The 461,373-nt window shown below is 46.6% G+C and carries 463 protein-coding genes, 1 tRNA gene, 1 other RNA gene, 14 pseudogenes and 4 riboswitches (1 of these 483 only partly in view); of the genes and pseudogenes, 99 read left to right on the forward strand and 380 right to left on the reverse strand.

Annotation, left to right across the window (positions count from 1 at the left end; translation table 11 throughout):
* Positions 1-179: the 5' end (the start) of a glycoside hydrolase family 30 protein gene (locus G4O42_RS09795; RefSeq protein ID WP_032873382.1), read on the reverse strand. It extends 1,291 nt beyond the left edge of the window; 179 of the gene's 1,470 nt are visible here — the first part of the coding sequence; its start codon is at positions 177-179; its stop codon lies beyond the left edge, outside the window.
* 147 nt (positions 180-326) lie between these two features.
* Positions 327-1,769 (reverse strand): 6-phospho-beta-glucosidase BglA, encoded by a 1,443-nt coding sequence (bglA, locus tag G4O42_RS09800; RefSeq protein ID WP_032873380.1) that lies wholly within the window; start codon positions 1,767-1,769, stop codon positions 327-329.
* Positions 1,770-2,018: 249 nt separating this feature from the next.
* Between bglA and G4O42_RS09805 the strand changes: the two genes are divergently transcribed.
* A complete protein-coding gene (locus tag G4O42_RS09805; protein ID WP_032873378.1) occupies positions 2,019-2,744 on the forward strand; it encodes a GntR family transcriptional regulator in 726 nt (241 codons plus the stop codon).
* Positions 2,745-2,804: 60 nt separating this feature from the next.
* On the opposite strand, the gene ctpA is transcribed toward G4O42_RS09805, so the two are convergent.
* Positions 2,805-4,208 carry a carboxy-terminal processing protease CtpA gene (gene ctpA, locus G4O42_RS09810; protein WP_007612009.1) on the reverse strand — a complete coding sequence of 468 codons (1,404 nt, stop codon included), beginning with the start codon at positions 4,206-4,208 and terminating at the stop codon, positions 2,805-2,807.
* Between the two features lie 146 nt (positions 4,209-4,354).
* On the opposite strand from ctpA, the gene G4O42_RS09815 reads away from it, so the two are divergent.
* Together G4O42_RS09815 and G4O42_RS09820 are read left to right on the forward strand one after the other, a co-directional pair.
* Entirely contained in the window at positions 4,355-5,056 is a 702-nt protein-coding gene (locus tag G4O42_RS09815) for a class I SAM-dependent methyltransferase (RefSeq protein WP_032873377.1), read from the forward strand.
* Positions 5,057-5,148: 92 nt separating this feature from the next.
* Complete coding sequence (locus G4O42_RS09820) at positions 5,149-5,400, forward strand: hypothetical protein (protein WP_007612011.1); 252 nt, start codon at positions 5,149-5,151, stop codon at positions 5,398-5,400.
* Between the two features lie 43 nt (positions 5,401-5,443).
* Here the strand turns inward: G4O42_RS09820 and G4O42_RS09825 are convergent, their stop codons facing one another.
* The gene (locus G4O42_RS09825) at positions 5,444-6,262 is read right to left on the reverse strand and encodes a M15 family metallopeptidase (RefSeq protein WP_007407945.1); all 819 of its coding nucleotides are present in this window, start codon (positions 6,260-6,262) and stop codon (positions 5,444-5,446) included.
* 83 nt (positions 6,263-6,345) lie between these two features.
* Positions 6,346-7,044: a purine-nucleoside phosphorylase gene (gene deoD, locus G4O42_RS09830; protein WP_003153702.1), complete on the reverse strand. Its 699-nt coding sequence runs from the start codon at positions 7,042-7,044 to the stop codon at positions 6,346-6,348.
* Between the two features lie 136 nt (positions 7,045-7,180).
* Between deoD and G4O42_RS09835 the strand changes: the two genes are divergently transcribed.
* Complete coding sequence (locus G4O42_RS09835; RefSeq protein ID WP_003153701.1) at positions 7,181-7,306, forward strand: hypothetical protein; 126 nt, start codon at positions 7,181-7,183, stop codon at positions 7,304-7,306.
* 54 nt (positions 7,307-7,360) lie between these two features.
* Here G4O42_RS09835 and G4O42_RS09840 read toward each other — a convergent pair whose 3' ends face one another.
* The 3 genes from G4O42_RS09840 to G4O42_RS09850 form a co-directional block, all read right to left on the reverse strand.
* The gene (locus G4O42_RS09840) at positions 7,361-7,681 is read right to left on the reverse strand and encodes a YodL domain-containing protein (protein ID WP_003153700.1); all 321 of its coding nucleotides are present in this window, start codon (positions 7,679-7,681) and stop codon (positions 7,361-7,363) included.
* Positions 7,682-7,740: 59 nt separating this feature from the next.
* Positions 7,741-8,352: a phosphatase PAP2 family protein gene (locus tag G4O42_RS09845; RefSeq protein ID WP_032873374.1), complete on the reverse strand. Its 612-nt coding sequence runs from the start codon at positions 8,350-8,352 to the stop codon at positions 7,741-7,743.
* 73 nt (positions 8,353-8,425) lie between these two features.
* Positions 8,426-8,599, reverse strand: a complete 174-nt coding sequence (locus tag G4O42_RS09850) for a YozD family protein (RefSeq protein ID WP_003153696.1) — start codon at positions 8,597-8,599, stop codon at positions 8,426-8,428.
* A gap of 117 nt (positions 8,600-8,716) precedes the next feature.
* Here G4O42_RS09850 and G4O42_RS09855 point away from each other — a divergent pair, with 117 nt between their 5' ends.
* The gene (locus tag G4O42_RS09855) at positions 8,717-8,860 is read left to right on the forward strand and encodes a hypothetical protein (protein WP_012117771.1); all 144 of its coding nucleotides are present in this window, start codon (positions 8,717-8,719) and stop codon (positions 8,858-8,860) included.
* Here G4O42_RS09855 and G4O42_RS09860 read toward each other — a convergent pair.
* From G4O42_RS09860 to cgeC, 14 genes are all read right to left on the reverse strand, one after another.
* Complete coding sequence (locus tag G4O42_RS09860) at positions 8,857-9,537, reverse strand: hypothetical protein (protein WP_003153690.1); 681 nt, start codon at positions 9,535-9,537, stop codon at positions 8,857-8,859. The genes G4O42_RS09855 and G4O42_RS09860 overlap by 4 nt on opposite strands.
* Before the next feature lie 680 nt (positions 9,538-10,217).
* Complete coding sequence (locus G4O42_RS09865) at positions 10,218-10,442, reverse strand: YozE family protein (protein WP_007407941.1); 225 nt, start codon at positions 10,440-10,442, stop codon at positions 10,218-10,220.
* 74 nt (positions 10,443-10,516) lie between these two features.
* Entirely contained in the window at positions 10,517-10,795 is a 279-nt protein-coding gene (locus G4O42_RS09870; protein WP_029326147.1) for a YokU family protein, read from the reverse strand.
* A complete protein-coding gene (gene kamA, locus G4O42_RS09875) occupies positions 10,792-12,213 on the reverse strand; it encodes a lysine 2,3-aminomutase (protein ID WP_007612018.1) in 1,422 nt (473 codons plus the stop codon). Before kamA ends, G4O42_RS09870 begins: the two co-directional genes overlap by 4 nt.
* Entirely contained in the window at positions 12,210-13,082 is an 873-nt protein-coding gene (ablB, locus tag G4O42_RS09880; protein ID WP_032873373.1) for a putative beta-lysine N-acetyltransferase, read from the reverse strand. Before ablB ends, kamA begins: the two co-directional genes overlap by 4 nt.
* Positions 13,045-14,352 (reverse strand): peptidase, encoded by a 1,308-nt coding sequence (locus tag G4O42_RS09885; protein ID WP_087920798.1) that lies wholly within the window; start codon positions 14,350-14,352, stop codon positions 13,045-13,047. Before G4O42_RS09885 ends, ablB begins: the two co-directional genes overlap by 38 nt.
* Entirely contained in the window at positions 14,318-15,013 is a 696-nt protein-coding gene (locus tag G4O42_RS09890; RefSeq protein ID WP_007612023.1) for a 3-oxoacid CoA-transferase subunit B, read from the reverse strand. The genes G4O42_RS09885 and G4O42_RS09890 overlap by 35 nt, the downstream gene beginning before the upstream one ends.
* Positions 14,998-15,687: a CoA transferase subunit A gene (locus G4O42_RS09895; protein WP_012117777.1), complete on the reverse strand. Its 690-nt coding sequence runs from the start codon at positions 15,685-15,687 to the stop codon at positions 14,998-15,000. The genes G4O42_RS09890 and G4O42_RS09895 overlap by 16 nt, the downstream gene beginning before the upstream one ends.
* 6 nt (positions 15,688-15,693) lie before the next feature.
* Positions 15,694-17,025: an aspartate aminotransferase family protein gene (locus tag G4O42_RS09900; protein ID WP_032873369.1), complete on the reverse strand. Its 1,332-nt coding sequence runs from the start codon at positions 17,023-17,025 to the stop codon at positions 15,694-15,696.
* Positions 17,026-17,272: 247 nt separating this feature from the next.
* A complete protein-coding gene (locus tag G4O42_RS09905) occupies positions 17,273-17,719 on the reverse strand; it encodes an AraC family transcriptional regulator (protein WP_032873515.1) in 447 nt (148 codons plus the stop codon).
* A gap of 137 nt (positions 17,720-17,856) precedes the next feature.
* Entirely contained in the window at positions 17,857-17,997 is a 141-nt protein-coding gene (locus tag G4O42_RS09910; RefSeq protein WP_007612029.1) for a YjcZ family sporulation protein, read from the reverse strand.
* A 78-nt stretch (positions 17,998-18,075) separates the two neighbouring features.
* A complete protein-coding gene (locus G4O42_RS09915) occupies positions 18,076-18,855 on the reverse strand; it encodes a GNAT family N-acetyltransferase (RefSeq protein WP_032873367.1) in 780 nt (259 codons plus the stop codon).
* Between the two features lie 38 nt (positions 18,856-18,893).
* A complete protein-coding gene (locus G4O42_RS09920; protein ID WP_032873365.1) occupies positions 18,894-20,165 on the reverse strand; it encodes a glycosyltransferase family 2 protein in 1,272 nt (423 codons plus the stop codon).
* Between the two features lie 64 nt (positions 20,166-20,229).
* Positions 20,230-20,529: a spore maturation protein CgeC gene (gene cgeC / locus G4O42_RS09925; protein ID WP_032873363.1), complete on the reverse strand. Its 300-nt coding sequence runs from the start codon at positions 20,527-20,529 to the stop codon at positions 20,230-20,232.
* 210 nt (positions 20,530-20,739) lie between these two features.
* On the opposite strand from cgeC, the gene G4O42_RS09930 reads away from it, so the two are divergent.
* Positions 20,740-21,171 carry a hypothetical protein gene (locus G4O42_RS09930; protein ID WP_029326144.1) on the forward strand — a complete coding sequence of 144 codons (432 nt, stop codon included), beginning with the start codon at positions 20,740-20,742 and terminating at the stop codon, positions 21,169-21,171.
* 6 nt (positions 21,172-21,177) lie between these two features.
* Positions 21,178-22,134, forward strand: coding sequence for a CgeB family protein (locus G4O42_RS09935; RefSeq protein WP_032873360.1), 957 nt, complete (start codon positions 21,178-21,180; stop codon positions 22,132-22,134).
* Positions 22,135-22,183: 49 nt separating this feature from the next.
* On the opposite strand, the gene phyC is transcribed toward G4O42_RS09935, so the two are convergent.
* Positions 22,184-23,335, reverse strand: coding sequence for a 3-phytase (gene phyC, locus G4O42_RS09940; RefSeq protein WP_032873358.1), 1,152 nt, complete (start codon positions 23,333-23,335; stop codon positions 22,184-22,186).
* A gap of 315 nt (positions 23,336-23,650) precedes the next feature.
* Between phyC and G4O42_RS09945 the strand changes: the two genes are divergently transcribed.
* On the forward strand, positions 23,651-24,076 hold the full coding sequence (locus tag G4O42_RS09945; protein WP_032873355.1) for an SDR family NAD(P)-dependent oxidoreductase: 426 nt from the start codon (positions 23,651-23,653) through the stop codon (positions 24,074-24,076).
* Between the two features lie 33 nt (positions 24,077-24,109).
* Here G4O42_RS09945 and sprB read toward each other — a convergent pair whose 3' ends face one another.
* From sprB to G4O42_RS09960, 3 genes and pseudogenes are all read right to left on the reverse strand, one after another.
* A complete protein-coding gene (gene sprB / locus G4O42_RS09950; protein WP_007612049.1) occupies positions 24,110-24,286 on the reverse strand; it encodes a recombination directionality factor SprB in 177 nt (58 codons plus the stop codon).
* Positions 24,287-24,288: 2 nt separating this feature from the next.
* A pseudogene (locus G4O42_RS09955) lies at positions 24,289-24,461 on the reverse strand (hypothetical protein); the annotation flags it as partial.
* 187 nt (positions 24,462-24,648) lie between these two features.
* The gene (locus G4O42_RS09960; RefSeq protein WP_032873513.1) at positions 24,649-25,005 is read right to left on the reverse strand and encodes a DUF3221 domain-containing protein; all 357 of its coding nucleotides are present in this window, start codon (positions 25,003-25,005) and stop codon (positions 24,649-24,651) included.
* Between the two features lie 448 nt (positions 25,006-25,453).
* Between G4O42_RS09960 and G4O42_RS09965 the strand changes: the two genes are divergently transcribed.
* Positions 25,454-25,690, forward strand: a complete 237-nt coding sequence (locus tag G4O42_RS09965; RefSeq protein ID WP_007407922.1) for a hypothetical protein — start codon at positions 25,454-25,456, stop codon at positions 25,688-25,690.
* 125 nt (positions 25,691-25,815) lie between these two features.
* Complete coding sequence (locus tag G4O42_RS09970; protein WP_007407921.1) at positions 25,816-26,190, forward strand: YoqO family protein; 375 nt, start codon at positions 25,816-25,818, stop codon at positions 26,188-26,190.
* A gap of 231 nt (positions 26,191-26,421) precedes the next feature.
* Here the strand turns inward: G4O42_RS09970 and G4O42_RS09975 are convergent.
* Positions 26,422-26,873, reverse strand: a pseudogene (locus G4O42_RS09975) (YoqH family protein).
* Positions 26,874-27,241: 368 nt separating this feature from the next.
* On the opposite strand from G4O42_RS09975, the gene G4O42_RS09980 reads away from it, so the two are divergent.
* The 3 genes from G4O42_RS09980 (at position 27,242) to G4O42_RS09990 (ending at position 29,878) form a co-directional block, all read left to right on the forward strand.
* Complete coding sequence (locus G4O42_RS09980; RefSeq protein ID WP_032873352.1) at positions 27,242-28,378, forward strand: Rap family tetratricopeptide repeat protein; 1,137 nt, start codon at positions 27,242-27,244, stop codon at positions 28,376-28,378.
* Positions 28,368-28,550, forward strand: a complete 183-nt coding sequence (locus G4O42_RS09985) for a hypothetical protein (RefSeq protein ID WP_003153655.1) — start codon at positions 28,368-28,370, stop codon at positions 28,548-28,550. Before G4O42_RS09980 ends, G4O42_RS09985 begins: the two co-directional genes overlap by 11 nt.
* A gap of 308 nt (positions 28,551-28,858) precedes the next feature.
* The gene (locus G4O42_RS09990) at positions 28,859-29,878 is read left to right on the forward strand and encodes a YncE family protein (RefSeq protein ID WP_032873350.1); all 1,020 of its coding nucleotides are present in this window, start codon (positions 28,859-28,861) and stop codon (positions 29,876-29,878) included.
* A gap of 60 nt (positions 29,879-29,938) precedes the next feature.
* Here G4O42_RS09990 and G4O42_RS09995 read toward each other — a convergent pair whose 3' ends face one another.
* Entirely contained in the window at positions 29,939-30,298 is a 360-nt protein-coding gene (locus G4O42_RS09995) for a hypothetical protein (RefSeq protein WP_032873347.1), read from the reverse strand.
* Between the two features lie 405 nt (positions 30,299-30,703).
* Between G4O42_RS09995 and G4O42_RS10000 the strand changes: the two genes are divergently transcribed.
* Positions 30,704-30,793, forward strand: coding sequence for a putative holin-like toxin (locus G4O42_RS10000; protein WP_108017291.1), 90 nt, complete (start codon positions 30,704-30,706; stop codon positions 30,791-30,793).
* Between the two features lie 254 nt (positions 30,794-31,047).
* On the opposite strand, the gene G4O42_RS10005 is transcribed toward G4O42_RS10000, so the two are convergent.
* The 3 genes from G4O42_RS10005 to G4O42_RS10015 are packed head-to-tail and all read right to left on the reverse strand — an operon-like array spanning position 31,048 to position 33,795.
* Complete coding sequence (locus G4O42_RS10005; RefSeq protein WP_032873346.1) at positions 31,048-31,506, reverse strand: SMI1/KNR4 family protein; 459 nt, start codon at positions 31,504-31,506, stop codon at positions 31,048-31,050.
* A gap of 15 nt (positions 31,507-31,521) precedes the next feature.
* On the reverse strand, positions 31,522-33,324 hold the full coding sequence (locus tag G4O42_RS10010) for a T7SS effector LXG polymorphic toxin (protein WP_032873344.1): 1,803 nt from the start codon (positions 33,322-33,324) through the stop codon (positions 31,522-31,524).
* Positions 33,325-33,360: 36 nt separating this feature from the next.
* On the reverse strand, positions 33,361-33,795 hold the full coding sequence (locus G4O42_RS10015; RefSeq protein ID WP_087920799.1) for an SMI1/KNR4 family protein: 435 nt from the start codon (positions 33,793-33,795) through the stop codon (positions 33,361-33,363).
* Positions 33,796-34,059: 264 nt separating this feature from the next.
* Between G4O42_RS10015 and G4O42_RS10020 the strand changes: the two genes are divergently transcribed.
* From G4O42_RS10020 to G4O42_RS10030, 3 genes and pseudogenes are all read left to right on the forward strand, one after another.
* Entirely contained in the window at positions 34,060-35,010 is a 951-nt protein-coding gene (locus tag G4O42_RS10020) for a thermonuclease family protein (protein ID WP_032873340.1), read from the forward strand.
* 388 nt (positions 35,011-35,398) lie between these two features.
* Positions 35,399-37,083 (forward strand): annotated as a pseudogene (locus G4O42_RS10025) (recombinase family protein).
* Positions 37,059-37,679, forward strand: a pseudogene (locus G4O42_RS10030) (polysaccharide biosynthesis protein); the annotation flags it as partial. The pseudogenes G4O42_RS10025 and G4O42_RS10030, both read left to right, overlap by 25 nt.
* A gap of 40 nt (positions 37,680-37,719) precedes the next feature.
* Here G4O42_RS10030 and msrB read toward each other — a convergent pair.
* Entirely contained in the window at positions 37,720-38,154 is a 435-nt protein-coding gene (gene msrB, locus G4O42_RS10035; RefSeq protein WP_007409536.1) for a peptide-methionine (R)-S-oxide reductase MsrB, read from the reverse strand.
* A gap of 1 nt (position 38,155) precedes the next feature.
* A complete protein-coding gene (msrA, locus tag G4O42_RS10040) occupies positions 38,156-38,689 on the reverse strand; it encodes a peptide-methionine (S)-S-oxide reductase MsrA (RefSeq protein ID WP_032873334.1) in 534 nt (177 codons plus the stop codon).
* Between the two features lie 128 nt (positions 38,690-38,817).
* On the opposite strand from msrA, the gene G4O42_RS10045 reads away from it, so the two are divergent.
* On the forward strand, positions 38,818-39,243 hold the full coding sequence (locus G4O42_RS10045) for a MarR family transcriptional regulator (protein ID WP_003153639.1): 426 nt from the start codon (positions 38,818-38,820) through the stop codon (positions 39,241-39,243).
* A gap of 49 nt (positions 39,244-39,292) precedes the next feature.
* On the opposite strand, the gene G4O42_RS10050 is transcribed toward G4O42_RS10045, so the two are convergent.
* The 5 genes from G4O42_RS10050 to ilvA form a co-directional block, all read right to left on the reverse strand.
* Positions 39,293-39,856, reverse strand: coding sequence for a YpmS family protein (locus G4O42_RS10050; RefSeq protein WP_029326139.1), 564 nt, complete (start codon positions 39,854-39,856; stop codon positions 39,293-39,295).
* Positions 39,857-39,865: 9 nt separating this feature from the next.
* Positions 39,866-40,621 carry an SGNH/GDSL hydrolase family protein gene (locus G4O42_RS10055; protein WP_032873332.1) on the reverse strand — a complete coding sequence of 252 codons (756 nt, stop codon included), beginning with the start codon at positions 40,619-40,621 and terminating at the stop codon, positions 39,866-39,868.
* A 77-nt stretch (positions 40,622-40,698) separates the two neighbouring features.
* Entirely contained in the window at positions 40,699-41,280 is a 582-nt protein-coding gene (locus tag G4O42_RS10060; RefSeq protein WP_032873330.1) for an SCO family protein, read from the reverse strand.
* Between the two features lie 99 nt (positions 41,281-41,379).
* On the reverse strand, positions 41,380-41,631 hold the full coding sequence (locus tag G4O42_RS10065; RefSeq protein ID WP_007409532.1) for a DUF2535 family protein: 252 nt from the start codon (positions 41,629-41,631) through the stop codon (positions 41,380-41,382).
* 92 nt (positions 41,632-41,723) lie between these two features.
* A complete protein-coding gene (ilvA, locus tag G4O42_RS10070; protein WP_032873327.1) occupies positions 41,724-42,992 on the reverse strand; it encodes a threonine ammonia-lyase IlvA in 1,269 nt (422 codons plus the stop codon).
* Between the two features lie 184 nt (positions 42,993-43,176).
* On the opposite strand from ilvA, the gene G4O42_RS10075 reads away from it, so the two are divergent.
* Entirely contained in the window at positions 43,177-44,169 is a 993-nt protein-coding gene (locus G4O42_RS10075) for a sigma-54-dependent transcriptional regulator (protein WP_032873325.1), read from the forward strand.
* Between the two features lie 16 nt (positions 44,170-44,185).
* Positions 44,186-44,824 (forward strand): PAQR family membrane homeostasis protein TrhA, encoded by a 639-nt coding sequence (gene trhA, locus G4O42_RS10080; RefSeq protein WP_007612091.1) that lies wholly within the window; start codon positions 44,186-44,188, stop codon positions 44,822-44,824.
* A gap of 40 nt (positions 44,825-44,864) precedes the next feature.
* Here trhA and G4O42_RS10085 read toward each other — a convergent pair whose 3' ends face one another.
* The 10 genes from G4O42_RS10085 to G4O42_RS10130 form a co-directional block, all read right to left on the reverse strand.
* Positions 44,865-45,488 (reverse strand): lysophospholipid acyltransferase family protein, encoded by a 624-nt coding sequence (locus G4O42_RS10085; RefSeq protein ID WP_032873322.1) that lies wholly within the window; start codon positions 45,486-45,488, stop codon positions 44,865-44,867.
* Between the two features lie 20 nt (positions 45,489-45,508).
* The gene (locus G4O42_RS10090; protein WP_032873320.1) at positions 45,509-45,994 is read right to left on the reverse strand and encodes a dihydrofolate reductase; all 486 of its coding nucleotides are present in this window, start codon (positions 45,992-45,994) and stop codon (positions 45,509-45,511) included.
* A complete protein-coding gene (locus G4O42_RS10095) occupies positions 45,991-46,785 on the reverse strand; it encodes a thymidylate synthase (RefSeq protein ID WP_003153622.1) in 795 nt (264 codons plus the stop codon). The genes G4O42_RS10090 and G4O42_RS10095 overlap by 4 nt, the downstream gene beginning before the upstream one ends.
* A 99-nt stretch (positions 46,786-46,884) precedes the next feature.
* Positions 46,885-47,493 carry a YpjP family protein gene (locus G4O42_RS10100; RefSeq protein ID WP_007409526.1) on the reverse strand — a complete coding sequence of 203 codons (609 nt, stop codon included), beginning with the start codon at positions 47,491-47,493 and terminating at the stop codon, positions 46,885-46,887.
* Positions 47,494-47,755: 262 nt separating this feature from the next.
* Positions 47,756-48,526, reverse strand: coding sequence for a class I SAM-dependent methyltransferase (locus tag G4O42_RS10105; protein WP_032873318.1), 771 nt, complete (start codon positions 48,524-48,526; stop codon positions 47,756-47,758).
* 39 nt (positions 48,527-48,565) lie between these two features.
* Positions 48,566-49,000, reverse strand: coding sequence for a BrxA/BrxB family bacilliredoxin (locus G4O42_RS10110; protein WP_003153619.1), 435 nt, complete (start codon positions 48,998-49,000; stop codon positions 48,566-48,568).
* Positions 49,001-49,081: 81 nt separating this feature from the next.
* Complete coding sequence (gene ilvD, locus G4O42_RS10115) at positions 49,082-50,758, reverse strand: dihydroxy-acid dehydratase (RefSeq protein WP_032873315.1); 1,677 nt, start codon at positions 50,756-50,758, stop codon at positions 49,082-49,084.
* A 252-nt stretch (positions 50,759-51,010) separates the two neighbouring features.
* Complete coding sequence (locus G4O42_RS10120) at positions 51,011-52,144, reverse strand: conserved virulence factor C family protein (protein ID WP_032873313.1); 1,134 nt, start codon at positions 52,142-52,144, stop codon at positions 51,011-51,013.
* Between the two features lie 68 nt (positions 52,145-52,212).
* On the reverse strand, positions 52,213-52,821 hold the full coding sequence (locus G4O42_RS10125) for an HD domain-containing protein (RefSeq protein ID WP_032873311.1): 609 nt from the start codon (positions 52,819-52,821) through the stop codon (positions 52,213-52,215).
* A gap of 11 nt (positions 52,822-52,832) precedes the next feature.
* Entirely contained in the window at positions 52,833-53,315 is a 483-nt protein-coding gene (locus G4O42_RS10130; protein WP_032873309.1) for a glutathione peroxidase, read from the reverse strand.
* A 283-nt stretch (positions 53,316-53,598) separates the two neighbouring features.
* Between G4O42_RS10130 and metA the strand changes: the two genes are divergently transcribed.
* The 4 genes and pseudogenes from metA to cspD all read left to right on the forward strand — a co-directional run bounded on the left by metA (position 53,599) and on the right by cspD (position 56,293).
* Positions 53,599-54,504, forward strand: coding sequence for a homoserine O-acetyltransferase MetA (metA, locus tag G4O42_RS10135; RefSeq protein WP_003153608.1), 906 nt, complete (start codon positions 53,599-53,601; stop codon positions 54,502-54,504).
* A 224-nt stretch (positions 54,505-54,728) separates the two neighbouring features.
* Complete coding sequence (locus tag G4O42_RS10140) at positions 54,729-55,871, forward strand: diglucosyl diacylglycerol synthase (protein WP_032873307.1); 1,143 nt, start codon at positions 54,729-54,731, stop codon at positions 55,869-55,871.
* A 94-nt stretch (positions 55,872-55,965) separates the two neighbouring features.
* Positions 55,966-56,077: pseudogene (locus G4O42_RS10145) on the forward strand (hypothetical protein); the annotation flags it as partial.
* A gap of 15 nt (positions 56,078-56,092) precedes the next feature.
* Positions 56,093-56,293, forward strand: a complete 201-nt coding sequence (gene cspD, locus G4O42_RS10150; protein WP_003230776.1) for a cold-shock protein CspD — start codon at positions 56,093-56,095, stop codon at positions 56,291-56,293.
* A gap of 53 nt (positions 56,294-56,346) precedes the next feature.
* On the opposite strand, the gene G4O42_RS10155 is transcribed toward cspD, so the two are convergent.
* Positions 56,347-56,529 (reverse strand): hypothetical protein, encoded by a 183-nt coding sequence (locus G4O42_RS10155; RefSeq protein ID WP_032873305.1) that lies wholly within the window; start codon positions 56,527-56,529, stop codon positions 56,347-56,349.
* Positions 56,530-56,690: 161 nt separating this feature from the next.
* On the opposite strand from G4O42_RS10155, the gene G4O42_RS10160 reads away from it, so the two are divergent.
* The gene (locus G4O42_RS10160) at positions 56,691-56,948 is read left to right on the forward strand and encodes a DUF2564 family protein (RefSeq protein WP_032873303.1); all 258 of its coding nucleotides are present in this window, start codon (positions 56,691-56,693) and stop codon (positions 56,946-56,948) included.
* A gap of 29 nt (positions 56,949-56,977) precedes the next feature.
* On the opposite strand, the gene G4O42_RS10165 is transcribed toward G4O42_RS10160, so the two are convergent.
* Together G4O42_RS10165 and G4O42_RS10170 are read right to left on the reverse strand one after the other, a co-directional pair.
* Positions 56,978-57,160: a zinc-finger domain-containing protein gene (locus G4O42_RS10165; RefSeq protein WP_003153581.1), complete on the reverse strand. Its 183-nt coding sequence runs from the start codon at positions 57,158-57,160 to the stop codon at positions 56,978-56,980.
* Positions 57,161-57,162: 2 nt separating this feature from the next.
* Entirely contained in the window at positions 57,163-57,834 is a 672-nt protein-coding gene (locus G4O42_RS10170) for a ribonuclease H family protein (RefSeq protein ID WP_014418166.1), read from the reverse strand.
* 81 nt (positions 57,835-57,915) lie between these two features.
* On the opposite strand from G4O42_RS10170, the gene G4O42_RS10175 reads away from it, so the two are divergent.
* Genes G4O42_RS10175 through sspL form a run of 3 tightly spaced genes read left to right on the forward strand, consistent with a single transcriptional unit; the run spans position 57,916 to position 59,175 of the window.
* Positions 57,916-58,596, forward strand: a complete 681-nt coding sequence (locus G4O42_RS10175) for a queuosine precursor transporter (RefSeq protein ID WP_012117815.1) — start codon at positions 57,916-57,918, stop codon at positions 58,594-58,596.
* Positions 58,597-58,602: 6 nt separating this feature from the next.
* The gene (locus G4O42_RS10180; RefSeq protein ID WP_032873511.1) at positions 58,603-58,995 is read left to right on the forward strand and encodes a reverse transcriptase-like protein; all 393 of its coding nucleotides are present in this window, start codon (positions 58,603-58,605) and stop codon (positions 58,993-58,995) included.
* A 51-nt stretch (positions 58,996-59,046) separates the two neighbouring features.
* A complete protein-coding gene (gene sspL / locus G4O42_RS10185) occupies positions 59,047-59,175 on the forward strand; it encodes a small, acid-soluble spore protein L (protein WP_003153575.1) in 129 nt (42 codons plus the stop codon).
* Positions 59,176-59,180: 5 nt separating this feature from the next.
* Here sspL and G4O42_RS10190 read toward each other — a convergent pair whose 3' ends face one another.
* The 7 genes from G4O42_RS10190 to G4O42_RS10220 form a co-directional block, all read right to left on the reverse strand.
* Positions 59,181-60,068 carry a 5'-3' exonuclease gene (locus G4O42_RS10190; protein WP_014418167.1) on the reverse strand — a complete coding sequence of 296 codons (888 nt, stop codon included), beginning with the start codon at positions 60,066-60,068 and terminating at the stop codon, positions 59,181-59,183.
* A gap of 94 nt (positions 60,069-60,162) precedes the next feature.
* Complete coding sequence (locus G4O42_RS10195; RefSeq protein ID WP_003153570.1) at positions 60,163-60,306, reverse strand: hypothetical protein; 144 nt, start codon at positions 60,304-60,306, stop codon at positions 60,163-60,165.
* A 76-nt stretch (positions 60,307-60,382) separates the two neighbouring features.
* Entirely contained in the window at positions 60,383-60,640 is a 258-nt protein-coding gene (locus tag G4O42_RS10200; RefSeq protein WP_032873301.1) for a YpbS family protein, read from the reverse strand.
* 69 nt (positions 60,641-60,709) lie between these two features.
* The gene (gene dynA, locus G4O42_RS10205) at positions 60,710-64,288 is read right to left on the reverse strand and encodes a dynamin GTPase (protein ID WP_032873299.1); all 3,579 of its coding nucleotides are present in this window, start codon (positions 64,286-64,288) and stop codon (positions 60,710-60,712) included.
* A 182-nt stretch (positions 64,289-64,470) separates the two neighbouring features.
* Positions 64,471-64,566 (reverse strand): Fur-regulated basic protein FbpC, encoded by a 96-nt coding sequence (gene fbpC, locus G4O42_RS10210; RefSeq protein ID WP_025284905.1) that lies wholly within the window; start codon positions 64,564-64,566, stop codon positions 64,471-64,473.
* A gap of 72 nt (positions 64,567-64,638) precedes the next feature.
* A complete protein-coding gene (locus G4O42_RS10215) occupies positions 64,639-65,145 on the reverse strand; it encodes an isoprenylcysteine carboxyl methyltransferase family protein (protein ID WP_032873297.1) in 507 nt (168 codons plus the stop codon).
* A complete protein-coding gene (locus tag G4O42_RS10220; RefSeq protein ID WP_032873295.1) occupies positions 65,145-66,245 on the reverse strand; it encodes a type III polyketide synthase in 1,101 nt (366 codons plus the stop codon). Before G4O42_RS10220 ends, G4O42_RS10215 begins: the two co-directional genes overlap by 1 nt.
* A 165-nt stretch (positions 66,246-66,410) precedes the next feature.
* Here G4O42_RS10220 and G4O42_RS10225 point away from each other — a divergent pair, with 165 nt between their 5' ends.
* Positions 66,411-67,019, forward strand: a complete 609-nt coding sequence (locus G4O42_RS10225; RefSeq protein ID WP_032873292.1) for a GNAT family N-acetyltransferase — start codon at positions 66,411-66,413, stop codon at positions 67,017-67,019.
* A gap of 28 nt (positions 67,020-67,047) precedes the next feature.
* Here the strand turns inward: G4O42_RS10225 and G4O42_RS10230 are convergent, their stop codons facing one another.
* The gene (locus G4O42_RS10230) at positions 67,048-67,356 is read right to left on the reverse strand and encodes an MGMT family protein (RefSeq protein WP_007612133.1); all 309 of its coding nucleotides are present in this window, start codon (positions 67,354-67,356) and stop codon (positions 67,048-67,050) included.
* A 221-nt stretch (positions 67,357-67,577) separates the two neighbouring features.
* Between G4O42_RS10230 and G4O42_RS10235 the strand changes: the two genes are divergently transcribed.
* Both G4O42_RS10235 and G4O42_RS19985 read left to right on the forward strand, forming a co-directional pair.
* Complete coding sequence (locus tag G4O42_RS10235) at positions 67,578-67,841, forward strand: hypothetical protein (RefSeq protein WP_032866282.1); 264 nt, start codon at positions 67,578-67,580, stop codon at positions 67,839-67,841.
* 390 nt (positions 67,842-68,231) lie between these two features.
* Positions 68,232-68,375 (forward strand): annotated as a pseudogene (locus G4O42_RS19985) (DUF421 domain-containing protein); the annotation flags it as partial.
* 249 nt (positions 68,376-68,624) lie between these two features.
* Here G4O42_RS19985 and G4O42_RS10240 read toward each other — a convergent pair.
* Positions 68,625-69,191 (reverse strand): cysteine hydrolase family protein, encoded by a 567-nt coding sequence (locus G4O42_RS10240; protein ID WP_007612138.1) that lies wholly within the window; start codon positions 69,189-69,191, stop codon positions 68,625-68,627.
* A gap of 317 nt (positions 69,192-69,508) precedes the next feature.
* Here G4O42_RS10240 and G4O42_RS10245 point away from each other — a divergent pair, with 317 nt between their 5' ends.
* Complete coding sequence (locus G4O42_RS10245) at positions 69,509-69,784, forward strand: hypothetical protein (RefSeq protein ID WP_032873289.1); 276 nt, start codon at positions 69,509-69,511, stop codon at positions 69,782-69,784.
* A 245-nt stretch (positions 69,785-70,029) separates the two neighbouring features.
* Here G4O42_RS10245 and pbuX read toward each other — a convergent pair whose 3' ends face one another.
* The 5 genes from pbuX to G4O42_RS10270 all read right to left on the reverse strand — a co-directional run bounded on the left by pbuX (position 70,030) and on the right by G4O42_RS10270 (position 76,077).
* Positions 70,030-71,334: a xanthine permease PbuX gene (gene pbuX, locus G4O42_RS10250; protein ID WP_032873286.1), complete on the reverse strand. Its 1,305-nt coding sequence runs from the start codon at positions 71,332-71,334 to the stop codon at positions 70,030-70,032.
* On the reverse strand, positions 71,331-71,915 hold the full coding sequence (xpt, locus tag G4O42_RS10255) for a xanthine phosphoribosyltransferase (protein ID WP_032873285.1): 585 nt from the start codon (positions 71,913-71,915) through the stop codon (positions 71,331-71,333). The genes pbuX and xpt overlap by 4 nt, the downstream gene beginning before the upstream one ends.
* 101 nt (positions 71,916-72,016) lie before the next feature.
* A riboswitch (purine riboswitch) is annotated at positions 72,017-72,116 on the reverse strand.
* Between the two features lie 132 nt (positions 72,117-72,248).
* The gene (locus G4O42_RS10260) at positions 72,249-73,751 is read right to left on the reverse strand and encodes a carboxypeptidase M32 (RefSeq protein ID WP_032873282.1); all 1,503 of its coding nucleotides are present in this window, start codon (positions 73,749-73,751) and stop codon (positions 72,249-72,251) included.
* A gap of 111 nt (positions 73,752-73,862) precedes the next feature.
* Complete coding sequence (locus tag G4O42_RS10265; protein WP_032873281.1) at positions 73,863-75,782, reverse strand: ATP-dependent DNA helicase; 1,920 nt, start codon at positions 75,780-75,782, stop codon at positions 73,863-73,865.
* A 103-nt stretch (positions 75,783-75,885) separates the two neighbouring features.
* Positions 75,886-76,077 carry a hypothetical protein gene (locus tag G4O42_RS10270; protein WP_003153550.1) on the reverse strand — a complete coding sequence of 64 codons (192 nt, stop codon included), beginning with the start codon at positions 76,075-76,077 and terminating at the stop codon, positions 75,886-75,888.
* Between the two features lie 166 nt (positions 76,078-76,243).
* Here G4O42_RS10270 and G4O42_RS10275 point away from each other — a divergent pair, with 166 nt between their 5' ends.
* Complete coding sequence (locus tag G4O42_RS10275; RefSeq protein WP_003153548.1) at positions 76,244-76,396, forward strand: YpzG family protein; 153 nt, start codon at positions 76,244-76,246, stop codon at positions 76,394-76,396.
* Positions 76,397-76,435: 39 nt separating this feature from the next.
* Here G4O42_RS10275 and G4O42_RS10280 read toward each other — a convergent pair whose 3' ends face one another.
* The 9 genes and pseudogenes from G4O42_RS10280 to G4O42_RS10320 form a co-directional block, all read right to left on the reverse strand.
* On the reverse strand, positions 76,436-77,602 hold the full coding sequence (locus G4O42_RS10280) for a THUMP domain-containing class I SAM-dependent RNA methyltransferase (protein WP_022553050.1): 1,167 nt from the start codon (positions 77,600-77,602) through the stop codon (positions 76,436-76,438).
* Positions 77,603-77,698: 96 nt separating this feature from the next.
* Positions 77,699-78,080, reverse strand: an RNA gene (rnpB, locus tag G4O42_RS10285) — RNase P RNA component class B.
* 55 nt (positions 78,081-78,135) lie between these two features.
* On the reverse strand, positions 78,136-78,435 hold the full coding sequence (gpsB, locus tag G4O42_RS10290) for a cell division regulator GpsB (RefSeq protein ID WP_003153541.1): 300 nt from the start codon (positions 78,433-78,435) through the stop codon (positions 78,136-78,138).
* Positions 78,436-78,514: 79 nt separating this feature from the next.
* Positions 78,515-79,063: an SLOG family protein gene (locus tag G4O42_RS10295; protein WP_007409499.1), complete on the reverse strand. Its 549-nt coding sequence runs from the start codon at positions 79,061-79,063 to the stop codon at positions 78,515-78,517.
* Between the two features lie 88 nt (positions 79,064-79,151).
* Positions 79,152-79,388 carry a spore coat protein CotD gene (gene cotD / locus G4O42_RS10300; protein ID WP_003153539.1) on the reverse strand — a complete coding sequence of 79 codons (237 nt, stop codon included), beginning with the start codon at positions 79,386-79,388 and terminating at the stop codon, positions 79,152-79,154.
* A gap of 83 nt (positions 79,389-79,471) precedes the next feature.
* A pseudogene (locus G4O42_RS10305) lies at positions 79,472-79,579 on the reverse strand (hypothetical protein); the annotation flags it as partial.
* 121 nt (positions 79,580-79,700) lie between these two features.
* A complete protein-coding gene (locus G4O42_RS10310; RefSeq protein WP_012117831.1) occupies positions 79,701-80,939 on the reverse strand; it encodes a ribonuclease H-like domain-containing protein in 1,239 nt (412 codons plus the stop codon).
* Positions 80,940-80,958: 19 nt separating this feature from the next.
* Entirely contained in the window at positions 80,959-83,205 is a 2,247-nt protein-coding gene (locus tag G4O42_RS10315; protein ID WP_032873279.1) for a DEAD/DEAH box helicase, read from the reverse strand.
* 97 nt (positions 83,206-83,302) lie between these two features.
* On the reverse strand, positions 83,303-83,809 hold the full coding sequence (locus tag G4O42_RS10320; RefSeq protein WP_012117833.1) for a PTS sugar transporter subunit IIA: 507 nt from the start codon (positions 83,807-83,809) through the stop codon (positions 83,303-83,305).
* 138 nt (positions 83,810-83,947) lie between these two features.
* On the opposite strand from G4O42_RS10320, the gene G4O42_RS10325 reads away from it, so the two are divergent.
* Entirely contained in the window at positions 83,948-84,361 is a 414-nt protein-coding gene (locus G4O42_RS10325) for an Hsp20/alpha crystallin family protein (RefSeq protein ID WP_017418017.1), read from the forward strand.
* A 29-nt stretch (positions 84,362-84,390) separates the two neighbouring features.
* Here the strand turns inward: G4O42_RS10325 and G4O42_RS10330 are convergent, their stop codons facing one another.
* The gene (locus G4O42_RS10330) at positions 84,391-84,858 is read right to left on the reverse strand and encodes a YppG family protein (RefSeq protein WP_029973659.1); all 468 of its coding nucleotides are present in this window, start codon (positions 84,856-84,858) and stop codon (positions 84,391-84,393) included.
* Positions 84,859-85,044: 186 nt separating this feature from the next.
* Here G4O42_RS10330 and G4O42_RS10335 point away from each other — a divergent pair, with 186 nt between their 5' ends.
* On the forward strand, positions 85,045-85,227 hold the full coding sequence (locus tag G4O42_RS10335; protein WP_003153532.1) for a YppF family protein: 183 nt from the start codon (positions 85,045-85,047) through the stop codon (positions 85,225-85,227).
* Between the two features lie 38 nt (positions 85,228-85,265).
* Here the strand turns inward: G4O42_RS10335 and G4O42_RS10340 are convergent, their stop codons facing one another.
* Positions 85,266-85,634, reverse strand: a complete 369-nt coding sequence (locus G4O42_RS10340) for a YppE family protein (protein WP_007409492.1) — start codon at positions 85,632-85,634, stop codon at positions 85,266-85,268.
* 45 nt (positions 85,635-85,679) lie between these two features.
* Positions 85,680-85,925, reverse strand: coding sequence for a DUF5446 family protein (locus G4O42_RS10345; protein ID WP_032873277.1), 246 nt, complete (start codon positions 85,923-85,925; stop codon positions 85,680-85,682).
* A 205-nt stretch (positions 85,926-86,130) separates the two neighbouring features.
* Here G4O42_RS10345 and sspM point away from each other — a divergent pair, with 205 nt between their 5' ends.
* The gene (gene sspM / locus G4O42_RS10350) at positions 86,131-86,235 is read left to right on the forward strand and encodes an acid-soluble spore protein SspM (protein ID WP_003153525.1); all 105 of its coding nucleotides are present in this window, start codon (positions 86,131-86,133) and stop codon (positions 86,233-86,235) included.
* A gap of 43 nt (positions 86,236-86,278) precedes the next feature.
* On the opposite strand, the gene G4O42_RS10355 is transcribed toward sspM, so the two are convergent.
* Positions 86,279-87,241, reverse strand: coding sequence for a DUF2515 domain-containing protein (locus G4O42_RS10355; protein WP_032873275.1), 963 nt, complete (start codon positions 87,239-87,241; stop codon positions 86,279-86,281).
* A 41-nt stretch (positions 87,242-87,282) separates the two neighbouring features.
* Here G4O42_RS10355 and recU point away from each other — a divergent pair, with 41 nt between their 5' ends.
* Positions 87,283-87,891, forward strand: a complete 609-nt coding sequence (gene recU, locus G4O42_RS10360; RefSeq protein ID WP_012117837.1) for a Holliday junction resolvase RecU — start codon at positions 87,283-87,285, stop codon at positions 87,889-87,891.
* Positions 87,892-87,929: 38 nt separating this feature from the next.
* Positions 87,930-90,713: a PBP1A family penicillin-binding protein gene (locus G4O42_RS10365; protein WP_032873273.1), complete on the forward strand. Its 2,784-nt coding sequence runs from the start codon at positions 87,930-87,932 to the stop codon at positions 90,711-90,713.
* A 77-nt stretch (positions 90,714-90,790) separates the two neighbouring features.
* Here the strand turns inward: G4O42_RS10365 and G4O42_RS10370 are convergent, their stop codons facing one another.
* From G4O42_RS10370 to G4O42_RS10455, 18 genes are all read right to left on the reverse strand, one after another.
* Entirely contained in the window at positions 90,791-91,282 is a 492-nt protein-coding gene (locus G4O42_RS10370) for a YpoC family protein (RefSeq protein WP_007612186.1), read from the reverse strand.
* Positions 91,279-91,938, reverse strand: coding sequence for an endonuclease III (gene nth / locus G4O42_RS10375; RefSeq protein ID WP_007612187.1), 660 nt, complete (start codon positions 91,936-91,938; stop codon positions 91,279-91,281). The genes G4O42_RS10370 and nth overlap by 4 nt, the downstream gene beginning before the upstream one ends.
* A gap of 18 nt (positions 91,939-91,956) precedes the next feature.
* Positions 91,957-92,655 (reverse strand): DNA replication protein DnaD, encoded by a 699-nt coding sequence (gene dnaD / locus G4O42_RS10380; RefSeq protein ID WP_003153516.1) that lies wholly within the window; start codon positions 92,653-92,655, stop codon positions 91,957-91,959.
* 94 nt (positions 92,656-92,749) lie between these two features.
* Positions 92,750-94,042: an asparagine--tRNA ligase gene (gene asnS / locus G4O42_RS10385; RefSeq protein ID WP_003153515.1), complete on the reverse strand. Its 1,293-nt coding sequence runs from the start codon at positions 94,040-94,042 to the stop codon at positions 92,750-92,752.
* A 134-nt stretch (positions 94,043-94,176) separates the two neighbouring features.
* The gene (locus tag G4O42_RS10390; protein ID WP_007612190.1) at positions 94,177-95,358 is read right to left on the reverse strand and encodes a pyridoxal phosphate-dependent aminotransferase; all 1,182 of its coding nucleotides are present in this window, start codon (positions 95,356-95,358) and stop codon (positions 94,177-94,179) included.
* 22 nt (positions 95,359-95,380) lie between these two features.
* Positions 95,381-95,866 carry a cell wall elongation/penicillin-binding protein regulator TseB gene (tseB, locus tag G4O42_RS10395; protein WP_032873272.1) on the reverse strand — a complete coding sequence of 162 codons (486 nt, stop codon included), beginning with the start codon at positions 95,864-95,866 and terminating at the stop codon, positions 95,381-95,383.
* A gap of 9 nt (positions 95,867-95,875) precedes the next feature.
* On the reverse strand, positions 95,876-96,046 hold the full coding sequence (locus G4O42_RS10400; protein WP_003153512.1) for a YpmA family protein: 171 nt from the start codon (positions 96,044-96,046) through the stop codon (positions 95,876-95,878).
* Positions 96,047-96,193: 147 nt separating this feature from the next.
* Complete coding sequence (gene dinG, locus G4O42_RS10405) at positions 96,194-98,980, reverse strand: ATP-dependent DNA helicase DinG (RefSeq protein ID WP_032873271.1); 2,787 nt, start codon at positions 98,978-98,980, stop codon at positions 96,194-96,196.
* Between the two features lie 121 nt (positions 98,981-99,101).
* Entirely contained in the window at positions 99,102-99,485 is a 384-nt protein-coding gene (gene panD, locus G4O42_RS10410) for an aspartate 1-decarboxylase (protein ID WP_003153510.1), read from the reverse strand.
* 1 nt (position 99,486) lies between these two features.
* The gene (gene panC, locus G4O42_RS10415; RefSeq protein WP_032873270.1) at positions 99,487-100,347 is read right to left on the reverse strand and encodes a pantoate--beta-alanine ligase; all 861 of its coding nucleotides are present in this window, start codon (positions 100,345-100,347) and stop codon (positions 99,487-99,489) included.
* A 3-nt stretch (positions 100,348-100,350) separates the two neighbouring features.
* Positions 100,351-101,184: a 3-methyl-2-oxobutanoate hydroxymethyltransferase gene (gene panB, locus G4O42_RS10420; protein WP_007409480.1), complete on the reverse strand. Its 834-nt coding sequence runs from the start codon at positions 101,182-101,184 to the stop codon at positions 100,351-100,353.
* Positions 101,185-101,428: 244 nt separating this feature from the next.
* Complete coding sequence (locus tag G4O42_RS10425) at positions 101,429-102,406, reverse strand: bifunctional biotin--[acetyl-CoA-carboxylase] synthetase/biotin operon repressor (RefSeq protein ID WP_032873269.1); 978 nt, start codon at positions 102,404-102,406, stop codon at positions 101,429-101,431.
* The gene (locus G4O42_RS10430) at positions 102,391-103,581 is read right to left on the reverse strand and encodes a CCA tRNA nucleotidyltransferase (protein ID WP_032873268.1); all 1,191 of its coding nucleotides are present in this window, start codon (positions 103,579-103,581) and stop codon (positions 102,391-102,393) included. Before G4O42_RS10430 ends, G4O42_RS10425 begins: the two co-directional genes overlap by 16 nt.
* 4 nt (positions 103,582-103,585) lie before the next feature.
* A complete protein-coding gene (bshA, locus tag G4O42_RS10435) occupies positions 103,586-104,719 on the reverse strand; it encodes an N-acetyl-alpha-D-glucosaminyl L-malate synthase BshA (protein ID WP_032873266.1) in 1,134 nt (377 codons plus the stop codon).
* Entirely contained in the window at positions 104,716-105,429 is a 714-nt protein-coding gene (bshB1, locus tag G4O42_RS10440) for a bacillithiol biosynthesis deacetylase BshB1 (RefSeq protein WP_032873264.1), read from the reverse strand. Before bshB1 ends, bshA begins: the two co-directional genes overlap by 4 nt.
* On the reverse strand, positions 105,422-105,835 hold the full coding sequence (mgsA, locus tag G4O42_RS10445) for a methylglyoxal synthase (RefSeq protein ID WP_003153499.1): 414 nt from the start codon (positions 105,833-105,835) through the stop codon (positions 105,422-105,424). The genes bshB1 and mgsA overlap by 8 nt, the downstream gene beginning before the upstream one ends.
* A 23-nt stretch (positions 105,836-105,858) precedes the next feature.
* On the reverse strand, positions 105,859-106,662 hold the full coding sequence (gene dapB / locus G4O42_RS10450) for a 4-hydroxy-tetrahydrodipicolinate reductase (RefSeq protein WP_032873262.1): 804 nt from the start codon (positions 106,660-106,662) through the stop codon (positions 105,859-105,861).
* Between the two features lie 8 nt (positions 106,663-106,670).
* Positions 106,671-107,006 (reverse strand): nucleotide pyrophosphohydrolase, encoded by a 336-nt coding sequence (locus tag G4O42_RS10455; protein ID WP_003153495.1) that lies wholly within the window; start codon positions 107,004-107,006, stop codon positions 106,671-106,673.
* Positions 107,007-107,148: 142 nt separating this feature from the next.
* Here G4O42_RS10455 and G4O42_RS10460 point away from each other — a divergent pair, with 142 nt between their 5' ends.
* Positions 107,149-108,021: a YitT family protein gene (locus G4O42_RS10460; protein WP_003153493.1), complete on the forward strand. Its 873-nt coding sequence runs from the start codon at positions 107,149-107,151 to the stop codon at positions 108,019-108,021.
* 23 nt (positions 108,022-108,044) lie between these two features.
* Here the strand turns inward: G4O42_RS10460 and G4O42_RS10465 are convergent.
* The 35 genes and pseudogenes from G4O42_RS10465 to G4O42_RS10635 all read right to left on the reverse strand — a co-directional run bounded on the left by G4O42_RS10465 (position 108,045) and on the right by G4O42_RS10635 (position 139,914).
* Positions 108,045-109,212 (reverse strand): annotated as a pseudogene (locus G4O42_RS10465) (oxalate decarboxylase family bicupin).
* Positions 109,213-109,241: 29 nt separating this feature from the next.
* Complete coding sequence (ypjB, locus tag G4O42_RS10470) at positions 109,242-110,024, reverse strand: sporulation protein YpjB (protein ID WP_007612217.1); 783 nt, start codon at positions 110,022-110,024, stop codon at positions 109,242-109,244.
* Positions 110,025-110,091: 67 nt separating this feature from the next.
* The gene (gene lhaT, locus G4O42_RS10475; RefSeq protein ID WP_007612218.1) at positions 110,092-110,685 is read right to left on the reverse strand and encodes a lipoprotein heptaprenylglyceryl N-acetyltransferase LhaT; all 594 of its coding nucleotides are present in this window, start codon (positions 110,683-110,685) and stop codon (positions 110,092-110,094) included.
* A gap of 107 nt (positions 110,686-110,792) precedes the next feature.
* Complete coding sequence (locus G4O42_RS10480) at positions 110,793-111,560, reverse strand: menaquinol-cytochrome c reductase cytochrome b/c subunit (protein ID WP_007409471.1); 768 nt, start codon at positions 111,558-111,560, stop codon at positions 110,793-110,795.
* A gap of 30 nt (positions 111,561-111,590) precedes the next feature.
* A complete protein-coding gene (gene qcrB / locus G4O42_RS10485; protein WP_003153485.1) occupies positions 111,591-112,265 on the reverse strand; it encodes a menaquinol-cytochrome c reductase cytochrome b subunit in 675 nt (224 codons plus the stop codon).
* Between the two features lies 1 nt (position 112,266).
* Positions 112,267-112,770 carry a Rieske (2Fe-2S) protein gene (locus tag G4O42_RS10490; RefSeq protein WP_003153484.1) on the reverse strand — a complete coding sequence of 168 codons (504 nt, stop codon included), beginning with the start codon at positions 112,768-112,770 and terminating at the stop codon, positions 112,267-112,269.
* Positions 112,771-112,907: 137 nt separating this feature from the next.
* Positions 112,908-113,354: a YpiF family protein gene (locus G4O42_RS10495; RefSeq protein WP_003153483.1), complete on the reverse strand. Its 447-nt coding sequence runs from the start codon at positions 113,352-113,354 to the stop codon at positions 112,908-112,910.
* 54 nt (positions 113,355-113,408) lie between these two features.
* The gene (locus G4O42_RS10500) at positions 113,409-113,948 is read right to left on the reverse strand and encodes a ReoY family proteolytic degradation factor (RefSeq protein WP_003153482.1); all 540 of its coding nucleotides are present in this window, start codon (positions 113,946-113,948) and stop codon (positions 113,409-113,411) included.
* Positions 113,949-114,021: 73 nt separating this feature from the next.
* Positions 114,022-115,293, reverse strand: coding sequence for a tetratricopeptide repeat protein (locus G4O42_RS10505; protein ID WP_032873261.1), 1,272 nt, complete (start codon positions 115,291-115,293; stop codon positions 114,022-114,024).
* Positions 115,294-115,609: 316 nt separating this feature from the next.
* A complete protein-coding gene (aroA, locus tag G4O42_RS10510) occupies positions 115,610-116,896 on the reverse strand; it encodes a 3-phosphoshikimate 1-carboxyvinyltransferase (protein WP_032873259.1) in 1,287 nt (428 codons plus the stop codon).
* A gap of 11 nt (positions 116,897-116,907) precedes the next feature.
* Positions 116,908-118,023 (reverse strand): prephenate dehydrogenase, encoded by a 1,116-nt coding sequence (locus tag G4O42_RS10515; RefSeq protein ID WP_032873509.1) that lies wholly within the window; start codon positions 118,021-118,023, stop codon positions 116,908-116,910.
* Positions 118,024-118,074: 51 nt separating this feature from the next.
* On the reverse strand, positions 118,075-119,157 hold the full coding sequence (hisC, locus tag G4O42_RS10520; protein ID WP_032873258.1) for a histidinol-phosphate transaminase: 1,083 nt from the start codon (positions 119,155-119,157) through the stop codon (positions 118,075-118,077).
* Between the two features lie 11 nt (positions 119,158-119,168).
* Positions 119,169-119,966 carry a tryptophan synthase subunit alpha gene (gene trpA / locus G4O42_RS10525; protein WP_032873257.1) on the reverse strand — a complete coding sequence of 266 codons (798 nt, stop codon included), beginning with the start codon at positions 119,964-119,966 and terminating at the stop codon, positions 119,169-119,171.
* On the reverse strand, positions 119,959-121,161 hold the full coding sequence (trpB, locus tag G4O42_RS10530; RefSeq protein ID WP_032873256.1) for a tryptophan synthase subunit beta: 1,203 nt from the start codon (positions 121,159-121,161) through the stop codon (positions 119,959-119,961). Before trpB ends, trpA begins: the two co-directional genes overlap by 8 nt.
* Entirely contained in the window at positions 121,142-121,795 is a 654-nt protein-coding gene (locus G4O42_RS10535; RefSeq protein WP_032873255.1) for a phosphoribosylanthranilate isomerase, read from the reverse strand. The genes trpB and G4O42_RS10535 overlap by 20 nt, the downstream gene beginning before the upstream one ends.
* Positions 121,796-121,799: 4 nt before the next feature.
* A complete protein-coding gene (gene trpC / locus G4O42_RS10540) occupies positions 121,800-122,552 on the reverse strand; it encodes an indole-3-glycerol phosphate synthase TrpC (protein ID WP_014418257.1) in 753 nt (250 codons plus the stop codon).
* Complete coding sequence (trpD, locus tag G4O42_RS10545; protein ID WP_032873254.1) at positions 122,545-123,561, reverse strand: anthranilate phosphoribosyltransferase; 1,017 nt, start codon at positions 123,559-123,561, stop codon at positions 122,545-122,547. Before trpD ends, trpC begins: the two co-directional genes overlap by 8 nt.
* Complete coding sequence (trpE, locus tag G4O42_RS10550; RefSeq protein ID WP_032873253.1) at positions 123,533-125,080, reverse strand: anthranilate synthase component I; 1,548 nt, start codon at positions 125,078-125,080, stop codon at positions 123,533-123,535. Before trpE ends, trpD begins: the two co-directional genes overlap by 29 nt.
* A gap of 223 nt (positions 125,081-125,303) precedes the next feature.
* Positions 125,304-125,687 (reverse strand): chorismate mutase, encoded by a 384-nt coding sequence (gene aroH, locus G4O42_RS10555; protein WP_003153463.1) that lies wholly within the window; start codon positions 125,685-125,687, stop codon positions 125,304-125,306.
* The gene (gene aroB, locus G4O42_RS10560; RefSeq protein ID WP_032873252.1) at positions 125,684-126,772 is read right to left on the reverse strand and encodes a 3-dehydroquinate synthase; all 1,089 of its coding nucleotides are present in this window, start codon (positions 126,770-126,772) and stop codon (positions 125,684-125,686) included. Before aroB ends, aroH begins: the two co-directional genes overlap by 4 nt.
* On the reverse strand, positions 126,772-127,944 hold the full coding sequence (gene aroC, locus G4O42_RS10565) for a chorismate synthase (RefSeq protein WP_003153459.1): 1,173 nt from the start codon (positions 127,942-127,944) through the stop codon (positions 126,772-126,774). The genes aroB and aroC overlap by 1 nt, the downstream gene beginning before the upstream one ends.
* 71 nt (positions 127,945-128,015) lie before the next feature.
* Complete coding sequence (locus G4O42_RS10570; RefSeq protein WP_032873251.1) at positions 128,016-128,786, reverse strand: protein-glutamate O-methyltransferase; 771 nt, start codon at positions 128,784-128,786, stop codon at positions 128,016-128,018.
* 189 nt (positions 128,787-128,975) lie between these two features.
* The gene (gene ndk, locus G4O42_RS10575; protein WP_007409456.1) at positions 128,976-129,422 is read right to left on the reverse strand and encodes a nucleoside-diphosphate kinase; all 447 of its coding nucleotides are present in this window, start codon (positions 129,420-129,422) and stop codon (positions 128,976-128,978) included.
* A 120-nt stretch (positions 129,423-129,542) separates the two neighbouring features.
* Entirely contained in the window at positions 129,543-130,505 is a 963-nt protein-coding gene (gene hepT, locus G4O42_RS10580; RefSeq protein ID WP_003153454.1) for a heptaprenyl diphosphate synthase component II, read from the reverse strand.
* Positions 130,506-130,533: 28 nt separating this feature from the next.
* Positions 130,534-131,235: a demethylmenaquinone methyltransferase gene (gene menG / locus G4O42_RS10585; RefSeq protein WP_003153453.1), complete on the reverse strand. Its 702-nt coding sequence runs from the start codon at positions 131,233-131,235 to the stop codon at positions 130,534-130,536.
* A 5-nt stretch (positions 131,236-131,240) separates the two neighbouring features.
* On the reverse strand, positions 131,241-131,996 hold the full coding sequence (gene hepS / locus G4O42_RS10590; protein WP_007409455.1) for a heptaprenyl diphosphate synthase component 1: 756 nt from the start codon (positions 131,994-131,996) through the stop codon (positions 131,241-131,243).
* Between the two features lie 156 nt (positions 131,997-132,152).
* The gene (gene mtrB, locus G4O42_RS10595; RefSeq protein ID WP_003153449.1) at positions 132,153-132,380 is read right to left on the reverse strand and encodes a trp RNA-binding attenuation protein MtrB; all 228 of its coding nucleotides are present in this window, start codon (positions 132,378-132,380) and stop codon (positions 132,153-132,155) included.
* Positions 132,381-132,400: 20 nt separating this feature from the next.
* Positions 132,401-132,973 carry a GTP cyclohydrolase I FolE gene (gene folE / locus G4O42_RS10600; protein WP_003153448.1) on the reverse strand — a complete coding sequence of 191 codons (573 nt, stop codon included), beginning with the start codon at positions 132,971-132,973 and terminating at the stop codon, positions 132,401-132,403.
* Positions 132,974-133,159: 186 nt separating this feature from the next.
* On the reverse strand, positions 133,160-133,438 hold the full coding sequence (hbs, locus tag G4O42_RS10605; RefSeq protein ID WP_003153447.1) for a non-specific DNA-binding protein Hbs: 279 nt from the start codon (positions 133,436-133,438) through the stop codon (positions 133,160-133,162).
* 374 nt (positions 133,439-133,812) lie between these two features.
* Positions 133,813-135,291 (reverse strand): stage IV sporulation protein A, encoded by a 1,479-nt coding sequence (spoIVA, locus tag G4O42_RS10610; RefSeq protein ID WP_007409454.1) that lies wholly within the window; start codon positions 135,289-135,291, stop codon positions 133,813-133,815.
* 185 nt (positions 135,292-135,476) lie between these two features.
* The gene (locus G4O42_RS10615) at positions 135,477-136,211 is read right to left on the reverse strand and encodes a hypothetical protein (protein ID WP_007612249.1); all 735 of its coding nucleotides are present in this window, start codon (positions 136,209-136,211) and stop codon (positions 135,477-135,479) included.
* A 19-nt stretch (positions 136,212-136,230) separates the two neighbouring features.
* Positions 136,231-136,434 carry a DUF2768 domain-containing protein gene (locus G4O42_RS10620; RefSeq protein ID WP_003153435.1) on the reverse strand — a complete coding sequence of 68 codons (204 nt, stop codon included), beginning with the start codon at positions 136,432-136,434 and terminating at the stop codon, positions 136,231-136,233.
* A 319-nt stretch (positions 136,435-136,753) separates the two neighbouring features.
* On the reverse strand, positions 136,754-137,791 hold the full coding sequence (locus tag G4O42_RS10625; protein WP_003153434.1) for an NAD(P)H-dependent glycerol-3-phosphate dehydrogenase: 1,038 nt from the start codon (positions 137,789-137,791) through the stop codon (positions 136,754-136,756).
* A gap of 17 nt (positions 137,792-137,808) precedes the next feature.
* Positions 137,809-139,119, reverse strand: a complete 1,311-nt coding sequence (der, locus tag G4O42_RS10630) for a ribosome biogenesis GTPase Der (RefSeq protein WP_032873250.1) — start codon at positions 139,117-139,119, stop codon at positions 137,809-137,811.
* 192 nt (positions 139,120-139,311) lie between these two features.
* Positions 139,312-139,914, reverse strand: coding sequence for a YphA family membrane protein (locus tag G4O42_RS10635; protein WP_012117870.1), 603 nt, complete (start codon positions 139,912-139,914; stop codon positions 139,312-139,314).
* Positions 139,915-139,990: 76 nt separating this feature from the next.
* Between G4O42_RS10635 and G4O42_RS10640 the strand changes: the two genes are divergently transcribed.
* Positions 139,991-140,122 carry a YpzI family protein gene (locus tag G4O42_RS10640; RefSeq protein ID WP_003153429.1) on the forward strand — a complete coding sequence of 44 codons (132 nt, stop codon included), beginning with the start codon at positions 139,991-139,993 and terminating at the stop codon, positions 140,120-140,122.
* Positions 140,123-140,156: 34 nt separating this feature from the next.
* On the opposite strand, the gene fni is transcribed toward G4O42_RS10640, so the two are convergent.
* From fni to G4O42_RS10725, 17 genes are all read right to left on the reverse strand, one after another.
* Complete coding sequence (gene fni, locus G4O42_RS10645) at positions 140,157-141,206, reverse strand: type 2 isopentenyl-diphosphate Delta-isomerase (protein ID WP_032873249.1); 1,050 nt, start codon at positions 141,204-141,206, stop codon at positions 140,157-140,159.
* A 14-nt stretch (positions 141,207-141,220) separates the two neighbouring features.
* Complete coding sequence (gene rpsA, locus G4O42_RS10650) at positions 141,221-142,369, reverse strand: 30S ribosomal protein S1 (protein WP_007612259.1); 1,149 nt, start codon at positions 142,367-142,369, stop codon at positions 141,221-141,223.
* 227 nt (positions 142,370-142,596) lie between these two features.
* The gene (cmk, locus tag G4O42_RS10655; RefSeq protein WP_015240110.1) at positions 142,597-143,271 is read right to left on the reverse strand and encodes a (d)CMP kinase; all 675 of its coding nucleotides are present in this window, start codon (positions 143,269-143,271) and stop codon (positions 142,597-142,599) included.
* 78 nt (positions 143,272-143,349) lie between these two features.
* Complete coding sequence (locus tag G4O42_RS10660; protein WP_003153420.1) at positions 143,350-143,526, reverse strand: YpfB family protein; 177 nt, start codon at positions 143,524-143,526, stop codon at positions 143,350-143,352.
* Between the two features lie 46 nt (positions 143,527-143,572).
* Positions 143,573-144,229 carry a flagellar brake protein gene (locus G4O42_RS10665; protein ID WP_032873248.1) on the reverse strand — a complete coding sequence of 219 codons (657 nt, stop codon included), beginning with the start codon at positions 144,227-144,229 and terminating at the stop codon, positions 143,573-143,575.
* An 87-nt stretch (positions 144,230-144,316) separates the two neighbouring features.
* Positions 144,317-145,666, reverse strand: a complete 1,350-nt coding sequence (gene ypeB / locus G4O42_RS10670) for a germination protein YpeB (protein ID WP_007409448.1) — start codon at positions 145,664-145,666, stop codon at positions 144,317-144,319.
* Between the two features lie 24 nt (positions 145,667-145,690).
* On the reverse strand, positions 145,691-146,563 hold the full coding sequence (sleB, locus tag G4O42_RS10675) for a spore cortex-lytic enzyme (protein WP_007612266.1): 873 nt from the start codon (positions 146,561-146,563) through the stop codon (positions 145,691-145,693).
* 131 nt (positions 146,564-146,694) lie between these two features.
* A complete protein-coding gene (gene prsW / locus G4O42_RS10680) occupies positions 146,695-147,351 on the reverse strand; it encodes a glutamic-type intramembrane protease PrsW (protein WP_032873247.1) in 657 nt (218 codons plus the stop codon).
* Positions 147,352-147,447: 96 nt separating this feature from the next.
* Positions 147,448-148,431 carry a YpdA family putative bacillithiol disulfide reductase gene (locus tag G4O42_RS10685; protein WP_012117874.1) on the reverse strand — a complete coding sequence of 328 codons (984 nt, stop codon included), beginning with the start codon at positions 148,429-148,431 and terminating at the stop codon, positions 147,448-147,450.
* 105 nt (positions 148,432-148,536) lie between these two features.
* Positions 148,537-149,811, reverse strand: coding sequence for an NAD-specific glutamate dehydrogenase (gene gudB, locus G4O42_RS10690; protein WP_003153413.1), 1,275 nt, complete (start codon positions 149,809-149,811; stop codon positions 148,537-148,539).
* Positions 149,812-149,971: 160 nt separating this feature from the next.
* Positions 149,972-150,556, reverse strand: coding sequence for a genetic competence negative regulator (locus tag G4O42_RS10695; protein WP_003153412.1), 585 nt, complete (start codon positions 150,554-150,556; stop codon positions 149,972-149,974).
* Positions 150,557-150,707: 151 nt separating this feature from the next.
* Positions 150,708-151,496: a metallophosphoesterase gene (locus G4O42_RS10700; protein ID WP_032873245.1), complete on the reverse strand. Its 789-nt coding sequence runs from the start codon at positions 151,494-151,496 to the stop codon at positions 150,708-150,710.
* A gap of 86 nt (positions 151,497-151,582) precedes the next feature.
* Positions 151,583-152,041, reverse strand: a complete 459-nt coding sequence (locus tag G4O42_RS10705) for a YpbF family protein (protein WP_007409443.1) — start codon at positions 152,039-152,041, stop codon at positions 151,583-151,585.
* Between the two features lie 68 nt (positions 152,042-152,109).
* Positions 152,110-152,868, reverse strand: a complete 759-nt coding sequence (locus tag G4O42_RS10710; protein WP_032873244.1) for a LysM peptidoglycan-binding domain-containing protein — start codon at positions 152,866-152,868, stop codon at positions 152,110-152,112.
* The gene (locus G4O42_RS10715; RefSeq protein WP_007409441.1) at positions 152,846-153,433 is read right to left on the reverse strand and encodes a CPBP family intramembrane glutamic endopeptidase; all 588 of its coding nucleotides are present in this window, start codon (positions 153,431-153,433) and stop codon (positions 152,846-152,848) included. Before G4O42_RS10715 ends, G4O42_RS10710 begins: the two co-directional genes overlap by 23 nt.
* Positions 153,434-153,447: 14 nt before the next feature.
* On the reverse strand, positions 153,448-154,938 hold the full coding sequence (locus G4O42_RS10720) for a RecQ family ATP-dependent DNA helicase (protein WP_032873242.1): 1,491 nt from the start codon (positions 154,936-154,938) through the stop codon (positions 153,448-153,450).
* Positions 154,931-155,989, reverse strand: a complete 1,059-nt coding sequence (locus tag G4O42_RS10725; RefSeq protein ID WP_032873240.1) for a YpbB family protein — start codon at positions 155,987-155,989, stop codon at positions 154,931-154,933. The genes G4O42_RS10720 and G4O42_RS10725 overlap by 8 nt, the downstream gene beginning before the upstream one ends.
* 268 nt (positions 155,990-156,257) lie before the next feature.
* Between G4O42_RS10725 and G4O42_RS10730 the strand changes: the two genes are divergently transcribed.
* Positions 156,258-156,506, forward strand: coding sequence for a ferredoxin (locus G4O42_RS10730; protein ID WP_003153403.1), 249 nt, complete (start codon positions 156,258-156,260; stop codon positions 156,504-156,506).
* A 136-nt stretch (positions 156,507-156,642) separates the two neighbouring features.
* Here G4O42_RS10730 and G4O42_RS10735 read toward each other — a convergent pair whose 3' ends face one another.
* Positions 156,643-157,215, reverse strand: coding sequence for a riboflavin transporter FmnP (locus G4O42_RS10735; RefSeq protein WP_003153402.1), 573 nt, complete (start codon positions 157,213-157,215; stop codon positions 156,643-156,645).
* Between the two features lie 147 nt (positions 157,216-157,362).
* Positions 157,363-157,497, reverse strand: a riboswitch (FMN riboswitch).
* Positions 157,498-157,703: 206 nt separating this feature from the next.
* Here G4O42_RS10735 and serA point away from each other — a divergent pair.
* Positions 157,704-159,281 carry a phosphoglycerate dehydrogenase gene (serA, locus tag G4O42_RS10740; protein WP_032873237.1) on the forward strand — a complete coding sequence of 526 codons (1,578 nt, stop codon included), beginning with the start codon at positions 157,704-157,706 and terminating at the stop codon, positions 159,279-159,281.
* Positions 159,282-159,326: 45 nt separating this feature from the next.
* Here serA and G4O42_RS10745 read toward each other — a convergent pair whose 3' ends face one another.
* The 14 genes from G4O42_RS10745 to G4O42_RS10810 form a co-directional block, all read right to left on the reverse strand.
* The gene (locus G4O42_RS10745) at positions 159,327-160,430 is read right to left on the reverse strand and encodes a sugar dehydratase (RefSeq protein ID WP_456305001.1); all 1,104 of its coding nucleotides are present in this window, start codon (positions 160,428-160,430) and stop codon (positions 159,327-159,329) included.
* Positions 160,366-160,950, reverse strand: coding sequence for an RNA polymerase sigma factor SigX (gene sigX / locus G4O42_RS10750; RefSeq protein ID WP_003153399.1), 585 nt, complete (start codon positions 160,948-160,950; stop codon positions 160,366-160,368). Before sigX ends, G4O42_RS10745 begins: the two co-directional genes overlap by 65 nt.
* A gap of 190 nt (positions 160,951-161,140) precedes the next feature.
* A complete protein-coding gene (locus tag G4O42_RS10755; protein ID WP_007409435.1) occupies positions 161,141-162,922 on the reverse strand; it encodes an ATP-binding protein in 1,782 nt (593 codons plus the stop codon).
* The gene (resD, locus tag G4O42_RS10760) at positions 162,919-163,641 is read right to left on the reverse strand and encodes a DNA-binding response regulator ResD (RefSeq protein WP_003153397.1); all 723 of its coding nucleotides are present in this window, start codon (positions 163,639-163,641) and stop codon (positions 162,919-162,921) included. Before resD ends, G4O42_RS10755 begins: the two co-directional genes overlap by 4 nt.
* Positions 163,642-163,722: 81 nt before the next feature.
* On the reverse strand, positions 163,723-164,898 hold the full coding sequence (ccsB, locus tag G4O42_RS10765; RefSeq protein WP_032873233.1) for a c-type cytochrome biogenesis protein CcsB: 1,176 nt from the start codon (positions 164,896-164,898) through the stop codon (positions 163,723-163,725).
* A gap of 18 nt (positions 164,899-164,916) precedes the next feature.
* The gene (gene resB / locus G4O42_RS10770) at positions 164,917-166,545 is read right to left on the reverse strand and encodes a cytochrome c biogenesis protein ResB (protein ID WP_032873231.1); all 1,629 of its coding nucleotides are present in this window, start codon (positions 166,543-166,545) and stop codon (positions 164,917-164,919) included.
* Positions 166,542-167,081 (reverse strand): thiol-disulfide oxidoreductase ResA, encoded by a 540-nt coding sequence (gene resA / locus G4O42_RS10775; RefSeq protein WP_003153391.1) that lies wholly within the window; start codon positions 167,079-167,081, stop codon positions 166,542-166,544. Before resA ends, resB begins: the two co-directional genes overlap by 4 nt.
* 84 nt (positions 167,082-167,165) lie before the next feature.
* Positions 167,166-167,900, reverse strand: coding sequence for a 23S rRNA pseudouridine(2605) synthase RluB (rluB, locus tag G4O42_RS10780; protein WP_007612296.1), 735 nt, complete (start codon positions 167,898-167,900; stop codon positions 167,166-167,168).
* Between the two features lie 93 nt (positions 167,901-167,993).
* Positions 167,994-168,530, reverse strand: coding sequence for a spore maturation protein SpmB (gene spmB, locus G4O42_RS10785; RefSeq protein ID WP_003153387.1), 537 nt, complete (start codon positions 168,528-168,530; stop codon positions 167,994-167,996).
* 4 nt (positions 168,531-168,534) lie between these two features.
* Positions 168,535-169,125, reverse strand: a complete 591-nt coding sequence (locus tag G4O42_RS10790; RefSeq protein ID WP_003153385.1) for a nucleoside recognition domain-containing protein — start codon at positions 169,123-169,125, stop codon at positions 168,535-168,537.
* The gene (locus G4O42_RS10795) at positions 169,113-170,264 is read right to left on the reverse strand and encodes a D-alanyl-D-alanine carboxypeptidase family protein (protein WP_020956018.1); all 1,152 of its coding nucleotides are present in this window, start codon (positions 170,262-170,264) and stop codon (positions 169,113-169,115) included. Before G4O42_RS10795 ends, G4O42_RS10790 begins: the two co-directional genes overlap by 13 nt.
* A 112-nt stretch (positions 170,265-170,376) precedes the next feature.
* Entirely contained in the window at positions 170,377-170,862 is a 486-nt protein-coding gene (locus G4O42_RS10800) for a DUF3907 family protein (RefSeq protein ID WP_003153380.1), read from the reverse strand.
* 89 nt (positions 170,863-170,951) lie between these two features.
* A complete protein-coding gene (scpB, locus tag G4O42_RS10805; protein WP_007409428.1) occupies positions 170,952-171,545 on the reverse strand; it encodes an SMC-Scp complex subunit ScpB in 594 nt (197 codons plus the stop codon).
* The gene (locus G4O42_RS10810; RefSeq protein ID WP_007409427.1) at positions 171,535-172,290 is read right to left on the reverse strand and encodes a segregation/condensation protein A; all 756 of its coding nucleotides are present in this window, start codon (positions 172,288-172,290) and stop codon (positions 171,535-171,537) included. Before G4O42_RS10810 ends, scpB begins: the two co-directional genes overlap by 11 nt.
* A gap of 207 nt (positions 172,291-172,497) precedes the next feature.
* On the opposite strand from G4O42_RS10810, the gene G4O42_RS10815 reads away from it, so the two are divergent.
* A complete protein-coding gene (locus tag G4O42_RS10815) occupies positions 172,498-172,587 on the forward strand; it encodes a YjcZ family sporulation protein (protein ID WP_003153376.1) in 90 nt (29 codons plus the stop codon).
* A gap of 87 nt (positions 172,588-172,674) precedes the next feature.
* The gene (locus tag G4O42_RS10820) at positions 172,675-173,196 is read left to right on the forward strand and encodes a DUF309 domain-containing protein (RefSeq protein WP_032873229.1); all 522 of its coding nucleotides are present in this window, start codon (positions 172,675-172,677) and stop codon (positions 173,194-173,196) included.
* 65 nt (positions 173,197-173,261) lie between these two features.
* On the opposite strand, the gene ribT is transcribed toward G4O42_RS10820, so the two are convergent.
* The 9 genes from ribT to G4O42_RS10865 form a co-directional block, all read right to left on the reverse strand.
* Positions 173,262-173,636, reverse strand: coding sequence for a GNAT family N-acetyltransferase RibT (ribT, locus tag G4O42_RS10825; protein ID WP_003153373.1), 375 nt, complete (start codon positions 173,634-173,636; stop codon positions 173,262-173,264).
* A gap of 116 nt (positions 173,637-173,752) precedes the next feature.
* On the reverse strand, positions 173,753-174,217 hold the full coding sequence (gene ribH / locus G4O42_RS10830) for a 6,7-dimethyl-8-ribityllumazine synthase (protein WP_003153372.1): 465 nt from the start codon (positions 174,215-174,217) through the stop codon (positions 173,753-173,755).
* A gap of 32 nt (positions 174,218-174,249) precedes the next feature.
* The gene (locus tag G4O42_RS10835; protein ID WP_003153371.1) at positions 174,250-175,446 is read right to left on the reverse strand and encodes a bifunctional 3,4-dihydroxy-2-butanone-4-phosphate synthase/GTP cyclohydrolase II; all 1,197 of its coding nucleotides are present in this window, start codon (positions 175,444-175,446) and stop codon (positions 174,250-174,252) included.
* 14 nt (positions 175,447-175,460) lie between these two features.
* Positions 175,461-176,108, reverse strand: a complete 648-nt coding sequence (gene ribE / locus G4O42_RS10840; RefSeq protein WP_032873228.1) for a riboflavin synthase — start codon at positions 176,106-176,108, stop codon at positions 175,461-175,463.
* Positions 176,089-177,204, reverse strand: coding sequence for a bifunctional diaminohydroxyphosphoribosylaminopyrimidine deaminase/5-amino-6-(5-phosphoribosylamino)uracil reductase RibD (gene ribD, locus G4O42_RS10845; protein WP_032873227.1), 1,116 nt, complete (start codon positions 177,202-177,204; stop codon positions 176,089-176,091). The genes ribE and ribD overlap by 20 nt, the downstream gene beginning before the upstream one ends.
* 131 nt (positions 177,205-177,335) lie before the next feature.
* Positions 177,336-177,482: riboswitch (FMN riboswitch) on the reverse strand.
* A gap of 120 nt (positions 177,483-177,602) precedes the next feature.
* Positions 177,603-177,947 carry a hypothetical protein gene (locus G4O42_RS10850; protein WP_007409423.1) on the reverse strand — a complete coding sequence of 115 codons (345 nt, stop codon included), beginning with the start codon at positions 177,945-177,947 and terminating at the stop codon, positions 177,603-177,605.
* A 245-nt stretch (positions 177,948-178,192) separates the two neighbouring features.
* Positions 178,193-178,768: a signal peptidase I gene (gene lepB / locus G4O42_RS10855; RefSeq protein WP_032861567.1), complete on the reverse strand. Its 576-nt coding sequence runs from the start codon at positions 178,766-178,768 to the stop codon at positions 178,193-178,195.
* A gap of 80 nt (positions 178,769-178,848) precedes the next feature.
* Positions 178,849-179,340, reverse strand: coding sequence for a CcdC protein domain-containing protein (locus G4O42_RS10860; RefSeq protein WP_032873224.1), 492 nt, complete (start codon positions 179,338-179,340; stop codon positions 178,849-178,851).
* Between the two features lie 146 nt (positions 179,341-179,486).
* The gene (locus G4O42_RS10865; protein WP_003153363.1) at positions 179,487-179,918 is read right to left on the reverse strand and encodes a peptidylprolyl isomerase; all 432 of its coding nucleotides are present in this window, start codon (positions 179,916-179,918) and stop codon (positions 179,487-179,489) included.
* A 284-nt stretch (positions 179,919-180,202) separates the two neighbouring features.
* Between G4O42_RS10865 and G4O42_RS10870 the strand changes: the two genes are divergently transcribed.
* Complete coding sequence (locus tag G4O42_RS10870; RefSeq protein WP_032873222.1) at positions 180,203-181,102, forward strand: DUF1002 domain-containing protein; 900 nt, start codon at positions 180,203-180,205, stop codon at positions 181,100-181,102.
* A gap of 44 nt (positions 181,103-181,146) precedes the next feature.
* Here G4O42_RS10870 and lysA read toward each other — a convergent pair whose 3' ends face one another.
* The 24 genes and pseudogenes from lysA to G4O42_RS10990 all read right to left on the reverse strand — a co-directional run bounded on the left by lysA (position 181,147) and on the right by G4O42_RS10990 (position 201,327).
* A complete protein-coding gene (gene lysA, locus G4O42_RS10875; protein ID WP_025649809.1) occupies positions 181,147-182,466 on the reverse strand; it encodes a diaminopimelate decarboxylase in 1,320 nt (439 codons plus the stop codon).
* Between the two features lie 124 nt (positions 182,467-182,590).
* Entirely contained in the window at positions 182,591-184,072 is a 1,482-nt protein-coding gene (locus G4O42_RS10880; protein WP_007612331.1) for a spore germination protein, read from the reverse strand.
* Positions 184,026-184,634, reverse strand: coding sequence for a stage V sporulation protein SpoVABEA (gene spoVAEA / locus G4O42_RS10885; RefSeq protein ID WP_087920769.1), 609 nt, complete (start codon positions 184,632-184,634; stop codon positions 184,026-184,028). The genes G4O42_RS10880 and spoVAEA overlap by 47 nt, the downstream gene beginning before the upstream one ends.
* A gap of 3 nt (positions 184,635-184,637) precedes the next feature.
* Positions 184,638-184,988, reverse strand: coding sequence for a stage V sporulation protein AE (spoVAE, locus tag G4O42_RS10890; RefSeq protein ID WP_007409415.1), 351 nt, complete (start codon positions 184,986-184,988; stop codon positions 184,638-184,640).
* Positions 184,989-186,005 (reverse strand): stage V sporulation protein AD, encoded by a 1,017-nt coding sequence (spoVAD, locus tag G4O42_RS10895; protein WP_015240132.1) that lies wholly within the window; start codon positions 186,003-186,005, stop codon positions 184,989-184,991.
* A gap of 11 nt (positions 186,006-186,016) precedes the next feature.
* Positions 186,017-186,469, reverse strand: a complete 453-nt coding sequence (spoVAC, locus tag G4O42_RS10900) for a stage V sporulation protein AC (protein WP_007612334.1) — start codon at positions 186,467-186,469, stop codon at positions 186,017-186,019.
* 12 nt (positions 186,470-186,481) lie between these two features.
* A pseudogene (locus G4O42_RS10905) lies at positions 186,482-186,906 on the reverse strand (stage V sporulation protein AB).
* Positions 186,896-187,516, reverse strand: a complete 621-nt coding sequence (locus G4O42_RS10910) for a stage V sporulation protein AA (protein ID WP_032873220.1) — start codon at positions 187,514-187,516, stop codon at positions 186,896-186,898. Before G4O42_RS10910 ends, G4O42_RS10905 begins: the two are co-directional and overlap by 11 nt.
* Positions 187,517-187,642: 126 nt before the next feature.
* A complete protein-coding gene (sigF, locus tag G4O42_RS10915; protein ID WP_032873218.1) occupies positions 187,643-188,410 on the reverse strand; it encodes an RNA polymerase sporulation sigma factor SigF in 768 nt (255 codons plus the stop codon).
* Between the two features lie 11 nt (positions 188,411-188,421).
* A complete protein-coding gene (gene spoIIAB, locus G4O42_RS10920; protein ID WP_003153347.1) occupies positions 188,422-188,862 on the reverse strand; it encodes an anti-sigma F factor in 441 nt (146 codons plus the stop codon).
* A complete protein-coding gene (gene spoIIAA, locus G4O42_RS10925; RefSeq protein ID WP_007409411.1) occupies positions 188,859-189,212 on the reverse strand; it encodes an anti-sigma F factor antagonist in 354 nt (117 codons plus the stop codon). The genes spoIIAB and spoIIAA overlap by 4 nt, the downstream gene beginning before the upstream one ends.
* A gap of 95 nt (positions 189,213-189,307) precedes the next feature.
* Positions 189,308-190,477 (reverse strand): D-alanyl-D-alanine carboxypeptidase family protein, encoded by a 1,170-nt coding sequence (locus G4O42_RS10930; RefSeq protein ID WP_029973633.1) that lies wholly within the window; start codon positions 190,475-190,477, stop codon positions 189,308-189,310.
* Between the two features lie 136 nt (positions 190,478-190,613).
* Positions 190,614-191,432: a purine-nucleoside phosphorylase gene (locus G4O42_RS10935; protein WP_007409407.1), complete on the reverse strand. Its 819-nt coding sequence runs from the start codon at positions 191,430-191,432 to the stop codon at positions 190,614-190,616.
* A gap of 11 nt (positions 191,433-191,443) precedes the next feature.
* Complete coding sequence (gene deoB, locus G4O42_RS10940; protein ID WP_015417748.1) at positions 191,444-192,628, reverse strand: phosphopentomutase; 1,185 nt, start codon at positions 192,626-192,628, stop codon at positions 191,444-191,446.
* Positions 192,629-192,788: 160 nt separating this feature from the next.
* A complete protein-coding gene (gene xerD, locus G4O42_RS10945; RefSeq protein WP_007612347.1) occupies positions 192,789-193,679 on the reverse strand; it encodes a site-specific tyrosine recombinase XerD in 891 nt (296 codons plus the stop codon).
* 7 nt (positions 193,680-193,686) lie between these two features.
* A complete protein-coding gene (locus G4O42_RS10950; RefSeq protein WP_003153331.1) occupies positions 193,687-193,914 on the reverse strand; it encodes a YqzK family protein in 228 nt (75 codons plus the stop codon).
* Positions 193,915-194,028: 114 nt separating this feature from the next.
* Positions 194,029-194,478: a ferric iron uptake transcriptional regulator gene (gene fur, locus G4O42_RS10955; RefSeq protein ID WP_003153330.1), complete on the reverse strand. Its 450-nt coding sequence runs from the start codon at positions 194,476-194,478 to the stop codon at positions 194,029-194,031.
* Positions 194,479-194,590: 112 nt separating this feature from the next.
* A complete protein-coding gene (gene spoIIM / locus G4O42_RS10960; RefSeq protein WP_007409404.1) occupies positions 194,591-195,235 on the reverse strand; it encodes a stage II sporulation protein M in 645 nt (214 codons plus the stop codon).
* Positions 195,236-195,339: 104 nt separating this feature from the next.
* Positions 195,340-195,540, reverse strand: a pseudogene (locus G4O42_RS10965) (hypothetical protein); the annotation flags it as partial.
* Positions 195,541-195,596: 56 nt separating this feature from the next.
* Positions 195,597-195,887, reverse strand: coding sequence for a hypothetical protein (locus G4O42_RS10970; protein WP_032873216.1), 291 nt, complete (start codon positions 195,885-195,887; stop codon positions 195,597-195,599).
* Positions 195,888-195,998: 111 nt separating this feature from the next.
* On the reverse strand, positions 195,999-197,312 hold the full coding sequence (locus tag G4O42_RS10975; protein WP_007409402.1) for an NAD-dependent malic enzyme: 1,314 nt from the start codon (positions 197,310-197,312) through the stop codon (positions 195,999-196,001).
* 12 nt (positions 197,313-197,324) lie between these two features.
* The gene (gene nhaC / locus G4O42_RS10980) at positions 197,325-198,731 is read right to left on the reverse strand and encodes a Na+/H+ antiporter NhaC (RefSeq protein ID WP_032873214.1); all 1,407 of its coding nucleotides are present in this window, start codon (positions 198,729-198,731) and stop codon (positions 197,325-197,327) included.
* Positions 198,732-198,872: 141 nt separating this feature from the next.
* On the reverse strand, positions 198,873-200,300 hold the full coding sequence (gene aspA, locus G4O42_RS10985) for an aspartate ammonia-lyase (RefSeq protein ID WP_003153322.1): 1,428 nt from the start codon (positions 200,298-200,300) through the stop codon (positions 198,873-198,875).
* Positions 200,301-200,337: 37 nt separating this feature from the next.
* Positions 200,338-201,327: a type I asparaginase gene (locus G4O42_RS10990; RefSeq protein WP_003153321.1), complete on the reverse strand. Its 990-nt coding sequence runs from the start codon at positions 201,325-201,327 to the stop codon at positions 200,338-200,340.
* Positions 201,328-201,503: 176 nt separating this feature from the next.
* Here G4O42_RS10990 and G4O42_RS10995 point away from each other — a divergent pair, with 176 nt between their 5' ends.
* A complete protein-coding gene (locus G4O42_RS10995) occupies positions 201,504-201,857 on the forward strand; it encodes a helix-turn-helix domain-containing protein (protein ID WP_032873211.1) in 354 nt (117 codons plus the stop codon).
* A 10-nt stretch (positions 201,858-201,867) separates the two neighbouring features.
* Here G4O42_RS10995 and G4O42_RS11000 read toward each other — a convergent pair whose 3' ends face one another.
* Both G4O42_RS11000 and G4O42_RS11005 read right to left on the reverse strand, forming a co-directional pair.
* Positions 201,868-203,031, reverse strand: a complete 1,164-nt coding sequence (locus G4O42_RS11000; RefSeq protein WP_032873209.1) for a TIGR00375 family protein — start codon at positions 203,029-203,031, stop codon at positions 201,868-201,870.
* On the reverse strand, positions 203,031-203,585 hold the full coding sequence (locus G4O42_RS11005; protein WP_003153317.1) for an NUDIX hydrolase: 555 nt from the start codon (positions 203,583-203,585) through the stop codon (positions 203,031-203,033). The genes G4O42_RS11000 and G4O42_RS11005 overlap by 1 nt, the downstream gene beginning before the upstream one ends.
* A 78-nt stretch (positions 203,586-203,663) precedes the next feature.
* Between G4O42_RS11005 and mciZ the strand changes: the two genes are divergently transcribed.
* Positions 203,664-203,786, forward strand: coding sequence for a Z-ring formation inhibitor MciZ (gene mciZ / locus G4O42_RS11010; RefSeq protein WP_032873207.1), 123 nt, complete (start codon positions 203,664-203,666; stop codon positions 203,784-203,786).
* A 62-nt stretch (positions 203,787-203,848) separates the two neighbouring features.
* The gene (locus G4O42_RS11015) at positions 203,849-204,769 is read left to right on the forward strand and encodes an aldo/keto reductase (RefSeq protein WP_032873204.1); all 921 of its coding nucleotides are present in this window, start codon (positions 203,849-203,851) and stop codon (positions 204,767-204,769) included.
* Between the two features lie 32 nt (positions 204,770-204,801).
* Here the strand turns inward: G4O42_RS11015 and G4O42_RS11020 are convergent, their stop codons facing one another.
* Entirely contained in the window at positions 204,802-205,026 is a 225-nt protein-coding gene (locus G4O42_RS11020) for a YqkE family protein (protein ID WP_007409396.1), read from the reverse strand.
* 122 nt (positions 205,027-205,148) lie between these two features.
* Between G4O42_RS11020 and G4O42_RS11025 the strand changes: the two genes are divergently transcribed.
* Positions 205,149-206,063: an alpha/beta hydrolase gene (locus G4O42_RS11025; RefSeq protein WP_032873505.1), complete on the forward strand. Its 915-nt coding sequence runs from the start codon at positions 205,149-205,151 to the stop codon at positions 206,061-206,063.
* Between the two features lie 39 nt (positions 206,064-206,102).
* Here G4O42_RS11025 and G4O42_RS11030 read toward each other — a convergent pair whose 3' ends face one another.
* From G4O42_RS11030 to G4O42_RS11050, 5 genes are all read right to left on the reverse strand, one after another.
* Positions 206,103-206,342, reverse strand: coding sequence for a DUF2552 family protein (locus tag G4O42_RS11030; protein ID WP_003153307.1), 240 nt, complete (start codon positions 206,340-206,342; stop codon positions 206,103-206,105).
* Entirely contained in the window at positions 206,317-206,679 is a 363-nt protein-coding gene (locus G4O42_RS11035; protein WP_025649817.1) for an iron-sulfur cluster biosynthesis family protein, read from the reverse strand. The genes G4O42_RS11030 and G4O42_RS11035 overlap by 26 nt, the downstream gene beginning before the upstream one ends.
* Positions 206,680-206,750: 71 nt before the next feature.
* On the reverse strand, positions 206,751-207,719 hold the full coding sequence (locus G4O42_RS11040; protein WP_032873202.1) for a GNAT family N-acetyltransferase: 969 nt from the start codon (positions 207,717-207,719) through the stop codon (positions 206,751-206,753).
* Positions 207,716-208,060 (reverse strand): antibiotic biosynthesis monooxygenase family protein, encoded by a 345-nt coding sequence (locus G4O42_RS11045; RefSeq protein ID WP_015240143.1) that lies wholly within the window; start codon positions 208,058-208,060, stop codon positions 207,716-207,718. The genes G4O42_RS11040 and G4O42_RS11045 overlap by 4 nt, the downstream gene beginning before the upstream one ends.
* Before the next feature lie 11 nt (positions 208,061-208,071).
* Positions 208,072-208,542 carry a GNAT family N-acetyltransferase gene (locus G4O42_RS11050; RefSeq protein WP_007612374.1) on the reverse strand — a complete coding sequence of 157 codons (471 nt, stop codon included), beginning with the start codon at positions 208,540-208,542 and terminating at the stop codon, positions 208,072-208,074.
* 215 nt (positions 208,543-208,757) lie between these two features.
* On the opposite strand from G4O42_RS11050, the gene G4O42_RS11055 reads away from it, so the two are divergent.
* From G4O42_RS11055 to G4O42_RS11075, 5 genes are all read left to right on the forward strand, one after another.
* Complete coding sequence (locus G4O42_RS11055; protein WP_032873199.1) at positions 208,758-209,984, forward strand: DNA polymerase IV; 1,227 nt, start codon at positions 208,758-208,760, stop codon at positions 209,982-209,984.
* A gap of 15 nt (positions 209,985-209,999) precedes the next feature.
* Positions 210,000-210,344 carry a YolD-like family protein gene (locus G4O42_RS11060; protein ID WP_007409390.1) on the forward strand — a complete coding sequence of 115 codons (345 nt, stop codon included), beginning with the start codon at positions 210,000-210,002 and terminating at the stop codon, positions 210,342-210,344.
* 100 nt (positions 210,345-210,444) lie between these two features.
* Entirely contained in the window at positions 210,445-210,651 is a 207-nt protein-coding gene (locus G4O42_RS11065) for a YqzH family protein (protein ID WP_003153294.1), read from the forward strand.
* A 73-nt stretch (positions 210,652-210,724) separates the two neighbouring features.
* Positions 210,725-211,795 carry an AI-2E family transporter gene (locus G4O42_RS11070; protein ID WP_032873503.1) on the forward strand — a complete coding sequence of 357 codons (1,071 nt, stop codon included), beginning with the start codon at positions 210,725-210,727 and terminating at the stop codon, positions 211,793-211,795.
* 91 nt (positions 211,796-211,886) lie between these two features.
* The gene (locus tag G4O42_RS11075; protein ID WP_007612383.1) at positions 211,887-212,054 is read left to right on the forward strand and encodes a DUF4083 family protein; all 168 of its coding nucleotides are present in this window, start codon (positions 211,887-211,889) and stop codon (positions 212,052-212,054) included.
* 1 nt (position 212,055) lies between these two features.
* Here the strand turns inward: G4O42_RS11075 and G4O42_RS11080 are convergent, their stop codons facing one another.
* The 5 genes from G4O42_RS11080 to G4O42_RS11100 all read right to left on the reverse strand — a co-directional run bounded on the left by G4O42_RS11080 (position 212,056) and on the right by G4O42_RS11100 (position 216,611).
* Positions 212,056-212,445, reverse strand: coding sequence for a VOC family protein (locus tag G4O42_RS11080; RefSeq protein WP_029973629.1), 390 nt, complete (start codon positions 212,443-212,445; stop codon positions 212,056-212,058).
* A gap of 24 nt (positions 212,446-212,469) precedes the next feature.
* Complete coding sequence (gene coaA / locus G4O42_RS11085) at positions 212,470-213,429, reverse strand: type I pantothenate kinase (RefSeq protein ID WP_032873194.1); 960 nt, start codon at positions 213,427-213,429, stop codon at positions 212,470-212,472.
* Positions 213,430-213,503: 74 nt separating this feature from the next.
* Positions 213,504-214,853, reverse strand: a complete 1,350-nt coding sequence (gene dsdA / locus G4O42_RS11090) for a D-serine ammonia-lyase (RefSeq protein ID WP_032873192.1) — start codon at positions 214,851-214,853, stop codon at positions 213,504-213,506.
* A gap of 16 nt (positions 214,854-214,869) precedes the next feature.
* Positions 214,870-215,646, reverse strand: coding sequence for an SDR family NAD(P)-dependent oxidoreductase (locus G4O42_RS11095; protein ID WP_032873190.1), 777 nt, complete (start codon positions 215,644-215,646; stop codon positions 214,870-214,872).
* A gap of 5 nt (positions 215,647-215,651) precedes the next feature.
* Positions 215,652-216,611 carry an MBL fold metallo-hydrolase gene (locus G4O42_RS11100; RefSeq protein ID WP_032873188.1) on the reverse strand — a complete coding sequence of 320 codons (960 nt, stop codon included), beginning with the start codon at positions 216,609-216,611 and terminating at the stop codon, positions 215,652-215,654.
* Between the two features lie 396 nt (positions 216,612-217,007).
* On the opposite strand from G4O42_RS11100, the gene proC reads away from it, so the two are divergent.
* Positions 217,008-217,847 carry a pyrroline-5-carboxylate reductase gene (gene proC, locus G4O42_RS11105; RefSeq protein ID WP_032873185.1) on the forward strand — a complete coding sequence of 280 codons (840 nt, stop codon included), beginning with the start codon at positions 217,008-217,010 and terminating at the stop codon, positions 217,845-217,847.
* Between the two features lie 36 nt (positions 217,848-217,883).
* On the opposite strand, the gene G4O42_RS11110 is transcribed toward proC, so the two are convergent.
* The 15 genes from G4O42_RS11110 to fabD form a co-directional block, all read right to left on the reverse strand.
* A complete protein-coding gene (locus tag G4O42_RS11110) occupies positions 217,884-218,630 on the reverse strand; it encodes a polyketide synthase (RefSeq protein ID WP_014305356.1) in 747 nt (248 codons plus the stop codon).
* 59 nt (positions 218,631-218,689) lie between these two features.
* Positions 218,690-219,937: a hydroxymethylglutaryl-CoA synthase family protein gene (locus G4O42_RS11115; RefSeq protein ID WP_032873183.1), complete on the reverse strand. Its 1,248-nt coding sequence runs from the start codon at positions 219,935-219,937 to the stop codon at positions 218,690-218,692.
* A gap of 57 nt (positions 219,938-219,994) precedes the next feature.
* On the reverse strand, positions 219,995-221,149 hold the full coding sequence (locus G4O42_RS11120; protein ID WP_032873181.1) for a cytochrome P450: 1,155 nt from the start codon (positions 221,147-221,149) through the stop codon (positions 219,995-219,997).
* An 81-nt stretch (positions 221,150-221,230) separates the two neighbouring features.
* Positions 221,231-227,446, reverse strand: a complete 6,216-nt coding sequence (locus G4O42_RS11125; RefSeq protein WP_032873179.1) for a beta-ketoacyl synthase N-terminal-like domain-containing protein — start codon at positions 227,444-227,446, stop codon at positions 221,231-221,233.
* Positions 227,443-233,598 (reverse strand): type I polyketide synthase, encoded by a 6,156-nt coding sequence (locus tag G4O42_RS11130; RefSeq protein WP_032873177.1) that lies wholly within the window; start codon positions 233,596-233,598, stop codon positions 227,443-227,445. The genes G4O42_RS11125 and G4O42_RS11130 overlap by 4 nt, the downstream gene beginning before the upstream one ends.
* Positions 233,599-233,620: 22 nt before the next feature.
* Complete coding sequence (locus G4O42_RS11135) at positions 233,621-241,339, reverse strand: type I polyketide synthase (protein WP_032873175.1); 7,719 nt, start codon at positions 241,337-241,339, stop codon at positions 233,621-233,623.
* Positions 241,340-241,343: 4 nt separating this feature from the next.
* The gene (locus tag G4O42_RS11140; RefSeq protein WP_057766246.1) at positions 241,344-256,958 is read right to left on the reverse strand and encodes an SDR family NAD(P)-dependent oxidoreductase; all 15,615 of its coding nucleotides are present in this window, start codon (positions 256,956-256,958) and stop codon (positions 241,344-241,346) included.
* Positions 256,959-257,009: 51 nt separating this feature from the next.
* Complete coding sequence (locus G4O42_RS11145) at positions 257,010-262,736, reverse strand: type I polyketide synthase (RefSeq protein WP_032872222.1); 5,727 nt, start codon at positions 262,734-262,736, stop codon at positions 257,010-257,012.
* 39 nt (positions 262,737-262,775) lie between these two features.
* Positions 262,776-269,072: a type I polyketide synthase gene (locus G4O42_RS11150; RefSeq protein WP_032872224.1), complete on the reverse strand. Its 6,297-nt coding sequence runs from the start codon at positions 269,070-269,072 to the stop codon at positions 262,776-262,778.
* Positions 269,073-269,090: 18 nt separating this feature from the next.
* Positions 269,091-281,684 carry a type I polyketide synthase gene (locus G4O42_RS11155; RefSeq protein ID WP_057766243.1) on the reverse strand — a complete coding sequence of 4,198 codons (12,594 nt, stop codon included), beginning with the start codon at positions 281,682-281,684 and terminating at the stop codon, positions 269,091-269,093.
* A gap of 39 nt (positions 281,685-281,723) precedes the next feature.
* On the reverse strand, positions 281,724-282,461 hold the full coding sequence (locus G4O42_RS11160) for an SDR family oxidoreductase (protein WP_032874129.1): 738 nt from the start codon (positions 282,459-282,461) through the stop codon (positions 281,724-281,726).
* 14 nt (positions 282,462-282,475) lie between these two features.
* Positions 282,476-283,840 carry a long-chain fatty acid--CoA ligase gene (locus G4O42_RS11165; protein ID WP_032874127.1) on the reverse strand — a complete coding sequence of 455 codons (1,365 nt, stop codon included), beginning with the start codon at positions 283,838-283,840 and terminating at the stop codon, positions 282,476-282,478.
* A complete protein-coding gene (locus G4O42_RS11170; protein WP_003153264.1) occupies positions 283,837-284,109 on the reverse strand; it encodes an acyl carrier protein in 273 nt (90 codons plus the stop codon). Before G4O42_RS11170 ends, G4O42_RS11165 begins: the two co-directional genes overlap by 4 nt.
* 24 nt (positions 284,110-284,133) lie before the next feature.
* Positions 284,134-285,114 (reverse strand): LnmK family bifunctional acyltransferase/decarboxylase, encoded by a 981-nt coding sequence (locus G4O42_RS11175; RefSeq protein ID WP_032874125.1) that lies wholly within the window; start codon positions 285,112-285,114, stop codon positions 284,134-284,136.
* Positions 285,115-285,154: 40 nt separating this feature from the next.
* Positions 285,155-287,413, reverse strand: coding sequence for an ACP S-malonyltransferase (fabD, locus tag G4O42_RS11180; RefSeq protein ID WP_032874123.1), 2,259 nt, complete (start codon positions 287,411-287,413; stop codon positions 285,155-285,157).
* 734 nt (positions 287,414-288,147) lie between these two features.
* Here fabD and loaP point away from each other — a divergent pair.
* Positions 288,148-288,678, forward strand: coding sequence for an antiterminator LoaP (gene loaP, locus G4O42_RS11185; RefSeq protein WP_003153257.1), 531 nt, complete (start codon positions 288,148-288,150; stop codon positions 288,676-288,678).
* A 328-nt stretch (positions 288,679-289,006) separates the two neighbouring features.
* Here loaP and G4O42_RS11190 read toward each other — a convergent pair whose 3' ends face one another.
* Positions 289,007-289,861 (reverse strand): LysR family transcriptional regulator, encoded by an 855-nt coding sequence (locus G4O42_RS11190; RefSeq protein WP_032874120.1) that lies wholly within the window; start codon positions 289,859-289,861, stop codon positions 289,007-289,009.
* A 138-nt stretch (positions 289,862-289,999) separates the two neighbouring features.
* Here G4O42_RS11190 and G4O42_RS11195 point away from each other — a divergent pair, with 138 nt between their 5' ends.
* From G4O42_RS11195 to G4O42_RS11205, 3 genes are all read left to right on the forward strand, one after another.
* Positions 290,000-290,323, forward strand: coding sequence for a GlpM family protein (locus G4O42_RS11195; RefSeq protein WP_032874118.1), 324 nt, complete (start codon positions 290,000-290,002; stop codon positions 290,321-290,323).
* A 139-nt stretch (positions 290,324-290,462) separates the two neighbouring features.
* On the forward strand, positions 290,463-291,479 hold the full coding sequence (gene namA / locus G4O42_RS11200; protein WP_032874116.1) for an NADPH dehydrogenase NamA: 1,017 nt from the start codon (positions 290,463-290,465) through the stop codon (positions 291,477-291,479).
* Between the two features lie 113 nt (positions 291,480-291,592).
* A complete protein-coding gene (locus G4O42_RS11205; protein ID WP_032874113.1) occupies positions 291,593-292,366 on the forward strand; it encodes an alpha/beta fold hydrolase in 774 nt (257 codons plus the stop codon).
* A 49-nt stretch (positions 292,367-292,415) separates the two neighbouring features.
* Here G4O42_RS11205 and rpmG (G4O42_RS11210) read toward each other — a convergent pair whose 3' ends face one another.
* Together rpmG (G4O42_RS11210) and rnz are read right to left on the reverse strand one after the other, a co-directional pair.
* Positions 292,416-292,565 carry a 50S ribosomal protein L33 gene (gene rpmG / locus G4O42_RS11210; RefSeq protein ID WP_003153246.1) on the reverse strand — a complete coding sequence of 50 codons (150 nt, stop codon included), beginning with the start codon at positions 292,563-292,565 and terminating at the stop codon, positions 292,416-292,418.
* A gap of 78 nt (positions 292,566-292,643) precedes the next feature.
* Positions 292,644-293,570, reverse strand: coding sequence for a ribonuclease Z (rnz, locus tag G4O42_RS11215; RefSeq protein ID WP_032874110.1), 927 nt, complete (start codon positions 293,568-293,570; stop codon positions 292,644-292,646).
* A 208-nt stretch (positions 293,571-293,778) separates the two neighbouring features.
* Between rnz and zwf the strand changes: the two genes are divergently transcribed.
* Positions 293,779-295,248: a glucose-6-phosphate dehydrogenase gene (zwf, locus tag G4O42_RS11220; protein ID WP_012117935.1), complete on the forward strand. Its 1,470-nt coding sequence runs from the start codon at positions 293,779-293,781 to the stop codon at positions 295,246-295,248.
* A gap of 90 nt (positions 295,249-295,338) precedes the next feature.
* Here the strand turns inward: zwf and gndA are convergent, their stop codons facing one another.
* The gene (gndA, locus tag G4O42_RS11225) at positions 295,339-296,748 is read right to left on the reverse strand and encodes an NADP-dependent phosphogluconate dehydrogenase (RefSeq protein ID WP_007408395.1); all 1,410 of its coding nucleotides are present in this window, start codon (positions 296,746-296,748) and stop codon (positions 295,339-295,341) included.
* Between the two features lie 108 nt (positions 296,749-296,856).
* On the reverse strand, positions 296,857-298,101 hold the full coding sequence (locus tag G4O42_RS11230) for a DNA polymerase IV (RefSeq protein ID WP_032874108.1): 1,245 nt from the start codon (positions 298,099-298,101) through the stop codon (positions 296,857-296,859).
* Positions 298,102-298,176: 75 nt separating this feature from the next.
* On the opposite strand from G4O42_RS11230, the gene G4O42_RS11235 reads away from it, so the two are divergent.
* Both G4O42_RS11235 and G4O42_RS11240 read left to right on the forward strand, forming a co-directional pair.
* A complete protein-coding gene (locus G4O42_RS11235; protein WP_003153239.1) occupies positions 298,177-298,458 on the forward strand; it encodes a hypothetical protein in 282 nt (93 codons plus the stop codon).
* Positions 298,459-298,490: 32 nt separating this feature from the next.
* Positions 298,491-299,327, forward strand: a complete 837-nt coding sequence (locus tag G4O42_RS11240) for a membrane protein insertase YidC (protein WP_032874105.1) — start codon at positions 298,491-298,493, stop codon at positions 299,325-299,327.
* A 112-nt stretch (positions 299,328-299,439) separates the two neighbouring features.
* Here G4O42_RS11240 and G4O42_RS11245 read toward each other — a convergent pair whose 3' ends face one another.
* The 3 genes from G4O42_RS11245 to mce are packed head-to-tail and all read right to left on the reverse strand — an operon-like array spanning position 299,440 to position 302,510.
* Positions 299,440-300,555 carry a tripeptidase T gene (locus tag G4O42_RS11245; protein WP_003153237.1) on the reverse strand — a complete coding sequence of 372 codons (1,116 nt, stop codon included), beginning with the start codon at positions 300,553-300,555 and terminating at the stop codon, positions 299,440-299,442.
* Positions 300,556-300,571: 16 nt separating this feature from the next.
* Entirely contained in the window at positions 300,572-302,095 is a 1,524-nt protein-coding gene (locus tag G4O42_RS11250) for an acyl-CoA carboxylase subunit beta (protein WP_032874103.1), read from the reverse strand.
* Positions 302,082-302,510 carry a methylmalonyl-CoA epimerase gene (gene mce / locus G4O42_RS11255; protein WP_032874101.1) on the reverse strand — a complete coding sequence of 143 codons (429 nt, stop codon included), beginning with the start codon at positions 302,508-302,510 and terminating at the stop codon, positions 302,082-302,084. The genes G4O42_RS11250 and mce overlap by 14 nt, the downstream gene beginning before the upstream one ends.
* Before the next feature lie 93 nt (positions 302,511-302,603).
* On the opposite strand from mce, the gene prli42 reads away from it, so the two are divergent.
* Positions 302,604-302,699, forward strand: a complete 96-nt coding sequence (gene prli42 / locus G4O42_RS11260; protein ID WP_007408390.1) for a stressosome-associated protein Prli42 — start codon at positions 302,604-302,606, stop codon at positions 302,697-302,699.
* A gap of 13 nt (positions 302,700-302,712) precedes the next feature.
* On the opposite strand, the pseudogene G4O42_RS11265 reads toward prli42, so the two are convergent.
* The 6 genes and pseudogenes from G4O42_RS11265 to brxB all read right to left on the reverse strand — a co-directional run bounded on the left by G4O42_RS11265 (position 302,713) and on the right by brxB (position 307,229).
* A pseudogene (locus G4O42_RS11265) lies at positions 302,713-303,243 on the reverse strand (L,D-transpeptidase).
* Positions 303,244-303,312: 69 nt separating this feature from the next.
* Complete coding sequence (locus tag G4O42_RS11270; protein ID WP_032874154.1) at positions 303,313-304,266, reverse strand: aromatic acid exporter family protein; 954 nt, start codon at positions 304,264-304,266, stop codon at positions 303,313-303,315.
* Positions 304,267-304,342: 76 nt separating this feature from the next.
* Positions 304,343-305,065, reverse strand: coding sequence for an arginine ABC transporter ATP-binding protein ArtM (gene artM / locus G4O42_RS11275; protein ID WP_032874098.1), 723 nt, complete (start codon positions 305,063-305,065; stop codon positions 304,343-304,345).
* Entirely contained in the window at positions 305,058-305,717 is a 660-nt protein-coding gene (artQ, locus tag G4O42_RS11280) for an arginine ABC transporter permease ArtQ (RefSeq protein ID WP_032874096.1), read from the reverse strand. Before artQ ends, artM begins: the two co-directional genes overlap by 8 nt.
* Before the next feature lie 61 nt (positions 305,718-305,778).
* Positions 305,779-306,546, reverse strand: coding sequence for an arginine ABC transporter substrate-binding protein ArtP (artP, locus tag G4O42_RS11285; protein WP_032874094.1), 768 nt, complete (start codon positions 306,544-306,546; stop codon positions 305,779-305,781).
* Positions 306,547-306,791: 245 nt separating this feature from the next.
* Complete coding sequence (gene brxB, locus G4O42_RS11290; RefSeq protein WP_003153223.1) at positions 306,792-307,229, reverse strand: bacilliredoxin BrxB; 438 nt, start codon at positions 307,227-307,229, stop codon at positions 306,792-306,794.
* Positions 307,230-307,407: 178 nt separating this feature from the next.
* Here brxB and G4O42_RS11295 point away from each other — a divergent pair, with 178 nt between their 5' ends.
* Complete coding sequence (locus G4O42_RS11295) at positions 307,408-308,304, forward strand: YegS/Rv2252/BmrU family lipid kinase (RefSeq protein WP_032874092.1); 897 nt, start codon at positions 307,408-307,410, stop codon at positions 308,302-308,304.
* Positions 308,305-308,347: 43 nt separating this feature from the next.
* Here the strand turns inward: G4O42_RS11295 and G4O42_RS11300 are convergent, their stop codons facing one another.
* The 8 genes from G4O42_RS11300 to G4O42_RS11335 form a co-directional block, all read right to left on the reverse strand.
* Positions 308,348-309,610 (reverse strand): dihydrolipoamide acetyltransferase family protein, encoded by a 1,263-nt coding sequence (locus G4O42_RS11300; protein WP_032874090.1) that lies wholly within the window; start codon positions 309,608-309,610, stop codon positions 308,348-308,350.
* A gap of 21 nt (positions 309,611-309,631) precedes the next feature.
* The gene (gene bfmBAB / locus G4O42_RS11305; RefSeq protein WP_032874088.1) at positions 309,632-310,615 is read right to left on the reverse strand and encodes a 3-methyl-2-oxobutanoate dehydrogenase subunit beta; all 984 of its coding nucleotides are present in this window, start codon (positions 310,613-310,615) and stop codon (positions 309,632-309,634) included.
* A gap of 12 nt (positions 310,616-310,627) precedes the next feature.
* On the reverse strand, positions 310,628-311,620 hold the full coding sequence (locus tag G4O42_RS11310; RefSeq protein ID WP_032874085.1) for a thiamine pyrophosphate-dependent dehydrogenase E1 component subunit alpha: 993 nt from the start codon (positions 311,618-311,620) through the stop codon (positions 310,628-310,630).
* 22 nt (positions 311,621-311,642) lie between these two features.
* On the reverse strand, positions 311,643-313,064 hold the full coding sequence (gene lpdA, locus G4O42_RS11315; protein WP_032874082.1) for a dihydrolipoyl dehydrogenase: 1,422 nt from the start codon (positions 313,062-313,064) through the stop codon (positions 311,643-311,645).
* A complete protein-coding gene (buk, locus tag G4O42_RS11320) occupies positions 313,054-314,169 on the reverse strand; it encodes a butyrate kinase (RefSeq protein ID WP_087920770.1) in 1,116 nt (371 codons plus the stop codon). The genes lpdA and buk overlap by 11 nt, the downstream gene beginning before the upstream one ends.
* A 17-nt stretch (positions 314,170-314,186) precedes the next feature.
* Positions 314,187-315,281, reverse strand: coding sequence for a branched-chain amino acid dehydrogenase (bcd, locus tag G4O42_RS11325; RefSeq protein WP_007612452.1), 1,095 nt, complete (start codon positions 315,279-315,281; stop codon positions 314,187-314,189).
* Between the two features lie 13 nt (positions 315,282-315,294).
* Complete coding sequence (yqiS, locus tag G4O42_RS11330) at positions 315,295-316,188, reverse strand: phosphate butyryltransferase (protein WP_015417787.1); 894 nt, start codon at positions 316,186-316,188, stop codon at positions 315,295-315,297.
* A gap of 122 nt (positions 316,189-316,310) precedes the next feature.
* Positions 316,311-318,380: a sigma-54 interaction domain-containing protein gene (locus tag G4O42_RS11335; RefSeq protein ID WP_032874078.1), complete on the reverse strand. Its 2,070-nt coding sequence runs from the start codon at positions 318,378-318,380 to the stop codon at positions 316,311-316,313.
* A 153-nt stretch (positions 318,381-318,533) separates the two neighbouring features.
* On the opposite strand from G4O42_RS11335, the gene G4O42_RS11340 reads away from it, so the two are divergent.
* A complete protein-coding gene (locus G4O42_RS11340) occupies positions 318,534-318,776 on the forward strand; it encodes a DUF2627 domain-containing protein (RefSeq protein ID WP_007408378.1) in 243 nt (80 codons plus the stop codon).
* A 27-nt stretch (positions 318,777-318,803) separates the two neighbouring features.
* On the opposite strand, the gene prpB is transcribed toward G4O42_RS11340, so the two are convergent.
* The 10 genes from prpB to ytaF form a co-directional block, all read right to left on the reverse strand.
* Positions 318,804-319,709 (reverse strand): methylisocitrate lyase, encoded by a 906-nt coding sequence (gene prpB, locus G4O42_RS11345; RefSeq protein ID WP_032874076.1) that lies wholly within the window; start codon positions 319,707-319,709, stop codon positions 318,804-318,806.
* Between the two features lie 18 nt (positions 319,710-319,727).
* Positions 319,728-321,155 carry a bifunctional 2-methylcitrate dehydratase/aconitate hydratase gene (locus tag G4O42_RS11350; RefSeq protein WP_032874074.1) on the reverse strand — a complete coding sequence of 476 codons (1,428 nt, stop codon included), beginning with the start codon at positions 321,153-321,155 and terminating at the stop codon, positions 319,728-319,730.
* Positions 321,156-321,180: 25 nt separating this feature from the next.
* Complete coding sequence (gene mmgD, locus G4O42_RS11355; RefSeq protein ID WP_032874072.1) at positions 321,181-322,278, reverse strand: citrate synthase; 1,098 nt, start codon at positions 322,276-322,278, stop codon at positions 321,181-321,183.
* Between the two features lie 23 nt (positions 322,279-322,301).
* On the reverse strand, positions 322,302-323,435 hold the full coding sequence (locus tag G4O42_RS11360; RefSeq protein WP_032874070.1) for an acyl-CoA dehydrogenase: 1,134 nt from the start codon (positions 323,433-323,435) through the stop codon (positions 322,302-322,304).
* A gap of 29 nt (positions 323,436-323,464) precedes the next feature.
* Entirely contained in the window at positions 323,465-324,316 is an 852-nt protein-coding gene (locus G4O42_RS11365) for a 3-hydroxybutyryl-CoA dehydrogenase (RefSeq protein WP_032874068.1), read from the reverse strand.
* A 19-nt stretch (positions 324,317-324,335) separates the two neighbouring features.
* Positions 324,336-325,517, reverse strand: a complete 1,182-nt coding sequence (locus tag G4O42_RS11370; RefSeq protein ID WP_032874066.1) for an acetyl-CoA C-acetyltransferase — start codon at positions 325,515-325,517, stop codon at positions 324,336-324,338.
* A 140-nt stretch (positions 325,518-325,657) separates the two neighbouring features.
* Positions 325,658-326,395, reverse strand: a complete 738-nt coding sequence (locus G4O42_RS11375; protein WP_032874064.1) for a glycerophosphodiester phosphodiesterase — start codon at positions 326,393-326,395, stop codon at positions 325,658-325,660.
* 87 nt (positions 326,396-326,482) lie between these two features.
* The gene (locus tag G4O42_RS11380) at positions 326,483-327,109 is read right to left on the reverse strand and encodes an N-acetylmuramoyl-L-alanine amidase family protein (protein ID WP_007612483.1); all 627 of its coding nucleotides are present in this window, start codon (positions 327,107-327,109) and stop codon (positions 326,483-326,485) included.
* Positions 327,110-327,127: 18 nt separating this feature from the next.
* Entirely contained in the window at positions 327,128-327,445 is a 318-nt protein-coding gene (locus tag G4O42_RS11385; protein ID WP_014721488.1) for a hypothetical protein, read from the reverse strand.
* A gap of 309 nt (positions 327,446-327,754) precedes the next feature.
* Positions 327,755-328,378: a sporulation membrane protein YtaF gene (gene ytaF / locus G4O42_RS11390; protein ID WP_007408366.1), complete on the reverse strand. Its 624-nt coding sequence runs from the start codon at positions 328,376-328,378 to the stop codon at positions 327,755-327,757.
* Positions 328,379-328,524: 146 nt separating this feature from the next.
* Here ytaF and G4O42_RS11395 point away from each other — a divergent pair, with 146 nt between their 5' ends.
* The 6 genes from G4O42_RS11395 to alr all read left to right on the forward strand — a co-directional run bounded on the left by G4O42_RS11395 (position 328,525) and on the right by alr (position 332,838).
* Positions 328,525-329,157, forward strand: coding sequence for a helix-turn-helix domain-containing protein (locus tag G4O42_RS11395; RefSeq protein ID WP_014418348.1), 633 nt, complete (start codon positions 328,525-328,527; stop codon positions 329,155-329,157).
* 296 nt (positions 329,158-329,453) lie between these two features.
* A complete protein-coding gene (locus tag G4O42_RS11400; RefSeq protein WP_014470646.1) occupies positions 329,454-329,591 on the forward strand; it encodes a hypothetical protein in 138 nt (45 codons plus the stop codon).
* 93 nt (positions 329,592-329,684) lie between these two features.
* Positions 329,685-330,803 (forward strand): NADH-dependent flavin oxidoreductase, encoded by a 1,119-nt coding sequence (locus G4O42_RS11405; protein ID WP_032874152.1) that lies wholly within the window; start codon positions 329,685-329,687, stop codon positions 330,801-330,803.
* Between the two features lie 126 nt (positions 330,804-330,929).
* Complete coding sequence (locus G4O42_RS11410) at positions 330,930-331,142, forward strand: spore germination protein (protein ID WP_007408362.1); 213 nt, start codon at positions 330,930-330,932, stop codon at positions 331,140-331,142.
* 125 nt (positions 331,143-331,267) lie between these two features.
* Complete coding sequence (locus G4O42_RS11415; RefSeq protein ID WP_014418351.1) at positions 331,268-331,480, forward strand: spore germination protein; 213 nt, start codon at positions 331,268-331,270, stop codon at positions 331,478-331,480.
* 176 nt (positions 331,481-331,656) lie between these two features.
* The gene (gene alr, locus G4O42_RS11420; RefSeq protein ID WP_025649856.1) at positions 331,657-332,838 is read left to right on the forward strand and encodes an alanine racemase; all 1,182 of its coding nucleotides are present in this window, start codon (positions 331,657-331,659) and stop codon (positions 332,836-332,838) included.
* Between the two features lie 148 nt (positions 332,839-332,986).
* Here the strand turns inward: alr and spo0A are convergent, their stop codons facing one another.
* The 26 genes from spo0A to G4O42_RS11550 all read right to left on the reverse strand — a co-directional run bounded on the left by spo0A (position 332,987) and on the right by G4O42_RS11550 (position 355,349).
* The gene (spo0A, locus tag G4O42_RS11425; RefSeq protein ID WP_003153177.1) at positions 332,987-333,787 is read right to left on the reverse strand and encodes a sporulation transcription factor Spo0A; all 801 of its coding nucleotides are present in this window, start codon (positions 333,785-333,787) and stop codon (positions 332,987-332,989) included.
* Positions 333,788-334,067: 280 nt separating this feature from the next.
* Positions 334,068-335,348, reverse strand: coding sequence for a SpoIVB peptidase (spoIVB, locus tag G4O42_RS11430; RefSeq protein WP_007408360.1), 1,281 nt, complete (start codon positions 335,346-335,348; stop codon positions 334,068-334,070).
* A 163-nt stretch (positions 335,349-335,511) separates the two neighbouring features.
* Positions 335,512-337,242, reverse strand: coding sequence for a DNA repair protein RecN (gene recN, locus G4O42_RS11435; protein WP_032874060.1), 1,731 nt, complete (start codon positions 337,240-337,242; stop codon positions 335,512-335,514).
* Positions 337,243-337,273: 31 nt separating this feature from the next.
* Positions 337,274-337,723: a transcriptional regulator AhrC/ArgR gene (gene ahrC / locus G4O42_RS11440; RefSeq protein WP_003153173.1), complete on the reverse strand. Its 450-nt coding sequence runs from the start codon at positions 337,721-337,723 to the stop codon at positions 337,274-337,276.
* Between the two features lie 96 nt (positions 337,724-337,819).
* Complete coding sequence (locus tag G4O42_RS11445; RefSeq protein ID WP_007612503.1) at positions 337,820-338,665, reverse strand: TlyA family RNA methyltransferase; 846 nt, start codon at positions 338,663-338,665, stop codon at positions 337,820-337,822.
* Positions 338,662-340,563 carry a 1-deoxy-D-xylulose-5-phosphate synthase gene (gene dxs, locus G4O42_RS11450; protein WP_007612504.1) on the reverse strand — a complete coding sequence of 634 codons (1,902 nt, stop codon included), beginning with the start codon at positions 340,561-340,563 and terminating at the stop codon, positions 338,662-338,664. The genes G4O42_RS11445 and dxs overlap by 4 nt, the downstream gene beginning before the upstream one ends.
* Positions 340,564-340,706: 143 nt before the next feature.
* Positions 340,707-341,597: a polyprenyl synthetase family protein gene (locus G4O42_RS11455; RefSeq protein ID WP_032874058.1), complete on the reverse strand. Its 891-nt coding sequence runs from the start codon at positions 341,595-341,597 to the stop codon at positions 340,707-340,709.
* The gene (locus G4O42_RS11460; RefSeq protein ID WP_007408352.1) at positions 341,587-341,841 is read right to left on the reverse strand and encodes an exodeoxyribonuclease VII small subunit; all 255 of its coding nucleotides are present in this window, start codon (positions 341,839-341,841) and stop codon (positions 341,587-341,589) included. Before G4O42_RS11460 ends, G4O42_RS11455 begins: the two co-directional genes overlap by 11 nt.
* On the reverse strand, positions 341,838-343,184 hold the full coding sequence (gene xseA, locus G4O42_RS11465; protein WP_032874055.1) for an exodeoxyribonuclease VII large subunit: 1,347 nt from the start codon (positions 343,182-343,184) through the stop codon (positions 341,838-341,840). The genes G4O42_RS11460 and xseA overlap by 4 nt, the downstream gene beginning before the upstream one ends.
* Positions 343,185-343,307: 123 nt before the next feature.
* Complete coding sequence (gene folD / locus G4O42_RS11470) at positions 343,308-344,159, reverse strand: bifunctional methylenetetrahydrofolate dehydrogenase/methenyltetrahydrofolate cyclohydrolase FolD (protein WP_032874053.1); 852 nt, start codon at positions 344,157-344,159, stop codon at positions 343,308-343,310.
* A gap of 11 nt (positions 344,160-344,170) precedes the next feature.
* Entirely contained in the window at positions 344,171-344,563 is a 393-nt protein-coding gene (gene nusB / locus G4O42_RS11475) for a transcription antitermination factor NusB (protein ID WP_007408349.1), read from the reverse strand.
* 264 nt (positions 344,564-344,827) lie between these two features.
* Positions 344,828-345,235, reverse strand: a complete 408-nt coding sequence (locus G4O42_RS11480) for an Asp23/Gls24 family envelope stress response protein (protein WP_003153156.1) — start codon at positions 345,233-345,235, stop codon at positions 344,828-344,830.
* 21 nt (positions 345,236-345,256) lie between these two features.
* Complete coding sequence (accC, locus tag G4O42_RS11485) at positions 345,257-346,609, reverse strand: acetyl-CoA carboxylase biotin carboxylase subunit (protein WP_007612508.1); 1,353 nt, start codon at positions 346,607-346,609, stop codon at positions 345,257-345,259.
* A 14-nt stretch (positions 346,610-346,623) separates the two neighbouring features.
* The gene (gene accB / locus G4O42_RS11490; protein ID WP_007612510.1) at positions 346,624-347,103 is read right to left on the reverse strand and encodes an acetyl-CoA carboxylase biotin carboxyl carrier protein; all 480 of its coding nucleotides are present in this window, start codon (positions 347,101-347,103) and stop codon (positions 346,624-346,626) included.
* Positions 347,104-347,256: 153 nt separating this feature from the next.
* Positions 347,257-347,907, reverse strand: coding sequence for a SpoIIIAH-like family protein (locus tag G4O42_RS11495; RefSeq protein WP_007408346.1), 651 nt, complete (start codon positions 347,905-347,907; stop codon positions 347,257-347,259).
* Between the two features lie 3 nt (positions 347,908-347,910).
* The gene (spoIIIAG, locus tag G4O42_RS11500; RefSeq protein ID WP_032874050.1) at positions 347,911-348,603 is read right to left on the reverse strand and encodes a stage III sporulation protein AG; all 693 of its coding nucleotides are present in this window, start codon (positions 348,601-348,603) and stop codon (positions 347,911-347,913) included.
* Complete coding sequence (gene spoIIIAF / locus G4O42_RS11505) at positions 348,596-349,216, reverse strand: stage III sporulation protein AF (RefSeq protein ID WP_032874048.1); 621 nt, start codon at positions 349,214-349,216, stop codon at positions 348,596-348,598. The genes spoIIIAG and spoIIIAF overlap by 8 nt, the downstream gene beginning before the upstream one ends.
* 16 nt (positions 349,217-349,232) lie before the next feature.
* Positions 349,233-350,441: a stage III sporulation protein AE gene (spoIIIAE, locus tag G4O42_RS11510; protein WP_003153145.1), complete on the reverse strand. Its 1,209-nt coding sequence runs from the start codon at positions 350,439-350,441 to the stop codon at positions 349,233-349,235.
* Between the two features lie 32 nt (positions 350,442-350,473).
* Entirely contained in the window at positions 350,474-350,863 is a 390-nt protein-coding gene (gene spoIIIAD / locus G4O42_RS11515) for a stage III sporulation protein AD (RefSeq protein ID WP_071392571.1), read from the reverse strand.
* Positions 350,864-350,875: 12 nt separating this feature from the next.
* On the reverse strand, positions 350,876-351,082 hold the full coding sequence (spoIIIAC, locus tag G4O42_RS11520) for a stage III sporulation protein AC (RefSeq protein ID WP_003153142.1): 207 nt from the start codon (positions 351,080-351,082) through the stop codon (positions 350,876-350,878).
* A gap of 22 nt (positions 351,083-351,104) precedes the next feature.
* Complete coding sequence (gene spoIIIAB / locus G4O42_RS11525) at positions 351,105-351,620, reverse strand: stage III sporulation protein SpoIIIAB (protein ID WP_032874046.1); 516 nt, start codon at positions 351,618-351,620, stop codon at positions 351,105-351,107.
* A complete protein-coding gene (gene spoIIIAA, locus G4O42_RS11530; RefSeq protein WP_032874043.1) occupies positions 351,614-352,537 on the reverse strand; it encodes a stage III sporulation protein AA in 924 nt (307 codons plus the stop codon). The genes spoIIIAB and spoIIIAA overlap by 7 nt, the downstream gene beginning before the upstream one ends.
* A 77-nt stretch (positions 352,538-352,614) precedes the next feature.
* A complete protein-coding gene (locus tag G4O42_RS11535) occupies positions 352,615-352,896 on the reverse strand; it encodes a YqhV family protein (protein WP_003153124.1) in 282 nt (93 codons plus the stop codon).
* Between the two features lie 147 nt (positions 352,897-353,043).
* Positions 353,044-353,601, reverse strand: coding sequence for an elongation factor P (gene efp / locus G4O42_RS11540; RefSeq protein ID WP_003153123.1), 558 nt, complete (start codon positions 353,599-353,601; stop codon positions 353,044-353,046).
* 24 nt (positions 353,602-353,625) lie between these two features.
* Positions 353,626-354,687 (reverse strand): M24 family metallopeptidase, encoded by a 1,062-nt coding sequence (locus G4O42_RS11545; RefSeq protein ID WP_032874041.1) that lies wholly within the window; start codon positions 354,685-354,687, stop codon positions 353,626-353,628.
* A 131-nt stretch (positions 354,688-354,818) separates the two neighbouring features.
* Positions 354,819-355,349, reverse strand: a complete 531-nt coding sequence (locus G4O42_RS11550; protein WP_032874039.1) for a YqhR family membrane protein — start codon at positions 355,347-355,349, stop codon at positions 354,819-354,821.
* Between the two features lie 221 nt (positions 355,350-355,570).
* On the opposite strand from G4O42_RS11550, the gene G4O42_RS11555 reads away from it, so the two are divergent.
* Both G4O42_RS11555 and G4O42_RS11560 read left to right on the forward strand, forming a co-directional pair.
* Positions 355,571-356,527: a DUF1385 domain-containing protein gene (locus tag G4O42_RS11555; protein WP_003153120.1), complete on the forward strand. Its 957-nt coding sequence runs from the start codon at positions 355,571-355,573 to the stop codon at positions 356,525-356,527.
* Between the two features lie 34 nt (positions 356,528-356,561).
* On the forward strand, positions 356,562-356,957 hold the full coding sequence (locus G4O42_RS11560) for an SA1362 family protein (RefSeq protein ID WP_007408340.1): 396 nt from the start codon (positions 356,562-356,564) through the stop codon (positions 356,955-356,957).
* Here the strand turns inward: G4O42_RS11560 and G4O42_RS11565 are convergent.
* From G4O42_RS11565 to G4O42_RS11575, 3 genes are all read right to left on the reverse strand, one after another.
* Positions 356,954-357,829, reverse strand: coding sequence for a patatin-like phospholipase family protein (locus G4O42_RS11565; RefSeq protein ID WP_012117971.1), 876 nt, complete (start codon positions 357,827-357,829; stop codon positions 356,954-356,956). The two genes, G4O42_RS11560 and G4O42_RS11565, sit on opposite strands and share 4 nt — an antisense overlap.
* Positions 357,830-357,943: 114 nt before the next feature.
* Positions 357,944-358,372: a transcriptional regulator MntR gene (gene mntR / locus G4O42_RS11570; protein WP_007408338.1), complete on the reverse strand. Its 429-nt coding sequence runs from the start codon at positions 358,370-358,372 to the stop codon at positions 357,944-357,946.
* Positions 358,373-358,471: 99 nt separating this feature from the next.
* Positions 358,472-359,308, reverse strand: a complete 837-nt coding sequence (locus tag G4O42_RS11575) for a lipoate--protein ligase family protein (RefSeq protein ID WP_003153114.1) — start codon at positions 359,306-359,308, stop codon at positions 358,472-358,474.
* 192 nt (positions 359,309-359,500) lie between these two features.
* Here G4O42_RS11575 and G4O42_RS11580 point away from each other — a divergent pair, with 192 nt between their 5' ends.
* Positions 359,501-359,881, forward strand: a complete 381-nt coding sequence (locus G4O42_RS11580; RefSeq protein ID WP_007408335.1) for a rhodanese-like domain-containing protein — start codon at positions 359,501-359,503, stop codon at positions 359,879-359,881.
* A gap of 51 nt (positions 359,882-359,932) precedes the next feature.
* Here the strand turns inward: G4O42_RS11580 and gcvPB are convergent, their stop codons facing one another.
* Genes gcvPB through gcvT form a run of 3 tightly spaced genes read right to left on the reverse strand, consistent with a single transcriptional unit; the run spans position 359,933 to position 363,862 of the window.
* Positions 359,933-361,408: an aminomethyl-transferring glycine dehydrogenase subunit GcvPB gene (gene gcvPB / locus G4O42_RS11585; RefSeq protein ID WP_032874037.1), complete on the reverse strand. Its 1,476-nt coding sequence runs from the start codon at positions 361,406-361,408 to the stop codon at positions 359,933-359,935.
* Positions 361,401-362,747, reverse strand: coding sequence for an aminomethyl-transferring glycine dehydrogenase subunit GcvPA (gene gcvPA, locus G4O42_RS11590; protein ID WP_032874035.1), 1,347 nt, complete (start codon positions 362,745-362,747; stop codon positions 361,401-361,403). Before gcvPA ends, gcvPB begins: the two co-directional genes overlap by 8 nt.
* Before the next feature lie 14 nt (positions 362,748-362,761).
* Positions 362,762-363,862 carry a glycine cleavage system aminomethyltransferase GcvT gene (gene gcvT, locus G4O42_RS11595; RefSeq protein ID WP_032874033.1) on the reverse strand — a complete coding sequence of 367 codons (1,101 nt, stop codon included), beginning with the start codon at positions 363,860-363,862 and terminating at the stop codon, positions 362,762-362,764.
* A 178-nt stretch (positions 363,863-364,040) separates the two neighbouring features.
* Positions 364,041-364,140: riboswitch (glycine riboswitch) on the reverse strand.
* Between the two features lie 144 nt (positions 364,141-364,284).
* Here gcvT and G4O42_RS11600 point away from each other — a divergent pair.
* The 4 genes from G4O42_RS11600 (at position 364,285) to sinR (ending at position 367,490) form a co-directional block, all read left to right on the forward strand.
* On the forward strand, positions 364,285-365,955 hold the full coding sequence (locus G4O42_RS11600; RefSeq protein WP_032874031.1) for a DEAD/DEAH box helicase: 1,671 nt from the start codon (positions 364,285-364,287) through the stop codon (positions 365,953-365,955).
* A 21-nt stretch (positions 365,956-365,976) separates the two neighbouring features.
* Positions 365,977-366,771: a YqhG family protein gene (locus tag G4O42_RS11605; RefSeq protein WP_007612541.1), complete on the forward strand. Its 795-nt coding sequence runs from the start codon at positions 365,977-365,979 to the stop codon at positions 366,769-366,771.
* A gap of 176 nt (positions 366,772-366,947) precedes the next feature.
* Positions 366,948-367,121 carry an anti-repressor SinI gene (gene sinI, locus G4O42_RS11610; protein ID WP_032874029.1) on the forward strand — a complete coding sequence of 58 codons (174 nt, stop codon included), beginning with the start codon at positions 366,948-366,950 and terminating at the stop codon, positions 367,119-367,121.
* 33 nt (positions 367,122-367,154) lie between these two features.
* Positions 367,155-367,490, forward strand: coding sequence for a transcriptional regulator SinR (gene sinR / locus G4O42_RS11615; RefSeq protein ID WP_003153104.1), 336 nt, complete (start codon positions 367,155-367,157; stop codon positions 367,488-367,490).
* A 47-nt stretch (positions 367,491-367,537) separates the two neighbouring features.
* Here sinR and tasA read toward each other — a convergent pair whose 3' ends face one another.
* From tasA to tapA, 3 genes are all read right to left on the reverse strand, one after another.
* Positions 367,538-368,323 (reverse strand): biofilm matrix protein TasA, encoded by a 786-nt coding sequence (gene tasA / locus G4O42_RS11620; protein ID WP_032874027.1) that lies wholly within the window; start codon positions 368,321-368,323, stop codon positions 367,538-367,540.
* Between the two features lie 64 nt (positions 368,324-368,387).
* Entirely contained in the window at positions 368,388-368,972 is a 585-nt protein-coding gene (gene sipW, locus G4O42_RS11625; protein WP_032874025.1) for a signal peptidase I SipW, read from the reverse strand.
* The gene (tapA, locus tag G4O42_RS11630) at positions 368,944-369,615 is read right to left on the reverse strand and encodes an amyloid fiber anchoring/assembly protein TapA (protein WP_032874023.1); all 672 of its coding nucleotides are present in this window, start codon (positions 369,613-369,615) and stop codon (positions 368,944-368,946) included. The genes sipW and tapA overlap by 29 nt, the downstream gene beginning before the upstream one ends.
* Before the next feature lie 258 nt (positions 369,616-369,873).
* Here tapA and G4O42_RS11635 point away from each other — a divergent pair, with 258 nt between their 5' ends.
* On the forward strand, positions 369,874-370,203 hold the full coding sequence (locus tag G4O42_RS11635; protein WP_032874021.1) for a DUF3889 domain-containing protein: 330 nt from the start codon (positions 369,874-369,876) through the stop codon (positions 370,201-370,203).
* Positions 370,204-370,243: 40 nt separating this feature from the next.
* Here the strand turns inward: G4O42_RS11635 and G4O42_RS11640 are convergent, their stop codons facing one another.
* From G4O42_RS11640 to G4O42_RS11680, 9 genes are all read right to left on the reverse strand, one after another.
* Positions 370,244-370,423 (reverse strand): YqzE family protein, encoded by a 180-nt coding sequence (locus G4O42_RS11640; RefSeq protein WP_022552966.1) that lies wholly within the window; start codon positions 370,421-370,423, stop codon positions 370,244-370,246.
* A gap of 56 nt (positions 370,424-370,479) precedes the next feature.
* Entirely contained in the window at positions 370,480-370,857 is a 378-nt protein-coding gene (gene comGG, locus G4O42_RS11645) for a competence type IV pilus minor pilin ComGG (RefSeq protein WP_032874019.1), read from the reverse strand.
* Positions 370,858-371,322, reverse strand: coding sequence for a competence type IV pilus minor pilin ComGF (gene comGF, locus G4O42_RS11650; protein ID WP_223813077.1), 465 nt, complete (start codon positions 371,320-371,322; stop codon positions 370,858-370,860).
* The gene (comGE, locus tag G4O42_RS11655; protein WP_032874016.1) at positions 371,267-371,581 is read right to left on the reverse strand and encodes a competence type IV pilus minor pilin ComGE; all 315 of its coding nucleotides are present in this window, start codon (positions 371,579-371,581) and stop codon (positions 371,267-371,269) included. Before comGE ends, comGF begins: the two co-directional genes overlap by 56 nt.
* Positions 371,565-372,002 (reverse strand): competence type IV pilus minor pilin ComGD, encoded by a 438-nt coding sequence (gene comGD / locus G4O42_RS11660; protein WP_007612572.1) that lies wholly within the window; start codon positions 372,000-372,002, stop codon positions 371,565-371,567. The genes comGE and comGD overlap by 17 nt, the downstream gene beginning before the upstream one ends.
* Positions 371,992-372,300: a competence type IV pilus major pilin ComGC gene (gene comGC / locus G4O42_RS11665; RefSeq protein ID WP_003153087.1), complete on the reverse strand. Its 309-nt coding sequence runs from the start codon at positions 372,298-372,300 to the stop codon at positions 371,992-371,994. The genes comGD and comGC overlap by 11 nt, the downstream gene beginning before the upstream one ends.
* Before the next feature lie 4 nt (positions 372,301-372,304).
* A complete protein-coding gene (gene comGB, locus G4O42_RS11670) occupies positions 372,305-373,342 on the reverse strand; it encodes a competence type IV pilus assembly protein ComGB (RefSeq protein ID WP_032874014.1) in 1,038 nt (345 codons plus the stop codon).
* Positions 373,329-374,399 carry a competence type IV pilus ATPase ComGA gene (gene comGA, locus G4O42_RS11675; protein WP_003153083.1) on the reverse strand — a complete coding sequence of 357 codons (1,071 nt, stop codon included), beginning with the start codon at positions 374,397-374,399 and terminating at the stop codon, positions 373,329-373,331. The genes comGB and comGA overlap by 14 nt, the downstream gene beginning before the upstream one ends.
* Before the next feature lie 196 nt (positions 374,400-374,595).
* A complete protein-coding gene (locus G4O42_RS11680) occupies positions 374,596-375,546 on the reverse strand; it encodes a magnesium transporter CorA family protein (RefSeq protein WP_032874012.1) in 951 nt (316 codons plus the stop codon).
* A gap of 145 nt (positions 375,547-375,691) precedes the next feature.
* Between G4O42_RS11680 and G4O42_RS11685 the strand changes: the two genes are divergently transcribed.
* A complete protein-coding gene (locus G4O42_RS11685; RefSeq protein ID WP_032874010.1) occupies positions 375,692-376,993 on the forward strand; it encodes a hemolysin family protein in 1,302 nt (433 codons plus the stop codon).
* Positions 376,994-377,030: 37 nt separating this feature from the next.
* Here the strand turns inward: G4O42_RS11685 and G4O42_RS11690 are convergent, their stop codons facing one another.
* A complete protein-coding gene (locus G4O42_RS11690; RefSeq protein ID WP_032874008.1) occupies positions 377,031-377,861 on the reverse strand; it encodes an STAS domain-containing protein in 831 nt (276 codons plus the stop codon).
* A gap of 71 nt (positions 377,862-377,932) precedes the next feature.
* Between G4O42_RS11690 and G4O42_RS11695 the strand changes: the two genes are divergently transcribed.
* A tRNA-Gln gene (locus G4O42_RS11695) sits at positions 377,933-378,003 on the forward strand.
* 63 nt (positions 378,004-378,066) lie between these two features.
* Here G4O42_RS11695 and G4O42_RS11700 read toward each other — a convergent pair.
* Complete coding sequence (locus tag G4O42_RS11700) at positions 378,067-378,447, reverse strand: Spx/MgsR family RNA polymerase-binding regulatory protein (RefSeq protein ID WP_032874006.1); 381 nt, start codon at positions 378,445-378,447, stop codon at positions 378,067-378,069.
* 236 nt (positions 378,448-378,683) lie between these two features.
* On the opposite strand from G4O42_RS11700, the gene G4O42_RS11705 reads away from it, so the two are divergent.
* Positions 378,684-378,929 carry a DUF2626 domain-containing protein gene (locus G4O42_RS11705; protein WP_003153078.1) on the forward strand — a complete coding sequence of 82 codons (246 nt, stop codon included), beginning with the start codon at positions 378,684-378,686 and terminating at the stop codon, positions 378,927-378,929.
* A gap of 38 nt (positions 378,930-378,967) precedes the next feature.
* Here the strand turns inward: G4O42_RS11705 and G4O42_RS11710 are convergent, their stop codons facing one another.
* A complete protein-coding gene (locus G4O42_RS11710; protein ID WP_003153077.1) occupies positions 378,968-379,606 on the reverse strand; it encodes an MBL fold metallo-hydrolase in 639 nt (212 codons plus the stop codon).
* A gap of 154 nt (positions 379,607-379,760) precedes the next feature.
* Here G4O42_RS11710 and G4O42_RS11715 point away from each other — a divergent pair, with 154 nt between their 5' ends.
* Positions 379,761-379,934, forward strand: coding sequence for a DUF2759 domain-containing protein (locus G4O42_RS11715; protein WP_003153076.1), 174 nt, complete (start codon positions 379,761-379,763; stop codon positions 379,932-379,934).
* A gap of 32 nt (positions 379,935-379,966) precedes the next feature.
* Here the strand turns inward: G4O42_RS11715 and G4O42_RS11720 are convergent, their stop codons facing one another.
* The 5 genes from G4O42_RS11720 to G4O42_RS11740 all read right to left on the reverse strand — a co-directional run bounded on the left by G4O42_RS11720 (position 379,967) and on the right by G4O42_RS11740 (position 383,814).
* Complete coding sequence (locus tag G4O42_RS11720) at positions 379,967-380,281, reverse strand: MTH1187 family thiamine-binding protein (protein WP_003153073.1); 315 nt, start codon at positions 380,279-380,281, stop codon at positions 379,967-379,969.
* Positions 380,282-380,286: 5 nt separating this feature from the next.
* A complete protein-coding gene (locus G4O42_RS11725) occupies positions 380,287-381,324 on the reverse strand; it encodes a YqgU-like beta propeller domain-containing protein (RefSeq protein ID WP_032874005.1) in 1,038 nt (345 codons plus the stop codon).
* 72 nt (positions 381,325-381,396) lie between these two features.
* Positions 381,397-382,524, reverse strand: a complete 1,128-nt coding sequence (locus G4O42_RS11730) for a M14 family metallopeptidase (protein WP_032874003.1) — start codon at positions 382,522-382,524, stop codon at positions 381,397-381,399.
* Positions 382,525-382,606: 82 nt separating this feature from the next.
* Positions 382,607-383,569 carry a glucose kinase GlcK gene (gene glcK / locus G4O42_RS11735; RefSeq protein WP_015417825.1) on the reverse strand — a complete coding sequence of 321 codons (963 nt, stop codon included), beginning with the start codon at positions 383,567-383,569 and terminating at the stop codon, positions 382,607-382,609.
* A 35-nt stretch (positions 383,570-383,604) separates the two neighbouring features.
* Positions 383,605-383,814, reverse strand: coding sequence for a YqgQ family protein (locus tag G4O42_RS11740; RefSeq protein ID WP_007612586.1), 210 nt, complete (start codon positions 383,812-383,814; stop codon positions 383,605-383,607).
* A 197-nt stretch (positions 383,815-384,011) separates the two neighbouring features.
* Here G4O42_RS11740 and nhaC (G4O42_RS11745) point away from each other — a divergent pair, with 197 nt between their 5' ends.
* Positions 384,012-385,376: a Na+/H+ antiporter NhaC gene (gene nhaC / locus G4O42_RS11745; protein ID WP_032874001.1), complete on the forward strand. Its 1,365-nt coding sequence runs from the start codon at positions 384,012-384,014 to the stop codon at positions 385,374-385,376.
* Between the two features lie 75 nt (positions 385,377-385,451).
* Here nhaC (G4O42_RS11745) and G4O42_RS11750 read toward each other — a convergent pair whose 3' ends face one another.
* The 3 genes from G4O42_RS11750 to rpmG (G4O42_RS11760) all read right to left on the reverse strand — a co-directional run bounded on the left by G4O42_RS11750 (position 385,452) and on the right by rpmG (G4O42_RS11760) (position 386,478).
* On the reverse strand, positions 385,452-385,625 hold the full coding sequence (locus G4O42_RS11750; protein WP_007408311.1) for a hypothetical protein: 174 nt from the start codon (positions 385,623-385,625) through the stop codon (positions 385,452-385,454).
* 70 nt (positions 385,626-385,695) lie between these two features.
* Positions 385,696-386,250 carry a 5-formyltetrahydrofolate cyclo-ligase gene (locus G4O42_RS11755; RefSeq protein WP_032873999.1) on the reverse strand — a complete coding sequence of 185 codons (555 nt, stop codon included), beginning with the start codon at positions 386,248-386,250 and terminating at the stop codon, positions 385,696-385,698.
* 78 nt (positions 386,251-386,328) lie between these two features.
* Complete coding sequence (rpmG, locus tag G4O42_RS11760; protein ID WP_003153056.1) at positions 386,329-386,478, reverse strand: 50S ribosomal protein L33; 150 nt, start codon at positions 386,476-386,478, stop codon at positions 386,329-386,331.
* Between the two features lie 346 nt (positions 386,479-386,824).
* On the opposite strand from rpmG (G4O42_RS11760), the gene G4O42_RS11765 reads away from it, so the two are divergent.
* Complete coding sequence (locus G4O42_RS11765) at positions 386,825-387,178, forward strand: hypothetical protein (RefSeq protein WP_003153047.1); 354 nt, start codon at positions 386,825-386,827, stop codon at positions 387,176-387,178.
* Complete coding sequence (locus G4O42_RS11770; RefSeq protein ID WP_007408308.1) at positions 387,175-387,639, forward strand: endolytic transglycosylase MltG; 465 nt, start codon at positions 387,175-387,177, stop codon at positions 387,637-387,639. The genes G4O42_RS11765 and G4O42_RS11770 overlap by 4 nt, the downstream gene beginning before the upstream one ends.
* A gap of 99 nt (positions 387,640-387,738) precedes the next feature.
* On the opposite strand, the gene pstB (G4O42_RS11775) is transcribed toward G4O42_RS11770, so the two are convergent.
* The 9 genes from pstB (G4O42_RS11775) to G4O42_RS11815 form a co-directional block, all read right to left on the reverse strand.
* Positions 387,739-388,521 carry a phosphate ABC transporter ATP-binding protein PstB gene (gene pstB / locus G4O42_RS11775; RefSeq protein ID WP_032873997.1) on the reverse strand — a complete coding sequence of 261 codons (783 nt, stop codon included), beginning with the start codon at positions 388,519-388,521 and terminating at the stop codon, positions 387,739-387,741.
* A gap of 11 nt (positions 388,522-388,532) precedes the next feature.
* Positions 388,533-389,339: a phosphate ABC transporter ATP-binding protein PstB gene (pstB, locus tag G4O42_RS11780; RefSeq protein WP_032873995.1), complete on the reverse strand. Its 807-nt coding sequence runs from the start codon at positions 389,337-389,339 to the stop codon at positions 388,533-388,535.
* 18 nt (positions 389,340-389,357) lie between these two features.
* Complete coding sequence (gene pstA, locus G4O42_RS11785) at positions 389,358-390,242, reverse strand: phosphate ABC transporter permease PstA (protein WP_007408306.1); 885 nt, start codon at positions 390,240-390,242, stop codon at positions 389,358-389,360.
* Positions 390,242-391,171, reverse strand: a complete 930-nt coding sequence (gene pstC / locus G4O42_RS11790; protein WP_007612605.1) for a phosphate ABC transporter permease subunit PstC — start codon at positions 391,169-391,171, stop codon at positions 390,242-390,244. The genes pstA and pstC overlap by 1 nt, the downstream gene beginning before the upstream one ends.
* 48 nt (positions 391,172-391,219) lie before the next feature.
* Entirely contained in the window at positions 391,220-392,122 is a 903-nt protein-coding gene (locus tag G4O42_RS11795; RefSeq protein ID WP_007408304.1) for a phosphate ABC transporter substrate-binding protein, read from the reverse strand.
* 155 nt (positions 392,123-392,277) lie between these two features.
* The gene (pbpA, locus tag G4O42_RS11800; RefSeq protein ID WP_032873993.1) at positions 392,278-394,425 is read right to left on the reverse strand and encodes a penicillin-binding protein 2A; all 2,148 of its coding nucleotides are present in this window, start codon (positions 394,423-394,425) and stop codon (positions 392,278-392,280) included.
* A 101-nt stretch (positions 394,426-394,526) separates the two neighbouring features.
* On the reverse strand, positions 394,527-395,816 hold the full coding sequence (locus tag G4O42_RS11805) for an MFS transporter (protein ID WP_032873991.1): 1,290 nt from the start codon (positions 395,814-395,816) through the stop codon (positions 394,527-394,529).
* A gap of 117 nt (positions 395,817-395,933) precedes the next feature.
* Positions 395,934-396,539, reverse strand: coding sequence for a superoxide dismutase SodA (gene sodA, locus G4O42_RS11810; RefSeq protein ID WP_003153025.1), 606 nt, complete (start codon positions 396,537-396,539; stop codon positions 395,934-395,936).
* A gap of 165 nt (positions 396,540-396,704) precedes the next feature.
* Positions 396,705-397,187, reverse strand: coding sequence for a DUF456 domain-containing protein (locus G4O42_RS11815; protein WP_032873988.1), 483 nt, complete (start codon positions 397,185-397,187; stop codon positions 396,705-396,707).
* Between the two features lie 158 nt (positions 397,188-397,345).
* Between G4O42_RS11815 and G4O42_RS11820 the strand changes: the two genes are divergently transcribed.
* From G4O42_RS11820 to ispG, 3 genes are all read left to right on the forward strand, one after another.
* Positions 397,346-398,110: a DUF1189 domain-containing protein gene (locus tag G4O42_RS11820; RefSeq protein WP_014418394.1), complete on the forward strand. Its 765-nt coding sequence runs from the start codon at positions 397,346-397,348 to the stop codon at positions 398,108-398,110.
* A 91-nt stretch (positions 398,111-398,201) separates the two neighbouring features.
* Positions 398,202-398,504: a LysM peptidoglycan-binding domain-containing protein gene (locus G4O42_RS11825; protein ID WP_025285006.1), complete on the forward strand. Its 303-nt coding sequence runs from the start codon at positions 398,202-398,204 to the stop codon at positions 398,502-398,504.
* Positions 398,505-398,636: 132 nt separating this feature from the next.
* Positions 398,637-399,755, forward strand: coding sequence for a flavodoxin-dependent (E)-4-hydroxy-3-methylbut-2-enyl-diphosphate synthase (gene ispG / locus G4O42_RS11830; protein ID WP_169510269.1), 1,119 nt, complete (start codon positions 398,637-398,639; stop codon positions 399,753-399,755).
* A 33-nt stretch (positions 399,756-399,788) separates the two neighbouring features.
* Here the strand turns inward: ispG and G4O42_RS11835 are convergent, their stop codons facing one another.
* Positions 399,789-400,166, reverse strand: coding sequence for a DUF308 domain-containing protein (locus tag G4O42_RS11835; RefSeq protein WP_087920773.1), 378 nt, complete (start codon positions 400,164-400,166; stop codon positions 399,789-399,791).
* Between the two features lie 133 nt (positions 400,167-400,299).
* On the opposite strand from G4O42_RS11835, the gene G4O42_RS11840 reads away from it, so the two are divergent.
* On the forward strand, positions 400,300-400,881 hold the full coding sequence (locus G4O42_RS11840) for a nucleotidase (RefSeq protein WP_007408297.1): 582 nt from the start codon (positions 400,300-400,302) through the stop codon (positions 400,879-400,881).
* Positions 400,882-400,911: 30 nt separating this feature from the next.
* Here G4O42_RS11840 and zur read toward each other — a convergent pair whose 3' ends face one another.
* Positions 400,912-401,322: a zinc uptake transcriptional repressor Zur gene (gene zur, locus G4O42_RS11845; protein WP_032873986.1), complete on the reverse strand. Its 411-nt coding sequence runs from the start codon at positions 401,320-401,322 to the stop codon at positions 400,912-400,914.
* A gap of 123 nt (positions 401,323-401,445) precedes the next feature.
* Positions 401,446-402,327: a YitT family protein gene (locus G4O42_RS11850; protein ID WP_007408296.1), complete on the reverse strand. Its 882-nt coding sequence runs from the start codon at positions 402,325-402,327 to the stop codon at positions 401,446-401,448.
* Positions 402,328-402,445: 118 nt separating this feature from the next.
* Here G4O42_RS11850 and G4O42_RS11855 point away from each other — a divergent pair, with 118 nt between their 5' ends.
* Positions 402,446-402,700: a DUF2624 domain-containing protein gene (locus tag G4O42_RS11855; RefSeq protein ID WP_003153013.1), complete on the forward strand. Its 255-nt coding sequence runs from the start codon at positions 402,446-402,448 to the stop codon at positions 402,698-402,700.
* A gap of 32 nt (positions 402,701-402,732) precedes the next feature.
* Here the strand turns inward: G4O42_RS11855 and G4O42_RS11860 are convergent, their stop codons facing one another.
* Both G4O42_RS11860 and G4O42_RS11865 read right to left on the reverse strand, forming a co-directional pair.
* Positions 402,733-403,626, reverse strand: coding sequence for a deoxyribonuclease IV (locus G4O42_RS11860; protein WP_032873983.1), 894 nt, complete (start codon positions 403,624-403,626; stop codon positions 402,733-402,735).
* Positions 403,627-403,637: 11 nt separating this feature from the next.
* Positions 403,638-404,954, reverse strand: a complete 1,317-nt coding sequence (locus tag G4O42_RS11865) for a DEAD/DEAH box helicase (protein ID WP_032873981.1) — start codon at positions 404,952-404,954, stop codon at positions 403,638-403,640.
* Positions 404,955-405,119: 165 nt separating this feature from the next.
* Here G4O42_RS11865 and vrrA point away from each other — a divergent pair, with 165 nt between their 5' ends.
* Together vrrA and G4O42_RS11875 are read left to right on the forward strand one after the other, a co-directional pair.
* The gene (gene vrrA, locus G4O42_RS11870; protein WP_032873979.1) at positions 405,120-405,815 is read left to right on the forward strand and encodes a VrrA/YqfQ family protein; all 696 of its coding nucleotides are present in this window, start codon (positions 405,120-405,122) and stop codon (positions 405,813-405,815) included.
* A gap of 122 nt (positions 405,816-405,937) precedes the next feature.
* Positions 405,938-406,882: a 4-hydroxy-3-methylbut-2-enyl diphosphate reductase gene (locus G4O42_RS11875; protein ID WP_021494325.1), complete on the forward strand. Its 945-nt coding sequence runs from the start codon at positions 405,938-405,940 to the stop codon at positions 406,880-406,882.
* A gap of 21 nt (positions 406,883-406,903) precedes the next feature.
* Here the strand turns inward: G4O42_RS11875 and G4O42_RS11880 are convergent, their stop codons facing one another.
* From G4O42_RS11880 to rpsU, 25 genes and pseudogenes are all read right to left on the reverse strand, one after another.
* Complete coding sequence (locus G4O42_RS11880; protein WP_032873977.1) at positions 406,904-408,025, reverse strand: Nif3-like dinuclear metal center hexameric protein; 1,122 nt, start codon at positions 408,023-408,025, stop codon at positions 406,904-406,906.
* Complete coding sequence (locus G4O42_RS11885; protein ID WP_032874147.1) at positions 408,018-408,722, reverse strand: tRNA (adenine(22)-N(1))-methyltransferase; 705 nt, start codon at positions 408,720-408,722, stop codon at positions 408,018-408,020. Before G4O42_RS11885 ends, G4O42_RS11880 begins: the two co-directional genes overlap by 8 nt.
* A 125-nt stretch (positions 408,723-408,847) precedes the next feature.
* A complete protein-coding gene (cccA, locus tag G4O42_RS11890) occupies positions 408,848-409,210 on the reverse strand; it encodes a cytochrome c550 (protein ID WP_003152999.1) in 363 nt (120 codons plus the stop codon).
* Between the two features lie 349 nt (positions 409,211-409,559).
* Positions 409,560-410,681 carry an RNA polymerase sigma factor RpoD gene (gene rpoD, locus G4O42_RS11895; protein WP_003152998.1) on the reverse strand — a complete coding sequence of 374 codons (1,122 nt, stop codon included), beginning with the start codon at positions 410,679-410,681 and terminating at the stop codon, positions 409,560-409,562.
* A gap of 192 nt (positions 410,682-410,873) precedes the next feature.
* Complete coding sequence (dnaG, locus tag G4O42_RS11900) at positions 410,874-412,685, reverse strand: DNA primase (RefSeq protein WP_032873975.1); 1,812 nt, start codon at positions 412,683-412,685, stop codon at positions 410,874-410,876.
* Positions 412,686-412,706: 21 nt separating this feature from the next.
* Positions 412,707-413,213 (reverse strand): YaiI/YqxD family protein, encoded by a 507-nt coding sequence (locus tag G4O42_RS11905; protein WP_007612647.1) that lies wholly within the window; start codon positions 413,211-413,213, stop codon positions 412,707-412,709.
* Positions 413,214-413,468: 255 nt separating this feature from the next.
* Entirely contained in the window at positions 413,469-414,281 is an 813-nt protein-coding gene (locus G4O42_RS11910) for a pyruvate, water dikinase regulatory protein (protein ID WP_003152991.1), read from the reverse strand.
* A gap of 25 nt (positions 414,282-414,306) precedes the next feature.
* A complete protein-coding gene (gene ccpN / locus G4O42_RS11915; protein WP_003152989.1) occupies positions 414,307-414,945 on the reverse strand; it encodes a transcriptional regulator CcpN in 639 nt (212 codons plus the stop codon).
* 100 nt (positions 414,946-415,045) lie between these two features.
* On the reverse strand, positions 415,046-417,085 hold the full coding sequence (gene glyS / locus G4O42_RS11920; RefSeq protein ID WP_032873973.1) for a glycine--tRNA ligase subunit beta: 2,040 nt from the start codon (positions 417,083-417,085) through the stop codon (positions 415,046-415,048).
* Positions 417,078-417,965 carry a glycine--tRNA ligase subunit alpha gene (gene glyQ / locus G4O42_RS11925; RefSeq protein ID WP_003152984.1) on the reverse strand — a complete coding sequence of 296 codons (888 nt, stop codon included), beginning with the start codon at positions 417,963-417,965 and terminating at the stop codon, positions 417,078-417,080. Before glyQ ends, glyS begins: the two co-directional genes overlap by 8 nt.
* Before the next feature lie 301 nt (positions 417,966-418,266).
* Positions 418,267-419,034 carry a DNA repair protein RecO gene (gene recO / locus G4O42_RS11930; RefSeq protein ID WP_007408287.1) on the reverse strand — a complete coding sequence of 256 codons (768 nt, stop codon included), beginning with the start codon at positions 419,032-419,034 and terminating at the stop codon, positions 418,267-418,269.
* 36 nt (positions 419,035-419,070) lie between these two features.
* Entirely contained in the window at positions 419,071-419,214 is a 144-nt protein-coding gene (locus G4O42_RS11935) for a YqzL family protein (protein WP_007408286.1), read from the reverse strand.
* A gap of 155 nt (positions 419,215-419,369) precedes the next feature.
* Positions 419,370-420,275 carry a GTPase Era gene (gene era, locus G4O42_RS11940; RefSeq protein WP_007408285.1) on the reverse strand — a complete coding sequence of 302 codons (906 nt, stop codon included), beginning with the start codon at positions 420,273-420,275 and terminating at the stop codon, positions 419,370-419,372.
* On the reverse strand, positions 420,256-420,666 hold the full coding sequence (locus G4O42_RS11945; RefSeq protein WP_003152976.1) for a cytidine deaminase: 411 nt from the start codon (positions 420,664-420,666) through the stop codon (positions 420,256-420,258). Before G4O42_RS11945 ends, era begins: the two co-directional genes overlap by 20 nt.
* Positions 420,667-420,789: 123 nt before the next feature.
* Positions 420,790-421,164 carry a diacylglycerol kinase family protein gene (locus G4O42_RS11950; RefSeq protein WP_015240233.1) on the reverse strand — a complete coding sequence of 125 codons (375 nt, stop codon included), beginning with the start codon at positions 421,162-421,164 and terminating at the stop codon, positions 420,790-420,792.
* Positions 421,145-421,618 (reverse strand): rRNA maturation RNase YbeY, encoded by a 474-nt coding sequence (ybeY, locus tag G4O42_RS11955; RefSeq protein WP_032873971.1) that lies wholly within the window; start codon positions 421,616-421,618, stop codon positions 421,145-421,147. The genes G4O42_RS11950 and ybeY overlap by 20 nt, the downstream gene beginning before the upstream one ends.
* Entirely contained in the window at positions 421,619-423,751 is a 2,133-nt protein-coding gene (locus G4O42_RS11960; RefSeq protein WP_007408284.1) for an HD family phosphohydrolase, read from the reverse strand.
* A gap of 80 nt (positions 423,752-423,831) precedes the next feature.
* Positions 423,832-424,791, reverse strand: a complete 960-nt coding sequence (locus G4O42_RS11965) for a PhoH family protein (protein ID WP_007408283.1) — start codon at positions 424,789-424,791, stop codon at positions 423,832-423,834.
* Positions 424,755-425,979, reverse strand: a pseudogene (gene yqfD, locus G4O42_RS11970) (sporulation protein YqfD). Before yqfD ends, G4O42_RS11965 begins: the two are co-directional and overlap by 37 nt.
* 17 nt (positions 425,980-425,996) lie before the next feature.
* Positions 425,997-426,278 (reverse strand): sporulation protein YqfC, encoded by a 282-nt coding sequence (gene yqfC / locus G4O42_RS11975; protein WP_003152966.1) that lies wholly within the window; start codon positions 426,276-426,278, stop codon positions 425,997-425,999.
* Between the two features lie 56 nt (positions 426,279-426,334).
* Positions 426,335-426,769: a hypothetical protein gene (locus G4O42_RS11980; RefSeq protein ID WP_032873969.1), complete on the reverse strand. Its 435-nt coding sequence runs from the start codon at positions 426,767-426,769 to the stop codon at positions 426,335-426,337.
* 27 nt (positions 426,770-426,796) lie between these two features.
* A complete protein-coding gene (gene floA / locus G4O42_RS11985; protein WP_014418409.1) occupies positions 426,797-427,789 on the reverse strand; it encodes a flotillin-like protein FloA in 993 nt (330 codons plus the stop codon).
* 24 nt (positions 427,790-427,813) lie between these two features.
* A complete protein-coding gene (locus tag G4O42_RS11990) occupies positions 427,814-429,130 on the reverse strand; it encodes an NfeD family protein (RefSeq protein ID WP_032873967.1) in 1,317 nt (438 codons plus the stop codon).
* Between the two features lie 122 nt (positions 429,131-429,252).
* Entirely contained in the window at positions 429,253-429,699 is a 447-nt protein-coding gene (locus G4O42_RS11995) for a GatB/YqeY domain-containing protein (RefSeq protein ID WP_007408278.1), read from the reverse strand.
* Positions 429,700-429,713: 14 nt separating this feature from the next.
* Positions 429,714-429,887, reverse strand: a complete 174-nt coding sequence (rpsU, locus tag G4O42_RS12000; RefSeq protein ID WP_003152957.1) for a 30S ribosomal protein S21 — start codon at positions 429,885-429,887, stop codon at positions 429,714-429,716.
* 171 nt (positions 429,888-430,058) lie between these two features.
* Between rpsU and G4O42_RS12005 the strand changes: the two genes are divergently transcribed.
* On the forward strand, positions 430,059-430,985 hold the full coding sequence (locus tag G4O42_RS12005; protein ID WP_007408277.1) for a Na/Pi symporter: 927 nt from the start codon (positions 430,059-430,061) through the stop codon (positions 430,983-430,985).
* Positions 430,986-431,024: 39 nt separating this feature from the next.
* On the opposite strand, the gene mtaB is transcribed toward G4O42_RS12005, so the two are convergent.
* The 12 genes from mtaB to gpr form a co-directional block, all read right to left on the reverse strand.
* Positions 431,025-432,380 carry a tRNA (N(6)-L-threonylcarbamoyladenosine(37)-C(2))-methylthiotransferase MtaB gene (mtaB, locus tag G4O42_RS12010; RefSeq protein WP_015417847.1) on the reverse strand — a complete coding sequence of 452 codons (1,356 nt, stop codon included), beginning with the start codon at positions 432,378-432,380 and terminating at the stop codon, positions 431,025-431,027.
* The gene (locus G4O42_RS12015; protein WP_032873965.1) at positions 432,380-433,150 is read right to left on the reverse strand and encodes a 16S rRNA (uracil(1498)-N(3))-methyltransferase; all 771 of its coding nucleotides are present in this window, start codon (positions 433,148-433,150) and stop codon (positions 432,380-432,382) included. The genes mtaB and G4O42_RS12015 overlap by 1 nt, the downstream gene beginning before the upstream one ends.
* 22 nt (positions 433,151-433,172) lie before the next feature.
* Positions 433,173-434,108 (reverse strand): 50S ribosomal protein L11 methyltransferase, encoded by a 936-nt coding sequence (gene prmA / locus G4O42_RS12020; protein WP_014418413.1) that lies wholly within the window; start codon positions 434,106-434,108, stop codon positions 433,173-433,175.
* 23 nt (positions 434,109-434,131) lie between these two features.
* On the reverse strand, positions 434,132-435,259 hold the full coding sequence (dnaJ, locus tag G4O42_RS12025; RefSeq protein WP_003152895.1) for a molecular chaperone DnaJ: 1,128 nt from the start codon (positions 435,257-435,259) through the stop codon (positions 434,132-434,134).
* A gap of 186 nt (positions 435,260-435,445) precedes the next feature.
* Positions 435,446-437,284, reverse strand: coding sequence for a molecular chaperone DnaK (gene dnaK / locus G4O42_RS12030; protein WP_007408273.1), 1,839 nt, complete (start codon positions 437,282-437,284; stop codon positions 435,446-435,448).
* A 24-nt stretch (positions 437,285-437,308) separates the two neighbouring features.
* Positions 437,309-437,884, reverse strand: coding sequence for a nucleotide exchange factor GrpE (gene grpE / locus G4O42_RS12035; RefSeq protein ID WP_003152892.1), 576 nt, complete (start codon positions 437,882-437,884; stop codon positions 437,309-437,311).
* Positions 437,885-437,943: 59 nt separating this feature from the next.
* Positions 437,944-438,975: a heat-inducible transcriptional repressor HrcA gene (gene hrcA, locus G4O42_RS12040; protein WP_003152889.1), complete on the reverse strand. Its 1,032-nt coding sequence runs from the start codon at positions 438,973-438,975 to the stop codon at positions 437,944-437,946.
* Positions 438,976-439,055: 80 nt separating this feature from the next.
* Positions 439,056-440,195, reverse strand: a complete 1,140-nt coding sequence (gene hemW, locus G4O42_RS12045; RefSeq protein WP_032873963.1) for a radical SAM family heme chaperone HemW — start codon at positions 440,193-440,195, stop codon at positions 439,056-439,058.
* Positions 440,196-440,254: 59 nt separating this feature from the next.
* Positions 440,255-442,090, reverse strand: coding sequence for a translation elongation factor 4 (gene lepA, locus G4O42_RS12050; RefSeq protein ID WP_014418416.1), 1,836 nt, complete (start codon positions 442,088-442,090; stop codon positions 440,255-440,257).
* A gap of 132 nt (positions 442,091-442,222) precedes the next feature.
* The gene (locus G4O42_RS12055) at positions 442,223-442,561 is read right to left on the reverse strand and encodes a YqxA family protein (RefSeq protein WP_007408270.1); all 339 of its coding nucleotides are present in this window, start codon (positions 442,559-442,561) and stop codon (positions 442,223-442,225) included.
* Between the two features lie 16 nt (positions 442,562-442,577).
* The gene (spoIIP, locus tag G4O42_RS12060) at positions 442,578-443,771 is read right to left on the reverse strand and encodes a stage II sporulation protein P (protein ID WP_032873961.1); all 1,194 of its coding nucleotides are present in this window, start codon (positions 443,769-443,771) and stop codon (positions 442,578-442,580) included.
* 67 nt (positions 443,772-443,838) lie between these two features.
* Entirely contained in the window at positions 443,839-444,945 is a 1,107-nt protein-coding gene (gene gpr, locus G4O42_RS12065; RefSeq protein ID WP_007408268.1) for a GPR endopeptidase, read from the reverse strand.
* A gap of 202 nt (positions 444,946-445,147) precedes the next feature.
* On the opposite strand from gpr, the gene rpsT reads away from it, so the two are divergent.
* Positions 445,148-445,414: a 30S ribosomal protein S20 gene (gene rpsT / locus G4O42_RS12070; RefSeq protein WP_003152876.1), complete on the forward strand. Its 267-nt coding sequence runs from the start codon at positions 445,148-445,150 to the stop codon at positions 445,412-445,414.
* Between the two features lie 16 nt (positions 445,415-445,430).
* On the opposite strand, the pseudogene holA reads toward rpsT, so the two are convergent.
* Positions 445,431-446,472: pseudogene (holA, locus tag G4O42_RS12075) on the reverse strand (DNA polymerase III subunit delta).
* A 39-nt stretch (positions 446,473-446,511) separates the two neighbouring features.
* Positions 446,512-446,663: pseudogene (locus G4O42_RS12080) on the reverse strand (hypothetical protein).
* 40 nt (positions 446,664-446,703) lie between these two features.
* Here G4O42_RS12080 and G4O42_RS12085 point away from each other — a divergent pair.
* Positions 446,704-446,838 carry a YqzM family protein gene (locus tag G4O42_RS12085; protein WP_003152870.1) on the forward strand — a complete coding sequence of 45 codons (135 nt, stop codon included), beginning with the start codon at positions 446,704-446,706 and terminating at the stop codon, positions 446,836-446,838.
* A gap of 18 nt (positions 446,839-446,856) precedes the next feature.
* On the opposite strand, the gene G4O42_RS12090 is transcribed toward G4O42_RS12085, so the two are convergent.
* The 3 genes from G4O42_RS12090 to G4O42_RS12100 all read right to left on the reverse strand — a co-directional run bounded on the left by G4O42_RS12090 (position 446,857) and on the right by G4O42_RS12100 (position 450,459).
* A complete protein-coding gene (locus tag G4O42_RS12090) occupies positions 446,857-449,208 on the reverse strand; it encodes a DNA internalization-related competence protein ComEC/Rec2 (RefSeq protein WP_032873958.1) in 2,352 nt (783 codons plus the stop codon).
* Positions 449,209-449,778: a ComE operon protein 2 gene (locus tag G4O42_RS12095; RefSeq protein ID WP_003152868.1), complete on the reverse strand. Its 570-nt coding sequence runs from the start codon at positions 449,776-449,778 to the stop codon at positions 449,209-449,211.
* 66 nt (positions 449,779-449,844) lie between these two features.
* On the reverse strand, positions 449,845-450,459 hold the full coding sequence (locus tag G4O42_RS12100; protein ID WP_032873955.1) for a helix-hairpin-helix domain-containing protein: 615 nt from the start codon (positions 450,457-450,459) through the stop codon (positions 449,845-449,847).
* Between the two features lie 58 nt (positions 450,460-450,517).
* On the opposite strand from G4O42_RS12100, the gene comER reads away from it, so the two are divergent.
* Positions 450,518-451,339, forward strand: coding sequence for a late competence protein ComER (gene comER / locus G4O42_RS12105; RefSeq protein ID WP_012118027.1), 822 nt, complete (start codon positions 450,518-450,520; stop codon positions 451,337-451,339).
* A gap of 68 nt (positions 451,340-451,407) precedes the next feature.
* Here the strand turns inward: comER and G4O42_RS12110 are convergent, their stop codons facing one another.
* Genes G4O42_RS12110 through G4O42_RS12145 form a run of 8 tightly spaced genes read right to left on the reverse strand, consistent with a single transcriptional unit; the run spans position 451,408 to position 456,414 of the window.
* Positions 451,408-452,145: a class I SAM-dependent DNA methyltransferase gene (locus tag G4O42_RS12110; RefSeq protein WP_032873951.1), complete on the reverse strand. Its 738-nt coding sequence runs from the start codon at positions 452,143-452,145 to the stop codon at positions 451,408-451,410.
* A complete protein-coding gene (rsfS, locus tag G4O42_RS12115; protein ID WP_007408260.1) occupies positions 452,142-452,498 on the reverse strand; it encodes a ribosome silencing factor in 357 nt (118 codons plus the stop codon). The genes G4O42_RS12110 and rsfS overlap by 4 nt, the downstream gene beginning before the upstream one ends.
* A gap of 3 nt (positions 452,499-452,501) precedes the next feature.
* Entirely contained in the window at positions 452,502-453,077 is a 576-nt protein-coding gene (gene yqeK, locus G4O42_RS12120; RefSeq protein ID WP_032873949.1) for a bis(5'-nucleosyl)-tetraphosphatase (symmetrical) YqeK, read from the reverse strand.
* Positions 453,067-453,636, reverse strand: a complete 570-nt coding sequence (locus G4O42_RS12125; RefSeq protein WP_007408258.1) for a nicotinate-nucleotide adenylyltransferase — start codon at positions 453,634-453,636, stop codon at positions 453,067-453,069. The genes yqeK and G4O42_RS12125 overlap by 11 nt, the downstream gene beginning before the upstream one ends.
* 10 nt (positions 453,637-453,646) lie before the next feature.
* The gene (gene yhbY, locus G4O42_RS12130; RefSeq protein ID WP_003152858.1) at positions 453,647-453,937 is read right to left on the reverse strand and encodes a ribosome assembly RNA-binding protein YhbY; all 291 of its coding nucleotides are present in this window, start codon (positions 453,935-453,937) and stop codon (positions 453,647-453,649) included.
* Positions 453,931-454,773 (reverse strand): shikimate dehydrogenase, encoded by an 843-nt coding sequence (aroE, locus tag G4O42_RS12135; RefSeq protein ID WP_032873946.1) that lies wholly within the window; start codon positions 454,771-454,773, stop codon positions 453,931-453,933. The genes yhbY and aroE overlap by 7 nt, the downstream gene beginning before the upstream one ends.
* Before the next feature lie 19 nt (positions 454,774-454,792).
* On the reverse strand, positions 454,793-455,893 hold the full coding sequence (gene yqeH, locus G4O42_RS12140) for a ribosome biogenesis GTPase YqeH (RefSeq protein WP_032873945.1): 1,101 nt from the start codon (positions 455,891-455,893) through the stop codon (positions 454,793-454,795).
* Positions 455,894-455,895: 2 nt separating this feature from the next.
* A complete protein-coding gene (locus G4O42_RS12145; RefSeq protein WP_007408254.1) occupies positions 455,896-456,414 on the reverse strand; it encodes a YqeG family HAD IIIA-type phosphatase in 519 nt (172 codons plus the stop codon).
* Between the two features lie 357 nt (positions 456,415-456,771).
* On the opposite strand from G4O42_RS12145, the gene sda reads away from it, so the two are divergent.
* On the forward strand, positions 456,772-456,912 hold the full coding sequence (sda, locus tag G4O42_RS12150) for a sporulation histidine kinase inhibitor Sda (RefSeq protein ID WP_003152850.1): 141 nt from the start codon (positions 456,772-456,774) through the stop codon (positions 456,910-456,912).
* A gap of 132 nt (positions 456,913-457,044) precedes the next feature.
* On the opposite strand, the gene G4O42_RS20095 is transcribed toward sda, so the two are convergent.
* The 3 genes from G4O42_RS20095 to G4O42_RS12160 all read right to left on the reverse strand — a co-directional run bounded on the left by G4O42_RS20095 (position 457,045) and on the right by G4O42_RS12160 (position 458,791).
* The gene (locus tag G4O42_RS20095) at positions 457,045-457,179 is read right to left on the reverse strand and encodes a hypothetical protein (protein WP_254894354.1); all 135 of its coding nucleotides are present in this window, start codon (positions 457,177-457,179) and stop codon (positions 457,045-457,047) included.
* Positions 457,180-457,254: 75 nt separating this feature from the next.
* Positions 457,255-457,986, reverse strand: coding sequence for an SGNH/GDSL hydrolase family protein (locus G4O42_RS12155; RefSeq protein WP_032873943.1), 732 nt, complete (start codon positions 457,984-457,986; stop codon positions 457,255-457,257).
* A 70-nt stretch (positions 457,987-458,056) separates the two neighbouring features.
* Positions 458,057-458,791 (reverse strand): polysaccharide deacetylase family protein, encoded by a 735-nt coding sequence (locus tag G4O42_RS12160; RefSeq protein WP_007612700.1) that lies wholly within the window; start codon positions 458,789-458,791, stop codon positions 458,057-458,059.
* Positions 458,792-459,028: 237 nt separating this feature from the next.
* On the opposite strand from G4O42_RS12160, the gene G4O42_RS12165 reads away from it, so the two are divergent.
* Entirely contained in the window at positions 459,029-459,655 is a 627-nt protein-coding gene (locus G4O42_RS12165) for a TVP38/TMEM64 family protein (RefSeq protein WP_012118035.1), read from the forward strand.
* Positions 459,656-459,693: 38 nt separating this feature from the next.
* Here G4O42_RS12165 and G4O42_RS12170 read toward each other — a convergent pair whose 3' ends face one another.
* Positions 459,694-460,071, reverse strand: a complete 378-nt coding sequence (locus tag G4O42_RS12170; RefSeq protein ID WP_032873941.1) for a GNAT family N-acetyltransferase — start codon at positions 460,069-460,071, stop codon at positions 459,694-459,696.
* The gene (locus G4O42_RS12175; protein ID WP_032873939.1) at positions 460,037-461,293 is read right to left on the reverse strand and encodes an MFS transporter; all 1,257 of its coding nucleotides are present in this window, start codon (positions 461,291-461,293) and stop codon (positions 460,037-460,039) included. The genes G4O42_RS12170 and G4O42_RS12175 overlap by 35 nt, the downstream gene beginning before the upstream one ends.
* Between the last annotated feature and the right edge of the window lie 80 nt (positions 461,294-461,373).

Raw genomic sequence — 461,373 nt, forward strand, 5'->3', positions numbered from 1 at the left:
GGCCCGTCATACCACGTACGGGAAGCCGGATCTTTTTCAGAACTGAACCACACCCTTACTTTGTTTTTGTCTGAAGCCCTCTGATCAGCCGCATACACTTCGGTTTCCATGCTGCTTGATATGAAAAAGAAAAACATAAGAAAAACCAGCGTCATGTGCAGACCTTTTTTAAAAAACATGAACCACCATCCCTTTCCTTATTTTTATAAGCGATTCTAAATGAAAAGCCGGACAGTCACCTCCTTCCCGCTTAAATGAATGCGCTTTCAAAATTACTGATAAAAAGCAGGCTTCACACGACGGTGAAGCCTTCCCTTTTTACACCTTTAGGATACATATGAACCGTTTGTTTCAATCACTTTTTTATACCATTCAAATGAGTCTTTCTTAAGCCGCCTCATTGAACCGTTGCCTTCATTATCCCGATCAACATAAATCATACCGTAGCGTTTTTTCATTTCTCCGGTTGTAAATGACACGATATCAATAATTCCCCATGGTGTATAGCCCATTACATCCACACCATCATATGTGATTGCTTTTTTCAAAGCTTTTATATGTGACGATAAATATTCAATTCTTGCTGTGTCATGAATTGAACCATCCTCTTCTAATGTGTCGATGGCGCCGAATCCGTTTTCCACGATAAATAATGGAATCTGATAGCGGTCGTATAAGCGGTTTAATGTGTACCGTAAACCGGTCGGGTCAATCGCCCAGCCCCAATCACTCGCTGTAATATAAGGATTGTCCACGCCGTTTGGCAATCCTCCGTTTACGACATCCCCGGTATTATCGTTTGATACATCACTTTTTACGGTTGTAGACATGTAATAGCTGAATCCGAGGTAGTCCACTCGGCCGTTTTTCAAAATCTCTTCATCACCGTCTTCAAAGTGTATCTGATAGCCTTCTCTTTCAAATTCTTTTAACGCATAGCTTGGATAATATCCGCGAACCTGCACGTCCGGGAAGAAAAAACGCTGTCTCATCGTTTCTTCAGCCAGCATCACATCATCGGGATGAGATGAGTACGGGTAAATCGGAACATGTGATACCATGGCGCCGATCCTGAACTCGGGATTGATTTTCCTTCCCTTCGAAACAGCCAATGCGCTTGCCAGCAGTTCGTGATGGCCGGCCTGATACATGACTTCTTTTGCGTTTTCGTTTTCTTTGACGGCGACGCCTGAGTTCGTCCATAAAAAGATCGGATTATTCACATCCATCTTATTATTGATTTCGTTAAACGTCATCCAATACTTCACCTTATGTTTATAGCGTTCAAAACACACTTCAGCGAATTTCACAAAAAATCCGACTGTTTTTCTGTTTCTGAAACCGCCGTATTCCCTCGCCAAATGCAGCGGCATCTCAAAATGTGACAGCGTGATTACCGGTTCAATCCCATGTTTCAGCAATTCATCAAACACCCGGTCGTAAAAAGCCAATCCTTCCTCATTGGGCTCGGCTTCATCACCTTTAGGAAAAATTCTGCTCCAGCCGATGGACGTTCTTAAACATTTCAGGCCCAGCTCGCTGAATAACGCGATGTCTTCTTTATAACGATGATAAAAATCGATCGCTTCATGATTCGGATAAAATTCCCGCTCTTCAATTGTATCTGTTATTTTCCGGGGCACACCATGCGCCCCTGCCGTCATGACGTCCACTACACTCGGCCCCTTGCCGCCTTTATTCCATCCCCCTTCAAATTGGTGGGCGGCGAGAGCGCCTCCCCATAAAAAATCTTTTGGCAATGTCCCCATCGTTTATATCCTCCTTTATTTGACTGCCGCTTGCATGCCGAATAAATGCACTGCAGCCACTTCAAGCATCCGCTTCGCAAGTGTAGAAGAAATCCTGCCTTCACTTTCATATTATACGTTTATATTATAATTGTACCGGTATAATTTATCAATACATAAACAATTATAGTTAATTTACGAAATGGCTTTTAAAAACGATTATGCTATAATTCTGAAAGAAGCGGGACAATAAATGAATGAGGAATGTATATGTTAAAATACCAGCAAATCGCGATAGATATTGAAAAATACATAGAAGAACATCAGCTGCAGCAAGGGGATAAACTGCCTGTGCTGCAAACCTTAATGACCCGGTTTAACGTGAGCAAAAGCACGATCACCAAGTCCTTAGATTTATTAGAAAAAAAGGGGATTGTGTTTCAAGTGAGGGGAAGCGGCATTTTTGTCAGACGGAATAAAAGAAAAGGGTATATCAGTCTGCTTTCTAATCAGGGATTTAAAGAATCACTTGAAGATTTTAATGTCACTTCTAAATTATTAGCGCTGGAAGTGAGAAAACCCACGTCTGAGGCTGCCCAAAATCTGAATATGCCGCCTGACGGCGACGTGTATTATGTCAAGCGAATCCGATATATTGACGGGCTGACATTGTGTATCGAAGAGTCATTTTACAACAAATCGATTATTACGTATTTGAATAAAGAGATCGTGGCAGAATCAATATTTGATTATATTCGAGAAGGTCTCGGGTTAAAGCGCGGTTTTTCAGATTTATATCTGTACGCGGGGATGTTAAATGAAGAAGAAGCGGAGTACTTAGGTCTGTTTACAGGAGCGCCTAAGCTTTGCGTTGAAACGATTTTTCATTTAACCAACGGCCAGCCGTTTGACTACTCAAAAGTCACCTATCACTATGAGCAATCACAGTTTTTCATTCAGGCGAACAGCCACCTTTTTGAACAGGAAACGACATAAGACGGGCTTTTCGCAAACAGAAAACACCCAATGCGCGAGCGACGCATCGGGTGTTTTTTACTATTTCATATTCTTATTTAATGTTTCAACGGCTTTTTTCATTTGTGTATCGTTGTCCGCAAGCTGTTTTTGCAGATCCGTCATCAATTTTGCCGTTGTGTCTCCCGTTACAATGCCTGTTTGTTTCAGTTTCTCTTTTGCTTGGAATTGTTTAACGGCTTGTTCAAATGCTTTATCATACGTGCCGTTTACTTTCACGCTGTACCCCAGCGCTTTCAGCATTTTTTGCGCATTGGTGACGGTGGTTCCGGAATCCCCGTATTTGTATGTTTTTTTCGCATCTAAATACGGCAGGTTCGCATATTCAGGAAGCTTAACCTGATATTGCGGTTTGATGCCTTTTTTATGAATCCACTCTCCGTCCGCTGTCAGCCATTTAGCGATTGTCAGTTTAACGGTAGAACCGTCGCTGTAATCTTTTGCCGTCTGCACGGTTCCTTTTCCGAACGTTTTTTCGCCGATCAGCGGAATGCCCGATGATTCATGCAGCGCAGCCGACATGATTTCCGCGGCGCTCGCGGTGCCGTCATTGACGAGGACGACTGTCGGTTTTGTCACTTTGCGCTCTTTCGTCGCTTTCATGACCTCTTTCGTGCCGTCTTTGTATTCGACCTGCATGATATTTTTCCCTTTATCAATAAACATGTTGCTCATTTTGATGGCTTCATCCATCAGTCCGCCCGGGTTGCCCCTTAAATCGAGAATGTATCCTTTCGCTCCTTGTTTTTCGAGGCTGTCAATGGCTGAATTCAGCTCTTTTGCCGTCGATTCGGAGAAGGATGTGATTTGGATTTCGCCGATGTCTCCTTTTTTCATTTCAGAGTACACCGTTTCAACCGGGATGGTGTCACGTTTGATCGATAGGTTCAGATCGCCGACACCCGCTCTGTGCAGCACAAGCTTGACGTTTGTTCCCTTTTTGCCGCGGATTAATGCGACGGCTTCGTTTACATTAAGGCCTTTAACGCTTTTGCCGTTGACCTTCAAGATCTGGTCATTCGGTTTAACCCCCGCTTTTTCTGCGGGTGACCCTTTAATCGGCGATACGATCAGGATGCTTCCGTCCTTTTCTTCCACTTGTGCGCCGATGCCTTCAAACGAAGCGGAAATTGTTTCTTCAAAAGACTTTCCTTCCTGCGGGTCCATATAAGAAGAATATGGATCATCCAGGGAACTGATCATGCCTTTTATCGCTCCGTCTACTAATTTGCTGTCATCTGTTTTTTGATAGTAATCACTTTTAATCTGCTCGTAGGCTTTATTGAATTTCTCAAATTTGCTGTTCGTCAAAGCAGCCGAGCCTTGTCCGAAAATGGTCGTATTGCCCGTGATAAACAGCGTAAGCGCCGAGGCTGCGACCGCAGTGATCAATATAATAAAAAACAGTTTAAATTGCCGCTTCAAGAAAACACCACCTTTTTATTCTTACATTATTATCATAGACGAACGCTCATTCGTCAACTTCAAACGTGAGGCGCCCTTCTTTCCCGTTTACCCAAACCTATGCTTTTCTCTCAACATATGCTGAGGAAAAAAGGAGGATTCGGCCTTTGAGCAAATATTTAGAAATGCTGTCCTTATTCGGAGTCGGAGGGGCTCACCCCGGCGGGCTCGCTTTTTCCAAAGCCGTTCTCACAAAAGCGGCTCCTCCTCCTGGCGAACCGATTCTTGACGCCGGCTGCGGAACGGGACAGACGGCCGCTTATCTCGGCCACCTGCTGTACCCCGTCACCTGTGTTGATAAGGATCCCCTTATGCTTGAAAAAGCAGCAAAACGATTTGCCGCTGAAGGCTTAACCATTCCGGGCTATTTGGCGGAACTTGAGCGGCTTCCGTTTGCTGAAAATCAATTTTCCGCCGTTCTTTCCGAATCAGTTCTCACCTTTTCAAATCTTGATTCATCGCTGTCTGAAATCCTGCGGGTCCTTAAACCCGGGGGTATGCTGATCGGCATTGAAGCTGCTTTACAAAAGCCCATGCCGGAAAACGCCATCACGCAGATAAAAGACTTCTACGGTTTTACCGTATTGCAGGATGAAACGGCATGGAAACAGAGATTGCTTCAGCAAGGCTTTCAGAAAGCGGATTTCATTCCCGCTCTCTATGAAAACAATGCGCAGGAGCCGACTACAGAAATGGATTTATCGCCCGTTATTCAGCCGGTTCACTACGATACGCTGACGGCTCATTACGAGCTTATGCAGACGTACCGTGAATATATGGGACACTGCGCTTTTGTCGCTTACAAGTAAAACGGCGATTGTCCTCCTGTTTTCGTCCAACCTTTTTACCGCACTCTATCATAAGCTGACATAGAAAGATAGGTTGGATAGGAGGAGAAAAGATGCAAAACTATTATCATCTTTGCCGGCAGCACCAGGGAAAAGTAGCAAGAATTACAGAACGAAACGGCAGAGTCCACGTCGGAAGAATCGTACGGGTGACTAACAGCAAAGTGTATATCGCCCCTGTCGGCGGCCGTCACAGAGGATACGGGTTCGGCTATTGGGGAGGCTGGGGAGGCTGGGGAGCAGCCTACGGTATCGGCCTTGGTTTGATTACCGGATTTGCGCTTGGAGGTTTACTCTTCTGGTAATAAAGAAAGCCCGCTTTCTATTTTTCAAGCGGGCTTCTTCTTATTACACTTTCTTTACTTCATTAAAATATTCTTCAAGCGTTAATTGATGGTCATGGATGGCTTTTGCCGCTTTTTTGCCTACATAGCGTAAATGCCATGGTTCATACTCATACTTTGTGACATTTTCTTTGCCTTTAGGATAGCGGATGATAAAGCCGTATTCATACGCATGGTCTTTCACCCATTTGCCGTCTGCCGTGTTTCCGAACGCTTCATTCAGCTCATATCCGTTGCTTTTGCTGGAAATGTCCATGGCCAGCCCCGTCTGGTGTTCGCTTTGCCCTGGATATGCGACGGCTTCTTTCGCCTTTTTTTCACCTTTCAGACTGACTTCATTATCGAAAATAACTTTCTGTCTGTCATAAGAGCGGTATCCTGAAACGGCAACCAGGTCATAACCTTCTTTTTTCCCGGCGCTGAATAGTTCCGCCAAAGCATCGGCGGCAGGTTTGCGGATATATCGTTTCTCGATTTTCTCAGTAAAAGAAAATTCGACTTTCGGGATCACGAGATCATTCGGTTTATAATCTCCCGGCAGCGTGTATGTCTTATTCACGAGCGCAAGTGTATTTGTCGGGTTTTGAATGGTCTCAAGCCCGTTCACTTCTTTAATATCATTAAAATATTTGCTCTCCAATACAAAATCGCTGTTTTCTGCCTTCGTTGTTTTTTTGCTTGATGTGTCATCTGATTGTTTTGTTTCAGCTGCTGTTTTTGTGTCCTTGTGGCTGTCGCCGCCTGAAATGCTGCAGCCGGTTCCCACGATTGCGGTTACGCTGAGAGCGGCAGCGAGCGAAAACCATTTAGTGGATTTCTTCATTTTACACTTACCTTTCTTTTTTTGAATCAGGGCGATGCATAAAGAAGAGGGCTGCTTTAATCAGCATAACCCTCATCTCAAGTTTACGATACAGTATGCAACGCCAGTTTAATCATATCATGAAAAGTCGTTTGACGCTCTTCTGCCGTTGTTTCTTCTCCCGTTAACACGTGATCGCTTACAGTCAGGATAGACAGCGCTTTTTTGCCGTATTTAGCGGCAAGCGTATATAAAGCAGTCGTTTCCATCTCTACGCCGAGAACGCCGTATCTGGCAAGCTTTTCGATTTGGGAGTCTTCATTGTAAAACTGATCGGCGGTGAATACGCTTCCGACCGCTACAGGAAGATTGTTTTTTTGCGCTTCCTGGTACGCTTTATGAAGCAGTTCGAAGTCTGCGCAAGGAGCATAATCTACACTGCCGAAGGCGACACGGTTCATCTGTGAATCCGTTGAAGACGTCATAGCCAAAATCACGTCACGCACCTTCACGTCATTACGGATGGCTCCGCATGAGCCGACTCTGATTAAGTTTTGAACATCATAGCTTTGAATCAGTTCATTCACATAAATAGAGATAGACGGAACACCCATGCCTGTGCCTTGGACTGATACTTTTTTGCCGTTATATGTACCCGTAAATCCGTACATTCCTCTGACTTCATTATAGCATTCCACATTTTCAAGATAAGTTTCCGCAATAAATTTCGCTCGGAGCGGGTCTCCCGGCAAAAGCACTGTATCCGCAATTTGGCCTTTTTCTGCGTTTATATGTACACTCATTTCCTTTTCCTCCTGCCTATTCAAACTCCCACCCATTGTACACTGAATAACGGTAAGAGACAATCATCAGCATGATCAGGGCGATCTTGGGCAGAATATGCGGGATGACAAGCCTAAAGAAAAAGGAGTGAACATAATGGGCAAAAAACAGCGCAACCGGGTGACCGGCCAGAAAAAGAACAATCACGTGCCCGTTTCAGACGTCATTGCAGCTGATGAAGCGCATGGAAAAGAGCATTCCGCCGCTAAACGGAAGCCTTAACACTGTCTTTCCCAGACAATACGGAAGCCGGCTGAAGATTCAGCCGGCCCCGTCTTACCTCGGCTGGACGAGCAGCCGGTTAATTTTGCTCCATCCCGCAGGGTTAAGCCTGTAATAGGTCTTCCCTTTTCTTCCTTCGTCTATGAGTATGACATCTCCGGTCGCTATGAATCTGGCTTGATAGTCGTTTGGGACCGTATCAGGCACATTAAAAACAGAAAATGCCCTTTCCAGTGCGTCTTGATGATTGTCAGCGGCCAGCTCTGTCCGATAGACGACCCTGTATCCCTTTTTCTCGCCGTAGCGGGGTGTTTGAAAAATCGTCACATCATAGGCACAAGTCTTTTTTTTAAACACGGGCAGCGATAACAGCATCAAGATCCCTCCCTCTTATTTCTTAATAGTATTAGCGTTTTTTCTCATTTCTCCTGTCTCTATTTTTGTCGAAACAGATGATACTTTTCGTCAAAGAGCGCAAAAAGCGAAACGAGGCAAAGTCCGGGACTGAATCCGGCAAGGACATCCGTCGGAAAATGCGCGCCCAAATAAATTCTGCTGAATCCGATCAGAATGACGAGAACTCCGGTAAAGACGGTGACGGTCCGCTTTCTTTTCGTGAAAAACGGAACATGCTTGATCAAAAAGTAAGCGATGACGGGATACACCACTGCCGAATTCATGGAGTGGCCGCTCGGAAAACTGTATGAGGTTTCATGGACGAGCGGTTCAAAAGCGGGTCTGGCTCTTTCAATCAATTCTTTTATTTTTATGTTTGCAATCCGTTCAATGAGAAAGAGAAGCGGCAAAAAAACAACATCCGGCGTTTTTTTGTACATATACAGAGCCGCGCCTGTCAAAAGAAGAAGCGGCAAAAGCACCGCGGTCGTGCCGAGCTCCGTTATCCATAACATCAATTCATTCAGCCAGGCAGCCCTGATCCTGACAGCCGCTTCTATCACACGCTCATCAAAAACCCGGACGGCTTCTATCCGGATCGCTGCTGCGAGCAGAATAAACAATGCGAAAAGACTTGCTGGCTTGTACAACGTTTTCCCCCCATGTTTCATTCTCCCGAGCTGATTGAAAAAACCGAAGCTTTTTCACTTCGGTTCCGCAGTTTCAGTCTTCATCAAGCTCTTCGTCTATCATACATTTTTCTAATAAATAATCAAAGGTGATGTCGGCTATTTCGAAGATTTCCTCTTCACTCGGTATGTACCCGCGCATAGCAAGCTGACTGTAAAAATAATCAGCTATTTCTTCTGTGTCAATCACAAGATCTATTTCTTTCATGCAAACACCGCCTCCTTTTTTATGTTTTATGAAAAAACCGTTCAAATTATACCCGAAAGTTCTAAACGTTTTGTCCGCTCATATACTTTTAAAAAACAAGCCCCGGAGGGAGAAAAGATGATGACGAAAATGATGGCTTTATTGGACGGAGATGGATTTGATATCGTATTGGAAAAAGTGCTGAAAGGAATGTCGTTTGTAATCTTTGCCGGCTGTCTGCCCTGGTTTTTATATGTCACCGTCCGTTTTTTTGCCGGCTAGCTGAAATGCTCCCGCAGGCTTTCCAGCACAAAATTCATCATATCTTTATATTCTTCGTCACCGAACAAATGATAAAGAATCTTATAATCGTTATAAATATCAAGCAGCTCATCTACAATCGATACCGCCAGCACATGCAGGGCATCGGGATCATCAGCATCGCCTTCAAACTGAAGAAGAGCAGACGCGACGGTATCCTCGCCGATCTCATGAGATGCTTCCCCAACATAGTGGACAAACAGCAGCTGATGCACAAACTGATCCATTTCATATTTTCTCAGAACCAGCGTGAGATCCTCTTCCTCCGTTTCAAGCCACTCTCCGTCTTTCAGCCGAGTCAGCTCATAAATAATATCCTCCCAGCCATCCTCTAAATATCTCCATATTTCAGTTCTGTGACCGATGACACGGAATAATTCCTTTCCGTAGTCCTTTACATATACGACGTCGCCGATCAGAAATTCATATTCAATATCCAATTTCTCCATATCGACGATCACGCCCTCATAATCTTTATAAAGCTGGATGGACGATTCAAAATAAAGCACTTCATTATGATTGACTTCGTAAAGATAATGTTTATCAATTTGATGAACCTTCGTAATGGTGCCGACGGTTCCGTACATCACGACGACCACGATGTCTCCCACTTGAAATTTCGGTTTATCTGGCTTCATGCTGTCTCCCCCTTGCCGCGGACTGTCATACGCTATCGTATGCCGGCCGCCATAATTTCGCATGGGCATGAAAACCACAGGAAATATCTATTTCTGCACCTGTTCAAAATGTCAAAAACCGCAATATGCTTGTGCGTTTTTTCACTTACCGTAACAGAAGCGTCCGATGACATTCCGCTCTCGATCGACTGAGCAGTAACAATGCTGAAACAAAAAGCTTCTATTTTTTATGAGTTTTTGTTTTTTCTCTATGACGCAAAGGAAAATACCCGGCCCGAAGGCATGTTGACAATATCACCGCCGTAATGTTCAAGATTTGCTTCGGCTTTCAATGAAGCCACAACTTCAATCCGCTTCAACCTTGTCACATAAAATCCCCTTTCCCGTCCAAACGTCAGTGCCTCATCAGTCTTACCTAATGGATCATTTGATTCCCCTCACTTCATTTAAAAGTTTGATTATTTCTCCGTGAAAAAGAGGATCCTTACACGGGGCCCCGCCGGCAGCAGGCCTGATCCGGTGAACTCTGCAGCTATACATTCTACTGCCTTATGATACGTGCCGTCAGGAAGATTTGTTTACGTGCTGATCAAAACGGACGCGTTGCGGAATTTGCTCATACGGCACCTCATAAGCGAGTGATTTCAACAGAAAAAAACCGCACAATGTGCGGTTTTTCGTCAGGCGTGATGCACCTCGGTCTCATATTTTTCCCAAGCTTCATCAAATGTCGCCATCGTTTCTAAATAGTCGGCGCTCAGTTCTAAATAAGAACTGAGCTCGTGATAATCGCTTGACGTTTTCGGAAAGCCGTGATCTTCGTATGCCTGATTCGCAAACTGGCTGATTGCGTCCTGCGGCTTGGGATGCCTGTATTTCATCAAATAGTGATAAAAGGATTTCATGGGTTTCCCCTCCTGATGACTGTCTTTTGTTGTACTATTATACAATTCAAGTGTGAAATTACAACAAAAGAAGACTAGGAGAAGTCAAAATAATTTCGTTTCAAGATCCGTTCTGTCTCCATCAGCTCTTGATATGTGAGTGTTTCCGGTAATTTTTTTGCATCGACTAAAAAAAGCTGATTTTCGATTTCCGCTATGACCGCTTCCTCCTGATAAGTCATGCCGCAGGAGGAACAGGCGAATGCGGGTGTTTCTGTAATTTCTATGGCCCTCGTACCGTCAGGAAGCTCCCAGTACACAGCCGCCTGACTAGCTGACGCCTTCTGATTGCCGCACCACTCGCATGGCTTCACGGCGACTCACCTCCGACTTCCGATCCTGCTTTTTGCTCTTTCTTTTGCTGTGCAATAAATTTCTTTTCTTTCAATTCATCTCTCTTTTCCCTGCGGTCTTTCAGCGTTTCATGATCAGGGTTTGATGTAAACGTTTTCCTCCTGTCGATCCTCGATACATTTTCCGGTGTGAACGAAACCTCTTTGTCCGCGAAAATGGCGCTCAGTCCGACCGGCTCGTGTTTGGCCATCGTTCCCGGAAAAACAGATTCAAAATAGTCGTCGGCTTGATTCGGGATATAGTTTTCCGGCTCGGGATAAGATGTAATCACCCCTTCGAAGTTTCTGATCACAACTTTCTCCGGACTTTGGGAGAGCAAGTAGTTCGGCTGCAGGGCGATTTTACCGCCTCCGCCCGGGGCGTCGACGACAAAGGTCGGCACGGCAAAGCCCGTTGTGTGGCCCCTCAGTCCTTCAATGATTTCCAGCCCTTTTGACACAGGCGCTCTGAAATGGCCGATTCCCTCTGACAAATCACATTGATAAATATAATACGGACGCACGCGGATTTTCACTAAATCATGCATGAGTTTTTTCATAATCGGCACCGAATCGTTAATGCCTGCTAAAATAACGGCTTGGTTACCGACCGGAACACCTGCGTTAACGAGCTTTTCACACGCCGCTACCGATTCTTCCGTCAGTTCGATGCTCGTATTAAAATGAGTGTTCAGCCAGACCGGATGATATTTTTTCAAAATCTCACAAAGATTATCCGTTATCCGCTGCGGAAATACGACGGGCGCTCTCGTTCCGATCCGGATAATTTCAAGGTGGGGAATGTCACGCAGGTTTTTCAAAATATATTCCAGAATCTGATCGTTAATTAAAAGCCCGTCTCCGCCGGAAATCAGGCAGTCACGGATTTCCGGCGTTTCCCGGATGTAAGCGATGGCCGCATCAAGCTGTTTTTTCGGCACCCCCATTCCGATCTGTCCGGAAAAACGCCTTCTGGTGCAATATCGGCAATACATCGAGCATTGATTTGTCACCAGAAAAAGAACGCGGTCGGGATAGCGGTGCGTAAGACCGGGAACCGGTGAATCTTCATCTTCAAACAGCGGATCTTCAAGGTCATATTTCGTTTTGTGCATTTCTTCTGACAGCGGCACGGACTGCATGCGGATCGGACATCTCGGGTTATCGGGATCCATTAAAGAAGCATAATAAGGCGTAATGTTCAGGGGAATGGTTTTTACAGACATCCTGACGCCTTCTTCTTCCTCTTCGGTCAAATGAATGACTTTTTTCAGGTCATCGACGGTTCTTACAGTATGGGTGAGCTGCCACAGCCAATCATTCCACTTGTCTTCCGGCACATCTTTCCACAATTCAATCTCCTTCCAATGACGCTTCGGCTGAAACCATTTGTTTGTCAAACGAATTCCTCCTTATGAATGGCCAAACGTAAAGTCTTACACCATATATTCATATTTTCGAGCCCTTCTGAAATGCGGCAGTTGTTCACAAGCCTGCCTCTGTAGCCGTATCCCGCATGGTACAAAACGGCATTCATCCCGTAAGACGCTGCACGGGCTAAGGAAAAAAGATGGATGATTCCCCGGCCAGCGAGTTCCTGCTCCAACGCTTTAAACAAGTGTGCCGTTACGGAGTTCCCCCTGTAATCTGACAGAACCGCGCAATCGGTCATTTCAGCGTGCCCCAATACCGGATTGATATCTGCGCTTGCCGCCCCAATGAGACGATCCTGATCGAATGCGGCATAATAGACGGTGTTTTCTCTCATTGTTTTTTTAATATAAAGGGGATTAAAGACAGGAGTCGGATAGGTAAGAAAAACATGTTTATATAAGTGCGTTAAACGGTCTGCATCATCTTCGTCCGCTTTTCTGAACATCAGCGTGCTTTCTGTCTGAGTCAGTCCCCGCCGCGGTGTCTCATATAAACGGTCAACAGTCGAATCTTCTGATACATATGAATCTGACCGTCTCCGTTCCTCTGCTAAATATCGCACCATCACAACAGCCTCATCCCCGTTGTAATACCCGTCTATGACACCCTCAACAATAAAAAGATGCTTGACAAATTCCGGCTCATCGCCGCGCTTGGCAAAGAAAATTACCTTTTGAGCTCCTTTTTGCTTTGCTTCTGCCAAAACGGCCGGAATAAGCGCCGTGATCTGTCCGTCATAACGAATGACTCTGAGCCGCTCATTGAAACGGTCTGCATCAATCTCGGCCGCTCCCTTTTCAGCCCTCAGTTCCTTTATCAGCTCCGTCACCCCCATCTGCCACCCCGCACCATTCCATGATAAAAAGAGAAATGATTTTGACGGCATCGATTAACGCCCGGATTTCAATGTATTCATTCGCCTGATGCGCCGCCTTGACTTCTCCAGGACCGAAGACGATGACCGGCGTCTGTCCCGCGTGCTGCAAAAGCCCTCCGTCCGTTCCCCACGGGGACGCTTCACGAACCGGTTTTGCCCCTTTCATTTTCTCAAAAGAAGATTCCAGAGCGGAAATCAGCGGATGCTCATCCGGGAGATCATTCGGAAGCCACTGAGCCCCAAACCATTCTATTTCCGCGGGGTGGTGTTTAAACCATTCATCCCGATACTCCAAATCTTTCAGCCAGCTTGCGAGCTCTTCTTTTACTGCTTCGGGCGTTTCATCCGGCGCTATTCCGCACCTGCCTTCTATCACCACACGGTCAGCTACCGATGATGGCCACGTTCCCCCTTGGACGATGCCAATATTAATGGGAACCGGAATCGGAACGTCCCGATAAAGCGGGTCTGTGATACGGGCGTTGCGGACGTGTTCAAGCTCTTTAAGGGCTGTGATGACATGCAGGCTTTTTTCAATGGCGCTCACCCCTTCATAGCGGGTGCCGCCGTGTGCGGACAATCCCCTTACCGTAATGCGGAACCACATAGACCCTTGCTGCTTAACAAACAGCTTTAAATTAGTCGGTTCGGGAATAAGCGCCCCGTCAGCCTTGTAGCCCCTCATAACAGCCGCCAGTGTTCCCGCGCCGCCGCACTCTTCATCTACGACACTTTGAAACAGAACATCTCCTTTTAACGTAATCCCGCAGGCTTCAAGCGCTTCTAACGCAAACAAGAGGGCTGTATTGCCGCCTTTCATATCCGTTGAACCGCGGCCGTAAACTTTGCCGTCCTTTTCAACAGCGTTAAACGGTTCATACGTCCATGCGGCGGGATTTCCTTCCGGGACAACATCAATATGTCCGTTCAGTATCAGTGATCTTCCGCCCCCGGCCCCTTTCTTTACGGCTGTGATATTCGGGCTTTCATGGAAGTCTTCGCGTTCCGATACAAAATAAGCATGCTCTTTCAAATGTTTGACACTCGGCTCCCACACATCAATATCCATGTCGAACTGTCTCAGTTTTTCTAAAACGACTGCCTGTGCGTTAAATTCATGGCCGAACGTGCTTTTTTCCCCGATCAGCCGTTTCAGCAGGCTTACCGCTTTTGCTGTGTTTTCTTCCGCCCACTCAGTGACTTTCTTTTCTAATTGATCCATGGACAGACCCCCTTTTAAGAAAACATTCTCCCAATCTGATTTCGGCATCCGTTGTTTGAATGACATCGTCTATGGTCGTGCCATTCAGCAGTTCCTCAAGAACAAAAGCCCCATCATCTATGCTGATGACGGCTTTCTCTGTAATGATGAGATCTGCACAGCCCGCTGCTGTAAGCGGCAATGAACAGCTTTCGACCAGCTTCGGCCGGCCTTTCTGATCGGTGTGGCTCATGACGACAACCACTTTTTTCGCGCCTTGGGCAAGCTCCATCGCCCCGCCCATTCCGGGCACTTTTTTCCCCGGCACGAGCCAATTGGCGAGATCACCTGTCCTGCTGACTTGGAGCGCGCCTAAAATGGTAATATCTATCAGCCCTTTTCTGATCATGGCAAAAGACAGAGCTGAATCAAAATAGGAAGCACCCTTAACTGTACTGACAGGAAACCCGGCCGCATTGCATAAAAGCTCATCCTCCTCTCCGCGCTCCGGACTGCCGCCGATCCCAAGGACGCCGTTTTCCGCCTGCAGCATTACCTCCATGCCGGCCGGCAGAAAGTTCGGCACTAAAGAAGGAATGCCGATCCCCAGGTTGACAATCATACCTGAGGTAATTTCACTGGCGGCCCGCCTCGCGATACTCTCTCTTTCCGCTATTCCCAAGCCCATCTCCACTTCACTCCTTCACTTTGCACGACACCCTCCACGAAAACGCCCGGCGTTACAATATGCTCGCTGTCAAGTTCGCCGGCAGGCACAATCTCTGCCGCCTCAGCAAATGTTCTTTCGGCCGCCGCAGCCATCAGAGGGTTCATGTTGCGCGCCGTTTTGTCAAACGTCAGATTCCCGAATTCATCAGCAGTATGTGCGGACACAAAAGCGAAATCAGCCGTCAGCGCTTTTTCAACTAAATAGGACTTTCCGTCAATCGTTACGGTTTCTTTGTTTTCACAAACGGTTGCGTTATCAATGCCGATATCAGTTAAAATACCGCCTAGCCCCGCTCCGCCTGCGCGAATCCGTTCAGCAAGCGTCCCTTGCGGCGAAAATTCCACCTCAAGCGCTCCGTCAGTCATTTGTCTGCCCGCGACAGGATTTGAGCCGATATGGGAAGCGATCAGCCTTTTTACCCGCTTATGAACGATAAGCGGCCCGATGCCGATTTCCGGAAATCCGGCATCATTGCAGATGACGGTCAGCTCTTTAACGCCGCTCTCCAAAATCGCTTCGATTAATGACGGAGGTGAACCCACTCCCCCAAAACCGCCGAACATAATGACAGATTCGTCCTTGACATCGGCAATTGCTTCATGAATATCGATTTTTTTATGAAAAATAGACATATCAGCTCAATCCTTCTTCATCATTTTTTCAACTTCTTCTGCGGCCTGGGAAAATAGATCTGACAGCTCATCCAGCTCGGCATATGAAATCGTGAACGGCGGGGCGATGATGACGGCGTCTCCTTCTCCGCTGTCAATGCCGGGCTTTGCAGGGTAGATAAGCAGGCCCCGTTTTTTTGCCGCTTTAATGATTTTTTCGGTGAAGGCCTGTTTTTTCGAAAAAACGTCCTTCGTCGTTTTATCCTTAACGAATTCAACTCCGATCAGGAGACCTTTACCGCGGACATCCCCGATCACCCCGCTGCGCTCTTTGATTTCTTCTAATTTCCGCTTCAGCATTACGCCTTTTTCCTCTGACTGCCGGAGCAGCTCGTGTTTCTTAACATAGCGAAGCACTTCAAGCGCCGCTCTTGCACAGTATGGGTTGGCACTGTACGTATGTCCGCTCATAATGACCCCGGAGCCCCGCTTGATCGTTTCAATGATGTCATCAGACGCAACGGCTGCCGCTATCGGAGCGTAACCGGCGCCTAACCCTTTTCCGAGCACCGCGATATCAGGTGCGATCCCCCAATGCTCAGAAGCAAGCATCCGCCCTGTTCTCCCGAGCCCCGTCATGACTTCATCCGCGATAAACAAAATACCGTGCCGGCGGCAGACCTCCTCAAGCGCTTCATAATAACCTGCCGGCGGAGTGATGGCTGCCCCGGCTGCTCCGACAATCGGTTCTGCGACAAATCCCGCGATAAATGAGGAACCGATCCGTTGAACAGCCGTTTCCAGTTCAGCCGCCGCAGCTTTCACAAATTCCTCTCCCTGCAGCTCAGAACGATACATATTAGGTGCTGAAACGGCCGGAAACCGTTCGAGCAGCTGGGTGAAGCGATATCTCCGTTCGTAGAACCCCGATAATGAAAGCGCTCCCAAAGTAATGCCGTGGTAACTGCCCCATCTTGATAGGAAGACGGATTTTTGGTATTGCCCTTTTTCCTGCCAATATTGAACGGCCATTTTCATCGCTGTTTCGACTGCCTCTGAGCCGCTGTTTACAAAAAATGACCAATTCAGCCCGCCCGGCAGATGATCGGCCAGAAATAAAGCCAGTTCTTCTGCCGGAGTACTGGTGAATTGCGAGCGGTACACAAACGAAACGGAGTCAAGCTGCTCTTTTAAAGCTTGTATAATATCCTCCGTGCCGTGGCCGATATTGCAAGTGACCGCCCCCGATGCTCCGTCAAGATACTTGTTCCCCTCCTGATCATACACATATGATCCCTTTCCATGACTGACTGACGGATAATTTGCGTCAAGCTCCGGTTTGATTAAATAGCTCCCCATATCTTTCCACCTCGAAAACCCATTTGCTTCATTGTATGAACAGATGAATAACCGCATTCTTATCCTTCAGAAAGTTTTTTGCAGAAAATACCTTTCTGTAAAACAGGCTGCCGGTGATGTTCCGACAGCCTGAAGAGCGTTCTGGAAATTCTATTCCTATTGTTGATTTTATTCTTTGCTCAGCTCATCATCACATCATTTTTGATCTGAATCAGTATAAGCAGAAGGCGGAAAATTCCCGTCTTCTTTACTGTATGGGAATCATTATTTCACACAAATGATGATTCACCTTTTGTAAAGTATACCTTTCGATAATGGGCTGTTCTCTGATTGATAAATTATTTTTTTCGATCTCAGAAAAAACAGTATTCCAAAATCCACTGACTGCCTCTTTTGTGTGGTCAAGCAAGAAGACAGCGTACTTCCCTCCGGAAAATGTACCGATCCGGGCTGGTTCAGGCACATGGTCTTGATTGATAACAAGACAAACATCATAGCGGCATTTCTCTTTAGGAGTACGATTCGGATGGTCTTGCGGAATTCCTAAAATGACAGAATGATCAAGCAGACCATTCAATTGCGCCCAGTTTTTAAATGACTCCATCAGTTCTTTGTTTTGCTTTCCGCCATACTCTCCGATGTTTCGGAAATAAGCAATTCTTGATTCAGGTAATTCTTCAATCGTTATGTTCACATTTTCGCCCCCTTCTCCAGAAAGGTAATATGTATTAAAATGTTTTTCAAGCTGATTTTTCAGCATGGAAATAACAAAAAGCCTGCAGAAAGTGATGTTCTCTGCAGGCTGATTTTCATTATAGGATTTTTTTCAGTCTAACAAATAAAAGCCGCACCGACGATGATTAATAAAATAAACAATACCACGATCAGCACAAAAGTGCTGGTTCCGCCTCCGCAGCCGCCGTGCCCGTAACCATAGCCAAAACTGCCGCAACCGTAGCCATATCCGTACATACGCAAATCATCCTTTCTTCTTACGATATACGGCATTGTATGCGGGCCAACTCCCAATTGGTTTATGCGAATGCCCAACTATGTAAGAAAATAATGAAAAATTGTATGCACGCGCCGAAATCTTTTGAAGCCGAGTTTTTCATAAAAGCGGTTTACACCGTCCATCCCGGACGTCACAAGGTATACGGTTTCCATGCCGTTCAGCTTTGCCGCCGCCATCAGCTCATTCATCAATATCGATCCGTAGCCTTTTCGTTGGAATTGATCCAGAATTGCGACTTCTTCTATTTTTGCGGTTTTATCTGCTTTGTTGATGAAAAGCTCTCCGCAGCCGATCGGAATCGTTTGTGAGGCATCGCTGTAGCACACGACAAGCATAACCGTTCCGTCCTTATACAAAGGATATTTCCGCTCAAGCTTTTGTTCGGCCGCCGCCTCGCCAATGTAAAGGGCATCATAGATGTTCATAATAGACGACCCGTCGGCGAGGCTTTTTTCCGTCCCCCAAGCAGTGAGCGGGTGCCCGGCCTGCAGGTCCCCATTTTCCAGTTTCCTTGCAAAAAACAGCTCATCTTCCACTACGCAGCCCTGTTTTACCAGAGTTTGTTTCAGAAGAAGCGGAAACGTGTGCTCCGGAGCCGCTTTCACATGAATATAATTGGCTTGAAGCATGCCCGGAACGGACGAAAAAAACGGCAGCAGTTTGTCTAACTGAAATGTACGGTGCAGCTGAACAAAGTTATGTGAAAAAATCTGCGGCAAAAAAGGGTCCGTATATACACTGAAATGCTCGAACCTCTGAATGCCGGAAGTAAGCTCTATATACTGCTTCTCGGTTTTATCAAATTGATCGGTCATAAAAGCTCTCCTTTTCCTTACACATCCAACTGCATCTCTCAACCTTTTGTTATATTGAGATTTCTCATAATTTCATCGTACACCGGATAGAACGGCATTCCAATTGGTAATTGTTTAATTTGCTGAAAGGAAATGGGTATCGCCTTCTGATTCGCAAAAAAGCGTTTCGCTACGTCATGACTGATCGGATGGAGAACCCCTCTCAAATAAACATAAAATTCCCGTTCAATGCGAAACAGCATTCTCCCGGGCAGATGTTGAATACAGCCCGATGTCCCCCTGCTGATCGGCGGACCGTCCGGAAGCGCTTGTATTTCGCCCCGTTCTAAAGCCGGGATGTCATGCCGTTTAAATCGGTAAAAGCGAAATGCGCTATGATCAACCAGCCTTTTCTCCCCGTCTTCTATAAAATAAACATGAAACTGATCCCTGACGAGCTGAAAATTCGGAATACTGACGGAGTTCTCTTCCTCATATTGAAATAAAAACGGATCCGGAATGACGACAGTTCGCCCTTCATATAACGTATGCCAGCGCTCGTTTACAGGCTTCCTTTTATTTCGGTCAAGCTGATATACTTTCTGGTCCGTCCCTTTTACAAAAGACCCATCGATCAGGACAGACGGAAGCGATTGATACGTGTTCTGAAATGAGTGAGGTGTTTTATAGGTCGTATCCAACACTTCTTTTATCGGCAGAAATGATGTAAATGTGTTGAGCCTGCTCCAAAAAACAGAGTCTCCGTGATTCCAATGTATAACATCTTCATCCCAAAAGCTGCCGAACTTCTCTTTCACACGCTCAAGCAATGATCTCCGGTGCATCACTGAACAGTGATCAACGAGAAAAGCGGCCTGATCAAGCACCTCTTCAGCAAAACGATAGAAGTGAAATTGTTCTGTTCCGCGCCCGTTTACATGTATCACCTTCTGGCTGGAATAGACGGCATCAAACCCGCTGCATTGATTAAGCGCTTCCGCCATGCGGCTGAGCCTATCCGGATGAAATACGGTGTCGTCTGTCAAATAAGTGATGTATTCGCCTTTAGCCCGTGAAAGCGCATCATTAATCAAAACGGCATACCGGGTCGACTTCAGCCGTTCGGCAGGATTGATAAAACTGTTGTCATAATATATGCGAGGATCTTTTATATACGTACTGATGGCAGCCGAGGTTTCTTCATTTGAATGATCATCCATCACAAACAGCTCCCAATTGCTGTAGGTCTGATGCAAAACACTTTCAATCGCCTGTTTCACAAGATCCGGTTTGTTGTAACTCGTTAAGATAATTGAGATCTTCTTTTCCATCCCGTCACCCCTTCTGTAAAACGTAAAAAACGGCTCCGAAAGAGACAGAGCCTGATATCCGTTATTAAAAAGCACCCCAGCTGACGATGCTTGAAATCGCGACGTTTGATCTCGTATTATTGAGCGGATTTTGAAAAACGGCCAAATCTGACAGCACTTCTTTGACAATTACGTTTTGCAGTGTGCTGCCGTTAATCAGATTGACGCGTGATACAGGAATTCCAAGCTCTTTTGCCATTACAAGCTGACGCCGCAAATCTGAATGATCTCCGGACGGCTGACGGGATAACAAAAGAAGAAGAAGCAGTACGAGCTGAAATTCCTCCTCAAAACCCCCGTGTTTTACAGTTTCTTCTGAATCCAAAGTATTCCTCTCCTTCATTTTTTAATCTATACAACGTATGTCATACTCTTACAATCCGCATAGGCAAACAAAGCCTGATTCGAAAATTCAGCTGTTTGATTAAATATTGAAAAAAACACAAGCAAAACGGCATTCGACTTATACCAATCTCTTCAATCAGGAATATGAATAAACGTGAGGTTGAAATTGTTAAAGGAGGTGTATGTCCGCATGAGCGAGGATCGTTTGGAGCTTAAAAAGAACTTATTGAAAACTCTTTTAGCCCCTGTATTTGACAACAGCGCTTTATCTGGCGGCACAGATGGAGGAGATAACGTGAAAAACAGCGTAAAAGAATTATTGGAATCGGCAATTGATGCAAAAGTAGATGAAGCAGCGGCGAAAGACAGTCTCAGCGCACAATCTGTATTGGGAAGCGGTATTTCATTAGCGGCGAGATGGATTTTTGCAAGAATCCAGCCCGGCACTGTCATCAGCATTGTGATGGATTCAGGAGACATGATCGGCCCGGTTCAATTTGTTGCCTTTGACGAAATTCACGGAATCGTTTTTGTTACGCAGGAAAATTCCGTTACACCGGCAGGCTCTGCTACAACATTGCTTGACGTCGACAAAGTTGAAAGTGTCACGTTCACTTCGTAACAGCATATGAACGTTTTATATATCCGTTCAGGATATAAAGGCATATACACGTATTTTGACCGCTGGATCGAGGAAGGCTTTTTACAGTCTTCCGTCCGCTTTTTTTCTGTTTCTGAGTTTGAGGAAGATACCATCCGCAGTATACGGGCATTCAAACCAGACATCAGTCTGATGATGACGGGAGACCGTATTCCGTCTGAATGGCTTCAATGGCTGAAGACAGAACAGATTCCCGTTTATCTATGGATGACGGAGGATCCTTTTTATTTCGATGTGAGCATGACAATCGCCCCTTTCGCCGATGCCGTTTTGACGATAGAACAAAACGCGCTTGATGCTTATCGGCAAATGGGCTTACAGCACGTATATTATGTACCGATCCCCGTTAATCAGCGGCTTTTTAAGAAACAACCTGCTGAAGCCTCTCTTCACACAAATCTGCTTCTGATCGGATACCCGTATCCGAACCGCGTTGAACTGGTGAAAGCAGCGGCAAAGCTTCCGTATACGCTTCGTATTATCGGGAAGGGATGGCGCAGACATCTGCCTAAAAAAATCGCCAGGCAGCAAAATGTGCTCGTAATGGATGAATGGATTGCACCCGAACGTGCCGCATTATATTACAACAGCGCAGACGTGGTCTTAAACCCTCACCGTTCTTATCGGTTTGCGCTCAATCAGAACGGACGCGGCATCGAAAATATCAGTTTAAATACAAGAAGCTTAGACATTGCGGCTTGTCAGGCCTTTCAGCTGACAGACCTTTCTCCCGCGCCCCCGTTTTCATCATTTGTTTCTTACAGCGGGTTTGCAGATTTTGCGGATAAGATCCAATTTTATATGACAAACCCGGGTGAACGTAAACAAATCGCGGCGCTTAATTACCAAGAGACAGTACCGGCGTACACGTATGACCGGCTGCCGGCTGTGCTTTCGGCTATCCGTTCCAAGACTTTCTCATGAAACGCTCTTCACATCAAAAAGCAGCTTGGATAAGCTGCTTTTTTTATGTTTATTTTCCGCTTCTGTCAGTCAGTTTTCTCGGGTCAACCTGTTTATTGACCTGCGGGCGAAAGCTGATTTTATCAGCGATTCTTTCCCATGGCACCATTTTAAAATTTTGATTGGCCTTTTGGCCGTGATCTATATTTTCTCCGTCCTGTGCGACAAAAAGGCCGAACGGATATTCAGGCCCCAGCCCGAAACCCAGAACGTCAATTCCGTCTGTATCGCTTGTGCCGTCTGTTTCAGGCCCGTCTGTTATCTGAAAGTCCGCAACATATTTGTTCTGTCCCTGTCTTTCATAAATCGCGTAGCTGCTGTTACCCTGGCTTGATGCAAGCAGATAACCTTTCCCGTCAGCAGCGTAGTAAATCGTCAGTCCTTCAATATCAGGGGTTAAATGCCTGCCGTCGGCACGATCGATCACCGTTCCGTTACTGCCGCCGTCCGGCTCAGCGCTGAACTTCCAGATGGCCTCATCTTCTTCTGCGATATAAAGACTGCCGTATTCATCGTCTGCTGCCATCCCTTCTGTCTGAGAATTCATTTTAAACGCCCTTACCTTTTTGCCGGATATGTATCCATTTTTATCCGCATTTAATTCGTATTGTTCAAATTCGCCTTCTTTTCCTGTCACCATCGCGTAATATTTTCCTGTTTTTTGACTGTGGTACAAGCTGAAACCGTATACTTCATCAATTGCTGACGCAATCGGGCGGTCTGGGTCCGTAATGCTTTGTAATGTGCCGTTTTTCCCGTCAATGGCGTAAATCTCAATGGTATTCTTTCCTTCAGACCGATTGGATGCCGCCGCAATATCGACTTTTTTTCCGTTCAACGGAAAATCATAGCGGATATCAACATTGTTCAGTTTCCCGGTATGATAGGAATGAAGCATCTTTCCCTCTAGGCTGTACACGACTAAGCCTGATTTTTTATTGGTTGTGATCAATTTGCTGTTCTGAGGATTCTTGGAGTCCAGCCAAATCGCAGGATCATCAGCTGCATCACCGGCTGTATCAACCGGCTCTGTTTCCGCCGTCGCATTCACTGTAAAATGATAAGGATCAGACAGCTTATGCTTGGCCTGGGAAGAAACCGCACCGCATGTGAGCATCAATCCGGCTGCCGCGGTTAACAAAAGTGTTTTTGAATGATTCATTTTCCATCCTCCTTTTATGAACGTGCACTCTAATTGTAAAATACATACAGGAAGTTCAGTGTTAAGTTTTTGTGAAGATTGTCAAAATGTGAGAATTTATGAAGAGAAAAAATTGACGTGAGCAAATATTCTTTATGAATATTTAGTACATTGTTTTATTTGTAAGTTCTATTCTATTAATCGGGTAAAGCGATATGAAAGCGCATCAGATTAATGTTTTTCTCTAATTTTTGATTTATTGGTTTCTTTCATTAACTCGCTGAAATTGTTCAACATATGATGCATGGTAGAGAAACGAGAGTTGGAGGATAAGCCATGCCTAAACAGCAAGCAGTAGAGCTACAACCGTTTTTTCACGATAAAACTGTTCTCGTCACAGGCGGAACAGGATCAATCGGAAGCCAAATAGTAAAACGCCTTTTGCTCTTAACCCCTAAAAAAGTCATTGTGTTCAGCAAAGATGACAGCAAACAATATGTGATGAAACAAAAATACGCGGATGAACAAAGACTGTCGTTTGTGCTCGGCGATGTTCGTGACTACAGAAGAGTCAACCAAGTGATGAAAGGTGTTGATATTGTCTTTCACACAGCTGCGCTGAAGCAGGTTCCGACATGTGAGGATAATCCCTTTGAAGCCATTCAAACCAACCTTATCGGCGGACAAAATGTCGCAGAAGCCGCTTTGCTGCAAGAAGTAACGCATGTGATTAACATCAGTACCGATAAAGCCGTTTATTAAGATACTTACCACAAATAAATCAAAAAAAGAAGCTTACTCTGCACTCCTTTCCAAAGCAGCCTCCAATAAATGCTGAGCAAATTGTTTATAAAATTCATCTAAGTCATTACTCGCTTCATCCTGATCTATATAGCGGATACTGTAATTATCTTTATGGACAACCTTTATTGTTTTCTTCTTCAATTCCTCATAACGTTGGTAAGGTTCCAAAACTACACCCCCGCTTTCACAGGAGTATTATATGTATGTAATGGTTCGTCTCTTGACTGTTCTTTCTTTATCAAAGCCTCGCAAGCTTGTTCAAATGTATGGTTACTTTTTTCTTTATCCAGCGTTCAGTACCGATCTCTTCGCATATAAATATGGGAATGCTGGCTTTATTCAAGGTGCCCAGTAATTCAAAATGTGTTCTTGACATATGCCTTCTCTGCACCTGAGTCAACAATCGTCAAATAAATCTCGGGGCAGGAATAAGCCACCGCGAATGAAGAATGAGATGAGGTTTGAAGACATTATTTCTGTTTAAAATGCCGCTTCAGTTTTGCAGCGGTATTCCTAGGAAACAATACCACTTACTGAATAATTTTAAATTTTGATATATTTGTTTTTGGAGGTGAAGATTCATTTAATTTTTTATACCAAATACGAATTTTTTGTCCTTTGCTCAAGTCATCTTTATTGTTAAGTTGACTAAGTCCCAGTAAAACTATATCCGATCTATACTTTTCAATAATCTCTTTTTCACTAAGATTTTCATAGTCTTTAACATCAGCTTTTTCATTAGGTATGAGAATTGCTTGATTCTCTCTTTTTAAAATGACATAGCCGACCATAGTTTGCTCAGCCTCCATAAAATGTTTGCTATGTTGGTTTTGACACCCTAATGTTATACATAACAAAATTAATAGCATTATAAACACTCTATACACGTTCAAACCGCCCTTCTTGCATATTTGTAACAAGAATAAAACACTATTTTAGGAAATGACAGACTAAAACGCCTCATGTTTATGAATTTAAACAAATTCCCCCTAGACAAATGGAACACGGCGAGGTCTTCACCACTATAGAACCGCATAATTGCATCATGAAATATTCAATGGCTGATCAACCACATCGCCTTCTTTAAGCGATCTAATGTTTATATAAGGTTCTATAAGTCTATACAGCCTTTCCGCTTAATCATTTTGCTTATCTATAAGCAGTTTACATTAACTAAGGATATGTACAGTTTTTCAGACATGTTCAGCTTGTCCTTGAAATGCCGGATTGCTTTATCTTGTTCTTGACTTAAAATGTTTATCATTTAATCATGCTGACTTAATATAATGTTTAAGTGTTTTTATATGGCGGAATATGTGTAAGGAGGCGGTTTATTTGAAAAACGATCAGAAAATAACACTTGACTCTTCTTTTGCGTTATCCACTCTTATTGTCTTACTTATTGCATTGTACCCATCCTATTCTTCTTGGTTTGTCACAATATTCTTTTTAGGATTTGCACTAATATACACATTTGAAAAAAAGAGCAAATCTTCAAAACTAATTGCTGTTATCTCTTATCCATTATTTATTGTTGCGTTTGTTTACAGCATAATAAACAGCATGTCATGATCCACTCTAAATTTGTTCTTAAAATTACGATTTTAAGTTAAGTTTTAACTGCATTATGTTGAGAATATCACCTTTAATTGGTAAGCTGACATCTAAGGTCATACTTATACAAAGCAGGTGATATATTGAACAAAATAATCGGAATGACCGGATTAATTATCTCCTTACTTGTGCAAGGTTTCTCAGCAAGTGATTCATTGACTCATAAGATCGCTATGGCTTGTCTATTTTTGTTCTTATTGGTTTATAATTTCAACCATACTAAGGAGTTCTCTAAAAAGTCTCTGGCGATTATAGGCGCTTCCTTTATTGTGCTAATGCTTGGAATTTATCAATTGCTCTTTTTTACCGATGATTACTTTGAAAGTCGCGGTTTAAATTTTGGATTTATCCTCTTACTTGAAATTGTTTTAGTTATTGGATTAGTGACTGCTGCGCTGAATTTAATTAAGCATATTGCAGACCGCTTAAGGAAAACACCTGATGGTAAAGAGCGTTGACTCTTTGCCTTTTTAGCTAACCATTTCTTTTTATGCCGTCTTTCTATGTACAAAATCAAACGCAATATCGACTTTTACCGGCTCTCTTCTGTCAAATGATGAATTGACTCCAGACATTCCATCTTAATGGACTCTTCTTCATTTTTCACCAGAATTTCTCGATCAATTACCTTTTTGACAATTTACAAAAGATCCAGTCGCATTGCTCTCTTTGATAAGAGCTCTACATTTCTAATAGCAAGATTGAATATTGTTTGTTAATACACTCGGTCCCAACTTTTGTGTCTTAGAATTTGAAAGGCGCACTTGCACTTTAACATTTGTCATTTCAGCTGATATGGAATCAATCCTTCCAGCCCAATTAGGACTCTCTCCCTCGGGAGTCGGATATAGTTTAAATCGCCAACTGATTTCCCCTGTTTTGGCGGCAAACCTTCATAACCGTCGTAGCTTCCATAAGAAGATGGCTGAGGAAGGTGGACAGCAAGAATACTCATATTCGTTCTTGCAGCACTTGGCGGGTATAACTGCACTTTATAGATTAGTGCCGCACCCTTCGCATTTTTCAGTTTTTGATTTACCGGTTCGAGTACTGCACTACAAGGCATTGGACTTGCTTTCATTTGAGTTGGAGAGGCAATAACAGCAGCCAATAAAGGTATAACCAAGATAAATCGTTTCATCTACATTCCCTCACATTTTTTTGTTAATTTCCCTTACTTCCGCCTTGAATATTCATCACTTTTGAATGGTTAGCTTCATTAAAAGGTGAAAAAGGCAGTACTGGAGCTAAAGGAGCTACTGGTGCTGCCGGTAAAGATGGAAAATCAGCATATGAATTAGCCGTTCAACAAGGTTTCTCAGGAACATTAGATGAATGGCTTGCCTTACTAAAAGCAACAGCAAACTGAACACGTATCCTTCTCTAACGAGGAGGGGTTCTATCGCATGTCACACCGAATTGAGAAATTAAGAAAAAACACCCTTCCCAGCATATTACATTATGATAAAATATTACATAATCAGACGAAATACTAGGAGGGTGATTTTTTTGGAGCAATTGATCTCTTCTTCAAAAGTTGGCTTAAAAATCAATGAATGGTACAAATACATAAGGTTATTCAGTGTTGCAGATGCAGAAATCTTGAAGGAAGAAGTGAAGCAAGAAATAGAGCTTATGGAAGAAGATCAAGATTTATTGTTGTACTATTCGCTCATGTGTTTTCGACATCAATTAATGCTTGATTATCTTGAACCAAAAACCATGAATGAAGAACGACCTGAAATTTCAGACTTATCAGAAGAGATCGAAAGTAAACAAAGCGATCTAAAAGGAATTCTTGAATATTATTTTAACTTTTTTCATGGGATGTATGAATTTGAACAGTACGAATATCTTAAAGCAATAAGTTTTTACAACCGAGCTGAAAAGAAGATATCTATTGTCCCCGATGAAATAGAGCGAGCTGAATTTCACTATAAAGTTGCTGAAGTGTACTATCACATGAAGCAAACCCACATGTCTATGCATCATATCGTTCAAGCAATAGAAACCTACAAAGCACACGAAACGTACTCAATAAGAGTAATCCAATGTTCATTCGTCATCGGTCTGAATTATTTAGACATGGAGTATCCAGAAAAAGCAATACCGCATTTCATGAATGCATTAAAACAAGCACAAGAAATTGATATGCCACGGTTAATAGGTTCTTCTTTGTACAATCTCGGTTTATGCTCATTTACAACAGGACATATGGAGAAGGCATTGGAGTATTTTAAAGAAGGCGTCTCAATTTATCAAACTAATTCTCTTCACAATTCTAGCCGACTGCTTGACATACTTTTAATGCTGGCAAAAACGCACTTTAAGTTGTCCAACACAGTTGATGGAAAACAAGTTTGTGAACAAGGTCTTATGCTGTCAAAGGATTTGAACGATGACGTATTAGAGAAAATGTTTGATTTTCTTATGGGTTTATTCGTTGAGAATGACAAAGAACGACTTTTTAAAATCTTAGATTACTTAGAATCAAAAGCTATGCTTTCAGATGTGGAAGACCTAGCGACTGATGCAGCAATGTATTATAATGTAAATGAAGACCATAAAGTAGCTACAGCCTTTTATGAGAAAGTGCTTTATGCCCGAAAACAAATTCAGAGAGGGGATTGTCTTTATGAAATTTAAATTTGCATCGGCTTTTATCTTTTTAGTTATCTTACTTGGGCTTGTTGGACATTATCTTCTTGACGGCCACAAAGTTTTTAAAGAAGCCCGAAGAGGCCATACAGCCAGTATCCACATCGCGCTTGATCACCATAATGACTTCTCAGCGGAACGCCGAGGGCAAACCGCATAAATGTTTTGGCACTCCCGCATAGGGGGTGTTTTTTTATGATCTGTGTTCACCTGTAAAACTTTATGAAATGCTGTCCTTGGTAGTAAAGCTGCAACCAAAAAAGCACAAATAAATAGTATTGCTCTAAACTTGTGTGGCAATCATACAAAAATACAAAAGGAACAGACCTAAACAAGTAATGGAGAAGCACTTGTCACATCTGGATATTGACCGCTCATCAAAAACTGTCTGCTCCTAATCATTTAATTTACTTGCAGATTTATTCTGCAAGTGTCTTTTTATTTTATATAAAAGATAAGGAGCGTTATATGAAAAAGTCTTATGTTTTATATGGGATTTCAGGAGTTCTAATTGGTGCAATAGTTATATTGTTGATCAATGCATTCTTTATAAATAAAGGTGAACACTCTGTAAGTACTTCTAAAATTAATCCAACCGAGGATAAAATCTTTTTTATCTATTCAAATCCACTCATCAAGAAAAGCGTACTCATATCCACATCCCAAGGAGAAAAATTCAATAAACGATACTTTAAGGTACCGGATATACCATATATCCAGAAAAAAACCCCCTCTTCAGACGATATCGTCTTGTTAGCTGAACATGAACCATATTATTACACATTAAAAAACAACACCATTAAGGAACATCAATTGTCCAATCCATTTGCTTTTTGGTATCAAGGAGAGGATATTTCCGTAAAAGCCTATAATGTCGACACAAATGGAAATGAACTGAAAGTAAATGATAAAAAGTTCAATAAAAAATATAGCCTGACTTTGCCCTCCCTAGTAACCATGGGAGAAAGCGATGATAAGTATATTTACGTCATTCAAGAAATGTCTTTGTACGTCATTGATAGAAAAACAGAAGAGATTATTAAAACGATTGGATTAGCTTCCTATGGAGATGTATTTGATCACTCTGAAAAATATGTTGTGGCTAGCTCAGAACATGAACTAACTGTAATCGAAAAAGGATCATGGAAATCAAAATTCATAAAATATCCTGATGATCTCGAACAAGCGGACGCTGTGTATTACGACAAAAAAAGCGGTAAATTTTACGTTACATATATTAATAAATCCGGATACGCCTGCTTACTTGAGTACGATAAAGATTTTTCTTTTGAAAAATTCGATTTAAAATTTCCGTATATGAATGCAAAGTTTAAAAATCAAAAACTTTATGTGATTTCACAAGAGGAAAATAAAAAAGGCATTGGTGGCTATATGGGGATTTTTGATATTCGTACTAAAAAGAAACTTAATGAATTTGATTTGCCTGAAGAAGAAACAAAAGTGCAGGACTTTATGGTTTTAGATTAAACATAAAGAATAAGTTGCAAAGCAAAAGCCCCTTTTTCAGGAAGGGGCTTTAATTTTAAATTAAATAGATGTTTTATACGCGTTAATGGCTTGATTTCTCAAAAGCATATTATCTTTCGTCACCATTCCAAGATTGTATGCTTGTTTGATGATATCCAGCACTTGATTATCTGTTTCAGTTACAGCTCGTCCACCCGTTATTCTAGATTTCCAGTAATCGAACTGGTGATTTAATTCTGAAGTGCTTTTAAGGTTTTGATTATCAACCACTTTTCCGTTCTCGAGCGCATCTTTAAATTCATCAAAATTAATTGAACATTGGTGATTCGAATTACTTCCTGCGCCTTCTGTCGCTAAACTGCAAAATGCTAAAAACTTAGGGTCTTTCGTAATGTTGTAAGAGTTATTAAGGCCTTCCATAACATTCACCCTCTCTCAAATTTTACAACGTTGCTGTAAATGATTTTCATGTTTTTCCCAAGTCCTTCAACTTGAATCTCATTTGAAGGAAGTTCGTTCATTGGAATTTCAATATATTTGTCCCATCCTATCACTATCCTGTTTTGCCCAAGTATAGCATCATAATTTGTATATGTTTGCTTCACCTTTGTATAACAAATTTCTTCCGTTTAGTATTATTTCACATGTTATTTATTGGTAATTCCAGCGAGGTATTTAACTTAAATACAAAAAAAGAACCTGATTCTAACATGGTTCTTTTCATTTTAGTAACTGAATGGGTTTTTAACCACATATAAATGATTCCTGTACATTAAGTATGCTCACTTAAGGGAGTCTTGCTCACTCCCTATAGAAAGGGGGGTGATGCTTATGTCACCATTTCAGGCATTAATGTTAATGCTTGCATTCGGGTCGTTTATAACCGCCCTGTTGACATATATAAATAAAAAATAGACCTCCCTTAAGCCTCAAAACCTGAAGGGATAGGTCTACTAAGAAACCGCATCGAGTAAGCCTTTTGACGGGGTGTGATCAACACCATACTCTTTTTATTTTATGCATTTCTTATTAAAGAAATACACTATAACCAGTTTATATTTTACAGTTTGATTATAACAGATTAAACGAAACCATTGGAGTTATTTACAAAAAAATTATTTATTGGATAAAACCATTTTTTATAGATCACACAAGTGTAATACTTTTGCTTAAGCGTCCCAGTCTTCATCCTCAATCCAGTCGTCTTTCGCTTCTTCTAGTTCCTCTATTAAAAACTCTAGGAATGTGCTACTAACTTGTTTACCATATCCCTCTTGGTTATCCCAAAGAATGACGGGGCATTCACCATTTTTCATCTTGTTAGTATCAAGACAATAAGAAAATTCATCTACATATTCGATAACTACGAGACCATCAGAAAGGTTATAATACTTTTTATATTCATTGGTCTGTTCGACAACTTCAGCACCGTGAGAGTCATAACCGAGTATCATAGTCCCGTATGCTCCCCCTGAACCATACTCAGTCAAAAACCATTTATAGCTGCCTGGAAGGGTTACATTGAGATCCTCTTCTATTTCTTTAATCTGATCTTCAGTAACACCTCCTGTGAGAATTGAATTTTCTTTATTTTCATCAAAGAAAGTTTTTACTTTTGAATAATCCATTAAACCTTCACCTCATTATTCTTGGTTCTCAAATTGCTGAGCTCTCCATCTCCAATACCTTCTTCTGAAACTTTTATATTGTTTATCAAGTACTGGGTCATTTCTAAAACTCTGTCCATTCCCTTTCAAACCATGTAAAACATCACTGTACTTATTATGCCAGCTTTCAGGTATCTCGAGCATATTTCCAGGTTCTTCTTGAATCAAGTGATGCAAATTAATTTGGGTCCCATCTTTTGCAAACGGAGCGTTACCATTTTTCATCAGTTGAAGATTCGTAAGGCCTTTACGATTTTTTTGATTAAGATCAATATCTTTCATTGTATATACCCTACGGCTTACATCTCTAATTTTCCCTTTTGTTTTTACTTTGCCATCTATTTCATAGGCCTCATACTTCTCTTTATTTAACCAAGGGACATTTACTTTCTGACCAGTAAATGGCTTTCTCGTTCCATCCGGGATTTTCTTTGCATTGGTCAAAAGTTCATTTTTAAGGTTTTGGCTGTCAACCACATTGTATGGTACGTCACCCGCCAGAGCAAGATCATATTTAGAGTTATAAGGAAGTAGTTCTGGAAGTTTAACGTCTTTAATTTTCTTCCCTGCCTGCCCTGCCTTGTTTATGACCTTCCCCGCCGCATCAGCTTTGTTAACGGCTCCTGCACCTTTCGTTCCGACGACAGCCACAGCTGCTGAACCAATTGCATATGTCACCCATCTTGATCGGGAATACGCATCTCCATTTACCATATCTTTTTGATACGATTCCTTGATTGCTGCTGAAACAGCATCATATGTTTTAACAGGATGAAGTACTGCATTCCCCAGTGCTGACAGCGTTTCCCCCGGATCGGTTATGAAGTCCCATAAACCGGTTACCGTGTCTTTCCCGACATCATAAAGGCCAACGCCGGCTCCTTTTAAAATATCCCAAGTCACTTCTCCGGCTTCTTCCATCTGTTTTGCTTGTTCAAGCTTAATCACATATTGCTGCTGGGAAGGTTCAAGGTTCTCGTAACCGATCTTCTTCGCAATCTCCAAGTATTCATCAGGATCAGTTACTCCATCAGCGAGCTTTTTCTTCAGATCCTTAATTTCCCGCTCTTTCGCTTCTTCCTTCTTAATCGTCAAATAGGCGTCTGAGTGTCTTGTAATCTCGCCTTTTTTCTTATGGATGTCACTTTCTCTGTACGCCTCGGCATTATAGTGAAGCGGAGTGGCGTTTTCCCCCTTACCCGTGGCATTTTGAAGCTGCTGAAAATCTGCCTGAATGAAATGTTCATTTGCCTCGGTTTCTGCGTATTCTTTCGTTAGATCGTGATCAAGCTTTCCGAGTTTATGTATGGTATCGTTCCTTTTTTTATCTGCTGACTCAAGCTTTTGATCGACATCTTCTGTAGAGAAAACATCAAGATGAATAATATCGCTGATTTCATCAAGGATACCTTTCATTTCATTGCGCTGCTCCTGCATGATAGCTTGTGATTTATTCTTCGCATGGATCAGCTCGTGTTCTAAAAAGGACTCTTCCACAAACGAATCGGCCAATCTGGCATCAGCTACTTTTCCTGAAATACTGTTAAGAAACGCAATCTTCATATCGATCAGATTAAGCCAGCTGTCTGTAACACCAGCGTGATCTTGGAAGAATGCTTTAATGTTGTCTGCGCCTTTGCCTGAAAACTCACTGTCGTCTAAGTCAGCCATTCCCTGAAACGCTTTTCTGAGATTGATAAATTGTTCTCTAATTTGATCGTATTGTTTTACCCGCTTTTCCGCGGCTGAAATAAACGAGGCTGCTTCAAATACTTTCATTTACGTCTCCTTTCCACTTGATCTTATCTAAACTTTTTATTCTGAAACATATTTATAATACTCTTGAATTTCCGGCTTCACTTCCCAGTATTTAGTTCCGTTTGATGACACCAACATGTCAAACCATATCTCAAAGTTAGAGTCTAAATATACCGCATCTTCAATATTATCAATTGAATCCAAATGCAACATATACCCCAACCCTTTATTTGATTTATTTACATCAATAACATACCTGCCATCATAATGGTACCCAATTAGGACATATCCCTTAGGGAAGTCTTGAACTTCATTAAATTCAATTATCCCTTCTGTACTAAGAAGCTCAATACCATTAAACATTTCCATTCCATTGTGATTAAAAAGGAACTCTTTATAATCATTGGGCAAAGTTACCCCTAACATCTTTTCTAAACTACTAATTTCTTGAGGACTGGCTGGGTCTCTGAATTGAAAAGCAGCATCTTCCATGACATGCCCTCCATGTTGGAGCATAGGAAAAGTTCCGTATTTAGAAACAGCTTCCTTTATCCCATCAAGAGTCATGCGAATTAACTTTCCTTCTTCCATTTAAATTTCCCTCCTCTAAGGTGTTTAGGCCACTAAATTTTACCACACAACTGTATTTTAGTGTCCTAAAATGCCAAAACAGAATTTACAATCTTTGGTTTTATATTTATAATAAGGAAGGTTTGTCCGATATAGAGACAGAACAAACAAATTGGGGGAATTACATTGAAGAAATGGCTGTTAGGTATTGGCGCACTATCTCTAAGCTTTTCTTTGGCTGCGTGTGGATCTGATTCTGCTTCTACAGATAAAACAGATTCAGATAAAGCTAAAACAACGCAGCAAGAAGAAAAGGATGCAAAAGAGACAAAGGCAGACACCCAATCAAATGACAACAATGAAAAAGCCGAAAATGCTTCAAAGAAGGATTCGTCGGATAAAAAGGCGTCTGACAAAAAGAAAAAGCTGGTCGATGTAACACTTAACAGAACAGTTGATGGGAATACGATTAAAGTTAACTATAAAGGCGGCGTCAAAACTGTTCGTTATTTACTTGTTGACACGCCTAAAACTAAGAGCCCAAACTCTTGCGTACAACCATATGGTGAGGATGCTTCAGCAAGAAACAAACAGCTGGTTAACAAGGGAAAACTTCAACTGGAGTTTGATAAAGGAGATCGTACAGACAAGTATGGGAGAATGCTGGCTTACGTTTATGCAGATGGCAAATCAGTACAAGAAACACTGCTTAAAGAAGGATTAGCACGAGTAGCTTATGTATATGAGCCAAACACGAAGTATTTAGACACGTATAAGAAAGATGAGCAAGCTGCGAAAGATAAAGACTTGAAGATTTGGAGTAAGAATGGATATGCGACTGATAAAGGATTTAATGGCTGCGAAACGAAACCGAAGAAATCAGTAAGTGTATCTAAGCCGGCTCAAAAGTCAGTTACAACACGCCAATCCGAGACACATAAATCGAACTCAAGCAGTTCAGCATCAAGCAGCTCTTCTAACTCTGCACAAGCCTCCCCTTCTGCTGGAGGAACAGAACACTTTGCAAACTGCACAGAGCTGAGAAAGAAATATCCGCATGGTGTACCAAGCACTCACCCTGCTTATACATCTAAAATGGATCGGGATAATGACAACTTTGCATGTGAGAAGAATTAATTATTTTGAAGTCCTCTGGGGCTTCTTTTTTTATTTGTATATTTTCTTAGGCTAAACAAAAAAACATAAAGCGTATGAGCGAGCTCTGCGGCCCCCGTTTCACTATTTAATATCAGGACATTCAGATGAAACTGATTTGAAGAATTGTCGCACATTCTTATCTGCCACTAATGAATTGCGTTGACATTTCAAGAAATGAACAAAATAAAAACCCTGTTAATTACAGTCGGCGTTTAATTAAAAAATGAATCCGATTAGAATAGATCAATATTCAAACAATACAATCCTTACAATATATTAGGTTGTTTTCGTATTCAATGTCAGACAGAATATTGTACGAATACTTCTGTTTTTACAGTAAATACAATAAAGAGGAGGTGCTGATTTTTTGGAGTTAAAAAACATCGTTCATTCTTACAACATTACAAATATTTTAGGTTATCTCAGACGCTCTCGTCAGGATATGGAGCGAGAAAAAAGAACAGGCGAAGATACGCTAACAGAACAAAATGAACTCATGAATAAAATACTGAAGTCGATTGAAATCGCCTATGAATTAAAAATGGAAATCGGGTCAGGAGAAAGCATTGAGGGCCGCCCTGTTTTTAAAGAATGTCTTAAAGACCTCGAGGAAGGCAAGTACCAGGCAATTGCTGTTAAAGAAATAACAAGACTCAGCCGCGGGAGCTACAGTGATGCGGGACAAATTGTTAACCTTCTTCAAAGCAAGCGATTGATTATCATTACACCATATAAAGTTTATGACCCTCGAAATCCTGCAGACATGCGTCAGATTCGTTTTGAATTGTTTATGGCCAGAGAAGAATTTGAAATGACCAGAGAGCGTATGACAGGCGCTAAATACACATATGCGGCACAAGGGAAATGGATTTCCGGACTAGCGCCTTATGGATACCGGTTAAACAAAAAAACATCCAAACTAGTCCCAGTCGAAGAAAAAGCAAAAGTCGTTCAATTCATCTTTAACCTCTTTTTAAATGGGTTGAATGGAAAAGATTATAGTTATACAGCGATTGCTTCTCACTTAACAAAATTACAAATACCGACTCCATCAGGAAAAAAGCGCTGGAATCAATACACAATTAAAGCAATTCTGCAAAACGAAGCGTATATCGGAACTGTTAAATATAAGGTTAGAGAAAAAACAAAAGACGGTAAACGAATAATTAGACCTGAAAAGGAACAAATTGTAGTATCGGATGCACATGCCCCTATAATAGATCAAGAACAATTTCAACAATCACAAGAGAAAATTGCAAACAAAGTCCCCCTGCTGCCTAATAAAAACGCATTGGAATTAAGTGAATTGGCAGGCGTATGCACTTGTTCTAAGTGCGGTGAACCATTATCTAAATACGAAACTAGGCGAACGCGAGAAAACAAAAACGGCACGGAAAGTGTATATCACGTTAAATCACTCACTTGCAAAAAGAATAAATGCACTTATGTGAGATATAACGATGTTGAAAATGCCATTCTGGATTACCTCTCTTCTTTAAGCAACTTAGATAATAAGATTTTAACAAAACATATCATTTCAATGATTTCTAAATACGAAGACGTAAATAGTAATGTGAAAACAAAAAAGCAAATGTCTGAACATCTCTCACAAAAAGAACAAGAGTTAAAAAACAAAGAGAATTTTATCTTCGAGAAATATGAGAGCGGCATTTACACTGATGAACTTTTTTTGAAGAGAAAAGCTGTTTTAGATGAAGAATTTAAAGAACTCCAGATTGCCAAGCATGAGCTCAATGGAACCCAAGAAGCGCAATCAGAAATAGACAGTAATACAGTCAGAAACAACATAAATAAGATAATTGATCAATATCACATTGAATCAAGCACAGAAAAAAAGAACTCGCTACTAAGAATGGTCTTCAAAGAAGTTATCGTTACTATGACACAAAAAAGAAAAGGGCCAATTCCGGCTCAGTTTGAAATCACCCCTATCCTGAGGTTTAATTTTTCGTTTTCGACCTCACCGTCACTGATAGTCCCTCAAAATGCAGTAAATATCTTAAAAAACCGATAAAGCCGTTTCCCCGGTAAACACAATGGGAGCTACGAAGCTGTTGTCCGAGAAGCTGTTTCATCAGGCGAATCATCATGTTCAAAACCGCGGTACGGTATTTTGTTCGGTCCGCTTCGGCAATGTGCTAGGTTCACGCGGTTCCGTTATTCCTATTTTATTTGAGCAGTTGATGGCAGGCGGTCCGCTCACCATTACAGATAAAAACATGACGAGGTTTTTTATGTCGATTGATGATGCCGCAACGCTCACCCTGCAATCTGCGGCGATTACAAAGGGCGGAGAAACGTTTATTTTTAAAATGGAGTCCCTGAGGCTCGAAGAACTGCTTCACGGGTTTGAGGAATATGCGTCCCGGCACGGGCTGCCGCGCCCCGCCGCTGTTGAAGTGGGAAAACGTCCCGGTGAGAAGCTTCATGAAGAACTGACCTCTCCTCATGAGACGGAATCTTTATATGAATGGGGCAATCTTTACGCGATATTGCCCGACCCCGCCAAACATCCGGAATTTCGGAAGGTCAATCTCCCCAGATATCAATCCGATCAAGCGCCGCTCATCACAAAAGACACAATCGTAAAGATTATTGAACGATTACATGAAGAAAAAAAAACATAGAAAAAAGGCCTGTCTGATAGGCAGGCCTCATTGCTGAGCTCTATTTTTCAAATAAATGCAGGCAGGCTTCATAGCCCTCTTCCTTCAGCTTGTCTTTCGGAATAAACCGGAGTGCCGCAGAGTTAATGCAATAACGGAGACCGCTTGGCCCCGGGCCGTCATTAAATACGTGGCCTAAGTGGGAATCCGCTGTTTTGCTTCTCACTTCCGTCCGGATCATCCCGTGGCTTGTGTCCAGTTTTTCGTCAACCTCTTCTTCCTCAATCGGTTTTGTAAAACTGGGCCAGCCGCAATGAGAATCGAATTTATCCAGAGAAGTAAACAAGGGCTTTCCCGATACGATATCAACATACAGCCCCTCTTCTTTGTGATCCCAGAATTCATTTTGAAACGGCGGCTCCGTTCCGTTATTTTGTGTGACTTCATATTGCATACGGTTTAATGATTTGATTTTTTCTTCTTTATTAAAAGCCATCTTATCTGTCCCTCCAATGCTCATCCAGAAAGCCTTGACGTCCGGAACCTACACGGTAGCGCCCGTAGTGATCAGGATTTTTCTTATAAAAGTGCTGATGATAGCCTTCCGCTTCATAAAAAGGCTCAGCCTTTAAAATGTCTGTCACGATCGGCTTTTTAAATATGCCGCTTTCTTCAAGCTGTTTTTTTGAGGCTTCAGCGATTTGTTTTTGTTCATCATTATGGTAATATATCGCCGCCCGATATGAACTTCCGCGGTCTGCAAACTGGCCGCCTGCATCAGTCGGGTCGATCTGCTGCCAAAACAGCTCGACAAGCTTTTCATACGGATAAATGTCAGGTTGAAATGTGATTTGAACGGCTTCTCTGTGTCCGGTCGTTTCACTGCACACTTCTTCGTAAGTCGGATTCTCAGTATGACCTCCTGTATAGCCGGACACCACCTTTTCAATTCCGGCCTGTTCGTCAAACGGCTTCACCATGCACCAAAAACAGCCGCCTGCAAATGTGGCGATTTCTTTTTTTTCTGACATACGGGTGCCCTCCTTTGTTCATACGTGGTATTATTATATTATAGCATGTATAAACAGAATAAAAATAATTCTGCTTTCAGGGGAAGCTAAACGAATGCCACGCTGACTACATATTGGAGGTTCATGATTTGAAAGTAAGGACACAAATGATGTATGATATGGAAGCTTTGCTTCGAAAAGTGTTTAAACAAATCAGAAATGAAGTTAATGAAATTCTAGATAAAGAGCTGTCCAGGAACGAATTCACCATTTTGCGGATTCTCAGTGAACAAGGGCCTAAAAAAGTAACGGAATTCGCCCCTATTCTTGAGGTCTCCGCAAGCCACATTACCGCAGTGACCGACGCTTTAGTAGAAAAGGAATGGATCACCCGCATCCGTTCTAAAGAGGACAGGCGAATTATCAGAATCCATATTACGGAAGCCGGGGAGAAAATTGTCGATCATTTCAACCAGAAAAAAACAGAATACTTTTTTAAACGGTTTGACTGCTACTCTGATGAAGAGCTTGCAACGTTAATCAAACTGTTCAGCAAGCTAGACAAAAAACGCTGACGCGAAAAAACACAAATCCCTGAAAGGATCTGTGTTTTTTTATGAAGACTTATTGTTTCGGATGATAATAGGAAAATTCAATTTCATCCGTGTCGAGATTGATTTTATCCGCTTTTACATACATGCCGTTGTCTAAAGGCATTTCTGACAGACGGATCTCGATGCTTTTATCCCCGGAATGAACGTGCACAAATGACGGGAGTTCATAAAAGCTGTCCATATAATTCAGCACAAAGCTGATCGGCAGGCTTAATTCGCCTAATGAAAACTTCGTCACTTTCAAAACCACATCTCCGTTCTCCTGTACGGACGGTTCAAATGTGACGACCGCATTAATGGAGGTTGAGAATGCTTTGATTTTACCTGCCACGTGCACATCGTTATTGATGTCCACTTTGTAGTCAAGCTGATTCGATGCCTTCTCTTTTAAGTACGCATTCACAAACCTGGCAAGAGATTCTTTGGAGCTTGTGATATGAAAGCCGTACTCACTTTTTGTCTGATCTTGTATTTTCGCCTGCTCTCCCGGCATAACCAATAATGTCACAATTACCGCGGCGGCAATCACATTGAGTGCGAGAAGAACAAAAAACAGCGATTTCCACTTTTTCATCATTTCACCCTATTCTGCTGGTAACCCTTGTTTTTCAATGATGCCGTATAATCGATCGGCGATGAGTGCATATCCTTTTGCGTTCGGATGAAAATCATCATCCTTTGAAATCCGTCTGCTGCCGCTTTTTTGACTGAACAAGTCTTCAACATTCACCGCGGCGGCGTGAGGATCTTTTTCCAGCTCTTTTGCGGCGATCTTGTTCCAATCCGTTACAACCCCATTAATTTCTTTTAATTCAGGCAGCGTAAACGTGAATGGATTATACATGCTGACATACACCAGCTCTGCGTTTTCATTATATTTGCGGATTTTTGAAACGATCGCTTTGAACCGTTTTTCAAAAGGTTTCTCTTCCTTTTGGAACGGCTGAACCGTCAGCTGCATCATATTCTGGCGGAGCACCTTCATTAAGTCATTGCCGCCGATGGTAAAAAAGATATAGTCGGCGCTCTTTAATGATTTCTGAACTTTTTTATTATCAAGCTTTTCCAGCAGGTCCGACGTTTTGTCGCCCTGCACCGCATAATTTTTAATATCTACCGTTTTCACATGTCCCTTTTTCTTAAGAGATTCCGCTGCCCTGCCGACGTATCCTGAACCGTCAGGATCTCCTACTCCTTCAGTCAATGAATCACCGACCGCAGCTATGACAATATGATCTTTCGTTTTCGGTTCTGCAGCGTCAGAACCGGTGCGCTGGACAGAACATGCTGATAAAAGCAAAGCCAGTCCGGCGATCAATGAAAACATTCGCAGCTTCAATCTGGTTGCTCCTTCCCCGTCTACTAGTGGAAAGTGTAACATGTTTTTTCAGTTTTGAAAATGTCTAATCTGCCAGTTTACTTGAGCTCCTCAGCCGCTTTGACATCTGAGAGGATATCATCATACGGAACCTTCTGCACACCGTCATAATCTTTAAGCACCTTGCCGTCAGGTCCGACTAAATAAAAAGAAGTTTTATGTATCACCTGGTCCTCTCCCTCCGGCTTTTTGACGATTGCTTTAAAGCTGTTCAGCGCAAAATCTTCAATGTCCTTTTGGCTGTAACCGGTCAGAAAATCCCAGTTGCGAAGCGAAAGCGGATATTTGGAAGCAAATGCTTTCAGCTGTTTCGGCTTATCATTTTCAGGATCTACACTGAACGACACAATCCGCACGTCCAGGTTCTCAGCCTTCAGTTTTTTTTGCAGTTCGGTCATATGGGCTGTCATCGGCGGGCAGACTGTATTACAATTTGTAAACATAAAGTCGGCAATCCAGACATGCCCCTTCAGGCTTTTCAGTGACACTGTTTTTCCGTCTTGGTTCTGATATGAAAACGGTTCAATCTGATAGTTCAGCGGGTCTTTTATCGTTTTCCCCCCGCAGGCGCACAAGAGCAGCAAACAAAAGACGGCAGCGAAGATTTTCATTTTTTTCATTTCCATTCCCCCCCATGGATAAAACGCTTACAGCATTCATCATAAAAAAATTCCCGCACCCTCCCCTATCAAAAGGAAGGCGCTAAGGAATATGCACCGTTATGCGTTATGTTTTAAAATCTCTTGGTTGAAAACGGCCTCGTAATCTTTCCACTTCATACGGCGCTTGACATATTGTCGGAATGAATACACTGTTCTCACACTTTGTGAAGCAAAAACCTCTCTCAAATAAAGCTCAAGGTGCTGATGAATTTGAAAAAAATAATGTTCACCTTCCGTGACAACCGGTATTTCTGTCACTTTTACCTGAATCCCGTCCTGTCGTTTGAACTCTAGGCTTTTGAGTAACAAGATATCAATCCTTCTTTTTCGATTGTTTTCTTTTTATTATATACAATCTGAGAAAGCGTGTCTGTCATTTTGCGCGGCCGTTCTAAAAAAAGTCAAATTAACAGGTGAAACAGATCCTGATCTTTATTCACCTCTACGTAATGAAATCCTTTTTGATTCATCCGGGCAATGAGCGCGCCGTAATCTTCCCGATGCTTGAGCTCAATGCCGACCAATGCGGGGCCGCTGCTTTTGTTATTTTTTTTCGTGTATTCAAACCGGGTGATGTCATCATCAGGCCCGAGCACTTCATCAAGGTATTCGCGAAGCGCTCCCGCCCTTTGCGGGAAATTAACGATAAAATAATGCTGCAGCCCCTCGTAAATCATGGAGCGTTCCTTCATCTCCTGCATTCTGCCGATGTCGTTATTCCCTCCGCTGACCACGCAGATGACGTTTTTCCCTTTAATCTCTTCCTTGTACAGATCAAGTGCTGACACGGACAATGCACCCGCCGGCTCCGCTACGATGGCGCATTGATTATATAATTCGAGAATCGTGCTGCACACTTTTCCTTCCGGGACAAGCACAACGTCATCGACGACGGTTTCGAGCGTTTGAAAGGTTTCCACGCCGATTTTTTTTACGGCCGCCCCATCGACAAATTTATCGATTTTCTCAAGTTCAACCACTTGTCCGGCTTTTTTCGATTCAAAATAGGAGGCTGCGCCCTTCGGCTCTACCGCTATGATTTTTGTATCCGGCGAGATGTTTTTCATGTACGTGCCGAGCCCGGACAGGAGTCCTCCTCCCCCTACGCTTGCAAAAAGAAAATGCGGTTCAACGTCAATGTCATTTAAAATTTCGATGGCAGCCGTTCCCTGTCCGGCCATGACATCGGGATCGTCAAACGGATGAATAAACGTGCGGTTTTCTTTTTCACAGCATTCCGCAGAACTCTTATACGCATCATCGAAAGTGTCACCCGTCAATATGATTTCAACAAATTCTTTTCCGAACAGTTCCACTTGGGATACTTTCTGTCTCGGTGTGGTTGACGGCATAAAAATCTTGCCGTGAATGCCGAGGTGTTTGCATGAAAACGCAACCCCCTGCGCATGGTTTCCCGCACTTGCGCATACAATTCCGTTTTCAGTCTGCTCTTTTGAGAGCTGCCTCATTTTATTATAAGCCCCTCTGAGCTTAAATGATCTGACCACCTGCAGGTCTTCCCTTTTCAAATAGATATTGCAGCCATACCTCTCAGAAAGTCTGTCATTCCTCTGCAAAGGCGTATGTATCACAACGTCCTTTACATTTTGGTGCGCTTTTAAAATGTCTTTTACCTGGATGAGAGAGTCTTCTTTAAGCAACGGTTTCATTTACAGAGTCCTTTCTTATTTAAATCCCTATTTAATATGCCATTATAACATGAATATTCAAACAATAAGATAATTATTTTAATTTTGTAAATAAAAATAAATGAACCGATACAAGAGAAAAAGATATTTTCGATTGCACAAACGTGTTATACTTAAACCAATTAGAACCAAAAGGAGCCAATTCATGAGTGTAATTGAACAAACTGATCCTTTTTATCAGCTGGCCGGCGAACATCAAACCTTTTTAGAAGCGAAACGATTGGCCTCGCAATTTGCCTTATCTGATTTGCCGGTCTTCATAACAGGTGAAGTCGGAACCGGAAAAAAACAAATGGCCAGAGCGATCCATCATAAATCCCGCAGAAACAGCGAACTATTTATTACCGTTCACTGCAGCCAAAACGAAGAGCGGCTCGAATATGAACTGTTCAGCGCTGAAGGTGCATTAAACAGGGCCCGCCGCGGAACATTATTCTTATATGAAATCGGAGACATGCCGCTCTCGGTACAGACCCGCCTTCTTTCCGAGCTGGACGCCGGAATTTCCGCCCGCATCATTGCAAGCAGCACGGCGGATCTTGGCGATACCGGCGCAGAAAATACGTTCAGCCAAGATTTATTTTACAGGCTTCACGTGTTATGCCTTCCGCTCCCTGCTTTATCTGAACGAAAAAGCGATATACCGCTTCTTTTGCAGCATATGCTGACAGCCACCGGGCAGCATGTTCATATCGATCCGTCCGTTTATCCGCTGTTTGAGCGGCACACCTTTAACGGCAACATCAGAGAACTTCAAAATGCGGCGTACTATATGGCCGCGGCAGCATCCGGCAGCACGATTTATCCCGATGATGTCCCGCTGTATATCAAAAACAGCCAGAAAGCGAAAACAGCTAAGAAAAAAGAAAAACGGCTGACATTGATGGAGAAAGAAGAGTTTTTGTTTATTTTGGAATCAATTAAAGACTTAAATACAAAAGGCGAACCCGCCAGCAGACGGAGCATATCCGAATTAAGCGAAAACAGCACAATGACATTATCGCCCCAGCAGGTCAGAAACAGGCTTGATTACTTAGAAAAGATGCACTATGTGACAAAAGGCCGAGGACGCGCAGGAACAAAAATTACATTAGAAGGGTTGAGCTTTTTGCAGTCACTGCAAAAACAAATCCTTTAAAAAGGAGGACATTTGATTGTTCACAATAAAAGAAGAAATCGCAAATGCCGTCACACACGGAATCGGTGTATTGCTGTCGATTCCGGCGCTTATTTTTCTCATTATCTTCGCGGTGAAATACGGATCGCCGACAGACATCGTCAGCTTTTCAATCTTTGGCGCTTCAATGCTGCTGCTGTATCTCAGCTCGACTCTTTTGCACAGCATTCAGCATAAAAAAACGAAAGACATTCTTGAAATTGTGGATCATTCCGCGATATACGTATTAATAGCCGGAACATATACGCCATTTTTATTAGGACCCCTTAAAGGGGCGCTCGGTCTGACCCTTTTAATTATTGTTTGGTCGCTTGCCATCGGAGGCATCGTGTTTAAAATCTTTTTCGTGAAGCGGTTTATCATTTTTTCAACGCTTGTCTATTTATTGATGGGCTGGCTGATCATCGTCGCCATTAAACCGCTGTACGCTTCGCTGTCAGGCCCCGGTTTCGGCCTTCTTCTTTTCGGCGGCTTATTGTATTCCGCCGGCACAATATTTTATATTTGGAGAAAGGTTCCGTATCATCACGCCATTTGGCACAGTTTTGTTTTAGGCGGCAGCGCCTCGATGTTTTTCTGTATTTTGTTTTATTGCGTCAAAGTTCCCTTTATCTGAAATAAAAAAGCACAGCCTCTCTATAGAGACTGTGCTTTTTTTATGCACGGAGCCGTTTCTGACCGGCCGGATAATAAGCGGGCTTTATATGTAATTCAATGTCAGCCGGTTTCAGCCGTTTCAGTAATCTGCCCCGCAGCAGCCGGTCTGTTCCCGAAGTGCTGACGGGCACAATCGGGAGATCGAAACGAAGTGCCATTTCCTCCGGATTGATTTTGCCGTCTTCAGACAGAATCAGACTTTGCCCTTTTTGCAGACGGACTTCCGCCTCCTGAAACACGGCGTCCCGGCTGTCTCCGTCACAAATGATACCCATCAGCCGCAGCCATTTCCCGAGAAACGGCATCCGGAAAGCTTTCTCGCCAGCGATAAAACCAGCCGGCTCTTCAAGATGTCCCGCAAGCAGCAGAAGATCAGCCGGGTGCAATCTGGGATGCACATACAAAACGGGGCCGTCCGGTATCGGCTGATCATGATGAATGCCGATTGCCGATCCCGACACGTCAATGCAGCCTCTCATAAAGGCTTTCGGCCTCTCATACACCAGCCTCATCTGTTTTTGAAAAGAAAGCCGCGGGTCAAGCTCTTTTTGATTGATATATTCCTGAATATTTTTCATGAACATAAATACAACGTACATCACAAGGCAGCCGTAACGAATCAATTCTTGTCCCCCTGCTTAAATCAATTCTTTTTCTCGTATACAAGGTACTCATAATCATAAGGGTTTTTGTCATCTTTTACTCCCTGTTTGCGGGATGTCAATTCCCATTCAGCTTCATTAAATTCCGGAAAAAAACGGTCTCCTTCAAAGACATGGTGAATTTTTGTCATGTAGAGTCTGTCCGCATAAGGAAAGAGCGCACTGTACAGCTGGGCGCCGCCGATCACAAAGCATTCTTCATCCGCCGGGATCAGCTTGAGCACTTCCTCAGCCGAGTCGGCAGTAATACAGCCCGGGAATAAAGATTCGTCCCGTGAGGTTACAACGATGTTACGCCGGTTCGGAAGCGGGCGTCCGATTGATTCAAACGTTTTCCGCCCCATTACAATGGTGTGACCCGTCGTCACTTTTTTGAAATATGCGAGATCATCGGGAAGGTGCCAAGGCAGATCGTTATCTTTTCCGATCAGCCGGTTTTCATCCATCGCAAAAATAAACGAAATCATACGCTGACAGCTCCTTTTATGTGCGGATGCGGGTCATAATCCTCAATGATAAAGTCTTCAAACGTAAAATCAAAAATAGAATCAACATTTCGCGCAAACCGCAGTTTCGGCAGCGGACGGACATCCCTTGTAAGCTGCAAATTCACCTGCTCCACATGGTTTTGGTAAATGTGGACGTCTCCGAATGTATGAACAAACTCACCCGGTTCAAGCCCCGTCACATGCGCGATCATCATTGTTAAAAGCGCATAAGACGCAATATTAAACGGCACGCCGAGAAAGACATCCGCTGAGCGCTGATAAAGCTGACACGACAGTTTTCCGTCCGCGACATAAAACTGAAACAGGCAGTGGCAAGGCGGAAGCGCCATATGATCAATTTCGCCGACATTCCAGGCGCTGACGATTAAACGTCTAGAATTCGGGTTTGTCTTGATGTCGTGAATCAGCCGGGAGATTTGATCAATGGTCTCGCCGTCCGCTCCGCGCCATGAACGCCATTGAGAACCGTAAACCGGTCCGAGTTCTCCGTTTTCATCCGCCCATTCGTTCCAGATGCGGACTCCGTTTTCCTGAAGGTAGCGGACATTCGTATCTCCTTTTAAAAACCAAAGCAGCTCATGCGCGATGGACTTAAAATGGAGCTTTTTCGTCGTAAGCATCGGGAAACCTTCCTGAAGGTTAAACCGCATTTGGTAGCCGAACGTGCTGATCGTACCCGTTCCCGTACGGTCTCCTTTTTTTTCTCCGTTTTCTAACACATGACGGCACAAATCTTTATATTGTTTCATTTTTTTCATCCTTTTAAAGTAGTCTTTTAGTAGTGTAACACAATAAAAAATCATTTCTGCAAAATTTCTCAGAAATGATTTTTTTATTTCTTCTCGCTATTACACGCTCATCCAGTCAGGCGGCGTATTGCGGTCCCAGTAAATGCTGCCAAGCTCATGATGTGATTGAAATCCGTCTTCAGCAGTATGGTAATGAAAATTAAACCAGTAGCCGTCTTGCGGAGGATGATCCCGGCGGACGTGGAACCTTAAAAGATCTTCACCCGTCAGCCTGTTATACACATGAAAAATTTTTTCAGTTTTTCCGGCCGACGGTTTGCTGGAAATAACCACATCCTGATACGCTTCATCATCTTGAAACTTGGCCAAATGTCCTGTGATCACATCTTCGATTTTCGGCAGAATTTCACTTCTGTAATCATCTTCAATGACCGGAGAGATTTTGCTGCCGAATTTTAAAAATGATTGATTTTCAGCATCACCGAGAAGCTGCTGCTGATACGATTGAAACAGTAATTCAGGCTCCCGCCCTGCCTTCTCTTCTCCCGGCAGGGCGTGTTCATCATAAAAAGCGGTGTAATCATTCTGCTCAAGACTGCTCGACTGTCCTGAAGGCTTGTCTGTCATCAAAGCAGCCGGAGGAGACACGAGTCCGAACGTTACAATGGTAAACAGAACCACAAGGGTCTTTTTCATCCACAATTTCATGACAGATTGTTCCCCTCTGTTTTATTGTCCTCTTTTCCTTTATTTTAGCATAGATGAAAGCGCGGCGTCATGTCCGGCAGCGTATTATCATGCAATATGGGAAATTGGTAACTGTGACCGAGCGGATAAACCGCTTACAATAAGAAGGAGAAAAAGGAGGGGATGAGATGATTAACGCTTTATTTGCGACTGTATCACTTCTCACGCTGCTTTATTTTGTCGTTATGGAAATCACTGATTAACGAAAAAGAAGCCCATGATATCATGAGCTCACATGGATGACACCAAAGTGGAAAAGCGCCGTCTTTCTTTTCAGCACCTTGAAGCCGTATCGTTCAAACCGCGGGCTTTTCCAATGGTCTTTAAGCACTACGCATTTTTTCGCCGCCCGGACGGCTTGCGTGATGCACTCTTCGTTAAAACCCTCTTCTGCCAGCGCGCGGAGCGGTGCAATGCCGTCTGACGTTTCTACAGGTTCGTGAAACATCGGGTCAAAATAAATGACATCTACCGATGAATCAGGAAGCTCCCGCAAATAATCGGCGCAGTCGGCATGTTTGACCTGAATGCGTTTCATGGCGGTTTGGAGCTGCTGCATTCCGGTTTCCCACGTTTGAAGTCCTGTTTCTACAAGCAATGAGACAAGCTTGTTTTTCTCCAGGCCGATGACTTGTCCGCTTTTTCCGACTGCCAGGCTTGCCAAAATCGCATCGGATGCCAGGCCGAGCGTACAATCTAAAAAGGAATCCCCTTCGCGTAATCCGGCTGCTTTTAACAACGGCTCAGCTTCCCCTCTCAAAAACCGCTTTGCGCGGAACATCGCTGTATTCGGGTGAAAAAAGAACTTCTCCCCTTGCTTCGTGTAAAGTTCGAACCGTTCCTTTCCGATGACTAAAAGATCGCCAGCCGCTCGTTCCAGCATTTTTTCAATGGGCTGTTTATTGCGGCTGCAGTAAGTGTCACCCAGCTTGACACTGAGTGACTGCGCTGTGTGTATCGTATATTCGCTTGGTCTGTAACTCGTTGTGATCATTTTTTTCTCCAAAAAGAAAATGCCCGGAATTCGGGCATTTCAGCAGTGCGCATCGAAGGCATCCGTCAGATTTTTCATAATTTCCTCCATGTCATGCCCTTCGATTTCGTGGCGGGGAATAAAATGAACGACCTCTTTCCCTTTTAACAGCGCCATTGATGGCGAGGAAGGTTCCTGCCCCGTAAAATATTCACGCATTTTTGCAGTTGCGTCTTTATCTTGACCGGCAAATACGGTAACCGTATGGTCAGGCGCTTTTTCATGCTGTAAAACAGCCTGAGTCGCAGCCGGACGGGCAAGACCGGCTGCACAGCCGCACACGGAGTTGACAACGACCAATGTCGTGCCCTCTGCCTGTTCCATAAAACTTTCTACTTCTTCAGCAGTCGTTAATTCCTGAAAACCCGCACCCGTCAGCTCACGGCGCATCGGCACGACCAGCTGGCGCATATATTCTTCATAAGCCATTGACATAAAAAAGCCCCCTCTAAAATCCTTATATGAAGTCAAGGATACTATAGAGGGGGCCGGAATTCAATTGTTCAGGCCTCTGTTTTATATTTTCATGATTCCGCCTGTATTGGCGCTTGTTACGAGTTTGGAATACCGGGCCAGATATCCTGTTTTTACTTTCGGCTCGAAGCCTTTCCATTCGGCCTTGCGTTTTTCCCATTCTTCTTCAGGCACTTGTACGTCCAAAATCCGTTTTTCTATGTCAACGATGACATGGTCGCCGTTTTCTACGAATGCGAGCGGGCCGCCTTCAGCCGCTTCAGGCGATACGTGCCCGATTGAAAGGCCCCGGGACGCTCCTGAAAAACGGCCGTCTGTAATAAGCGCCACTTTCGGGCCAAGCCCCATTCCGACAATCTGAGACGTCGGAGCAAGCATCTCCGGCATGCCCGGGCCGCCCTTTGGCCCTTCATAACGGATAATGACAACATCTCCTTCTTTTACTTTGCGGTTTATAATGCCTTCAAGCGCGGCATCCTGGGAATCAAAGACGACAGCGGGACCTTCATGTCTTGTAATCCCGTCCTGTACACCGCCTGTTTTGATAATGGCGCCGTCCGGAGCCAGATTCCCAAACAGGACGGCCAAACCGCCTTTTTCGGTAAACGGATTGTCAAGCGGATGAATCACGTCATAATCCTTTACTTCATGACCCGTAATTGTTTCTCCGAGTGTGCGGCCTGTTACAGTCAGCGCGTCAAGATGAAGCGCCCCTTCTTTTTTCGCCAATTCATTAAGGGCCGCCGAGACTCCGCCCGCTTCGTGCAGATCTTCAATGAAGACGTCCGAGGCCGGCGCCAATTTCGATAAGTGAGGCACTCGTTCAGCCACTTCGTTAATGCGTTCTAAAGAGTACTCAACCCCAGCTTCATTGGCAAGCGCAAGCGTATGAAGCACCGTGTTGGTTGAGCCGCCGAGAGCCATGTCTAACGCAAACGCGTTGTCAATCGCTTTTTCGGTGACGATATCGCGCGGCTTAATGTCTTTTTTGATGGTCTCCATCAATTGGGCCGCTGATTTTCTCACAAACTCTCTTCTCTCCGGTGAAGTTGCTAGAATTGTTCCGTTGCCCGGAAGCGCCAGACCGAGCGCTTCAGACAGACAGTTCATGGAGTTTGCCGTAAACATGCCCGAACAAGATCCGCACGTCGGGCAGCCGAACTGTTCCAGCTCCTGCAGGTCGCTTTCACCGATTTTCCCGGCTTGATATGCGCCGACGCCTTCAAATACTGAAGAAAGCGAAATTTTGCGGCCGTCGCTTGTACGGCCGGCTGCCATCGGCCCCCCGCTGACAAAAATGGTCGGAATATTAATCCGCATAGCCGCCATCAGCATTCCCGGCGTAATTTTGTCGCAGTTCGGAATGCAGACCATTCCGTCAAACCAGTGCGCCGAGACGACCGTTTCAACTGAATCGGCAATGATTTCGCGGCTCGGCAGCGAATATCTCATGCCGATATGCCCCATCGCGATTCCGTCATCTACTCCGATCGTGTTAAATTCAAAAGGCACACCGCCCGCTTCCCTGATTGCTTCTTTTACGATTTTTCCAAATTCCTGCAGGTGAACATGCCCGGGAACGATATCGATGTATGAATTACAGACCGCGATAAACGGCTTGCCGAAGTCTTCTTCTTTTACGCCGGCAGCGCGAAGAAGGCTTCGGTGCGGCGCTCTGTCAATTCCCTGTGTGATCATGTTGCTGCGTAATTCTGCCATGGTGATCCCCCTACTGTTTTTAGACTGTGCATTATTTTTAAAATTTTCAGTTTATTCTAGGGCGCGTTCTGCAAATTTTACAGTATCTTTGCCCTGTCTCGCTTTTCTATTCTTTCTGTATTTCGATAAAAACCCTCCAACAATTAATATTGTACTTACTATATAGAGTTTTGAATCATTTTTCAACAATATTCTAAATAATTTTTATAAAAAGTGAATTCAAATAAAAAAGGTGCATGGCGCACCTTTTTGTTATAACTGTTCTTTTTTTCTGCTTTCAGTCATCTGTTTCCAGACTGAACCTTTCGCCTCTTCTCCGTGCTCAATCCGTTCAATCGCCATTTTGACTTGCAGGCTGACTTCGAATTCCGGATCGTCTTCCGCCGCTTTTAATGCTTCCAGCGCGCTTTCATCGCCGACTTCATATAAAAACATGGCCGCGCGCCAGCGCACAAGCTTGCTTGAGTCACTGAGCGATTTCATCATGGCCGGGATGGCGCTCGCATCGCCGAGATCCGACAGACAGTCACCCGCCGTCCTTCTGACCGTCACCGTTTTGTCTTCAAGCGCTTTGTATAACAGCGGAAGCACAGACGGCTTTTCGATCATTCCCAAATAAACGACGGCTTGTCTTCTGATCGAAGTCTTCGGATCATGCAGCGCCTTTTCCAATACTGGTAAATCGTCTTCATCCGGATCCATTTGCTCAAGATGGGCATAGCGCTGTTTCCAGTCTTCATCATCGAGCATCTCCAATGTCACTTTATAAGCTTTCCGCTGCACTGCCGGTTTGGCCTCACCCTTTTGCTGTGCGGCTGCTTCTGTCAGACGTTTGAGCCGTTCATCACTGTAGGCGGCCTGAAGCTCTTCTGTGACATCATGTCCGATTTCGGTAAAATCTCCGAAGCGCACGCCTTGTTCTTTCCAAGCCCGCTCAAATACGACATTTGAAGCTTCGGAACGCAGCTTTAAAATGGCTTCTTGGAAACGTTCCGGAAGGCCGAAGCGTTCTTCACGTTCGCCGTCCGTCAATTTGACCTGCATCGGGATTCCGCTGAACATTTGTACGAAAACCTTCACTTCACCGAACGATTCCTGTTCAGAACGGCTCTCAGACTGCTCCGTATGTTCCATTCCGAAAGCGGAACGGACCTGAGGCAGAATTTCCTTCCAGTCAAAACGGGCGTTTCTCTCCACAGCCAGGAAATCGGCAACGTGATAAACGCCCTTTACTCCTTCAATGTTTAAAATATCACGTACGACAGCCGGAGCATCATCTGCCTGATCGGGTTTGTAATTGTTGCTTTTCCCTGCCGGAAGCTCTTCAGTCAAAATCACTTTCATCGTGTTCGGACTCGGCGTCGGTTCTATTGATTTAATCTTCATATTGGTCCTCCTATGCGCAATCTGACACTTATTCTAACATAGTCGGCACAAGCGTTCTATTGCGCCGCTTAGCTTTTGCAAATGCCGGCCTCTTTTTGGATACGGGCGGCGAACTGCAAAAGAAATTGATGCCGCTCCTCTGCTAAACCGGCCCCCGCTTTTGTATTCATTAAGCCTTTAAGCTTGATTAATTTATCCTCTATATGGGCCAGCACACTTGTTTGAGTTCCGTACATCGGTTGACCCTTCGCGCCGGCAAACATAAAAGCCCTGCCGATGCCCGCTGCGCCGATCGCATCAAGCATGTCTGCATCCTGAACAACTTTCCCCTCCAATGAAAGCGGCCGCTTTTTCAGCAGTTCCCTGTGTCTGAATGACATTCTCGTGATAATATCCGCGATCTCCTGAATGGAGCCAGCCGCGATGTTGAAAGCAGCCAGCCGTTCTGTCACTTCGCCTGCCGTCAGCCTTTCGCTTTTTTCGAGCTTGGCGTCAATCAGATCATGAACCAGCGCGGCCGTCTCAGTGATAAATAAGTCGGCGCCTTCTTCTTTTGCCATATAAACAGAAAGTGTTGCGACCCGGGAAATATGAAGCCAGTCATGGCCCGTCCGTTCATTAATAAGCTTTTCTCTGACCCAATTCCTGACGCTTTCCAGCTGCTCTTTTTCGTTCACCGTATCACCTCTTATTGGGCCAAAAGCCTCTGCACCGTATCTTCAAGCTCTTTTGGGTTGACGTTCGGTGAAAAACGCCCGGTGACTTCACCGTTTCGGTCCACGATAAACTTAGTGAAATTCCATTTGACCGCTTTTGTGCCGAGCATCCCCTTTGCCTGTTCCGTCAGATATGTGAAGAGAGGATGAGCGTCTGCTCCATTGACATCGACTTTTGCAAACATCGGGAATGTGACTCCGTAGTTTTTCACACAGAACTCTTGAATTTCCGCTTCGTTTCCAGGTTCTTGGTTCATGAATTGGTTGCAGGGAAATCCCAATATTTCAAGACCTTCCTCCCGATATGTATCATAGAGCTCCTGAAGCTGCTTGAGCTGGGATGTGAACCCGCATTTGCTTGCTGTATTCACAATGATCATCACCTTGCCTCTGTAAGTCGATAGCATCATGTCTTCGCCTGTTATGGTCCGTACGTTTATATCGTAAATTGTCATCTGCGGCCCTCCTATTTACATTCTTCATTTATTTTACCTGTTTTACACTGCAAAACAAACGGAAACCGCTTTTTCCTTCCACTTAACGGAAAACGTTTTTTTCGAGGAACCAAACGGCTCTTTACCCGTCATAATAAAGAGCCGCTCCGAATTTATGCCCATTTGCCGCTTTTATCCCTGTCATTATGCGTTAAATGCGGTTTATTACGCCGGGATGGATTGAAAAATGGCTTAAAAATTTCTATAATGAAGAAAATTAACGGGGAATAACGGAGGTGGCATGTTGCCTATTAATATACCAAATCACCTGCCCGCTAAGCAGGTGCTTGAAAGTGAACACATCTTTGTAATGGATGAAAGCCGGGCTTTTCATCAGGATATCCGGCCGCAGAAGATCGTGATTTTAAATCTGATGCCGAAAAAAATCCAAACGGAAACCCAGCTCCTCAGGATGCTTGGGAATTCACCTTTACAAGTTCACTTTACGTTCTTAATTCCGAGCACACATACTCCAAAAAATACGGCAAGGCAGCATCTGGATGAATTTTATACGGATTTTTCCAGCATCCGCCACAAACGGTTTGACGGAATGATTATTACCGGAGCTCCGATTGAGCACCTGCCGTTTGAAGATGTTTCTTACTGGGAAGAATTGAAGGAAATCATGGAATGGAGCAAAACGAATGTCACTTCAACCCTCCATATCTGCTGGGGCGCTCAAGCCGGTTTATACTATCATTACGGCATTGAGAAAGTGGAGCTGCCGAAAAAAATCTTCGGTGTGTTTGAGCATACCGTTCTTAAAAAACATGAGAGATTGGTAAGAGGATTTGACGAGCTATACTATGTGCCCCACTCACGGCATACAGATATTAATACGGAGCAGCTGCAATCGGCTTCGGATCTGGATGTGCTCAGCGTTTCAGAGGAAGCGGGGGTCTGTTTAATCGTTTCAAAAGACGAAAAACAGATTTTCTTAACGGGTCATCCGGAATATGATACCGATACGCTACTTCAGGAGTATGAGAGAGACATAGAGAGAAATCTTTCAAACGTAGAAGCTCCTAAGCACTATTTTGCACCCGGCGGGAAAGAACCTGTTAACCGCTGGAAAGCTCATGCAACGTTATTGTTTATGAATTGGCTGAATTATTACGTATATCAGGAAACCCCGTATGAATGGGATTAATTTTTGTTTTGAGTGATACGGTGACAAAAATATGATAAAATACTCTTGATTCAGTATGCGTATAACAAAACTTTAAAATAATGGAACATATCAATTAAATTTAGTTTAAATATGTTGCCGCGCTTATTATAAAATGATGCACTTGTGTTATGTTTATCTATAGACAATAACTCCTTACGATGCATGAAGCTTGCTTGTTGTTGATTACATTGAGGTGAATTTACTTGAATACCAATAAAAAAGTATTAATTTTGACTGCAAATTACGGAAACGGGCATGTTCAAGTGGCCAAAACGCTCTACGAACAGTGTCTGCGTCTCGGCTTAGATGTGACGGTTTCCAATTTGTATCAAGAGTCAAATCCGATTGTTTCAGAGGTTACTCAATACCTTTATTTAAAAAGCTTCTCAATCGGGAAACAGTTTTATCGTTTGTTTTATTACGGAGTTGACAAAATCTATAATAAACGCAAATTCAATATTTATTTTAAAATGGGAAATAAACGTTTAGGCCAGCTCGTCGAAGAGCATAAGCCGGACATTATTATCAATACATTTCCGATGATTGTCGTACCGGAATACAGACGGAGAACCGGAAAAGTGATCCCGACGTTCAACGTTATGACCGATTTCTGCCTTCACAAAATCTGGGTTCATGAAAATGTTGATAAATATTATGTCGCCACAGATTACGTGAAGGAAAAACTGATTGAAATCGGCACTCACCCGAACAACGTAAAGATCACGGGCATTCCCATCAGGCCTCAATTCGAGGAATCGATGCCGAAAGAGCCGATTTATAAAAAATACAATCTCTCTCCCGACAAAAAAGTTCTTCTTATTATGGCGGGAGCGCATGGTGTGCTGAAAAACGTAAAAGAACTGTGCGAAAATCTCGTTCATGACGATCAGGTGCAGGTTGTGGTGGTATGCGGCAAAAACAGCTCGCTGAAAGAATCCCTCAGCAGCTTGGAAGGTGACAATGCCGACCGGCTGAAAGTGCTGGGCTATGTAGAAAGAATTGACGAGCTGTTCCGTATTACGGACTGCATGATCACGAAACCGGGCGGCATCACACTGACGGAAGCGACGGCGATCGGAGTACCCGTTATTTTGTACAAACCGGTTCCCGGACAGGAAAAGGAAAACGCCATTTTCTTTGAAGATCGCGGTGCGGCTGTCGTGGTCAACCGCCACGAAGAAATTTTAGAGTCTGTCACCTCCCTTCTCGCGGATGAGGAGAAGCTGAACCGGATGAAGGACAATATTAAAAGCCTTCACCTCCCTAACTCCTCTGAAGTCATTTTGCAGGACATTATAAAAGAATCTGAACTGATGGCCGAAAAGGCGGATATGGCATTATCGTAAGAGAAAAGCACACGGACGATTCGTGTGCTTTTTGTTTTTTTCCGGATAAGCTTTGTCACTGGAAAAATAAAGATGAAAAATAGAGAGCGGCCGCTTGACGCCCGCTCCCATATGGTGTATAGTTGAACCATCATTTAACAACGTAAACATACGTACGGTTGAATGATGACAAAATTTTTTTTAGCACGAAGGTGCTACAGTACTAGGAGGAATTAAGCAATATGCAAAACGGTAAAGTAAAATGGTTCAATAACGAAAAAGGATTCGGCTTCATCGAAGTTGAAGGCGGAGACGACGTATTTGTTCACTTCACTGCTATCGAAGGAGACGGATACAAATCATTAGAAGAAGGACAAGAAGTTTCTTTTGAAATTGTCGAAGGTAATCGTGGACCTCAAGCTTCTAATGTTGTAAAACTCTAAACTCAATACATGTTGATCAGATGACACAAATAGAGGAGAGGCGTATGCCTCTCCTATTTGATTGCCGTCTGAATCTCAATTGCGACAAGATTCTGCTTGCAGCGCTGCTCGATTTCTTCAATTTGTTTCTCCATTGACGGCATTCCTTTTTTCGCCATTTCCGCTAAATTTCCCAAATCACCGTATATTTCTTTAAATGTCTGCTGAAGGATTGTTTTTAAATCATTATCATTCACGGCTGGTTTTTCCCTTCTCTCCCAAGATACCCTGAATAATAGTAATTAAGCCCTAATTAATCAGGTTCAATAGTTATATCGGCTCATTTTATATATTTTTTCTATTTTCCGTACATATTTCTAAAAAAAAATCTCCAAACTATTTGCGGAGGTGTTTTTTAATGGACTCTGAATTTTTTCCAAACGGACTGACGGATAAACGCCAGCTTGAATTAGCGGTAGAAACGGCCCAGAAAACAACGGGAGCGGCTACCCGGGGCCAAAATTCAACTTTGGCGGAATCTGCTTACCAGGCGATTCAGGATGCCAGAACGATGTCACAATCCAGTGAACTGCAAGCTCTCGACCAGGATTTTCTGCAAAAGCAGCGAATGCTTCTCGACGATTGCCAGCATCAGCTCGATGAATTCGAAAAATAAAACCGCAGAAACTACTGCGGTTTTATTTTTTATTGATTTGTCAGCACCTTGCCGTAGGCTTTCAGCTTCTCCCCCACCGTACATTGGTTGATGCAGAAAGAATGAGCGTGCGTTTTTCCAAACTCTTTGCGAAAATGCTTTTTTACGAAACAGTCTTTGCAATATTCATCCTGAAGCTCAGTCAATTCTTTATAAATGCTTTTTTTATCCAATATCAGTCATCTCCGTTACCTTCTAATGTTATGCGGCTTTCAATCTGCCGGTCCGAGAGAATTTTTCTGGCAAGGTCATCCGCTTCTTGATTTTCCTTTCGGTTTACGGCTTCATATGTCGGTGTCAGCTTTAAGGATTCGAGCAGCGCTTCAATTTTATCCAGCCATTCGTTTTGCGTTTCATCATAGCACGGCCAGCTGCCGTCAAGCTGATGCAAAACGACGAGGGAATCCCCTCTTATCGTGATTGAATTTCTGCTTGCGCCAAGTTCCTGCACTTCCTTAAGGGCTTCGTACAAAGCGGCATATTCCGCCTCATTGTTCGTCTGAAGCGTTAAGCTTTTGTTTTTCCGTATGCGGTGCCGCTTGCCGCCGAGAGAATAATACACGACAATTCCCAGTCCGGCGCGTCCGCTTGTTTTGTCAAAGCCGCCGTCGAAATACACTGTAATGTCGTCAGGTTCGTGCGCAAGCTCTTCAGTAAGCTTTTCTAATTCTTTAAGCGTCCAGCTCGCGCCTTTTTCATCCTCAAAATAAATGTCTTTTATATAAGGAAAGCGGCTGACTTCTCTTGCAAGCATGCGCGCTTTCGGAACGGTCAGCCAATCTTCGGAAAAAAACGCGACAGGGCCTGTTCCTTTTGCTTCTATTTCGATATACGGCTTAAGATTCATTGAAATCACCTTACCATTCATTAGTTGACGGGCGTGTGCTATAATCAAACCATTCTCAAATTGAAAGGAAGTCAGCAGGTTTTGTTTAACGATGTGTTATGGATCTTATTTGCGGTCATTCATTTTATCATTGTTCTTCTGTTTTATAAAGGATTTGGCAAAACGGGCCTATTCGTATGGATCGGTTTCGCCACGGTGTGCGCCAACTTGCAGGTTGTCAAAACAGTCGAGCTGTTCGGGCTTACGGCGACACTGGGAAATATCATGTACGGCACCGTTTTCTTCGCAACGGATGTGCTGAATGAAAAATACGGTCCCAGAGAAGCGCGCAAAGCCGTCTGGCTCGGGTTTTCCACTCTGCTCGCTTTGACATGCGCCATGCAGGGGGCTCTTTTATATAAACCGGCTGCTTCAGATATCGCACAGCCGGCCCTTGAGACGATTTTCGGTTTTCTGCCGCGTGTTGCGCTCGGAAGCCTCTTGGCTTTTATTTTCAGCCAAACGATAGATGTTTATGTATATTCAGCCATTCGGAGAATCTTTCCTTCAGACAGGCTTCTCTGGCTCAGAAACAGCGGAAGCACGGCGCTCAGCCAGCTGCTGGATACATTTATCTTCACTGCCGTGGCCTTTATCGGCGTTTATTCCGCGGGCGTATGGTTCAGCATCTTCATTTCAACTTACCTGATTAAATTTGCGGTATCACTCATTTCTGTCCCTTATGCGTATGCGGCAAAACGAATGACACCGAATGGAGAGTGACGGATGATGCCCGCTGAAATTTATGTAGACGGTGCAAGCGCCGGAAACCCGGGCCCGTCCGGTATCGGTATTTTTATTAAACATGACGGGAAAACAGAATCTTTCTCAATTCCGATCGGCGACCATTCAAATCAGGAAGCTGAATTTCTCGCTTTAATTGAAGGAATGAAGCTGTGTGCCGCCCGCGGATTTGAGTCCGTGTCATTCCGGACGGATTCGGATATCGTGGAGCGGGCCGCAGATCTTGAAGCGGTTAAAAACAAGGCTTTCCAGCCGTTTGTGGACGAAATCATCCAGTTAAAGGCCGGATTTCCATTGTTTTTCATTAAGTGGATTCCCGGCAGACAAAACCAAACAGCCGATCAGCTCGCAAAAAAAGCGATTCGGCTGAATAAATAACCGGAATGAAATTGCGTCTCACTGTTCATCCTACAAATGAGGTGAACAGCTATGAGAAAAGAAAATAAAGGCCGGCTGACCGGGGGCGTGAATCCTCAGGGAAATATGGAAGGAAATGCGCACAAAGACCCGAAATCAGCCCTTGAAAACAACGCAAAAAAAAGCAATACAAAACGCTAGAGGGATCAGCTGATCTCTCTGGCGTTCAGCTTTTCGAGCATCCTTTCAATTCCTTTTATCTGATGGCGTCTGAGCATTAATGCCGCCTCTTCCATCTTCAATGAAAAAAGCGCTTCTTCAAGCGTACAGACTAACGGTACCTCGCAATGTATTTCAGCAAGCTGCCTTGACAGCTCCAATTCTTTCAAGCTTTGCTGAATTTTCGTTTGCTGGCCCTTCGGCAAGAGAGCGAGGCTTTCTAATAAGCGGTCTATGTTTTGATATTCACGTATCAGCTTGTACGCCGTTTTTTCCCCGATTCCTTTAACGCCGGGATAGTTATCGCTCGTGTCTCCCATCAGCGCCTTAATGTCAATCAGCGCTTTTGGCGGAACTCCCGTTTCTTCTCTGAATATCTCATCTGTATATACCTTATAATTGCCGATACCCTTTTGCAGCAGCGCTACTTGAACTTGATGATTCAGCAATTGAAGCAGATCTTTATCACCCGTTACAATCGTAATTTCCGCTTCCCCGGAAAATAGGGCAGAAAGCGTACCGATACAGTCATCCGCCTCATAGCCTTTTATGCCGATGTTTAAAAAACCGAGCTCTCGCGCTGCTTCTTTCGCCAGATCAAATTGCGGAATCAGCTCTAGCGGCGGTTCACTTCTGTTGGCTTTATAATCTTGAAACAAATCATTGCGGTACGTTTTGCTTCCCATATCCCAGCAGCAGACGACATGTGTGGGCTGAAACGTATCAACCGCTGTAATAAGATGCTTTAAAAAACCGTTGACTCCGTTTGTGGGAATTCCGTTTTCATTTATCATAAAATTGCGATGAACGGCCGTCGCGAAAAATGAGCGGAACAAAAGCGCCATACCGTCAACGAGCAGTAATTTATTATTCATATATCGATACTCCTTTTTATTCAATGTTCCTATTTTACCAAAGAAGGCGGTAAAAAAACAGCATCCCCCCATTTGGAAGATGCTGCCGTCACGTTTACTCACCGTGTCTTTTATTGCTTGCCATCAGCTTTTCAGCTTCACGGCCGGCATAAGAATCAAATTTCTGTCCGAAGCCGTTTTTCTTTTTGGCATTGTTATTCTGCTGAGCATTTCTGTTTCCCAGTTTTGTTCTGCCCATGGTCATATCCCCCTTTAGAGAAGATACGGATAGTATGTACAGCAAGCGCTGATGACACACGCGGCAGGTTCATCCATTACTGTCTGCTGACGAATTCTTTCACCATCTCTTCACTTACGAATCGTCTTTGCGGCACGATGCCCTTTTTCGCCAGCTGGTTCATTTTTGCCGTGATGCCATTGATGGCATCTGTCGTGAACGGTTGATTCTGTCTGCATTTTACAATGGCTTCGTCAATGGCCTGTTCACGCTCATAATCAAGCTGTACAAATGTTTTGACATGCTGATGCTGTTTTGCGGAATGTGCTGAAATTGCTTTATGGACTTCTGACATAAAAGGTTTCATCTCGCTTTTTTTTCATTTTAGTCTACCACGACTGTTATCTGCCCGCCAACCGGATTTTTAAATTTTCAGCATTTCATCTTTCTTTTTCCATGCTTTTTCGGCTTCGTAAAGGTGTTCAATTTCCCTTGCACTCGTATTTTCCGCAAGACCTTGTAAATAAGTGTCCCGCTGCTCGCGGATCTGGGACAGGCTTTTATCCGCCATGTCTTCTTGCAGACGGCGCACCTGCTCAGCATATCGCTCTGAAAGGCTTTCTTTCTCCTGTTCAAGCCACTTTTCTGTCACTTTTTGCAGGCTAAGCCTGAGCCCTTCCACAAACGCTGCTTTTCCGTTCTCTTCAAAAAACTGCTTCGGTGATTTAACTTCCTTTACGTGATGTGAGAATGCCGAGACGTCAATGACCGGAGCGACCTCTTTCAGCTGAACGGCAAATTCGTTTTCACCGCTGACATAAATGGAGAAATCTCCGTCTTCCATAAGCTTCTTCTGACAGTTTTCCATCCATTCCTCAGCCATATGGCGCTCAATAAAACCGGTCATCCGGATATCGAGCGTTTTCAGCTCTTGAATATATTCAAAACGGAATTCCTTGAGCGCTTCATTCAGCGCCGCTGATATATTTTGTTTCCAATCGCCGTTTTGAAGGCCCGGATGGAAGGCGGTTTTCAGCATATCATTCGCATAAAACGTCAGGCGATGTTTAATGTGATAGAGCTGTTCTTCCGTATCTTTCATCACTTTTCGAATGATGACCTCAGACGTACGGCGCTTTGAAATGTCAGCGAGAGCTTTTTCATAGGAAGACTCCAGACGCTGTTTCTTTTTCTCTTTTTCTTCTGCCGACTGGTGAAGAGATTCGTGAAGCTGTTCCACCATATCGCACAGCTTGTCCGCCTCTGTTTTCAGCTGGGCGCAGCTGGCCTTCATTACATCTTCCTCAATAAAGTGCTCAAGCCCGGTTCTTACATCAGAGAACCTGTTATAAAAAGCTTCTTTTTTACCCGCAAGCTCTTCTTTACTTGAGACATGATATAATTTCGGCCGGTTAATTCCCTCTTTTGAGAGTTCCGAGCGGACATAGTCTTTGACGGTTTCCAGCTCGCTTTCGGTTTTGGCCAGATCGGCGGCGTTAATGACAAAAAACATTTTATCCATGCCGAATGATTCTTTGACGAGGCCGAGTTTCTTCAGAAAAGACCTGTCTCCTTTTGAAAAAGAATGCTGATAGTACGTCATATAAAAGAACGCGTCAGCATCTTTTATATATTGAAAGGCAAGTTCCGTATGGCGCTTGTTTATACTGCTTGCTCCCGGCGTATCAACAATGGTGATGCCTTTTTGCGTGAGAGGCGAATCATAATACACGGTGACTTCTTTTACGCAGCAGGCCGTTTTTTCTTCGGCTGCGTACGGTTTTAAATCTTCAACCGGCACCGTCAGTGTCAGCCTTTGACGGATCTGTTCTTCGTACGTATCAAACGCCTGCAGCATCGTCTGAATCACCGGGATAAGTTCATCCGGAACTTTTCCCTTTTTAATGGCATAATTCCATCTCTCTTTCAGTGAACGCCCTTTTACATCAGCATCTTTCAGCTCAGTCAGCTGAAGCATTTCAGCGTCCAGCTCCTCCTCCGTTTTAAAAACGATCTCCGCAGATTTATGCGGTTTGCCGTCTTGCGGTTTCGTTATTTTGTTGATCGTAGCCGTTGTGGGCGTCGGTGATGACGGAAGCACGTATTCACCGACAAGCGCATTTGCAAATGATGATTTACCGGAACTGAATCCGCCGAATAACGCCAAGGTAAACTGGCGGTTTTCAAGCCGCTCAATCCTACTCCGAAAGGCTTCTGCCTGTTTTCCTAATATGCTCGAGGATTCAAGAATCCCGGCAAGCTCATAGAACCGATCAGTCTGCTCTTTTATAGGAAGTTCCTTCATCGCATTTTTTTCGGGCTTGCTTACTTCATGCTGTACAGCCTCTTTTGGTTTCTTTTGGACGGGCGCTTTTGCAAGGCGTTTTTTTCGCGTATACCAGTCGCCGCTTCCCGTATCACAGGTCAATTCTTCTTCCCACAAAGCGCGGACTCGGGCTGCTTTTTCCAAGGCATTGCGTTCTTCTTTTACCGATTGCGCGAGCTCATCCCTTATTTTCTTTTCTTTTTCGAGCCGGTTTTTCAAGTTCTCAATGAGCGGTCCGTTTTTTGTCTGAACATAAGCGGTCAGCTCCTCAATGAGTTCCGCTGTCTGTCTTTTGGCTTCCCTTCTGATCATTTCAGCGAGGTCTTTCGTATAAGTTAATACGTATTCAGATGAAAAGGCCGCTCCCTGCTTAAGGGCCTGAGCGGTGATATCATCAGAAAGCGGTGTGCGGTACGCCTGGATTTTCCTGATCAGTTCGTCCGAATCCGCTTCATACCGCTTGGCCGCTTTCGTAAATGTGTCGATAATATGCCAATCCGCTTCCCCTTCCGTTCTTTTTTTAATATCGGCAAAAAATTCAGCATGCCTTCTTTCTTTCTCCTGAGCCGTTTTCGCTTTTGAAAAGAATAATCCGGTTTTAAATGAGGGCTGCTGTGATTCAATATAAGCAGATGCAAGCTCCCTCATCTCAAAGGGTGTCAGATTAGCGTTTTGCAATATGTTCTGCACGTCTTTTCTGATGTCTTTCTCTGCTGTTTCAGCCTGTTGAACGGCTTTTTTAAGCTCACCTTCAACAGAACGGACAAGTGCTTCTTGTTTGTCAAACTGCTCTCCGCTGCCGTTTTTATCATCTTTTACGAGCATCTCTGTATGCTCTTTGACTAAGTGTGCAACTTTTCTCTCCGTTAAAGACCATAAATTTGTTTTTGCCTGCTGTTTCAGCTTCTGCAGATGTTTTTTCAGCTGTTCCATGCCGTTTAAAGGATGGTCAGGCTCAGTGACAGACGTAAAGAAAAGCGATTCTTTCGGTATTCCCGCGCCTTCAAGCATATCTTCCACCTGCCTGCGGTACTCTTCAAACTTCGTTTCAGTTTCATCATGTCTGTCAATTTGGTTGACGATCAGAAATAAATTTGGAATACGGTCTTTGATGGAGCTGAGAAACAGCATATTTTCTTCTGAATGAACGTGATTATAATGAACGACGTAAAATAAAGCGTCAGCCTGATGGAGAACCGAAGCCGCCGATAAAAAATGCGCTTCGTCCGTCGAATCAATTCCCGGTGTGTCGATGTAGGCCGCATGAGGCTCTGACTCCTTAAAGCCGGCATAGACTTCCACCGTTTCAATTTGCTCACCGTCTTTACAGAATTGCTGCACTTGTTCTTTATCGTAACTTCCTTTAATTTCTGCATAAGCCCCGTCCGTCGTATGAAGCACGACTTTATCTTCACCGTGCCGGATGACAACGAGGTTGGCGCTTGTAGGAATCGGGCTTGTCGGCAGTATGTCTTCACCGAGCAATGTGTTTAATAAAGAGGACTTTCCGGCCGAATAATGCCCGGTAAACGCGATATAAACCTCTTCATCAGCCGCTTTTTTCATAATGGCCGCGAGCTGATCGGCCCGTTTTTTATCCTGATGATCCAAAAATTGTGCGTATAAGGCACCCGTTCTGCTGAAAATCTCCCTGTTATGGCGTTCTTCTTCTGTCATGTGTCTTTACCCCTTTGTGTCTGTCGCATCAAATGACGTTTTCATTTTTAGAAAGCTCTGAAAAAAACCTCTCCCCCATTTTACACAAGAATGGCTCACTTTTCTTCAGGAAACGCAAAAAAGCCGCCGATATCGGCAGCTGATAAAGAAAAAACACCCGCGGCAGGAAAAACCGCAGATGTTTAAGAAGACATTGATTTATTCGAAACTTTTTTCAATACGAAACCAATTAAAACACTGTATGTACAAACGGCTGCAAATAAAAATAACATTGTCATTTTCGGCACCACCTTGAATGAGAATCATTTTCATATTTACATCTTATCATGAGTGAGAATGATTTTCAATCTCTATTTTGCGGTGTTTTCTTCTAACGCTTTCTCTTCGGCGCGAATCCTCACAGTGAGCATGCAGGCATTGAGAATCGAAAAGAGAAACAGTGTCCAATACGCTCCGTATAACAGCGGCAGAAAAATAAATTCTAAGATGACGACCGCGTAGTTCGGGTGCTTCATCCACCTGTACGGCCCCTTTCTGACAAGCTCCGCATCCGGCACGACAAGGATTTTCGTATTCCAATACCGCCCTAATGATAATAGCGCCCAATACCTGATCCCCTGTACAAATAAAATAATACATATAATGGCGGCCCACCTTGGAGAAGGCGTTTTTTGAAACGCCACCACCTCAGCTGTAAGAGAGACAAAAAAGAGCACGTGCATCAGGACGAGAAAGGGATAATGTCCTTCTCCGTATTCGACTGCGCCTTGCTTTTTCACCTTTTGCTCATTGCGCCGGGCCACAATCATCTCCGCAATCCGCTGGGCCGCAAGCAGCATGATAAACAGCCAAAACATTAAGAAGCCCCCTTTTCCCAGCTGAACAGCAAAAGCTCAGACGAAAATCCCGGCCCGAGAGCGCCGATCAGCCCTTTTTCGTTTTCTTTCTGCCGCCCGTGAAGCAACTGTTCTCTTATCACATGAAAAATAGTTGCGGAAGACATGTTCCCGTGTTTTTGCAGCACCTTCCGAGATGCCGCAAGCTGACCGGTGTCCATTGAAAGACTCGTTAAATAGGCGTCAATGACCTTTTTCCCGCCGGGATGGGCAAGAAAGGTTTTAATGTCGTGAGGACTGACGCCATATTCAAATAAAAATTCATCAACATTGTCCTTCAGCCACTGTGAAACCAGGGTGGGAATATCTCTTGAAAAAATGACTTGAAAACCGCTGTCGGTGAATTCCCAGCCCATCACATCTTCCGCATCCGGCATCATCACCGATTGAGTGGCGAATATCCGCGGAAGAAGCGGCTGTTTGACTTCGTTTCGGTTCGCCTTTTCTCCTCCGATTAGTACTGCGGCAATTCCGTCCGCAAACAGGGAAGTTCCGATTAAGTTGCTTTTTGACTTGTCGTTCGGCTGAAACGTTAAACTGCAGAGTTCAGCCGCGATAACAAGCACGTATGCTTCAGGATACGCGCGGCAGTATTCGTACGCCCTGGACAGGCCGGCCGCTCCGCCCGCGCATCCTAAACCCCAGATCGGTATCCGTTTTGTTTTCGCAGAAAACGGAAGCTGATTCATCACTTTCGCTTCAATGCTGGGTGTCGAAAGCCCGGTGCTGGAAATAAAAAAGATCGCATCCACTTTTTCATATGGAAAGGGATTTGTTAAACAATCCGGGTTTGTTAAACAATCAAGTGCCGCATCCGCACTATGCTTGACGGTTTCTTCCGTATACAGCCGGTTTTTCTCTGAAAAACCCCGTGCCGTTTTATACCATTCAATCGGCCGGACAAACTGCCTTGATTCAATTTCGCCGTTTTGAAAGGCTTTTAACAGCCGGTCAATATCCTTAAATGAATCGGCAAACATCCCTCTCGCAAAATCTGCCGCCGTTTCTTGCGAGACATGATATTCCGGAATGCTGGTTCCGACCGATAACACATATGCCATGCCCATCACCTCTTCACATAAAGGTTTCCGCTTTTTTCCTGAATGTATGCATAAGTTTGAATCGAGGATTTCACTGACATGCCATTTTAATTTAAAATTGGCCCTTTTGAGTGATAAACCGTTCGACTATACTTGACCCATTCATAAAAAAAGGTTGTGATAAGCATGCTGAAACCCGTCATTCTTAAAGGGTCACTCGTTCAGTTAGAGCCGATGACGATTGATCACACTCAGGCACTTTGTGAAGCTGCTTCAGGAAATAGGACGACTTACGCTTACACCCATGTTCCTGACGGAATCGAAGAAACAAAGCGTTATATTGAGCGCGCGCTTTCCGATTATGAAAAAAGACTTGCATTGCCTTTTGCAGTACGGAGTCTTGAAACAGACCGAATCGTCGGAAGCACGAGGTTTATGGATGTGGAAGTGTTTACGCGGCCGACAGATGCAGCTCCGGAAGTGTGTGAGATCGGCAGCACATGGTATGCCTCTGCCGTGCAGCGGACCGGTGTCAATACGGAATGTAAACTTCTGATGCTGACCCATGCGTTTGACGTGTGGCAAGCTGTCAGGGTGACACTGAAAACCGATGTTCGCAATCAGCGCTCACGGACTGCGATTTTGCGGATCGGTGCCCAATTTGAAGGAATCCGCCGCGCGCATATTCCGGCTGTCGACGGCGGCCTCAGAGATACTGCCTACTACTCCATCCTTCGGGAGGAATGGCCTTATATCCGGCAAAACCTTTCTGGCCGGCTCGCAGCATATAACTGAAAAACCTGCCGATATACGGCAGGTTTTTTTACATATTCGGATCATGGACGTATAAATTGAGATCGATCCGTCCGTCTGACGTGACCGCTACCCCCTCAGCTTCAAGAGACAGCTTCTGTACAGAAAACATCTCTTCGTCTCTCAATCCGATTTCGCCCTTTGCATTGATGACCCTGTGCCAAGGAAGACGATGCTTTTTACTCATGGAGTGAAGAATCCTCACAACCTGCCTCGCTCCCCGCGGACTTCCCGCAAGATCGGCAATTTGACCATACGTCATCACTTTTCCTTCAGGAATCTGTTTGATAATAGCTACCGCCCGTTCTGTAAATGTCATGCAACTCCTCATTTCGCAAGAGTAGATGATTTTTGAGAAAATCAGCCACTTCCTGATTTTATTTTTATAGATGATAATTGCTTCATCATCATACTTATTTCATCTCTGCGTTTAAATAGATTATCTGTTTGTTCACAAAAAATTAACAAAGATAAGCATGTACTTATTTAACATAATATGTAATAATACAATTGTATTAAAAAAGAAAAGGAGTGTTTACAATGAAAATGAAAAAAGCTTTAGCCGGATCAGCCCTATCACTCGCTTTACTCTGTTCTGCCGCCCCTGCTTTTGCCGCAGGTCCTGCTGATACACCTTCTGCAGAAAGTAAAACGAAGGAAGTATCTGCTTTGGCGACGTTCATACTTAATGGTTCCGGCCCTGATTATCCTACTTCAATTTACCGGAATGGAATCACCTATTATTTAGACAACATCACCTTCCATGGTGCTGATGGCACTTGGACAGCCGTCTACAAAAGCTGATTTTTCATGACGCGGAATGTTTGTTCTAAGTAACAACTAAAAATAATCCGTATGTTACCGTGCCGATAAGAGAATAAATGATTGCTAACATGTTACTTTTTTCAACCAGACATTATTTTTCTCAATTCTATATTAAAGAAGTGTCAAAATTAAAAACTATTGACATGTTCTGTATTAAAGAAACTAAGGGTTAAGAACTTGTGCAGCAGATCATTTTGTTCCATGTTTGTTTTCCAGAAAAGAAGTTCCAAATATCTATTTTGACGGTGTCAATAATTGTTTTATCATGGAACGGAATCTGGTATGGGAATTTTGAGCGCTGGTACGAATATGAAGGGGGCTCTGTCCCCTTTTTTTAGTTTCACTGACCTTAATAATTGATCCGATATATATGCCACTTTAGAAGCTAATGGACAATTAGGTTACGAATTAAAAGATGACTGTAAGCCTTTAACCATCAAAGATCTTAAAAATGTGATCGATCCAAAATGTCTTAACAAAGAGCCTCAGCACAAGCCAAAAAATCTTGAATAATTCGCTGATTAGTAAAGCCTTTTGTTATTCAAAACCGATGCCGAATCAGACCGTTAACCGCCGATCATTTTTTACCGAAACCGGTTTACAAGAAACAAAAAAAGCATCTGAAGCAGATGCCTTTTTCAATCGATATTGCGACGATGAAAAGAGTCGGTAATCCCCGTATTTTCCGACGAGGTCCTTGTATGCGCCTGAATATGCTTTTCAGCCGCCTATATCCACCGCCGCCCTTAGCCATAATGTTAGTCAGTTTGTTTTTATAAAATCATTGATTAATTGATCAGTCGTTAATATTGTGGCAAATTCATCATGCAATGTTGCCAGAGATATATTGTGAATAGTCTCTGCATCATAATATGTATCATTTTGGTCTCTCATTCCGAAGGCTGCTGTTGCATCTGAAATCAGGTATGTATCAAATCCTAAATTACCGCTCATCCTTGTGGTTGTTGAAACACAGTGCGGCGTAGTCAAGCCAGTGATTACGACAGTTGTTATATCATTTGCTTTTAAAAGCTCTTCTAGATTAGTCCCAATAAAGCTGCTGTTTACTTTTTTGGTTATAATGACTTCTTTATCCATAGGTTTAACGATTTCCTTTATAGCAACCCCCTCATTTTTCGGATAAAATAAAGAACCAGGTTTATCAGAAGTATGTTGTATGTATATGACTGTCCATCCTTTTTCTCTCCATAATTTCAGTATTTTGCTGATATTTTCTTCCGCCTTTACGTTATTTCGTTCTCCCCACTTTTTATCATCAAAGGCTTTTTGTACATCCACAATGATTAAAGCTTTTTTCTTTTCTGCCATCAGATAACCTCCTATATTGAAAATTCGTATTTATAACATTTTAAATAAAGTTTTTACTTTTGTACAATTGATTAAGTTACTATCACATCTTCCCCGTTGGAAAAGCATTGAAATATCTAAAGTTCACCAGAGGCCAGCAATATTCAACTCTTTTTCTCTATATACTTATCAATATCCTGACATAAGCCGCAACAGTGAATGAAAGGATCGCTCCTAACTAAATTCACGCTCACAAAACATTAACAAAAAAACCCTTGGTTATTTTTGTATTGCATGTAATAATACAATTGTACCAAAAAAACAAAGGAGTGTTAAAAATGAAATTAAAAAAAGTTTTAACTGGTTTTGCCTTGTCTCTCGCTTTACTCGTTTCCGCTGCCCCTGCTTTTGCATCTAGCCCTAGTAATACAAATATCGACTCAACTCAAACAAAAATTTCGACACAAGCGACCAAAGATTCTTTTACAATGGATTACCTTCATAGATGGGATATTCCAAATACAACTGTTAAGAATGGTGTTACATATTACCTTAAGAAAGTAGAGATAATCGAAGGGTTCTATCGCGCAACTTTTGAAGGATGGATTAATTAAAAGAAGGGGCTTTCCCTTCTTTTACTCTCTTTTGTAAGAATTCGTGCACAAGATACTCGTTCACGTACATATAGTCCGGGACGGTTTTTCCGCGAAATAAGGCGGATGCCGCATCACTCAATTTAGTTTCTTTTCAAACAATGAAACTAATAAAAAAAGAGGATGCCTCACAAAAAGTTCAGCAAACTTTCGGAAGCATCCTCGATCTGGATAAAATAAGATGTTATTTTAAAGAAAACAGATAACTAACCCTCTTGAACCCTTGTCACATCAAGGGTTTTTTTCGTTTTAGGAATCATATTATAAATAATATTCAAAAGGACGGCGGTAAAGCTTCCGGCGACGATTCCGTTTGTGGTCAGCAGATTTAAGTAAGACGGCAGGTGCTTAAACATATCGGGAACGACGGTTACACCGAGTCCCAATCCGACCGAACATGCGACGATCAGAAGGTTTTCCTGCTTTTTAAAGTCAATTTGACTGAGCATTTTAATGCCGTAGGAAATGACCATGCCGAACATGGCCACCATCGCGCCTCCCAGTACCGAAGACGGGATGATGGTCGTGAAGGCTGCGATTTTCGGAAAAAGGCCGAAGAGCATTAAAAGTGCGCCCGTGACACCGATGACCGCGTTTTTCTTAATTCCTGTCAGCTGCACGAGGCCGACGTTTTGGGAATAGGCCGTATACGGAAAAGCATTGAAAATGCCGCTGATGAATACCGCCAGGCCCTCCGCACGGTAGCCTTTTGCTAAATCACGTTCAGACAGGCGCCGGTTTGTCAGGTCACCGAGAGCGAAATAGACGCCGGTTGACTCAACAAGGCTGACAATGGCAACGATGGACATCGTAATAATCGGTGCCGCATGAAATGTCGGCGTCCCGAAGTAAAACGGTTTAATCATTTGAATGGCATCAGCATTCGCCACATTGTCAAATTGCACTTTTCCCATAAAATACGCGATGGCCGTCCCGATGACAATGCCGATTAAAATCGAAATGGATTTCAAAAATCCTTTTGTAAACCGATAAAGCAGCACGATGATGACGAGCACCGTAAATCCGAGGGCAAGGTTAGCCGGATCACCGAAATCCTCGCTGCCTTCCCCGCCGGCAATATGATTCATCGCGACCGGCATCAAGGTCATCCCGATAATCGTCACGACAGATCCGGTTACGACAGGCGGGAAAAAGGATACGAGCTTACCAAAGAAAAACGACAGCAGAATGACAAGCAGACCCGATGCCAAAATGCTTCCGTAAATGGCTGAAATCCCGTATTCCTTACCGATCGAAATAATCGGCGCTACCGCGGTGAACGTACAGCCGAGCACAACGGGCAAGCCGATGCCGAAATATTTATTCCTCCATACTTGAAGCAGCGTAGCCGCCCCGCACATAAAAATGTCAATTGATACGAGATATGTCAGCTGTTCTGCGTTCAGTCCCAATGCCGCTCCTACAATTAAAGGAACGACGACGGCGCCGGCATACATGGCAAGCACGTGCTGGATACCGAGGGAAAGTGTTTTGGCATAGCCGTTTTTCATGAACGGACCTCCTGTACAAATGTCACTTTTCCGTCTTCAAGCGATTGAATTCTCGCCAGCGATTCAACCCGGCATCCTTTTTTCACCAGCTCATCTCTTCCCGGCTGAAATGACTTTTCAATGACGATTCCGATCCCGCAAACCGCTGCGCCTGCTTGTTTTACGATGGATAAAAGTCCTTCTGCCGCCTGTCCGTTCGCTAAAAAGTCGTCAATGATTAACACGCGGTCATCTTTCGACAGATGATTTCCGGAGACGGCAATCTGACTTTCTGTTTTTTTCGTAAATGAATAGACGGACGCCGTCAGCAGATCATCCGTTAATGTGAGAGACTTCCTTTTTCTCGCAAAGATGACGGGAACGCCGAGTTCAAGGCCGGCCATCACCGCAGGGGCAATGCCCGAAGATTCAATTGTGACGATTTTGGTTATCTCGTCTTTTTCAAAACGGCACGCAAATTCCCGGCCGATCTGCTGCATAAGAACCGGATCAATTTGATGGTTTAAAAAAGAATCCACTTTCAGCACTTGATCAGAAAGAACGATTCCGTCTTCTGCTATTTTTCGTTTTAATGCTTCCACAATGATTACCCCCGCTTATAAAAAAATAAAAAAAGCATTGCTCGCTCTCAATAAAAAGAGCAAGCAATGCCGAATGATCTACACGTAACGGCCGAATAAAAGCCGTCCCATTGCTCACTCATAGTCGGACATTTACGGTGACCGGTAGAAACTTGCGTGCCATATCCACGCGATTATATGAGTGTTCGTATGATATTAATCAAATTATAACAAGATACACTTCTTTTGCATAGTGAAATTTGAATATTTCCGAACTTTTACAAAGAATCGGTTTCGATTATTCGTGTTTTTAGAATTTTTAGAAAAACACCCGGTGTATGCCGGGCGTTTCGTTTATAAATATAAATTTGAATATTTGCCGACGAGATACTCAATGAGATATTGAACGTTCAGCTCTTCTCCCGTTGCATCTTTTATGATGTCAAGCGGCATTTTGCGTCTTCCGTGCTGATGAACCTTTTCTGTCAGCCATTGTTTAATCGGCTCAAAATCGCCCCGTTCTATTAATTGATCAAATTCAGGCAGATCGTCAAGCATGGTATGCTTCAGCTGTGCCGCATACATATATCCGAGCGCATAGGAAGGGAAATAGCCGAAATCGCCGCCCGCCCAATGTACGTCCTGCAAAATGCCTTTTGCGTCAGATGGCGGCGTAATGCCTAAATAATCATGATATTTTTGATTCCACAATGCAGGCAGTTCTTCCACTGTCACTTCATTGCTGAAAATCGCTTTTTCAATTTCATAACGGATAATAATGTGAAGCGGATACGTCAGCTCATCGGCTTCAATTCGGATAAAGGTCGGTTTCGCCTCGTTGACAGCGCGTACAAAATCTTCTCTTTTCACATCTTGAAATTGATCAGGCGAAGCCTCAACCATTTTTTCATAATAGGCGGTCCAGAAATGTTGATTTCTGGCGATAAAGTTTTCATAAAATAACGATTGGGATTCATGAATTCCCATGGATGCACCGTCAGATAAGTTCGTTCCGCTCAGCGCTTCGTCAATATTCTGCTCGTAGATCGCATGCCCGCATTCATGAATCGTTCCGAAAATCGCCGTGCGGAAATCGTTTTCGTCATATCTGGTCGTCACCCGTACATCGCCCCGGTTGATTGTCGTCGCAAACGGATGCACCGTCTCGTCCAGGCGGCCGCCGTCAAAATCATACCCGAACTCTTTTAAGAAATACAAGGAGAGGTCTCTTTGTTGTTCTTTCGGAAACGTTTTTGTGATAAAGGCTGTGTCCGGTTTATTGCCGGATGCCGTCACTTTTTTGATAAGCGGAATGATCGCTTCCTTCAATTCAGAAAACAGCTGATCCAGCACCTTTACCGTAACACCCGGTTCGAAAATATCGAGCAATGCATTGTATGGATGATCTTCATAGCCCCAATACGAAATAAACCGCTTATTAAAATCAATCAGCTTCTCAAGGTACGGAGCAAACATAGAAAAATCAGAGTCAGCCTTTGCATCCTCCCAAGCCGTTTCAGCTTTCGATGTTAAAATGACATATTCTTTATACTCATCTTCAGGAATTTTTTTATTATGATCATAATCTTTTTTCGCAAGTTCCGCCGCTTTCACTGTATCTTCAGAGAGCTCTTCTGCATGCGCGAGAAGGATGTCGATCAGCTCTTTCATCCGGTCGGATGTCTGGATTTGAAAAACGTCAGCCGACAGCTGTCCGATGCTTTCCGCCCGGTCATCAGAGCCTTTTTTCGGGGCTCCCGTTCTTAAGTCCCAGTGCATAAGTGCAATGGCTTCGACATAGTGGGATACTCTTTTTAACAGATTAAAAAACTCTTTTTCATATGTATGTAAATCCATATCCATTCCCCTCCCTTTTCACTATCAATTACAGGCTAATGGAATGCCGTGATAAAGTCAACTTCCCGGATTTAAAAAAGCCGCAGGATAAGAATCCTGCAGCTTTTGTTTTTATACGATTTTCGGTGTAACAGGCAAGATCGTTTTGACTTCGTCCAATACCCGTTCACTTTCTCCGCCCGCATAAATGGATATAGTTCCGCTGTCCTGATTAGAACGGATGAGGCGGCCGATTCCCTGCCGGACTCTCAAGAGCATGTACGGCAGATCAACTTCCTCAAACGGATCTTTTTTCGATCCGTTCCGCTTTGCGGTAAACACGGGATCATGAGGCGGATACGGCAATGCCCAAATGGTCACATTCCGGAGCGAGTCACCGGGAATGTCAAGACCTTCCCATAAGTGGACGGAACAAAGCACGGATTCTTCATCCCGCTGGAATTTTTCGACCAGACTGCTGATCTCTTCGTCACCTTCGTAGTATATCGGATACGGCAGCTCCCACGCGGCAGCCTGTTCTTTAAATTCCTTCATGTCTTCAAAGGAAGGGAAAAGAACGAGGGTGCGTCCTTCATTCTTCTTAATGGTTTCAATCGTTTCGGCTGTTTTCTGCTCAGACGTCATATCACCGTGAAGCGCAACAGACATTTGCTCCTCGTAATCGTACGGAGATTCAACGGTAAATGATAAAGGATCACGGATTCCAAGGCTGTCAGCGATATAATCAAATGAACCGCCCTCAGAAAGAGTGGCCGATGAGAAAATATAAGGAATCTTTTTAGAAAAGACCTTTTCTCCCAAAACTTCGGCTACAGTTCTCGGCATAACGACAAACGTTGAGTCTGTATCCCGCGTTTCAAGCCAGCTGATGGCATCCTTTTGATACAGCGACAGCGAATATGCCATTTGTTCGACGTATTCTTCTACGACTGACAGCTCGTACTTATCAATCGTATACATTTCCGATTCAAATACGAGCGCCTCACCGATTTTATCGAGCAGACGGCACAGTTCGTCAGCCGCACGCTTAACACGCTGGTCGTTTTGGATGTCCAATCGGTAAGAGCCGGCGATTTCCTTCGATTCCTCTGACAGCACATAGAAAAACTCATCGTTTGCGGCAAGGGCATCTTCAATCAGTTCGGCGAATTCCTCTCTGATGTCATTTTGAAGCAGACGCTCTAAAAACAGCTCAAGCGTCGACTGCTTCACGCGATAGGTTAACGCTTTTTGCGCGGCGAATTCCAGCAGATGTCCTTCATCAAACACGACGGCGCTGTGATCCGGCAGAAGCGGCAGCTGTCCTTCCCTTTTACGTGATTCTTCCGTCCATACATGCTCCATGTAGAAATCATGGGAGCAAACAATCAGATCCGTTGATTTTCTGTAATGATCTCTTGAAAGTGTTAAACCGCATCTATGTCTCATATCACAAGTTAAACAATCTTGGAAGGAATCATAGCTGACGCCTGCCCACTCTTCATTCGTCAAATCAGCGTACTGTTTGCGGTCGCCGTACGGATAAAAGCGCTGCATCGCTTGTGATTCGTGTACGAATGAAGGCAGCGACTCATAAAGATCCAGCCACTTTTCATCATCAGAACGCTGCATTGTTTTCTCAAGCTTTTTCAGACACAGATACTGCTCATGGGATTTGGACAGCCGTGTATCAATCTGCAGATCCAAATGTTCTGTCAGCTTGGAAATGTCGCCTTCTTTTTTGACAAGCTGTTCAATTAACGTTTCATCGGCGCATGCGATAATGGCCGGTTTACCCGTATATCTGGCATAGCTGATGGCAAACAGCAGATACACCAGCGTTTTCCCCGTACCGACTCCTGCCTCAGCGAACATGACCTTTTTCTCTTTAAATGCCCGTTCAAGCTGAAACGCCATAAATACCTGCTCATCCCGAAGGTCAAAGCCTTTCTCGGGAAGGATATCGTAAAACACGTCACCAATCCAATTGTTCAATTCTTCGTAAAAATTCTTTTCTTTTGTTAAAGCAAAAGGCAAACGTGATGTTGTCACCCAACTCCAACCCCTAACTATTCGGCATTCAGACCATCTATAATATCATTTAACCCTTTTCAATACAACAAAAAAACTTGGCCTCGCCAAGTTTTTGTCATGATCATTTCCGGTTAATGATATGTGTACATAGGAACGGATGGTCTGTTGAATGTGTATGTTTTACCGCATTTTCAAGTTCTTCCTGTGCGTGTGTCATGGCGGAAGGACCGAACTCCGCTCCGGCTTCCTCCAGCCGGAAAGCAGTTGCGTCTAACGCCTTTTGTATTTTACTGAAGTGCTCGCTGTTCAGCATAAAATAAGATCACCTCTCAAATAGAAATAATCATCATTCTATGCCGATGTTTCACTTTCTATACATGCCATTCTGAATGATCCTCACCTGACCTGCACAAACTACAACAGATATTCGATCGAATATCCATCTTCACAAATTTATTCTACCCGGGAGTGATGGTTACATGAGTTATAAAGATCGATTAGATCAGCATTCTGAATTGTTTCATCACAATTGGACGCGGCCGAAACGCTCTAAATCACAAGTGAACGGCCACACCGAAATGTCCCAGACCAACATTATTTTACGGAGCAACGCAAAAGCGCACCGCTGGTAATGGCAGAATAAACGTAAAGATGCCGGAGAAGACGCTGTTTCAGGCGTCTTCTCTTTGTTGCGGCTTTTTCCGCTGCGGCCGCACTTTAGCCCAGTACTGATAATAATCCGTTTTGATAAAACCGTTAAAAAGCTTCCGTTTTTTGGTTGCTTTTCTTCCGTAGGCCTCTTCAAATTGTTCATTTGACGTTAACATGTAGACAGACCATGTATCAAGAGATTCAAACGCCCGGCCCATTTCTTTATACATCTGCTCGACTTCCCTTTTTTCGCCGAGCCGTTCGCCGTACGGAGGGTTTCCGACGATTACGCCGAATTCGAGTTTTGTCGTAAAATCCTGCACCCGCATTTGTTTGCATTCAATCAGGTCCCCAAGTCCCGCTTCTTCTGCGTTTTCTTTGGCGATGTTTACCATCCGGTGATCCACATCACTGGCAAAAATCTGCAGCGGCTGATCATAGTTCGCCTTTTCTTCCACTTCAAGACGCGCCTTGTCCCACAGTTCTTTTCCGATCCATTCCCAGTCTTCTGAAACAAAATCACGGTTAAAACCGGGAGCAATGTTTTGTCCGATTAAAGCGGCTTCAATGGCGATCGTGCCGGAACCGCAGAACGGATCGACGAACGGACGGTCAGGCGTCCAGTTGGTTAACTGAATTAACGCGGCAGCGAGCGTCTCTTTAATCGGAGCTCCTCCCTGATCAACCCTGTATCCCCGTTTGTGAAGGCCTGTTCCTGATGAATCCAGTGTAAGTACGGCTTTATCTTTTAAAAGGGAAATCTCCACCTTATACTCGGGTCCCGTTTCTTCAATCCATTCATTTTGTTTTCCTGATTGCAGTTTCAGCTTTTCCGCTATCGCCTTTTTGACGATCCGCTGGCAGTCAGGCACACTGGCAAGCACTGATTTCACGGATTTTCCGATAACGGGGAACTTTGCGTTTTCCGGAATGTACGCGCGCCAGTCAATCGCTTTTGTTTTTTCAAACAGCTCATCAAACGTTTTCGCCTGAAACTCGGCGACCTGTACCTTGATGCGGTCAGCCGTCCGCAGCCATAAGTTAGCGCGGCAGATCGCAAGCGCATCTCCTTCAAAGATGACTTTTCCGTTGTCTACTTTGCATTCATAACCTAAATCACGCACTTCTTTGGCGACGATCGCTTCGATTCCCATCGGCGCCGTCGCTATTAGTGTGTACTTCTTCATCGTATCACCCTGTCTCTTTTAAGCTTTCATTTCATTCAAGATAAAAGCTCCCCTTTTAAGGAGAGCTCTAATTTGTCATATCAATAATGTTTAACGTTCTGTAAGCCATGTTTTGTTCCGTCGTACTGCAATCGGCTCATCACCTCGTACTCAGGCGGCAATCATCTATCTACAGAAAGTATTCTGTCCTTCTATCTGTTCAGTTCCTTCAAGAAGGTTCCCCTACCAAAATTTGGGTTTCTCGCTCGAGGGGTTTACCGCGTTCCACTCTCACCATTTCTGATGAGACTTCGTCACTGTGGCACTTTCAAGGATACTCAGCCATATCCGGAGACGTAGGCTTTTTTCCTGCCGTCAGCCTATCAAGGCTGCCCTAGCTTATTTCTTCGCTAGGCACGAACACTACGGGCATCTCAGCACCGTGCGAGCATGGACTTTCCTCTACAGATTCAATGATCTGCAGCGATTACCCGAACGTTAAGAACACTTGTTCATTATAAAGCAACTTGTCTCATTTGACAAGTGCATCTGCCTTATTCGTCATAAAGTTTGCTGCCGAATACATGTTTCTCAAGGTTGGACAGCCTTTTGAGAATGTCAAAGTTGGTCGTATTGGACTGCACCGGCTGTTTTTTACTTGCTTCTTCAAGCTGTTTTTTCAGCTGCAGATTTTCTTGCTGCAGTTCTTCAATTTCTTGATGAAAGGTTTCATAATCCTTAATAATCATATCTAAAAATTTGTCAACGTCTTCTTGTCTGTAACCTCTAACGCCTGTTTTAAATTCTTTTTCCAAAATGTCTTTCGCAGAAAGCTTTACTTTATCAGCAAGCATCTTTTTCACCTCATATCGTGAATCATCATGTTATATTTTATTCAGAAACACGTCCCGTTGTCAAATATTCTCTGACGTGTTATGTAAAGAAATCTTCTTCTTCAACGGCGGCACGGAGATCATCCATCGTAATCGAATAAATCGGATATCCGTCTGTTTCACGGCGTTTTTCTGCCTGCTGCAGCATATATTTCGGCGATCCTTCCATTTCAGGATCATATAAAAGCAAAAGCGCATCTGACTTTTCAATAAAGAACGCGTTTTTCTGCCGGAATTGGAGCGGACTTTCGTACGGCCGATGCGTCAGGCTCTCCTCATAATCTGCCTGAGCAAGCACCGCTTCATACATTTCTTTATTCGGCTCCTTCCACTTTTCCTCCTGGCCGTAGAAAGGCGTGATAACGGCAACCTTTAATTCCGGATACTCTTCTCTGAGATCGTACGCCGTTTCTGCCGCCCAAAGCTCAGTCCCCAGCTGTCCGGATATGAGAATCCATTCCAAGCCTTCGTCAATAAAGCTTCTGAGTCTGGTTTCTATCGCCTTTTTTATATAAACAAGCGCCCGGTCATCCTGTTTAAAAATCCCGAGTTCAAACGGCTTGTATCCTGTTACGGCTAATACTTTCAATTGATCACCTGCTTAAAAAATGGGGCTCCCCATCGGGCCCCATTTTGATTTGCTGATATCCTAACCGATCTTGCTTAAGCGTTCAATACTAATGATCGCAGCAAGGGCTTCCGCACTGAAAATGCTGGTGAGTTGTCGGGTCAACATTTGAAAAAGTGTGCGGATAGTAATGAACGTGCTCAAAGTTGTGGTGATTTACGTTAGTTGTATGTTGCGGATGAATATGCGGCACAACTGTGTTAGAAAAACAATGGTGTTCACAGCAATGAGTCGGATGGACAATCGGCGGCATCACGTTTGGTCTGCAACAATGATGATGAAACATGCTAAATCCCCTCTCCATTAACTTTTATTACACTGTTAGGTTATGAAGAAAAGAGGGTGCATGTTCTAATTCAATCACCCAATTTAAAAGTGCGTCAGCAAGCTGTCTTTAAAATTCGAAAACACAAACGCAATCAAAAAAACCACGACAAAGAACAAGTAAAAAACACCTTTATACATACCAACTCTCCCCTATAAATAACTAACGCTATTTTACAAGATGCGGCACCATTCTACAACAAAATCGATGCGGATTCAGAAAAAAATATTTTTGGCGAAACAGCTCGGCTTTTGCGCTTTCCCGGGCAATATTTCAAGAGGAATATTTCCTCTTGAGCCGGGCAATTCTCACATGGAGCTTCTCGGCTTCTTTTTCCGATATTTCCCCGTCTTCTGCCGCCTGCTGCGCGGCCTGCAGCGCTTTTTTGTAATCTTTTGCGTGATGCTCAAAATAGATCGCCAGCTCTACCGCTGATTGGTGTCTGCATATGTGAAGATCAGAGCCCGTCAGTTTCTCCCAAAGGGGCACGGCGTCTTGCCTGCGGTTTTGTTTTTTATAAAGCATTGCTAAGTCAAAAAGGGCCCGATCTGAATCTTCAAAGGCTTTGCCTTGCAGCGCTTCCAGCTGTGAAACAGCCCGATCGGTTTCTTTATGAGCGATAAACCATTTCGCCATGGCGTATGCTTCCTGACGTTCTGACGTCTGATCAGAAGATGCAAAAATCTTTTTTGACATATGGATGTAAAGAGCGATGAGGGAAAGCACATCTTGTTCATTATGCGAGAGCACTCCCTTTAAAAGAGCCGGGTCCTCCGCCTTTAAAAATTGAAAATACAGCATCGGCGCCAAATAACCAGGGGTGTCTTCGTCCCTTTTAAAAGCAAGCTCTTCATTTTCAACCGCCGAAAGCGATACACGCTCTAATTTATGTTTCCAAAGCCGTCTCGCTCCGTGCAGAAGATCAAAGTGTCCGAAGTCAGGAAGTTTCGGAAGCCTGTCCCGCAGCAATGTATGCCTAGTTTTTACCTGCGGCCAGTCAAAGGCTTTTCCGTTATACGTAACAAGAGACGTAATGTCAACCTCACTTAAAAAGCTTTTGTAAAGAGCCGTCTCGTTTCCCGGTTTAGGAAGCAGATGCTGTTTAACCGCGACACGGTCTTCATACACTCTTGCATGACCGAGTAAAAAGATCATATTGCCGGCCCCGCCGCCGAGGCCGGTCGTTTCAGTATCAAAGAAGAACAGCTGGCTTTTTTCGTATCCTTCTGCTGATAAAGTATGTGTCAAACCGCCTTTATTCCATAATGCCATGACGTCATCAAGTTCACTGAAGCTGTACCGTCCGTGACGGTGCGAAAGCGGATAGACGGTTTCGCGGATAAGACAGTATTCATCCTCAAAAAAGAAAGGCTTCACTCCGAATGCCTCCCATTCTTCTCTAAATGGGACTTGAATATCCGGGACCGAAAGTTGTGAAGCTGCCGGCTTTTTTTCAGCTTCCGGCACATTCAGGTGATTTTTCATCCGCTTTAATTTATTTTTCAAGGACATCTTTCGTCCCCCTTTTCTTTTACACGTAATTCAAGAGCCGGAGTATCGCTTTCTTTGCATCTATTCCTTCTATTTCGGAACCGATGCAGGAAGGACACCCGTCTTGACATGGACATTGTCTGATCAGGCGCTCAGCCCCTTCAGTGATTTCATCAAATCGCTTATATACTTCATCAGCAAGTCCGATTCCGCCCGGATAATGATCATACAGAAAGATTGTCGGAAGTCCGGTATGTGCGGCTTTGATTTGCGGCACGACATGCACGTCATTTCGGTCGCACATGACGTATACAGGCACGATATGCTGCAGGACGTGGGCAATGCCTAAAAGCAGCTGTTCAAGCGTTTTTTCGCCGATCTCCGAATCCGTCTCTTTCAATTCAAGCCAGGCAGCACTGGTATGCAGTTCTTCTTCTGGAAGGTGAATCGGCCCTGATCCTATATTTTCAAATGTCGTCATTTTAATTTTTTTAAATATTGTCGGAAGTGCGTTCACGGTTACATCGCCGAAATGTAAGGCCGTTTTCTTTCTGCTGTCCGTTCTGTCAATGTCCAGCACTTTCAGCTGCACCGCTAAGTTGGCATCTGTATAATATTCGACATCGACCTTTCGCACGTATGCTTTTTTATGATCCCAATCAAGCTTTTCAACCTGGTACTGTACCCCTTCATGAAGATAAATCGCTTCATCATGAAGAAGCGTCATCGCGCTGAAGCGGTCCATTTCTCCGATGATTTTTACATCAGCCGTCTCTGACCGGTCAACGATGACCACGTTTTCCTGTGACGCCGAACGGAGACTGATGTTGGAGGCGGGAAAAGATTCGCTCGCCCAGTGATAGCGTTCGCGGTTTTCGTGAAGCACCCCTTCTTCCTCTAAATACTCAAGAATGTCTCTTGCATCATTTTCTCCGAATGTTTCATCTGCTCTGAAAGGCAGCTCATACGCGGCGCATTTCAGGTGATCGACCAGTATAATGAGATTATCGGGATTAATCCTTGCAGATTCAGGCGAGCGTTTAAAGAAATAATCAGGATGGCGCACAATATATTGGTCAATCGGATCAGAGTTCGCCACCATCACGATAAGCGCCTCTCCCTGCCGCCGTCCGGCCCGGCCCGCCTGCTGCCATGCGCTCGCGACACTGCCCGGGTACCCCGTCATCACGCAGACCTGAAGCTGGCCGATATCAACGCCGAGCTCCAGCGCGTTTGTGCTGACAACGCCGAGAATGCTGCCGTCTCTTAACCCCCGCTCTATTTCTCTTCTTTCTTTCGGAAGATATCCGCCGCGATAACCTCTGACAGACTTTGAGCCGATTTCTTTTTTTACGATCTCCTGAATGTGGCTTAAAATAATTTCAACCCGGACACGGCTTCTGGCAAAAACAATCGTCTGGATCTTATTTTTCAAAAAAGTTTTGGCAAGCTCGTTCACTTCCACGGTGGCACTTTTTCGAATATGCAGCGGTTTATTTACAATCGGAGGGTTGTAAAAAGCAAAGTGCTTTCTTCCGGCCGGGGCGCCGTTGTCGTCAATCAGGCGCACAGATTTTCCCGTCAGCTGCTCCGCCAACTCCCTCGGATTGGCGATTGTGGCGGATGTGCAGATAAATGACGGCTTGCTTCCGTAAAAAGCGCAGATTCTCATTAAACGGCGGATGACGTTCGCCACATGGCTGCCGAATACGCCCCGGTACGTATGTAATTCATCAATGACGATATATTTCAGGTTTTCAAACAGACTCACCCATTTTGTATGGTGGGGAAGAATGGCTGAATGAAGCATATCGGGATTTGTAATCACAATATGCCCGGCCTTTCTGACTTTCTGCCTGATGGCCGGAGACGTATCTCCGTCATAGGTGAAGCTTTTAATGTCCATGCCCGTCTCGTCTATGATTTCATTCAGCTCGCTTTTTTGATCCTGCGCGAGCGCCTTTGTCGGAAATAAATAAAGCGCGCGGCTTGAGGCATCTTCAGCGATAGACTGAAGAACCGGAAGATTATAGCACAGTGTTTTTCCGGAGGCCGTCGGTGTGACAGCCACAATGCTTTCTCCGTTTTGAACCGTCTGAAAAGCGGAGTATTGATGTGTAAAGAGCCGCTTAATCCCCCTCTTTTCGAGAGCCGCCCGAATGTTCGGATCTACTTGCTCCGGCATCGGCATGGTTTTCGCCTCCCGCGGTTCCTCTTCATGCCAATGCACAATATTTTCATGACTTTTTAATTCCTGTATCAGTTCGCTCAGTGATTTTTTCTTCATCGTTCACACCTCTTTATGAGGTACAGTTTACCGAATATTTGTTTGCCTGGCTAGATGAAAATCCTCACAAGAAAAAAAGCAGGGAATCAGCCCCTGCCTACTTCATTTTTATCGTAAAAAGCTCTGTTTGTCCTTTTTTCGCTTCATTTGCGCCTGCAAATTGCAAAGGTTCTGCGGCATCGCCATTCATAATCACCATAGGGATGACGGTGCTGCTTGCTTTTTCTTTTATTAAATCCAGCCGGCACGTTAAAAGCAGATCGCCTGTTTTCACTTTGTCTCCTTCTTTTACATGCGCTTCAAAGCCTTCACCGTTCATATTGACGGTATCCAAACCGACATGTATCAAAAGTTCCGCTCCGGAAAGGGTGCGGATGCCGACAGCATGTTTTGTATGGAACAGCTGAATCACTTCTCCCTCAACCGGTGAAACAATGTCTCCGTTTGCAGGCTCGACGGCAATCCCGTCCCCCATCATTTTTTGTGAAAATACGGGATCCGGCACTGAAGCCAAATCCATCACCGCTCCGTCAGCCGGAGAAAAAATCACTTCCTCGGCCGGCTTTTTCCGGCTGTCTCCCAATCCGAATAATTTTTTCAGCAATGTGTTGTGCTCCCCTTCCTAAATGTGAATCCGTTACCAGTTTATTCTCCACTATTTAACCATACTTTCTTTTTTCCTTCAATTCTTAACCATACGGCATAACATCGCATAGTCTGTTTGTAAAAAGGCGGTGGTCATATGGATCAATCACAAAACGATAAACTTGATCCGCAAAGAAATGAGGACATCATCAGCCATGCGATGGACCAATTTTTTCACTCAGGTCCCTTTGCAGAATTGATGCAGGGTTTTCAGCACCTTGTCAATTCGGCTTTTACTGAAGCGCAAGTGACGATTGACGTCAGAGAAGAGCCGACGGGCCTCGCGGTTGATATCAGCGTTCCCGAGACGTTCCGTGACGGGGATATGCTGGTGGAAACGAAAGGGTGCTACCTTCACGTTACAATCCGCTACGATCATAAACAGGCTCATTCATCCCATGTGTCTTCAAGCATGACAAGAACCGTTGTCCTCCCGTATAAGGTGAGTGAAGAAGATATGGAAACATCCTGGAATGAACAGACGCTTACCCTCTTTTTCCCTAAAAAATAAGCATGAATGATGGATATCATTCATGCTTTTTATTTGAAGATACTGGTGAGGCCTTTCACCAGCGATCCGACCTGATTTACGGCGCTTACCATCTGCCCCGTTGTATCCATCATTTTATTAAAGTCAAACTGTCCGTTCGTTTTTTTAAACTGGGAGAGTATGCCTGAGAATTGGGAAGACTGCTGCTGATTCGGTCTGGGAACAGGGTAAGGATTCACAAACCCCGGCTGCCCCCCGGGCATGGCTGTCTGAGGAGGAGGGGGAGCAAACGGCTGCTGCATATGACCGTATTCCTGATTCGGATAAAATTGCTGCGGGTACTGCCCTTGCTGTTGATATGGCGGCGGCTGCAATGGCTGTATCTGCTGCGGATACGGCGGCTGTAATGGCTGTATCTGCTGCGGACTCGGCTGCTGCAATGGCTGTATCTGCTGCGGGTAGAAATATCCCGCCGGCTGCTGGTACATATTTTGATATGGCTGCGCTCTCCATTGCATATGACATTCCCCCTTGTCTCTCACTAAGTTTCTGCTATATATGTATGAATTCCGCCTTGGTTATGTGCTTTCGGAGATTCTGATCTTTGTCAAATGCTGTCGAAAGTCTTAATTTTTTAAAAACAGAAAAAAGTCGAATCGTTATGTTACCATAATCTCAACATACATGAGAGGGGATGCACCATTATGAACGTATCATACTTAAGAAAGCGTTTTGCTGAAGTGAAAAAATATGAAACAGATTGTGCAGATAAACTGATGGACTTTGCAAAATTCCTCTATATTCAAGGCCATCTCACCGCAACCGAATTTCGAAACAGTATGAAGGTTCTCGAAGCAAGTGGAGCAGAAAACCCGGCGTATGAATAACATACCCGACCCCTTTATATAAAAGAAGGCAGCCGTTTTCAGCTGCCTTCTTTTTCAATTTCATCCCTTAATATACGAAGCGTATATAAAACAGATTCAGTTAAATCCCTGTATCTTTTTTTATGAATATGATGAACATATGATTGGAGCATCAGCTCTCCGAAATTTTCTGTAACGGCCTGAATTTGTGCGTGATGAACGTATTTCGGACGGTTTTCCTGAATAAACGCAAGCGCTGCTTCTGTCCAAAGCGCGCAAAGCCGGTCTCTTTTTTCAACATCGGGTTTAATAATCTCAAAAAAATCATATGAACGGCCTGACTCTTTTCCATCCTGATACCTTTTTTCGGCTTCCAGAACCGCCTCTATCATTTGTTCTGTCAGCTCCAATAACGACTGTGTCTGCAAACGGACTCACCTCAGTACATATGGTACCAAAGTTTTTGCATAAAATCAGCTGATCCGGCAGGCTCTCGGCAAATCCTTTTTACGCCGGTCAGCCAAAAACAGGTCATCAATACAAACATGAAGCTCCCGCGTCTCTTCCTCAAGGCGGGAAAGTTTCTCCTGCCTGATTTCTTCAGCTTCCGCCTGACAGGATCTGACTGCTTGGGTAAGCGTCTTTTCAGCAGCAGAAATCCGGATTTCGATATCAGAAAGCAGACGGAGAATATCAGCCTTGCTCGTGTAAACAGACATTCATGTTCCTCCCTTTTATCACTTGCGTCTCTTTAGAATATAATTCTCGTTTTCATACCGCTCTCCTCTGCACATGACAAAACTAGAAGCAGTTCGGCAAACAAACAGAGATTATCCTAAAAGGCGTGCCTTTCGACAAAAAAGTGCCGCAAACTTTGTATGAACCGTCACGTTAATGCAAACGATACAGTTGAGGAGGTGCCGTATGAAAACGAGACCGAAAAATGCAGGTAAACAGCAAAAAACCGAAGCAAAAACGACTGATACGCTTGATAAAAAATTAGGCGGCCCAAACCGCCCTTCCACGTAACACATCAGCAGCCCGAAACCCCAGCGAACGGTTTCGGGCTTTTTCATTTCTTCAGCCACTCTTTAACTGCGAAGAGCGCATGGAGCTCCCGTCTTTTCTGGAAGTACCAGTCCGTCAGTTCAAGCTGTTTCGGCATTTTCTCCTGTAAGAAAGCCCCTTTTCTTAACCTTTTTTGAAACCAATCCGCCCTTTCGCCGTCTAATGAGTGGGCAACAATGGGATAGGTTGTCCTCAGCATCGGTGATGTTCTTTTTTTGATGCCGATCATTTTCTCCATATCAAAGCGTGAACCGGTATGAGGAACGGTATCAAGAAAACGGTAAAAAGAAGCGTGAAGATCAGGGCTGAACAGAAGGCGGGCCAGCTGTTTTCCGAGCGTAATTCTCTCTTCGGTTTTTGAAAACCGTTTGACGGAAATTCCGTATAAATGTCCGTCAAATGAAGGGAATATCACCGTATTAAAGTGAAACCAATCACTTAAATAAAAAGGAATCGTGCCAAAAACATTCTTTTTAAACGAAGGATTTTGTATAATAGGTGCTTGGATAGTGTTTTGTTCATTTATAATAAGAGCATACATGAGCCGTTCCGTATCTCCGTCACGCCAAAAGCGGAACCATTCTTCCTGCATAAAAGCCGAGACGCGGAAATAAGGAAGATGACGGAAAAGAGGTTCACCGATTTGTTTTGACCACTGGTAGACCAGAAGCTGAGGATAGGCATCAGAAAAAATCAGCCAATTCGCCCTTTCATACGAAAGGAAAAACCAGTTTTTCTGACTGCTGTCAAGGCCCTCCTGATAAAGGACGCCTCTTAAATCAGTCATCGACCAGCCCGCATTGCGGGACACAAAGGATGCCAAAAGCGGCCACTTGATCTCAGGATGGCGGTCATAATATGCTTTATAGGCATTCGTCCGGGAAATATTATCGGCATTTTTTATTTTCGTCTCTTTTTCGATCAGGCGAAGAATGGCGGTTACGGTCTGTCGTTTATGCACGTTCATTCACTTCCGTCACTATTAGTTTGATAAGGAGGATGGAAAAAGTGATTCGGTACCCGAATGGAAAAACTTTTCAGCCGAACAAAACGGTTTCATCCCAAAACAGCCAGAAACGGTCTCATTCATACAGTAATCGCGGCATGACCCTCGAAGACGATCTGAATGAAACGAATAAGTATTATCTGGCTAACCAAATTGCTGTCATTCACAAAAAGCCGACACCCGTCCAGATTGTAAACGTCCACTATCCGAAAAGAAGCGCCGCAGTCATTAAGGAAGCTTATTTTAAACAGTCTTCCACAACCGACTACAACGGCATTTATAAAGGACGCTACATTGATTTTGAGGCAAAAGAAACAAAAAACAAAACGGCATTTCCCCTGCAGAATTTTCATGATCATCAGATTGAACATATGAAGCAGGTGGTCAGGCAAGACGGCATTTGTTTTGTTATTATATCCGCTTTCGGAAAGGTTTATTTCCTCGAAGCCGACAAGCTGTTTGTCTTTTGGGAGAGAAAGGAGAACAATGGCAGAAAATCAATTCGCAAAGACGAATTAGAAGATGCTTCCTTTCCGATTTCCCTTGGATACTCACCGAGAATTGATTATATTAGTATTATTGAACAGCTTTATTTTTCGCAGGAACAGTAGACTGAGCGAAAGGTTGATAAACGAAAGGTTGAGATGTTATGTCAGATCAATTTACGAGCCGTGAAGAACGCCGTAAGGCAAGGCAGACGAAAAGCACTAAGCCCTCTTCACCGAAAAAAGGCAAGAAACAGCGTAAAGGCGGTTTATTCAAAAAGATTGTGCTGTCCTTGGTTATTCTGTTTGTCCTTGGCATAGTCGGCGGAGCGGCGGCATTTGCCGTTTTGGTTTCCGGCGCGCCCTCTTTGGACGAAGCAAAGCTGAAAACGCCTTACTCTTCAACGATTTACGATAAAAACGGCAAAGAAATCGCGGAAGTGGGTGGTGAAAAACGAACCTACGTCCCGATTAAGGATATACCCGATGTTGTGAAAGAAGCATTTATCGCAACTGAAGACGCCCGTTTTTATAAGCACCACGGTATAGACCCGATCCGGATCGGAGGCGCCTTGGTCGCCAACTTTACGGATGGATTCGGTTCAGAGGGAGGAAGCACAATCACCCAGCAGGTTGTGAAAAACTCGCTTTTGACCCATCAGAAAACGATTAAACGGAAAGCACAGGAAGTGTGGCTTTCACTGCAGCTGGAGCGCCATTATTCTAAAGATGAAATCTTAGAAATGTATTTAAACAGAATTTATTTCTCACCGCGCGCCTATGGCGTCGGTAAAGCGGCTGAAGAATTCTTCGGCGTAAAAGATTTGAGCAAGCTTACGGTTGAACAGGCGGCGACGCTTGCCGGAATGCCGCAAAGCCCGACCGGATATAACCCGGTTAAAAATCCGAAGGCTTCCGAAAAACGCCGAAACATCGTTCTCAGCTTAATGGAAAAACAAGGATTCATTTCAAATTCTGAATACCAAAAAGCGAAGAAAGTGTCCATGAAAGATGAAGGCGTCGTCAGCCAAAAGGAATACGATAAAAAGGACACAAATAAATACAGCGCTTTTGTCGAAGAAGTTATGAAAGAAATTGAGACAAAAGAAAAGAAAGACGTCGATATTTCAACTGACGGATTGAAAATTTACACGACTCTTGATACGAAAGCACAAGATTATCTTGATCAATTGATGAACGGCGACACAGCCGGATTTACCGAAGGCATGCAGGGCGGCGTCACGCTCCTTGATACGACAAACGGAGAAATCCGCGCCATCGGAGCAGGACGGAACAGAACTACCGGGGGATTCAATTATGCAACACAAGGTAAAACCCAGCCCGGTTCAACGATAAAACCGATTCTTGATTACGGCCCGGTCATTGAAAATAAAAAATGGTCGACGTATGAGCAGATTGACGACTCAGCTTATACGTACTCTGACGGCACTCCGATTCACGACTATGACAATAAATACAGAAATATGATATCAATGCGAGAGGCCCTCTCAGACTCGCGTAATATTCCGGCTCTGAAAGCATATCAAGCAGCCGGTAAAGATAATGCCGTCGACTTCGCAAATGACTTAGGACTAGGATTAAACAAAGAGAGTGTAACCGAATCTTATTCGATCGGAGGATTTGGTCAGGATAACCGCGGTGTATCTACTATGACAATGGCGGGCGCCTACAGCGCTTTCGGAAATAACGGAACGTACAATGAACCGCATGCGGTCACATCGATTGAATTTAATGACGGCACTAAGCTTGATTTAACACCGAAACCGAAAAGTGCTATGAGCGATTACACGGCATTCATGATTACCGATATGCTCAAAACAGTCGTGCAGTCAGGAACAGGCAGACTAGCTCAAGTACCGAACGTGGAAGTCGCCGGTAAAACGGGTACGACAAACTTTACTAAAGGTGATATTCAAAAATATAACATTGCTCCGGGCGGAGTCCCAGACTCATGGTTTGTCGGATACACCCCTCAATATACAGCAGCGGTTTGGACCGGAGTTGAGTCTGGCAACAAAGCAGGTAAGAAATCACTGTCTGCTGCTGACCAGCAAGTCGCAAAACGGATTTTCCAAAAGCTGATCTCATACGTTGATGACGGTAAAGGAAGCTTCAAGCAGCCTGACAGCGTCGTAAAAGAAACAGTTGAGAAAGGCTCGAATCCTGCCGCTTTAGCCGGACCAAATACACCGGATGATAAAAAAGTGACGGAGTACTTCGTGAAAGGAACGCAGCCAACTGCCGTTTCTAAAACGTACACGAAAGAAAAAGCCGATAAACCGACAGGATTGCAAGTGAAATACGACAAAGATAAAAAATCATTAACCTTAAGCTGGAATTATGACGGTGATGCAACATTCAATGTCAAACAATCCGTTGACGGCGGAAGCTACAGTGACATTCAAAACAGTTCGGCAAAAGAAGCCGTCGTCCCAGATGTCACGCCAGGCTCCACATACAGCTTCCAGGTGACAGCGGAAAACGATGACGGAAAAAGCGATACGGCATCAGCATCTTTCAAAGTCCCGAAAGATGAAGAAGACGATGCGGATAAAGATAAAGCGACTGACGATGAACAGAAGTCTGATGAAGATAAAGACAAAGACAAGACGCAAACTGATGATTCAAACACAGATGACAATCAGACAGATACGTCTGACGGATCGGATCAAACACCAACTGATGACCCGGATAAAAATCAGGATCAACCCGATAAGGATCAAACAGATAACAACAATCAGAATCAGCCCGGCAACGGGACTGATAACAACGGACAGCAAGATAACGGCTCTGATAATGATTCCGATTCCGGTTCAGACGGCTCAAATAAACCTGACAGCGGTCAAACGGACAAAAACAAAGACTCATCTTCAAATATCAACGGGCAGTCCAATTCGTCAACCATCCAGTCAAACCCCGCTCATTAGCGGACGAAATCCTTCACCTCAAACAGGTGAAGGATTTTTTTCATACAAAAAAACCTCCTTATGAGAAAAGGAGGTTTTTAACATTTGTTCATGGCTTCATATTTATGATATTGTTTCTTCATCTCCGTCATCAATTCATCAAGCTGAATAAACGAGTGATATTGAGTCGGTTTTGTTAAAATAAACGCCATTCGCTCCGCCCAATTGATCGGTTCGGCGGGAAAATGCTTTGTTTCAAGCACAGACCAATCAAGTGATGTGACCCGCTCCCCTGCCGTCCAGTGAAAAGCGGCAATCAGACAGGCAATTCCCTTCAGCATGTCATTTTGATCACATCTCGATTTTCTTGTTTGAAAAACGGGAAGCAGCGTTTCTTTCGTTTCGTTCCAAATCTGAAATAGAAACGGGACATATTCGCCCCTTTCCCTCCATGGCTGCACGGTTGGCTGACCGCTGAAATCCATATACAGCGGATGGCGGCGCAGCGCCGTTTTGATCTCAAGGCTTTCCAAGTCCGTAAGGCTGCGCAGGTATGTTTCATAGCCTGCCAGAATGTCAATCGCCGTCACCGTTTCACCAGCCCTTTTTTGTCACGCTTCTGCCCTTCTCTGCATAGCGGAAGCAAAGGACATTCCGCACAGCGGGGAGATTGCGCTTTACAATGATACCTCCCGAAAAATATTAATCTGTGGTGCGTAACAGACCAATCCTCTTTCGGCACTTTTTTCATTAATGTTTTCTCTACCTCCAAAACAGAGTCCTTCCAGCGGCAGATACCAAGCCGTTTAGAGACCCGCTCCACATGAGTGTCTACTGCGATCGCAGGTACGCCGAAAGCAACAGACACGACTACATTTGCCGTTTTCCGTCCGACACCCGGCAGATTCACAAGCTCATCCCGGTCTTTCGGCACTTCTCCGCCGTACTCTTCGATGATCATTTTGCTCAGCTTTTGAATATTTTTGGCTTTATTACGGTATAGGCCGATTGATTTAATATCCTGCTGGAGTTCTTCCAGCGATACGGCAAGATAATCTTCGGGCCGTTTATATTTTTGAAATAGCGTTTTTGTCACTCTGTTGACGAGAGCGTCCGTACATTGCGCGGATAATGCGACTGCCACAACCAATTCGAAAGGATTTGAATGGACAAGTTCACATTCTGCGTGCGGAAACATATCGCCGATTTTTTCAAGACAATATTCAATCTGCTTTAAATTTAACACGTTTCTCCCCTTCTCATGTTATTGTTCCAGCCAATTGTAAAAAGGCACCTGCCTCGTATACTCTTTTTGCGGATCATTTTGTTTCGTTTGAACACGACGGAATTTTTGGCTGTGCGCCTTCGCCTGCTCAACCGTTTTGAAGCCGTTCTTTTTCCATTCAAATAAAATCCGGTCAATATAGCGAAAACTGAGTTTCCCCGATAAAACAGCTTCTTTTAAGGCGTGTTTAATCAGAATCGCATCATGCTGATCCTGATCCTGCCATATGGCCAGCGTCTCGCATTCAAGGGGCGACAGCGGTCTTCCGAACTCTTCTTCAAAGATGGTATACAGGCTTTTTTGTTCTCTTTCTGACGTTCTTTCCTGCGTTTCATTTTGAGAATGCTGCATGTAATCATACAGCTTCGCCCATAACGGCTGCAGAGAATATTTTTCAAACTTTATGCCGTTATGGTCTTCACATTCTTCAATAAACAGAAAACCTTTTTGAATAAACATTCTCAGGCAGCTTGTACATTCTTCAGCAGAGATGGACATGCCTGATTGAAGTTCAAACGGCGTCGGAAAATAAGAGCCCTTTTCCAAATGCATTTTAATCTTCAAAAGCAGGATCAATTCGGTTTCATTCAGCCCGAGCTGCCGGTAATGTGTCAGCAGCAGGTTGGGAATGCTTGAAATGCCGAGTTCCTGCATATCTATAAATTGCTGTTTTTTCATCCTTACACCTCTTACTGTAAAAGGTTATCTCCGGGAGCTTTCCCCTTTACTTAGAAAAAGTCTCCCTTGCAGGAGACTTCGTTTTTTAAAACTATTACGGATACAGACGGTTCAGAAGTCTCGGGAACGGAATCGTTTCACGCACGTGAGGCGCTCCGCTGATCCAAGCCACTGTCCGCTCAAGTCCGAGGCCGAAGCCGGAGTGCGGAACAGAACCGTATTGTCTGAGTTCAGCATACCATTTGTAAGCATCTGAATCCAGACCGTGTTCTTTTAATCTTTCTTCCAATAAATCCATATCATGAACGCGTTCTGAACCGCCGATGATTTCCCCGTAGCCTTCCGGAGCGATTAAGTCGGCACATAACACGACATCATCACGATCTTTGGCAGGCTGCATATAAAACGGTTTTAATGATGTCGGATAATGAGTGATAAACACCGGTTTGTCATAGCTTTCTGCAATCGCTGTTTCATGCGGCGCACCGAAGTCATCTCCCCACTCAATATCGTCAAAGCCTTTTTCTTTCAGGAATTCAATCGCTTTATCGTACGTAATGCGCGGGAATGGCGCTTTGATTTGTTCAAGCTTCGATGTGTCTCTTCCTAATGTGTTCAGCTCGATCTTACAATGTTCCAGCACACTTTGTACGATGTATGCAACATAATTCTCCTGAACTTCAAGGTTTTCTTCAAATTCAACAAATGCCATTTCAGGCTCAATCATCCAGAATTCGATGAGATGGCGTTTCGTTTTCGATTTTTCCGCTCTGAACGTCGGTCCGAAAGAGAATACTTTTCCGAGCGCCATTGCAGCTGCTTCCATATACAGCTGACCGCTTTGAGACAGGAAGGCGTCTTCATCAAAATATTTCGTCGCGAACAGCTCAGTCGTGCCTTCCGGAGCGCTTCCCGTCAAAATCGGCGGATCAACTTTCACGAAGCCTTCTTTATTGAAAAATTCATAAGTCGCACGGATGATTTCGTTGCGGATTTTCATAATTGCGTGCTGGCGTTTCGAACGGAGCCATAAATGTCTGTGATCCATTAAGAATTCCGTACCGTGCTCTTTAGGCGTAATCGGATAATCAGTCGCTTCGTGAATGACTTCAATGGATGTAACAGCAAGCTCATAGCCAAGCGGTGAACGCTCGTCCTCTTTCACAATTCCTTTTACATAAAGCGACGTTTCCTGTGTCACTGATTTCGCGATTTGGAAGATGTCTTCTTCTACTTCAGCTTTGACGACAACTCCCTGAATGAAGCCGGTACCGTCTCTCAGCTGTAAAAATGCGATTTTACCGCTTGAGCGTTTATTAGCGACCCAAGCTCCAATCGTTACTTCCTCGCCTGTGTGTTTATACACTTGGTTGATTGTTGTTTTCAAACTCTTTCCCTCCAGAACAAGAAAGACATTCAGGAATCTGCCTGAATCTCTTTTTTCATCACTTTATTATACCCGTTCTACTCTAACGGGGTCAATGCAAGTGAAAAGCGGCTTTAAAAGCCGCTTTTTCAGAATCAGCTGTGTTTTTCCGTGAAGCGGCGGATTCTTTCGACCGCTTCTTCTAAAAGATCGAGTGACGTTGCGTAAGATAAGCGGACGTTGTCCGGTGAACCGAAACCCGAGCCCGGCACGATGGCGACTTTTTCTTCTTCCAGAAGCGCCTTGACGTATTCATCGACATCTTTGAATCCGCAGTTTTCTGCGGCCGCTTTGGCGTTAGGGAACAAGTAAAACGCCCCTTCAGGCTTGACACAGGTGAATCCGGGAATTTCACTGAGCTGAGCGTAAATGGTGTTCAGTCTGTGCTCAAATGCCTGTCTCATCTCTTCCAGCGGCTCAGCCGGACCGTTATAGGCCGCAATAGCGCCGTATTGAGCGATAGACGTCGGATTTGATGTGCTGTGGCTCGCAAGGCTCGTCATCGCTTTAATAATCGTCTCCGAACCCGCCGCATAGCCGATCCTCCAGCCCGTCATGCTGTGAGATTTCGACACGCCGTTAATGATGATCGTCTGCTCTTTCAATTCATCTGAAAGCTGTGCGATTGAGACGTGTTTTTTTCCTCCGTATGTAAGCTTCTCATAAATCTCGTCAGAAACGATCAGAATGCCATGCTCCAGACACACTTTTCCGAGTTCCGCAAGCTCTTCTTTCGTATACATAACACCTGTCGGGTTGCTCGGTGAATTGATAATGAGCGCTTTTGTTTTCTCAGTGATAGCCTGCTTCAGCTGCTCCGGTGAAATTTTAAACTGATTGGATTCCAGCCCTTCTGCATAGACGGGACGCCCCCCTGCCAGTTTCACCTGCTCAGGGTAGCTGACCCAGTAAGGAGTCGGTATAATCACTTCGTCCCCTTCATCGAGAATAACCTGAAATAATGTATACAGAGCGTGTTTCGCGCCGGTGCAGACAATGATTTCTGACGGCTTATATTCAATCCCCTGGTCGTTTTTGAATTTTTTTGCGATACTGTCTTTCAGCGCCGGCAGACCGCCTGAAGGCGTATATTTCGTATGGCCTTCATTCATGGAACGCACCGCGGCATCTATAATGTGCTGAGGCGTATTAAAATCCGGTTCTCCTGCTCCGAGGCCGATGACATCATGGCCTTCTGCTTTCAGCTCTTTCGCTTTTGCAGTAATTGCAAGTGTTGCAGACGGTGTTAATGCGGATACTCTTTTTGCCAATTTCAACTTGAACTCCCCCTAATACGTCTCACGGTGTGATGTTTTTGAGAATCTTGCCGCTTGTAAAGTCCACATAGCTAAAGCTATACTGCCCGTTTTTGTTGATATAGGTCACTTCCCATAACGGAACATTGTTTTCTCTCGCCGGGTGAACGCCATTCAGCTTGGAAACAAGCCCTTCGTCCCGAACGATCTTGGCAGCCTTGCCGCTTGAAATGCCGTCACTGGCTTTTTTTGAGAGGATTTTTGCTTTTTTGTCGGCCGGAACCCATACATACATATCTTTTCCATGTTTATCCGTTCCGGTAACAACATAATATTTCTGTTTGCCGACAAAGGTCTCCACTTTCTCAGCATCTGTCAGCTCCGTTTTTTCTTTAGCGGCTGCGGCAGCTGTTTCGTGGCCTTCTTCTTTTTGAGCCATTGCAGATTTAAAAATGCTGGCCGAAAATAAAAGAACTGCTAAAAAAATAATACCAAATACGGCTGTAAATATTAATGCTTTTTTTCTCATCTTTTTCACCTATGTGCGATAAATGGTGAAGACCGCTTCATTTTGATTTTCTTCGTCGAGCGCAAGGCCGAACATCAGATTGTCCCGTTTCAAAGTCCGGTTTAATGTATCGACGATTTTATATAAATCATCTGAATGCTCCACATTAATCGTTGACAGAATTTCAATTTTGCTTTCCATTTTTATACCCTCCATCGGTCGAACAAATTTTGTTAGTCATAACGGGATGCGCCCGCGGCATAATAAAATCACAAGGCGGCATGAACCCGCTTTTACTATAAAAACAATTCCTCATCCCACACCACGAAAGCCGCGTTTATGCGGCTTTTATTCCGTTTGGCTGACATAAGCCGCCATTTCGGCATCCGTCAGTTCCAAAAGAGATGAAGTCGGGAGCGCTTCAAGAAACAGCCGTCCGTATCCCGCCGTTTTTACACGCTGATCTAAAAGAACGATTGTTCCCTTGTCTCCCGCCGTACGGAGCAGGCGCCCGATCCCCTGTCTGAACGTTAACACGGCCTCAGGCAGGGAAATCGTCTGAAACGGATTTTTCCCCTGTTTCTTGGCAAATTCGCATTTTGCGGCATGAAGCGGATTGTCAGGCGCCCTGAAAGGAAGTCTTGCGATCATGACGGTTGACAATTCATCCCCCGGAAAATCAACGCCTTCCCAGAAATGATTCGTCCCGAGCAAAATCGCCCGGCTTGCCGTTTTAAAGGTTTTCATTAATTTACCGGGACTCCCGCCCGAAATACCTTGGGCGAGAAGCTGAATGCCTGAGATCTCCATACTGAGTTTCAGTTCCTGATACACTTTTTTCAGCATATCATGAGACGTAAACAGGACAAGGATCTTCGGCTGTTTTCCCTTTGACATGATTTCTGCATACTTGGCAATATGCTCAATGACTTCCCGCTCTCCGTCATATTTAACGGATTTCATCTCTTTCGGAATGATGACGTTCATCTGATCATCGTAAGAAAAAGGAGACGGGATGCTTTTGGTGCGCGGATAAAAATCCGCAAGTCCGAGCCTTTCAATCATAAATTGAAAAGACTGCTCCACCATTAAGGTCGCTGATGTGAGCACAACGCTTTTTTTGCGGGCGAAAAACTGGTCTGCCAGCATTTCACCGGGCTCCAAAGGCTGCGCATAGATGCTGACGGCATTTTTTGCGCCCTTCGCATCAATTTCAACCCAAACGGCTTCTTTCTCATCATTTTCAAACAGCAGCCTGCTGAACGTATCGCGATATTCTTTCAGCCCCCTGATACACTTTACATATTCGGCCGCTAAAAAAGCCGCTCCGCTTTTCATCTGTTCAAGCTTTTGATGTAACAGTTTCTCCTGTACTGAAAACATGTCAAGCAGCTGATCCAGCATCGCGCAAAGCCGCTCCGCTCCGTCCGTTATCATGTGAAACCCTTTATCCTGGCTTTTATGATTGAGACTATAGACGAGACGGTTCAGATCGTCTTTAGGTTTTCTTCGTTTGACAAAAGAATGCACTGAACTGAAAAATGCGTCGCTTTCCGATTGAATATGCTTCATCCACTCATCGGCGTCAAAAAAACTTTCCGCCGGCAGTTCATACGTATAAAACAGTTTTCTCATCCGCTTTAACAGTCCGTGTTCCTTTAAGGTTCCGATTCGGCTGAGCTTTGTGTGCAGTCCGATGTATGAAGCTCTCTTCCCGAGGTGCTCGCTGGCAGCGCGTTCGAAATGATGCGCTTCATCAATGATGATTGTTCCGCTTGCAGGCAGTTTTTTCGTTTCACTGCTTTGATCTGAAAACAGCAAAGCATGGTTTGTGATAATCAGATCTGCGGCCTGCGCTTTTTCTTTAGCCCGTTCATAAAACCCGGCAGCCGAGTCCTTCCCTTTTTTAAAAAAAGAATTCTCATCGTAAGCCATGCGCTCCCACAGCAATCTGCCGCCTGATGGAAGATTCAGCTCAGCGGCGTCGCCCGTTTCAGTCTCCGTCAGCCAGACGAGAAGCTGCGCTTTCGTCAAAACCGCATCATAGTTGTCATCTTCCTCATGCAGAATATGTTCAAACTTAGGCAGGCACAGATAATGTGATTTCCCTTTTAAAATAGCAGCTTTGACCGGCCAAGGAAACATACGCTCCAAAAGCGGGAGATCTTTAGACATGATCTGCTGCTGCAAAAGAGTAGAGTACGTGCTGATAATCACGGGAGTCTGCTCCGCTTTGGCAAATAAAACAGCCGGAACGAGATAACCGATCGTTTTTCCGATGCCGGGTGCCGCTTCAATCAGCGCATGCTCCCGATTGCGGAAGGCGCCAAGCACTTCATCCATCATCGAAAGCTGCCCTTTCCGCTTTTCATAGCGGGGGATGATGCCGGATAAAATCTGTTCTTTTTCTTCGTTCCACTTTTCAAGGTCAATGGCCGCATTCACCGGACGGGAAACCGGAATGTGATCGGGCTCTTTAATTGAAAAAGAGGCGTATGGAATGCAGCTCTTTTCTTCCGCCGGCCTGCTTTCATGTATAAAAGAATCCAAAAGCAGCGTCAAATCGCTGATAAAATGCTGTGAAAGCCTTCTAAGCTGCTTTAATGTCGGTAAAGGCAAATGTTTCAGTTTATGTAAAATGTCTAAAAAGACCAGTCCCGTAACCTCCGCATCGCTGTCTGCGCGGTGAGGGCGGTCATGAACAATATTCAGCTCCGCGCACAACTCACCGAGCTTATATCCTTCAAACCCCGGGAAAACAATACGCGAAAGCTCAACCGTATCAAGCACTTCACAATCCGGCAGCTCATAGCCCGCTTCGCTCAGTTCATGCCGGACAAATCCGAGGTCGAAATGAATATTGTGGGCAACAAAATACGCGCCGTCAAGCAGATGAAAAATCTCTTCTGCGACCGCTTCAAACGGCAGTTCATTTTCAACCATTCCGGACGAAATTCCGGTCAGCTGTTCAATAAACGGCGGAATGACTTGATTCGGATTAATATATTTTGAAAACCGCTCAGTTATTTGTCCATTTTCAATGACAACCGCTGCGATTTGAATGATTTTATCGCCCTTTTTAGGCGAATTTCCTGTTGTTTCGACATCTATGACAACGAACCGTTGTTTGTTCATTAAAATGGACACCTCAATTCTTGCATACGAGAAAAGTGTAACACGTTTTGTTGAGAAATGGAGCGGAAAAACAGCTTTTGCCCCTAAATCTTAAAAGAAAACCCCCATGAAGGGGGCTCTATTACAAAATCGTGTGTGCCGGCTCCTGGCCCAGCATCTGCTCGATTTTATTCTGATCATCCAGAACAGCCACCTTCGGCTGATGGCTTTTTGCTTCCTGATCAGACATCATTTGATAAGAAATAATAATGACTTTATCTCCTTCTTGGACGAGACGGGCGGCTGCTCCGTTTAAACAGATGACGCCGCTCCCCCGCTTACCGGGAATAATATACGTTTCAAGTCTCGCTCCGTTATTATTATTCACAATCTGAACTTTTTCATTAGCGAGCATTCCGACGGCATCTAAAAGATCTTCATCAATCGTAATGCTGCCGACATAGTTTAAATTGGCTTCCGTCACGGTAGCGCGGTGCAGTTTTCCGGCCATCATAGTGCGGTACATATTATGATCTCTCCCATTCATCAATATCAATAATGATATTATCAATCAGTCTGGCTTTAGAAAATTGGACGGCGCAGGCCAGAATGACCTTGCCGTTTAATGTTTTAAGCGGAGTCAGCTCCGGATAAGCGTACAGTTCGGCATAATCAATGACGCCGCTTGTGTTTTCGATGATATCGGTGACGGTTTTTATAACGGTTTCCGGATTTCTTTCACCGTCTCTGATCAGTTCGGCACCTTGCTGCAATGCTTTATAGATCATCGGCGCTTCTTTGCGTTCCTGCTCAGTCAGATAGACGTTGCGAGAGCTTTTGGCAAGTCCGTCTTCTTCTCTGACCGTGTCCACTGCAACCAATTCGATATCCATAAAGAAATCCTCAATCAATCCGTCCACAACCGCTGCCTGCTGGGCATCTTTCAGGCCGAAGTAAGCGCGGGTCGGTTTAACGAGATTGAAAAACTTCGTCAGCACAGTGGCCACTCCGTCAAAATGGCCGACGCGGGAGGCGCCGCACAACACGTCAGTTCTCCTTTTCACTTGCACGGCAACATTTTGCTCGCCTTTATACATATCACTTGGAGACGGCGCAAACAAAACATCTGCCCCCGCCTGTTCTGCAAGCCGGGCATCGCGCTTTAAATCTCGCGGATATGCCTCGTAATCCTCGCCCGGTCCGAATTGAGTCGGATTGACAAAGATGCTCATCACGACAATATCGTTTTCTTTGCTTGCTTTTTCAACCAGCGTCAGATGTCCTTCATGAAGAAAACCCATTGTCGGGACGAATCCGATCGTCCGGCCTTCTGAGCGGTATTGTGCAATCAATTCTTTCAGCTGTTGAGTTTCTGTCAGTTGTTTCATCGCTTACTTTCCTCCGTACAAGCCTTGCAGCACAGTTTGGTTTATCTGAAAGGAATGCTTTTCTTCCGGGAAAACCCGTTCTTTCACATCACGGACGTAATCGCTGAGGGCCGACTCAATCGTGCCGTCGATTTTGGCGTATTGCTTCACGAACTTCGGTGTTCTGTCCACGCCGTGGCCGACGACGTCATGATAGACAAGGACTTGGCCGTCCGCTTTTGAACCGGCTCCGATTCCGATGACGGGAATGGATACTTCTTCTTTTATTTTAGCAGTCAGTTCAGCAGGCACGCATTCAAGCACGAGCATCATTGCTCCCGCCTGTTCGCATTTGATGCTGTCTTCAATGAGCTTTTTCGCGCTTTGCTCATCTTTCCCCTGCACTTTATATCCGCCTAATACGCCGACAGACTGCGGTGTGAGGCCTAAATGGCTGACGACGGGAATTCCGCCGAGAGTCAGCGCGCGGATGGATTCGAAAACGCCGTCTCCGCCTTCAAGCTTTAACGCGTCCGCGCCGCTTTCCTGAATTATGGCCGCGGCGTTTTTCAATGTATCCTCTTTTGAAAGGTGGTAAGACATAAACGGCATGTCAGTTACGATAAACGTATTTTTCGCACCGCGTTTTACCGCTTTTGTATGGTGAATCATGTCACTGACCGTTACGCCGACTGTTGAATCGAGTCCGAGCACGACCATTCCGAGCGAATCCCCGACTAAAATCATGTCGACTCCCGCCTGTTCCGCAAGCTTTGCCTGCGGATAATCGTAAGCGGTCAGCATCACGATCGGCTCTCCGTTTTCCTTCATTTTCATGAAATCCAGTTTTGTTTTCATTCTGTTTCTCCTCCTCTAAACGGTGAGGAGATGAGCCGCCAATTTTTCGCAAGCAAAAAAGCCTTCTGTAAAATAAGAAGGATCCCCACTTGTTTAACGTTCGGCGAATGTCATCCCTCTGTCCCAGTCCTTTTTTGGATCAAGGCAGACTTTTCGTAATCTCTGTTCTGCTGATCAGGTGCAGTTCATTATGATACTGCCCATAGGAAGTATACCAAATTCACGAGGCTTGTACCAACTAAGATTAATTGAGCTCAATATCGGCAGAATATATCTTCTTTATACCGTCTTTCGTTTCCAAGAGAAGAACTCCCTCATCATCAATGCCGAGCGATTTCCCGTAAAACGTCCCTTGCAGCGTTCTCGCTCTGAGCTCGTTCCCCAGTCCGACCGCATAGCTTTCCCATAGCAGCTTGATCGGTGTAAAGCCGTGGTTCAAATAATCCTGATAGCGTTTTTCAAAAGTCAGCAAAATCTCTTGTATCAGACCCGCTCTGTCAATTTTTTCGCCGGCTTCCATCCTGAGGCTCGTCGCAATGTCCTGAAGCTCGCCGGGAAAATCGGTTTCCTGCTGGTTCACGTTGATGCCGATCCCGAGAATAACCGAACGGACACGGTCTTCTTCCGCCTGCAGCTCAGTTAAAATCCCGACGGCTTTTTTGCCGTGAATCATTAAATCATTCGGCCATTTAATGGCGGGCTGTACGCCTGTAAAAGCCTCGATGGCCTGTACGACCGCAACGGCAGATAACAGGGTGAGCTGCGGCGTTTTTTGCAAAGGAACGTCGGGTCTCAGAATGAGGCTCATCCAAATCCCGTTTCCCTCCTGTGAATGCCATACTCTGGCCATTCTTCCTCTGCCTGCCGTTTGTTTATCGGCGACTACGAGCGTTCCTTCCGGCGCGCCGTCATTGGCAAGTTCATGAGCGGTTTTTTGGGTGGATGGCAGGACGTCCCGGTAATGAAGCTGTTTGCCCAAAACCTCTGTTTTCAGCCCGAAACGGATTTCGGATTCACTGAGTTTCCCCGGTTTTTTAATGAGCCTGTACCCTTTTCGTCTGACCGCCTCAACCTCATAGCCCTCTTTGCGGAGCTCCTCTATATGTTTCCAAACGGCGGTTCTCGAGCAGCCGAGCGCGTCACTTATTTTCTGCCCGGAGATAAAGCCGTCACCCGCCTCAGAAAATAAATCAATTAATCGGGTTCTTAATGTTGATCCCATGATGCGAGCCACTCCTTTATGTCATGTTTTCGGTTAGGGAGCTTCCCTGCCAATACCGCTTCTTCGATCCGGCGAAGTTCTTCGGCCACCCATTTACCCGCGCGGCGGTTTCTGAGCTCCATCAGATCAGCGCCTGAAATGTCGAGGTCTCGAAGACTTTTGATCGGCAGCTGCTCATACAGGCTCTGAACCTCTTTCAGCTTTTGTTCATCAATCGTCTTATGCTTTTTCAGCATCCCGATTTTAACGGCTGAAAACAGCGCCTCTCCCGCCCGGTACATCGCTTCCGCTTCCAGCTGCACCGGATAAACGCTTATGATTTGCACCGCTTTTTTTATGACTTTTCCCGGCAGTTTCCATTGTTTTAAAAACGCCTCGGCGCTTTTCGGACAAAGACCGAGAAGCAATAACAGCGCTGCCCAGCGTTCTTCGCGTTCATCTAAAGAAGAAAACGGAAATCCGCTTGCTTCAAGCATTTGCTGCTCATAACCGGAAAGACCGGGCAGCTCTTGTATCAGACCTGTTTGCACCATCGTTTGAATCGCTTCTTGTGAGGAAACGCCCTGCAGCAGCTTTTCAAACTCGACGGTCTTTCGTTCTACTGATACATGTGCCAAAAGCTCCCTGTCTTTCATGATGGCCTCTCTTGTTTCTTTTTCTAACAGAAAGCCGAGCTGACTCATAAAGCGGACGGCTCTCATCATCCGCAGAGCGTCTTCCCGAAAACGGTCTTCAGGGTTACCCACCGTTCGGATCAGCTTTTGTCCGATATCATGTGCGCCTCCGAAATAATCAAGCAGCTCTCCTTCGGCAGACATCGCCATCGCATTAATCGTTAAGTCTCTCCGCTTTAAGTCTTCTGATAAAGAAGTAATGAACCGCACAGCTTCAGGTCGCCGGTAGTCCTTATATTCTGATTCGGCACGAAAAGTGGTGACTTCATAGGTTTCATCTTCCCACAAGACGATGACGGTGCCGTGCTCTTTTCCTACATCGACAGTCCGCTTAAAGAGACGCTCCACCTCATTCGGCGAAGCGCTGGTTGCGATGTCCACATCACCTATTTTTCGTTTCATATAGCTGTCTCTGACGGCTCCCCCGACAAAGTACGCCTGATGGCCCGCCTTCATCAGATGATGAAGGATGGGGAGGGCTTTGACAAATTCCTGTTCCATAAGATCACTCCGGTCCTGCCAATTCGTCATAAATCCGTTCATACTGACTGACGATTCTTTGCGAAGAAAAGGCGGTCTCCACCATTTTCAGCGCATGATCAGTCAATCGTTTGCTGAGCTGTTTATCTTCTAAAACGGCAAGCGCTTTTTCTGATGCCGCCTGAATATCGCCGACTTCTACCAGAAAACCACTTACTTGATCTTTAATCACTTCCGGGATTCCGCCGATATTTGTTCCGATGCACGGTACGCCGCAGGCCATCGCCTCAAGGAGGACGAGTCCGAAACTTTCCTTTTCAGACAGAAGAAGCTTAAGGTCGCTGATGGAATACAGCTCTTCCACCCTGTCCTGATTTCCGAGGAGCAGCACTTGATCCTGCAGTCCGTATTTTTCGACAAGCTGCCAAGCGACGCACTTTTCCGGCCCGTCGCCGACAAGCAGGAGCTTCGCCTTTGTTTTGGCTGCGATATTACGGAAAACACGGATGACATCTTTAACACGTTTTACTTTTCTGAAGTTCGAAACATGGATGACGACCTTTTCATCCGGCAAAATGCCATGTTTCTCTTTTATACTCTCTGTATTTTTCTTAAGATAAACACGTTCATCAATAAAGTTGTAGATGGTCTCAATTTTTTTATCCGGCTTGATTAAGTCATATGTTTCTCCGGCAAGCGCGGTTGATACCGCCGTCACTCTGTCGGACGCTTCGATGGCAAAACGGATTAAATCTTTTAATGACGGATCATATCCTAAAACGGTGATGTCCGTACCGTGAAGCGTCGTCACGATGCCGATGTCGCGCTTGAGCATCTGTTTGGCGAGATAAGCGCATACCGCATGCGGCAGCGCATAATGCGCGTGGATGATATCAAGATGTTCCCTCGCGGCAACCTCGGCGATTTTGCTCGCCAGCGTAAGGTCATAAGGCGGATATTTAAATACCGCGTATTGGTTGACTTCCACCTCATGAAAATGAATATTCGGATGATATGTATTTAATCTGAACGGGATGCTTGATGTGATGAAATGAACCTGGTGCCCTTTTTCCGCAAGCAGCTTGCCGAGTTCCGTCGCAATAATACCCGAGCCTCCGACACTCGGGTAGCATGTAATCCCTATTTTTAATGGTCTCATTGTCCGCCCCCAAAAACATCATCATTCAAAACGGGAAGCTGTTTTGAAAAGAAGCCTTCGGCATACCCCGTCCCGGCTTCTTTGCCATACAGTCTTTCCCGTGCTTCCACCATTTCGATATAACCGTTGGTCAGCGGTGTATTCACTGACTGCGCCGTAGGAATAAACTGGCTTTCATAGGCGTGCAGGCTTTCTTTTTTCAAATCGATGGTTTCCGTTATGTCGATTACAAAGTCCGGACGGTGAAACCCGTTGATCATATAATAGTATACGCGCTGAGCCTTATGAGCCGGCAGTTCCTGGTGATCTCTGTATTTATGAATTCCCGCCGAGAACACCGCTTCTTCGACCAAAGCCGCCGCATTTCCGTGGTCAGGATGGCGGTCTTTCGGATAAGGCATGAAAACGGTTTTCGGCCGGCAGGCTCTGATGACACTGACAATCCGGCGGATGCCGTCCTCACTTTTCAAAAGCCCGCGGTCGGGAAGCGTAAGCTGGATTCTCTCTTTTACGCCGAGAATTCGGGCCGCCTTTGCCGCTTCTTCTTTTCTTATCCCTACCGTTCCGTTAGATGATAGTTCGGCCTCGGTCAAATCGCATATCACCGCGGTTTTTCCTTGAGCCGTAAATTTTGCGATCGTGCCGCCCATACCGATCTCGACATCATCACTATGGGCGCCGAACGCCAGAATATCAACGTGTTCAGACATTCGGCTCTCCTCCGCGCACAAGATTGCGGAAATCAAATGCCCCGCCGTCCAGCGTCCGGACGAGGATTTCCGCTGTTCCCATATTTGTGGCGAGCGGGATCGCGTATACGTCACACAGCCGGATCAGCGCCGAGACATCCGGTTCGTGAGGCTGCGCAGTTAATGGATCGCGCAGAAAAATGACGAGATCCAGGGCATTTGCCGCAATCAATGCGCCGATTTGCTGATCTCCGCCGAGCGGGCCGGATTGAAAACGTTCAACAGACAATCCGGTCGCTTCCTGGATTTTCAGGCCTGTCGTACCTGTCGCGTATAACTCATGATGGCTCAGTATATCTTTATATGCGGTCGTAAACTGAACCATATCCTGCTTTTTTTTATCGTGAGCAATCAAAGCGATTTTCATTTGATGTTCTCCCCCTTGCCGATTCAGTCGATAATATTTTCGAGTCCGTATACAAGCTGGTCGATTTTCATCACTTGCTCCACTGACAGCTTCACTCCTGACATAAAGGAAGCCCGGTTATAGGAGTCATGGCGCAGTTTCAGCGTCTGGCCGTCCATGCCGAACATGACTTCCTGGTGAGCGATAAGGCCCGGAAGACGCACGCTGTGAAGGCGGATGCCGTTTAATTCAGCACCGCGGGCGCCCGGCAGAATTTCTTTTTCATCAGGATGGCCCTGCTGCTTTTCTGTACGGACGCTTGAGATCATTTCCGCTGTTTTCAGCGCCGTTCCGCTCGGGGCATCCAGCTTTTGATCATGATGAAGCTCAATGATTTCTACATCTTCAAAATAGTTGGCGGCCATTTGTGAGAACTTCATCATCAGCACCGCGCCCAATGCAAAGTTCGGAGCGATGATGGCGCCGATTCCTTTTTCTTCAGTCAAGGCTTGAAGTTCCTCTAAATCGGCTTCAGAAAATCCGGTCGTTCCCACAACGGGGCGGACGCCGTGTTCAAGAGCGGCTTTCGTATGTTTTTTGCCGATTTCAGGCGTTGTCAAATCGATCAGCACATCCGGTTTTGTTTGTTGGAAACATGCGCGGATATCCGTATAAATAAGAGCGTCTGAATCAGCTGACATCACTTCCCGCAATGTTTGCTGATCGTATGTATGGTCAATGGCGCCGACAAGCTCAAAATGAGGCGTGCGGATGGCAAGTTTTACGGCCTCCTGGCCCATTCTGCCTCTCGGTCCGGCAATGACGACTTTAATGGTTTCATTTGACATGGTTTCTCCTACTTTCCTTCTTCTTTTCTAGTCCAGCGGTCTTTATCACGTGTATTAAATTTATGCATGACGCGGTTATGAGCTTCCTCCAATGAAATATCAAGGGAGTTGGCGAGGCAGATCAGGACGAACAGCACATCGCCCATTTCCTCTTCCATGCTTTTCTCATTTTCCGTCGTTTTCTTCGGCTTTTCCCCATAATAATGGTTGACTTCTCTTGCAAGTTCGCCCAGTTCTTCCGTGAGACGGGCCATCATGGCAAGCGGGCTGAAATAGCCTTCTTTGAATTGGCCGATATATTCATCGACCTCAGCTTGTAAGTCTTTCATCGTTTTGTCACTCACTGTGCGAATACCTCCTGTCATCTCTTCCATGTTAGCTAATTCAAGTACATTTGACAAATGTTAAAAACGGCAGTTTGCTGTTTTCTTTTGTATCCACTATAATATTTACGCAATCTTATGGAAGGAAAAGGGGTTTGATGCAATGCTTGGAGAAATCAGAATCAAAAACATTTGCTTTATTTTAATCGGCGCCGCTGTTTTTTCATTCGGACTGGTTCACTTTAATATGCAGAACAATTTGGCGGAAGGCGGATTTACCGGCATTACGCTGCTTTTATATGCGTTATTCCACATCAGCCCTTCTATTTCCAACCTGGTATTGAACATTCCTATCTTTTTCATCGGCTGGCGCATGCTCGGCCGGACGATGTTTGTCTATACCCTGATCGGCACCGTCTCTCTTTCCGTTTTTCTGAGTGTTTTTCAGCGCTACGAAATTCATATGCCGCTGTCGCATGATTTAGCGCTGGCCGCCTTGTTCGCCGGTGTATTTATCGGCGCGGGTCTCGGCATAATTTTTAAATACGGCGGCACGACGGGCGGGGTCGATATCATCGCCAGGCTGATCAACAAATTTTTCGGAATCCCGATGGGCCGGACGATGTTTGCCTTTGACGCCTGTGTCATTCTGCTTTCTTTGTTTACGTATCTTTCTTATAAGGAAGCGATGTACACGCTTGTAGCCGTTTTTGTCGCTGCGAGATTGATTGATTTTATACAGGAAGGCGGTTATGCCGCAAAAGGGGCAACGATTATTTCTTCGAAAAACGATTTGATTCAGCAAAAAATCATTGAAGAGATGGAGCGCGGCGTCACCGTTTTAAAAGGACAGGGATCATATACAAAAGAAGACAGGGACGTTCTTTACTGCGTCGTTCCGAAAAACGAAATTGTGCTTTTGAAAAGCGTCATCACTTCCGTTGACCCGCACGCCTTTGTTGCAGTAAGCGACGTCCATGATGTGCTCGGCGAAGGATTTACGCTTGATGAAAATAAAAATCCGATCAGACGATAATAAAAAGGCGGCTTTTGCCGCCTTTACTGTTCGTGTTTCCATTTGACAACCGGTGATTTTTTCTTTTTCAATCGGCGGGCGAATGCCGGACTGACATTGAGCGTCTGCTCGACGAAGCGCTGCGGCGTCAGTGCCAGCCATTGGTTTAAAGAGACGTCTTCGAAACGGTCGCTTTTGAAGATTTCCAGAAATCGAAGCACGGTGTCACCGGTATTCTGAACATAATGTCCCATTGCAAAAGGAACATATCCTACGTCACCCGCTTGATAGTTAAATGTCCGCGCTCTTCCCTCCGCCGCAAACACCGTCATTTTCGCTTCTCCTGAAAGATAATACTGCCACTCGTCCGTATTCGGATGCCAATGCAATTCTCTCATGCCTCCGGGTTCGACTTCCACAAGAGCTGCGGCAATCGTTTTTGACACCTTAAACGTTTTTGAATCGACAATCTTTACTCTTCCCCCGCTGGTAACAAGAGGCTCCTGCCGGGAAAGCTTGTAGCTGAACGGCTCCAAAACGGTGCCTTCCGGGGAAGAAACTGCTGACTGTTCAATCGGGGGAGGCGGTTCCAGCTGAAACATGTAACGCTCTTTCTTGTGAATGTAGGCCAAGTCATATCCGGGAACACCGAAGTTCGCCTCCAGCACGCTGCGCGGGGTATGGGCAAACCAGTCCGTTACTGAAAAGGTGCTGTTTTCTGAAAAAGAGCCGTCATCAAAGACAAGCAAAAACTCACTGCCCCGTTCCATCCCTTGAATGGAATGAGGAATGCCGGAAGGAAAATACCACAGATCCCCTTCACTTACGTTATCAATAAAATTCCGCCCATTTTGATCAACCGCAGTTAAACGGACTTCTCCGTTAATCACATATCCCCATTCGGCTTCTTTATGCCAATGAAGCTCCCGCACAGCTCCCGGTTTCGTTCACCGCCGCGATGTTTTTGGATACCGGCAGTTCCCTGACCGTCACCTCTCTGGACCATCCGCCGTCTTCAAGCCTCATATGCGTATCAGAAAATGAGAATTTCAAGTTTTGAACCGTTCCTGCATCCGTTGAGGGCGGAACGAGCATGTCAGGATTCTGGAAGTCACGCGCGAGGTTTCGCGGTCCTTCGTCAGTCGCCCCTTTTCTGCCTCTGATCGGCTGCGGGAGGTGTTTTGAAGCCAATTGCTGGATGAGTTTTTTCACTGACTTAGCTCCTTTACAGCAATTTCTGTTTATTTAGACTTAGGATACTCACGCTTTTTCTCTTTCTTTTTTTCCGCTCTGTATTTTCGGTAGCCGACATATGTCAGCGCAGTAATAATGATACCGCCTGTTGTCAGAATGACCCAGAGCAGCGAAGGGTCAGCGTCATCCCGCTCCACCTTGTCAAAAACCCGCTTTAAATCCTGCTGCAGGAGCGTCAGACGCTCAAGCTTTGTTCCTTTTGTCATCTGCTGAAACCCGTCCTGCTCAATCACCTCGATATGTTTCGCCACCGTATCAAGCTGGCCGGCCGACACATCCATTGTCAGGCTGGGATAAATTAAATCATATAATGATATAAATTCATTCCACTTTTCATTGAAATTTTCACTTCCGTTTCCGCTGACATCTTCTTTTAAGGCGCTGAATGTCGCCATAATCGGTCTTTCAAGCGAACCCCACAGCGGATCGGAGTGGTCTTCCATCGCATCCATTACCAACCTGAACTGGGCGGCAGCCCGGATTTTTTCGGTATCTGAGGCGTCTGCCTGTTTCAGAACGCGCACTAAATCATTGAAACCCAGAGTCACCTGCCTGACTTCGGCGCCGCTCAGTGAGTTTACGTGTGTCATTTTTTTCTTAAAGTAGCCAAGCACTTGCAGAGCCTCATCATACTGCGAATGCCGCGTCATCTGGAAAACGGTATCCGAAAGGTCGTTCAGTTCCTTGAGACCGCCCTCATCTTCAGCTTTGGCAGTTGTGATGAAACACATAAGAGCAAGTAAAAGACAGATCGTCAGCTTTCGTTTCATAGAGGTCCCTCCCACTCCTTCTCTTTACAGAATATGAGGAGCGGGACAAGGTTAGACCAAGATTCTATCAGTGTAAGTCAAGCTTTATCCGTCTTTTGGAAATCACCAAATAGTATGCAAGGCCGAGTGAAAATATGCTCAGCCAGAATGTAGCATAGCCGATTACTTGCATATAGTCATTGAGCATTGAGTAGCGGGGCATCATGCCGAAAAGATAATCAATGACATCATTATGAAGCGTCCAAACAGCGGCGACGGCAAGATGCCATAACCGGAACCGAAAATACGGGCTGTATAAAACGCCTTGAACGGCCATGGCAAAATGTGAAGCAATCAGCATGTACCCTTCCCAAGGCATCTGCCCCATTTTGACCAGCACAAAGACATTCATTCCGACCGCCCACAGTCCGTATTTTACAAGGGTTACAAGAGCCAGCGCTTCAAACAGCGGCGCGTTTCTTCCCATGAGAAATGCCAGAAGCACGAACAGGAAGAAAAACGTCGCCGTCGGGCTGTCAGGCACAAATATCAGAAATCGGAACGGCGTGTCCGCAAGCTGCGGCACATACCAATAATAGCCGTACACCGTACCGATAAAATTAACGGCAAGAACAAGCAGAAGCATGCCGCGCAACCCTAAAAGATAAGAAATCCACCTCATACCATCAACTCTCAGTCCGTAAAAAGTATGTATCATGCAAAAAAAGCTGACATCCGGTCAGCTCTTTTCATAAAAGTATATCCTGCTATTGTCTACTTCACAATACGTTATTTCGCTGTCGTTTCAGAAATGAACTTCGCCAGCTGATCAAGCTGTTTGTCATTTCCTTTAAAAATACCGGCTGGCATCTGCCCTTTCCCTTTGACGGCGATTTTTTTAATTTCTTCCGGGCTCAGCCCGTTATCGACCAGGGACGGTCCGGCGCTTCCGCCTTGAAGATTATCCCCGTGACAGGAAATACAGCCTTGTTCTTTAAATACCTTATAACCGTCTGATTCAGTATCAATGGCGGCTTCTTTTTTGATTTTCCCTTGCTCCTCCGCCTTCGCCCAGTCATGCGTCGCGACTGACTGCCACGTTAAAAAGACCGTAGCGCAAAGCGCCAAAAGCATCATGCCGACCGCAACCGGACGCTTCCACGGCCTTCTTTCAGACCCCCTGTCGAGAAACGGAGCCAAAAGCAGCGATCCGAAGGCAAGACCCGGTATAATCATCGCGCCGATAACGGTGTAGCTCCCTGCGGCATATTCATATTTTAATAGCTGGTATAAAAATAGAAAATACCAATCCGGCAGCGGAATATACCCTGTATCCGTCGGGTCCGCCACCCGTTCCAAAGGCGGCTCGTGCACAATCGTTAAAACGAGAAATCCGACGAGGAAAACGGCCCCGACCATCCATTCTTTCAGCAGGAAGTTCGGCCAAAACGCCTCTGTCTTTCCAGGATACTCTGAATAGTCTTTCGGTATATTCGGTTTTTTTTCAGCCGGTATCCTTGAATCTCCTACAAACTTCATTCCTTTCCCCCGGTGCATGTCATCCCCTCCCTTTTATATCAGATTTGATTAAAGCGGTCCTGAAATTCCCTGCTTGCGGATCATGACAAAGTGGGCGCCCATGAGCGCAAACAAAGCGGCAGGGAGAAAAAATACGTGAATCGCAAAAAATCTCGTCAGCGTTTGGGCGCCGACAATATCGTGGTGGCCGGCAAGAAGAGTTTTCACCTGCGCTCCGATCAATGGCGTCGCCTCCGCAATCTGAAGACCTACCTTTGTCGCAAACAGCGCCTTCATATCCCATGGAAGCAGATACCCTGTAAAACCGAGACCGAGCATCACAAAAAAGATCAGAACACCGACGATCCAGTTCAATTCCCGAGGCTTTTTATAAGCTCCCTGAAAGAAAACCCGCAGCGTATGTAAAAACATCATCACAATGACTAAACTTGCGCCCCAATGGTGCATACCTCTTACAATCTGCCCGAAAGCGACTTCATTCTGCAAATAATACACAGATTCCCACGCGTTTTTTATATCCGGCACATAATACATCGTTAAAAACATCCCGGACAGCACTTGGATAACGGTTACAAAAAACGTCAAACCGCCGAAACAATAGACAAAAGCCGAGAAATGGTGAGCGGGATTTACATGTTCCGGCACTTCATGGTCGGCGATATCCCGCCACATCGGCGTAATATCGAGACGTTCATCCACCCAGTCATAAATTTTATTCAGCATGTCACCCTTCCCCCCTAGGCTTTGCTTTTCCAAGATACAAAAAGCCGTCCTTTACTTTTTGCTCATAACGGTCAAGAGGCGCGAGCGGCGGCGTGCCCGGAACGTTCGTGCCGTCTTTTTCATACAGCCCGTAATGGCAGGGACAAAAGAACTTGTTCGGATTTTTAGGATCATTGTTCCAGTTTACGGTGCAGCCCAAATGTTTACAGATCGGAGAAAGCGCTATAATTTCATCCCCATGCTTGTAAACCCAGGCTGACCTGGATTCTTCCGATTCGTACCAGGCGTCGACTTGATGAATTTTAAAGTCAAACCGCTTCGGCTCCTTCGTCAGCTCATCCACACTGACAACCTGCACCATTTTTTGATCTCCCGTCGGTTTTAATACCGGGTCCAGCGCAAAACGGACCATGGGCATAAGCGCACTGGCGGCCATAAATCCCCCCACGCCGGTGAGCGCATAGTTTAAAAATTGTCTTCTCGATATATCTTGTTTTCCGCCCATCTCTTCCCCCCCTAAAGATTGACCAAAAATTAACTAAAATAGAAAATAATTCAGAGATTTGACACCCTCATAATATATGAATCTTTCAGCAAGGTCAACAGAGGCAAAACGGGTGTTTTGCGGGATGTATGGAGTTTTTAAGAATTGTTCCACTTCTGTAACAAAACGTTCAAAATTTCTCCGCACTTGTCATCCGCTATTTTTCTCTTTAAAGAGTCTTTCATATGTTCAAACGGAACGGCAGGTATGTATATGACATCAGACCCTATTTCAGAATCCTTCCATTTTTCGTCTGCCGTCAGGAACAAGGCGTGCCGGAAGTTGGTCATCACCTCTTCTTTGAGTTTTTGAAGCAGGGCGATTTGTGATTGGTCTATATCAACATATGTATAAGAGGGGAATAAATATACCCGTCCCTTCAATTGGCGCTCAAGCTCTTCAGAAAGCAATTGAGTGCTTTCCCCCTGTTCAACGGCCTCTTTTAAGCCTCCCGAAGACGTTATGGAAATTAACGGAATGACAGCGGTATCAATGTAATCCGCAGATTGTAAATAGGCATCGGCATCAGCGGCCCTCCATCTCATGTCTCGTTCCTCCTCTTTACGCAACAAGCCTTGCATATTCTGCAAGGCTGTCATTTATGTGAGCTGATTCAATTGGCGGGAAAGCTTTTCAAATGTTTCTTTGTCGTGGCGGTCCAGCGCCTCGTCGATATCTTTAAGCAGCTTTTCCCGCTGGAAAGTGGAAATGGCATGTTCTAATATTTTTTCAGCCATCCCCTGATCCTGTTTATTTTCAAACAGGTCTTTCGGCAGATGCGGATTTGATTCAAGAACAGCGGCATATTCCGGTGAGCTGTAGGCCGAACGGAAATTCAGCTGGATAAATAAATCCTGCTGTTTATTTAACCGGATGTCGTGAAAAGATTTTTCCGCGTCCGTGGTCATGACATTTTCTTTGTAAAACCTAAACGGCACCTCATCAACGCAATGAGTAGACATGATAATGCCTCGCGGGCAAAATTCAGCTTGTTCTACAAAATGGACTTTTTCCATTAATGAATCATGACTCATTAAATAATTTAAAATCCAGACGCACTCCCGGCGTTTAAGCTGATAATGATTTAAAAACCAACGGATAAAATCCTTTTTTTCATTGACAGAAACAGGGGTCTGCATGTAATTCCCTCCTCTATCGATCGTATAATCTGACATCACTTATACATTCAGCAAGCATGGTCCAAAATCCTGCTTATCTTAAAAATTCATCCTCTATCCGTAAGATTGTTTCTTCAAGCTCTTCGTTTGTTCCATCCATTGAAAGCACCTGTTTTAAAAGCGGCAGCGCTTCTTTCTGGAGACCCTCTTCCAATAAGAAGTGAGCGTATTCATATAAGAAATCCCGATCATCCTGATAATGGAGATACGCAGCTTCGAAGCTTTTTTTCGCTTCAGCGTATTGCTCAAGGCCTGTATAAGCACCCGCCAAATACCAATTGTATTTCGGATCTTCTTCTCCGTAGCCGCGGACTTCCTGAATCAGATCAATAATCTCTTCAAAGCTTTCTTCTTTATGATAGACGGCTAAAAGCGTATGGAGCGCTTCCACGTAACCCGGATCGAGCGCCAGCGCTTCCTGAAGAAGCTTTTTGCCTTCCTCTTCGTTGCCGAGCTTTAACGCCATTTTCGCCGCATAGAGAAAAAGCTCTTTATTGTATTCATCGTAAGTAATACCTTCTTTAGCGGTTTTTAATGCATCTTCATACATGCCTTCTGCCTCGTAGCTTTTTGCAAGCGGCATATAAAGCGATGAATAGGAAGGATCAAGCCCTTTTAAATCAGACAGCTGCTTGATGGCTGTTTTGACCATTCCCGCCTGATAGGCTGTGAACCCGTACCCGAAAATCGTATTCGGTTCTGTATGTTCTGCCACCGCTTTTTCATACCATGAAATCGCTTCCTCAAATTCACCCGCCGCGCTCAATGACTCAGCCAGCCTCTGATGAACATTTACGCCGCCGATTTCGTGCCGTTCTTTTGCCGTCTCTTCATAGTAAGGAACGGCTTTTGCGTATGATCCCTGAGTGAAGTATAATTCCCCCAGAGCGAAATCAATAACAGGTTCATCTTGTAACATCGCTTTCGCCTGTAACAGCTTTTGCTCACTTACTTCAAATAAGCCCTGCATCTGATACAGATCAGCCATTAAAAGAAGGCTTTCCGCGTAAGACGGGTCTTCCGGAGAAATCGTCTCCAGCACCTCAAGAGCTTTTTCTTCTTCATCAATATCTATTAACAATTCGGCGTAAAAATTCGTCAGCTCAGACTCATCCGGATAAAGGTCATGCAGATCACTGATCAGCGCTAACGCTTTTTCGGCGTTTCCCCATTCATAGTAGAGCTGGGCTGCAATGGCTTTGTCTTCGTCATGAAGCTCTGTTTCAGCTTTTGAAAGCGCTTTGAGTCCCTTTTCGGTTTCACCTGCTTCAACTAATTTTATGGCTTCTTGAATCAATGTATTCAAATCAGACCGGTCCTTTCTTTTCCTATACCTCATCAACCAATGAAAAGGGTTTTTATTCGGGTTATTCTTATCATAATTCAGACAGGGCCTGCCCGCAAATAAGATGCTTCACCCGGCATTATAGTTTATCAGAAAATAGTTAAGAGGAAAACGGCAAAAAAGGGGACGGCATCTTTATACGCAGACAGCGCAATTTGTTCCGGCTGTTTCTGTAACGAAAACGCATTCCCCCTTTCTGTTATTTTCTGTTTAAGACAAGCTATGTCAAAGCCCAAGATTTTATGACACATGAAGAAAAAAGCCCGAAGAATCGTCTTCAGGCTTTTTTGGCTAATTGATCTAAATGCTCAAAAAATGTCGGATATGAGACGTGGATCGCCTCAGTATCACGGATGTCAATCGGCTCTTCTGTCAGGCATGAAGCGATACCGAGCATCATGCCGATGCGGTGGTCGCCGTGGCTTGACACATCGGCTCCGCCCGCAAGCGTTTTTTTGCCGTGTATTTTCATGCCGTCTTCAGTCGGTTCAATGTCTGCGCCGATTTTCCGGAGCTCTGATACGACGGTGTCGATCCGGTTCGTTTCCTTCACCTTCAGCTCCGCAGCGTCTTTAATGACAGTTGTGCCTTCAGCCTGCGTTGCCAAAAGGGCGATAATCGGGATCTCGTCAATTAAACGGGGAATGATTTCTCCGCCGATTTCTGCCGCTTTCAGATCTGAAGTTTCAATAACCAGGTCTCCGTAAGGCTCCGCGCTGTCCGCTTCTGAAGGAATCACTTCAAGTGAAGCCCCCATTTGCTTTAAGACATCAATCATTCCCGTGCGTGTCGGGTTCAGGCCGACGTTTTTCAGCACAATCCGGCTTCCGGGAACGACAGCGCCTGCCGCGAGGAAAAAGGCCGCTGAAGAAATATCGCCGGGCACGAAAATATCAACTCCCCGGAGCTTCTGACCGCCCGTTACGGAAGCGCTCGTCTCCGTTTCCGCAAGCTCGGCGCCAAAAGCGTTCAGCATCCGTTCCGTATGGTCTCTTGATTTATGAGGCTCAGTGACGGTCGTCGTCCCTTCAGCCTGCAATCCGGCAAGCAGCACGGCGGATTTGATCTGCGCGCTTGCAACAGGGGAGACGTAATCAATGCCTTTCAATTGTCCGCCTCTTACGGATAAAGGCGTAAATCCTCCGTCCGCTCTTCCGTCAATCGCGGCTCCCATCTGTTTTAAAGGCTCCGTCACCCTCTTCATCGGGCGCTTTGCAATACTTTCGTCGCCCGCTACCGTACTGTGAAATGGGCGTCCGGCTAAAATGCCGAGCATCAGGCGGATGGTCGTGCCGGAATTTCCGACATCAAGAAGGCTGTCAGGCTCACAAAGTGCGTCAATGCCCTTCCCGTATATCGTTACATCACTTCCGTTTTGTTCAATGGAGACACCCATTTTTTTGAAGCAGGCAATGGTGCTCAGACAATCGGCTCCAGGCAAAAAGTTTTTTACCGTTGTCGTTCCTTCCGCAAGCGCTCCGAACATAACAGAACGGTGGGAGATGGATTTATCCCCCGGAATATGAATTTCACCGTTTAAAGACGTCACTTTTTCTCTTTTCAATGTTTTCCACCTCAGTCAGCGTAAAATGTGTCATATTTGGCGCGGGATTGAATGCAGGTTTCCGCGCGTTTCCGGTCATCATCAGTCTGGAAACTGATTCTGAGAATTCCGTTAATATCTTCTCTTGTTTCGATAATGCGGATGTTGGTAATACTGATTTTTTCTTCTGCCAATATCGCCGTAATTTCCGAAATGACCCCCGGATGATCGGGAACATCGACATAAAGGTCATAAAAGGACGGGATCGCTCCTTTTTGACGGAGCGGCAGACCGTCGCGATAATCTTTCGCTTTTTTAAAATATCCGAACAGGCTGCCCGCATCTTCATTTTCTACATAAGATTCGATCGTGTCAATCTCCCGTTTCCATTCTTTGAAGCGGTCAAGCAGTTTATCTTTGTTATGAAGAAGTATGTCCCTCCACATCGCCGGACTGCTTGAGGCGATCCTGGTGATGTCCCGAAAACCGCCGGCTGCGAAACGTTTCAAATACGGATAATCTTCTTCAGCATGATGAGCCTGATGTACGAGGCTTGCAGCAACGATATGAGGGAAATGGCTGATGACGCTCGTTACGCCGTCATGCTCCTCGGGGGTCATCTCCACAAAGTGGGCGTTTGCCGCTTTCAAGAGTTCCTTCAGATGCATTACTGACTCTTTAGAAGTTGATTTTCCGGGTGTTAAAATGTAAAACGCATTTTCGAATAAAAATTCTTTCGCGGCAGCGGCCCCGGATTTATGAGATCCCGCCATCGGATGGCCGCCGACAAATTGATAGTGAGCCGGAAGCACTTTGTCGGCGTAGCTGACGACTTTCTGTTTCGTGCTGCCCACATCCGTAATCAGGAGTTCATGGGTGATGTCTGATGCGGCCAGCACATCGAGCATTTTCAGCGTTTGGGCGACAGGCGTGGCGATAATGACAACAGACGCTTGCTGCGCCCCTTCCGTAAATGAACCGGCCCGCTCGTCAATAATTCCGAGCTTCAGCGCGGCAGTGAGCTGTTCTTCCGAAATATCTACACCGATAATCCGTTTATGCGGATGCTCCTTTTTGATGGCCAATGCGATCGATCCGCCGATCAGCCCGATCCCCGCAAGCAATATAGTATCCTTCATTTCACTCATTTCCTTTTTCAACTATTTTAATAGAGCAAAGAGGTGATGCTTGATCACCTCTTATAATATTTCAGCTAAAATTGTGAGAATTTCCTCATTCTGCTCTTTCGTACCGACCGTAATCCTTAACGCTGTCGGAAATCCGAGCGCCTGTCCTGAGCGGACGATATATCCTTTTTCCAACAGGGCTTGGAACAGTTCATCCGCCGGGCGGTTAAAATCAATGAGCACAAAGTTGGTTTGTGAAGGATAACAAGTTAATCCGTGAGTTTCTGCAAAATCATAATACTGCTTAAGGCCTGCTTGATTTTTCTCGACGCATTCCTGAATAAATGTCTGGTCATCAAGCGCTGCCAGTGCCGAAGCCTGACCGATTCTGCTCGTATTGAACGGCTCTCTCGCCGGTTCAATCTGGCGGATCAGCGCTTCGTCCGCAATGCCGTATCCGACGCGCAGCGCGGCAAGTCCGTACGCTTTAGAGAAGGTGCGGAGGATCATAACATTCGCATATTGCTTTAAAAGCGGAATGCTTTCTGGGTAATCTTCCGCCGTGACATACTCGTAGTACGCTTCATCAAGTACAACGAGTATATGCTCGGGAACTCTGTTTAAAAAGGCAATTAGCTCTTGCTCAGAAGTATATGTCCCCGTCGGATTATTGGGGTTGCATACCCATATGACTTTCGTCTTGCCGTCAATTGCTTCCAGCATCCGGTCCAAATCATGAGCGCCGTCACTGCGGAGCGGCACCTCGCGCACCTCAGCGCCTTCAATCACCGCATTGTGTCTGTATTGCGGGAAAGTCGGGGCGGCGGTAATCGTGTTTGCCTGATCATTTAATAAAGAACGGCAGATAATCTGCACAAGCTCATCAGAGCCGTTGCCGAAAATGATAGAAGATTCACTGACCTGCAGATGCTCACTGAGCCGCGTTCTCAAAGCGGCACTGTAACCGTCGGGATACAGCGCAAGCTGCTCAATCTCCTGATGCAGCGCATCTTTAGCGGCCTGTGAACAGCCGAACGGATTTTCGTTAGAAGCGAGTTTCACTACTTTCTCAAGTCCGTATTCCATTTTCACTTCTTCTATTGGTTTGCCCGGCTGATACGGTTTCAGCTGCCGCAGCTGTTCTTTAATCTGCAAATCCAGTCACCTCATTTTACACTGTACAGTCGTCCGAACGTCTTTGCGTATTCTTCAAATTCAAGAAGCGCATCAGCTCTTGTTCCGGGATTCACAAGCTTTGTTTTAAGCTCTTCAACTTTTTTGACAAGCGCGCTGCCGACAACGACACCGTCAGATATTTCATTCATCCCGTCAACCTGTTTGCGGTTTGAAATGCCAAAACCGACCGCCACCGGAACAGAGCTGAATTCTTTCACCTTACGTATGAAAGAGTATACAGACGGATCGAATTCGCTGCGTACGCCCGTCACTCCTAAAGAGGATACACAATACACAAAGCCGCTGGCCTGTTCAGTAATTATTTTCAAACGGTCTTCACTTGTCGGCGCAACCAGTGAGATATAAGCGATGTTCTCCTTTTTGCATGTCATTTGCAAAAGGGCGCTTTCCTCTAATGGAAGGTCGGGTACAAGCAGACCGTCTATGTCGTTTTCCCGCAGTAAAGCGAAAAAGTATTCTTTTTCTAATTGTAACACAGGATTATAATACGTAAAGAGGATAATTGGAATATGAACGCCGTTTTTTTTCATTTTGCCGCCAAGTTCAATGGTTTTTACGATATTCATTCCGTTTTCCAGAGCCCGTTTTGAAGCCCGTTGTATGACGGGTCCGTCCGCAAGCGGATCTGTGTAAGGAACGCCGATTTCAAGGGCAGAAGCGCCTGCATTCTGCAATGATATTGCCAGCTCAACAGAAATGTCAGGAAGCGGATCGCCAGCTGTAATAAAAGGGATAAATAATTTTTCAGAATCTCGCAGATTAAACATGTGTCTCCACCCCGTTTTCCAAAACATTCATCAGCGTATGAACATCTTTATCTCCTCTTCCCGACAAACTGACGAGAATGATTTTGTCTTTATCCATGTCTTTTGCCATTTCAAACGCTTTTGCCAGAGCGTGGGCAGATTCAATAGCCGGAAGAATACCTTCTGTTTCAGAAAGCAGACGTAACGCGGCAATCGCTTCATCGTCTGTCACGCTTTCGTACGTTACACGGCCGCTTTTATGCAGATAGGCGTGCTCAGGGCCGATCCCCGGGTAATCAAGGCCTGCTGAAATGGAATACGGTTCGATAATCTGCCCGTATTCATCTTGTATTAAATAGGTCATTGAACCGTGAATCACCCCGAGCGTCCCTTTTGCGATCGTTGCCGCATGCAGCGGTGTATCAATTCCTTTTCCGGCAGCCTCGGCGCCGATCAGCTCAGTATCTTCGTCTAAAAAGGCCTGAAAAATGCCCATCGCATTGCTTCCGCCGCCGACACATGCAACAACCATATCCGGGAGCGTTCCTTCAACCCGGCGAAGCTGTTCTTTCGCTTCCTCGCCGATGATTTTCTGAAATTCGCGAACGATATACGGATATGGGTGCGGACCCACTACAGAACCGATAAGATAGAAATGATCTTCACAATGCTGGACCCAATACCTGATTGCCTCATTCGTCGCATCTTTCAGCGTGCCGTTTCCGCTTGTGACCGGCACCACTTCCGCGCCGAGCAGTTTCATCCGGAATACGTTCAGCGACTGGCGCGCAACGTCTTCTTCACCCATAAAAACTGTACACTTAAAACCGAATTTTGCGGCGGCTGTCGCGGCAGCCACACCGTGCTGTCCCGCACCGGTTTCGGCGATGATTTTCGTTTTGCCCATCTTTTTGGCAAGCAGAATCTGGCCTAACGCGTTGTTAATTTTATGGGAGCCGGTATGGTTTAAATCTTCTCTTTTCAGATAGATTTTCGCCCCTCCCAAATACTCTGACACCCTGTCTGCGAACGTTAATGCGGTCGGTCTTCCGGAGTAATCAAACAATAGTTTTTTATATTCGGCATGGAAAACAGGATCATTCTTTAATTCTGTGAAAGCCGTTTCGATTTCCTCAAGGGGCCGCATCAATGTTTCAGGGACAAATTTGCCGCCGAATTCGCCGTATCTTCCGATTTCATTTGGATATGGATACATAGTGATTCATCCTTTCTTCTAAAAGCCGGATCAGTGTTTGATCCTTTTGTCCGTTTTTTTCAATTCCGCTGGCAAGATCTATACCGCACGGACGCGATCTCAGTAAGCCTGTAATCGTTCCAGGATTAACGCCGCCCGCGATAAAACAGCGCTTGTTTGCATTTTGAGCCTGCTTTCGGTACAAGGGGACACGGGCCCATGAAAACGCGATTCCCGTGCCGCCTCTCATTCCTTTTACTGAAGAGTCAATGACATAGCCGTCGACAGCAGGTGCAAATTGAGCCATCTGACGAAGCGTCCCTTCCCCGTGATGGAGCGCTTTCCATATCTCCGAGCGCACAAGCGGACGGAGGCGGCGGGCATGCTCAGGCGATTCATCACCGTGAAGCTGGATGGCGTCAAGTGCCAGATCAGAGGCGATTTGCACGATGTTTTCTATCGTTTCATTTACAAATACTCCGACATGTTTCTTGTCTGTCCGGACCTGCTCTTTCCATTTCCGGACCTCATCCGGCGTTACTCTCCGTTTGCTTGCGGCAAAAATAAATCCCAGATAATCCGCTTCTGAAGCTGCCGCAAGTTCATAATCATGCTTCGATCGTATTCCGCAGTACTTTAACTCAGGCTTTTTCATGTCGTCACTCCCCGAACAGTCCGCGGATCGCCTTTTGCTGCGAATCCTCTCTCATTAAGGATTCTCCGACCAATACAGCCTGCGCCCCGTGCTTGTTGACGAATTGCAGGTCAGCCAAAGAACCGATGCCGCTTTCACTGACCAGCAGGCAGCCGTCCGGTACAAGCTGCGCTATTTTTTCCGTTTGCGAAACAGAAGTACGGAACGTTTTTAAGTCCCGGTTGTTTATGCCGAGAATGTCCGGCTGAAACACTTGTAAAATCCGTTCAAGCACAGTTTCATCATGGATTTCAACGAGAACGTCCATGCCCTTCTCGCGGGCTTCCAGATAAAGCTCATGAAGCTCTGAAGGTTCCAGCGCTTCCCCGATCAGCAGAATGGCATCGGCGCCGATCCTGAACGATTCCTCCACCTGAAGGGAATCAATAATAAAATCTTTTCTCAGCACGGGAAGAGACACGGTTTGTTTAACATCTGTCAGAAATTGATTTCTCCCCTGAAAAAAACGGGTATCCGTGAGAACCGAAAGGGCGTCGGCTTTAGCCGCTTCATAATCCGCCGCAATCGTTTCCGGAACAAAATGCTCTTTAATCAATCCTTTAGACGGCGAAGCTTTTTTCACTTCGGCAATCAGCCCGATAAAACGGTTCGGGTTCAGGAGCGCTTTTTTAAAGGATCTCCGTTCAATTTGACAGGTTTCCGGCAGCACGATGGATTTGATTTCTTCTTTTTTCTGCTGAATGATTTGATCAAGCATACATTTCTTCCTCTTTCTGTTTCAGACGTTCGAGCTGCCTTTGGGCATCTCCGTTTTGAATCGCTTCTATGGCGGTTTTCGTTCCTTCTTTCAGATCGTTTGCAAGACCTGCCGTATAAATGGCCGCGCCCGCATTTAAGGCGGTAATATGCAGAGCGGATGACGGAGCTTTATTTGCAAAAATATTCTGAATGAGGAGCGCGCTTTCTTCCGATGAACTCACTTGAATATCCTTTAGTGAACCTTCTGTAAAACCGAATTGTTCAGGTGAAACGGAATATTCCAGACGTTCACCGTTTTTCAGTTCAATGATATCGGTCGGTGCTGAGATGGACAATTCATCTAATCCGTCACGGGCCGACACAAGCATGACGTGTCTGACATCAAATTGTTCCAGAGCGCTTGCCATCAGGCGCGCTTTATCAAATGAATAGACGCCGATCACCTGCCGCTTCACCTGCAGCGGGTTGCTGAGCGGGCCCAGCAGATTAAATACGGTTCGGAAGCCAAGCTCTTTTCTTGCGGCGGCGACGTGCTTCATTGACGAATGAAACAGCGGCGCAAACAAAAACCCCATTTGTTTCATTTCAATGCTGCGTTTGACGCTGTCTGGAGTGGCTTGAATGGAAACCCCCAGCTTTTCCAGCACATCCGCGCTGCCGCTTTTAGACGAAACGGAGCGATTTCCGTGCTTGGCAACTTTAGCTCCGGCGGCAGAAGCTGTAATTGCCGCTGCCGTGGATATGTTAAACGTAGAAACCCCGTCTCCGCCTGTTCCGCACGTATCAACGACATCCGCCAAGCCACCTGATGTCTGTGCCCGCGCCCGCATCACTTTTACAAATCCGGCAAGCTCCTCCGCCGTTTCACCTCGGTGGGCTAATACCGATAAAATCCCGCCGATCTCAGACTGCGACATGTCCCCGTTCATCATCATTTCCATCAGCTTTTCGGCTTCTCCGGTTTTCAGCGTACGGCCATTAACGCACGATTGCAGAAATTTGTTCATCCGTCTTCTCCTCCCCGCCAGAAAAGATGTCTTCTGCGATTTGAATCGTTTTTAAAAGCGCCCCCGCTTTGTTACAGCTCTCTTCATATTCGGCTTCCGGGACGGAATCGGCGACTATTCCCGCGCCCGCCTGCACCGACGCCGTACCGTTTTTGACACTCATAGTGCGGATGGTAATACACGAATCAATTGACCCGTCAAATCCGATATAAGCGATACATCCGCCGTAGGTTTCTCTGGAAGTCGGTTCTAATTCATTTAAAAGCTGCATCGCGCGGATTTTCGGAGCGCCCGTGAGTGTTCCTGCCGGGAATGCCGACATCAGCGCGTCAACGGGATGGATGCCCTGCTTTAAACGGCCGGTTACAACAGAGATGATGTGCATCACATGTGAAAAAGAAACGACCTTTGTGAATTCCGGAACGGCTACGGAACCGTACTCCGCAACTCTGCCGATGTCATTGCGCGCAAGATCGACGAGCATGTAATGTTCAGCTTTTTCTTTTTCGTCATTCATCAGCTCTTTTTTCAGGCGTTCGTCCTCTTCGTTTCCGGCGCCCCTTCTTCTCGTTCCGGCAATCGGATGAATTTCCAGATGCCTTTCATGCACGCGGATCAGACGTTCAGGCGAACTCCCGACAATGTCTCTGTCAGGCAGTTTGATATAGTACATATAGGGTGAAGGATTGATGATGCGAAGCACCCTGTACAGCTCAAATGAATGCCTGGATACCGGAATGTCAAACTTTTGCGAAAGCACCCCTTGAAAAATGTCTCCCGCTTTTATATATTCTTTCAGTTTATTAACACCGGCCATAAACTCTTCTTTTGTATAATTGGATGTCACATCGGCAAAACTTGGCGTGTCAAACGTTTCTTTAGAAAAAAACGGCTCTTTCATATCTTTCGATTCTGTCAAAATACCGATAAGCTTACGAAGCTCCGCGCAATTTTCTTTAAAAACGGCCCGCTTTTCTTCCTCCGTCTCCCGGCCGTTAAGCTCCGCATACTGAATGAAATGCACTTGTTTCGTTTCGTGGTCGTACGCGATGATTTTCCGGCAGACAAACAGCATGCATTTTTCGAAATCTGTTACTTTCGCGTGGCTTGGCACGGAAGGCTCAATCAAAGGAATCATGTCATAGCTCAGATAACCGACCGCCCCTCCCGCAAATGGGATATCAAGCTCTGGTGTTTTAATGCGGAAGCTCTCATTCATCCAGTCAAGCACGGCTTTTAATTCTCCGGCTTCAAACAGCGTATGCCCGTTTGGATCAGCGGCAGTGAATGTGTTATGACTCTCTTTAATCGTGATAAAAGGATCGAGGCCGATAAAAGAGTATCTCGACCAGCTTGACGACTCATCCTTGCTTTCTAAAAGATACGTAATGTTTCTGTCCAGTTTTTCAACCATCTGAATGGGTGTGATCGTGTCGACCGTAAAAGTCTCTGCGATTGGAATGGTGCGGTGTGTCAGACTGTCCTTTAAAAATAAAGAAACATCCGATTGTAAATTCATGATTCTCCTCCTTACGGTAAGGAGAATGAGATGAAGAGTGAGAGGAGTCTTGCGTATAAGAAATAAACCCAAAAGAAAGGCTTCTTTTGGGCAGAATAAAAACGTGTTTATCTCAGCTCAGCTAAACTCATTCTCTGCTACCCTATTCTAAACTCAACTGTTCAATATCTTACTTACCAGCTCTATACACACTCTTGTGTATTTCTAAGCTTTGTTTATCGTATTACATGTCAGTATTTTTTGTCAATGATAAATCCGGCCTTAACACAACGGCTTTTTCTAAATAGACATGCTTGATTTCATCCTGAGGCGTATCCGTCTGAACCGTCATCAGGACACGGATACACTTTTGCAGAGCGCCGGTGACATCCATTTCCTGCATGCACGTCACCGGGACGTACTGCCACCCGGAAAGGCGGCGGACCGCTTTTGCCGGAAATACGGAATGGATATCAGGCGTGGCGGATAACAGGATCTGTACAACGTCTTCCGGCTTGCATCCATTTTGTTCAATGATTTTTTCAAGCAGCTGCTGTGTTTTTTCTAAAATTTCTTGTTCGGTGTCTTGTTCCACCGTTGTTGCTCCGCGAATGCCGCGTATCATCATGCTGTTTCCTCCATTCGCCATTTGTTCAGCAATTTTTCGAGCTCATCTTTTGAAAGCATGCAGTCCCGCGCTTCGCCTAATTCTTTTAACACGATGAACTGTGTCATGCCTCCGCGCGTTTTTTTATCATTCATCATCCGGGCGGAGAGAACCGGCGTTTCAATATCTTGTCTGATGCTTCCCGGGTAGCCGAGCCCAATCAGCCATTGTGTGAGTTCTTTCCTGTTCATCTTGCAACCCGCAACCTGTTCACTCACGTAAAGGGCAAACTGCATGCCGAGGGCGACCGCATCTCCATGTGTAATCCGGCCGTAGCCGTATTCCGCCTCAACGGCATGGCCGAGCGTATGGCCGAAATTCAGAAAAGCTCTTATCCCCTCTTCCTTTTCGTCCTCACGCACGACGGCCGATTTGATTGAAATTCCTTTATAAATCATTTCATTCAGCTCAGCGCTTGTCAGTCCTTGCAACGTGTCAAATGTGAGAAGTTTTTCTAAAAAAGCATGATCGGCGATAAACGCGTGTTTGATCACTTCAGCCATGCCCGATCTCAGCTCTTGTTCCGGCAGGGTTTTCAGTAGCTCCGTATCGTAAATCACCGCTTTCGGCTGATAAAACGCGCCGATTAAGTTCTTTCCGAGTTTATGGTTGACGGCCACCTTGCCGCCGACCGCGCTGTCATGGGCAAGCAGTGTCGTCGGCATTTGAATGAAATCAATTCCGCGCATAAAAGTTGCTGCGCAAAAGCCGGCCAAATCACCCGTCACGCCGCCTCCGAAGGCGATCATACATGAGGAGCGGTCCATATGGAAAGCGATCGCTTCCGTTTGAATCCGTTCATACTCTTTTAGAGACTTCGCTTCTTCTCCTCTTGGAACGATCACTTTTTTCACGGGCCATGTTTCGTTTAAAAGCCGGAACATCTCATCACCGTAAAGCCGGTCAACTTCAGCATCGATGATGAGAAGGATCTTTGTCAGCGGCCTGTTCAGTGAAGACAAAAGGGCAGCAGCCTGTTTCCTTATGCCTTCACCGATATACACGGGATATGCGGAGGAAGCTGTCCGAACCTCAAGCTCTTTCATCAGAATTCCCTCGATAGTTTTTTCATGTTTTCAACATTTTCTTTAATGCGGTCGATCTGGTCAAGCCCGAATTGTTCGACGACTGCATTTGCGATTTCCCAGGCCACTGCTGCTTCAGCCACTACGCTTGCTGCCGGAACCGCGCAGCTGTCTGAACGTTCAATGCTCGCTGTAAACGGTTCTTTCGTTTCAATGTCGACGCTTTTCAGCGGCTTGTACAAAGTAGGGATCGGTTTCATAACGCCGCGGACGACAATCGGCATTCCCGTCGTCATACCGCCTTCTAATCCTCCGAGCCTGTTTGTGGCGCGTGTATAGCCTTTCTCTTCATCCCATACGATTTCATCATGAACTTCACTGCCGTTTTTGCCGGCCGCTTCAAAACCGATGCCGAACTCTACGCCTTTAAACGCGTTAATCGACAGAACGGCAGCAGCGAGCTTGCTGTCCAGCTTACGGTCATAGTGGACATAGCTTCCGACACCGACCGGCATGCCTTCGACGATCACTTCAACGATTCCGCCGATCGAGTCGCCGTTTGCCTTCGCTTCATCAATGGCTGCCATCATTTGACGGCCTGCTTCTTCATCGTAGCATCTGACCGGTGATTCTTCCGTTACCCGTTTGAGATCCTCAATGGATGTGTAATCGGTTTTCTCTGCTTTTACGCTGCCGATTTGCAGGACATGTCCGGCGACTTTAATGCCAAGCTCCGCTAAAATCTTTTTAGCGACGGCTCCGGCAGCCACGCGAACCGTTGTCTCACGCGCGGAAGATCGTTCTAACACATTTCTCATATCACGGTGATTATACTTAATAGCACCGTTCAAATCCGCGTGTCCCGGTCTCGGTCTTGAAATCTGGCGTTTCATTTCACTTTCTTCTTCTTCTGTAATCGGTGCGGCGCCCATGATTTTTGTCCAGTGAGTCCAATCTTTATTTTCTACAACGAGCGCGATGGGTGAACCGAGTGTCCGGGCATGCCGCACGCCGCTTGTGATCTTCGCTCTGTCCGTTTCAATCTGCATGCGGCGTCCGCGGCCGTGCCCTTTTTGACGTCTGGCAAGCTCAAAATTAATGTCTTCTTCAGTTATATAAAGCCCCGCAGGCACACCTTCTATAATTGTCGTCAGCTGCGGACCGTGTGATTCTCCGGCTGTTAAGTATCTCATTTCTTTCTTCTCCCTTCATCGCATTAACGCTTTTAAGTAAAACTATACCACAAGTTTTCATTAAATGTCTTCTATCTTTTTTGATAAAAAAATGTATCAGTGCTCTCAAGGCCGAATTTTTCCGGGCTGAAAATTTGTTCTGTACTGCCGACAAACAGAATTCCGTTCTTTTTCAGACTGCCCGCCATTTTCACATACAGCTCTTCTTTTGCTTTTTCAGTAAAATAAATAAAGACGTTGCGGCAGACGATCAGATCAAAATCCTGTTCATAGCTGTCGGCAAGCAGGTTGTGCCGCTTAAACCGGATGTTGTTCTGAATCTCTTGTTTTACTTGATAACTGCTGTCAGCCTGCTTGGTGAAATAACGGCTTTTCACGGAAGCCGGCACCTCTTGCAGCGAGCGTTCCTGATAGATGCCCCGCTTGGCTTTGCTTAGCGCCTTTTCATCAATATCTGTCGCCAATATATCAAATCCGGCCAGTCCCGTCTGCTGATTGAGAATCATAGCCAAAGTATAGGGCTCCTCTCCCGTTGAACAGGCCGCACTCCATATTTTTAACGGTTTGTTATGCTTTATTAACGGAAGAATTGAGGTTTCAAGAACTTCCCACCGTTTATAATTTCGGTAAAATTCAGAAACATTGATCGTCATTCTGTCTAATGTTTCGTTTAATAAAAGCTTGTCCTTTTCCAAAGCGGCGGCAAATTCCTGAAAATCTCTGAACCCCTTCTTTTCATAAAGGGACGTCAGCCGCCTTTTCATCTGTGCTTCTTTGTATAAAGATAAATCAACGCCGGTTATTTGTTTCCACTTGGTGATAAAAGTTTCGTAAGGCTCCATTGCTTCTCTCCCAATCTCGCTGTCTTTTGTCCTAGTATAGCCTGTTTTCTGTCGAAATTGTACGATTTCAATAAAAAAATCAGCCCGCGGGCTGATTTGTGAGAAACGAAAAGACAGGGCAACGCAGCCTCTGTCTTTTTTAAATGATGTAAACCTTTTCATAATACGAGAAAAAGAAAGGCTGACGGTTTAGTACACCCAGTCGGCCATTAATTTTTGATACGGTACAAGCTCTTCCTGTTTAAAGAAAATGTGAATTTCCCTCTCAGCGCTTTCTAAGGAGTCTGAACCGTGAATGATATTTTTGCCGACAAACATGCCGTAGTCACCGCGGATTGTGCCCGGCAGTGCATCTTTCGGGTTCGTTTTTCCGATCAGCTGTCTTGTGATCTCTACTACATTTTCCCCTTCCCATACCATTGCAAATACGGGCCCTGATGTAATGAATTCCACAAGCTCGCCGAAAAACGGCTTCCCTTTATGTTCAGCATAATGGTTTTCAGCCATCTGTTCTGAAACTTGCATTAGCTTGGCTCCTGCCAATTGTAAGCCCTTACGCTCAAATCTGGATAAAATCTCTCCGATCAGCTGGCGCTGTACGCCGTCCGGTTTTACCATGATAAAAGTTTTTTCCATAAGATTCTCCACCCCATCATTATGTATAGGCTTTCAAGTTGCACACCGAAATCGTAACATCTTTCTGACAATTAATCAATCCAGGGCGGAGAATGTTCACATCTTGTTCGTAAAAGGAATTTAAAATTTCCGTTTGCCGATATATTTGGCGATGGCGGCCAATGATGAGCGCGCACGTCCTCTCGGCAGTGTATTCAGTTTTTCAAACGCTTTTTTTAAGTACCTGTCACTGACGGCCATTGATTTTTCAATCGCGTCTGTGCGTTTAATATTTTCAATAATGGGGGCGAGCTGCTCCTGTGTTGTTTCACTGTTAATTAATTTCAGCTGATTTTTCAATTCAGGCTGACGGAGTGCATACAAAACGGGCAGAGTGACATTTCCTTGCAGCAGATCCCCTCCGACCGGTTTTCCCAGTTCCTCTTCCGTTGAAGTGAAATCAAGAATGTCGTCAATAATCTGATAGGACATGCCCACGTAATAACCGAACCAATATAATGCCTTGTGAATCTTCTCATCAGCTCCCGAAGCGATGGCGCCGAGCTGACAGCTGACGGCAATGAGAAGAGCCGTTTTCCGTTTGATGCGGCGCAAATAGGTTCTGAGGTTTTGCTCCATATTGTATTTATCTCTGATCTGTTCAATTTCTCCGAGGCATACTTCTACGATGGTTTTGGACAGGATCCGGTGGGCTTTCGGCTCATCCAATCTCGTCATCATCTCAAGTGAGCCCGCAAGCATATAATCACCGGTATACATGGCGATGCGGTTGTCCCACTTGGCTTTGATGGTCGGTTTTCCCCTCCGCAGCTCGGCGTCATCAATGACGTCGTCATGCACGAGGGACGCCATATGAATCATTTCCAGCGTCACCGCAACATATTTTATTTTATTAATGTCATAGTCGCCGAACATGCCGGAAAGCAATACGAAAACAGGGCGGATCCGCTTGCCGCCCGCCTGGAGCAGGTGGAGCCCGGCTTCACTCAGCAAGGGATAGTCTGACCGCACCGTTTGCTCAAGCTCCCTTTCGATCACATCAATATCGTCATTTAAAAAAGAATAGGCCATTTTAAATTTCATATCATTCACCCAAACATCTGTATATTCATCATTTCCAACCGATATGCGTAGCGGCCACTCCGCCGGTAAACGAATGGTATTTGACATTCGTCAGGCCCGCTTCTTCAAACAGACGCGCAAGTTCTTTCATACCGGGAAATTCTCTTGCCGATTCTTGAAGCCAAGAATATTCTTTATAGCTCTTCGCAAACATTTTTCCGAAGAAAGGCATGATGTATTTAAAATAAAGAAAATATGCCTGTCTGAATCCGAACATTTCCGGCTGGGATGTTTCCAGACATACGACCTGCCCGCCCGGTTTGACGACCCGCCGCATTTCTTTCAGCACGGTCAGATAGTCGGGAACGTTTCGCAGCCCGAAGCCGATGGTGACAAAATCAAAAGAATCATCAGCGAAAGGAAGCTCCATCGCATTTCCGTGCAAAAGCTCAATTTGGCTGTAACCGCCCTCTTTCACTTTTTTCTCACCGATGCTCAGCATATTTTTGCTGAAATCCAGTCCTTTGATTTCGCCGCTTTTTCCGGCCGCTTCTGCGAGGGCAATCGTCCAGTCAGCCGTTCCGCAGCAGACATCAAGCGCTTTTGCGCCTTCTTTTACATTCATGATCTGCATCGTTTTGTCGCGCCACTTTTTATGCTGCTGAAAACTGATAACAGAGTTCATTTGGTCATAATTTTTATAGATTTTTTCAAACACGCCGTGTACGCGCTGTTCTTTTGACTCCTGCATGTTGATTACCCTTCTTCCACTTTCTGATGATATGTTTTGTCCTGGCTGATCGCTTTAAGCCGGTTCAGCATGAGGTTTTGGATTGGTGAATTGAGCGGCAGCAGCGTTTCAATGCTTTGCTTTGCCTTTCGGAAGCTATCTTCCATTATGTCAGCCTTTGATTTCCCTGACTTTACAATATTGCCGATGACATCGAGAAATATAGCATTGCCGTTCATCAGCCGCTTATATACAAAAAAATCACTCGCCAGCTCTTTCCAGCGCGGAAGATTAAAGTGGTCTGACACTCTGTGAAACAGGGCCGCTTCCACAATCGCCATGCTTTCGATCAATTGATTCAAGTCATTGACAGACCGATCGTACAGACGGATTTTATGCTCATTGATTTCTTTAATTGCCGTAGCGAGCGTCCGAATCATATAGATATCCTTCATTTCAGATAAAAGCGAATAATACAGTCCGCTGAAATAGTCGCCGGCAAGCACGGTGAGCTGCCGGTTTTTATTTTCGTCTCGCTTTAACGCTCTGGCTGTTGTCACTTCATCGTGGGTATCAAGGGCGCTTTGGACAAGCATCGCAGTTACTATGTAATTTTCTCTGTCGTTGTTCTTAATGTCCGCCTCTTCAAACAAAGCGTGAAAAAGAAGAAGCTTATCCTCATCGATTTTAGGCGCGGAAATATGTTTCGCTAAATAAGGATGAGACAGCTTTTGTTTTAATTTCGTATTTAGATTCGCTAAAGTTCCGTAGATGTCTTGCAAAAATATCACCCTTGTCCCCAAATTCACATTTATTCTAATATGTATGAGATTTACTCGTCATTATTATACGCAGGTATCATTATAGCATAAAAAAAAGAAATTGGCTGTATTCTCCCGCCGTTTGCGGGCATTTGGCAAAAGCGGGAAACAGCCGGCTTATTTTTTTTCGCTGTTCATTTCTCCGTAAGCGGTCTGGATGAGGGCGTTGCCTCTCACTTTGATGGCAGAGGTATGCTCAGTAAACTGAGCGATAATCACTTCGCCTTTGTCCAGTTTTTCGGAATGGTGAAATTTCGTATCCGTTCCTCTCGTTAAACCGATGACGTTCACGCCGTCCTCGACCGCTTTAATGACGACAAAATCACTTGAATGCTTTGAATTCATATCTGCACCCTCTATCATTATTAATCCGCACGTTTAATATGTTCTAACACTTCGGAACGCGCCGCTGCGTCATCTTTAAAAATACCTCTTACAGCGGAAGTCACTGTTTTTGCGCCCGGTTTTCTTACGCCCCTCATCGTCATGCACATATGCTCAGCTTCGACGACAACCATGACGCCGTGGGGATCTAAGGTCTCTACGATGCTTTCTGCAATCGTTGAAGTGATGCGCTCCTGCAGCTGCGGGCGTTTTGAGACGGCTTCCACCGCCCGCGCCAATTTACTCAGGCCCGTCACTTTGCCGCCGCGCGGAATGTAGGCAATATGCGCTTTTCCGTAAAAAGGAACAAGGTGATGTTCACACATGGAATGAAACGCGATATCTTTTACAAGAACAAGCTCCTCATGGTCTTCTCCGAAAACGGTTTTAAAGTGTTCTTTCGGGTCTTCATTTAATCCCGAGAATACTTCCGCGTACATTTTTGCCACGCGTTTCGGCGTATCTAAAAGCCCTTCCCGGTCCGGGTCTTCTCCAATCGCCTCTAAAATCTGGCGAACCGCCTGTTCAATCTGTTCTTTATTAACTTCTTTCATTGTCTGTGTCCTCCACCATTGAATACATTTAATTTCGATTCTAGCACATTTGCCGCGCCAAAAGCAAAACGAAAGTCCTGCCCGGTGACCGAGGCTGCTTAAATATGAAAAGCCCCTTTATCAAGGGGCTTTTCTGTGAAGAAACAAAGTGTATGTATCAGATGCATACACGATCTATATTCACAATTATTTTCCTGCAACAGCGTCTTTAAGAGCTTTACCTGGTTTGAAAGCAGGTACCTTGCTTGCAGGGATTTCGATTTCTTCACCTGTTTGCGGGTTACGTCCTTTACGTGCAGAGCGCTCGCGCACCTCAAAGTTACCGAAACCGATCAGTTGGATTTTATCACCGTTTTTAAGTGCATCTAAAATCGTATCAAAAACAGAATCAACTGCTTTTGTAGCGTCTTTTTTAGACAATTCGCTTGCTTCAGCAACCGCATTGATTAGTTCTGTCTTGTTCATGCCTTTCACCTCCTCCCAAAAGGGTATCAAATCAGCAGTTTATTATCATTTCTTCACAGTTCAGCCTGATTCTAAACCTGTCTGATAAAAAATCAAAGCAGGGAAGAACAGACAAGTAAACGGCTTTTCAAAAGAAAACAGACACTTTGAGGAATGTTTGTCCAACAAAGTGAAGATTTTCTGTATGTAGAGTAACACATATAAAAAGCCATATCAAGCATTTTAAAGCCTCAATCCCTTGCTCGTCAAGGTTTTCACGTGTTTTACCGAACAAATATTCCTTTTTTTGCTTTTTTCCTCCTAATCCTTGATTGATTTCCAGTATCTAAAAAGAAGAAAAAAAGACCCCCCGTTTCAGGAAGAGGTCCTTCAGCTTACAAAATAATGGCGATCAGGCCGCCTGAGCCTTCGTTAATAATTCTCTCCAGCGTTTCTTTCAGTTTATATCTCGCATTTTCCGGCATGAGTGACAGTTTTGCGGAGATTCCTTCTCTTACGATAGAGCTCAATGATCTGCCGAAAATATCGGAGTTCCAGATAGAAAGCGGATCATCTTCAAAGTCCTGCATTAAGTAGCGGACAAGTTCTTCACTTTGTTTTTCCGTCCCGATGATCGGCGCGAATTCACTTTCCACATCCACTTTGATCATATGAATGGACGGAGCGACCGCTTTGAGCCTTACTCCGAACCTTGATCCCTGTCTGATGATTTCCGGTTCATCAAGGCTCATATCGGCTAAGGCCGGGGCGGCAATGCCGTAGCCGGTCTGTTTCACCATTTTCAGCGCATCTGATACCTGATCATATTCTTTTTTCGCGTGGGCGAAGTCCTGCATTAATTCAAGCAGGTGGTCTTTCCCGCGGATTTCAACACCGACAACTTCTTTTAAAATCTGGTCATATAAATGATCCGGCGCATACAAATCAATTTCTGCGACACCCTGGCCAAGTTCGATTCCGGCCAGACCGGCGCTTTCAATAAACTCAAATTCACTGAAGTGGCCGACAACCCGGTCGACATCGCGCAGGCGTTTAATATCTTTTACGGTTTCTTTCACTGATTCCTGGTAGCTCTCTCTGAGCCAGTGATTTTCTTTCAGCACCATGACCCAGCTCGGAAGGTTGACATTGACTTCCAGCACAGGGAACTCGTAAAGCGCTTCTCTGAGGACGCTTAACACATCTGTTTCCCGCATGCTTTCAACACTCATGGCCAGGACGGGAATATCATATTTCGCGCTTAATTCAGCTCTGAGCGCTTCTGTTTCCGGGTGGTACGGTTTTACCGAGTTGATGACCATAATAAACGGTTTGCCGACTTCCTTCAGCTCGTCGATGACTCTTTCTTCCGCTTCCACGTAATCGCCCCGCGCGATATCGCCGATTGAGCCGTCTGTCGTAATGACGACCCCGATTGTGGAGTGTTCCTGGATGACTTTTCTCGTACCGATTTCCGCTGCCTCATGAAAGGGAATCGGTTCTTCGTACCAAGGTGTATTGATCATTCTCGGTCCGTTTTCATCCTCATATCCCTTCGCCCCGGGAACCGTATATCCCACACAATCCACAAGACGGATGTTGACATCAAGTCCTTCTGCGACATGAACGGACATGGCTTGATTCGGGACAAATTTTGGTTCTGTGGTCATTATCGTTTTTCCTGCTGCGCTTTGCGGAAGCTCATCCTGCGCCCGCGCTCGATCGGCCTCATTGCTGATATTCGGGAGCACCACGAGCTCCATAAATTTTTTAATGAATGTAGATTTCCCTGTACGGACAGCGCCAACGACTCCTAAGTATATATCGCCCCCTGTTCGTTCAGCGATATCCTTGAAAATATCGACCTTTTCCAAGTGATCCCCTCCCGGACTTCCTATCCTTATCATTTTTCATTCACCATTCTCCAATCAAATACAGGACACTATATGTGTATGACGTTGTCCTATTTCAATATGACATCTTTAGAAAATTTTCAGGCAGTCTTTTCTATCAAAATCAAAAAAACCTTTCTCCCTATTTGTATGCGCGGGAAAAAGGTTCATTCCTGTTTCGTTTGACTTTCTAAAAAAACGGGTTCCTGTTTTTCATTTACGGTGTAAGTGACTGAAAAGGCCGGGACGAAAGGAGTCTCTTTCCATAAAATATCCTGAATTTCCGCGCCCGGTTTGATTTTCTTTTTGTTTTCCTTCAGGCAGCGGGCGAGATCGACGCGATAGTCGGCATAGATTTCTCCGTCAGCGCCGATTAAAAGCGGCAGAGACGTGCCTGAAACCGGACTTTTGACTGAAGGAGAGTCTTTCATGCCGAGCTTTTTTTTATTTAAAGTGAACAGCCCTTTTGAAACGGCGTCCTCATAGGGAGGATATGTATGCTTTTCCTGATACATTTTGACACGCAGCTTCATGTCACGGATTGCTTCCGCCATTTGGAGATCGACCAGCTTGACGGTCGGCTTATGTTCCACATCGACAAGCACGTATTGGTACATTCCCCCGCTTTCATAAGCTGAGGCCGGCGGCTCCTCTATGTATCTAGGCGCGAGCCGCTTAAAATCTATCGGATATTTTTGATAGAGCGGTGTTTTCATATCTTTTGTCTGAATCGGCAGAAGTCCGCCGTTCGCCTTTTTAAATTCATCCACTGCCGCTTGCACCTGCTGAAGCTGATGTTTGTAAGATACTTTATTTTCAGTTTTTTTCGCTTCAGGGTACAGACAGCCGGACAGCAGAAGCACCGCCATTGCCGTTATGACGGCCATTTTTAACTTATGCATTCCGCGCCCCCTTTCGGCTTTATTCATTGACAGGCCCGCTGAAAACGACCATTAGCACGATCAATCCCGAGATGACCATGCAGGCATAAGCGAGTGAAGAAACCGCTGCTTTTATCAGTTTGTTTTTCACTTTGTACCTGCTGACATAAATAGAGGCCACCGCAACAAACATTAATCCCATAGCACCAAGCGCAAACCACATTTTCATCAATGCCACACTCACGTTCGTGCCCCCCCGTCCCATCATTGTAAGCGTTATATTTCATTTTAATATACAAATGTTGAAAAGATCAACAGGTTTTCCATCTATTGAAAAAACAAAAAAACTGAAGCAAAGAGGGGGACTTTGCTTCAGTCAAGTTGACTATATTCACCTGTACGTCTGAGATACACTCTCTTGGACTTCGATGCTATAGTATGCGTAGATGCGTACGTCTGCATCCTCTTCTGCCTAAATCAGCAAATGTTTTAAGCGATTTCAGCCGGAGAGTTCTGCGTTTTGGACTTTCGTCACTTCAGAATATGCTGACGGCATGGTATTGTCACTTCACCCGGTTTTCGAATGTGTTGACCAAGTCTTCCATCTCATGGGTTTTCACTCTGGCCATTAAGGATTCTACGGCTGTTTCTACCTTCTGCCCGTTAAATAATACTTGGTGAAGCGCCTCTGTGATCGGCATTTTCACTTGGTATTTTTGAGACAGCTGATACGCAGCTTTCGTCGTCCGCACGCCTTCAACAACCATCCCCATCTTATCCAGGACAGCTTCCAGCTTGTATCCTTTGCCGAGCAGGTTGCCGGCGCGCCAGTTTCGGGAATGAACGCTTGTACACGTCACGATTAAATCGCCTACGCCGGTCAGGCCGGAAAAGGTGAGCGGATTTCCGCCCATCTTTGTGCCGAGTCTGGCAATTTCAGCAAGACCTCGGGTGATTAAGGCCGCTTTTGCATTATCTCCGTATCCCAATCCGTCTGTAATCCCCGCTGCAAGAGCGATGATATTCTTTAACGCTCCCCCTATTTCAACACCGATCATATCCGGATTGGTATAGACGCGAAAATGCTGGTTCATGAATAAATCCTGAACCGCTTCTGCAGCCTTGATATTTTTTGAAGATGATGTAACAGTCGTCGGGTGTCTTAATCCGACTTCCTCAGCGTGGCTCGGCCCTGAAAGCACGACGATGTCTTTTCTGTACTCCTCAGGCAGCTCCTCTTCCATTAATTCTGAAATGCGGAGAAGCGAATCCGGCTCAATTCCCTTGCTGACATGAACAAAAATCGATTGTTTCGGGATGTACGGCAGAGCCTTTTTCAGCACTTCCCGAATGGCTTTTGTCGGGACTGCCACAATGATGAAGTCAGCTCCTTTTAAAGCCTCGCTTAAATCAGCTGTACCGATGATAGAACTTGATAGCTCCACCCCCGGCAGATAATCTTTGTTTTCATGCAGTTCGTTGATTTGATCGATCAATTCGGCACGATGTCCCCACATCATGACTTGATGTCCGTTATCAGCCAGCACTAAAGAAAGTGCAGTGCCCCAGCTTCCCGCTCCAAGCATTGCCACTTTTTTCATCTCTGTATCACACCTTTTTATTTTCTTGCTCTTGCAAATATTTTAATTGGCGTACCTTCAAATCCGAAAGCGTCCCGGATTCGGTTTTCTAAAAAGCGTTCATAAGAAAAATGCATCAGCTCCGGATCGTTGACAAAAACAACGAAGCTCGGCGGCTTAACAGCGACTTGAGTCGCATAGTAAATTTTCAGACGGGAGCCGTTGTGCGTCGGAGTCGGATTCATGGCGACCGCATCCATGATGACATCATTTAGGACATTTGTCTGCACGCGGAGAGAGTGGTTTTCACTCGCTTTAATAATCGCAGGCATGAGTGTATGAATCCGCTTTGTCGTCAGTGCCGACATAAACAGCACCGGCGCATAATCGAGAAATTGGAAATGTTCCTGAATATTCTGTTCAAATTCTTTCATCGTGCGCTCGTCTTTATCAACAGCATCCCATTTGTTTACGATAATGACGACGGCTTTCCCGGCTTCATGGGCGTATCCGGCGATCCGCTTGTCCTGCTCAAGGATGCCTTCTTCTGCATTCAGCACAACGCCGACGACGTCTGAGCGGTCAATGGCTTTTAACGCCCGCAGCACACTGTATTTTTCTGTTGTTTCATATACTTTACCCTTTTTTCTCATTCCCGCCGTGTCAACGATTACAAATTCCTGCTGATTGTAGGTGAACGCCGTATCCACTGCGTCTCTGGTCGTTCCGGCTACGTTGCTCACGATAACCCGCTCTTCGCCGAGCATCGCATTGACAAGGGATGATTTTCCGACATTCGGGCGGCCGATCAGGCAGAATTGAACGACATCATCACTGTACTTCGTCTCCGGAATGTTTTTAAAATGCTCAGCACAAGCATCGAGCAAATCTCCCAATCCTAAGCCGTGTGTGCCCGAAATCGGATACGGTTCTCCAAAGCCGAGCGCATAAAAGTCATAGATGTTCGCTCTCATTTCGGTATTATCTAATTTATTAACGGCTAATACGACCGGTTTTTTCGTCCGGTACAGTATTTTTGCCACCTCTTCATCCGCAGACGTCACACCTTCGCGGCCGTTCACCATAAAGATGATCACATCAGCCTCGTCCATGGCGATTTCAGCCTGCTGGCGGATCTGTGTCAGAAACGGTTCATCTCCGATATCAATTCCGCCCGTATCAATCAGGTTAAAATCATAATTCAGCCATTCCGCCGAACTGTATATCCGGTCCCGCGTCACTCCGGGGGTATCTTCTACTATTGAAATTCTTTCACCCGCAATCCGGTTAAAGATTGTGGATTTTCCCACATTCGGTCTTCCGACAATGGCTACGACAGGTTTACCCATAGTACCCTTCCTTTCAATCCAGCCGCTTACATTTTCACAAAAAATTGTTCAACCGGTTATTAAAAATCATCTTCGCTATGAAAAGAACCCTTCAAACAGAAGGGCTTAACTCATTTATTATATCAGTTTTCACTGAGATCACAATGTATTCTTCAAAATGTTTCGCATTCATGTAACAGTCTCCGTCTGTTTTCAAGACATTTTCGTCGCTCCTTTGCCCTGCTTTTTGCTTTTTTGGCTGATGCGCGCCGCAAGCTGTTCATATGTAGTCAGCCCGACGAGAAGAATCACTCCCGCCGAACAGCCTGAAAGCCATTTATAATCCCCGACGGCTGCCGCACCCGCAATATTGCGGATGACCGCAGCATACAATAGCTCCCCCTGGCACATGCCGAGAACAAAAAGACAAAGCCTCTCAGGGAACCGCCCCTCAACAGAAAGCGTAATAACGGTAAGCAGTATAACCGCCGCCCATTCAGGTTTTATGATAAACCAAACAGGATCATATAATGCAAAAAGAAAAATAAAGCCGTACGCCGCAGCCGCCGTCAGATGAATCACAATATTACGGAGCCGTTTATGCATACCGAGGCTTCCCGCATAAACAAATGCCGCAGCAAAAAACATGACATATGCCGCGTTCAGCGTAAAATAAGCCGTAATCTGATGTATGCTTGCCATCATATTAGTCAAAATAAAGACTGATACGTAAAAACGGCTTTTTGTTTTGGCAAAAATAAAAGTCGCAAGTATCCATAAAAACCACATTGACCAGTAATAATAAAACGGTTCCATAATCGCTCCTCCTCTGATCAGTATGGAGCGGGAACGCATTTTTTAAACCAATTATACCTGAAAGGAGCGGATAAGGATGGGAAAAGACAGACAGGAGAAAAAACTGAAAGCCTCCCGCCGGGTGGAATCTGATCGCGATGATTCGATTCACCATAAAGGAGCGACAAGCCTTGAGCAAAACGGGGAATTCCGAAAAAGAAAATCGTAAAAAACAGAAAAAGGCATGCGGGTCCGCATGCCTTTTAACGTCTGCTGAAACGGGACGTGTCAATTCCCCGTTCAGAAAGCCAGTGATGTGTGTCACCTTTTATGACCAAAGGCGCCTTTTGCAATTGGGAAACCGATTGGCATCCGAGGGCGGTCATAATCATTTTCAGCTCTTGCAAAAGCGCCGTCATCTCGTCAAACAGGCCCTCTTCTCCTTTAGAGGTGAGAGCTTTCAGGAAAATGCCCGCCATTCCCGCGCTGGAAGCACCGAGGGCAATCGATTTGGCGACATCCAGGGCACTTTGCAGCCCGCCGGATGCGATAATTGATTGATCAGCGGAGAGCGAATGGATTTCCGCTAAGCTTGCAGCAGTGGAAATTCCCCACGTATTAAAAAATTGAAGCGCCTTCTCTCTGCGCATATTTTCGATCTTAGAGAAATTTGTACCGCCGTATCCGCCGGCATCAACTGCTGCTGCGCCAGCATCAAATAACTGCCGTGCCGATTCCCTGCTCATTCCGAAGCCGACTTCTTTGACAAAAACGGGCACTCCCGCTTCCGCCGCAATCCGCTCAATACGGCCGAGAGCGCCAGTAAAGCTTCTGTCACCCTCTGGCATGACGATCTCCTGAATCACATTTAAATGTATCTGGAGGGCATCTGCTTGAATCATATCAACTGCCCTTTTCGCCTGCTCAGCATCCGCCTCGCTGCCTAAATTGGCAAATATCAGCCCGTCCGGATTCTCTTTTCTGACGATCTCGTAAGAACACCGTTCGGAGGGATCTTTTAAAGCTGACATTTGCGAACCGACAGCCAGCGGCATGCCGGCTTTGTGCGCGGCTCTTGCCAGCGATCTGTTAATTTCGTATGTAAGCTGTCCGCCGCCGCCTGTCATCGCATTGATAAAAATCGGCGAACTGCTTGTGAGTCCGCCGATTTTCGTTGATATATCCACTTTTTCCAATGCTAGGTTCGGTAGGCTGACATGAACAAACGTAATATCATCAAGCCCCGTTTCCCGGTTTTGGCCGGTAGACAGCGCATGATTTATATGTTCTCTTTTTCGTTCTGCTCGTGTCACGTTTTATCACCAATTTATTTTAATTTATTAAGCTTGTCTCCGATTAAATCGCCAAGCTGGAAGCCGGTGCTCGGCTCTTCTTTCGCCTGGTATTGGCGGAAGTCCTCTTGATCGGCTTTCGGCGCTTCTTCAAGCTCACGCATGCTTAAGGAAATGCGCTCTTCGCTTTCGTTCACGTCAAGCACTTTCACTTTAACAGTCTGTCCTTCTTCAAGCACTTCATGCGGCGTTCCGATATGTTTATTGGAAATTTGCGAAATGTGCACAAGTCCTTCCACGCCCGGAAGAATTTCAACGAAGGCGCCGAAGCTTACAAGGCGCTGCACTTTTCCTTCAAGCACATCTCCCTGCTTTACCTTTTCGCCGACCTGGCTCCAAGGTCCCGGCAGCGTTTCTTTAATAGATAAAGAAATACGCTCGTTATCGCGGTCTACGGACAGTACTTTCACTTTTACGTCCTGACCTTCTTCCACCACGTCAGACGGTTTTTCGACGTGTGAATGAGACAGCTGCGAAATATGAACAAGCCCGTCAATTCCGCCGATGTCGACAAATGCGCCGAAATCAGTCAGACGCTGCACTTTTCCTTCAAGCACGCTTCCAACCTCAAGCGTTTGGAGAAAATCATGCTTTTTGGCTGTCTGTTCTTTTTCCACTACAGCCCGGTGTGACAGAATCACCCGGTTTTTATCACGGTCGAGTTCAACGACGATAAGAGAGAGGGTTTTCCCTTTATAGTCAGTGAAATCCTCGACGAAATGAGCTTCGACAAGTGATGCGGGAATGAAGCCGCGAACACCGATATCAACGACGAGGCCGCCTTTCACCACATCTTTCACTTCAGCTTCAAACACTTCTTTTGTGTCGAATTTTTTTTCAAGGTCTTCCCAAGCGCGGTCAGCATCAACGGCACGTTTAGATAAAATCAAAGCATCGTCTTCCACTTTTGTTACTTTCAGGTCAAGCTCGTCGTCAACTTTTACGACATCCGATGCTTTCTCTACATGAAGACTTGATAATTCACTGATTGGAATGATTCCGGACTGTTTGACATTGACAATTTCGACATCTACATGCTTGTCCTCTACCTTTGTCACAATCCCTTTTACTACATCTCCAACCTCTGGCACTTGAACATCAATTTGATTCATTTCCTCTGTCATTTGAATAACCTCCTTGGTCCAAACCTACACAGCTTAATTAATACGGTTTGAAAGCTGAACATGTGAATGTCCGCTTTTCAGCCGAATATGTATTAAAGAATCATCCAAAAAAGATTTTGAATGATCAATAAAAAGTTTTATTAGTATTAACTTCTAATAAATGGACTGGTTTGTCAAGCAATAACATCTTGTCTTTCGAAAAAAATTATAAAGCGCTCCGCCCGAAGTTAACGTGATTTCTGTTCGACGATCTCCAGAATTTTTCCCGCGACTTCGGCAATGCTGAGTGACGTCGTATCGATTTCAATCGCGTCTTCCGCTTTGCGCAGCGGGGAAACTTCCCTCTCTGAATCGAGCTTGTCGCGTCTGGAAATTTCTTCAATGAGCGTCTCGTAATTCACGTCATAGCCTTTTTTCTTATTCTCTTCATATCGGCGCTTCGCTCTTTCCTCTACGGACGCGAGCAGAAAAATTTTCACTTCGGCATCAGGCAGCACGTGAGTACCGATATCACGGCCGTCCATGACGACACCGCCTTTTTGTCCGAGCTGCTGCTGTCTTTTGACCATTTCTTCTCTGACGCCTTTATGCTTGGCGGCGATTGATACTTGGTTGCTGACTTCGTCTTTTCGGATTTCTTCTGTCACATCTTCTCCGTTTACCAGAACGATTTGTCCTTCCGGAGCGGATACAAGCTCAATTTCCGTACGCTTCAGCAGCTCTGTAAGCGCGGCTTCATCAGTTAAATCGGCATTCTGCTTGAGCGCCGTATATGTAATGGCACGATACATCGCTCCTGTATCAATGTACACATATGATTTTTTCTCAGCCACTATTTTAGCAACGGTGCTTTTTCCGGCAGCGGCCGGCCCGTCGATCGCAATTGATAATTTCTTGTCCATAATCTCTCTCCTTGCTCTTTACTCCTCTATGGATTGTATCATGAACTGCCGGAAAAGGGGCGAAAAAATTGAGCTGATTTACCGCTTTACCGTTTCAATCCATTCTTTTTTCTCCATTTTATCAACTCCCTCATATTTCACAGCTTTCGAAATATAAGGTTCAATAGGCTGATAATGAAGCAAAAACTGCACCGCGCCCAAAATGATAAGCTGAATGCAGACCAATTTGACCAGCAGACGTTCAAACGTTTTCATACACGCGCACCTCCATTAGGATTAGTATGGAAAAGTGCGCTGCTGTTTATTCCGACAGACTGTTTCTTCTCTGCTGCAGCTGCGCGCGCATGCAATATTGGAGTAAAAGCTGCTGCGCTGCGAGGCCGATTTCTGTAAATTCAAGCGTCATTTTTTGTTTATCCGCCTTTTCATCATAAAAAATCCGCTGGGTAACAGCCTCAGCCGTTATATCCGCCGTATTTTCCTTGCCGGGAAGAGAAAATGAGACATACAGCTTTTCACCTGGTTCCGCGGAAATATGCTCAGGCATCACAACAGCGATTCCGCCGGCGCTGATATTAGAGGAAACCGTTTGGAAAGCGGTTTTTTTCGCTTCCATTTTGACGGATACATCCAATACTGCTTCTGCACGGACGTATCGGCGTCTTTGAATCCGCTTCATTTTCTTCTGAGGAGGGATGTCCAATCCGATCATCGGAATGGGGTCTTTTTTCTTTCCTTTGATTATGCTTTTAAATTGATACGGCACTTGGCCATCCCCCATAAATTCCGCTGTTATTTCCAATCCTTTATGCAAAAAGACCGTCCGTCCCGAATCCAGATCGACGGGATATGAGATGTGCAGTTCGCCGTTTTCAACGCTTACTGCTTTGCTCCTCGCTTTTTTGGGCTCATTGTTCTCTATGTATTCAATCCAAATATAATCTCCGACAGCTATCATGGGCCTTCACTCTTTCATTATTTATGCTTTTATTAAAGCATGTAACGAAAAAAAGGAAAAGACTTTTAGTCCTTTCCTCCTTTATTTTTATAGGTCTTTATATATAGGTTCTGCACTTTTTAACTTTTCTATTTTTTCCTCTTTTCCGTCGTCCGCATTGATGAACATTTGATACGTGTCTTTCCCGATCGTTCCGAGCATTTCGTAGCAAAGCACTTCCTGACCAAGCTCATTTGTGATCAGCGCCTGCCGCGTCTCCCGCACTTCAACATTTTTATTCAGCTTCGCTTTCGCTTCATCAGCTGACAAAGCGGGAGCCGGAATCGTTCTCGTGCGGTGCGCCGCCAGGTAATCACGCGCGGAAAAACCGACGACTTCACCATCATCCAGCGCCACTTTCATTCGGATGGCTTCCGGATAAATGCGGACATTTTTCTCCACGGGAATAAAAGAAAAGACGCCGATGTTATTATATTGCGCGCTTTCATCAATTTCGAGACCTTTTGTTTCATATCCATTTTTCTTTAAAAACGCGACGGCCCGGTTAGATGCTTCATTGAGGCTGATCTTTTGTTTCTTCACGGCCCGTTTTTGAATCAAATAGACCGGATGTCCGCCTTTTTGGGTAATATCCATATAGATAAAAGACTTGTTGTCGGCGTCTTTCATGCGGATGCTGTATACGTCCCGATTCGTCTTCCTGCCGCTTTTGACCACTTTAATTGAATAATTATGATCAGGCGCAAACCGTTGTGCGATTTTGACCGCTTCTTTTTCCGTAATTTGTTTTCCTTTCAGATGCGTAAAACCTTTTCGTTCTGTATTTGCTCCCGTAAATGTGGGGCTGATGCTGTCTTCAGAAAAAGCGCCTACATTTTTTTCGACTGTTTTAAAGCTGTCAACGATCGTATTATCGCTTTGTTTTTTGTCAGAGGCGAGCGCCATCTCAACATCCATCCATCGTAAATTTTTGCTCATAACGAGATGCTGAACGCTGCGGAGCTGGTTTTGAATGTTCTCCGCCTGTTTGTACAGGCTGTTCAGTGTTGTATATTCTTTCTTATCAAGCGGTTTTTGGTCTAAATCCCGGACGGATGTTTTATAGCTGAAATCTCCTATGTTGGATAAAAACTCCTCCGTCTTATTAAAAGGCATAAGAGTCAAGGGCAGCTGGCTCACATTGTTATGAGCTTCAGATGTTATTCTCCATACATCAATGAGCGCCGGAGACAGAGATTTTTTACTGTTCATCGCAAGCGTCGTCCCGATTTTGTCGTGAAGCTGATCTACATGGTACGTCAATTCATGAAAAGCCCTTTGATAATTATTTTCCGCATGCAGAAGGACCGCATCTTTTTCCTGATGCTCTTTATATCCCCAGTATCCGGTTGCGGCGATCGCGACACCGAGAACAGCGATAATAATTCCTCTAATCATGTTAACACCTCATTTTGCGTACTTTTACTCACAGAAAATGTGTTTTCCGATTCTTTTTATCTGCGGACGTCCCCAAATCCATTTGCTTGTCGCCGTATCAGGGTTGAAATAATAAATCGCGTTTTCAGAAGGATCCCAGCCGTTGATCGCATCAAGAACCGCTTCTTTTGCTCTTTCATTCGGCTGCATGTATATTTGGCCGTCGGCAACAGCGGTAAACGCGAGCGGTTCGAAAATGACGCCGGCCACCGTATTCGGAAATAACGGGCTTTTAATACGGTTTAAAATAACCGCGGCGATGGCAACCTGTCCTTCAAACGGCTCACCGCGTGCTTCCCCGTACACAGCCTGCGCCAAAAGATTGATGTCGTTGTTTGAGAAACCGCCAGGCATATTGGCCGCTGTCGTATTTTGCTTTTGATTTGACTGACCGCCTGTATTGTTTTGCGGCTTTTGAGCAGGCTTATTCGTTCCCGCAGCCGGCTTCTGCGTTCCGGCTCTCGGTTTTGTTTGGTTTTCCAATGGGACGTTGCCATAATGAGTGAACGTATTCCCTTTTTGGATCTGCTCCATTACATATTCACGGTAATATTTTGATTTAGAGATCAGCACCTGTTTGGTTTTCGCGCCGACGAGGCCGTCAACCGGCTTCATGCCGAATTTCTCCTGAAAATTCCTCACGGCCCAGTATGTGGTCCAGCCGTAAACACCATCGATTTTCCCGTTATAAAATCCGTTATATTGAAGACGGGCCTGCAATTCTATAACATCATCACCCGTCGCGCCTCTTTGAATCACTTGATTTGAAAACGCATGAACCGTTTCATGATGATCGAAGAAAGCGGCGGCGAAAGAAAATAGAATGAGACATGCCATAAAGGCTCCTTTGCACTTCATCTCTTCAAGCCTCCTACTGCAAAATTTAAAGTGTACCCGTATTGTCTGTCACGAGGTTATTTTTATGCACGTTTCCTTCTTATCCCTCGTCAAGGCATAAAAAAAGAAACCGCACGCGACGCGCGGTTTCTTCACACTTGGATCATATTAACGGAGCGTGCTTTTTTTGCCTTTCGCAGCCCGAACCACCATAAAAACAGCATAAGCGGCAGCATATAATATACCCAATGATTGAGGGCGGTAAGAATAAAATCGTAAGAACCGTGCAGACATGAAGGCACAGCCAGCGAAATCACAAGCCATTTGACACGGGCTTTTTTCTGCGAAAAGCGGGCTTTTCCGAGATAAAATCCCATAATCACTCCGATCAGCGCATGGCAGGAGACCGGCAGAAGCGCCCTTATGAAAGCATGCTCAACGCCGTGGCCGAATAAATACAGAATATTTTCAAGCGTGGCAAATCCTAAAGACACACTGGCCCCGTAAACGATTCCGTCATAATGCTCATCAAAATGAGCATGCGGATACACACTGATCATCAGAACGAACCATTTCACCGATTCTTCCAGAAATCCCGAAGACAAAAACGAAACGAAAAAGCTTCCTCCCCCCACATGCTCTTTTTCAAGAACATATTGGATAAACATGGTCGGAAACACAAGGACAACCCCGAGAAAAAAAGACCTCAGCACCATATGTACGGGTTCATTGTCATACTGATCTTTTAAATAAAAATAGCTTAACAGCGCAATGCCGGGAGCAATTCCTGCAGAGATGATTGCAAACATCAGGCAACCTCTTTCCTTTATATTCCTATATCTATCGTACCATGTTGTTCATATTTTTACATCTTTCAATTTTTTAAAAAAAGAGCATATGAATGATCATATGCTCTCTGCACCCAGCCGTTTTGATATTTCATTTGCGATCAAGCCGCCGTGAAAACGGCCGTTCTCGATAAAAATTTCGTTGGCGTTATTTCCAGCCGCAATGACTCCGGCGATAAAAACACCGTCAACATTTGTTTCCATCGTTTCTTCCCGGAAAAACGGCCGGCCTGATTCAGCATCAATCCGCACACCGATTTTTTCGAGGAAACCGTGATCGGGATGGTATCCCGTCATGGCAAATACGAAATCGTTTTTCAGCCGGACCGTCTCATTTCGGCCCGAGCGGAAAATGATTTCATCTTCCGTCACTTCTTCAAGACAAGCGCCGAATTCCATCCGGATTGTGCCGTTTCTGACGAGGGCCTCAAACTCAGGCAGAATCCAGGGCTTGATGCTCGGGGAGTACTCATGTCCTCTGTAGAGCACCGTAACGCGCGCACCGGACTTCACGAGTTCCAAAGCCGCGTCCACACTTGAGTTTTTCCCGCCGATCACAGCAACATCTTTATCAAAATAAGGATGGCCTTCTTTAAAGTAATGAAATACCTTAGGAAGCCCTTCACCCGGTATGTTCATATAATTCGGATGATCATAATATCCTGTCGCAATGATACAAAACGGAGTGAGGTAGCGGTCTTTTGATGTTTCTACAAGAAAACGGCCGTCTTCCTGTTTCGTTACGCGCTCCACTGTTTCAAAGGCGTTTACGCGCAGCTCTTTTCTTCTGACAACCTCTCTGTAGTAAGAGAGAGCCTGTATTCGGACCGGTTTTCTGTTTTCCGTAATAAAGGCGACATCGCCGATTTCCAATTTTTCACTTGAACTGAAAAAAGTTTGGTGGGTCGGATAGTTATAAATGCTGTTTACGACATTCCCTTTTTCGATCACAAGCGCGTTCACGCCAATTTGCTTCAGATGTATAGCCGCCGATAATCCGCAAGGACCTCCGCCTATTATAATTGCTTTTTCTTCTGTCATGTCCTTCAACTCCTGCGATTGGCATTTCCATCATAAGTTTCCACTCATATAAAAAATCTCCTATATTATCATAGGAGATTTTTTTTGTTTATGCAAACGATTCGTTTATATCCAGCCTCTGAAACGCGAAGCCTCCGCCATTTTCCGCACGCCGACCATGTAAGCCGCAAGCCTCATGTCAATCCGGCGGTTTTGGGACATTTCATAAATATTATTAAACGATTTTATCATCATATTTTCCAGTTTTTCCTCGACTTCTTCTTCACTCCAGTAGAAGCCCTGGTTATTTTGAACCCATTCGAAATAAGAAACCGTTACACCGCCGGCGCTCGCCAGAACATCGGGAACCAGCAGCGTTCCTTTGTCTGTCAGGATTTTCGTCCCTTCCAGTGTCGTCGGTCCGTTTGCCGCTTCTACAACGATTTTCGCTTTGATGCGGTCAGCGTTTTCTTCTGTAATTTGGTTTTCAATCGCCGCCGGGACAAGTATATCACAGTCCAGCTCAAGCAGCTCCTGATTCGTAATGGTGTCATTGAAAAGTTTCGTCACCGTTCCGAAGCTGTCTCTGCGGTCAAGCAGATAATCAATATCAAGACCGTCCGGATCGTAAAGGCCTCCGTACGCGTCAGAAATTCCGACAACTTTCGCGCCGGCGTCATGCATAAACTTGGCCAGATAGCTGCCCGCATTCCCGAAACCTTGTACGACGACGCGCGCGTTCTGAATATCGAGACCTTTTTTCTTGGCCGCTTCTTTTATGCAGATGGTGACGCCTTTTGCCGTCGCTGATTCCCTGCCGTGGGACCCGCCGAGTACAAGCGGTTTTCCCGTAATAAAGCCGGGTGAGTTAAATTCATCAATTCTTGAATATTCATCCATCATCCAAGCCATAATCTGTGAGTTTGTAAATACGTCAGGTGCCGGGACGTCTTTAGTCGGTCCGACAATCTGACTGATTGCTCTGACATATCCCCTGCTTAGTCTTTCAAGCTCTCTGAATGACATATTTCTCGGATCACAAACAATTCCGCCTTTACCACCGCCATAAGGAAGATCAATAATTCCGCATTTTAAACTCATCCAGATGGAAAGTGCTTTCACCTCTTTTTCAGTTACATTCGGGTGAAAACGAATGCCGCCTTTTGTCGGACCTACGGAATCATTGTGCTGCGCACGATAGCCTGTGAATATTTTCACAGACCCGTCATCCATCCGAACAGGAATTTTAACCGTTAATAATCTGAGCGGCTCTTTCAGCAGTTCATACACTTCTTCTGGATACCCCAATTTTTCCAGAGCTTTATGTATTACGGTTTGGGTTGATTTTAATACATCATGTTTGTCTTCTTCATTATGACCGGTGAATCGATCGGCTGCCATTTGAGTTAACCTCCTAAAATCTTCTGTTTCTCTCATGCTCCCTTTCAGTGACTAGTATACACCTTCAATATCTCCGTGCATAGAAGAAAGACAATGATTTTTCCATTATTTCGCTTAAAAAAAGACGGCCGCTGAAAACAGCTGCCGTTTCAAATCTTTTTTATGAAAAATGTTTCTGGATGGTCTCCACAGCATTGCCGTCCATGATGAGTTTTCCGTACTCATGGAGCCTGTAAATCGTAATTGTCGCCGGGTGTCCGTATTCAGCCAGCACCGCGATGACGCCTTCGGCGGAACGGGAGCCGAGGTCTTCAAGGCTTACATAGTATTGGTTCTCATAGTGGTAGACGGTGCCGCCGGTAATCCCGATTCGGTGAAGGCTTCCGGCAAGCTGAATGATATCTTCAAACGAATGGAACTGATAAATAATATCCGGGCTTTCGTCAAGTTTGACCTGCATCTCGATATAATCATCGTCATATTCGTCATCTTCTGCGTCCGCGTCATGATTTTTCGTTACAATCACAACCATGCCTTGTGCCTGAAGAGAATATACTTCCACCGCGATCGGACCATTCGCTTCAAAGCCGAGCTCTGTATTTGCTTCATTCATCATATCTTTAAATAACTGGTGGACTTTAAACGAGTCCTTCCAGAGGTCTTCTTTTGTCAGTCCCCGATCAGTCAGATCGTCGAGGGTTAAAAAGATTTTAATCTTATTATAGTTCAGACGCTCAAGCCGCATAATGTTCCCTCCTGCCTCTTCTTGCACACAAATCATATAACACAGTATATGAATAAATGAGTCATAGGTTCTTAATTTGTTATCAGTTTACACTGTGTACAGCGGGAAGACAAGCAGAATGCCGTTTTTTATCACAGCGGCCGGGTTTGTTTCAGGAAGACGGCTCATCCGGTCCGCACAGCGTAATCATATGCGTCTCCGGTTTCGCCCCGAGCCTCAGCGGAACTTTTGTCGTCCCGTAGCCGTTGCTGATCAGGTAATGCGCTTTTTTTACCGTTCCCGTCCCGCCCAATTCGTACGGCCCGAACCGGCCGAAACGGATTTGACCGCCATGCGTATGGCCGCTGAACACAGCGTCAATCCCGTCTGACTCCCTCATTTGCTCATGGATGTCCGGGTTATGGCAAAGCAGGAGGTTTACTTTGTCAGCATCCGTATATCTGATTGCAGAATCGTAATCATCCATCATCATCCTGATATCATCCACGCCGCAGATCGTAACGGTTTCCCCTTTATAAGCAAACTGAACCGATTCATTTCTCAGCGGGATCACTTTATATGCCCGTAAAAGTGAGAGCAGTTTTTGCTGGCTGACCTCGTAATCATTATTTCCCCACACATACATGACAGGCGCGAGAGCCGTCAGACGTTTGATGTTTTCTTCAATTCTGGCGTAAGGAACTCCGCCCTCCGCCAAATCACCGCCGAGCAAAACGGCATCCGGCTTATAACCTGCCGCTTCGCGAAGAAGCTTTTCATCAATTAAACGGCGGTGCACGTCAGATATAAAGAAGATGGTGAGCGGCTTCATCCCCTTCATTTTATCAAGCGTAAATGTATGTGTTTTCAGATGGCTGCCGTTTGCCGTTTTGTACATAACGGCCGCCATAACCGCAGCCGCTCCCGCCAATGAGCCGAGAATTCCCGCTGTAAGCTTCATAAACGCACTCTCCATTCTGTCATTGTCTTACATTAGACGGACAAACAAAAAAAGACGTTTCTATCCTTTCCGGAAAACGCCTCATTTTATTTGCTTTCAAAATAAAGATTGATATCATACCGATGTTTCATCAAGTGAAAAACAGATTCTCTCGCCCTCCATTTTTCAGGCTGGGGCCATAAATCCGTGCTTTTTTGGATAATTTCACATCTCAGTTTATGAAATTCACCCTCAGCTTTTTCTTCCTTTTTTTTAAAATAATAAGAAGTGCAATACGCAAAAGCGGAAGCCATAATCCAGCACAAGTAAACCGTATGGCCTAATATTTCCTGCAGAATCAGCTGCGGAGAGGCTTGGGGGGCATTAAAGCTTTTAAACATCAGCAGTATGCACATCAGGGAAAAACAAACGAGGGACGCCCACTGCCATCTTCGGCATTGTGCGGCATAATTTTCGTATTTTAATTTCCGTTTCACCAGCGCCTGAAGCATTTGTTTCGTCGGTCCGTCAGCAAATCTGTCTAATTGCTTCCATAAAGAATCCATGCGCTTCACACCTTGTCCGTTTTCATTGGTACACTATATGAAAAACGCGGTGAAAACATGCATTTATTTTAATCAGACAGCGGAATGTTCAGAACCTGGCCGGTGTACACGTCGTTTCCGTTTAATCCGTTGTAGCTGCGGATTTTTTCTTCGCCCGCCCGGCTTTTATAATATTTCATTGAAATGCGGTAAAGCGTTTCTTTCGGCTGTACAGTATGCTGTACGGTCCGCACATTTTTCGGGACAGTCCCGGCTTGATCACTCGCGGCAGCCGGAGCCGCTTTTTCACGGACAGCCGGCGGAGACTGCTGTTTTGTCTCCGCGTATTCGGTGTCTGTCGGCTTTACTTGTTTTTCTGAGGGCGTTTCCGTTTTTTCACTTGGTTTTTCTTTCGTTTTTTCAGATGCAGCCGCTTCTTTTTTATCTTTGTCATCAGACTTTTTTTTCGGTTGTTCTAAAAGAGCGGTTTCTGACGTTTCTTTCTGAGCGCCTTTCGGAATAACGGCAGGCGCGCTTTCACTGTGGTCTATGAAGACATCTTCATAGTCCTTCGGGTCAAATCTGCTGCTGTTCGTCATATAAAGAAGACCGAAAAAGACACCGATTGTTACGATAATGAACAGGACGGTCAGAAAAGTGAACAGCGGCGTTTTTGTTTTGGTTTTTTCCTTTACCTGCTCTTCCTTTTTTTTACGCTCCTCTTTTACAGATTGTCTTGTCGGGAGGCTGTCTTCAAGATATTCAATTTGTTCATCCGCGGCCGCGGCAATCTGCTGCTCGGCACGCAGCTGAGCTTTTCTTCTTTCAACTCTTGACATTTCCGTCATGCAAACCCCTCCTAACATATTGAAAACGGATCTGACAGGCAAATACCGCATCAATAATAAAATGCGCTGTAACCGGAACGAATAAATTGCCGGTCCATTCATAGATAAGCCCCAGCAAAAGACTGATGCCCGCAACCATCATAAACAGAAGCCACTTCGCCAAGTATCTGAAATGAAGCACGGTAAAAATGAAGCTGGCGGCCCATAAGCCGATATGTGTCTGCAGAACGCCTCTGAACAAAATCTCTTCGCTGAACGAAATGAGAAGCGTCAAAAACAAAATGTGCAAAACCGGCCTGTTCTTAAAAAGCAATACATTAATGCCGCCGTCATCATATAAATGCGAAGGACACCATTTCATCACCGCCAGATCGGCAAAAATGACAAGGACAGCAAGAGTTACACCGTACCATATGATATTATCGTCACGTATATGCCACAGCTTTAAAAAATCGTGAATGTCGGTAAAAAAGAAAAAGCCGATAACAGCTGAAACCGCCAATATGAGCAATTGGGTGGCATACAGCTGCATCACAATCTCCCGGTCTGAGAGCTGCCGGATCAATTCGCTTTGCCGTCTCAGCTGAACTCACCCGCAGACTCTGAACCGAAAATCCGGCCTAATTCCAGCTTCCAATCTTCAAACCGTTCCATATTTTTACGTTCTCCTTTTTGCTCGTACGGAGCCAGATCAAGTCCGCAGCTGCTGCAGCATTGTCCGGTTTGACCTTCAGGCTCATACGATTCATCAAAATAAGACAGCAGCGCTTCTCTTATACATTCTTTCCGCTCTAATAACGCCGAAAAACGATTCATTTTACGCAGCTTCTTTTCCACGCGGTATGTCAGTTCTTCCTGCAGCTGCTCTTTTGTTGTTTTTCCTTGCAGATACAGATGGACGGCCGTTCGCGCCTGTGTTTCCTGGACGCCCTTGTTGATCAGAACGTCCCGAAGCTTTCGTTCATCACTCGTACCGGCATCCCGTATGACGGCCAGAATGCCTTCCAGATCATAATCAGACAGGCTTTCTGTCTGAATAATCTGCTGCTGAAGCTCGGTATCGCCGGGCGCCCTCAGCAAAATACTGACACTCGGGCTGCCGTCGCGTCCCGCTCTGCCGATTTCCTGCATAAAGGCCTCAGCCGTTTGGGGAGGATAAAAGTGAATGACAAAGCGGATATCTGACTTATCCACACCCATGCCGAACGCATTGGTACAGCAGATGCAATCAAGCTGGTTATGGATAAATTGCTGCTGGATTAAGATTCTGTCCCCTGTATCCATTCCGCCGTGATAATAATCCGTCCGCTTTCCCGTTTTTTCATTCAGCTCAGCCGCAAGCTCTTCCGCCCATTTTCTGGTCGGACAATATATGATACCCGGGCCTTCAAGCTTTTCGGCAAGCTCCGTGAGCCTGCTTATTTTCTCGGCATTATCCGCCAAATGTTCTGCCGCCAGGAGAATATTCGGCCGGTTGACTGAATAAAGATGACGCACCGCATGCTCAAGTCCGAGCACATCCGTCACGTCTCTGAGTGTTTCTTTTGTCGCTGTTGCGGTTAGCGCCAATACAGGCGGCTTTCCGAGTGCCTGCCTGAAAGGCCCGAGCTTCGAGTAATCAGGCCTGAAATCATGTCCCCATTCTGATATGCAATGAGCCTCATCAATAACAAATAAACTGACCGGAACGTTTTTCAAACGGTTCAGTACATAAGGTGAAGAAAGGGCTTCAGGGGACATATAGAGAAATTTATACCTGCTGATGTTGCTGAGAATAAAATGCCGCTCTGCGGAATTCAGCATGCTGTTTAATGCAGCAACCCGCTTTTCTCCTTTCGCTTTCAGCTGCTGCACCTGATCTTCCATTAATGAAAGGAGCGGCGAAATAATCAGCACCAGCCCGTCCATCATGTAACCCGGGAGCTGATAGCATAATGATTTTCCCCCGCCGGTCGGAAGCATGGCGATCGTATCCTTTTTTTGGAGCACGCTAGTCATAATCTCTTCCTGCCCTTTTTTAAAGGAATGCAAACCAAAATACTTGGATAAAGCTTTATGCAGCTCAGTCATGCTGGTTCACCGTCTTTGCCAGCGCCAGCCTGATCTGAAAATAGCTGAAGCGCATCTGCATTCCTTCGCGAATCCGTTTAATTTTATTCGTTTGATGCTGTTTTGCAAATGCCGTTATCATACGCTGTTCCTCTTCAGAAAGATACTGTTCTATAAAAAATGCAGGCTGATGCAATGATATTTCTACGATATGATCTTCGATTGTGGCAGTTTTTAAATTTCTGACCGCGGCGATCCGTTCAATCGGAAACCCTTTTTCCAACAGCTCAAAGGTTTTTCTGGCAGACTGTGTCAGCGCGCTTTCCGCCTGCAGATCGGACAACAGCTCGCGCAGAGCGGGATATGCACATTGCGGAAGCGATTGAATAACATAATGTACCGCTCCCCAAAACTGGACGGACACATACCATTCATCTTCGTTCAGCTGGAGAGCGAGCTGCTTATTCGTTTTGCCGATTCTGTTGAATGAAGTTAAAGAATAGACAAAAATAAGCGCCTGCCGTTCACTTACGCCTTGCAGAAGATGAAACAGCGCGTCATGCATTTGGACGGAAAGCTCTTTAGCATCTCTGTTTTTCCGCATGAACCGTTTGACCCATCTCAGCGTCTGCACATCGTTGGTAACCGGGATATATTGACTGCATTGATGCTCTTTGTTTGACAGGACTTGAATGAGCAGGGAAAGCCGCCTCCACAGGGTGACAGCAGGCGTTTGATAATTCGCGCCGTGGCAGTGCTTCGGCCAAGGCCGCTCGGCAAACGCCCGTTCAAGCCTTTGAACGCCGCGCGCAGTCACTTTCCACGTTCCCTCTTCTTTTCCGGCTGTGATGTATGAGTTCTCGGTGAGTTTATGCAAAGAAGCCGCAATATCGCCGCGTTCACACTGTGAAGCCATGCCGAAATATTTAGCGATCTGAAATAAGCCGGCATCCTGAATGGTTTGAGACGACTTTTTTCCTTTTAATAAATGAAACACAGCACTCGGAGTCCGTTCGCCGTCTATTTTGTCCAGACAGTCGAGAACCACGGTATCAAAGTAGTTTATCGCCAATCTAAACACACCTACATTTCTTCTGTGACAAGTTTCGTTTTTTGGTTCTTTTTATTTTAACAGATTTTCATATAAATTTGACGTTTAAAGTCATCTTTTAGGGGGAAGTGCTAAAGAGAATCCCTTATGTGATAAGCATTCTCAATCATTTTTCTGTTGAAATTTGACACTAACATCATTACAATAAGTAAGAGGAATAGGTGTTATATTTAAAAATATATAAGGTAAACCATTTGTTCCAACACGAACAATCTGGGAGGTTTTATTCATGGCAAAGTACACAATTGTAGATAAAGATACGTGTATTGCATGCGGCGCCTGCGGAGCTGCGGCACCAGACATTTATGATTATGATGATGAAGGCATTGCGTTCGTTACGCTTGACGAAAATAAAGGCGTCGTCGAAGTTCCGGAAGTTCTGGAAGAAGATATGATTGACGCATTTGAAGGATGCCCTACTGATTCAATCAAAGTTGCGGATGAACCGTTCGAAGGCGACCCGCTGAAATACGAATAAAAAAGCCCTCCCCGTGAGAGGAGCTTTTTCGTCCTGAATAAGACTCCGGCTGTTATCGGCCGGAGTCTTATTTTTTGCCGATCAGCACAAACAAAAAAGCGTCCGGCTGTTTTCACAGAGCGGACGCTTTCAATCTTTATTGTGTTTGGATGCTGCGTTTTTGTTCAATCCAAGGTTTCAGCTTCGTAAAGATGAACGTAAAGACGATGGTGATGATAATGCCTTTTACAATGTTAAACGGCAGAATTCCTGCGACAACCGCCGTTTTTAACTGGCTGTTTGACAGTGCCGGTGAATGTAAAAACCAAGTATACGCGGGCAGGATAAGAATATAGTTCAAAATACTCATCAGCACGGTCATCGCCGCGGTTCCGGCCAGCAGGCTCACCGCAAGACCTTTTGCAGAATTAAGCTTTTTAAACATAAACGCCGTCGGCAGAATAAACAGCGTTCCCGCGATAAAATTGGCTGCCTGCCCGACAGGCACGCCGGCCATGCTTCCTTGAATGATATACTGCAGAATATTTTTAATCGCTTCAACCGCAATCCCCGCCGCAGGCCCGTAAACCAAAATGGCGATAATTGCAGGAACGTCACTGAAATCAATTTTCAAATAATCCGGCAGACCCGGAAACGGGAAATTTAACAGCATAAGCACAAAAGCAATACTGCTAAGCATACTGATGACAACTAATTTTTTTACTTTCACAATGCTCTCTCCTTTTCGATCAAATCTCTCGAAAAGAGGAAAGGTTCTTTTGCGCCCCAATAAAAAAACCGCTTTTGTTAAAAAGCGGGAGCTTACTAAGGCTTGGCAAAGAAACGTTTGATATAAGCATCAAAACGTCTGCTGAACCTCCATCTTCTCCCATCCAGACTATACTGTCGGCTCCGGAATCTCACCGGATCCTGCCGCCGAAGCAGCTCGCGGGCTTAGAGCATGATGCTCATCACCGCCGGTAGGGAATTTCACCCTGCCCCGAAGATTGATCTTATGAATTTATTCACATTATATATGATCAAATTGCAATTGTATAGAGAACTGCTCAAATTTAAATAAAATATTGGGGAAGCCCAATTTAAGCTGATTCAGCGGTTTCCTTTTCTCCTTTACTGCGTCAATACACATTGACACTCTATTGAGAATATGATAAATTATCAGATATTTAGTCAGCTAAACTAGGAGGAAATCTAACAATGTTTCGAGTTTTGGTCTCAGATAAGATGAGCAATGACGGCTTAAAGCCGCTGATGGAATCAGACTTTATAGAAATTGTTCAAAAAAACGTCGCGGATGCAGAAGAAGAATTACATACCTTTGATGCCCTGTTAGTCCGCAGTGCCACGAAAGTAACCGAAGAATTGTTTAAAAAAATGACCTCTTTAAAAATCGTCGGCAGAGCCGGTGTCGGCGTAGACAACATCGACATTGATGAGGCCACAAAACATGGGGTTATCGTGATAAACGCGCCGAATGGAAACACCATTTCAACGGCAGAGCATACATTCGCGATGATTTCTTCATTAATGAGACACATTCCGCAAGCCAATATCTCAGTAAAATCTAGAGAATGGAACCGGACGGCTTTTGTCGGGGCGGAGCTCTACGGAAAGACTTTAGGCATTGTCGGTCTGGGCCGGATCGGAAGCGAGATTGCCCAGCGCGCCAGAGCGTTCGGTATGACGGTTCATGTATTCGATCCTTTCTTAACCGAAGAGAGAGCCGGCAAAATCGGCGTAAACAGCCGGACATTCGAAGAAGTGCTTGAAAGCGCGGATATCATTACCGTCCACACGCCTTTAACAAAGGAAACAAAAGGACTGCTTAACAGAGAAACCATTGCCAAAACGAAAAAAGGCGTCCGTCTTATCAACTGCGCAAGAGGCGGTATTATTGATGAAGCGGCGCTTTTGGAAGCGCTGGAAAGCGGCCATGTCGCAGGCGCTGCCCTTGACGTGTTTGAAGTGGAACCGCCAGTTGAATCAAAGCTTCCCGACCATCCGCTGGTGATCGCCACACCTCACTTAGGCGCTTCAACGAAAGAAGCACAGCTGAATGTCGCGGCACAGGTTTCTGAAGAAGTGCTGCAGTTTGCAAAAGGTCTGCCTGTCATGTCAGCGATCAACCTGCCTGCGATGACGAAAGATGAATTCAAAAAAATCCAGCCTTATCACCAAATTGCTGATAAAATCGGAAGTCTCGTATCACAATGTATGAAGGAACCCGTCAAAGATGTTGCGATTCAATATGAAGGCACCATCGCCAAACTTGAAACATCATTTATTACAAAAAGCCTGCTGTCCGGTTTCTTAAAACCGCGTGTAGACTCAACGGTCAATGAAGTGAACGCCGGCGGTGTAGCAAAAGAACGCGGAATCAGCTTCAGCGAGAAGATTTCCTCCAATGAATCAGGATATGATAACTGCATCAGCGTAAAAGTAACCGGAGACCGGAGCACATTTACGTTAACGGCTACGTATATCCCTCACTTCGGTGAACGAATCGTTGAACTGAACGGCTTTAATATTGACTTAAATCCTGCCGGCCACCTCGTTTATATCCAGCACCAGGATACGACTGGTGTAATCGGACGCGTCGGACGCATCCTCGGCGATAACGATATCAATATCGCTACCATGCAGGTAGGCCGTAAAGAAAAAGGCGGAGAAGCCATTATGATGCTTTCTTTTGATAAACATTTAGATGATAAAGTCGTCAATGAGCTGACTTCAATTCAGGATATTGTTTCCGTTAAACTGATTGACCTTCCGTAACCAACAAAAAACCCAAAACATTCATATGTTTTGGGTTTTTTACGTTTAATGGCTTGGAAGCGGATTAGGCGCGGCAGGCACAGCGATAGGTTTTGTCACATCATAATTACCGATTTTCTTTGTATGCGCATGTGTGAACAGCACCTCAGAATAACCGAATTCCTTCGCAGTTAACAGAAGCCCTTCGATCATTAAAATCCCTTCCAGCGAATCTTCAACCGTATGTTTTTCGGACAATTGAATCCGCAGCTGCTCACCGTCTTCCCTTTCCGATACCGATGCAATCGCATCTGCTTCTATAATGCTCGCGGTCTGTGAGCCTCCGTCTGTTGTCTTCATCCCGTCAATAGCCTGATATACTGAATAATAGGTTTGTTCAGACGGGATGAGATACTCTTGTCCCAGACTGTCGCTGTAAGAAAAATACGCCCGGTTTGTCTGTTTATGTACGGACATCTCAGCGGAAATGCCGTAAGATTTATAAAAATCCTGTCCGGCTCCGTTTTGAACCTTTTTCAATTTAATCCGCTCGTAAGGACTCCATGTCAAAGTCTCTTTCAGCATCTTTTTCAATAAGTCAGCATCGGCAACTGATTCGATAGAGAACCGTCCGTTTACCTGCACAAGCAAGTCCTTCTTATCCGCCGTTACCTGCACACCGTCCAAAAGGTTCGGCACAGACAGGAAGGATTCGGGCACTTCTAGGTTTTCCGCTTCGGATAAAGCCTCTGAAACCGATTCATCCGGCTTCTTTTTTTCAAAACTGACCGGAATGACGGCGGATGTTTCTGAATCGGCAAATGCCAAGGTAATGTAATTGTTTTTGTTTTGGTTTGAGACGACGAACGTCTTCTGATCCGGCGGCTTGACAGAAGCTGACTGACTGGCTTTTTCAGTCTGGCGGCTGTCAGCGGTTAGATCACCGGAAGATTTGTTTGTCATCAGGTGAGGAGATATAATCAGAGCGATGCACAATGCGCAGACGCCGGCTGCGGCGGGGCCGATCCAGCTTCGGGCCGGTTTTTTCCTGTACGGTTTACCTGTTTCAATATTCCGGTAAATGGCCTCGGGTGAACGATGATCTCTAACCGCCGGAAGTTGTCTTAACAACTCCTCTACTCTTTCTTCGTTCCAATATGACTTCATCATCCATTAGCTCCTCCCTCAAAAGCTCCATCTGTTTCCGAAGTATTTTGAGCCCTCTGTGTTGGGTCGTTTTGACTTTGCTTTCCGAGAAGCGGAGAGCGGCGGCTGTTTCCTGAATGGAATATCCCTGAATAAATCTCAAGATAATAACAGCTCTTTGATCAATGGTGCAATGATCAAGCGCGGTATAAATTTCCCGGACGTTTTCATGCTGTACGGCGAGTTCGTCCGGAAGCAAATGCTGATCTCTGACATCTTGTGTATCCCAATCAAACGTACCCATAATACGCTGTCTGATCGTCTGCTGCTTGCGGAACCAGTCAATCGCCACATGGCGTGCGATGGATAACAGCCATGTTTTTTCACTGCTTCTTCCTTCAAATGTATGATAGGAATTCAAGACGCGGATATACACTTCCTGCGTCAAATCTTCAGCCTGCGACTTATCTTTTACCATATAAAATAAAAATTGATATAAATCTTGATGGTATGCATCATATAATATCTGAAAGGTTTCTTCCATGGGAAACCCCTCCGTTCACTTTTTTGTCGTAAAAATGCGTTGAAAAGTTACATTACAACTATATTACGAGAAACTGGAATTTGGAAGGGAATTTATATTAACATATTCTTAAATTTTTAAAGGAGAAACAAATAAAAAACACCCGCAGAACATGCGGGTGTTTCGTATGGAACAAGATTGTTCGTCAATTTCAGACGTCATCCTGCACTTTTGTCGGAATATAAAATGTAAACGTCGTCCCTTTGTCGATGCTGCTGTGAACCGCAATTGAGCCGCCGTGGGCTTCCACGATATTTTTTACGATGGCGAGTCCGAGTCCGGTCCCCGCCCTGCCTCTTGTTCTTGCTTTGTCCGCTTTATAAAAACGTTCAAAAATAAAAGGCAGGTCTTCTTCCGGTATTCCAGAGCCGGAATCTTTGATATCGATTTTCAGTCCGTCTTTTACGGTCTGAGCCGCGATATGAACGCTTCCGCCTGACTCCGTGTGGCGCAGCGCATTATCTATAAGGTTGGTAAACACCTGTTCCATTTTATCTTCGTCAAAGACACACTCCGGCTGAGACACCGAGATGTCTTCTGTGAGCGAAACGCCTTTTTCCTTCGCTACCCCGGAAAATTTGCGGGAGATCTTCTCCAGAAATTCATGCAGGTTTACCGTTTCATAGTGCAGGCCCGTATGTCCGGATTCCATTCTGGCCAAATCCAGCAAATCATTGACGAGCCGGCCCATGCGAAGAGATTCATCATAAATGATCTGCGCGATTTCTTTTTTCTCCTCTTCGGTGCTTGCAATGTCGTCCACTATTGCTTCACTGTATCCCTGCAGCATAGAAATCGGGGTTCTGAGCTCATGACTGACATTGGCAATGAAGTCTTCACGCAATTTATCGAGCCTGCGCTCTTCGGTCATATCACGGAGCACGGCCACGGCGCCGCGGACGTGTGATTCCGCATAAAGAGGCGACATCAATAAAACCCATGACCTTCCTTGAAGCGTCATTTCAATCATTTGCTCTTTTTCTGTGTTCACTGCATTTTGAAATAGCTCTTTTGCTTCAGGGGGAAGGTTATCTCCTTCTTTAATGTTCATGTTCTGCTCATAATACCATGCCTGCAGAAAACGTTCGGCCGGCGGGTTGGTCACCAAAATGGTGCCGTCGATATTAATGGTGATGACCCCGTCTGCCATACTGCTTAAAATATTGGACAGCTGTTCTTTTTCCTGATTCAGCGCGTTAATATGGAAATTGAGCTGCCGTCCCATCTGATTAAAGGCAATGGCCAGTTCCCCGATTTCATCTTGGGTCAGAATCGGAATTTTTGTATCAAACTTTCCTTTCGCCAAGTCTTGGGCGCCTTCCCGCATTTTCCGAAGGGGATATGTCACCCTGCTGGATAAAAAGAACGCGAAAAACGTTGTCAGGACGATGGCAATGCCCGCCGCAAGAAAAATATAGCGTGTTGTATGTTTCGTCGTATCTTTGACGGCAAGCAGCGATTGGGATAAAAAGACCATGCCTTTTTTGCCGTCTTTTTCATACGGCACTCCGACGATCAGCCGTTCGTTATCCGAACCGGCATTGTTGGGGACCGCGCGTTTGCTTACTTTTTTGCGGTCTGTCAGCGCCTTGTGCAGATCCCGGTCATGTTTGATCTGCTCTAATGTAATAGAGGATAAATGATTATCGTCATTGGGCGAATACCAGACATGCTTATCATCCTGAATGATCGCGATGCTCGTTAAATTGTCCGCCAGTTCCCACGTGATGGATCTGGCAAGCGGCTGGTCTTCATGATTTTCTATTATGACCGCAATTTTATCGGCAAGCTGCGTTAAATCTTTTTCCGCTTCTTCAACGTGGTAATTTTCTATAAATTCCAGAAGCAGCACCGTTAAAATAAATAAAACAATTAACACGAGTGAAAGAATGGTAAACCAAAGCTTTCCTACTACGCTTTTCCAAAACTTCATTCAGCGCCTACCTCAAATTTGTATCCGACTCCCCATACGGTGACGATTTTTTTCGCCGCTCCCGGGGACACTTTATTTAATTTTTCACGGAGCCGTTTGACATGGGTGTCCACCGTTCTGAGGTCTCCGAAAAATTCATACTGCCACACTTCTTTTAAAAGCTTTTCCCTGTCGTACACTTTGTCCGGTGTTTTCGCCAGGAAGTACAGCAGTTCATATTCCTTCGGCGTCAGGCTCACCTCCGTGCCGTCCGCAGTCACCCTGTGAGCATCGTGATCAATGGATAGATGCGAAAAGACGAGAACATTTTTTGTCGGGGTATTGGCTGTCAGATAAGATGTTTGGGAAGCCCTTCTTAAAAGCGCCTTTACCCGAAGCACCACTTCTCTCGGGCTGAAAGGCTTGACGATATAATCGTCCGTACCCGCTTCAAACCCCTGGACGCGGTTGGCTTCTTCCCCTTTTGCCGTCAGCATGATAATCGGCGTCGCTTTTTTTTCTCTGAGCTGCCGGCATACTTCGATTCCGTCCGTTCCCGGCATCATTAAATCCAAGAGCACCAGATCATAATCTGATGCCAGCCCCATTTTAATGGCCTCGTCGCCGTTTTCCGCTTCTTCAATCACATAGTTTTCCCGTTCAAGGTACATTCTTAAAAGGCGTCGAATTCTGGCTTCATCATCTACTACTAATATTTTAGTTTCATTTGTTTGATCCATCGTTTTCCCCCTGCTTTCCTTCTGTTACTTTCATTTTAACAAACTGTGCGGCAGCTTGAGAACTGTATCGGCTTTTTGCATCTATGCGTACGAATGAAGTCCGGCAAGCACGAGATTCACAAAAATTAAGTTAAACATAATAATGGCGAAGCCGATGACGGCAAGCCACGCGGACTTTTCGCCATGCCAGCCTCTTGACAGCCGCAAGTGCAAATACGCTGCGTAAAATAAAAAGGTGATCAGCGCCCATACTTCCTTCGGGTCCCAGCCCCAAAAACGCGTCCATGCAAGCTGCGCCCAAATCATCGCAAACACAAGCGCGCCGAGTGTGAATACCGGAAAACCGATGGAAACAGCGCGGTAGCCGACTTCATCGACCAAGTCCAGATTCACATTTTTGACGAGCGGGCTGATAAGAGCGCTGATTCTCTTTCTGAATATCAGCCTGAGCCCACCGTATAAAACGAGACCTGCGCCAAACGACCAGATCACCGTATTGACCTTTCTGCCTGAAAAAATGGCCGGAAGCTCAATAAGCGGCTTCATTGCGCCTTCCGTAAGCAGTTCTCCCTCATGCGGGCCGACAAGCGCAGGCATATCATATATCATGACGCTTTTGGCTTCTTTTTTATCCACCCAATTAAATTCAGCTTTGTAGTCCGCCAGCCGGAATGCCGACGTGACGGCGATAAATGCCACGGTCGTCACGAGTATAAACATGATGACTTCAAGCCAGAACGTTTTTTTGCCCGGTCTGGATTGGTCGACATGCTTTAACAGGAAAATGACGCCGGCTACAAAACTGATCGCAAGAATCGCCTGCCCGAGCGCCGCCGTCGTGACGTGAATGTACAGCCAATTGCTCTGCAGTGACGGAATAAGCGGTGTAATGTCTGTCGGAAACATGCTTGCATATGCGATAAGCAAAAGCGCGATAGACAATGTGAACATGCCTAATGAAGGCAGTCTGTAAATAAAGTAAATAATAATAAAAGCGAGAACAAGCATCATGCCGAATGACGTCGTAAATTCAAACATATTGCTGACAGGCGCATGTCCGCTTGCCGACCATCTCGCAATGAAGTAGCCGAGATGACAAAGAAATCCGAAAATGGTTAACGTGATTCCGATAGCCGACCAGCGGCCCTTACCGTCCTTAGCACCTTTTGTTCCCCGGATGGCGCCGCCGAAAACAGGGACGGCAATTAAATAAATCAAAAAGGCAGCATAAAGAAAATTTGCGCTCAGCTCCGCCATGACACCACTCCTTTTTCACTAGGCCTGATTTTTGGCCAATTCTTTTTGATCGGCCGGCTCTTGAATCCCGGTCCCGCTAAGAACAAATTCGATATCCTTTTTCAGACCGAACCAGTTTTTGTTCGTATGTCCCGCCACAAGCACTTCATGATCACCTGTTTTGATCCAGATCCTTCTGTGCTGCCAGTACATTCCTTGAATGACGCCGATCATAAAGATCGCGCCGCCGACGGCAAGCACCCATAAGGTTAAGTCTTTTCTGACGGTGAGTCCTGTAATGTTTTTCGTTTCCACATGGTCGAATTTTAATTTGTACTTGTTACTTTCGGAACCTTCAACAGTCTGCTGAATCGCAACAAAACTTTTCTCCCCTTTCGGCTTGTCAGGAGCCGTGATTTTAAAGACAAAAGCCGGATTGTTAGGAACCTTCGTTTTCGTGCTCGGTTCTCCGTCCTTGTTAAAATAAAAATCAGGAAGATAACTGGCGATCTGCACTTTGTAACCGTTACCAAGATCATAGTCCGTGTCGGGATCAAGAAGATTGATCTTCAGTTTGCCAAATGACTGTTTTGTTTTTTGGTCGATCAGCTGAAATACCATCTGATCGAGCTGGTTTTCTTTATAGTCCACCTGATACACAGAATAGGAGTCAAAGCGAAGCGGTTCATTGACGCGGATATTGTTTTCTTTGACTCTTTTAAGCTTCGGCTTTTCGCCGAATACAATGTCGCCTTCCCTCTTGTACAAAACCGCGTCCGTTGTGAAGGATTTGGCGACTTTGCCGTTTCCGGCTCTGTCAATGGCGTCGGCGAATACTTTTTTCTCGGTGTCTTTGTTATATGTCTGCATCGTGAACCGGTTGTTTTTTAAGTAATACTTGCCATCAGTGCCGGGGATCTGAGCGGTTTCGCCTTCACGGACCCAGAGCGTTTCATCGACATACATACCGGGTACAAATCTCAGCATGGCTCCGATCAGAAAAATGATCAGACCGATATGATTGACGTAGGGCCCCCACCTTGAAAAACGGCCTTTTTCCGCCAGAATGCTTCCCTCTTGTTCTCGCACTCTATAATGCTTTTTTTTCAATCGTGTTCTGAGGCTATCAGCCGCATCCCCGCTCAGCTCGGTTTCTGTCCGGCTGTATAGACGCTGCCTCTTCAAAAAGATCGGATTCCGCCGAACTCCTTGATTTTTCAGCGCTCTGTACAAAGGAATCACCCGATCCAGACTGCAGATGACCAGTGATATGCCAATGGATGCGATCAGGAGCATATACCACCATGAGCCGTACAGGTGATGAAATCCCAGCAGATAATACATTTGGCCGATTATGCCGTACTGCTGTTCATAATATGTATCCGGCTGGGCGCCCGGCGGCAGATAAGCTTCCTGCGGAAAAACCGTGCCGAAAGCAGACGCCGCCAGAGTAATGACGATCAGCCATATTCCGACTTTTACGGAAGAAAAGAAGTTCCATACCTTATCTACGATTGTTTTGTTATATGTTTGCGAACGCCTTGCGCTGCCGTCGTACCGCATATCCGCAAGCAGCGATTTTTGATCATCAAGCGGCTTCCCGCACGACTCGCATAAAACCGTCCCGGCTGGATTCACGTGCCCGCATTCACATTTGACCTTTTTCATGAAGACGCCTCCGGCTTAATTAAATTCATATAGTCATGAACCATGCGTTCTGTCATCGTGCCGGTCACCACTTTCACGACTTTTCCGTCGGGATTGATCAAAAATGTCGTCGGAATAGGTGATACGCCGTACGCGTCCAGCACTTGCCGGTCAGTATCGAGCGCAACCGGGAAATTGACGCCGTATGTTTTCATAAAGTTATGTACTGCAATTTTTGATTCGCCGACATTTACCGCAACCACCTCGACACCGAGGTCTTTAAAATGCTTGTATTGATTCTCCATGTAGGGAAATTCCTGCTTGCACGGCTCGCACCACGTTCCCCAGAAATTCAGAAAAACGCCTTTTCCTTTTAACTGACTCAGTTCTATGAGTCTGCCCTCTGTATCTTTCAGCGCGAAATTCGGGGCTTTGGACCCCTCAGATATACGCTCGCCGTTTGTGTAAACAGCATTATAGATGGTATATCCGAGCGCGCAGAGTAAGATGAGAAGGATGCCGGTCCGAATGAATAAACGCCGCCGTTTTTTGTTCATTGTACACTGCTCCCCTCCCCTGCCTGCAAATCCATTCAATTATATCATCAACACGTTTTGTAATTTTTGAAGGTTATGTGAAAATTAGAAAGCGTTTTTACCGTGTTCAGCTAAAGCCCGCAGCCTTTTCACCTCATGCGGCGACAATTCTCTTGCGTCTCCTGTGCGCAGGCCTCTTAAATCTAAAAATGCGTATTCTTCACGTTTTAGTTTCAGCACGTCATGACCGATCGCCTCGAACATGCGGCGGACCTGTCTGTTCCGTCCTTCATGAATCGTCAGCTGAATGATGCTCGTCTGCTTTCTTTTGTCCAGGGAAAGCATTTTCGCTCTGGCCGGCGCCGTCTTGCCTTCTTCAAGCTGAATGCCGCGCTCAAGCTTTCTCAAAAGTTCCTTGGAAGGAATCCCCTTCACTTTGGCGACGTACGTCTTATCAATTTCGTATTTCGGATGCATGAGTTTGTTGGCAAACTCGCCGTCATTTGTCAGCAATAAAAGTCCGCTCGTATCATAATCAAGCCTGCCGATCGGATAAATGCGCTGCGGCACTTCTTTGAAAAAGTCGGTCACCACTTTCCGCCCTTTGTCGTCATCAGCTGCTGAGATCACTCCTCTCGGTTTATAAAGCAGAAAGTACACGGGTTCTTCCCGCTCCACCTTTAATCCGTTTACTTCAATCTGATCAGAACCGGTCACTTTTACGCCGAGTTCTGTTATTACTTTTCCATTCACCTTTACTTTTCCTTCTTTTATCAGCTCTTCCGCCTTTCTGCGTGATGCCACGCCGGCATGAGCAATAACTTTTTGCAGTCTTTCCATGTCGTTCACCTCAAGTATAATCTTACTTTTTTCCCCCTGAACAAACAAGCTTTTTCAAGGAGAGTTATTTTGATATATAAAAAGCGCCTGATTTCAGGCGCTTCCAAATAATAACGTAACTATGATGATTGATGCAACCACCCCGATCAAATCAGCGAGAAGACCAACCTTTAAAGCATCCCCCATTTTTTTGATGCCGACCGCCCCGAAATACACCGTCAGGACATACAGCGTCGTGTCAGTCGATCCCTGCATGACCGAAGCCAGCCTGCCGATAAATGAATCAGGCCCGTACACGGCGATCAGATCTGTCGTCATGCCGAGCGCCGCCGTCCCCGAAATCGGGCGGATCAGAGCAAGCGGCACGACTTCTGCGGGAATGCCGAGCGCTGTAAAGAAAGGCTTGCACAGCCCCATGACAAAATCCAGCGCGCCCGAGGCCCGGAATACGGTAATCGCCACCAGCATCCCGACCAAATAGGGAATGATGGAAAACGCTATCTCAATTCCTTCTTTTCCGCCTTCAACGAATGATTCATACGTCGGCACTTTTTTGATCGTGCCGTATATCAATATACCGGCGATAATAATCGGAATCATGGCTAAAGACAGCCAATTCACCATTTCCATTCGCTTACCTCCCTTTTCTTTTGCGGCGGTACCAGAAGTAGCGGTCAATGAAAATCGCGCCGATTCCCGAAATTAAAGTCGCTAAGATGGTCGGCCCGACGATATCGGTCGGTGATTTCGCCGAGTAAGCCATGCGCACGGCAATGACGGTTGTCGGTATCAATGTAATACTCGAAGTATTTACCGCCAAAAAGGTAATCATGGAACGGCTGGCCTCAGACTTACCTCCATTCAGCTTTTTCATCTGCTCCATGGCTTTAATGCCGAGCGGTGTCGCCGCATTTCCCAGTCCGAAAAAGTTTGCCATGAGATTTGATAAGATGTATCCCATCGCCGGATGATCAGGGGGAATATCGGGAAACAGCTTAGAAATAAACGGGCGGCACATTCTGCTGAATATATCCAAAAGGCCGGACTGCTCGGCTATTTTCATCAGGCCGAGCCAGAACACGAGAACGCTCATTAATCCGAACGAGATCGTAACCGCTTCTTTCGCTCCTTTAAAAACGGCTTCATTCACATCCTGCAAGGTACCGTTAAACATCGCAAAGACAAGTCCGATTACCGTCAGACATACCCAGATTAAATTGACCATGACGAACCGCCCGCCGCGCTCATAAACAGGCTCGTAAACGTCTCAATGAAATGCTTTTTCGGTTTTTTATGGCGCTCGTTTTCATAATAGACGGGGATCTTGGCGATCACTTTCCCATCATGCATAACAGTCATCCGGCCGACGACATCAGGAATGAGAGAGGCGTCCTTTTTCCAGGCTTTTTTCGGTTTTATTAAGGTTGTGCGGATTTTCACATCGTCGATTTCATCCTCTTTTAACAAATATTTGACATCCCGGGCAATAAAAGCGCGCTTTCCGTAAAACGTCTTTTTCAGCTTCGGAATGCCGCCTTTTTTGGCGACGACATAGGTTTTATAGTGATCAAAGACATAATTAAACATATTCATATGATCATCCCAATCATCCGGATCATTTATGGTGACCGCGATGAGATCCGTACCGTCTTTTGAGGCCGTCGAGACGAGCGTCCGTTTCGCGATTTTTGTGTAACCCGTTTTTCCGCCTGTGCTGTAACGGTAGAGCCCAGTCAGAAGCTTGTTTTTATTTTTCCATACCCGGTCCATCGTTTCCGCCTTATACACTTTTGTGCCTGAAACGGTCCGGTATTCCTTGATTTTCATCGCATATTTAGTCAAAAGCGCCATGTCATACGCCGTTGAATATAAATTTTCATGGTCGTCCAGTCCGTGCGGATTTTGAAATTTTGTATTTTCCATCCCGATTTGCTCGGCTTTTTTGTTCATCATAAATACAAAACCGTCAAGGCTTCCGCCGACATATTCAGCTATTGCTGCAGCGGCGTCATTTCCTGATCTCAGCATAAGCCCGTATACGAGATCTTTCAGCTTCACTTTTTGTCCCGGCTGAAGATAAATGGCTGAGCCTTCCGTTTTTACGGCATTCGGGGAAACCGTCACGGTCTCTTCCATCTTCCCTGATTCAATCGCCAGCACCGCCGTCATGATTTTCGTAATGCTTGCAATCCGCCGCTTATGATGTTCATCCTTGGCGAATAACACCCTGCCAGATGCTCCGTCGATTATAATCGCGCTTTTTGCGCTGACATGTATTTGGGCATGTGCCGTATTGCCGTCTGTAATGGAAAAAAGAATAACAAAAGTCAAAAGAAATACGGCAGCTTTTTTGAGAAAGCGCATGAATGCTCACGTCCTTGTTGTGGGTTTGTACAAGTTTATGCGCATGTCCATGACTTATGAATACCAATTGCGTCACTTTCACATAAAAAAACTCTCCCAAAAGGAAGAGTTTTTATCTGACTGATGCCATATTTGAGCCTGATGCTTCATATTGCGCTAATTCTTCCCGCATGCGCAGAAATTCACTGCTGAGCGAAAGCAGAAGGCTCCGCAGCGAGTCCGGCACTTGCTGGTAGAATTCAATCGCGCTTTGGCCTGTATAAGCGGCGCGGCTGTTTTCGTACCATGTATCCTTTTTCGGCATGAAAAACTCTTCCACGCACTGATGATACACTTTATACAGCGTTTTTTCCGCTCTCACCTCATGAAACGGCTCCTGCATTAAAAGCCGCCTGCAGGCTTCCTGGGCGCCTTCGCAAAAGACGGTCATCCTCCTCAGCACACTGAGCACGTCGCGGCAGTATGCCTCATCCGCCTCTCCTTGAGCCCGCATCTCCGGCAATGTTGTATGATTTAAATAGCTGCTGACCATCGTGACAACCTCGGCTAAAAATTCACCAGTTTCTTCAGTATGGGCCCTCACAATCGAATTTCCCATTTCCGTCCGTTTCCTTCCTCTCTTGTACGTCGTCATTTGCGTCATTCATCAATGGCCTTTCCTTACTATCGTATGATGAAAAACGATTATTATTTAATATCCTCAAAAGTTTGGTTGAAGTTTTCAAAGAATAAATCGGCTTCCTCCTGGAGAACGTCTTCCTCCGCATTTTCAGGAAGCGGCGGGAGCTCCTCCAATGTTTTTAAGCCGAATTGTTCAAGAAATACCGGTGTCGTGCCGTATAAAATCGCCCGGCCGGGACCGTCGGCGCGGCCCACCTCACACAGCAGCGCTTTTGACACGAGGCTGTGCAGAATCCGTTCAGACTTCACGCCCCGGATATCTTCAATTTCCGCCCGTGTGATCGGCTGCTTGTACGAAACGATCGCCAGCACTTCCAAAGAAGCCTGTGACAGCCCTTTTGACGGCACTTCGATTAGTTTTTTCAAATAAGGCACGAATTCTTTTTTCGTTCCAAGCATATACGTATCCGCATATTCGGTAAGCTCGATGCCTCTGTCGTCTTCCTTGTACTGAGCGGCCACTTCTTCCATGATTCCGGCCAGTTCCGCTTCTTCTATTTCAAGCACCGTCACCAATTGCTTTTTGGTCAGCCCTTCATCACCCGCCGCATACAGCAGGGCTTCCACAATCGCTTTCCAATTCACGATATCAAGCGCCATGAATGGATTCACTCCCCGTAATGTATATATCTGAAAAGTTTTCTTCCTGTTCAATGATAATCTGCTGATTTTTCATCAGTTCCAGGACTGCTAAAAACGTCACGACGAGATGGTCCTTTTGCCGAGAAGGAAAAAGCTCCGTGAAGTTTATTCTTCTACCCGCCGTTTTTAAGCTTTTTACGATTTCGTTCATTCTGTCTTCAATCGGTATTTCCTGCCTTGTAATGGTCGTTTCTTTCGGCCGCGTGATTTTTTTACGCTGAAGCACCTTTTGAAACGCGCCGATCATGTCATAAACGGTCACCGACAGTTTCTGCTCGGTCTGTTTGATTTCTTTTGCATACTCACTTAAATCACTCGGCGGCTTTGTAAATGACTTTTGTCTTTCTTCTTCCCGCTCTTTTAAATCCTTCGCAGCGGTTTTATACTTTCTATACTCAATCAGTTTTTCAATCAGCTCGTCCCGAGGGTCTTCTTCTTCAAGCATTTCGTCTTCAAACAGTTCTTCCTCTTGTTTCGGAAGCAGCATTCTGCTTTTAATACTGAGAAGCGTCGCCGCCATGACCAGATATTCACTGGCGACATCAAGTTCAAGCTCTTGCATTGTATGTACATATAATAAATATTGTTCAGTAATGGTTGCCACGGGTATGTCGTATATGTCGATTTCAAGACGGTTAATCAGATGAAGCAGCAGGTCCAATGGGCCTTCAAACGTATCAATTTTCACTTGATATTCTACCATTATCTCACCATTTTCAATATCACTCTCATTGCCGGAAAAACTGGCTACCCTTTAGTATAATCCACCGAAATGCTCTCGTCCAATACTTTTATACACGTCCTCCGTTATTTAGAAAATACTGAAAAAGAAGATATACGCCTATACCTTTAAAGGCGGATGCACATATGATAGCCGTGTAAACTTGAAACAAAGGGAGGCTGATTTCACATGAGCGGAGCTTGTTTCGGCGGAGGTTTTGCATTAATTGTCGTTCTGTTTATTTTGCTCGTTGTCGTAGGAGCATCTTACATCTGCTAGTTCCTCAGGCTTCAGGCACCAAGCCGCTCTTTTTTCCTTTTCATAGCGCTGTGGTACACTGGTTTTAGCATAAAAGGAGGAAGCGGCTTGTATCCTAAAGCTTATATCGGCTTTTTGGCCGAATTTCACGCATCAAGAGATTATTTTGAGTGTCATGAACTGTTAGAGGAATATTGGAAAGAAAGCACGGCTGAAAAGCGGAGCATTCATTGGGTCGGCCTGATTCAGCTTGCCGTCGCTCTGTATCACCAGCGCAGGGGAAATGAAGCCGGGGCGAAACGGCTGATTGCCAACAGCTTACGTATTCTCCGGTCTGAAAAGCAGGCGGTCTGTTCTCTCGGTCTCAGCCATCCGAAGCTGATTGAGCTGATAGAAACGCTGGCAGACGATATAGAAGCGGGCCAGCCTTATAAAAGTGTTATGCTGCCGATTACAGATGAAGCCCTGAAAAAAGCATGTCTTGCCGAATGCCGCCGAAAGGGCTATACATGGGGGCAAGACGGCGTATCAGATACCTTTCTTATTCATAAACACCGCCTGCGGGACAGGACGGATGTCATTAAGGAACGCGAACGGGAAATTGAGAGAAGAAAAAAAAGCAGAGGCTGACGGTCAGCCCTGCTTTTTCTATATCAAAACAGCTCCCGAAACCGTGAAGATTCCGGGAGCATTTGTCAGTTATTATATGAGATATCCTGATCTTTTTGATGTTGACAGCGTTCAAAAAAGCTTTGCGTTAATTCATTCGGAACGAGTGCCTCCGTTTTGAACAGACGTTTTAAGGCGTCCATCATTTGCTTTCCGATTCCTTGATGGCGGTGAGAAGGATTCACGCTGATATGCCGGATTTCAACTTCTGAGTCCTTTTTTTCGACTCCGATCGCTCCGACGATATCTTCATCCTCTTTCCAAAGAAAGAGCTGGCGGCCAGTATCCGTTTCATAGTCCTTTATTGTCTGCTGAAGCTGCTTGAGATCTTTTTCATTCGGCATAAATGACAGAAGACCCATCGCAATCTTTTCAAACGATTTTTTATAACGAATTAACATAAAAACCCCTCTATATCCAAAATGTCCATTCATGTTCTATCAAACGGATACATAAAGGCGATCCGTTTCCTCACATTATATCATTTTCGCCGCTGTTTTAAACGCTTTTCAACAAATTATTCAAATGAACGGTTTAAGTTTGCCATTTCAATGGCAGATACCGCGCAATCCGCTCCCTTATTTCCGGCTTTTGTTCCGGCTCGTTCGATGGCCTGCTCAATGGTTTCAGTCGTCACGATGCCGAAGATAACCGGGACGCCCGTCGCCGTTCCCGCCTGGGCAATGCCTTTTGCCGCTTCATTGCAGACATAGTCATAATGCGTTGTCGCTCCTCTGATAACCGTGCCGAGCGTAATGACGGCATCGTATTTTTTCGTTTCCGCCATTTTCTTTGCCGCAAACGGGATTTCAAATGCTCCCGGCACCCAAGCGACGTCAATGTCGTTTGATTCTACACCGTGGCGAAGCAACGTGTCTTCCGCTCCGCTTAACAGCTTGCTCGTAATAAATTCATTAAATCTGCCGACGACGATTCCGATTTTAAGTCCTGTTCCTACTAGGTTTCCTTGTATGATATTCATATGTTATCCATCCTTTTTTGTGAGATTTGTTTTTAGAAATGAAGCAGATGTCCAAGTTTTTTCATTTTGGTCTGTAAATATTGCTTGTTATGCTCACTCGCTTCCATTTGAAGCGGCACCCGTTCTGAAATGCTGAGACCGTATCCTTCGAGGCCGGCGATTTTCCGGGGGTTGTTGGTTAAAAGTTTCATATGCTGAACCCCTAAGTCGCGGAGAATCTGGGCGCCGATGCCGTAGTTGCGCAGATCAGGCAGAAAGCCGAGCGCTTCGTTCGCTTCAACCGTGTCATACCCTTGTTCCTGCAATCGGTACGCCTTCAGCTTATTGATTAAACCGATTCCTCTGCCTTCCTGGCGCAAATACAATAGAACGCCGCGGCCTTCTTCAGCAATTTGCGCAAGCGCGGCATGAAGCTGAGGTCCGCAATCACAGCGATGGGATGCAAATACATCGCCCGTCAGGCATTCTGAGTGCACTCTGACAAGAACGGGTTCGCTGTTAAACGGGACATCCCCCATGACAAAGGCGAGATGTTCTTTTCCGTCAACCTCGTTTGTATATCCGTAAACTCTAAACGTGCCGAAGTCAGTCGGCAGCGTAATATCAACTTCTCTGTTCACAAGTGTCGTAATGTTGTAACGGTACTCTATTAAGTCTTTTATCGTAATCATTTTCAGCTGGTGGCGTTCGGCGATTTCGGCTAACTCCGGCACTCTGGCCATTGTGCCGTCTTCATTCATAATTTCACAAATGACGCCCGCTCCCTGAGATCCGCAGGCTTTTGCAAGATCAACGGCTGCTTCCGTATGGCCGGCCCGCTTCAGGACGCCTCCTTTTTTTGCGATTAAGGGGAAAATGTGGCCCGGACGCTGAAAATCGTCAGACACAGATTCTTCGTTCAACAGCGCCTGAATGGTAAAGGATCGTTCCTGCGCGCTGATGCCCGTTTTTGTCAGCCTGTGGTCAATACTGACCGTAAACGCGGTCTCATGTGAGTCCGTATTATGATCAACCATCGGGTGAAGATCCAGCCGGCCGGCGATGTCTTCAGACAGCGGCGTGCAGATCAGGCCTCTCCCATGGGTCGCCATAAAATTAACCACTTCCGGCGTGGCATGCTCAGCCAGCGCTACGAAATCTCCTTCGTTTTCTCTGTCTTCATCATCGACAACAATGATGACTTCACCTTTTTTCAGCGCCTCTAACGCCTCTTCTATCGGATGAAACATATCGATCTTCCTTTCTAAAAGCCGTTCTCGCTTAAAAAGGCTTCCGTGATAGTTTGATTGCTTTTCGTTTGTTCTGTTTTGTGCAAAAAGCGGTATAAGTATTTGCCGATCATGTCACACTCAATATTTACGGTCGATCCGACTGTTTTCGTCTGAAAAATCGTTTCTGAGATGGTATGCGGAATGATGGATACCGTTACGCTTTCGTCTGATAAACCGAAAATCGTCAGGCTCACGCCGTCTACCGTAATTGAACCTTTCAATACGAGCGTTTTTGTCAATTCCGGCGAAAGTTTTAAATCGTAATAGACCGCGTTGCTTTTTTTCTCGATCCGCGTAATTTCCGCCGTTCCGTCCACATGCCCTGATACAAAGTGGCCGCCGAACCGTCCGTTGGCGGACATCGCTCTTTCCAGGTTTACTTTACTGCCTTTTGACAAGCCGTTCAGCGAAGTGGCTTTCACTGTTTCCGGCATAACATCAACCGTAAATTGATTGTCAGAAAATCCGGTTACGGTCAGGCAGATGCCGTTTACCGCAATGCTGTCGCCAAGCTTCACATCACTTGTCACTTTTGGAGCGGCGATGGTTAATGCCATGGAAAGGCCTGTCTTTTTGATTGCTTGGATCGTGCCTGTTTCTTCAACGATTCCTGTAAACATCGTCACCATCCTTTCCATCTTTAGGTATGGCCGTCAGTTTTATATCCGGCCCGATTTGGGTGATTTGTGTGAATTGTAAATGGGGGACATCTTTCATTGATTGAAAACCTTCACCGGAGATCAAGCTGGGAGCAAGCGTTCCTCCGATTAATTTAGGGGCGAAATAGAAATGAAGCTCTTGGAAACAGCCTTCCTTGACAAAACTTCCGTGTACGGATGCTCCGCCTTCCACATAAACGGACATTATGCCGTTTTCAGCAAGAATGCTGAGCACCTCAGGGACGTGAATGCGGTCTGTTTCCAGCGGAATAACTTTTATTCCGAGTGCGGTCAGCCGGTCTTTCTTTTGCACGTCTGCACCTTTGGCCGTAAATATCCATGTCGGCGCAGCGCCGTCAGTGAGCACATTTGCCGTTTCAGGAATGGTCAGCTTTGTATCGAGAATCACTCTGACCGGCTGCTTCACCGTATCGGGAAGCCTGCAGGTCAGGCTCGGATTATCAGCTTTGACTGTGCCTGCTCCGACAAGAATGCTTTGATGCGATTTCCTGTATTGCTGGGCATCAAGCCTTGCCGCCTCTGATGTAATCCATTTGCTGTCACCGGTTTCAGTCGCTGTTTTCCCGTCAAGGCTCGCGGCCGCTTTCAAGGTGACATACGGAAGTCCGGTCCGCATGAAGTGAAGAAACATTTTATTCAGCTCTTCTGCCTGCTGCCTGAGAAGTCCGGTTTTCACTTCGATGCCCGCTGCTTCCAGCATTCCGATGCCTTTTCCGGCTACAAGCGGATTCGGATCTTTCACAGCGATGAACACCCTTTTTATCCCCGACTTTATTATCAGTTCGGCGCATGGCGGTGTTTTTCCGTAATGGCTGCAAGGCTCCAGCGTCACATACAAATCGGCGCCTTTTGCGTGTCTGCCGGCCATATTAATCGCGTGAACCTCGGCATGCGCTTCTCCGTATTGCAAATGGGCGCCCATTCCGACGATCTGTCCGTTTTTGACGACGACAGCGCCGACAAGAGGATTGGACTGTGTCTGTCCTTCACCGCGTCTGGCAAGTTCTATTGCCGTATTCATATAATATTCTTCCATCGTTATCCCTCCCTTCTTCCGCGCAATTTGGCGTCAAAAAAGCCCCGAATGTTTACACAGTTCGGGGCTTTTCCAGTTTTAATCCATAGGAAATAAGACTATACAGTAAGTTTATTTTTTGCATAGCTTCTCTCATCCTTCTCCCATCCAGACTTTCACTGTCGGCTTCAGCTTTTCACTGAATCCACCGTATACAGATGCATACGGGTCACGGGCTGTAAAGCGCAAAACGCCTTATTACCGCCGGTCGGGATTTTCACCCAGCCCCGAAGGATACAATCAATATTTTTTTGTCCTTATCCGCTATTATAACATCCTTTGCGGCAGGCGCAATGAATTTGCACCTAATTATTCAGAAAAATAAAAAGCGCCCTTTTCTCATAAAAGGGCGCCTTTATTTATTCGTTCACTTTGACGACCTTCAATAAGCCGTCAATCCGGTTTGATTTGCTGAAATACGCTTTAATCTTATCTCCCTTTTTCACATCGGAGAGATCCTGCTTCAGCTTGTCGCCGTTAAAAATAATTTTTGTGCCGTTTTCTGCCGTACCGTGGTACTCAGTTCCTTCGATTTTCGTAATTTTATATGTTTTGACTGTATATTCTTCTTTTTCCTGGGACAGGGTTTGTCCGATTGCAGTCGGCACGTCTTTCAGTTCAATATCGTTTATGACCATATAACCGCCCGCTAATAACAGCAGCAGTACAAGTAAAATGGCTGCTTTTGTTTTAATTCTTCCCATTTTTCTACCTCCAGCCCGTATCAATCTATTCATTACTATGTCATATTCCTTTTGTTCATGAATAGAAAACCGTTCTTCCCTGCGTGAGTTACTCATATAACGTTTCATAAAGGGAAGATGTTTCATGTATCTGTAAAACTTTCTATCTATTAAATAGATATACGAATTTATGTTCTGTTTTTGAGGGTGGAAAGATAAATTTATATAAAAAAGCAGTTTTCTTATAAGAAAACTGCCTGTACGGTTTATTTCGTCTTGCGAATTTCGTTAAACGGGAAGAAGACGAATTTTGAAGTACCCGCTATTTGTTTTTTCGTAAAAAGACCGAGGCCGTTGCGGCTGTCCATAGATTCTCTGCGGTTATCACCCATGACGAAATATTTGTCGTCCGGCACCTTCACCGGGCCGAAGTCTTCTGTCAGCCGGTCATAGCCGTCTTGCTTCGCCTTGTGCTTGTTTGCCGCTAAATACGGTTCGGACACTTTTTTGCCGTTGATATACAGCTGATCGTTTTTCATTTGCACCGTGTCGCCGGGGAGTCCGATAATCCGTTTGACATAGTGTTCATTTTCTCCGTTCAGAACGACGATCTGGCCGCGTTTGAAGTCGCTTATGTATTTGACCGTCATATTGACAAAGATTCTCTCGCGGTCATGCAGCGTCGGATCCATTGATCTTCCATCAACGAGATAAGGGGCAAATAAAAAGTTTCGGATGAGCAGTGCCAGAACGACAGCGATGATAATGGCTTTCGCCCAATCAAGTACGGCGCTTTTTTTAGAAGTTTTTTCTTTTTCTGATTTCAAGTGATTTCCTCCCATTAGCCATGGTCGTTTTTATTTTACCATGAATCCCTGCACAGAGGGCAAATAAGCCCCGCACCTCATCCATTTTTTTCATTTTATAAGCCGGATCTGCTGATTTTACGGTATTTCACGAAGCTTCCGATCCGCCAAATGCACAAATACACAAAAGCAAGTTCCATCGTTAAAACGGCGAATTCCGCCGCGTCAATGTTTTTGAAATATTGGCTGAGCGCGATACGGATCGCAATAATCGCGATAATGACATATTTAAAGTTTTTATTCCGCTTGGAGTAGACAAAGCCGTCTTCCCGGATTTCATAGGCGGTTTGCGACAGCATGATGACACCGAATACCGCGCCTAACAGTCCGGCGATGGCGAGCTCCCAAAGAGCGGGAAAATGAAACGGCTTTCCCGGGATATTCATGAGCTGGCTGACGCTGAATGTAAAAATGACGGCGATAATTAAAAGCGGGAGAATGATGCCGAAGCCGCCGCCTTTAATCGGCCTGTTCCCCTTTTTCACCCTGAACCAAATTATAAGTGCGAGAATGATAATGACAAATAAAACGGTTGCCAATTGAACCAACGTTTCTACCTCTTTTCATTGTTGTAATCGGTCTTTATCACTATACCAGAGGAACTGCTATCGTTCATATATGTATTTTTTCATGATTTACACATGAGAATTTTCATATACATAAAAAAAACCCGCCTGAAAAAGGCGGGTTTTCATTATCCTTCTACACGGATTTCTTTCATTTTGTCCCCGTTAGACATGTTTTTCGCATGCTCTAAACCGCTTGTCACTTTTCCGAATACAGTATGAACGCCGTTTAAATGCGGCTGCGGCTCATGTACGATGAAGAATTGGCTTGAACCCGTGTCTTTACCGGCATGCGCCATTGATAAAGAACCGGCTTCGTGCTTATGCGGATTGCCTTCTGTTTCACATTTGATCGTTTTTCCGCTTCCGCCCATGCCTGTCCCAGTCGGATCTCCGCCTTGGCTGACAAAGCCCGGAATCACGCGGTGGAAAATAACGCCGTCATAAAAGCCCGTATTCGCCAGGTTTTCAAAGTTAGCGACTGTATTAGGCGCTTCATTCGGATAAAGTTCAAATTCGATTCTGCTGCCGTTTTCCATTTCGATGTAACCAGTTTTCATTCTCATTCCTACTTCCGTATTGTTTTTTGTCAAAGCCTTCTTCAATATGAATTTCAATTGTAAGCCGGCTTTCTTTTTGATATTCTTTTGAAGGAAGAGGCCTCTGCTCTTCTTTTCGCGGCTATTATACCACACCTTCAGCCGGAAAACGAATCTCCCCGCTTCCGCAGAAAGAAAATGAAACCTGAACAGCTTCACAGCCGTCTATGTATCGGAACTGCTTCACGCAGGCCCTCACAAACCGCTTCAAAACGGCATTTGTGAAAAGAAGGAGGTTAACCGCTTTGAAAAAAATGTGGATTGGATTGCTGGCGGCGGCCGTTGTATTGTGCACAATACCGAAAATCAGCCTGGCCGATGCCGCAGTCGGAGATGTCATCGTCACACTGGGGGCGGATCTGTCAAACGAAAACCGTCAGAAAGTGCTTGACGAATTAAATGTCCCTGATAACGCGACAAAAGTGACGGTCACGAATAAAGAAGAACATGAATATCTGGGAAAATATATATCGAATGCCCAAATCGGCACAAGAGCCATCTCTTCATCATCCATCACGGTGGCAAAGAAAGGGTCCGGGCTTGACGTTAAGACTCATAATATCGATTCCATCACGGATGAAATGTACTTAAACGCCCTGATGACAGCAGGAGTGAAAGATGCGAAAGTATACGTGACGGCGCCGTTTGAGGTATCAGGCACCGCAGCATTAACGGGAATCATCAAGGCTTATGAAGTCTCATCAGACAAAGCGATTTCAGAAGATGTAAAACAAGTCGCCAACCAAGAGCTTGTTACGACATCAGATCTCGGGGATAAAATCGGAGATAAAAACGCCTCCGCGCTGATCGCAAACATTAAAGATGATTTCGCGAAAAACGGTGTGCCCGATACAAAAGTAGGAATCGAGAAAAAGGTCGATGATGCGGCTTCAAATCTTAACATTACACTGACTGACGCTCAAAAAGACCAGCTCGTTTCATTGTTTAATAAAATGAAAAACGCCAAGATTGATTGGGGCCAAGTCGGCAGCCAGCTCGATAAGGCAAAAGACAAAATCACGAAGTTCATTCAATCCGATGAAGGCAAAAGCTTTGTTCAAAAAGTCATTGATTTCTTCGCTTCGATTTGGAATGCGATCGTGTCTGTATTTACAGGAGACAGCGGATCAAGTTCTAACAGCTGAATGCAAAAAGAGACCGGACGCCATTGTTCCGGTCTCTTTTTTATTTATTGTTTGACCCCCGTCTTAAACGGCAGATCCAGTTTTACAATGTCTTCATAAGTTTCCCTTCTAATGACAAGATGCGCTTCGCCGTCTTCCACAAAAACGACGGCGGGACGCGGAATGCGGTTGTAGTTGTTAGCCATGCTGTATCCGTACGCTCCCGTGCAGAAAACGGCGAGAAGATCGCCTTCTTTCACTTCCGGAAGATCTATATCCCAAATGAGCATATCACCGCTTTCACAGCACTTACCCGCGATGGATACCGTTTTGTCGTGGTGTTCTCCGATTCTGTTTGCCGATACGGCTTCATATTTCGCCTGATACAGCGCAGGACGGATATTATCGCTCATGCCCCCGTCAACCGCTGCATATTTACGGGTGCCGGGCACTTCTTTTTGCGAACCGATGGTATAAAGCGTCGTTCCGGCGTCTCCGACGAGCGAGCGTCCCGGTTCAATCCAGATCTCCGGAATGTCAAAAGCGTGCAGCGCTGCGTTTTCTTTTACCGCTTCGATAATTTTTTCCACATAAACGGCGGGATGAAGGGGTTCATCTTCCTCCGTGTAGCGGATGCCAAAGCCGCCCCCTAAATTCAGCACTTCAGAGACAAAGCCGAATGATTCTCTCCATTCATTCAGTTTTGTGAAGATTTTTTCTGCGGCCAGCACAAAGCCCGCCGTATCAAAAATTTGTGATCCGATGTGGCAGTGAACGCCGAGGAGGCGGATATGGTCTGACTGTAATACTTGTTCAATCGCCTTTTCTATTTGCCCGTTATGCAGATCAAAACCGAATTTGGAATCTTCCTGTCCCGTCGTAATATAATCATGCGTATGCGCCTCTACCCCCGGAGTGATGCGCAGAAGCACATCCATTGTGCGCCCTGATTTGCGGCACAGTTCCGCGAGTAAGGATATTTCATAAAAATTATCAACGACAATGCAGCCGATTTGATGATCGAGCGCCATTTTCAACTCTTCTTCGCTTTTGTTATTGCCGTGAAAATGAATCCTGTCAGCCGGAAAACCAGCCGCAACCGCCGTAAACAGCTCTCCGCCGGATACAACGTCCAATGAGAGCCCCTCCTGCTCAGCGAGCTGTATCATCGCAACAGAAGAAAACGCCTTGCTCGCGTACGCGACCTGCGCCTTTAAATCCGCATCAATGAATGCCTGTTTAAAGCTTTTAGCGCGCTCACGTATTAAAGCCACATCGTAAACATAAAGAGGCGTGCCGTAATGCTCCGCTAAATACAGCGCGTCCACACCCCCGATTTCCAAATGACCTAGTTTGTTTTGTCTGCTTGTGCCATGTAAGAACAATGCTCATTCCCTCTTTCTGATCCGCATATGGGTGATAAGGACAGCTTCTTTTGAGCTGTCCTTATACAAGTCCCGTATAAGTTAAGACATACAATATCATAATCTTCTGTCGGTTTCAATGCGATTATGAACCGCTTGGCTGTCTTTGACGGTCTTTCGGGTGAACAATGCTCGGCCTGACTTTCGCTCCCGGCACTGTCGTCCGGACGAGCACCTGCCACAGCGCCTTGCCGTTAAACGGTAAAAACGGCCATAAATACGGCGTGTGAAACGAGCGGATATTCGCCATTATGATCAGCAGCAATGTAAAGCCTATCACAAAGCCTTTCACTTGGAAAATGGCCACGAGAACCATTAAGATGAGGCGTATCATTTTATTGGCGAGGCTGAGCTCATAGCTCGGCGTGGTAAATGATCCGATGGCGGCGATCGATACGTACAGAATCACTTCTGCTGAAAACAGCCCCACCGCTATGGCGATTTGACCGATCAGCACCGCCGCAATCAGACCCATGGCGGTGGATAAAGCGGTCGGCGTATGGATCGCGGCCATCCTGAGAAACTCAATCCCCAAATCGGCCAAAAAGATTTGCAGAATGATCGGGATATGCGTATTTTTATTTAAACCGATAAAATCCAGTCTTTCAGGCAGAAGAGACGGTTCAAGAACAAAGAGGAACCAGATCGGAAGCAGGACCGTTGAAGCGATAATACCGAAGAATCTGATCCATCTTAAAAATGTTCCCACTGAAGGCGCCTGCCTGTATTCTTCCGCATGCTGAACATGGTGAAAAATCGTTGTCGGCGTTATGATCACGCTCGGTGACGTATCAACGACGATGATGACGTGCCCTTCCAAAATGTGATTGGCGGCCACATCCGGCCGCTCCGTGTATCTGACCATCGGAAACGGGTTGTAGCCCTGTTTGACGATGAATTCTTCCACCGTTTTATCAGCCATCGTCAATCCGTCAATGTCAATCGCATTCACTTCGTTTTCGACGATGCTGACAAGGTCCGGATCCGCGATGTCCTCTATATACACAATGGCAAGATCGGTCTTAGAGCGCTCGCCGACTTTCGTAATTTTGACGCGGAGCCTTTCGTCCCTGATTCGTCTTCTTATCAATGCTGTATTAATGACGATATTTTCGATAAAACCGTCTCTTGCTCCGCGGACGACCTTTTCCGTATCCGGTTCTTCAGGTGTGCGTCCGGGGTAACTTCTGACGTCAACGATAAAGGCGAAGCCCGCGTCTTCAACGATAACGGCGACAAGTCCGGAAAGCACCTGATCCGTTACTTCGTCGAGCGTTTTGACTTTTTGGACCTGCTGATTAACAAGCCTGTTTTCAACAACGTCAATCGCTTCATCCGCATTCTCGTCATAATTATTGATGTCGACGAGCTGTTCCATTAAATGAACGATAAACAAAGTATCGGTTAATCCGTTGACAAAGTAAATCTGGACTTCCCGGTCTAATACTCGAACTTTGCGGACGCCGACATCATAGCTCGTTCCCATACCGACGCGGTCTTTAAAAAATTGTTCATTTTTTCTAGGATCCCGGTACACCTTGATCATGTTTTCCGGTTTTTCCGGCATGGCTTTCGCTCCTTTCTAAAATGAATTCGACCGCCTTCATCGTGATCGGCGAGCCTTTGGATATGTCATCTTTTCTCCCCATCTTTCCTATGTCGCCGATGCCCACAATGAGGGGAACGTCCAATTTATCCAGACAATACACCGTATCTCCGTTCATTCTGTGCTCGTCCATTTCTCTCATTCCGGTTTTATCGACGCCAAACTCCGTCACTTCTCCATCACGGTCAATGGAGACATCGACTTTCGTCCATTCAGCCTGATGGGTCTTAGAAGCGACCGCAATCACCCCCAGCACTTCAATGTCCTGATGTGAGGCGACATATTTCAGCGCCGTTTCGCCCGGCCCTTCCCCTTGCAGGCCTGAATCGTCAAACATGACAAACACCGGGTCATTCGGCGCGGCTTTAATCAGCTGAACAAGTTCGGGGCCGCTTCTCGTTGACGGATTGCCTTTTGATTGGGAAATACACCGTCCGCCTGCTTGTTCCGCGGCATATTCAATTGTTTTGGCGGCGTATACGTCCCCGTCTGTCACAAGAATGACCTTCCGTTTCGTCATCAGGCATTATCCTTTCGGTTTAAAAATAACGGCTACAAGAAATGCGAATAAAATCGCTGAAGATATACCGGCGGAAGTAAGTTCAAAAATCCCCATGGCGATCCCGATAAATCCATGCTCGTGAGCTTGATGCATGGCGCCGTGCAATAAGCTGTGACCGAAGCTGACGATGGGAACCGTCGCGCCCGCGCCCGCGAATTCGATAAATTTGTCATATATTCCGAACCCATCTAACAAGGCGCCGATGACGACAAAAGTTGTCATTACATGGGCGGGTGTCAGTTTAAAAATGTCAAGCAGCAGCTGACCGATAATGCATATGATTCCCCCGCAAACAAAAGCCAACAGATATTCCATTTATGATGCACCTCCCGCCCGCTCAAATACCACACCGTGCGCGATGGTCGGAATGGTTTCCTTCTGCTGGATCATTGTCGGACTTAAAAGCGCTCCTGTCGCGACAACGAGTACCCTGTTTAGAGTCCCTGCTTTTAATTGGTTAAAAATATGTGTGTACGTAACAAGCGCGGAGCAGGCGCAGCCGCTTCCTCCCGCAAACACCTGCTGGTCCGGCGTATAGATGAGAAGACCGCAGTCATCGTGTTTCGTTCCCACGGGATAGCCTTCTTCTTTGAGCAAATCTTTCACGATCGGCGAGCCGACGCCTGAAAGGTCACCCGTTAAAATCAGATCATAATCATCCGCCGTACGGTTCAAGTCCTGCAGGTGCTGTTTGATTGTGTCGGCGGCAGCGGGCGCCATGGCGGATCCCATATCGAACGGATCTGTTATTCCGAGGTCGCTTACTTTTCCCACTGTTGCGCTTGTAATCTTGATATCAGAAGGGTTTTGGCTGATAATGACCGCCCCGCCCCCCGTGACCGTTGAAGTGGCGGTATCCGGTTTTTGCCCGCCATACTCCGTCGGATTGCGGAATTGCCGTTCTGCCGTCGCGTTATGGCTGCTCGTGGCTGCGATCGCCCGGTTCGCAAAACCGCCGTCAATGAGCGCGGATGCGACGGCAATCGTTTCCATTGAAGTCGAACAGGCGCCGAACAGACAGAGGAACGGAATTTTCAGATGTCTGGCGACGTAGTTGGCGGTCACATTTTGATTTAAAAGATCCCCCGCGAGCAACAAATCAATATCGCTCTTTTTCAAATTCTGTTTTTGCAAAGCGGAGTTGATGGCATCTTCCATTAACTGACGTTCCGCCATTTCCCAGTTTTTCTGATTGCAATGCATTTCATCGTATGTCTTATCAAACAGCGAACCGAGCGGGCCGTCTTTTTCTTTCGGTCCGGCTGCCGTCCCCGCCGCATTTACAAATAACGGGTTTTCAAATACCCAGGTTTGCTTTCCGGTCAATTTCATTTTTTCTCCTCCTACGAAAACAGTTTTTCACAAGCAAACCGTATCAGGCCTACGATATAGGCTGCCACGACGCCGAATACAATGACGTTTCCCGCCAATTTAAACATGTTTGTCGCTACCCCGAGCACGAGTCCTTCACTTCTGTGTTCCAGAGCGGCGCTTGTCATACTGTTTGCAAAACCTGTCACCGGCACGGCTGAACCCGCTCCGGCAAACTGCCCGAGTCTGTCATAAATACCGAATCCGGTCAAAAGGGCGGATATTAAAATAAGAGTGGCGGACGTCGGGTTGCCCGCTGTTTTTTCATTAAAATTAAAAAAGTGGATGTAAAAGTCTTGAAGAGCCTGCCCGATCAGACAGATCAAACCGCCGATCAGAAAGGCTTTGACGCAATTCCAAACATATGGCGGTTTCGGCTGATAGTCTTTCACTTTTGTTTTGTAATTTTCTTTTAAGTTTGTCACGTCGGTTCCTCCTTATGAATGATGGATAAAATACAGCCAATGAAATAAAGAGCCGGCTATTTTGCCGAACACAATGGCCATCAGCAATATGATGATTTTGCTGCCGAAGCCGATCCGTTTGGCAAGAATGGGAAGCACATTCAGCACTTCTGTAAGCGCGGCGGCCAGCATGCCGACAAACATGCCGGCCAAAAGCCCGACCGGAACGGCCAGCCATTCAGATAAAAAAAATGATTCATATTTAAGGTTTCCCAGCCGCCGAACACAGCTCCTGAAATAACAGCTCCTTCGTAGGCCTGTACAAAGCGCATTGTTTTTGTCAGCTGCATAAGGCGGGGGACGATTCCCATAACGGTTAAAAAAGCCACAAAGCCCGCACCCACGGTCAGCCCTCCGCCAAGCCCGACAAATATAACGAAAAGAATGCTAACGATCATGCAGATCTTTCATCGTCTCTTCATTTTCGTGCATTGCGACATAGTGATCGAGATCAAGCTGATAATTAAACATCTCGACTTCCAGCGGGCTTGGCTCTTCATTCAGGCGTTTTTTGAAGATGTGATTAAAAAAGACGATCATACCGAGACCGAGGCCGATGCTGTATGGAATCTGAAGCAGATACGGATATTCATTCCGTTCGCCCGTTATGATTTCATATAAGGCGATATGAACTTCTCTCATACTGACATCTTCATGAAAATTCATAATGGCAAGACATGAACCGATAAAAAGCAGGAGCCAGACACCGACGAATAAAACGGCTGACAGCTGCTTTTTCTGGTAATGGATTTCCACTATCGTTTCAGCGCCGCCGACGGTCTGTACATCAAGCGCGGGAAAAACGGTATGAATGGTTTTCAGCACTTTTATGATGTCCAGCACGACGATATTTTTGTCTTTTTTCGTGACCTTATACAGCGGCAGTGCCGACAGTTTTTTTTTCAGCTTTTGCTGTCCCGCGATCTGCGCGGCGTCGCCGATTGTGATGATATCTCCGGTATGAGCTTTCACGCGGTGGCGAAGTCTGAGAAATATTCGTCTTTCCATCTTGCATCACCATCTTTCGGGTGGTTATATATGTAGTATGTGGTTCACTTTTGTTCTCATTCATCAGCGGCAAAAGACCATAAATTACCACCGATGCACAAATAAAAAAAGCCGGCCCGTAAAAGGTCAGCTTTCCGTATGATCCATCTGCACTTTAATCTGCTTTAATATTTTTTTCTCCAGCCTCGATACCTGGACTTGGGAAATCCCGAGCCGTTCGGCTACCTCCGACTGTGTCTGATCTTTATAATATCTCAGATAGACAATGAGTTTTTCCCGTTCTTCCAAATCACTGATCGCTTCCTTGAGGGCGATTTTGTCAAACCACTTCTCTTCTGAATGATCGGCGATCTGATCAAGCAGGGTGATCGGGTCTCCGTCATTTTCATACACGGTCTCATGAATGGATGAAGGCGCCCGCACCGCTTCCTGCGCAAGCACCACATCCTCCGCATCAATTTCTAAATGATCCGCGATTTCCTGGACGGTCGGCACTCTTCCGTATGTTTTTGACAGTTCATCTTTCGCCCGGCGTATTTTATTGCCGAGCTCTTTTAAAGACCTTGATACTTTGACGGTCCCGTCATCGCGGATGAAGCGCTGGATTTCTCCGATAATCATCGGCACGGCATAAGTTGAAAAACGGACATCATAGGACAAATCGAATTTATCAACGGATTTTAACAATCCGATACAGCCGATCTGAAACAGATCGTCCGGCTCATAGCCTCTGTTTAAGAACCTTTGAACGACGGACCACACAAGACGCATGTTTTTTTCTATGAGGAGGTCTCTTGCCTGCTGGTCGCCCCCTTGGCTCTTTTTGATTAATTCTTTGACTTCATGGTCCTTGAGCTGCGCGTTTTTGCTGTTTTTCTTAACCTCCACATCCATAACAAATCTCCTTAATTACAAAGCGCTTTGCTTTTTGATAGGTGTTTTGTTAAGCGTATCGTCGTTCCCATCTCCGGCGAGGAATCAATCGTGACATCATCCATGAAGTTTTCCATAATGGTAAAGCCCATTCCGGAGCGCTCAAGCTCGGGTTTTGTCGTAAAGAGCGGCTGGCGCGCTTCCTCAAGATCCGTAATCCCGAGGCCTTCATCACGTATGGTCAGATAGACGACATGATCCTCCAGCGTAACGGAGATGTACACCTTTCCGTCGCAGTTTTCTTCATAGCCGTGGATGATCGCGTTTGTTACAGCTTCTGATACGACGGTCTTGATTTCCGTCAACTCATCCATCGTCGGGTCGAGCTGTGCGATAAAAGAAGCAACTGTTACGCGCGCAAACGATTCGTTCTGACTGAGGGCTGAAAATTCAAGATGCATCTCGTTTTTCATGATGCCACCCCCAACGTTAAAAGCGCTTTTTGTTCTGATTGTTCGAACCTGATGATTTTAAACAGGCCGGACATGTCAAACAGACGTCTCACCGCGGGCGAAATCGCGCACACGACCATTTCTCCGCCGAGCTGTTTAATTTGTTTATAACGCCCTAAAATCACGCCGAGGCCGGAGCTGTCCATGAAGGTAAGATCTTCAAGGTTCAGCACGATGTGACGGATGCCGTCAGCCTCCAGCGATTCAGTAACCTTTTGTTTTAATGATTCTGCCGTATGATGGTCGAGTTCACCTGTTAATCGAATACAAAGCACGGATTCTTTGACATGAAAGTCAATTCCAAGGCTCATGCTCATTCCTCCTTGATATGATCGGATAATGAGTGTTTCGATTTTCGGGAAAGCAATTCCTTCACTATGACAAAACTAGTGCCCGTTCGCCACGATTATTTAAATTTTGTCCAATCTCCCATCGTCCGCTTCAGAAAAGTGAGAAAACCCGCTTTTTCCATGTCGTCTTTTGCCGTGACCGGGCTTTCAACGAGCACCTTTCCGTCTTTTTTCAGAACGAGGCTGCCGAGCACCTCTCCTTTTTTAACCGGAGCCGTTACATTGCCGTTGATTTTCACTTCTTTTTTTACTTTGTCCATGTTCTCTCCCTTTTTGGCCAGAAGAGAAATCGGCTCAGATGTGGTCAGCTTGATCAGTTTCTTTTTTCCTTTTATCACTTTTACCGTTCCGACGATTTGATCCCGTTTGTACAGCGGGTGTGTTTTGAACTGGCTGAAGGCGTAATCAAGCATTTTGGTCACTTGGGCATTTCTTTCTTTCGGGGTGCTGGCTCCGAAAACGACAGCAATGACCCTCATATTTCCTTTTTTAGCGGTGGCGGTTAAACAATACTTCGCTTCGCCTGTAAAGCCCGTCTTCACGCCGTCTACACCCGGATAAAATTTGATCAGCCGGTTTGTATTGACGAGCCAGAACTTTTTGTCTGTATTTTCTCTTAAATAATCCTCATACGTTCCCGTAAATTGAGTGATTTTATCATACTTTAATAATTCCTTCGCCATTTTCGCCATGTCATAAGCAGAGCTGTAATGGTCTTTTTCGGGCAGTCCCGTCGGGTTTTTGAAGGAGGTATCTTTCAATCCCAATTCTTTTGCTTTTTTGTTCATCCGGCTGACGAAATCCTCTTCTGAACCGGCGATATACTCCGCCATTGCGACAGATGCGTCATTTCCGGAAGCTATAGCAATTCCTTTGAGCATTTCTTTTACCGTCATTTCTTCTCCGGGTTCAAGGAAAATCTGTGATCCGCCCATGGACGCGGCATGTTCACTCGTCCTGACTTTATCGCTCATCTTTATTTTCCCTTTGTCAAGCGCTTCCATGATTAAAAGCATGGTCATGATTTTTGTCATGCTTGCCGGCGCCAGACGCTCCCGGCTGTTCTTGTTATAAAGAATGCTTCCCGTATCGCGTTCAATCAGCACGGCGCTTTTGGCTTCATGAGCGAGCTCCGATGTATGTTTTCCGTCCGGCTTTGCAAAAGCGGACGGTGCTGATGCCGTTAATAAAATGCCAATCAACAAAGTGGATATAAGACGTTTCATCTCCAAAGCCCTCCATTTCATAATCCTTTTTATTTTTTCCAAATCCGGTGGTTTTATACGCCTCATCTGGAAAATGTTTCGTGTTGAGGGCACAAAAAAACAGCTGCTTCCGAGGAAACAGCTGACTGATGCTGACTTATTTTTGAGAACGTGCGACTACGGCTTTTACAAGCTTCAAAAAGCCGCCTTTTACTTTTTCCGTCATTTCCATTACTTCTTCATGGGATAACGGCTGGTCTAGAATACCTGCCGCCGCGTTGGAAATACATGAGATGCCGAGCACGCGCATCCCCGCGTGGTTGGCGACGATGACTTCAGGCACGGTCGACATGCCGACAGCGTCAGAACCCATCGTTCTTAAAAACCGAACCTCAGCAGGCGTTTCGTAAGACGGCCCCGTGACAGCTGTATACACCCCTTTTTGAACAGGAATGCCCAGCTCATCGGCCGTTTTTTCAGCCAAGCCTGACAGCTCTTTGTCATAGGCTTCTGACATGTCCGGGAATCTCGGTCCGAATTCTGCTTCGTTCGGCCCGATTAACGGGTTGGTGCCCGTAAAGTTGATGTGGTCTGTAATAATCATCAGATCGCCGGCGCGGAATTCAGTGTTGATACCGCCGGCTGCGTTCGTCACGACAAGGGATTCAACGCCGAGCGCCTTCATCACGCGGACGGGAAATGTGACCTGATCCATTGAGTAGCCTTCATAGTAATGAAAGCGGCCCTGCATCGCGATGACCTGCACACCTTCAAGCGTTCCCATCACAAGCTGGCCGGCATGGCCTTCTACCGTTGAGACCGGAAAATCAGGGATCGTTTCATATGTAAGCTTGACAGCCCCTTCAATTTCATCGGCCAATACGCCGAGCCCTGACCCTAAAATCAGACCGATCTTTGGTGTTTCTTTCACGTGTTCTTTAATAAATGCAGCAGCACGTTCGATCTTTTGTTTCAAAAAAAGTCCCCCTACTGTAATCTTGATAAAAAGCTTTTTCCGTATTCCGGCTTTTCCGTTTTGAAATTATCCGCAATGGTTGCCCCGATATCGGCAAATGTATCCGCAAGCGGCAGCTGTTCAGTGTGTTTGTGCTTTTTGCTGTACACAAGAAGCGGCACATACTCCCTCGTGTGATCCGTGCCGTGATGGACAGGATCATTGCCGTGATCCGCAGTGATGATAAGCAGATCGTCTTCTTTCATTTTCTCAAACACTTCCGGAAGCCTCGCGTCGAATTCCTCGAGCGCTTTTCCGTACCCTTCCGGATCGCGGCGGTGTCCGTACAGCGCGTCAAAATCAACGAGGTTGGCAAAGCTCAGGCCCGTGAACTCTTCACCGAGCGTTTCAATCACTTTGTCCATGCCATCCATATTAGATACCGTGCGGCGGGAAGATGTAATGCCTTCTCCGTCATAAATATCAGAAATTTTGCCGATGGAAATGACGTCTAATCCGCTGTCTTTCATTCCGTTCATTACCGTGCGGCCGAACGGTTTGAGCGCATAATCATGACGGTTCGGCGTGCGTTTGAAGCTGCCCGGTTCTCCGACGAACGGTCTTGCGATAATCCGGCCGACCATGTACTTCGGATCAAGCGTCAGTTCTCTGGCCGTTTCACAGATGCTGTACAGTTCGTCAAGCGGAACGACATCTTCGTGAGCCGCAATCTGCAGCACGGAATCTGCTGATGTATAAACGATCAGCGCACCCGTTTCCATATGTTCTTTTCCGAGCTCGTCCAGAATCGCCGTGCCTGAAGCCGGCTTATTGCCGATGATTTTCCGTCCTGAACGCCGCTCAAGTTCCTGAAGAAGTTCATCCGGAAATCCTTCCGGGAACACTTTAAATGGTTTTTCAATGTAGAGGCCCATAATCTCCCAGTGCCCCGTCATCGTATCTTTCCCGTTTGACGCCTCCTGCATTTTTCCGTAGTACGCAAGAGGGTGCTCCGTTTTTTCCACGCCCTTAATGTCTCCGATCAGTCCGAGACCGAGCTGCGCCATATGGGGCATATGTAAGCCGTTCATGTGCTCTGCGATGTGTCCGAGCGTATTTGCGCCTATATCATTAAAATCGGCGGCGTCCGGCGCTTCACCGATTCCGACAGAATCCATTACGATCAAAAATACCCGGTTATATTTGTATTCAGACATCATAAAAACCTCCTTTTCTTCCATCTGTCCATTGTAGCTTACAGAGGTCAGACAACTCAAGTATAAACCGTTTACATTCTTGTTGACAATGCCGATTCAAATAATTAGAACCTTCTCTGTATTCCGGCAAAAAAAGCCGCGGCCCCTCTGGCAGCGGCTCCTAAGCGCGCGGATGATACTGTTTGTACACGTCCTTCAGCCTTGTTTTCGTCACATGCGTATAAATTTGCGTCGTGGAAATATCGGCATGTCCGAGCATCTCCTGCACGGCGCGCAGATCCGCCCCGTTTTCGAGCAGGTGCGTTGCAAAAGAGTGCCGAAGCGTGTGCGGTGTCAGCTCTTTTTTAATCCCCGCTTCAAGGGCGATTTTTTTCAGGTTTTTCCAAAAACCTTGACGGCTGATCTGCCTGCCGTGATGATTCAGAAAAAGCGCTTCGGTTACGTTTTTCTTTAATAATTTCCCTCTGGCTTTTTCAATGTATGCTTCTATCGCATGAGAAGCGGCTTCACCAATCGGCACAATCCGCTCTTTCCGCCCTTTTCCGAAGCAGCGGACAAATCCCATCGTCAAATGGACGTCGGATAATTTCAGCTCGATCATCTCGCTGACCCTGATGCCGGTCGCGTACAGCAGTTCAAGCATGGCTTTATCCCTGAGACCGAACGGGCTGTCAAGCTTAGGCGTGTCCAATAACCGCTCAACTTCGTGAAGCGCCAATACTTTCGGAAGCGTCCGCTCTGTTTTTTGTGTTTCAATATGTACCGAAGGATCTTTATCCGCGGCTTTTTCCCTTAACAGAAATTGATGAAAAGACCGGATTGACGCCAAATGCCTCGCAGACGTCTTGCCGGATTTCCCGGAGTCCTTTATATGCTTTAAATATTGAATAATATGAAGACGGGTCACATCATTCCATGAAGTGATCTGAAGGCTTTCAGTTAAGAAGAGAGAATAACTTTTCAGATCACGCTCATAGGACATCATCGTATTTTGGGACAGCCCTCTTTCAACCCTCACATAATGGATGAAATCCTTAATTTGATCCTTCACTCTTGATCTACTCCCCGTTTTGGTAAAAAAAGATCAATCGGCCGAACCAGCCGTCTTTCTCCTCATGTTCCGTTTTGGCCACTTTGACGGCGGAGCCTTCCGGTTTATCGTACCGATGATAGTTTTCATACTCTGAATTCACCCATATCATAGCATAATAGAACAGCGCGGTAAAACCTGTGAACAGAATAAACACTTTGATCGTATCCGCGGCTGTTTTTAGGAATCTGCCCATCTTTCGATCGACCCTTTCTTTTGGCGGCTGTAGTACACCTTATGCCAATTTCAAAGGCTTTTATACATAAAAACAGCAAAAAACCCTTTCCTGGCAGAAAAGGTTCGTAGGCTTTTACTCTGTTTCATCCCCGCGGCAGCGGTGGCAGATTCCGTGAAAAGTCAATCTATGATCTTTAATTTTAAATTTCCAATCACGTTCAATCACTTCTTCAACGTCTTCAAGCAGATCTTCTTCAATTTCATCGACGGCTCCGCACTCCATGCACACCAAATGGTGATGAAAGTGAGCCGCGCCTTCTTTGCGAAGGTCGTAGCGGGATACGCCGTCCCCGAAGTTAATTTTATCAACGACTTTTAGCTCTGTTAATAATTCTAATGTACGGTATACTGTAGCGAGACCAATTTCAGGAGATTTCTCTTTTACGAGGAGGTATACATCTTCTGCGCTTAAATGGTCTTCTTCGTTTTCAAGCAGCACTCTTACCGTTGCTTCCCGCTGTGGCGTAAGCTTGTAGCTTGACGAGTGCAGCTGCTTTTTAATTCGATCAATACGGTTTTCCATGTCTTTCCCTCCTACGCCGCATTCCATGACTCATTATAACAAAATACGCGCAGAGTTCCAACTATAATTATTATAAACTGATAAATAAAAGTATTATTTTGTGATAATCATTCTAAAATATGCGTGATGACAGCTTTTCCATAAACAGCGGAGACACGTACGCCTCGAGCAGCGAGGCGATGACCGAGAAGAAAACGATGAGAATCAGCACGAAGGCGTAGCGTCCGAACCATTGGATCGGCGCGTCATGAAGGCTGCGTTTGACAAACAGCTGCCGGATCAGTTTCAGTGAAAAAGCGATGGAGCATGTCCCCATGATAAGATATGCGGGAATGAGAACGATGTTTTGCGGCAGAACCGAAATAAATGACAGGAAAAACCCGTTCATCCCCATTTGATTCACTAAAAAACCGACCGTGAAGCCGACGACGATTCCTTTCAAAAACACCATAATGAAAATAACCGGGAGACCGATCACGGAAATACCGAGAATCCACATCAGCCCCAAATATTTCACATCATGAAAGACGGCCTGCCAAAACATTTCTGAAGCGCCGGCATGTTTTCCGTCAGACAGCTGTCCGAAAAACTTGCTTAAATAGTAATACAGATCTTCTTTCTGCGTGATGGTCATGCTGTTGACGATGATCGCCCCGAAAATGACCCCCATCAAAAACAAGACGAACACAAATATATAAAGTGACAGATGATCCTTTACATGGCGAAAAAACAGTTCTTTGTACGATTGTTTTCTCATACCGCTTTCCTCCCGCTAATCTATTGACTTGATTTAGTAGATTGTATGAAAGAAAAGAGAAAACATGACAGAGAAATCATAGAAAGGCGCGAGATTCGGGCATAAAAAAAAGAACCCCCGTCATCACTCCGGTGATCATAGGGGTTCCTTTTTTTATGCTTTATTCTTTCAAGCCTGTCTTTTTTGGTTTTCGTCACTCTTTCATGGGTGCTGAAAGACGGCGCCGTCCCCCTTGACAGGACTGCGTCACGCATCCCGTTTCTTTTGAGATGCTCCCGCATTTTTTTCGTTTTGCTCTTCGCCATGTGCCAATCGCTCCTTTTTCCCTTTTCTTTATCATAACAAAAAAATCCAGATGTGTTCATGAATACGGCTCATGTTTCGACCGGTAAGCGCGCAGAGACGTTTTCGCAGATGAATAGCTCCCCATTGCGGCGTATCCGTAAAAAAATCCCATAAAAATCCCCGCATACACGTGTTCATGGTGACCGAAAACGATAGACACAACATTTCCGACAGCAAGGGCAATCGTGGGAACGAATATGCCCGGAACCCGGCAGAACACTTTGATCAGCTGTGTGACGCATAAGACGACCGGCACGCCGATCACAGCATCCCAAATATTTGTATGGATCAGCGGAAAATAATCCACATCGACACCTCTTTATTCCGTCTTTTGCTATCGTTAGCCTGCCTAAGAATTCCGCTTCCTATTCATGATAAAAAAACAGCACCGGCACATGTCCGGTACTGTAAGAGTTGTTTATTTTCCTGCCGCGGCCCGTTCTACGGCTGCTGATACGGCCTGATGCACGTCCGCATCCAAAGGCTGAGGCACGAGATCGCCGTGTTTTGTGCAAGAGGCGATGGCTTCTGCGGCCGCCACAAGCATTTCATGGTCGATTTTCTTGCTTTTGGCGTTCAGCGCGCCGCGGAAAATCCCCGGGAAGCCGAGAACATTATTGACCGAACGGCCGTCAGCTGCATAAGCGGCTCCGGCTTGTAATGCCTCTTCCGGTTCAATCTCCGGCTTCGGATTAGATAAGGCCAGAATGACATGTCCTTTTCTGACATCCTCTTTTTTAATGAGACCCGGAACTCCTGTGGTGCTGATCACAATGTCACACGTGTCCATTAATTCTTTGATGCTTCCAAGCGGCTGACCTCCGTACTGAGCGAGGCGGTTCATTGCGTCTTCTGACTTGTCCGTTCCGCAGACCGCTTTGACTCCGTATGCCATAAACATGCGGCAGATGGCGACGCCTGCCGCGCCGAGACCGATCTGACCGACCTTCGCTTCTTTTAAATCAAGACCGGCGCTTTTACAAGCGGAAATGGCGGCGGCGAGCGTGACGACCGCCGTGCCGTGCTGGTCATCGTGCATAACCGGAATGTCCAGTTCTTCTTTCAGGCGGTCTTCAATGTCAAAGCAGTGAGGCGAACCGATATCTTCAAGCAGAATTCCGCTGAACCCCGGAGAAATATGTTTTACCGTGCGAATGATTTCTTCCGGATCAGAGGTATCGAGCAAAATCGGAATTCCGCTGATACCCGCCAGCTGGTCAAAAAGCGCGGCTTTCCCTTCCATTACGGGCATTCCGGCGACAGAGCCGATATTGCCGAGGCCGAGAATCGCCGTGCCGTCGGTGACAATGGCGACAGAATTGCTGATTGTCGTATAGATGGACGCTTTTTCAGGCTCGTTTTCAATCAGTCTGCACACATCGGCGACGCCCGGCGTATAAACACGGCCAAGCTCAGCCAATGTCCGGATCGGCATTTTGCTTTTCATCTGAATTTTGCCGCCTTCATGAGCAGAGAGCACTTCATCTGAGACTGTATGAAGCCGGATGCCTTCACCGAGAGCTTCAATGGCTTGAATGATTTCCTGCAGCTGCTCTTCATTTTCAGCCTGCACCGTAATGTTGCGCATTGTGTAGTTCGGGCCGACTTTAACGGTTTCAACTTCCCCGATATCTCCGCCCATCACTCCGATGGCGGTTGCCACTTTTCCGAGATTTCCGGGAACAGTCGGCGTTTCAATCATTAACGTCCGAATCATATGCTTTGTAATCATGAAATGAACCTCCTAACCCAATTTTTGAGATTGCAAGGATTTTTCTTTCGTGTACCAAATGAATTTCCCCGTGTATCCGTACAATATTGCCAGTCCGATAGATACAAAACTGAGCCACATGAACGGCAGATAAGAAAACGTGGACACGCCGAGAATGCCGGCCATATAGATTCCGTTGTCAGACCACGGCACCATCCCTGAAGTAAGCGTGCCGCCCACCTCTGCGTTCCGGGATAAAACTCTTCTGTCAAGTTTCAGTTTATCATAACTGTTCTCCATGATTTTCGGCGTCAGGATCAATGACACGTACATCGCACAGCCGAAAATGTTTCCTAAAAGGGCGACGATCAATGTCGAAAGCGTTACATTTCCCGGTGTGGTCAGCTTTTTCTCAAAAGTTGAGACAATCACTTTTAATACGCCGAGCTTCTCAAGAATTCCTCCAAAACCGAGACCGAACAGGATAACGGCTAACGTATCCAGCATACCGGTAATGCCTCCGCGGTTTAACAGGCCGTTTAAAAATTCGACGTCCGTTTTAATAGAAAAACCATTATAAGCAGTCGCGATGGCACTGGCAAAATTCATTCCCTGAAAGACGGAAGCCCAGATTGCGCCAAGCAAAGCACCGATGATAATAACGGGCATAGACGGCTTTTTCAAAATCAGAAGGACAACGACGACAACAGCCGGAATGAGCATCCATATATGAATGTCAAACGTTTTCTGCAGTGAAGATTTTAAAAATTCCACTTTGTCGAGATCAATATTTTTTCCGCCGTATATAAATCCCGTTACGGTAAATAGAATGGCCGTAATAATATAGGACGGAATTGACAGATACATCATCGCTCTGACGTGTGACAGCACATCCACCTTAGAAAGCGTGGAGGCAAGCACCGTACTGTCAGACAGCGGTGAAAGCTTGTCTCCGAAGTAAGCGCCGGACAAAACGGCTCCCGCTACGATCGGAAGCGGTATACCCATTCCCTCTCCGATGGCAATCATGGCGATTCCCGCGGTTCCCACGGTTCCCCACGACGTTCCGGTCGCAACGGACATAACGGAACAAATAACCAGTGTAGCCAGAAGGAAAACATGAGGATTAATAAACTCTAAACCATAATAAATTAACGTCGGCACAACGCCGCCGGCAATCCATGTCCCGATGAGCGCACCGACCGAAACAAGAATCAACACCGCTTCAAGACCGTTTGATATCCCGGTGACAATCGAATCCTGCAAGTCTTTATATGAATATCCCAGCCTGACTCCGAGAATAATAGCGAAAAACCAGGATATTAATAGAGCTAGCTGGATCGGCAAGTCTAAAAACACTGTGAACGATAAGACAAGTGCTAAAAACCCGAATAATAAGATAATTATTTCCAATAAATTTGGCAATCTGACCTCTTTCACAAGAAAATCCCCCTAGAAGAAAAAAGCTAAAACGCTTTCATCAAATGATATAACAAATTATACTATACTGCCTCATCCCTTTGTATGGCAACCGCCTATTCACTAAAAAACGTGAAAAGGCGGCTGTTGTTGCTTTAAAATTTATTTTTCTAATAGATCTTTTCCGGCAATTCCCGGTTTTGTCATTTCATACGGATTCAAAATGATATCCAATTCTTCTTCTGTCAGCACATCATTTTGAAGGCAAAGATCTCTTACAGATTGCCCCGTCATGATGGCTTCACGGGCAATTCGCGCAGCCGCTTCATACCCGAGGTGCGGATTGACCGCTGTAATGACGCCGACGCTTTTTTCCACGTATTGCTTGAGACGTTTTTCGTTGGCTTCAATTCCCGCCAGACAATGATCGGTAAATGACCGGAACCCGTTATTCATGATGCTGATGGATTGAAGCAGGTTAAATACGAGTACCGGCTCCATTACGTTAAGCTCCAGCTGGCCCGCTTCTGAAGCGAGGCAGATCGTATTGTCATTCCCGATGACCTGGAAGGCGATTTGGTTGATCAGCTCTGCCATTACAGGGTTGACTTTCCCAGGCATAATGGATGATCCCGGCTGACGGGCGGGCAGTGAAATTTCCGCAAGTCCCGCGCGCGGACCTGAAGCCATTAAGCGCAGATCGTTGGCGATTTTAGACATGTTCATCATGCATACTTTCAACGCGGCTGAAACTTCCGTATACGCATCAGTGTTTTGAGTGGCGTCAACCAAATGGCCGGCGCCGACAAGCGGCAGTCCGCTGATGTCAGCCAGGTGCTTCACAACCTGTTCTATGTAGCGCGGATCGGCGTTAAGTCCCGTACCTACGGCCGTTGCCCCCATGTTTACTTCATACAGATGCTGGCGGGATTGTTTAATTCGCTTTATGTCACGCTCAAGCACGCGGCTGTATGCTTCAAATTCCTGTCCGAGACGGATCGGCACAGCGTCCTGAAGGTGTGTGCGCCCCATTTTAATGACAGAATCAAATTGTTTCGCTTTATCTTTAAAGACACTGAGCATATGCGCCATCGTATCAAGGAGCTTATCCAAAAGTTTCAAGGTTGAAATATGGATTGCTGTCGGGAACACGTCGTTCGTCGATTGTGACATGTTGACGTGTGTGTTCGGGCTGAGGTGAATGTATTCACCTTTTTTATGCCCCATGATTTCAAGAGCTCTGTTGCCGATTACTTCGTTGGCATTCATGTTCATGGACGTTCCGGCTCCCCCTTGGATCGGATCGACGATAAATTGGTCATGCCATTTTCCCTCAAGAATTTCATCTGCGGCCTGTACAATCGCATTTCCGATTCCTTCATACAGCCGTTTTACATCCATGTTGGCAAGCGCCGCCGCTTTTTTGACGATGGCGAGCGCATTAATCATTTCTTCGTGGATGCGGTAGCCGGTAATCGGAAAGTTTTCTTTCGCGCGCAGCGTTTGTATTCCGTAATACACATCAGCTTCAATTTGTTTTTCTCCGAGGAAATCTTTTTCCTGACGATATTCTTTTTGCGCGTTTGTCATGCTAAAACCCTACTTTCTCTTTGTGGTAGTCATGTTTTTACAGTACAACGTCGTCTGCGATCGGTGTCTCCATAATGTTTTTGACTTCAGCCAAGTTGTGAGACTGGCCGAGCGCCCACATTAATTTCGGCACGATGGCTTCCGTGTTCATATTTCTGGAGCGGATAATGAGATCTTGATTGACTCTTCGGCCGACTTCATAGACGCTCATGTCCTCTCCTTCTTCAAGACATTGTGTCGTAATGACGACGACAATGCCGCTTTCAATCATTTCATTGACTTTGGCGAGAATGTCTCTTCCTTCAAACGGCACGCCGCCGCTGCCGTAGCTTTCAATGACGATTCCTTTGTACATGCCCTTTAATGCGTCAAACATTTCCGGTTTCAGCCCCGGGTGGAGCTTGAGCAGGCACACGTCCGTGCAAAGTGAAGTATTGACCGTAAAAGCATCGTCTTTTGGCATGTGCACTTGTTTGTTGTATTCAATTCCGTTTTCGGTAATAAACGCGATATACGGATAGTTAATGCTCTCAAATGCATCATAGCTTTTCGTTCTTAATTTAATGGCGCGTGTGCCTTGAATGACTCTGCCGTCAAATACGACGTATACGCCGCCCACCCCTTCACATGCGAAGCGGATCGCGTCCGTGATATTTTTTTTGGCATCGGTTTTTTGAAATGTAATCGGGATTTGCGAACCCGTAATGACGATCGGTTTATCAGCATGCTGAAGCATATAAGACAGTGCCGCTGATGTATAAGCCATTGTGTCTGTTCCGTGCGTAATGACGAACCCGTCATATGCGTCATACTTTTCTTTGACAGCATTTGCGATTTCGGCCCAGTATTCAGGCTGCATATTTGTGCTGTCGATGTTCATTAACGAATGGGTTTCCATCGTGTAATCGTTATCAAGTTTTGATACGTAGGTTAACAATTCGTCTGCTTTCACCCCGGGTGCAAGCCCGTTTTCTCCTTCGACTGAGGCGATTGTTCCTCCGGTTGTTAACAGCAATAATTTTTTCATACCCTGCACCTCTTCATCCATTTCTCAAGATGTGTTAAGCATTCGCTTTTCGCATACTTTTAATCAAATTATAGACAGACGAATGAAATTAATCAAGTGATTATTATTCAATTCGCGTACACTTTTGCATATCGATATGATATAATTTGCTCAAGTGAAAAGGAGCGGTTTTGAATATGAATTTAGATCGTTTAACTGAACTGAGAAAAAAGAAAAATTGGTCTCTTCAATATACGGCTGACCGTCTCGGCATCGCCAAAAGCACGTACGCCGGGTATGAATCAGGATACCGGCGTCCGTCATTCGAGGCGCTGGGCACGCTTGCCGATCTGTTTGACACGACGTGCGACGATTTACTCGGGCGCACTGAAAAAAAGGCGGAGCCGTTTGCCCAGACCATCGAATTAACAAACGCCGCACAAGGCCTCGGCACACTGACCGTTGACGGACAGCCGCTTAATCAGGATGAAATCATCGAATTGATTGCGTTTGTCCGCACGAAAAAGAAGGTGCAGGAGGAGCTCCGCTAAAAACCGGCTTTTACGGCTTGATTCTGCCGTACGTCCCTCCGCCCCCGGCCTCAAGGACGAGCTGCCCGGTGCGCGCTTTATGAATGACAGCCGCTATTTTAGGCTGGACGACACGCGCCAATTCCTCTTCTTGCGCCTGATGAAGAATCGCCATCTCCGTCCCGAAAGCCCGCTTCAGTTTTTCTAACGTTTTCGGCCCGACCCCGGGAATGAACTGCAGCGGAATTTGATGAATATACGGCGGCCGCGGCATGCGGCTTTTTTTCGGTCCGCTCAGTTCCTCCAGCCGTTCACTGACCCCTTTTGTCATTGTTTTCCCCCCGCACTCCGGACAGGCGGAAGCTCCTTTTTCAACCGGGCTGCCGCAACGGTCGCAAGCCGTCCGGTAATACTTCCCGAGCTTCGGGTTCAGCCCGTAATTCGCCGTGATTTTTCTTCCGTCCTTCCCTTTTAAAGCCAGCGAAAATTCCGTGAAATTCGCTTCTTTAAGAAGCATTTCATTATATTCTCTGCCGATTTTTCCTAAGGAATGCGCATCAGAATTTGTTAAAAATGTATACGGATCAAGTTCTGTTACCCGCGAAGCCATGTCGGTGTCGCAGCTTAACCCGAGTTCCGCCGCATCAATGAGCGCCGGGTCGAAAACTTCTGTCAAAGAAGATATGACCCCTTTTCCGTACAGGCTTTTATGCGGGGTGAACATATGGGCGGGAATAAACAGCCCGCCCAATTCCTTTGTTTTCCTTTGAAGATTCAAACCGGTTTCATAAATGCGCTGGGAACTGAGATGGATATTTTTAAGCCTTTTTGCGAGCCACTCAGAAAACATCTTCATTTCGGCAAGAGCCGGCATAAAGACGAGAACGTGAATCGGCCCGCGGCATGTGTGATCATAGATTTCAAGCTCACTGCCCAACAGAAGCGTCGTATTCCGATACCGGATGCCGCCTTCTTTCAGCTCACGGTATCCGCCTTCATCAATTCCGCGCTCGATTTCTTCTATGACTTCCGGGGAATGGCAGTCGATGATGCCCAATAGTTCAATTCCCTTCCCCTCACTGGCTTCTTCTAAAATCCGGTGCAGCGTCAACGTTTTGGCCCCGGTGATTTTGACCGGTTTTCCCGTATAGGTGCGGCCGATATGAATATGCAGATCCGCATAGATGGTTTTCATCATTTTTCCTTCAGCGCTTCTTTCAGCTGGAGATACTGAATCGCGTACGCCGTTTTTGCGTCATACACCCTGCGGGATTCAATCAGCTTCACGGCCTCTTCAAGCGTGACCTGCATGACTTCGACAAATTCATCCTCATCCAGCTCTCGTTTTTCTTCCAGCGGCGAAAGCCCTTCCGCAAGAAAGAGATGCACGATTTCATCAGCAAACCCGGGTGATGTGTAAAAAGCGGTGATTTTCGTCAAGGTTTCCGCCGTATATCCCGTTTCTTCCTCGAGCTCTCTTAACGCCGTATGTTCCGGCTCTTCCCCCTTTTCAAGCTTCCCGGCCGGAATTTCAACGATTGTCCGTTCCAGCGGCTTTCTGAACTGGTTCACCAAAATGATTTTTCCTTCCTCAGTCACCGCAAGTACGGCCACCGCTCCCGGATGTTTGACGATTTCCCGCTTGCTTGTTTTTCCGTTCGGGAGCTCTACATCCTCTAAGTAAAGATCTATGACTTTCCCGTCATACAGCTTTTTTTTCGCAAGTGTTTTTTCTTCTAAATGTTTCATCATGTCATCTCCCGTTCTGTCTCTCTATTATGCCTCATATATTTTATCATACATGCATGAGAGGGAGGTGCTTTTCGATTGAAGGTGTACCGGAAGGATAAGAGTATCGTATTGGTCGGAAAGGCGTGGGAAGTGCGGGCTAAACTGAAAGAATACGGACGGACATTCCGCTATGTCGGAGATTGGATCACCAGGCCTTAACAGTTGAAAACTTCGCGCCTTTATATTACGGTCAATAAAAGACTATTAAAAGGAGCGAAACGATGAGAAAACGCACACTGGGACATTCTGATTTAGAAATAAGCGAAATCGGGCTCGGCTGTATGTCGCTGGGCACGGATAAAGCTAAAGCGCTGTCTATTTTGGATGAAGCGATCGAGCTTGGAATCAATTATTTAGATACCGCTGATCTTTATGATTTCGGCAGAAATGAGGAAATTGTCGGGGAAGCCGTCAAAAACCGCAGGCACGACATCATTTTAGCCACGAAAGCCGGAAACCGCTGGAATGATGATAAAGACGGCTGGCATTGGGACGCTTCCAAAGGATACATAAAAGAAGCGGTCAAAAACAGCCTGCGCCGGCTGAAAACGGACTATATCGACCTTTATCAGCTGCATGGCGGCACGATGGAAGACCATATTGACGAAACGATCGAAGCTTTTGAGGACTTAAAACAGGAAGGTGTCATCCGGTATTACGGCATTTCCTCGATTCGTCCGAATGTTATTAAAGAATATGTGAAAAAATCAAATATCACCAGCGTTATGATGCAATACAGCCTGCTGGACCGGCGTCCCGAGGAGTGGCTTCCCCTTTTAGAGGAGAACGGAATCAGCGTAGTCGCAAGAGGGCCTGTCGCTAAAGGGCTTCTTACGGAAAAACCGCTTGATCAAGCGGCCGCAAGCGTAAAAGAGAACGGCTATTTAACATATTCTTTTGCAGAACTGGCAGAAACCAAAAAAGCGATCAGCGCTGCCGCACCTGACTTGAGCATGACGGAGCTTTCTCTTCAATACTTACTGTCACAGCCGGCCGTCGCTTCTGTCATCACCGGAGCCAGCTCACTTGAGCAGCTGAGAGAAAACTGTTCGGCTGCAGAGGCCCGGCGTTTAAGCAGCCGGGAAATCAAAGCCTTGCAATACCATACAAAACGGGACGTATACGAAGCCCATCGTTCTTAAACAATAAAACCGGCACCTTTTCAGATGCCGGTTTATTTATATTTATGCCAATCGAGACTGCTTTCATTCAGCAGCTCTTCAAAGCTTTTATGTTTTTCTTTTTCTTTTCGTTTTCTGATTTGTTCCGCCTTTTGCTGCGCCTGTTTTTTCTCGTCTTCTTCCTTCAGCTCACTTTTCATTTGCAAAAGCCTGGCCTTCAGATCTTCCTCCAGATCGTCTTTTAAGCTGTGTTTTTCTTTAGGCAGCTGCTTTTTCATCATTACGCCCCCCGTATCTGAATATGGTGAGGCAAGTGTACCACGGAGCGCCGGAGGCCGGCAACGTTCACGGTCCTGAAAAGCCGGAGGAAGGATTTTTCATATTAAAGGAGGGCACCTGTGTGAAAAAATGGCTGGCGGTGTTCGGTTCGGCTTGCGCAGTCTTTTTGGCTGCCGGATTCGCTTTTACGAATCTGATTATGTTTATGAAGAAAAAGACGGATGAAGAAATCATGAAAAAAGAAACGGCGGACGGGCATGATAGATTTGATTCCTTTCAGGCCATGGAAAAAGAAGATGCCGTCATCCTGTCGCGCCACGGGTATGAGATCAAAGGCTTTTACGTCGCCCCGCATCATACGGCAAACACCATGATTATTTGTCACGGCGTTACCGTAAATTCGTTCAATTCATTGAAATACATGGGTTTATTTTTAGATTTAGGCTGGAATGTGCTCGTATATGACCACCGCGGGCACGGAAAAAGCGGCGGCAGAACGACGAGCTACGGCTATTTTGAAAAAGATGATTTGGAAGAAGCCGTGAATTGGGTGAGACACAAAACCGGAGACGTCGGTCAAATCGGCATCCACGGGGAATCGATGGGAGCGGTGACGGCCTTATTATACGCGGGCGGGCATCAGGATGAAAACGGCGCTGATTTTTATATTGCGGACTGTCCGTTCGCAAGCTTTCGCGATCAGCTCGCCTACAGGCTGAAGCGGGAGTTCCGGCTGCCTCCGTGGCCGCTTCTGCCTTTGGCTGATTTCTTTTTGCGGATGAGAGAAGGATACCGTATCCGTGATGTATCTCCTTTATCGGTTATCAGCCGAATCCGGCAGCCCGTGCTGTTTATTCACAGTAAGGAAGATGATTATATACCTTCCGCTTCTTCCGAATTGCTGCACCGCAGAAAACGCGGCCCTAAGATGCTCTATCTGGCCGAATCGGGCGGGCATGCCATGTCGTACACCAAAAATCCGGAGAGCTACCGTAAAGCCGTTCAAACCTTTTTAGATACCATGACGCAAACGTAAAAAAGCGAAAGAACGTATGCTGGTTCTTTCGCTTTCCCGTCATAAAACGTCGGTAATCCCGTCCATATTTTCTCCGATCCAGTCAATGGCGAGGTCGATTGTCGTAAACTCCTGCGCTTTGAAGGTCATCTCATCCTGAAGCAGCCAGACATCCTTCTGAACGGATTCAGCGCCTCCAATAGACCAGTGCAGCAGACTGTACGGGTGGTTGTTGTTCAGAAAGGATACCCACGTTTTATGCTGTGCCGTCTGTTTAATGGCTTTCAGCTTTTGATTCACTTTCCGTTTCTCCCTGCTTTACTAATATGCTCATTCTCGGGCTCAGCATCTCTGCCGGGCTTTTTAAGACGAGCGTTTTTGCCTTTTCATTGTAATCGATTGTCATTTCCTCGTCAAAAAACACTTTTTGTGAGGTCTGGATGTAAAGCGGAAGTCCGTTGGTTTCAATGGCTTCGCATTGTCCCGTTAATTCGTCCGCCAGCCAGATGGCCGGCACACCGCTCACCGCGCACCCGCAGCCTTCTGCGTCATAGCGGAGCTGCGCTTTTTTCCCCGGGTTGGCGTCCATCGCCTGCTGAAGTGTGTGTTTCGCCGCATCCGTCACATGTATTTGCATAGATGATCCTCCGTTTTTCATTTTCGCCATTGTAGCATACCGAGCCGCTGTATGCATTGTTTCTGCTTTCTTTACAGCAGCCCGCTCTCCCAGTCCTTTGCCTCTTGTTCAGCCGCCTTGATCCAGTCATTTTTCCCTTCACTATACTTTGCCATATCGTATGGGTATGTCTCAGCGAGGTGCCGTTTCAGTTCCATGTATTGAGCCGCTTTTTCAGGCTTTGCGGTGAGGTAATCCCGGAACAGCAGATGACGCTTCACGTCCGGATGGCCTGTTTCGTATATGTGAACGTGGTGTGTGCGCTTGCTGCCGCCTTTTTGAAAGAAACGCCGGCCCTCTATCCCGTTTTCCCCTTTCGCCTCATAGCCGAGTGCTTCCAGCTGCGGACTGAATCGGTCAGCGTCCGAAATATCTTTGACCTCCGCCAGTATATCGATGACGGGTTTGCCGGCCATGCCCGGGATGGAGGTGCTGCCGATGTGGCTGACAGAATGAAGTGCTGAGCCGAAGATTCGGATCAAGTCCGCCTTCTCTCTTTCAAACATTTCTTTCCATTCCGGCTTGTACGGAACAACTTCCGCTTTCCTCTTCGGATAAAGATGAAAAAACGAGAGGGTCAGCCCTTCCGCCGTCTCTATCTGTCCGGCTTCTGTGAACCCGGTTTTTACATAGAGAGAGACTGCCGGAACGTTTTGGCTGGCGGTAGCCGCCTCTATTTTTTGGGCGTCCCGGTTCTCGTCTATCACAAATTGAATAAGCGCCCGTCCGATTCCTTTCCGAAAGCCTGAAGGGTGCACCGTCAGCCTGCATATGACAAGGTCATATCCCTTTTTTTCATACGAAATGACGCCTGCAAGCTGATCTTTTTCCTTGAAACCGGCAAACGTCTCCCGTGACCGCTGTATATCATCGGGTGTTTCATGCAGGGCGGGAATGCCGAAAAAGCCGATCAGCTCGGCTTCTTTTTGATAAGAGCAGCGCTGAACCGCCGCAATTTCCCGCGCGGTCTGTTCTTGTGTATGCTGTAAAAATGTAATCAATCTTCCGCCCCTTTTGACGCAAACATCCGCTGTGACTCCGTCTTCGTAATGCGGACCGCGTACGCTTCATACCAGGCGGTTTTTCCTTTTTGTTTTGCCGCCTGGTGGTCAGTATGATCTTTCCACCTTTTAATCGCCTCCAGGCTGTCCCAGTAGGAAACCGTGATGCCGCAGCCGTTTTCCTCCCGAACGCTTTCCGCGCCTAAAAAGCCCGGCTGTCCGCCTGCCAAATTCATCATGCGCTCTGCCGTATGTTCATATTCCTCATCATATTTTCCCTTTATTGATGAAAAAATGACCGCATAATAGGGCGGTTTGGGCGTGTCAGCTAAAAAACCCATATTCATCCCCCTCATATGTATTTCACAAACAGAATCCGGTCTTCTCCCGGACCGTCATAATTCGCAAAAACAGGGATTCCGTTTACGGTTTTGGTTCCTTTTTCAACTTCAAAGCCTAATTTTGTATGATAAGCGATTGATACTTTATTGACAGGCGCCGTCACGCAATTGACTTTTGTGCAGCCCCTTTTCTTCACGGTCTCCATAAATCGGTCGTAGAGCTGTTTTCCAATTTGCATTTTTCTGAAATCCGGATGCACACCCGAAAAATGAATGTAGGCTGTCTCAGGGTCTGATTGTGACTGAAAACCGATTAAAAAACCGGTCATTCCCTCCGGCCCGTACGTGATAAAGCTTGTGTCCTGAAAATGTTCAAAAAACAAGCGCGGCAGTTTGTCTTTCATCTGCCTGCCGCCCCACCATTCATTCAAAACAGACGTAACCATTTCATAGTCTTCAGAGGTAATTGTTCGAATATCCATTATCGATTGACTCTCCTTTTCGTCCGGCAAAATGAATGTCAGCTCTTCTCATTGGAATATAAAAAATTATATGTGGGTTGTTTGCAATTGTAAATGATTTCTTTTCAAGCAAACGAATCAGCACGTCTTCCAGCCGGGGAATGATTTACCAGTATAAACGTGATCATTGTTCGGGTACAATGAAAAACAGAACAAACGTTCCCGGAGGTTTTTTTATGGCTGATATTCTTCTTGTAGATATGCAATCGTTTTATGCGTCTGTGGAAAAAGCGGAAGCGCCTCATTTCAAAAGCCGGCCCGTGATTGTCTCGGGAGATCCCGAAAGACGCAGCGGCGTCGTGCTTGCGGCTTGTCCGCTCGCCAAACGATACGGCGTAAAAAATGCCGAACGGCTGTGGGAAGCGCAGGCCAAATGTCCCGACGCCGTTATTGTCCGTCCGCGGATGCAGCGGTATATTGATGTATCCGTCATGATTACCGAACTGTTTGAACGGTATACCGATCTTGTAGAACCCTACTCCATCGATGAGCAGTTTCTCGACGTGACCGGAAGCAGGCGGCTGTTCGGTGATCCTTTTACAATTGCCGAAAGCATTCAGCAAGCGATTATGCGTGAATTCGGAATTTATGCCCGTGTCGGCATCGGGCCGAATAAGGCGCTCGCGAAAATGGCTTGCGACCATTTTGCCAAAAAAAACGCATCCGGCATCCACAGATTGGATATGTCAAATATCAGGCAGGATCTGTGGCCGCTGCCGGTCGGAAAATTATTCGGCATCGGAAAACGGATGGAGCATCATTTAAGACGGATGGGCATCAGCACAATCGGCGGGCTTGCCGGGCACCCAGCCGAACTGCTGAAAAAACGCTGGGGCATTAACGGCGAATTGCTTCAGCGGACAGCCCGCGGCATCGATCCCTCTCCGGTCACCGTCAACACGCACAGCCGGCAAAAAGCGATCGGCCATAACATGACCCTCCCGAGAGACTACAGCCGCTTTGAGGATATTAAAGTCGTGCTGCTGGAGTTAAGCGAAGAAGTGGCCCGCCGCGCCCGTTTCAAACAATACATCGGCCATACGGTTTCGGTCAGCATCAGAGGCGCTGATTTTGAATTCCCTTCAGGTTTTCACAGACAGAGAAAGCTGATCTCTCCGACTAATTTCGGAATGGATATTTTTAAAGCGGCGGTCAAGCTCTTCAAAGAGCATTGGAACGGTGAGCCCGTCCGCAGCGCCGGCGTCTCCCTTTCCCAGCTGGAGCCTTGTGATTATGTTCAGCTGAGCCTGTTCGATGCCCAGGAAAAAAAGATCAGTCTCGGCAAAGTATTGGATGATATTCATGAGCGGTACGGCCCTGCGTCACTCCTCCATGCCGCTTCACTGACAGAGGCCGGCCAAGCCTTTCACCGGGCTGAAAAAATCGGCGGGCATTACAAATAATTTGAGGTGATATACATGAATCCGAACAAATTAACACCCGGGTATAATGTCATGTGGGAATCAAGCCGGATGATGCTGCCCGAACATCGGGAGCAGCTGCTTGCAAAAAAACGAAAAGAACGGGAATTCCGGCCTCCGGAACTGAGCGAAGAGCAACTGAACGACATGAACCGCATCATTGCGGCGTCGATTGAAGAAGACAGGGCCATCTCGGTCACCTACGCTTCAGCACACGGTCCCCGCCGCTTTTGGGGATGGGTAAAACAAGTGAGGCATGACGAAAAGCGTTTAAAAATCATAAACGATGAAGATGCGTTAACGCTGCCGTTTCATCGTATTCTCTCAGCTGAATTGGAATAAAAATCCTACCCCGGCCTGACAGAAAATATGATAGAAGAGTGGGAGGATCACATGATATTTAGTAGAATAAAGATGAATGACAAGAATAGGAGAATATACGATGGATCAATTTATAGAAAAAATGCTGGGACAAGCCCTCCGCCAGTATGGACGGAATGTGTCGACAGATCCGCTGAGCCCCTATGAAAAACAGAGTTTAAAAAAAGCTTTAGAAGAAAGAAGGAATGAAGAACCCGATGAGGATCTTCATGCCCATGTAGAAGATATTATCTACGATTACGTCACCAATCAGGGGCAGTTTTCCTGACACGGACGTTTATGCACCGGGCGATAAGGGAAACGTCCGAGAGTAAACCCTTAAAGATTGCGTGGTGCAGGATATGCCTATCGGGCCTTATTTCAGGATCGGTTATGCCGTTCTTCTGTTATTTCTCATCATTTATCTCGGAACATTAATAGACTTTTTGTTCCAGCCTGTGGTGATTACGGTTAAAACCTTATTTCCGCCTATTGTATTATCGGGCGTCCTCTACTATTTGTGCCGCCCGCTCGTCAGACTGCTGCATGCGAAATTAAAGCTGCCCGAAGGAATCGCGATTTTAGCGATTTATGCGGGAACAGCCGGCCTTTTTGTCCTCTTCCTTTATACGGCGGGCCCTGCCGTTCAAAAACAGTTTACAGCCTTCACAGATCATATTCCGGAGCTTTCCGCAAAAGCTGAAAATTGGATCGGGCATCTTCAGGACAGCAAATGGTTCTCCCGGCTTCAGCATGGGGATTCCTTTAAAAAATTAGCAGACAAAGCCGCAAATTATTCCGGTTCAATCGCTGATTCTCTCAGCAGCCTGGCCGGTACGGCTGCCAATGCCGCCATCACCGCCGCCATTATTCCGTTTGCGCTGTATTACATGTTAAAAGAAGGAAACAAAGCCCCCCGGCGTCTGCTGCGGCTTCTTCCGGAAAAACATCAAAAAGAAGGAAAACAAATCCTTCAGGACATGGATGAAGCTCTCAGTTCATACATACAAGGACAGCTGCTCGTCAGTTTTTGTGTCGGCGTACTCGTCACAATCGGCTATTTTATAATCGGGCTCGATTATCCGCTCGTTCTGGGCGCGTTCGCCATGGTGACAAACCTGATTCCGTTTATCGGGCCTTGGATCGGCACATTTCCCGGAGTCATTGTCGGATTGTTCGATTCACCGACCGAGGCGGTGCTGGTGATTACGGTCGTCGTCATTGTCCAGCAGCTTGAAAGCCAGCTGATTTCCCCGCAAATTATGGGACGGAAGCTGGACATTCACCCGCTGACCATTATTTTTCTTCTGCTTGCCGCCGGCAAATTCTCAGGAATTGCCGGGATGCTGCTGGCCATTCCGGGATATGCGGCCGCAAAAGTGGTCATAAGCCACATGCAGAAACTATTCATTCTCAGAAAAAAACAAGGCTAGGAGAGAAATGATTCATCCCCCATGTCTTCACATCGGTCAAAATGAAAAAACGGCGGGCTGAAGAAGCCCGCCGCACACGGAGGTAAAAAAGATGAACATCGGTGATGTCATTTTTCAATTGATTTCATTTATTGCAGCCGCGGTTTTCCTGTTTGCCGTGATATACGTATTCAGAAGCTTGAAGCAGCGCCGCATACAATTGGACAGAATCGAAAAGAAACTCGACGCGCTGCGCGAAGAAAAAAACGAAAAGTTATAGTTCATTCAGAAGCAGGAGCAACGAGCTCCACTTTTATCCGATCCGGATCCTCCGTGTATACGGCGTAATGCGTGCTTCCGCCTGCATATGGATGGCGGTCCCTGTAAAGCACGGGGCATCCTCTGGCAAGCAGCTTTTCTGTCATCTCGTCAACCTGCTCTCTTGATGCAGCATGAAAAGCCAGATGGTTCAGCCCGACCCGGCATCTGTGGTACTCCGGTGTTAAAAAACGCTCCTCTGTCTGTACAAGCACAACATAAAATCCTGCGTTTTTCCAGCTGATGCCGGAGTCCCAATTTTGAAATTCCCTATAACCGAGCTCACCTAAAAACCATCCCCAAAACCGGGCGGAGGCTTTCAAGTCAGATACATACAACTCAATATGATGTATCATAATATCCGCTTCCTCCTCACATCACACCCGCCTTACCAGCACCTCTTCAACTTTATGGCCGTCACCTTTTCTCAAAATCAAATCCGATCTGAATTTTGTCGGCAGGATATTTTCATACAGATTCGGCCGGTTGACGCTCTCCCAAATGGAGGCGGCCATGGTATCCGCTTCTGCATCAGACAAATCCTTAAATTTATGAAAATAAGAAGCCGGATCCTGAAAAGCGGTTTCTCTTAAGAGGCGGAAACGTTCCAAATACCACGTGAAAATCCGGCTTTCTTCGGCATCCACATAGATCGAAAAATCAAAGAAATCGGATACAAAAATCCGCGGATCTTCCCTGTCGTCCTCTAATGTCGGCGACTGCAGGACATTGATTCCTTCGATAATAACGATATCCGCACCTTCGACAACCTCGACGGCGCCCTCTTCCCTGTCATAGGTAAGATGGGAATATACGGGCGCCTCCACTCTCTCTTTCCCTGACTTTATATCGTTCAGAAATTCAAGCAGCGCTTTCACGTCGTAGCTTTCCGGGAATCCCTTTCTGGACAGAAGGTTTTTCCTTTTTAATTCCACTGTCGGATACAAAAAACCGTCGGTTGTCACCAGGCTCACCTTCGGCCTGTCCGGCAGACGGGAAAGAAGCTTTTGCAAAATTCTCGCCGTCGTGCTTTTGCCGACGGCGACGCTGCCCGCGATTCCGATGATAAACGGGATTTTCGCTGAATGCGGATGCTTCAGAAACACATTGACATGCTGATTCCGTCTTGCGGCAGACGTGACATGAAGATGGAGCAGGCGCACAAGCGGAATGTAAATCGTTTCTACTTCTTCCACCGACAGGTAGTCATTCAGCCCCTCTACGGCCTTGGCTTCTTCCTCTGAAACGGCAATGGAAAGATGGCCGCCGAATCCGGCCCACGACTCGCGGCTGTGCTGCGTATACAATGTATGTAAATTCAATTCTTTACTTTTCACAATTCACACCAATCTCTCTGTATGGCTTTCCGATAAAAAACAAACGCTTACAAAGATTGTAACGGAAAACCGCTTCACTGTCTGCCCATTTTTTTCAAAAATGAGGAACCGATCCGGCTGTACTCTTCCATTTCCTCCTCCGGAACCATGCTTCCGCCGGTGCTCCACACAAGGTGCACGGCATTTTCCATCTCAAGCCCCCGCTCTTTTATATAACGGTTTCCGGCTTCGGTCTGAACGACCTTGACGGCTCCGGCCAGTCCGGCGAGTGCAGAGGGTTCAAGGCTCTTATTCTCGGCCGCCCTTAATTGATAAAGCAGCGAAAAAAGCGTGCCGTCATCGGCGGTATAACAGCCGCTGAGTATAGGTTCCATCAGAGGGCCGGCCAGTCCGGACGGCCTTCCCACCGCGAGTCCGTCGGCGGCCGTTTGATTATCAAGACCGATATCCTGCACGCTGATTCCGTCATGCAAGCCGGAAAACAGTCCTAACAGCATACACGGTGAATGCGTCGGCTCACCGAAAAAAATATGGACATGCTCGCCATAGATCAGCTTTAGCGCAAGCGCGACGCCGCCCGGGCCTCCTCCGACCCCGCACGGCAAATAAACGAAAAGCGGTTCATCTGCATCAGGCTTTATGTTCATTTGATCGAGCTGCTTTTTCACACGGCTTCCCGCAACGGCATACCCCAAAAACAGATCCCGGGAATGCTCATCATCAATAAAATAACAATAAGGGTCCTGCTTCGCCTGCATGCGCCCCTCTTTGACAGCCAGACTGTAGTCTGCTTCATATTCGATGACGCGAACCCCCTTTTCCCGGAGCAGCTCCTTTTTCCACTGCTTTGCGTCACTGGACATATGAACGGTCACACAAAAGCCGAGCTTCGCGCCGATTATGCCGATACTCAGACCTAAATTGCCCGTAGAACCGACGGCTATAGAGTATTTTGAGAAAAAAGCGGTAAACCGTTCTTCAGTCAATATACTGTAATCGTCGTCTGCTGAGAGCATTCCCGCTTTTACCGCGAGATCTTCGGCATGCTTCAGCACTTCGTAAATCCCGCCGCGCGCTTTAATGGAACCGGAAATCGGAAGTTCGTCGTCGCATTTCAAAAGCAAACGCCCAGGGAAAGCCTGAGCGGCGCTGTGTTCCAGACGCTTTTTCATTTCATTGATTAAGACAAGCGGAGACTCAATGAGGCCTCCCGCCGCTTCCGTCTCCGGAAAAGCCGACGCGATATAAGGCGCAAACCGGCGCAGCCTTTCTTCCGCTTCGGCAATCTCCTTTTTCCATTCAGCACCATGCTTTACTGGATCATCGGTTTTATGCGGGTTGATCCAAAATACTTCACGCGCCTCCGCCATTTGCCTGACGAAAGGATCTGCCATCAATGCCTTGTGTATATCACGGTCGGACATTCCTTTTTCCCCCTTGTTACTTTTTCTTTAATGCGCGGCCGGCCAGTTTTTCTGTAAACGATGGGAAAAGCTGATACAGCTTCGTCCCGAGGCTCATCCATCGCGGAAGATTCATTTCCCGTTTATCCGTCAGAATCACGGATGTAATGCGCTCTGCCACATGGTCGGCATCAAGCATCCATCTGCCGACGCTTTTCACATAACCGCCCTCTTTATCTGCAATTGTAAAGAAGTCTGTTTTGATCGGACCGGGATTAACCGTTGTCACGGCTACACCCGTACCGGCCAGCTCAAGCCGCAGCGCGTTGGAATACCCTAACACGGCGTGTTTCGTTGCGGAATAAAGGCTTGATTTCGGCGTCGCCAATTTGCCGGCCTGTGAGGCGATATTGATAATATGGCCGCTTTTCGCATGAAGCATCACAGGAAGACAGGCCTTCGTACAGGCGATTAATCCGAAGACGTTGACTTCAAACATTGCCTTCATATCATCCAAAGATGAATCAGCGGCCGTTTCAAAAATGCCGAAGCCGGCGTTGTTGATTAATACGTCTACATGACCGATCAAACGCCTTACGTTTTCAGCCTCTTCTGCATGCCGGACGTCAAACGGGATGACATCACACTGTCCGCCGCGCGCGGTAATCGTCTTTTTCACTTCCTGCAAGCGGTCCTCCCGCCTGGCGGATAAAAAAACATGAGCCCCTTCTGCCGTGCAGGAATATGCAAGCCGTTCTCCGAGTCCGCCGGATGCTCCGGTGATCCAAATCCGCTTATCCGTTAATCTGCCCATTTCCTTCACCCCTTCACAGCTTTAAACTTCAGAGTGTTCCCCGACTGAAAGGATACAACCTTCCCTTCGGCGGCCAGCACGTCAAGATGGCCGATCGTTTCTGACATCGTTAAAAACAATTCATTTTCATAAACAGCCGGAAACAGCCGCCGGCATACCTGGAAAGCCGTCAGCGTTTCCTCTGACAACAGGCGCAGCACATATTCCGACCGGTTTCTCTGTTTTTCAAGCCGCCTGTCAAAAGCAGGCTTTACGTCTGTCAGCAGATCGCCGTGTCCCGGATATAAAAAGGACGGGTTTACGTCATACAGCCGCTTCATTGAGTTCAAGTAGTCGAGCATCGGGGCCGCGCGCACGCCCCCCTTTTCCGGAGCTTCCAGAATCGGATTGGTGGAGCTGTTGGACAAAAGCAGATCGCCGCTGAACATTTCACCGCTTTTTTCATGGTAGAGCGCAATGTGAGAAGCGGCATGACCCGGGATTTCGAGCACCGTCCAGCCGTTAAGCCCGTCAATTTTTCCGCCTTCCCTCACTGTTTTCGTTAACGGACGGTTTGCAGAAAATAAGTATGACAGCTTAACTGTTTTATGTATGTCTTCAGGCATCAGGGGAACGTCCATTTCAGTCATAAGCGACAGAAAAAAGTCCTCCTGCCGGGCGATATACGACTGATCCTGAGTAATGTACCTGTCATTCAGCGGATGCCCGATCACTTCCGTATCCTCAGAAAAAAGGTGCAGCAGACCTGAATGATCTGCGTGATGATGAGTGAGCACCACCTGTTCTATATCCGCCGCAGAAACCCCGTGTTCCTTAAGCTGCAATGAGAGCGATTCAGCCGCTTCCTTTGTATTCGGGCCGCAATCAATAAGGGTTAAGGCTTCATCTTTTACTAAATAAACGATAACGTCGCCGACTGCAAACGGAGTCGGCACACGTATCGGGATGATCTTTCTCGCTGCCATGTTTACGCTCCTTCGTTCTTTTCATTCCTGAATAATCATATTTTAGCGTTTTCTTTTCACTGTGTCATTATTGCCGCATATCGGAAAAAAAGATTGACATCCCGCTATTGCGCATAGCATAATGAACAACAAACTAGAAAACACGGAACGCGATGACGAGGAACTAGTATATAAACAACGGCAGCAGAGAGCAATGTCCCCGGCTGAAAGACATTGCGGCCCTCTTGTTTACAGAACCTGCCCTCAGAGCGGTTAGGAAAACCTAAACGTATCCCCTCGTTACGGGATTTGAGCTGAGCACGGCTGATTCGTGCTAATGTAAGGTGGTACCGCGAAACCTTTTCGTCCTTTTTGACGGGAAGGTTTTTTTGTGTTTTGAAAAGAAGGAGGATTTATATGAAGAAAATCGGTTTTATCGGGGCCGGATCAATGGCGGAAGCAATGGTGAACGGACTGCTGCAAAGCGGAATGACAGCCCCCGGACATATATATATGACAAACCGGTCAAATGACAGCCGGCTGAAAGAGCTCCAAAAAACGTACGGAGTGAAACCGTGCCGGGATAAAGAAGAATTTTTCAGCAATACCGACATTATCGTTCTCGCCTTTAAACCGAAAGATGCGGCAGAAAGCATTGAGAACATTCGCGAATACGTGAAAGATCAGCTTGTGATTTCTGTCATCGCAGGGCTGACGATTCACACGATTCAGCAATATTTCGGCAGAAAGCTCACCATCATCCGGGCGATGCCGAATACATCCGCGGCCATTCAGCAATCGGCGACCGGTTTTTCCGCAAGCTCCGAGGCGAGTGAAGCTGAAATCCGGACGGCAAAAGAGCTTCTGGAAACAATCGGAGAAGCGACGCGCTTTGAAGAAAAACACCTTGACGCCGTCACAGCCATTGCCGGAAGCGGTCCCGCCTATGTGTACCGGTATGTCGAAGCAATGGAAAAGGCCGCCCTTCAAGCCGGCCTGCCGGAAGAAACGGCAAAAGAGCTGATTTTACAAACCATGGCCGGGGCGACGGAAATGCTCAGAACAAGCAGCAAACGGCCTGAACGCCTGCGCAAGGAAATCACAAGCCCGGGCGGCACGACTGAAGCAGGCCTTCGCGCATTAGAAGAGCGCCGCTTTGAAGAAGCCATCATGCACTGCATCGCAGAAACCGCAGCCCGGAGCGCCGAAATTAAAGAACAATTCGCAAGCTCCGTTCTGCAAAAGACGGACCAGTGATAAAGCATGGGGCTTCCCATGCTTTTTTCATTCTGTTTAACTGCCGTATAAGCGGCTGATTCTCTCTTTTACTTCAGGAAGATGGAATGTGGCTTCGTGCATGTTCACCTCTTCCTCAACCGCTTTTGTCAGCTCTCTTTTGATCCGTGCGGTCACATTGGTTTTCAGCGCAACCAGTGAGGCTCTCGGTTTATCCGCCAGCAGCCGGGCTAATTCGCGGCCTCTTTGAAGGGCGTCTTTTTTCGGCAGCACTTCAAACGGAACTCCCCGTTTTTCCAGAGCGGCGCCGCTGAAATTCGCGGCCGTAAACAGCATTTCTTCCCCGAGGACAATTCCCAGTTTTTCAGGCACAATATACGTCGCGCCCATTCCCGGTGTAAATCCGTACTTCATATAATTACAAGAATAAAAACTCTCTCTGCTTAAAATCACGAAATCCGAGCTCAGACCGATCGTAAAGCCGGCTCCGATCGCATGCCCCTGCATGACGGAAATCACGGGAATCCTGCAATCCAATAAAAGACTGTGAAGCTTTAAATCTGTAAATTGGAGCTTTCCGCTCTGAATGGTCAAAAGCCCCTCCTGCGTTCCTCCCGTGCAGAAATAATTTCCGTAACCCGTCAGAAGGACGGTTTTATAGGACGGATGGGCATTGATGTCCTGGAATACCCGGTGCAGCTCTCTGACAAACTCTTCTGACAGCCCGTTTTTCCCGGCCGTATCCTGCATTGTGACCTGCACAATGCCCGGTTCTGTTTCCTGTACATCAATCATTGGATTCATGTTTATTCTCCGTTTCTTTAAAAATACTCAAGCCTTGCCGGCTCTGAGTGTTTCTGATATTAAGTCGTCCATTCATACTTTCTGTGAAACTCTTTTATTTCAGTCAGCACCAATCGTGTTTTTCCTTGATGCGCATTCGGGATGTCTGCTGCGGGCGCGGCATTTCTTGTGCCGAATTTTACGATGCCGCTGTCTTGGAGCAGCCGGTCATAATCAGCCATCGATAAACGGACGCGTTCATCCAAATGCCGGCTGATCTGAAATTGATTCTGCCGCGTACGGCTTTGCGGCATAACGACACCGCTGTAAAATTCAGAGCAGCAGCCCGAACCGTATGAAAAACAGCCGACGCGTTTCGGCGTTTCAAAAGAGCCGTTATCAATCGTGCTGGCAAGAGATAAAAATACGGTGGCCCCCATGATGTTGCCGACGCGCTGACAGTATTGAATCCCAGGCAGCACGCGTTGCTGAAAATCCGCTTCAATGTCTTGCGGCTTAGCCTTTGCCAATTTTCTCATCATCGTCCGATGCGCTCCTTTTACCATTCCGCCAAACGGAGTATGAAAAGAAAGGTATTGAAATGTATTCTTATAATCCGCCCCGCTCACACGCTTTCCGTATTCCTGAAATGATTTTTCACAGCAGTCCAAATAAGACATGAGCGACAGATCAGCATCCCCCGCTTCACTATCCGGAATCGGACGGCAGGTATCCATGACTTCATACCCGTAATACCCGCTTGCGCCTTGATCAAGCAAAAAGACATGAGGGGTGCTGCTGACTAAAAGCGCCACAGCTCCGGCCCCCGCACTCGGTTCGGCATAGGACCATTCCTCCGTCAACGCGTCACCGCCATCAGCAACTAAAAAGCGGGAAATATCCGTTCCGATGATGAGCGCTTTCGCTCCCGGCGATGTTTGCGATAAGATGAAATTCACACCCATTTGAAACCCGGCCGTTAAAGAATAGCAAGCCTGTTTCACCTCAAATAACCGGCAATTCCGCTTCAGCTGCAAATAATCATGGACGTATGTACTGATGGATTTGCCAAAATCAATCCCGGATTCCGTACAGATGATGACCATTTCAATCTGATTCCGTTCCTCTTCTGACAGAGAGTCGATAATCGGTTTTGCGGCATTTACGGCGAACGTAATCGGATCTTCAAACGGAAGCGCCACCACTTTTTCTTTCATCAGCAGGTTCTCAAACCTTTTTTTATCCAAGTTCCGATGTTCCGCAAGCTCCATGACGTCTACATACGCGGTTCCGCCAAACACATTCATTGCTTCGATTCCTACATTCATTTCTCCAAGCCCCCAGAGTAAAGAGGCTTCCTGCGGAAGCCTCTTTTATTTTTCCGTTCAAAATTCAACAAGCAGCCTGTCAACGCCGTGAAATACAGGGCTCGGAACCAGATTCGGCTCTTGATCCTTAGTAAAACGCCATGCGGGCATCTGTTCAAAAAAGTGGGAAAGCGCGATTTTCGCTTCAAGCCGGGCCAGCGGCGCTCCTAAACAATAATGGCTGCCCTGACCGAATGACAGATGCTGATTCGGCTTTCGTCCCAAGTCAATCTGATCGGGATTTTCAAACTTCTTTTCATCTCTGTTTGCCGATCCAATCCACGCATACACTTTTTCTCCGGCCGGAATCGTTTTTCCGCCAATCTCGCTCTCAACCGCGGTGTAGCGGGTTACCCGCTGAATGGAAGGTCTGAGGCGGATGACTTCCTCAATAAAGTCAGGAAGGAGCGCCTTATTTTCAAGCAGCCGGGGCAGAATGTGCGGGAACTCCTTGAGACTGAGAAATGAGTTTCCGATCACATTTTCCGTCGTTACGTGCCCCGCGACAATCAACAAGCCGCAAAAACCGATTAATTGCTTGTCTGACAGCGGCTCTCCGTCTAAATCAGCTGAAATTAAATGGCTGATTAAATCATTTTGCGGCTGTTTTCTCCGCTGTAAAATAAACTGCATGAAGTATCCGATCATCTGCTTTTGCACTTCATTCATTTTCTTTTCATCTTTTACATTCTGGCTTTGGTCGACCCAGCTTTTAAAGATATCTCTGTCTTTCGGAGGAAATCCTAGAAGCTCTGCGATCACGATAATCGGAAGCGGAAATGCGTAATCTTCAATAATGTCCATCCTGCCTTTTGAACGGACGGCCTGAAGCAGGTCATCAGCGATAGCGGCTATACGCGGTGCAAGAGTCTCAACCGATTTCGGCATGAATGGCTGATTGACCAATTTTCTGAAGACGGTGTGTTCAGGCGGGTCCATTTTCAAAAGGCTGTCTTTGTTAATATGCCGAATCATTTTTTCCTGTTTGTCCGCACTTAAGTATTTATGATCGGAAGAAAAATGACTGTAGTCAGAAATCACCCGTTTCACTTCATCATAGGTGAAGATTTCCCAGCAATCTTCCTTTTCATTGTAATGAACGGGAGAGGTTTCTCTCATCGTTTGGTACCACTTGTACGGCTGCTGCTGTCTGATTTTTGTTAAACTGGTCATTTTCATTCCTCCAAGATGTGATCAAGATTTGAAATGACCCGCCGAAGCTTACGAGTAAACCCGGCGGGCGGATATGTGAATTTACGGTCTTGTTTTGGCGGGCTGCTTCAGCATCTCACCATGCACATTCAGTATCTTTTCCTGCAGCTGCAGGAAGCTGTGTTCTGTCATTCCGTCTGCCGAATATAAAACGCCGCAAAATTCAGAAATCGTTTCGGCTGCGCTGTCTTCAGCCAATAACGTCATATGGTTGGATACCGCCACATCCATGATGGCGATGTTTGTCATATGCTCTTCCCACTGGCTCCAGTAGTTGACGAAATCAGCAGATAAAATATCGGCCCTGATTGTAAAATACGGATCAAGCTCACCCAAGAAAATACCGTTTTTATTTCGGAAATAATAGCATGTCACCCCGTTCGGATCCGGAAGCGGCAGGAGTTCGTAATCAGTGATTTCGTAAGCGTCCTGAACATTTATATTCTGCCTGATCAGATTTTTCACCAACGCGTCCGTCTTCGTTAACCCCCGCTGTTTGGCTTTTGCGATTAATTGCTCTAAAAATATGTCTTCATGAAGATCGGCATTCAGTTCATCACGATGAATCAAGGTTTCAGATATGCGTTCCGGATGTTGATAGATCGGTGCAAATAAAGCCATGTTCACCGTCTGCAGCATCATATTTTTATCAAATAATTCATCAGAAATGTTTATTTCCCGCGCACCCGCCGCGTCAAAGGAGTCGAGCATGACGATTGACTCAACGGTTTCTCCAGCCAGCTGCAATTGCCGGGTGACTTCATAAGCGAGCATGCCCCCTAATGAATAGCCGCCTACATCGTAAGGACCCCGGGGCTGCACGGTACGTATGAGCTTAACGTAATATTCGGCCATGTTTTTAATGCCGCGGATCGGTTCCCGGTCTGTCATCCACCCTCTTGCCTGAATTCCGTAAAAAGGACGCCCGGTCCGTTCGGCAACGGGCTGGTACAGCTCCACTGCCCCCAGCGCGGAATGAAACCAGAAAATCGGTCTTCCCTTTCCACCCGGGTTAAGACAGATCAGCTCGGGCGGTTCTTGATCATCTGCCTCTTCTGATATATCGTTTTGTTTCGTATGTTCCCCATGTACTTCCTCAGTGTCTTTTTGGACAGAACCGGTCAGATACCCGGCTAATGTTGCGATTGTCGGATATTCATAGACCAGATTTGCCGTAATAGACGCTTGATAGGCTTTATTAATGGACTGAACCCATTCCACACCGATAATAGAATCCAGCCCCATATCAATGAATGCCTCATGCTCATCAATATCTTCCGGCTTCAGAAACAGGATGTCCGCAAGGCTTTCTTTGAGCTCTTTGCGCAAAGTGCCGTCAGAGATGCCGGCAAGGGGAGTTTCTGCTTCCGGGATTTGCGGACGTACCGCTGTTTCCTCCGCTTCAGCATACTCGGGTTTCTTTATTTGCCCCGCTATATATTCCGCAAGCTCCTTAAGCGTCGGGTGTTCATACACCTTATTGGCAGTAATCTCAGTGTGGTGCGTTTTATTTACTGTTTGTATCCATTCAACCCCGATAATGGAGTCAAGCCCCATGTCGATGAAAGGCTCATCAGCATCAATATCTTCCGGTGACAAAAATAAAATATCTGCCAGGCTTATCCTCAATTCTTCAAGCAATGTTCTATTGTCTTCGAAAACGGCTTTTTCTGGCTGCCGGACAGAAACAGTACCATCCAAAGGCTGTAACACGATCGGTTTTTGCAATATCTCCGGTTCAAACGCTCTCATTTCGATCTCAGTTAAAGGAGTCAGAGAAATCAGCCCTTCATGTTCAGGCTGGGGCGAAGACGGGAGAACGGTTTGCGTTTCAGACTTTTTCATGGCTTGACCTGGTAAAGAACTGTTTACATCAGCCGCCCAATACCTTTCTTTTAAAAACGGGTAGGCAGGAAGCGGCGTTTTATAATATTGCCCTCCGTCAAAAAGCCGTGTAAAAGGAAGATCATACCCTCTGCAAAAAAGGTCAGCGATATGTGCCAGGCTTTCTCTGTACTGTGCGGGCGAAGCCGCCGAGCGGCACTGTTCAATGCATTCCATTCCGAATGTTTTCATTCCGGCTTCTTCTGCCGGCTTCTGATCCTTCAAATTGGACACAAACACACCCGGAAGCTCTCTTTTTACAAGCCACTCCGATAATACCCGCTTCAGTTCGTCCGCACTGCTTACGATACAGGCAAACCGGTGATGTAAATGCTTTCTGCCGAGCAGGAGCGTATAACTTATATTTCCCAGATCGCTGTCTTTGTTCTTGCTGAGTGAATCCAGCAGGCGTTCTGCCTGAATTTCCAGCTGACGCTCCGTCCGCGCAGATAAAGGAATGAGGCAGGCCGGTTTTGCCGGTGACCGGCGCACGGTTTGCGGCGCCTCTTCAATCACAAGATGGGCATTTGTTCCGCTGAATCCGAATGAACTGATGGCGGCTCTGCGCGGTGCATCCGGATTCCGTTCCCATGGTATCAACTTTTCATTCACAAAAAACGGGCTGTCCGCAAATTGAATATGCTGATTGGCTTGATGAAAATGCAGGGAAGCCGGAATCTGCCGGTGCTTCAGCGAAAGCAGGATTTTAAACAGTCCGGCCATCCCCGCGGCCGCAGCGGCATGTCCGAGATTGGTTTTTACAGAGCCGATGGCGCAATATCCTTTTTTATCCGTATAGCGGCGGAAAGCGCGCGTTAAGGCGCCGAATTCGATCGGGTCGCCCAGTGCAGTGCCCGTTCCGTGAGCTTCCACCATTTGAATGGTTTCCGGATCAATGTGAAAAGTGTCATAGACATGCCGTTCCAATCGTTCTTGAGAAAGCGCGCTTGGAGCGGTGATTCCGTTTGTAGCGCCGTCCTGATTCATTGCAGAGCCTTTTATGACGCCGTACACATGATCTCCGTCACTAACGGCGTCGCTAAGACGTTTCAGCACCACCGCTCCCACGCCTTCCCCCGGAACGAACCCGTCCGCGCTTTGATCAAACGTATGGCAGCGTCCGGTCGGTGACAGCATATTCGCCTTATTTGACGACTGATAAAAAGCGGGAGTGGATTGAATGAAAACCCCGCCCGCCACCGCCATTTCCGTTTCTTTCGTCCAGAGCCCCTGACATGCCAAATGAATGGCTGTCAGCGAACTGGAACATGCCGTATCAACAGTGATCGCCGGACCTTGTAAATTAAGGTGATAGGCGATCCTTGCCGGAGTGACGGAATTATGATTGCCCCAAAAAGCCTGCGCGGGCCCCTGCTGTTTAAAAATGGCCTGGTAATCTCCGCCGCAGGAGCCGGCATACACGCCGCATTCCCGGCCTCTTACCGAGTCTCCCGCATATCCCGCATCTTCAAGCGCTTTCCATGATTCTTCCAAAAACAGCCGCTGCTGCGGGTCCATATAGGTCGCTTCACGTCCCGATATATGAAAGAAAACGGGGTCAAAACATTCAATGTCCTCTATAAAACTGCCATACTGGCATTGGCTGTCAGAGACATCCCATCTGTCTGCTTTTTTAATCAGATCCCGTCCGGCGGCTAAGTGTTCCCAAAACTCTTGGAGATTCTCCGATTCAGCAAACCGCCCGCTCATCCCGATAATCGCGATCGGTTCTTTTTCAGGTAACACAGCTGCTGATTTTACTGTATCGGCCGGATCCTTTTGTTCGGGGGGGTACGTCATTTGATACGGCTCAGAAACGCTGATGACGATTTTTCCGATATTTCCGCGGTCATCCAGACAGTGATACGCTTCTTTTATGTCTTCAAAGGAAAAGATTTTTGAGATGACAGGCTGAATGACTCCCTCTTCCGCCAGCCGCTGCAGTTCCAATTGATAATCCTTGACCTGATCCGGATTTTGAAGGGACAGCTTCCGCAAATCCACGCTGTGAAACGATTGATTGTTATGAAGGACGGACAAGTCGACTGATTTAGCGGATTTCAGCGCAGTCATGGCAATTTCGATATATCTTCCGCCCGGCGCCAGGCAATTCATTCCTTTTTGCATGGCATCACCGGCCAGGGTATTAATGACAACATCCACCCCACGGCCGCCGGTCATTCGCATGATTTCCGTTTCAAAATCTTCTTCTAAATAGCAAATGGTATTGTGGACCCCGAGCGAATGCAAATACTCAATTTTTTTCTGTGATCCGGCCGTGGCATATATTTCCGCACCGATATGCCGGGCCATTTGCACCGCGATCAGCCCCGTTCCTCCCGTCGCGGTCTGAATTAATATTTTTTCGCCTTTTTTAAGTCCGGCTTTCCGGAAGGCGTCTATCATTGTCACCGCCACGGTGGGAAGAGCGCATGCTTCTTCAAAGGTCAGCCGGGCCGGTTTATGATAGACTTGATGTTCTTTACATGTGATGAGATTCGCCTGAGATCCAAATTCCTCTCCCATGCCGACAATCACTTCATCACCTGGAATGACGGATGTTACATGCCTCCCTGTCTTGATCACGACGCCGCTTGCTTCAAATCCCGGAGTGAACGGATAAGGCGGCATCGTCGGGTACAGCCCTCTGACACAAAGCAAGTCTCCGAAGTTTAAAGAAAAGGCGCGGACGGCTATTTGAACTTCGTCATCTTTTGTCTCGGGCACTTCACTGCGGGCAATCGTCAGATCTTCAATGCCGCCCGGACGGTCAATCACAACCCGGAACATTCCCGAGTCATCGGACTTTGCGAAAGAAGGCGGCATACGTTCTTGTTTCGGTTTCTGATAACCGTTTTCCTTTCTTTCCGTCTGCAGAGGTTTTTCAGCAGGCCGTTCTTCCTGAAGCGCCGGGCGGATTTTCGCTCTTTCGGTCTCCAGAGATGAGGCTATGATGGTTTCGTATTCTTCCGAGATATAACCGGTCAGCAGTTTCACATGATAGTAATCAAATAAAATCGTTGTCTGCAGTGTAAGATTCAAACGCTTATTAATCTCGTTAATCACATTGACGGCCAAAATGGAATCAATGCCGTATTCAGAGAAATTCAGTTCTTCCTGAATATCCTCTTCTTTCATTTTTAATACATCGGCAATACTTGTTTTGATGACTGAGCGGACATGGGAAACGACCGATTCCCCATCAGCCTTAACAGCTTGATGCTCCTCTGGCGCGCGGCTGCGGGAAACAGGCTGTGCGGGCTTTCGGAAAACTTCGGCCGGGGCGGCGTATGGCTTTCTGCCGTCTCTGATCCCTTGCATCCGGACGAGTCCGTCACTCTCAGCTGCGATAATCTGCTGACCTAAATCATGAGCCGTTTCAGCAGGGAAACAAACCGCTCTGTATCCTTCCGAATGCAGCACACGCTCCCACGATTTTGGATATAAGCCGGGACTTCCCGGAATCCGAAGCTCAGCATCCTCATAGGACCACCAGCCGTCAAGCAGCCCGAAGGTTAAATGGGTAAAAACAGAACGATCGCTGATTTCGTTTATCAGAATCATTCCGTTGTATTTCAGAAGCGCTTTCAGACGGCGCAGTGTCAAACCGATATTTTTTGTGGCGTGAAGCACATTGGCGGCGATGACAATATCGTAAACACCCGTTTTGATATTTTGTGATTCGCAAGGCTCCTCCGCATTAAACAAGGCTGTTGTCAAATACGGCACATCAGGTCCGTATTCCTGTTCGGCATGCATTAAAAAAGCTTTAGAAACGTCCGTATAACAATATTCCGCAATCTGTTTTGCAAATGGTTGCAGTTTTGTAAACAGCATGGCGCTCGTTCCGCCCGTCCCGGCCCCTACTTCTATCAGCCTGATGCGGGCATCGGGGTGTTCTGTAAGATAGGCTTTCAGGTAAGCGGCCGCGGCATCTGCTAACACTTCATTAAAATAATCCGCGACAGGATTATGCTTATAAACACCTTCAACGAGCCGCATTGACGAATCGGGAAATACGATATCCGTAGCCGGACGTTCCCCTTTTAAAATGGAAGGCATCGCTTTTATCGTCGCCTCAGCCAATTCAGCTTGCGCAAGCTCCCCATTGGGAAGCAGGCGTTTATGGGCATTCCACTCATTCCAGACTGTGCGGCTGTCCGGACGCTGATCCGTGAGGAGGGTGATCGTGTATCCGTCATACGCGATATATCCGTTTTCTTTTAATAGATTCAGGCTTTCTTCCAGCCATCTGCCGTATGTGCCGATCACGCCGGCGCTCCGCATGGATGCTGCAGGTGTAGTGACAGGCTCGCTGAAAAACCCGATTGACTGTAATTGGTAAAAGAGCAGTTTGCAAAGAAGGCTGTTCATATGCGCAACTCCATTTCTTGTTTTAAAGTCTCAAGCCGTTCATTCCGATCCGGATTTTGCCGCTTGACGCTTTCCATAAATGAAGGCTTCGGGCCGGATATAACCGATATTGCATCTTGATCCGTCAGTGCGGCTAAGCCGTGCGGAGCAGCTTTGATGAATGCCGCTTGACTGAACGGTTCTGATAGTAAGACTTCCAGCGCCTCCATTGCTTCATCGGGTTCAATAGAACCGATCCCTGACGCCTCCATCCGTTTTCTGTAAGACGGGTCTGATACAACGCCCAGACTGCCCCAATATCCCCAATTCATGACTTTCACTTCACAATCAAGCAAGGAAGCGATATGGCGGGCAAAGGCGTCTTGAAATGTACACCCTGCCGCATAGTTGCTTTGCCCGGCATTTTTTGTGAAAGAATTAACGGATGAGAAAAACAGCACAAAATCAAGCGGTTCTCCCTTAAAAGCTTCGATCATTCGGACGCTCGTATTTGCCTTAGCTGAAAAAGCGTTTCTGAAAGAAGCTTCATCCATATTCGCCATACTTTTGTCGGCAAGCGTTATCGCGGAATGGATGACTCCCGTTATATTGCCGTATTGCTCTCTTACGGAACGGACGGCAGCCTTAAGCGCTGCGGCATCTTGAGCATCAGCCTGTATATAATGCGGCGCGGGGCCTGATAGCGCCAGCCTGTCTATTTTGCTCTGAATCTCCTGATCCTTCGGCCGCCTGCCGATCCATATTATCCGTGCCTTGTAACGGGTGATCATGTATTTGCTCCATGCTTCTCCGATGCCGCCCGCTCCGCCGATGACAGCATAAACGCCGCCTTCTCTGTACGACATACGCGGAGCGGAACTTGTCAGCACCCGGACTGTTTTTTGCTTGTGCCAAGCTCCGTTACGGTACGCGGCAGCATTTCCGTCCGGATCTGGAGGGAGGCGCCAGATGTCTTTCATTTCAGACGAATCACTGTCTTCTTCTGCATCAATCAGCCTGATATCCCAGTTCGGATATTCTTTTGCCAATGAACCGATCAAACCGTGTACACCTGCATGCTCAGGCTGCGGCAGATCACCCGGATACACGGACTGTGTCTGCCGGGTGACCGCCGTAAAGCTGATGTTTCGATTTCCATACCCGAGTGACAGCAGCGCTTTGATGAAACGGAAACATTGAATCACCCCATTCTCCTGCTCATCAAGCATTTCCTGACTGACGGATGCGGGTGCGAAACGATCCGGCGCAATCCATAAGAAATGGCGGATATCTTGATACCCGGCTGTCAATTTACGTAATGTTTGCTCGCTTGAATGATCCGGCGTCTCCGCCAGATGGGCGCGGGGCCACATTTTTGCCGCAGCCTTTATGGTATTTCCCGGCTTTCCGATGATCAGCAATTGTTCCTGATCAACCGCTCGATTTTCTTCCAGAGAAAAGAAAGTTTTGTCCCAAACAGGGGCAAGCAGCGCCGTCTGAACTTCCTGCCGTTTGCTTTCGGTTTGGTTTGTCTGCCGGACCGCCCGACAGACAAATCCTGTCAATCTCATACAAACAGCGCCGTTTTCATCACATAAATCAATATCCAGCGTCAGCGCTCCGTTATCTGACCGATCGCTCTGTTTGCGGACAAGCGCCCACATCGTTTTCTGAGTCGGCTGAAATATTTCTGCCTGCCTCAGGGAAAACGGCAGCATCGGAGTGTCTCCGGCAGTATCTGAACCGGCACCCAGTGACGCCTGAAACGCGGCATCTAGAAGACTCGGGTGGATGACAAACTGATCGGCGGTACTGTCTGCCGATTCCGGCAGCGACAGCCGGGCTGCAGCGCCCCTCTCTCCGATCATCAGCTGATCAATTCCTTGATGGCTCGGCCCGTATATCATACCCGCATGCCGGAAAGCCTGATAAACCTCATCAGACGTCATAACCGATTGGCCGCAGCCGGACAGCCAGCCCTCTAAGTGAACTGACGGAACCTCTGCTATCTCTCCTGATACCGCGGTGCCTTTACTGTATAAAATCCGTTCTCCCCCGGGTTCTTCCGATAGGCTGTAAATCGTAAATTCAATGTCTTCATTTTCCTTAAGGATAAGGCTGATATGGACTTCTACATCCGTCCCCTTATGAACGACAGGCCTCATCCATATGAGATCTTTCAAATACAGTCCTTTACGTCCGTCCGGCACAGCGCATGCGGCACGCTCAACGGCCGCCCTGGCCATTTCGATCACGGCGGCTCCCGGGAGCACCTTCTCCCCATTGACTGTGTGATCAGTGAAAAAGAATTCCCGTCCGGTAAAAACGGATGTGAATTTCAGCTCCCACAGATCGGATGTGTTTTCATGAAGCAGCGGATGGATCACCGTTTTGCCGTCATCCCTTTTTGAAACCGCCTCGGCTTCATCTTGAATCCAGCATCTGACCTTTGCAAACGGATAGGCGGGAAGGCTGATTCTCCGGGGTTTTCGTCCCGAATATAACAAGTTCCAGTCCACATCGACTCCCTGCACCCACATGTTCAGCAAATGACCGTACTTTCTCTTTTTCAGCCATTTGACCATGGCTTCCTGCAAATCTTCATCAGATTCAAACACAGCCACTGTCTCATGATTTCGCTTCGCCCGCCCCCTGTAAAGATGCGGTGCATTTTCATTTTCCAAGTACGATCTGAGCTTGTCCTCCAGCTCCTTAAGGGAGTCCGCAATGAGAGCCAGCCGCTCATCCATCGCTTCCCGCCCCGCTTGTAAAGTATATGCGACATCAAATAAGTCCGGCTGATCCGTATGCTTCTTTTGAAGAAAAGCAAGAAGGCGCTCCGCATATTCTGTCAGACGCTCCCCGTTTTTCGCAGACAGCAGAATGACAGCCGGCTCTTGGCTGCTGATTGCTTGTTTGACAGGAGCCTCATATTCTTCAATAATGATATGCGCGTTAGAACCGCCCGCACCAAAGCTGCTGATCCCCGCCCTGAGCGGCTGTTCTTCTCCGTCTGCGGCAATCCGTTTCCAATCTGTTAATTCCCGGCAGACGGAAAACGGCCCTTCGTCAAATTGGATATTCGGATTTAAAACATCCGCATGCAAAGATGGGGCGATTTGTTTGTGCTTCATCTGCAGCAGCACTTTTGTGACAGCGGCGATGCCTGCTGCCGATTCCCCATGTCCGATATTTGATTTGACAGACCCGATGAGACATGTTTCAGGAACATCACCGAATGCATCGGTTAAAGCCCGGATTTCAATCGGATCGCCTAATTTTGTCCCTGTCCCGTGCGCTTCCACATAGCTGATCTGGCCCGGAGATACCCCCGCCTCCTGTAAAGCTTGAGAAATAACTTCGCTCTGCGCCTTGGGGTTCGGTACGGTGTAACCGCTCGCTCTTCCGCCGTGATTAATGGCAGCTCCCTTAATGACGCCGTAAATCCGATCTCCGTCTTGTACGGCGTCTTCTAAACGTTTAAGAAGCAGCACCCCGACCCCTTCTGCCGGAATATAGCCGTCACCCCCGGCGCCGAAACTCCCGCAGTGTCCTTTAGATGAGATGAACTGCCCCTGGCTCAGCATGAAGTACTTGTTAGGATGAACGGTGAGATTCACTCCGCCGGCAAGCGCCGCGCGAATCCGATGATCCCGCAGATCCCGGCACGCCATGTACAATGAAGTCAGAGAACCCGAACACATCGTATCGACCGAAATGCTCGGCCCTTGAAAATCACAAAAATAGGAGACACGGTTAGCAATGGATGAAATCCCGCCGGGGAGCCCGATATGCCGTCCTTTCACTCCCGCTTCAGCCGCGAATAGCGGGTATTCCTGATACATGACACCGGCATACACACCTACCTGACGGCCCAATTCAGGTGATGTCCTCGTATATCCCGCATCCTCCATCGCCATCCACGCATGCATTAAAAACAGCCGTTCCTGAGGATCAAGGTGTTCCGCTTCACGGGGGGAAATCTTAAAGAACTCAGGATCAAAATCGGCGATCCCGTCAATGAATCCGCCCCATTTGCTGTAGATCGCTCCCGGCGCCGTACGGTCCTCGGAAAAGTAATGTTCCCATTTCCAGCGGTCTTTCGGAATTTCGGTAATACAATCCTTTCCTTGTTTGAGATTTTCCCAAAACGCATTGATATCATCGGCCTGCGGATACTTGCCGGAAATTCCGACAATGGCAATATCCAGCGGGTTTCCTTTCGTTTTCTGACGGCTTTGATTCCCGGATGGGGCAAAAGACGCATTTTCAAGCCGATTTGGCTGAAGCACTTCTTTCACAGACGCGTTTTTCAATTCCGCCAGCTGTTCTCCGGTATGGCTGAGGACTGCGGCGTCAAATGAGAGGAACCCGTCTTTTTTATGTTTGATTGTATTCACCACATAGACGGTATCAGACATGACAGGTCCGTAAAGCGTCAGCCTCTCAATCATGAGCGGGACGTGAATCCGCTTTTTCAGCTGCAATTCTTCTTCACCGAGCGACATATAACAAGAATTCAATATAAGCGGGTCAAATGCAAAGTGATGCAGATCGCCTTTTTCTTTTTTTCCTGATAAGTCCAGCTGCAATAAAAAGGAGCTCTCACTCATTTTGTATCCCGCCGTTACCGTTTTCAGCATCGGGCCTATCGTGAAGCCGGCAACCGAATCGTACAGACGGGAAATGACATCCGGCGCCACCTTTTGTGCATGCGACTTCATTTGTTCAACGTCATATGATTTTTTTACGGATGCCTCTGTATATCTGATTATTTCTCCTTCGGCACACGTCTTCCGGCTTTCTTTACCGGAGACAGAGCAGCTTGCGGTAAAGCGTTCGGCACTCTTTTCTGCCGCAAATGAAATGTCAACATGTGCGGCCTCTCCCGGCTCCAGCGTGACGGGCCCGCCCGTAAAACGGATATCTTTCAGCTCGGCGGGATACGTGTCGGAATGAGACGTTCCGGATGCATCAAGCACCAGACACGGATACACTACACCCATCAGTGCCGGTTTGCCGAAAACCAGATGATCCTGAAGGAATGCTTCATGTTCATAGAAAGTAAATGTCTGACTGCCTGATTGCGTTTCAGAGACCGGTGCTGCATTCGCAACAAGGCCGGAAGATTCATCTGTCCCTTTTGTTTTTATGTCTTCAAGCAGCTCGGATATGCTGCTGCATTCAAATAAAAGAGTCGGATTCAGACGCAGATCAAACGCCTCTTCGATGTCTTTAATAATGGCCAGAAGCTGTGACGATTCAAGACCTAATTCAAAAAACACGGTGTGCGCATCATTTCTTGTGACAGGACGGCCTACGTATGTTGAGAAAATGCGGTATAAGGTTTCCTCCATCTGCTGAACGCCTGGTATCAGCTGCCGGTCTGTCCGCACCTTTTTGGCTGTCAGGCCGAGCAGTGAAGCAATATGCGCACCGCTGGGGTTGTAAAAGTCAATATCCATTTTCACCATTTCAGACGGCGTGCCGGACTTTTTCGAAATCACCGCGTAACAGCGCTCCGTAACCGTCTCAGCGGCAATAAACGAATCATAATAAATCGGTAAAAACAAACCGGCGCCTGCAGCTGTCTGCAATACGCCGGAGGCCATGGCGGCACCGTCCATCAGCGCGGGATGAAAGAGAGTGCCGGGGAGATTTTCCTGGCATGAATCAGACTGCCGAATATCAAGGAAACATTCCTCTTCATTTGCATAGATCTCTCCCTCCGGCTTCATCAGCCCGTCATGCGTCAGTCCGCGGCTTCTCGCGTCTTCGTAAACCGTATGCAAAGAGACTGATGGAAGTGCGGCTTGTTGTTTTTTCTCCTCTGCGTCAAGGCGCCTATCTGATGAGAAGACTCCTTCATGCACCTCCGCTGATAAGAAAACCGTCCCGGAATCCGCCCCGCAAATCGAGGCAGTCCAGAACTCCTTTTCTTTACTGAATATGACACTCACATCAAGCCGCTCTGACCGCTTCACTGATAAAGGATGATAAATGGTCACCCGTTTCAGACAGATGGAACGGAATGAAAGATCAAGGCTTTGCTTTGCCAGCTGATACAGCATATCAATATAGGCCAGACCGGGCATGACAGATTCGCCGTGAACAAGATGGTTTTTCATAATGGGATGTTCTGCCGTCAGGCGCAGATTCACTGTTTTTTTCATGGTTAGTCCCCTTTTAAAAACGTCACGTTGTCACCTGCCAAAACGAGTCTGCAGGTGCAGTGCTTGTCTCTGCTTTTTTCTCATATTTCTTTAAAAGATCCGCAATGTCTGTTTTTTCATTACTTGTTTTTTCTGCTTCATTCTCCGTGCTGTTCCAGCCGCCCAAAAGGGGGTAGTGTTTTTTTCTGAATTCCGGCGGCTGAGGCGCCCGGTGATGTTCCCGCTGCCTTTCACCTCTGTATTCTTCAACGAGGATATGAGCATTTGTCCCGCCGTCAGGAAATGAACTCTGAGCTGCGACGCGGGGTTTCTTCTCTGAATGCCAATCAACGGGTTCACGATTAAAATGAATACGCGACGCTTCAAAGTCATAATGTTCAAATGGCTCACGCGCTGATAAGAAAGGCGGAATCCGCTTATGATAGACGCTCAGCACACATCGGATGAAGCCCGCAAGACCTGAAGACAGAAGCAAATGCCCTACATTCGGTTTCACCGATCCGATCCGGCAGGGCAGAAGCGTTTTCCGGTTCAGCTGATAGACATCTGAGAGCGCCTTGATTTCCACCGAATCAACGATTGGGGAACCGCCTCCGTTCACTTCTATATATCCAATGTCTTCGGGCGACTTTTCCGCCATGTCAAGCGCAGTTTGAATGGCGTCTCTCTGCGCTCTTATATTCGGTGAACCGGGACCGAGCGTCCGGCCGTCATTGTTTACCGAGACGGCTTTTATGACGCCGTAAATACGGTCTCCGTCCCGCACCGCATCGCTCAATCGTTTGATAAAAACCGCCCCCGCTCCTTCTCCGAGCACTTCTCCCGCTGATTCACGGTCAAATATATGAAACACGCCGTTCTCATTTAAAATATGGCGTGCTCCGAATAACCGGTGCGCGGACGGAGATAAGAGCAGACTCACCGAACCGACTAAGGCCGCGTCAATCCTTCCGGCCAAAAGGGCGTCTTTTGCAAAGGACAGCCCGATCAGCCCTGAGGAACATGCTGTATCCACGACAAGGCTCGGCCCTGTGACATTCAAAAATCGTGAAATGTTGGCCGCCAAATAGTTTTGCCCCGCCCCCAAAATCGGGTTAGGCGCCTGCAGGATATGTTCCATACCGGCTGAAGGCTGCGCCCTGCCGCCGATGTACACGCCGACTTTCCGGCCCGATAAATCCTTTTGGCCGTACCCGGCATCATAAACGGAATGAACCGCTTCTTCTAATATGATCCGCGCCTGCGGGTCCATAACTGCCGCGTCTTTTTCAGAGATGCCGAAAAAGCCCGCATCAAACATGTCGATATCATCAATCCACCCCGCATAATCCTTTGCATTTGCTGTTGCATGCCAGCGCGATGCGGGGACAGGCCGAATGGCGGTGTTTCCTTTCATCAGCAGCTCCCAAAAAGCATCCGTTCCGCCCGCCCCCGGAAAACGGCAGGACATGCCGACAACGGCAATATCGTCTTCGGTATCCGCTTTCGGCTTCATGAATGTTCTCTCTTCAGAGGCGGCGGTTACATCAGGCTGGACGTCCCCGTCTTGAACGAAACCATTTTCTTTTGTCACAAAATCGGCTTCATGATGCGCTGCGAAATAGTCAACCATTTCTGTAATCGTTTGATATTGAAGCATTAAGGACGGTGTTAACTTTATGCTGATCCGTTTTTGCAATGATTGAACCAATTCCGCAAAGAGTATTGAGTCAATTCCGTATTCATCAAACGGCATATCATCTTTTATCTGCTCATCCGTCATTTTCAGTTCTTCGCTGAAAACGGTGCGCACCCATTGACGAATCATATCCTTCACCTTTTGGTCACCGGCAGTGCTTTTTTTCATGTGAGCTTCAGTTTTCTTCACCTTCAGAAGATCACCAAAATCAGCCTTACTGTCTTCGGGAACACAAGGAATTCCGCAGCTTTGTCCGTTTAAAATGATGTAATCTAAAAACTTCAGTCCGTCTTCGGCAGACAGCCTGGAAAGTCCTGATTTTTGATAAGCAGGTGTTTCCGGCAGGCCTTCAGCCATGCCGGTTTCTTTCCAGACGGGCCATTGAACGGCTTTAACAAACACGTTTCCTTTACCTGCCTGATGATTTGCAAAAGAGTCCATAAATGAATTAGCCATCGCGTAGTCACTTTGCCCCGCAGCAAGCGAAGGGATCAGACCCGAAACGGATGAGAACAAAATAAAAAACGACAGCGGCTCATTCCGAACGGCTTCATAGAGATCGCAAAGCCCAGTTACTTTCGGTGTGCAAACGCTTTCGATCTCAGTTTCGGTTTTGTTATAAAAAGCGGGGTGTTCTCCCATTGCACCCGCGCAATGAAAAACACCGGTAATCGGTCCCATCGTGCCGCGGATGCTGTCCGTCATGTTCCGGAGCCCCTTTTGATCCGTAAGAGAAACGCTGTAATAACGGATCTCCGCACCCCGCTCGGCTAACCTCTGCATCCGCTCGGCTTTTTCCGGGAGAATGCCGTCCTTTTTCATGTCTGCCCACTCCGAGGAATCGGGAAGCGGCTCCCGCCCCATGATGACCAGTTTTCTGCACCCGCGTGAAACGGCATGCTCCGCCGCAATTGCGCCGATCCCGCGCGATCCGCCCGTTATTAACAGCACATCATCAGACGAATAGGAAAGCTCAGGCGCCACAGACACATTCGTACCCGGCTTCAGAAACGGCACATAACGGCGATTCAGCCTGTAGCAGCATTCACTGCCGCTTTTGGCCCGCGGCTGTAAAAATTCAGTCTCAATCTGTCTGCTTAATTCTTCTGTATGCTCAATCTCACAATCGCTATCTATCGTAAAAGAATGAATGTTGGCATACTCAGCGCCCATCATCCGGTACAGCCCCGCCGTTTTCGCCCCTTGCATCAGAGGTTTACTTTCCTTGAAAGGCTGGAGGCGGTGTGTCACTTGGCTGAACACAGCGCCCCTATGACGGAATGATTCAAGAGCCTGCTGTAAAAAGGCAAGCTTTCCGTGTTCTATCTCTTCCCGCCGTTCATATTCCGCGTCATATGCGGTTATGTCGACGACCCCGAGTATCTGTTTGTTTTGAAGAGACTCCCGCACTCTGCCGTAAAGGTTTCGCCCCGATGCGGCGGCGTAATAATCGGCGCCGTCTTTTGCCTGATGGATGAAGCAAATCGTTTCAATATGGCTGTTTCCTTTAAAAAGAGCATCGGCCAATCGGCTTGTCTTATCAGTTGCAAGTATCATTACTGTTCCTGATAATGCTTCAGATTCCGCCGGATCTTGCTGCTTCCAGTCTTTTTGAAGAATAATCTTTTGGTTTTCCGCCGGTTCGTCTGTCTGTTTCCGGATATCCGCGGGCACAGGCACCCAATACCGCTCCTTCGCGAACGGATATACAGGAAGGCTGACCCGTTTCGGCTTCTCTCCTTCGTATAACAGGCTCCAGTCAACGGCGGCTCCTTTTGCCCACTCAGTGAGCAATCTGGAATATTGCTTGTTTTTCAGCAGCCCGGCCATTCCTGCTGATGAAATATCATCTTGAGCACGTCCGCGGAAACATCCTTCAATTTCTGTTTTCCGTTCAAGCACATCCTTCAGTTTCGCTTGCAGGCCGCAAACGGATGTAACGATCAATGCCAGCCGTTCAGGCATCGCTTCTCTGCCTGTTTGAAGCGTGTAGGCCAGGTCTTTAAGGTTGACTTCTTTTTCCCGTAAAAAGCGGTCATACCGTTTGACATATTCTAATAGGCGTTCTTCATTTTTTGCCGAAAGCAGAAACAGAACCGGCTCGTCTTCCCGTATATTTACCGATTTCTTTTCAGCCTGCGGCGGCAGATATTCTTCTATGACAAAATGGGCATTGCTCCCGCTGGCGCCAAAAGAACTTAAACCCGCTCTTCTCGGCAGGTCAGAATGTGACGGCCGTTTCCATTCTTCCAGCCGGTCCGCCACATAAAACGGCGTGTCCGGAAACGGAATATGGGGATTCAGCGTGTCCGTGTGCAATGACGGAAAGATTTCTCCATGCTTCAGCTGCAAAAGCACCTTTGTTAATCCGGCGATTCCGGCCGCTCCTTCTAAATGGCCGATATTTGATTTAGCAGAGCCAATGGCGCAAAACCGCTTCTTGTTTGTCCATTTGCGGAATGCGCGGCTCAGCCCTTCAATTTCAATCGGATCACCCAGAGAGGTGCCTGTTCCGTGGGCTTCAATATAGCTCAGTGTCTCCGGATCAATGCCGGCACTCTGAAAAGAATCTGTAATGACTTCCGCCTGTGATGCCGGATCAGGCACGGTCAAACCGGATGTTTTTCCGACATGGTTTAAAGCGGAGCCTTTTATGACGCCATATATCGGACAGCCCATTCTTTCCGCTTCTTGAACGGTTGTCAGTAACACCGCGCCGACGCCTTCTCCCGGCACATAACCGTCACCGCCGTCGGCGAAGCTTTTGCAGACGCCTTCTGAAGACAGAAATCCGGCATTCGCCAAAAACGCATATTTATGCGGGTGTGTGACCGCATTCACACCCCCGGCAAGGGCGAATTCGCACTCCCCCCTTTTAATGCTTTCACATGCCAAATGTATGGATGTGAGCGAAGAAGAGCACATCGTATCAACAGCCATTGACGGCCCTGTAAAGTTCAGGCAGTGAGACACGATATTCGGAACAGAGGCAGGCGTCACGCCCATAGACAGCGGTGTGCCCCGCTGTGTGATTTCAGCGCCGAACAGCTCATAATGGCTCCAAAACACACCTGCGAATACTCCGACGCGTTTTCTCTTTTGTGAAGATGGCCCGCGCGCCGTTCTGTCCTGATAAAAACCGGCATCTTCACAAGCTTCCCAAGCCGTCTCTAAAAACAGCCGCGCCTGCGGGTCCATCATTTCAGCCTGGCGCGGAGTCAGATTGAAAAACAGCGGATCAAAGCTGTCTATGCGATCTAAAAATCCTCCGTAACGGTAGAACTGATCTGCTTCATATGAGAAAGGATAACCTTTCCATCTGTCCTTCGGCATTGTTGTGATGCAGTCTTTTCCTGAGCGCAGATTTTGGTAAAATTCATCGATGCTTCCCGCCTGCGGGTATCTTCCAGCCAATCCGATTACCGCAATATCGTGCTCTTCTGTGTGTCTCTCTTGTTTTCGGCTCCTTCTCTTGACAGCTGCATGGGATAATGAAGAGCGGTTCTTGTCTGCCACCTGATCCAATCGGCCCATGCTTTCAGTTACAGCCGGCTCCTTCCCGTATAAAATAACAGATTGCAGCTTGCCGAGTCGCAGCATATATTCAAGTGAAGCCATCCCTTCCCCAGTCGGAAGCGGGCTGGTGCCGGTTGCATCATTCATGATCTCTTTCATCAAGCTGTCAACCTGCATGCCGCCATCTTCCCAAAGCGGCCAGTTGATCGTCATAGAAGCCCCGGTCCGTTCGCCTTTTTCCGCTTTGCAATCGCGATATTTCATATATTCATCCATAAAAGCGTTCGCTGCGGCATAATCTGTCTGGCCCGCATTTCCGGCCAACGCCGAGAATGAGGAAAATACGGCGAAAAATTCAAGCGGTTCATGCCGTGAAGCTTCGTCCGCATGAATCAGGCCGCTGATTTTCGGCAGAAACACCTGCTTCAAGTCAGAACTGTCTTTTTGGATGATAAATTGATCTTTTAAAACACCGGCGCAATGAAAAATGCCCGTCAGCCGGCCGAAGGTTTCTGTAATCTGAGCAAATGCCCGCTCTGTTTCGGCTTTATTGCCGATGTCCGCTTGAACGTAAAGAACTTCTGCGCCCAATGCTTTCAGTCTGCTGATCTTCTCAGACTGTTCCGGCGAACGGCCGATGAGTGCGAGCTTCACCTTTTCTTTTTCTGCAAGGTGACGGGCAAGCAGAAATCCAAGACCGCCGAGACCTCCTGTAATGACATATACGCCGTTTTGTTTCCAAGGAGACTGTGTCTGCCCGTCCAGTTTCTCAATACGTTCGAACAATCTGATCTGCCGCATATTGTCTTTATACCGAATGTCTGTGCAGCCTGCATAAGAGCAGTCTGCTTCTGTTCTAATGATTGCGGCCGTCTCACTTGGCAATCTCTCATTCTTGTCACAGAAGGTGATCACCTGAGTGCGAAGAGCCGGATTTTCCAGATGTGCCGTTTTCAGCATAGCCCCGAGAGCGGAAGACAATGCCGCTCCATTCTCAACGGCGCATACAAGCTGAATCAATGTATGTTCTTTCGGATGGTCTGTCAGTTCCCGTTTGAGCATACGAAATATGCGCTCGGCATCTGCTTCAAACTGCTCATCTGCAGCCTCATGCTCCCTTTTCAGTTCTATCACTTCCGCTTCCGGGCAATGTGCGCCGAGTTCACCGGTGAGACGGGGTCCTGCATCGGCAGCGATAATGAGATGACGGGTGTGTTTTTGCCCGTTCTGCACCGCCGTTTCCAGCGGATGATCTTTCCAGGCGGGTTCAAAAAACAGAACCTCATCAGCGATGTCAGCATCTGATGTATGCTGTTCTTCGGCCGAATCTTTCAGCACACAGCCCGCTTCATTGATAAGGTAATCCGCAAGGCGGCGGACTGATGAATATTCAAAAAGCAGTGTCGGATAAAACTGCTGCTGAAAAGTCTGCTCTAATATCTTTACAAGCTTCAGCAAATGCGCCGAGTCAAGCCCCATATCATAAAAGCCTTTCCTCACATCAATATCCTGTGCCGGACGATTGATCAGCCTGGCGATTTCCGACTTTATGTAAGTCACCATGTTTTGTTCCGGCGTTTGCTGTTCAGACACGTCTTCTGCGGCCACAGGACTTTCGGGCTCACCACGGCCGCTTCTATTCTGCTGAGGCGGCTTCTCTTTGTCTATCAGATGGGTAATCATATTCGCTTGTCTGACCCTTTTTACTGTCAGTTTCTCACATTCGGCCAATACGTTCCCTGCCCTGTCGTAAATCGTGAAGTCGGCCGAATAAACATCAGGTTCGCTGTCTGATGCGCCGCTTTCAGTGCGGCTGTTTTTCGCAGAATAAGTGTAAATCGTTTTCGGAAACGGCTGATACATGCAAAAACGATTGATCATAAAAGGAATATAAGGTGTGTCATTTTGCTTTTGGGCCGACAATGCAAAGGAAGAGCCGGCAAGGGTGGACGCATCTAAAAAAGCCGGATGCGCCTTAAATTTCTCCCGGAATCCTTCAGCCAAATCACTCAGAGTGAGCTCCATTAATTCTTCTTTATCCTGAAGCTGATAAACGGCCCCTTCATTTTTCATAAACTCGCCATGTTCAATATGGCTTCTTCTTGCAATTCCGTAAATGTCATGCATGTCCCATTTTCGGCTTGCGTTTTTCATGAATGCTTCAATATTCAGTTCTTTTGCCCGGGGCGTGTCTTTTTGCAAATAAAGCTGGCATTCCATATTCTCATCCCGGTTTCCGCCAAGCGGTGTGCCATTTTTTGCTTTTTCGCTAGTGATCTCAACTTTCCAGCTGTCACGCGCCGGCGTAAAGGTCACATACAGGTGTTTATCAAACTCTTCAGATGTTACAACAGGCTGCTTAAAAATAATCTGTCTTAATTCTATAGGCCGTTCACCGAGATACCCGGCGGCGAGCCGATACAGCATATCTATTAAAGTCACGCCCGGGAGGACGCGGATTTGATGAACGCGATGATCCCGGACGATATAATTCGTATGGCTGATTTTCTGCAGGAACGTTTTGACTTGATCGGTGGCAACTGCCAATCTATCACACCTCGCTTATTTCAAACATTGCTTCTGTGCCCGCCTCATTTTCTTCTGCTTCGGGCAACTGTGCTTTTTCAGGCCAATACCGCTGTTTTCGGTATACTGTCTGGCCGGCTTTCGGTTCCATGGTCGCTTTTCGCTCTTTCGGAATTCCTTCGTTGCTGACAATGATATGGGCGTTATTCCCGCCCAAACCGAACGCGCTGACCCCGGCCCTGAGTATCTCTTTTTTTCCGTCCCACCGCTTCAGCTCAAGCACAGGATAAAGCGGTGAATCATTAAATTGAAAGCGGGGGTTCGGTTTATGGCAATGCAAAGTCGGCGGCAGTTCTTCATTGGCAATCGCCAGCAAAACTTTGATGATTCCCGCCGCGCCCGCCGCACTCAGCAAGTGGCCGATATTGCTTTTGACGCTTCCTACACCGCAAAATTGTTTTTCATCGGAATAAGCAGACAAGACATTGGTTAATCCCTTTAATTCAATCGGGTCGCCGATCAATGTACCGGTTCCGTGCGTCTCTACGTATGTCATGGTGTCCGGCTCGATTTCCGCTGATTGAACCGCCTGCTCAATCAAGTCCTGCTGCGCCCGGGGATTCGGCGTCGTCACGCCCATTGTGCTGCCGTCATTATTAATCGCAGAGCCGTCAATAACGCCGTATATTTTATCTTCGTCTTCTATCGCTTTTTCGAGCGGCTTCAGCATCAGCACACCGCAGCCCTCTCCTATTCCTGTTCCGTCCGCATCGGCATCGAAAGATTTTGAACGGCCGTTTGGCGATAAGATTCTCGCCGCGCTCATTGTGAGAAAAGGTTTTTCATCAAGCAAAATGTCAACCCCGCCCGCAAAGGCCGCTTCCGCTTCTCCATTTTGAATAGCCTGCACGGCCAAATGAATTGCCGTTAGCGAACTGGAGCAGGCCGTATCTACGACCAGGTTGGGCCCTGTAAAGTTATAAATGTGCGCCATATGTGCGGTAATAAAATTTTGCCCCGCGCCAATAATCGCGTCTTTTTGCAGATATTGAAATTTCTGATGAAACGCACCTGCCCTTGCACCGGCAAAAACGCCGATACGGCGGCCCCAGAGATCCTCTTTTTGATAACCGGCATCGGCCAAAGCTTCCGCGCTCACTTCGAGCCACTGCCTTTGCAGCGGGTCTATCATCGGTGCCAGCGTTTCTGAAATATTAAAATACTCCGGGTCAAATTGATCAATATCGTGAATAAAACCGCCCCATTTACTGATGCTTTTTCCTTCTTGATATTCACCCGGCTGATAGTGTTCCCCGGTGTCCCATCTGTCCGGCGGAACTTCAGTGACGGCATCCGTTCCGCTGCGGAGATTCTTCCAAAATTCTTTTATATCCCCCGCTTTCGGAAAATGACAGGCCATGCCGATGATCGCAACCTTTCCCCGTTTCTCAGGCTTATCTGCCGTTTTTTTGCTCCGTTTCGGCGTCTTCTGCAAAGGAACCTTCTCCGCGGAAACTGCTGCATCTGCCGAAAAAGCTTCCGGACAATGTGCGGCTAAATAATCCGCGAGCTGTTCTATGGTAGGGTGTTCCAGAAGGACAGTCGGATCAATTGAAACGGACGGCAGTTTTTGATCAATCTTTGTCAGTACTTGCGCCAGAAAGATTGAATCCATTCCGTATTCCTGAAAAGGCACATCGATATCCATATGCGTTTCATCGATACTCAGCTCTTTTGCCAAAAGCGACTTCAGCCAAGATTGAATATCAATCCGGTTATGTTCCCGTTTTTTTGTTTCAGGAGGTTTGGAAGCTGCTTTCATTCCTTTATGGGCGGCTGGCTTGGCGTTTTCCAGCGCTTTGATGTCCCAATCATGTTTCACTTGTGCCGGCAGCACGACAGCTCCGGGTCTTTCTCTTAAAATGTAATCAAGCATCTTGAGACCTTCCGCGTCAGAGTGCCGCAGCAATCCCGTTTGCTCATAAATCCCGCTTTTTATATCCTTGCTCATGCCCGTCTCATCCCATGCCGGCCATTGTATGCTGATGATGTCGCTCTCATTGTTTTCTGCAAAATAGTCCATGTAAGAATTAGCCATCGCATAATCACTCTGTCCCGCCGCAAGAATCGGGACGGCTGCCGAGACAGATGAAAACAGGACGAAAAATGCCGGCGCATCATCCTTTACACTCTCATACAGACTGTGAAGGCCGTCTGCTTTCGGGGCGAGCACCCGCGCAATACTGTCTTTGGATTTGCGGAGAAAAGCAGGGTTTTCACGGTCCGCAATTCCCGCGCAATGCAGAATGCCTCCGACAGGTCCGAGCGTTGAGGTTACCTCTTTTATAAGCCGTCCGACTGCCTGCTTATCCGTCAGATCAACTGCTGAGACGCACACTTCTACGCCTTGTGATTCCAGCTGCCGGATAAGCTGTATTTTTTCCGAAACGACAGGGTCTGTCTGCTCAATATCCCACTCGGTTTTCGGCGGCAGCTCCTTTCTGCCTGTCAAAAGCAGCTTCTTCACACCGTATGCGGAAACGAAATGCTTGGCGCATAAAGCGCCGAGTCCGCGCGTTCCTCCGGTTATCATCAGGACGGCGTCTTTTGGAAACGCAGTCCGGTCTGTTTGCACGGCTTCTGGTTCAATCTGATCAGTCTGCCGAAGAACATAGCTGAAGCGCATGCCGTCCCTGCAGCAAACAGCAGATTCCGTTAAGTCTGATTCAATTTCTTGTTTAATAAAAGCGGCTGTCTGCTCCAGCGGCTCTTCAGGATCAATATCGGCGTGACAGGTGAGAATATGGCTGTATTCATGCCGCAGCATGCGATAAAGCCCCGCTTTTTCAATACCATGCATAGCGGCCGCCTTATTTTTGAAGGATTCAAGCCCTTTTGTAAGATAAAGCATTTTTATGTTTTCTTGTCCGCGGCCGTATTCAATCAGCTGCTGCAGCGATGCCACCCAGCTGATGTCCTGCCGCTTTTGTCGGGAGCCGCAGCCGGTGAAGTCAATAAACCCCGAATAGATGGCCGCATTCGGATCCTGTAAGAAAGAGATGAGCTGATTTTCCTGCACAATGTCAGCATCATTCAGCTGTTTTTTCACCTCGGCGGCAAGGTCTTTTGTATCCTCGGAGACGATGAGCGCTATTTTGCTGTTGAACGGCTCGGATGAAGACACTGCCTCGCACGGTTCCCATGTTTTTTGCAATACTACTGTTTTTTGATTCGAAAGCGGCAGCTGCTCCCGTTTCGGCACCCAATAGCGGTCGGCTCTGAACGGATAGGAGGGCAGGCTGATGCGGCGCGGCTTACTGTCCGTATACAGCTGCTCCCAATCTGTGTCAAATCCGTTTGCCCAGAGCCGCAGCACTTTCCTGTATTTCTTTTTCTCAAGCCAGGCGCTGACGAGGTCAGCAGCGTCTTCATCGTCTGAGAACATGGAGATCGTGTTATTCTCGCGTTTTTTACGGCCGCTGATGATATCTTCGCTGTTTTTTCCCAATAGAAACGCGTTCAGTTTTTCAGTCAGTTCCTCTGCGGAGCCTGCAATGATTCCCAGCCTCGCTTCCATCGCATCCCGTCCGGTCTGCAGTGTGTATGCGGCATCTGCAAGATCGATATGGCGGGATGATCCGTTTTGGATAAAATCGCGAAGGAGACGCGCTCTTTCTTTCAGCCGCTCTTCATTTTTAGCCGACAAAACAAAAAGAGATGACGCTTTCTCACGGGTTTCCTGCTGTTCCGTCTCACTTCTGCCCATGTATTCTTCAATAACGATATGCGCATTGACGCCTCCGAAACCGAATGAGCTTACACCCGCCCGGCGGGGCAGGACCCGGCCGTTTTCATCACGCAGCGCTTCCCACTCCTTTGTTTCTGTCACAATGTAAAACGGGCTGTCCTTCAATTTGATATGGGGATTGATGTTCTCGCAATGCAGACTTTTGGCGAGCGTCCGATGTTTCAGCTGCATCAATACTTTGATAACGCCCGCAATACCTGCCGCGAGCTCCAAATGTCCGATATTTGTCTTCACTGAGCCTATCCCGCAATATCCGCCCGGAGCCCCGTCTGTTTGGAAAGCTTTTTTCAATGCATTGATCTCAATCGGATCTCCGAGTGCCGTTCCTGTTCCGTGCGCTTCTATATAAGTGATCGTTGACGGGTGAATACCGGCTTTTTGATAAGCGCTTTTCAGCACATCCGTCTGAGCCTGCGGATTCGGCGCGGTAAGCGACGCTGAGCGTCCGCCGTGATTTTCCGCTGTACCGCGGATGAGGCCGTAGATGTGATCCCTGTCATGCTCTGCCTCTGAAAGCTTTTTCAAGACAATCATGCCGGCACCTTCTCCTCTGACATAACCGTCAGCCTGATCGGAAAATGTTTTGCAGCGCCCGTCTTCACTGAGCATGCCTGCTTTTTGAAAACCGATATGCCCTTCAGGCGTGACGATCGTGTTGACGCCCCCTGCGACCGCCATATCACAATCTCCCGTTTCAATGGCTTTTACCGCGCGGTGAATGGCGACTAAAGAGCTTGAACAAGCGGTTTCTACCGGCTCGCTCGGCCCGTGAATATCAAGAAAATAACTCATCCGGTTCGGCCCGACGGACGGCACGATTCCGGTCATCGTATACCCCTCGACAGGAAGACCCGCCTTATTGATTAAGGTTTGATATCCGCTTCCCAATGTGCCGGTGAAAATACCGGTTTTTGTTCCGGCAATCCGTTTTGCTGAGTACCCCGCGTCTTCAATGGCTTTCCACACATACATCATTAATAGACGCTGCTGAGGATCCATCATTTCAGCTTCTTTCGGAGATATCCCGAAAAACAGCGGGTCAAACCCGGCGATTCCATCTATAAAACCGCCCCATTTAATTGACGTTTTATTTGCATCCGCTGCCGGATCGCCGTAATATTCGCGCCAATCCCAGCGATCTCGGGGAATTTCTGTGATGCAATGCTCCCCTTTTTGTAAACGTGTCCAGAATTCATCTATGTCTTTCGCCTGCGGAAAAATACCGCTGATTCCGATAATGGCTATCGGTTCGGTTTTTTCTTCTGATTTTCCTTTTACGGATACGGGCGTTTCCCGCTTGACATGAACGGCCGCCGGAGCTTCAGCTTTTCTTATTCCGGCTTTTGGAGCGGTTTTTAAACTCTCTCTTTCTAAGCCGCTGAACGCTTCTTTCCATTCAGATATCAAATGACCGCTCAGTTTGCGCAATGTCGGAAATTCAAAGAAGATAGTCGGGCTGAGCTCAAGCTGATAAGTCCGATTTAATAGATTTGTAAATTCAGTGAAGATGATCGAATCAAATCCGTATTCCGTCAGTTCGCTGTCAGCCTCAATATCTTTCATGCTTACCTTTAAAAGATCTGATACATGCCGCTTTAGTTTCTCTTGAACCTGATCTTTCAGATCTCTTGCATCTGCCACTGCCGGAGCTTGTCCGGCGGCGCTTTGTTCTTCCCCCAGATCGAAAATATGGCTGCGGATCCGTTTTTCGTCGCCCTCTGCCACCATGACCTGGTGTTCTCCGGAGGCAAAAGCCGCGTAAAGCGCCTGGATGCCTGAGGCTGATCGCATAGCTTTCATTCCGGTCTGTTCGTACATCAGCCGTTCGGTCTCTTTGTCCACGCGCATACCTCCTTCTTCCCAAAGCGGCCAGTTGACAGACAGGGTCTGCCCGCTCCGCTCGTTGTCCCGCACGAGACGGTTCCGGCGGGCTGCATAAACATCCATAAATGCGTTGGCTGCCGCATAACCGGCCTGCCCCGGATTTCCCATGCCTCCCGCCAAGGAAGAAAACAGAATAAAAAAGTCCAGCCGCACATCTTTCGCTGCTTCATCAAGATTGATAAGCCCTTTCACTTTCGGCGCCATGACGGTCTTCCGTTCGTTTTCTGTCTGGTTCAGAATGTAGTTGTCAGCAATTACGCCTGCGCCGTGAATGATCCCGTCGAGTGTTCCGTGCTCCTCCTGTATGCCGCGGACGAGGGCGATGACCGCCGCTCTGTCTGTCACGTCAACCGGTTGATACAATACGCGGGCGCCCGACGCTTCCAAGCGCCGTAAGCGGGCGGAGCGCTCTTCATCAAGCGCTTCTGCCCTTCCCGTTAATACGAGGACAGCGTTTTTGACGCGGGAGGCTATTTCTTCAGCGAAAATCAGTCCGATGCCGCCCGCTCCCCCGGTGAGGAGGTAGACCCCTTCGTCTTTCCACGGAACGGCGCCGCTTTGAGAGGCCGGCAGATGACGCCAGTCTCTGACGAGACGTTTGCCGTCTTCATAACGGATTTCCGCTTGTTCAGGATGCGCCCGGTTTTCTTTCAGCTTGGCAAGAAGCGCTGATGCTGACTCGTCCGGATCGGCTTGGATGACTTGGCCGTACAGCTTCGGATGTTCAAGGTGAGCCGTTTTCAGGAAAGCGGCCAGCCCCGCCAATACATTGTCTTCCCCCCTGTCGGGGACAAGAAGCTGGATCAGCGTTTTTTTCTTCTGTTTTTCTTTGATAAGACGCTTGACGATCGCTGACAGCTCCGCCGCGCAGGCGTCATAACGGTCTTCAATCGGACCTTCGCCGTCAGCCGCACATACGGCGCCGCTTATGTCCTCAGCGTTCATTCCGCCATACAGCGTCACGTATCTGAAAGACTCTTCTTGTCCGCCGCCTTCACCCGGCGGTGATTCCTGCCACTTTGGCTGAAGCAAGAGCGGTTTTTCCTCCGTTTCCTCTTCCAGAAAACGGGCGGTGAGCCCCGTCAATCGGACACATACCGCACCGTTTTCGTCACACAGCTCAATATGATAGGCGCCGTCCTTTGAGGAAAGCACCGCCCACATCGTCTCCCGGCACGCAGAAAACACCTGCATATCCTGCAGGGCAAACGGCAGAAACGGCCGTCCGGACGCGGAACCGTCTGAGAGCACGAGACCGATAGAAGCCTGAAGGGCGGCGTCCAGCATGCTCGGATGCAGGGTGAACGGCTCCTTTTCCTCGCGGGCGGACGGCGGAAGAGTGAGCTTCGCGAGCACTTCTCCGCTTCCGGCATAGACGGCGTCAAGCGCCTGATGCGACGGTCCGTAGGTGATGCCGAGGCTGTCGAACGCTTCATAGCACTCAGCCTTTGACAAGTGACTGCCGCCGCAGCGCGCCTGAACCGCTTCCACATCGAGTACAGGAGCACGCTCCGTCTCTTCGAGCACGGCCTTTCCCTGGAAAAAGACAAGCGGCTCTTCCCCTTCGGCATACGCCTCAAAAGCGATGTCTCCGTTTTCTTCCGGCTGAAGTCTTACATGAAGCGTCACTCCCTCAGAAAGCGCCGTCACCGGCCGGAGCCAAACGATCTGTTTGAGCCGGACACCCGCTTTCCCGCCCGGCAAGTCTTCAGCGGCAAGTGTAACGGCGGCCCGGGCCATTTCTAAAGCAGCCGCGCCCGGAAGCACCGGTTTTCCATTGACGATATGATCGGCAAAAAACGGTTCATGCCCAGAAAAAACAGAAGTAAAGCGCTGGGCGGTAAAGGTCGATGTATTCGTATGGAGCAACGGGTGAAGCTTTTCACGTTCAGCTGAATTCCGGCTTTCAAGCTCTCTCTGAAGACGATCGGACGCCCAATACGTCTGCCTGGCAAACGGGTAGCCCGGCAGATTGCCGATTCGCGGCAAAGGTCCGCCATAAAGCAAGTCCCCTTCGATTTCATAACCTTGACAATAAAAATCTGCCAGCACGCATAACAGCTCCTGATATTTTCTATGGTCAGAATATGAGGCGCTGCACTTGCCGAGCACTTCTATTATGTGCTCCTGAATATGCTGACGGCCTGCAAAGTGCTGCGGTACTTTTCCCGAAAACACATAAGGATGATGTTCATTAAGCTTTGCCTGCTTCCATACATACACTGCGTCATCAGCATCTTGCACTACGATGGCGGCGCGATGGTTAAAGTGATGCCGTCCTTTTAACAACGTATAGCTGAGCTGGGCCAGATCATTTTCTTTCAGTCCGCCATTTTCCGCCCAAGTGATCATATCTTCGATTTTTTCGTGAAGAGCCTCCTCTGTTTTTGCAGACAAAGTAAGTAAATATGCAGGGGCATCACGATGAGGTGAAGCGCTGCGCTTATAGCTTTCCATAACGACATGGGCGTTTGTTCCGCTCATCCCGAATGCGCTGACTGCCCCCATTCGGTTTTTACCCGGCAGAGAAGGCCACGGTTTACCCGTTTTATTCACATAAAAAGGACTCTTCTCCCAGTTGATATAGCGGTTTTCCCCGCTGCAATGCAGACTGGCGGGAATCATTTCACGGGAGAACGCCTGTAAAAGACTGATCAAACTGACAATGCCTGATGCGGCAAACGTGTGGCCGATATTGGTTTTAATTGATGTGAGCGCGCAAAATGCTTCTTCGTTTGTATAGGCAGAAAATGCGTCATAAAGCGCGTTAATTTCCACCGGATCACCGAGTTTTGTACCTGTGCCGTGTGTGACGATATATTCGATATCTTCAGGATTGATACGGCCCCGGTCATAAACGGAAGTAAGCAGCCGGGTCTGCGCGACGCCGCTCGGAGCGGTAATTCCGTTTGTTTTCCCATCATAATTGATGCCGCTCGCCCGAATCACCCCGTAAATCGGATCACCATCCGCTTCCGCCTCTCTCAGCGGCTTCAGAACAACCGCCGCGGCCGCTTCCCCCGGAACCATGCCGTCAGCCCTTTTATCAAACGCGAAGCATTTCCCGTTTTCCGACAGCATTCCGGCTTTATCTATCGTTTCAAAAAAGTCCGGGGTATTCATGATATTCACCCCGGCCGCAACAGCTGTGGTGCACTCTTTATTCTGCAGGCTTAATACCGCCTGATGGACAGAAACGAGTCCCGAAGAACATGCTGTATTTATCGCCATCACAGGACCTGATAAATTCAAGTGATAAGCCAGCCGCGCCGCCAAAATACCGTTATGATGAGACGTGACATTGCCTTTGTCCCGTGTTAAAAGGTGATAATCTCCTTCTTCCGCCCCTACAAACATACCGATCGTCTGCTGCCTGATGTGACTGGCGCCGTAGCCGGCGTCCTCAAGGGCCCTCCACGCTTCCTGAAGAAGCAGCCGCTGTTTCGGATCCATCGTTTCAGCTTCCCTCGGCGATATTTCAAAAAATAAAGGGTCGAATTCGTCCGCCCCCGGTACAGCGCCGAGTTTCCATTTTGAACTCGTGAAGCCTTTTTTTGCGACCGGTGCGACAACGTCCTTTTCCTGAAACAGAATGTCCCACAGCTCGTCCGCTGTGCGCGCCTGAGGAAATCGGCCGCTCATGCCGATAATGGCAATGGAATCAGCTGCCTGACTGCCCTCGGTTCCGGCGTTCAGCTTATTTCTTCCCCTCTGCTTCTTTCGCTTTTCCGTTCCTGCCTTTTCAAAGACAGATTGCTCTGCGGATTCAGGTTTCTTTTCTTCATAGACATGCTCCATGACGGACTTGTGTTCCGTCAGAAAATAGCGGACGACCTTCTCCAGTGTGGAATGTCCGAAAAACAGGGCCGGTGTCACTTCAATTCCGTAATGAGCGGACAAAGAAGAGGCGAATTCCGCCAAACTGATAGAATCAAACCCGAAATCAGCCAGATTGTCAGCGTCCGTCAGTCTGTTCTTGTCTATTTTCAAAAGCCTCGCCGCCAATTCTTTCACATCCCAGCTTACGCATTCTTCCAGTGTAAAGCCTTTCATTTCACTCCGCCTTCCTGAAAACGGGACGTTCCTGTTTACAGAACCCGAAATCGGCCGTTCGCCTTGATCTATCTGCAGGAAGCGTTTGGCCCTCGACGGAAAACCGGCCAGGACGAGATACTGGCTGGACGGCTGGACTAACAATGTTTCAAAAGCGTCGAGTCCTTCCTCTGTGTATAAATAACGCTGTCCGCTTGATTTTAAATACATATCGGTGCTTTCCGCCGTGCCGACATGCATCCCCCCTTCTTTCCAAAGCGGCCAATTGATTGCAAGTGACTTGCCGCTTCTGAGTCCGAGGCTCACAAGTTTTTCCCGATGACGGACAAAAGCCATTTGGAAGCGGTTCCCCATCGCGTAGTCACAAGAACCGAAGTCTCCTAAAATCGCTGAAGAAGAAGAGAAACAACAGAAGAAGTCAAGCGGCTCCCGTGACAGAACCTGATCTAACACCGCGGTGCCGTCCGCTTTTGGCGATAAGACTTGCTGAAAGGTTTGCAGATCTTTCTCCAGAATGCTTTCAGTGCCTTGAAGACCTGCAGCGTGAATGACACCGTGAATCGGCCCGCATCCTTTCTCTTTCGCTTCTTGCAAACCTTTCTCCATCTGAGCCTGATCTGCGGCATCCGCCTGCACGTAAAACACCTTGGCGCCTGATTCTTCCAATCTCTTTATCTTGTTCAGCACCGGGCCGCCTGCCGCTGATCTCCCCGTCAAAATGAGCGTAACCGGTCCTTTTTCAGCGAAATATCCGGCAAATAACAAGCCTAATCCCCCGCATCCGCCGGTAATCAAGTACGTTTTCCCGCTTTTTATCACACGCTTCTCAACAGAGGCAATATCCGTCTGCTTCATTTCCATGACGTGACGGATTTCCCCACTGTACATGACACTGCGGAACGACTCGCTGTGAAGTTCTTCACATACGTTATGGATCAGTTTTTCTAACGGTCCTTTTTGTCCAAAATAAACCGCGGCCGTATCCGTCTCCGGCAAGATCAGTTTCAGCGACCGTTCCAGCCCGATCCATGACTCGGCGTAACTGATATCGGTATCGGTCCCGCACTGAGCGGAAAGAAGGATTCGCCTCGGTTTAAAACGCAAAGAAGCAGCTGCGCGGATCACATAATACAGAATGGAATAGTCTTTCACGGCCTTTTCATCTTCAAGCGGCCATCCATACAAAATGGCATCCGCTTTGCCTGCAGCCGTTTCAATATGCCGAAACGTTTCTTGATATGCTTGTCCGTCAGTGATTTTAATTTGATAATGCGTGTTTGAAAGCTTTTGAGTTTCCTCACCCTGTGAAATAAAAAACACGCCGGCTCCCGGATAAAGGGATCGTAAAGACTGATAAGCATGCTTTCTGGCAGCTTCTCCCGTAAGAAAACAGATGACCGTTTTCAGCTCTTCATGAATGGATTTCTTCAAAGGCTGCCGAGTCCACATTTCTTCAAATATCATCATCTCGGATTGTTCCTCTTGCCCGTGATCCTGCTGAGACGGGTGTCTCATTCTTATCCCTTTGATTTCTGCGCAGACAGTGCCGGTTTCGTCACAAAATTGAATGTCACAGCCGGTTTGATTCTTTTTATTAATATACATCCACATGCCGGATGAGCACGGACGCATGACGCGCAGTTCTTCAACCGCTTCAGGCACGATATGGACTGACGGCTCCGTTTTTGCCAGGACATGAAAAGCTGCGTCAACAAATTCCGGCGGCAGATGATATCCCGGATTACGGCCGCTTTCATCTGTAAGAGCAAGCTTCGCCCAAACCGCATTTTCTCCCGCATAAAGCTTTTCAACGGTGCGGAACTCCTTACTGATCGTTACACCTGATGTGCCTGGTGTTTCATAATCGAATGACAGCGGGCGGCAGTCTTTTTGTAAGGAGGCAATATCCAGCACGCGGGATGGCTGTATGTTCCCTTGTCCGATGATTCCATAATGATGCAGCTTCTCTTCGTCACTGTATATTTCATAATAAATGCCTTCCTCGTCTTCAGACAGAAGGGAGAGATTGACGCCCGCACCGTGATGTCCGCCGGTAATCGGGTCAGTCCATGCCGCCGTTCGGATCCATATCTCTTTTTCTTCAGAGCTGTCTGCCGCATGATGATAAGCCGCAAGCGCCATTTCTAAATAAACGGCTGCCGACAGAACCCGCTCCCCTCTCACATTCTGGAAAACGTGTTCCCGGCCTGTAAAAGAAGTATGATAGCTTTGCTCCGCCAAGGTTGACGTATTTTCATGCAGGAAAGGATGCACATATTCAGTTGTTCCTGTTTTTGGTTCTTCCCGCTTCATCCAGTAGCTTTCTTTTGCAAATGGATAAGACGGCAGACTGATACGATGCGGCAGCACGCCTTTATATAAAGATAGCCAATCGACGGGCGTCCCGTGAACCCAGGCATTCAAAAGACTGTTAAATTGACGTTTTTCCGTCCAATCACTGACTGTGCCTTCCGTCTCCGTGACAGCACTATCACCCCGTCCTGTAAACACCCCGCTTACAGAACCAACATTATTCAGAAAAGCAGTCAGCTTCTGTTCCAATTCAGAAACAGAGTCCGCTGCCATCGCCAGCCGTTCTTCCATCGGGACCCTGCCGACTTGAAGGGTAAATGCCGCGTCAAGCAGGTTCGCATCTGTAATTGTTCCGTTTCCGGCGGTATCCGCCAGCAACAGAGCCCGCTCGCGCAAGCGGTCTTTATCTTTTGCCGATAAAACAAAAAGCGCCGGACGGCCGGTGTCTGCCGAACTCATTTCAGCCGGTTCATACTCTTCTATCAGCAGGTGGGCATTTGCACCGCCCGCTCCGAAAGAAGATGTACCCGCGATTCTCGGATATTCCCGTGTTACTCCTTCAGATTCTATGACCGGCCGTCTCCATTCCGCCGTTTTCTGCTGCACGATAAAAGGAGAAGTTTCAAAATCAATTTCCGGGTTCAGCTGCTTTGAATGCAGCGACGGCACCAGATATCCGTGTTTCATCTGAAGAAGAATTTTGGTGACCGCAGCAATGCCCGCCGCACTTTCCAGGTGTCCGATATTGGATTTAACAGAACCGATGGAACAAAATTGCTTTGCATCCGTATAGCGTCGGAAAGCCTTGGTTAACCCTGCGATTTCAATCGGATCTCCCAAGGAAGTGCCGGTGCCGTGGGCTTCCAGATAGCTGATTGCTCTCGGATCAATCCCTGCCCGCTCCATCGCCTCTGCGATCACTTCCCCTTGTGCATTCGGATTCGGAACGGTGAACCCGTTCGTTTTGCCGCCGGCGTTCAGAGCGCTCCCTTTAATGACACCGTATATATGATCATGATCTTCAACAGCCTTATTCAACGGCTTTAACACGATACAGCCGACGCCCTCTCCGTCAACAAACCCGTCAGCCTTATCACCGAACGCTTTGCACGCGTTTGACGGTGACAGCATTCTCATAGAAGAAAGCCCGATATAATGAACCGGATCTGTAATCAGGTTTACGCCGCCGGCAATCGCGCATTCAGATGCACCTGTTCTGATGCTTTCTGCGGCGAGATGAATGGCGGTTAAGGATGAGGAGCATGCGGTATCGACCGCGATGCTCGGACCGTGAAAATCAAACACATAGGATACGCGGTTCGGGATAAAGTGGTAGTGGGCCCCTGTCGGATAGTTGCCGTTCATGACACCCGCAAAGACACCAACCTTTTTACCGGCGCATAGTGAATCAGGGGTATATCCGGCATCCTCAAGGGCCGCATAAGCGGTTTCCAGAAACAGTCTCTCCTGCGGGTCCATGCGCTCCGCTTCTTTCGGGGAGATTTTAAAAAACAGCGGATCAAATTTATCAATATCTGATAAAAAGCCGCCCCACTTCGTATACATCCGGCCTTCCTTACCTTTTGTCTCATCATAGTAGTCCCGCCAATCCCAGCGGTCTTTCGGAATTTCGGTGATTCCGTGTTCACCGGTCTTTAACCGTTCCCAGAACTCATTAACATTTTCAGCTCCGGGATACCGTCCGGCAAGACCGACAATTGCCACTTCAAGGTGTTTTGACGGCGGTTCGGAAGCGGGCGGTGCTTTTTCAGACAAAGATGCCGCTTGGCGCTTCGTCAATCCGGCGCTTTTTTTGCGGCTTTGCTTTTTCTGTAATGTGTGCGGCGCCTTTTCGGCTTCTTTATTTGTCTTGAAAATCCCGGCCATATCATCCTGTCTTGAGCTGACGAGATATTCCGCTAATCCGCCGATTGTCGGATACTCGAAGAACAAAGTGCTGCTGAGATCAGGTATGTCTTCCCGCACGCGGTTGGTCAGCTGTACGATTAAGATGGAATCGATTCCGTATTCTTCAAGGGGCGTATGGGCTTGAACGTCCTCAATCGGCATCTTTAAGATGGCGCTGACGATCTGTTTCAGGTAGTCTGTGCTTTTTTCAAGCAAAGAGCCGGATGATGCCGCTTCAGTATGACGGACTTCTTCAGAAAATCGCGCATGCAGTTCGCGCTCCTTCGTTTCAGCCAAGTATGCGGCAAGCTCTTCTATCGTCCGGTATTCAAAAAACAGCGTGCTGCTGATATCAGGGACAAGATCCCGCAGCTCATTCGTCAGCTGAACGATCAGAATAGAGTCAATGCCGTATTCATCCAGAGGAGCCAGCGGATTTATCTCTTCTGCCGGCATTTTTAATACTTTTGCCGCAGCCCTTATCAGAAAAGCCGCTGTCTTTTCCGAAAGCCCCTCTCCCGCTTGTTTGATGGGGAGCTGACGATCAGAGGATGTTTGCGGTACGTTTGATTGGCGCTTTTGCGCGGTGTAAGCTTTCCTGCTCTGCCTGATGACTCCGTTGCTTTTCGCCGTGATAATCTGCTGGGTGTGCAGACGTTCGTTTTCAGCCGGAAATTGAATGGAATGAAAGCCTTCAGCCATTAAAACGGATTTCCATGTTTCCGGATAAAGACCGGGGCACCCCGGAATCCGCAGCGCCTCGTCTTCGTACAGCCACCAGCCCTCTAATAAGCCGAATGTAACATGTGTAAACGGCGTATGCCCGCCCAGTTCATTAACGAGCAGCAAACCGTCCTTTTTCAATACGGCTTTTGCCGTCCGTAAGGTTTTCCGGATGTTTTTGGTGGCATGCAGCACGTTTGCGGCAATAGCGATATCGTAGGTTCTCAGATGTAATCCCTGGCCCGCCGCAGGCTGCTCCACATTAAACAGCTGATACGTCAAATACGGATTGTCCGCGCCGTATTCCTTTTCGGCATGCATTAAAAAAGCTTTTGACAAGTCGGTATAACAGTATTCCTGAATATGGTTTTGATAGGGGCGGAGCTTTTTAAACAGTGTGCTGCTCGTTCCGCCGGTGCCCGCTCCGATCTCCAGCAGACGGATGTTTGCCTCAGGATTGTTTTTAATTACATTTTCCACATAAATACACGCTTCATTTGCCAGCACATCGTTGTAATAATCAGCGAGAATGTTATGCTTATAGATTCCTTCAACAAGCTCCATTGAGGAATCGGGAAACATCACGTCAGTGGCTTTTATTTTGCCTGTTAAAATGTCAGGCAAAGCTTGAATGACGGTATCCGCCAGCAGAGCCTGCGCTTTCATATCCGGATCTTTCAGCCATTCGTTTTTCTTCTTATGCCACTCTTCCCAAACCGCGGCCGTTTCATCGCTTTTAAAATCGCTGTCTAAAAGACGGATGCTTTCTTCCAGCCAGCGCTCATATAAAGGCAGACAGGAAGCCGCCGGCGCTTCGCCGGTCAGACCCATTGAACGCAGCGTCACCCGCAGCACTTGCAGCAAAAGCCGATTCAATTCTTTCATTTGATTGCTTATTTCTGTTCTTAAGGATAACTGTGTACGGTCTTTTTGTTTGTCTCCCTTACCCAAAACCTTATCCTCCTAAGAAAATTAAATTTGCTCCGTCATTTTGACAGGCAATCAGATAGTCACAAATTCATGAGGGTTCATTCCCTCGATCGGAATCGGCTTGGTCAGCTTCATCAGCCCCATACGGGAGATCGGCTGCGTCAGCAGAGTTTCCAGCGCCTGCATCCCTTCCGCACGGCTGATCAGCCCGAGACCGATTGCACTCAGTCTGTCAAACTCTTCAGAAATGTGATTGTCAGCCCGCTCCCAATAACCCCAGTTCATCACTTTGACCCGGCATGACAGCCGTCCGGAAAGCTCATGGGCAAATGCGTCTTTAAATGCGCACCCCGCCGCATAATGACTTTGGTTCGGATTCTTAATATATGAAATAACCGAAGAGAAAAAGAGAATAAAGTCCAAAGACTCTTTCGCAAATACTTCGGCAATGTTGACGGAAATATCCACTTTCGCCGCAAGGCCGGCGTGAAACTGTGATTCTTCCATATCTTTTACGCTTTCATTCGCAAATACCATCGCTGAATGAACGACGCCGCTGATGGTGCCGTATGTGTTTTTAATCTGTTCATAGGCGCGCTGAAGCGATGGAAGATCAGAAGCATCTGCGGCTATATATTCGGGAGCCGGGCCTGATGACCGGTACCGGTCTATTTTTTGGTGTATCCGGCTGTCCAGCGGCCTCCTCCCGATCCAGACGACTCGGGCTTTATACGTCGTCACCATATAATCTGTCCAAACCTCGCCGATGCCTCCCGCACCGCCGATGATGACATATACGCCTCCATAGCGGTAAGGAACACTTTCAGACGGCCCGCTTTGGACCGGAAGCAATTGAGGCCGGTACCATTCCTGATGTCTGCGCACCCACGCTTTACCCGTACGGTCGCGGGGCAGGCTGAATATGTCTTCTGCGGGGAAATCCCCCCCGTCTTCAAGATCGGCCAGACGGATGTGCCAGCTCGGATGTTCTTTAGCGAGAGACCCGACGAAACCGTGCACACTGGAATGAGCGGGACGCACCTCATCATATTGGGTGATAGGCTGTGCTTGGTGCGTAATCACCGTCATCCCTAGCTGCTCTTTTCCATACCCGAGACCGATAAGAGCTTTGGCCGCTCTGAAAATTTGCAGCACCCCGCTTTTTTGATCATGGCTGTCAGAATCAGCCGGCTGAGGGGCAAACCAGATCATATGCTGAATCTCACCGAGACGGCGGAGCCGATCAGATATCACTTCAACGGAAGCACTTTGGCCGATATCAAATCGCACAGCTTTAGGAAACAATCGTAAAACCGCGTCCGCCTGCCCGTCTGTACCGCCTATGATGACAGCTTTTGCTTCAGAAATGTGGAAGCCGGTTTGGTTGTCTATCGGTTCCGCGTCCCATACCTGCATTAGTTTGACGGCTCCGGTAAGGTTACCCGTCAGATCGTATTGCTTATTATCGGTTACGGCCGGCGCACTTTCGGCCATCCGGGCAGAAAATCCTTTTATCCTTACACACACATTGCCGCGTTCATCACATATATCAATGTCCATTCTTCGTACGGCCGGTGTTTCATGCGTCACAAATACGGCCGCCCACATGTTTGGACCGCACGTATAAAAAACGGTCAGTTCATGCAATTCAAAAGGCATTAACGGCTGCTCAGGATAACCCGCTTGATCTTCATTCATAACGCCGATGGCCGCCTGAAAAGCAGAATCAATCAGACTCGGATGGAGCACAAACTGTTCAGCCTCATCAGAAACGGAAGCAGGGAGCACCAATTTAGCCAAGGCTTCTTTCTCCCCGCAATAAATGTGATCAATTCCTTGATGTGAAGGTCCGTATACAATTTCCGCCTTTGCAAACGCCGCATAGCAGTCTTCTTTTGACAGCACTTTTTTGCGGCATCGCGCTTTCAGCTGTTCAATATGCAAAACCGGCGCCTCAGACAGCGGCTCAATCACAGCACTGCCTTCACAATAAATGTCTGGATCATTTTCATTGCTGTACACTCGAAATGAAACATTGCCGTTATCCTCCAAAGAAAGCCCTGTCGTCATACGCAGCGGCTCTTTTTTATGAACGGCCTGGCGTATCCAGCTGATATACCGCAGCGAAATGCCGGTTTTAGCCGTGTATTCAGCGGCTAACGGCGCGGCAGCCAGTTCAGCCGCGGCTCTCGCCATTTCAAGATAAGCCGCCCCGGGGAGAACACACTTGTTTCGGACGATATGATCGGCTAAGAAGAATTCATCTCCGTTCAGTATCGTACTGAATTTTTGTTCTAGCAAATCTGATGTATTGCGGTGAAGCAGCGGGTGAAGCCTGCTTTCTGTATTTACGGAAGTGACGGGATGATCGGGCTCCGGTATCCAATATCGTTCCTTTGCAAACGGATACGTCGGCAGACTCATCCTGCGCGGTTTCTCCTCCTGATACAGCCGCGTCCAGTCTATGTCAAATCCTTTTGACCACAGCTCCGCAAGTTTTTTGTAAGTGCCGCTGTCCATCCATTTTCGGATCAGCTCCTCCGTATCCTGATCATCATTCAGGAAACCCCTGATTTCCGTTCCGCTATCAGACCGCCCTTGAAAGCAGCCGTCAATCTGCCGTTTTTGTTCTGTAAATTCAGTTAATTTCCTGATCAGGTCCGCTTGATCGTTCACTAAAAAAACAAGCCGTTCTTCCATTGCCAGCCGTCCCGTTTGCAGCGTATACGCCAGTGACCGCAGGGAAAAAGGTTCATCAGGCTGCTTATCTAAGCCGGACTGACCGAAAAGACCGGAAAGAATATTCTTATATTTCTCATCGTTTGTCAGACATTCTGCTAAAGTCCGGACGGAAGTATGCTGTATGAGATCAGTCATGTCTATTGCCAGCCCGTATTGATCCGTCATCAGCTCAGCAAACTGTGTCAGCTGCATGACATCCAAGCCGAATTCCTTCCAATCCTGTTCACCATCTACCGAGCCGGACTCTACATGCAGAACTTCCGCCAGAACACTGCGCAGCGCATTTTCCAGCTGATTTTGCATTGTATCTATTTTGTCATGAAGCGGCCCGCTTCCTTCAGGCGCTTCATCTTTGAGAAACATCAGCAGGCGGGCAGCGTATTCTTTCAGCCGCTCCGGATTTTTCGCTGACAGAGGCACGATATACGGTCTCTCTTGATTCTCCGTAATGCCGGGGCTTTTGGGCCTGTACTCTTCTAAAATGAGATGAACGTTTGACCCCGTCGCCCCGAATGAACTGATGCCTGCGCGTCTCGGACAGGCATGTTCAATGCCGTTCTCTGTATACGCCGGCTTTTTCCATGACTCGGTTTTTTGCTGCACGTAAAATGGCGAGTCCTCTAAACGGAGATACGGATTCATCGTCTTTGAGTGCAAAGAAGGGACAAGCGTTTTGTGAAACAGCTGCAAAACCGTTTTATGAAGCCCGCTGATCCCGGCGGCTGATTCCGCATGTCCGATATTCGATTTAACGGAACCGATCGCACAAAATTGCCGATCCTCCGTAAACGTGCGGTAAGCTTTAACAAGACCTTGTATTTCAATCGGATCTCCTAAAGAAGTTCCGGTTCCGTGCGCTTCCACATAAGAAATCGTCCGGGGATCGATCCCCGTCTTTTCAAGACATTCAGCTATCATATCCCCCTGCGCCACGGGGCTCGGCACGGTAATCCCGCTGACGGTCCCCACGTGATTGACGGCGCTGCCTTTTATCACCGCATAAATATGATCTTTATCTTCTTCGGCCTTGTGAAGCGGCTTCAGCAGCACGGCACCGATGCCGTCAGCTGAGACATAGCCTGTGCCTCCTTCGCCGAACGTGCGGCACAGCCCGTCACTCGAATGCATATCCATCAAGCCGTATGTGATATATTTTGTCGGGTGCAATGATAAATTGACGCCTCCGGCAAGAGCTGCTTCACATTCACCGCGTCTCAGACTTTCCGCCGCCATATGGACGGCCGTCAGAGATGACGAACACACCGTGTCAACCGCCATGCTCGGCCCGTGAAAATTGCAAAAATATGAAACCCGGTTTGCGATCGGCGCATAGTTCAAGGGATAAGGAAAGACCAGCCCTTTGGCCGCAGCTTCAGCGCCGGCGAGAGAATAATCCATATGCATCACCCCGGCAAACACACCGACGTTCATTCTCTTATTCGGCCCTATCGGCTGAACGATTGTTTCCGGGGTGTAGCCCGCATCCTCAATCGTTTCCCAGCATGTTTCTAAAAACAATCGTTCTTGCGGATCTTTAGCTTCTGCCTCCCGCGGAGAAATCCGGAAAAATTTCGCGTCAAAACAATCCGGATCGTCTATAAAACCGCCCCATTTGGAAATCGGCTTGCCGGACGGCGATCGCAAATGCTCATATGTCCTCGTATCCCAGCGGGAACGAGGCACTTCCGTTACGCTGTTTTCTCCATTTTTTAAATTTGTCCAAAATTCACGAAGATTTTTGGCGCCGGGGTACCGTCCCGCCATCCCGACAATCGCAATATCTCCATTCTGCGTTCCGGCTGACGCCGATTTTTTCACGAGGTTTTGGGTCGTCCTCTTTTTTTCCCGGTGCAAAGGCTCAGCACTTGAATGCCCGCTTTGAGCATGGCCGAAACCGGCTCCGTAATGTTCGCACAAATATCCCGCCAATTCCGCGATTGTCGTGTATTCAAATAACAGTGTCGGCAGAAGCTGCGTTCCGATTTTTTGTTCAATTTCCTTTACCATGTCCAACAGCCCCGGAGAATCCAGGCCCATTTCATAGTAGCCGATATCCGGGTCAATCTCTTTCACAGGTTTGTTCAATCGGGCGGCAAGCAATTCTTTTAAATAAAGGATGCACTGTTCAATAAGGCCGGCGGAAGCCTCCGCATGGCGGGGCTCAGAAGGCGCCGGTTCCGCTTGCGGAGCCGGGACGGCATTCCGCCCGTCAGGTTCTTTCTTTTGCCGTTTCTGATTGATCAGTTCCGGGTCCCTCACCAGTTTATTGGCGAAGTTTTTCAGTTCGCCGACTTTTCTGCCTTCCTCATTGAAAAACTCCATTGTCACGTAAACGAGATCTTTCTTACGGGTGACGGATTCTTTTTTTATCTTAGTGATACATGTTGTCTGCAGCAATTCGGCGCAATAAAACGATTCATAAAACAGCGGCAGAAATAATTGCCCCTCCTCCCTCGTCAAAGGAGCGAGATATACATTGGAGCCGATGCTGCTCGCATCTATCAATGCGGGATGAAACATCGCCTCTTCTGCATGTTCCAGCTGATCCTTTTGCACCGACAGATCAATATAAATCTCTTTTTCAGTTTGGTAGACGCTTCCGCAGCCTTTCATCATTCCTGAATGAACCAGTTCTTGATCCCTGCATTCCGCGTAAATGTCCTCAAGCGGTATTTCTGCCGCCGTTTGTTTTACGGCATCCATCCGGACGCTCTCTTGGAAGCCGGCGGGCTTGACGGAATGCATTTGCGCCGCGGCATATACCTTTGTCTCTGCTGCTTCGTCACCTTGTTTTTGCCCTTTCACCTCCACCTTCCACTGCCCTTCGCCGTTCTCTGTACAATCAACGGAAAGCAGGATTGATTCTCCCTGTTCAGGAGCTAAAGGGTGAAAAATCGATAAGTGCCTGAGTTCAAGGCCGGCATAAAAAAAACCGTTTTCTCTGAAAGTCTGATAGATCAGGTCAATATAAGCCAGACCCGGCAGCAGTTCCTTTCCATAGGCTTTATGATGTTTCAGAACGGGATGCTGATTGTTAATAAGAAGCTGCTCTTGCATATGAACTTCCTCCATATCGACGTTCAATTTTCAGCGCAATCAGTAAGTCTTCATTTGTTTCCAAAACGTATTCGGACGGGATTTATGTGCGTTTTCATGCAGGCTTTCGGCTTTGTCCGGACGAATGGGCCGGCGCTTTAATTCCTGTCTCGGCAAAGGCTTTCTGACCGGGGTATACGCCTCTTGCTCCCAGGCTTCCACTATGACATGGGCATTCGTCCCTCCGTCAGCGAAACTGCTGACGGCGGCAATCCGCGGTGAATCCGTCCATTCACGCAGAGCGTGCGAAAAATAAAACGGCGAGGCGGACAAATCGTAATGTGTCATCGGCTCTTTGCCGGAAAGGAAAGGCACACGCATTCGGCGCGAGAGCATAAGCACTGTTTTAATGAATCCGGCAATCCCTTCAGCGCATAACGGGTGTCCGATATTCGGCTTCATCGACCCCAATTCGCAAGGCGAGCTGTTTTGCATACGGTACACCGCTTCAATCGCCCTCAGTTCCAAAAGATCCGTTACTTCAGAGCCTGAACCGTTTGCTTCAATGTAGCTGATATCCTCCGCTTTTCTGCCGCTTTTGGCAAGCGCATTGGCCATCACTTCTTTCTGCGCCTGTATATTCGGTGTGGCAGGCCCCGCGGTTCTGCCGTCATTGTTTACGGAAATGCCTTTAATGACCGCATGAATCCGGTCCCCGTCTTTTACAGCCTGGGCCGCTGTTTTTAAATACACCATTCCGACGCCTTCTCCCAATACGATGCCGCCCGTGCGGCGGTCAAAAATATGAAACGCAGGCTCTTCGCTTAACAGATTGCGAAGTTCGAACATCCGGTGGGTTTGACCGGATTCCAGCAGACTGACTCCCCCGACCACCGCTGAGTCGATTTCACCGCAAGAAAGCGCCTGTATCGCCATATTCATACCGACAAGCGCTGAAGAACAGGCCGTATCCAAAACGAGACTCGGCCCCTTCAAATCAAAGAACTGAGAAAGATTGGCCGCTAAGTAATTCGGGCCCGCGGCGACTATCGGATTTTTTGCATGTTTCAGATGGTTTGCGTCAGGCATACTGCCGCCGCGTCCTCCTAAATAGACACCGGCTGACCTGCCTTTCATTTCTTGTAAAGAGTAACCGCTGTCTCTGAACAGATGAAGCGCCTCTTCTAATATAAGAAAGGACTGGATATCCATTGCCCTGATGTCTTCTTCGGGAATAAGGAAAAACTCCGGGTCAAAATGCGTTACATTTTTTAAAAGGCCCGCATAATCCGCCTTCTCCGTTTTCCAGCGTTCTTTCGGCACCCTTTGAATGGCCGACGTTCCTTCAGACAGCAGCTTCCAATAAGCTTCAATTGATTCAGCTCCCGGAAAACGGCAGGACATTCCGACAACAGCGATGTCTTGAGCCGCTCTAGCGCCAGAAGGCTGAAAGACAGCGGCTGCAGTTTGTTTAGGAACGTCCGGGATTTTAGGCTGAACCGGTTTTGAAACGGCAGCTTTGATTTCCGGATATGCTGTTTCAAGCCATCCGGCCAGCGCAGCAACCGTAGGGTATTCATACAGCACCGCCGGGTCAAGGTCAGCTTTGATCCTCTTTCCGATCGCTCTGGACACTTGGGCAAGCATGATGGAATCGGCTCCGTAATCTTGAAACGGTGTATCAGATTCGAATCTTGACGGCTCCAGTCTTAATTCCCGGCAGCAAATGCCCGTCAGCCACTCCTCAACGCTTTCTGTATCGGCCTGTTCCTGCTGCTTTGTTTCAGTAAGGCCGGATGAAAGCAGCAGACGGTCAGGCTCCCATTTTTCCGGGTGAATGACGGCCGGCATAATAACAGATCCGCAATCGCCTGCCATGATGGCATCAAACAGGCTCAGCCCTTCTCTGTCAGTGATGCTCTTTAAACCGCTTTTCAGATAGGCCCGGCTTTTTGATTCGCCCATACCCGTTTCTTTCCAGCTCGGCCATTGAATGCTCAGCACCGGGAAACCTTTTGCGGCCGCAAAATAATCCATATAGGCGTTAGCCATGGCATAATCGCTTTGTCCCGCTCCTAATTCCGGCATCACGCCGGACACTGAAGAAAACAGCGCAAAAAACCGGAGAGGCTCCTTGTGCAGCGCTTGATACAACAGGTCCAGTCCGTCTGTTTTAGGCTCAACCACGGGCATCATCTGTTCTCTTGTTTTACGGATAAAGGCCGGATGATCGAGATCTACGGCTCCCGCTGCGTGTATCACGCCTCCTATCGGCCCCATTTGATCTTTCACCCGGCTGACGGCCTGCTCATATTCAGGGCCGGAAGATACAGACAGCACTTCCGTTCGGACACCTTTTTGTTCGAACTCTCTGATTCTTCTCACTTTTTCAGAAAACGGGGAATTCCGTTTGATATGATCATCCCACTCCGCTTTCGGCGGCATGGTTTCTTTTCCTGTAAGCACGAGTTTCGTGACTCCGTATCGTTCGGCAAAATGCCGGGCGAATAAATATCCGAGTCCCCGGGTCCCTCCGGTGATCCAGAGCACATGGTCTTTCGGAAATGAAAATTCTTTTTCTGCTAAGCTGTTTGTTTCTTTTAACCGCGCGTGATAGCGCACACCGTTTCTGTAACACACTTCGATGTCTTCAGAATCGCGAAAAAACTCCTCTGCGATCTGGTTTGCCAGCTCAGGATCTTCGGCAGTCCGTTCTGCATCCATATGCCGCGAGCGGATATCCTTATACTCACTTTGGAGCATCCGGTACAATCCGGCCTTTTTTGCACCTGAGAAATTTATCGTTTCATTTGCAAAAAGTTCAAGCCCCTTTGTCACACAAAGCAGCTGAAGCTTTCGGCCGCGGTTTCTGTTGTCAATGAGAGACTGCAGATGATGAATCCAGCCGTCATCATGATTGATTTCCGTTCCGCATCCGGTCACATCAATCAGACCGCCAAACCGGGACGCGTCCCCAGATATTTCCGATGACGCAGCGTCAATGATTTCAGACTCGGGGAAATAACGGCACAGCTCAACGGCCAAATTTCCTGTCTGGTGATCGGCGGCTATTCCGATGACGCCCCGCACTTCCTTAACCGAAACACTGCTGCTTTCTGCCCAGCTTTTCTGTAAAAAGCGGGTTTCACGCAATGTTTCAGAATGTGTTTCAGCATCACGAACATTGTCCGGCGCTGCATCGACCGGCCAATACCGGTCCTTTATAAATGGATAACCGGGAAGGCTGATGCGGTGCGGCAGGCTGCCATTATAAAGCTCTGACCAATCAATCTTCAGCCCTTTTACCCAAAGTTCCAGAAGCTTCGCGAATTTTTTTCGTTTCATCCATTTACGGACGGCGTCCTGCATATCTTCATCCTTAAAAACGGCTAGAATGTCTTTATACTGTTTGCTTTTTCCGAGAAAACAGCCGTCTGTCCCGCCATCAATAAAACGCTGCAGTTTTTCCGCTAACTGCTCTGTCGACGTCACGATAAACGCCGCACGTTCTTCCATCGCTTCTCTTCCGGTTTGAAGGGTGTAAGCCGCATCCCGGAGACTGCGGTCTGTGACGTCTTTTTTTCTGATCGCTTGAAGAAGCTGCTGCGCCCGCTGCTTCAGGCTGGCCTCCTGTTTGGCGGATAATAAAATGACTGCGGGATCTTCATCTGTGAATGGCTCAGAAATCTCTCTATCAGGTTCAATATATTCTTCTATCAATATGTGGGCATTTGCCCCGCCCGCACCAAAAGAAGAGATGCCCGCGATTCTCGGAATCTCTTTCTGCGCTCCGTTTTCCTCAATGACCGGCCGTTTCCAGTCTGCCAATTCACGCTGCACCAAAAACGGCGTCCGGTCGAATACAATATTCGGATTCAATTTCCGGCAATGTAAAGAGGGGGCCAGCTTGCGTTTTTGAAACTGGAGCAGCAGTTTCGTTACACCGGCAATGCCTGCCGCGGCTTCCAAATGCCCGATATTGGATTTAACTGAGCTGATGGCGCAAAAACCTTTATCTGACGTTTTCGTTTGAAATGCGCGGGTCAAACCGTCAATCTCGATCGGATCTCCGAGTTCAGTGCCCGTGCCGTGGGCTTCGATACAGCTGATCATCCGCGGATGTATTCCTGATTTTTCAAGCGCGCCGGAAATCACGTCAGCCTGGGCGCTCGGACTCGGCACTGTATACCCGTTTGTTCTGCCTCCGTGATTGATATGAGTGCCGCGAATCACACCGTAAATATGGTCCTTATCAGCCATCGCTTTTGACAGCGGCTTTAACAGCACGGCCCCGACGCCTTCCCCGGGAACAAATCCGTCCCCGCCTTCACCGAAACTTTTGCACGTTCCGTCTTTTGAAAGCATTCGATAGGCGCTGAGCTCCGCATAAGCCGAAGAATGCGTATACACATTCACACCGCCGGCAATCGCCATGTCGCATTCGCCGCGAAGGATGTTTTCACACGCTTCATGGATTGCAGTCAGCGAAGACGAGCACATCGTGTCGACCGGCATGCTCGGCCCTTTCAGATTAAGAAAATAGGAAACTCTGTTGGCCGCTGAACTGAACGACGTTTTCGGCTGCAGGGTCCCGCCGTTTTTCCAGTACATTCCGTACCCGTTTTTCGTAATGCCCGCAAAAACGCCGACCCGGCCGTTATACAGATTCTCAAGCTGTTCCTTCGTATAACCGGCATCCTCCAGCACCTGCCAGCACATTTCAATAAAGAGACGCTCCTGCGGGTCCATATTCAAAGCATCACGGGGTGAAATTTGAAAAAACAGCGGATCAAAGAAAGCGGCATCTTTCAGAAACCCGCCCCGCTTACTGTAACTTTTCCCTTCTTTCACGGCCTCTTCGGGATCAGGGTTGTAGTACTTGTCCTTTTCCCAGCGCTCTTCGGGAATTTCCGTCACACAGTCTTTTCCGGCTGCTAAGTTATCCCAGTACGCTTCAAGTGTTTCAGCTTGCGGATAACGTCCGCTGACTCCGATAATCGCAATCCCTTCTTTTGTCTGGTTCTCATTGGAAAAAGAAGGCCGTTTCTTTCGCTTGATAAACGACGGAAGCACCGGAAAATCTTCATTTGCCAAAACCTGTTCTGATATGCCTGAACGGTGCTCATCATCATTTGTCCACTTTCGGCATTCTTTTGGATAATCCGTGACAAAGTGAGCAGCCAGGGAGCCCAGTGTCTTATATTCGTAAAAAACCGTTTTGGAAAGGTCACCGAAAAGCAGAGACAATTCGCGGTTCAATTTCGTCACAGTGACTGAGTCGATTCCGTAAGTTTCCAGCGGCTCTTCAGTATCTATGTTGGAAACAGCAATTTTTGTAGTCAGGGCAAAAAGCGTTTTGAGCTGAAGAAGCGTTTGTTCATACAAACGTTCACTGCGGTGTTCGGCATTGGTTTTTCCGGGAGCGCCCGTCTTGATGACAGGCTGCAGCTTCAACCCCGACAGGGAAGCCCATATTTTTCCTTCTTCGTCACATAAATCAATATAAAAGCTCCCCGCCTTCTCTTGTATCTCGGCCCATACCTTGTCAGGACAAGGTTCATAAAACAAAAGCTCGTCCAATGAAACCGGGGCGAGCGTTTTATATTCTTTGCCGCCAAGCAACGCGCATGCCTCTGTCACACTTTGCATCACACAGGGAGGGAAGCCGAATCGGGCGGATTCTTTTTGGTCTGTCAATGGAATTGATATGTCTGCCAGCATCCGCCCTGCTGAGGCGTAAATACGCTCAATTCCTTTCATGTGCTCACTGTATTGAACGGTATCGTTCTGAGTGATGGCTTCAATTTGCTGCTGATCCATCAGGGAACCGCTGTTTTCCTTCAAGCGGCTGATATCCAGCATGCCAGGCGCAGCATCAACTGGCTGAATCGTCCCTTGGCTGTACACATCATAATGACTTAAATCGGCAGAAAATGGATTATAAACCTCAAACCTTTTGGCTTCACCCTCTGCGGGTATCAGCCTGATTTCGATATGGAACGGCTCAGCCTCAGTCAGAATGGGCTTTGACCACACGATATGCGTCAGCCGGACAGCCTCAGTCTCCTTTACTGTCAAAGCAGCCGCAGCTCTCGCCATTTCCAAAAGAAGTTCTCCGGGCATAAGCTTTTTACGCTGTAAAGAAACATCAGCGAGAAAAAATTCCCGGCCGCTGAAAGCTGCCGAGAATCCCAGTCCCGTTTCATCGGAAATATGCTGCTGAGCAAGCGGATGAAGGGAATCCGCTTGGCGAAGTCCCATCCGCATATCATAATCGCGCAAAATGCCGATCGCATCCTGTTTTGTCATTTTTTTATTTTTGACGTCAGAAAAAACCCGGTGCAGAAACTCTTTCATATGGTTTCCTCCATTACGCTAATCCCTGTAAAAACCGATCGTTCTTTTTACAGCGGCTTCTATGCTTATTTCGTTTCTCTCCAATTCATCAAGCAGGTGTTCATAAGTCTTAAGCGGGGACATATCAGTCTCATAAGTCTCCCGGTGCCTTATATGCTGCGCACTGTGCGGTATCCAGCAATGTGTTTTCGTAAAAGGATAGACGGGCAGGCTGACTTTTTTTGGCCTTTCGTCCGGATATAATTTATTCCAGTCGACATGCAAGCCTTGCACCCATAATTTTGCAAGCATTGCATACTTTCCTGCTTCAATCCATTGATCTATGGTCCCGCTCATTTCTGCATTGTCCGTCATCTCTGTAAACAGCTGTTTCATCGCTTTGTTCCGGCCTGTAAAGAAATTCTGCCCCGCCTCCTTGCCGCTGAGGAAATCATTCAGCGCGTTCGTAAGCTCTTCTTTTGTTTCAGCAATGACGGCAAGGCGCTCTTCCATTTCATCCCGGCCAAGCTGAAGCGTATAAGCGATATCCGCAAGAGCTCCGTCAGCTGAATGTGTCTTTTCCAAATATCTGCGCAGCTGTTCCGCACGTTCCTTCAGCTGTTCCGCCGTCTTTGCCGAGAGAATGAATAAGGACGGCTGAAGTTCACCGGCAGTCCATTGTTTCTCTTCAACAGGAGAAACATATTCTTCGAGCACGACATGAGCGTTGACACCGCCAAATCCGAACGAGCTGACACCCGCTCTCCGCGGCAGTTCATTTCCGCTATCATCAGTCGCCGCTTTCCACGGCTGAGTGTCGCGGACGAAATAAAACGGGCTGCCGTCGAGGCTGATATACGGATTAACGGTTTCACAATGCAGACTTTTAACAAGCGTTTTGTGCTGCATCTGCAAAATAATTTTTAAAAGCCCGGCCATGCCGGCGGCAAGCTCTGTGTGGCCGATATTCGTTTTGACGGAACCGAGGCCGCAATGAGGCTGATCGGGTGCCGTTACTCCGGCTTTCTGATAAAGCGCTGCAAAAGCCGCTTTGAGTCCGTTGATTTCTATCGGATCTCCGAGCGCCGTTCCCGTGCCGTGGGCTTCAATATAACTCACTGTACGGGGGTCGATGTTCGCTTGCTGATACGCTTTTATCATGACTTCTGTCTGTGCTTTCGGATTCGGCGATGTAAGGGAAGCCGCCCGTCCGCCATGATTTTCCGCCGTTCCGCGAATAACGGCATAAATACGGTCGCCGTCACGTTCCGCATCGGATAATGTTTTCAAAACAATCATACCGGCACCTTCAGCTCTGACATACCCGTCCGCTTGATCGGAAAATGTTTTGCAGCGCCCGTCTTCACTGAGCATTCCCGCTTTATTAAAGCTGATATGCATATCCGGCGACACAATAGCATTGACGCCTCCTGCAATCGCGATGCCGCAGTCTCCGGCCTGAATTGCCCTGACCGCACGGTGAACAGCGACCAATGAGCTTGAACAGGCGGTTTCAATCGGTTCGCTCGGCCCATGTATATTCAGAAAATAGCTCATGCGGTTCGGACCGATTGACGGAACCGTTCCGGCGGCGGAAGAACCCTCAATCTCTATATGGAACTTTGAAGCTTCCTGAGCGTAACCGCTGTTTGTCGTGCCTGCAAAAATGCCTGTATTTGTACCTGACAGGCTTTTGGCAGAGCAGCCGGCATCTTCAATCGCTTTCCATACATGCATCATTAAAAGTCTTTGCTGAGGATCCATCATTTCGGCTTCATGCGGAGAAATACCGAAAAATAACGGATCAAATTGAGCGGTTTCATCAATGAAGCCGCCCCACTTTACATTGCTCGCATTTTTATCTTTCTGCGGATCTCCGTAATACTGTCTCCAGTCCCAGCGCTCCGGCGGTATTTCAGAAATGCAGTCCTTTTCTCCGGCTAAATTCTCCCAAAACATTTCCGGATTTTCAGCCATTGGAAATGCACAGCTGATTCCGATTATCGCCACGGGCTCAGGTGCAGCTGCGGTTTTTGTTTTAGGAAGGCGGGACTGAATCGAGAATGGCTCCGTCTTCATTTTTTTACGCACAACCGGTTTCTCCGTTTCTGTTTCTGCCTGTGAGCCGAATGTATCCGGATGTTCCGTCAGCAAGTATTGGGCAAAACTAAAGACTGTCGGGTATTCAAAAAACACGGCCGGTGTCAGTTCAAGCCCATACGTTTTATTTAGTTCATTTGCAAACTGCGTGAATGAAACCGAATCAAAGCCATAATCTCTCATCTCTGATTCAGCATCTATCTCGTCTTCTTTCACCTTCAGAATGCCTGATATCATATGTTTGAGTTCCGCTTGTACTTTATTCGGCATATGGACGGGCGTCTTCCTTGACACATGAATGCTACGGGACGGTTCCGGCGTTTCAGGCATCAGGTTTTTTCGAATCCGTTTTTCGTCGCCCTCTGCCACCATGACCTGGTGTTCTCCGGAGGCAAAAGCGGCGTAAAGCGCCTGGATGCCTGAGGCTGATCGCATGGCTTTCATTCCGGTCTGTTCATACATCAGCCGTTCGGTCTCTTTGTCCACACGCATACCGCCCTCTTCCCAAAGCGGCCAGTTGACAGACAGGGTCTGCCCGCTCCGCTCGTTGTCCCGCACGAGACGGTTCCGGCGGGCTGCATAAACATCCATAAATGCGTTGGCTGCCGCATAACCGGACTGCCCCGGATTTCCCATGCCTCCCGCCAAGGAAGAAAACAGAATGAAAAAGTCCAGCCGCACATCTTTCGCTGCTTCATCAAGATTGATAAGCCCTTTCACTTTCGGCGCCATGACGGCCTTCCGTTCGTTTTCTGTCTGGTTCAGAATGTAGTTGTCAGCGATCACGCCTGCGCCGTGAATGATCCCGTCGAGTGTTCCGTGCTCCTCCTGTATGCCGCGGACGAGGGCGATGACCGCCGCTCTGTCTGTCACGTCAACCGGTTGATAAAATACGCGGGCGCCCGACGCTTCCAAGTGCCGTAAGCGGGCGGAGCGCTCTTCATCAAGCACTTCTGCCCTCCCCGTTAATACGAGGACGGCATTTTTGACGCGGGAGGCTATTTCTTCAGCGAAAATCAGTCCGATGCCGCCCGCTCCCCCGGTGAGGAGGTAGACCCCTTCGTCTTTCCACGGAACGGCGCCGCTTTGAGAGGCCGGCAGATGACGCCAGTTTCTGACGAGACGTTTGCCGTCTTCATAACGGATTTCCGCTTGTTCAGGATGCGCCCGGTTTTCTTTCAGCTTGGCAAGAAGCGATGATGCTGACTCGTCCGGATCGGCTTGGATGACTTGGCCGTACAGCTTCGGATGTTCAAGGTGAGCCGTTTTCAGGAAAGCGGCCAGCCCCGCCAATACATTGTCTTCCCCCCTGTCGGGGACAAGAAGCTGGATCAGCGTTTTTTCCTTCTGTTTTTCTTTGATAAGACGCGTGACGATCGCTGACAGCTCCGCCGCGCAGGCGTCATAACGGTCTTCAATCGGACCTTCGCCGTCAGCCGCACATACGGCGCCGCTTATGTCCTCAGCATTCATTCCGCCATACAGCGTCACGTATCTGAAAGACTCTTCTTGTCCGCCGCCTTCACCCGGCGGTGATTCCTGCCACTTTGGCTGAAGCAAGAGCGGTTTTTCCTCCGTTTCCTCTTCCAGAAAACGGGCGGTGAGCCCCGTCAATCGGACACATACCGCGCCGTTTTCGTCACACAGCTCAATATGGTAGGCGCCGTCCGCTGAGGAAAGCGCCGCCCACATCGTCTCCCGGCACGCAGAAAACACCTGCATATCCTGGAGGGCAAACGGCAGAAACGGCCGTCCGGACGCGGAACCGTCTGAAAGCACGAGACCGATAGAAGCCTGAAGAGCGGCGTCCAGCATGCTTGGATGCAGGATGAACGGCTCCTTTTCCTCGCGGGCGGACGGCGGGAGAATGAGCTTTGCGAGCACTTCTCCGCTTCCGGCATAGACGGCGTCAAGCGCCTGATGAGACGGTCCGTAGGTGATGCCGAGGCTGTCGAACGCTTCATAGCACTCAGCCTTTGACAAGTGACGGCCGCCGCAGCGCGCCTGAACCGCTTCCACATCGAGAACAGGAGCACGCTCCGTCTCTTCGAGCACGGCCTTTCCCTGGAAAAAGACAAGCGGCTCTTCTCCTTCGGCATACGCTTCAAAAGCGATGTCTCCGTTTTCTTCCGGCTGAAGTCTTACATGAAGCGTCACTCCTTCAGAAAGCGCCGTCACCGGCCGGAGCCAAACGATCTGTTTGATCCGGACACCCGTTTTCCCGCCCGGCAGGTCTTCAGCGGCAAGTGTAACGGCGGCCCGGGCCATTTCTAAAGCAGCTGCGCCCGGAAGCACCAGTTTTCCATTGACGATATGATCGGCAAAAAACGGTTCATGCCCAGAAAAAACAGAAGTAAAGCGCTGGGCGGTAAAAGTCGATGTATTCGCGTGAAGCAGCGGGTGAAGTCTGGCTGCTTTCTCACTTTCCGCTGAGCCTGTTTTGTCAAGTGACACATCAGCTTTTGTCACCCAATATCGGTCTTTGGCAAAAGGGTAGGCCGGGAGACTGATGTGGCCCGGGTTGCGCTGATAAAGAGCTGACCAATCGACGTCAAGTCCTTTAACCCAAAGGTCAAGCAGCTTTCCGTATTTCCCTTTTTTCAGCCAGGCATTTATGGTAAGCGCCATATCTTCATCAGAAGTGAGCGAAGCCGCCAATGAATGATGTTTGGCTGTCCTGCCCCGCCAGATATGAGCATGTTCGATATTATGATCGTTTGAGAAACTCATAAGCTTCATTTTCAGTTCTTCTATCGACTCGGCCGTAAATGCAAGCCGCTCAGCCATCGGTTCTCTTCCCGCCTGAAGCGTGTAAGCGATCTTGGCCAAATCCCCGTCAGAACGTTTTTTTCTTATGACATCATCCAGAAGCTGGCGGGCGCGCTCTGTCAATTGCTGCTCATTTCGCGCTGATAAAATGATAACAGCCGGTTTTTGCGGAGAAACGAGCACGTTTTCCATTGGTTTCAGGCTCTCAGACGGCACATATTCCTGAATGATGACATGTGCGTTTGAACCTCCTGCTCCAAACGAGGAAATGCCGGCAATTCTCGGATATTCCTTCATTTCACCCGTGATATTCAAGACAGGTCGTTTCCATTCCGTTTCTGTTTGCTGTACGAAAAACGGAGTGTGCTCAAACTCAATATTCGGATTCAATTCCGCCGCATGCAATGAAGGGGCAATCCTCTTATGTTTCAATTGCAGAAGCAGTTTGGTGATTCCCGCAATCCCGGCAGCGCTTTCTAAATGTCCGATATTTGATTTAATGGAACCGATGGAACAAAACTGCCTGTCTTCTGTTGTCAGGCGAAAAGCTTTCGTTAACCCGTCGATTTCAATCGGATCACCGAGCGCAGTGCCCGTTCCGTGAGCTTCCAAGTAACTGACCGTTCTCGGGTGAATGTCTGTTCGTTTCAACGTCTCTGCGATCAGATCAAACTGCGCTTTCGGATTCGGCACCATATAAGCGTTTGTCCTGCCTGCTGCGTTCAGCATGCTTCCTTTAATAACGCCGTAAATATGATCGCCGTCTTTCTCCGCTTGAGCAAGCGGCTTTAACACAATCGCCCCTACTCCTTCACCGTCAACAAAACCGTCCGCACTGTCTCCGAAAGATTTGCATTTATCACCGGGAGACAGCATTGAAAAAGCGGACAGCCGCTCATAGTGGGCCGGATCAACGATAAGATTGACTCCGCCGGCAATCGCTGTTTCACTCATTCCGCTCCGCAGGCTTTCTGCGGCGAGATGGACAGCTGTTAAAGAAGAAGAGCATGCTGTATCCACAGCCATACTCGGCCCTTGGAAATTGAACAAAAACGATACTCTGTTTGCGATAGACCAGTCGCTGGGAACTGTCGGGTAATTGCTGTTCATCACACCGACAAAGACTCCGATTTTCCGGCTGTCACAAAGCGTAGCCGGGGTGTACCCCGCATCTTCAATGCTTGAATAAGCAGTCTGCAGAAACAACCTTTCCTGCGGATCCATCCTTTCAGCTTCCGCGGGAGATATACGGAAAAACAGCGGATCAAATTTATCAATGTCATCGAGAAAACCGCCCCATTTTGAATAAATGGACCCCCATTTTCCGCGTTCCTCGTTATAAAACGTTTTCCAGTCCCAGCGATCTTTCGGCACTTCAGTAATAGAATGCCTGCCGGCTTTTACATTTTCCCACAGCTCATCAACGTGATCGGCGCCCGGATACCGGCCTGACAGACCGATGACAGCGATATCCTGGATATAGGGATCTCCGTTCGTCCTGCTGTCTTCCTCGTTTTGAGGAATTTTGTTTTGTTTTACATTCAGGTTATCTGTGTGATCAGACAGCTGCTCCTCACGCACACCCATCGCTTTCATAAATGCTCCCCGCTGAGAAAGAAGCAGGTAATCCGCAATTTCTTCTATCGTCTGATATTCAAAAAAGAGGGTGCTGGTCATTTGGTCAAACACGTTACGAAAAGCATTCGTGAGCCTGACGACCAGAATAGAATCCAAACCGTATGCGGTTAAGGAAACCGACGGATCCATTCTCCCGCTCGGAATCTTCAGCGTTTTTCCTATTAATTCCGTCAGATATGCGATGCCCCGTTCTCTTACGTTTGGAATCGGCGCGGCGCTTTCTGCGGGAGCCTGCACCCGTCCGGCGTTTTCGGGATGAGCCCGTCCATTCCCGAATTGCCGCTCGAGCGCTTCTTTACGGGAAGACAGAAAGTAATCAGCAAGCTCATCAATGGTTTGATATTCAAAAAACAAAGTGCTGCTGACAGAACCGAAGACGTCTTTTAACGCGTTGGTCAGTCTGACGACCAGTATGGAATCCAATCCGTATGCGGTTAAAGGTTCATGGGATAAAAGACGATGCGCCGGCACTTTAAGCGCTTCACCGATGACCTTCTTCATCAGTTCAACGCTTTTTTCTCTCAGGCTGAAATGCAAAGTATCATCCGAAAGACCATCTGCGTCATACGGACGGCGCTCCGGCTTCTCTTCTGACGCCTGCGGGAGGGCAAGCCTGACCGTTCCGTCACTTTCAGCCGCTATAATCTGCTGGCCTAAGTCGTGTGCGGCTTCAGCCGGAAACAGAGGATGGACGAACCCTTCAAGCGAAAGCGCTTCCGCCCAGCCGGCCGGCTCAACCCCCGGACAGCCCGGAATCCGTAAATCATGATCCTCATACAGCCACCAGCCTTCAAGAAGGCCGAACGTCACATGGTTGAATATGGTGCGGCTGTTGATCTCATTTAAAAACAGCTGGCCGTTTTTTTGCAGCATTGCTTTCGCATGGCGCAGCGCAGAGCGGATATTTTTTGTCGCATGAAGCACATTGGTCGCGATCACTGCGTCATACGTGCCGATGTCCTGCGCTTCTGTTGATACCGGCTGCTCAGCGTTGAATATTTTATAAGTGACATAAGGATATTCCGGACCGAATATGTCTTCTGCATGTAAAAGAAATGCTTTAGAAATATCCGTGAAACAATATTCGGCAATATGCGCTTCATACGGTTTCAATTTTCTCATGACCGCGGCGCTCGTCCCGCCCGTTCCGGCTCCGATTTCTAAAATGCGGATTTTCGCCTGCGGGTCTTTTTCCAGACGTTCCCGCAAAACTGCAATCAATGTGTCAGCAAGCTTGTCATTGAAAAAATCAGAAATGATATTATTGCGGTAAATGCCTTCCACAAGACGGAAGGAGGAGTCAGGGAACATCACTTCCGTTGCCGGAAGCTTACCGGTTAAAATGTCTGGAAGCACACGCAATGTCTCTTCTGCCAATCTGACATGCGCCCTCATGTCTTTCTGGCGCAGCCAAGTCTCTTTTTTCCGCTCCCATTCCTCCCACACCTGCCCTAGATCCGTTTTTTCCGGAGCAAGCGCTAATTCAGTCAGGAGGACAAAGCTCTCTTTCAGCCATCTGCTGTATTGTTCCGTTATGCCGGCAGCCGATTGAAATAACGGCAAAGCCTGATCAAGACCGGCTCCCATCTCATAAAGGGTTGATACTAGCATTTTTTCAATAAGGGATTCCAACTCTCTCATGCAGCTCATGACACTTGATGCTTTTAACCGCTCAGCTTCGTCATTGTGCGTGATGTTAACCGCTAATTGTCCGAGTGCGGAAGGAATCTTTTCCGGATAAACCGTTACTTGTTCTTTCAGATCGTCTTTCATAAAAACCGGATCTGTCGTTTTGATCAGCGCCAGCTGGTCATGAGGTCCGGAAAGCAGGGTTTCCAGCGTTTTCATCGCTTCGGGCGCCTCAATAGAAGCGATTCCGTCCCGCTCCATCCGTTTCCGGTATTGTTCTGAGGCCACGACGCCGACACTTCCCCAAAAGCCCCAATTGACAACTTTTACAGCATACGGCGCTTTCTGTGAGATCCGCTTAGCAAAAGCGTCTTTAAACGTGCACCCGGCGGCATAATTGCTCTGTCCCGGCGCTTTTTGAAACGACATCATCGAAGAGAAAAACAGCAAGAAATCCAGGGGTTCCCCTTCAGCTACCCGGGCAATCTGCAAGCTGACATCGGTTTTTGCAGAAAGTGAAGCGCGGAATTGATCCTCTTCCATATTGGCAAAACTTCGGTCTGATAACACGATGGCGGAATGAATGATTCCGCGGACCTTTCCATTTTCCTTCACAATGGTGTCATACGCCCGTTTGAGAGAGTCATAATCCGCAGCATCCGCGCTGAAATATTGCGGTGCGGGACCTAAAGCCGCAAGTCTTTTCAGCCTTCTTTCAATCTGTGTATCTTTTTTCCTTCTCCCGATCCAGACAATTTTCGCCTGATAGGTCTGAATCATATATTCAGTCCATACTTCTCCTATTCCGCCTGCCCCGCCGATAATCACATAAACCCCGCCGTGCCGGTATAATGAAGGCTCATCTGCCTGAGGCCGGCAGACGGCCAATTGCTGGCGGTGCCACTGACCTGCACGAAAGACCCACGGGTTTCCCTCGGAGTCCGCCGGTAAAGAGAAGACATCGGGAAGATGCCGGTATCCCCTTTGAGATTCCAAATCAAGAAGCCGGATGCTCCAATTGCTGTATTCTTTTGCGAGCGACCCCGCTAATCCGTGTATGCTTGCATGACTGGGATTGACCTCATCATGTTCATGAATCGGCTGTGCTTGAAACGTGCAGATTGTCAATGATAGTTGTGCCGTATCAAAATTCAGAAGCAGAAGCGCTTTTATCAGCCGGAAAAGCTGCATGACCCCGTGCTCCTGTCCGTCGGCCGTATCCGCATCATAAACGGATGGAACGGGATGATCCGGCGCCGCCCATATCATGTGTTGAAAAGAGCCTTGCGTTTTCAGTGTTTCAGCCATTTGTTCCGCGCTGTCCAAAGAAGTGATGTCCGGAAAACGGACATCGGAATACATCTCTTTCAAAGCCTGCTGAAAATCCGGCCCGGCCCCGATGACGATTATTTTTTCTTCACGCATGAAAGGCATGCCGGTTTCCGGAATGGTGACGGTGTTCCAAACCGGTGTCATAAGCAATTCCGTTTCACGGCTTTTCTTCGGCGTGACGCCGGCTTTTTGGTTAAACCCGGCGCTTTCCTGCACCTCTTTTATGATAAAATCTTTCACTGCCGCCAACAGCACGCCGCGCTCATCACAAATATGCAGATCAAATTGGTGAACGGAGGCCGCTTTTACCTCCGCATGCACAAATACGGTTTTCGCTAACGGTTCAAGCAGCAGTATTTCTCCGAAGGAAAACGGTACGATAAGCGCAGGCTCTTTTTGAAATTGCAGCACATGCGCCATTGCGGTTTGAACAGCGCCATCCATTAAGGACGGATGTAGGATGTACTGTTTAAAATCGGCTTCCAAGTATGACGGGAGCGTTAATTTGGCCAGTGCTTTCCTTTCTGTATAAGAGAATTCGCGGATGACCTGAAAACTGTCCTTTTGCACGATTCCCGCCTCAGAGAAAGAGTGATAGATGTCTTTCGGCTCCGTTCTCTGCGCAAATGGCGCCGGGAGCTGAAAGGCCGGGGCCTCAAAAGACGCTCCTTTTTCTTTACAAATCACTTCTCCTTGCGAAAAGAGGGTGCCGTCCGCTCCTTTTTCTTTAATGACATAGCTTATACGCTCTTTTTCTGCTTCAAACTCTATCATGACGGATCTTGGGTCTGTCCCTGTCACAATCGGCTCCATGTACCACACACTTTGAAGAGAGACGGCCGGGCGTTCTCCCCACAATGCCGCGCCGTATGCCGCCATTTCCAGATGACAGACTCCGGGAAGCACATATTTTTCGTTCACTAAATGATCTTTAAAGAAATATTCATCCTTGGAAAATATCTTTTGAAACGTTCCTTTCCGGACGGATGAAACATTCTCATCAAGCAGAGGATGAAGCGCTTCACGCCTTTTGATATTTTGGGGCTTTTTTGTATACCGCTTTTTTTGATCGGTCAGCCAGGACGTTTCCTTTAAAAACGGATACGTAGGAAGCGGAACTTTCTGATACGGCGTTTCCGGCTTTTTGCAACCTTGAAGGCCTTTCACCCACAGCGCGGCAAATTTCTCAGGATCTGAAACGGACTGGCCTGAAACGTCCGGCCGCCCGGGTGAGGCTTTTCCGAAGTACATATGCCTGCCGTCGCTGTGACCGCTCACAAATCCGTCCAATCGCTGTTTCAGCTCAGAAAGGGATGATGCAATGACAGCAAGCCGGAAGGAGAAGGGCTCTCTGCCTGACAATAAGGTGGCAGCGATATTTTCCAGACTGTATCCGCCGGCAGAAGGCGAGTTTTCCAATCGGGCAAGAAAGATGCTCAATTTCCCGGCATATTCTTTCAGCTGTTGTTCGGAATGTGCGCTTAATACGACGGCATGAGGTTTTTGCTCAGTATTCCCGTCCGCTTGCCGTTTTGGCTGATAAGCACCTACAATCAGATGGGCATTAGAGCCTCCTGCTCCGAATGAACTGATTGCGGCGATTCTCGGTTTATCTCCTTCAGCCGGCCACGGCCGGTTGTTTCGGACGACATAAAATGGCGAATCAGAAAAAGAAATCTTGCGGTTCAGTTCCTCGGAGTGCAGACTGGCGGGAAGCGTTTCATGTTTCATGCTTAAAAGCACCTTGATTAAACCGGCGATCCCTGCAGCCGCTTCCAAATGTCCGATATTGGATTTCACCGAGCCGATTCCGCAGTCATTTTTCTCATCGGTCTGTTTATCAAATGCCATAGACAGGCCGCGTATCTCAATCGGATCGCCGAGCGCCGTGCCGGTTCCGTGAGCTTCAATGTAGCTGATATCCGCCGGACTTACCGCGGCTCTGTTTAGAGCGGATAAAATCAGGTCCCGGTGCGCTTCCGGATTCGGCACCGTATACCCGGTCGTTTTGCCGCCGTGATTAGTGGCGGACCCCTTAATGACACCGTAGATGTGGTCTTTGTCCGCAATCGCTTTTTTCAATGGTTTTAACAAAACGGCTCCCGCGCCTTCGCCGGGCACGTAACCGTCTCCGCCTTCACCGAAACTGCGGCATTTTCCTTCAGAAGACAGAAAATGCGATTGGCTTAAAAACATGTATTTTTGCGGATGTAAGCTGAGGTTGACGCCTCCGGCCAGCGCCATTTCACAGTCGCCCGACATAATGGCCTGACAAGCTTGATGGACGGCGACAAGCGATGAAGAACACGCCGTATCAACAGCAATGCTCGGGCCATGGAGATCAAGGAAATAAGAAACCCTGTTCGGAATGCCCCAATATAAGGAGCCGGGGCCTTTGTACTGATCTTTGAGGAAACCTTCTTCGTGTGCAATTAATGAATATTCATTCCAGGTCACTCCGGCGAATACCCCGATTTGATCCGTCGGCCTCGCCGCCGGGTTCCCGTAACCGGCATCCTCCATCGCTTCCCAGCAGCACGTGACATACAATTTTTGCTGAGGGTCCATTAAATCAGCTTCCCACGGGGAAACAGAAAAAAACAGCGGGTCAAATTGATCCGGATGATCAATAAAACCTCCCCATTTACTGTATGACGCGTATTCTGCCGTTTTCTCTTCCGAGTAATAAGAGCTGTCCCATCTGTCCTCTGGGATTTCGGAGACACAATCTTTATTTTCCATTAAATTGTCCCAAAAATCATGCTGGTTTTCCGCTTTCGGAAACATCCCGCTCATTCCGATAACCGCAATATCAGAGCTCCCGTCCGTTGCCGGTTCAGGCACCTTTTCAGCCGCCTGTACAGGAAGCAATTCTTCTTCCTGCCGGCTTCCCGTATCAGGCTCCGTTTCTGTGAATTCAAGAACGCTTTCGGGATTTCGTTTCTGCGCACTTAAAAACTCACTCAATTTCTCAATGTTCGGATATTCAAAAAGCAGCGTTTCAGAAAGGCCGGTAAATTCTTTATGCAATATGGTCATGATTTCTTCACTGATGAGAGACGTCACGCCAAGAGTGAAAAAAGCGGTTTTATCTTCCGCTTCGGTCACCTCGGCACCCAGCTTTTGCGCTATTACCGTTCTTAAAAATTCGTTAATACATTTCATGAGGATACCATCCCTTGTACAAAAGAATTTTTCTGTGCTTTAACAAGTTAATCCGCCGTCTATGGCCATTGTCTGTCCGGTCATAAAGGACGATTCAGGAGAAAGCAGGAAACGAACGAGTCCGGTCATATCGTCTGTTTCGCCTAAACGTCCCATCGGCGTCCTTCTGATAATCTGCGATTTTTGTTTTTCCGGCATATTTTTCGTCATATCGGTGTCCACAAAACCGGGCGCAAGTGAATTGACACGGATTCCTTTCGACCCGAGCTCCCTGGCCAGGCTTCGCGTCAAGCCGTCAAGAGCCGCTTTGGATGCGCTGTAGACTGAAGTGCCTTTAAATCCTCTTGAGCCGATAATGGAGCTTATGTTAACGATTGATCCGGAATTTTGTTTCAGCATGACACGGGAAACGTTTCGGGTCAGCTTGATGACTGAACCGATATTCAGATTGAGTATGCGGTCAATGTCTTCATCATTGGTCAGGGGCAGCAGCTGATCAAGGTTCAAACCGGCGTTATTGACCAAGCCGTCTATTCTGGAAAACTTGCGGTATACTTGAAGAACAAACTGTTTCATGGCGGCATCATCCGCCGCATCCGCCGCTTCCCAATAAAAGCGGCCGCGGTACTTTTCACTGTCTCTCAATGTGTTAATAAAATCAGATTCACTGCGGCTGAAAGCGGCTACTTTGTAATCCTCATCCAAAAGCGTCTGTACAATCGCTTTTCCCAGCCCCCGGCTTCCTCCGCTGACGACCGCTACTTTTCCGTTATTCATATTTGCCTCCTGTTTTACACGTTTCTTATTTTTTTAAATCGATCATTAGACAGTTTTCGATCTGTAACAGAGATGATCTGCGGTATCTGATATGGCTGCAGCTTCTGTTTGCAATGAGCTACGGCCCGCTTTCTGAAAGATTTGATATCTTCTTCTTTTTCGAGCACGGCCTCTGCCGCAACAATCTCGCCTGTAATCGGATTTTTTCTGCCCGTTATGAGAACATCCCGGACATTCGGTATCTCCAGAAAGACGCTTTCCACCTCTGCCGGAAACACTTTCTCTCCGCCCACATTAATGATTTCACTCTTTCTTCCGAGAATTCTTATATATTCGCCGTCTGTTTCCACCTGGTCACCGGTGTCATACCAGCCGTCTTCATCGAAAGGTGACGGTGCGTTTAAATAGCCGAGCATCGCCGACTCAGAACGGACCCAAAGCGTGCCTCCGGTAATTTTGGTCTCTGTTCCGGCGCCGCCTACTTTCATCCAAGTGGATTGGCTGTCTTTTGATTTCGTTGAGAATATCCCCAGTTCAGTTAATCCGTATGTTTGTTTCAGCCGTACATCCGGAAACATCCGGTGGATGCCGCGCAGCGTTGATTGCGGCATCGGCTCTGTGCCGTAAGTGATCAGCCGGAGTGAAGAGAGGTTATAGCCGGCATCCGCCTTGGACATCAGCAGCATGTTTAAAAAGGTCGGGGTGGCGGGGAGCACTTGGACAGCATGTTTGTCGACCGCCTGATAAACGGACTCCGGCGTTCTGCTGACTGATGTGACGATCGTTCCCCCGTTAAACAGAATCGCAAACAGCGTATTAATGCCGCCGATATGATCTAATTTCAGAAAAATGAGCGTACGCAGCGGTTTTCTCTTCGCCGTTTTATATTTTTCAAGCAGCCGGCCGGCGCTTAACACGGATGCTTTGCTTTTGCCGGAGGTTCCCGATGTGAAAATAATAATGCCTGATTCCCCTCTCTCGCGCAGGTCATCAAGCAGAGGGTGAGAGGCGCTTTCAGAACCTTCACGAAGCGTCCAGCTGTCATTTTCATTTATTTCAATGATTTGATTCACTTTCGCGTCTTCAAACATATCGAGGTGCTTTTCCCTTGATTCATTGCTGAGAGGGACAACGATATTTCGGTTTAACAAAAGCGCCATCAGCAAAAAAATGGCGTTCGGGGAATAATCCCCGATAAGCGCCACACATTCTCCTTCACGTATTCCGTTTTGTTTAAGTTCTTTCTGAAAAAAGCTGATTCGTGTCAGCAAATCATCATACGTAAAAGTCTGCCCTTTAAAAATGAGAAACTCACTGTCTTGCGTTTCCCTAAGCTTATCAGTCACCCAGCTGATATCTCCCCTGCTTTCTGTTTTCATGATTGAGCACTGTCCATATATTTTTGATAAATATCACAAATGCTGCCGACGGTTGTAATGCTGGAAATCGTTTCTCCTTGGGAAAAAGGATCTACTCCGGTTTCCATCTCCATCTGTGCGACTAATTGAGCGATATCCAGTGATGAGAAGCCCAGATCCTCTATGACTCTCACATCATCTCCCGCTTCGACGGCCCGATATGACTGCTGTTCTTGAATGTCCTGAATGATTTGAGCGATGATCTGCTTCATTTCCTTGGTTTGTTCCATTTGCTTTCAGCTCCATTCTTCATTTTATAAACTTCTGATGACCCGTTTATAATCCGGAATATGATCTTGTGAAGAGGTCGGCACCGCCAGCAGCTTATCCACCTTGGAAATGGCCAGCAATGTATGATTTCTTTTCATATAGACTTCAATCTGATAGCTGATTTTCGCCACTGAGATCATACTGAGGGACTCACCGTGAAAGTCGGGATCGCATTCTTCAATGTGTCCCGTCATATAAATATCAAGCTCTTCATCTGCAAAACAATTTCCGTAATAATACGTCTCTCTTTCAAGCAAAAATAAATGCCGCGCGATTGAAACCGGAAAACCCGGCTTCGACCGGCGCGTCATCCATTCAAATTCCGCCGCATCCATTATCTTGCTGAATTTCGCAAACACCATGGCATGCCCAGGCGCAGCATCCTGATCAACAGGAACCCGATATAAAACGGGGTCTGCTGTTTTGAGATTGCCCGGCTTCATACCGAAGGCGTCCGTTCTGATTTTCTTTGACCGCATCAGCGCGTAAGGCGGCTTGGCTAGCTTAGAAAGTTCCGCAATGCACTCAGCCTTAGGCGCTGAGACTTTGCGGGTCGAACCTTCTGTTTGTGTGACGTCGACGACAATTAAACTATTGGCTTTCATTGAAGGAAACCGTCCCCGGTCCCACTCGCTTTTATCAGAGCTGACCGCTCCTTTCGGCCCGAACAAATAATCAGATTCTAATATGGTTTCTCCAAAGCGGGAGATATCGACTCCGACGGAAACCTCGTCCCATAATCGGTACTGATCAAGAGGCTGATCTGAAGGAACTTTGAGATGTGTCATAAAATAAGCCGGATACAAAATCAGCCCTTGGTGATCGGCCATCTGATCAGGCCGGAATCCCGTTCCGGCCGTTAAATGGTGACTGTGTGCGTTGCCGAATAACAGCAGCAGCGCGTACTCATTCAAATTCCCTAACCCGACATGGCTCATCGTTAATTCATGATTTTCAATCAGCATGGTCTGTCCTCCGCAGAAAAAATGTAATGGCTGGTCATACTCAGCCTGTAATCGATACCAGCCTTTGCGCAAGAAGGCCGGCTGTTTCTTCCATGAGCTGTTTGCCGATCAGATCGACATGCCTGTTTCTCCAATTTTCAAGCGGGGTTCCTTTCACCCACTGATTAAACGCGCCGAGTGCAGGGCCGCAATGAATTTGGTAATCTATTTTACTTTCGCTTTTTCCTTCCAGAGCGAGCCTTGTCGTATGAGAAAAATACCATTTAAATACCATCGCCATTTTGTGTTTCGGATTCTGTTCGGCTTTGGCGATCTGTTCAGGAGATTTATCACGTTTCAGCTGCTCATACACTTCTTCAAAACCGCGCTGGAAATACTTTTCTTCAATTAATGTTTTCGTTTTTTCATCTATTTCATCTAAAGAATTGTATTGTCTGTACAAGTCAAAGAGTTTATTGGCTCTTGCCGGGAAAAACAGTCCTTTTTTCAGCACCTGCACCCTTGCTCCCGCTTCAAACATATCTCCCGCGGGAGCGTATGACGTATCCTGCACGTTCGCTTCCTGAAGCAGATCTTTCACTGAATCACTTGTCCCGGCTTCGACCGTGCATTGATTAATAGAACCGGTTCCGATAAATTCGGCGCCGAGCAGAAACGCCGCAGCAGCCGCTTCCGGAGTGCCGATGCCGCCGGCTGCGCCGATTCTTACTTTTTTCGCATAACCGTGCTTCTCCATCATGCGGTCTCTGAGTCTGATCATGGCAGGCATTAATGTATACGGAACCCCTTGGTCGGTATGCCCTCCTGAATCCGCTTCAACGCAAATGTCATCAGCCATCGGAATTTCTTTTGCAAGCGCCGCTTCCCCGGCTGTCAGCCGATTATCAGACACAAGTCTTTCCAGCACATGAGCCGGAGCCGGATTCAGAAAGGCCTCAGCGACTTCAGGCCGGGATACTTTCGCGATGATTCTGTTTTGAACTGACACCGATCCGTCATGATTCCTGCTTAATCCCTTTGCCCTGTATATAACGAGAGCGGGGGTTATGCCCATAAATGCCGATGCTTCAATAAGATGAATGCCGTTTTTTAAATATAAATCTATCATTCTGACTTCCTTGTCAGGTGACATCATATGATGAAGAAGATTCATTCCGAATGTTTCCCCTTGCCGCAATGCAGACCGGATGGTTCCGATGGCCTGTCCGATCCGTTCGATACTCAATCCGCCCGTTCCGAAAAAGCCCAGCATTCCCGCTTTTGCCGCTTTAATGACCATCTGTTCCGAAGCAATTCCCCTGTACATGGAGCCCGTCATGTAAGCATATTGGATGTTATAATCTTTTTTAAAATCTTCGTTCCCTAATCTCATTCCCGCCGTTTTTTGCGGATCAGCTGCCGATGCTTTGACATCAGCAGTATCAGACTCTTCTTTCGGCATAGGTAATGGGGCGGCATCTTTTTTAATCTGCCGCGTCAGTTTTGTCAGCACTTCCCCGGGCCCGACTTCTGCAATTTCATTATTTTCAAGTCCCATCAGACGGCGTATCGTGTCCGTCCACTTTACCTGATTGGTCATTTGCAAAGTCAGATTTGTTTTGATTTCATCATTCTTATAAGGTGCGGCATGAAGATTTGAGATCACCGGAAAACGAAGAGGCAAAAACGCCGTTCTTTCTAAATAATCTGCAAACTCTTTTTCAGCATCTTTCATATAGCGGGAATGGAAAGCGCCGCTCACATTTAAAGGAAGGTACATTCTCACGCCGGCTTTTTCAAAGACGGGGCCCGCTTTTTCAATGTCTTGTTTCGTTCCGGCGATCACAATTTGCGAAGGTGAATTGTGGTTAGCGATATCAATGCCGGTCAGATGATAATCGGATAGAACCTCTTTTACTTGTTCAGCCGTAAACCCCAAAACCGCCGCCATGCTTCCGGGAGCTGCCTTGCTCATGAGCTCTCCTCTTTTTTTTACAAGCTGCAAACCGGTCTCAAAATCAAAGCAGCCGGCCGCAAATAACGCATTATATTCTCCTAAACTGTGCCCTGCGGCGTAATCAGGCTCTCTCCCCGACTCTTTCATTTTCTTTAAATAACTGAGTGCACTCACCGTATATAACGCCGGCTGGGTAAATTGCGTTTTCCCCAGCTGGTGATTCGGATCCTCCAGACACAATTCTTCTATAGAGTAGCCTAATATGTCATCAGCCTGACGTGTCAGATCTTGAAATTCATCAAACAGTCCGGCTCCCATCCCTTTAAATTGAGAACCCTGCCCCGGGAACACAAACGTAAGCATCTTATCCTCATCCTTTCCGCATCGCCAATTTTGTACATCACATGTGGTTCTCCATACAAAAACGTCTCTTATTTCATATATTGACTGGTGTAAACACCGGCATAAAAATAAAAACACAAACGCGTTTGCGATTCAGCACAGGTTTAAAAATCGCAAACGCATTGTGTTTTCCTTTTCTAACATAATTTATATTAAAACATATTGCTTGTTTACTGAATGTTTCTCATGACAAGCTGCAGTGCCAATATGCCCGAAAACAGCCATGACGGCACACTTCTCCCTTATCATGTATATGTAGATATATACACTACAATCATTTTTATAATCCCTACTTCCTCTTCAACGTGCCGAAACAGCGATTGAAATTTAATAGGTGCTTTACATCAATTTAATAAATTTAACAAATAGTTGCTATTTAAAGAGAATAATATCAATTTATAGATAATAATGTCAAGGCTTTATTTCGTTATTTTCTGACATTTATTCCACAGTTTTATATTCGGTGGGCAGTCGGCATAATTGTTTCGGGATAAATGTCAGATAATTCCCTGAACCCTTTTCATGTCAAAGAAAATTTCATCGCTTCTCTGTCAATTGGGTCTATACTTATTTTTCATTTTCATATATTATGTAAAAAAAAGACGAATTAGAAAAATTTTTAATCACTTTAAATACTATCCATTAAATACTTTCTTTGTATAATAATTTCTTATTATTCTAAGGAGGATCCAGTCATGAAATGGTACGCACTTTTTGTAGAGTCCGGAAAAGAAGAAGCAGTGCAAAAATTTCTGCGTCTGCAGTTTGATGAGCAGGCTCTCTACTCAATCATACCCAAGAAAAAAGTCACAGAACGAAAAGCCGGAATCAAATACGAGGCACTCAAAAAGATGTTTCCGGGATATGTTCTGTTTAAAACGAAGATGACAGAGCGGACATTTCATAAAATCAAAGAACTCCCCATTTCATGCAGAATCGTGAATAACGGCGCATATTATTCCAAAGAGCGTAAAACCTATTTCACGACAATTAAGGATGAAGAAATCCTCCCTATTATCAGGCTGATCGGAGAAGGAGACACTGTAGATTATTCAAAAGTCTATATTGAAAATTCAAAAGTAACCGTTGCCTCAGGGCCTCTTAAAGGAATGGAAGGCATTATTAAAAAGATCGATAAAAGAAAAAGACGCGCCAAAATCTGCCTGTCTTTTATGGGACTGGACAAAATGGTCAACGTCGGAATTGAAGTGCTCTCCAAACCCTAGCATTTCAAAAAAAGCATCAACAGCATGTGCCGTTGATGCCCTTTTTATATAAACAGACGAAAGCCCGACACCAAAATAACTCCGCTCACCACCGTCACGGTCAGACTTTTTGTTTTCAAGGCATAGTTGACCTGAAGCCGTGCTGCGCCCATGAGGCAAAAATCACATTTAGGGGAAGATAAATCCAGAGCGGTGAATTGACGGTTGAGCTTCATGACGAAAAGCAAGTGCTGACTTCGGGCGATGCCGCACAGTTATTTTAATTCCTCGGATGAATCGGTGACATATTTTATGCTGGTCTATTATCCTGAACCGGCTTAAACGCACATCAGGCTTCTTCAGACAGAAGCCTGACGGACCGGACAGAAGGTGTCTGCGTCTCCTTTGCATGAGCTGTCAAAAGGCCGAGCTGCCTGGAGACATACCGGTCGAACCGTTTGATGAGCACATCACAATCATTCACCAAAAGCTGCGGCAAGATGCTGATCCCCAGATTGTTCCGCACCATTGCAATAATCGCTTCATCCCCTCTGATTTGATAAGCGACCCGCGGCGTAATCTTTTCTTCCTTCAGCACTTTCAGCACATCAAAATGTGTCTCCGGATAAGGCACGATACATTTGACGGACTCCATGACATGTAACGGAACCGTTTCACATTGCGCCAATTCATGCTGCGGGCTCATCACCGCTACAATCGGGTCTTCGGCCAACGGGTAAAAATACCACTTCTCGCTGTGGGATGTCCCGATCGCCGCATCAATCCGGTCATCTTTCAGCCATTCTTCCAGTTCAGTAGAATTTCCTTCAAACAAATGCACCTTAATGGAAGGATACAGCTCATGAAATTCCCTCAAAATTTTCGGCAGCCATTTTACGGCCACGCTCGTAACAGTTCCGAGCCGGACTTCCCCTCTTTCTAACCCATTAATATTATCAACGGTTTCAGACAGTTTTTCATAGTTTTTTTGAATTTCCTTCATAATATGTAACACTTTCAAGCCATTTGCGGTGGGCCTCACTCCATGCCGCTGTCTGATCAAAAGCGGAAAACCGTACTCTTCCTCTAATTTACTGATCATTTGGCTGATGTTCGGCTGTGTGTAATTCAATATGGCAGCGGCTTGGGTCAGGCTGCCGCTTTCAACCGTTTTAATAAAGGCTAAATGCTTCTTTAAATCCAACCGGCTTCATCTCCCAGATATCATTCTTTATTATCCAATGCATTAGTTATATTTAGTTTACTTATATATCAATCAAAAATAAAATGGCAATGTCTCCATCATTATACTTGATAACAAACAGAAGGTGAGCGTTTCAGCATGAGTTTTCTCATTCAGTTTTTTATCGGCGGCACCGTTATGGTGGCCGCCGCGTATTTAAGCAAGTCGAAATACTTATTTTTATCAGGCGTTATCACATTGCTGCCGATCATGACGCTACTGAATATTCACTTGCAGCTGAAAAACATGAGCCCCGACGATTTCAGAGCCGCTCAAAAAAACGGAATATTCGGTGCCTTCGGCGCAGTGATCTTCGTCAGCAGTATTTTCATCCTGACAAACTGGTTCAAAGGTGGCCACGCAGTCATCGGTGCGTTTCTCATCTATATTTGCTATATGATCAGCTGTAAATGCCTGTTATGAAGATACGGCATCGCTGTGTATAAAAAAATGCCTTTCCAGAACAATAATAACAATGCGCTCAGTCGTGAGCAGTTTATATGACTGAATGATCATGAATTGTTATAATTAATGTCTACAAACATTCCGGGAGGCGAAATAAATGGCCAGAAAATTATTTACCCCATGGACCGTTAAAGATGTAACGATCAAAAACCGTATTGTTATGGCACCGATGTGCATGTATTCCTCACATGAGAAGGACGGAAAACTGCAGCCTTTTCATATGGCGCACTATATATCGCGTGCAATCGGTCAGGTCGGTCTGATTATCGTTGAAGCGACAGCCGTTAATCCGCAGGGACGTATTACCGATCAAGATTTGGGCATTTGGAGCGACGATCATCTCGAAGGCTTTGCCAAACTGACAGAACAAGTGAAAGCGCAAGGGTCTAAAATCGGCATTCAGCTCGCGCACGCGGGACGTAAAGCAGAGCTTGAGGGAGACATTTACGCTCCGTCAGCTATTCCGTTCGACGAGCAGTCCAAAACACCGGCTGAAATGACGACAGAACAAATTAAAGAAACCATTCAGGAATTCAAACAGGCAGCGGCGCGCGCGAAAGAAGCCGGCTTTGACATTATTGAACTTCATGCGGCACACGGCTACTTAATGCACGAATTTTTGTCCCCTCTGTCCAATCACCGTACAGACGAATACGGAGGCTCACATGAAAATCGCTACCGCTTCTTAGGCGAGACCATTGAAGCCGTCAAGGAAGTCTGGGACGGCCCGTTATTTGTCCGTATTTCTGCATCGGATTATACAGACAAAGGGCTGGACATTGCGGATCATATCGGTTTTGCGAAGTGGATGAAAGAACAGGGAGTCGACCTCATTGATTGCAGCTCAGGCGCACTCGTTCAAGCTGATATTAACGTCTTCCCAGGCTACCAAGTGAGCTTCGCGGAGAAAATCCGTGAACAGGCCGAAATCGCAACAGGCGCCGTCGGTTTGATAACGACGGGAACAATGGCGGAAGAAATTCTGCAAAACAACCGCGCTGACCTTATTTTTGTCGCGAGAGAACTTCTGCGCGATCCGCACTTTGCAAGGAGTGCAGCGAAGCAGCTGAATACTGAAATACCGTCACCGGTTCAATACGACAGAGCATGGTGATGAAGTGACAGCCGGAGTTTTTCGATCCGGCTGTCTCTTTTTTTATTTTTTGAGAAACGATTGCCGAAGCTTCTCCGTCTTCCCTATAGAACCAATTAGAGGGGATGACTCCAATGAAAGCAGCATGGATGGAAAGGACATATCTGATTGACGGGTGTCCGTTTTATACGAAACACCGTAAAGGCGCCGGCGAAGTGACGATCGTCTTTGAAGCCGGCTACGGCACTTCTTCTGAAACATGGACATCATTACTCGCTGACATAGATGAAGAATTTGGGGTTTTCACATATGACAGAGCCGGAATCGGCAAAAGCGGACAAAGCCGAAACAAGAGAACGGCGGACCACATGGTACAGGAATTAAACACTCTTCTTCTGAAGGCCGGCGTCAAGCCTCCTTATCTTGTCGTCTCGCATTCATACGGCGCGATTATCAGCAGACTTTGGGCGAGCCGGAACCGCCGGGATATTCTCGGGATGGTGATGCTTGATCCGGTTTCTGAGGATCAGGAGACGAAAGTGCTTCCGCTTCTTCCCGAAGAAATGAAAGCTGCCTATTTGAAACAGTTCGTATTGGAAGGATCACACGCGGAATTTTTGACGAGCCTTCGTCAGATCAAGCATCAGCAGATTCATTTCGGCGATATGCCGCTGTTGATTTTATCATCGGGAGAGCGGGATGAGCACTTAAAGCACGCTCATGAACAATGGGTGAAACTGCACAGAAGCATGCTTGATGTCTCTTATCAAAGCGGATGGATTCAGGCCAAAAACAGTTCTCATGCCATTCACCACGATGAACCGCACATCGTCCACCTTGCCATTTATGATGTTTGGTGCGCGGTGCGCCAGCAAATGAATGCTCCTGCCTATCAGGCGGTAAACTGATAAAACAAAAGCCATTGTGCAACGGCACAATGGCTTTTGTTATCGTGATCTATTTTGTCTCACGATGCAACGTATACTTTTTCAACCGGGGGGAATACTTTTTCATTTCTAACCGGTCCGGATTCGTCCGTTTGTTCTTCGTCGTAATATAATTTCTGTCCCCTGTCTCTGTACAGGCCAATGTAACATTTACACGCATCATTTTCACCCCTTATACAAATCGTAATTATTACGTTTTATTATATCTCACCAGAAAAAAATGTCAAGCGTTCATTTTTTAAGACCGCTCCACAGTGACCTCCATGAAGTCAAATCCGATCTTACTGTTTTCAAATACCGCTTTCGCCTCATGTTCGAGACGCTCTATCGGCGATTCACCCTGATACCTTGCGCTGATATGAGTTAAGATCAGCTGTTTGGCGCCTGCTTTTTTTGCCGTTTGCGCAGCCTGTTCTGTCGTCGCGTGATAATAATTATGTGCGAGCTTTGCATCTTCCTTGGCAAACGTCGCTTCATGAACAAGCACATCCGCATTGCGCGCCAGCTCCGTTACCCGCTCTGATGCCCTCGTATCCCCGGAAAAAGCGACGATTCTCCCTTTTTTCGGGGGTTCCAAAAAATCCCGCCCGTTAATGATTCTGCCATCGTCAAGTGTGACCGTTTCGCCTTTTTTGATTTTCTGATAGACGGGTCCGGGCGGGATATTCATTTCTTTTAATCTGCCGGCCTGCAATGCGCCGGGAATATCCTTTTCCTGAACCCGGTAGCCGAACGCTTCCACGCCGTGAATGACGGATGCTGCGGTAACAATGAATTGCTCATCTTCAAAAACCGTCCCCTCTTCGATTTCATGTACGGTAAGAGGATACGTCAGATGAGTCGCCGTCACGTTCAGGCTTGTTTCGATAAAGGCTTTAATACCTTTTGGCCCGTAAATCGTCAGCTCTTCTTCACCGCCCTGAAATGAACGGCTCCCCAACAGACCCGGAAGACCGTAAACATGGTCGCCGTGAAGGTGGGTGATGAAAATCTTCTCAATTTTCCTCGGTTTGATTGTTGTATGTAATATCTGATGCTGAGTGGCTTCTCCGCAATCAAACAGCCATACGGAACGCCTTTCTTCAAGAAGCTTCAGCGCGACGGACGTTACGTTTCTCGTCTTTGCCGGCATGCCGGCCCCCGTCCCTAAAAATAATAATTCCACAATGCTTCCTCCTAGATCTTTGTACTACTAAGGATACAGGATCAGGCTGAAAATGTGAATTCACCCGGGCCTTCTCCGGCCTGATTAATTTTTTTCCGCAAACCGCAAAAAACAGGCTGAAATGTTTGCTTTCAACGAATTTTAGATTTAAAATGAAGGAAATATGCGGGGTTTTAAACCATGCTTCAGATAAAGTGAGGTACTCTAAGTGAAAACAAACGACAAACCAAAAGCAGTAATTGTAATATTTGGTGCCACAGGGGATTTGGCAAAACGAAAACTTTACCCATCCATTCACCGTTTATATAAAAATGGTCAAATTGGTGAAGAGTTTGCAGTTGTAGGTGTTGGAAGAAGACCTTGGTCAAACGAGGACCTCCGGGAAACCGTTAAAACGTCTGTTTCTTCTGCCGGGCAAAAAGACATAGACGATTTCACATCTCATTTTTATTACCATCCGTTTGATGTAACGAATCCGGGTTCCTATCAGGAGCTGAATGTCCTGCTTGATCAGCTTGAACATACATATGAAATCCCGAACAACAGAATGTTTTACTTGGCGATGGCTCCTGAGTTTTTCGGCACTATCGCAAAATCACTTAAAAACGAAGGTGTCACAGCGACAAATGGCTGGTCCCGTCTCGTCATTGAAAAACCATTCGGCCATGACCTGCCGAGTGCGAAAGAGCTTAACAAAGAAATACGCGAAGCTTTCACGGAAGATCAAATTTACCGGATCGACCATTACTTAGGCAAACAAATGGTTCAAAATATCGAAGTCATCCGGTTTGCGAATGCGCTGTTTGAGCCGCTGTGGAATAACCGCTACATCTCAAACATCCAGATTACGTCAAGTGAGGATCTCGGCGTTGAGGATCGCGCGAGATATTACGAGAAATCAGGCGCACTCCGTGACATGGTTCAAAACCACATTTTACAAATGGTCGCTCTCTTGGCGATGGAACCGCCGATTAAACTGAACACGGAAGAAATCCGCAGCGAAAAAGTGAAGGTGCTGAGAGCCCTCCGCCCTGTCGCTCCAAACGAAGTAAGTGACTTCTTCGTCCGCGGACAATACCAAGCGGGAACGATTGACGGAAACGCTGTACCGAGCTATACAGATGAGCAAAATGTAGCACCGGATTCCAATACGGAAACATTCGTGTCCGGAAAGCTGTTAATCGATAACTTCCGCTGGGCCGGCGTTCCGTTTTATATCCGCACAGGGAAACGGATGAAAGAAAAATCAACGAAAATCGTCGTTCAATTTAAAGACATTCCGATGAACCTTTATTACGGCAATGAAACGAATGTAAATCCGAACCTGCTTGTCATCCATATTCAGCCGGATGAAGGCATCACACTATATCTGAACGCTAAAAAATTAGGCGGAGCCGCACATGCTCAGCCGATTAAGCTGGACTACTGCAGCAACTGCAGTGATGAAATGAACACACCGGAAGCCTATGAAAAATTAATCCATGACTGTCTGCTCGGTGATGCGACAAACTTTGCCCATTGGGACGAAGTGGCGCTTTCATGGAATTTCGTCGATGCGATTTCCGAAACGTGGGCAGCCGACAAAACCCTTTCTCCGAATTATGAAGCCGGGTCAATGGGACCGAAAGCTTCGGACGATCTTCTTGAAAAAGACGGTCTCCACTGGTGGAATATATAAGAAAACATCAAAAAACCGCGGCGCCGTTCATGACGGCCCGCGGTTTTTAATATCAGAAAAGCCCCCGCAGTTATTGCGGGGGCTTCTTCATTACTTCATCCATTCAGTATGGAAGATGCCTTCTTTATCTGTGCGTTCATACGTATGCGCGCCGAAGTAATCACGCTGCGCTTGAATCAAGTTTGCAGGAAGCACTGCCGTACGGTAGCTGTCGTAATACGCAAGTGCGCTTGAGAACGAAGGTACCGGCACGCCTTGGGCTACGGCAAGTGAAATCACTTGGCGAAGGGCGCCTTGGTAGCTTTCTGCAATGTTTTTGAAGTAGCTGTCTAACAGCAGGTTGTCAAGCTCCGGTTCACGGTCATATGCGTCTTTGATCTTTTGCAGGAACGCCGCGCGGATGATACAGCCGCCGCGGAAGATCATCGCGATTTCACCGTATTTCAGATCCCAGTTATATTCTTCAGACGCGGCTTTCATTTGGGCGAAGCCTTGTGCGTAAGAACAGATTTTACTCATGAAGAGCGCTTTTCTGACCGCTTCGATCAGCTCTTCTTTATTTTCAGTGACCGGCTTAACGTCTGGCCCGGACAGAAGGCTGCTTGCTTTCACACGCTCTTCTTTCATTGCGGAAATGAAACGCGCAAAAACAGATTCAGTGATAATCGGAAGCGGCACGCCTAAGTCAAGAGCACTTTGGCTTGTCCATTTACCCGTTCCTTTTTGGCCTGCTTTATCAAGGATGACGTCAACAAGCGGTTTGCCCGTTTCTTCATCTTTTTTAGTGAAAATGTCAGCCGTGATTTCGATCAGATAGCTGTCAAGCTCTCCTTTGTTCCACTCAGCGAATACTTCGTGAAGCTCTTCGGCAGACAATCCGAGCACCTGTTTCAAAATGAAATATGACTCAGAGATCAGCTGCATGTCACCGTATTCGATACCGTTGTGCACCATTTTTACATAGTGCCCCGCTCCGTCCGGGCCGATGTATGTCGTACAAGCTTCTCCGTCCACTTTAGCAGAAATGGCTTCTAGAATCGGTTTCACGAGTTCGTGCGCTTCCTTTTGGCCGCCCGGCATAATAGAAGGCCCTTTCAGCGCTCCCTCTTCACCGCCTGATACACCCGTTCCGATAAAGTGAATGCCGCTTTCGGCAAGCTCTTTGTTCCGGCGCTGTGTATCTTTATAGTATGTATTTCCGCCGTCAATCAAAATATCGTCTTTTTCCAGATGAGGAAGAAGAGATTGAATCGTCGCATCCGTTGCAGTTCCCGCTTTAACCATTAATAAAATTTTACGGGGTGTTTCAAGAGACTGGACAAACTCCTCAATGCTGTATGTACCGACAACATTTTTGCCTTTTGCCTCTTCTAAAAACTCTTCCGTTTTGCTGCTTGATCTGTTGTATACAGACACAGAAAATCCCCGGCTTTCGATGTTAAGAGCCAGATTTTTACCCATTACCGCAAGACCGATAACTCCGATTTGTTGTTTTGACATATTCTAACGTCCCTTCTTCAAACGTTTAACCATTTTAAAATTTAAATTAAAATAAAATGATATTTATACTAAAGAAATTATCATACATAACCCCTTTTTTCAAGTTATTCACCTTTTCTTTTCATCCTGGAAAAAGTCTCTGTTAAAGCTCGTTCCCCTTGTTTTACTTTCTTCTTTTTTTATAACGGCGCCTTTTCTGATCAGGTTTTGGCCGTACTTTTCATTCAGCTCGTTCATCATCTGAAAAATTGGCTCATCCTTTGCGTCCTCCTTGAATGAAAACAGATCAAGCTGTTTATACGCCTGCTGTTTTTCAACCAGTTCCGTTCCGGTGATGCCGAGAAGCCTTACCGGGTTTTGGTTCCAGTGCTTGTCAAACAGTTCCATCGCCGCTTCCATGATGTCTTTTTTCTGATCAGCCGGATTGCTGAGGGTCATGCTTCTTGTGACTGTTTTCCAATCCGCATACCGAATCATGATGAACAGCCGGCAGGCCATGACCTCCTTGCGCTGGAGCCGTTCGCTCACAGACAGCGCGAGCCGTTCAAACACGCCCGTTAATTCATCCCAGTCAGCCGAATCATGCGACAGGGTGGATGAGTTGCCGACGCTTTTAAATTCATAAATCCGCTCGGGATTGACTTCTGCAGGATGGATGCCGTTCGCTTTATCCTTCAGCCTCGGGCCGTTTATGCCGAGAAGCGTTTTCAGCGCATGTTCATCTCCTTTTGCCAAATCACCGATCGTTTTGATGCCGAGCGTTTTTATTTTTTCCGCAGTTTTCGTTCCTATACCGTGCATCTCTTCAATCGGAAGAGGCCATAAGACGTCCGGCAGCTCTCTTTTTCTTAAAATGGTGATGCCGAGCGGTTTTTTCATGTCAGACGCCATTTTAGCGAGAAATTTATTCGGGGCGATGCCGATGCTTGACGGGAGCAAAAGCTCTTTTTGCAGTCTCGCCTGAATGTCTTCGGCTGTCTCATACGCCCTGTGTCTGTGCGGTGTGTCCGTAATATCCATGTATCCTTCATCAATAGAAACAGGCTCGACTAAATCCGTATACTCCCTCAGAATGCTGAACATTTCTTTTGATGAACTCCGGTAGCGGTCAAAATTCGGAGGCACGACGATGAGTTCCGGACAGAGGCGTTTTGCCCGCCACACCGGCATGGTGGTCTTTACGCCCCGCGCTCTCGCTTCGTAGCTGCAGGTGACGATGATTCCTTTCCGTTCCTTCACGTTTCCGGCAACGGCGATAGGTTTTCCTCTTAAAGACGGATCATACGCCATTTCTACGGAGGCATAAAAACTGTTCATATCGATATGAAATATAATTCTCCCTTTTCCGGCCACTCCCGGCGCCTCCTTTCCTTTCATAGACAACCTTATATATATGTAGTAAAATAAGAGCTGAATGGATGTGATAAAATGATTCTTGAGTCAATGAATGACTTTTTATTTTTAGTCGATTTTTTCACAATTATTCTTCCCGCTCTGACCGCGATCGGCATCGCTTTTCTTTTGCGTGAGCGCCGCGCAGGCGAGCATTGGAGAACGAAACGAATAGATGAACATCAAGCAGTCGTTCAGCTGAACCGAACAGACTTTCTTATTATTATATATCATCGCATTACAACTTGGATACGTAAAGTCATCCGCATGAATTCACCGGCGAATGATGATGAAGATGTCAGCTTCCTCCTTTTATAACGGCAAGTGAAGATAAAAAGGAGGAGACATAATTGTCTAAAACATATCAAAAATGGATCGCATTCGGATTGTTTTTTATCGTACTGTGCACAGGCCGCTCGGCTTTTGCGGCGACATCTCAGACTCAGACGGGAGGCCTCGGGAATATCGGTTTTTTCCACGATTACCTGATCGAGCCGTTTTCGGCACTTTTAAAAGGTGTGGCGGGCCTGTTCCACGGTGAGTACGGACTGTCGATTATTCTGGTGACGATTATCGTCCGGATCGTTGTATTGCCTTTGTTTGTGAACCAATTTAAGAAACAGCGGGTGTTCCAGGAAAAAATGGCTGTGATCAAACCGCAGGTCGACAGCATCCAGGCTAAAATAAAACAAACGAAAGATGCGGAAAAACAAAAAGAACTGCAAATGGAAATGATGAAGCTTTACCGTGAGCACAATCTGAATCCGATGGCAATGGGATGTCTTCCGATGCTGGTGCAATTCCCGATTTTGATCGGTTTTTATTACGCCATCCGCTCAACGCCGGAAATCGCTTCACACTCATTTCTGTGGTTCAGCTTAGGGCATTCTGATATTCTTGTATCACTGTGCGCGGGGGCCGTGTATTTCTTACAGGCTTATATTTCCCAAAAATTAAACGAGAAATATTCACCGGCTGCTCAAAATCCGGCCGCGATGCAGTCAGCAAAAATCATGGTCTTTATTTTCCCTGTCATGATGACCATTTTTTCACTTAACGTACCGGCTGCGCTGCCGCTTTACTGGTTTACAAGCGGACTGTTTTTGACAGTGCAGAATGTACTTTTACAGCAGACGCATCATAAAAAGAAACAAGCTGCGGCTCAGGCGGAGCCCGCCAAATCATAATACTGAAACCCTGCCCGAAACCTATCCGGCAGGGTTTTTTTCTTGTATCTGCAAGGCTTTAAGCCAATTATCATGAAGAATGAAAAAAGCACCCAAATTGGGTGCTTCGTTTTTAGTTGGCCGCTGTTTCGATAATGGCAACGACCATTTCCGCCGTTTTGACGAGCTCTTCAATCGGCATTTTTTCATTTTTCGTATGGATTTGTTCATAGCCTACTGACAGGTTGACTGTCGGAATGCCGTGGCCGGCAATGACGTTTGCGTCACTTCCGCCGCCGCTTGTCTGAAGTTCGCTCGGCCGGCCGATTTTTGCCGCCGCTTTTTTCGCGACTTCCACAACCTGATCGCCGTCCTGATATTTGAAACCCGGATACATGACCGCGATGTCCACTTCCGCGCGGCCTCCCATCTCAGCTGCAGCAGATTCGAAAGCTTCTTTCATTTTCTGCACTTGCGCTTCCATTTTTTCAGGCACTAATGAACGCGCTTCAGCCAGAATATCAACCTGGTCGCAGACGATATTGGTTTGCGTGCCGCCTTCGAAACGTCCGATATTAGCCGTTGTTTCTTTATCAATACGGCCGAGCGGCATTTTAGAGATAGCTTTTGACGCGATTGTAATCGCGGAGATGCCTTTTTCCGGTTCTACTCCCGCATGAGCCGTTTTACCGAAAATGGTTGCTCTCACTTTCGCTTGTGTCGGCGCGGCTACAATAATGTTGCCGACTTTTCCGTCTGAATCAAGCGCAAAACCGTATTTCGCGGTAATGTCTGAACGATCCATTGCTTTTGCCCCGACTAATCCCGATTCTTCTCCGGCCGTGATAATGAATTCAATGGTGCCGTGCTCGATGTTTTGTTCTTTCAGCACTTTAATGGCTTCAAACATTGCAGCAAGACCCGTCTTATCATCAGCGCCGAGAATCGTCGTGCCGTCGGATTTTACATAGCCGTCTTCCACAATCGGCTTAACGCCTTTGCCGGGGACAACCGTGTCCATGTGCGATGTGAAATAAATCGTATCCGCATCTTTTGTGCCCTTTAACGTACAGATTAAGTTGCCGGCGCCATGCCCCGTCACTTCTTTTGTATCATCTTCTTTTACGCTCAATCCTAAATCAGTGAATTTTTGTTTGAGCACCTTGCTGATTTCCGCTTCATGTTTTGTCTCTGAATCAATTTGAACGAGTTCAAGAAATTCTTCAAGCAGACGTTTTTCGTTTACCATTTTCAGTTCCCTCCGTTTAAAGCGGTATATTACCGTGCTTTTTTTTCGGTCTTTCCTCTTCCTTATGCGCAAGCATGTCAAATGCCTGAATCAATTTTTTCCTCGAGTCTTCCGGCCGGATGATATCATCCACCATTCCGCAGGCCGCCGCTTTATACGGACCGGCGTTTTCCTTTTCGTAAATGGCTTTTTTTTCGCGCTTCGTTTTCTCCGGGTCGTCAGAAGCCTGTATGTCTCTGCTGTATAAAATCGACGCCGCGCCTTCCGCTCCCATCACGGCGATTTCCGCATTGGGCCAGGCGAATACAAGATCTGCCCCGAGCCCTTTCGAATTCATGGCGACATAGGCGCCTCCGTAGGCTTTTCTGATGATGAGCGTCACTTTCGGCACCGTCGCTTCGGCAAAAGCATACAGCAATTTTGCTCCGTGACGGATGATCCCCGCATGCTCCTGCTGAAGGCCCGGAAGAAATCCAGGAACATCAGCGATCGTCAATAACGGAATATGAAACGCGTCGCAAAAACGGATGAATCTCGACGCTTTGTCAGCGGCATCAATCGTGAGGCTTCCCGCCAAGTGTTTCGGCTGATTTGCGACAACACCGACTGTACGCCGTCCGAGTTTCAGAAAACCGACAGCAATGTTTTTGGCAAAATACGGCTGAATGTCAAAAAACGTTCCGTCATCCGCCAGCTCTTTTATTACCTGTAACACATCGTAAGGTTTCGAACTGTCCGCGGGAACGAGGGTATTTAATAACGGTCTGGCGTCTTCCTTTTTAACGGGCAATGCCGTCTGTCCGCCGTGCGGGAGATAAGAAAGCAGGGTTTTCACAGCGGAAAGAGCCTCTTTTTCCGTTCGTGCGGAATAGTGGGCATTTCCGCTTATCACATTATGTATTCCCGCACCGCCTAAACTTGCCGCGTCAATCTGTTCACCCGTAACCTGTTCAATGACTTTCGGGCCTGTAATAAACATGTGCGACGTATGTTCCGCCATAATCACAAAATCCGTCAATGCGGGTGAATAAACAGCACCGCCGGCACACGGCCCAAGGATGACAGAAATTTGCGGAATCACTCCCGAGTAAAGGACGTTGCGCCTAAAGATATGACCGTATCCATTTAATGATACCACACCCTCTTGAATTCTCGCACCACCTGAGTCGTTCAGCCCGATGATCGGAGTTTTATTTTTCGCCGCCAGATCCATTACCGCCGCGATTTTTTCCGCATGTGTCTCGCCGAGCGTCCCGCCGAGTACGGTAAAGTCATGGGCAAACAAATACACGGGCCGTCCGTCAATTGTGCCGTATCCGGTAACGACTCCGTCTCCCGGAGCATTTCGGGACCCGGGCATGCGGCTTTTGGCAAACGGCTGCAGCTCTGAAAAACTGTCTTCGTCCAATAAATAGTCAATTCTTTCTCTTGCCGTCAGCTTGCCTTTTTTGTGCTGTTTTTCATTTTTTTCCGCACCGCCGCCATTTGTTAAAAAGGAACGTCTTTCGTTTAAGTGTCTGATATGATCACTCATGCTCATCTTGAGTTTCTCCTTTTTCAATTGTTTCACAAAGCTCAATCAGGACCCCGTTCGCCTCTTTTGGAGAGAGAAATGCGATCTTCTTCCCGCCCGCTCCTTTTTGCGGTTCATGATGGATCAAAGTCATGCGGCATGCTTCAAGCTCCTTGATCGTTTCCTTCATATCGGCGCAGCGGAATGCCAAATGATGCAGCCCTTCGCCTCTTTTCTGTAAAAAAGAGCTGACGGGAGACGCGTCCGACAGCGGCTCAATCAGCTCAAGCTTTGTGCCTCCCGCTTCTAAAAAAGCAACTCTCACATTTTGGCCGCTTACCAGCTCGTCTCCCATATACGTAAGCCCGAGCATCCGTTCGTAAAATCCTCTCGCAGCTTCTATAGAGCTGACGGCAATGCCGACATGATCAAGTTTTTTCATAGCGCGGCCACCTGCTTTCCGCCATAGGATATGGCTTGTTCATACAAGCAAAACACGTTAAAATGATAGACAGTAATCTTAAGGAGTGAAACAATGTCTCAAAAATTTATGAAAAGCGCCGTCATCGTCATTTTGGGCGTATTTATACTTTCAACCCTCCTCTCAGGCATTATGATGTATTTGCGGTAAAAAAGCAGGCGCCTCATTGCAAGGGGGTTTCCTGCTTTTTTATGAGGGCTTTCCGCTCTATTGCAATGTCCTCGAATGAGCGGTTTTCTTTTGTAATCAATACTTTCGTTCCGGGAGGAATAATCCGGAAAATACGGATGACATCCCGGTTTTTCATACGGATGCAGCCGTTTGATACAAACCCCCCGATCAGCTCTTCTCTGTTTGTTCCGTGAATGCCGTATATCCTGCCGTCGGTTCCTTTCGCGTCAAAACCGATCCAGCGGACGCCGAGCGGGTTTTCCGGCGCGCCTCCCTTTACATTTTTCTTCCGGTAATACGGATTGACGGCTTTGACCGTTACCGTAAATTCTCCTTCAGGCGTCAAATCATCCGTTTTTCCCGTCGCCACCTGATAAATGCCTTCTATTCGGTTATCCTTCACAACAGCAAGCGCATTTGTGGCTTTATTGACGATAATATAAGGGTCACCCGGCAAAGGATTCGCGCCAAGCGGTCAAAGCGGAGACAGCAGCAGGGCGGCTGACAATAAAAAAAATCGCATGGGCTCCCCTCCTTTTTTCATTAGAATGACCAATGAAAGGTGGACTCATGCGATTGATCCATATGTTTTTTACAGCTTGATGCCTTTGAAATAACTTTTAATCACGAGATATTGTTCCATCTCACCGAGGAGGTGGAACAAAGCCGCCCGAGCTTCAAACTCCTCGCGCGTTGCCGGGAGCGGCATTTCTTCAAATTCCGTTCTCATTTCTGCAAGTCTTTTTAAAAATTTATGAGCAGTATTGCCGGGATGAATGGCTTCCCTTAATTCATGGATGAAATGGGCGATTATTTTGCCCTGCTCCACCGTTATTGAAATAGAGGTAATCTTCGGCAGCAGCCGTTCAATGATTTCAAATTGTTTCTGTCTCATCTTAAAATAATGATAGTAGAGATTTTCATGGCGCAAAATATGATTCTGCACGTCCCGATAGGCGAGGTTTTTCGCCTCTTGAATCATCTGATGCGTCTCCGGTATTTCCTTCCCCGACCAATCTTGCTCACCAGTTAACAAATACCGTTCGATTTCGGCGAAGATGACGGAAAAGTTGTCCTCGATTTTTTTCCGGTACGCCGCGAGTTTTCTGTCGAGGCTCGGCATATACAGATTCATTAACAGCGCGACGCCGATACCTACGGTAATCAGCTGGAACTCATTCCAGATAAACGCCATCGTAATGCCGCCGGACATATATAAATGAAGAATGATTACTGAGCTGGTGACGATCCCTTCGTTTATTCTTAAAACGACTGTAGTCGGAATGAACAGCACCAGCAATATTCCGATCGCAAACGGGTAATAGCCGATCAGCCCGAAAAAGACATATGAGAAGACGATTGCCAATAAACAGGCGGCAAATCGGGCCCACGAGGCCTGAAGCGACCGCTTTTGCGTAATCTGGATGCACAATATGGTGATGATTCCTGCGGATGCGAAGTTTTGCAGATGCAACAGCTGGGCTAAATAAATGGCCAGCGCCGTTCCAAGTGCGGTCTTTAGTGTCCGGTAACCGATTTTAAACATTGCTTGCTCCATTCTGTTTGTTTCTTTCTCAAAAAAAAGAAGAAGAGCACCCTTCTTCTTTTCTTCCAGTTATATTTTATAATATTTTTTCTAAAAAGTCCTGTGCTCTTTTTGACTTCGGAGAAAGAAAAAATTCTTCCGGCTGCCCGTCTTCCACGATCGTCCCTTCATCCATAAATAATACACGGCCTGCGACTTCTTTGGCAAATCCCATTTCGTGCGTTACGATCACCATCGTCATGCCCGTCTGCGCAAGCTCTTTCATCACCTCAAGAACTTCTTTGACCATTTCCGGGTCAAGAGCCGAGGTCGGTTCATCAAACAGCATGATGTCAGGATTCATGGCAAGCGCACGCGCGATGGCGACCCGCTGCTTCTGTCCGCCTGACAAACGGTTCGGATAGTCGTTCCGTTTGTCAAGCAGTCCGACTTTTTCAAGGAGAGCGCACGCCTTTTCCTCCGCCTCCTTTTTAGACTCTTTCTTCACGCTGACCGGCGCGTATGTGATATTTTCAAGCACCGTTTTATGAGGAAACAAATGAAAATGCTGAAATACCATGCCGATATTTTCCCGCACTTTCAGTTTATTCGTTTTAGAGGCGGTAATTTCGTTTTCTTTAATGGCAATCGTTCCGCCGCTCGGGGTTTCCAGCAGATTTAAGCAGCGCAGAAACGTTGATTTGCCGGAACCGGAAGGGCCGATGACAGCGACGACTTCCCCTTCTTCGATCTGTGTTGAAATGTTTTTCAGTACTTCATGTTTCCCGAATGATTTTGACAGATTGTCGACCTTAATCATTGGCTTTCAGCTTCCTTTCTACGCCTTTTCCGATGAATGCTAAGATCAAAACGAGCACGTAATAGATTAAGCCCGCCACGATAAGAGGTTCTAAATAGTTGTATGTTGCGGCGCCAGACTGGTAGGCCCGTCTCATAATGTCGCCAAGACCGATAACTGTGACGATCGCCGATTCTTTCGTTAAGGTGATTAATTCGTTAATAATAGCCGGAGAAATGTTTTTAAACGCCTGCGGCAGCAGCAGATCTTTCATCATTTTTCCGTACGGCACGCCGAGAGCGACGGCAGCCTCTTTTTGTCCTTTGTCAATTGCGTTGATTCCCGCTCTGATAATTTCAGAGACGTAAGCGGCTGAATTGAGCGATAATGCGGTGACCGCCGCCCAAAATTGATCGATCTGAAAGCCGAGGAGCTGCGGCATACCGAAATAGATGATCATCAGCTGCAGCACGAGCGGCGTGCCGCGGAATATCGAAGTATAAAAATCCGCAATCCATTTCAGCGGACTGATCGTGCTGATTTTAAATAAGCTGAGCACGATGCCTAATACAAGACCGATGAGCGCTGAAACGAGCACGATTTTCAATGTGACCGCAAGGCCTTCCAATATAAAAGGAATTTGGGGGATTGTCGCTGAGAAATCCAAATTCATACGTGTGATCTCCTTTGTCTTTATTCAAGATAAAAAGCTCAACGAAAAGTTGAGCTTTCTTTTATTTCTCGTTGGTGAACCATTTTTTCTTCAGTTTTTCGATTTCTCCGTTTTTCTCCATTTCTTTCAGCGCTTTGTTGAACTTCGCTGTCAGATCACTGTCTTTGCGGAACGCAATCGCGGAACCCGATTCGTCTGATTTCGCATCTGCTGACGCAAAGCCCTGCAGATCATGATTTGAACTGAAATAGCCTTGTGCTACGATGTCTTCGATAATCGCGGCATCAAAACGCCCGGATTTGATCTCTTCGGTTAAGTCTGAGATCCGGTTGCGGTCTTCGAGCTGAAAACCGTATTTCGAAGCGAGCTTCTTGCCTTTTTCTTCTTGAATGGAGCCAAGCTGAACACCGACGGTTTTGCCTTTCAGATCACTCAGGGATTTAATGCTGCTTCCCTTTTTCGTAACGATCATATTGTTAGCAGTATAATAAATATCAGAAAAATCAACTTGCTTTTTCCGTTCCGGCGTAGGTGTCATTCCAGATAAAATCATATCTACCTGCTTGGACTTCAAAGCTGTAATCAGGCTGTTGAAGTCCATGTCCCGCACCTCAACGTCATAGCCGGTCTTTTTGCCCAGAGCTTTTGCCAGATCAACGTCAAACCCGGTGATCTGATCGCCGTCTTTATATTCAAATGGTTTATAGTCAGCCGATGTACCCATAATCAGCTTGTTCTTTCCGCCTTCTGAGCCTGAATTGCCTGATCCGCAGGCGGACAGCGCAAAGGTGATACATGCAGCAGCTAATACCAACAGCCATTTCTTCATGATTCATTTCCCCCATATCTACTGATCTCTTAAATTTGAATATTTATTCGTTAACTTGTATTTTAAACACTTTTTAATTGTGATGCAATACTATTTTTGAAAAATATATTTTCCTTTCTGTGTTTATTATAGTCATTGTTTTTCAGATTAGTGACAGCTGAACGCCGATGTATAAATATTTATATTTATACAGATTCCATATAAAAAAAACCCGCAAGCGCTTGGCTCCGGGGTTTTTCTTTCACTTATACTTCTTCACAATATTCTTCAAATGCTTCCTGCAGTTTTGTGACGACGGCCATCGGCTCATGGCCTTCAATTTCATGGCGTTCCACCATTTTCATGATTTTACCGTCTTTTAAAATGGCAAATGACGGAGAGGACGGCGGATAGCCTTCAAAGTATTCTCTCGCTTTGGCTGTCGCTTCTTTATCCTGTCCGGCAAATACCGTCACAAGCTGATCCGGGCGTTTATCGTAATGTACGGAATGGTACGCGGCAGGCCGTGCAATACCGCCTGCGCATCCGCACACAGAGTTGACCATGACGAGTGTCGTTCCTTTTTTCGAAAGCGCTTCGTCCACTTCCTCAGCGGTTTTCAGCTCTGTATACCCGGCGGCCGTGATTTCCTGGCGGGCTTGACGCACGACATCATTCATAAATAAATTAAAATCCATATTCAACTGGGACCTCTCCTTTTTGATCATCTCTTCTTATGATAGCAAGGAACCTCCCTATCGGCAAATGACACCGCTCATATCCAATTGTTTTTTGTCCCTTTTATGTTCCCGATGTAAGTTTATGACCCTTTAAAAACGGGAAACTTGGTAAGGATATTGTCTGAAATAAAGGAGCAGTCATATGAGCCAACGGAAAGCAGTTTTAATTTATAACGGAAACGCCGGTCAAAAGCAGATTGATAAAACGCTCGGCACGGTCGTCCCCATTTTGGCCCAGTCAGCTGACGAACTTTTGATTAAACCGACCAAACATCAGGATGATGCCCGTCAGTATTGTGAAAATCTCGACAGTTCAGTTGACCATTTATATATTTTAGGCGGGGACGGCACTGTGCATCAATGCATCAACAGCATCAGCAAGCTTGATCACAGACCCGCTGTCGGCATTTTGCCGGGAGGAACGTGCAACGATTTCTCCCGGGCGCTCGGCATCCCGCAAAACCTTCAAAAGGCCGCTGAAGCGCTCGCGGGCGGACATAAACGGATGATTGACGTCTGTAAAACGGATGACGGCTATTTTCTGAACTTCTTGGGCATCGGACTGATCACCGAAGCATCAAGCCATATCAATGAAACTGAAAAAGCATGGCTTGGTAAAATCAGCTACTTCACGAGCGCCTTGCGGACGATGACAAGCGCGAACCCGTTTCCTGTCAAATTGACGATTGACGGCGAGGTGAAAGAAGACGAAGCCGTAATGGTGCTTGTCATGAACGGGCATTATATCGGGACAAACAGAGTTCCCCTGCCTGATGCCAGCCTCCGGGACGGCTTAGCCGATGTGTTAATCTGCCGCAACACAAGCCTTGCCGCGCTGCGGGAGCTGATGACGATGGAGCAGGGTTCATTTGATGATTTCAAAGGGGAGCTGTCCTATATTCAGGCCTCCAGAATTGAAATCGAAACCGGACGTGAAATGGACGCGGATACAGATGGCGAGGTATACGGAACAACACCTTGTACGATCGAAGTGAAAAAACATCATCTCACTATGCTTGTTCCCGAGGATTCACAATGAAAATAAAAAAGCTCCTTTTGCCGCCCGGGCAAAAGGAGTTTTTTTAATAGACGGAAGTATGTTCATCAATGTTTTCTAAGATCTCTTTGACGCGTCCGAGGAATCGGCCGCACACGAGCCCGTCGAGCACCCTGTGATCTAAAGACAGGCAAAGATTAACCATATCACGAACGGCGATCATCCCGTTATTCATGACAACCGGACGTTTGACGATAGATTCTACCTGAAGAATCGCCGCCTGGGGATGGTTGATAATGCCCATAGATTGAACTGAGCCGAAAGATCCCGTGTTATTGACGGTAAATGTGCCGCCCTGCATATCTTCCGCGGTAAGTTTTCCGTTTCTCACTTTTTTCGCAAGGTCCGTTATTTCTCTGGCTATGCCTTTAATCGTTTTTTCATCAGCATGCTTAATAACCGGAACAAACAGCGAATCTTCCGTGGCAACGGCAATGGAGATGTTGATGTCTTTCTTTTGGACGATTTTGTCTCCCGCCCACATGCTGTTCATCTGCGGGAACTCCTTGAGAGCCTGCGCCGCCGCTTTTACAAAGAAAGCGAAAAACGTTAAATTAAAGCCTTCTTTCTGTTTAAATGAGTCTTTAATGCTGTTTCTGTACGCCGTCATGTTCGTGACGTCGACTTCCATCATCGTCCAGGCATGTGGAATTTCTGTTTTGCTTTTATGCATATTGGCGGCGATGGCTTTTCTGACGCCTGTAACCGGAATTTCAATATCACCGGCTGACAGAGCTGGTGCCGGTGCTTGTTTTTGCTGTTGTTTCGGCGCTTGTTGCGTTGTTTGAACGGCAGCCGGCGCCGGTGCTTCCGACTTCTGCTGCATTCCCGAATCAATGATCTTTTGAATGTCTTTTCGCGTAATTCTTCCGCCTGCACCCGTTCCTTCAACTTCTTCAAGCTGAATGCCGTGTTCTCCCGCTAATCTGAGCACGGCCGGCGAATAACGCGCTTTATTTGACTGATCTTTACCTTGACGGTTTGCATCGGTGTCTGAAGGGGTATTCTGCTCTTCTTCCCGCTTCGGCGCCTCTTCGGTTTCCGTTTCTTCTGTTTCAATTTTGCAGATGATCTCGCCGACTGCAAGAGTCTGGCCTTCTTCTCCTACAAGTTCTGTAATCGTACCGGTAAAAGAAGACGGCACCTCCGCATTCACTTTATCCGTCATGACCTCCGCAATGGGGTCATATTTATTCACTTGATCACCGGGGGATACCAGCCACTTGCTGATCGTCCCTTCCGTCACGCTCTCTCCGAGCTGAGGCATAGCCATTTGTTCAATCGCCATGTCAAAAACCTCCTTACGTCTTTAAAACTCCGCTAATTCTCTCATCGCGGCTTCTGCTTTGTCAGGATTCATCATGAAGTATTTTTCCATTGCCGGCGCATAAGGCATTGCCGGAACATCAGGACCTGCAAGCCGCTTGATCGGCGCGTCTAAATCAAATAAGCAGTTTTCAGAAATAATGGCGGCGACTTCGCTCATAATGCCGCCTTCTTTCGTATCTTCTGTGATCAGCAATACTTTTCCCGTTTTAGACGCGGCTTCAATGATGGCTTCTTTATCTAACGGATAAACCGTACGCAAGTCTAATACGTGTGCGGAAATTCCGTCTTTTTCAAGACGCTCGGCAGCCTGCAGAGCAAAATGGACGCATAATCCGTACGTAATGACAGTAATGTCGCTGCCTTCGCGTTTTACATCCGCCTTTCCGATCGGAAGGACGTAATCATCCGCAGGGACTTCGCCTTTAATCAGACGGTACGCCCTCTTATGTTCGAAAAACAGCACCGGATCTTCGTCACGGACTGCAGCTTTCAACAGCCCTTTTGCGTCATAAGGAGTTGAAGGCATGACAATTTTAAGGCCCGGCTGGTTGGCAAAAATGGCCTCCACAGATTGGGAATGATACAACGCGCCGTGCACGCCGCCGCCGTAAGGCGCTCTGATGACCATCGGACAGCTCCAATCATTGTTTGAACGGTAGCGTATTTTTGCCGCTTCTGAAATGATTTGGTTGACCGCAGGCAGAATGAAATCAGCAAACTGCATCTCGGCAATCGGGCGCATGCCGTACATCGCGGCGCCGATCCCGACACCGGCAATCGCTGATTCAGCAAGCGGCGTATCCATCACCCGCTCTTCTCCGAACTGTTCATAGAGACCTGCCGTGGCTTTAAACACGCCGCCTTTTCTCCCGACGTCTTCCCCGAGAACAAACACGCGCGGATCTCTTTCCATTTCTTCTTTCATTGCTGCATTAATACTGTCAATATAAGACATTACAGACATAAGTATTCCTCCCTACTTCGCATAAACGTGATCAAGCGTTGATTCAGGAGATGCGTATGGCGCTTTCTCCGCTTCGTCTGTCGCTTCGTTTACGATAGCCATGATGTCATCCAGCATGGTCTTTTCTTCTTCTTCACCTAGAAGCCCGGCTTCTTGCAAGTATGCTTTGTATAAAAGAAGCGGATCTTGTTTCTTTGCTTCTTCTACTTCTTCGCGTTCTCTGTAGCTGCTGTCGTCGTCATCACTGGAATGCGGCGTCAAACGGTAGGAAACCGTTTCTATTAATGTAGGGCCTTCGCCTTTAGACGCCCGTTCGCGCGCTTCTTTTACGACCCGGTAAACTTCCAGCAGGTCGTTTCCGTCAACAGTGACTCCCGGCATGCCGTAGCCTGCCGCCCGGTCGGATATTTTCTCGCACGCCACCTGTTTGTCATACGGGACAGAAATGGCATACTTATTGTTTTCACACATGAAAATGACCGGCAGTTTATACACGGCGGCAAAGTTTGCCCCTTCGTGAAAATCCCCCTGGTTGGAAGATCCTTCTCCAAAGGTAACAAAAGAGACGATATCCTTTTTATCCATGCGTCCCGCAAGCGCGATTCCGACTGCATGAGGAACCTGCGTCGTAACAGGGGATGAGCCCGTTACGATTCTGTTTTCCTTTTGCCCGAAGTGGCCCGGCATCTGCCTTCCGCCAGAGTTCGGGTCAGCTGCTTTCGCAAAACCCGACATCATCAAATCCTTTGCAGTCATACCGAATGCAAGCACAACCCCTATATCTCTGTAGTACGGAAGCACATAGTCGGTATCACGGTTTAAGGCATAGGCCGCGCCTACTTGTGCCGCTTCCTGTCCTTGACATGAAACAACGAACGGAATTTTGCCCGAGCGGTTTAAGAGCCACATTCTTTCGTCGATTTTTCTGGCTAACAGCATAGTTCTATACATTTCAACGGCTTCTTCGTCAGAGAGCCCTAATGCTTGATGGCGGTTTGTAGTCATTCAAACCCCTCCTTCTTTCCTTTTAAAAATGAATCGCGTTTCCGTCTGCGGCTAACGCAGCTTCTCCAATCGCTTCTGACAGCGACGGATGCGGATGTATGGACTGGCCGATTTCCCAAGGCGTCGCGTCGAGCACCTTGGCAAGCCCCGCTTCAGAGATCATATCGGTGACGTGCGGGCCGATCATATGAACACCGAGAATATCATCTGTATTCCGATCGGCGACGATTTTGACAAAGCCGTCGCTTTCTCCGTATACAAGAGCCTTTCCGATCGCCATGAACGGAAACTTCCCGATCTTCAGTTCATGCCCTTTTCGAAGAGCTTCCTCTTCTGTCAGACCGACGCTCGCCGCTTCCGGATTTGAATAAATACATCTCGGCACAAGAGCGGCATCAAGTGGAGCCGGATTAAGACCCGCCATATGCTCAACGGCAATGATGCCCTCACGGGAGGCCACATGCGCAAGCTGCAGCCCGCCGACAACATCACCGATCGCATAAATGTGCGATTCCTTCGTCTGCCCAGCTTCGTTCACGATGATAGAACCGTTTTCCGCTTCAATATCCGTGTTTTCAAGCCCGATCCCTTCAATGTTCGGCTGGCGGCCGATGGAAACAAGCATTTGTTCCGCGTGATACGTTTCTTTTTTTCCATTCTTTTCAGCGGCAATTGAAACGCCGTCCGCTTTTTCCAATGTATCCGGAAGCACTTTCGCACCCGTCACGATCTTAATTCCTTTTTTCGTTAACAGTTTTTCCATCTCGCTTGAAATATCACGGTCTTCCGTCGGCAAAATGCGGTCCGCATATTCAATCACAGTGGTATTGACGCCGAAATCGTTCAGCATGGATGCCCATTCAATTCCGATGACACCGCCGCCGACGATCATCATGGATTGGGGCAGACGTTCAAGCTCAAGCGCTTCATCTGATGTCAGAATATAAGTACCGTCTGCTTCTAAACCCGGCAGCATTTTCGGCCTTGAACCGGTTGCGATAATCAATTGTTTCGGTATCAGCATGTCGTTTTCTTCACCATTTGCGTATTCGACGGAAACCGTACCGGGAAGAGGTGAGAAGATGGAAGGGCCGAGCATACGTCCGTACCCGTTGAATACATCAATCTTCCCCTTTTTCATCAAGTGGGCGACACCGCCGGCCAGCCGGTCAACGATTCCCTGCTTTCGTTTTTGCACGCTGTCAAAGCGGAGGGAGACACCTTCCGTTTCAATGCCGAATGCTGCCGCTTCCTTTGCGGTTCGGTACACTTCCGCGCTTCTTAACAGCGCCTTACTCGGGATACATCCTTTATGCAGGCATGTTCCGCCGAGCTTTTCTTTTTCTACAACGGCCGTTTTTAAGCCGAGCTGGGCCGCTCTGATGGCGGCTACATAACCGCCCGTGCCGCCACCCAGAATGACCACATCATACTCAGTCGCCATTTGTTTTCACTCCTTCGCCGATCTGATATTGCTTTGACTGCTCCTCACCGGCTAAAACCCGAAGCGCGCCTTGCGCGAGAGATTGCAGTTCATTTTCTCCCGGGTACACCAGTACATCCGAAATCCAATCTATGTACGATCTGATGGCGGATACGAAACTTTTCCCGTACGCCAAGCCGCCCGTCAGGACGATAATGTCTACTTTTCCTTTTAAAACGGCGCTTGCCGCCCCGATTTCTTTTGCTACTTGATAAGCCATTGCGTCATAAATGAGACGCGCGTTTTCATCTCCGGCCTGAATGCGTTTTTCCACCTTCACCGCGTCCGTTGTTCCCAGGTAGCCGGAGAGTCCGCCCGTGCCGACAAGTTTTTTCATCATATCGGCTTTTGAATACTTGCCGGAAAAACACATTTCCACCAAATCACCCGCCGGAACGGTTCCCGCGCGCTCCGGGCTGAAGGGTCCTTCTCCGTGAAGCCCGTTGTTGACATCCGTCACCCGTCCGCAATCATGGACACCGACTGTGGTGCCGCCGCCCATATGAGTGACGATCATCTTCATCTGTTCATACCGTTTGCCGAGGGACGCCGCCGCCTGACGGGCAACAGCTTTTTGGTTCAAAGCATGGAAAATGCTTTTCCGCTTGATTTCAGGCATTCCTGATACTTTAGCGAGCGGAGTCATCTCATCCACCACGACCGGATCGACGATATACGCGGGGATATTTAATCCGTCAGCTATTTCCCTGGCAATAATTCCGCCCAGATTAGATGCATGCTGGCCGTTGTAGCCGTTTTTCAAATCAGTGATCATGGCGTCATTCACTTCATATGTGCCGCCCTCAATCGGTCTGAGCAGGCCGCCTCTGGCACAAACGGCATCGAACTTTGAAATGTTGATGCCCTGTTCGTGCAAAGACTCAAGAATGCTTATTTTTCGAAATTCGTATTGGTCGATGATGGTGTTAAATGTTTTCAGCTCTTCTTCGGGATGCCGCAGCGTCTTTTCAAAGATACAGCGTTCATTGTGAAAGACACCGATTTTCGTTGATGTTGAGCCTGGATTCAGAATGAGAATGCGTTTTTCCTTTTCGAACATTTTCATACCTCCAGATCAAATTCCTATCGTCTGCTTAATATACTTTGGCCGTTTTGCAGAAACTGGCTTCTTGAACGGCGCATGCGCTCAATTCGTTCCTCAGCCAGACGGTCAGCCGCTAAGTATGTCGGAATGCCGTCACGCGCGGAAATATCGAGCACCCGCTCAATGTTTGCATAGATGCCTTCAACCTTTTTCAAAGCCCGCTCAGCATTGTAGCCGTAAAGCTCATCGGCCACATTGATGACGCCGCCTGCATTGATGACATAATCCGGAGCGTACACGATTCCCATTTCATGAATGGTATCGCCGTGACGTGTTTCTTTCAGCTGGTTATTGGCCGCTCCCGCAATGACTTTCGCCTTCAGCTGTTTAATCGTGTCATCGTTAATGACGGCGCCGAGAGCACATGGGGCATAAATATCGCACGCCTGTGAGTAAATGTCGTCGGGATCAACTGCGCGGGCGCCGAAGTCCTCAACGGCACGTTTAACAGATTCTTTATTGATATCCGTTACGATTAAAGAAGCACCTTCTTCGTGAAGGTGGCGGCATAGATTGTAAGCCACATTTCCCACGCCTTGCACGGCAATTGTTTTACCTTCCAGTGAATCAGTGCCAAACGCCGCTTTCGCTGCGGCTTTCATCCCTTTGTAGACGCCGTATGCCGTAACCGGGGACGGATTTCCTGATGAACCGAATGCCGGAGAAATTCCGGTTACATAGTCTGTTTCATCATGAATGATGTCCATATCTTCAACGGTTGTGCCGACGTCTTCCGCCGTAATATACCTTCCGTTTAAGCCTTGGATGTAGCGCCCGAACGCGCGGAACATTTCTTCATTTTTATCTTTGCGCGGGTCTCCGATAATAACGGTTTTCCCGCCGCCTAAGTTTAAACCGGCAGCCGCATTTTTATAAGTCATGCCTTTTGCGAGTCTTAGTGCATCTTCAATCGCCGCTTCTTCACTGTCATATGTCCACATTCTTGTTCCGCCGAGTGCTGGGCCGAGCGTCGTATCATGAATCGCGATGATCGCTTTTAATCCGGATTGTTCATCTTGGCAGAATACCAATTGTTCGTAATCATAAGTCTCCATATATTTAAAAATTTCCATAGGTTCGTTCCTCCTACTGTTCTTGTGATGCGCAAATCGCAAGCGCAATTGAATACAGTTTATTTTCTGCGGTATCCGCTCTGCTCGTTAATGCGATCGGCGCTTTTGCACCGGCGATGACGGCAGCAACATTTGCTTTCGCAAAATAAATCATTGACTTATAAAGCATATTTCCGGCCTCGATTGAAGGAACCAAGAGAATATCCGCCTGGCCCGCTACGCTTCCGGAAATCCCTTTTTGCAGCGCAGCCGCTTGGGATACGGCATTATCCAAAGCTAGCGGTCCGTCCGCAATGCAGCCGGTAATCTGCCCTCTGTTGCACATCTGGACGATCGCAGCCGCGTTCAGGGTCGCCTCCATTTTCGGATTAACCGTTTCAATAGCGGCAAGGACTGCTGCTTTCGGCATAGGATTCCCTACTGAATGTGCGACATGAACCGCATTTTGCAGAATATGCCCGAGCTCTTCAAGAGACGGGGCAATGTTCAGCGCTGAATCAGTCACATACATCAGCCGGTCATAGTCCGGCACCTCAAAAACGGCTACATGTGACAACACCCTTTTTGAACGAAGCCCTTCATGGCGGTTTAAAACCGATTTCAGAAGAGTTGAGCTCGGGAGATTCCCTTTCATTAAAACGTCCGCCTCTTGTTCACGCACTGCGCGCACTGCTTTTGCCGCAGATTCTTCGGGTGAATCGGCGTGGATGATTTCAGCATTGAACTTCGGCTCATTTGCCAGAAGCTCTTTCAGCTTTCCGCTGTCACCCGTCAGTAAAAATCGTGCCGACAAGTGTTCTGCCGCCATTTTGACGGCCTGGATCACTTCTTTATCTGCTGCGTGGGCCACTGCAATGGTTTTTGCGTTTTTTGCCGCGGCTTTTTCAACTAGGTCTCTCAGCTTCATTTTGTACCACCTTCCTTGTGCGAATCCGCTTTTAACAATGCAAGTTCCGTGCCAAATATGCGGGAGGGTTTATTCCGGCTTTTTTCAAGAAAACATGCAGCTGTTTGCGCTTTCTCTGCAATTTATTGCATGCCGTCATTTGCAAGGCCGTACTTGTCCATTTTGTAGTACAGGTTCCGAATGCTGACACCAAGCGCTTTTGCCGTTTTGGTTCGGTTGAATTTATGCTTTTCAAGCGTTTTTTGAATGACGTGCGCTTCAAATTTTTCAACAGCCTGAGACAGCTTTTCCCCTTCCACATCCGGAAAATCACTTTGGGTGCCGTTTTTTTCATTCAGCTCTGATTCAAAAACAGGCAGATGCTGCTGTTCGATCCGTTCCATGTGCGGCTCTAAAAATATCATTGCCCGTCCGAGAACATTTTCAAGCTCCCGGACGTTTCCCGGCCAGCTGTAGGCTGATAAAGCTCGCAGCGCGTTCGGCGTGAGCCCCTTTACATTGCGGCCGTAATCCTGATTGATTTTTTCAATGAGCCGAATGCTCAGCGCTTCAATATCTTCTTTGCGCTGCCGAAGCGGCGGGATTGAGATCGGATAGCGGTTAATCCGGTAATACAGGTCTTCACGGAACGCGCCTTCCGCCATGGCCTTTTCGATATTGACGTTTGTCGCTGCGATAATTCTGACATTGACAGAAATCGCTTTAGCGCCGCCGACTCTGATAATTTCTTTTTCCTGCAGAACTCTGAGCAGCTTTGCCTGGGTGCTTTGGGTCAGCTCTCCAATTTCATCTAAGAAAATGCTGCCGTTATTCGCTTCCTCAAAAAGTCCTTTTTTGCCTCCGCGCCTCGCGCCCGTAAACGCGCCTTCCTCATAGCCGAAAAGCTCGGATTCTAGCAGGGATTCAGACAGGGCCGCACAATTGACCCGAATGAACTTATTGTATTTTCGGTCGCTTTCATTATGGATGGCGTGGGCGAAAAGTTCTTTTCCTGTGCCGGATTCTCCCCGCAACAGAATCGTCGCCGGCGTTTTCGCCCCGAGCTTCGCCTGTTCAAGGGCGACCAGCATTTGTTCACTCGTGCCGATAATGTCATCAAACGTGTATTTCGCTTCAAGCGTGCGGATGATCTGGCGCGCCCGATTCAGCTCAGCAGTCAGCGTTTTAATTTCTGACACATCGTGAATGACGCCGACGCTGCCTTTTAAAATACCGTCCACAATAACGGGGGCAACATTTACGATGACATCCTTTTTATTGGGGCCGACCTTCATCCTCACACCCCGCACGGGCCGCCTTGTCCCCAATACTTTCAGATGCATGCTTTCCCCTTCTGAGATATCGGTGGAAGCGGGTTTTCCGATGACTTCGCTTTCTGACAGCCCGGTCATTTTTGTATACGCTTTGTTGATTAACATTCCGATGCCGTTTTCATCAACGACAGAAATGGCCTCGTCTGATGATTGTATAATCGCTTCAAGCATGGTGCGGATTTGTTTTAAGTTCGTGACCTCTTCCGCCAGTTCAACTGCGTCGGTGATGTCTTTAAACACGCATAACGCGCCGAGAAGTTTTCCGCCTTCATCAATGATCGGCAGTCTTGTCGTGACAATCTGCAGGTGCTTTCCGAGAAGCTGCTTCTGGTTATATTCCGGCTCTCTCGTTTCCAGAATCCGCGGCAGCTTTGTGTTCGGCACTACATCTTTAATTTGGCGGCCGATGACATCCTCCCGTTTTTGGCCGACCATTTTTTCTGCCATCTGATTAAATAAAATGATCGTTTCGTTGACGTCTATAAAAATCATGCCGTCGTGCGTTGAATTAAAAATCCGGTCATGCTTATACGTCTGCGACTTCAGCATTTGGATAAGCTGCTGTTTTTCCTCCATCAGCTGAAACACCATGTACGCCAATTTTCCCGGCATGACGATGGTTTGTTCTTTTTTTTCTTGGAGCAGCTCATCCATGACCGCTTTATCGCCTGTTGTATGGATGATAATATCTATATCTTCAGTTATGTAGGGTTTCCAATCTGATGAGGTTGCAATTCCATATTTCCGGGCTTCTTGCAGCCCTTGCGCCTCCGGATCTTGATCAACCACCGCAATAATCCGGATCAGCTTTGTTTTCATCAAAATCTGTAGGAGCGCCGTGCCTCCTTTACCAGCACCTATAATCAGCACCTTCTGCATCCCGATACCCCTTTATATGAAAAAATTTGCACACCTGTATTTCCCGTTGCAATAATTTGCACAACCCCTATGTTACCACGTTTTGATCTCTTGACAAAATATTTTTTCGATTGGACAATAAAGGAAAACATATCGTAAAGGGGTTTTCTGAATATGAGCCGGCTTGTTGCGCTTTTGATTCTGGTCCTCCCCGGCGCTGTCGCGGCGCTCGGCATTAAGCTGATGAGAGATGCATTGTTCGGGCATGCGTTTTCCCCGTTTCCGTCCCTTTTTCTTCAGGGGGCGGCCGGATTGGCGTTTTTTTTGTTCGGCCTTTATGTTCTGGCCGGGTTTATTCTGTACAGAGATCGGAAACGCAATCAAGTCAGCCCGCGGTTCAGGAAAAAAAAGCTGTAAAAAAGCCCTTGCAAAAAAAGGGCTTTTTCAGTCGTCCGGCAGTATTGTTTTGGCAATGGATTGATCCAGTTCTTCATAGTCATCGTAAGCGATCGTTTCATATAATTCTTTTCTCGTCTGCATATCCGAAAGCCCCTCTTTTTGCGAGCCTTCTTCTTTCAGAAGGCGGAAAATACGCTCAAAAGCCTTGGCCGCCGTTCTGAGTGACGTGACCGGGTAAATGACCATCTGACAGCCCATATCGGAAAATTCATCAGCACTGTAATACGGCGTTTTTCCGAATTCAGTCATGTTTGCGAGAATCGGCACACTGATTTGTTTGGAAAACGCTCTGAATTCACTTTCGGATTGGAGCGCTTCCGGAAAAACAGCGTCAGCACCCGCTTTTATATAATCGGACGCCCTTTTTAATGCCCCCTCCAGTCCTTCCTGCTGTCTGGCGTCTGTTCTCGCAACAACAAGAAGAGTCGGCGCGGCCCGCTTGACCGCTTGGATTTTTTGCGTCATTTCTTCAATCGGCACGAGCTGCTTCCCATTCAGATGTCCGCATTTTTTCGGCAGGCGTTGATCCTCCATCTGGACGGCGGCCGCGCGCGCTTCATACATTTCTTTCGCCGTCCGGGCGGCATTCAGCACTCCTCCGAAACCCGTGTCAATATCGACAAGGACGGGCAGATCAGACGAGCGGACCAGATCTTTAACCCGTTCAGCCATTTCCGCCGACGTGATGATCCCTAAATCGGGCAGCCCTCTGCTCGCCGTGTAAGCCGCGCCTGATAAATAAAGAGCCGAAAACCCCGTTTTCTTGGCGATAAGAGCGGCCATCGCATCATGGGCGCCGGGGATCTGCAGTAGATCCGGCGCTGTCATCAGCGTACGGAACCGCTCTGCAAGCTCCTCTTGAGACGACTGCTCGCTGACGATCCACGTCATGTTTGTCACCCTCCTATTTTATACGAGAAATAAGTCCATAAATTCACTAACGCTGAGCTTCTGCATTCGGCCTCTATGTTCGCAGGCCTCTTCGATTTTTCGCTGCTGCTTCAACGAAAAATGAGTGCTGATGTTTGCTGAAAACTTGGCAAGAATTTTCGGAACGGCTTCTTTTCTGCGGAACCGGTGCCCGAGCGGGTATTCACATTCAATCCGTCCCGTAGCCGTGCCGTCTGTAAAATGCACCTGTACGGCATTTGATATGGATCGCTTATTCGGGTCTAAGTAATCTTTTGAGTACGCTTTGTGTTCCGTCACCTCCATTTTGCTCCGCAATGTATCAATTCGCGGGTCAGACGCCGTTTCCTCTTCATAATGATCCGCCGTGATATCTCCGAAAAGCAGCCCGATTGCCGTAATGTACTGGAGGCAGTGATCCCGGTCAGCCGGATTGTGAAGCGGCCCTTTTTTATCGATAATCCGGATTGCCGACTCATGCGTCATAATCGTGATCCTGTCAATGTCTTCGATGCGGTCTTTCACCTCCGGATGAAGCCGGACCGCGCATTCCGCTGCTGTCTGCGCATGGAATTCAGCCGGGTAGGATACTTTAAACAGAACATTCTCCATCACATAGGACCCAAGCGGGCGGGCAAGCTTTATTTCCTGCCGGTTAAACAATACGTCTTGAAATCCCCACCCAGATGCGGTCAGAGCCGTCGGGTACCCCATTTCACCTTTGTGCGCCATAAGGGCCAAATATACCCCTCTGCTCGTCGCATCGCCGGCCGCCCATGATTTGCGTGATCCGGTATTCGGCGCATGACGGTACGTTCTGAGGCTTGAATTATCAATCCAGGCATGAGATACGGCGTTATTGATTTCCTCTTTTGAGCCGCCCAGCATTTGCGCGCAAACAGCCGCAGTCGCCACTTTCACAAACAGCACATGGTCAAGCCCCACTCTGTTTAAGCTGTTTTCCAAAGCGAGAATCCCTTGAATTTCGTGCGCTTTGATCATTGCGCAAAGCACATCGCGCACGATAAGCGGTTCTTTCCCTTCTGAAATCCGCACTCTGGATATATAATCCGCACAAGCCAATATGCCTCCGAGATTGTCAGACGGATGACCCCATTCCGCCGCAAGCCACGTATCATTATAATCAAGCCACCTGTTGATACAGCCGATATTAAAAGCAGCCGTGACCGGGTCTAAAACAAAAGGCGTGCCCGGGACTCTGCTGCCGTTGGGCACGGAGGTTCCCGGGACAATCGGGCCGAGCAGCTTTGTACATTCGGGATAGCTGAGCGCCAAAATTCCGCAGCCTATCGTATCAAGAAGCACATGTCCTGCCGTAGCGAAAGCTTCTGAACTGTCAATCTCCTGATGGAGCACGTAGTCCGAAATCTCTTCGATTACAGCGTCCATTCGGCGGGGTTCTGTCATGTTTTCATCTTCCTTTCTCATCTGTTTATAGGCGCGCTCCGGTATAGCGGACACGCGGGCGGAAAAGCCGGTTTCGGCTGTGCTGTTCAATGACGTGGGCACACAGGCCGACCGTGCGTGCGCTGAAGAATATAGGCGTGTACAGCGGTATCGGGATGCCGAGCATGTAATAGACCGGCGCTGCGTAGTAATCTAAATTCGGATAAAGGCCTTTTTTCTCCCTCATGACGGTTTCGCCGGCTTCACACATATGATAAAGACGGAAATCACCTGAAAGATCAGACAGCTTTTTTAACGCTTCTTTCATCATGAGCGCCCTCGGGTCCATTTTTTTCATGTAGACACGGTGGCCGAAGCCCATGATTTTTTCTTTGTTTGCGAGTTTTCGAGTTAATAATTGTGTAAACCCATCTGTATCCTTCGCTTCTTCAAGCATGTACATAACCGCTTCGTTCGCGCCGCCGTGAAGGTTTCCTTTAAGCGAGGCGACGGCTCCGGTCAGCGCGCCGTAAATATCCGATTGCGTCGAAGCAATGACACGGGCCGTAAACGTTGAATTCGGCAATTCATGCTCACTGTATAAAAGAAGCGACCTGTCGAAGATTTCTTCTTCCAAAGATGACGGCGTTTTTCCGGTAATCATATATAAAAAGTTTGCGCTGTATGATAAGGTTCCGACCGGCGCCAAAGGCTCCAGCCCGTTGATGACTCGATAGCTGTTGACCGTCAGATTCGGCATTTTGCCTATCAGTCCGCGTACACGGTGCTGATTTACGGAAGATGAACGGTCATCGATGTCCTTGTCAAAGCCTCCAAGCGCGGACAAACCCGTCCTCAGTCCGTCCATCGGGTGAGTATGTTCGGGCAGCAGACGGCATATGTGCAAGATTTCCTCGGGAAGGTGTCCGCCGCGCCGAACGTCTTCTTCAAGCGCCGCCTTCTCTTTCGCATCAGGAAGTCTGTCTTCCAATAAGAGATGAACAATGTCCATATAGCCGGCCGTTTTAGAAAGCTCAATCAGATCGTGGCCTTTGATTAAAATACTGCCCTGCTGTGTATCCAGGAAAGAAATCCCCGTTTCCACCGCAATGACGCCATCTAAACCGGGAGAATAAGATTCCATGGTTTCGCTCCTTTGCGCACTTTTTATTGAAGAAGATACTTAGAAATAATCAGCCTTTGAATCTCATTGGTTCCTTCATAAATTTGCGTGACTTTCGCATCCCGAAATAAACGCTCCGCGGGATACTCTTTCATATAGCCGTAACCGCCGTGAATCTGCACAGCCTCCACCGCCGCTTTCATCGCCGCATCGGACGCAAATTGCTTCGCCATAGATGCTTCTTTTCCGCACGGAAGCCCTCGCTGATACAGATCAGCAGCATGATAGACCAATAATTTGGCAGCTTCCGCATTCGTCGCCATGTCAGATAATTTAAATGAAACGGCCTGATTCGAAGCGATGGGTCTGCCGAACTGGCTGCGGGTTTTGGCGTACTCCACCGAGCAGCCGAGCGCCGCTTCGATAATCCCGAGCGCCTGAGCCGCTATGCCGATCCGTCCGACTTCAAGGTTTTTCATGGCGATTGAAAAGCCTTCGCCCTCTTCGCCGAGCCGGTTTTCAATCGGAATTTCCGCTTGGTCAAACTGCAAATCGACAGTATTGGAACCTAACAATCCGAGCTTTTTTTCTTTTTTTCCGATAGAAAAACCGGGTGTGTTTTTTTCAACGATAAACGCTGAAATCCCCTTTCTCCCCTTACCCGGATCGGTTATGGCGAATGTCAGATACAAATCTGCCGCTCCGCCGTTAGTAATAAAGATTTTTGAACCGTTCAGAATATATGAACCGCCTTTTTGTACGGCTCTTGTTTTCAGGCTTCCCGCATCAGATCCGGATTGAGGCTCAGTAAGCGCAAATGCCCCAATATATTCGCCCGCTGCCAGCTTCGGAATATACGCTTGTTTTTGGGCTTCTGTCCCGAAATGCAAAATCGGGATTGTCCCTACCGATGTGTGGACGGACAAAATGACGCCGACGGCCGCGCTGACTTTTGATATTTCATGAATCGCTAAAATGTAAGATGTTGTATCAGCACCCGCCCCGCCGTAAGTTTCCGGGACGGGAATGCCCATCAATCCCGCTTCGCCCATTTTTTTAATCAGCCGCTCCGGAAATTCATCTGTTGATTCCATGAGCTCAACCACCGGCGCGATTTCCTTGCGGGCAAAATCACGCACCATTTTTCTCATCATGATGTGCTCTTCTGTAAAATGCATAGCTGCCGTCTCCCCTCATGATCTTTACGTCATCTGCCGTACTCATAAAAACCGCGCCCGCTTTTTTTGCCGAGCCAGCCGGCGCTGACATATTTTCTGAGCAGAGGGCATGGGCGGTATTTCGGATCTCCGAGCCCCGCATAGAGAACCTCCATAATGGAAAGGCACGTATCCAGCCCGATGAAGTCAGCTAATGTTAAAGGACCCATCGGGTGCCGCATGCCGAGCTTCATCACCGCATCAATCGCTTCCTTTGAAGCTGCTCCTTCGTAAAGGCAATAAACGGCTTCGTTAATCATCGGCATTAATATGCGATTAGATATAAAGCCCGGGAAGTCATTGACTTCGACAGGGGTTTTATTCATCCGGACGGCAAGCTGCTTTACTGTTTCCGCCGTTTCTTCCGATGTGGCGAGTCCTCTGATGACTTCGACAAGCTCCATGACAGGAACCGGATTCATAAAATGCATGCCGATTACTTTTTCAGGCCTTTTTGTGGCCGCGGCAAGCTCTGTAATGGGAAGAGAAGACGTATTGCTTGCCAATACGGCATGAGGGGGACAGATTTTATCTAGTGTGTCAAACAATTCTGCTTTTGCTTTTTTGTTTTCGGCAATGGCTTCAATTATAAAATCAGCATCTTCCGCTTCTCTGAGTTCTGCCGGGGAAATACGGCTGAAAACGGCATCTGTCTCCTGCTGTGACTTCCGTCCTTTTGCCTGCTCTTTCTCCAGGTTTGTCTTTATGCGATGAAGACCTTTTGTTACCGTTTCCGGCTCCCAATCGTATAACTTGACGGCAAACCCGGCTTCTGCAGCCGTCTGCGCGATGCCTGCTCCCATCTGACCCGCACCTGCGACCATGATTGTTTTCATCTTCATCCGGCGCTCCCTCCTTTGATCAGTACACCTCAAGCAGGACGGCATCTCCTTGAGCCGCTCCGCTGCATATAGCAGCTACGCCTAAACCCCCTCCGCGACGCTTTAATTCGTATATTAAACTCATGATGATTCTCGCTCCGCTTGCGCCGATCGGGTGGCCGAACGCGATTGCCCCTCCGTTCACATTCACTTTTTCCCGGCTGAACCCGGCTATTTTTTCACTCACCAGCACGACGGACGCAAATGCTTCATTTACTTCAAACAAATCAATATCGTCAACGGACAGTCCGGTTTTTGTCAAGAGCCGGCTGATGGCCTCTCCCGGCGCGCTTGCCAGCTCGGACGCTTCCAGTCCGACTGACGCAAAGCCAAGTATCGCTGCGAGCGGCCTGACATGCTGCTTTGCGGCTTTTTCCTCTGACATCAGCACAAATGCTCCGGCCCCGTCATTTACACCGGGAGCGTTTCCGGCTGTAACCGTTCCGTCGGCTGTAAAAATTGGCTTGAGCGCTGCAAGCTGCTCAAGGCTCGTATCAGGGCGCAGCCCCTCATCCGCTTCAACGGTATGCTGTTTGCCCTTTTTGCCGGTCCAGGTGACGGGAACAATTTCTTCATGCAATTTGCCCGCTTCAGCCGCCTCTGCCGCGCGTTTCTGGCTCAAAAGAGCGTAATGATCCTGTTCATCCCGGGAAATGCCGTACTTTTTGGCCGCAGTGCTTCCGTGGACAGCCATATGGACCTGGTCGAACGCACAGGTCAGCCCGTCATGAACCATTAAATCCTGAAACACCCCGTCCCCCATCCTCACACCCCAGCGGCCGGCCGGAATGGCGTACGGAATGTTGCTCATGCTTTCCATTCCGCCTGCAATCAGCACGTCCGCATCTTTCGCCCGAATCATTTGATCACAGATGGTAACGGCCCTGAGCCCTGATGCACAGACCTTATTAATGGTTTCAGCCGGAACGGACCACGGAAGCCCGGCATATCTTGCAGCCTGCCGTGCCGGAATCTGCCCGGCACCCGCCTGGACGACCATTCCCATCACCGCTCCTTCCGCTTCGCTTTCACTGATAGCGGCGCGCTTGATTGCTTCTTTTATGGCAATGCCGCCAAGCTCGGCTGCCTTTACCTCTTTTAATGCGCCGCCGAATTTTCCGAACGGCGTTCTTGCCGCACTGACGATAACCGTTTTTCCCACAATTTTGCCTCACTTTCAATAAGATAAAAGATAACGCTTACACAAAACGCCCTGTTACAATATATGAACCGGCTGACCGAGTTATGAGTGCACCGCCTTTTTCCCGCCCATAAAAAAAGAAGACTGTCTGAACAGTCTTCTCAGCTGCGGCATTCTTCTTTTATAGAAACAGCCAGCTTTGGATAATCGGTAAAAATTGCGTCTGCTCCCGCTTTCATCAGCTGCTTCATATCCTCAGGACGATTGACGGTGAACGGACGGAGCGCCGCTTGGTGTTTTGCAAGATGTTTGATCACTTCAGCGCTGACCGCCGGCGTACCGAGCTTCGGATGATAACCCGAAGCGGGAATGGCTGCAAGATACCGTTCAGGCCGGTACAGTACATCCATTGTCAGCACCGCCCGTTCAATTTCAGGTGCCAGGGCGTGGCAAACCGCGAGACTCTCATGATTAAATGAAGAAAAAATAACGCGCTTTTCCAGTCCGTAATATCTGACTTTTTTAATCACTTCTTCTTCCATTCCTTCGTAACGGAATACACTGTTTTTCAGCTCAATGTTTATCAGAAAATCAGCACGTTCCGCAAAACGCAGCACATCTGACAAAAGCGGAATCCTGACTCCTTTAAAAGAATCTTTCCATTTTCCGGCGGCATCGGCGGTTCTGATTTTGTCATACGCCGTATCTTTCACAAATCCTTTCAAAGACGTTGTGCGGTCGAGGGTTTCATCGTGAATGACCACGATCCGGCCGTCTTTTGTCATCTGTACATCAAGTTCGATTCCGTCAGCCCCGTCCTCAATCGCTTTTTTGAATGCGGGCATCGTATTTTCAGGGCAGTCGCCCGACGCCCCCCGGTGGGCAAAAATATTCGTCATATGTGTCACCTCAGGTGTTTGTCATCGGTTTTCTCTATTATAATCGTTATGCACATAAGGAGGGCGCTATTTACACATATTTTATAATTACCGGCCGCTGTAATAGGTTTCGATTCCGTTTACAACGGCGTCTGCGGCGTGCTCTTGGCCGTTATCGCTTTTCAGCTTGTCCGCATCTTGAGGATTTGTGATAAAACCTAATTCAGCAAGCACACTCGGCATCTTTGAATATGTAATGACATAAAAAGGAGCTTCTTTTACGCCTCTGTCCCTCATCCCTAAAGACGTGACAAGCTGCTGCTGGATGTCGGAAGCAAGCCTTTCGCTGTCTGCTCCTTCATATGTCGAATTAAAATACGTTTCCGTGCCCGATGCCGTTGAGACGGCTGAATTCGTATGGAGGCTGACGAATAAATCGGATTGGCTGGCGCTTGCTTTCGCCACCCGCTCGTCCAAACGTAAAAAAGTATCGTCAGTCCTTGAAGCTACAGGTTTTGCGCCTTCTGTCTCCAATTTAGCAATCACCTTGTTTGACACCGCTAAATTGATGTTTTTCTCAAGCAGTCCATTTCCCCCGGCCCCGCTGTCTTCTCCGCCATGTCCGGCATCGATATAAATGGTTTTCCCTTGCAAAGGTTCAGCTGCATAAGCAGACGGCGCAAGCAGAAGCAGAGCGGCACCGAAGGCAGCAGCGCTTTTTGTCAGTAAACCCACGTTTTTTCCTCCCCGTTTTCACATATCTGTTTCTTTTTTCAGTTCCTCAAGCCGTAATTGTCCGTTGCTCTCTTTTTTATAGGTGATTTGCACCGCCGTATGTTCAGGCAGAGACTGACATTCAAACCGCTTAGCGAACGGCACCTTCACCTCTTGCCTTTCTCCGTCAATTTCGACCGCGATCGTATCGTTTCCGGCCGCTTTTATAAATGTTCCTTCCTGTGTAAATGACGGCGCCGCATCAGCCTCCGCGGTATACTCGCAGCCTGATAACAGCCATGCGGTGAAGATCAGAAGTATGACAGACTTCACACAGATCACCTCACGTTTTCTCATTCGGCTTTATCTTTGAACAGAATGGCCGATTTGTAAAGGGAGCCTTCATTCCTCCAGCGCTTTTCCATATTTGGAATGAAGGCTATCTGACCTGCTGTTTACCTGAACTTAGAAAGAAAACAAGCTGATCAGTCTATGAAAAAGGTTCTGTCTGAAGGCCGAATATGCAGAATTTAACGGAAACGGACGACTTTCTGTTCATTTTGAAAAAATATCAGATCGGCAAAAAAAAGAGAGCCGCGTCATGCGCTCTCCCGAATAGAAACATTCATATTTATTTTGAGCTTTTCATAAAATGAACGGGACAACTTAAAAGAGCAGCGTATTGGCGGCAATGATGAGAATAATCACTCCGCTCAGCACCGTGCTGAACTGTCCGACGTGAAAAGAACCGATGCGCAATGATGCGGCTTTTTTTCCAAGCGAGCAGCCGATCCATATCGTCAAAAAGCTTCCGACCGCCGCAGTAATGGAAATGGCAGCGGGAGAAAGCCCGATCAAACCCGCGCTTAATCCGTTGGTCAGCGCATTTGCGGATACGGCCACCCCGAGAACCATGGATTCCAATATACCGATTTCTCCCGAACCGTCGGCATCCGCTGCCTCCGGATTTTGCAGCAGACCGGCAAAACGGCCTTTTTTTCCTGACGCGCCAACACGCGCTGTTTTTCTCGGCACAGCCAGCAGAATGATGCGGATACCGATGACAGATAAAATAAACGCCGCCAGCAATACAGGAAGAAAGCCCGGTAAAACGGCTGAAATCCATTTGCCGAAATAAATTCCGATATAACTGAATACAAAACAGATAAAAGCGATCATCATATTCGACGCATGCGATATTTTGATTTTTCTGATGCCGTATGACATCCCCACTCCTAAATTATCAATGCTCGAGGACACTGCCAAACCTAAAATCAATAACCAAGCCATGTTCGTTTCTCTCCATTCTTTGATGTCTTTTCAACATGTTGTGCCGTTGAATCTACACTATCCTATTCAGCAGCACAGAAAAGGTACCTTTTCTGCAAAAATTATTGATTAATGATCATCATTCCGGCGGAAACGAGGTGACACCCTTGACAGAAAATAAAAATAAAACACTGGGGCCCCTTTTAAAATCACTGCTTGATAAGCACTCGCTCTCCATGAGAAAACTCGGCGCCTTAACAAACATTGATACGGCCACCATCTCCCGGATTATAAACGGCAAGCAGAAGGCCAATTTAAAGCATCTTCAGGAATTTTCAAAACATCTCCGCACCCCGCTGGAGGAATTGCTTGAGGCGTCAGGCATAGACATCGGCCATGAAAAAGAAGCTGCGCCGCAAGACCCGATGCACGCGATTCAGGATATGCTGAATATGGCCGAGATGTTTGATCAGCCTTTTTCCCGGGAGCAAATTGAGCGCGAACTGACCAGATATGAACAATATGCCAAAACCCAGCAGGGCCATCGCCTGATTTGCGATGAGTTTCAAAAGAAAATGGACAATGAAGAAAGCGTCGGCCCTTTTATTGATCATTTGAAAAACATGCATCATCAGTATATGGATGAATCAACACCGGCTGAAGACCGCGCGATTCTCGGGAGCGCGCTTCTGTATTATATTTTAGCGACCGACGTCATTCCGGATTACATGTTTCCGATCGGCTACCTGGATGACGCCATCGCCGTTCAAATCGCTTTGAACCGGCTGAAAAAAAAATAAAGGCGCTTAAAAAAGCGCCCTTTTTGTGTTGAAAAATATGAAACACCGCATTACGGTTTTGTCAAAACAGAGACAGCTGTCATATGATACATCAACCTAACAAAAAGGAGGGTGTCTTCTATGGACAGCAACACAGTTGTGGCAGTGTGCGCTCTGTTAAGTGTTGTGATTCAGATCGGAACGATATTCGCCGCAGGAAAGTGGAAAAAAGAATAAATAAAAACAAATTGACGGTTTTTTCGCACAGGCGTATGCTTATAAATAACCTTGTAAAAGATAAGAAAGAAGATATGTATATGAAAAAAATCATTCTCCTCTTCGCCGCCGCTGTCATATTCAGCTCGATCGGCCATCAAATTTCAGGAGGATATAAAGATCCTGAAAAGGAACGGAGAAAACCGTTTCATTCGTTTAAATGGTTCAGCCGGTCATAACCTCAGGAAGAAGAACAAGCAAAATAATTGCACACAATTAAAACATAAGCTAGAATACGGACGAGTTAAACTCCTAAGGAAGAAGGCGAAATGATGAAGCAAACTTATAAACCGCTGTTTGAACCTTTTACGTTCGAAAGCGGCGTCACCATACCAAACCGTATTTCAGTCGCGCCGATGACACACTATTCATCAAATGATGACGGAACGATTTCCGACCGTGAATTAAGCTACATTACTCCCCGTTCAAAAGAAATGGGCATGGTCATTACGGCATGTGCAAACGTAACGCCGGACGGCAAAGCGTTTCCAGGCCAGCCCGGCATCTATGATGATTCTCACATTCCCGGCTTGAAAAAACTCGCTCAGGCGATCCAGTCTCAAGGAGCGAAAGCCGTTGTGCAGATTCACCACGGAGGATTAGAATGCCCTCCTGAACTCGTGCCAAACAACGACGTCGTCAGTCCGAGCGGCTCAGAAGAAGACGGGAGACAAACGTCCCGGGCTCTCACCGAACAAGAAATTGAGCACATCGTGAAAGCATTCGGCGAAGCGACACGCAGAGCGATTGAAGCCGGCTTTGACGGTGTTGAAATTCACGGGGCAAACGGGTACCTGATTCACCAATTTTATTCACCGAAAACAAACCGGCGCACAGACCGCTGGGGCGGAAGCGATGAAAAGCGCCTTGCGTTCCCGCTTGCAGTCGTTGACGCTGTCAAACGAGCAATTGATACACACGCTGAAAATCCATTCGTTCTCGGCTACCGCCTGTCACCGGAAGAGCCGGAAACACCGGGGCTTACAATGAAAGAAACATTCATGCTCGCCGACGCGCTTGCAGAAGAGAACTTGGATTATCTGCATATTTCACTGATGGATGTCAATTCCAAAGCCCGCCGCGGAGCGGATACTTCACGGACCCGGATGGATTTATTAAACGAACGCGTCGGCCATAAAGTGCCGCTGATGGCCGTCGGTTCCATCTATACCGCGGAGGAAGCGCTTGCTGTATTAGAAAGCGGAATTCCGCTGGTGGCTCTGGGACGTGTCATTTTGATTAACCCCGAATGGGCGGTGCTGGTCAAAGAAGGCCGCGAACAGGAAATCGAAAAAGCCATTCAAGCATCTGAAATTGAGAAATACCGACTTCCTGAACCGTTATGGGAAATGATCCAGAATACAGGCGGCTGGGTGCCGTTTGAAAAGTAGACTAAAAAAACTGCCGGATGTCCGGCAGTTTTTTTGATTCACAAGTTTTTACCGCTTTGTTTACTCCTATTTCTTACACACAGCGTACATATAGTAAATAGATTAATAGAAAGGAGACCGTATATGATGGCTGGTTTTCCTATTACGATTAACAGTCTTTCCGGAAACGGGGTTGTCAATGTCGGCGGTGCGTTTTCGATAAGTCCTTTAACCGTATCAAAAACCGTCTACGGCTCAGGTGGGGGAAATACAGGGATGGTCCTGCAAATGAATCAATCCAGTACCTCTCAATCTTCAAGCTCTCAATACTCTGATCAAAATGTAACGAAAACACTATGACATCTCCATTCCCCTCCCTTTCCGGCTGGCAGCAGCCGGATTCTTTTTGCCGTTTTGTTTAATCTTATTCCATATTACAGCGTACATATAGTTAGTAGACTGTGAGAGAAAGGAGAAAAAATAGAATGAGCGGTTGCCCGATTACGATAAACAACGTATCAGGAAACGGAGTTGTCAATGTTGGCGGCGCCATATCCATCAGTCCGCTGACTGCATCAAAAACCGTTTTCGGTGCCGGAGGGGGAAATATCGGCATTGTCATTCAAAACAATGCTGTGAGCCACACCAAAATGTTTGAACATCAATTTTCAGATCAGAATATTGTAAAGTCAATTTAAGGGCTGCCATGCAGCCCTTTCAGCATAAATAAAGCAGGCGCACTGATTTCCTGAAACCTTGATCTTTAAACATCAGCGATCACCTTCCCTTGTTTTGAATGATTTCAGTTCAAGGTGAATAGAATGCAGATTGAAAGCATGAGTACTGAAACTCATTAAGGAAAGAAGGAATCGTGATGAAAAAACTTTGCCGGGAAGTTTGGATTGAAGTTGACCTTGATGCGATAAAAAAGAACGTACGGGCGATCCGCCGCCATATTCCGAATACGTCTAAAATTATGGCCGTCGTAAAAGCGAACGCTTATGGCCACGGCTCTGTGGAAGTAGCGCGGCAGGCACTGGAAAGCGGGGCGAGCGAGCTCGCTGTCGCAAGTGTCGAAGAGGGAATTGTGTTACGGAGAGCGGGAATTACGGCACCTATTCTTGTGCTCGGCTTCACAGCTCTCAGCTGTGTGAAAAAATCTGCCGTTTGGAACATAACATTATCAGCGTTTCAGGTCAGCTGGATCAAAAAAGCGAATCGGATATTGGAAAAAGAAGCAGATTCGAAACGGCTGTCCATTCATATCAATGTGGATACCGGAATGGGCCGGCTGGGTGTGCGTACGGAAGAAGATCTTTTAGCAGTGGTGAAAGCGCTCAAGTCGAGTACATACCTGTCATGGGATGGCATCTTTACACATTTTTCAACAGCGGATGAACCGGACACTGAGCTGACGATGCTGCAGCACGAAAAGTTTATCAGCTTTCTCAGCTTTTTAAAAAATCAAGACATTACGCTGCCTACCGTGCATATGTGCAATACAGCCGCCGCTATCGCATTCCCGGAATTCAGCGCCGACATGATCCGTTTAGGTATTGGTTTATATGGTTTATATCCGTCCGCCTCGATAAAGGAACTGAACCTCGTGGATCTCACACCCGCACTAAGTTTAAAGGCGCGTATCGCTTATGTGAAAGCCATGGTGACAGATCCCCGGACCGTCAGTTATGGTGCCACATATATCGCCGAACCGGGTGAAATCATCGCGACGATTCCGATCGGCTATGCTGACGGTTACTCCCGCGCCCTGTCCAACCGCGGGTTTATTCTGCACCGCGGCAGACGGGTGCCGGTGGCGGGGAGAGTGACAATGGATATGATCATGGTCAGTTTAGGTGAGAATGAGGGCAAACAAGGAGAAGAAGTCGTCATCTACGGTAAACAACAAGGAGCCGAGATTTCCGTTGATGAAATTGCCGAAATGCTCGGTACGATCAGCTACGAAGTCTTATCTGTATTAAGCCGCCGCGTCCCCCGCTTTTATTTCAGAGACGGCAAAATCATTAAAATATCAGCTCCGGTATTATACGTGTAGACGGCATAGATCCCGCATTTATGTATAGAACAAGTAAAGGCGTGAGTGATTTCCATTGTTTTCGTCAGCAAAATTTCAAAACGCCTTCTCTTCCGCGTTCATGCACGGAATAGAAGGCGCGAAAAAGACATCTAGCCAAAAGCTTGCGTTACGAAGCTTTATGCTCCAATCTCAGCTTGTCAGCAACCATCGCGATGAATTCCGAGTTGGTTGGTTTTGCTTTTGTCATGCTTACCGTATATCCGAACAGTGAAGAAATGGAATCAATATTTCCCCTGCTCCATGCGACTTCAATGGCGTGGCGGATGGCCCGTTCTACACGGCTTGCGGTCGTGTTGAATTTTTTGGCAATGTCGGGATAAAGGACTTTTGTGATGCTGCCGAGGAGTTCAATGTCGTTATACACCATGGAAATGGCTTCACGCAAATAAAGATAGCCTTTGATATGGGCAGGCACACCGATCTCATGGATAATGCTTGTAATGCTGGCATCGAGATTTTTCCGCTTTGGCTCCGGCTGGCTGCGGATAATGCTGCTTTGCGCGGACGGCGCACGGTGTGTGACACTGCTGACATTTCCGCTTACCTGGCGGATATGGCCGACAAGGTTTTCCATATCAAACGGCTTCAGGATGAAATAGGACGCGCCTAAATCGACGGCTTTTTTCGTAACGTCTTCCTGACCGAATGCCGTCAGCATGATGACGTTCGGCTGCTTCTCGAGCTCTGATTCCCGCAGACGCTCCAAAACCGCAAGTCCGTCCAGATGCGGCATGATAATGTCTAAAACGAGCACATCGGGATTCTTATCTTTAAACAACGAAAGACATTCCTGTCCGTTATAAGCAACGCCGATCACTTCCATATCATCCTGTCCCTCTATATATTCACTCAACAGGCTTACAAGCTCTCGATTATCATCAGCAACACAAACTTTAATTTTCTCCACGTTTCTTCCTCCCCCAATGTATTAACAGGACGCAACCCATTTGACTGCTATATGTTACATTCGACAAAACCACTACTTCCCCTTTTAAAAAATCCATATTTACCAATAATAGTGGTATATCTTTGTTTTTCTAGCATTTTCTAGGTTTTTCGACTAAAAATTAAGTTTGACAAATCAGGAAACGTGAATTTGTCGAAAAATCTTCATGTCTTATTTTACATGAATCCCGGAAAGAAGTGAAGAACGCATCACATAAAAAAACTGCCGGATCATCCGGCAGTCAGCTTGCTTTATCTTTCCCGTAAACATCAACACCCGCTTCAGACAGCATCCATTCGATATGAACGCCGTAGCCGCTTGTCGGATCATTGACAAATACGTGGGTTACGGCTCCGACGACCTTTCCGTTCTGGATGATCGGGCTTCCGCTCATCCCCTGAACGATTCCGCCGGTTCTTTTCAGCAGTTTCGGGTCTGTCACTTTCAACACCATTCCCTTTGTCGCTGGGAATTTTTGCGGCGTGGTGCTGACGATTTCAATATCAAATTTCTCTACTTTATCGTTTTCAATAACCGTCAGCATTTGCGCCGGTCCTTTTTTTACTTCATTTGACAAAGCAATCGGAAGCGCTTTGTCGGAAATGTTGTTTTTAATCGGCTGATGCAGTGTCCCGAAAATGCCGAACGGGCTGTTGCGGTTAATATCGCCGATCGTTTTCCGTTCTGACGAAAACCTTGCCAGTTTTTCGCCGGGATTGCCGCCTTTTCCTTTTTCAATCGATGTTACAGTTGAACGGACGATTTCTCCGTCTTCTACAACAATCGGTTTTTTTGTATCCATATCAGAGATGACGTGGCCCAATGCGCCGTATTTTTTTGTTTTCGGTTCAAAAAATGTCATGGTGCCGATGCCGGCTGCCGAATCGCGGATATAAAGGCCGATTCGATATTTCCCCTCGGCTTCGTCCTTTGTCGGAATCAGCTTTGTTTTGATTTTTTGCTTATCGCGTTTCACCAATAAATCCAAAGATTCACCGGTTTTGCCCGCTTTTTGAATAAACGGAGCGATGTCGCTCATTTTTTCAATTTTATGTCCGTTCATTTTAATAATGATGTCGCCAGATTCAATTCCCGCTTGTTCTCCCGGAGACTTTTTCCCATCCTTTGTCATCACCTGGTGAAAACCGACGACCAAAACACCGACTGAATGCAGTTTTACACCGATGGACTGTCCGCCCGGAATGACCTTCAATTCTGGAAGGACACGCACTTTTGTTTTTTTAATGGGAAACCCGGCAAGATCATATACTACTTCTGACCGGCCTTGTGTTTGCCCTGTTATGTTTGCATGGCCGTGCTCTTCTTTCAGCGTAAAGGCTTCTGATAATTCGCCCTTTTCAGCGCTTATTGATGCATTGACCGGAACGGCCTGTGTCTGGTTTTCAAAGACGCTCATTTCTGACGGTATCAGTAAATATTCTTTAAATGGCTTAAAAAAGCCTACACTTAGTAAAGAAACAAGGAGAATTACACCTATTGCTTTCCTCATGTTATCGTGCATTCATTCCTTCACTCTCCTCGCTCCTATCCCACACCACTTTCTTTTTCTGCTACATCTATACTTTTGCCTTCCTGCGCTTGATTTATAACCGGCATACGAAGAAAAACATTGGATACACTGTTAGAGAAATGGAACAAAAAAATAAGCTGCCTGTATCAGCAGCTTATCCTGTCGTTTTTACCTGTCCGGCCTGTTTTAGAAGCTCTTGTGCATGCCGTTTTGTCAGATCGGTCACTTCAACGCCCGCAATCATGCGGCCGATTTCCGCTACCTTGTCCTGTTTGGAAAGCGGCGTGACATGCGTTGTCGTCCGGCCGTCTTTGAATTCTTTTGCGATCAGAAGGTGTGTATCCGCCATGGCGGCAACCTGCGGCAGGTGTGTAATGCAGAGCACCTGTGAACCGGTCGATACTTTATGGATTTTTTCCGCGATGGCTTGGGCAACCCGCCCGCTTACACCGGTGTCCACTTCGTCAAAGATGATGGAGGTGACATCCTGCTGGGAAGAAAAAATACTCTTCATCGCCAGCATCACCCTTGAAAGCTCGCCTCCGGAAGCGACCTTTGACAGCGGTTTTAAAGGCTCACCGGTGTTTGTTGAAATTAAAAACTTCACAAGGTCAATCCCCTTTTGGGTAAGCTGCACAGGCTGCCCGTTAACAACCGGTGCTTCACTGGCTGACGGATCGGTTTTCACGAGAAATTCCGTATCAAACGTTGATTTGCCCATATACAGACTTTTTAATTCCTGATGAATCGCTTCCGCCAGTTTTTTAGCCCAAGCTTTTCTGATTTTTGATAAATTGGCGGCTTCTACGGCCACATCTTTGCCGACCGACTCCAATTCCTTCTTCAGCGCTTCAAGGTGGCTGTCGCGGTTCTCGATTTGATCGATTTCCTCTTCTATTTTGGAGCCGTATTCCAAAATGTCTTCTACCGTCGCTCCGTATTTGCGCTTCAGCTGTTTGATCTCATTTAAACGGGTTTCAATAAAATTCAGCCGTTCCGGGTCATATTCCAGATCATCTAACAGATTGCGCATCTGAAAGGTTGCATCCTCCAGCAGATAATAGGAACTTGACACACTTTCTGACAGCTTTTGCAGCGGTTCATTGATATCCGAAATATCTTCAAGCTGGGCAGAGGCCATTCCGACCCAGTCAAGCCCCCCCTGCTCGCTGCGGAGCGCATTATAGGCGTTTTGCAATGATTCATAAATTTTTTCAAAGTTGGATATCTGCTTCCGCTCTTCCTGAAGAAGTTCGTCTTCATTCAATTCAAGCTTCGCCGACTCGATTTCTTCAAGCTGAAATTGAATCAGGTCTAACCGATGCGCCATTTCCTGCTCGCTTTCTGACAGCTTCTTCACTTTTTTGAGCAGCTTCATATAACGCTCATAGCCTTCATGGTAAGCCTGAAGCGCGGATTCGGCCTCAGCGCCCGCAAACCTGTCCAAAAGCTCCAAGTGTTTATCGTCCTCCATTAACAGCTGGTTATCATGCTGTCCGTGAATATCTAATAAAAGTCTGCCGATTTCCCTTAAAGCCGCAATCGTCACTAATTTTCCGTTGACACGGCAGACGCTTTTTCCTCCGGCATTGATGTCCCTTCTCATGACAATCATGTCATCAGATGCGTCTATTCCCTGCTCACGGCATACATCAAAAACGGGATGACCGCTGTCCAAAAGAAACAGTCCTTCAAGCTCGGCCTTTGTTTCACCGTAACGGACAAATTCAGACGAGCCGCGGCCGCCGACTAATAGGGAAACGGCGTCTATAATAATTGACTTGCCGGCCCCTGTTTCTCCCGTCAGGACGGTGAGCCCCCGTTCAAACGAAATCGTCAGTTCCTCTATAATGGCAAAGTTTTTTATTGATAGTTCAGCTAACAAACAGCATTCCACCTTTTATCTGATAATTACGCTACAGCAGCTCCAAAAGACGGCTTTGAACGCCTTCCGTATCTTCAGGCGTCCTGCAGATGATTAAGATCGTGTCATCTCCGCAGATCGTGCCCATGATTTCTTCCCATTCGAGATTATCCATCAGAGCGCCGATTGCCTGAGCATTCCCCGGCATCGTTTTTAATACGATCATATGGCTTGCTGAGTCAATTTTTACGAACGCATCCATTAATGAACGCTTCAGTTTTGACAGCGGATTGAACCGCTGATCCGCCGGCAGGCTGTATTTGTAGGAGCCGTTGTTCGTCGGCACCTTTACGAGATGCAGCTCTTTAATGTCTCTGGAGACAGTCGCCTGGGTTACCTTATATCCTTCTTCTCTCAGCATGTCAACTAAGTCATCCTGCGTTTCAATCTCATGGCTTGTAATAAGCTCTCTGATTTTTATATGCCTTTGGCCTTTTGTCATGTAAGCACCTCTGTTTTCAAGCTGTTCTTGTCATTATGTTAACCGCTTCTTGATAAAAAGTACATGATGGCAGAAAAAAGGAATAATAGCCCCCTATTATTCCGGTACATCTGTCTTTTTGGCTTTTAATGTTTCATGTGCTTCGCGGACGGTACGGAGAATGTCTTCTTCCGGCAGTTCAGCGCCGTTTCCGTCTTCTCCGCCCCATTCCAAATGAAGCAGAAACTCAATATTGCCGTCTCCCCCTGTAATCGGTGAGAAGGACAGTCCTTTCACTGTATATCCTTCAGAAGCGGCAAATTGATTCATGCGGCGGAGAACGTCAGTATGAACGCCGGGATCTCTGACAATGCCTTTTTTTCCGACGGATTCCCGTCCGGCTTCAAATTGCGGCTTTACCAGTGCAATACAATCGCTCCCCGGTACAAGCAGCGTTTTTAAAACCGGCAGAATGAGGCGGAGTGAGATGAAAGAAACATCGATTGTCGCAAATTCCGGCAAACCCTCTGTGAAATCGGAAGGCTCGGAATAGCGGAAATTCGTCCGTTCCATGACGACGACCCTCTCGTCCTGTCTGAGCTTCCAAGCAAGCTGATTATAGCCGACATCCACTGCGTAGGACCGCTCGGCTCCGTTTTGGAGGGCGCAATCCGTGAATCCCCCTGTAGACGAGCCGATGTCAATCATCGTTTTGCCTTTTACCGAGACAGGAAACACTTCCAAGGCTTTTTCAAGCTTTAATCCGCCTCTGCTGACGTATTTAAGAGGGTTTCCTTTTACCGTTAACGGAAGATCCCGGGCGATTTTTTCACCCGGTTTGTCCAATCGGTTTTCATTTGAGTATACGATGCCCGCCATAATGGCGCGTTTCGCTTTTTCCCGCGTTTCCGCAAGGCCTTTTTCTACAAGAAGTACATCTAATCGTTCTTTTTTTGCTGTCATGATCCAATTCCTTTATGTGTCTTCGGGGGCATCAGCAGTTTTATCCGGTTCATAACCTCAGCCTTCGTGAGACCGATTTCTTCAAGCAGGGCGGTTACGCTGCCGTGCTCAATAAACCGGTCTGGGATGCCCATTCTGTCAATCGGTGTATGATACATGCCGAGGTCATGAGCGAATTCGAGAATCGTGCTGCCGAATCCGCCTTCAAGCACGGCTTCTTCTATCGTTAAAATCGGCAGACCTTCATTAAGAATGGCCTTCATCATTTGTTGATCAATCGGTTTTATGAACCGCGCATTCACGACACGCACAGACAGGCCTTCTTTTTGCAGTTCTTCAGCCGCTTCCAGCGCCATTTCAATGGTCGTACCGAATGTTAAAATGACCGCGTCTTTTCCGGGACGGAGCACTTCCCATGTTCCGATCGGAATGGTTTTCAGCTCTTTATCCATCTTTACGCCGAGTCCGTTTCCGCGCGGGAAGCGCATCGCAATCGGACCTTCCTCGTAGGAAAGGGCTGTATTGACCATATGGCGGCCTTCATTTTCATCCTTCGGCATCATTAAAACGAGGTTCGGTATATGCCGCAAAAAGGCGATGTCAAAAACGCCTTGATGCGTCTCCCCGTCAGCGCCGACCAAACCGGCGCGGTCAATGCCGATAAATACATTCGCGTTTTGACGGCAGATGTCATGGACGACCTGATCGTACGCCCGCTGCAAAAAGGTCGAATAAATCGCAAGAAACGGCTTCATGCCTTGGAGCGCCATTCCAGCCGCCATTGTCGCCGCATGCTGTTCTGCGATTCCGACATCAAACATGCGTTCAGGGAATTCTTTCGCAAACCCTTCCAGTTTGGAGCCGACCGGCATGGCCGGTGTAATGGCGACAATTCTGTCATCCTCACGCGCCAGCTCCTGCACGGTGCCGCTGACAAGTCCGCTCCATGAAGGCGCCGCGGCTTTCGGCTTGACGAAATCACCCGTATTGATTTTGTACGGCCCCGTTCCGTGCCATGTGCCGATTGTGTCGGTCTCAGCCGGTTTATAGCCTTTGCCCTTTTTCGTAATGACATGTAAAAGGACAGGGCCTTTCGTTTTTTTGGCGTATTGCAGGTTTTCAAACAGTTCGTGGTAAGAATGACCGTCAACCGGGCCTAAATACGTAAAGCCCAGCTCTTCAAAAAACATGCCTGACACAAGCATATATTTCAAACTGTCTTTTATCCGTTCCGCTGTGGCGGCCAATTTTCCGCCGACGGCCGGGATGCGCTTAAATAAATATTCAAGCTCGTCTTTTACCCATTGATATTTGCCGGCCGTGCGAAGCCGTCCCAGCATAGAATGAATCGCCCCGACGTTCGGCGCAATGCTCATCTCATTATCATTCAGGATGACGATCATGTCTTTTTTCTCATCACCGATATGGTTCAGCGCTTCAAGCGCCATTCCTCCGGTTAAAGCGCCGTCTCCGATAATCGGGATGATATATTCTTTCGATCCTTTAATATCACGGGCGGCAGCCATTCCCATCGCGCCTGAGAGCGAGGTTGAGCTGTGGCCTGTTTCCCATACGTCATGTTCGCTTTCGCTGCGTTTCGGGAAACCGCAAAGCCCTTTATATTGGCGCAAGGTCTCAAACTCCTTGCCGCGTCCGGTTAACAGTTTATGAACATAGGACTGATGTCCGACATCCCATAAAAATTTATCTTTCGGACTGTCAAATTCTTTGTGAAGCGCAATTGTCAGCTCGACAACCCCGAGGTTCGGCCCGATATGGCCGCCAGAAGCAGACAGCGATGTGATGAGGAAATTGCGGATCTCCTCACTCAGCTCTTCCAGCTGTTCAATTGACATCTTTTTAAGAAATGACGGGTCCTGTATTGATAAAAGATCCAAAGCGGATCAACTCACTTTCAGCATGAATTTCTGCAAATTAAACAGTGTCTTTTTGAAAAAAGAAAAAGACTCCCTTTGTATTTTCATCGAAACTGCTTACATTTTACCATAGGAGCAGCAGCCCCTTCAAATCAGGACCGTTTTTAATGATCTCTCGCCGCGATTAAATCACAGAGGTCATGCAGCAATTCTTTCTGAAGGGAAAGGCCGCTGATGATCTGTTTCGCCTCGCTGATATGATACGCAAGCTTTTCTTTCGCGCCTTCAAGCGTTAAAAGCGACGGATACGTTGACTTTTCATTCGTCGTGTCTGAGCCGACCGGTTTGCCGATCTTCTCCTCATGACCTTCAATATCAAGGATGTCGTCTCTGATTTGAAACCCGATGCCGATATGGCTGCTGAACAAACGGAGCTTTTCTACTTCATCCTCCGGCGCATCTGCCAAAATGGCGCCCGCCGTCACGGAAAAACCGAGGAGCTTGGCCGTTTTCCGCTCGTGGATGGATTCCAGCTCCTCAAGCGTTATCCGCTTTTGTTCCGCTTCCATGTCGGCAGCCTGCCCGCCGACCATTCCTTCCGTTCCCGCCGCACTGATCAGCTCATCGACGAGACGGAGCCGTTTTTCTGCTGAAACCGCCTCAGACACGTGGGATGTGATCAATTTAAAGCTTTCTGTCAGAAGCCCGTCTCCGGCCAATACGGCTGCCGCTTCTCCGAAGACTTTATGGTTTGTGGGCTTTCCCCGGCGCAGATCATCATCGTCCATGCAAGGCAGATCATCATGGATTAAAGAATACGTATGAATCATTTCGACAGCGCATCCGACCGGAATCCCGTCCTTTTCATCTTTTCCGTAAGCATTCAGAACGGCTAAGACGACGAGGGGGCGCAGCCTCTTACCGCCCGCTTCCAAAGAATACAGCATAGATTTTTTGAGGGTTTCCGGCATCGCAAGCCGTTCTGTATACAAAGAAAGCTGCTGTTCAATCAGTTGTTTGCGCGATGCTAAAAATGCGTCCAGTTTATTTGTCACCTTCGTCTTCCTCCTGAACGCTGAAAGGTGCAAGTTCTCCGTTATCTTTTAAAATAAAGTCCATTTGCTTTTCGACATGCTGAAGCTTTTCATGGCACATTTTTGAAAGGGCCATCCCTTCCTGAAAATAATTAATCGCCTGCTCCAGCGGCACGTCTCCTTCTTCAAGCTTTGCCACAATGCCTTCAAGGCCTTTCATCGCCTCTTCAAATGTCAGCTCTTCACTTTTTTTGGTTTCTGTCATTTTCGTTCGCCTCTCTTTTGCAATACTTCACACGTCAGAACGCCGTCTGTCATCTTTACTTCTAGCGTATCATTTTGTTCCACTTGATCAACGCTTTTGATCAGCTCTTTGTCTTTATAGGCCAGACTGTATCCTCTCTCCATCACCTGAAGGGGACTTAATGCATTCAGTTTACCAAGAACCGTCTGAAACTGCGAATGAAGCTGCTTCAGCTGGACATTCATGCTTCGGGCGAGCTGATTTGAGCGCTCCTCGTACCGTTTTTTCGCCTGTTTCAGCTGGGTTTCAGGGTGGAGCGCCGTTAATCTGTACGTATTTCGCTCCAGCTGCCTTTGTTTCATGTCCGTAAGCCCTGTGAGCTGTGATTGGAACTGCTGATACAAAAGGTCAAACTGCTGTTCCTTTTGGGTGTACAATCGTTTCGGAAAACGGAACGCGTAGGATGACTGGAGCGATTGAATCCGTTCTTTTTTCTTGCTGATATGCTGCTGCATCGCTCTTGTCAGGCGGACTTCCGCCGTTTTTGTCCGTTCCATTAAGTCCGTCGTGTGGGGGACGGCGATTTCTGCCGCTCCTGTCGGCGTTGCCGCCCGGATATCCGCGACGAAATCACTGATTGTAAAATCTGTTTCATGTCCGACGGCTGATATAATCGGAATGGCGGAAGCAAAAATCGCCCGGGCCACGATTTCTTCGTTAAATGCCCACAATTCTTCGATCGAGCCCCCTCCCCTTCCGACGATCAGGACGTCACACATTTTTTGTGCATTGGCTTCTTCAATGCGCTTCACAATCGATCTGCTGGCATTTTCACCTTGAACGAGCGCGGGAAGCACAATGACTTTCACAAGGGGGTATCTTCTTTTGAGTGTGGTAATAACGTCTCTGACGGCTGCTCCCGTCGGTGACGTGACGACCCCGATCGTGGCCGGAAAAGCGGGGATGGCCTGCTTATGCCGGTCATCGAACAACCCTTCGCCGGCAAGTTTTTTCTTTAATTCTTCATATGCTAAGTAGAGCGCCCCCACACCGTCCGGCTGCATTTCTTTCGCGTACAGCTGATAGCTTCCGCTCGGTTCATAGACGGAGATGCCGCCTCTTACGATGACCTTCATCCCGTCTTCGGGCTTAAACGCAAGCCTCGAACTTTGCCTCTGAAACATGACGGCCTGCATGCGGGCATGCTCATCTTTTAATGTAAAATAAATGTGGCCTCTCGTATGGATTTTAACATTGGAGAGCTCACCCTTAATCCAAATGTCTTCAAGATGAGGGTCCACATCGAATTTTCGTTTAATGTATTTGGTCAGCGCGGAAACCGTGACATATGCCGCTTCACTCACATCCTGCACTCCTTTCATAAAGGCTTTTTGCCCTAAACTAAGAAAACCCGCTCTGGCTGAAAGGAGCCTTAAGAAGCGGGTATCGTGCTCATTGTCACACTTTTTGTGACTGTCTCCGGTTATCTATGATAACGTACGTCTGGCAGATTTAACAGTATTATGCGCAAGCATTGTGATGGTCATCGGACCTACTCCGCCCGGCACCGGCGTAATGAAAGATGCTTTTTCTTTCGCTTCATCAAACTGAACGTCTCCGCAGAGTTTTCCGTTTTCGAGACGGTTGACGCCGACATCAATGACAATGGCGCCCTCTTTGATTTGATCGGCTTTGATGAAGTTCGCTTTACCGACCGCTACCACAAGAATATCTGCTTTTTTCGTATGCTCAGACATATTTTTCGTGCGGGAATGGCAATATGTGACGGTCGCGTTTTCGTTCAGCAGCAGCTGGCCGACCGGTTTACCGACAATATTGCTTCGTCCGACTACAACAACTTCTTTGCCGGAAAGATCTACGTTCGTCTTTTTCAATAACTCGACAATTCCGTGCGGCGTGCATGGAAGAAATGTATCTTCGCCAAGCAGCATTTTCCCGACGTTGAGAGGGTGGAAACCGTCAACATCCTTATCAGGGGAGATCCGCTCGATTACGGCTTTTTCAGAAATATGATCCGGGAGCGGCAGCTGGACGAGAATGCCGTGGAATTCCGGATTTTGATTATACTGATCAATCACTGTTAAAAGCTCCGCCTCGGTTAAGCTTGAGTCAAAGCGGTCAAGCTTAAATTTCATTCCCATTGTTTCAGCGGCTTTTTTCTTGCCTGTCACATATGAAACAGAAGCGGGATCGTCTCCGATTAAAATGACCGCCAAGCCAGGCACTACGCCTTGTGCTTTCAGCTCTTCTACTTCTTTTGCCAATTGTTCGCGTTTTTCTTTAGCCGTTTCTTTTCCGTCGATGATTGTTGCAGTCATTTTCTTTCCTCCTATGATTCGATATCAGTTTTAATGTTAGAAAGAACCCCGTTTACGAATTTTGCAGCTTTATCGTCGCCGAACCGTTTTGCCAGCTCGATCGCTTCGTTTAATGACACGTTAGCAGGAATGTCGTCAGAATAAACCATTTCATACACCGCCAGACGCAGGATCGCGCGGTCTACGTTTGCAATCCGGTCAAGCTTCCAATTGACGAGATGGCCGGAAATCATTTCATCAAGCTGAACCTGATGTTCGATCACTCCGTACACCAGCTGTTCAAAGAAGGCATCTGTTTTTTCACCATCAAGCGCGTGCTCAATGGCATCGTTCGGTGCAATATCGCTGACATCAATCTGAAAAAGTGCCTGCAAAGCTTTTTCTCTAGCTGTTCTTCTTTTCATTTTCTTTCTCCTTCAGATCCGCTTTATCCGCTTGTCGTTAAGCTTAAAGAGATCATAACATATTTTTTTCTCAATCGCATGTCGAAATTTAGGTTTTTTCACCCTAATGCCGAATATTTTCACAAACTGTATTAATTTCATTCGGATTTCACAGCATGAAGAAACTCGGCTGCCGTTTGTAAGCCGGCTTTCTTCATGCCTGAAATGACGGGAAACGTATAAAAAACCAAAGGGCTGCCCATCCCCTTGGTTTTTATACGCTCATTACATTTCTTCGTCGATTTCGACTTCTTGGGCTTTCGTGTCAAATTGAATGCCGACGATATGAATATTGATTTCATTAATGGTCAGAGACGTCATGTTTAATAAGGTTTGGCGGATATTCTCCTGAACGCTTGCCGCCACTTTCGGGATCGAGATCCCGAATTGAACGACGCAATAGACGTCTATGGTAATCCCGTCATCGGCTAAATCGACCTTTACGCCTTTGCCGTGATTGATTTTGCCGAAGCGTTCTACGACGCCCGTGGCGAAATTGCCGCGCATTTCAGCAACTCCTTCAACTTCGGAAGCGGCGATGCCGGCAATGACTTCAATGACCTCAGGAGCAATTTCAACCTTGCCTAAATGAGCCTCATCATGATCCATTTTAAGCACACTGTTGTCTTCCATTCAATTCACCTCCCGCAAAAATTATGAGCCCATTACATCATATGTTTCTAAAAACTTTGTATTAAACTCTCCGCTGACAAATGTTTCGTGTTCAAGCAGTTTCAAATGGAACGGGATCGTCGTTTCAATACCTTCAATCACGAATTCGCTCAGCGCGCGTTTCATCCGTGCGACTGCCTCATCACGCGTTGTTCCGTATGTGATGACTTTAGCAATCATACTGTCATAGTACGGCGGGATCGAGTAGCCGGGATATGCGGCTGAATCCACGCGTACACCGAGTCCGCCCGGCGGCAGGTACATGTTAATTTTACCGGGTGAAGGCATGAAGTTTTTCGCAGGATTTTCAGCGTTGATGCGGCATTCAATCGCCCAGCCGTTAAATTCAACGTCTTCCTGTCTGAGCGAAAGCTCCTGTCCGGATGCCACTTTGATCTGTTCTTTGATCAGATCCGTTCCCGTCACCATTTCTGTGACAGGGTGCTCTACTTGAATACGCGTGTTCATTTCCATGAAGTAGTAGCGCTGTTCTCTGTAGTCATAAATGAATTCTACTGTGCCGGCTCCCGTGTAACCGACGGCCTTCGCTGCTTTTACCGCTGCTTCACCCATCTGCTCCCTGATTTCAGAATCAAGCGCAGGTGACGGTGACTCTTCAAGAAGTTTTTGCAGACGTCTTTGGATAGAACAGTCACGCTCTCCGAGATGGATCGTGTTTCCGTAATTATCCGCAAGCACCTGAATTTCAACATGGCGGAAATCTTCTATGTACTTCTCGATGTACACACCCGGATTTCCGAATGCCGTAGCGGCTTCCTGCTGGGTAATCTCAATGCCTTTGATCAGTTCTTCTTCTGTGCGTGCGACCCGGATGCCTTTTCCGCCTCCGCCCGCAGTGGCTTTTATAATGACAGGATACCCAATTTCACCTGCAAGCGAAACCGCTTCTTCCGTATTTTTTATGATTCCTTTTGAACCGGGCACAATCGGCACGCCCGCCAGCTGCATCGTGTCGCGCGCGATATCTTTTGTTCCCATTTTTGAAATGGCGTCAGCCGTAGGGCCGACAAACGTTACGTTTAATTCCTCGCACAGCTCGGCAAAGTCGGCGTTTTCAGCTAAAAACCCGTATCCCGGATGAATCGCATCCGTGCCGGTCAGCTTTGCGACGCTGACGATGTTCGTTACATTTAAATAGCTCTCTTTCGATGTTTTCGGCCCGATACAAAAAGCCTCATCGGCCATTTGGACATGCAGGGCGTCTTTATCTGCCTCAGAATAAACGGCTACAGTTTCAATGCCCATCTCTTTGCAGGCCCGGATGATTCTGACGGCGATTTCTCCTCGGTTGGCGATCAATAGCTTTTTAATCATAATAGCAGGTCTCCTTACTCAGCTTTTACAAGAAATAGAGGTTGTCCGTATTCGACCAGCTGGCCGTTTTCAACTAACACTTCAACGATTTCTCCTTTTACTTCGGCTTCAATCTCGTTAAAGAGTTTCATTGCTTCTACGATACAAACAACTGTATTTTCGCTCACTTTTGAACCTTGGTTTACGTAAGGGCCGGCTTCCGGCGATGAAGAAGCATAAAACGTTCCGACCATCGGAGACGTAATTTTGTGCAGGTTTTCGTCTTGTTTCGGCGCTTCCTGAGCAGGAGCGGCTTCACGCGCTTCCGGTTTTGCAGCCTGCGGAGCAGGTGCGTAAGCGGCGGGAACGGCTTGGGCTTGTCCCGTTACATTCACTGCCGGCGCTTCATTTTTTTTCAGTTTGAGGCTTACGCCTTCAATTTCGTAAACAAATTCGTCGATGGAAGATTCATCGATTCTTTTTATCAGTTCATGAATTTCGTTGATTTTTAACATCAGTTTCCACTCCTATGTATAAAAAATAGAAATTTATGGGTTGCTACTAAAAGTACATACTATGTTTATCTTACAGGAGCGCTTGTGTAAATTCAACACTGATCTAAAATGACATCAGAAAAGCCCGCAGCGGGTGCGGGCTTTTCAGGTCTCTTACTTTGTCGGTTCAAACGTGACGGCGACGTCTTTCATCGTCTTGATTTCTTTTTCCACCAGGTCAATGATAGCGGAAGCTTTTGCGTTTGAATGTTTGTCAGACATGACAGTAATGTTGATTTTGTCTCCTTCAGCATCCACGAGCGCATCTTTGTAGCCTTGTGTTTTAATCAGCGTTTCCAGCTGTTTTTCCGTCCCCTCAGCATTGCTCAGCGCCGTCATTTTATCGTAGGCTTCGCTTTTTTCCTTTGCGGTCGCATCATCGCTTGAAACAATGCTGTTTAACTGTTCCCTCTCTTTGCTTCTCGCGTCTTCAAGTTCCATACGGTATGCGGTAAATAAGTTTTCATCAGCTGTTTCTGTGGCGACCGATCCGTCTTTGTCCGATGCTTCGGCTGATGTTTCTTTATCCTCTTTTGTGCCTTTAGAATCTTTCGTTCCTTTTGTTCCGTCTTCTTTTTCCGTACCGCTTCCGCTCTTATCTTTCGTTTCAGGAGCCGGCGTTTTTTCAGTGGCGACTTCTCCGCTGCTTTTTTCGCTTTTCATCTGCACGGCATTTTTGCTTTCCGGCGACATAATATAATAAACACTTAATACCACGACGAGACTGAGCATTGTTAAAAGCCAAACCGTTTGTTTTTTCAGCATGATTTATGAATCCTCCTTGATTTTTTTAGGGGCAACCGCTACACGGTAGCTCGGAACATCAAGCACCCTTGTGACGGCATCAATGATGGTTTTTTTTATTTGAACGTTGTCCACTCCCTGAGCGACAACGAGTACACCGCGGATATCGGGCTTTTTCGTCTGGACGACGACCGGGGTTTCCTGGTCCCCGTTTCGAATCATGACAATTTGTTCTTCAGAGGTTTGATCGGTTACGCTTCTTTTGCCGCCTTCTTTATCGGTTTCTTCAGTGGTGGTGTCTTTTTTCGTTTTGTTTTTCTCAAACACTTTCAAAGATGTTGCGTCTACGTTTACGACAATTGAGACATCCTCCACGCCGATAATCGTTTCAAGGATTTCTTTCAGCTGGTTTTCATAGTTTCTTTCGTAATCATCAATTGTGGTTTTGGCGCTGCTGTCTTTCGATGCCTTAAAAACGGGTGCGCTTTTTTGCCCGCTTTTGTCTTCCGTTCGGCCGGACATGACGGTCTGCGCCGTTTGGTCCTTCCCGGTTTTCTCCGGTGAAGAGAACAGCTGGCTGACCAGCATAAAAGATACCCCGAGCACAAACACGAACAGAAAGTAATGATATTTTGTCAGTTTTGGTTTTTCTCCGTCTTTCGCCTGTCCGATCATCAGCTGTTTTTTGAGTATGGTCCATAGTCCGTTTTTATTCATGGCCGTTTTTCTCCCCGCCTTCCATATAAACCGTAATTTTCTCACTGCCGATTTCCCATATATCCGCAAGTTTTTCTTTGATGTCTGCGGCCTCTTTTTTGTCGGCTGCGCCTTCCGGTTCGTATTTGCGGTCTGTGCGGATGTCGATCGGTGCGACGGTTTGCACGGTTTTTTCAGAAGATGGGGCCATATACACGCTGATCGTTTTTACATCTTCTTCTGAACGAACCTGTTCTTCCGCTGCAAGGCGGATGTCGTCTATTTTGTATTCGTCATGACTGAACATCTCCTCCGCTTTCTTTTTTAGTTGGACAGCCATTTCTTCTAAAACATATGCGCGGTTTGATGCTTGTATTTCTTTTTTTTCTGATTTGATTTGATTTTTTATATCAGCGGATTGAGATTGCTCTTGTTTTGTCAAATAATCGAAGATGATTTCCGGGTCTGTTTTGAAAAGTTTGAATATCGGGTTGAGCATGACAATGATTAACAGCAGGCTGACAACCATCTTTGCGTATTTTTGCATACTGGAGCTGGGCAGCAGCATGTCGATGACGATGGCGAATAAGATAAATAAAATAATGCTTGTCAGCCATTCTGTTAAAAAGCTCATATCCAATGGGCCTCCTTTATTTCATCATCATGGTGAGGTTGCCTGCTGTAATAATGACTGTGATGCTGAGGAAAAACATGAGAGAGACAATGGCGAGCGCCGCGAAAATATACAGTACGCTTCTGCTGATGACACCGAGACACGTAATGACGGGCCCGCCTCCGAGCGGCTGCAAAATAGCGGCCGCGAGCTTATAAATAAAAGCGAGCGAGAGCACTTTGATCGCCGGAAACGCGGAGATGCAGATCAAAATTCCGACTCCGAGGATTCCCACAGTGTTTTTTAATAGGAGCGAGGCGCTGATGACCGTATCCGTCGCATCCGTAAACATCCGGCCGAGCACGGGAATAAAATTGCCTGTTATAAATTTTGCAGTCCTGAGCGTAATCCCGTCCGTCACGGCAGCCGAAGCCCCCTGTACGGAGATGACGCCGAGAAACACGGTGAGGAATACGGCAAGCGCGCCGATCGCGATATTTCTGAGCAGATTGGCAAGCTGCGTGACTTTATATTGATCCGTCATCGTGCTGACGATACTTAAAATCGCTGACAGGAAGATAAGCGGCATGACGATGTTTTGAATGAGAAGGCCGCTCGTATTCATCAGAAATAAAATAACGGGGTGAAAAAAAGCTGCGGAGACGGCTCCCCCGGAAGACGCCAAAAGCGCAAGTAAAAGCGGGATGAGCGCGAGAATGAAGCTTGTCATCGTCTGGATCGCTTCACTGGCATAATTAACGGCAACATGAAAGCTGTTTAAAGCGAGAATAATCAGCACCATGTAGACGATTGCATAAGCCACTTTGCTGACGGTGCTCTGCTGGAACGCATTTTGCAGGAGCTGCAGAATGACACAAAAAATGGTAAGAAGAATCAAAGTTCCCAGAAGCTTTCCGTTTGCGAGCACTTCATGAAACAAGTATGAAAATAAAGCCTTCAGCCATGCCTCCGGTGAGAACGTTTTTTCACCGTTAATAAAGTCGATGATGCTTCCCTTTTGGCTTTCAGGCAGAAGACCGCCGTATTCTGTCATGATGTCGTCCCAAAACTTTCCGATGCCTTCTGTTTTCAGCGCTTCGGCCTGCTTTTTCGCCACTTCATCAGCGGATTCTTGGTGAACTGCGGTTTCCTGCGACGCACCGTCTGTTCCGGCAGCTTGTACACATTCAGTCTGAAAAAATAAGAGGATGAACAAAAAAGCTCCCGCCCACCGAAAGCGCTTCATTTTTTGTGCCCCCCTTTCCATTTTATTTATGATCATGAAGGAATAAGTCCGAGAATCGTTTCAATAATGACGGTGAGTATCGGCACGGCCATTACCAGTATCAAAATTTTTCCGGCCAGCTCTATTTTCGAAGCAATCGCTCCCTGGCCCGCATCCTTTGTAAGCTGCGCTCCGAATTCAGCGATGTAGGCGATGCCGATAATTTTTAAAATGGTTTCCACATAGACCATATTGACATTTGCATTGACGGCTATTTTTTCTATCATTCTGATAATGTCGTAAATCTGGTCGATGAGATAAAGAAAGATCACGCAGCCGCTGAAGACGACAATCATAAACGCGAAAGTCGGTTTCTGTTCTTTTACGATCAGGGAGAGAAATGTGGCGATCAGGCCTAAACCTACAATTTGAACAATCTCAATCTGTAAGCCCCCCTATCCTTGGAATAGAAACACAGCTTTGATCTTTTTGAACAGGTCATCGACAATCGTCGCCACCATAAATAAAATATAGATAAAGCCAAGCAGCGTCACCCACTGGGCGTATTCTTTTTTTCCCATTTGATCAAGTATGGTGTGCAGAAACGCAACCACGATACCGACTCCGGCGATTTGAAAAATGACATTTACGTCGACTCCCATTTTATGTTTGCTCCCCTCATGTTTACATCAATAGAAGAATGAGTAACAGTCCGGCTAAAAATCCTAAGCTTTTCACCATTTTTTCATTTTTCGCCTGCGCCCGTCCGGCATCCGCTTCCGCCGCTTCCAAATGTGTAAGCGCAAGCTTGATATGTTTCTGCTGAGAAACACGGTCATGGAGCCCGAGCGTCTCTCCGAATTGCTTCAGCACATCATATTCGCTTTTTTTCATCGCCATGGAAGGCCAGTTATGTTTCAAGCTCTGTTCCCAAGCCGTTTTGGCGGAATCACTTCCCTGCTCAAGCCTTCTGCTGAAAGCTTGAAACAGTAACGATACAGGTTTGGAAAGCTGTGCGGCAATTTGTCCCGAGGCGGTATGCAGCGGTGTATGCCCGAACATGATTTCCGCTTCAAGCGATTGGAGCGCCGCGCGCAGCTGGCGGATCTGCCTCGGCCTTTCAATATACATTTTGGCGATCTCAAATCCCGTCCAAGTCGTCGCTGTCAGAATAAACACGGCACCCAAAAGCTTCAGCATGTCATCACGCTTTCAGCATGCGGAACAGGTTCCCCGTCCTTTCCGTACATCCTGCTGATCGTTCCCGGACCGCGGCGCCTTGACAGTTCAACATACCGGTCAAACACGTTTTCCTCCCAAAGCATTTTCAGCGACGGCCTCTTTACCAAGTCTTTCATATTCCACCCGTGCGCAGATACGATAACGGATACGCCCGCATGGAGCGCCTCCAGCAGCGCTTGTGAGTCTTCCATTCTCCCGATTTCATCCACAATTATGACATCAGGACTCATAGAGCGAATCATCATCATCAGCCCTTCCGCCTTCGGACAAGCATCAAGGACATCGATTCTGCGGCCGAAACTGTGCTGGGGAATGCCCCGCAGGCAGCCGGCAATTTCCGACCGTTCATCTACGATACCTGTCTTTTTCGCCGGGATGCGTTTTGATCCGGTGCTGGAAAGCCGGGCCAAATCACGAAGCAAGGTCGTTTTCCCCGTTTGCGGAGGCCCGATGATCAGCGTGTTCAGCCAGTTTTCTTTCCATAAGAAAGGAATGAGCGGTTCTGCGATCCCCAGCTTCTCCCGGGCGATTCGGATATTAAAAGAAGTAATATCCCGGAGTCCTTTGACGGCTCCGTTTTCGACGATGACTCTTCCGGCCAGCCCCACACGGTGGCCTCCTCTGATTGTGATGTATCCTTTTTTCAGCTCTTCTTCCAGCGTGTACATACTGTAATTGCTGAGCCGGCTGAGGATCAGCTGTGCGTCGCCGGCCGTGCACACATATGACAAATACAAAGGTTGTCCTTTTCGGATCAGTTCAACCGGCCTGTCGACGCGGATTCTGATTTCTTCTGTATCCCGCCTCGCTTCTTCGGGCACGGCGGAGATGGCATCTCTCAATAATTCAGGGAGAACCTCTGTAATTTCATTCAATAGAGTCTCCTCCTTTTTTACCGATTGGCTTCTTTAAAATGTATGATCCGGGACAGACTTTATGACACCCCGGCCCTCTATTTATGCACACCGGCTAAAATCAGCACCACTCCCGCAAAAATCAATATTAATTTTGCATATGAGAGCTGTCCGGCAATCTGATAAATGCCGATCGTCATCGTGATGATAAAGATCAGCGGGCCGACGATTGCCAAAATACTATTCACCACAACCGCTTTTCTGATGTCGTTTGTCAAAAGCATGATAATAGCGGCCGATAATTCAATGAGCGAGGACAAAACTCGTAAACCGGCCATCGTTAAAACAGTAGAATTGATTGAACCAAACAAAAATTTCATTGCAATCCCCCAACTTCAAGCATTTTGTTACACTATATGCTCTAGCTGACGGAAGTAGTCTCACTATTTTCATATAGAAGAAAGATTCTGAGGCAGAACGCAAAAAAAGCCTGCCCCGTAAAAGGAGCAGACTCCGAAAGTCTTTGACTACGCTCTTGACACGTAAGAGCCGTCTGATGTATTTACAACTAGCGTATCGCCTTCGTTCACGAAGAACGGTACGTTTACGACAAGACCTGTTTCCGTTTTGGCAGGTTTTGTGCCGCCTGACGCCGTGTCGCCTTTAATTCCCGGCTCAGTTTCAACAACTTTCAGTTCAACTGTGTTCGGCAGTTCAATACCGAGCGTTTCAGACTGATACATCATGATGTGCACAGACATATTTTCCAGAAGATATTTTAATTCTTCTTCGATTTGGTTTTCGTTCAATTCAAGCTGTTCATATGAGCTTGTATCCATGAACACGTGCTGATCGCCGTTGGCATAAAGATACTGCATCGTTTTTGTTTCGATTTGCGCTTTCGCGACTTTTTCACCTGCACGGAATGTTTTCTCCTGAATAGCGCCCGTGCGCAGGTTACGCAATTTAGAACGGACAAATGCCGCTCCTTTTCCCGGCTTTACGTGCTGGAAGTCAACGACGCGCCAAATGCCGCCGTCTACTTCAATCGTTAGTCCTGTACGAAAATCGTTAACTGAAATCATGTTTGATGTCCTCCTATATTCCGATCACAAAATAATTAATTCTTTTGGGGAATGCGTAATTGTCCGGTTGCCGTCCTCAGTGATGATGATATCATCTTCGATTCTTGCGCCCCCAACATCCGGTATGTATATGCCCGGCTCGACCGTTACCGCCATGCCCGGCTCAAGAACGGCCGATGACCTGAAAGACAGCCCCGGTGATTCATGGACTTCCATTCCGAACCCGTGTCCTGTCGAATGGCCGAAATACTGTCCGTAGCCTTTTGCGGTGATGTGATCCCTCGTCAGGGCGTCCGCTTCTTTTCCCGTCATGCCGGGTTTAATATGCAGGACACCAAGCGCTTGGGCATCGTATACGACCTGATAAATCTCTTTCAGTTTATCACTTGGCTCTCCGACCGCGACGGTGCGTGTGATATCAGAACAATAGCCTTTATAATAAGCGCCGAAATCGAGCGTGACCAAGTCTCCCTTTTCAATCAATTTGCCGCTTGCCACTCCGTGGGGAAGGCTGGATCTGACTCCCGAGGCGACGATCATATCAAAGGAAGAGCCGTCTGCTCCTTGACGTCTCATATAAAATTCAAGCTCGTTTGCAACTGAAATCTCTGAGATGCCTGGTTTGATAAACGTCAGAATATGTTCAAACGCATCATCCGCAATCTTCGCAGCTTCCTCTAATATCTTAATCTCTTCACTTGACTTAATCAAGCGCAACTTTTCAACGGAATCCGCGACGGGAACCATCTCCGCTTCCTGCAGCACAGCTTGGTAGGATGCATATGTTCCGTACGTCATGCTGTTTTGCTCGAAGCCGAGTTTTTTAATGCCGTACTCAAGAATCGTATCCGCAGCCGTTTGGATTAAGCTTCCGCCGTGCTCGATAATGTCAAAACCCTTCACTTGCGTCTTCGCCTGCTCGGTGTAACGGAAATCCGTGATAAATGCCGCACGTTCTTTCGATATGACCGCAAGGCCTGACGAACCCGTAAATCCCGTCATATACTGCAGATTGGCGGAGCTTGTCACCAATATTCCGTCTATATCCAGCTGACCGAAAAGATTTCGCAATTTCTCAAGTTTCATTCCCTTTCTCCTCCTCGCCGATTCTTGACTGCCGCCTGACAACGCGGGAGCATCCCCGCTCGGTTTTCAGCATAAAAAATGTTCACTTCTCGTGAACATTTTACCATACCGGACAGGGATTATACACTTATTCACTTGTTGCCAAGCGCCCTTGCAAGCTTGTCTGACGTAAGTTCATTGTAGTTGAAGGAAATTGAGTAGCCGACAAACAAACCGTACAGAATGTAAAGGCAAAGCGTCGTCACGATTGTATCTGATTTCAATTCAGTGACGGATTTCACATCTTCGAAAATCGGATTGAATAAGAAAAAAACCGCACACCATAAAATGATGCCGTACACCATTCCCGGCCACATGGTTTTAAAACGCTTCAGGCACACGAAATAAATGAACGCTCCGGCAATTGAAATCAACCCGATGACAACGATGCTGACCATCGTGCCGACCCATTGTTTTTTCCATTCTCCGATCATAAACGGCTGGAGAATCATGTTGGGGCTGATCTCTGAAAAATGAAAGACATACCCGAGATAGCCGATCAAACTCCAAAATACACCGCCGGCAAATCCGATACCGCAAATTCTGCCGGTAAATGAAACAGGCTGCTGATCATCATCCTGCTTCTTTTTTTCTTCCTGTTCTGAATGTTTTTCGCTTGTCATCATGGCACCTCCAGTCATAGACTGCCCCAAAATTGAAAAGTCATAAAAAGCTGCGCCATATTTTCATTCAATGAGTAAATTCTAAAAAAACGGGGTATACTGCATGTAGAAAAAGCATTGATTTTCCGGCTGTCTAACTAGAGGTTTACCGCAGTTTCCTGTACAATAGAGTGAAAGGAAATGGTTAGTAAATCCTAAGAAAACAGGCAGGTTGATAAACAATGTCCAAACAAAAAACGCCCCCTGCATACGGCGGGCAGGCTGTCGTTGAAGGAGTCATGTTCGGCGGCAGAAAAAATTATGTTACCGCCATCCGCAGGAATGACGGAAGCATTGATTTTTTCAAGCTTCCGAGAGTGCCGAACGCCAAGCTTTCGGCTTTAAAAAAGATTCCTTTTTTGCGGGGAATCGTCGCCATCATTGAGGCGAGCGCCAACGGCACAAAGCATTTAAACTTTTCCAGCGAACGTTACGGGCTTGATCCTCAAGATGACGCCAAGCTGGAGCAGGAAGATAAGAAAGGTTCGGGCTTATCGATGTTTTTCAGCCTGGCGGTGATCGGCGTTCTGTCGTTTTTGTTCAGTAAATTCGTTTTCACGCTCGTCCCGGTCTTCTTAGCGGAGCTTGTAAGGCCCGTATTTTCCTCAGACGCCGCGCAGATCGGAATCGAAAGTCTGTTTAAGCTGATTCTGCTTCTCGGCTACATTTATTTTTTATCAATGACGCCGTTAATTAAAAGAGTGTTTCAATATCATGGAGCCGAACATAAGGTCATAAACTGTTATGAACAGAATTTGCCAATTACAATAGAAAATGTTCAGAAACAGTCACGGCTTCATTACCGTTGCGGTTCAAGCTTTATTTTATTTACGATCATTGTCGGCATGTTCGTCTATTTACTCGTTCCGACAGATCCGCTTTGGGTGCGGATTTTAGACAGGATTGCGCTTATACCTGTCGTTCTCGGCATCTCCTTTGAAGTGCTCCAGCTGACGAACAGAGTGCGGAATATCCCCGTTTTGAAAGTGCTCGGTTATCCCGGCCTGTGGCTGCAGCTTTTAACGACAAAGGAACCGGCGGATGACCAGGTCGAGGTTGCCATAGAAAGCTTTAACGAGCTTCTCAGACTGGAAGACATTTCAGAACAGAGCGAAAAGCCGTCTCACAACGTAATCTGAACCGTTACCGTTATTATTTTGGAGGTGGGCAGTTATGAATCATCGTGTACAACCTTTTTTTGCTGTATTAATAGCGCTTGGCGCATTCGGTTTCATTTATGCGGCGGTAACCAACCCCGGGCAGATGATTTCAAGAGCGATCACCGTTATTATCGCAGGCATCATTATTTATTTTATCGTGAGGACGGTCCTGAACCGCCGCACCGGCCGTGACGGAACCGCTTTCAGAAAAGCGGCCAGACAATCGCGGCTCCGAATGAAGGAGCAAAAAGCGAAGCACCGCGCCGGACACAGAGGCCGGGTCAGCCATTTGCGGAGCGTGCCGAGCAGCAGCAGACCGAAGCCGATGATTCTTAAGAAAAAAAGCCAGACCCAGCTTACCGTCATAGAAGGTAAAAAGAATAAAAAGAAAAACAGAGCGCTTTTTTAATAGCTCCATTGCTTCAAAAATTGCTCTGTTCTGCTTTTTCCTAGCTCAATGAGAGCTAGTTTTTTTTGCGGTGTGAGATGAAACTCCGTCGCCATCACATGTTCCACCGGAATAAAAATAATATTCTGTTCGTACTTTGTCGCGATATGCCTGGCATCATGAGCGTCTTTCATCGTTTCAAACAAAGCCCCGAACAGCTCAAAAGCGTTGCGGATTGATTTTTTCGGGCGCTCTTTTTCGTTGGGCGAAAGCGAAATTCCGATAACCGGCCGTTTGCGTTCTTTTGAATACAGCCAAATCGGGAAATTGCTTAACACGCCGCCGTCAACGACCGTCGAGGTGCCTTTTTCGGTCTTCAGTTTTATCGGTTCAAAAAAATAAGGAATACTGCAGCTCATTCTGACGGCTCTGGCAACCGGGAACATCTCCGGATTTAATCCGTAGCGGGGAAGATCGTCAGGAAGCACGATCATCGTTCCGTTCGTCAGATCTGAAGCGATGAGACGGAGCGAGCCTTTTTTCAAATCGCCGAACGCGATGATGCCCTTCGCTTTTAATTTATCCGCAATCCATTTTTCCAGCATATCGCCTCTGTATAGTCCGAGGCGCCAATATATCGACACCCACCGCAGGATTTTCAGCGGGAGGAATGAGTATCTCTGATCAAGCAATTGCCTTCCGTCCACCTCATCTATGATGGAATGAACCTCTCTGCTCGTATAGCCCGCAGCGATAAATGCGGCAATAATTGCGCCGGCGCTTGTTCCGGCGAGCCTTTCAAAGCGAAAGCCCTTTTCTTCCAGCGCTTCATAAGCGCCGGCAAGCGCCACCCCTTTTATCCCCCCGCCCGAAAATACGCCGTCAATCTGCATAGCGCGCCCTCTCCCTTCCATCTCAAGGTGTATTATTATTTTAAGAAACGGCTGGGCGAAATAGACCAAAGAATGAAGACATTAAAAAAAGGGCGCCCCATTTCGGGCTGCCCTTTATTCACCGGGATTTTCGGTTTTTTTCTGTACGGATTTCAATTCTTTTTTCCGGCTTTCGTCATCTTCAAAATACTGAACGAGGTCGCCGATGCGGTCAATGCTGTTCCAGCTCAGATGATGTTCGATTCCTTCAACATCATTGTAAATCTTCTCTTCATCAACACCAATGATTCTTAAAAACTGCTCAAGCAATTCGTGTCTGTATACGAGCCGTTTGCCGATCTTTTTGCCTTTTGACGTCAATACGAGCCCGCGATATTTTTCATAAATCAAATACTCGTCTTTATCTAGTTTTTGAACCATTTTCGTTACAGAGGAGGGGTGGACTGCCAAAGCTTCCGCAATATCAGAAACCCGTGCATATCCTTTTTCTTCTATCAGCATATAAATCTGTTCAATATAATCTTCCATACTTGGTGTTGTCATAAGTAACCCTCCCAAAAAGCACCTTAACTTTATAAACCATTACAAGTTTACACTAACGGTCATGAAAAAACAAGGATGCTTCCGGTCTGTCAAGCCTTATCAGCGCTTATAATTCCATTCATCAGACGCGTATTTCGTCTCAGCCAGCTCATTGACAAATGCAAGCTCCTCAGACGTGAGTGTGTAAGGCTCAAGATGAATGTTCAGCCCTTCCTCAAAACCGGCTTTAAAAGCGATTCTGGCCTCATCCATCGTTACCCGTTTCGGCGCTAAGGCGTTGATGGCTACCGCTTTGTTTTTGAAATTCCGCTGCATGCGCTCACGGACTCTGTCGCTCGGATATAAAAACAGATCAAACAGCTTATCCTCATCAATGTCAAGCAGGATGGAACCGTGCTGAAGAATGACGCCTTTTTGGCGTGTCTGTGCGCTTCCGGCAACTTTCCGTCCTTCGACGACCAGTTCATACCACGAAGGCGCATCAAAGCAGACGGACGAGCGCGGATTTTTCAAGCTTTCTTTTTCTTTCTCCGTTCGCGGAATCGCAAAGCAGGCATCAAGTCCAAGGTTTCTGAATCCCTGCAGAATACCTTCTGAAATCACCCGGTACGCCTCTGTCACCGTGGCCGGCATTTCCGGGTGATCCTCTGAAACGATTACGCTGTATGTCAATTCTTTATCATGCAGAACACCCCGTCCGCCTGTCGGTCTTCTGACAAACCCGAGGCCGTGTTTATGTACTGCGTCAAAGTTAATTTCCTTCTTAATATTTTGAAAATACCCGACAGACAAAGTTGCCGGATTCCAGCCGTAAAAACGGATCACCGGAGGAATTTTTTTTTGGCTGTGCCAATATAAAAGCGCTTCATCCAGCGCCATGTTAAATGCCGGGCTTTCATTCCCTGAGTCAATAAACCGCCATGTTTCTTTTTCCATACACTGAACCCTTCTTTATCGTTTTAATAAAATCAGTTTAACAAACTGCATTGAAAATGAAAAATATTTCGTTTCATTAAGGATGACAATCGCTTCATGCTTTACTATAATAGTATTTGTCCCAAAACGTCCGGTAAGCCTTGTTTTCAGGAAGCAGGGTTTTATTTTATAAGCTAAAGGAGTAGAATCGCATTGTCTAATATGATTGCTTTAATTATTGTTGCGGCGTTTATCGTTTATATGATCGTGTCGTATTTTTACCAGCAGCGTTTAATGAAAACACTTACGGAAGAGGAATTCCGCGCGGGCTACAGAAAAGCGCAGCTGATTGACGTCCGTGAACCGAATGAATTTGAAGGCGGCCATATTCTCGGCGCGCGCAACATTCCGCTGTCACAGCTGAAACAGCGCAAAAGTGAAATCCGTCCTGATAAACCCGTTTATCTGTACTGCCAAAACAATGTCCGCAGCGGACGCGCGGCACAGACGCTCCGCAAACACGGCTGTAAAGACATTTACAACCTGAAAGGCGGATTTAAAAAATGGGGCGGAAAAATTAAAGCAAAAAACTAATCATAAAAAAGAGCTGTCCGTTTTATACGGAAGCTCTTTTTTTACACCGTGTCAGCGGCTGACGCGAGGTGTATGTTCGTACTTTAAAACCGGCTTTCTTGCCGCCTTGGTTTCATCCATTCTTTTGACAACTGTTGTATGCGGCGCCTCCTGAACGATTTCAGGCGATTCCTCCGCTTCCCGCGCAATTTGAACCATGGCATCTATAAACGCATCAAGCGTTTCCTTTGATTCCGTTTCCGTCGGTTCGATCATGATGCTTTCTTCAACATTGAGAGGAAAATACACAGTCGGCGGATGATAGCCGAAATCCAAAAGCCGTTTGGCAATATCAAGCGTTCGTACGCCAAGCTTTTTCTGCCTTCTTCCCGATAACACAAATTCATGCTTGCAATGACGGTCATACGGGAGATCATAATAAGGCGCGAGTCTTCTCATCATATAATTTGCATTTAAAACCGCGTTTTCGGTCACGGCTTTTAAGCCGTCAGGCCCCATGGAACGGATATACGTGTAGGCTCTGACATTAATGCCGAAGTTGCCGTAATAAGGTTTTACGCGCCCGATCGACTGCGGCCGGTCATAGTCAAAAGTCAAACGGCCCTCTTTTTTCGTGAGAACGGGTTTCGGCAGATACGGAATGAATTCTTTTTTCACTCCGACCGGCCCTGAGCCAGGTCCTCCCCCGCCGTGCGGCCCGGTAAATGTTTTATGCAGATTAAGGTGAACGACGTCAAATCCCATATCTCCCGGTCTTGCTTTACTTAAAACGGCATTTAAATTCGCTCCGTCATAATAAAGCTTTCCGCCGGCCTGATGGACGATTTCAGCCATTTCCGTAATGTTTTCCTCAAATAACCCGAGGGTGTTCGGATTCGTCAGCATCAGCGCCGCTGTTTCTTCATTTACCGCTCTTTTCAAATCTTCAATGTCAACCAGCCCGTGCTCATTTGACTTGACGGTAATCGTTTCAAAACCGGCGACCGTGGCGGATGCCGGATTCGTGCCGTGGGCTGAATCAGGGACAATCACCTTCGTCCGTCCGAAGTCTCCCCGCGCTTCGTGATAGGCGCGGATCATCATCAGGCCGGTCCATTCGCCGTGAGCGCCCGCCGCAGGCTGCAGCGTCACCTCGTCCATGCCCGTAATCTCCTCCAAGTGTCCGCTTAAATCGTATAAAAGCTCAAGCGCCCCCTGAACAGTATCCTCGTCCTGAAGCGGATGAATCGCGGAAAAACCTGCGATCCGGGCGATTTTTTCATTTAATTTCGGATTGTATTTCATCGTACAGGAGCCGAGCGGATAAAAGCCTGAATCAACTCCGTGGTTTCTCCTAGAAAGAGCGGTATAATGCCGCATAATATCAAGCTCTGATACTTCCGGCAGCTTTGCGTCTTCATCGCGGATATAGCCACCGGGAAGAAGGCTTTCAAGCTCTGTTTCCGGCACATCAAGCTCCGGAAGGCTGTAACCGACACGCCCTTCGCGGGACATTTCAAAAATAAGCGCCTGATCTTGATTATTCATGTTGATCCCCCAATCCCGCAATAAGCGAATCGATCTCTTCTTTTGTTCTCAGCTCTGTGACGGCAATGAGCATATGCTGATTCAGTTCCGGATACGCAAGGCCTAAGTCATATCCGCCGATGATGCCGTCTTGCAGGAGCCGCCGGTTTGCTTCCTTGACGGGAAGATTCAGCCTGACGGCAAATTCATTAAATATCGGGCCATCAAATGCTACGTGTAAGCCGGCTTTTTCCGCTTGGCGTCTCGCGTAATCAGCTTTCAATATATTTTGGCGGGCCATGTCTTTGACGCCGTTTTTTCCGAGCGCCGTCATCGCGACTGAAGCCGCTAAAGCATTCAGCGCCTGATTTGAACAAATGTTAGACGTGGCTTTGTCTCTTCTGATATGCTGCTCGCGCGCCTGAAGAGTGAGAACAAAACCTCTTCGCCCGTTTTCATCCTCCGTTTGGCCGACAAGCCGGCCCGGCACCTTTCTCATCAGTTTTTTCGTTACTGCAAAATAGCCGCAGTGCGGGCCGCCGAACGCCGCAGGTATGCCGAAAGGCTGCGCGTCCCCGACGACGATATCAGCTCCGTATGCCCCGGGCGGTCTCAAAATACCGAGCGCGAGCGGGTTTGAAGAAACAATCAGCTGGCTGTTTCCTTTATGTGCAAGCGGCTCAATGTCCTTTAACGGCTCGATTTGTCCGAAGAAGTTCGGATATTGGACGATCACGGCGGCCGTTTCATCACAAATGGCATGTTCCAATGCTTCAAGATCTGTGACGCCGTTTTTCGCAGGCACCTCTACAACCTCAATATATTGGCCCTTTGCGTATGTTTTCAAAACATCCCGCGATTCCGGATGAACGGCTGCGGAAATGACGATTTTTTTCTTTTTCGTATGGCCCGACGCAAGCATCGCCGCTTCCGCCAGCGCCGTTCCCCCGTCGTACATAGAGGAGTTTGCGATATCCATTCCCGTTAATTCACAGATCATCGTTTGAAATTCAAAAATCGCCTGCAGCTCTCCTTGTGAGATTTCAGGCTGGTAAGGTGTATATGCCGTGTAAAACTCTGATCGGGATATCACATGATCGACGATAACCGGCTGGTAGTGATCGTACACTCCTGCGCCCAGAAAAGATGCATATGTAACAGCGTCTTTATTTTTCGCCGCAAGCTTCGTCAGCTCTCTCGTCAGCTCAGTTTCTGACTTTGCTTGTTTAATGCGGTAGTCTTTTTGAAACCGTACATTTTCCGGAATATCGGCAAACAGTTCATCAATTGTTTCTGCGCCGATGGCTTTCAGCATTTCTTTTTTATCCTGTTCTGTCGCGGGCAAATATCGATGCTTCATATGACTCTCCTTTTTCAGCTCTGTTTTGGACGTTTATAAAACGGTGTGCGGACAATCTTCGCTTTTACCGTTTTTTTACGGATTTCCACTTCTACTTCCGTTCCGACTTCACTGAATTCCGTTTTGATTAAGGCAAGGCCGATATTTTTCTTTAAAGTCGGAGATTGCGTGCCTGTCGTGACTTCACCGATCGGAACACCGTCTTTTTTCACGGCGTACCCGTGTCTCGGAATCCCTTTTTCAATCATCTCAAGTCCGACCAGCTTTCGCGGGGCTCCTTTTTCTTTCTGTTCGCGCAATACTGATTTCCCAAAAAAATCGGAATCTTTCTTGTGTTTCACGGCAAATCCGATTCCGGCTTCAATCGGTGTAATATCTTTCGTCAATTCCTGACCGTATAAAGCAAGCTTCGCTTCAAATCTCAGCGTATCACGGGCGCCGAGGCCGCACGGAACGAGGCCTTCATGCTCTCCCGCTGCAAGTATCTCCTTAAATAGATGAACCGCATCTTCATTGCGGCAATATAACTCAAATCCGTCTTCACCGGTATAGCCTGTTCTTGAAAGCAGGACTTGACGTCCGGCAACGTCCGCCTCGTCAATAAATGTAAACGGCTTTAAGGAGGACAAATCACATTCAGTCAGCTTCGTAAGAACCGACTGAGCATTCGGCCCCTGAACAGCAAGCAGTGAAATCCCGTCAGACTGATTCGTCAGCGTGACATCGCCTTCCGTATGTTCCGTCAGCCAAGCGATGTCTTTTTCAATATTAGACGCGTTAATCACGAGCAGATAGCAGCTCTCGCTTTTCTGATAGATCAGCAAGTCATCGACCGTACCGCCGTCAGGATAACACATGGCGGTATAGAGCGCGTTTCCCGGCTTTAAATCGGCAACGTCATTTGTCATCATTTTTTGGAGAAAAGACAGGGCGTCTTTACCGGATACTTCGACTTCCCCCATATGGGACACATCAAACAGGCCCGCTTTTGTGCGGACGGCTTCATGCTCCTCTTTAATAGAAGAAAATTGAACCGGCAGCTCCCATCCTCCAAAATCAATTGTTTTTCCGCCGTATTCTTTATACACGTCATAAAGCGGTGTTCGTTTCAGCATCATCTTCCCCCTTCAGTCATTGGCGCATTGTAAAAACATATAAAAAAGGACAGAGAAACACCTCATGAAAATGAAGGTTTCTCTGTCCCGGCACCTGAAAGTTTACTTTATGAACATATCATAAAGACGTCCCCTTTGGTGGCCTGCTTCTTCTAAACGCAGACACTCTCCAGAGTTGCGTCGAGCAAGAGTTCTTTTGCCTGAGAGATTCACTCGCAGTTTGCTCCTTCGGCGCCCGGACGCCCATCTTTCGTCCGAGTCTCTCCCCTTGCTGTCATCCGCTCATATTTACCAATTTTATGGACATACTAAAGCAATATCTTTTAGTGAAATCATTACTTATATCCTACCACCCTCACTTACGTCCGGCAACAAAAATTATGATAAATCAGTTTTTTAAAAGAAAGGCGGTTTTGTTACATATGACAGCAGAGATCATATTTGATGCAAACTGGCCGGGAGAGTTTTCTGAGCGGCTGAAAACGGACGGTCCCTGGTCAAATTGGGAGATGTACAAACTGTCGGCTGAAGTCCAGCAGACCCTTGCCATTCCTGAATTTGAAGGTTTGAGGGCTCCTTTATACCTTCCCGATTTCACTCCGCTTCCCCATCAGCTTGAAGTCGCGCAGAAAGTCGTTGAAAAAATGAACGGCAAGGCAATTTTGGCTGATGAAGTGGGGCTCGGAAAAACGGTGGAAGCGGGCCTGATTTTAAAAGAATATATGATTCGCGGGCTGGCCAAAAAAATCCTGATTCTTGTGCCGGCATCACTCGTTTCCCAGTGGGTGAAAGAGCTTCAGGAGAAGTTTTTAATACCCGCTGTTGAACAGAAAAAAAGCTATGTGTGGGAACAGTGCGATATCGTCGTTTCTTCTATTGATACGGCCAAACGCTCGCCTCACAAAGACATTGTGCTTTCTATTCCGTATGATCTCGTCATTATTGACGAGGCGCACAAGCTCAAAAACAGCAAAACGAAAAATTATGAATTTGCGAGAAGTCTTGTGAAGAAATACTGCCTGCTTCTGACGGCGACACCGATTCAAAACCGAATCGAAGAAATCTTCAATTTAGTGTCACTGTTAAAACCCGGCCATTTAGGAAACGAAAGCGGATTTCAAGAAACCTTCAATCGGAAGGACGGGATTGACGCTCATGAGCATTTGAAAGAGCTCGTCAATAAGGTGATGATCCGCAACACGCGGAGCGACACCGGCCTTACATGGACGAAGCGCCATGTGGAAACAGTGCCGATCACCTTTTCACCGACGGAACAGGCGCTTTACGATGACATCGTCGCACTGAAAAACGGCACGGAAAAGCCCGCAAGCGCATTTTCCATTATGACGCTGCAAAGAGAGTGCTGTTCAAGCAGGGAAGCCGTGTATATGACGCTCAAAAAAATGCTTGACCAAAAAGACAAACAAGCGCCCGCATTCGATGATCAGACAATCGCTAATTTAATGGACCGCATTAATCAAGTCACGCAAAACTCAAAAGCGATTCAAGTTGTTGACTTGATCCAAAAGATTAATGATAAAGTCATTATTTTCACTGAATACAGGGCGACACAGATTTACCTGCAATGGTTCCTTCAGCAGAACGGCATAAGCTCCGTTCCGTTCAGAGGCGGATTTAAACGCGGAAAAAAAGACTGGATGAAGGACCTCTTCCGCAGCAAAGTGCAAGTGCTGATCGCTACAGAAGCCGGAGGCGAAGGGATCAACCTGCAATTCTGCAACCATATAATCAATTATGACCTCCCGTGGAACCCGATGCGGCTTGAACAAAGAATCGGAAGGATTCACAGACTCGGTCAGGAAAGAGATGTCCATATCTACAATATGGCGACAAAACATACGGTGGAAGAGCATATCTTAAAACTTCTGTATGACAAAATTCATTTATTTGAAAATGTCGTCGGAGAATTAGATGACATCTTAACAAAAATCAAAGTGAGCAATTTCGAAGACCATTTGCATGATATTTTATGCCATTCGCTGACAGAGGAAGAAATGAGAATCAAAATGGACAATCTCACCTCTTTTCTGTCGTACGGTACGGGAAAGCCCGCCAGAAAAAAAGGATCTTAATCTAAAAGGAGGAAGCGCGACATGAGACAGCAGGAGGTTCACGAATTTTTACTGCGCTTTTTTGAAGCGAACCACTGTCCGATTACAGAACACGGGCCGGGTTTTATGACGGTTCAGTTGACGGTCGAGATGGACAAACAAATTATGAACCGCCCGTTTTATTGGCATTGGCGTGAAAAAACGGGCGGCGAACCGAACCCGATGAAGATTACGTTCATCACTGATAAAGAAACGGCTCCGGAGGATATGGACGGCGAATTTATTTACTTTGGAGCCCCGCGCCTCTTTCAAATCTTTCAAGCAGTTAAACAAAATGGGAGATTTACAAGAATATATGAGAAAATTGTATCAGCCGGAGCCAGAGTTCCGCTTCAGCCCTGGCTTGGATTAAATGTAGTGATTTCATACCAATCCGACATGAAAAAAGACAGACTTTTGTCTTTAGGCCTGCATCTTGTTTCTGGAACCATTATAGAAGGGTTTCAGCAGAAGCTTGCACCGCTTCCGCTGACCTCGCAAATATCAGACTATTGCTTTACCATATCGCCGATGATTAAGCCGGAAAGCGGGATTAAAAGGATGGAGCATTACTTAAAAGACGCTGCCGCCAAAGAGCCGTCAGCCTGGGCTGACAGCGCGATCGCCAGATGGAAAAAGGACCTCAGGCTGCTCGATCAGTTTTATGAGCAGACAGAGGAAAAACCTGAGGAATACCATTTGGAAAAACAAGCGCTGAAAGCCTTATATCAGCCGAAAATTCACATTCAGATCGAAAACGGCGGTTTATTTTTCCTGCAAAGTAATTTTTCTGGGTAAGCGTTATCCATTCGACACCTTTCCCGTTTTTTCTGGAAATTCTATATTATAATAAAAGTATATAGAAAAAATTTCTGGCGTTTCGCATGCGATGAATCACTTCCAGACATGTAAAGAAAAGGTCATGGGCGGATTGGCTGAAATACATAAACAAGTATTTTAGGAGGAGAAAATGCATGAAAAATGCAAAAATGGAATTTTCGCAATTAGATAAGGAATGGGTTGAGCTGATATTAGAAGCCCAAAAAGCAAATATCAGCCTAGAAGAAATACGCAAATACCTGCTTTCGAATAAAAAGTCTTCTCAACATGTCCAGGCAGCCAGAAGTCATACCGTAAATCCTTTCTGAATGTGCTATAATATCACAAGGAAGGTGATGACATTGATTGGCCAGCGTATTAAACAATACCGAAAAGAAAAAGGCTACTCACTATCAGAACTAGCTGAAAAAGCTGGGGTAGCGAAGTCTTATTTAAGCTCAATAGAACGAAATTTACAGACGAACCCCTCCATTCAATTTCTCGAAAAAGTCTCCGCTGTTCTGGACGTCTCGGTTCATACTTTACTTGATGAAAAACATGAAACCGAATACGATGGTCAATTAGATAGTGAATGGGAGAAATTAGTTCGCGATGCAATGACATCCGGGGTATCAAAAAAACAATTTCGTGAATTTTTAGATTATCAAAAATGGAGAAAAGCGCAAAAAGAGGAGTAGTGCCGCCATATGTGCACAACTCCTCTTTTAACTGTCCGACTTTCGGATTAGTTTTTATCCTCACTGTGAGCCTTTTCATTTTCCTTGACGTAACCGTCTTTATCCGTATGATCTTTCGTAATGGTCAAACCGTTCCATTGCGTTGCTTCAAAAGAGAATTGAAGAGAAATCGCATTGCCTTGGAACTTGTTTTGCACACTTAATCCGTCCGCAGTTTTAGCGGTGTCATTTTTAAATTTGATTTCCATTCTCACCTGATCATAATCAGCGGGCGTTTTCGGAACTCCGTCGTACTCAGGAGCTGTTTTGCCGTTAATGGTTGCTACATTGACTTTTCCGCTCTCACTCAAGAATTTCGGATCAATGTGCTTGCTGATCGCTTCGGCAGCTGCTTTATCCTGTTTTGTTGACATTAAGTATAAGTCTTTCAGGCTGGCCGCCTTCAAAATGATATTTTTAGGATAGCCGTTGCCCCCTTCTTTACCGACTGTCAGAACCGTAATTTCAAACTGGCTGAGGAAATCCTCCGCAGATTCATTTCCTTTCTTTGCTCCTTTAAAGTCAGTAAAATTCAAAGCCATCAGCACTTCTTTAATGGCAAGTGAACCGTTGTTTCTGAATTCGAAATCTTTCGTCAATTTATCACCTGGTTTTAAGTTTGACAAATTGACATTGGCTGATTGTTCTTTAGCCGATAAATCAAGTGTTCCTGATGCAAATGTAGCGTCTGTCGACTTCACATCATTAAATGCGGCCCATGTGCCTCCTCCTACTAATGCTAAACCGAGTGCGGCTGAGGCAATGCCCAAGCTTAATTTCTTTTTCATACCCATGTTTGTACTCTCCCCTTACTTTTTAGTTTTGTTATCAAATCCTGTCGCCAGGTTGCAACCGTATTCATGTAGAGATGGTTCCCTTTTTCGCATGTTCTTCCAGCGCTTTCGTTTTCCGCTCAATATCGCGGAGGGCGCTGACAATGACTGTTATGGAGTAAATCAAAAGCATGACGCCGGGAACGATTAACAGAATCGCCGTTCCGATCGGCTGGCTGGCCAAATGGATGACATATCCGGCATACGGGAGCTGATATCCCGTATACTGGGCAGCCACTTTTTCAGCTTGAACGGGTGCGGCATCCGGGACGGCATTATGATCCCCTTTTGTCTCAAACAGCAGGTTCCCGTCCTTTTTTGTGATCCCGATTATTCTGTGTGTGACGGCTGTTCCGTCATTTTGCGTAAAGGTGATCACATCCCCTTTTTCTAAGTCATTCACGTCAGAAATTTTCTTTACCGCTATGAGCGAACCCGTCTTAAATTCCGGGTCCATTGAACCAGACAGCACGGATTTCAGCGTGTAGCCGAAGATGGCCGGCTCACCCCCGGAAGCCCGGGTCGAAATCACCGTTAACGTCAGCACAATAATCAAGCTGAAGATGACGGCATACAAAATATTACTGATCAGTTTCAGCGTTTTTTTCATGTTCTTCCCCGCTTTCTTTTACCGGCTCTGCCGGCTCTTTCTCCGTTTTATTTAGATCGGAAACGGTCGCCTGTTCCCGGCATTTGACGAGTTTCATCGGTTTTGACCACTCAAATTTTTCTTCGTCCGCCGGATACCCTTCAGGCTTGTAAACCTTGAATGCGTATATGCCCGGCTTCAAAGACCGCTTTGACTCAATTTTATAAATCGTTTTGCTTTTTTTATCAGTAATAAGCCCTTTATCCACAACATTGCCGTTTCGTAAAGGCTGCTGCTGAAAAGCGATTTTATGGAGCTCCCATTTCCAGTCAGAAACAGTCCGCTCTTTTCCCTTATTCTCCAGCTCGGCATAGAGCTGAAGCGGCGCACACACGGTGCCTGACGTATCAGTTTGATTTGTTATATGTAAATCACTTTGATCCCAGCGTTCGTCATAACGGCAATCGTCATCCGTATATTGAAAATCTCCGCACGTTTGAACCGGGAGACTGAAGCTTTTCACATCATTGAAGGAGGAACTTGTATCACCTGTGAACTGAGCACATATCGTCACTGACAGGCAAAAAATGAACGAAAGCCGTAAAAATAGCATCTTCCGCCATCTCACCTTGCCCTTTTTTTCCATTCGCAACAATCGGAACATGCCTTACCCCCTGTAAAACTGTTAATAAATATGACAAACGTTCTCTTTAAAGAACTGTATGAACAAAGTATAATCAAGGATTATCGTCTTGAAAAATGTCAAAATCGGTCAAATTGTTCGTTTTTAAGAATGGTATCTTTCAAAAACATCGTTTTGCTTCAAATTACACACCTTTTTGGAATTTTTTCTAATAAAACGTGAGAAAATAACGAGGTGCTTAGAACAAAATGGAAAGTATATACAGCGAAAGGACGAAGAATGATGATCAAACAAAGTCTGATTTGCCTTTCTCTTCTTGTTTTCGGGGTTTCAGGAACAGCTCATGCGGAAACGGTGCCTTATTATGCTGTTCACCATCAATCAAAATGGGAAAAGTTAGCAGAAAAAGAAGCTAAAAAAAGATATCCGCTCGCCCAAACGTTATTTATTCAAAAGGTGTGGGATCGGAAAAGAACGGACGAAGCAGTCAAGCAATACCACTTGACATTGCGGGATGGCGCAAAAGAATTTGGCGTGTTTGTTACGATTTCTTTTAATCCCTACAGCCAAAAGGTAAATAAAATTGCCGTCATTGAGGAATACCAATAAGGCCCTCCTGTATCAGGAGGACCTTTCGTGTGATTCAACTTTATTTTTTCCGCTGCATCCACAGCTTAAAACTGTACGGCAATATTCCGAACCAGTGCTGAGAAGCCGGTACTTTCTTTTCTTTCCGCACTTCTTTTCGCTCTTTCCGTTCCTGTTTCGGCGTATCGAAATATTTAACGAATTGCTCAGTCATATATTTTACATAATCATTTGTTTTCACGGCTCTCACCTCATAGTGCTGTCTTTACTATGAAGTGTTGTCCCGCCGCCTCTTTTTTATACTTCCGTCCATTGAATCAGCTGTTTCTTCTTCTGATCGAACAAAAGGTGAGCCTCCCGTCTCGTACCTGTCGTGGTTTCCGTCTGAATTGTAACCTGAACCGTTTCCCGGCGATCACTCCCGGAGATGTGAAAAGAAACGGTGCCATACGGAAAACGCTGTGTACCAGTTCGGGCCTTTTTTCCCTGTGCCATATGGCGGCTTGACAGCAGCGCGCCGTTTTGGAGCAGGTTCTCTCCGATCCAGTACTCCCCTGCCTCTTTTGCAAATGTTTTTCGGGTGATGAAATCAGATGAAGTATAGCTGATGACAAGTAAAACTGCGGCAGAAACAAACAGAACCGCGGGATATATAAAACCGTCAGATTTGGACATTTAATCACCTTTCAAAGAGCTGTAAACCGGAATGACCGCCTGATTCTTTTTACCTGCAACGCTTGAGATCTCTAATAAGATCAGGCCGTTTTTCACATCAGCCGTTAATGATGCCGCGTTTTGCAGGATCGGCACGTGGCCTTTTCCGTTTACTCTTTTCCTTATCATCTTATGATAAATTTCAAAACTCACTTCTTCGCCTCCTGTTTTCCGGCATGCTAACGCCCGTCCGCCGTCCGCCGGCTTCACAGTCTCAGCCTGTTTACATTCGTTCATGATCTGCTGAACGGCAATTTGATGCTCCCGGCTGTCTAATCCGCCGTTATCGGCCCGGTTTGATAAAAACAGATGTAAAATCGGGCCCAGGGTTCCTGATAGGAAAAGACAGACTGCTAAGGAGAACAAAACATTAAGAAGCGTAAAGCCAGTCTGTTTTGAGAATACTGAGGCACATTTCTTTTTCACCGCGGTCAGCCGCACACACTTTGTAATACTCACCATCCTCCTTCCACTTCACACCGGGAGACGGCGGCTTTTTTCCGGTCATCATATAAGTGCTGATATGTTTCTGAAGAAGCTGGTACGCTTCCTGGCGATCTTCTATTTTCAGACCATCTGTCAGCATGTCCGTCCAGACCGGAATGATAGACGTCATAAGGAACAGCCAAATGGCCATTGCTGATAGTGTTTCAATAGTAGAGAACCCCTTATTTCCGTTTAGCATGGACATTTCCGCTCCCTAAGTAAACTGTTATCTCATAGGTGAACCCGGCGCTCTTCAATTGAATCTTTCCTCCCGAATTCGGATGGCCTTTTTCGTTAAATTCAAGGCTCTCCGGTAAAGTTACAAGTGTAATATGAAGCGAATCAAAAGAACGCTCGACAATCCTTCCGCCTGACTGCAGTTTGTATTTATGCTCTTTTGGAAGAAAAGTGATTTTTGTTCTTTTATGTTCTGCGATAGCCGTTTCCTGAGCAAGCTGAATATCTTTTTGGAGCTGTTCTGTTTTTTGCCGCACGGCAAGGTGGGTGCAGACCGGCGGAACCGTCGTGAACAAAACCGTCAGCAGGACGGACGCCAGGCTTAACACAATCAGGCTTTCAAGAAGGGTAAACCCATTTTCTGTCCGCCTGTTATTGTTCAACTGTAACTTCTCCGCCACTAATTAAGATCTGTTTACCATTCGGGCAGGCTGTATTCTTTTTGATATACCCCTCTGATTGTAAATCGTTCATATCCGGCATTTTACCTTCATGATCGATTTCGTACGCCGTCACTTGGGCTTTCACCATATTCTGCAGTCCTTCACAGCCTTTATGCTGAATGCTTTGATTATGTTTTGTAACGTTAGGAATGGTGATTAAAAGCAGAATGGAAACGATAAATAAAACGATCAGCATTTCAATTAAAGTAAATCCATCTTGATTTTTCAGACGAAGCACTCCCTTACATTTGGTTCATCATCTGGTACATCGGCATCAGCATTGACATGTAGACAATTAAAATCATACCGGCCACAACACCGTAAATGACAGGCTGGAGAATGCCGGTATACTTCGCCGCGTTTTGTTCAAGACGCTCCATCATAAACTGGCTGTACGTATAAAGTTCGCGGTGAAGCAGGCCGTTTGCCTGTCCGTGGCTGACTGCAGCCGCAAGATCTTTTTCATAACACGGATGCCCGGAAAGAGCGGATTCTATGGTTTCTCCGGCTTTCAGACGTGTAATGAGCATCTCTGCTTCTTCACGATAAAAAGGCAGAAAAGATTGTTCTTTAAAAGCTGTTAAGCTGTCATAGATAGAAAGGCCGGATTTCAGAAGACTGCTGAGCTGTAAAGAGAAAAAGTAGCTGTTAAAAAGAACGGCCGCTTTTCCTAATAGTGGTATTTTCACAACAATCAGCATTTTATCTTGCGGGGATTTTTTCTTACATAAGAACCAAACGTACAAAAACAAGCAGAAAGCGGCGGACAGCGCCAGTGCGCAGGCTTCATGAAAATGCCGAAAAAACGCAAAGATGAAAGCAGTCGCACCGGATGTATTCATATTCATTGATTGATAAATCCCAGAAAACTGCGGAATAATTAAACTTTGCAGGATATAAAACATGACACAGACGGAAGATATTAAAAACATCGGATACCGGAGCATTTTTTTGATTTGATTCGTCTGTATGAGCTTTCTCTGTAACAAGTCGCCGCTTTGTTTCATCGCTCCCGGCAATTCCCCGTGTTTCTCAGCGAAATAGCAGATAGAGACGGCTTCTTTGTGAAAAGACAGTGCCTCAAGCACTTGGTAAAACGCATCACCTTCCCTCAGCCGGCGGATTCCGTCCGTCAGCTCTGCAAGCTGACGTTTATGCAGCTGGAGTTTCAGCAGTCTTAGCCCTTCAATCAGACTGTATCCTTTTTCCGTCATTTCACCGAGCCTTTTCAAAAAAGCCGCTTGATCCTTCAACGGCCAGGTTCGTTTAATCCGCTTCATGATACACCCACCGATCGTAATTGTCGGTCGTGACATAGCCGAGCGCGATTCCTTTTCTGATCAGCCTGCGGAGCGTCTGATATTGAAAATTGGCGTGCTCTCCCTTTGCTTCCTGAAAGCATTGGGTGAGGTTTTTCCCGTAGAGCAGTTCATAAATGCCCGCACGGCGTGTCTGCCTGTACATCCGGCAGTACACGGAACAGTTTTCCTCTTTGCAGAACGGACATGTTAAATCAACCAGACGCTGAGCGGCAATAGCAATGACGGTTTGTTCAATTTCTGTCATGTTCACGCCAAACTCCAGCAGCCTGTATATGGCGCCCTTAGCATCTCTTGTATGCAGGCTTGAAAGAACGAGGTGTCCCGTCATGGCCGCGCGGACTGCGATTTCAGCCGTCTCGGCATCCCTGATTTCCCCTAAGATGATCATATCGGGATCATGTCTTAAAATCGCTTTTAAACCGGCGGAATATGTGACTCCGGCTTTTTCATTCACCTGAACTTGCAACACATCCTCATCTCTTGTTTCTACGGGGTCTTCAAGCGTGACAATACGCCGGTTGAAATGCCTTTTTGCATAGTTGACAAGCGAGTAAAGAGTGGTCGTTTTTCCAGATCCGGTGGGGCCGGTAAACAGAAGCAGGCCGTGCGAATGCTTCAGAAAGGACAATAATGCGGCGCCCGCCCCCCGAAATAAGGACAATTTATCCAGAGGGGGAATCTGCCGCTTAGGCAAAAGCCTGATGACAAGACTTTCATCATTCATTGTCGGCAAGGTTGACATTCTCAAATGAACGGTTTCCGTCGGAAGCGGCAAAGACAATGACCCGTTTTGCGGCTTCCGTCTTTCTCCTATATCCATGGCCGATAAAAACTTGAAATGAGAAATAAGCCTTACGCATTCCTCTTTTTTTAAGACTCTTTTTTTCACAAGAGCATGGCCGATGCGAAAATGAATGAAAGCATCCTTTTCTCTCGGTACAATGTGTATATCTGAAGCCCTTGCCGTATATGCCTCGTTTATGATGTTCCTGCTGTATGTTTCAATATTTTTCACAAGACTTCCCTCCTTCCGCACGTATTGTAAATCAGATACACAAAATCCGGCAAAGGAGAGATTATGCGTTTTACACTGTGTAAAACGTAAAAAAATAAAAAATAAGCCCCCTGACTTTGATTTACCGAATGAAATCGGGAACCATTCGGCCATTTTCAGCCAGCCATCAAAAAAAGCAGGCGTTTGCCTGCTCTTCTTAGCGTTTCTTTTCTTTCCGCAAATATTTTTTTTGATGCTCCCTCAAAATGTCCCCTGTCCAGCCTTTCTGCCGCAGATAAATATAAATCAGCAGGGTTGATACAATAATGAGCACGATGGAACAAATATACGCATATTTCCAATGAAGCTCCGGCATGTTATCAAAGTTCATCCCCCAGAGAGCTCCAAGCGCCGTCATCGGTGTAAAGAGAGTTGTAAAGATCGTCAAGGCTTTCACAATTTCATTTCCTCTTTGGGAGGTAATGACTTCCTCGGCGTGCAGCAGATTGCTCAATTCCTGATCAAACTCATTGATATATGTAATTCCTCTTTCCATCTTTTGATGAGCTCTGAGGTAATCTTTCTGCCTGTCATTTTTCGGGAGAAAAGCTTCTTTTAAAGCCATTTCCACTTTTTTAGCCCCCAGTGTAAGGCCTTTCCAAATGAACAGCTCATGGCGCAGTTTATGCACATTTTCCAAGATTCCTTTGCTGTTGTCATCATGAATCTGCCATTTCAGCGTCCGCTGCTTGACTTCAAATTCATCCAGTCCGATCAGATATGAATTCATCAGCTCTCCCAGCAGAACAAAAAAGCCTTCAATCGGATTTTCACAGGTTTGAATCTGCTGTGTGGCATGCTTTTCTTTTACACCGCGCAGCAGCGAAAAATCAAAATTAATTGTAAAAAAGAATTCTCTCGTAATATAAAAGTGAAATACGGTATGGTTTTTTTCATCATCTAATCCTTGATGATAGATTAAAGAACCGAAAACCGCTTCATTATTCTGATCATTTGTATCTGAGCGCAGAAAGTTTATATGATTTTCATGTTCAAACCACTTTTCGCATTGCGGCCAGTGATTGTGATGGATCATTTTTTTCGCTTCCGTTTTTTCATGCGGACCGAGCTGGTACCACAGCCAGTCCGCTCCCGAATGTACCTTCATCTCTTGTCATCCTCCAGTATCGCTTTCTTGTTTTATTACCGTAAATGAAGCAGGCTAAACCAGGTTCGATGTTTGAGCAGCTTTCTACAGTGGTATTATTCCGAAAAAAGGGAGGTGCAAGCCTTCCTTCGCGGAAGGCGTTACATTGTATATCGTCAAACTATCTGCCATCGTACTATTTATTTTATTAACGGCGTGTTTTGTCGCCATAGAGTTTTCAATCGTTAAAGCAAGGCGCTCCCGCATTAATCAGCTCATTGAGGAAGATGTAAAAGGAGCAAAAGCAGCCAAGCATGTCATTACACACCTCGATGAATATTTATCGGCGTGCCAATTGGGCATCACCGTCACCGCTTTGGGAATCGGCTGGCTGGGTGAACCGACAGTCAAAGCAATGCTTCAGCCGTTATTTTTAAAGACCGGAGTTCACGAAGCGGTTGCCCAAGTACTGTCATTGATCATCGCCTTTCTGCTGGTTACATATGTGAATGTCGTTATCGGCGAACTCGCCCCGAAAAGTTTTGCTATCCAAAAAGCCGAGCGGATTACACTTTTGTCTGCCAGACCGATGATTTTGTTTTATAAGTTAATGTTTCCGTTCATCTGGCTGCTCAATCATTCCGCCCGCCTGATTACAGCCATGTTCGGCTTGAAGCCTGCTTCCGAACATGAAATGGCTTATACGGAAGAGGAATTGCGGGTGCTCCTTGCCGAAAGCTATCGAAGCGGCATGATCAAAAAAAGCGAGCTCCATTACGTAAATAACATTTTTACATTTGATAAGCGCACTGCCAAAGAAATTATGGTGCCCCGGAATGAAATGGTGAGCCTGCCGTTAGACAGCGGATCGGGACATATGCTCCGGGACATTATTAAAACAAATAAATATACCCGGTATCCCGTAGTAAAAGAAGATAAAGATCATGTAGTCGGCATCATCAATATAAAAGAAGTTTTATTCAGATTCCTGTCAGAAGGAGCGGCGTTTACAAAACACGAACTCAGCCCTTACATCCAGCCGGCGATCCATGTGATTGAGACGATTCCGATTTATCAATTATTCGTTAAAATGCAACGGGAACACGCCCATATGGCCATTCTCATTGATGAGTACGGCGGAACCGCGGGATTAGTAACGGCGGAAGATATCATTGAAGAGATCGTCGGCGAAATCCGCGACGAATTTGATACGGACGAAACACCTTCCGTTCAAAAGCTTGGGAAGAACCGCTATCTCCTGAACGCCAAATTGCTGATCAGTGACGCCAATGATGTACTCGGAACAGAGATTACGGCTGATCAAGTCGATACACTCGGGGGCTGGTTTCTTACTCAGCATATTGACGCGAAGCCCGGGAGCACCATTGATTTTGAAGGCTACACATTTACGGTAAAAGAAATCGACAGCCATCATATCATTACGATTGAAGCTGACAAAGCTGAATAGCTGAGGGAGAAATCCCTCCCGGCCATTCAGCTTTTTATCATCTTAATGATTCTTTTACGATAAATCCGTTTTTTTCCAGCGCTTTCGCCAGACTCTGCTCCGTTTTCACCTGAGAAAAATCGATGCCGAGCTTCACGACGGTCTGCGCGATTTCCGGCCTGATGCCTGAGATTGTCGTTTCTATGCCAATAAGTTTTGTGCTGTCAATCACTTTAAAAATCTGATAAGCGACCATCGTATCCACAATCGGCACACCTGATATATCTAAAAATAAATAAGAAAGACGGAGTGAAGAACATTGATCAAGCACCGATTCCAAAATCATTTTTGCCCGGTAGGTGTCAATTTCGCCGACGAGCGGCAAAATTCCAATACCGTCGGCAATCGGCATAATCGGCGCGCTTAGTTCGTTAATCATTTCTTTTTGGGCGTTTAATTGTGTAACCGTCACTTTATAATATTCCTCTGTAAATACTTCAATCATATGGTCAATTGCTTTGTTCAGCTTCTCTCCCCAATGGAATACCGCATTCGCCCCAGGCTTCTCAGACATCGTTTCACAGCATGTCTGTATGCGGTTCCAGACCAATCTCCGGAATTCTTTAAAGCTCGTGACGCTTTCATAGACCGGTACTTCATGGACGGCCCGGTCCCTTGCGAACTGAAGCGCCCATTTTGTCAGCTCCTCTTCCCCGCCGTCTTTTTCCGATAGAATGCCGGCAACGATTTCAATTAACAGACGGTGCTGCATTTCCGCTTTCTGATCATCTGAAGGCCGCCCCGATTTTGGTATGAGCAGCCATTGGCGTGTGATTTCACCTGATTCTTCAATTAAGGTTCGAGATAATGTTTCATTCAAATGTTTCACAGGTCTCCTCCATTCAAATTCCTTTGTATGTATAAATCGGCGCCTGACGCACATACTGTAATTACATCCGATGGGCTATAGCCAAGCGGTAAGGCAATGGACTTTGACTCCGTGATCGTTGGTTCGAATCCAGCTAGCCCAGTCCCGCAACCGCAAAAAACGAAGATTAGCTGATAAATTTGATCAGCGGATCTTCGTTTTTCTCTTATGATACAGATTGATGTACCGTTTTTTTCTTCGTCAGCTTCATCAGTTCTCCTGGATTGTATCCGATAACGAGCTTATTGCGATCGATCAGAATCGGACGCCGCAGCAGTTTCGGCTTCTCAGTCAAAAGCTTCAGCACTTCATTTACAGTCATTTCTTCAATGTTCAGGTTGAGGTTTTTAAATATTTGGCTTCTCGTCGCCAATATTTCATCAATTCCTTCGGTCGTTAATGATAAGATCTGCTTCAATTCATCAATTGTCGGTGTCTCCCTGAATAGATGGCGCTCTTGAAAGTCAACATTGTGGGCTTTTAACCAATGTTTCGTTTTTCGGCATGATGTGCAGCTCGGGTATGAATAAAAAATAAGTTCTTTCATTTTTAAAAATTCCTCCCTCGGATAATCCGTCTCTTTGTTAACATAAGTACCCTGAACTTTTTTTCATTAAACATATTTCAAAAAGATTTTTCGGATCTTTTTCAGAGAGCGGCATAAGATATAAAACACAGGGAAAGACATAAATTCCACAATAAATATAATCATGAAAATGTTTACATTTTGAGTGCCGATCTATTATAATAAACTTCAGATAGATTCTCGGGAGGGGATAAGGAATGAATCGCATGTTCCGGGTGTTAGGATTTTGGACGGGGATATTTGCAGTCATGTTTTTTTTAGGGGGCATGAAAGACGCTTCTCTTTTGTTTTTTGGACAGACGATCTTTTTCGTATTTCTTTCTTATTTGAATCTGACTGAGCGGATGTATATTTATATTTTCGGAGCTTACTTAACCGTATTTTTCGCCGGATTTACATATTACTCTATTTTTATTATGACACCGGGCGGCGGAACCCACTGACCGAAAAAGACAGACCATTATGGTCTGTCTTTTTTCATTTACAGTGAAAAACCATTGATAAACGGGTTTCGCTCCTGCTCTGTCTGGATATCCGTTTCCGGCCCGTGCCCGCTTAATACAAGTGTATGTCCGGGAAGCGTGAGCAGTTTTTGATGAATGGAATCAAGCAATACGTCCTGACTTCCGCCGTGTAAATCAGTTCGGCCGATGCCTCCCTGAAAAAGCACATCACCTGAAATCACCAGATCCGCATCCTTCACATAATAAGAAACGCTTCCCGGTGAATGTCCCGGCGTAAACAATGTCTCCAAATGGAAAGGTCCGATGTCCAATATGCCGTCGCCTTCAATCAGCCGTTCGGCGGGCCGTGCCGTTACGGCGATGCCCCGCAATATGCCTGATCCGTTTAAGGAAGAGTCCTCCAGCCACTTTTCTTCATTTTTGTGAAGATATACGGGAACATCCCATCTGTCTCTTACTTCATCAAGCGCGCCGATATGGTCAAAATGAGCGTGCGTCAGTAAGATGGCGAGCGGCTTCAGATTGTTTTCTTTTATGTAATTGTTGATTTTGTCCGCTTCCCCGCCCGGATCAAAAATAAGACAGGACTGATCCTCACTGACAAGAAAATACGCGTTTGCCTGAATCGGACCGGCCGGCATTCGTCTCCATTTCACTTTCATCACCTCTTTATGTATATGCCCTTATTATGAAGGTTTTCTGCGGAAGATTCAATGAATGCGTCCGGGAAAACGCTATCGACAAACAAAATGAAAACGGTTAAAATGAAATGGAAAGATTTTCAGGTTCCAATGACAAAGGAGGAGCATGATGTTACTTGTTGTAATCTTCGGCCTTGTCGCATTATTAGCTGTATTAGGAGTCCTGCGGGCTGTCAGACAGAGAAATATCCTGGGATTTTTGTTAGCCGCCGCCACGCTGGGCGTGTTTGGCTGGTTTACCGTAATGACCGTTGTAACCAGCGGCTATCCGACTGCACATTAAAAGCCTGTATCCAATGGATACAGGCTTATTTTTTATTGCTGCAAATGTTTGCTGACACTTTTGATTTTGCTCTCCAGCGTCGTTTCTTTATCACGTCTGTCATCAATGCGGATATTTGTCGCCACTCTGTGCAGCCCTTTTTGGAACGGGGCTTCGTGAATGTCCTGAATGACTGCGAATAAGTCGCTCAGCTCACCTTCAATCAACGTGTTCATCGGCGTGAGCTGAAATTTGATTTTGCCGGCAGCTTTGTAACCCTCCAAAATGTTTTGCACATCCGCTACATACTCACTGACGCTCGGTGTTTTTGTTCCGATCGGAATGATTGTCACATCTGCAATTGCCATTTGGTTCAAACTCCTTTTTCATTTGTTATGATTGGTTCTGTCATGCCTGTTTTCAGTGAAATCAGACGGTCATACGTAAAGCCGTATAAAGCGTATTCCCCGTTCGGAGAGATCTGAATCGGCTCCATTTCCGTGTTTTTGAGCACCGTCCGCTCCCGTTCGTCTCCTAAGTCAAAGCTGATCAGATTGTAAGAGCGGCCTTCAGGCTTGAATATGTAAAACCGCTTATGTGTCTGATCGTAATCATATTCCATCGGCGCAAAGCTCTCATACTTTTCTTGGAGAGGAAAGCGGTGTGTCACGGATGCCGGCTTTTGGAAAAGGAACTCGCCGTCTCCGTCCGATTGATCCGTTTGTCTGACGGCAATCGTCATGCCCGGGCGGGAATCAGCCCAGATGACGTGATGAAGCACTCTTTTTTCTTTTTTTGTCTGCAAGTCATAAGAATATAAAGGACCCTCTTCCTCCGTTTTTCCTTGCTTGATATATTGGAATTCATCAGTGGAGGTCCAATGGACAAAAGGGGCCTGAACGGGACTCTTTTTTAAAATGCCGTTGTTCATATCGGCCGTATAGGCTGTGAAGTCCCATGTTTCAGTAAAAACGGTAATCATCATTTGATACGGGTCATACGGATTCCAAGCCGTCTCCAGCTCATAAGAGTTAAAGGCTTTGTGATAAAGTCTTTTCCCCTGCTTGTTCATAAGCACAAGCTCAGTCTGACCTTTGCTTGTCACCTGTACGAGAATCAGCTGTTTTTTCCGGCTGATCTTTACATTGACAATATTGCCCTTTGTTTCATAGAGCCGTTCGGATTTTCCGCTGAAAAGATCATATTTCATCAGCTGATGATGTGCTGTATACAGGATCGTTCTGTTATCCAGCCATCCTTCCGTTTTCTCCGCTTCTTTTTTACTGAGCGGAACGATTTTCTGTTCTGCCGATTTTGCCGAAACGCCTGTGTCTTGCTGCTGATGAGATGGTTCACAAGCCGCTAAACACAGAACGAATGCGGACAGCAGAACACAAACCAAGTATCTCACCAGCCTTCCCCCCATTCTTTTCTATTGTCCCATATTTGTTTATGTAAACAAATGAGAAATTTCACAGATGTCTCAAAAAACAAGCGACCTCCACAAAATACCTTCCGTCGCTTGATAAATATCAGCAAACTGATGAAAAGGCAAAGGGTTTTTTCCCTTCCCGAGCTCAATGGTATAGCCCTCTTTTCCATACTGCTGTATAAACCAATCCCTAAAACCGGCATGGCTGTCAATGGTTTTAACGCCTTGATAGCGGTTTCCGCTTATCGCTTCAAACTCCCGAATCATCCGGGATGATTGCTCCGGTTCACATCCTTCGTATCCCCAATAAATCTCTTCTCCCTGCGTATGAAGCGCGATCAGCCTGTCAGGCGGCTGTTCCGTTATCAGCCGGTGCATCGCCTGCGCCTCCGGTTCAGTGAGCGGCGCCGTCCCCGGAAAATCACGGTATGAAGGGGCTTTCGGTTTGCGCCTCTGTTCAATATCCCAATTGGATGGGAAATGTTTATTTAAATCCACACCGTTTATATTCGCCTTCCATTCGCGGAAATCGGGGCGGTGCTCATTTAATTGTTTAAGAAATTCATTTTTTTCTGATAAATCTTCACATCCGTAAAGTACGAGATCAACCCCGTCGGGATTTACGAGCGGAACGAATGACAATGATGTCCGGCTGAATATATCAAGCGCAGAGTGCCCGAAAACGGTTTTATTTTCGCATAATGCCGCGCAATATTCTTTACACCATTTAAGCGCGACCGAGGTGGTGATCCATTCATTGGCATGAAATGAGGCGTTTACATGGACTTTTCTTTCAGCCGTATCCGCACCTATTTTCAGCTCATAAAGCGGCTTTCCCAATACGGAACTGCCGATTTTACGGTACGTGACAAACGGAAAGACATCTGTTATTTTCTCAATTTCTTCATAAACCGATTGGGAGCCGTACACCTTTTCTTCCTTCACCCATTGATCAGCGGAAAGAATCTTTTCACAGCGCCGGATGTATCGCGAAAGCCCGCTCAGCGTCTCAAGCGGGGGACCCTCTGACTGCCCGCTCACGGCAAAGCCGGGACAAAATAATTCATCGCTTTCCGCCGTTTTATCAGCGGCTTTCAACAGTTTTTCATCAATTGAAAGCACCTTTGCAATATCTGTCATATGCTGTTTCAATTCAGGTTTGACACGAATTCCCGCCATGTTCATCCCCCTTTTTTAAAAACTATATGACAGGGGAGATAAAAAAAGAAAGCCGCCCGCGATATGGGCAGGCAGACTTTCTTCAACAGTTTTGATGTTTGAGCCATTCATTTTTGGCAATCCACGCCCCGCCGATGACTCCGGCGTCATTTCCAAGTGCCGCAATCGAAATATCGGCCGCTTCCGCAGAACGCGGGAACGCGGTGATTTTGAAAGTCTCTTCCACTTTTGACCGCAGGATTTCACCCGCTTTAGAGACCCCTCCGCCGAGCACGATTTTCGTCGGGTTCATGGCGCTTGCCAGATTTCCGAGCACGAGGCCTAAATGTTTTGCGACATAATCGACGACTTCAAGCGCTGTCTTATCCTGCTGTTTAGCCGCTTCGAACACGTCACGTGCCGTCAGATCATCCACTTGTAAGAGCGAAGAGTCGGAAACCGCCGCAAGCTTTTCTTTCGCGATGCGGACGATGCCTGTTGCGGACGCAATCGTTTCGATGCAGCCGGATTTTCCGCAGTTGCACGGAGCTCCTCCTTCCGGAATACTGCAAATATGACCGATTTCCCCGCCGGCCCCGTTTTTACCGTGAACGATTTCTCCGTTGACGATGATGCCTCCGCCGACTCCGGTTCCGAGCGTCACTAAAATGACATCTTTGGCCCCGTCACCTGCACCCTTCCACATTTCTCCGAGCGCCGCGATATTGGCATCGTTTTCAATGACGGCCGAAATACCCGTTTCCGCCTCGAGATGGTCTTTCAGCGGATAGTTTTTCCACCCCATATTTGTCGTCTCATAGACCATTCCCGTCGCCATTTCCACGGGTCCGGGCGCTCCCATTCCGATCCATTTTACGATCCGTTTCGGCTTGTTCAGTTCTTCCAGCTTCTGATCAAGCGCTTTGGCGATCGTGACCGTAATTGTGTTTCCTGATTTATCGGTAGGAACTTCCCATTTATGCTGAATTTCACCGTACATGTTGATGAAGGCCAGCTTGATGGTTGTCCCGCCAAGATCAATCCCCGCAAACCATGTATCTTCCATAATAATCTCCCTTTTCTTATTAAAATCCTGCTTTGTTATCTGCCTTTGATCCGCTCCGATTCTCTCTGAAGAACTCCGGCGGCTTTTTGCCATAATTCTCTTTCAATCACGTTTGACAAGTACATTTCCTTTAATTCATCTTTCATAAAGTCAATTTCGGCTTGTCTGTCACCGAAATAAACGATATGTCCGAATGACTTAAACAGCTGCTGCACGTCATAAAATGAATTCATCTGCTTCACCATTTCTATTCTTCTTAATATAAGCGTATTTCATCACTGATCCGGGCGTCAAGCAAAAAACGATTGGAGAAAATATCCTTGTGTCATTTTCATAAATTGTATATTCATAATTGTAAAAAAACACTCATTTATGCGTTTTTCTGTTACAATACTTTCGTGCCCAAAAGCACAAAAGGATTAAAGTTTGATGGGGTGTTGTTTTGAAACAAGAAAAAAGGCTGACGTTCATCTCAGCCATCAGTTTATTTGTCTTGATGTTAGCAGTCATTATGTCCTGCCTGTTTTTCTTTCATACAGAGCCGCATATGCCGCTGTTCTTTTGCGTCATTATTCTGTCTCTGGCAGGTTTGTGGCTCGGTTTCTCGTGGGACAGTCTTGAAAAAGGAATTGTCAGCGGATTGAAAAACGGTGTGCAGCCGATTATCGTGCTGGCTTTGATCGGTGTGCTGATCGGCGCCTGGATGTACAGCGGCGCCATTCCCACCGTCACCGTTTACGCTTTGTCAATTATACAGCCGAGTCAGCTGCTTTTGACCGCATTATTTTCCTGCATGATCATCAGCACGCTTGTCGGCTCAAGTCTGACAACTGTCAGTACAATCGGCGTCGCGCTGTTAGGGGTAGCAAGCGCGGCGGGAGTTCCGCTCGAATGGACGGCGGGAGCAGTCATTTGCGGGGCTTGTTTCGGTGATAAAATGTCACCGATGTCCGACACGACGAATTTTGCCGCCGGAATCGGCGAAATTCCGATTTTTAAGCATATTCGCCATATGATGGGCACTACCGTTCCGGCACTGCTGATCACGATTGTTCTTTTTTATATTCTCGGTTCATCGGTTTCAATAAATGCCGCTTCAACGCAAAATATTGAGGCGGTCATTTCCGGAATGAAAGAGGCCGTGCACGTTACGCCTTGGTCGCTTCTTTCACCTCTGTTGGTGATCATTTTAGCTGTGAGACGGGTTTCCGTGATTCCGGTGCTTACCGCCGGTATTATTTCCGCAGGGCTTCTGACTGCTGTTTTTATTCCTGACAGCAGCATTCAAGGATTTATATCCGCCCTGCAAAGCGGGACAGCGTTTAAAACCGGCGACCAGGCTGTGGCCAGCATTATCAACAGAGGCGGGCTCCAATCGATGATGGGTTCAGTCTCTCTGATCATGATCGCCTTTGCGCTCGGCGGCCTGATGGAAAAAACGGGCCTGATCGCGGCGCTGCTTCAAGGATTGATAAAAGGCGTGCATACGAAAGGACGTCTTATCATGGCGACCGTCTTCTCAAGTATAGGCGTAAACCTTGCGACAGGTGAGCAGTATTTATCGATCTTAATTCCGGGTCAATCTTATAAACCATTATATGACAAGCTCAGCATTAAGCGGATTCACCTTGCCCGGTCGCTTGAGGACGGCGGAACATTGATCAACCCGCTGATTCCCTGGGGAGTAAGCGGCGCTTTTATGGCAAGCGCATTAGGGGTTTCCGTCATCGACTACCTGCCGTTTACCTTTTTTCTGTACATTTCTCCTATGATCTCAATTCTGCTCGGTTTCTTGAAAAAAAGCTGACAATACGAGAAAACCTGCCGTTTTTTACCGGCAGGTTTTCTTATGCAAAAAATCCCGCTGAAAAACGGGATTTGTTTAAAATGCCTGCTGAATGAATTTGTTTCTGATAAACGGTATTTTTAAAAAGAAATGAATGAATGACCGTCTGATCCCCGGCTGGCTGAGCACGCTGTTCATCAGACGGTAGCGGTTTTGGTAAACGGCTAAAACAGATACGGCGCATAATGAGTAGATCAACAATTTTTTCATCTTATCCCTCCTGCCCCTATCGTTTGTCAAACAGCGAGAATTATTCCGGTGCAAGAAGTTTTTTATGCGATTAAGCGATGGTTTCAGATTCAGTCACGATCATATCGACCGGAATATCGTGGGGCATGCGGGGAATGCGGTCTGTCAGCTGGCAGTCAAAGAGAAGCGACACAGTACGGCCTTTATAACCGGAGAGGTACCGATCATAATATCCTCCGCCGTATCCGATTCTGAAGCCTTCCCGGTCAAAAGCCACGCCGGGCACAATCACAAGGTCAATGTCATTTTGGGCGGCTTTTTCCGTCAGGCTCTCGATCGGTTCACTGAGGCCCGCATATACGGTTTCCAGCTGATCATACGCAGAAAATGTACGGAACTCCATCGCTCCCGTCTGCGGAAAGCATTTTGGGATACAGACTTGTTTTTTCTCTTTCCAGGCCTGTTCAATAATCGGCCGTGTCGGAATTTCCAGGCGTGTCGAGATGGTAACGGCGATCACGCGGGCCTGTTTCCATTCTTTTAAAGAAAACAGCGTTTCACGCATGCTGCGGCATTTTTTCTCCCATTCACTTTCTGACATGTCAGAAAGCTTTGCTTTTATATCGGTTCTGATTTGTGCTTTCACGTTTCTCAAACCTCCCTGAAAGACAAAAAAGCCAGAACTTTATTGAAAGCTCCAGCTTTTTCCGCTGTTTTAAACAGCTTATTTTGTTTCACGGTGTAACGTAGATTTTTTATCACGTGGGCAATATTTTTTAAATTCAACGCGGTCCGGATTGTTGCGTTTGTTCTTTTTAGAAATATAGTTACGCTCACCACATTCAGTGCAAGCCAAAGTAATATTAACGCGCATTATTTTCCCTCCAAACTAAATATCATTTACTTATTCAGACTTATATATAATACCACTATAATGGACGGAATGCTAGAGTGATTTACATGAAATGTTGTTTAAGTGCAGAAAACATCAGTTTACGCTTCTGATCCTCTGAATGAGCTTGCGTCAGATGAAGGGAAAATATGACGAAACAGGACAAAAAAGGGCTTTCTGATGCGAAATCTATAGAGAAATAACCGTTTGCTCCCCGAATAAAAAAGATTTCCCGACAAAATTCCGTTTTTTTCTCTATTTCCTTTAGAATGGCGGCGTTTTATGGTATAAAAAAGAAGGGCAAATTAATAATAGAAGGTGATGAAACGTGGAAATTGCTATTATTGCGTTGTTTATCGTCAGTATAGCGCTTATTGCATTCTCATATTCTCAAAGAGATCCGATGAAAGATGTGGAACAGGAGCTTGAAACGCTTCAGCTTTCCGCCATGCAGGAAATTTACAAGCTGAAAAAGAAAATGACGGTGCTTGAAGAAGAATTGCTGGAAACCAACCTCGTGATCCGCAAAGCCAAAAGCAGCGGCATTAATCAAAAAATCGCCAAACAAATCATTTCAAAATATAACAACGGAATGTCTGCGGAAGCCATCGCAAAAGCGGAGCACGTGTCTGTCGAGGACGTCAATACCATTATTAAAGATAATGAGAAGGTGCTCGTATGACAAAACGGGGCATTCAGGCTTTTGCAGCAGGCATGATTTTAGCGACGGCCGTCCTCGCCGCTGTCTTCTACTTGACTGACCATGACCAGGCAGCCGCCGTTAAAACCGAAAAAACAGCATTGACAGAAAAAGAAGTAAACAGCTACCTCGACGATCAGCAAAAAGTCTCCGTCAACCGGGATGACTATCAAAAACTGCTTGATTCTAAAGAAAAATCGTTAAACAACGACCAAAACACAGACGCCAAAAAGAAAAAAGTAACATACAAACTGACGATTAAAGACGGAATGAGCACTGCTGATGTGTCATCCATTCTTGAAAAAGAAGGGATTATTCCTTCAGCGAAGGACTTTAATGATTACGTCATTGACGCAGGCTACCATAAAGAAATCCGCGCCGGCCATTTCAAAGTCGACTCAGATATGAGCTTTAAAAAAATCGTCAAAACATTAACCCGCTAAAAAAGCTTGCAGGCATCGTCCATTCAGATGGATACGGCCGGCAGGCTTTTTTAATAGACAGTATAAAACGGACCCGGTCAATGGCCGGGCCCGTTTTTTTCATCCGAATTTTCCGGTGATATAATCATGTGTTTTTTGATGATCCGGCTGAGAAAATATTTTGCCCGTATCCCCCCACTCTACCAGTTCGCCCATATAGAAAAACGCGGTTTGATCAGAGACCCTCGCAGCCTGCTGCATGTTGTGCGTCACAATGACGATTGTATACTTTTCTTTCAATGTCAAAATCAGCTCTTCTATTTTCCGCGTGGATACGGGGTCGAGAGCGGACGTCGGTTCATCCATCAGAAGGACGTCCGGTTTGGTGGCGAGCGCCCTTGCGATGCACAGCCGCTGCTGCTGACCGCCTGACAGTGAAAGCGCCTGCTGGTGAAGGCGATCCTTCACTTCATCCCAGAGCGCTGCTGCCTTTAAAGATTCCTCGGCGATTTCAAGCAGTTTCTTTTTATTTTTTTCGCCGTGGATTCTCGGTCCGTACACGACATTCTCAAATATTGACTGCGGAAACGGATTGCCTTTTTGAAACACCATACCGATCTGTTTTCTTAATTCTGCCGCATCCGTCTTTTCTTTCAGCAGATTGCGCCCGTTATAGATCATGTCGCCTGTCACTTTGACATTCGGGGTCATTTGCAGCATTAAGTTTAATGTTTTAATAAAAGTGGATTTCCCGCAGCCGGACGGACCGATGATCGCAGTTACCTTCCGCTCCTCAAAACCGATCGTAATGTCTTTTAAAGCCTGATGGGCTCCGTACCATACGTTCATGCCGTGAATATCAAATAAATTATGTGTGTGCACCGCTTCCTTCACAAGGCTCACAGTCCTTCCCCCTATCCGAACTTTCCGTTAATGTAGTCATCTGTCTTTTGCGCTTTAGGACTCGTAAAAATTTGTTCTGTCTGCCCGTATTCCACCACTTCCCCGTTTAAAAAGAAAGCCGTTCGGTCTGACACCCTAAGCGCCTGCTGCATATTATGCGTAACGATAATAATCGAATAATCTTTTTTCAGTTCTGTCAAAAGCGTCTCGATTCTGGCGTTTGAAATAGGGTCCAGAGCTGAAGCAGGTTCATCTAAAAGAAGTACGGCAGGTTTCATCGCAAGCGTACGGGCGATGCAAAGGCGCTGCTGCTGGCCGCCTGATAACGACAGAGCCGATGAATGAAGCCGGTCTTTGACTTCATCCCAAAGCGCAGCCTTCGTTAAGCTTTCTTCGACCGCATCATCCAAAACGGCTTTCCTGCGTTCACCCGCATACTTCAGCGCATGTGTGATGTTATTGTAAATGGATTTCGGAAACGGATTCGGTTTTTGAAACACCATACCGATCTCCCGTCTGAGAGACACGATATTAATCGCTTCCCCCAAAATATTCAGCCCTTCATAAAGAATCTCTCCCTCGCTTCTTGCCGAAGGAATGGCATCGTTCATTCTGTTAATCTGTCTCAAAAATGTTGATTTCCCGCAGCCGGACGGACCGATCAGAGCCGTCACCGCATGTTTTTCAATATCCATGTTTACATCTTTAACCGCTTGTTTTTCACCGTAATGAATTGATAGATGCTTCACTTCCAAAATCGAAGACTCCGGCGAACGCTTTGTCTGTTCCGCTTGTTCCCTGATGATGTAATCAATCATGTTTTCGCCTCTTTCCGATTAATTTGCCGTAAGCTTTTTATAAATGACAGACCCGAGCCATCTTGCACAAAGGTTAAACAAGAGCACCGAAATCACCAGCACCGCCGAGCCGCCGTTTGCAATCGCTTCGGCGTCAGGGATGATTCCCTGCGTATTGACACTCCATATATGAACCGCCAGCGTCTCAGCCGGCCTGAAAATGTTGAAAGGAGATGATTCAGAAAACGGGTTTAAATCGGTAAAATTCAGCCGCGGCGTTGTCAGTCCCGCTGTAAATAACAATGCGGCCGCTTCTCCGAATACTCTTCCTGATGCGAGAATGGCTCCGGTTAAAATCGAAGGAATCGCACTCGGAATCAGCACCGTTTTGACGGTATGCCATCTCGATACGCCTAAAGCGAGAGAAGCTTCTTTCAGCTCCTTAGGAACTGCAGTGAGCGCGCCTTCTGTCACCCGGACCATAACGGGAAGGTTAAAGACCGTTAATGCGAGCGCGCCTCCGATAATCGTGTAGCCCCATCCGGTCAGGTTTACAAACATCAGCATGCCGAACATCCCGATGACAATGGACGGAAGCGAAGACAGCACCTCAATACACGTTCTGATAAAATCGGTGATTTTATTTTGGGGCGCATATTCAGCCATAAAGACGCCGCCCCCCACACCAAGCGGTATCGTGATCAGCATGGTGATAAACAGAATGTAAAAGGAGTTAAAAAGCTGATCCCGTATTCCGCCGCCTGACGCAATAGCGCTCGATTTTGACGTAAGAAAATGCAAGGAGATTTCAGAGACGCCGTGAATAAGAATGTACAAAAACAATCCTGCCAAAATCGCCGCGATTACAGCAGCGCATAACCCGAATACACCGGTGGCCAATTTATCCGTTATTTTCCGGTTCATTACACTTTCCTCCTAGATGACAAGTAGCGTATGAGCAATATAAACAGAAACGACATGATAAGAAGAACAAGCCCCATAGACCATAACGTATTATTTTCAATACTGCCGTATGTGGTATGGCCCATGTTTAACGTGATAATCGTCGTTAATGTTCCCGCCGTATCAAGCAGGCTTTCCGGCAGAAGCTTTGTATTTCCGATAACCATCTGTACGGCGAGTGCTTCTCCGAATGCTCTTGCCATCCCGAGCACGACAGCGGTCAGCAATGTCGGAAACGCCGCCGGGATAAGCACCTTTCTGATTGTCTGCCACCTCGTCGCACCAAGCGCGTATGAACCGTCGCGAAGATGTTTCGGAAGTGACGCAAGCGCATCAGCGGAAATCGATGTAACAGTCGGCAGAATCATTACCGAGAGTACGATCGTCCCCGCCAGAAGGCTGTGACCCGTTCCGCTTGATTTAAAAGAGCCGATAAACGGAACCAATACTGTAAGACCTATGAATCCATAAACGACGGACGGAATGCCGACAAGCAGCTCAATTACCGGCTGCAGCACCTTTTTCCCCCAAGTCGGCGCAATTTCCGTCATAAACACGGCACCCGCAATACCGAGGGGCGCTGCGATCAGAGCCGACAGAACCGTGACCGCAAATGATCCGAAAATAAAAGGCAGCGCGCCGAACTCAGGTTTTGCCTGGGTTGGATTCCAATTCAGACTTGTTAAGAACTCAATCGGGCTTACACCATTTACAAAAAAAGATTGCAGCCCCTTTATGCCGAGAAAAATTGTGATCGCCGCTGATGCCGCAATGATAATCGCGGCACACACAGACACAATCACCCTTCCGCGGACTTCATCCAATTGCCTGTTTTGTTTTGAGCTTATTAAGCGTTCGCTTACAGACTCTTTTTCTCTGTGATTTATCATTTGTTTACACTCCTATAAAGAAGAAGAGGCGGGGAGCCCGCCCTCCCCTCAGCTTTGCTTGCCGTTTGCGTCACGTGTGACTTTCATATCAGAGATCGGAATGTAGCCCTGATCTTTTACGATACTTTTCTGTACTTCATCGCTGTTCATATAGTCAAGAAACGTTTTTGTAAGGCCTGACGCTTCACCTTTCGTATAAGAGTGCTCGTAAGCCCAAATCGGATACTCGCCTGTGACGACGTTTTTCTCTTCCGGTTTGATGCCTCCGATCGATAAAGGCGTTACTTTGTCATCGTTTATATAAGAGAATGCCAGATAACCGATAGCTCCCGGCGTTTCCGCAATGATTTTTTTGACTGTATTGGAGGAATCCTCTGTAATGCCCTCAGCAGGATCTGCTCCGTCAAGCGCGTATTTGACGAACGTAGCGCGTGTTCCTGATGAATCAGGACGGTTCACAAGTGTAATTTTTTGATCTTTACCGCCAAGCTCTTTCCAGTTTTTAATTTTTCCTGTAAAGACGTCTGTCAGCTGTTTTTTGGTTATATCCTTTACGCCCGCACCGGGGTTGACCGCAGCCGCCATCGCCACTACCGCTACTCGGTGGTCTTTTAGGGCTTTTGCATCAATGCCTTCCTTTTCTTCAGCAAAGACATCTGAGTTGCCGATTTGCACTGCCCCTTCAGACACTTGCGAAAGACCTGTTCCTGAACCTCCCGCTTGCACCTGCACATCAGCATCCGGATGTTTTTCCATAAACTTTTCTGCCGCTGCCAGTACTAACGGCTGCATGGCTGATGAACCAGAAATGGTTAAAGAACCTGATGCTTTTTTATCCTCACTTGCAGATTGACTGTCTGTCTTGCCGCTTTCCTTTGCATTTCCGCATGCTGCAGCAACAATCATAACAGCAGCCATCAGAAGCATAAGCATCCATTTGTTTTTTTTCATTTCCTGAATTCCCCCTGCATTTAATGTGTAATTTGTCCTACAGGTCTAGAGTAAAGGGTTCTTGTAAAATGCGTATAAATCAAGTGTTAAGGTTTTGTAAATCCGGATGTTTTTTTGTATAAAAAAAACGCTCACAAGTTGTGAGCGTTTTTCTGTTAGTGATTTGTATTGCCGTTTTCAGCGTCTTCCTGAATTTTATCTTCGTTTTTCTGCTTCGTATTATTATCTTCTTGTTTCTTTTTCAGCTCAAAGTATTTGTCCAGAGCTGCTCTTCCTATATCATTCGTAATCGAATATCGATCGCTGTAATCAATATAGGCCCAAGGAACGACTACAGAAATAGCCACTTCCGGATTATCCGCAGGTGCATAAGCGACAAGAGTCGTATTATACGTTCCTTCACCCGTCTCTGATTTGTCCGGACCGTCATAGAAAGATTGCGCCGTACCCGTTTTACCGGCAGGACTGTATGTCGCCGTCGCAAAATCAGTTGCGGCTGTCCCTTTTGTCATGACGCGTCTGAAACCTGCCTGCACTTCTTTAATATCTGCATTATTCATATCAATCTTGTTCAGTACTTGGGGCTGAACAGACTCTACAACGGCTCCGATTCCTTTTTTCGAATCAGGCTGCCTGACCTCTTTTACAAGCTGAGGCTTCAAACGATAGCCTCCATTGGCGATTGTAGATACATACTGCGCCATTTGCAGCGGTGTAAACGTATCATACTGTCCGATGGCAAAGTCTAACAGAAGACCGGAAATTCGCTGTGACCCTTGGTACCCGGTCGCTTCATTCGGGAGATCAATTCCCGTCTTAACTCCGAGTCCGAACTGATTGAAGTAGTATCTGAAAGTATCGAATGCCTTCATATCAAGCGGCAGGGACTGGCCTTTTTTGTACTCCCCTTTACCGACAGCAATCGCCGTTTTGAACATGAACACGTTTGATGATTCCTGAAGCGCTTTTTCGATATCTACGGGACCTAAATTCGTCCATGATTTTTTCGGGTTTTTACTTCCCTTGAAATACATAGGTTCATCCTGAAAAACGGTGTTCAAATTGATCGCGCCCGTCTGCAGTCCGGTCAACACCGTCGCTCCTTTGACCGCCGATCCCATTGCATAGGAGGAAGTCATTGCGCCGAGGGCATAATCATTAATTTTGTACTTTCCATGGTCATTCGTAATCTGTTTGCCGGCCATCGTCAGCACTTCTCCGTTTTTCGGGTTCATCATGACGACGAAGGCCCGATCAAGAAGCTTCGTGCTCGGTCTCGCTTTTGCCGATTTTAAATTTTTCTCAATGATTTTTTCAACGGATTTCTGCAGGTCCATATCAATGGATAAAACAAGGTCTTTGCCGGCCTGTCCTTTTGAAATCACTTTGCTGCCCGTGACATTTCCGGATGAGTCGGTTAAGTTCTGCACTTTCTCTTTTTGACCCTGCAGCAGGCTTTCATATTGATATTCTAAATAGCTTTTTCCGACCCTGTCATTCCGGCTGTAGCCGAGTGACAGATAGTGATCCAGCAGGTTGGACGGAAGACCTTCGTTCGAACTGGATACACTGCCGAGCAATGTCCGGATCAGGCTTTTATAAGGATAAGACCGTTCCCAGTCAGACGTCACGTCAACTCCCGGCAGTTCATCTAAATGTTCGCTGACGACGGCCATTTCTTTTGCCGACACGCCTTCATTTTTGATGTATTGAGGCGTCAGGGAGTAGCCTGAATCCATCTGCCTTTTAATCGCAAGGATCTGCATGTCTTTTGAAGTGAGTTCATTCAGCTGTTTGTCTGTGATGCGTTTCAGCTGAAGCTGATATAAATCATCGTCAGACAGTTTTTTGTCTTCAGCTTTTTGCTTTTCTTCGGCCGTAATCAGTTTTTTCGCTTCATCAGGCCTCGTTAACATCCAATAGTCTTTTTTATCCCGCTCAGTCACCTTTTTGGTGCTTACCTTAATCATACCCGACAGTTTTTTTGCGATTTTTAAACGCTGCGCCTGGGTGGTTGAGGCTGAACGTGTATATGTAATCGCATTTAATGCTTTATTCGTTACGATGGGATTTAGGTTCCGGTCGTATATTTTCCCTCTCGGAACCGCCGTGCTGACATCAGACTCCTCCTGCTTATTAGCGGCGTTTTTATAATCATCACCCTGAACGATCTGCTTGATGCCAAGCTCGACGATAATCCAAGTGAAAATAAGAAACGCGGCCAAAAACAAAAAATTAAGCCGGATCGGCAGTGATTTTTTCTTTTCTTTGTTTACAGCTATTTTCTTTTTATTTCTCCTCATGACATCACCTTTTCTTATTTACAGAAAGAAATGACACCTTCTGTTCAGGTGCCATTTTTCATTCTAAAGGTTTTTTCGATATTTTTCTACAGATAACCCTTTTATCTTTCTCCTTTTATAAAATTCGGTTCCGCCGCCTGTTTTTGTCGGTCTTCTTCTACTGTTTCATCAGAAGTTTCCGTATCCAGTTTGATGTCTTTTATAAAGTAATAAATCAGCGGATGGCCGGCTCCGAGCAGCACGAGCGCCGCCGGTATTCCCACTTTTTCCTTGAATAATGTAACGATTACAAGGAAACAAAGGATGGAAACGATCCGGCCCGCATTTAAAAATAACTCCCTGAGCACAATGTATTCAATTCTGGCTTTTCTGGCAAGCCGCGCCCGGCCTATCACATCATATGTAAGCGAGACATACGGCACGAGCAGAACTGGATAGCCGATCGCAATAAACACTCCGTACAAAAGGAGCGTCGTGAAGCTCATTTTAAAAATGATGAGAAACAGGGCGCCGTACAAGATCAATCCGCCGATAAGAATCGCCTTTTTTCGCGCTCTTTTTTTGATGAGCCTTGATGCAAAATAATAGGCAAAAAAAGAAACCGCGGAATTGACGAGGCCGAATGTTCCGAGCGCCAGCTCACTGTTTGTCGCAATGAATACAAATACGCTGATTAAAAAAACAAAAATCCCTTCTCTCAAGCCTTGAAAAAAGTGCGCGTTGGTAATCCGGCGCCAATTCAGATTCGTGTGGCGCTCACCAAAAACTTTTTTCAGCATAAACCGGCCTTTCGACTCCCTCCGCTTCAGAAAAAAGCTCATGACCACGGCAAGGGCAAATAAGCCGAGCGACAGGCTGAAAATGATTGTATAACCCGTATTATTTTCAAGTCTTGAAATGACATATCCGGCCACAATCGGACCGATCATGCCCGCCGATGAAGACAAAATGCCTAAAAACCCGTTAAAAAAATCTCTCGTTTCCGGTTCCGTGATTTCGAAAGTCAGCACATTAAAAGCCAGCCAGTAAAAGCCGTATCCAACTCCGAGCACGGCCCCTATCAAAACGAGACGGGAAGCCGCAGTTTCTCCGGCAAGCAGCACACTTAAATAAAAAGCGGCCAAAAAGATAACGCCGAACCTGAGAATAAACACCCTGTCAATTTTTTTAGCCAGCCGGCCAGCCAGCAGAAAGGTAATCGGCTGCATCGTTACGACCGACAAATTGTATATGGCCAAATCAATAAATTTTCCCGACTGCTTCCACAAATACACGTTGACAAATGTATTTGACAGCGCGATGCCCAATGAGTAAAGACCGCCAATCGTCAATAACAGCAGCAGCCCTTTATTTATTTCGATGTCGCCGATAATTTTTTTTATTTTGCTCATCATTGACTCCCCTTTACTACACATTAGTTTGTCTCACTCAAACTGAGATATGTAAAAGGAATCAAAGTCAATAAAAAAACAAGGTCTCCCGCGGGAGACCTTGTTTGATCGAACTATTTATTTTGCTTCGCTGTAAAGACGGGCAACTTCATCCCAGTTCACAACATTCCAGAAAGCTGAAATGTAATCAGGACGGCGGTTTTGGTAGTTCAGGTAGTAAGCGTGCTCCCAAACATCAAGACCGAGAACAGGTGTTTTACCCTCTGAAAGCGGTGAATCTTGGTTTGGCGTGCTTGTAATTTCAAGTTTGCCGTTGTTTACAACGAGCCAAGCCCAGCCTGAACCGAAACGGCCTGCAGCTGCTGCCGCGAATTTTTCTTTGAATTGATCGAAGCTTCCGAACGTGCTTTTGATCTCTTCAGCAAGCTCACCAGTCGGTTCGCCTCCGCCGTTCGGAGATAAAAGAGTCCAGAATAAAGAGTGGTTTGCATGTCCGCCGCCATTGTTGCGGACTGCCGTGCGGATGTCCTCCGGCACTGCGTTCAAATCAGCAACAAGCTCATCTACAGATTTCTCTGCAAGCGCTGATCCTTCGATCGCTTTGTTGAGGTTTGTCACGTATGTGTTATGGTGCTTCGTATGGTGAATCGTCATTGTTTCCTTATCGATATGCGGTTCTAAAGCATCATAAGCATAAGGCAATTCTGGAAGTTTGTAAGCCATAATTTTTTCCTCCTTTAAATATATGTACTGAAATGCCGCTTAACGCGAACTTTTCTAATCTCAATGTAACAAAAGAAAGCGTGGTAATCAATGAAAAAGCTCACAATCCGGCGATTCCAGCAGACATATTACACTTTATCCGTTCACGGCCGAAATTAAACCTTTCTAAAGCACCGTCCATAAGAAATATCCGATCATAAAGAGCTGAATGACGCCTTTTGCCGCGACGCTTGTTAAAAAGCCGATTAACGAGCCGAGCCCCACTTTTGCCGCGGCCTTGATATCCTTTTGATGAACAAACACCTCAGCGCAGAGAGCACCGATAAACGGGCCTAATATAATGCCCGCCACGGGAATAACGAAGGGCCCGATCAATAATCCGATCGTGCTTCCCCAGATTGCCGCCCTGCTTCCTCCGTACCTTTTAACGCCAAGTAAATTTGACACATAGTCAGCTGCGAATAAAACGGCCGCAAATACCGCCTCAATGAGCCAAAACAGGTAAGAATAAGGACTGAAGGAAAACAAAAATCCGTAGAGAAGAAAACCGGCCACAATAAAAATAACGCTTGGAATCACCGGGTATACAAGTCCGATAAAAGCAATGACGAAGACCGCAATGATAATCAGCCAATACAAAACACTCATGACAAAAACACCCTCCTTTGTTTTGCGGGCGATCACAGCTTCCCGCTTTATCTTATTATGTATGATTCCTTATCACCGCTTTAAATACTCTCACTTGTGTTCATCCCCTGTGAACGATACAATAAGCAACATATACCAGTTTAGGCTAGGAAGTGAAGATGTTGAACATATTTACGGCTTTATTGAAAAGTACATACTCTCCGGCGGATATTGCAAAAACACGGTTTCAGGGGATAGGAAAAGCGATCCTTTATGTATTTTTGCTGTCTGTCCTTTTTACGCTGCCAAGCGCTTATTACCTTTGCTCCGGCACCGTAAACTCAATGAACGGTTTCAAAACCGTGTTAAAGAAAGATTTCCCTGATTTCAGCATTTCAAACGGAGAATTGCAGACGAAAGCGTCCGCCTCTAAGGAAACGGAAGCTAACGGCTTTGTCATCGTGTTTGATCCGACAGATGCTTACGGCGCGAAACAAATAGCGGCGAAACAAAACGCGATCGGCATTTTAAAAAATAAAATGGTGCTTGCTGTAGACGGACAGGCGACAGAAATGAATTATTCGCTGATGCCTGCTGATATCACAAAAAAAGAAATCATATCAGCATTAAACCAAAATAAAACAATGATCGTCACCGTCCTGTCCGTTTTGCTGTTCATCATGACAGCGGCCGGAAAATTCATTGAAGTATCATTTCTCGCCGTCATCGGCCTGATATTGAAAAATGCGCAAAGAAAGACATTGAATTACCAGCAGCTCTGGAAGCTTTCGGCTTATTCCATTACACTTTCGACCATATTCTTTACGATCATGCGCGCGCTTGTTATTACAGTGCCGAGTGAATTTTTAGTGAATTGGTTTGTAAACTTTATCATCCTTTTCCTCGTCTTAAAAGAGATACCGCCAAGAAAAACAGCTGTGTAACAAAGACTGCCCCCGGCGGTCTTCTTTTTTGTCATGAACAAAATGGGACAAGCATACAATGAAGTAAAAATGTATGCGGGAGGCGGTTGGAATGAAGCGGCTTACTTTTGTATTCGGCAGTTTATTTGTGATATTCATTATCTTTTACGATCTTAAAATCGGCACGATCCCTTCTCAAGACCTTCCAGCATACGCAGCGGCGGCACAGCCAGCAAAACAGGAAGCTTCATACAGAACGGTTACGGTCAAAAAAGGCGATACGGTGATGTCGATAGTCGGCGCACATAAAGCTCCTGATGATATTGCACAAGATTTTGAAGCGCTGAATCCGAATGTAAAAGCAAACGCCATTCGGGCAGGCACCGCTTATAAATTCCCCGTCTACCGCAATTAAACGTTAATTTCTTGTCAGTTCGGCAAATACACTGTTACAATATAACATGTAAATAGAAGTTGCCTGACATGTAAAAGGCTCAGCCTGCAAAAGCGGTAACTACAATTAAGGAGCGATTGACAAGTGAGTGAAATCACACATCGTACAAAAACGCGTCCCGTCAAAGTGGGACCTTTAACAATAGGCGGAAATAACGAAGTCGTTATTCAGAGTATGACGACGACCAAGACACACGACGTAGAAGCAACAGTTGCGGAAATCAACCGTTTAGCCGAAGCCGGCTGCCAAATTGTCCGGGTAGCATGTCCGGACGAACGCGCCGCTAACGCGATTGCCGACATCAAAAAACAAATTTCCATCCCTCTCGTTGTCGATATTCATTTTGACTACAAGCTTGCATTAAAAGCAATTGAGGGCGGCGCCGACAAAATCAGAATCAACCCGGGTAACATCGGCCGGCGCGAAAAAGTGGAAGCCGTCGTAAAAGCGGCGAAAGAAAAAGGAATTCCGATCCGGATCGGCGTAAACGCGGGTTCTTTGGAAAAACGCATTTTAGAAAAATACGGCTATCCGACTGCTGACGGAATGGTTGAGAGTGCGCTTCATCATATCAAAATCCTGGAAGACCTTGACTTTCACGACATCATCGTCAGCATGAAAGCGTCTGACGTCAATCTCGCCATAGAAGCATACGAAAAAGCGTCAAAAGCATTTGATTATCCGCTCCACCTCGGAATTACAGAATCGGGCACGCTGTTTGCCGGAACGGTAAAAAGCGCGGCCGGACTCGGAGCGATTTTAAGCAAAGGAATCGGAAACACGCTCCGGATCTCTCTGAGCGCCGACCCGGTTGAAGAAGTAAAAGTAGCCAGAGAACTGCTGAAATCATTCGGTCTCGCTTCAAACGCGGCTACGCTTATTTCATGCCCGACATGCGGACGGATCGAAATTGATCTCATCAGCATCGCAAATGAAGTGGAAGAATACATTTCTAAAGTCAAAGCGCCGATTAAAGTAGCGGTTCTCGGATGTGCCGTTAACGGACCGGGCGAAGCAAGAGAAGCCGATATCGGGATTGCCGGCGCGCGCGGCGAAGGACTTCTTTTCCGCAAAGGCCAAATCGTCCGCAAAGTCCCTGAAGAAACCATGGTCGAAGAGCTGAAAAAAGAAATCGACAAGCTGGCAGAAGAACACTACGCAAAGCTTGAAGCGGAAAAAGCAAAAGCAGAACAAGAAACACAAAAAGCTTGACGGATATTCCGCCAAGCTTTTTTTTGCGTTGTGTTAAAAAAACGGTGTAATGAAGATGCCGAGCACAAGAGAAACAATACCGATTCCCATCGCCCATCCGCCTAAAGCGCCTGCTCCTCTTCTTCTGGCGATATAGCCGACGATAATGCCGCATGCCCCTAATAAAACAGGGAGCACAAACAGGGAAATGATAGAAATAGCCAATGCTGCATACCCTATCCCCCGGCCTTCACTTACTCCGTCCCGATTATCATCACGGTCTGCTGCCCGGTCAGAAGCACGATATGGCTCTGAGATTTCGGCCGCTGTTTCTTCTGAATAAACATCACGCGTGATATCGGTTCCTTCCGATCCATGATCCACATAGTAGTCGTTGCCTTTTCGATTTTCGTAATCGTATGCCACCTTCAATTCCCCCTTTTTCTTTTATGAAAGGAGCTTTTTTAGTTTCCGCGTTTTTTACGGATTCATGTTTGCTAAACTTTTCTGGTATTGTTAATTGTTTATGTTACACTTGAAGGGATGAATTTATAGGAGTGTGGACATGTTACGGTTAGGTATAGATATTGACGGCACAGTTACGGCACAGGATACATTTGTCCCTTATTTAAACCGCTCATTTCATCTTTCCATTACCTTGGATGATATGACTGATTATGATCTGACGAAGCTTTTGAACATTACAGACGAGGAATTTTGGGAATGGATGAACGTTCATGAAGCAGCCATATATAAAGAAGCGAAACTCGCGGAATTTGCCAAGCAGGCACTGGACGGACTGAAAGAAGAGCACCGTCTGATCTACATTACGGCAAGACGCGGCCACTTAGAAGATGTTACGCTGGACTGGTTTGCAAACCGGGACATTCATTACGATCACATTGAGCTTGTCGGAGGCCATCACAAAGTGGAAGCCGTCAAAAAACACGGCATTGATTTATTTTTCGAAGATCACCACGGCAATGCGACAATGATCGCAAAAGAAGCAGGCATTCCGGTTATCCTTTTTAACTCCCCATATAATCAGCTCCCCATCGATTCCAATATTATCAGGGTGCAGAATTGGCTTGAAGCCGTCGCCTGGATTAATAAAAACAAACACAGCTTCCAGCATGTCAAAAGCTGAAAAAAACCTCCTGTATAAGCAGGAGGTTTTTTATCGGCACGCCGGACAGGTGCCGTAAATTTCAAACTTATGGCCGCTGATTTCATACCCTTCCAAATCATCGTGCAGCTTATCCATCGGACAGGACTCAATTTCCTTCGTTTTCCCGCAGGTTAAACAGATAAAATGGTGATGATGATGGGTATAAGAGCATGTAAAACGGAACAGTTTTTCTCCGGATAGCTCCGTCGTTTCCAAAATGCCGAGTTCTTCATATAACGAAAGATTTCTGTATATGGTATCAAAGCTCAGACCCGGATAGTTGTCATTTAATGCGGCAAGCACGTTTTTGGCGGTCAGATATTTATCAGAATCAGCAAAAAGCTGCAGCATGTCTTCTCTCTTACTCGTATATTTATACCCTTTTTCTTTCAGCAGGTTCAACGCTTCTTGTACGTTCATGAGGACCTCCCCTTTACAACACGGTATCGCTCCAAAAAGAAAATGGCAGCTGTCTGAACAGCAGGCCATTTTCTTATGATGTATCAAATTATACCTATAAAATGATGAAAAGTAAATGAAAGCCTAGTGAATCGCGGTTTTGAACTTACCGCCCCTCGTTTCATGGGTATTCATGATCGTAATAAAGGCGTTTTTATCAATTTCAAACACAATGGATTTCAATTTAGTCACTTCAAGCCTTGTCACGACCGCGTAAATGACTTCTTTGGTTTCATCCGTATATCCGCCTTTACCCTGAAGTTTGGTGGTTCCCCGTCCAAGCCGGTGCAATATAGCATCTGAGATCTCAGCATATTGCTCTGCAACAATAATGACCGCTTTTGTTTCATCAAGCCCCTGGATGACGGCGTCAATCGTTTTCATGGCAATATAATAAGTCATGAAAGAATACATTGCCTGCTCCGGACCGAACACAAAACCGGCCCAAATGAAAATAAACACATTGATGAGCATAACGAATTCCCCGACTGAAAAGGGCAGCTTTTTCGTGAGAAGGATACCGAGGATTTCAGTACCGTCCATCGAGCCTCCGTTTCGGATGACAAGGCCTACCCCGAAACCGAGCAAAAGCCCGCCGAATACCGTCGCCAAAATAGGCTGGGTCGTAATGGCCTCCACATGGTGCAATGAGGATTCAATCAGCGCTAAACCGACGATTCCGATAACAGTAGAGATGAGAAATGTTTTTCCGATATATTTATATCCGAAAATCATAAATGGAATGTTGAGTAACACAACGAATAAGGCAAAATTGAGGAGGGGATTGGACATAAAGAGGTGGTCTAAAATTAATGAAACACCGATAATGCCTCCGTCGATAAAATTATTAGGGACCAGAAACAATTCAATACTTACGGCGGCTGAACCCGCCCCGATCAGAATCATAATGACCCTGAAGATAAAGTGTAAAAATGATTCTCTTTTATGCTGTTTATTTGGGGTCATAAAATCTCCTTTCCTATAATAACTATTTTAAACAGTAAGCAACTTTATTTTACCATTAAAAGCTGTAACATTTTAATGATCTGCTCAATACATTATGTCTAAAGAGGTGAAAGTATCGATGATTTTAATACAAAGAATTATTTTGCAGCGGCTCAATCAAGTCACTGCGGACGATCTGCTGAAATATTCCAAGCAATACGGAATCAGCATTACAAGAAGTCAAGCGGCTGAGGTAGCGGCTCTGATGCACGGAAAAAACATTAATATTTTTGATGAACAGGAGCGGCTGCGCCTGCTGAAAAAAGTGGAAACGATAACCTCAAAAGAAACGGCGCGGAAAGTTGACGAACTTTTCAATCAATTCTCAGGGTAAGAAAGGAGGGACACCCGCCCCTCCTTTCTTTCTTATTGAGCTGATATTTTTTCAAGAAGCTCCTTATCAAACTGCTTTTCTTTCAGCATTTCGATTTCAAAACGGTACGGCGGCTTCTTATTTTTCTTGTCTTCGCCTACATACGGTGTTTCGAGGATTTTCGGAATATCGGCAAGCTGCTCGTGATGAACGATGTACTGCAGAGCGTCAAAACCGATCTCTCCGAACCCGATATTTTCATGGCGGTCTTTCCGGGCGCCTTTAATATTTTTACTGTCGTTCACATGAAGGACTTTTATCCGATCGATGCCGACGATTTTATCAAACTCGTTAAGAACACCGTCAAAATCATTAGCGACATCATACCCGGCGTCATGGGTGTGGCAAGTGTCAAAGCAGACGGATAGATGTTCATTATGCGTGACTCCCGCAATGATCTCGGCCAGCTCTTCAAAGCTTCTTCCGCATTCTGATCCTTTGCCCGCCATTGTCTCCAGCGCAATCTGCACGTTTTGATCGGGAACAATCACTTCGTTTAAACCTTCAATGATTTTTTTGATGCCCGTCTCAGCCCCGGCTCCGACATGCGCTCCTGGATGAAGCACGATCTGTTTCGCGCCGATCGCTGCCGTTCTTTCAATTTCAGAACGCAGAAAATCAACGCCCAGCTCAAACGTTGCCGGATTTGTCGTATTTCCGATGTTAATGATGTACGGCGCATGCACGACAATCTCGTCGATGCCGTTTTCCTTCATATGGGCGCGGCCCGCTTCGATATTCAAGTCTTCAATTTTTTTGCGGCGCGTGTTTTGGGGAGCGCCCGTATAGATCATAAATGTATTCGCCCCGTACGAAACAGCTTCCTTGCTTGCGGCAAGGAGCATATGTTTTCCGCTCATTGAGACGTGTGAACCTATTTTCAGCAACCCGATTCCCCCTACTTTCCTCTGTTAGATTGGTTTCTTCTCTGCTTCTTTTTAATTTTTTCCATTTCGTAGCTCATTTTCTTTTTATAGCCCGGCTTTACTTTTTTCGGCTTTTTCACGAGGCGTTTCGCAATTTGGTCAGCCTCATTTGTCGTCTTTTTGCGATTTTTACGGCGGTGGCGGTCATCGCCTTTCTTCCATTCGCCGTTTACAAGCTCCGCATAGTCAAACACAATGCCCATCTTTTCGAGTCTTACGAGCGCATCTTCGTCAGAAAGCTCATAAATGGTCAGTGCTTGGCCTGATGAACCGGCGCGTGCAGTTCTCCCGACGCGGTGAACATAAAAATCCAGATCGTCCGGAAGCTCGTAGTTGATGACGTGGCTTACGCCTTTAATGTCAATTCCTCTAGCCGCAAGGTCTGTCGCAATGACATAAGTGAACTCCAGATCATTAATCTGCTTCATTACCTTTTTGCGCTCACGCGGCGTTAATCCCCCATGCAGAAGACCGACCCTCATTCCTTTTTCAGTCAGGTATTTCGCAATATGGTCAGCCGTGTTTTTCGTATTTGCAAACACAATGCCCAGATAAGGATTCAGATGAGACATCATATCAAAAAGCAGTTTGTCTTTATCACGCTGTTTAGAAGGAACCAACACATGTTCAATCTTTTCGGCTGTGATTCTTTTCGGCTCAACATGCGCATACTTCGGATTTTCCATATACTTTTTCAAAAACGGCTTCAGCTTTTCCGGAATCGTAGCTGAGAACACAAGCATCTGCAGTTCTTCCGGCATACGCGATCCGATATAATCAACGTCTTCTAAAAAGCCCATATCAAGCATCAGATCAGCTTCGTCAATGACGAGAGACTGCGCTTTATAGACGTTCAATGCCTGCGCCTTAATCAGATCCGCGATCCGGCCCGGCGTTCCGACGACGAGATGAGGCTGTGTTTTCAGCTTATCAATTGATTTTTGCTTGTCCGTCCCGCCGATGAAGCATTTTGTCCGGATCGGCTCATCTTCCGCACCCTGTGTGATTTTGAGCGCTTCCTGATGAATCTGATTGGCAAGTTCTCTCGTCGGCGCCGTGATAACGGCCTGTACCGTATCAGAACCCGGATCAATCCGATTCAGAATAGGCAATAAATAGGCGTGGGTTTTCCCCGTCCCCGTCTGGGACTGCCCGATCACGCTTTCGTTTTTCAGTACGGCAGGTATCAGACGCTTTTGAATATCTGTCGGTTCATAAAAACCAAGGCGGTGAACTGCATCTATAATAAACGGTTTTAAGTTGTATCCATCAAATTTAGTTTCTTTCATTTTTCCCAGCTCCTTAAAGCGGCACATTCTGTGTCCATCATCACATTATAACCGATTTTACTTAAAAACACCATGTCTTGGGGGAATCCTGTTTTCGAGACAGAAAAGCAAATGCCCCCTCCGATGCATATTGTAATAGCAGAGAGACAGAAAGGAGGTACAAGTATGTTTCCACAGCAGCCGATGAGAAATATGGCGCAGCAGGGCCGGCCGTTTATGAATCCGCGTATGATGATGGGAGGAAGACCGTCATTGCCGGGACGGCAGCTGATGCAGCAGGGACGGCAGTTTTTCCCTCAGCAGCAGATGGCCGGAGCGGGCCTGAGAAACGCAGGCACGGGCGGCGGAGGGGGCTTAAAAGGGATGCTTTCCCGTTTTTTACCCGGTTCAGGAGGAGGAAGCGCTGCCGCGTCGGCACCGGCGGCGGCCAGCGGAGGAGCAGGTGCAGGACTGCAGGGAATACAGAACCTGGCAAGTCCGGCATCCCTGTCGAGCATGCTCGGCAACGTTCAGAAGGTGCTCGGCGTGGCGCAGCAGGTTACGCCGATGATCCAGCAGTACGGTCCTTTAGTACGGAGTCTGCCCGCCATGATGAAGCTTTACAGCCAATTAAGCAGCAGTGATAACGAGAATGAATCTGACGAGACGAAAGAAACAGACGAACAGGACAAAAAGGATGAAGCTGAAAAAACAGATGAAACAGAAGATGAAAACAAATCAGACGCCTCATCCAAAACATCAAAGAAGACGTCTGAAAAAGCATCCGCTTCAAAAGAAAAAGACGCCGCACAGGCAGACTCAGCGGAACAGCCGCGTCCAAAAAGAACATCGGGCAGATCAAAGCCGAAATTATATATTTAACATTCTTTGATATCTCACGAAAGATTAGCTATAATGAGATCAGAAGAATGCAAGATTTGAGCCGTTTAACTACGGCTTTTTATATTGCCTCTACACTCACTTTTGATAGGAGGACATCTACATTGGACGTTATCAAAATATCGCCGCGCGGCTACTGTTACGGCGTTGTTGATGCCATGGTCATAGCCAAAAACGCGTCACTCGATAAAACACTGCCAAGACCTATATATATACTGGGAATGATTGTTCATAATAAGCATGTCACAGATGCGTTTGAGGAAGACGGCATTTACACGCTTGACGGCACAAACCGTCTGGAGATTTTAAAGCAGGTGGAAAAAGGAACCGTTATTTTCACGGCTCACGGGGTATCTCCCGAAGTAAGAAAAGCCGCTGAGGAAAAAGGGCTTGTTACGATTGACGCCACATGCCCGGACGTCACGAAAACACATGACTTAATCCGAAAAGTAAAAGCTGAAGGCTATCACGTCATATACATCGGTAAAAAAGGCCACCCCGAGCCTGAGGGAGCCGTCGGCGTCGCTCCTGAAATCGTTCATCTCGTTGAAACAGAGGAAGACGTGAGAAACCTCGATATTCAGGCTGAGAAATTAATCGTTACAAACCAAACGACCATGTCCCAGTGGGACGTCCATGATATTATGGAATCAGTTCAAGAAAAGTACCCGCACGTGGAATATCATCAGGAAATCTGCCTGGCTACACAGGTTCGTCAAGAAGCTGTCTCAGAGCAGGCAAAGAAAGCGGACTTAACCATTGTTGTCGGTGATCCGAAAAGCAATAACTCCAACAGACTGGCGCAAGTGTCAGAAGAAATCGCCGGAACAAAAGCCTACCGAATCGGAGACATCAGTGAACTGAAGCTCGAATGGCTGAAAGACGTCAATACCGTCGCCGTTACCGCAGGCGCATCAACACCGACACCGATTACAAAGGAAGTCATCCGCTTTTTAGAGCAGTTTGACCACAACGATGAATCGACATGGCAGCTTGAACACAGTGTGCCGCTTAAAAAAATCCTTCCGAAAGTAAAAATAAAAAACTGAGGCCCGGGGCCTCAGTTTTTTTTATAAGAAAGTAAATGGGTTTGTATCTGTTTCGGAAGCGAAAATGCGCACATCATAGTTTTTCTCTCCGGCCATTGCCGTAAGCTTCTCAGCCGTGCCTTTTCTCATGATCTTTTCAGCATAATGCCCCGGGTCTACGACGTTTAATCCCATCATCATCGCATCATGCGCTACATGGAAATAAAGATCGCCCGTCACGTAAACATCTGCACCCTTCCGCTTTGCCTGATAAATATATTTATTTCCGTCCCCGCCAAGAACCGCGACTTTTTTCACCTTGCTGTTTCGCTCTCCGACCATCCGGACTCCGTTAACGTCAAACTTTTCTTTCACAAACAGCGCAAACTCTTCAAGCGTCATGTCTTGCTGAAGTTTTCCGATGCGGCCGAGTCCTTTTTCAAGCGGAGACTGCTCCACCGGATAAATATCATATGCCACCTCTTCATACGGATGGCTTTTTTTCAGCGCTTTTATGACGGTTCTCTCCATACTTGCCGGAAAAACGGTCTCAAGTCTCACTTCATGGACGAGCTCCAGTTCTCCCGTCTGTCCGATAAACGGTTCTGCCCCGTCCAGCGGCTTAAAGCTGCCGATTCCCTCAGAGGAGAACGCGCAATGGCTGTAATTGCCGATATGTCCCGCTCCGGCGTTGCCAAGTGCAGTTCTTACAGCTTCTTCATAGTCTTTCGGAACATATACGGCAAGTTTTTTCAGCGGGTCCGAATATGTCGGGACGAGCACTTCTGTGTCTGTCAGGCCGAGAGCTTCGGCAAGCAGATCGTTCACACCGCCGTCCGCTACATCAAGATTCGTATGAGCGGCATATACAGCAATATCATGCTTTATACATTTCTCAATCAGTCTTCCGCCAGGCTGATCAGTGGTGATCTGTTTAAGCGGCCGAAAAATCGGCGGGTGGTGGGCGATAATTAAGTCAACTTTTTTCTCAATGGCTTCATCTACCGTTTTTTCCAGAACATCCAGTGTCACCATGACATTTTTCACCGGCTTATTCAATGTACCGATCTGCAGACCGATTTTATCTCCTTCCACCGCAAAAGCCTTCGGTGAAAATTGTTCAAACAGCTGGATGATTTCCTGTCCGTTCACATGTTTAGGCATGTCCGATTACCTCCTTCAGCAGAGAAATCCGCTCTTTCAATTCAGCTAATTTTTCATGATTTTCATGCTTTGCGCTGCGGCTGATCTGTTCATAAATTTGTTCAGTATGCTTAAGTTCCTGGCTCCATTTCCGAAGAAACACTTCATTCCTCTCTTTTAATAAAAACGGACCCGCAAGCATTCCGGCAGCCATCGGCAAGTCCCGATACGGCGCATCACGGTCGCCAGTTTCCGCAACGAGGATTTCATAACACTTTCCGTCTTCCTCGAGAATCACTTCATCAAGCAGTTCATAGCCTTCCTGATACAGCCACTCTCTTATATGAACGGCATGAATATTCGGCTGCAGAATCAGCCGTTCACGCCCCGTCAATTTCGTTTTTCCGGACTCCAAAATATGAGCGATCAGCGCTCCGCCCATGCCAGCGATTGTAATGGCGCCGGCTTCTCCTTTTTCAAGGACGCTCAGCCCGTCACCTTTCCTTACGGAGATAAGAGTGCTTAAGTCCAGTTTTTCCACCTGCTGTTTGGCGGATAGAAACGGTCCGTCTGTAATTTCACCGGCGATTGCCCGGCTTGCCAAATGATTCAAAACGGCATAGCAAGGAAGATACGCGTGGTCTGACCCGATATCAGCAACCAGGGCACCCGGAGGGATATATTCCGCCACAGACTGCAATCTTTTAGATAACTTCATTTCATTCACAATATCACAACTTTTCTCAGGTTCTTTTTCCTTTACTATCATATAAAAAAACCGCCCGGAATCCAAGCGGCGGATAGAGTTTTTCATATGTCTTTTATATAGGGACCGGTAAAGCTTTATTTAATGTCAGAAACCCATTTTGCCATGTCATCCAGCTTTTCGGCCGGCACAAGGCCCGCGGGCATCCCGTTGCCGCCTTTTTCAATTTTTGTTTTAATCTCAGCGACATCTTTTCTTTTGCCGACGCCTTTTAAGTTCGGCCCTGACACACCTTCATAGTTTTCCCCGTGACATGTGATGCAGTTCGCTTTATAAATCTCTTCAGGTGAAGCGTTTGCAGTTTCCTTCTCGGCATTTTTGCTTTCACCGCCGCTTGCGATCTGATGCGCATCTCCATTGCCTTTTACAGCTAAAAAGAAAGTCAGCCCTATTCCCAGCACTGCAATGAGCAAAAAAGGAATCAGCGGATTCCACTTCATATCTCCATCCCCCTTTTTCATTCTCCCCCTATGTAAACACTTCTAATTCTAACTTATTTTTACAAAAAGTAAATGGTCTTGCTCAGCAATTTCATTGATTTCACAATTTATACAAAAAGCAAAATAACTGTTTTGTTTATCACAAAATTATCTTTATTCTATTGTATAATGAATTGTATACGCTTACAATAAAGAATATAAATAAACTTATCTCATTTTCCCCCTTTCAGGACATGCCGCATTTTTTCCGAACTCATTTGCAAAACATATGCTTATCCAGTAAAATAAAGGTATATTATCCATATATCTTATACATAAAAAAGAACGGATCAAAAAGACCCGTTCCATTCTATTCGAGAAAATCCTTCAGACGTTTGCTTCTGCTCGGATGTCTCAATTTGCGAAGCGCTTTTGCTTCAATTTGGCGAATACGCTCTCTCGTTACTCCAAACACTTTGCCGACTTCTTCCAAAGTTCTTGTGCGCCCGTCATCCAGACCGAAACGGAGACGCAGCACGTTTTCTTCACGATCTGTCAACGTATCCAGCACATCTTCCAGCTGTTCTTTTAAAAGCTCATATGCCGCATGATCCGACGGAGATGTCGCTTCCTGGTCTTCGATGAAGTCACCGAGATGTGAATCGTCTTCTTCACCGATCGGCGTTTCTAAAGAAACAGGCTCTTGAGCAATTTTTAATATTTCACGGACTTTTTCAGGCGTCAGATCCATGTCTTCAGCAATCTCTTCCGGTGTCGGCTCTCTGCCAAGATCCTGAAGAAGCTGACGCTGCACCCGGATTAATTTGTTGATGGTTTCCACCATGTGAACCGGGATACGGATTGTTCTCGCCTGGTCAGCGATGGCGCGTGTAATCGCCTGTCTGATCCACCAAGTCGCATACGTACTGAATTTATATCCTTTACGGTAGTCAAACTTCTCGACTGCTTTCATGAGACCCATGTTTCCTTCTTGGATCAAGTCTAAGAAAAGCATGCCGCGGCCGACATACCGTTTAGCAATGCTGACAACTAAACGAAGGTTTGCTTCAGCCAGTCTGCGTTTAGATTCCTCGTCACCCTCTTCAATTTTTTGAGCGTAGGTGATTTCTTCTTTAGCAGAAAGAAGATTTACCCGTCCGATTTCCTTAAGGTACATGCGGACTGGATCATTGATCTTTACACCAGGCGGTACGCTGAGGTCATTAAGGTCAAATTCTTCTTCGGCTTTGGCAAGCTGTTGAATATTAGGATCTTCCGTTTCTTCATTTTCACTAATTAATTCAACACCTTGTTCTCCTAAAAATTCATAATACTCATCCATTTGGTCTGATTCAATTTCAAAGCTGGACATGCGTTCAGCAATTTCTTCATATGTTAAAACGCCACGTTTTTTTCCAGTTTCAGTAAGCTGCTCTTTTACCTGGTCTAATGTAAGTTCTGTTTCTGTTTCGTGGGTTTGTTTATCAGCCATTATGGATCCCTCCTTCCAAAGCTTGCAACGAATTCTAAAAGCGGTATGTTTCTTATCCGCCCCGGAAGCCTTCTCTCTTTTTCAGCATGCAGGGCTGCGGATAATAAATGACAATTCATGATGAGGTTAAGCGATCTATTTGCTCCTCCGCAAGGAATCATTGCCAATCAGAACGCAAGCCTCTTTTTGGTGTTACTTTAATGATCGGTTCAATGCAACAATTTCTTGAGCCAGAGACGCAGCTTTCACGAAGTCTTTCTGCCTCTCCGCATCCGCTCTTTCTGCTTCTTTTTCCTTTATCATTGACCATTTTCGGTGATCCAACACTTTTTTTACGTAATCGGATAACTCGGCCTCTGAGAGCTCCTCGTTTACTTGGAGCATCCCTATATCTGAAAGCAGCTGGCTGATTTCCTCATCCTGCATTCTCGCCATAAGATGCTGCGGCGTCATGTCAGCGCCCTCTTCATAAACAGCGTACAGGTATGCTGCCAGCGCACGATGTCCGTCAATGTTAAATTCAAAGCCGACACGCTCAATCACTTTCTTTATGACGTTTCGGTCTCTCAGCATATGAGCGAGCAGAAGTCTTTCCGCGTTCTCATAGGCGGGACGGAGACGGCGCCGTTTCGCTTTTGTCGTCACCCGGGCCCGTCTTGTCTGCGGTTCGGCGTTTTTGTCGCCGGGGGCGTTTTGTCTGGCGTAGATGGAAAGCTGTTCCGTCAAAGATTCTACCGAAAGAGAAAATTCCGAGGCGAGCTGCTTCACATACATTTCCTGCTCAAGCGACCCGGAAAGAGCGCTGATTTCTTTCAGCACCTCTTTCATGTAAGCGAGCCGGTCTCCTTCGTCAGATAAGTTTTTCCCTTTGCGGAAATACTGCATTTTAAAAGCCATGACCGTAACGCTTGCATCAATGATTTCGGTCCGGAATTTTTCTCCGCCCCGGGTTCTGATATAATCATCAGGATCAAGCCCGTCAGGCAGCATGCTTACTCTTACCTTACAATCGGCTTTCTGGAGCAGGCCGGCCGCTTTCAGCGTAGCTTCGTACCCGGCTTTATCCGAATCGTAGCAGAGAATGACCTCCTGAACATTTCTCCTGAGGATTTTCACATGCTCTTCGGTGAGCGACGTCCCCATTGTGGCGATACTTTCTTTTACGCCTGAGCTGACGGCGGATATGACGTCAGCGAAGCCTTCAAACAGAACGGCTCTCTCCTCTTTCCTGATCGGCAGGCGCGCCTTATGAAAGTTATACAGCAGCTTAGATTTATGAAACAGCGGCGTTTCCGGGCTGTTCATATATTTCGGCTGCTGGCTTCCGAGCGCCCTTCCTGAAAAAGCCGCCACGGCTCCGTGGTGATCATGAATGGGAAACATAATTCTGTTTCTGAAACGGTCAAAATACCCGCTGCCGTCTTCCCTTCTGATCAGCAGACCCGCTTTTTCCATCAGTTCTTCCTCAAAACCGCGCTTTTTCAAGAATTTCGTCATGAAATCCCAGGAATCCAGCGCGTAGCCGATTTCAAACTCATCTATGAGCTCTTTCGTAAAACCCCTTGATAAAAGGTAATCTAACGCTTCCTGGCCTTCCTTTGTATTTATTAGCAAATGATGGTAAAATTTCTTCAGAAGCTCGTGGGCTTCCGCCATCTTCTGCTCTCCGGAAGATTCAGGCCTGGATGCAGAGTGAATCGTTATATCATCAGGGAAATCAATCTGATATTTATCCGCAAGGTGAGAAACAGCTTCCGTAAATGAATAGCCTTCCATCTGCCGTAAGAAAGAGAAAACGTTCCCGCCCGCACCGCATCCGAAGCAATGAAAGATCTGCTTATCGCTGGAGACGGAAAACGAGGGCGTGTTTTCCCCGTGAAACGGACAGAGCCCAAAGTAGTTGCGGCCTTGCTTTTTCAATTGGACATAATCACCTATGACTTCAACAATGTCTGCTGACTGCTGCACCTGATTAACTACTTCATCTGGTATGCGGTTTCCCATCTTATAACACTCCGTCGTACATTATTCGATGCTTTGATTTGAAATCCCTTCATCATTCGACAGGATTTTTTTAAGCAGGGTAACAAATCGATTCCGATCTTCTTTATTTAATTTTTTAGGTCCTTTGGAATGAATGCCGCTTCTTCTCATTTTGCCTGACATATGACGGCTCATCAGAGCGAAGTCAATCGTGTCTTCAGTATAAGAACGGCCCCTTTCCGATAAGACGGCAATATTTCTGTTCAGCAAAAGAGAGGCTAAACCGATATCCTGCGTGACTACGACGTCTCCCGATCTCACATGGTTTGCGATATATAAATCTGCCGCTTCTTTATGAGGATCAACGTATACCCAGTTCTCGTCTTTGCTTCTGGAAAGCTGGTAGTGTTCAAATGATGCGACGAAAATAACCCGAACGCTGTATTGCGATGCAATGAGCATTATTTCCTCTTTTACGGGGCATGCGTCTGCATCGACAAAAATCGTCTTTTCTTTTTCATTTAGAAGACTAATTCTCCATCCCTCCATCAATCTCCTGCATAAAAACAAGCGAAATCGCATATGCTCCATGACTGCGGATCTATTTTGAGCTTTGTCGAAAAATTTCCGGGAGTTATTCTTGACATCTTACCCATAATAGTTTATTCGTATCACACGAAGCTTAAACCTAAAAATAAACATTTTATCACAATTTTTTATTATAATACAAACTTCGCGAAGATGCCATCCTTTTTGTTTATTCCCTATTTGCATACCCAAAAACCCAGGATAAAGCGTCCTGAGTTATCGGCCCTTTGTTTTGAGATGATGAATGATGTTCGCTGTTTCCTCGACCGCTTTATTCGAAACGTCAACGACTTGGCAGCCGATCCGGTCCACGATTTTCTCAAAATACTCCAGCTCTTCTTTAATTCTGTTGATATTGGCGTAAATGGCTTTGTCATTTAAGCCGAGAGATTTTAACCGTTCTTTTCGTATATGGTTCAGTTTATCAGGGCTGATTTTTAAGCCGATGCATTTTTTCGGATCAACGCTGAACAGTTCTTCCGGCGGATCGACCTCAGGAACGATCGGCACATTGGCCACTTTCAGACGCTTATGGGCAAGATATTGTGATAATGGGGTTTTAGACGTTCTGGATACTCCGAGCAGGATGATATCGGCTTTTAAAATGCCTCTTGGATCTCTGCCATCGTCATATTTGACGGCAAACTCAATCGCCTCGACCTTTTTGAAATAATCTTCATCAAGCTGACGGACGCGGCCCGGTTCATATTTGGCGGTCAGACCGTAAGCCGATTCCATTTTATCGATGAGCGGACCGATAATATCGTAATACAGCACATTCGCTTTTTCCGCTTGTTCAACCAGGTATTTGCGCATTTCAGGAACAACGAGCGTAAAACAAATAATGCCGCCGTCCGCTTTGGCGAGAGACACGACTTCATTAATGGTGCCGATATCTTCCACATAAGGTATTCTTCTGATATGCGTATCATCGGCTGAGCCGTTAAACTGGCTGAGCGAGGCTTTTACAACGAGTTCGGCGGTTTCTCCGACTGAGTCTGATACTACATAAATGATGCGATTGTCCATGTTATCCCCCCGTTAGTTTTCAAGCTTATATGATTTCATTTTCTGATAAACTGACAAGTATCTTAGTCATATTCGTTTTGGTAAACCGGCCGATGACCTCAAAGCCTTTATCCGTATCTTTAATAACGGGCAGGGCATCGATCTGTTTTTCAATTAAATACTTGGCGATGTCCATCACATAATCGTCACGCCGGCAGACGGCGATATTCGGCATTCTTGTCATGATAATATGAACCGGTATTGAGGCAAGTTCCTGCTGGCCGATGCTCGCCCGCAGCAAATCTTTGCGTGACAGCACACCGACTAAGACAGCATCACGATCTACGACAAATAACGTGCCGACATCTTCTAAAAACATGGTGCAGATGGCATCGTATACCGAGACATTCTCATTGATGACAACAGGGATCGATTGAAAATCTTTCACTTGCAGCTTTTTCAGTTTATCCGCAAGCAGCTGATTTCCCGTTTTCCCCGTATAAAAATAACCGACCCGCGGACGGGCCTCTAAGAAGCCTGACATGGTGAGTATGGCCAAGTCCGGCCGCAGCGTGGCCCTCGTTAAATTGAGCTGTTCTGCGATATGCTCTCCGGTAATCGGGCCGTTTTCCTTTACAATCTGTAAAATTTGTTCTTGCCGTTTATTTAATTCGATCGTACTCACCACCTTTATGGAAGGGTTTCTTTATCTATGTTTTCATTCTGTGATGTTTATGTAAAAGGGGAAAAGACGATTGCCGATCACACAGCAACCGTCTTTTTCTTTATTTTACAATAAGATGATTCATATTAGCAAAAGACTTGATCACATCTGCAAGAGCGGTCATTTGCGCTAAACGGTTGGTTTTTAATGTTTCATCGTCCGCATTTACCATCGTGTGATTAAAGTAGTCTTCGATCGGCTCCTTTAATCCGCTGAGCACGGCAAGCGCCTGTTCATAGTTTTTGGAGGCAAAGCTTTCCCCGACACTGTCTTTTGTTTTTTGATAAGCGTCAAACAGCTTTTTCTCCTGTTCATTTTCAAACAGATCCGGCTTGACATCGCGGCTCTCGCCTTTTTTGCTGATGGAGATGACCCGGCCGAGTGATTCAGCCGTTTCTTTAAAGCCGGGTGTGCCAAGGTGCTTCTCAAGCACTCTTGCCTTATGAACGGCTGCATACGGCTCAAGCTCTGTGCTGTCCAGAACGGCTTCAATAACGTCATGACGGATGTCTTCAGCGTTTAAGACGTATTTCAGACGCTGTGTAAAGAAATCGAGGAGCTCATTTTCTTTTTCCGTTTCTGTCAATGACAGCAGCTCTTTAAACGAAATGCTCCAATTGCGGTCGATCAGAATGGAAACGATGCCGCTTGCCTGACGGCGCAATCCGTACGGATCCTGAGAACCTGTCGGAATTACGTCAATGCTGAAGAAGGAAGCAATCGTGTCCAGTTTATCAGCTAAAGCCACGACCGCGCCGGTAAAGGTTGAAGGCACTTCTCCCCCGGCCGCTCTCGGCATATAGTGCTCATTGACAGCGGCAGCGACGGCATCATCTTCACCGAGCATGCGCGCATATTTTTCTCCCATTACGCCTTGAAGCTCAGGGAACTCATAGATCATATGTGTAACCAGGTCAAATTTAGAAATTTCTGCGGCGCGCTTCACAAGTTTTTGCGTCTGTTCATCCGCTTTCAGGCGGACGGCAAGTTTGCCCGCAATGGCGGCCACTCTTCTTACTTTATCTCCAAGGGAGCCGAGCTCTTCATGGAAAACGATATTTTCCAGTTTCTTCACGTTTTCATCAATGTTCAGCTTTTGGTCTTCTTTGTAGAAGAACGCAGCATCTGAAAGCCTTGCTCTCAGCACTTTCTCGTTTCCGCGGGCAACATTTTCAATTGCATGGCTGTTCCCGTTTCTTACCGTAATAAAATGAGGCAGCAGATTTCCGTTTTCATCTTTTACCGGGAAGTAGCGCTGATGCTCTTTCATTGTTGTTACAAGCACTTCTTCAGGGATAGAAAGAAATTCGGATTCAAAAGATCCGTAAAGCGCTGTCGGGTATTCCACCAGATGGTTGACTTCGTTCAGCAGGTCCTCATCGATCGGAATATTCCATTTCTTCTCGGCCGCAAGCGCGTCCAGCTGGCTTTGGATCATTTGTTTGCGTTCTTTCGGGTCAGCAATGACGCTTTGTTCTTTCAGCAGCTTTTCGTATGATGCCGGTGCATCAACAGATACTTCTTGGCCGAGAAAGCGGTGTCCCTGCGTGTGCCGGCCCGTCTCGACATTTGTGATTTCAAACGGGATGACGTCTTTCCCAAAGAGAGCGGCAATCCATTTGATCGGACGGATATAGCGCAGATCCTGCGTGCCCCAGCGCATGTTTTTCGGAAAATGCATTCCGGCAATCAAATTTTCCAGCTGCGGTAAAAGTGTCTTCGTCTCTTGTCCCGCCTGGAATTTTTGAACGAAGACATATTCCGTGCCGTTTACATCTTTTATATACAGGTCATCCACTTCGGCGCCTTGGCCTTTTGAAAATCCGATAGCGGCTTTTGTCCAGTTTCCGTCAGCATCCTGAGCGATTTTTTTCGCCGGGCCTTTTGCTTCTTCCTGAATATCAGCCTGTTTTTCTGCTACGTCTTTTATATATACTGCCAGACGTCTCGGCGTATTAAAAAGTTTCACTTCGCCGTGGGCGATATTTTTTTCAGCCAGCCAGCCGGTCAGCTTTTCACCGAGCTGCACCATGCTGTCATGTAAAAACCGCGCCGGCATTTCCTCGAGTCCGATCTCTAAAAGCAAGTCTTGTTTACTCATGGGAAGAGCCCTCCTCTTTAAGCATTGGGAACCCTAATTTTTCCCGTTCTTCATAATACGTTTTTGCCACTTTTCTCGCTAAGTTGCGGACACGGCCGATATAACCCGTCCGCTCTGTCACCGAGATCGCGCCTTTTGCATCGAGCAGATTAAATGTGTGAGAGCATTTCAGCACATAATCATAGGCCGGATGCACGAGCCCGTTATCCATTTGTCTGATCGCTTCTTTTTCATAGGTGCTGAACAAATGGAAAAGCATATCCACGTCAGATGTTTCAAAAGTATAAACGGAATGCTCATATTCAGCCATCATAAATAAATCTTTCACAGTAAATCCTGACGTCCATTCAAGATCAAAGACGTTTTCTTTATCCTGAATATATGACGCGAGACGTTCAATACCATATGTGATCTCAACGGATACCGGTTTACATTCAATTCCGCCCACCTGCTGGAAGTATGTAAACTGAGTAATTTCCATCCCGTCAAGCCATACTTCCCAGCCGAGACCTGCACAGCCTAAAGACGGGTTTTCCCAGTTGTCTTCTACGAAACGGATATCATGTTCAAGCGGGTCAATGCCGAGCGCACGCAATGAATCAAGGTAAAGCTCTTGAATGTTATCAGGCGACGGCTTGATAATGACTTGGAATTGGTGATGCTGATAGAGCCTGTTCGGGTTTTCACCGTACCGTCCGTCCGCAGGCCGTCTGGACGGCTCAACGTAAGCCACTCTCCACGGTTCCGGCCCGATGCTTCGTAAAAATGTATACGGGCTCATTGTGCCTGCGCCTTTCTCCACATCATACGACTGCATGAGCACACAGCCTTCATTCGACCAGTGCTTCTGCAAGGTTAAAATCATATCTTGAATGTTCATTTCAAGCACCTCCACTTTCTCCATTCTTTTACAAGTGCGGCGGCAACCAAAAAACTCCCGTCTCTATGCTTGCCGGCCGCAAACATAGGGACGAGAGTTCTCCCGCGGTTCCACCCTAGTTGCTGAGGATGTGAATCACTCAGCCTCTTTTTAAAGGGTTGCTCGAGAATGCCTTTCGTTGCGCGCTCATCCTTAGCTTACACTGCCCTAAGGTCGCTTGTATGAGTTGGACGCAAGTACTTCTTTCTGTCACTGCAACATATTTTATAATAAATGATCATATAAAAAGATGGGCAGAATGTCAACTTTTGTTTTCATCCAAAAGGTTCTTCATGCTTTCCATCTGATCTAAAAACCGTTTTGACTTTAAATAAAGTCCTGAATATTCCTCGTAATACAGATCAATGACCCGTTTAATTTCGTTTTTGGTTTCCTGTTTTAACGAGACGCTGCCGAGCCTTCCGATATCAAAGTAATAAAAAAGCCTTAGCAGCCTTGCCGTTTGCGGCGAAATCGGAACTCTGTACGGATCCTTTTCAAAGCAGCGGTGGCAGATAAACCCGTTATCTCTTATCGAAAAATGAAACGTCCCTTCCCCGCTTTTGCAGTGGACACAATGATTCAGCTCCGGATACAGCCCCATGACGCCGAGCATTTTCATCTGCACGATGAAGGTGATCACGTCCGGGTCAGTCCCGTCATTCAGCCTCTTAAAGGATTCGAGAATCAATTCGAATAAATAGGGGTTCGGTTTCTTCTCTTCCGTTCCTTTGTCAGTGAGTTCAGCGATAAAAGCGGCATACGCCGTCAAAAATAAATCTTCTCTGATCGTTCTCATGCTGAGAATCATTTCACCCTGCTGGAGCGTGCCGAGTCCGGATGTTCTTTGCATTAAAAATGACCCGTACAAAAACGGCTGGCTGACTGCTGACAGCCGGCTGGCTGACTTCCTGGCGCCCCTTGCCATGACGCCGATTTTGCCGTGTTCCCTCGTCAGCAATGTCACGATTTTATTCGTCTCCCCGTAGTCATTCGTACGGAGCACGATTCCTTCACATTTAGTCAGCATTTCCGCACCTTCCAACAACGGGAGGGGCCAAGAGGTTTACAAAATTGGAAAATCAATTCGGGCTAGCTCATCTTCCGGTTCTTCGGGTCTTTCCAGGTTCTCTTTTTCCAGTTCTTTAAAAAGAAGGTACGTATCAACACTTCCTGTTTGAGAAAATACGTTCCAGGTAAAATTCAACACAAAAAACCCACCTTTCATCATTAAACTAGCTTTGCAATCCAAATTCTTACCCTTATCTTGACCTGATGTCCTCCTTTTCATGTTAAACAAATTTTGCTAACGAATCCCTGCTTCTGTGAGGTAATCTCACACCTCAGGCATGCGCCTTAGATGAATTAATATTCATCCTCTTTAAAGCCGAAATCACGCAGCTGAGACATTTTATTCCGCCAGTCCTTCTGCACCTTCACCCATAATTCCAGGTAAACGCGTGAGCCCAAAAGAGCTTCAATATCAGCCCGCGCTCTTTTGCCGACTTCTTTCAGAAGCGCTCCTTTTTTGCCGATGACAATGCCTTTTTGAGAATCCCGCTCGACCACAATGGTGGCGGCGACATGGACGGAGCCGTTTTCCTGCCCTTTAATGGACTCGATGGCGACAGCGATGCTGTGCGGCACTTCTTCCCTTGTCAGATGGAGCACCTTTTCCCTGATCAGTTCAGAAATAATGAACCGCTCGGGATGGTCAGTCACCTGATCGCTCGGATAGAACTGAGGCCCTTCCGGTAAATACGCTTCAATCTGCGCGAGAAGGGTTTCGACGTTGTTCCCTTCCAAAGCTGAGATCGGCACGATTTCCTTAAACGGATAGCGCGTACGGTACTCATCAATTAACAGAAGCAGCTGGTCAGGGTGGATCTTATCAATTTTGTTTACGATCAGAAAGACCGGCGTGGACGTCTGTCCGAGCTTTTCAATGATAAACTCGTCGCCTTTTCCGTACCCTTCTTCGGCGTTAATCATAAATAACACCAAGTCAACTTCTTTCAGCGTATTCTGCGCCACTTTCATCATAAAGTCGCCAAGCTTGTGCTTTGGTTTGTGAATGCCCGGTGTATCAATAAAAATGGTCTGCGACGTGCCGGTTGTCAGCACTCCTTGGACTTTATTTCTTGTCGTCTGGGGTTTGTCGCTCATGATGGCGATCTTTTGACCGATGACCCTGTTTAAAAAGGTAGACTTTCCTACGTTCGGTCTTCCGATGATAGATACAAATCCTGATTTAAAGCTTTCGTTCGTCATGTAAATCCTCCGATGAAAATGCGCCCGGCAATAATTCTTCCGCAGTCATTTCTTTTATTTGTCCTTGTAAGTTGGTCAGAATAACAAGCATATCCTTTGAGCACAGCTCGGAAATTACTTGCCTGCAGGCTCCGCACGGCGAAACCGGTCCCGGAGTATCCGCAGCCACGGCGAGCATCGCAAATTCCGTATCCCCCTCGGAAACAGCTTTGAATATCGCCGTGCGTTCAGCACAGTTGCACATGCTGTATGCCGCATTTTCAATGTTGCAGCCTCTGTACACTTTTCCGTCTTTGGTAAGAAGAGCGGCTCCCACTCTGAAATTTGAATACGGCACATACGCTGTGTCCCGCGCTTTTAATGCTTCTGCAATCAATTCTTGTCTGTTCATGTGTACTTAATTCCTCTCTTACCTTTATCCTGTATGATACCGCTGTCACTTTTATTTTACATAATTATGATTGGTTTTTCACGCCCATTTTTGGCAATGTAAAATAATTGTAAGAATCTTCTGCTAACATATCTTCGGCAAGAAGATGAGTAAACCAATGATACACGATATTACGGCAAAGACGCAAACGGCTCCGGCGGCCGCGTCCTTTGCCGCTTTTGCGAGCGGGTGATACTGATCGGTAACTAAATCCACAACATGCTCTATCGCCGTATTTAAAAGCTCCAAAGCAAGCATCCCTCCGATCAGCATCAAAACAACGGCCCATTCGGCTGTGCTCAGCCCGGTGAGAAAACCGCAAACGATAACGGCGCAGGCCGCGGTAATATGAAATTGAAAATTCCGCTCTGACCGCGCCGTTTTCCAGATTCCCCTCCATGCATGGACAAAGCTCTTCAGGAACCTGCTCCACTCGTTTTTATGATCTCGTGAGTCCATACTCATCCAGCAAATCCTTTTGCTTTGAAAACATTTCTTCCTCTTCTTCTTTTGTCATGTGATCATAGCCAAGCAAATGCAAAAAGCCGTGGACGGCCAGAAAACCGAGCTCTCTCATAAATGAATGGCCGTACTCTTCCGCCTGCTCTTTCGTTCTGTCAGCGCTGATGATAATATCTCCTAAAACAGGCGGCATGTCGGCGCCTACGATTTCAACCTCGTCTTCGCCTTCTTCTTCAAGCGCAAACGAAATGACGTCAGTCGGAGTGTCTTTTCCCCGGTAGTCTCTGTTGATTTCTCTGATTTCCTCATTTGTCACAATCGTGACCGATACTTCAGCCTGATCCTGAACGCCTTCTTTTTCCGCCGCGAATTGGAGCAGCTTCTCCACTTCTTGGAGCGCATCAGCTGAGACGCTGTTCGTTTCATCAATAATATCTATGAGTAAACCCATTTATTTCACCTTCTTCGTAGCCTCCGGATATTCAATCCGGGAGTGGAAAATTCCTTTTAAAGTCGCACATAGTGTTTTTGCGATCGTATCCAGTTCTCGGAACGTGAGATCACATTCTGAGAATTGTCCGTCCTGAAGCTTGTCGGATATAATTCCCCGCACCAGTTTTTCGATCCGCTCGGGATTGGGGTTATGCATGGAACGGACGGCGGCTTCAACGCTGTCGGCCACTGAGATAATAGCCGCTTCTTTCGATTGCGGCTTCGGCCCCGGGTAGCGGAACTCTTTCTCTGTAATCTGGTCGCCCTTTTCTTTCGCTTTATAATAAAAGAATTTCAAAAGGGACGTTCCGTGATGCTGCTCCGCGATATCCACAAGCTCTTTCGGAAACTTATAGCTTCTGAGCATATTCGCACCGTCTGTCGTATGTGCGATAATGATATTTTTGCTGAGCTGCGGAGACAGCTTGTCATGCGGATTATCCATATTCATCTGATTTTCAATAAAATATTGCGGACGTTTCGTTTTGCCGAGATCGTGATAATACGCTCCGACCCGTGCTAAAAGACCGTTTGCCCCTACGGCTTCACAAGCCGCTTCCGATAGATTTGCCACCATGACGCTGTGATGATATGTACCGGGTGTTTCCGTTAAAATCTTTCGAAGCAGGGGATGATTCGGATTAGACAGTTCAATCAGTCTCATCGTTGAAAGAATGCCGAATCCCGTCTCAAAAAACGGCATCAGACCGATAATCAAAACGGATGAAGCAAGTCCCGAGACGACCCCCATCAGCATCAGCGTTCCGATTTCAACCGGTGACAGCGCCGTATTTTGTATTAATAAAAGCGACAGCACGATAATCATATTAATAAATGAGACGAACAGTCCCGTCTGCAATATTTTTGATCTCGCATTATGTTTTCCCAAAAACAGAATGCCTGAAATGCTGCTGATTAAATAGTAAATGCCGATGACGTAATTAAATGTTCCCGTCACACCCTGATTAAACATCATACTGCCGCAGATCGCCAGAATGATGCTTCCTAAAATGGCGAGCCTTTCATTGAGCAGCAGCCTGATTAAAATCGCGCCGGCGGCGATCGGCACAAGATAGCCGATATTGGTGTATTCAATCTTCTGAAAGAGACTGACGACTTCCATAATGACGAGAATAAGCGTTGTAATGATAGAAAACAGCAAAAGAGATTTATTTTTCAGCTTAAGCTCCTGCTGCTGTTTCTCAAAATAGTAGACAAGCGTGGCGATAAACAGACCGATCATCAGAAGCAGACCGCTGATCGGTTTTAACAGGTTGGAATTATTCAAAAGACCCGTCAGTTCAAGCTTCCTGTATACTTCCCGGTCGATCAGATCATTCTCTTCCACGAGAACCTGTCCCTGTTTGATCTGTACCGGCTGGACGCTGTCTGACGCTTCCTGGCGTTTCTCATCGGTCGCTTTCGGATCAAATACGTAATTCGGGATGACCGCGTATTTTCCGATTTCAGTCGCAGCCGCTAAATATTTTGACGGCACAGAAGCGCTTTTCAGCTCTTTTGCGACCTTATCCTTCGCTTCAGCAAGCTTTTCAGAAGGAATTTCACTGCTCATCACCGTATTCACCGCGGTAATGACGGAATCCCTCACAAATGAGAAATCTTCATTGTTTGCATGGAGAAGCGATTTAATGGCATCTTCCGAGACGGATTCATTGACATCCTGTGTCAGCTTGTTTTTCACCGATTTTACCAGTGATTTTTCCGAAGGTGACTTTTTGTCTTTTTCCGCATCTTTTTTCACTTCGCCGATGCTGTCAAAAATGGAAGTGATCAGGTCAAGCCGGTTGTCGGTATAGCCTTTTTTCAGAGTGTATTGGTCTTCCACCGCATCTTCGGCCGCCTGCTTTTTCGATTCCGTCGCCTGCTGATCTTCCACTGTGGCGGGCGCGTAAATCGTCTTATCACTGACTGCAAACAAATCCAAATTAAGTGATTCAGGTTTTACATGAATAAAGAGCAAACCAAACATGATCGCTGAAAGCAGCAGGTACAGCAGCACATGGGCTGAGCGGGCATGTCTGAAACTGCGGAACCGTTCCCGGGCGCTTTTGCCCTTTCCCTTCTTTTTCAAAACAAGAACCTCCTCCCTGAAACATCAGGAACACATCATATAAAAATGACCCGATAACGGGAGATCGGGTCATTTTTGCATTACTTTTGCTTATCATAAGCTTCAATAATTTTTGCAACAAGCGGATGCCTGACCACATCTGTCTGGTCAAGTTCAATCACGGAGATGCCGTTTACGTCCTTCAGCATGTCCTTCGCTACTGCAAGTCCCGATGTGACGCCTTTCGGCAGGTCAATTTGGCTTACGTCGCCCGTAATGATCATTTTAGAGCCAAAACCCAATCTCGTCAAAAACATTTTCATTTGAGCGGGAGTGGTATTCTGGGCTTCATCAAGAATCACATACGCGTCGTCAAGCGTCCGCCCTCTCATATAGGCAAGCGGGGCGATTTCGATAACCCCTCTTTCCATAAGACGCTCCGTATGGTCGCTTCCGAGCACATCATGGAGCGCGTCATACAGCGGGCGCAGATAAGGATCTACTTTTTCCTTTAAATCTCCGGGCAGAAAGCCGAGGCTCTCGCCGGCTTCCACAGCGGGTCTTGTTAAAATGATTTTTTTAATGTGGCCGTTTTTTAAAGCGTGCACCGCTTTTACGACCGCCAAATAAGTTTTGCCGGTTCCCGCCGGCCCGATGCCGAACACCATGTCGTTTTTCTTCATCGCCGCCACATATTCTCTTTGGCCGATGGTTTTGACACGGATCGGTTTGCCTTTAGCCGTTTTCGTTATTTCCTCTTCATACATGCTTTCAAAATAGTCCAGTTCATCTTTTTTTGCCATTTTCACGGCATACAGCACATCACGTTCCGAAATCTCGATCCCCTTGCGAATTAAAGTAAGGAGCGAGCCCAATAATCTGTCAGCGATCTCAAATGTTTCATCATTCCCGGAAACGTAAATGGTTTCACCGCGTGTGATGAGGCTAATGCCCAGATCCTTCTCCATTAAATGTAAAAAAGCATCTTGGCTGCCGAACAAAGAAAGTGCTTCGTCCGGGCTTTTCAGTTTGTGATTAATCGCAAGTAAATGTTCTGCCATTCTTTAGTCTCCCTGAACAATAGGTGTGGTTTGAACGATATCTTCTATAACTTGGTAGAGAATAATCAACTTTACTTTACCATTCTCAACGGATTGGTGCAAAACTTTTTCACTTTCCACCTCTCCGCTGCCGTTTAATCGCTTTTCTACATCTTGTCTTCCCATTTTGATACCGGCCTGAACCGCTTCGCCTTTCGTATAAGTCCGCACGGATGTTTCACTTTCTCTTGTCTGTTCTTGAACGTAAGAAACCGGAAGCTTCATCCCCAGAAATTGAAACGGATGCTTTTCTTCCTCTGTTTTCGGATGTTTCAGCGGCTTCTCATTAAATTCAAAGCCCCAAAAAGGCACGCCCCATGATCCGAAAGACAGCTTGTGCTTCGTCCTTACTTTACCCGTATATAGCGTAAATGATGTTTCAAGAGGCACGGTTACTTCTGACTTGTACCATGTTTCTCCGTAAATTTCCGCTTTTGAGGCAACTTTCCGGTCTTCATTTCCGATCAGTCCTGAGACGAGGAGCTGTCCTTTGTCAACATGATCGTTCACAAAAGCCATCGGCTGCCCCTTTTGCACGAACATCCTTTTGATGACCGCCTTCTTTTTGGCAACGATATGGCGGGGGCTCACGTACTTTTCTTTTGTCGGTTCGTTTTTTTCGACCACTTTCATATGAAGGGCTGTCCCGTTCAATTCCACACCGACCCACGTAATATTATCGATACCGTTTGTTAATGATTTTTGAATTTTCTCCGGCGTCATCATTAAAAATTGCAAACGGCCTTTTTTTACACCGATTTCTTCAAGGTGCTTTACCATCTGATGCTCGGTCTCTGGCTTGGCCCCTTTAATATCAATTTCCCAAATCATGTTGGACAAAAGAAACAATATAACAAAAAATATCACAAATCCCGCAGTGAAACCCAGATTTAATTTTGATTTGAGAAGCAGAAAGGGAAGACCCTTTCTTTTTGTAAAGCTTGCTTTGCATTCATGTTTTCTGATGACTCTTCTGAAAGCATGTACATCTTGAAGCTGAATCATCAGCAGAACACAGTCTTGCTTTTTTTTCACCGCAAAGATGGCGATTCCGTTTCTCGTGCATTCATTCAGCAGCCGTTCAATTCCTTTTCCTTTGACTTCCATTTGGACTTTACCCGAAAAAAATGACAGCCATTTGTTTTTCACATTATTTCCCCCCGGCTTTATGAATCGACATATCGTACGTGATCTATCGTGCCTTCCAAAAGGATTTCCTCAGGAAGGATTGCCTTAATGACCAAGTTTTTTCCTGATATGATACACTGCCCCTGCTTGAGCATCAGCCTGACTTCTTCTTCGCTGAACAGCAGGAGGCCTCTGTGATTCTCTATGTAGATATGAAGTCTGCCGACCATCGTAATACGAGGCAGATCCATCATAACGTCCGGGGGAATTTCCAATGCTCTTGTCAGCCATGCCTTTACACGATTCTTTCTTTGCCCCATAAAAAAAGAACCCCCTTTCATCTCATATGTATGATTTGAAAAGGGGTTCTAACACTTTATTTTTTACCGATGTTCCGCATGGTCCGGTGCGGTTTTTTTGCACGGGGCGGCCCCAAAACCTCACTGAATATAATGCCTTGGACCGCAGTTTCTTTATTTATTTTGAGGGCTGATTTCTTCAGAGACGCGTTTCGTGCGCGTGGGGATGTCAGCTTATGTTCAAGCCCGTTAAACATCTGCTCCGTCTCCGAAAGGCGCTGTTCAGCTTCCCTTCTTTTTTGCTCAAAAGGGTTCTCTTCTGAAACGGCAGGCAATTCTTCCGCTTCCGGCTTATGCTCTTTCTGCGGCTGTTTTTGATCCTGCTTTTTTGCCTGATTTCCGGGACGTGTACCCGGCGGACATTTTTCATCTTTGTTTTTCTTGCCGAATATTGCCGATATAATGCCGATGACGGCGGCAATGACGAGCGGATTTGTCAGAATCTCGTGCATATAGCGGCTCCCTCCTTAATAGAGAGGTTATTGTTGGTCTTCATCTTGCTGGTCATTCGTCAGCTTGCCGATAGAATCCCTCATGTCCGTATCCGCGTCGATATTTTTTATGTTCATATAGTCCATGACGCCGATGTTTCCTTCACGCAACGCTTCTGCCATCGCAAGCGGCACTTCGGCTTCTGCTTCCACGACTTTCGCACGCATTTCTTCTACGCGAGCGCGCATTTCCTGCTCTTGGGCGACCGCCATGGCGCGGCGCTCTTCCGCTTTGGCCTGCGCAATGTTTTTGTCTGCTTCTGCCTGATCCGTCTGAAGAATCGCTCCGATGTTTTTGCCGATATCAACGTCGGCGATGTCAATCGAAAGAATTTCAAATGCAGTGCCTGAATCCAGCCCTTTGCCAAGTACGGTCTGCGAAATCATATCAGGGTTTTCAAGTACTTTTTTATGATTGTGTGAAGAACCGATTGTCGAGACAATCCCTTCTCCGACACGGGCGACAACCGTCTCTTCTCCCGCTCCTCCGACAAGGCGCTCAATATTGGCTCTTACCGTGATTCTGGCTTTTGCTTTTACTTCAATTCCGTCCATGGCGACACCCGCGATAAACGGTGTTTCAATGACCTTCGGATTGACGCTCATCTGTACGGCTTCCAATACATCACGCCCGGCCAGGTCAATGGCTGCGCAGCGTTCAAATGTCAGCTCAATATTGGCGCGCTGTGCCGCAATCAGGGCATTGACCACCCTGTCGACATTACCTCCGGCCAGATAATGGCTTTCGAGCTGATTTGTTGTTGCGGATAGGCCGGCTTTGTGCGCTTTAATTAACGGATTGACAACGCGGCTTGGTATGACGCGCCGCAGCCTCATCCCGACCAAAGTGAAAATGCTGATTCTGACTCCTGCCGCAAGCGCCGAAATCCATAGCATCACCGGTACAAAGGTGAAGAATATGGCTAACACAATAATGGCAGCAGCAACTAATGCTAAAATCGCCAAACTTGACAGTTCCATCTAATTCCTCCTCAAGGTTATCATCTATATTTCTCTCACGACAATGCGTGAGCCTTCCGCTTTCACTACTTTCACCTGTCTGTCTTTTTCAGTGAATGATCCTTCCGAGACGACATCCAGACGTTCATCATCAATAATGACGGTGCCTGACGGTCTGAGGGCTGTAGCGGTAACGCCGACTTTTCCCAACAGCTCCGTCCGGTTCTGATTTGAAACATAACCGCTCTCCGTGCTTGTTGAATCAGTTAATATTAATTTTTTAAAGAATTTCATTCGTTTCCCCAACACCCTTGTTAATATGATAAAGGCTGTAATAGACACAGCAATGGCGATCAAGAGAGAAACCGCCATTACGGTAAAGCTACCCGCAGCGAGAAAGAGGCTCGCGATGACGCCTGCAATACCGATAAGACCGATTATGCCTCCGGGCAGGAATATCTCTAAAAGGATAAAAACGAAGCCCGCGCAAAATAAGAATACGCTGTCATAGCCGGCGAATCCGGCAGCGATATGCCCGGTGAAAAACAGCAGCATGGCCGTCAGTCCGACGGCACCCGGTATCCCGAGGCCCGGCGAGAACAATTCAATGGTCAAACCAAGCAAAGCAAGCGTTAATAAGACGGGGACAACAAACGGATTTGTCAGCCATCGGCCCAGTTTGCCGACGAAACCTTCTTCTGCATGGTGAACATCCGCTTTGTCAAAACCGAGCTTTGTATATAGAGCATCAAGGTTTGAAACCGTGCCCTCCGAATATCCGACTTCCTTGGCTTTTTCAGCTGTCAGTGTCAGCAGTTTTCCCTTTGGGGCGCCCGCTTCCTTTGCATTAATGGCGGGATCTGCCATGGCCAGGGCGTATTTCGGATTTCGGTTGTTTTTAACCGCTGCGTCCTCCATTTCTGCATGCCACAGTGATTGGGCCTTTTTGTCCGCCGCGTTTCCTTTTCCGTCGATGATGGCTGCGGCACCCATTTTTCCGCCCGGCGCCATGTAGATTTCATCTGCCTGAAGCGCTATATACGCTCCGGCAGAAAGCGCCCGTTTATTAACGTAAGCGGTAACAGGCACATCCGCGCGGCCGATGATATCCGCAATATCCAAGGCTGATTGAACGGCGCCTCCCGGTGTATTGATGTCAAGAATAATGTGTGACGCGCCGGACTCCTTCGCTTCTTTGAAAGAACGCGATAAAAACGAGGCGAGCCCCTGTTCGACATTTTTCTCAACCGGGATGACATAAACCGATGGGTGATCAGCTTTCACGTTCAATTGAACCCCTAATAAAGATAATACAAATAAGCCCAATAGAGCAACAGCAATTCCGGTTTTTTTTCGGAACAAGGCAAATATACCCTCCTTCCCGTTTCGTTCTTCTTTATATACGTAACAAATGTACTTTAGTTTCATTTTTTTATGTATAAAAAAAGACATCTCTCAAGGAAAGATGTCTTTTTTCTTGTCAATTAAGATAATTGACTGCTGACGAGTCTGTTAATTACGCTGCCGTCAGCTTTACCTTTTACTTTAGGCATAATAGCACTCATCACTTTGCCCATGTCCGCTTTGGAGCTCGCACCGACTTCAGCGATGGTTTCATTTACGATTGTCTGCAGCTCTTCTTCAGAAAGCTGCTTCGGTAAATAAACTTCTAAAATGTCCAGCTCTTTTTGAACTTTATCTACTAAATCTAAACGATTAGCGTTTGAAAATTCATGGAGGGAGTCTTTACGTTGCTTAAGTTCACGAGATAGGACAGTAAGTTCCTCATCCTCGGTCAAACTGTCTTTCTTAAGCTTAATTGCTTCGTTTTGAAGTGAAGCTTTCACCATTCGAACGACAGTCAGTTTGTCTTTCTCACGGCTTTTCATATACAGCTTCATATCTTGGTTAAGTCGCTCAAGAAGACTCATAAATCCACCCTCTTTTAGAATTTGCGTTTTCTAGCAGCTTCTGACTTTTTCTTGCGCTTTACGCTAGGTTTTTCATAAAATTCGCGCTTTCTTGCTTCTTGCAAAGTACCTGTCTTTGATACACTGCGTTTGAAGCGACGAAGAGCATCTTCAAGCGATTCGTTTTTTCTAACGACCGTTTTTGACATTCTCTTTCCCTCCCTCCGAATACACCAATCGACTACCTTTAAAAAGATACATATATAAACATGTACTTTGACATTATAATATAAGCCATCAGTCAGGTCAACTAAGCGAGCTCACTTTTCCGTCATGAATAAGGCTGCTTGTCTATATAATGATGGAAAGGGGTGTTTCGTTTGATGATACTGATTCTCTTTACCGCACTTATCCTGGTTTTTTTACTCGGAATGAGCCTGCTCAGGCAGGGGCTGATCGCATTAACGTATTCAAAAATTGAGAAAAGCCTGCTCTTATTTACCGACCACCCTTTGAAAGCTTTTCTCATAAGCATCGTGTTCACTGGTTTTCTTCAGAGCAGCTCAGCCTTCATGGTCATTGTCATCGGCTTTGTCAGCGCAGGCGCTTTATCTTTTAAACGGACCATTCCGATGATTCTCGGCACGAATGTCGGCTCCACGTTTACGACGGAGTTTTTAGCCATAAAGATGGATGTGCTCATTTGGGTGCTTTTTATCGGAGGCCTTGTGTTTATCCTCCTCCGTAAATATCCGTTCAGGCAGATCGGCATAAGCTTCCTCGGTCTCGGCATCATCTTTTTTTGCATCACATGCTTCAGCCGGCTCGCCGTTCCGCTGACAGAAATGAAGGCGGGGGCGGAGGTTTTGCGACATGTGAATGATTCGAGCTGGTCCGCTCTTTTTATCGGTATGATATTGACGGCAATCATTCATTCAAGCTCCGTCTGCATCGGCATTTTGATGAGTTTTATGAACGAAGGGGTGATCGGCATTGAACAAGCGGTCAGCGTCGTTCTGGGATCTAATATCGGGACATGCGTCACGGCCGTCATGGCTGCTGTTTCAGGCGGTTATGCCGCCAGACAGACCGCCGGTGCTCACGTTGTGTTTAATATTCTCGGCGTGCTGCTCGTATTTCCCTTCCTGTCCGCATCAGCAGGTTTTACGGAGCGCCTGTCTGATGATCCCGCGCAGATGATTGCGCATTTCAGCCTGTTATTTAACGTAGTCACCGCCCTATTGTTTCTGCCGTTCACACATTTGTTTTACCGGCTGATTGACAGGCTGATTCCTCCGAAACCGTAAAAAAACCGATGCGGGAAGGCACCGGTTTTTTTACATATGTTATGAAGACATGCGCATGTTTCGGGTCATTTCATCCTCAACGACGCGGACGAATTGTCCTTCATTGTACGGATAGCCCGCTTTTTGAATTTTGACTTTGACAAGTTTGCCGATTAGATCTTCCGTGCCTTTGAAGACGACTTTCATGTAATTGTCCGTATAGCCGACGAACATGCCGTCTTCATCAGACTCTTTAAACGTCTCTTCAGGAATGATTTCCAGAACCTCTCCTTCATAATCGGAGGCGTATTCTTTTGCAAGCTGGTCAGACAGCGCGATCAGCTTATGCACCCGTTCGTTTTTCACGTTCTCGTCAACCTGGTCTTCCATTCTGGCCGCAGGTGTTCCGGTGCGTTTGCTGTAAGGGAATACGTGAAGCTCTGAAAACTTATGTTCTTTAATGAACCGGTATGTTTCCATAAATTCTTCTTCCGTTTCACCCGGGAAACCGACGATGACATCAGATGTGACGGCTAGACCCGGCAGCGCTTCTTTCAGCTTATTTAAACGGTCCGCGAAAAATTCCATCGTATATTTGCGTCTCATCCGTTTCAGAACGGTGTTTGATCCTGACTGAATCGGGATATGAAGGTGACGGACGATTTTATCAGACGCATCCAGCACTTCAATTACTTCATCAGTGATTTGGCTTGCTTCAATAGATGAAATTCTGATCCGCTTCAATCCTTCTACACGTGTATCAAGCTCGCGGAGAAGCTTGGCGAAATTATAATCTTTCATATCTTCGCCGTAGCCGCCCGTATGAATCCCCGTCAGGACGATTTCTTTATAGCCGGCATCCACCAGCTGCTGCGCCTGTTTAATGACTTCTTCCGGATCGCGGGAACGAAGCAGGCCGCGCGCCCAAGGGATAATGCAGAACGTACAGAAGTTGTTGCAGCCCTCTTGGATTTTTAACGACGCTCTTGTGCGGTCAGTAAAAGCGGGAACATCCAGCTCTTCAAACACGCGTGCTTTCATAATATTGCCGACGCCGTTGATCGGCTGGCGCTCTTCCCTGTACTGCTCAATGTAACCGAGCATTTTTTCACGATCCTGCGTGCCGACGACGATGTCAACACCCGGGATGGCCATTATTTCTGCCGGAGAGGTTTGCGCATAGCACCCTGTTACGCAGATGACGCCGTCAGGATTTTGGCGGATCGCCCGTCTGATGACTTGACGGCTTTTTTTATCTCCCGTGTTTGTTACCGTACATGTATTAATGACATATACATCTGCTGTCTGTTCGAATTCTTTTCGTTCATAACCCGCATCTTTAAACAGCTGCCAGATTGCTTCTGTTTCATAATGGTTGACCTTGCAGCCAAGGGTATGAAAAGCAACAGTTGCCATTACTGATCACCTCTTAATAACTCTGTATGATAGGAAACTGCGCTTAACGCGTAAAGAGGCGCAGTTTCAGTCCGTAAAATTCTCGGTCCGAGGCCGCATAAGACGGCGCCTTTTTCTGAAAGCTGATGAACTTCAGACTCAGTCAGACCGCCTTCAGGGCCGAATACGATTAAAAGAGACGAACCTTGCGGAAGGCTTTTGAGCTCCGCGGCGAAAGCGCCCGTTTCTCCCTGCTTTGATGACTCCTCGTATGCAACGACACATTTATCGACATTCTCCGCCATTTCAAGCAGCTGCCGGAACGTATGAACGGTTTTCACTTCGGGAATTTCATTGCGGTACGATTGCTCCGCCGCTTCCTTCGCGATTTTCGCCCATCTCTCCCGTTTTTTCTTTGCCTTTTTGTCGTCTAGCTTAACAACGGATCTGGCGCCTTGAAAAGGGATGAACATACTTGCCCCCAGCTCGGTCCCTTTTTGGATAATCCATTCAAGCTTATCACCTTTCGGAAGGCCGCTTGCGATCCTGATCTTCAAAGGCAGTTCACGGTTTTCACCCGTCCACTCAGCAATGCTGCATGATATATGATCTTTAGAAACCTCTTTAAGCAGGCAAAACGCTTCATGGCCGTCTTTCGAACAGCAGATAATCCGGTCTCCCGCACTCATTCTCATGACGTTCGCTATATGGTGGATGTCTTCCCCCGTGATTTGAAAATCAGGAGTTTCGTCCATCTCCTGCTTCGTGAGCTCGATAAAATATCGTTGCATACGCTGTGACACCTACTAACTGTTATTTTTTCGCGATGATGCTGACCCAATCTTCCATAGACAGAATTTCTATGATAGTAAAGCCGGCTTTTTCCAACGCTTCTTTTACTTCCTGTTTTTTCTGGCCGATAATGCCTGAAGTGATAAAATGGCCTCCGTCTTTGAGCAGGTCGTACGCCTGTGATGTAAAGCGGAGAATCACTTCTGCCAAAATATTTGCGACAATGACATCATGTTCGCCCGTGATGCCGTCTAACAAATTGTTCTGCTTCACTTCGGCCGTATCACTCACTTTGTTCAATTTCACATTCAGACGCGCGCTTTCAACAGCGACCGGATCAAGGTCATACGCATGAACCGATTCGGCCTCAAGCATGGCGGCCGCGATGCTTAAAATTCCTGAACCGGTGCCGACATCAATGATACGGTCGCCTTTTTGAACGATACGTTCAAGCGCCTGAATGCACAGAACTGTTGTCGGATGCGTTCCGGTACCGAATGCCATACCCGGGTCCATTTCGATAATCAGTTCATCTGTATGAACAGGTGTGTACGTTTCCCATGTGGGAACGATCGTGAACTTTTCAGAAATTTTCACAGGATGATAATACTTTTTCCAAGCTGTTGCCCATTCTTCTTCATTCACTTCAGAAATGGTGATTTTGTTTCTGCCCAAATCAATGTCGTACAAAAGCAGATTATTAATCGTCTCTTTAATGCCGTCCACCGTTTCGCCGAGGAAACTGTTGATCGGCAGATACGCTTTGACAATGACACCCTCATCGGGGTAATCATTGGGGTCGAGCTGGTAGATTTCCCCGTAAACATTCTCACGCTCTTTCATTAAATCAAGCGGATCTTCGATGACAACCCCGCTCGCACCAGCTTCATGCAAAATATTTGAGATGGGTTCGACCGCTTCATGTGTTGTGTGAATGCTGATTTCGGACCATTTCAAAACTACCAACTCCTATCCAATCATTACTCGCCTTTAAATGCGCGTTTTACTTTGTCAAAGAAACTCATTTCTTGTTCATCCGGCAGGTTTCCGCTGACTTCAGCGAACTCGCGGATGATGTCTTTTTGTTTGTCTGTCAGATTCGTCGGTGTGACGACGCGGACGACAATGTGCTGGTCGCCTTGTCCGTAGCCCCGGACGTTCTGAACGCCTTTGCCTCTTAATCTGAATTTCGTGCCTGTTTGTGTGCCGGCAGGTATTTTCAATTTCACTTTTCCGTGAAGCGTCGGCACTTCCACTTCGTCTCCGAGTGCCGCTTGGGCAAACGTTAACGGCATTTCGCAATAAATATCGTCTCCGTCGCGCTCAAAGAACTCGTGGGCGCGCACATGGAATACGACAAACAGATCTCCCGCAGGCCCTCCGTTCACGCCCGGTTCACCTTGGCCCGGAACGCGCAGCTGCTGTCCGTCATCCACACCGGCAGGAATCGTGACATTGATTTTTTTCCGTTTTTTCACTTTGCCCGTGCCGCCGCAGTCAGAACACTTGTTTTTGATGATTTTTCCTGTTCCTTCACAGTGGTGGCAGACTCTTCGGTTAACCACTTTGCCAAACGGCGTGTTCTGTTCGACGTTCAGCTGGCCTGAACCTCCGCAGTGCGAGCACGTATCCGGCTTTGTTCCCGGCTTCGCGCCAGACCCTTTACATGTTTCGCAATTCTCTTCGCGCGGAATTTCAATGATCGTTTCTTTTCCGAAAGCCGCGTCTTCAAATGACAGGGTCATTGTATACTGCAGATCCGCGCCTTGCCGCGGCGCATTCGGGTCACGGCGTCTCGTGCCGCCTCCGAAGATGCTTGAGAAGATGTCATCGAAACCGAAGCCGCCGAAGTCTCCGCCGCCTCCGAAACCGCCGCCGAATCCCTGGTTAGGGTCTGTATGGCCGAATTGGTCATATTGAGCGCGTTTTTGGTCGTCTGAGAGCGCTTCGTACGCTTCTTTTACCTCTTTGAATTTTTCATCTGCTCCGGATTCTTTATTGATATCAGGATGATATTTTTTTGAAAGCTTCCGATAGGCTTTTTTGATTTCATCCTTTGAAGCGCTCTTACTTACCCCAAGCACTTCATAGTAATCACGCTTACTCATCTCGCTTCACTCTCCCGAATTTCTCACATAAATTAGATTGTATCATTTTGAATTATGTTTTTTCAATTCCTTTTATCCCGGGCAAGAAAAAAAGTCAAAGCCAAGAGATGCCTGACTTTGACTTTCTGTCTGTTGAATCAGAATATGCTGTGTGTTCTTCCGCCTATAGCCTATGCGGGAAAGAACTTATTTTTTCGTTTCGTCGTCTTTTACTTCTTCGTATTCCGCATCGACAACGTTGTCGTCCGCTTTTTTGCCTTCAGCGTTTGCTCCGCCTTCAGCCTGCTGCGCTTTCGCCGCTTCTTCGTAAAGCTTCATAGAAAGCTCTTGAACGATTGTTTGAAGTTCATCTTTTTTCGCTTTGATGTCTTCAATTTCGTTTTTCTCGATAGCGGCTTTCAGCGCGTCTTTCGCGTCGTTTGCTTTTTTCACTTGCTCTTCGTCCACTTTGCCTTCCAGATCTTTTAATGTTTTTTCCGTTTGGAACACAAGCTGGTCAGCTTCGTTGCGGACTTCGATTTCTTCTTTTCTCTTCGCATCAGCGTCAGCGTTTTCTTCCGCTTCTTTTACCATGCGTTCGATCTCATCATCAGAAAGACCTGAAGAAGATTTGATTGTAATATTTTGTTCTTTTCCTGTGCCTAAGTCTTTCGCTCTTACGTTTACGATACCGTTTTTGTCAATATCGAAAGAAACTTCGATTTGCGGTACGCCGCGCGGTGCAGGCGGGATATCAGTAAGCTGGAAGCGGCCGAGCGTTTTGTTGTCGGCAGACATCGGGCGCTCACCTTGAAGAACATGGATATCAACAGCTGTTTGGTTGTCAGCAGCGGTTGAGAATACTTGAGACTTGCTCGTCGGAATTGTCGTGTTGCGGTCGATCAGTTTCGTGAACACGCCGCCCATTGTTTCAATACCGAGAGAAAGCGGTGTAACGTCAAGAAGAACAACGTCTTTTACGTCTCCAGTGATGACGCCGCCTTGAATCGCTGCACCCAGCGCTACAACTTCATCAGGGTTTACGCCTTTATGCGCTTCTTTACCCGTTTCTTTTTTGATTGCTTCCTGTACGGCAGGAATACGTGTTGATCCGCCGACAAGGATAACTTTATCGATTTCGCTTGCAGAAAGATCCGCATCTTGAAGAGCCTGACGGACAGGAGCCATTGTGCGCTCAACAAGGTGAGCGGAAAGCTCTTCGAATTTAGCGCGGGTCAGTGTCAGCTCAAGGTGAAGAGGACCTGCTTCTCCCGCCGTGATAAACGGTAAAGAAATTTGTGTGGATGATACGCCGGAAAGATCTTTTTTCGCTTTTTCAGCCGCATCTTTTAAACGCTGAAGCGCCATTTTGTCTTTTGAAAGATCAATGCCGTTTTCTTTTTTGAATTCTGCTACGAGATGATCGATGATGACTTGGTCAAAGTCGTCCCCGCCAAGACGGTTGTCACCGGCAGTTGAACGGACTTCAAACACGCCGTCGCCAAGTTCAAGAACAGATACGTCAAACGTACCGCCGCCAAGGTCGTAAACAAGAATTGTTTGGTCTTCATCCGTTTTATCAAGTCCGTATGCAAGCGCTGCTGCAGTCGGCTCGTTGATAATACGCTCTACTTCAAGACCGGCGATTTTACCGGCATCTTTTGTCGCTTGGCGCTCAGCATCGTTGAAGTATGCAGGAACCGTGATAACGGCTTTTGAAACTGTTTCGCCGAGGTAGCTTTCAGCATATGCTTTCAGATGCTGAAGGATAATAGCTGACACTTCTTGAGGCGTGTAGTCTTTTCCTTCAATTTCCACTTTATAGTCAGTACCCATATGGCGTTTAACAGACATGATTGTGTTAGGATTTGTGATTGATTGGCGTTTCGCCACTTCCCCTACTTGGCGCTCGCCGTTTTTAAATGCAACGACTGACGGAGTCGTACGGTTTCCTTCAGCGTTGGCGATGACTGTAGGCTCTCCGCCTTCAAGCACTGCCACACATGAGTTTGTCGTACCCAAGTCAATTCCGATTACTTTACTCACTTTGAATTACCTCCTGCTATGTAGTTATTGATTCACTTTTACCATTGAAGGACGGATGACGCGATCCTTCAGTTTGTAGCCTTTTTGCAGTTCTTCGATAACAATATTGCTGCCGAAGTTTTCATCTTCCACCTGCATGACGGCTTGGTGAAGGTTCGGATCAAATTCCTGACCGACAGCTTCGATGGCTTCTACGCCTTCTTTTTCAAGTGCGTCCATCAGCTGGCGGCGGACCATTTCCATACCTTGCAGCAAGCTTTTTGTCTGCTCGCTTTCAGCTTCTACCTGTAGCGCCCGTTCAAAGTTGTCGAGAGCCGGAAGGATTTCCGTTACGACGTTTTGAGAACGGTATTTCTGAGCAGCTTCCATTTCAAGGCGGCTGCGTCGTTTATAGTTTTCAAAGTCTGCTTGAACACGCAAAAGCTTGTTTTCTTTTTCATCAAGCAAACCCTGCAATTCATCAATTTGGTGCTGAAGGGCTTCTTCCTGACCTGCCGTTTCTTCATGCTGCTCTTGTGAAGCGGCTTGTTCTGCCTGTTCTGTCACTTCTTCTTGTTCTGCTGCTTCAACCTGTTCTGCGGTTTGTTTTTCTTCTGACATTGTGTTCACCTCCCTCAAATGCTGTAAAAAGATGACTGAAAATGATTGCCAAAATTCCCTTATTCATCATACAAACTTGTGAATGCTTTTGACAAGTCCGAAGTCACGTGCTGCAGCAGGCTGACGACTCTTGAATAATTCATGCGCGTCGGCCCGATAATCGCGATTGATCCGATCTGTTTCGTATCAACTGTATAGGTGGCCGTGATTAAACTGCAGTTTTCCATTTCTTCGTAGTCGTTTTCTTTCCCGATTTTGATTGAAATCCCGGCTTTTGATGACTGAAACAGCTTCAGAACATCCTGCTCTTTTTCAATTAAAGATAAGAGCGAGCGGACCCTTTCAATATCATGGAACTCCGGCTGATTCAGCATGTTGATCTTTCCGCCGAAAAACAATTTCTCGACGTGGGCCGCCGGATGGAATGTGGAGCGGAGCGATTCAAGTATGCTGTCATAGTTGGCGATATGCTGCCTTAAATATGTGACAACCTCTTTGAAAATGCGCTCATTCAGTTCGTCCATCGGCACGCCCGCTAATCGATCGTTTAATATATTGACCAGTTTTTCAATATCGGCCAAATCCACTTTAGCCGGGAAATTGATGGTGCGGTTTTCGACATGCCCCGTGTTCGTGACGAGGATGGCGACCGCCTTATCCGGCTGGATCGGAACGATTTGAATCTGTTTAAGATAGTTCTCGCTCAGCGTCGGCCCGAGGACAATCGATGTGTAGTTTGTCAGATCGGACAGGATTTGCGCTGATTTTTGGACTGTTTTTTCCAGCTCGAAGATTTTTTCTTTAAATATCGAGTGAATTAAATCCAGATCGGTTTTTGTCAGCTTGACGGGTGACAGCAAATGATCGACATAATACCTGTACCCTTTTTCCGACGGAATCCGTCCTGAGGATGAATGGGTTTTTTCAATAAAGCCCAATTCCTCCAAGTCAGCCATCTCGTTTCTGATCGTTGCAGAGCTGAATGTAATCTCGTCTTTTTTTGAAAGAGTTCTTGATCCTACAGGCTGCGCTGATTGTATAAAATCATTAATGATCACTTGCAGGATCAACAGCTGACGATTTGTTAACATCATCATCACCCCTGTTAGCACTCAAGGTCAGCGAGTGCTAATTCTATATCAAAAGTAACAAACCAAAAGAAAAATGTCAATTATAACTCACCCAAAAAAGCACCAAAAACCTCATTTCCTAATAATTTGCCCTCATGCGTTAATGCAACCGATTCTTCCGCGTCACAGATCAGGCCTTTTTCGGTTAAATCTTTGAGAACATCGGGAAACAGTTCGTCGACCGAGCGTCCGAATTTATCGAGAAAAGCTTGCTTTTGTACGCCGGACATTTTTCTGAGACCGAGGAACATTTCTTCTTCAATCTGCTCCTCACGTGTCACCTTGTGCGTGTCACGGTAAGGCAGCGCCTTTTCTTCGATGAGCTGCATGTAATGTTTCACAGGCCCGGCGTTGACGGTGCGCGTCCCGCTGATATATCCGTGAGCGCCTGCGCCAAAACCGAAATACTCTTCATTGCTCCAATACGTCAGATTATGCTGCGACTCGTATCCGGGCTTTGCAAAGTTACTGATCTCGTATTGACGGATGCCCGCTTCACTCATCTGCCTCATGACCGTTTCATACATCTCGGCCTCTTGTTCTTGCGCCGGGAGATGCAGGCGGCCTTTTTGCATTAAATTATAAAACACCGTTTTCGGCTCTACGATCAGCGAGTAAACGGAATAGTGCTCCGCATCAAGAGATAAAGCCGTTTTGACGGAATTGTCAAGATCGGCCAGCGTCTGCCCCGGCAGGCCGAACATCAAATCGAGACTGATGTTTTCGAAGCCGAGAGCCCTCGCACGTTCAAAGGAAGTGAATACGTCCTTTTGTTTATGCACTCTGCCGATTTTTTGTAAAAGCTCATCTTCAAAGGTTTGAACACCGAAGCTCAGCCGGTTGACACCGGCATTTTTCATAATTTTTAATTTTTCCGGGGACAAATCATCCGGATTCGCTTCCGCGGCAAATTCTATGAGTCCGTCAGAAGGCTTCAGCACGCGGTGAATGGAATCCATCAATTTTTCCAGCTGGACGGGTGAAAGCGATGTCGGCGTGCCTCCCCCGATAAAAATCGTACGGAGATCAGGCCGTCCCGTCCGTTCTATTGTATTTATCATTTCCTTTTCGAGTGAGTTTAAGTACTCATCGACAGGCTGGCTTTGAATAAAATATTTATTGAAATCGCAATAGTGGCAGATATGCTCACAAAACGGAATATGAATATAAGCTGATTTCATTTTGAAACACCTTCTTCTTTACAGAAAGAAGCCGCAGCGCGGGACTGCGGCGGCTTCCGTTATTTTTTCGGGCTGTCATCCATTTTAAGAACGGCCATAAACGCTTCCTGCGGCACTTCTACTGAGCCGACCTGCTTCATCCGGCGTTTTCCTTCTTTTTGTTTTTCAAGAAGCTTCCGTTTCCGCGAGATGTCTCCGCCGTAACATTTAGCCAATACGTTTTTACGCATCGCTTTAATGGTAGAGCGGGCCACGATTTTCTGGCCGATCGCTGCTTGAATCGGTACTTCAAAGTGCTGGCGCGGAATAAGCTCTTTCAGTTTTTCCACAATTACTTTTCCGCGTTCGTACGCGTAATCGCGATGCACGATAAATGAAAGGGCGTCGATTTTTTCTCCGTTCAGCATAATGTCCATCTTGACAAGTTTGGACGGTTTGTAGCCGATCAGCTCGTAATCAAAGGACGCGTAGCCTTTTGTGCTTGATTTCAGCTGATCAAAAAACTCATAGACGATTTCCGCTAATGGCATGTCATAGACAATGCTGACACGATTTGCGTCTAAATATTGCATGTCGATAAAATTGCCGCGTTTTCCTTGGCAAAGCTCCATCACCGCACCGACATAATCGTTCGGCACCATCATTGTCGCTTTTACATACGGCTCCTCGATTCTTTCGATCTTTTGTGGGTCAGGCATGTTGGACGGGTTGTCGACAACAACCTTTTCGCCGTCTGTCATATACACATCATAGATAACACTCGGTGCCGTTGTGATCAGGTCGATTTTAAACTCACGCTCAATCCGCTCCTGGATGATTTCCATGTGAAGCATACCTAAAAATCCGCAGCGGAAACCGAATCCGAGCGCTTGGGATGTCTCTGCTTCATATTGAAGCGATGAGTCATTCAGTTCAAGTTTCTCAAGAGCTTCCCTTAAATCGTTGTATTTGGCCGTATCGATCGGATACAAACCGCAATACACCATCGGGTTCAGCTTGCGATATCCAGGCAATGCTTCGGCAGCCTGATTGGCCGCGCTTGTTATCGTGTCACCGACGCGTGTGTCACCGACATTTTTAATCGCAGCAGTTAAAAAGCCTACATCGCCGACAGTCAGTTCATCTGTCGGAGTTGCTTTCGGCGTGAACACACCGACTTCTGTCACTTCAAACTCTTTTCCGGTTGCCATCATTTTAATTTTCTGGCCCGGTTTGACCGTTCCTTCTACGACTCTGATATACGCGACGACTCCGCGGTACGCGTCATAAAGCGAGTCAAAGATGAGCGCTTTCAGCGGAGCTTCCGGGTCTCCCGCGGGAGCCGGCACTTTTTCTACGATCTGTTCTAAAATGTCTTCGATGCCGATGCCCGCTTTCGCTGAAGCGAGGACGGCGTCTGAAGCGTCAAGGCCGATAACGTCCTCAACCTCTTGACGCACACGTTCTGGCTCTGCGCTCGGAAGATCGATTTTATTAATGACAGGAAGAATCTCAAGATCATTATCAAGCGCCAGATAGACGTTCGCCAATGTCTGCGCTTCTATTCCCTGAGCCGCATCAACAACGAGAATCGCGCCTTCACAGGCAGCCAGGCTTCGCGATACTTCATATGTAAAGTCGACGTGTCCGGGCGTGTCGATGAGATGGAATATATATTCTTCTCCGTCTTTTGCTTTATATTTCAGCTGAACGGAATTTAATTTGATGGTAATTCCCCGTTCGCGTTCAAGGTCCATTGAATCAAGCAATTGTTCTTTCATTTCCCGCTGGGTGATCGCCGATGTTTTTTCTAAAATCCGATCCGCCAAGGTCGATTTGCCGTGGTCTATGTGGGCGATGATGGAGAAATTCCGGATTCTTGACTGCCTCTCTAAACGCTTTTCTTTATCTGTCACAATCTATCACTCCTACTATTAAACGCAAAATACACTAGCTTAGATTATATCAATAGGATTGTAAACATTCAATTAAAACAAGAAAGAGAAAAGCTTCCTTTAAGGAATCATCCGCTTTTCTCTTCATCAATGCTAACGGTTCAGTTTCGAAACCCACTCATACATCGCCTGCGCCGAGTCCGTCACGGTATTTGAAAGGGTTTCCCCGGCTTTTGAAAACAAGTTGAAGGTTTCCGCCTGTTCCAGCTGTTTTTGTTTTTCTTCCAGATCTTTCGCCGTAACGGTTTGCCCCAAAATGGAAGCTTCTTTTTCCTGTCCTTCTCCGCCGCCGAGCGTGAACGCTCCTTTTAAGGAGGGATCTTTGTATCCTTTCATATCAAGCATTCCGCTGTTTGCCTGCTGCATGCCGAACAATACGCCGAAAAACATGACAATGGCGATCAGCAGGCATTTGCCGGTAAAACGGATCATTCGAATCACCTGATTTCTATTGTTTTTTCTTCTCTCCTGATTGCGAACTGACCTTTTCTGCATCCCAGTACAGTTCGCTGAACACATCGGCCACGGCATCTGATGCGCGCCTCAGTTCTTCAAGATTGTTATCCACGCCCCCGAATTCCAGCAGAAGCGACCGGTCGTTTAAATCCTGGTTGTACACTCCATTATCTCCCGGAGAGCCTTTAGATAAAACACCGACGCTTAAGCCGGGGTATTTTTTCTCCATGAGCTTATGAAGTTCACTTGCGAGTTTATAGTTTTCTTCAAAATTAGCGCTTTTTTTGCCGACGACGATGGCGACTCTGGCATAGCTTCTTCCTTTGATGTCGGCTGTCGTATTTTTCTTGCGGCGGGAATCCCGGTGAATGTCTATGGTATATTGCAGGTTTTTATTTTTGGTGAGCGCGCTTTTTACGACCGGCCTTGATTCGTCATAGCTTCGCGCATAATTTAAGCCGTCTTTGTTCAGGCGGGCCTGAATGTCGGTTTTATCTACGGTCGCTCCTACACCTTGCGCTTCAAGCGCTTTTCCGAACATATCTCCGACAAGCGTGACATTGGCCTTCGAATGGCGGGCGTTATCCGGATTTGTTTCCCCCTTTAACAGAGGAAGGTAGGATTCGGTATTATGAGTGTGGTAAATAAAGACGACTTTTTTGCTGCCTGTTGAATGTTTCGGCGGCGCCGTTTCTTCTTTTTTCGTTTTGTTTTCGATTTCTGCCAGGTTCACTTCTTTTTCTTTTTCCATCACTTTTGACGGCGGCGGAGATTCAGCCGGCATATTCGTATAATCCGTCCCCTGCCCCGCCAGAAGGATCTCCGTATCATATTGGGCAAATCCCGGCAGCTCACGTCCCAAGAAACTCCGCGGGTCTTCCATATTAATGCTTGTCGCCAGTTTTAAGGAAAGCCGGGACAGCTGAAAAGAGTCTTTTTCAGGAAGCTCTGAGGCGAAATAATGATTTTCCATGCCGAGGAGGTGTGCAAACGCGTCACCCGGAAGTTCTCCGGCAATTCCGTGAAGAGAATCCGAAGAAAGCCTCAGTTCAGGGCGAAGCGATGTGAGCACACCCGATAATACGAAAATAACGATAAGGCTTGTCATAAACAAAAACATGCCCTTGAGCGCATTTCCACCGTTTACTGCAACGACAATTTGACGGTTTCTGCGTTTTTTTCTCATGATTTGAATCCCTCCAGCGCTTGTCTAGTAATTACTCTATGAACAAGCTAGAGGAGGTAGAACCACTTTAATGATTATAAGAACCTTTGTTATCTTGTGACACTTTTTCATGAAGGGCGGTGTTTAACCCGTTTGCAAGTACGTTCGCCATATCATCAATAAAGGTGTCAATCTCCTTCGGCGTGACCATCAGATTATGGCCGAGCGGAGAAAGCACTTCGTGAATCAGCTGGCGCTTTTCGTTTTCGTCCAGCGTGCCGACAATACCGAGAAAGGATTGGCGTTCTTTTTCTCCGGGAAGGTCTTCGTCTGTCAGCACCTTCTTTTTGCCGAAGTTCATTCCGGCGGGCACCAGAGATCTTGACGGGCTGTCATCTTTCATCTCTCTGCCGAAATGTTTTAATATATAATCCACCGTATCGCTTGCGATCGTAACCGCATCAACGACAGTCGGTACCCCGATTGCGATGACGGGAATGCCGAGCGTTTCCTTGCTTAATTCTTTTCTCTTATTGCCGACGCCTGATCCCGGGTGAATGCCCGTATCAGAAAATTGGATGGTCGTGTTCACCCTTTCAACGGCTCTTGCCGCAAGAGCGTCTACCGCGATCACAAAATCCGGCTTTGATTCTTTGATGACACCTTGAATAATATCGCTCGTTTCAATTCCCGTTAATCCCATCACACCGGGAGCAAGCGCGCTGACCGGCCTGTACCCTTCCTGCACATTTTCAGGCTGAAGCCTGAACAGATGCCTTGTCACAAGTAGGTTTTCGGTCACGAGAGGGCCGAGCGCATCCGGCGTCACATTCCAGTTGCCCAGACCGACGATCAAACAGCTTGCATCCTTTGGAATCTTTAATGCAGACAAATAGGCGGAAAATTCCTCGGCAAACACTTCCGTTACTTTTTCCTGCATGTCAGAGTCGTGTTCCCGAACCCCTTGAGCTTCGATCGTGACATAGCGTCCCTGCTTTTTCCCCGATAGCTCGGCGCCTTCTTTGGTAATATCGACGGTTCTGACTTTAATGCCGCCCTTGTCGCGTTCTTTTTCAATAAACCCGTTTATTTCTTTTTTCTGACCGGCTTGTCCGTCTTTTACCGCCTGTTTCGTTTCTACCGCTAAATCCGTCCGTATCAGAAATTGATTGACATCCAGTTCGTTGTTTTTCACGGGGAAGACCTCCTTCAATCATCGTGGTACATAGTGTGGCCATTTACAAAACGAATCATGCGAATTTACCCATCAACGAAAAATACTTTACATTTATATTGCAATCTAAAGTTCTGTTTGATAGAATACAATTTGTTCTATTGTGAAGAAGATTTAACCTTAAGACACTGTGCTACAGGTTGTATCTTAGGAGGTGAAACACATGCCAAACATTAAATCAGCGATTAAACGTACAAAAACAAACAACGAACGCCGCGCTCATAACGCGACAATCAAATCTGCTATGCGTACTGCAATCAAACAAGTTGAAGCTTCTGTTGCTAACAACGAAGCGGATAAAGCGAAAACTGCTCTTTCTGAAGCAGCGAAACGCATTGATAAAGCAGTGAAAACAGGTCTTGTACACAAAAATGCCGCAGCTCGATACAAATCTAGACTTGCGAAACAAGTGAACGGACTTTCTGCATAATACAAAAACGATCCCTTTAACGGGGATCGTTTTTTTCATTCAGTCCGGAGAAGCTCAAGGAGAAAGAGCTCCAGCAAGAGCTGCTTGTCCTTTTTCCCCGTTTTCATTTCATAATCCATCACTGCGAGTCTTTCTATAATACGCCGCAGCTCTTCTTCAGAAAAAAGCCTCGCCTGATCCATCGCCAGCTTTACCCGGAAGGGGTGCACCTTTAAGTTGGAAGCGATTTGCTTTTGGCCGTATCCTTGTCCTGCAAAATACTTCGTCTGCATAATCAGACGGAATTGGTTGGCGATCAGCGCCATAATTTTGATCGGTTCTTCGTTTTGTTTTAAAAGATCATAAAATATTTGAAGACTTTCCGTCCGTTTTCGGTTCACGATTTTGTTGATCAGCTCAAAAATATTCTGCTCCAAACTTCTTGCGACGAGCTCCCGGACATCTTCAAGTGTGATCTCATGTCTGTCACCGGTGTAGGCGGAGAGTTTTTGTATTTCCTGATATATGGAAGACAGATGGCCGTTTGCAAGCAGAACCAAATGCTCGGCAGCTTCTGTATCGATCATTTTATTTTCGGATTTCGCCAGATTAATCGTAAAATCAGTCGTCTCCTTTGCATTCAGCTCCTTAGCTTCAATCATAAGGGCTTTTTGCTTCAGCGCTTTCGTCAGCTTTTTCCGTTCGTCCAGCTTCTCATACGGAGCCACAATCACAAAGACCGTGTAAGGTGCAGGCTCCTTCAGATAAGTCTCCAGAGCGGCTGTATTATGCTCTATTTTTTCTTTCTTTTTTTCCCCTGTTAAAAAAGACGGATTTTTTACGATGACCAGCCGCTTCTCTCCCATAAACGGAAACGTTTCCGCATCGGTTACGGCCTGGTCAAGCGGATCTTCTTCAAGATCAAAAACAGACAGGTTAAAATCCTTTGTCTCCTCATCAACGACAGCTTGTCTGATCCGGCTGACAGTCTCTTGGAGCAGATACGTTTCTTTTCCGTATAAGCAATAAACGGAGCGGACATCCCCTTTTTTCAGGGCTTTCCAAACATCAAATACCATGATCGTATGACTTCCTCTCTTTCTTGATCCCCTTCTATCCTAAATTGAGTTCGGCAAATAGTAAAGAGGAAGCTTTAAGGACAGCTTCCTCATTTATAATAAACGCCTGATTCACATGCTCCCGGGTCTGCTTGTAAAAAGGCGATAATCACAAGAACAGAAAACGTTACCATCACTTCTAGATTTTTCAAAACAATTCCAGTATACTTAGGGAAGTCAGGAGGGATGAAATTGAATGATTTTGAAAAAAACGTTCAAAGCAAACGAAATGATGCTGTTGACTCAGCTGTCGGTTTTGTCGTGTCCTTCGGATTTTTCGCCTTTTTGTTCGTGATGGCAACAGCCATCCATCTTATCGGCTCTTAGCCGCATTCCGGGCTGCTGTCAATCGGCAGTCTTTTTTACTTCTTGCGCCCTGGTTTCTTCTATATCATATGGAGGGAAGACGGAAAACGTTCCGGCGCCTTTTTTAAATCTGTATTGAATCGTTCCGCTGACATCGGTGCGAAGCACATTGACAGAGTACACCTTCAAACGATCCAGCACTTCTTCATGCGGATGATGGTATCGATTCTCTTTTCCTGCTGAAATCAGCGCTGCTTCCGGCTGAAGCTGTTTCAAAAAGGCTTCACTCGTAGAGCTTTTGCTGCCGTGATGACCCGCCTTCAATATATCAGCCTTCAGTTTCGGATACGTTTTCAGCACTTCCGTTTCGCCGTCCGATTCTAAATCTCCCGTCAAAAGCCAGCTCACTCCGCCTAAAACCGTCCAAAGCACCAGTGACGAATCATTTTTACTCCTTCCGTCAGACGACTCCGGAGACAGCACCTGAAACTGAAGATCACCGGCTGTAATGGTGTCGCCCCGCTTTGCTTCGGCAACGGGAATGTTGTTTTCTTTCGCCATATTTAATATGTTCTGATCTTTCGGTTCTTTTACGAATCCCACGGGGACAATTAACCGTTTGACTCTATGATTTTTGATTAACACTCCGGCTTCTCCGATGTGATCTTGATCCGCATGGGTTAAAATCAGCGCATCCAGCTTTTTCACCCCTTTTCCGTTTAAAAACGGAATCAAAACCTTCTCGCCGATAGAATACGGGTGGCGTTTTTCTTTCCATGATTCTCCGGGATAAGAAATCACTCCCCCTGTATCAACCATTACGGTCCCTTTGCGGTGCGGCGCGCTTATAAACAGTGAGTCTCCCTGCCCGATATCAAGCATATCCGCTTCTCCCCATGGACTGAAATACGGACGGCATATTAAATAAGCCAAAACCGCGCAGAAAAAAAGAGCCGATTTCCTGAGTTTTAAAAAACCTCCCTTTTCCAAAGCCGCAAAAAGCGTAAAAACTGAAACCGCAAGCAGAAGAAGGGAAACAAAATCAGGCTTTGACACAATCATAGTAAATAAATCAACGGATGCCGCATATGTAATGAAATCATGCACAGGCTTCATCACAAGGTCGAACATATCAAACAAACATTCTCCCATCTGCCTTGAAAGTAAAAGAAGAAGGAAACCGATAACAGAAACCGGAATGACAAATAACGTATAAAATGGCACCAACACCATATTCATCAGAAAACTGACAAGTGAAATCTGCTGAAAATGATAGAGAAGAAACGGAAGTGAGCTGAGCTCCGCAATGAATGAAGCCATCGCAAGCCCGGCAAGTCTGCTTTTCCCCGCTTTCTTTAAAATGGAGGATGACAGAATTAAAGAGGCGCTTACCGCAAAGGAAAGCTGGAAGCCCGCCTGCCAAAGGAAGTAAGGATTAAACATCAGGAGCAGCAGATAAGACAGGGACAATGCAGCAGAGGAATGAATGCCGCGTTTAACAAGAGTTCCGGCGATATAAAATCCCAGCATGAGGGATGCGCGCAATACGGATGGGGCGGCACCGCTCAGCAGCGTATACACCGGCAAAAACAGCAGCAGCAAAATTCCCGCTTTTTCTCTTGTCAGCCCGATTCTGATCAGAGCATAAAATAATCCCGCCGTAATAAGACCGACATGCATTCCGGAAATCGCCATTAAATGAACGACTCCCAAATTTTGATATGCACTCAGTATATCGTCCTCTATAGAAAATTTTTCACCTAAGGTCAGCGCTTCAACAATTCCGGCGGAAGATTCAGGCACGTGATTCCGAATGATCGAAATCAAATTTTTTCTGATGTTCAGCAGTTTAAACAGCGGCTGTTTGGATTTTTCACACTGCTGAATGGAAGTCACGGAAAATAACCAGTGAATCTGCTGAGAGTGAAGATATTCCTTATAATCAAAACCTCCGGGAACCGTCGCATGTGCAGGCTGTTCCAGAGAGCCTGTAAACGTGCAGCGCATCCCCGGTTCAAGCTGTTCAATAAGTCTTTTTTCCTCAAGAGAACGGATTTTGTACGAAGCCGCCCATTTTTCCTTGTCATGTGTACGGATAACGGCTGACATTTTCGCTCCGTCAACCTTCGGAATATTAGTGATGACGGCCTGTTCAGTATAACTGCCGGCCTGATACCGCGTTACATTCGCAGCGTCACAAACCGTATAAAGAAAGAAATAAACACAAAAAGAAACGAGGCAGACGATAACCGGAGCATGGTGCTTTGTTTTTACAATAATAAAGAGAAGATACAGAAGAAAAAGGAGCAGAACCCAGAAGACATGAGCGGCGGCAATTCCCGCAGTTGCAGAAACCGCCGCCAGAGGCAGAAGAAGGTATTTATATTTCATTTATACGTAACTGGTAAACAGCTCATTGGCCTGTTCATGAATTTTTTTCAGTTCATCTGCCTTAACCCCCGCATCAGATAATTGCTGAATCAGACCTGCTACAAAAGACAATTTTTCGCGGTTTTTCAGATCGATGATCATTTCATCAAGTTCGACCTGCTCCACCTTGACTCCGGCTTGGCTGAACAGCTCTTTTGCATAAGGCTGTGTTTTGTAATCTTCGGCATAATAAACCGTTTTGATGCCTGCCTGGATAATTGATTTGCAGCATTGAATACAAGGATAATGCGTCACATAAATTTCGGCGCCCTCCGTCGGAACACCGAACTTAGAACATTGCAGAATCGCATTCATCTCTGCATGTATGGTCCGCTGGCAATGATTATCTATTAAAAGGCATCCTTCATCAGCGCAATGGACGCCGCCGGCGATTGAGCCGTTGTATCCGCCGGCAATCATCCGCTTATCTCTGACTACGGTTGCCCCGACTGACAGTCTCGGACATGTGCTTCTCAGCGCCAGCAAATGGCTTTGCGCCATAAAATATTGATTCCATGAGATTCGTTCCACAAGTGTTCCCTCCAAAAAGTCTTGTTGCTTTTCTAAGTTTACATAGATTTAAGCAGAACCGTCAATTCACTTTACCGTAATGGAAGTTTTTATCCGCTCAAATGACTTTTCTCCAAAGCCTGATACATTCATCAAATCTTCAGCAGTCTGAAACCGTCCTTTTTCTTCTCGGTAGGCGATAATCGCTTCCGCTTTTTTCTGCCCCACCCCGGAAATCGCCTGAAGTTCGTCCAGAGATGCCGTATTGATATTGACAGCTGCATTCTCCTTTTCACCCGCTGCTGTTTTCGGGCGATTCTCCTCTTCGCCTTCACTCGGAATATAAACAATCGTCCCGTCCTGCAGCTGCTCTGCTAAATTAACGTTCAATTCATCCGCCTTTTTCTTCAGGCCGCCGGCTTTTTCAATGGCTTGAGTCACTCTGTCTCCCGCTTTCATTTCATACACGCCGGGATTTCGGACCGCGCCTTTCAAATCAATCATAATCTTGTCGTCTGCGGTGTCTTTTTTGTCCGCGACGGATGCTGAGGCTGTTTGGCCGAGCACGGACTGCTGTTTGACCGGCTCTTCCTTTTCAGAACGAAACAGCCAAATGCAGATAAAAACCGCCCCTGCTACAAGACAAGCGCCCAGAATTTTCAGGTTCCGCCGCAGCCGCTCCGTCATCATCGCTTTCGTCATATTGCATTGCCTCCCCGCATAAGGTTTAGAGGATTAAGGGAAAAAGGAGGGGAATTCATTGAAAATAGGCTTTATCGGCACCGGAAACATGGGAACGATCCTGATTGAATCGTTTATCGAATCAAACGCTGCCGATCCCTCACATATCACCATCACAAACAGAACAATCGAAAAAGCATTAAAACTAAAAGAACGTTTCAGCGGCATCCATGTCACCGAGGATCAGGAAAAGCTCGTACAGGAAAATGAAATAATATTCATTTGTGTAAAACCGCTGGATATATATCCTTTGCTGAAGAAACTCACACCGCATTTACGGAAAGATCACATCTTAATCTCCATTACCAGTCCCGTTCAGACGGATCAGATTGAACATACGGTTCCGTGTCAGACGGCCCGCGTCATTCCGAGCATTACGAACCGCGCCTTGGCCGGCGTCTCGCTTGTTACGTTCGGCAAAAGCTGCAGCGAGTCTGCAAAAGCGGATATTCAAACGCTGTTCACTCATATTTCAAAACCTGTGGAAATCAGCAGCGGCATTACAAGAGCGGCGTCAGACATTGTCAGCTGCGGGCCCGCTTTTATGAGTTATCTCGTTCAGCGCTTTATTGACGCGGCAGTGGAAGAAACGGACATCACCAAAGAAGAAGCCGTGATAATGTCGACGGAAATGCTTGTCGGTCTCGGAAAGCTTCTGGAAACAGGGCATTACACACTTCCCGCCTTGCAGGAAAAAGTATGCGTAAAAGGCGGCGTCACCGGGGAAGGACTGAAGGCTCTCGAAAGCGGTGTTCAGGATATGTTCAACCGTGTCTTTCAGCGTACACATGACAAATACGATGAAGATATATCGTTAGTGAAGAAGCAATTTCACGTGTAACTGAGTATGCCATAAAGTGCTTTATCTCGCCAATCGCAAAAAATGCATTTTAAAAACCATCGTTCCGTTTAAACGATGGTTTTTGGTTTGCCTGCCGTGAAGAAAAGACGTTCAGACTCTGTTGAAGGAGGCCGGTCTGTAAAATCAGCCGTCACCTTCTTCAGTTCAAATCCGGTCTCTGCAAGCATTTGTTCATATTCTTCAATGTAAAATGTTTTTTGCTCATGCGTCTCGTCATAGCGGTCATAAGATTGTCCGTTCCATACGAAAAAGGACATATCATGGATGACAGAAAGCTCTTCATCGCCGGCAAAGCTTTGCCAGATATAGCTGATCTGCTCATCCTGATCCGCATGGGTGCTGTCCGGAAAAAGCTCCGTCATTTTATATGGGGAATGGACGTCAAACAGAAGCAGGCCGTCCTCCTTCAAAACTTGAAAAACACTTTTGAAGGTGCTTAAGACATCATTTTTCGTTTTTAAGTAATTTAGGGAATCACAGCAGATGACTACAGCATCAAACTGTTCTTCAAAACCGGAAAGCTCTCTCATATCCTGCTGGAGAAAAAGAATCGGCTTTCCCGTTTTTTTCTGCTGGGCACAGCTCAGCATATCTTCACTCAAATCAATCCCCGTGACTTCGCAGCCTTTTTCAGCAAGCCTGATGGATATTTCTCCGGTTCCGCAGGCAAGATCAAGCACCCTTCCCTTTTCCGGAAGAGACGCTTCGATCCAGCCCGCCCATTCATCATACGGCGCATGTGACATTAACTCGTCATATACGCCGGCGAAGCCTTGGTAAATCATGAGTTCAAGCCGAGCTCAAGCTCTGCGAGCGGCGCGTCGCCCCATAGCTTTTCAAGGTTGTAGTAGCTTCTTTCATCTTTATGGAAAACGTGGACAATGACGTCGCCGAGATCAACTAAAATCCAGCGGGCCTCATCAAACCCTTCCATCTTTTTCACATCAATGCCGTTTTCTTCTGCCTGATCTTTAATTTCACGCGCAATTGCCTGAACCTGCTTATCAGAATTCCCGTGGCAGATTAAAAAGTAATCCGCTATAAGTGAGATTCCTTCCATGTCCAGCGCTAAAATATCTTCTGCACGTTTATCGTCGCATGCTTTTGCCGCGATTTTTAATACGGAAGCTTGATTCATTCTTCAAATTCCTCCTGTCAATTTTAAAGACACCAGCCAATTATAGGTTGCAAACGTCTCCGGAAAGACCGGCTGGTTTTTTTTCATCAGAAATATCATTGTATTTTTCATCGCTTGTATGAGCGCTTCGTTCAGATCTGTTTCCGCCAGACGGCGCACCTCTTCCACTCCGGGAAAATGGCGGCCGGGTTCAATGTAATCCGCAACATAAATGACTTTGTCTAAAAGGGTCATTCCGGGACGCCCTGACGTGTGATAGCGGATTGCATCCAAGATCTCAGGATCAGTGATCCCCGCTTCTTTCTCAGCCAAATACGCTCCCACAGGGGCATGCCACAGCTCGGCATTGTAATCCAAGAGCTCAGCCGGCATTTTTTCCCGCACGATGATCTGCTTCATTTCTTCTTTCGGCCGGAATTTCGCATAATCATGAAATATAGCAGCCATTTCCGCTTTTTTCGGGTCTGCTCCGAACCGGCCTGCGAGAATAACCGCCGTATCTGTCACGCCGATTGTGTGGATGTAGCGATGCTCGGTCAGCTGTTCTTTGACGCAGGCAAGTGCTTCCTCACGATTCATATAAATCATTCTCCTCTATATACTGCCTCACTTTATCCGGCATTAAGTATTGCGTCGGCTTTTTTGCTTTGAGACGTTCTCTCAGCATCGTTGACGAAACGTCAAATTCCGGAACGTCGGCAAAAAGCAGCGGGTACGGGGTCTCAATATGATACCCCGGGCGCCGCACTCCGATAAATTGAATGAGCGTGAGCAGTTCGTCCAGTTTGTACCATTTCGGCAGATATTCAATCATATCCGCCCCGATAATAAAGAAAAGCTTGTCGTTCGGGTGCCGCTCCTTCAGTAAACGGACAGTATCATAGGTATAAGAAGGGCCTTTCCGGTCCATTTCCGCAAGCTCAAGCTTAAAGCCGGAATTCGAGCTGATGGCAAGCTTCAGCATCTCCACCCGGTGCCGGCTGTCTGTAAAGTCTTCATTCTGCTTGTGCGGAGGGATTTTATTGGGCATAAACCAAATCTCATCGAGCTCCGCCTGATGAAGGACTTCATTAGCCATCAGAAGATGTCCGTTGTGCGGAGGGTCAAATGTGCCCCCGAATATTCCGATTTTCTTCATGTCAACCACCTTACGGAAGCTCGATTTGTTTATTTTCCTTTGATTCCTTATACAATACGATCGTATTTCCGATCGTCTGCACCAATTGTGAGCGGCTGCCTTTCACAAGGGCTTCTGCGACATCATTTTTATCGTCTTCGCAGTTTTGAAGCACGCTGACTTTAATCAGCTCTCTTGCTTCTAAAGCCTCGGCAATCTGTTTCACCATGTTTTCGTTGACTCCGCCTTTTCCCACTTGAAAAATAGGCGTTAAATGATGCGCTTTTGAACGCAAAAACCGTTTTTGTTTTCCTGTTAACATTGTGTTCCTCCTAGTTTTCCTTCAACAATTGCTCTCATTAAGCCGCTGTCAGGCTCTTGTTCCGTCCACAGCTTGAAAGACAGTGCGGCCTGTTCCACAAACATGCCGACACCGTCAAGGGTTGTTAAACCTCTTTTTTCAGCTTCTTTTAAGAACGCCGTTTGAATCGGGTTGTATACGATATCACAAACGATGGCGCCCGTTTTGGCCCGTTCCAATGAGAGCGGCACGGCATCCGTTTTCGGATACATGCCGACAGATGTTGTATGAATAATGACGTCATATTGTTCAAGCTGATTTTCAGCTTCTTTTAAAGTAAGGACGCGTTTCTGCTGAAAAGAGGGAGCAGCCGCAATCAGACTTTCTGCTTTTTCCGGCGTGCGGTTGCAAACGTCAAATTGTTTCGGCTCTCTGCGGACGATCGTCGTAAAAATCGCTCTTGCCGCTCCTCCCGCCCCAATCATAAGGATGGAGAGCTCTGATATCGGTTTGTCCAATACTTTGACTAAGGATTTATAAAACCCATCTCCGTCAGTATTATACCCGATGAGCCTGTCTCCCTCTCTTTTGACGGTATTTACGGCCCCGAGTACTTTCGCGCTTTCATGTATTTCATCCAGATGCTCCATGATCGCGACTTTATGCGGGACTGTGACGTTCACTCCGCAGATGCCAAGCGCCTTGATTCCGTTAACGGCGTCCTTGAGATGATGAGGTTCCACCTGAAACGCAAAATACTGCCCGTTGATGTTCTTATCTTGCAAAGCCGCGTTATGAATATCGGGTGACATTGAATGCCCGATCGGATTTCCGATTACTCCGTACAATTGTTTCATGCTCCCTCTCCCCTTCTCTCTATATTAATGAACGGCGGACAAATACGTGTACGCCTTTCGGAGCGTATGCCGATATTTTTTTATCTGCTTGCTGCACCGTGACCCAGCCGAGACCGGAAAAAACGATATCCGTCTTTCCTTCTTTAATCGAAAACGTATGGGGTGTAAGCTCCGGAAATTCATCCAAATGATCTTTTCCGGGCGGGGTAAGCAGTTCTCCCGCATGCTTTTCGTATAAGGCATCAGCATTTTCAAGCTTTGTTCTGTGAATCATCAATTCATTCGGCATATAGCAGACAAACGCCGTTTTATCGCCTGATACATAGTCAAACCGGGCAAGCCCGCCGAAATAAAGCGTTTGTTTTTCATTCAGCTGAAAAGTGCGCGGCTTCAGTTCTTTTTTCGGTGTCAGCACCTTTAAGTCACGCTTGTCCACGTAATGCGCCATCTGGTGATGGTTAATGATTCCCGGCGTATCATAAAGCGCAGATCCGTCATCAAGCGGGATTTCAATCGCATCAAGCGTCGTGCCCGGAAATTGAGAGGTAGTAATAATATTCTCTTCCCCTGAGACCTCTTTAATAATCCGGTTGATAAATGTGGATTTGCCGACATTGGTACAGCCCACCACATACACATCGCGGCCTTCGCGGTAATGTTCAATGGCGTCAATGACTTCTTTCATCCCTTGTCCGCGGGAAGCGCTGATTAAAAAGACATCAAGGGGTTTTAAGCCGTATTCTTTCGCTTCGCGTTTCATCCATTGAACGAGCCGTTCCCGTTTTACGGATTTCGGCAGGATATCGGCCTTATTACCGACAAGAATGATCGGATTACCGCCGACAAAGCGGTTCAGCCCGTTTATCCAGCTTCCGTTAAAATCAAAAATATCAACGACTTTGACAATAAGAGAGTCAGTATCGCCGATTGTGTGCAAGATATTTAAAAAGTCATCATCCGTTAATGAAACATCTTGAATTTCATTGTAATTTTTCAGTCTGAAGCAGCGCTGGCAGATGACATTCTCCTTTGTGAGAGATGCCTTTGGCGCGTATCCGAGACCTTGTTTATCCTCGGTTTGGATCGTTACTCCGCAGCCGATGCAAACAACCTTTTCCATTTCTAATCCTCCCACTGAATATGGCCTTTACGTTTCAAAGAACTCAATATTCTCCGTTCAATCCGGCGGTTAAAGCGCGTCATGACTCCGTCAGAGGAAGCGACAGGCACGACGAGGATCGTATGATACCCGTTTCTGTTTCCGCCGAGAACATCAGTAAGCAGCTGATCGCCGATGACCACACAGTCTTCTTTTTTCAGATCCATGCTGCTGACGGCTCTTTTAAAGGCGCGCCCCATCGGTTTTCTTGCCTTATAAATAAACGGTATGCCAAGCGGCTCCGAGAATAATTTCACTCTTCGTTCATTATTATTGGAGACGATCGTGACTTTAATGCCGTGCTCCTTCATTTCTTCAAACCACTCGATTAATCGAGGTGTCGCACTCGGTCTGTCCCACTCCACAAGCGTGTTGTCAAGGTCTGTAATAATCCCTTTCACATTGCGTTCTTTGAGCTTTTCCGGTGTGATATGAAATATATTTTTCACAAATTCGTCAGGTAAAAAAAACTTTTTTAACAAAACCCGCACCCTTCCTTTTCTTTCTATCATCTATATGTCGAAACCTGTCAGATTTAAAAACAAAGTCGGACACAGTAAAAAAATTTCGACAAAAATTGGGTTTCTTCACCAGTTGTGGATAAAATTACACACATTATCCACTCTTATTACATCCGGATTTATCCAGATTATAAACAAGATACTAACAAGTTATCCACGTACGAGTGTGGATAACAGAACGATTGTTCTTATTTGTATTTCATGGTAGATTAAAGATAACCTCACCATGATTGAAACGCAACCTTCCATCATATGCTTGCGTCTGATGATTGATTACAATTGTAAGGAGGTGCCACTCCCATTAATTGGGTCCCCGGCATGAGAAAGCTTTCTGATGAATTACTAATAGAATCTTATTTCAAAGCCAATGAAATGAATTTGAGCCGTGAATTTATCGAGTTAATTGAAAACGAAATCAAAAGAAGATCGCTCGGACACATTATTTCCGTTTCTTCTTAAACAGAAAAAAGTTCCCGGGCGAATTTCCTTTTTTTACTCAGATGACTGATATTATATCACTTCGGTTATGCGCATTACTACCACTTTCAACAAAAAACACCCCTAAAATAGAGGTGTTTAAGAGGACGGCTGCTATATATTGAACCAATACAGACCGCCCAGGACGAGAATGACGACGAGCAGCACAACAAAAAATGCGTACCAGTACCCCGCATTCACCCGAGGAGGCGGGCATACAGGATGTTGCGGAGGGAAACCGCGGTTCATAGCAATCGCCTCCAAAAAGATGTTTTTTCTACAGCCTATGAAGCAGAAGCAAAACGGTTTAGGCAGCTGACGGCGTCAGCGTTCCAAAACCCGCCCATTTTTTATGCCTTCAATTAAGATTCTGGCGCCTTTTGGCGTCATATGATTTCCGGAAGGATCTATCAGTCCGGATTGGATCAGCGCCCGGTCTGTATCTTTGCCGCCGTCCGCGCGTATAAAGTGTTTCCAGTTATCCACCAGCGGCACTTTTAACTCAGCTGCAACCTGCCTCGTAACGCTGTTATAGGAATTATGCCATTTTCTCGCACCGCCTTTTTCTTTAAAGGCTGAGGCTTTATATCTCGAATAGTAATAGAGATGATTCGTTCCGTTTCCTTCTATAACCGGGATGCACGTCATTAAAATCGGCTTTATGCCGTGATTTCTGCTTTCGTTTATGAAATAAGTCAGGTTTTCTTTAAACCGTTTCTTTGATACCCGCGGCTGATCGCCCGTCAAAATGCCCGCATCATTTGTTCCGAACATGATAAATAAATATTGGGGCTTACGCTCCAGCACGTCGCTTTGAAAGCGCAGGCGCGCATCCTCAGTCGTCTGGCCGCCTATTCCCGCATTTATAACCGTAAGACGGCCGCGTTCCGCTGTCTTTAATATGTTTACCCACTGCTGCGCCTTCGGATAATCACGATAATCCCAGTTGGAACCGCGCGTATTGCTGTCGCCGAATGCGACAACACTTTTTTCTTTGCCCGCGGCGCATCCTGATAACAGACAGATTATCGTAATAAAAAGAACAGCAAACTTCATTTTCTCTCCCCCCCAAACCTTACCTCCTATGGTACACATCTCTTTGGCGGCTTTCAACGCGGCGCTCTCTTTACTGGATATGAAAAGGACCGGAATCCTGTCCGATCAAATCCGAAACCTTAACAAACGTGTAGCCCTGCTTTTTCAGCTTGGGAATGATTTCTTTCAAAGCCTCAACCGTCTGGCGCCGGTTTCCTCCGCCATCATGCAGAAGAACGATATCTCCATCTCTGGCATGTGAAACAACGTGCCTGACGATTTTTCCTTTCCCGGGCCTTTTCCAGTCCCTCGGATCTTGGTTCCATGACCACATGATGATATGATAGCCCTCTTTTAAGATGCTTTTGAAAGCCGTATGATTCAGCGACCCTCCCGGCGGGCGGAATAACTTGTCCCCTTCCGGCTGCAGCGATGTGATATGATGCGCTGAGCTGTGAAGCTCTTGTAAAATGTCTTTGCGTTTCAGTCGGTGAAAATAAACATGGTTCATCGTATGGTTGCCGATTTCATGCCCTTCTTCAACGATGCGTTTTGCCGTTATGGGGTATTTGTCTATACGGCTCCCGACACAAAAAAAGGTTGCTTTAACATTGTGCTGTTTCAGCACGTCTAACACAGCCTCCGTATAGACAGGATGGGGGCCGTCATCGAAGGTTAAAGATAGTTTCTTTTTTTCAGACCTTATATCCCAGTACACGTTTCCCGTTTTCTCCATGTCACTTCTTTTTAAAGATTTCGCATCGGCGGACACGGCAGTGAGACTCGTGAGGACGCATATCATGATGATCAGATGAAAGCATCTCAACGTTTACACCTCCAGTAAACACTACTGTTAACGTGTCCCCTTTTATAAAAAATCATTCTCTGCATCAAATGATGCACATCACCCGCTTCCCGCTTGTTTTTGTCCAAACCCGGGTGCCAGCCGTTTCTCATCAAACGGCAAATGCTGATAAATCAAATACGCTTATCGGACAGCTTATTTTAATAGAAGGAGATAGATTTGTGCTGTATACTATTTGAAAAAGAGGTGAACGTGCAGATGATAAAAAAGGGATTCAGTCTTGCCGTCATCATTGCTGTCGTGATGATCGGCTTTATGCAAAAAGACGTCTGGCTCAGCATGATTCGCGCGGGCGGCATGTACGCCGTGCTTATGAGTATCCTTCTGGTCGCAGCTGACGTATTTTTTCCGATCGTTCCATTCGCCATTATCGCGGCCTTAAACGGAGCGGTTTTCGGGATTGTAAACGGGGTGTGGATTACATTGTCAGGCGCGATGCTCGGAACAATGGCATTGTTTTTTCTCGTCCGGTACGGATTCAGAGACTGGGCCAGAAAAAAGCTGCTGGCTTACCCGGCAGCGGCCCAATATGAAGATTCATTTCATCAGCACGCGTTTACGGCGGTGCTTTTCGGGCGGCTGATTCCGATTATACCGTCGCTTGCCATGAATACCGTCTGCGGGTTGAGTAATATCCGATGGCCGATCTTTTTTTCTGCGTCGGTGCTCGGCAAAATTCCGAACATTGTGATCGTGACCGTCGCAGGCGCTTCATTTACAAGCAACAAACTGCTGTCTTTCGGGATTTACGGAATGTATATGCTCGTCTTAATGGCGGTCATTTATAAGAAGTTTCCCGGCCTTTTAAAAACAACGAAAAAATGAAGCGCGTACCGCCCCCTATTCCGGCGGTACGGCTCCTCTCATTCTGAACCGACCACTACCATATTTTTCTTTCTGTAAAATGACAAAGCCGCTCTGAAAAACTGCCTCACGTATTGATGCAGTTTCGTTCCGCAACCCCTTCCCCTCTGCTGCTCAGTCATATAGTAAAGGTGCACATAACCGATTTTTTGGCTGCGGTAAAATTTGATGGAAGCTTCAAGCTGTCCGATCGGCTGCCCGGTATGAAAAAGCAGCATAAAACCGTCGGGAAAGCATTTGATTTGGGATGACAGCAACCTGAGATATTCATCCTTATTAAAATGATCCGCCGTGCCAAAGCTGACGAAAAACGAATCCTCACGAAACGAAACGGCCGTCTCTTTATGTTTGTTTAAATTGATCCGCTTGAAATACATCAGGAGTCCTCCTTTTTGCGGCCGCAAATAAGAACGAGCATAAAACGGCTGCCAACGCCAGCATAACAGCAGCGCCTGCGATGACGATGCCGCGGACGGAAGAACTGACAGAAGCCGCTCCGAAAACCGCCGTTACTACTATAATGAAGACGGCTTCGACTAATGAATAAAAGCTCCCCACTCTCCCCATGATGTCCACCGGAACATTCTTTTGATAAAACGTCAGAAAGCCTGTATTGGCAAACGCCAGAAAAAAAGCGAGAAGGAAAAATCCGAAAGCAGCCGTCCAAAAAACGTCAGAAAACGCATAAATCATATATCCGGCCGCTGTGAATAAAGAGCCCATTCCCATCAATAAAGAAGCCGGCATTTTTTTATTAATGAATACATTGACAAGCGCCCCCGCAATAATGCCTGCCCCTGAGACACTGACGAGAAAACCGTAATCGGCATCAGTCAGCTGAAGAACCTCTTTTGCAAAAGCGGCTTCAAGCGAATCAAGCGCTGATGGCATAACAGTCATGACCAGACTGAATAAAAAATAAATGATCATGACGTTACGCGCTGTTCGGCTGAAGCGATAGACGAGCTTCCAATCTTCTTTGTATATTGCCAAAGAAAGCTTCTGTGCGGGAGAATGTACGTGAGGCCCATTTTCAAGGTTCGGCAGCATCATCGTAATGAAACCGGACAGCACTAAAGCCGCCGCATTCACCCAAATCGCAAAAATCGGCGTGCCGGCGATAAAAAGCAGCCCGGCCGCAGCCGGCCCGAGGAGAAAAGCCCCTGATTCCGACAAAGCCCTTAGTGAATTGAATCGTTTTCTCCTTTCAGCCGGGATAAGCATCGTCACATACGCCATGGAACACGGACGAAACATCGCATTGGCCATTTGAATCAAAAATACGATACAATAAACGGAAAATAAAGACCGTGCAGTAAACATCAGCGGCAGAACGGCAATGAATGCAGCCCGGATGAAATCAAGCGACATCATCATATTCCGTTTGTTGCACCGGTCGATGATGCTCCCCGCCCACCCATTTGTCATCAAAACAGCCGCAGGCCTGATTAAATAAAGGATGGAAACCGCAAAAGCAGACCCCGTTTCTTTTAAGACAATAAGATTAAGAGACAAAAAATAGATCCATTCACCAATATTTGCTATCCCGATTCCGGTTAACAGAAGCATCGGGTACCGCCAAGACTTCAGGTTTTTCATCTTATCCCTCCCTTAGAAATAAAAAACGCCCTCAAGACAATAAAGTCTTGAGGACGGGAAACAGCCCGCTATGCCACCTC

Source organism: Bacillus sp. LUNF1 (genome assembly GCF_011008975.1).
GTDB lineage: Bacteria > Bacillota > Bacilli > Bacillales > Bacillaceae > Bacillus > Bacillus velezensis.

What these genes read in the sequence shown, in the direction of transcription:
- bglA (WP_032873380.1), bottom strand. Translation starts at nt 1,769, where the DNA reads ATGGGGACATTGCCAAAAGATTTTTTATGGGGAGGCGCTCTCGCCGCC.
- G4O42_RS09805 (WP_032873378.1), top strand. Translation starts at nt 2,019, where the DNA reads ATGTTAAAATACCAGCAAATCGCGATAGATATTGAAAAATACATAGAA.
- G4O42_RS09820 (WP_007612011.1), top strand. Translation starts at nt 5,149, where the DNA reads ATGCAAAACTATTATCATCTTTGCCGGCAGCACCAGGGAAAAGTAGCA.
- G4O42_RS09825 (WP_007407945.1), bottom strand. Translation starts at nt 6,262, where the DNA reads ATGAAGAAATCCACTAAATGGTTTTCGCTCGCTGCCGCTCTCAGCGTA.
- deoD (WP_003153702.1), bottom strand. Translation starts at nt 7,044, where the DNA reads ATGAGTGTACATATAAACGCAGAAAAAGGCCAAATTGCGGATACAGTG.
- G4O42_RS09835 (WP_003153701.1), top strand. Translation starts at nt 7,181, where the DNA reads ATGGGCAAAAAACAGCGCAACCGGGTGACCGGCCAGAAAAAGAACAAT.
- G4O42_RS09840 (WP_003153700.1), bottom strand. Translation starts at nt 7,681, where the DNA reads ATGCTGTTATCGCTGCCCGTGTTTAAAAAAAAGACTTGTGCCTATGAT.
- G4O42_RS09850 (WP_003153696.1), bottom strand. Translation starts at nt 8,599, where the DNA reads ATGAAAGAAATAGATCTTGTGATTGACACAGAAGAAATAGCTGATTAT.
- G4O42_RS09855 (WP_012117771.1), top strand. Translation starts at nt 8,717, where the DNA reads ATGATGACGAAAATGATGGCTTTATTGGACGGAGATGGATTTGATATC.
- G4O42_RS09860 (WP_003153690.1), bottom strand. Translation starts at nt 9,537, where the DNA reads ATGAAGCCAGATAAACCGAAATTTCAAGTGGGAGACATCGTGGTCGTC.
- G4O42_RS09865 (WP_007407941.1), bottom strand. Translation starts at nt 10,442, where the DNA reads ATGAAATCCTTTTATCACTATTTGATGAAATACAGGCATCCCAAGCCG.
- ablB (WP_032873373.1), bottom strand. Translation starts at nt 13,082, where the DNA reads ATGGGGGTGACGGAGCTGATAAAGGAACTGAGGGCTGAAAAGGGAGCG.
- G4O42_RS09890 (WP_007612023.1), bottom strand. Translation starts at nt 15,013, where the DNA reads ATGGGCTTGGGAATAGCGGAAAGAGAGAGTATCGCGAGGCGGGCCGCC.
- G4O42_RS09895 (WP_012117777.1), bottom strand. Translation starts at nt 15,687, where the DNA reads ATGTCTATTTTTCATAAAAAAATCGATATTCATGAAGCAATTGCCGAT.
- G4O42_RS09900 (WP_032873369.1), bottom strand. Translation starts at nt 17,025, where the DNA reads ATGGGGAGCTATTTAATCAAACCGGAGCTTGACGCAAATTATCCGTCA.
- G4O42_RS09910 (WP_007612029.1), bottom strand. Translation starts at nt 17,997, where the DNA reads ATGTACGGATATGGCTACGGTTGCGGCAGTTTTGGCTATGGTTACGGG.
- G4O42_RS09915 (WP_032873367.1), bottom strand. Translation starts at nt 18,855, where the DNA reads ATGACCGATCAATTTGATAAAACCGAGAAGCAGTATATAGAGCTTACT.
- G4O42_RS09920 (WP_032873365.1), bottom strand. Translation starts at nt 20,165, where the DNA reads ATGGAAAAGAAGATCTCAATTATCTTAACGAGTTACAACAAACCGGAT.
- G4O42_RS09930 (WP_029326144.1), top strand. Translation starts at nt 20,740, where the DNA reads ATGAGCGAGGATCGTTTGGAGCTTAAAAAGAACTTATTGAAAACTCTT.
- G4O42_RS09935 (WP_032873360.1), top strand. Translation starts at nt 21,178, where the DNA reads ATGAACGTTTTATATATCCGTTCAGGATATAAAGGCATATACACGTAT.
- phyC (WP_032873358.1), bottom strand. Translation starts at nt 23,335, where the DNA reads ATGAATCATTCAAAAACACTTTTGTTAACCGCGGCAGCCGGATTGATG.
- G4O42_RS09945 (WP_032873355.1), top strand. Translation starts at nt 23,651, where the DNA reads ATGCCTAAACAGCAAGCAGTAGAGCTACAACCGTTTTTTCACGATAAA.
- G4O42_RS09985 (WP_003153655.1), top strand. Translation starts at nt 28,368, where the DNA reads ATGAAATTTAAATTTGCATCGGCTTTTATCTTTTTAGTTATCTTACTT.
- G4O42_RS09990 (WP_032873350.1), top strand. Translation starts at nt 28,859, where the DNA reads ATGAAAAAGTCTTATGTTTTATATGGGATTTCAGGAGTTCTAATTGGT.
- G4O42_RS09995 (WP_032873347.1), bottom strand. Translation starts at nt 30,298, where the DNA reads ATGGAAGGCCTTAATAACTCTTACAACATTACGAAAGACCCTAAGTTT.
- G4O42_RS10000 (WP_108017291.1), top strand. Translation starts at nt 30,704, where the DNA reads ATGCTTATGTCACCATTTCAGGCATTAATGTTAATGCTTGCATTCGGG.
- G4O42_RS10005 (WP_032873346.1), bottom strand. Translation starts at nt 31,506, where the DNA reads ATGGATTATTCAAAAGTAAAAACTTTCTTTGATGAAAATAAAGAAAAT.
- G4O42_RS10010 (WP_032873344.1), bottom strand. Translation starts at nt 33,324, where the DNA reads ATGAAAGTATTTGAAGCAGCCTCGTTTATTTCAGCCGCGGAAAAGCGG.
- G4O42_RS10015 (WP_087920799.1), bottom strand. Translation starts at nt 33,795, where the DNA reads ATGGAAGATGCTGCTTTTCAATTCAGAGACCCAGCCAGTCCTCAAGAA.
- msrB (WP_007409536.1), bottom strand. Translation starts at nt 38,154, where the DNA reads ATGGCTTTTAATAAAGAAGAAAAAATCAAATCATTAAACCGTATGCAA.
- msrA (WP_032873334.1), bottom strand. Translation starts at nt 38,689, where the DNA reads ATGTCAGAAAAAAAAGAAATCGCCACATTTGCAGGCGGCTGTTTTTGG.
- G4O42_RS10050 (WP_029326139.1), bottom strand. Translation starts at nt 39,856, where the DNA reads ATGAAAAAGTGGAAATCGCTGTTTTTTGTTCTTCTCGCACTCAATGTG.
- G4O42_RS10060 (WP_032873330.1), bottom strand. Translation starts at nt 41,280, where the DNA reads ATGAAAAAAATGAAAATCTTCGCTGCCGTCTTTTGTTTGCTGCTCTTG.
- ilvA (WP_032873327.1), bottom strand. Translation starts at nt 42,992, where the DNA reads ATGAAACCGTTGCTTAAAGAAGACTCTCTCATCCAGGTAAAAGACATT.
- G4O42_RS10075 (WP_032873325.1), top strand. Translation starts at nt 43,177, where the DNA reads ATGAGTGTAATTGAACAAACTGATCCTTTTTATCAGCTGGCCGGCGAA.
- G4O42_RS10090 (WP_032873320.1), bottom strand. Translation starts at nt 45,994, where the DNA reads ATGATTTCGTTTATTTTTGCGATGGATGAAAACCGGCTGATCGGAAAA.
- G4O42_RS10095 (WP_003153622.1), bottom strand. Translation starts at nt 46,785, where the DNA reads ATGAAACAATATAAAGATTTGTGCCGTCATGTGTTAGAAAACGGAGAA.
- G4O42_RS10100 (WP_007409526.1), bottom strand. Translation starts at nt 47,493, where the DNA reads ATGAAATTGTGGATGAAAAAGACCCTTGTGGTTCTGTTTACCATTGTA.
- G4O42_RS10105 (WP_032873318.1), bottom strand. Translation starts at nt 48,526, where the DNA reads ATGATCACAACGAGTTACAGACCAAGCGAATATACGATACACACAGCG.
- G4O42_RS10110 (WP_003153619.1), bottom strand. Translation starts at nt 49,000, where the DNA reads ATGTCAATGGCTTATGAAGAATATATGCGCCAGCTGGTCGTGCCGATG.
- ilvD (WP_032873315.1), bottom strand. Translation starts at nt 50,758, where the DNA reads ATGGCAGAATTACGCAGCAACATGATCACACAGGGAATTGACAGAGCG.
- G4O42_RS10120 (WP_032873313.1), bottom strand. Translation starts at nt 52,144, where the DNA reads ATGAAGATTAAATCAATAGAACCGACGCCGAGTCCGAACACGATGAAA.
- G4O42_RS10130 (WP_032873309.1), bottom strand. Translation starts at nt 53,315, where the DNA reads ATGACAATTTACGATATAAACGTACGGACCATAACAGGCGAAGACATG.
- cspD (WP_003230776.1), top strand. Translation starts at nt 56,093, where the DNA reads ATGCAAAACGGTAAAGTAAAATGGTTCAATAACGAAAAAGGATTCGGC.
- G4O42_RS10160 (WP_032873303.1), top strand. Translation starts at nt 56,691, where the DNA reads ATGGACTCTGAATTTTTTCCAAACGGACTGACGGATAAACGCCAGCTT.
- G4O42_RS10170 (WP_014418166.1), bottom strand. Translation starts at nt 57,834, where the DNA reads ATGAATCTTAAGCCGTATATCGAAATAGAAGCAAAAGGAACAGGCCCT.
- G4O42_RS10180 (WP_032873511.1), top strand. Translation starts at nt 58,603, where the DNA reads ATGCCCGCTGAAATTTATGTAGACGGTGCAAGCGCCGGAAACCCGGGC.
- sspL (WP_003153575.1), top strand. Translation starts at nt 59,047, where the DNA reads ATGAGAAAAGAAAATAAAGGCCGGCTGACCGGGGGCGTGAATCCTCAG.
- G4O42_RS10190 (WP_014418167.1), bottom strand. Translation starts at nt 60,068, where the DNA reads ATGAATAATAAATTACTGCTCGTTGACGGTATGGCGCTTTTGTTCCGC.
- G4O42_RS10195 (WP_003153570.1), bottom strand. Translation starts at nt 60,306, where the DNA reads ATGGGCAGAACAAAACTGGGAAACAGAAATGCTCAGCAGAATAACAAT.
- G4O42_RS10200 (WP_032873301.1), bottom strand. Translation starts at nt 60,640, where the DNA reads ATGTCAGAAGTCCATAAAGCAATTTCAGCACATTCCGCAAAACAGCAT.
- dynA (WP_032873299.1), bottom strand. Translation starts at nt 64,288, where the DNA reads ATGACAGAAGAAGAACGCCATAACAGGGAGATTTTCAGCAGAACGGGT.
- fbpC (WP_025284905.1), bottom strand. Translation starts at nt 64,566, where the DNA reads ATGACAATGTTATTTTTATTTGCAGCCGTTTGTACATACAGTGTTTTA.
- G4O42_RS10215 (WP_032873297.1), bottom strand. Translation starts at nt 65,145, where the DNA reads ATGTTTTGGCTGTTTATCATGCTGCTTGCGGCCCAGCGGATTGCGGAG.
- G4O42_RS10220 (WP_032873295.1), bottom strand. Translation starts at nt 66,245, where the DNA reads ATGGCATATGTGTTATCGGTCGGAACCAGCATTCCGGAATATCATGTC.
- G4O42_RS10225 (WP_032873292.1), top strand. Translation starts at nt 66,411, where the DNA reads ATGCTGAAACCCGTCATTCTTAAAGGGTCACTCGTTCAGTTAGAGCCG.
- G4O42_RS10230 (WP_007612133.1), bottom strand. Translation starts at nt 67,356, where the DNA reads ATGACATTTACAGAACGGGCGGTAGCTATTATCAAACAGATTCCTGAA.
- G4O42_RS10235 (WP_032866282.1), top strand. Translation starts at nt 67,578, where the DNA reads ATGAAAATGAAAAAAGCTTTAGCCGGATCAGCCCTATCACTCGCTTTA.
- G4O42_RS10240 (WP_007612138.1), bottom strand. Translation starts at nt 69,191, where the DNA reads ATGGCAGAAAAGAAAAAAGCTTTAATCATTGTGGATGTACAAAAAGCC.
- G4O42_RS10245 (WP_032873289.1), top strand. Translation starts at nt 69,509, where the DNA reads ATGAAATTAAAAAAAGTTTTAACTGGTTTTGCCTTGTCTCTCGCTTTA.
- pbuX (WP_032873286.1), bottom strand. Translation starts at nt 71,334, where the DNA reads ATGAAAAACGGCTATGCCAAAACACTTTCCCTCGGTATCCAGCACGTG.
- G4O42_RS10260 (WP_032873282.1), bottom strand. Translation starts at nt 73,751, where the DNA reads ATGGATTTACATACATATGAAAAAGAGTTTTTTAATCTGTTAAAAAGA.
- G4O42_RS10270 (WP_003153550.1), bottom strand. Translation starts at nt 76,077, where the DNA reads ATGCTGAACAGCGAGCACTTCAGTAAAATACAAAAGGCGTTAGACGCA.
- G4O42_RS10275 (WP_003153548.1), top strand. Translation starts at nt 76,244, where the DNA reads ATGAGTTATAAAGATCGATTAGATCAGCATTCTGAATTGTTTCATCAC.
- G4O42_RS10280 (WP_022553050.1), bottom strand. Translation starts at nt 77,602, where the DNA reads ATGAAGAAGTACACACTAATAGCGACGGCGCCGATGGGAATCGAAGCG.
- gpsB (WP_003153541.1), bottom strand. Translation starts at nt 78,435, where the DNA reads ATGCTTGCTGATAAAGTAAAGCTTTCTGCGAAAGACATTTTGGAAAAA.
- cotD (WP_003153539.1), bottom strand. Translation starts at nt 79,388, where the DNA reads ATGTTTCATCATCATTGTTGCAGACCAAACGTGATGCCGCCGATTGTC.
- G4O42_RS10310 (WP_012117831.1), bottom strand. Translation starts at nt 80,939, where the DNA reads ATGTCCTTGAAAAATAAATTAAAGCGGATGAAAAATCACCTGAATGTG.
- G4O42_RS10315 (WP_032873279.1), bottom strand. Translation starts at nt 83,205, where the DNA reads ATGAAGAAAAAATCACTGAGCGAACTGATACAGGAATTAAAAAGTCAT.
- G4O42_RS10325 (WP_017418017.1), top strand. Translation starts at nt 83,948, where the DNA reads ATGGATCAATCACAAAACGATAAACTTGATCCGCAAAGAAATGAGGAC.
- G4O42_RS10330 (WP_029973659.1), bottom strand. Translation starts at nt 84,858, where the DNA reads ATGCAATGGAGAGCGCAGCCATATCAAAATATGTACCAGCAGCCGGCG.
- G4O42_RS10335 (WP_003153532.1), top strand. Translation starts at nt 85,045, where the DNA reads ATGAACGTATCATACTTAAGAAAGCGTTTTGCTGAAGTGAAAAAATAT.
- G4O42_RS10345 (WP_032873277.1), bottom strand. Translation starts at nt 85,925, where the DNA reads ATGTCTGTTTACACGAGCAAGGCTGATATTCTCCGTCTGCTTTCTGAT.
- sspM (WP_003153525.1), top strand. Translation starts at nt 86,131, where the DNA reads ATGAAAACGAGACCGAAAAATGCAGGTAAACAGCAAAAAACCGAAGCA.
- G4O42_RS10355 (WP_032873275.1), bottom strand. Translation starts at nt 87,241, where the DNA reads ATGAACGTGCATAAACGACAGACCGTAACCGCCATTCTTCGCCTGATC.
- G4O42_RS10365 (WP_032873273.1), top strand. Translation starts at nt 87,930, where the DNA reads ATGTCAGATCAATTTACGAGCCGTGAAGAACGCCGTAAGGCAAGGCAG.
- dnaD (WP_003153516.1), bottom strand. Translation starts at nt 92,655, where the DNA reads ATGAAAAAACAGCAATTTATAGATATGCAGGAACTCGGCATTTCAAGC.
- tseB (WP_032873272.1), bottom strand. Translation starts at nt 95,866, where the DNA reads ATGAGAAAAAAAGCATTAATATTTACAGCCGTATTTGGTATTATTTTT.
- G4O42_RS10400 (WP_003153512.1), bottom strand. Translation starts at nt 96,046, where the DNA reads ATGGAAAGCAAAATTGAAATTCTGTCAACGATTAATGTGGAGCATTCA.
- dinG (WP_032873271.1), bottom strand. Translation starts at nt 98,980, where the DNA reads ATGAACAAACAACGGTTCGTTGTCATAGATGTCGAAACAACAGGAAAT.
- panD (WP_003153510.1), bottom strand. Translation starts at nt 99,485, where the DNA reads ATGTACCGCACTATGATGGCCGGAAAACTGCACCGCGCTACCGTGACG.
- panC (WP_032873270.1), bottom strand. Translation starts at nt 100,347, where the DNA reads ATGAAACAACTGACAGAAACTCAACAGCTGAAAGAATTGATTGCACAA.
- panB (WP_007409480.1), bottom strand. Translation starts at nt 101,184, where the DNA reads ATGAAAACAAAACTGGATTTCATGAAAATGAAGGAAAACGGAGAGCCG.
- G4O42_RS10425 (WP_032873269.1), bottom strand. Translation starts at nt 102,406, where the DNA reads ATGGGATCAACATTAAGAACCCGATTAATTGATTTATTTTCTGAGGCG.
- G4O42_RS10430 (WP_032873268.1), bottom strand. Translation starts at nt 103,581, where the DNA reads ATGGAACAGGAATTTGTCAAAGCCCTCCCCATCCTTCATCATCTGATG.
- bshA (WP_032873266.1), bottom strand. Translation starts at nt 104,719, where the DNA reads ATGAGACCATTAAAAATAGGGATTACATGCTACCCGAGTGTCGGAGGC.
- bshB1 (WP_032873264.1), bottom strand. Translation starts at nt 105,429, where the DNA reads ATGTCTGAACACGTTGATATTCTGGCGTTCGGCGCCCATAGTGATGAT.
- mgsA (WP_003153499.1), bottom strand. Translation starts at nt 105,835, where the DNA reads ATGAAAATCGCTTTGATTGCTCACGATAAAAAAAAGCAGGATATGGTT.
- dapB (WP_032873262.1), bottom strand. Translation starts at nt 106,662, where the DNA reads ATGTCAAATGAAACCATTAAAGTCGTCATTGCCGGACCGAGAGGCAGA.
- G4O42_RS10460 (WP_003153493.1), top strand. Translation starts at nt 107,149, where the DNA reads ATGCTTGGAGAAATCAGAATCAAAAACATTTGCTTTATTTTAATCGGC.
- ypjB (WP_007612217.1), bottom strand. Translation starts at nt 110,024, where the DNA reads ATGAAACGAAAGCTGACGATCTGTCTTTTACTTGCTCTTATGTGTTTC.
- lhaT (WP_007612218.1), bottom strand. Translation starts at nt 110,685, where the DNA reads ATGAGGTGGATTTCTTATCTTTTAGGGTTGCGCGGCATGCTTCTGCTT.
- G4O42_RS10480 (WP_007409471.1), bottom strand. Translation starts at nt 111,560, where the DNA reads ATGCACCGGGGGAAAGGAATGAAGTTTGTAGGAGATTCAAGGATACCG.
- qcrB (WP_003153485.1), bottom strand. Translation starts at nt 112,265, where the DNA reads ATGCTGAATAAAATTTATGACTGGGTGGATGAACGTCTCGATATTACG.
- G4O42_RS10490 (WP_003153484.1), bottom strand. Translation starts at nt 112,770, where the DNA reads ATGGGCGGAAAACAAGATATATCGAGAAGACAATTTTTAAACTATGCG.
- G4O42_RS10495 (WP_003153483.1), bottom strand. Translation starts at nt 113,354, where the DNA reads ATGAGATGGAGGGCCGCTGATGCCGATGCCTATTTACAATCTGCGGAT.
- G4O42_RS10500 (WP_003153482.1), bottom strand. Translation starts at nt 113,948, where the DNA reads ATGCAGACCCCTGTTTCTGTCAATGAAAAAAAGGATTTTATCCGTTGG.
- G4O42_RS10515 (WP_032873509.1), bottom strand. Translation starts at nt 118,023, where the DNA reads ATGAGTGAAATGAAGGATACTATATTGCTTGCGGGGATCGGGCTGATC.
- trpA (WP_032873257.1), bottom strand. Translation starts at nt 119,966, where the DNA reads ATGTTTAATCTGCGAGATTCTGAAAAATTATTTATCCCTTTTATTACA.
- trpB (WP_032873256.1), bottom strand. Translation starts at nt 121,161, where the DNA reads ATGTATCCATATCCAAATGAAATCGGAAGATACGGCGAATTCGGCGGC.
- G4O42_RS10535 (WP_032873255.1), bottom strand. Translation starts at nt 121,795, where the DNA reads ATGAAAAAGCCTGAGTTAAAGTACTGCGGAATACGATCGAAGCATGAT.
- trpC (WP_014418257.1), bottom strand. Translation starts at nt 122,552, where the DNA reads ATGCTTGATCAAATCATTCAGCAGAAAAAAGAAGAAATCAAATCCATC.
- trpD (WP_032873254.1), bottom strand. Translation starts at nt 123,561, where the DNA reads ATGAACAAATTTCTGCAATCGTGCGTTAATGGCCGTACGCTGAAAACC.
- trpE (WP_032873253.1), bottom strand. Translation starts at nt 125,080, where the DNA reads ATGAATTTACAATCGGATGTTTCTTTATTTTTAAAGGACAGTCTGACA.
- aroH (WP_003153463.1), bottom strand. Translation starts at nt 125,687, where the DNA reads ATGATGATACGCGGCATTCGCGGAGCAACAACGGTGGAACAAGACACC.
- aroB (WP_032873252.1), bottom strand. Translation starts at nt 126,772, where the DNA reads ATGAAAGAGCTTGAGGTTCGGACAGCTTCCTCCGCATATCCCGTGTAT.
- aroC (WP_003153459.1), bottom strand. Translation starts at nt 127,944, where the DNA reads ATGAGATACTTAACAGCCGGAGAATCACACGGTCCGCAGCTGACGACA.
- G4O42_RS10570 (WP_032873251.1), bottom strand. Translation starts at nt 128,786, where the DNA reads ATGGAGCCTTACGAAACTTTTATCACCAAGTGGAAACAAATAACCGGC.
- ndk (WP_007409456.1), bottom strand. Translation starts at nt 129,422, where the DNA reads ATGGAAAAAACTTTTATCATGGTAAAACCGGACGGCGTACAGCGCCAG.
- hepT (WP_003153454.1), bottom strand. Translation starts at nt 130,505, where the DNA reads ATGAAATTTAAAATGGCCTATTCTTTTTTAAATGACGATATTGATGTG.
- menG (WP_003153453.1), bottom strand. Translation starts at nt 131,235, where the DNA reads ATGCAGGAGTCAAAAGAACAGCGCGTACACGGCGTGTTTGAAAAAATC.
- mtrB (WP_003153449.1), bottom strand. Translation starts at nt 132,380, where the DNA reads ATGAATTCAAAGCATTCAAGTGATTTTGTCGTCATTAAAGCGGTCGAG.
- folE (WP_003153448.1), bottom strand. Translation starts at nt 132,973, where the DNA reads ATGAAAGAAGTTAATAAAGAACAGATTGAACAGGCGGTTCGCCAGATT.
- hbs (WP_003153447.1), bottom strand. Translation starts at nt 133,438, where the DNA reads ATGAACAAGACAGAACTAATCAATGCGGTTGCTGAAGCAAGCGAATTG.
- G4O42_RS10615 (WP_007612249.1), bottom strand. Translation starts at nt 136,211, where the DNA reads ATGCATAAGTTAAAAATGGCCGTCATAACGGCAATGGCGGTGCTTCTG.
- G4O42_RS10625 (WP_003153434.1), bottom strand. Translation starts at nt 137,791, where the DNA reads ATGAAAAAAGTGGCAATGCTTGGAGCGGGAAGCTGGGGCACTGCACTT.
- der (WP_032873250.1), bottom strand. Translation starts at nt 139,119, where the DNA reads ATGGGTAAACCTGTCGTAGCCATTGTCGGAAGACCGAATGTGGGAAAA.
- G4O42_RS10635 (WP_012117870.1), bottom strand. Translation starts at nt 139,914, where the DNA reads ATGGAACCGTTTTATTATTACTGGTCAATGTGGTTTTTATGGATACTT.
- G4O42_RS10640 (WP_003153429.1), top strand. Translation starts at nt 139,991, where the DNA reads ATGGGAAAAGACAGACAGGAGAAAAAACTGAAAGCCTCCCGCCGGGTG.
- rpsA (WP_007612259.1), bottom strand. Translation starts at nt 142,369, where the DNA reads ATGACAGAGGAAATGAATCAAATTGATGTTCAAGTGCCAGAGGTTGGA.
- cmk (WP_015240110.1), bottom strand. Translation starts at nt 143,271, where the DNA reads ATGGACAAGAAATTATCAATTGCGATCGACGGGCCGGCCGCTGCCGGA.
- G4O42_RS10660 (WP_003153420.1), bottom strand. Translation starts at nt 143,526, where the DNA reads ATGAAAACGTTTGAACGTCTGCTGGTCAAATTGGTCTGCATTCAGCTT.
- G4O42_RS10665 (WP_032873248.1), bottom strand. Translation starts at nt 144,229, where the DNA reads ATGATAGCTGTCGGAGATTATATTTGGATTGAATACATAGAGAACAAT.
- ypeB (WP_007409448.1), bottom strand. Translation starts at nt 145,666, where the DNA reads ATGATTAGAGGAATTATTATCGCTGTTCTCGGTGTCGCGATCGCCGCA.
- sleB (WP_007612266.1), bottom strand. Translation starts at nt 146,563, where the DNA reads ATGAAGTGCAAAGGAGCCTTTATGGCATGTCTCATTCTATTTTCTTTC.
- prsW (WP_032873247.1), bottom strand. Translation starts at nt 147,351, where the DNA reads ATGTTTGCAATCATCTCTGCAGGAATTGCTCCCGGCATTGCGCTGTTA.
- G4O42_RS10685 (WP_012117874.1), bottom strand. Translation starts at nt 148,431, where the DNA reads ATGACAGAAGAAAAAGCAATTATAATAGGCGGAGGTCCTTGCGGATTA.
- gudB (WP_003153413.1), bottom strand. Translation starts at nt 149,811, where the DNA reads ATGGCAGCCGATCGATTCACCGGTCATAATGAAGAAGACAAACATGAT.
- G4O42_RS10695 (WP_003153412.1), bottom strand. Translation starts at nt 150,556, where the DNA reads ATGCGGCTTGAGCGTCTGAACTATAATAAGATTAAAATCTTTTTAACC.
- G4O42_RS10700 (WP_032873245.1), bottom strand. Translation starts at nt 151,496, where the DNA reads ATGAAGCTTACAGCGGGAATTCTCGGCTCATTGGCGGGAGCGGCTGCG.
- G4O42_RS10705 (WP_007409443.1), bottom strand. Translation starts at nt 152,041, where the DNA reads ATGGATTCTTTATGGAAGCAATTAGACAGATTTGCTGACGGACCGACG.
- G4O42_RS10710 (WP_032873244.1), bottom strand. Translation starts at nt 152,868, where the DNA reads ATGACGGAAATGTCAAGAGTTGAAAGAAGAAAAGCTCAGCTGCGTGCC.
- G4O42_RS10720 (WP_032873242.1), bottom strand. Translation starts at nt 154,938, where the DNA reads ATGACTGAGCTGCATAAAGCTTTATCCAAGTATTTTGGTTTGCATTCC.
- G4O42_RS10730 (WP_003153403.1), top strand. Translation starts at nt 156,258, where the DNA reads ATGGCAAAGTACACAATTGTAGATAAAGATACGTGTATTGCATGCGGC.
- serA (WP_032873237.1), top strand. Translation starts at nt 157,704, where the DNA reads ATGTTTCGAGTTTTGGTCTCAGATAAGATGAGCAATGACGGCTTAAAG.
- G4O42_RS10745 (WP_456305001.1), bottom strand. Translation starts at nt 160,430, where the DNA reads ATGATGAAGTCATATTGGAACGAAGAAAGAGTAGAGGAGTTGTTAAGA.
- sigX (WP_003153399.1), bottom strand. Translation starts at nt 160,950, where the DNA reads ATGGAAGAAACCTTTCAGATATTATATGATGCATACCATCAAGATTTA.
- G4O42_RS10755 (WP_007409435.1), bottom strand. Translation starts at nt 162,922, where the DNA reads ATGAAGTTTTGGAAAAGCGTAGTAGGAAAGCTTTGGTTTACCATTCTT.
- resD (WP_003153397.1), bottom strand. Translation starts at nt 163,641, where the DNA reads ATGGATCAAACAAATGAAACTAAAATATTAGTAGTAGATGATGAAGCC.
- ccsB (WP_032873233.1), bottom strand. Translation starts at nt 164,898, where the DNA reads ATGGCGGAGCTGAGCGCAAATTTTCTTTATGCTGCCTTTTTGATTTAT.
- resB (WP_032873231.1), bottom strand. Translation starts at nt 166,545, where the DNA reads ATGAAAAAGGTCAAATGTGAATGCGGGCACGTGAATCCAGCCGGGACG.
- resA (WP_003153391.1), bottom strand. Translation starts at nt 167,081, where the DNA reads ATGAACAAAAAACGGCGGCGTTTATTCATTCGGACCGGCATCCTTCTC.
- rluB (WP_007612296.1), bottom strand. Translation starts at nt 167,900, where the DNA reads ATGGAAAGACTGCAAAAAGTTATTGCTCATGCCGGCGTGGCATCACGC.
- spmB (WP_003153387.1), bottom strand. Translation starts at nt 168,530, where the DNA reads ATGGAAATGGTGAATTGGCTGTCTTTAGCCATGATTCCGATTATTATC.
- G4O42_RS10790 (WP_003153385.1), bottom strand. Translation starts at nt 169,125, where the DNA reads ATGGTCAATTTAATCTGGGTATGTCTGACGGTAATCGGACTTGTCTTT.
- G4O42_RS10795 (WP_020956018.1), bottom strand. Translation starts at nt 170,264, where the DNA reads ATGCGCTTTCTCAAAAAAGCTGCCGTATTTCTTTTGACTTTTGTTATT.
- G4O42_RS10800 (WP_003153380.1), bottom strand. Translation starts at nt 170,862, where the DNA reads ATGGGAAATTCGATTGTGAGGGCCCATACTGAAGAAACTGGTGAATTT.
- scpB (WP_007409428.1), bottom strand. Translation starts at nt 171,545, where the DNA reads ATGGCGCTTGATATCGTGAATTGGAAAGCGATTGTGGAAGCCCTGCTG.
- G4O42_RS10810 (WP_007409427.1), bottom strand. Translation starts at nt 172,290, where the DNA reads ATGGTAGAATATCAAGTGAAAATTGATACGTTTGAAGGCCCATTGGAC.
- G4O42_RS10815 (WP_003153376.1), top strand. Translation starts at nt 172,498, where the DNA reads ATGAGCGGAGCTTGTTTCGGCGGAGGTTTTGCATTAATTGTCGTTCTG.
- ribT (WP_003153373.1), bottom strand. Translation starts at nt 173,636, where the DNA reads ATGTTAATTCGTTATAAAAAATCGTTTGAAAAGATTGCGATGGGTCTT.
- ribH (WP_003153372.1), bottom strand. Translation starts at nt 174,217, where the DNA reads ATGAATATCATACAAGGAAACCTAGTAGGAACAGGACTTAAAATCGGA.
- G4O42_RS10835 (WP_003153371.1), bottom strand. Translation starts at nt 175,446, where the DNA reads ATGTTTCATCCGATAGAAGAGGCGTTAGAGGCGCTGAAAAAAGGTGAA.
- ribE (WP_032873228.1), bottom strand. Translation starts at nt 176,108, where the DNA reads ATGTTTACAGGAATCGTTGAAGAAACAGGCACGATCCAAGCAATCAAA.
- ribD (WP_032873227.1), bottom strand. Translation starts at nt 177,204, where the DNA reads ATGGAAGAATATTATATGAATACGGCAATAGAACTTGCCAGACGCGGT.
- G4O42_RS10850 (WP_007409423.1), bottom strand. Translation starts at nt 177,947, where the DNA reads ATGGGAAGAATTAAAACAAAAGCAGCCATTTTACTTGTACTGCTGCTG.
- lepB (WP_032861567.1), bottom strand. Translation starts at nt 178,768, where the DNA reads ATGGGAGGAAATCACTTGAAATCAGAAAAAGAAAAAACTTCTAAAAAA.
- G4O42_RS10865 (WP_003153363.1), bottom strand. Translation starts at nt 179,918, where the DNA reads ATGAAAACTGGTTACATCGAAATGGAAAACGGCAGCAGAATCGAATTT.
- G4O42_RS10880 (WP_007612331.1), bottom strand. Translation starts at nt 184,072, where the DNA reads ATGCCGGAAAAACCGGAAAACATGATCAAGGTGTACCGGGATCCTAGA.
- spoVAE (WP_007409415.1), bottom strand. Translation starts at nt 184,988, where the DNA reads ATGGAATATCTGTTGGCTTTTGTTTGCGGGGGAATCATATGCATTATC.
- spoVAD (WP_015240132.1), bottom strand. Translation starts at nt 186,005, where the DNA reads ATGAAATTGACCGGAAAGCAAACCTGGGTATTTGAAAACCCGTTATTT.
- G4O42_RS10910 (WP_032873220.1), bottom strand. Translation starts at nt 187,516, where the DNA reads ATGGAAAGACGAATATTTCTCAGACTTCGCCACCGCGTGAAAGCTCAT.
- sigF (WP_032873218.1), bottom strand. Translation starts at nt 188,410, where the DNA reads ATGGATGTGGAGGTTAAGAAAAACAGCAAAAACGCGCAGCTCAAGGAC.
- spoIIAB (WP_003153347.1), bottom strand. Translation starts at nt 188,862, where the DNA reads ATGAAAAACGAGATGCATCTTGAATTTTCAGCCCTCAGTCAGAACGAA.
- spoIIAA (WP_007409411.1), bottom strand. Translation starts at nt 189,212, where the DNA reads ATGAGCCTTGGAATTGACTTTCATGTCAAAGAATCCGTGCTTTGTATT.
- G4O42_RS10930 (WP_029973633.1), bottom strand. Translation starts at nt 190,477, where the DNA reads ATGAAACGTCTTATATCCACTTTGTTGATTGGCATTTTATTAACGGCA.
- deoB (WP_015417748.1), bottom strand. Translation starts at nt 192,628, where the DNA reads ATGTCTGAATACAAATATAACCGGGTATTTTTGATCGTAATGGATTCT.
- G4O42_RS10950 (WP_003153331.1), bottom strand. Translation starts at nt 193,914, where the DNA reads ATGGGCAGATTCCTAAAAACAGCCGCGGATACGATCAAAGTGTTTATT.
- fur (WP_003153330.1), bottom strand. Translation starts at nt 194,478, where the DNA reads ATGGAAAACCGTATTGATCGAATTAAAAAGCAGCTGCACTCGTCAAGC.
- spoIIM (WP_007409404.1), bottom strand. Translation starts at nt 195,235, where the DNA reads ATGAGAAAACAATCGTACAAAGAACTGTTTTTTCGCCATGTAAAGGAT.
- G4O42_RS10975 (WP_007409402.1), bottom strand. Translation starts at nt 197,312, where the DNA reads ATGATTACAAAGCATATGATTCGGACGTTAATGATTGAAACGCCGACT.
- aspA (WP_003153322.1), bottom strand. Translation starts at nt 200,300, where the DNA reads ATGACAAACGCGCAAAAAGAATATCGTCAGGAAAAAGATTTCCTCGGA.
- G4O42_RS10990 (WP_003153321.1), bottom strand. Translation starts at nt 201,327, where the DNA reads ATGAAAAAATTATTGCTGTTAACAACCGGAGGAACAATCGCCTCAGTC.
- G4O42_RS10995 (WP_032873211.1), top strand. Translation starts at nt 201,504, where the DNA reads ATGAATTTAGATCGTTTAACTGAACTGAGAAAAAAGAAAAATTGGTCT.
- G4O42_RS11000 (WP_032873209.1), bottom strand. Translation starts at nt 203,031, where the DNA reads ATGAAAACCATCTATGCGGATCTGCATATTCATATCGGCCGCACCTAT.
- G4O42_RS11005 (WP_003153317.1), bottom strand. Translation starts at nt 203,585, where the DNA reads ATGAAACATTTAGAAGAAAAAACACTTGCGAAAAAAAAGCTGTATGAC.
- G4O42_RS11015 (WP_032873204.1), top strand. Translation starts at nt 203,849, where the DNA reads ATGAGAAAACGCACACTGGGACATTCTGATTTAGAAATAAGCGAAATC.
- G4O42_RS11020 (WP_007409396.1), bottom strand. Translation starts at nt 205,026, where the DNA reads ATGAAAAAGCAGCTGCCTAAAGAAAAACACAGCTTAAAAGACGATCTG.
- G4O42_RS11035 (WP_025649817.1), bottom strand. Translation starts at nt 206,679, where the DNA reads ATGCAAATACATGTGACGGATGCGGCGAAACACACACTTCAGCAGGCG.
- G4O42_RS11045 (WP_015240143.1), bottom strand. Translation starts at nt 208,060, where the DNA reads ATGGGTTTTTTAGCTGACACGCCCAAACCGCCCTATTATGCGGTCATT.
- G4O42_RS11050 (WP_007612374.1), bottom strand. Translation starts at nt 208,542, where the DNA reads ATGGATATTCGAACAATTACCTCTGAAGACTATGAAATGGTTACGTCT.
- G4O42_RS11055 (WP_032873199.1), top strand. Translation starts at nt 208,758, where the DNA reads ATGGCTGATATTCTTCTTGTAGATATGCAATCGTTTTATGCGTCTGTG.
- G4O42_RS11060 (WP_007409390.1), top strand. Translation starts at nt 210,000, where the DNA reads ATGAATCCGAACAAATTAACACCCGGGTATAATGTCATGTGGGAATCA.
- G4O42_RS11065 (WP_003153294.1), top strand. Translation starts at nt 210,445, where the DNA reads ATGGATCAATTTATAGAAAAAATGCTGGGACAAGCCCTCCGCCAGTAT.
- G4O42_RS11070 (WP_032873503.1), top strand. Translation starts at nt 210,725, where the DNA reads ATGCCTATCGGGCCTTATTTCAGGATCGGTTATGCCGTTCTTCTGTTA.
- G4O42_RS11075 (WP_007612383.1), top strand. Translation starts at nt 211,887, where the DNA reads ATGAACATCGGTGATGTCATTTTTCAATTGATTTCATTTATTGCAGCC.
- dsdA (WP_032873192.1), bottom strand. Translation starts at nt 214,853, where the DNA reads ATGTCCGACCGTGATATACACAAGGCATTGATGGCAGATCCTTTCGTC.
- G4O42_RS11095 (WP_032873190.1), bottom strand. Translation starts at nt 215,646, where the DNA reads ATGGGCAGATTAACGGATAAGCGGATTTGGATCACCGGAGCATCCGGC.
- G4O42_RS11100 (WP_032873188.1), bottom strand. Translation starts at nt 216,611, where the DNA reads ATGGCAGCGAGAAAGATCATCCCGATACGTGTGCCGACTCCGTTTGCA.
- proC (WP_032873185.1), top strand. Translation starts at nt 217,008, where the DNA reads ATGAAGAAAATCGGTTTTATCGGGGCCGGATCAATGGCGGAAGCAATG.
- G4O42_RS11110 (WP_014305356.1), bottom strand. Translation starts at nt 218,630, where the DNA reads ATGAATCCAATGATTGATGTACAGGAAACAGAACCGGGCATTGTGCAG.
- G4O42_RS11115 (WP_032873183.1), bottom strand. Translation starts at nt 219,937, where the DNA reads ATGAATGTAGGAATCGAAGCAATGAATGTGTTTGGCGGAACCGCGTAT.
- G4O42_RS11120 (WP_032873181.1), bottom strand. Translation starts at nt 221,149, where the DNA reads ATGACCAGTTTAACAAAAATCAGACAGCAGCAGCCGTACAAGTGGTAC.
- G4O42_RS11125 (WP_032873179.1), bottom strand. Translation starts at nt 227,446, where the DNA reads ATGAACAGCCTTCTTTGCAAACTGCTCTTTTACCAATTACAGTCAATC.
- G4O42_RS11130 (WP_032873177.1), bottom strand. Translation starts at nt 233,598, where the DNA reads ATGAAAAAAACAGTGAATCTGCGCCTGACGGCAGAACATCCCATTATG.
- G4O42_RS11145 (WP_032872222.1), bottom strand. Translation starts at nt 262,736, where the DNA reads ATGCAAGAGCAGCTTCTTATTAACAATCAGCATCCCGTTCTGAAACAT.
- G4O42_RS11150 (WP_032872224.1), bottom strand. Translation starts at nt 269,072, where the DNA reads ATGAAAGAGTTTCTGCACCGGGTTTTTTCTGACGTCAAAAATAAAAAA.
- G4O42_RS11155 (WP_057766243.1), bottom strand. Translation starts at nt 281,684, where the DNA reads ATGAAATGTATTAACGAATTTTTAAGAACGGTAATAGCGCAAAAGCTG.
- G4O42_RS11160 (WP_032874129.1), bottom strand. Translation starts at nt 282,461, where the DNA reads ATGAATAACGGAAAAGTAGCGGTCGTCAGCGGAGGAAGCCGGGGGCTG.
- G4O42_RS11165 (WP_032874127.1), bottom strand. Translation starts at nt 283,840, where the DNA reads ATGAAAACAGAAAGCAGGGGAGATATCAGCTGGGTGACTGATAAGCTT.
- G4O42_RS11170 (WP_003153264.1), bottom strand. Translation starts at nt 284,109, where the DNA reads ATGGAACAAACCAAGGAAATGAAGCAGATCATCGCTCAAATCATTCAG.
- G4O42_RS11175 (WP_032874125.1), bottom strand. Translation starts at nt 285,114, where the DNA reads ATGCTGATTGAAAATCATGAATTAACGATGAGCCATGTCGGGTTAGGG.
- fabD (WP_032874123.1), bottom strand. Translation starts at nt 287,413, where the DNA reads ATGCTTACGTTTGTGTTCCCGGGGCAGGGTTCTCAATTTAAAGGGATG.
- loaP (WP_003153257.1), top strand. Translation starts at nt 288,148, where the DNA reads ATGAAATGGTACGCACTTTTTGTAGAGTCCGGAAAAGAAGAAGCAGTG.
- G4O42_RS11195 (WP_032874118.1), top strand. Translation starts at nt 290,000, where the DNA reads ATGAGTTTTCTCATTCAGTTTTTTATCGGCGGCACCGTTATGGTGGCC.
- namA (WP_032874116.1), top strand. Translation starts at nt 290,463, where the DNA reads ATGGCCAGAAAATTATTTACCCCATGGACCGTTAAAGATGTAACGATC.
- G4O42_RS11205 (WP_032874113.1), top strand. Translation starts at nt 291,593, where the DNA reads ATGAAAGCAGCATGGATGGAAAGGACATATCTGATTGACGGGTGTCCG.
- rpmG (WP_003153246.1), bottom strand. Translation starts at nt 292,565, where the DNA reads ATGCGTGTAAATGTTACATTGGCCTGTACAGAGACAGGGGACAGAAAT.
- gndA (WP_007408395.1), bottom strand. Translation starts at nt 296,748, where the DNA reads ATGTCAAAACAACAAATCGGAGTTATCGGTCTTGCGGTAATGGGTAAA.
- G4O42_RS11235 (WP_003153239.1), top strand. Translation starts at nt 298,177, where the DNA reads ATGATTCTTGAGTCAATGAATGACTTTTTATTTTTAGTCGATTTTTTC.
- G4O42_RS11245 (WP_003153237.1), bottom strand. Translation starts at nt 300,555, where the DNA reads ATGGTAAACGAAAAACGTCTGCTTGAAGAATTTCTTGAACTCGTTCAA.
- G4O42_RS11250 (WP_032874103.1), bottom strand. Translation starts at nt 302,095, where the DNA reads ATGAGCATGAGTGATCATATCAGACACTTAAACGAAAGACGTTCCTTT.
- mce (WP_032874101.1), bottom strand. Translation starts at nt 302,510, where the DNA reads ATGAAAAAACTTGATCATGTCGGCATTGCCGTCAGCTCTATAGAAGCT.
- prli42 (WP_007408390.1), top strand. Translation starts at nt 302,604, where the DNA reads ATGTCTCAAAAATTTATGAAAAGCGCCGTCATCGTCATTTTGGGCGTA.
- G4O42_RS11270 (WP_032874154.1), bottom strand. Translation starts at nt 304,266, where the DNA reads ATGTTTAAAATCGGTTACCGGACACTAAAGACCGCACTTGGAACGGCG.
- artM (WP_032874098.1), bottom strand. Translation starts at nt 305,065, where the DNA reads ATGATTAAGGTCGACAATCTGTCAAAATCATTCGGGAAACATGAAGTA.
- artQ (WP_032874096.1), bottom strand. Translation starts at nt 305,717, where the DNA reads ATGAATTTGGATTTCTCAGCGACAATCCCCCAAATTCCTTTTATATTG.
- artP (WP_032874094.1), bottom strand. Translation starts at nt 306,546, where the DNA reads ATGAAGAAATGGCTGTTGGTATTAGCTGCTGCATGTATCACCTTTGCG.
- G4O42_RS11295 (WP_032874092.1), top strand. Translation starts at nt 307,408, where the DNA reads ATGAGCCAACGGAAAGCAGTTTTAATTTATAACGGAAACGCCGGTCAA.
- G4O42_RS11300 (WP_032874090.1), bottom strand. Translation starts at nt 309,610, where the DNA reads ATGGCGATTGAACAAATGGCTATGCCTCAGCTCGGAGAGAGCGTGACG.
- bfmBAB (WP_032874088.1), bottom strand. Translation starts at nt 310,615, where the DNA reads ATGTCTGTAATGTCTTATATTGACAGTATTAATGCAGCAATGAAAGAA.
- G4O42_RS11310 (WP_032874085.1), bottom strand. Translation starts at nt 311,620, where the DNA reads ATGACTACAAACCGCCATCAAGCATTAGGGCTCTCTGACGAAGAAGCC.
- lpdA (WP_032874082.1), bottom strand. Translation starts at nt 313,064, where the DNA reads ATGGCGACTGAGTATGATGTGGTCATTCTGGGTGGCGGCACGGGCGGT.
- buk (WP_087920770.1), bottom strand. Translation starts at nt 314,169, where the DNA reads ATGAAAATGTTCGAAAAGGAAAAACGCATTCTCATTCTGAATCCAGGC.
- bcd (WP_007612452.1), bottom strand. Translation starts at nt 315,281, where the DNA reads ATGGAAATTTTTAAATATATGGAGACTTATGATTACGAACAATTGGTA.
- yqiS (WP_015417787.1), bottom strand. Translation starts at nt 316,188, where the DNA reads ATGAAGCTGAGAGACCTAGTTGAAAAAGCCGCGGCAAAAAACGCAAAA.
- G4O42_RS11335 (WP_032874078.1), bottom strand. Translation starts at nt 318,380, where the DNA reads ATGCAGAAGGTGCTGATTATAGGTGCTGGTAAAGGAGGCACGGCGCTC.
- G4O42_RS11340 (WP_007408378.1), top strand. Translation starts at nt 318,534, where the DNA reads ATGAGCCGGCTTGTTGCGCTTTTGATTCTGGTCCTCCCCGGCGCTGTC.
- prpB (WP_032874076.1), bottom strand. Translation starts at nt 319,709, where the DNA reads ATGACGTGGATCGTCAGCGAGCAGTCGTCTCAAGAGGAGCTTGCAGAG.
- G4O42_RS11350 (WP_032874074.1), bottom strand. Translation starts at nt 321,155, where the DNA reads ATGACAGAACCCCGCCGAATGGACGCTGTAATCGAAGAGATTTCGGAC.
- mmgD (WP_032874072.1), bottom strand. Translation starts at nt 322,278, where the DNA reads ATGGAATCTTATTCTCCCGGTTTAGATGGCGTCATTGCGGTGGAAACG.
- G4O42_RS11360 (WP_032874070.1), bottom strand. Translation starts at nt 323,435, where the DNA reads ATGCATTTTACAGAAGAGCACATCATGATGAGAAAAATGGTGCGTGAT.
- G4O42_RS11365 (WP_032874068.1), bottom strand. Translation starts at nt 324,316, where the DNA reads ATGAAGATGAAAACAATCATGGTCGCAGGTGCGGGTCAGATGGGAGCA.
- G4O42_RS11375 (WP_032874064.1), bottom strand. Translation starts at nt 326,395, where the DNA reads ATGACGAATATTTTTGCCCACCGGGGGGCGTCGGGCGACTGCCCTGAA.
- G4O42_RS11385 (WP_014721488.1), bottom strand. Translation starts at nt 327,445, where the DNA reads ATGAGAAAACGTGAGGTGATCTGTGTGAAGTCTGTCATACTTCTGATC.
- ytaF (WP_007408366.1), bottom strand. Translation starts at nt 328,378, where the DNA reads ATGGCTTGGTTATTGATTTTAGGTTTGGCAGTGTCCTCGAGCATTGAT.
- G4O42_RS11400 (WP_014470646.1), top strand. Translation starts at nt 329,454, where the DNA reads ATGAAAAAAATCATTCTCCTCTTCGCCGCCGCTGTCATATTCAGCTCG.
- G4O42_RS11405 (WP_032874152.1), top strand. Translation starts at nt 329,685, where the DNA reads ATGAAGCAAACTTATAAACCGCTGTTTGAACCTTTTACGTTCGAAAGC.
- G4O42_RS11410 (WP_007408362.1), top strand. Translation starts at nt 330,930, where the DNA reads ATGGCTGGTTTTCCTATTACGATTAACAGTCTTTCCGGAAACGGGGTT.
- G4O42_RS11415 (WP_014418351.1), top strand. Translation starts at nt 331,268, where the DNA reads ATGAGCGGTTGCCCGATTACGATAAACAACGTATCAGGAAACGGAGTT.
- alr (WP_025649856.1), top strand. Translation starts at nt 331,657, where the DNA reads ATGAAAAAACTTTGCCGGGAAGTTTGGATTGAAGTTGACCTTGATGCG.
- spoIVB (WP_007408360.1), bottom strand. Translation starts at nt 335,348, where the DNA reads ATGCACGATAACATGAGGAAAGCAATAGGTGTAATTCTCCTTGTTTCT.
- ahrC (WP_003153173.1), bottom strand. Translation starts at nt 337,723, where the DNA reads ATGACAAAAGGCCAAAGGCATATAAAAATCAGAGAGCTTATTACAAGC.
- G4O42_RS11445 (WP_007612503.1), bottom strand. Translation starts at nt 338,665, where the DNA reads ATGACAGCAAAAAAAGAACGATTAGATGTACTTCTTGTAGAAAAAGGC.
- G4O42_RS11460 (WP_007408352.1), bottom strand. Translation starts at nt 341,841, where the DNA reads ATGACAGAAACCAAAAAAAGTGAAGAGCTGACATTTGAAGAGGCGATG.
- folD (WP_032874053.1), bottom strand. Translation starts at nt 344,159, where the DNA reads ATGACTGCAACAATCATCGACGGAAAAGAAACGGCTAAAGAAAAACGC.
- nusB (WP_007408349.1), bottom strand. Translation starts at nt 344,563, where the DNA reads ATGAAAAGAAGAACAGCTAGAGAAAAAGCTTTGCAGGCACTTTTTCAG.
- G4O42_RS11480 (WP_003153156.1), bottom strand. Translation starts at nt 345,235, where the DNA reads ATGGAAGACAACAGTGTGCTTAAAATGGATCATGATGAGGCTCATTTA.
- accC (WP_007612508.1), bottom strand. Translation starts at nt 346,609, where the DNA reads ATGATTAAAAAGCTATTGATCGCCAACCGAGGAGAAATCGCCGTCAGA.
- accB (WP_007612510.1), bottom strand. Translation starts at nt 347,103, where the DNA reads ATGTTAAAAATCAACGAAATTCATGAACTGATAAAAAGAATCGATGAA.
- G4O42_RS11495 (WP_007408346.1), bottom strand. Translation starts at nt 347,907, where the DNA reads ATGCTGAAAAAACAAACGGTTTGGCTTTTAACAATGCTCAGTCTCGTC.
- spoIIIAG (WP_032874050.1), bottom strand. Translation starts at nt 348,603, where the DNA reads ATGAATAAAAACGGACTATGGACCATACTCAAAAAACAGCTGATGATC.
- spoIIIAF (WP_032874048.1), bottom strand. Translation starts at nt 349,216, where the DNA reads ATGAGCTTTTTAACAGAATGGCTGACAAGCATTATTTTATTTATCTTA.
- spoIIIAE (WP_003153145.1), bottom strand. Translation starts at nt 350,441, where the DNA reads ATGAAGCGCTTTCGGTGGGCGGGAGCTTTTTTGTTCATCCTCTTATTT.
- spoIIIAC (WP_003153142.1), bottom strand. Translation starts at nt 351,082, where the DNA reads ATGGGAGTCGACGTAAATGTCATTTTTCAAATCGCCGGAGTCGGTATC.
- spoIIIAB (WP_032874046.1), bottom strand. Translation starts at nt 351,620, where the DNA reads ATGCTGAAGCTTTTGGGTGCCGTGTTTATTCTGACAGCGACGACTTGG.
- G4O42_RS11535 (WP_003153124.1), bottom strand. Translation starts at nt 352,896, where the DNA reads ATGAAATTTTTGTTTGGTTCAATCAATTCTACTGTTTTAACGATGGCC.
- efp (WP_003153123.1), bottom strand. Translation starts at nt 353,601, where the DNA reads ATGATTTCAGTTAACGATTTTCGTACAGGACTAACGATTGAAGTAGAC.
- G4O42_RS11545 (WP_032874041.1), bottom strand. Translation starts at nt 354,687, where the DNA reads ATGAAACTTGAGAAATTGCGAAATCTTTTCGGTCAGCTGGATATAGAC.
- G4O42_RS11550 (WP_032874039.1), bottom strand. Translation starts at nt 355,349, where the DNA reads ATGACAAGCGAAAAACATTCAGAACAGGAAGAAAAAAAGAAGCAGGAT.
- G4O42_RS11555 (WP_003153120.1), top strand. Translation starts at nt 355,571, where the DNA reads ATGTCCAAACAAAAAACGCCCCCTGCATACGGCGGGCAGGCTGTCGTT.
- G4O42_RS11560 (WP_007408340.1), top strand. Translation starts at nt 356,562, where the DNA reads ATGAATCATCGTGTACAACCTTTTTTTGCTGTATTAATAGCGCTTGGC.
- G4O42_RS11565 (WP_012117971.1), bottom strand. Translation starts at nt 357,829, where the DNA reads ATGCAGATTGACGGCGTATTTTCGGGCGGGGGGATAAAAGGGGTGGCG.
- mntR (WP_007408338.1), bottom strand. Translation starts at nt 358,372, where the DNA reads ATGACAACACCAAGTATGGAAGATTATATTGAACAGATTTATATGCTG.
- G4O42_RS11575 (WP_003153114.1), bottom strand. Translation starts at nt 359,308, where the DNA reads ATGGAAAAAGAAACATGGCGGTTTATTGACTCAGGGAATGAAAGCCCG.
- gcvPB (WP_032874037.1), bottom strand. Translation starts at nt 361,408, where the DNA reads ATGAATAATCAAGATCAGGCGCTTATTTTTGAAATGTCCCGCGAAGGG.
- gcvPA (WP_032874035.1), bottom strand. Translation starts at nt 362,747, where the DNA reads ATGAAGCATCGATATTTGCCCGCGACAGAACAGGATAAAAAAGAAATG.
- gcvT (WP_032874033.1), bottom strand. Translation starts at nt 363,862, where the DNA reads ATGCTGAAACGAACACCGCTTTATGACGTGTATAAAGAATACGGCGGA.
- G4O42_RS11600 (WP_032874031.1), top strand. Translation starts at nt 364,285, where the DNA reads ATGACAGCAGAGATCATATTTGATGCAAACTGGCCGGGAGAGTTTTCT.
- G4O42_RS11605 (WP_007612541.1), top strand. Translation starts at nt 365,977, where the DNA reads ATGAGACAGCAGGAGGTTCACGAATTTTTACTGCGCTTTTTTGAAGCG.
- sinI (WP_032874029.1), top strand. Translation starts at nt 366,948, where the DNA reads ATGAAAAATGCAAAAATGGAATTTTCGCAATTAGATAAGGAATGGGTT.
- tasA (WP_032874027.1), bottom strand. Translation starts at nt 368,323, where the DNA reads ATGGGTATGAAAAAGAAATTAAGCTTGGGCATTGCCTCAGCCGCACTC.
- sipW (WP_032874025.1), bottom strand. Translation starts at nt 368,972, where the DNA reads ATGAAAAAAACGCTGAAACTGATCAGTAATATTTTGTATGCCGTCATC.
- tapA (WP_032874023.1), bottom strand. Translation starts at nt 369,615, where the DNA reads ATGTTCCGATTGTTGCGAATGGAAAAAAAGGGCAAGGTGAGATGGCGG.
- G4O42_RS11635 (WP_032874021.1), top strand. Translation starts at nt 369,874, where the DNA reads ATGATGATCAAACAAAGTCTGATTTGCCTTTCTCTTCTTGTTTTCGGG.
- comGG (WP_032874019.1), bottom strand. Translation starts at nt 370,857, where the DNA reads ATGTCCAAATCTGACGGTTTTATATATCCCGCGGTTCTGTTTGTTTCT.
- comGE (WP_032874016.1), bottom strand. Translation starts at nt 371,581, where the DNA reads ATGCTAAACGGAAATAAGGGGTTCTCTACTATTGAAACACTATCAGCA.
- comGB (WP_032874014.1), bottom strand. Translation starts at nt 373,342, where the DNA reads ATGAAGCGGATTAAACGAACCTGGCCGTTGAAGGATCAAGCGGCTTTT.
- G4O42_RS11680 (WP_032874012.1), bottom strand. Translation starts at nt 375,546, where the DNA reads ATGAAGGTACATTCGGGAGCGGACTGGCTGTGGTACCAGCTCGGTCCG.
- G4O42_RS11700 (WP_032874006.1), bottom strand. Translation starts at nt 378,447, where the DNA reads ATGAAAGAACTTATTTTTTATTCATACCCGAGCTGCACATCATGCCGA.
- G4O42_RS11705 (WP_003153078.1), top strand. Translation starts at nt 378,684, where the DNA reads ATGAATCGCATGTTCCGGGTGTTAGGATTTTGGACGGGGATATTTGCA.
- G4O42_RS11715 (WP_003153076.1), top strand. Translation starts at nt 379,761, where the DNA reads ATGTTACTTGTTGTAATCTTCGGCCTTGTCGCATTATTAGCTGTATTA.
- G4O42_RS11720 (WP_003153073.1), bottom strand. Translation starts at nt 380,281, where the DNA reads ATGGCAATTGCAGATGTGACAATCATTCCGATCGGAACAAAAACACCG.
- G4O42_RS11730 (WP_032874003.1), bottom strand. Translation starts at nt 382,524, where the DNA reads ATGGCGGGAATTCGTGTCAAACCTGAATTGAAACAGCATATGACAGAT.
- glcK (WP_015417825.1), bottom strand. Translation starts at nt 383,569, where the DNA reads ATGGAAGATACATGGTTTGCGGGGATTGATCTTGGCGGGACAACCATC.
- G4O42_RS11740 (WP_007612586.1), bottom strand. Translation starts at nt 383,814, where the DNA reads ATGGTGAAGCAGATGAATTCATTTTATGACGTGCAGCAGCTGTTTAAG.
- G4O42_RS11750 (WP_007408311.1), bottom strand. Translation starts at nt 385,625, where the DNA reads ATGAAAAAATTGTTGATCTACTCATTATGCGCCGTATCTGTTTTAGCC.
- rpmG (WP_003153056.1), bottom strand. Translation starts at nt 386,478, where the DNA reads ATGCGCGTTAATATTACTTTGGCTTGCACTGAATGTGGTGAGCGTAAC.
- G4O42_RS11770 (WP_007408308.1), top strand. Translation starts at nt 387,175, where the DNA reads ATGACAAAACGGGGCATTCAGGCTTTTGCAGCAGGCATGATTTTAGCG.
- pstB (WP_032873995.1), bottom strand. Translation starts at nt 389,339, where the DNA reads ATGATTGATTACATCATCAGGGAACAAGCGGAACAGACAAAGCGTTCG.
- pstA (WP_007408306.1), bottom strand. Translation starts at nt 390,242, where the DNA reads ATGAACCGGAAAATAACGGATAAATTGGCCACCGGTGTATTCGGGTTA.
- pstC (WP_007612605.1), bottom strand. Translation starts at nt 391,171, where the DNA reads ATGATAAATCACAGAGAAAAAGAGTCTGTAAGCGAACGCTTAATAAGC.
- G4O42_RS11795 (WP_007408304.1), bottom strand. Translation starts at nt 392,122, where the DNA reads ATGAAAAAAAACAAATGGATGCTTATGCTTCTGATGGCTGCTGTTATG.
- pbpA (WP_032873993.1), bottom strand. Translation starts at nt 394,425, where the DNA reads ATGAGGAGAAATAAAAAGAAAATAGCTGTAAACAAAGAAAAGAAAAAA.
- G4O42_RS11805 (WP_032873991.1), bottom strand. Translation starts at nt 395,816, where the DNA reads ATGAGCAAAATAAAAAAAATTATCGGCGACATCGAAATAAATAAAGGG.
- sodA (WP_003153025.1), bottom strand. Translation starts at nt 396,539, where the DNA reads ATGGCTTACAAACTTCCAGAATTGCCTTATGCTTATGATGCTTTAGAA.
- G4O42_RS11815 (WP_032873988.1), bottom strand. Translation starts at nt 397,187, where the DNA reads ATGAGTGTTTTGTATTGGCTGATTATCATTGCGGTCTTCGTCATTGCT.
- G4O42_RS11820 (WP_014418394.1), top strand. Translation starts at nt 397,346, where the DNA reads ATGTTGAACATATTTACGGCTTTATTGAAAAGTACATACTCTCCGGCG.
- G4O42_RS11825 (WP_025285006.1), top strand. Translation starts at nt 398,202, where the DNA reads ATGAAGCGGCTTACTTTTGTATTCGGCAGTTTATTTGTGATATTCATT.
- G4O42_RS11840 (WP_007408297.1), top strand. Translation starts at nt 400,300, where the DNA reads ATGTTACGGTTAGGTATAGATATTGACGGCACAGTTACGGCACAGGAT.
- zur (WP_032873986.1), bottom strand. Translation starts at nt 401,322, where the DNA reads ATGAACGTACAAGAAGCGTTGAACCTGCTGAAAGAAAAAGGGTATAAA.
- G4O42_RS11850 (WP_007408296.1), bottom strand. Translation starts at nt 402,327, where the DNA reads ATGACCCCAAATAAACAGCATAAAAGAGAATCATTTTTACACTTTATC.
- G4O42_RS11855 (WP_003153013.1), top strand. Translation starts at nt 402,446, where the DNA reads ATGATTTTAATACAAAGAATTATTTTGCAGCGGCTCAATCAAGTCACT.
- G4O42_RS11865 (WP_032873981.1), bottom strand. Translation starts at nt 404,954, where the DNA reads ATGAAAGAAACTAAATTTGATGGATACAACTTAAAACCGTTTATTATA.
- vrrA (WP_032873979.1), top strand. Translation starts at nt 405,120, where the DNA reads ATGTTTCCACAGCAGCCGATGAGAAATATGGCGCAGCAGGGCCGGCCG.
- G4O42_RS11880 (WP_032873977.1), bottom strand. Translation starts at nt 408,025, where the DNA reads ATGCCTAAACATGTGAACGGACAGGAAATCATCCAGCTGTTTGAACAA.
- G4O42_RS11885 (WP_032874147.1), bottom strand. Translation starts at nt 408,722, where the DNA reads ATGAAGTTATCTAAAAGATTGCAGTCTGTGGCGGAATATATCCCTCCG.
- cccA (WP_003152999.1), bottom strand. Translation starts at nt 409,210, where the DNA reads ATGAAGTGGAATCCGCTGATTCCTTTTTTGCTCATTGCAGTGCTGGGA.
- rpoD (WP_003152998.1), bottom strand. Translation starts at nt 410,681, where the DNA reads ATGGCTGATAAACAAACCCACGAAACAGAAACAGAACTTACATTAGAC.
- dnaG (WP_032873975.1), bottom strand. Translation starts at nt 412,685, where the DNA reads ATGGGAAACCGCATACCAGATGAAGTAGTTAATCAGGTGCAGCAGTCA.
- G4O42_RS11905 (WP_007612647.1), bottom strand. Translation starts at nt 413,213, where the DNA reads ATGGAGGGATGGAGAATTAGTCTTCTAAATGAAAAAGAAAAGACGATT.
- G4O42_RS11910 (WP_003152991.1), bottom strand. Translation starts at nt 414,281, where the DNA reads ATGGACAATCGCATCATTTATGTAGTATCAGACTCAGTCGGAGAAACC.
- glyS (WP_032873973.1), bottom strand. Translation starts at nt 417,085, where the DNA reads ATGAGTAAACAAGACTTGCTTTTAGAGATCGGACTCGAGGAAATGCCG.
- glyQ (WP_003152984.1), bottom strand. Translation starts at nt 417,965, where the DNA reads ATGAACATTCAAGATATGATTTTAACCTTGCAGAAGCACTGGTCGAAT.
- recO (WP_007408287.1), bottom strand. Translation starts at nt 419,034, where the DNA reads ATGCTGACTAAATGTGAAGGAATCGTGCTCCGTACGAATGACTACGGG.
- era (WP_007408285.1), bottom strand. Translation starts at nt 420,275, where the DNA reads ATGACGAACGAAAGCTTTAAATCAGGATTTGTATCTATCATCGGAAGA.
- G4O42_RS11945 (WP_003152976.1), bottom strand. Translation starts at nt 420,666, where the DNA reads ATGAACAGACAAGAATTGATTGCAGAAGCATTAAAAGCGCGGGACACA.
- G4O42_RS11950 (WP_015240233.1), bottom strand. Translation starts at nt 421,164, where the DNA reads ATGGACTCACGAGATCATAAAAACGAGTGGAGCAGGTTCCTGAAGAGC.
- ybeY (WP_032873971.1), bottom strand. Translation starts at nt 421,618, where the DNA reads ATGGGTTTACTCATAGATATTATTGATGAAACGAACAGCGTCTCAGCT.
- G4O42_RS11965 (WP_007408283.1), bottom strand. Translation starts at nt 424,791, where the DNA reads ATGGCAGAACATTTACTTGCGATTAATCACAAACTGAAAAGCCCGGAC.
- yqfC (WP_003152966.1), bottom strand. Translation starts at nt 426,278, where the DNA reads ATGGGGCAAAGAAAGAATCGTGTAAAGGCATGGCTGACAAGAGCATTG.
- G4O42_RS11980 (WP_032873969.1), bottom strand. Translation starts at nt 426,769, where the DNA reads ATGCACGAGATTCTGACAAATCCGCTCGTCATTGCCGCCGTCATCGGC.
- floA (WP_014418409.1), bottom strand. Translation starts at nt 427,789, where the DNA reads ATGGAACTGTCAAGTTTGGCGATTTTAGCATTAGTTGCTGCTGCCATT.
- G4O42_RS11995 (WP_007408278.1), bottom strand. Translation starts at nt 429,699, where the DNA reads ATGAGTCTTCTTGAGCGACTTAACCAAGATATGAAGCTGTATATGAAA.
- rpsU (WP_003152957.1), bottom strand. Translation starts at nt 429,887, where the DNA reads ATGTCAAAAACGGTCGTTAGAAAAAACGAATCGCTTGAAGATGCTCTT.
- mtaB (WP_015417847.1), bottom strand. Translation starts at nt 432,380, where the DNA reads ATGGCAACTGTTGCTTTTCATACCCTTGGCTGCAAGGTCAACCATTAT.
- G4O42_RS12015 (WP_032873965.1), bottom strand. Translation starts at nt 433,150, where the DNA reads ATGCAACGATATTTTATCGAGCTCACGAAGCAGGAGATGGACGAAACT.
- dnaJ (WP_003152895.1), bottom strand. Translation starts at nt 435,259, where the DNA reads ATGAGTAAGCGTGATTACTATGAAGTGCTTGGGGTAAGTAAGAGCGCT.
- grpE (WP_003152892.1), bottom strand. Translation starts at nt 437,884, where the DNA reads ATGTCAGAAGAAAAACAAACCGCAGAACAGGTTGAAGCAGCAGAACAA.
- hrcA (WP_003152889.1), bottom strand. Translation starts at nt 438,975, where the DNA reads ATGTTAACAAATCGTCAGCTGTTGATCCTGCAAGTGATCATTAATGAT.
- hemW (WP_032873963.1), bottom strand. Translation starts at nt 440,195, where the DNA reads ATGAAATCAGCTTATATTCATATTCCGTTTTGTGAGCATATCTGCCAC.
- G4O42_RS12055 (WP_007408270.1), bottom strand. Translation starts at nt 442,561, where the DNA reads ATGATCCGTTTTACCGGCAAATGCCTGCTGATCGCCATTGTCATGTTT.
- spoIIP (WP_032873961.1), bottom strand. Translation starts at nt 443,771, where the DNA reads ATGAGAAAAAAACGCAGAAACCGTCAAATTGTCGTTGCAGTAAACGGT.
- rpsT (WP_003152876.1), top strand. Translation starts at nt 445,148, where the DNA reads ATGCCAAACATTAAATCAGCGATTAAACGTACAAAAACAAACAACGAA.
- G4O42_RS12090 (WP_032873958.1), bottom strand. Translation starts at nt 449,208, where the DNA reads ATGAAATATAAATACCTTCTTCTGCCTCTGGCGGCGGTTTCTGCAACT.
- G4O42_RS12100 (WP_032873955.1), bottom strand. Translation starts at nt 450,459, where the DNA reads ATGACGAAAGCGATGATGACGGAGCGGCTGCGGCGGAACCTGAAAATT.
- G4O42_RS12110 (WP_032873951.1), bottom strand. Translation starts at nt 452,145, where the DNA reads ATGATTTACCAAGGCTTCGCCGGCGTATATGACGAGTTAATGTCACAT.
- rsfS (WP_007408260.1), bottom strand. Translation starts at nt 452,498, where the DNA reads ATGAATCAAGCTTCCGTATTAAAAATCGCGGCAAAAGCATGCGACGAT.
- yqeK (WP_032873949.1), bottom strand. Translation starts at nt 453,077, where the DNA reads ATGAATCGTGAGGAAGCACTTGCCTGCGTCAAAGAACAGCTGACCGAG.
- G4O42_RS12125 (WP_007408258.1), bottom strand. Translation starts at nt 453,636, where the DNA reads ATGAAGAAAATCGGAATATTCGGGGGCACATTTGACCCTCCGCACAAC.
- yhbY (WP_003152858.1), bottom strand. Translation starts at nt 453,937, where the DNA reads ATGTTAACAGGAAAACAAAAACGGTTTTTGCGTTCAAAAGCGCATCAT.
- aroE (WP_032873946.1), bottom strand. Translation starts at nt 454,773, where the DNA reads ATGAAACAATTGTACGGAGTAATCGGAAATCCGATCGGGCATTCAATG.
- yqeH (WP_032873945.1), bottom strand. Translation starts at nt 455,893, where the DNA reads ATGGAAAAGGTTGTTTGCATCGGCTGCGGAGTAACGATCCAAACCGAG.
- sda (WP_003152850.1), top strand. Translation starts at nt 456,772, where the DNA reads ATGAGAAAGCTTTCTGATGAATTACTAATAGAATCTTATTTCAAAGCC.
- G4O42_RS20095 (WP_254894354.1), bottom strand. Translation starts at nt 457,179, where the DNA reads ATGAACCGCGGTTTCCCTCCGCAACATCCTGTATGCCCGCCTCCTCGG.
- G4O42_RS12155 (WP_032873943.1), bottom strand. Translation starts at nt 457,986, where the DNA reads ATGAAGTTTGCTGTTCTTTTTATTACGATAATCTGTCTGTTATCAGGA.
- G4O42_RS12165 (WP_012118035.1), top strand. Translation starts at nt 459,029, where the DNA reads ATGATAAAAAAGGGATTCAGTCTTGCCGTCATCATTGCTGTCGTGATG.
- G4O42_RS12170 (WP_032873941.1), bottom strand. Translation starts at nt 460,071, where the DNA reads ATGTATTTCAAGCGGATCAATTTAAACAAACATAAAGAGACGGCCGTT.
- G4O42_RS12175 (WP_032873939.1), bottom strand. Translation starts at nt 461,293, where the DNA reads ATGAAAAACCTGAAGTCTTGGCGGTACCCGATGCTTCTGTTAACCGGA.